Origin of the sequence: Halobacterium sp. NMX12-1 (assembly GCF_040435975.1) — an archaeon.
Taxonomy (GTDB): Archaea; Halobacteriota; Halobacteria; order Halobacteriales; family Halobacteriaceae; genus Halobacterium; species Halobacterium hubeiense.
On sequence record NZ_CP159204.1, the window covers coordinates 57,672 to 487,575 of the forward strand.

General features: G+C 67.3%; 490 protein-coding genes, 9 tRNA genes and 4 pseudogenes (2 of these 503 only partly in view). 224 read left to right on the plus strand and 279 right to left on the minus strand.

Going from position 1 to position 429,904, the window contains the following annotated elements; translation table 11 throughout:
• The 28 genes from ABSL23_RS01505 to ABSL23_RS01640 form a co-directional block, all read right to left on the minus strand.
• On the minus strand, positions 1-17 hold the 5' end (the start) of the coding sequence (locus tag ABSL23_RS01505) for a helix-turn-helix domain-containing protein (protein WP_353634497.1). 805 nt of this gene lie to the left of the window's left edge; only the first 17 of its 822 coding nucleotides appear in the window; it begins with the start codon at positions 15-17; its stop codon lies off the left edge, out of view.
• Positions 18-364: 347 nt separating this feature from the next.
• A complete protein-coding gene (locus ABSL23_RS01510) occupies positions 365-1,498 on the minus strand; it encodes a site-specific integrase (RefSeq protein ID WP_353634498.1) in 1,134 nt (377 codons plus the stop codon).
• A complete protein-coding gene (locus tag ABSL23_RS01515) occupies positions 1,495-2,088 on the minus strand; it encodes a hypothetical protein (RefSeq protein WP_353634499.1) in 594 nt (197 codons plus the stop codon). The genes ABSL23_RS01510 and ABSL23_RS01515 overlap by 4 nt, the downstream gene beginning before the upstream one ends.
• A gap of 52 nt (positions 2,089-2,140) precedes the next feature.
• Positions 2,141-3,610 carry a preprotein translocase subunit SecY gene (gene secY / locus ABSL23_RS01520; protein WP_353634500.1) on the minus strand — a complete coding sequence of 490 codons (1,470 nt, stop codon included), beginning with the start codon at positions 3,608-3,610 and terminating at the stop codon, positions 2,141-2,143.
• A 3-nt stretch (positions 3,611-3,613) separates the two neighbouring features.
• Positions 3,614-4,075, minus strand: a complete 462-nt coding sequence (locus ABSL23_RS01525) for an uL15m family ribosomal protein (protein ID WP_059057523.1) — start codon at positions 4,073-4,075, stop codon at positions 3,614-3,616.
• A gap of 2 nt (positions 4,076-4,077) precedes the next feature.
• Complete coding sequence (gene rpmD, locus ABSL23_RS01530) at positions 4,078-4,542, minus strand: 50S ribosomal protein L30 (protein WP_353634501.1); 465 nt, start codon at positions 4,540-4,542, stop codon at positions 4,078-4,080.
• The gene (locus ABSL23_RS01535; protein WP_059057524.1) at positions 4,542-5,180 is read right to left on the minus strand and encodes a 30S ribosomal protein S5; all 639 of its coding nucleotides are present in this window, start codon (positions 5,178-5,180) and stop codon (positions 4,542-4,544) included. The genes rpmD and ABSL23_RS01535 overlap by 1 nt, the downstream gene beginning before the upstream one ends.
• Complete coding sequence (locus ABSL23_RS01540) at positions 5,177-5,734, minus strand: 50S ribosomal protein L18 (protein ID WP_059057525.1); 558 nt, start codon at positions 5,732-5,734, stop codon at positions 5,177-5,179. Before ABSL23_RS01540 ends, ABSL23_RS01535 begins: the two co-directional genes overlap by 4 nt.
• A complete protein-coding gene (locus ABSL23_RS01545) occupies positions 5,734-6,183 on the minus strand; it encodes a 50S ribosomal protein L19e (protein ID WP_059057526.1) in 450 nt (149 codons plus the stop codon). Before ABSL23_RS01545 ends, ABSL23_RS01540 begins: the two co-directional genes overlap by 1 nt.
• On the minus strand, positions 6,180-6,893 hold the full coding sequence (locus ABSL23_RS01550) for a 50S ribosomal protein L32e (RefSeq protein WP_059057527.1): 714 nt from the start codon (positions 6,891-6,893) through the stop codon (positions 6,180-6,182). Before ABSL23_RS01550 ends, ABSL23_RS01545 begins: the two co-directional genes overlap by 4 nt.
• Positions 6,894-6,896: 3 nt before the next feature.
• Positions 6,897-7,433 (minus strand): 50S ribosomal protein L6, encoded by a 537-nt coding sequence (locus tag ABSL23_RS01555; RefSeq protein WP_059057528.1) that lies wholly within the window; start codon positions 7,431-7,433, stop codon positions 6,897-6,899.
• Between the two features lie 2 nt (positions 7,434-7,435).
• Complete coding sequence (locus ABSL23_RS01560) at positions 7,436-7,828, minus strand: 30S ribosomal protein S8 (RefSeq protein ID WP_058984019.1); 393 nt, start codon at positions 7,826-7,828, stop codon at positions 7,436-7,438.
• Positions 7,829-7,830: 2 nt separating this feature from the next.
• Entirely contained in the window at positions 7,831-7,986 is a 156-nt protein-coding gene (locus tag ABSL23_RS01565) for a 30S ribosomal protein S14 (RefSeq protein ID WP_058984020.1), read from the minus strand.
• Positions 7,983-8,507 (minus strand): 50S ribosomal protein L5, encoded by a 525-nt coding sequence (locus ABSL23_RS01570; RefSeq protein WP_059057529.1) that lies wholly within the window; start codon positions 8,505-8,507, stop codon positions 7,983-7,985. The genes ABSL23_RS01565 and ABSL23_RS01570 overlap by 4 nt, the downstream gene beginning before the upstream one ends.
• Positions 8,504-9,223: a 30S ribosomal protein S4e gene (locus ABSL23_RS01575; protein ID WP_059057530.1), complete on the minus strand. Its 720-nt coding sequence runs from the start codon at positions 9,221-9,223 to the stop codon at positions 8,504-8,506. Before ABSL23_RS01575 ends, ABSL23_RS01570 begins: the two co-directional genes overlap by 4 nt.
• Positions 9,220-9,576, minus strand: a complete 357-nt coding sequence (gene rplX, locus ABSL23_RS01580) for a 50S ribosomal protein L24 (protein ID WP_059057531.1) — start codon at positions 9,574-9,576, stop codon at positions 9,220-9,222. Before rplX ends, ABSL23_RS01575 begins: the two co-directional genes overlap by 4 nt.
• 2 nt (positions 9,577-9,578) lie before the next feature.
• A complete protein-coding gene (locus ABSL23_RS01585; protein ID WP_059057532.1) occupies positions 9,579-9,977 on the minus strand; it encodes a 50S ribosomal protein L14 in 399 nt (132 codons plus the stop codon).
• Positions 9,977-10,306: a 30S ribosomal protein S17 gene (locus tag ABSL23_RS01590; RefSeq protein WP_059057533.1), complete on the minus strand. Its 330-nt coding sequence runs from the start codon at positions 10,304-10,306 to the stop codon at positions 9,977-9,979. Before ABSL23_RS01590 ends, ABSL23_RS01585 begins: the two co-directional genes overlap by 1 nt.
• Complete coding sequence (locus tag ABSL23_RS01595) at positions 10,297-10,662, minus strand: ribonuclease P protein component 1 (protein WP_059057534.1); 366 nt, start codon at positions 10,660-10,662, stop codon at positions 10,297-10,299. Before ABSL23_RS01595 ends, ABSL23_RS01590 begins: the two co-directional genes overlap by 10 nt.
• Position 10,663: 1 nt before the next feature.
• Complete coding sequence (gene rpmC, locus ABSL23_RS01600) at positions 10,664-10,888, minus strand: 50S ribosomal protein L29 (protein WP_059057535.1); 225 nt, start codon at positions 10,886-10,888, stop codon at positions 10,664-10,666.
• Entirely contained in the window at positions 10,888-11,883 is a 996-nt protein-coding gene (locus ABSL23_RS01605; protein WP_353634502.1) for a 30S ribosomal protein S3, read from the minus strand. Before ABSL23_RS01605 ends, rpmC begins: the two co-directional genes overlap by 1 nt.
• Positions 11,883-12,359 carry a 50S ribosomal protein L22 gene (locus tag ABSL23_RS01610; RefSeq protein WP_059057537.1) on the minus strand — a complete coding sequence of 159 codons (477 nt, stop codon included), beginning with the start codon at positions 12,357-12,359 and terminating at the stop codon, positions 11,883-11,885. Before ABSL23_RS01610 ends, ABSL23_RS01605 begins: the two co-directional genes overlap by 1 nt.
• A gap of 3 nt (positions 12,360-12,362) precedes the next feature.
• Positions 12,363-12,785: a 30S ribosomal protein S19 gene (locus tag ABSL23_RS01615; RefSeq protein ID WP_353634503.1), complete on the minus strand. Its 423-nt coding sequence runs from the start codon at positions 12,783-12,785 to the stop codon at positions 12,363-12,365.
• Between the two features lie 2 nt (positions 12,786-12,787).
• Positions 12,788-13,510, minus strand: coding sequence for a 50S ribosomal protein L2 (locus tag ABSL23_RS01620; RefSeq protein ID WP_059057539.1), 723 nt, complete (start codon positions 13,508-13,510; stop codon positions 12,788-12,790).
• Between the two features lie 2 nt (positions 13,511-13,512).
• A complete protein-coding gene (locus tag ABSL23_RS01625; RefSeq protein ID WP_059057540.1) occupies positions 13,513-13,767 on the minus strand; it encodes a 50S ribosomal protein L23 in 255 nt (84 codons plus the stop codon).
• On the minus strand, positions 13,764-14,516 hold the full coding sequence (gene rpl4p / locus ABSL23_RS01630) for a 50S ribosomal protein L4 (protein WP_353634504.1): 753 nt from the start codon (positions 14,514-14,516) through the stop codon (positions 13,764-13,766). The genes ABSL23_RS01625 and rpl4p overlap by 4 nt, the downstream gene beginning before the upstream one ends.
• Before the next feature lie 2 nt (positions 14,517-14,518).
• On the minus strand, positions 14,519-15,532 hold the full coding sequence (locus ABSL23_RS01635) for a 50S ribosomal protein L3 (protein WP_353634505.1): 1,014 nt from the start codon (positions 15,530-15,532) through the stop codon (positions 14,519-14,521).
• Positions 15,533-15,536: 4 nt separating this feature from the next.
• A complete protein-coding gene (locus tag ABSL23_RS01640) occupies positions 15,537-16,388 on the minus strand; it encodes a putative RNA uridine N3 methyltransferase (protein ID WP_353634506.1) in 852 nt (283 codons plus the stop codon).
• A gap of 293 nt (positions 16,389-16,681) precedes the next feature.
• Here ABSL23_RS01640 and ABSL23_RS01645 point away from each other — a divergent pair.
• The 8 genes from ABSL23_RS01645 to cruF all read left to right on the plus strand — a co-directional run bounded on the left by ABSL23_RS01645 (position 16,682) and on the right by cruF (position 22,921).
• Positions 16,682-16,752 (plus strand) — tRNA-Gly (locus ABSL23_RS01645).
• Between the two features lie 293 nt (positions 16,753-17,045).
• On the plus strand, positions 17,046-17,951 hold the full coding sequence (locus ABSL23_RS01650; RefSeq protein ID WP_353634507.1) for an MFS transporter: 906 nt from the start codon (positions 17,046-17,048) through the stop codon (positions 17,949-17,951).
• Positions 17,879-18,328 (plus strand): hypothetical protein, encoded by a 450-nt coding sequence (locus ABSL23_RS01655; RefSeq protein ID WP_353634508.1) that lies wholly within the window; start codon positions 17,879-17,881, stop codon positions 18,326-18,328. Before ABSL23_RS01650 ends, ABSL23_RS01655 begins: the two co-directional genes overlap by 73 nt.
• Before the next feature lie 42 nt (positions 18,329-18,370).
• Complete coding sequence (locus ABSL23_RS01660; protein ID WP_059057545.1) at positions 18,371-18,682, plus strand: MTH1187 family thiamine-binding protein; 312 nt, start codon at positions 18,371-18,373, stop codon at positions 18,680-18,682.
• A 49-nt stretch (positions 18,683-18,731) separates the two neighbouring features.
• Complete coding sequence (gene mch / locus ABSL23_RS01665; RefSeq protein ID WP_353634509.1) at positions 18,732-19,667, plus strand: methenyltetrahydromethanopterin cyclohydrolase; 936 nt, start codon at positions 18,732-18,734, stop codon at positions 19,665-19,667.
• Between the two features lie 58 nt (positions 19,668-19,725).
• Positions 19,726-21,261 (plus strand): phytoene desaturase family protein, encoded by a 1,536-nt coding sequence (gene crtI / locus ABSL23_RS01670; protein WP_353634510.1) that lies wholly within the window; start codon positions 19,726-19,728, stop codon positions 21,259-21,261.
• Entirely contained in the window at positions 21,262-22,089 is an 828-nt protein-coding gene (locus tag ABSL23_RS01675; RefSeq protein WP_353634511.1) for a prenyltransferase, read from the plus strand.
• On the plus strand, positions 22,082-22,921 hold the full coding sequence (gene cruF, locus ABSL23_RS01680) for a bisanhydrobacterioruberin hydratase (RefSeq protein WP_353634512.1): 840 nt from the start codon (positions 22,082-22,084) through the stop codon (positions 22,919-22,921). The genes ABSL23_RS01675 and cruF overlap by 8 nt, the downstream gene beginning before the upstream one ends.
• Here cruF and ABSL23_RS01685 read toward each other — a convergent pair whose 3' ends face one another.
• The gene (locus ABSL23_RS01685) at positions 22,922-23,890 is read right to left on the minus strand and encodes a phytoene/squalene synthase family protein (protein WP_353634513.1); all 969 of its coding nucleotides are present in this window, start codon (positions 23,888-23,890) and stop codon (positions 22,922-22,924) included.
• A gap of 161 nt (positions 23,891-24,051) precedes the next feature.
• Here ABSL23_RS01685 and ABSL23_RS01690 point away from each other — a divergent pair, with 161 nt between their 5' ends.
• Positions 24,052-24,534, plus strand: a complete 483-nt coding sequence (locus ABSL23_RS01690) for a hypothetical protein (RefSeq protein ID WP_353634514.1) — start codon at positions 24,052-24,054, stop codon at positions 24,532-24,534.
• On the opposite strand, the gene ABSL23_RS01695 is transcribed toward ABSL23_RS01690, so the two are convergent.
• The 3 genes from ABSL23_RS01695 to ABSL23_RS01705 all read right to left on the minus strand — a co-directional run bounded on the left by ABSL23_RS01695 (position 24,531) and on the right by ABSL23_RS01705 (position 27,137).
• Positions 24,531-24,899: a hypothetical protein gene (locus tag ABSL23_RS01695; RefSeq protein WP_353634515.1), complete on the minus strand. Its 369-nt coding sequence runs from the start codon at positions 24,897-24,899 to the stop codon at positions 24,531-24,533. The genes ABSL23_RS01690 and ABSL23_RS01695 overlap by 4 nt on opposite strands.
• Before the next feature lie 36 nt (positions 24,900-24,935).
• Complete coding sequence (locus ABSL23_RS01700) at positions 24,936-26,555, minus strand: GTPBP1 family GTP-binding protein (RefSeq protein ID WP_353634516.1); 1,620 nt, start codon at positions 26,553-26,555, stop codon at positions 24,936-24,938.
• A gap of 72 nt (positions 26,556-26,627) precedes the next feature.
• The gene (locus ABSL23_RS01705; RefSeq protein ID WP_353634517.1) at positions 26,628-27,137 is read right to left on the minus strand and encodes a J domain-containing protein; all 510 of its coding nucleotides are present in this window, start codon (positions 27,135-27,137) and stop codon (positions 26,628-26,630) included.
• A 76-nt stretch (positions 27,138-27,213) separates the two neighbouring features.
• Here ABSL23_RS01705 and ABSL23_RS01710 point away from each other — a divergent pair, with 76 nt between their 5' ends.
• Complete coding sequence (locus tag ABSL23_RS01710) at positions 27,214-27,375, plus strand: hypothetical protein (RefSeq protein WP_353634518.1); 162 nt, start codon at positions 27,214-27,216, stop codon at positions 27,373-27,375.
• A gap of 1 nt (position 27,376) precedes the next feature.
• On the opposite strand, the gene pyrF is transcribed toward ABSL23_RS01710, so the two are convergent.
• On the minus strand, positions 27,377-28,180 hold the full coding sequence (gene pyrF, locus ABSL23_RS01715; RefSeq protein WP_353634519.1) for an orotidine-5'-phosphate decarboxylase: 804 nt from the start codon (positions 28,178-28,180) through the stop codon (positions 27,377-27,379).
• Between the two features lie 52 nt (positions 28,181-28,232).
• Positions 28,233-28,571 (minus strand): DUF5802 family protein, encoded by a 339-nt coding sequence (locus ABSL23_RS01720; RefSeq protein ID WP_059057555.1) that lies wholly within the window; start codon positions 28,569-28,571, stop codon positions 28,233-28,235.
• 116 nt (positions 28,572-28,687) lie between these two features.
• Between ABSL23_RS01720 and ABSL23_RS01725 the strand changes: the two genes are divergently transcribed.
• Genes ABSL23_RS01725 through ABSL23_RS01740 form a run of 4 tightly spaced genes read left to right on the plus strand, consistent with a single transcriptional unit; the run spans position 28,688 to position 33,264 of the window.
• On the plus strand, positions 28,688-29,338 hold the full coding sequence (locus tag ABSL23_RS01725; protein WP_353634520.1) for an ArsR family transcriptional regulator: 651 nt from the start codon (positions 28,688-28,690) through the stop codon (positions 29,336-29,338).
• A gap of 47 nt (positions 29,339-29,385) precedes the next feature.
• Entirely contained in the window at positions 29,386-30,657 is a 1,272-nt protein-coding gene (gene gatD, locus ABSL23_RS01730) for a Glu-tRNA(Gln) amidotransferase subunit GatD (protein WP_353634521.1), read from the plus strand.
• A complete protein-coding gene (locus ABSL23_RS01735) occupies positions 30,654-31,574 on the plus strand; it encodes a GNAT family N-acetyltransferase (RefSeq protein WP_353635395.1) in 921 nt (306 codons plus the stop codon). Before gatD ends, ABSL23_RS01735 begins: the two co-directional genes overlap by 4 nt.
• 46 nt (positions 31,575-31,620) lie before the next feature.
• Positions 31,621-33,264 (plus strand): NAD-binding protein, encoded by a 1,644-nt coding sequence (locus ABSL23_RS01740; RefSeq protein ID WP_353634522.1) that lies wholly within the window; start codon positions 31,621-31,623, stop codon positions 33,262-33,264.
• On the opposite strand, the gene ABSL23_RS01745 is transcribed toward ABSL23_RS01740, so the two are convergent.
• Genes ABSL23_RS01745 through ABSL23_RS01760 form a run of 4 tightly spaced genes read right to left on the minus strand, consistent with a single transcriptional unit; the run spans position 33,265 to position 36,717 of the window.
• Entirely contained in the window at positions 33,265-34,020 is a 756-nt protein-coding gene (locus ABSL23_RS01745) for a glycerophosphodiester phosphodiesterase (RefSeq protein ID WP_353634523.1), read from the minus strand. It abuts the gene before it with no gap.
• On the minus strand, positions 34,020-34,292 hold the full coding sequence (locus ABSL23_RS01750; RefSeq protein WP_059057561.1) for a ubiquitin-like small modifier protein 1: 273 nt from the start codon (positions 34,290-34,292) through the stop codon (positions 34,020-34,022). The genes ABSL23_RS01745 and ABSL23_RS01750 overlap by 1 nt, the downstream gene beginning before the upstream one ends.
• Positions 34,293-34,345: 53 nt before the next feature.
• Positions 34,346-35,497, minus strand: coding sequence for a potassium transporter TrkA (locus ABSL23_RS01755; protein WP_353634524.1), 1,152 nt, complete (start codon positions 35,495-35,497; stop codon positions 34,346-34,348).
• Positions 35,497-36,717 carry a TrkA C-terminal domain-containing protein gene (locus ABSL23_RS01760; protein ID WP_353634525.1) on the minus strand — a complete coding sequence of 407 codons (1,221 nt, stop codon included), beginning with the start codon at positions 36,715-36,717 and terminating at the stop codon, positions 35,497-35,499. Before ABSL23_RS01760 ends, ABSL23_RS01755 begins: the two co-directional genes overlap by 1 nt.
• A gap of 82 nt (positions 36,718-36,799) precedes the next feature.
• Between ABSL23_RS01760 and ABSL23_RS01765 the strand changes: the two genes are divergently transcribed.
• A complete protein-coding gene (locus ABSL23_RS01765; RefSeq protein WP_059057564.1) occupies positions 36,800-37,954 on the plus strand; it encodes an NAD-binding protein in 1,155 nt (384 codons plus the stop codon).
• A 12-nt stretch (positions 37,955-37,966) separates the two neighbouring features.
• Here ABSL23_RS01765 and ABSL23_RS01770 read toward each other — a convergent pair whose 3' ends face one another.
• Positions 37,967-39,397 carry an HPP family protein gene (locus ABSL23_RS01770; protein WP_353634526.1) on the minus strand — a complete coding sequence of 477 codons (1,431 nt, stop codon included), beginning with the start codon at positions 39,395-39,397 and terminating at the stop codon, positions 37,967-37,969.
• A gap of 44 nt (positions 39,398-39,441) precedes the next feature.
• Complete coding sequence (locus tag ABSL23_RS01775) at positions 39,442-40,170, minus strand: nucleoside phosphorylase (protein ID WP_353634527.1); 729 nt, start codon at positions 40,168-40,170, stop codon at positions 39,442-39,444.
• A 112-nt stretch (positions 40,171-40,282) separates the two neighbouring features.
• On the opposite strand from ABSL23_RS01775, the gene ABSL23_RS01780 reads away from it, so the two are divergent.
• Both ABSL23_RS01780 and ABSL23_RS01785 read left to right on the plus strand, forming a co-directional pair.
• Positions 40,283-40,789: a hypothetical protein gene (locus tag ABSL23_RS01780; RefSeq protein ID WP_353634528.1), complete on the plus strand. Its 507-nt coding sequence runs from the start codon at positions 40,283-40,285 to the stop codon at positions 40,787-40,789.
• Entirely contained in the window at positions 40,777-40,950 is a 174-nt protein-coding gene (locus tag ABSL23_RS01785) for a hypothetical protein (RefSeq protein ID WP_353634529.1), read from the plus strand. The genes ABSL23_RS01780 and ABSL23_RS01785 overlap by 13 nt, the downstream gene beginning before the upstream one ends.
• Before the next feature lie 61 nt (positions 40,951-41,011).
• Here the strand turns inward: ABSL23_RS01785 and ABSL23_RS01790 are convergent, their stop codons facing one another.
• From ABSL23_RS01790 to ABSL23_RS01815, 6 genes are read right to left on the minus strand one after another with little or no spacing between them, the layout of a single operon-like run.
• Positions 41,012-41,944, minus strand: a complete 933-nt coding sequence (locus ABSL23_RS01790; protein WP_353634530.1) for a hypothetical protein — start codon at positions 41,942-41,944, stop codon at positions 41,012-41,014.
• A 36-nt stretch (positions 41,945-41,980) separates the two neighbouring features.
• Positions 41,981-42,871 (minus strand): carbohydrate kinase family protein, encoded by an 891-nt coding sequence (locus ABSL23_RS01795; protein WP_353634531.1) that lies wholly within the window; start codon positions 42,869-42,871, stop codon positions 41,981-41,983.
• 24 nt (positions 42,872-42,895) lie between these two features.
• Positions 42,896-43,714: a DUF63 family protein gene (locus tag ABSL23_RS01800; protein ID WP_353634532.1), complete on the minus strand. Its 819-nt coding sequence runs from the start codon at positions 43,712-43,714 to the stop codon at positions 42,896-42,898.
• Positions 43,715-43,748: 34 nt separating this feature from the next.
• Positions 43,749-44,693 carry a ribose 1,5-bisphosphate isomerase gene (locus ABSL23_RS01805; protein WP_353634533.1) on the minus strand — a complete coding sequence of 315 codons (945 nt, stop codon included), beginning with the start codon at positions 44,691-44,693 and terminating at the stop codon, positions 43,749-43,751.
• 45 nt (positions 44,694-44,738) lie between these two features.
• Entirely contained in the window at positions 44,739-47,105 is a 2,367-nt protein-coding gene (locus ABSL23_RS01810; RefSeq protein ID WP_353634534.1) for a methyl-accepting chemotaxis protein, read from the minus strand.
• The gene (locus ABSL23_RS01815) at positions 47,102-48,334 is read right to left on the minus strand and encodes an ABC transporter substrate-binding protein (protein ID WP_353634535.1); all 1,233 of its coding nucleotides are present in this window, start codon (positions 48,332-48,334) and stop codon (positions 47,102-47,104) included. The genes ABSL23_RS01810 and ABSL23_RS01815 overlap by 4 nt, the downstream gene beginning before the upstream one ends.
• A gap of 121 nt (positions 48,335-48,455) precedes the next feature.
• Between ABSL23_RS01815 and deoC the strand changes: the two genes are divergently transcribed.
• Positions 48,456-49,094 carry a deoxyribose-phosphate aldolase gene (gene deoC / locus ABSL23_RS01820; RefSeq protein ID WP_353634536.1) on the plus strand — a complete coding sequence of 213 codons (639 nt, stop codon included), beginning with the start codon at positions 48,456-48,458 and terminating at the stop codon, positions 49,092-49,094.
• A gap of 73 nt (positions 49,095-49,167) precedes the next feature.
• Positions 49,168-50,421: a tRNA (N(6)-L-threonylcarbamoyladenosine(37)-C(2))-methylthiotransferase gene (locus ABSL23_RS01825; RefSeq protein ID WP_353634537.1), complete on the plus strand. Its 1,254-nt coding sequence runs from the start codon at positions 49,168-49,170 to the stop codon at positions 50,419-50,421.
• Positions 50,422-50,424: 3 nt separating this feature from the next.
• Here the strand turns inward: ABSL23_RS01825 and ABSL23_RS01830 are convergent, their stop codons facing one another.
• The 4 genes from ABSL23_RS01830 to ABSL23_RS01845 form a co-directional block, all read right to left on the minus strand.
• Entirely contained in the window at positions 50,425-50,925 is a 501-nt protein-coding gene (locus ABSL23_RS01830) for a hypothetical protein (RefSeq protein ID WP_353634538.1), read from the minus strand.
• 62 nt (positions 50,926-50,987) lie between these two features.
• Positions 50,988-51,134 (minus strand): hypothetical protein, encoded by a 147-nt coding sequence (locus tag ABSL23_RS01835; protein ID WP_353634539.1) that lies wholly within the window; start codon positions 51,132-51,134, stop codon positions 50,988-50,990.
• Positions 51,135-51,196: 62 nt separating this feature from the next.
• Positions 51,197-52,090, minus strand: a complete 894-nt coding sequence (locus ABSL23_RS01840) for a cation diffusion facilitator family transporter (RefSeq protein ID WP_059057575.1) — start codon at positions 52,088-52,090, stop codon at positions 51,197-51,199.
• Positions 52,091-52,130: 40 nt separating this feature from the next.
• Positions 52,131-52,673: an HIT domain-containing protein gene (locus tag ABSL23_RS01845; RefSeq protein ID WP_059057576.1), complete on the minus strand. Its 543-nt coding sequence runs from the start codon at positions 52,671-52,673 to the stop codon at positions 52,131-52,133.
• A gap of 120 nt (positions 52,674-52,793) precedes the next feature.
• On the opposite strand from ABSL23_RS01845, the gene ABSL23_RS01850 reads away from it, so the two are divergent.
• Positions 52,794-52,994 (plus strand): hypothetical protein, encoded by a 201-nt coding sequence (locus ABSL23_RS01850; protein ID WP_059057577.1) that lies wholly within the window; start codon positions 52,794-52,796, stop codon positions 52,992-52,994.
• A gap of 98 nt (positions 52,995-53,092) precedes the next feature.
• Here the strand turns inward: ABSL23_RS01850 and map are convergent, their stop codons facing one another.
• The gene (gene map, locus ABSL23_RS01855; protein WP_353634540.1) at positions 53,093-53,983 is read right to left on the minus strand and encodes a type II methionyl aminopeptidase; all 891 of its coding nucleotides are present in this window, start codon (positions 53,981-53,983) and stop codon (positions 53,093-53,095) included.
• Between the two features lie 241 nt (positions 53,984-54,224).
• Entirely contained in the window at positions 54,225-55,112 is an 888-nt protein-coding gene (locus ABSL23_RS01860; RefSeq protein WP_353634541.1) for an isoaspartyl peptidase/L-asparaginase, read from the minus strand.
• Positions 55,113-55,253: 141 nt separating this feature from the next.
• Here ABSL23_RS01860 and icd point away from each other — a divergent pair, with 141 nt between their 5' ends.
• Positions 55,254-56,513: an isocitrate dehydrogenase (NADP(+)) gene (gene icd, locus ABSL23_RS01865; protein ID WP_353634542.1), complete on the plus strand. Its 1,260-nt coding sequence runs from the start codon at positions 55,254-55,256 to the stop codon at positions 56,511-56,513.
• Positions 56,514-56,658: 145 nt separating this feature from the next.
• Positions 56,659-56,949: a translation initiation factor gene (locus ABSL23_RS01870; protein ID WP_353634543.1), complete on the plus strand. Its 291-nt coding sequence runs from the start codon at positions 56,659-56,661 to the stop codon at positions 56,947-56,949.
• Between the two features lies 1 nt (position 56,950).
• Here the strand turns inward: ABSL23_RS01870 and ABSL23_RS01875 are convergent, their stop codons facing one another.
• Both ABSL23_RS01875 and ABSL23_RS01880 read right to left on the minus strand, forming a co-directional pair.
• Complete coding sequence (locus tag ABSL23_RS01875) at positions 56,951-57,289, minus strand: cupin domain-containing protein (RefSeq protein WP_353634544.1); 339 nt, start codon at positions 57,287-57,289, stop codon at positions 56,951-56,953.
• A 50-nt stretch (positions 57,290-57,339) separates the two neighbouring features.
• Positions 57,340-57,669, minus strand: a complete 330-nt coding sequence (locus tag ABSL23_RS01880) for a hypothetical protein (RefSeq protein WP_353634545.1) — start codon at positions 57,667-57,669, stop codon at positions 57,340-57,342.
• A 96-nt stretch (positions 57,670-57,765) separates the two neighbouring features.
• Between ABSL23_RS01880 and ABSL23_RS01885 the strand changes: the two genes are divergently transcribed.
• A complete protein-coding gene (locus ABSL23_RS01885; protein ID WP_353634546.1) occupies positions 57,766-58,290 on the plus strand; it encodes a DUF5817 domain-containing protein in 525 nt (174 codons plus the stop codon).
• Positions 58,291-58,336: 46 nt separating this feature from the next.
• A complete protein-coding gene (locus tag ABSL23_RS01890; RefSeq protein ID WP_353634547.1) occupies positions 58,337-58,678 on the plus strand; it encodes a hypothetical protein in 342 nt (113 codons plus the stop codon).
• Here ABSL23_RS01890 and ABSL23_RS01895 read toward each other — a convergent pair.
• Both ABSL23_RS01895 and hmgA read right to left on the minus strand, forming a co-directional pair.
• The gene (locus ABSL23_RS01895; RefSeq protein ID WP_256943839.1) at positions 58,675-58,809 is read right to left on the minus strand and encodes a hypothetical protein; all 135 of its coding nucleotides are present in this window, start codon (positions 58,807-58,809) and stop codon (positions 58,675-58,677) included. The genes ABSL23_RS01890 and ABSL23_RS01895 overlap by 4 nt on opposite strands.
• 68 nt (positions 58,810-58,877) lie before the next feature.
• Complete coding sequence (gene hmgA, locus ABSL23_RS01900; protein ID WP_353634548.1) at positions 58,878-60,089, minus strand: hydroxymethylglutaryl-CoA reductase (NADPH); 1,212 nt, start codon at positions 60,087-60,089, stop codon at positions 58,878-58,880.
• A 107-nt stretch (positions 60,090-60,196) separates the two neighbouring features.
• Here hmgA and ABSL23_RS01905 point away from each other — a divergent pair, with 107 nt between their 5' ends.
• Both ABSL23_RS01905 and ABSL23_RS01910 read left to right on the plus strand, forming a co-directional pair.
• Positions 60,197-61,714 (plus strand): amidohydrolase, encoded by a 1,518-nt coding sequence (locus ABSL23_RS01905; RefSeq protein ID WP_353634549.1) that lies wholly within the window; start codon positions 60,197-60,199, stop codon positions 61,712-61,714.
• A gap of 37 nt (positions 61,715-61,751) precedes the next feature.
• The gene (locus ABSL23_RS01910; protein ID WP_353634550.1) at positions 61,752-61,910 is read left to right on the plus strand and encodes a hypothetical protein; all 159 of its coding nucleotides are present in this window, start codon (positions 61,752-61,754) and stop codon (positions 61,908-61,910) included.
• Here the strand turns inward: ABSL23_RS01910 and gpmI are convergent, their stop codons facing one another.
• Together gpmI and ABSL23_RS01920 are read right to left on the minus strand one after the other, a co-directional pair.
• Positions 61,911-63,440, minus strand: coding sequence for a 2,3-bisphosphoglycerate-independent phosphoglycerate mutase (gene gpmI, locus ABSL23_RS01915; RefSeq protein WP_353634551.1), 1,530 nt, complete (start codon positions 63,438-63,440; stop codon positions 61,911-61,913).
• A gap of 50 nt (positions 63,441-63,490) precedes the next feature.
• Positions 63,491-63,754, minus strand: a complete 264-nt coding sequence (locus ABSL23_RS01920; protein WP_059057589.1) for a hypothetical protein — start codon at positions 63,752-63,754, stop codon at positions 63,491-63,493.
• 160 nt (positions 63,755-63,914) lie between these two features.
• Between ABSL23_RS01920 and ABSL23_RS01925 the strand changes: the two genes are divergently transcribed.
• The 3 genes from ABSL23_RS01925 to ABSL23_RS01935 are packed head-to-tail and all read left to right on the plus strand — an operon-like array spanning position 63,915 to position 67,589.
• Positions 63,915-65,162 (plus strand): DNA double-strand break repair nuclease NurA, encoded by a 1,248-nt coding sequence (locus ABSL23_RS01925; RefSeq protein ID WP_353634552.1) that lies wholly within the window; start codon positions 63,915-63,917, stop codon positions 65,160-65,162.
• A gap of 59 nt (positions 65,163-65,221) precedes the next feature.
• Positions 65,222-65,980, plus strand: coding sequence for an ABC transporter ATP-binding protein (locus ABSL23_RS01930; protein WP_353634553.1), 759 nt, complete (start codon positions 65,222-65,224; stop codon positions 65,978-65,980).
• Between the two features lies 1 nt (position 65,981).
• Entirely contained in the window at positions 65,982-67,589 is a 1,608-nt protein-coding gene (locus tag ABSL23_RS01935) for a hypothetical protein (RefSeq protein WP_353634554.1), read from the plus strand.
• Here the strand turns inward: ABSL23_RS01935 and ABSL23_RS01940 are convergent.
• Complete coding sequence (locus ABSL23_RS01940; RefSeq protein WP_353634555.1) at positions 67,586-67,927, minus strand: hypothetical protein; 342 nt, start codon at positions 67,925-67,927, stop codon at positions 67,586-67,588. The two genes, ABSL23_RS01935 and ABSL23_RS01940, sit on opposite strands and share 4 nt — an antisense overlap.
• Positions 67,928-68,012: 85 nt before the next feature.
• Between ABSL23_RS01940 and ABSL23_RS01945 the strand changes: the two genes are divergently transcribed.
• Together ABSL23_RS01945 and ABSL23_RS01950 are read left to right on the plus strand one after the other, a co-directional pair.
• Positions 68,013-69,797 carry an ATP-binding protein gene (locus ABSL23_RS01945; protein ID WP_353634556.1) on the plus strand — a complete coding sequence of 595 codons (1,785 nt, stop codon included), beginning with the start codon at positions 68,013-68,015 and terminating at the stop codon, positions 69,795-69,797.
• A gap of 70 nt (positions 69,798-69,867) precedes the next feature.
• Positions 69,868-70,293 carry a universal stress protein gene (locus ABSL23_RS01950; protein WP_353634557.1) on the plus strand — a complete coding sequence of 142 codons (426 nt, stop codon included), beginning with the start codon at positions 69,868-69,870 and terminating at the stop codon, positions 70,291-70,293.
• Positions 70,294-70,663: 370 nt separating this feature from the next.
• Here the strand turns inward: ABSL23_RS01950 and ABSL23_RS01955 are convergent, their stop codons facing one another.
• Positions 70,664-71,836, minus strand: a complete 1,173-nt coding sequence (locus ABSL23_RS01955) for a KaiC domain-containing protein (protein WP_353635396.1) — start codon at positions 71,834-71,836, stop codon at positions 70,664-70,666.
• Positions 71,837-71,954: 118 nt separating this feature from the next.
• Between ABSL23_RS01955 and ABSL23_RS01960 the strand changes: the two genes are divergently transcribed.
• Together ABSL23_RS01960 and mptA are read left to right on the plus strand one after the other, a co-directional pair.
• A complete protein-coding gene (locus ABSL23_RS01960) occupies positions 71,955-72,782 on the plus strand; it encodes an NAD(+)/NADH kinase (RefSeq protein WP_353634558.1) in 828 nt (275 codons plus the stop codon).
• A 70-nt stretch (positions 72,783-72,852) separates the two neighbouring features.
• Positions 72,853-73,785, plus strand: a complete 933-nt coding sequence (mptA, locus tag ABSL23_RS01965; protein WP_353634559.1) for a GTP cyclohydrolase MptA — start codon at positions 72,853-72,855, stop codon at positions 73,783-73,785.
• 10 nt (positions 73,786-73,795) lie between these two features.
• Here the strand turns inward: mptA and ABSL23_RS01970 are convergent, their stop codons facing one another.
• The 3 genes from ABSL23_RS01970 to ABSL23_RS01980 form a co-directional block, all read right to left on the minus strand.
• Entirely contained in the window at positions 73,796-74,683 is an 888-nt protein-coding gene (locus tag ABSL23_RS01970; protein ID WP_353634560.1) for a DUF4870 domain-containing protein, read from the minus strand.
• Positions 74,684-74,757: 74 nt separating this feature from the next.
• Entirely contained in the window at positions 74,758-75,558 is an 801-nt protein-coding gene (locus ABSL23_RS01975) for a TrmB family transcriptional regulator (protein WP_353634561.1), read from the minus strand.
• A gap of 230 nt (positions 75,559-75,788) precedes the next feature.
• A complete protein-coding gene (locus ABSL23_RS01980; protein WP_353634562.1) occupies positions 75,789-77,411 on the minus strand; it encodes a DUF255 domain-containing protein in 1,623 nt (540 codons plus the stop codon).
• 99 nt (positions 77,412-77,510) lie between these two features.
• Here ABSL23_RS01980 and ABSL23_RS01985 point away from each other — a divergent pair, with 99 nt between their 5' ends.
• The 5 genes from ABSL23_RS01985 to ABSL23_RS02005 all read left to right on the plus strand — a co-directional run bounded on the left by ABSL23_RS01985 (position 77,511) and on the right by ABSL23_RS02005 (position 79,461).
• Positions 77,511-78,101, plus strand: a complete 591-nt coding sequence (locus ABSL23_RS01985) for an FxsA family protein (protein WP_353634563.1) — start codon at positions 77,511-77,513, stop codon at positions 78,099-78,101.
• 66 nt (positions 78,102-78,167) lie between these two features.
• A tRNA-Ile gene (locus ABSL23_RS01990) sits at positions 78,168-78,241 on the plus strand.
• A gap of 82 nt (positions 78,242-78,323) precedes the next feature.
• The gene (locus ABSL23_RS01995) at positions 78,324-78,626 is read left to right on the plus strand and encodes a hypothetical protein (RefSeq protein WP_353634564.1); all 303 of its coding nucleotides are present in this window, start codon (positions 78,324-78,326) and stop codon (positions 78,624-78,626) included.
• Positions 78,627-78,957: 331 nt separating this feature from the next.
• Positions 78,958-79,164: a hypothetical protein gene (locus ABSL23_RS02000; RefSeq protein ID WP_059057603.1), complete on the plus strand. Its 207-nt coding sequence runs from the start codon at positions 78,958-78,960 to the stop codon at positions 79,162-79,164.
• 30 nt (positions 79,165-79,194) lie between these two features.
• Positions 79,195-79,461: a hypothetical protein gene (locus ABSL23_RS02005; RefSeq protein ID WP_059057604.1), complete on the plus strand. Its 267-nt coding sequence runs from the start codon at positions 79,195-79,197 to the stop codon at positions 79,459-79,461.
• 67 nt (positions 79,462-79,528) lie between these two features.
• On the opposite strand, the gene ABSL23_RS02010 is transcribed toward ABSL23_RS02005, so the two are convergent.
• Positions 79,529-80,560, minus strand: a complete 1,032-nt coding sequence (locus tag ABSL23_RS02010) for an Lrp/AsnC family transcriptional regulator (protein WP_353634565.1) — start codon at positions 80,558-80,560, stop codon at positions 79,529-79,531.
• A gap of 94 nt (positions 80,561-80,654) precedes the next feature.
• Between ABSL23_RS02010 and ABSL23_RS02015 the strand changes: the two genes are divergently transcribed.
• The 4 genes from ABSL23_RS02015 (at position 80,655) to ABSL23_RS02030 (ending at position 82,810) form a co-directional block, all read left to right on the plus strand.
• Entirely contained in the window at positions 80,655-81,713 is a 1,059-nt protein-coding gene (locus ABSL23_RS02015; protein WP_353634566.1) for an anthranilate phosphoribosyltransferase, read from the plus strand.
• A 39-nt stretch (positions 81,714-81,752) separates the two neighbouring features.
• A complete protein-coding gene (locus ABSL23_RS02020; RefSeq protein ID WP_353634567.1) occupies positions 81,753-82,295 on the plus strand; it encodes a peptidylprolyl isomerase in 543 nt (180 codons plus the stop codon).
• Positions 82,296-82,345: 50 nt separating this feature from the next.
• Positions 82,346-82,687 (plus strand): ferredoxin, encoded by a 342-nt coding sequence (locus ABSL23_RS02025; protein ID WP_353634568.1) that lies wholly within the window; start codon positions 82,346-82,348, stop codon positions 82,685-82,687.
• 40 nt (positions 82,688-82,727) lie between these two features.
• Positions 82,728-82,810: transfer RNA gene (locus ABSL23_RS02030), tRNA-Leu, on the plus strand.
• 361 nt (positions 82,811-83,171) lie between these two features.
• Here ABSL23_RS02030 and crcB read toward each other — a convergent pair.
• Positions 83,172-83,528 carry a fluoride efflux transporter CrcB gene (gene crcB / locus ABSL23_RS02035; RefSeq protein WP_059057610.1) on the minus strand — a complete coding sequence of 119 codons (357 nt, stop codon included), beginning with the start codon at positions 83,526-83,528 and terminating at the stop codon, positions 83,172-83,174.
• Positions 83,528-83,908 (minus strand): CrcB family protein, encoded by a 381-nt coding sequence (locus ABSL23_RS02040; RefSeq protein ID WP_059057611.1) that lies wholly within the window; start codon positions 83,906-83,908, stop codon positions 83,528-83,530. Before ABSL23_RS02040 ends, crcB begins: the two co-directional genes overlap by 1 nt.
• 101 nt (positions 83,909-84,009) lie before the next feature.
• On the opposite strand from ABSL23_RS02040, the gene ABSL23_RS02045 reads away from it, so the two are divergent.
• Positions 84,010-84,483 carry a DUF5813 family protein gene (locus ABSL23_RS02045; RefSeq protein ID WP_059057612.1) on the plus strand — a complete coding sequence of 158 codons (474 nt, stop codon included), beginning with the start codon at positions 84,010-84,012 and terminating at the stop codon, positions 84,481-84,483.
• 6 nt (positions 84,484-84,489) lie between these two features.
• Here ABSL23_RS02045 and ABSL23_RS02050 read toward each other — a convergent pair whose 3' ends face one another.
• A complete protein-coding gene (locus ABSL23_RS02050) occupies positions 84,490-85,536 on the minus strand; it encodes a thiamine pyrophosphate-dependent dehydrogenase E1 component subunit alpha (protein WP_059057613.1) in 1,047 nt (348 codons plus the stop codon).
• 65 nt (positions 85,537-85,601) lie between these two features.
• On the opposite strand from ABSL23_RS02050, the gene ABSL23_RS02055 reads away from it, so the two are divergent.
• Positions 85,602-85,916, plus strand: a complete 315-nt coding sequence (locus tag ABSL23_RS02055) for a hypothetical protein (protein ID WP_059057614.1) — start codon at positions 85,602-85,604, stop codon at positions 85,914-85,916.
• Here ABSL23_RS02055 and ABSL23_RS02060 read toward each other — a convergent pair.
• Positions 85,896-86,327, minus strand: coding sequence for a hypothetical protein (locus ABSL23_RS02060; protein WP_059057615.1), 432 nt, complete (start codon positions 86,325-86,327; stop codon positions 85,896-85,898). The genes ABSL23_RS02055 and ABSL23_RS02060 overlap by 21 nt on opposite strands.
• Before the next feature lie 153 nt (positions 86,328-86,480).
• The gene (gene tmk / locus ABSL23_RS02065; protein WP_059057616.1) at positions 86,481-87,068 is read right to left on the minus strand and encodes a dTMP kinase; all 588 of its coding nucleotides are present in this window, start codon (positions 87,066-87,068) and stop codon (positions 86,481-86,483) included.
• Between the two features lie 135 nt (positions 87,069-87,203).
• Here tmk and ABSL23_RS02070 point away from each other — a divergent pair, with 135 nt between their 5' ends.
• The 6 genes from ABSL23_RS02070 to cofG all read left to right on the plus strand — a co-directional run bounded on the left by ABSL23_RS02070 (position 87,204) and on the right by cofG (position 92,446).
• A complete protein-coding gene (locus ABSL23_RS02070) occupies positions 87,204-88,085 on the plus strand; it encodes a complex I NDUFA9 subunit family protein (RefSeq protein WP_059057617.1) in 882 nt (293 codons plus the stop codon).
• A gap of 191 nt (positions 88,086-88,276) precedes the next feature.
• Positions 88,277-89,458: a tubulin/FtsZ family protein gene (locus ABSL23_RS02075; RefSeq protein ID WP_059057618.1), complete on the plus strand. Its 1,182-nt coding sequence runs from the start codon at positions 88,277-88,279 to the stop codon at positions 89,456-89,458.
• Complete coding sequence (locus ABSL23_RS02080) at positions 89,436-90,221, plus strand: hypothetical protein (RefSeq protein ID WP_353634569.1); 786 nt, start codon at positions 89,436-89,438, stop codon at positions 90,219-90,221. Before ABSL23_RS02075 ends, ABSL23_RS02080 begins: the two co-directional genes overlap by 23 nt.
• Positions 90,222-90,224: 3 nt before the next feature.
• Positions 90,225-90,836: a 2-phospho-L-lactate guanylyltransferase gene (gene cofC / locus ABSL23_RS02085; RefSeq protein WP_353634570.1), complete on the plus strand. Its 612-nt coding sequence runs from the start codon at positions 90,225-90,227 to the stop codon at positions 90,834-90,836.
• A 51-nt stretch (positions 90,837-90,887) separates the two neighbouring features.
• Entirely contained in the window at positions 90,888-91,340 is a 453-nt protein-coding gene (locus ABSL23_RS02090; RefSeq protein WP_353634571.1) for a hypothetical protein, read from the plus strand.
• A complete protein-coding gene (cofG, locus tag ABSL23_RS02095; protein ID WP_082687233.1) occupies positions 91,337-92,446 on the plus strand; it encodes a 7,8-didemethyl-8-hydroxy-5-deazariboflavin synthase subunit CofG in 1,110 nt (369 codons plus the stop codon). The genes ABSL23_RS02090 and cofG overlap by 4 nt, the downstream gene beginning before the upstream one ends.
• Here cofG and ABSL23_RS02100 read toward each other — a convergent pair whose 3' ends face one another.
• Complete coding sequence (locus tag ABSL23_RS02100; protein WP_353634572.1) at positions 92,447-92,995, minus strand: metal-dependent hydrolase; 549 nt, start codon at positions 92,993-92,995, stop codon at positions 92,447-92,449.
• Between the two features lie 19 nt (positions 92,996-93,014).
• Entirely contained in the window at positions 93,015-94,388 is a 1,374-nt protein-coding gene (gene cofH, locus ABSL23_RS02105; RefSeq protein WP_059057623.1) for a 7,8-didemethyl-8-hydroxy-5-deazariboflavin synthase subunit CofH, read from the minus strand.
• A gap of 150 nt (positions 94,389-94,538) precedes the next feature.
• On the opposite strand from cofH, the gene ABSL23_RS02110 reads away from it, so the two are divergent.
• The 4 genes from ABSL23_RS02110 (at position 94,539) to ABSL23_RS02125 (ending at position 97,313) form a co-directional block, all read left to right on the plus strand.
• Entirely contained in the window at positions 94,539-95,591 is a 1,053-nt protein-coding gene (locus ABSL23_RS02110; protein WP_353634573.1) for a phosphoribosylaminoimidazolesuccinocarboxamide synthase, read from the plus strand.
• The gene (locus tag ABSL23_RS02115; protein WP_059057625.1) at positions 95,588-95,923 is read left to right on the plus strand and encodes a hypothetical protein; all 336 of its coding nucleotides are present in this window, start codon (positions 95,588-95,590) and stop codon (positions 95,921-95,923) included. Before ABSL23_RS02110 ends, ABSL23_RS02115 begins: the two co-directional genes overlap by 4 nt.
• Positions 95,908-96,132, plus strand: a complete 225-nt coding sequence (locus tag ABSL23_RS02120; RefSeq protein ID WP_353634574.1) for a hypothetical protein — start codon at positions 95,908-95,910, stop codon at positions 96,130-96,132. Before ABSL23_RS02115 ends, ABSL23_RS02120 begins: the two co-directional genes overlap by 16 nt.
• Positions 96,133-96,233: 101 nt before the next feature.
• Positions 96,234-97,313, plus strand: coding sequence for an archaeosine biosynthesis radical SAM protein RaSEA (locus tag ABSL23_RS02125; protein WP_059057627.1), 1,080 nt, complete (start codon positions 96,234-96,236; stop codon positions 97,311-97,313).
• A gap of 6 nt (positions 97,314-97,319) precedes the next feature.
• On the opposite strand, the gene purQ is transcribed toward ABSL23_RS02125, so the two are convergent.
• Together purQ and purS are read right to left on the minus strand one after the other, a co-directional pair.
• Entirely contained in the window at positions 97,320-97,994 is a 675-nt protein-coding gene (gene purQ / locus ABSL23_RS02130) for a phosphoribosylformylglycinamidine synthase I (RefSeq protein WP_059058292.1), read from the minus strand.
• A gap of 79 nt (positions 97,995-98,073) precedes the next feature.
• Positions 98,074-98,328, minus strand: coding sequence for a phosphoribosylformylglycinamidine synthase subunit PurS (gene purS, locus ABSL23_RS02135; RefSeq protein ID WP_059057628.1), 255 nt, complete (start codon positions 98,326-98,328; stop codon positions 98,074-98,076).
• 134 nt (positions 98,329-98,462) lie between these two features.
• Here purS and ABSL23_RS02140 point away from each other — a divergent pair, with 134 nt between their 5' ends.
• Positions 98,463-99,476 (plus strand): formyltransferase family protein, encoded by a 1,014-nt coding sequence (locus tag ABSL23_RS02140; RefSeq protein WP_353634575.1) that lies wholly within the window; start codon positions 98,463-98,465, stop codon positions 99,474-99,476.
• On the opposite strand, the gene ABSL23_RS02145 is transcribed toward ABSL23_RS02140, so the two are convergent.
• Positions 99,473-99,895: a CBS domain-containing protein gene (locus tag ABSL23_RS02145; RefSeq protein WP_353634576.1), complete on the minus strand. Its 423-nt coding sequence runs from the start codon at positions 99,893-99,895 to the stop codon at positions 99,473-99,475. The two genes, ABSL23_RS02140 and ABSL23_RS02145, sit on opposite strands and share 4 nt — an antisense overlap.
• A gap of 45 nt (positions 99,896-99,940) precedes the next feature.
• Positions 99,941-101,695: an archaeosine synthase subunit alpha gene (gene arcS / locus ABSL23_RS02150; RefSeq protein WP_353634577.1), complete on the minus strand. Its 1,755-nt coding sequence runs from the start codon at positions 101,693-101,695 to the stop codon at positions 99,941-99,943.
• Positions 101,696-101,757: 62 nt separating this feature from the next.
• On the opposite strand from arcS, the gene ABSL23_RS02155 reads away from it, so the two are divergent.
• A complete protein-coding gene (locus ABSL23_RS02155; protein WP_353634578.1) occupies positions 101,758-103,029 on the plus strand; it encodes a PQQ-binding-like beta-propeller repeat protein in 1,272 nt (423 codons plus the stop codon).
• Here the strand turns inward: ABSL23_RS02155 and tgtA are convergent.
• The 6 genes from tgtA to ABSL23_RS02185 all read right to left on the minus strand — a co-directional run bounded on the left by tgtA (position 103,026) and on the right by ABSL23_RS02185 (position 106,661).
• Positions 103,026-104,495 carry a tRNA guanosine(15) transglycosylase TgtA gene (gene tgtA, locus ABSL23_RS02160; RefSeq protein ID WP_353634579.1) on the minus strand — a complete coding sequence of 490 codons (1,470 nt, stop codon included), beginning with the start codon at positions 104,493-104,495 and terminating at the stop codon, positions 103,026-103,028. The two genes, ABSL23_RS02155 and tgtA, sit on opposite strands and share 4 nt — an antisense overlap.
• 40 nt (positions 104,496-104,535) lie before the next feature.
• Positions 104,536-104,709, minus strand: a complete 174-nt coding sequence (locus tag ABSL23_RS02165) for a hypothetical protein (protein WP_169793411.1) — start codon at positions 104,707-104,709, stop codon at positions 104,536-104,538.
• A gap of 37 nt (positions 104,710-104,746) precedes the next feature.
• A complete protein-coding gene (locus ABSL23_RS02170; protein ID WP_353634580.1) occupies positions 104,747-105,304 on the minus strand; it encodes an NUDIX hydrolase in 558 nt (185 codons plus the stop codon).
• A gap of 49 nt (positions 105,305-105,353) precedes the next feature.
• The gene (locus ABSL23_RS02175; protein WP_353634581.1) at positions 105,354-105,869 is read right to left on the minus strand and encodes a hypothetical protein; all 516 of its coding nucleotides are present in this window, start codon (positions 105,867-105,869) and stop codon (positions 105,354-105,356) included.
• Positions 105,870-105,908: 39 nt separating this feature from the next.
• Entirely contained in the window at positions 105,909-106,445 is a 537-nt protein-coding gene (locus ABSL23_RS02180; RefSeq protein ID WP_353634582.1) for an AAA family ATPase, read from the minus strand.
• 63 nt (positions 106,446-106,508) lie between these two features.
• Complete coding sequence (locus ABSL23_RS02185; RefSeq protein WP_353634583.1) at positions 106,509-106,661, minus strand: hypothetical protein; 153 nt, start codon at positions 106,659-106,661, stop codon at positions 106,509-106,511.
• Between the two features lie 279 nt (positions 106,662-106,940).
• Between ABSL23_RS02185 and ABSL23_RS02190 the strand changes: the two genes are divergently transcribed.
• A complete protein-coding gene (locus tag ABSL23_RS02190; protein WP_353634584.1) occupies positions 106,941-107,378 on the plus strand; it encodes a type IV pilin in 438 nt (145 codons plus the stop codon).
• 179 nt (positions 107,379-107,557) lie between these two features.
• On the opposite strand, the gene ABSL23_RS02195 is transcribed toward ABSL23_RS02190, so the two are convergent.
• From ABSL23_RS02195 to ABSL23_RS02205, 3 genes are read right to left on the minus strand one after another with little or no spacing between them, the layout of a single operon-like run.
• Positions 107,558-108,619, minus strand: a complete 1,062-nt coding sequence (locus ABSL23_RS02195) for a tyrosine-type recombinase/integrase (RefSeq protein ID WP_353634585.1) — start codon at positions 108,617-108,619, stop codon at positions 107,558-107,560.
• On the minus strand, positions 108,616-108,759 hold the full coding sequence (locus ABSL23_RS02200) for a hypothetical protein (protein WP_353634586.1): 144 nt from the start codon (positions 108,757-108,759) through the stop codon (positions 108,616-108,618). Before ABSL23_RS02200 ends, ABSL23_RS02195 begins: the two co-directional genes overlap by 4 nt.
• The gene (locus ABSL23_RS02205; protein WP_353634587.1) at positions 108,756-108,995 is read right to left on the minus strand and encodes a hypothetical protein; all 240 of its coding nucleotides are present in this window, start codon (positions 108,993-108,995) and stop codon (positions 108,756-108,758) included. The genes ABSL23_RS02200 and ABSL23_RS02205 overlap by 4 nt, the downstream gene beginning before the upstream one ends.
• A 430-nt stretch (positions 108,996-109,425) precedes the next feature.
• Here ABSL23_RS02205 and ABSL23_RS02210 point away from each other — a divergent pair, with 430 nt between their 5' ends.
• The 3 genes from ABSL23_RS02210 (at position 109,426) to ABSL23_RS02220 (ending at position 110,317) form a co-directional block, all read left to right on the plus strand.
• Positions 109,426-109,740, plus strand: coding sequence for a hypothetical protein (locus ABSL23_RS02210; RefSeq protein WP_353634588.1), 315 nt, complete (start codon positions 109,426-109,428; stop codon positions 109,738-109,740).
• Complete coding sequence (locus tag ABSL23_RS02215; protein ID WP_353634589.1) at positions 109,737-110,042, plus strand: repressor phrH2; 306 nt, start codon at positions 109,737-109,739, stop codon at positions 110,040-110,042. Before ABSL23_RS02210 ends, ABSL23_RS02215 begins: the two co-directional genes overlap by 4 nt.
• A gap of 65 nt (positions 110,043-110,107) precedes the next feature.
• On the plus strand, positions 110,108-110,317 hold the full coding sequence (locus ABSL23_RS02220) for a hypothetical protein (protein WP_353634590.1): 210 nt from the start codon (positions 110,108-110,110) through the stop codon (positions 110,315-110,317).
• A gap of 302 nt (positions 110,318-110,619) precedes the next feature.
• On the opposite strand, the gene ABSL23_RS02225 is transcribed toward ABSL23_RS02220, so the two are convergent.
• The 24 genes from ABSL23_RS02225 to ABSL23_RS02340 all read right to left on the minus strand — a co-directional run bounded on the left by ABSL23_RS02225 (position 110,620) and on the right by ABSL23_RS02340 (position 122,258).
• Positions 110,620-111,282 (minus strand): recombinase family protein, encoded by a 663-nt coding sequence (locus ABSL23_RS02225; protein ID WP_353634591.1) that lies wholly within the window; start codon positions 111,280-111,282, stop codon positions 110,620-110,622.
• Between the two features lie 74 nt (positions 111,283-111,356).
• Positions 111,357-111,761 (minus strand): hypothetical protein, encoded by a 405-nt coding sequence (locus ABSL23_RS02230; protein ID WP_353634592.1) that lies wholly within the window; start codon positions 111,759-111,761, stop codon positions 111,357-111,359.
• Complete coding sequence (locus ABSL23_RS02235; RefSeq protein WP_353634593.1) at positions 111,758-112,012, minus strand: hypothetical protein; 255 nt, start codon at positions 112,010-112,012, stop codon at positions 111,758-111,760. The genes ABSL23_RS02230 and ABSL23_RS02235 overlap by 4 nt, the downstream gene beginning before the upstream one ends.
• The gene (locus tag ABSL23_RS02240; protein WP_353634594.1) at positions 112,005-112,268 is read right to left on the minus strand and encodes a hypothetical protein; all 264 of its coding nucleotides are present in this window, start codon (positions 112,266-112,268) and stop codon (positions 112,005-112,007) included. Before ABSL23_RS02240 ends, ABSL23_RS02235 begins: the two co-directional genes overlap by 8 nt.
• Positions 112,268-112,447, minus strand: a complete 180-nt coding sequence (locus ABSL23_RS02245; protein WP_353634595.1) for a hypothetical protein — start codon at positions 112,445-112,447, stop codon at positions 112,268-112,270. The genes ABSL23_RS02240 and ABSL23_RS02245 overlap by 1 nt, the downstream gene beginning before the upstream one ends.
• A complete protein-coding gene (locus tag ABSL23_RS02250) occupies positions 112,447-113,430 on the minus strand; it encodes a hypothetical protein (RefSeq protein WP_353634596.1) in 984 nt (327 codons plus the stop codon). Before ABSL23_RS02250 ends, ABSL23_RS02245 begins: the two co-directional genes overlap by 1 nt.
• A gap of 58 nt (positions 113,431-113,488) precedes the next feature.
• Positions 113,489-114,253, minus strand: coding sequence for a hypothetical protein (locus ABSL23_RS02255; RefSeq protein ID WP_353634597.1), 765 nt, complete (start codon positions 114,251-114,253; stop codon positions 113,489-113,491).
• 63 nt (positions 114,254-114,316) lie between these two features.
• Positions 114,317-115,141 carry a hypothetical protein gene (locus ABSL23_RS02260; protein ID WP_353634598.1) on the minus strand — a complete coding sequence of 275 codons (825 nt, stop codon included), beginning with the start codon at positions 115,139-115,141 and terminating at the stop codon, positions 114,317-114,319.
• 1 nt (position 115,142) lies between these two features.
• Entirely contained in the window at positions 115,143-115,487 is a 345-nt protein-coding gene (locus tag ABSL23_RS02265; RefSeq protein WP_353634599.1) for a hypothetical protein, read from the minus strand.
• A complete protein-coding gene (locus ABSL23_RS02270; RefSeq protein ID WP_353634600.1) occupies positions 115,487-115,852 on the minus strand; it encodes a hypothetical protein in 366 nt (121 codons plus the stop codon). The genes ABSL23_RS02265 and ABSL23_RS02270 overlap by 1 nt, the downstream gene beginning before the upstream one ends.
• Complete coding sequence (locus tag ABSL23_RS02275; protein ID WP_353634601.1) at positions 115,852-115,980, minus strand: hypothetical protein; 129 nt, start codon at positions 115,978-115,980, stop codon at positions 115,852-115,854. The genes ABSL23_RS02270 and ABSL23_RS02275 overlap by 1 nt, the downstream gene beginning before the upstream one ends.
• Complete coding sequence (locus tag ABSL23_RS02280; RefSeq protein WP_353634602.1) at positions 115,973-116,194, minus strand: hypothetical protein; 222 nt, start codon at positions 116,192-116,194, stop codon at positions 115,973-115,975. Before ABSL23_RS02280 ends, ABSL23_RS02275 begins: the two co-directional genes overlap by 8 nt.
• A gap of 18 nt (positions 116,195-116,212) precedes the next feature.
• Entirely contained in the window at positions 116,213-116,947 is a 735-nt protein-coding gene (locus ABSL23_RS02285; RefSeq protein WP_353634603.1) for a hypothetical protein, read from the minus strand.
• A 2-nt stretch (positions 116,948-116,949) separates the two neighbouring features.
• Positions 116,950-117,477, minus strand: coding sequence for a hypothetical protein (locus ABSL23_RS02290; protein ID WP_353634604.1), 528 nt, complete (start codon positions 117,475-117,477; stop codon positions 116,950-116,952).
• The gene (locus ABSL23_RS02295; protein WP_353634605.1) at positions 117,477-117,773 is read right to left on the minus strand and encodes a hypothetical protein; all 297 of its coding nucleotides are present in this window, start codon (positions 117,771-117,773) and stop codon (positions 117,477-117,479) included. The genes ABSL23_RS02290 and ABSL23_RS02295 overlap by 1 nt, the downstream gene beginning before the upstream one ends.
• Positions 117,774-117,873: 100 nt before the next feature.
• Positions 117,874-118,032, minus strand: a complete 159-nt coding sequence (locus tag ABSL23_RS02300; protein ID WP_353634606.1) for a hypothetical protein — start codon at positions 118,030-118,032, stop codon at positions 117,874-117,876.
• Position 118,033: 1 nt separating this feature from the next.
• The gene (locus ABSL23_RS02305; RefSeq protein ID WP_353634607.1) at positions 118,034-118,858 is read right to left on the minus strand and encodes an ATP-binding protein; all 825 of its coding nucleotides are present in this window, start codon (positions 118,856-118,858) and stop codon (positions 118,034-118,036) included.
• 3 nt (positions 118,859-118,861) lie between these two features.
• The gene (locus ABSL23_RS02310) at positions 118,862-119,113 is read right to left on the minus strand and encodes a hypothetical protein (protein ID WP_353634608.1); all 252 of its coding nucleotides are present in this window, start codon (positions 119,111-119,113) and stop codon (positions 118,862-118,864) included.
• Positions 119,106-119,390: a hypothetical protein gene (locus ABSL23_RS02315; protein WP_353634609.1), complete on the minus strand. Its 285-nt coding sequence runs from the start codon at positions 119,388-119,390 to the stop codon at positions 119,106-119,108. Before ABSL23_RS02315 ends, ABSL23_RS02310 begins: the two co-directional genes overlap by 8 nt.
• Positions 119,387-119,965 (minus strand): hypothetical protein, encoded by a 579-nt coding sequence (locus tag ABSL23_RS02320; protein WP_353634610.1) that lies wholly within the window; start codon positions 119,963-119,965, stop codon positions 119,387-119,389. Before ABSL23_RS02320 ends, ABSL23_RS02315 begins: the two co-directional genes overlap by 4 nt.
• Complete coding sequence (locus ABSL23_RS02325; RefSeq protein WP_353634611.1) at positions 119,958-120,518, minus strand: hypothetical protein; 561 nt, start codon at positions 120,516-120,518, stop codon at positions 119,958-119,960. Before ABSL23_RS02325 ends, ABSL23_RS02320 begins: the two co-directional genes overlap by 8 nt.
• Positions 120,515-121,177: a hypothetical protein gene (locus tag ABSL23_RS02330; protein WP_353634612.1), complete on the minus strand. Its 663-nt coding sequence runs from the start codon at positions 121,175-121,177 to the stop codon at positions 120,515-120,517. Before ABSL23_RS02330 ends, ABSL23_RS02325 begins: the two co-directional genes overlap by 4 nt.
• A complete protein-coding gene (locus tag ABSL23_RS02335; protein ID WP_353634613.1) occupies positions 121,174-121,401 on the minus strand; it encodes a hypothetical protein in 228 nt (75 codons plus the stop codon). Before ABSL23_RS02335 ends, ABSL23_RS02330 begins: the two co-directional genes overlap by 4 nt.
• Positions 121,398-122,258: a hypothetical protein gene (locus tag ABSL23_RS02340; protein ID WP_353634614.1), complete on the minus strand. Its 861-nt coding sequence runs from the start codon at positions 122,256-122,258 to the stop codon at positions 121,398-121,400. The genes ABSL23_RS02335 and ABSL23_RS02340 overlap by 4 nt, the downstream gene beginning before the upstream one ends.
• 116 nt (positions 122,259-122,374) lie before the next feature.
• Between ABSL23_RS02340 and ABSL23_RS02345 the strand changes: the two genes are divergently transcribed.
• Complete coding sequence (locus ABSL23_RS02345; protein WP_353634615.1) at positions 122,375-122,629, plus strand: hypothetical protein; 255 nt, start codon at positions 122,375-122,377, stop codon at positions 122,627-122,629.
• Positions 122,630-122,814: 185 nt separating this feature from the next.
• Here ABSL23_RS02345 and ABSL23_RS02350 read toward each other — a convergent pair whose 3' ends face one another.
• From ABSL23_RS02350 to ABSL23_RS02375, 6 genes are all read right to left on the minus strand, one after another.
• Positions 122,815-123,516: a DNA cytosine methyltransferase gene (locus tag ABSL23_RS02350; protein WP_353634616.1), complete on the minus strand. Its 702-nt coding sequence runs from the start codon at positions 123,514-123,516 to the stop codon at positions 122,815-122,817.
• Positions 123,506-123,688 carry a hypothetical protein gene (locus ABSL23_RS02355; protein WP_353634617.1) on the minus strand — a complete coding sequence of 61 codons (183 nt, stop codon included), beginning with the start codon at positions 123,686-123,688 and terminating at the stop codon, positions 123,506-123,508. The genes ABSL23_RS02350 and ABSL23_RS02355 overlap by 11 nt, the downstream gene beginning before the upstream one ends.
• Complete coding sequence (locus tag ABSL23_RS02360) at positions 123,688-124,233, minus strand: hypothetical protein (RefSeq protein ID WP_353634618.1); 546 nt, start codon at positions 124,231-124,233, stop codon at positions 123,688-123,690. Before ABSL23_RS02360 ends, ABSL23_RS02355 begins: the two co-directional genes overlap by 1 nt.
• 166 nt (positions 124,234-124,399) lie before the next feature.
• Positions 124,400-124,993, minus strand: a complete 594-nt coding sequence (locus ABSL23_RS02365) for an SWIM zinc finger family protein (RefSeq protein WP_353634619.1) — start codon at positions 124,991-124,993, stop codon at positions 124,400-124,402.
• Complete coding sequence (locus ABSL23_RS02370) at positions 124,990-125,106, minus strand: hypothetical protein (protein WP_353634620.1); 117 nt, start codon at positions 125,104-125,106, stop codon at positions 124,990-124,992. Before ABSL23_RS02370 ends, ABSL23_RS02365 begins: the two co-directional genes overlap by 4 nt.
• Before the next feature lie 186 nt (positions 125,107-125,292).
• A tRNA-Pro gene (locus ABSL23_RS02375) sits at positions 125,293-125,365 on the minus strand.
• Between the two features lie 164 nt (positions 125,366-125,529).
• On the opposite strand from ABSL23_RS02375, the gene katG reads away from it, so the two are divergent.
• Positions 125,530-127,749 (plus strand): catalase/peroxidase HPI, encoded by a 2,220-nt coding sequence (gene katG / locus ABSL23_RS02380; protein ID WP_353634621.1) that lies wholly within the window; start codon positions 125,530-125,532, stop codon positions 127,747-127,749.
• A 61-nt stretch (positions 127,750-127,810) separates the two neighbouring features.
• On the opposite strand, the gene ABSL23_RS02385 is transcribed toward katG, so the two are convergent.
• Positions 127,811-128,254: a TIGR00725 family protein gene (locus tag ABSL23_RS02385; protein ID WP_353634622.1), complete on the minus strand. Its 444-nt coding sequence runs from the start codon at positions 128,252-128,254 to the stop codon at positions 127,811-127,813.
• Complete coding sequence (gene trmY / locus ABSL23_RS02390) at positions 128,254-128,844, minus strand: tRNA (pseudouridine(54)-N(1))-methyltransferase TrmY (RefSeq protein WP_353634623.1); 591 nt, start codon at positions 128,842-128,844, stop codon at positions 128,254-128,256. The genes ABSL23_RS02385 and trmY overlap by 1 nt, the downstream gene beginning before the upstream one ends.
• 278 nt (positions 128,845-129,122) lie before the next feature.
• Here trmY and ABSL23_RS02395 point away from each other — a divergent pair, with 278 nt between their 5' ends.
• Positions 129,123-130,406, plus strand: coding sequence for a tRNA pseudouridine(54/55) synthase Pus10 (locus ABSL23_RS02395; protein WP_353634624.1), 1,284 nt, complete (start codon positions 129,123-129,125; stop codon positions 130,404-130,406).
• The gene (gene rnhB, locus ABSL23_RS02400) at positions 130,403-131,038 is read left to right on the plus strand and encodes a ribonuclease HII (protein ID WP_353634625.1); all 636 of its coding nucleotides are present in this window, start codon (positions 130,403-130,405) and stop codon (positions 131,036-131,038) included. The genes ABSL23_RS02395 and rnhB overlap by 4 nt, the downstream gene beginning before the upstream one ends.
• On the opposite strand, the gene ABSL23_RS02405 is transcribed toward rnhB, so the two are convergent.
• Positions 131,035-132,642 (minus strand): Na+/H+ antiporter NhaC family protein, encoded by a 1,608-nt coding sequence (locus ABSL23_RS02405; protein WP_353634626.1) that lies wholly within the window; start codon positions 132,640-132,642, stop codon positions 131,035-131,037. The two genes, rnhB and ABSL23_RS02405, sit on opposite strands and share 4 nt — an antisense overlap.
• A 111-nt stretch (positions 132,643-132,753) precedes the next feature.
• On the opposite strand from ABSL23_RS02405, the gene nucS reads away from it, so the two are divergent.
• A complete protein-coding gene (gene nucS / locus ABSL23_RS02410; RefSeq protein ID WP_059057643.1) occupies positions 132,754-133,506 on the plus strand; it encodes an endonuclease NucS in 753 nt (250 codons plus the stop codon).
• Here nucS and ABSL23_RS02415 read toward each other — a convergent pair.
• The 4 genes from ABSL23_RS02415 to ABSL23_RS02430 form a co-directional block, all read right to left on the minus strand.
• Entirely contained in the window at positions 133,493-134,548 is a 1,056-nt protein-coding gene (locus ABSL23_RS02415) for a HAMP domain-containing sensor histidine kinase (protein WP_353634627.1), read from the minus strand. The genes nucS and ABSL23_RS02415 overlap by 14 nt on opposite strands.
• A gap of 67 nt (positions 134,549-134,615) precedes the next feature.
• On the minus strand, positions 134,616-136,154 hold the full coding sequence (locus ABSL23_RS02420) for a preprotein translocase subunit SecD (RefSeq protein ID WP_059057645.1): 1,539 nt from the start codon (positions 136,152-136,154) through the stop codon (positions 134,616-134,618).
• The gene (gene secF / locus ABSL23_RS02425) at positions 136,151-137,011 is read right to left on the minus strand and encodes a protein translocase subunit SecF (protein WP_059057646.1); all 861 of its coding nucleotides are present in this window, start codon (positions 137,009-137,011) and stop codon (positions 136,151-136,153) included. The genes ABSL23_RS02420 and secF overlap by 4 nt, the downstream gene beginning before the upstream one ends.
• Positions 137,012-137,063: 52 nt before the next feature.
• Positions 137,064-137,666, minus strand: coding sequence for a metal-dependent hydrolase (locus ABSL23_RS02430; RefSeq protein ID WP_179204563.1), 603 nt, complete (start codon positions 137,664-137,666; stop codon positions 137,064-137,066).
• Positions 137,667-137,766: 100 nt separating this feature from the next.
• Between ABSL23_RS02430 and ABSL23_RS02435 the strand changes: the two genes are divergently transcribed.
• Complete coding sequence (locus ABSL23_RS02435) at positions 137,767-138,048, plus strand: hypothetical protein (protein WP_059057647.1); 282 nt, start codon at positions 137,767-137,769, stop codon at positions 138,046-138,048.
• Here the strand turns inward: ABSL23_RS02435 and ABSL23_RS02440 are convergent.
• Positions 138,045-138,512 (minus strand): DUF5812 family protein, encoded by a 468-nt coding sequence (locus ABSL23_RS02440; RefSeq protein WP_059057648.1) that lies wholly within the window; start codon positions 138,510-138,512, stop codon positions 138,045-138,047. The two genes, ABSL23_RS02435 and ABSL23_RS02440, sit on opposite strands and share 4 nt — an antisense overlap.
• A gap of 8 nt (positions 138,513-138,520) precedes the next feature.
• Positions 138,521-139,087, minus strand: a complete 567-nt coding sequence (locus tag ABSL23_RS02445; RefSeq protein WP_059057649.1) for a hypothetical protein — start codon at positions 139,085-139,087, stop codon at positions 138,521-138,523.
• 92 nt (positions 139,088-139,179) lie between these two features.
• Between ABSL23_RS02445 and ABSL23_RS02450 the strand changes: the two genes are divergently transcribed.
• From ABSL23_RS02450 to ABSL23_RS02460, 3 genes are read left to right on the plus strand one after another with little or no spacing between them, the layout of a single operon-like run.
• The gene (locus ABSL23_RS02450; protein ID WP_353634628.1) at positions 139,180-140,457 is read left to right on the plus strand and encodes a glucose-6-phosphate isomerase; all 1,278 of its coding nucleotides are present in this window, start codon (positions 139,180-139,182) and stop codon (positions 140,455-140,457) included.
• A gap of 45 nt (positions 140,458-140,502) precedes the next feature.
• Positions 140,503-141,537 (plus strand): CPBP family intramembrane glutamic endopeptidase, encoded by a 1,035-nt coding sequence (locus ABSL23_RS02455; RefSeq protein WP_059057651.1) that lies wholly within the window; start codon positions 140,503-140,505, stop codon positions 141,535-141,537.
• A gap of 59 nt (positions 141,538-141,596) precedes the next feature.
• Entirely contained in the window at positions 141,597-141,761 is a 165-nt protein-coding gene (locus ABSL23_RS02460; RefSeq protein WP_059057652.1) for a CopG family transcriptional regulator, read from the plus strand.
• Here ABSL23_RS02460 and ABSL23_RS02465 read toward each other — a convergent pair.
• A complete protein-coding gene (locus ABSL23_RS02465; protein ID WP_059057653.1) occupies positions 141,758-142,216 on the minus strand; it encodes an NOB1 family endonuclease in 459 nt (152 codons plus the stop codon). The two genes, ABSL23_RS02460 and ABSL23_RS02465, sit on opposite strands and share 4 nt — an antisense overlap.
• Positions 142,216-142,458 (minus strand): PRC-barrel domain-containing protein, encoded by a 243-nt coding sequence (locus ABSL23_RS02470; protein ID WP_059057654.1) that lies wholly within the window; start codon positions 142,456-142,458, stop codon positions 142,216-142,218. Before ABSL23_RS02470 ends, ABSL23_RS02465 begins: the two co-directional genes overlap by 1 nt.
• 144 nt (positions 142,459-142,602) lie before the next feature.
• Between ABSL23_RS02470 and infB the strand changes: the two genes are divergently transcribed.
• Positions 142,603-144,405, plus strand: a complete 1,803-nt coding sequence (infB, locus tag ABSL23_RS02475; RefSeq protein ID WP_059057655.1) for a translation initiation factor IF-2 — start codon at positions 142,603-142,605, stop codon at positions 144,403-144,405.
• Position 144,406: 1 nt separating this feature from the next.
• On the opposite strand, the gene ABSL23_RS02480 is transcribed toward infB, so the two are convergent.
• The 11 genes from ABSL23_RS02480 to ABSL23_RS02530 all read right to left on the minus strand — a co-directional run bounded on the left by ABSL23_RS02480 (position 144,407) and on the right by ABSL23_RS02530 (position 153,821).
• On the minus strand, positions 144,407-144,622 hold the full coding sequence (locus tag ABSL23_RS02480) for a hypothetical protein (protein WP_353634629.1): 216 nt from the start codon (positions 144,620-144,622) through the stop codon (positions 144,407-144,409).
• Positions 144,623-144,693: 71 nt separating this feature from the next.
• A complete protein-coding gene (locus tag ABSL23_RS02485) occupies positions 144,694-145,065 on the minus strand; it encodes a DUF5811 family protein (protein WP_059057657.1) in 372 nt (123 codons plus the stop codon).
• Between the two features lie 68 nt (positions 145,066-145,133).
• Complete coding sequence (locus ABSL23_RS02490; protein WP_059057658.1) at positions 145,134-145,607, minus strand: pyruvoyl-dependent arginine decarboxylase; 474 nt, start codon at positions 145,605-145,607, stop codon at positions 145,134-145,136.
• A gap of 58 nt (positions 145,608-145,665) precedes the next feature.
• Positions 145,666-146,898: a proteasome-activating nucleotidase gene (locus tag ABSL23_RS02495; RefSeq protein WP_059057659.1), complete on the minus strand. Its 1,233-nt coding sequence runs from the start codon at positions 146,896-146,898 to the stop codon at positions 145,666-145,668.
• Positions 146,899-147,008: 110 nt separating this feature from the next.
• Entirely contained in the window at positions 147,009-148,799 is a 1,791-nt protein-coding gene (gene pepF, locus ABSL23_RS02500; protein WP_059057660.1) for an oligoendopeptidase F, read from the minus strand.
• 78 nt (positions 148,800-148,877) lie between these two features.
• Positions 148,878-149,783 carry a tRNA pseudouridine(38-40) synthase TruA gene (truA, locus tag ABSL23_RS02505; protein ID WP_059057661.1) on the minus strand — a complete coding sequence of 302 codons (906 nt, stop codon included), beginning with the start codon at positions 149,781-149,783 and terminating at the stop codon, positions 148,878-148,880.
• Positions 149,784-150,039: 256 nt separating this feature from the next.
• Entirely contained in the window at positions 150,040-151,338 is a 1,299-nt protein-coding gene (gene hisS, locus ABSL23_RS02510; protein WP_353634630.1) for a histidine--tRNA ligase, read from the minus strand.
• A gap of 50 nt (positions 151,339-151,388) precedes the next feature.
• On the minus strand, positions 151,389-152,264 hold the full coding sequence (locus tag ABSL23_RS02515) for an EamA family transporter (RefSeq protein ID WP_059057663.1): 876 nt from the start codon (positions 152,262-152,264) through the stop codon (positions 151,389-151,391).
• Between the two features lie 50 nt (positions 152,265-152,314).
• On the minus strand, positions 152,315-152,908 hold the full coding sequence (locus ABSL23_RS02520) for an asparagine synthase-related protein (protein WP_059057664.1): 594 nt from the start codon (positions 152,906-152,908) through the stop codon (positions 152,315-152,317).
• Between the two features lie 3 nt (positions 152,909-152,911).
• Positions 152,912-153,271 (minus strand): DNA-binding protein, encoded by a 360-nt coding sequence (locus ABSL23_RS02525; protein ID WP_059057665.1) that lies wholly within the window; start codon positions 153,269-153,271, stop codon positions 152,912-152,914.
• Positions 153,272-153,365: 94 nt separating this feature from the next.
• Complete coding sequence (locus tag ABSL23_RS02530) at positions 153,366-153,821, minus strand: 30S ribosomal protein S19e (RefSeq protein WP_059057666.1); 456 nt, start codon at positions 153,819-153,821, stop codon at positions 153,366-153,368.
• 139 nt (positions 153,822-153,960) lie between these two features.
• On the opposite strand from ABSL23_RS02530, the gene thiL reads away from it, so the two are divergent.
• Complete coding sequence (gene thiL / locus ABSL23_RS02535) at positions 153,961-154,821, plus strand: thiamine-phosphate kinase (RefSeq protein ID WP_353634631.1); 861 nt, start codon at positions 153,961-153,963, stop codon at positions 154,819-154,821.
• On the opposite strand, the gene ABSL23_RS02540 is transcribed toward thiL, so the two are convergent.
• The 4 genes from ABSL23_RS02540 to ABSL23_RS02555 all read right to left on the minus strand — a co-directional run bounded on the left by ABSL23_RS02540 (position 154,818) and on the right by ABSL23_RS02555 (position 157,636).
• Complete coding sequence (locus ABSL23_RS02540) at positions 154,818-155,930, minus strand: site-2 protease family protein (RefSeq protein ID WP_059057668.1); 1,113 nt, start codon at positions 155,928-155,930, stop codon at positions 154,818-154,820. The genes thiL and ABSL23_RS02540 overlap by 4 nt on opposite strands.
• 120 nt (positions 155,931-156,050) lie before the next feature.
• On the minus strand, positions 156,051-156,305 hold the full coding sequence (locus tag ABSL23_RS02545; protein ID WP_059057669.1) for a hypothetical protein: 255 nt from the start codon (positions 156,303-156,305) through the stop codon (positions 156,051-156,053).
• A 261-nt stretch (positions 156,306-156,566) separates the two neighbouring features.
• Positions 156,567-157,328 (minus strand): molybdopterin synthase, encoded by a 762-nt coding sequence (locus ABSL23_RS02550; RefSeq protein WP_353634632.1) that lies wholly within the window; start codon positions 157,326-157,328, stop codon positions 156,567-156,569.
• A gap of 41 nt (positions 157,329-157,369) precedes the next feature.
• Positions 157,370-157,636 carry a hypothetical protein gene (locus ABSL23_RS02555; RefSeq protein WP_059057671.1) on the minus strand — a complete coding sequence of 89 codons (267 nt, stop codon included), beginning with the start codon at positions 157,634-157,636 and terminating at the stop codon, positions 157,370-157,372.
• 103 nt (positions 157,637-157,739) lie between these two features.
• Between ABSL23_RS02555 and pyrH the strand changes: the two genes are divergently transcribed.
• Genes pyrH through ABSL23_RS02570 form a run of 3 tightly spaced genes read left to right on the plus strand, consistent with a single transcriptional unit; the run spans position 157,740 to position 161,953 of the window.
• Positions 157,740-158,462, plus strand: coding sequence for a UMP kinase (pyrH, locus tag ABSL23_RS02560; protein WP_059057672.1), 723 nt, complete (start codon positions 157,740-157,742; stop codon positions 158,460-158,462).
• Between the two features lie 2 nt (positions 158,463-158,464).
• A complete protein-coding gene (lysS, locus tag ABSL23_RS02565) occupies positions 158,465-160,111 on the plus strand; it encodes a lysine--tRNA ligase (protein WP_059057673.1) in 1,647 nt (548 codons plus the stop codon).
• A 51-nt stretch (positions 160,112-160,162) separates the two neighbouring features.
• The gene (locus ABSL23_RS02570) at positions 160,163-161,953 is read left to right on the plus strand and encodes a site-2 protease family protein (protein WP_353634633.1); all 1,791 of its coding nucleotides are present in this window, start codon (positions 160,163-160,165) and stop codon (positions 161,951-161,953) included.
• Here ABSL23_RS02570 and ABSL23_RS02575 read toward each other — a convergent pair.
• Positions 161,950-162,471, minus strand: a complete 522-nt coding sequence (locus ABSL23_RS02575) for a PadR family transcriptional regulator (protein WP_059057675.1) — start codon at positions 162,469-162,471, stop codon at positions 161,950-161,952. The two genes, ABSL23_RS02570 and ABSL23_RS02575, sit on opposite strands and share 4 nt — an antisense overlap.
• Positions 162,472-162,612: 141 nt before the next feature.
• Between ABSL23_RS02575 and ABSL23_RS02580 the strand changes: the two genes are divergently transcribed.
• Positions 162,613-164,124 (plus strand): heme-binding protein, encoded by a 1,512-nt coding sequence (locus ABSL23_RS02580; protein ID WP_353634634.1) that lies wholly within the window; start codon positions 162,613-162,615, stop codon positions 164,122-164,124.
• Between the two features lie 225 nt (positions 164,125-164,349).
• The gene (locus tag ABSL23_RS02585; protein WP_157533998.1) at positions 164,350-164,523 is read left to right on the plus strand and encodes a hypothetical protein; all 174 of its coding nucleotides are present in this window, start codon (positions 164,350-164,352) and stop codon (positions 164,521-164,523) included.
• Between the two features lie 127 nt (positions 164,524-164,650).
• Here the strand turns inward: ABSL23_RS02585 and ABSL23_RS02590 are convergent, their stop codons facing one another.
• Positions 164,651-165,709 carry an aldo/keto reductase gene (locus ABSL23_RS02590; RefSeq protein WP_059057677.1) on the minus strand — a complete coding sequence of 353 codons (1,059 nt, stop codon included), beginning with the start codon at positions 165,707-165,709 and terminating at the stop codon, positions 164,651-164,653.
• Between the two features lie 163 nt (positions 165,710-165,872).
• Between ABSL23_RS02590 and ABSL23_RS02595 the strand changes: the two genes are divergently transcribed.
• From ABSL23_RS02595 to ABSL23_RS02610, 4 genes are read left to right on the plus strand one after another with little or no spacing between them, the layout of a single operon-like run.
• Complete coding sequence (locus ABSL23_RS02595; RefSeq protein ID WP_059057678.1) at positions 165,873-166,784, plus strand: acyltransferase; 912 nt, start codon at positions 165,873-165,875, stop codon at positions 166,782-166,784.
• Between the two features lie 57 nt (positions 166,785-166,841).
• On the plus strand, positions 166,842-167,090 hold the full coding sequence (locus ABSL23_RS02600) for a zinc ribbon domain-containing protein (RefSeq protein ID WP_353634635.1): 249 nt from the start codon (positions 166,842-166,844) through the stop codon (positions 167,088-167,090).
• Positions 167,087-167,797: a hypothetical protein gene (locus ABSL23_RS02605; RefSeq protein ID WP_353634636.1), complete on the plus strand. Its 711-nt coding sequence runs from the start codon at positions 167,087-167,089 to the stop codon at positions 167,795-167,797. Before ABSL23_RS02600 ends, ABSL23_RS02605 begins: the two co-directional genes overlap by 4 nt.
• 32 nt (positions 167,798-167,829) lie before the next feature.
• Entirely contained in the window at positions 167,830-168,090 is a 261-nt protein-coding gene (locus ABSL23_RS02610; RefSeq protein ID WP_059057681.1) for a glutathione S-transferase N-terminal domain-containing protein, read from the plus strand.
• A gap of 52 nt (positions 168,091-168,142) precedes the next feature.
• On the opposite strand, the gene ABSL23_RS02615 is transcribed toward ABSL23_RS02610, so the two are convergent.
• Both ABSL23_RS02615 and ABSL23_RS02620 read right to left on the minus strand, forming a co-directional pair.
• Positions 168,143-168,409 (minus strand): hypothetical protein, encoded by a 267-nt coding sequence (locus ABSL23_RS02615; RefSeq protein WP_059057682.1) that lies wholly within the window; start codon positions 168,407-168,409, stop codon positions 168,143-168,145.
• Positions 168,410-168,764: 355 nt separating this feature from the next.
• Positions 168,765-168,835 (minus strand) — tRNA-Gly (locus ABSL23_RS02620).
• Between the two features lie 119 nt (positions 168,836-168,954).
• Between ABSL23_RS02620 and ABSL23_RS02625 the strand changes: the two genes are divergently transcribed.
• A complete protein-coding gene (locus ABSL23_RS02625; protein ID WP_059057683.1) occupies positions 168,955-169,761 on the plus strand; it encodes an NAD+ synthase in 807 nt (268 codons plus the stop codon).
• On the opposite strand, the gene ABSL23_RS02630 is transcribed toward ABSL23_RS02625, so the two are convergent.
• Positions 169,758-170,441, minus strand: a complete 684-nt coding sequence (locus ABSL23_RS02630) for an enoyl-CoA hydratase/isomerase family protein (RefSeq protein WP_059057684.1) — start codon at positions 170,439-170,441, stop codon at positions 169,758-169,760. The genes ABSL23_RS02625 and ABSL23_RS02630 overlap by 4 nt on opposite strands.
• A 59-nt stretch (positions 170,442-170,500) precedes the next feature.
• Here ABSL23_RS02630 and ABSL23_RS02635 point away from each other — a divergent pair, with 59 nt between their 5' ends.
• Both ABSL23_RS02635 and ABSL23_RS02640 read left to right on the plus strand, forming a co-directional pair.
• Positions 170,501-171,163, plus strand: coding sequence for a hypothetical protein (locus ABSL23_RS02635; RefSeq protein WP_059057685.1), 663 nt, complete (start codon positions 170,501-170,503; stop codon positions 171,161-171,163).
• Between the two features lie 44 nt (positions 171,164-171,207).
• Positions 171,208-171,279, plus strand: a tRNA-Thr gene (locus ABSL23_RS02640).
• Between the two features lie 110 nt (positions 171,280-171,389).
• Here the strand turns inward: ABSL23_RS02640 and ABSL23_RS02645 are convergent.
• Positions 171,390-172,229: an aldo/keto reductase gene (locus ABSL23_RS02645; protein ID WP_059057686.1), complete on the minus strand. Its 840-nt coding sequence runs from the start codon at positions 172,227-172,229 to the stop codon at positions 171,390-171,392.
• Positions 172,230-172,380: 151 nt separating this feature from the next.
• On the opposite strand from ABSL23_RS02645, the gene ABSL23_RS02650 reads away from it, so the two are divergent.
• Positions 172,381-172,587, plus strand: a complete 207-nt coding sequence (locus ABSL23_RS02650; protein WP_059057687.1) for a hypothetical protein — start codon at positions 172,381-172,383, stop codon at positions 172,585-172,587.
• 45 nt (positions 172,588-172,632) lie between these two features.
• On the opposite strand, the gene ABSL23_RS02655 is transcribed toward ABSL23_RS02650, so the two are convergent.
• Both ABSL23_RS02655 and ABSL23_RS02660 read right to left on the minus strand, forming a co-directional pair.
• A complete protein-coding gene (locus ABSL23_RS02655; RefSeq protein ID WP_059057688.1) occupies positions 172,633-173,100 on the minus strand; it encodes a hypothetical protein in 468 nt (155 codons plus the stop codon).
• A 54-nt stretch (positions 173,101-173,154) separates the two neighbouring features.
• Positions 173,155-174,357, minus strand: a complete 1,203-nt coding sequence (locus ABSL23_RS02660; RefSeq protein WP_059057689.1) for an inorganic phosphate transporter — start codon at positions 174,355-174,357, stop codon at positions 173,155-173,157.
• A 291-nt stretch (positions 174,358-174,648) separates the two neighbouring features.
• On the opposite strand from ABSL23_RS02660, the gene ABSL23_RS02665 reads away from it, so the two are divergent.
• Together ABSL23_RS02665 and ABSL23_RS02670 are read left to right on the plus strand one after the other, a co-directional pair.
• Positions 174,649-175,416, plus strand: coding sequence for a DUF6517 family protein (locus ABSL23_RS02665; RefSeq protein ID WP_059057690.1), 768 nt, complete (start codon positions 174,649-174,651; stop codon positions 175,414-175,416).
• 90 nt (positions 175,417-175,506) lie between these two features.
• Positions 175,507-175,977 (plus strand): hypothetical protein, encoded by a 471-nt coding sequence (locus ABSL23_RS02670; RefSeq protein WP_059057691.1) that lies wholly within the window; start codon positions 175,507-175,509, stop codon positions 175,975-175,977.
• A gap of 1 nt (position 175,978) precedes the next feature.
• Here the strand turns inward: ABSL23_RS02670 and rdgB are convergent, their stop codons facing one another.
• The 10 genes from rdgB to ABSL23_RS02720 form a co-directional block, all read right to left on the minus strand.
• Complete coding sequence (rdgB, locus tag ABSL23_RS02675; RefSeq protein WP_059057692.1) at positions 175,979-176,533, minus strand: RdgB/HAM1 family non-canonical purine NTP pyrophosphatase; 555 nt, start codon at positions 176,531-176,533, stop codon at positions 175,979-175,981.
• Positions 176,534-176,570: 37 nt separating this feature from the next.
• Positions 176,571-176,846 carry a DUF5808 domain-containing protein gene (locus tag ABSL23_RS02680; protein ID WP_059057693.1) on the minus strand — a complete coding sequence of 92 codons (276 nt, stop codon included), beginning with the start codon at positions 176,844-176,846 and terminating at the stop codon, positions 176,571-176,573.
• 39 nt (positions 176,847-176,885) lie between these two features.
• The gene (locus ABSL23_RS02685) at positions 176,886-178,457 is read right to left on the minus strand and encodes a bifunctional N(6)-L-threonylcarbamoyladenine synthase/serine/threonine protein kinase (RefSeq protein WP_059057694.1); all 1,572 of its coding nucleotides are present in this window, start codon (positions 178,455-178,457) and stop codon (positions 176,886-176,888) included.
• Positions 178,458-178,465: 8 nt separating this feature from the next.
• Positions 178,466-178,600 carry a 30S ribosomal protein S27ae gene (locus ABSL23_RS02690; RefSeq protein WP_059057695.1) on the minus strand — a complete coding sequence of 45 codons (135 nt, stop codon included), beginning with the start codon at positions 178,598-178,600 and terminating at the stop codon, positions 178,466-178,468.
• Entirely contained in the window at positions 178,601-178,918 is a 318-nt protein-coding gene (locus ABSL23_RS02695; protein ID WP_059057696.1) for a 30S ribosomal protein S24e, read from the minus strand. It abuts the gene before it with no gap.
• A gap of 77 nt (positions 178,919-178,995) precedes the next feature.
• Positions 178,996-179,529 (minus strand): DUF359 domain-containing protein, encoded by a 534-nt coding sequence (locus tag ABSL23_RS02700; RefSeq protein ID WP_059057697.1) that lies wholly within the window; start codon positions 179,527-179,529, stop codon positions 178,996-178,998.
• Between the two features lies 1 nt (position 179,530).
• A complete protein-coding gene (gene spt4, locus ABSL23_RS02705; RefSeq protein ID WP_059057698.1) occupies positions 179,531-179,728 on the minus strand; it encodes a transcription elongation factor subunit Spt4 in 198 nt (65 codons plus the stop codon).
• Positions 179,729-180,292, minus strand: a complete 564-nt coding sequence (locus ABSL23_RS02710; RefSeq protein ID WP_059057699.1) for a DNA-directed RNA polymerase — start codon at positions 180,290-180,292, stop codon at positions 179,729-179,731.
• On the minus strand, positions 180,293-180,670 hold the full coding sequence (locus ABSL23_RS02715; RefSeq protein ID WP_059057700.1) for a twitching motility protein PilT: 378 nt from the start codon (positions 180,668-180,670) through the stop codon (positions 180,293-180,295).
• Positions 180,670-181,908: a translation initiation factor IF-2 subunit gamma gene (locus tag ABSL23_RS02720; RefSeq protein WP_059057701.1), complete on the minus strand. Its 1,239-nt coding sequence runs from the start codon at positions 181,906-181,908 to the stop codon at positions 180,670-180,672. The genes ABSL23_RS02715 and ABSL23_RS02720 overlap by 1 nt, the downstream gene beginning before the upstream one ends.
• Positions 181,909-182,076: 168 nt before the next feature.
• Between ABSL23_RS02720 and ABSL23_RS02725 the strand changes: the two genes are divergently transcribed.
• Positions 182,077-183,063, plus strand: a complete 987-nt coding sequence (locus ABSL23_RS02725; RefSeq protein ID WP_353634637.1) for a DUF5787 family protein — start codon at positions 182,077-182,079, stop codon at positions 183,061-183,063.
• A 58-nt stretch (positions 183,064-183,121) separates the two neighbouring features.
• The gene (locus tag ABSL23_RS02730; RefSeq protein WP_059057703.1) at positions 183,122-183,469 is read left to right on the plus strand and encodes a hypothetical protein; all 348 of its coding nucleotides are present in this window, start codon (positions 183,122-183,124) and stop codon (positions 183,467-183,469) included.
• Here ABSL23_RS02730 and ABSL23_RS02735 read toward each other — a convergent pair.
• The 3 genes from ABSL23_RS02735 to ABSL23_RS02745 form a co-directional block, all read right to left on the minus strand.
• Positions 183,466-184,284 (minus strand): MBL fold metallo-hydrolase, encoded by an 819-nt coding sequence (locus ABSL23_RS02735; RefSeq protein ID WP_059057704.1) that lies wholly within the window; start codon positions 184,282-184,284, stop codon positions 183,466-183,468. The genes ABSL23_RS02730 and ABSL23_RS02735 overlap by 4 nt on opposite strands.
• Positions 184,281-185,600 carry an ATP-binding protein gene (locus ABSL23_RS02740; protein ID WP_059057705.1) on the minus strand — a complete coding sequence of 440 codons (1,320 nt, stop codon included), beginning with the start codon at positions 185,598-185,600 and terminating at the stop codon, positions 184,281-184,283. Before ABSL23_RS02740 ends, ABSL23_RS02735 begins: the two co-directional genes overlap by 4 nt.
• A 279-nt stretch (positions 185,601-185,879) precedes the next feature.
• Positions 185,880-187,562: a flippase activity-associated protein Agl23 gene (locus ABSL23_RS02745; RefSeq protein ID WP_059057706.1), complete on the minus strand. Its 1,683-nt coding sequence runs from the start codon at positions 187,560-187,562 to the stop codon at positions 185,880-185,882.
• 255 nt (positions 187,563-187,817) lie between these two features.
• Between ABSL23_RS02745 and ABSL23_RS02750 the strand changes: the two genes are divergently transcribed.
• From ABSL23_RS02750 to ABSL23_RS02760, 3 genes are all read left to right on the plus strand, one after another.
• Complete coding sequence (locus tag ABSL23_RS02750; protein WP_059057707.1) at positions 187,818-188,963, plus strand: thiolase family protein; 1,146 nt, start codon at positions 187,818-187,820, stop codon at positions 188,961-188,963.
• Between the two features lie 83 nt (positions 188,964-189,046).
• A complete protein-coding gene (locus ABSL23_RS02755; protein WP_353634638.1) occupies positions 189,047-189,811 on the plus strand; it encodes a glycosyltransferase in 765 nt (254 codons plus the stop codon).
• On the plus strand, positions 189,808-190,287 hold the full coding sequence (locus tag ABSL23_RS02760) for a GtrA family protein (protein ID WP_059057709.1): 480 nt from the start codon (positions 189,808-189,810) through the stop codon (positions 190,285-190,287). The genes ABSL23_RS02755 and ABSL23_RS02760 overlap by 4 nt, the downstream gene beginning before the upstream one ends.
• 6 nt (positions 190,288-190,293) lie before the next feature.
• Here ABSL23_RS02760 and ABSL23_RS02765 read toward each other — a convergent pair whose 3' ends face one another.
• From ABSL23_RS02765 to ABSL23_RS02780, 4 genes are all read right to left on the minus strand, one after another.
• A complete protein-coding gene (locus ABSL23_RS02765) occupies positions 190,294-192,156 on the minus strand; it encodes a cation:proton antiporter (protein ID WP_059057710.1) in 1,863 nt (620 codons plus the stop codon).
• A 111-nt stretch (positions 192,157-192,267) separates the two neighbouring features.
• Complete coding sequence (locus tag ABSL23_RS02770; RefSeq protein ID WP_353634639.1) at positions 192,268-194,205, minus strand: long-chain fatty acid--CoA ligase; 1,938 nt, start codon at positions 194,203-194,205, stop codon at positions 192,268-192,270.
• Between the two features lie 5 nt (positions 194,206-194,210).
• Positions 194,211-195,125 (minus strand): MBL fold metallo-hydrolase, encoded by a 915-nt coding sequence (locus ABSL23_RS02775; protein ID WP_059057712.1) that lies wholly within the window; start codon positions 195,123-195,125, stop codon positions 194,211-194,213.
• Positions 195,126-195,176: 51 nt separating this feature from the next.
• On the minus strand, positions 195,177-196,343 hold the full coding sequence (locus ABSL23_RS02780; RefSeq protein ID WP_059057713.1) for an inorganic phosphate transporter: 1,167 nt from the start codon (positions 196,341-196,343) through the stop codon (positions 195,177-195,179).
• A 138-nt stretch (positions 196,344-196,481) separates the two neighbouring features.
• Here ABSL23_RS02780 and serS point away from each other — a divergent pair, with 138 nt between their 5' ends.
• Together serS and ABSL23_RS02790 are read left to right on the plus strand one after the other, a co-directional pair.
• Entirely contained in the window at positions 196,482-197,861 is a 1,380-nt protein-coding gene (gene serS / locus ABSL23_RS02785; protein ID WP_353634640.1) for a serine--tRNA ligase, read from the plus strand.
• A 71-nt stretch (positions 197,862-197,932) separates the two neighbouring features.
• Positions 197,933-198,898: a TIGR03557 family F420-dependent LLM class oxidoreductase gene (locus ABSL23_RS02790; RefSeq protein WP_059057715.1), complete on the plus strand. Its 966-nt coding sequence runs from the start codon at positions 197,933-197,935 to the stop codon at positions 198,896-198,898.
• Here ABSL23_RS02790 and ABSL23_RS02795 read toward each other — a convergent pair.
• The gene (locus ABSL23_RS02795) at positions 198,850-199,215 is read right to left on the minus strand and encodes a nuclear transport factor 2 family protein (protein WP_197570623.1); all 366 of its coding nucleotides are present in this window, start codon (positions 199,213-199,215) and stop codon (positions 198,850-198,852) included. The two genes, ABSL23_RS02790 and ABSL23_RS02795, sit on opposite strands and share 49 nt — an antisense overlap.
• Positions 199,216-199,316: 101 nt before the next feature.
• Between ABSL23_RS02795 and ABSL23_RS02800 the strand changes: the two genes are divergently transcribed.
• Positions 199,317-199,814: a DUF367 family protein gene (locus ABSL23_RS02800; protein WP_059057717.1), complete on the plus strand. Its 498-nt coding sequence runs from the start codon at positions 199,317-199,319 to the stop codon at positions 199,812-199,814.
• A 54-nt stretch (positions 199,815-199,868) separates the two neighbouring features.
• Entirely contained in the window at positions 199,869-200,012 is a 144-nt protein-coding gene (locus ABSL23_RS02805; RefSeq protein WP_058984215.1) for a 50S ribosomal protein L40e, read from the plus strand.
• Between the two features lies 1 nt (position 200,013).
• On the opposite strand, the gene ABSL23_RS02810 is transcribed toward ABSL23_RS02805, so the two are convergent.
• Both ABSL23_RS02810 and ABSL23_RS02815 read right to left on the minus strand, forming a co-directional pair.
• Positions 200,014-200,553: a GNAT family protein gene (locus ABSL23_RS02810; protein ID WP_059057718.1), complete on the minus strand. Its 540-nt coding sequence runs from the start codon at positions 200,551-200,553 to the stop codon at positions 200,014-200,016.
• A gap of 69 nt (positions 200,554-200,622) precedes the next feature.
• The gene (locus tag ABSL23_RS02815; protein WP_059057719.1) at positions 200,623-201,231 is read right to left on the minus strand and encodes an MBL fold metallo-hydrolase; all 609 of its coding nucleotides are present in this window, start codon (positions 201,229-201,231) and stop codon (positions 200,623-200,625) included.
• Between the two features lie 103 nt (positions 201,232-201,334).
• On the opposite strand from ABSL23_RS02815, the gene ABSL23_RS02820 reads away from it, so the two are divergent.
• From ABSL23_RS02820 to ABSL23_RS02830, 3 genes are read left to right on the plus strand one after another with little or no spacing between them, the layout of a single operon-like run.
• A complete protein-coding gene (locus ABSL23_RS02820; RefSeq protein WP_059057720.1) occupies positions 201,335-201,514 on the plus strand; it encodes a DUF5786 family protein in 180 nt (59 codons plus the stop codon).
• 4 nt (positions 201,515-201,518) lie between these two features.
• Positions 201,519-202,082, plus strand: coding sequence for a DUF99 family protein (locus ABSL23_RS02825; RefSeq protein ID WP_059058297.1), 564 nt, complete (start codon positions 201,519-201,521; stop codon positions 202,080-202,082).
• Between the two features lie 32 nt (positions 202,083-202,114).
• Positions 202,115-202,711, plus strand: a complete 597-nt coding sequence (locus ABSL23_RS02830) for a uracil-DNA glycosylase (protein ID WP_059057721.1) — start codon at positions 202,115-202,117, stop codon at positions 202,709-202,711.
• Position 202,712: 1 nt separating this feature from the next.
• Here ABSL23_RS02830 and phnE read toward each other — a convergent pair whose 3' ends face one another.
• From phnE to ABSL23_RS02845, 3 genes are all read right to left on the minus strand, one after another.
• Positions 202,713-203,726 carry a phosphonate ABC transporter, permease protein PhnE gene (gene phnE / locus ABSL23_RS02835; protein WP_059057722.1) on the minus strand — a complete coding sequence of 338 codons (1,014 nt, stop codon included), beginning with the start codon at positions 203,724-203,726 and terminating at the stop codon, positions 202,713-202,715.
• Complete coding sequence (gene phnC / locus ABSL23_RS02840) at positions 203,723-204,466, minus strand: phosphonate ABC transporter ATP-binding protein (RefSeq protein WP_059057723.1); 744 nt, start codon at positions 204,464-204,466, stop codon at positions 203,723-203,725. Before phnC ends, phnE begins: the two co-directional genes overlap by 4 nt.
• A gap of 87 nt (positions 204,467-204,553) precedes the next feature.
• Complete coding sequence (locus tag ABSL23_RS02845) at positions 204,554-205,579, minus strand: PhnD/SsuA/transferrin family substrate-binding protein (protein WP_059057724.1); 1,026 nt, start codon at positions 205,577-205,579, stop codon at positions 204,554-204,556.
• A gap of 130 nt (positions 205,580-205,709) precedes the next feature.
• On the opposite strand from ABSL23_RS02845, the gene hisH reads away from it, so the two are divergent.
• Positions 205,710-206,366 carry an imidazole glycerol phosphate synthase subunit HisH gene (gene hisH / locus ABSL23_RS02850; protein WP_059058299.1) on the plus strand — a complete coding sequence of 219 codons (657 nt, stop codon included), beginning with the start codon at positions 205,710-205,712 and terminating at the stop codon, positions 206,364-206,366.
• A 223-nt stretch (positions 206,367-206,589) separates the two neighbouring features.
• On the opposite strand, the gene ABSL23_RS02855 is transcribed toward hisH, so the two are convergent.
• On the minus strand, positions 206,590-206,928 hold the full coding sequence (locus ABSL23_RS02855) for a hypothetical protein (protein ID WP_059057725.1): 339 nt from the start codon (positions 206,926-206,928) through the stop codon (positions 206,590-206,592).
• Positions 206,929-207,164: 236 nt separating this feature from the next.
• Between ABSL23_RS02855 and ABSL23_RS02860 the strand changes: the two genes are divergently transcribed.
• The 6 genes from ABSL23_RS02860 to ABSL23_RS02885 all read left to right on the plus strand — a co-directional run bounded on the left by ABSL23_RS02860 (position 207,165) and on the right by ABSL23_RS02885 (position 213,078).
• Positions 207,165-207,296, plus strand: coding sequence for a hypothetical protein (locus ABSL23_RS02860; RefSeq protein ID WP_256943840.1), 132 nt, complete (start codon positions 207,165-207,167; stop codon positions 207,294-207,296).
• Positions 207,289-208,341, plus strand: coding sequence for an isocitrate lyase (gene aceA / locus ABSL23_RS02865; protein ID WP_059057726.1), 1,053 nt, complete (start codon positions 207,289-207,291; stop codon positions 208,339-208,341). Before ABSL23_RS02860 ends, aceA begins: the two co-directional genes overlap by 8 nt.
• Positions 208,334-209,644 (plus strand): malate synthase AceB, encoded by a 1,311-nt coding sequence (aceB, locus tag ABSL23_RS02870; RefSeq protein ID WP_059057727.1) that lies wholly within the window; start codon positions 208,334-208,336, stop codon positions 209,642-209,644. The genes aceA and aceB overlap by 8 nt, the downstream gene beginning before the upstream one ends.
• A gap of 275 nt (positions 209,645-209,919) precedes the next feature.
• Complete coding sequence (locus ABSL23_RS02875) at positions 209,920-211,038, plus strand: tRNA (guanine(26)-N(2))-dimethyltransferase (protein ID WP_059057728.1); 1,119 nt, start codon at positions 209,920-209,922, stop codon at positions 211,036-211,038.
• Between the two features lie 49 nt (positions 211,039-211,087).
• A complete protein-coding gene (locus tag ABSL23_RS02880; RefSeq protein WP_238323960.1) occupies positions 211,088-212,257 on the plus strand; it encodes a YihY/virulence factor BrkB family protein in 1,170 nt (389 codons plus the stop codon).
• Complete coding sequence (locus tag ABSL23_RS02885; RefSeq protein ID WP_353634641.1) at positions 212,254-213,078, plus strand: phosphatase PAP2 family protein; 825 nt, start codon at positions 212,254-212,256, stop codon at positions 213,076-213,078. The genes ABSL23_RS02880 and ABSL23_RS02885 overlap by 4 nt, the downstream gene beginning before the upstream one ends.
• A 48-nt stretch (positions 213,079-213,126) precedes the next feature.
• Here the strand turns inward: ABSL23_RS02885 and glnA are convergent, their stop codons facing one another.
• Entirely contained in the window at positions 213,127-214,503 is a 1,377-nt protein-coding gene (gene glnA, locus ABSL23_RS02890; protein WP_059057730.1) for a type I glutamate--ammonia ligase, read from the minus strand.
• Positions 214,504-214,627: 124 nt separating this feature from the next.
• Here glnA and lrp point away from each other — a divergent pair, with 124 nt between their 5' ends.
• A complete protein-coding gene (gene lrp / locus ABSL23_RS02895) occupies positions 214,628-215,089 on the plus strand; it encodes an HTH-type transcriptional regulator Lrp (protein ID WP_059057731.1) in 462 nt (153 codons plus the stop codon).
• A gap of 309 nt (positions 215,090-215,398) precedes the next feature.
• Here lrp and thsB read toward each other — a convergent pair whose 3' ends face one another.
• The 5 genes from thsB to ABSL23_RS02920 form a co-directional block, all read right to left on the minus strand.
• Entirely contained in the window at positions 215,399-217,066 is a 1,668-nt protein-coding gene (gene thsB / locus ABSL23_RS02900; RefSeq protein WP_353634642.1) for a thermosome subunit beta, read from the minus strand.
• A gap of 169 nt (positions 217,067-217,235) precedes the next feature.
• The gene (locus ABSL23_RS02905) at positions 217,236-217,454 is read right to left on the minus strand and encodes a TRAM domain-containing protein (protein WP_059057732.1); all 219 of its coding nucleotides are present in this window, start codon (positions 217,452-217,454) and stop codon (positions 217,236-217,238) included.
• 409 nt (positions 217,455-217,863) lie between these two features.
• Positions 217,864-217,945, minus strand: a tRNA-Ser gene (locus tag ABSL23_RS02910).
• 46 nt (positions 217,946-217,991) lie between these two features.
• On the minus strand, positions 217,992-218,180 hold the full coding sequence (locus ABSL23_RS02915; RefSeq protein ID WP_059057733.1) for a hypothetical protein: 189 nt from the start codon (positions 218,178-218,180) through the stop codon (positions 217,992-217,994).
• Positions 218,181-218,564, minus strand: a complete 384-nt coding sequence (locus ABSL23_RS02920; RefSeq protein WP_059057734.1) for a Rid family detoxifying hydrolase — start codon at positions 218,562-218,564, stop codon at positions 218,181-218,183.
• Between the two features lie 114 nt (positions 218,565-218,678).
• On the opposite strand from ABSL23_RS02920, the gene ABSL23_RS02925 reads away from it, so the two are divergent.
• A complete protein-coding gene (locus ABSL23_RS02925; RefSeq protein WP_353634643.1) occupies positions 218,679-219,521 on the plus strand; it encodes a hypothetical protein in 843 nt (280 codons plus the stop codon).
• Here ABSL23_RS02925 and ilvA read toward each other — a convergent pair whose 3' ends face one another.
• Complete coding sequence (gene ilvA, locus ABSL23_RS02930) at positions 219,522-220,751, minus strand: threonine ammonia-lyase (RefSeq protein WP_353634644.1); 1,230 nt, start codon at positions 220,749-220,751, stop codon at positions 219,522-219,524. It abuts the gene before it with no gap.
• Positions 220,752-220,989: 238 nt separating this feature from the next.
• Entirely contained in the window at positions 220,990-222,126 is a 1,137-nt protein-coding gene (gene citZ, locus ABSL23_RS02935) for a citrate synthase (RefSeq protein WP_353634645.1), read from the minus strand.
• Positions 222,127-222,314: 188 nt separating this feature from the next.
• On the opposite strand from citZ, the gene ABSL23_RS02940 reads away from it, so the two are divergent.
• On the plus strand, positions 222,315-223,508 hold the full coding sequence (locus ABSL23_RS02940; RefSeq protein WP_353634646.1) for a TrkA C-terminal domain-containing protein: 1,194 nt from the start codon (positions 222,315-222,317) through the stop codon (positions 223,506-223,508).
• Position 223,509: 1 nt separating this feature from the next.
• On the opposite strand, the gene ABSL23_RS02945 is transcribed toward ABSL23_RS02940, so the two are convergent.
• Positions 223,510-224,106, minus strand: coding sequence for a hypothetical protein (locus tag ABSL23_RS02945; RefSeq protein ID WP_059057739.1), 597 nt, complete (start codon positions 224,104-224,106; stop codon positions 223,510-223,512).
• A 50-nt stretch (positions 224,107-224,156) separates the two neighbouring features.
• Positions 224,157-224,444: a hypothetical protein gene (locus ABSL23_RS02950; RefSeq protein WP_353634647.1), complete on the minus strand. Its 288-nt coding sequence runs from the start codon at positions 224,442-224,444 to the stop codon at positions 224,157-224,159.
• 85 nt (positions 224,445-224,529) lie between these two features.
• Here ABSL23_RS02950 and ABSL23_RS02955 point away from each other — a divergent pair, with 85 nt between their 5' ends.
• Both ABSL23_RS02955 and ABSL23_RS02960 read left to right on the plus strand, forming a co-directional pair.
• On the plus strand, positions 224,530-225,486 hold the full coding sequence (locus tag ABSL23_RS02955; RefSeq protein WP_353634648.1) for a succinylglutamate desuccinylase/aspartoacylase family protein: 957 nt from the start codon (positions 224,530-224,532) through the stop codon (positions 225,484-225,486).
• Between the two features lie 257 nt (positions 225,487-225,743).
• Entirely contained in the window at positions 225,744-226,817 is a 1,074-nt protein-coding gene (locus ABSL23_RS02960) for a pyridoxal-phosphate dependent enzyme (RefSeq protein ID WP_353634649.1), read from the plus strand.
• Here ABSL23_RS02960 and ABSL23_RS02965 read toward each other — a convergent pair whose 3' ends face one another.
• Complete coding sequence (locus ABSL23_RS02965) at positions 226,818-227,033, minus strand: hypothetical protein (RefSeq protein ID WP_059057743.1); 216 nt, start codon at positions 227,031-227,033, stop codon at positions 226,818-226,820. It abuts the gene before it with no gap.
• A 91-nt stretch (positions 227,034-227,124) separates the two neighbouring features.
• On the minus strand, positions 227,125-228,387 hold the full coding sequence (locus tag ABSL23_RS02970; protein WP_353634650.1) for a tRNA(Ile)(2)-agmatinylcytidine synthase: 1,263 nt from the start codon (positions 228,385-228,387) through the stop codon (positions 227,125-227,127).
• Between the two features lie 141 nt (positions 228,388-228,528).
• Here ABSL23_RS02970 and ABSL23_RS02975 point away from each other — a divergent pair, with 141 nt between their 5' ends.
• Positions 228,529-229,491 (plus strand): transcriptional regulator, encoded by a 963-nt coding sequence (locus tag ABSL23_RS02975; protein ID WP_353634651.1) that lies wholly within the window; start codon positions 228,529-228,531, stop codon positions 229,489-229,491.
• Positions 229,492-229,717: 226 nt separating this feature from the next.
• Here ABSL23_RS02975 and ABSL23_RS02980 read toward each other — a convergent pair whose 3' ends face one another.
• Positions 229,718-230,353 (minus strand): IS6 family transposase, encoded by a 636-nt coding sequence (locus ABSL23_RS02980; RefSeq protein ID WP_353633913.1) that lies wholly within the window; start codon positions 230,351-230,353, stop codon positions 229,718-229,720.
• Between the two features lie 148 nt (positions 230,354-230,501).
• On the opposite strand from ABSL23_RS02980, the gene ABSL23_RS02985 reads away from it, so the two are divergent.
• On the plus strand, positions 230,502-230,753 hold the full coding sequence (locus tag ABSL23_RS02985) for a hypothetical protein (RefSeq protein ID WP_353634652.1): 252 nt from the start codon (positions 230,502-230,504) through the stop codon (positions 230,751-230,753).
• 72 nt (positions 230,754-230,825) lie between these two features.
• Here the strand turns inward: ABSL23_RS02985 and ABSL23_RS02990 are convergent, their stop codons facing one another.
• From ABSL23_RS02990 to ABSL23_RS03010, 5 genes are all read right to left on the minus strand, one after another.
• On the minus strand, positions 230,826-231,071 hold the full coding sequence (locus ABSL23_RS02990; RefSeq protein WP_353634653.1) for a glutathione S-transferase N-terminal domain-containing protein: 246 nt from the start codon (positions 231,069-231,071) through the stop codon (positions 230,826-230,828).
• Between the two features lie 54 nt (positions 231,072-231,125).
• Positions 231,126-232,514 (minus strand): NCS2 family permease, encoded by a 1,389-nt coding sequence (locus tag ABSL23_RS02995; RefSeq protein WP_353634654.1) that lies wholly within the window; start codon positions 232,512-232,514, stop codon positions 231,126-231,128.
• A 132-nt stretch (positions 232,515-232,646) separates the two neighbouring features.
• A complete protein-coding gene (locus tag ABSL23_RS03000) occupies positions 232,647-233,360 on the minus strand; it encodes a phosphoribosyltransferase family protein (RefSeq protein WP_353634655.1) in 714 nt (237 codons plus the stop codon).
• Positions 233,361-233,452: 92 nt separating this feature from the next.
• Positions 233,453-233,980, minus strand: a complete 528-nt coding sequence (pyrE, locus tag ABSL23_RS03005; RefSeq protein ID WP_353635397.1) for an orotate phosphoribosyltransferase — start codon at positions 233,978-233,980, stop codon at positions 233,453-233,455.
• Positions 233,981-234,268: 288 nt separating this feature from the next.
• Positions 234,269-234,814 carry a CDP-2,3-bis-(O-geranylgeranyl)-sn-glycerol synthase gene (locus ABSL23_RS03010; protein ID WP_353634656.1) on the minus strand — a complete coding sequence of 182 codons (546 nt, stop codon included), beginning with the start codon at positions 234,812-234,814 and terminating at the stop codon, positions 234,269-234,271.
• Between the two features lie 90 nt (positions 234,815-234,904).
• Here ABSL23_RS03010 and ABSL23_RS03015 point away from each other — a divergent pair, with 90 nt between their 5' ends.
• Entirely contained in the window at positions 234,905-235,744 is an 840-nt protein-coding gene (locus tag ABSL23_RS03015; protein WP_353634657.1) for a proline dehydrogenase family protein, read from the plus strand.
• Positions 235,745-235,792: 48 nt separating this feature from the next.
• Entirely contained in the window at positions 235,793-236,398 is a 606-nt protein-coding gene (locus ABSL23_RS03020; protein WP_059057752.1) for a DUF502 domain-containing protein, read from the plus strand.
• Positions 236,399-236,419: 21 nt separating this feature from the next.
• On the opposite strand, the gene ABSL23_RS03025 is transcribed toward ABSL23_RS03020, so the two are convergent.
• Positions 236,420-236,614: a hypothetical protein gene (locus tag ABSL23_RS03025; RefSeq protein ID WP_353634658.1), complete on the minus strand. Its 195-nt coding sequence runs from the start codon at positions 236,612-236,614 to the stop codon at positions 236,420-236,422.
• Positions 236,615-236,703: 89 nt separating this feature from the next.
• The gene (locus ABSL23_RS03030) at positions 236,704-237,630 is read right to left on the minus strand and encodes a branched-chain amino acid transaminase (protein ID WP_353634659.1); all 927 of its coding nucleotides are present in this window, start codon (positions 237,628-237,630) and stop codon (positions 236,704-236,706) included.
• A gap of 142 nt (positions 237,631-237,772) precedes the next feature.
• Here ABSL23_RS03030 and ABSL23_RS03035 point away from each other — a divergent pair, with 142 nt between their 5' ends.
• Positions 237,773-239,227, plus strand: a complete 1,455-nt coding sequence (locus ABSL23_RS03035) for a Na+/H+ antiporter NhaC family protein (RefSeq protein WP_059057755.1) — start codon at positions 237,773-237,775, stop codon at positions 239,225-239,227.
• Between the two features lie 18 nt (positions 239,228-239,245).
• Here ABSL23_RS03035 and ABSL23_RS03040 read toward each other — a convergent pair whose 3' ends face one another.
• From ABSL23_RS03040 to ABSL23_RS03060, 5 genes are all read right to left on the minus strand, one after another.
• Positions 239,246-240,931 carry a Na+/H+ antiporter NhaC family protein gene (locus ABSL23_RS03040; RefSeq protein WP_353635398.1) on the minus strand — a complete coding sequence of 562 codons (1,686 nt, stop codon included), beginning with the start codon at positions 240,929-240,931 and terminating at the stop codon, positions 239,246-239,248.
• Positions 240,932-241,099: 168 nt separating this feature from the next.
• Positions 241,100-241,762: a 3,4-dihydroxy-2-butanone-4-phosphate synthase gene (gene ribB / locus ABSL23_RS03045; protein WP_353634660.1), complete on the minus strand. Its 663-nt coding sequence runs from the start codon at positions 241,760-241,762 to the stop codon at positions 241,100-241,102.
• Positions 241,746-242,450, minus strand: a complete 705-nt coding sequence (locus ABSL23_RS03050; protein WP_059057758.1) for a DUF120 domain-containing protein — start codon at positions 242,448-242,450, stop codon at positions 241,746-241,748. The genes ribB and ABSL23_RS03050 overlap by 17 nt, the downstream gene beginning before the upstream one ends.
• Before the next feature lie 69 nt (positions 242,451-242,519).
• A complete protein-coding gene (gene twy1, locus ABSL23_RS03055) occupies positions 242,520-243,494 on the minus strand; it encodes a 4-demethylwyosine synthase TYW1 (protein WP_353634661.1) in 975 nt (324 codons plus the stop codon).
• A 95-nt stretch (positions 243,495-243,589) separates the two neighbouring features.
• Positions 243,590-244,414, minus strand: a complete 825-nt coding sequence (locus ABSL23_RS03060; RefSeq protein WP_353634662.1) for a hypothetical protein — start codon at positions 244,412-244,414, stop codon at positions 243,590-243,592.
• Positions 244,415-245,346: 932 nt separating this feature from the next.
• On the opposite strand from ABSL23_RS03060, the gene ABSL23_RS03065 reads away from it, so the two are divergent.
• From ABSL23_RS03065 to ABSL23_RS03090, 6 genes are all read left to right on the plus strand, one after another.
• A complete protein-coding gene (locus ABSL23_RS03065) occupies positions 245,347-247,767 on the plus strand; it encodes a phage/plasmid primase, P4 family (RefSeq protein ID WP_353634663.1) in 2,421 nt (806 codons plus the stop codon).
• 310 nt (positions 247,768-248,077) lie between these two features.
• A complete protein-coding gene (locus ABSL23_RS03070) occupies positions 248,078-248,407 on the plus strand; it encodes a hypothetical protein (RefSeq protein ID WP_353634664.1) in 330 nt (109 codons plus the stop codon).
• Positions 248,404-248,769, plus strand: a complete 366-nt coding sequence (locus ABSL23_RS03075) for a hypothetical protein (protein WP_353634665.1) — start codon at positions 248,404-248,406, stop codon at positions 248,767-248,769. The genes ABSL23_RS03070 and ABSL23_RS03075 overlap by 4 nt, the downstream gene beginning before the upstream one ends.
• Before the next feature lie 230 nt (positions 248,770-248,999).
• A complete protein-coding gene (locus ABSL23_RS03080) occupies positions 249,000-249,266 on the plus strand; it encodes a hypothetical protein (RefSeq protein WP_353634666.1) in 267 nt (88 codons plus the stop codon).
• A 193-nt stretch (positions 249,267-249,459) separates the two neighbouring features.
• Entirely contained in the window at positions 249,460-249,663 is a 204-nt protein-coding gene (locus ABSL23_RS03085) for a hypothetical protein (protein ID WP_353634667.1), read from the plus strand.
• Positions 249,644-249,877 (plus strand): hypothetical protein, encoded by a 234-nt coding sequence (locus ABSL23_RS03090; protein ID WP_353634668.1) that lies wholly within the window; start codon positions 249,644-249,646, stop codon positions 249,875-249,877. Before ABSL23_RS03085 ends, ABSL23_RS03090 begins: the two co-directional genes overlap by 20 nt.
• 12 nt (positions 249,878-249,889) lie before the next feature.
• On the opposite strand, the gene ABSL23_RS03095 is transcribed toward ABSL23_RS03090, so the two are convergent.
• Both ABSL23_RS03095 and ABSL23_RS03100 read right to left on the minus strand, forming a co-directional pair.
• Positions 249,890-251,206 (minus strand): site-specific integrase, encoded by a 1,317-nt coding sequence (locus ABSL23_RS03095; RefSeq protein WP_353634669.1) that lies wholly within the window; start codon positions 251,204-251,206, stop codon positions 249,890-249,892.
• Between the two features lie 61 nt (positions 251,207-251,267).
• Positions 251,268-251,378: pseudogene (locus ABSL23_RS03100) on the minus strand (4-demethylwyosine synthase TYW1); the annotation flags it as partial.
• Between the two features lie 141 nt (positions 251,379-251,519).
• Here ABSL23_RS03100 and argS point away from each other — a divergent pair.
• On the plus strand, positions 251,520-253,274 hold the full coding sequence (gene argS, locus ABSL23_RS03105; protein ID WP_353634670.1) for an arginine--tRNA ligase: 1,755 nt from the start codon (positions 251,520-251,522) through the stop codon (positions 253,272-253,274).
• A 148-nt stretch (positions 253,275-253,422) separates the two neighbouring features.
• Here argS and ABSL23_RS03110 read toward each other — a convergent pair whose 3' ends face one another.
• Positions 253,423-254,262: a MinD/ParA family protein gene (locus ABSL23_RS03110; RefSeq protein WP_059057761.1), complete on the minus strand. Its 840-nt coding sequence runs from the start codon at positions 254,260-254,262 to the stop codon at positions 253,423-253,425.
• Positions 254,263-254,408: 146 nt separating this feature from the next.
• On the opposite strand from ABSL23_RS03110, the gene prf1 reads away from it, so the two are divergent.
• Positions 254,409-255,659, plus strand: coding sequence for a peptide chain release factor aRF-1 (gene prf1, locus ABSL23_RS03115; protein ID WP_059057762.1), 1,251 nt, complete (start codon positions 254,409-254,411; stop codon positions 255,657-255,659).
• Between the two features lie 347 nt (positions 255,660-256,006).
• Positions 256,007-256,276, plus strand: a complete 270-nt coding sequence (locus ABSL23_RS03120) for a hypothetical protein (protein WP_353634671.1) — start codon at positions 256,007-256,009, stop codon at positions 256,274-256,276.
• A gap of 65 nt (positions 256,277-256,341) precedes the next feature.
• Here the strand turns inward: ABSL23_RS03120 and ABSL23_RS03125 are convergent, their stop codons facing one another.
• Positions 256,342-257,337 (minus strand): radical SAM protein, encoded by a 996-nt coding sequence (locus ABSL23_RS03125; protein ID WP_059057764.1) that lies wholly within the window; start codon positions 257,335-257,337, stop codon positions 256,342-256,344.
• 119 nt (positions 257,338-257,456) lie between these two features.
• Here ABSL23_RS03125 and ABSL23_RS03130 point away from each other — a divergent pair, with 119 nt between their 5' ends.
• Entirely contained in the window at positions 257,457-258,554 is a 1,098-nt protein-coding gene (locus ABSL23_RS03130) for a DUF373 family protein (RefSeq protein WP_353634672.1), read from the plus strand.
• Here the strand turns inward: ABSL23_RS03130 and ABSL23_RS03135 are convergent.
• From ABSL23_RS03135 to ABSL23_RS03150, 4 genes are all read right to left on the minus strand, one after another.
• Positions 258,551-259,393 carry a polyprenyl synthetase family protein gene (locus tag ABSL23_RS03135; protein WP_353634673.1) on the minus strand — a complete coding sequence of 281 codons (843 nt, stop codon included), beginning with the start codon at positions 259,391-259,393 and terminating at the stop codon, positions 258,551-258,553. The genes ABSL23_RS03130 and ABSL23_RS03135 overlap by 4 nt on opposite strands.
• Positions 259,394-259,552: 159 nt before the next feature.
• On the minus strand, positions 259,553-260,530 hold the full coding sequence (locus tag ABSL23_RS03140; protein WP_059057767.1) for an electron transfer flavoprotein subunit alpha/FixB family protein: 978 nt from the start codon (positions 260,528-260,530) through the stop codon (positions 259,553-259,555).
• On the minus strand, positions 260,527-261,327 hold the full coding sequence (locus tag ABSL23_RS03145) for an electron transfer flavoprotein subunit beta/FixA family protein (RefSeq protein ID WP_059057768.1): 801 nt from the start codon (positions 261,325-261,327) through the stop codon (positions 260,527-260,529). The genes ABSL23_RS03140 and ABSL23_RS03145 overlap by 4 nt, the downstream gene beginning before the upstream one ends.
• 84 nt (positions 261,328-261,411) lie before the next feature.
• Entirely contained in the window at positions 261,412-262,611 is a 1,200-nt protein-coding gene (locus tag ABSL23_RS03150; RefSeq protein ID WP_353634674.1) for a helix-turn-helix domain-containing protein, read from the minus strand.
• A 208-nt stretch (positions 262,612-262,819) separates the two neighbouring features.
• Here ABSL23_RS03150 and ABSL23_RS03155 point away from each other — a divergent pair, with 208 nt between their 5' ends.
• Positions 262,820-264,028 carry a hypothetical protein gene (locus tag ABSL23_RS03155; RefSeq protein ID WP_353634675.1) on the plus strand — a complete coding sequence of 403 codons (1,209 nt, stop codon included), beginning with the start codon at positions 262,820-262,822 and terminating at the stop codon, positions 264,026-264,028.
• Between the two features lie 46 nt (positions 264,029-264,074).
• Entirely contained in the window at positions 264,075-264,536 is a 462-nt protein-coding gene (locus ABSL23_RS03160) for a type IV pilin (protein WP_353634676.1), read from the plus strand.
• Positions 264,537-264,539: 3 nt separating this feature from the next.
• On the opposite strand, the gene ABSL23_RS03165 is transcribed toward ABSL23_RS03160, so the two are convergent.
• On the minus strand, positions 264,540-265,175 hold the full coding sequence (locus ABSL23_RS03165; RefSeq protein WP_353634677.1) for a methyltransferase domain-containing protein: 636 nt from the start codon (positions 265,173-265,175) through the stop codon (positions 264,540-264,542).
• A gap of 104 nt (positions 265,176-265,279) precedes the next feature.
• Here ABSL23_RS03165 and ahaH point away from each other — a divergent pair, with 104 nt between their 5' ends.
• The 13 genes from ahaH (at position 265,280) to ABSL23_RS03230 (ending at position 276,754) form a co-directional block, all read left to right on the plus strand.
• Positions 265,280-265,612, plus strand: a complete 333-nt coding sequence (gene ahaH / locus ABSL23_RS03170; protein ID WP_353634678.1) for an ATP synthase archaeal subunit H — start codon at positions 265,280-265,282, stop codon at positions 265,610-265,612.
• On the plus strand, positions 265,599-267,797 hold the full coding sequence (locus ABSL23_RS03175) for a V-type ATP synthase subunit I (protein WP_353634679.1): 2,199 nt from the start codon (positions 265,599-265,601) through the stop codon (positions 267,795-267,797). Before ahaH ends, ABSL23_RS03175 begins: the two co-directional genes overlap by 14 nt.
• Positions 267,798-267,802: 5 nt before the next feature.
• A complete protein-coding gene (locus ABSL23_RS03180) occupies positions 267,803-268,072 on the plus strand; it encodes an ATP synthase subunit K (protein WP_059057774.1) in 270 nt (89 codons plus the stop codon).
• Between the two features lie 21 nt (positions 268,073-268,093).
• Positions 268,094-268,681 (plus strand): V-type ATP synthase subunit E, encoded by a 588-nt coding sequence (locus ABSL23_RS03185; RefSeq protein ID WP_059057775.1) that lies wholly within the window; start codon positions 268,094-268,096, stop codon positions 268,679-268,681.
• The gene (locus tag ABSL23_RS03190) at positions 268,678-269,727 is read left to right on the plus strand and encodes a V-type ATP synthase subunit C (RefSeq protein ID WP_059057776.1); all 1,050 of its coding nucleotides are present in this window, start codon (positions 268,678-268,680) and stop codon (positions 269,725-269,727) included. The genes ABSL23_RS03185 and ABSL23_RS03190 overlap by 4 nt, the downstream gene beginning before the upstream one ends.
• Positions 269,724-270,068: a V-type ATP synthase subunit F gene (locus ABSL23_RS03195; protein WP_059057777.1), complete on the plus strand. Its 345-nt coding sequence runs from the start codon at positions 269,724-269,726 to the stop codon at positions 270,066-270,068. The genes ABSL23_RS03190 and ABSL23_RS03195 overlap by 4 nt, the downstream gene beginning before the upstream one ends.
• Positions 270,065-271,816: an ATP synthase subunit A gene (locus ABSL23_RS03200; protein ID WP_353634680.1), complete on the plus strand. Its 1,752-nt coding sequence runs from the start codon at positions 270,065-270,067 to the stop codon at positions 271,814-271,816. The genes ABSL23_RS03195 and ABSL23_RS03200 overlap by 4 nt, the downstream gene beginning before the upstream one ends.
• Positions 271,816-273,234 carry an ATP synthase subunit B gene (locus ABSL23_RS03205; protein ID WP_059057779.1) on the plus strand — a complete coding sequence of 473 codons (1,419 nt, stop codon included), beginning with the start codon at positions 271,816-271,818 and terminating at the stop codon, positions 273,232-273,234. The genes ABSL23_RS03200 and ABSL23_RS03205 overlap by 1 nt, the downstream gene beginning before the upstream one ends.
• Before the next feature lie 90 nt (positions 273,235-273,324).
• Entirely contained in the window at positions 273,325-274,035 is a 711-nt protein-coding gene (locus tag ABSL23_RS03210) for a lycopene cyclase domain-containing protein (RefSeq protein WP_353634681.1), read from the plus strand.
• Complete coding sequence (locus tag ABSL23_RS03215) at positions 274,026-275,054, plus strand: Brp/Blh family beta-carotene 15,15'-dioxygenase (RefSeq protein WP_353634682.1); 1,029 nt, start codon at positions 274,026-274,028, stop codon at positions 275,052-275,054. Before ABSL23_RS03210 ends, ABSL23_RS03215 begins: the two co-directional genes overlap by 10 nt.
• A gap of 61 nt (positions 275,055-275,115) precedes the next feature.
• The gene (locus tag ABSL23_RS03220) at positions 275,116-275,796 is read left to right on the plus strand and encodes a V-type ATP synthase subunit D (protein ID WP_059057781.1); all 681 of its coding nucleotides are present in this window, start codon (positions 275,116-275,118) and stop codon (positions 275,794-275,796) included.
• A gap of 47 nt (positions 275,797-275,843) precedes the next feature.
• Positions 275,844-276,233 (plus strand): DUF6276 family protein, encoded by a 390-nt coding sequence (locus ABSL23_RS03225; RefSeq protein WP_353634683.1) that lies wholly within the window; start codon positions 275,844-275,846, stop codon positions 276,231-276,233.
• A 53-nt stretch (positions 276,234-276,286) separates the two neighbouring features.
• On the plus strand, positions 276,287-276,754 hold the full coding sequence (locus ABSL23_RS03230; protein WP_353634684.1) for a TRAM domain-containing protein: 468 nt from the start codon (positions 276,287-276,289) through the stop codon (positions 276,752-276,754).
• Here ABSL23_RS03230 and ABSL23_RS03235 read toward each other — a convergent pair.
• On the minus strand, positions 276,751-278,829 hold the full coding sequence (locus ABSL23_RS03235; RefSeq protein WP_353634685.1) for a hypothetical protein: 2,079 nt from the start codon (positions 278,827-278,829) through the stop codon (positions 276,751-276,753). The genes ABSL23_RS03230 and ABSL23_RS03235 overlap by 4 nt on opposite strands.
• Before the next feature lie 89 nt (positions 278,830-278,918).
• Positions 278,919-280,988 carry a hypothetical protein gene (locus ABSL23_RS03240; RefSeq protein WP_353634686.1) on the minus strand — a complete coding sequence of 690 codons (2,070 nt, stop codon included), beginning with the start codon at positions 280,986-280,988 and terminating at the stop codon, positions 278,919-278,921.
• A gap of 121 nt (positions 280,989-281,109) precedes the next feature.
• On the opposite strand from ABSL23_RS03240, the gene ABSL23_RS03245 reads away from it, so the two are divergent.
• On the plus strand, positions 281,110-281,580 hold the full coding sequence (locus ABSL23_RS03245) for a Tfx family DNA-binding protein (protein WP_353634687.1): 471 nt from the start codon (positions 281,110-281,112) through the stop codon (positions 281,578-281,580).
• Between the two features lies 1 nt (position 281,581).
• Here the strand turns inward: ABSL23_RS03245 and ABSL23_RS03250 are convergent, their stop codons facing one another.
• On the minus strand, positions 281,582-282,577 hold the full coding sequence (locus ABSL23_RS03250) for a sugar phosphate nucleotidyltransferase (protein ID WP_353634688.1): 996 nt from the start codon (positions 282,575-282,577) through the stop codon (positions 281,582-281,584).
• A gap of 201 nt (positions 282,578-282,778) precedes the next feature.
• On the opposite strand from ABSL23_RS03250, the gene ABSL23_RS03255 reads away from it, so the two are divergent.
• From ABSL23_RS03255 to ABSL23_RS03265, 3 genes are read left to right on the plus strand one after another with little or no spacing between them, the layout of a single operon-like run.
• On the plus strand, positions 282,779-283,711 hold the full coding sequence (locus tag ABSL23_RS03255) for a replication factor A (protein ID WP_353634689.1): 933 nt from the start codon (positions 282,779-282,781) through the stop codon (positions 283,709-283,711).
• Position 283,712: 1 nt separating this feature from the next.
• Complete coding sequence (locus ABSL23_RS03260) at positions 283,713-284,303, plus strand: RPA family protein (RefSeq protein WP_059057789.1); 591 nt, start codon at positions 283,713-283,715, stop codon at positions 284,301-284,303.
• A 46-nt stretch (positions 284,304-284,349) separates the two neighbouring features.
• Complete coding sequence (locus ABSL23_RS03265; protein ID WP_059057790.1) at positions 284,350-284,754, plus strand: CopG family transcriptional regulator; 405 nt, start codon at positions 284,350-284,352, stop codon at positions 284,752-284,754.
• On the opposite strand, the gene ABSL23_RS03270 is transcribed toward ABSL23_RS03265, so the two are convergent.
• From ABSL23_RS03270 to ABSL23_RS03285, 4 genes are all read right to left on the minus strand, one after another.
• Positions 284,755-285,207, minus strand: coding sequence for a DUF5814 domain-containing protein (locus tag ABSL23_RS03270; protein WP_353634690.1), 453 nt, complete (start codon positions 285,205-285,207; stop codon positions 284,755-284,757).
• Between the two features lie 44 nt (positions 285,208-285,251).
• Positions 285,252-285,620 carry a low molecular weight phosphatase family protein gene (locus tag ABSL23_RS03275; RefSeq protein WP_353635399.1) on the minus strand — a complete coding sequence of 123 codons (369 nt, stop codon included), beginning with the start codon at positions 285,618-285,620 and terminating at the stop codon, positions 285,252-285,254.
• Positions 285,621-285,758: 138 nt separating this feature from the next.
• Entirely contained in the window at positions 285,759-286,904 is a 1,146-nt protein-coding gene (gene arsB, locus ABSL23_RS03280) for an ACR3 family arsenite efflux transporter (RefSeq protein WP_059057793.1), read from the minus strand.
• Positions 286,897-287,286 (minus strand): metalloregulator ArsR/SmtB family transcription factor, encoded by a 390-nt coding sequence (locus tag ABSL23_RS03285; RefSeq protein WP_059057794.1) that lies wholly within the window; start codon positions 287,284-287,286, stop codon positions 286,897-286,899. The genes arsB and ABSL23_RS03285 overlap by 8 nt, the downstream gene beginning before the upstream one ends.
• Positions 287,287-287,408: 122 nt before the next feature.
• Between ABSL23_RS03285 and ABSL23_RS03290 the strand changes: the two genes are divergently transcribed.
• Both ABSL23_RS03290 and ABSL23_RS03295 read left to right on the plus strand, forming a co-directional pair.
• Positions 287,409-287,481, plus strand: a tRNA-His gene (locus ABSL23_RS03290).
• A 254-nt stretch (positions 287,482-287,735) separates the two neighbouring features.
• Complete coding sequence (locus tag ABSL23_RS03295; protein WP_059057795.1) at positions 287,736-288,500, plus strand: DUF4097 family beta strand repeat-containing protein; 765 nt, start codon at positions 287,736-287,738, stop codon at positions 288,498-288,500.
• Here ABSL23_RS03295 and ABSL23_RS03300 read toward each other — a convergent pair whose 3' ends face one another.
• The 3 genes from ABSL23_RS03300 to ABSL23_RS03310 form a co-directional block, all read right to left on the minus strand.
• Positions 288,501-289,673, minus strand: a complete 1,173-nt coding sequence (locus tag ABSL23_RS03300; protein WP_059057796.1) for a CBS domain-containing protein — start codon at positions 289,671-289,673, stop codon at positions 288,501-288,503.
• 69 nt (positions 289,674-289,742) lie between these two features.
• Complete coding sequence (locus tag ABSL23_RS03305) at positions 289,743-290,963, minus strand: iron-containing alcohol dehydrogenase family protein (protein ID WP_059057797.1); 1,221 nt, start codon at positions 290,961-290,963, stop codon at positions 289,743-289,745.
• On the minus strand, positions 290,956-291,918 hold the full coding sequence (locus tag ABSL23_RS03310; protein WP_059057798.1) for a ring-cleaving dioxygenase: 963 nt from the start codon (positions 291,916-291,918) through the stop codon (positions 290,956-290,958). Before ABSL23_RS03310 ends, ABSL23_RS03305 begins: the two co-directional genes overlap by 8 nt.
• A gap of 126 nt (positions 291,919-292,044) precedes the next feature.
• On the opposite strand from ABSL23_RS03310, the gene ABSL23_RS03315 reads away from it, so the two are divergent.
• The 3 genes from ABSL23_RS03315 to ABSL23_RS03325 are packed head-to-tail and all read left to right on the plus strand — an operon-like array spanning position 292,045 to position 293,490.
• Positions 292,045-292,230, plus strand: a complete 186-nt coding sequence (locus ABSL23_RS03315; RefSeq protein WP_059057799.1) for a hypothetical protein — start codon at positions 292,045-292,047, stop codon at positions 292,228-292,230.
• Entirely contained in the window at positions 292,227-293,084 is an 858-nt protein-coding gene (locus tag ABSL23_RS03320; RefSeq protein ID WP_353634691.1) for a 3-keto-5-aminohexanoate cleavage protein, read from the plus strand. Before ABSL23_RS03315 ends, ABSL23_RS03320 begins: the two co-directional genes overlap by 4 nt.
• A gap of 25 nt (positions 293,085-293,109) precedes the next feature.
• The gene (locus ABSL23_RS03325; RefSeq protein ID WP_059057801.1) at positions 293,110-293,490 is read left to right on the plus strand and encodes a cupin domain-containing protein; all 381 of its coding nucleotides are present in this window, start codon (positions 293,110-293,112) and stop codon (positions 293,488-293,490) included.
• 3 nt (positions 293,491-293,493) lie between these two features.
• Here the strand turns inward: ABSL23_RS03325 and ABSL23_RS03330 are convergent, their stop codons facing one another.
• Positions 293,494-294,579, minus strand: a complete 1,086-nt coding sequence (locus ABSL23_RS03330) for a phosphotransferase family protein (protein WP_353634692.1) — start codon at positions 294,577-294,579, stop codon at positions 293,494-293,496.
• A gap of 126 nt (positions 294,580-294,705) precedes the next feature.
• Between ABSL23_RS03330 and ABSL23_RS03335 the strand changes: the two genes are divergently transcribed.
• A complete protein-coding gene (locus ABSL23_RS03335; protein WP_353634693.1) occupies positions 294,706-296,760 on the plus strand; it encodes a DEAD/DEAH box helicase in 2,055 nt (684 codons plus the stop codon).
• Positions 296,761-296,814: 54 nt separating this feature from the next.
• On the opposite strand, the gene ABSL23_RS03340 is transcribed toward ABSL23_RS03335, so the two are convergent.
• Positions 296,815-298,095: a transposase gene (locus tag ABSL23_RS03340; protein ID WP_353634694.1), complete on the minus strand. Its 1,281-nt coding sequence runs from the start codon at positions 298,093-298,095 to the stop codon at positions 296,815-296,817.
• A 196-nt stretch (positions 298,096-298,291) separates the two neighbouring features.
• Between ABSL23_RS03340 and ABSL23_RS03345 the strand changes: the two genes are divergently transcribed.
• The gene (locus ABSL23_RS03345; protein ID WP_353634695.1) at positions 298,292-300,094 is read left to right on the plus strand and encodes a cbb3-type cytochrome c oxidase subunit I; all 1,803 of its coding nucleotides are present in this window, start codon (positions 298,292-298,294) and stop codon (positions 300,092-300,094) included.
• Here the strand turns inward: ABSL23_RS03345 and ABSL23_RS03350 are convergent, their stop codons facing one another.
• Positions 300,095-300,517 carry a DUF6789 family protein gene (locus ABSL23_RS03350; protein WP_353634696.1) on the minus strand — a complete coding sequence of 141 codons (423 nt, stop codon included), beginning with the start codon at positions 300,515-300,517 and terminating at the stop codon, positions 300,095-300,097.
• 11 nt (positions 300,518-300,528) lie between these two features.
• Positions 300,529-300,810, minus strand: coding sequence for a pro-sigmaK processing inhibitor BofA family protein (locus ABSL23_RS03355; protein ID WP_353634697.1), 282 nt, complete (start codon positions 300,808-300,810; stop codon positions 300,529-300,531).
• Positions 300,811-300,902: 92 nt separating this feature from the next.
• Here ABSL23_RS03355 and ABSL23_RS03360 point away from each other — a divergent pair.
• From ABSL23_RS03360 to ABSL23_RS03375, 4 genes are all read left to right on the plus strand, one after another.
• Positions 300,903-300,975: transfer RNA gene (locus ABSL23_RS03360), tRNA-Pro, on the plus strand.
• A gap of 89 nt (positions 300,976-301,064) precedes the next feature.
• A complete protein-coding gene (locus tag ABSL23_RS03365; RefSeq protein WP_353634698.1) occupies positions 301,065-301,862 on the plus strand; it encodes a group I intron-associated PD-(D/E)XK endonuclease in 798 nt (265 codons plus the stop codon).
• A gap of 25 nt (positions 301,863-301,887) precedes the next feature.
• Complete coding sequence (locus ABSL23_RS03370) at positions 301,888-302,124, plus strand: hypothetical protein (RefSeq protein ID WP_353634699.1); 237 nt, start codon at positions 301,888-301,890, stop codon at positions 302,122-302,124.
• Positions 302,121-302,393, plus strand: a complete 273-nt coding sequence (locus ABSL23_RS03375; RefSeq protein WP_353634700.1) for a hypothetical protein — start codon at positions 302,121-302,123, stop codon at positions 302,391-302,393. The genes ABSL23_RS03370 and ABSL23_RS03375 overlap by 4 nt, the downstream gene beginning before the upstream one ends.
• A gap of 5 nt (positions 302,394-302,398) precedes the next feature.
• Here ABSL23_RS03375 and ABSL23_RS03380 read toward each other — a convergent pair whose 3' ends face one another.
• The gene (locus ABSL23_RS03380) at positions 302,399-302,689 is read right to left on the minus strand and encodes a hypothetical protein (RefSeq protein WP_353634701.1); all 291 of its coding nucleotides are present in this window, start codon (positions 302,687-302,689) and stop codon (positions 302,399-302,401) included.
• 77 nt (positions 302,690-302,766) lie between these two features.
• Here ABSL23_RS03380 and ABSL23_RS03385 point away from each other — a divergent pair, with 77 nt between their 5' ends.
• The 5 genes from ABSL23_RS03385 (at position 302,767) to ABSL23_RS03405 (ending at position 307,385) form a co-directional block, all read left to right on the plus strand.
• Entirely contained in the window at positions 302,767-303,180 is a 414-nt protein-coding gene (locus ABSL23_RS03385; protein ID WP_353634702.1) for an EamA family transporter, read from the plus strand.
• A gap of 199 nt (positions 303,181-303,379) precedes the next feature.
• Positions 303,380-304,603 carry a 4Fe-4S ferredoxin N-terminal domain-containing protein gene (locus ABSL23_RS03390; RefSeq protein ID WP_353634703.1) on the plus strand — a complete coding sequence of 408 codons (1,224 nt, stop codon included), beginning with the start codon at positions 303,380-303,382 and terminating at the stop codon, positions 304,601-304,603.
• 79 nt (positions 304,604-304,682) lie between these two features.
• Positions 304,683-306,008, plus strand: a complete 1,326-nt coding sequence (gene nrfD / locus ABSL23_RS03395; RefSeq protein WP_353634704.1) for an NrfD/PsrC family molybdoenzyme membrane anchor subunit — start codon at positions 304,683-304,685, stop codon at positions 306,006-306,008.
• Positions 306,005-306,241 carry a hypothetical protein gene (locus tag ABSL23_RS03400; RefSeq protein WP_353634705.1) on the plus strand — a complete coding sequence of 79 codons (237 nt, stop codon included), beginning with the start codon at positions 306,005-306,007 and terminating at the stop codon, positions 306,239-306,241. Before nrfD ends, ABSL23_RS03400 begins: the two co-directional genes overlap by 4 nt.
• Before the next feature lie 46 nt (positions 306,242-306,287).
• On the plus strand, positions 306,288-307,385 hold the full coding sequence (locus ABSL23_RS03405) for a P-loop NTPase (protein WP_353634706.1): 1,098 nt from the start codon (positions 306,288-306,290) through the stop codon (positions 307,383-307,385).
• Positions 307,386-307,388: 3 nt separating this feature from the next.
• Here ABSL23_RS03405 and ABSL23_RS03410 read toward each other — a convergent pair whose 3' ends face one another.
• Complete coding sequence (locus tag ABSL23_RS03410; RefSeq protein WP_353634707.1) at positions 307,389-309,017, minus strand: ATP-binding protein; 1,629 nt, start codon at positions 309,015-309,017, stop codon at positions 307,389-307,391.
• Positions 309,018-309,139: 122 nt separating this feature from the next.
• On the opposite strand from ABSL23_RS03410, the gene ABSL23_RS03415 reads away from it, so the two are divergent.
• The gene (locus tag ABSL23_RS03415; RefSeq protein ID WP_353634708.1) at positions 309,140-312,820 is read left to right on the plus strand and encodes an LAGLIDADG family homing endonuclease; all 3,681 of its coding nucleotides are present in this window, start codon (positions 309,140-309,142) and stop codon (positions 312,818-312,820) included.
• Positions 312,821-312,932: 112 nt separating this feature from the next.
• Here ABSL23_RS03415 and ABSL23_RS03420 read toward each other — a convergent pair whose 3' ends face one another.
• Genes ABSL23_RS03420 through ABSL23_RS03440 form a run of 5 tightly spaced genes read right to left on the minus strand, consistent with a single transcriptional unit; the run spans position 312,933 to position 315,038 of the window.
• The gene (locus tag ABSL23_RS03420) at positions 312,933-313,367 is read right to left on the minus strand and encodes an HIT family protein (RefSeq protein ID WP_353634709.1); all 435 of its coding nucleotides are present in this window, start codon (positions 313,365-313,367) and stop codon (positions 312,933-312,935) included.
• Positions 313,368-313,398: 31 nt separating this feature from the next.
• Positions 313,399-313,842: a hotdog domain-containing protein gene (locus ABSL23_RS03425; protein WP_059057819.1), complete on the minus strand. Its 444-nt coding sequence runs from the start codon at positions 313,840-313,842 to the stop codon at positions 313,399-313,401.
• A 25-nt stretch (positions 313,843-313,867) separates the two neighbouring features.
• Positions 313,868-314,506 carry a uracil-DNA glycosylase family protein gene (locus ABSL23_RS03430; protein ID WP_353634710.1) on the minus strand — a complete coding sequence of 213 codons (639 nt, stop codon included), beginning with the start codon at positions 314,504-314,506 and terminating at the stop codon, positions 313,868-313,870.
• Between the two features lie 23 nt (positions 314,507-314,529).
• Positions 314,530-314,820, minus strand: coding sequence for a hypothetical protein (locus tag ABSL23_RS03435; RefSeq protein WP_059057821.1), 291 nt, complete (start codon positions 314,818-314,820; stop codon positions 314,530-314,532).
• Positions 314,820-315,038 carry a hypothetical protein gene (locus ABSL23_RS03440; protein ID WP_353634711.1) on the minus strand — a complete coding sequence of 73 codons (219 nt, stop codon included), beginning with the start codon at positions 315,036-315,038 and terminating at the stop codon, positions 314,820-314,822. The genes ABSL23_RS03435 and ABSL23_RS03440 overlap by 1 nt, the downstream gene beginning before the upstream one ends.
• Positions 315,039-315,119: 81 nt before the next feature.
• Here ABSL23_RS03440 and ABSL23_RS03445 point away from each other — a divergent pair, with 81 nt between their 5' ends.
• Together ABSL23_RS03445 and ileS are read left to right on the plus strand one after the other, a co-directional pair.
• Positions 315,120-315,350 carry a hypothetical protein gene (locus ABSL23_RS03445; RefSeq protein WP_353634712.1) on the plus strand — a complete coding sequence of 77 codons (231 nt, stop codon included), beginning with the start codon at positions 315,120-315,122 and terminating at the stop codon, positions 315,348-315,350.
• Between the two features lie 57 nt (positions 315,351-315,407).
• The gene (gene ileS / locus ABSL23_RS03450; protein WP_353634713.1) at positions 315,408-318,602 is read left to right on the plus strand and encodes an isoleucine--tRNA ligase; all 3,195 of its coding nucleotides are present in this window, start codon (positions 315,408-315,410) and stop codon (positions 318,600-318,602) included.
• A gap of 419 nt (positions 318,603-319,021) precedes the next feature.
• Here ileS and ABSL23_RS03455 read toward each other — a convergent pair whose 3' ends face one another.
• Together ABSL23_RS03455 and ABSL23_RS03460 are read right to left on the minus strand one after the other, a co-directional pair.
• Positions 319,022-319,870: a ribose-phosphate diphosphokinase gene (locus ABSL23_RS03455; RefSeq protein WP_059057825.1), complete on the minus strand. Its 849-nt coding sequence runs from the start codon at positions 319,868-319,870 to the stop codon at positions 319,022-319,024.
• Between the two features lie 25 nt (positions 319,871-319,895).
• Positions 319,896-320,726, minus strand: a complete 831-nt coding sequence (locus ABSL23_RS03460) for a hypothetical protein (RefSeq protein ID WP_353634714.1) — start codon at positions 320,724-320,726, stop codon at positions 319,896-319,898.
• 88 nt (positions 320,727-320,814) lie between these two features.
• Between ABSL23_RS03460 and ABSL23_RS03465 the strand changes: the two genes are divergently transcribed.
• Together ABSL23_RS03465 and glmM are read left to right on the plus strand one after the other, a co-directional pair.
• Positions 320,815-321,243, plus strand: coding sequence for a hypothetical protein (locus ABSL23_RS03465; protein WP_353634715.1), 429 nt, complete (start codon positions 320,815-320,817; stop codon positions 321,241-321,243).
• The gene (gene glmM, locus ABSL23_RS03470; protein ID WP_353634716.1) at positions 321,240-322,604 is read left to right on the plus strand and encodes a phosphoglucosamine mutase; all 1,365 of its coding nucleotides are present in this window, start codon (positions 321,240-321,242) and stop codon (positions 322,602-322,604) included. Before ABSL23_RS03465 ends, glmM begins: the two co-directional genes overlap by 4 nt.
• On the opposite strand, the gene ABSL23_RS03475 is transcribed toward glmM, so the two are convergent.
• From ABSL23_RS03475 to ABSL23_RS03495, 5 genes are all read right to left on the minus strand, one after another.
• A complete protein-coding gene (locus ABSL23_RS03475; protein WP_353634717.1) occupies positions 322,601-323,734 on the minus strand; it encodes a hypothetical protein in 1,134 nt (377 codons plus the stop codon). The two genes, glmM and ABSL23_RS03475, sit on opposite strands and share 4 nt — an antisense overlap.
• Positions 323,735-324,096: 362 nt before the next feature.
• On the minus strand, positions 324,097-324,660 hold the full coding sequence (locus ABSL23_RS03480) for a dolichol kinase (protein ID WP_353634718.1): 564 nt from the start codon (positions 324,658-324,660) through the stop codon (positions 324,097-324,099).
• 2 nt (positions 324,661-324,662) lie between these two features.
• Positions 324,663-326,390 carry a glycine--tRNA ligase gene (gene glyS, locus ABSL23_RS03485; protein WP_353634719.1) on the minus strand — a complete coding sequence of 576 codons (1,728 nt, stop codon included), beginning with the start codon at positions 326,388-326,390 and terminating at the stop codon, positions 324,663-324,665.
• Positions 326,383-327,240: a CBS domain-containing protein gene (locus ABSL23_RS03490; protein WP_059057832.1), complete on the minus strand. Its 858-nt coding sequence runs from the start codon at positions 327,238-327,240 to the stop codon at positions 326,383-326,385. The genes glyS and ABSL23_RS03490 overlap by 8 nt, the downstream gene beginning before the upstream one ends.
• Positions 327,241-328,352: 1,112 nt before the next feature.
• Complete coding sequence (locus ABSL23_RS03495) at positions 328,353-331,991, minus strand: hypothetical protein (protein ID WP_353634720.1); 3,639 nt, start codon at positions 331,989-331,991, stop codon at positions 328,353-328,355.
• A 610-nt stretch (positions 331,992-332,601) separates the two neighbouring features.
• Between ABSL23_RS03495 and ABSL23_RS03500 the strand changes: the two genes are divergently transcribed.
• The 6 genes from ABSL23_RS03500 to ABSL23_RS03525 all read left to right on the plus strand — a co-directional run bounded on the left by ABSL23_RS03500 (position 332,602) and on the right by ABSL23_RS03525 (position 336,228).
• Positions 332,602-332,961, plus strand: coding sequence for a helix-turn-helix domain-containing protein (locus tag ABSL23_RS03500; protein ID WP_353634721.1), 360 nt, complete (start codon positions 332,602-332,604; stop codon positions 332,959-332,961).
• Entirely contained in the window at positions 332,958-333,299 is a 342-nt protein-coding gene (locus tag ABSL23_RS03505) for a type II toxin-antitoxin system PemK/MazF family toxin (protein WP_353634722.1), read from the plus strand. Before ABSL23_RS03500 ends, ABSL23_RS03505 begins: the two co-directional genes overlap by 4 nt.
• Positions 333,300-333,438: 139 nt before the next feature.
• Positions 333,439-334,035, plus strand: a complete 597-nt coding sequence (locus ABSL23_RS03510; protein WP_353634723.1) for a helix-turn-helix domain-containing protein — start codon at positions 333,439-333,441, stop codon at positions 334,033-334,035.
• A complete protein-coding gene (locus ABSL23_RS03515) occupies positions 334,032-334,541 on the plus strand; it encodes a hypothetical protein (protein WP_353634724.1) in 510 nt (169 codons plus the stop codon). The genes ABSL23_RS03510 and ABSL23_RS03515 overlap by 4 nt, the downstream gene beginning before the upstream one ends.
• Before the next feature lie 76 nt (positions 334,542-334,617).
• The gene (locus tag ABSL23_RS03520; protein WP_353634725.1) at positions 334,618-334,989 is read left to right on the plus strand and encodes a hypothetical protein; all 372 of its coding nucleotides are present in this window, start codon (positions 334,618-334,620) and stop codon (positions 334,987-334,989) included.
• Positions 334,990-335,061: 72 nt separating this feature from the next.
• Positions 335,062-336,228: a hypothetical protein gene (locus ABSL23_RS03525; RefSeq protein ID WP_353634726.1), complete on the plus strand. Its 1,167-nt coding sequence runs from the start codon at positions 335,062-335,064 to the stop codon at positions 336,226-336,228.
• A gap of 67 nt (positions 336,229-336,295) precedes the next feature.
• Here the strand turns inward: ABSL23_RS03525 and ABSL23_RS03530 are convergent, their stop codons facing one another.
• Positions 336,296-336,640 carry a hypothetical protein gene (locus ABSL23_RS03530; protein ID WP_353634727.1) on the minus strand — a complete coding sequence of 115 codons (345 nt, stop codon included), beginning with the start codon at positions 336,638-336,640 and terminating at the stop codon, positions 336,296-336,298.
• Between the two features lie 547 nt (positions 336,641-337,187).
• Positions 337,188-337,961, minus strand: coding sequence for a hypothetical protein (locus ABSL23_RS03535; RefSeq protein ID WP_353634728.1), 774 nt, complete (start codon positions 337,959-337,961; stop codon positions 337,188-337,190).
• A gap of 682 nt (positions 337,962-338,643) precedes the next feature.
• Between ABSL23_RS03535 and ABSL23_RS03540 the strand changes: the two genes are divergently transcribed.
• Complete coding sequence (locus ABSL23_RS03540) at positions 338,644-339,501, plus strand: DNA-binding protein (protein ID WP_353634729.1); 858 nt, start codon at positions 338,644-338,646, stop codon at positions 339,499-339,501.
• Between the two features lie 196 nt (positions 339,502-339,697).
• Here the strand turns inward: ABSL23_RS03540 and ABSL23_RS03545 are convergent, their stop codons facing one another.
• Together ABSL23_RS03545 and ABSL23_RS03550 are read right to left on the minus strand one after the other, a co-directional pair.
• Complete coding sequence (locus ABSL23_RS03545; protein WP_353634730.1) at positions 339,698-340,711, minus strand: hypothetical protein; 1,014 nt, start codon at positions 340,709-340,711, stop codon at positions 339,698-339,700.
• A 292-nt stretch (positions 340,712-341,003) separates the two neighbouring features.
• Positions 341,004-341,204, minus strand: coding sequence for a ribbon-helix-helix protein, CopG family (locus ABSL23_RS03550; protein WP_211312382.1), 201 nt, complete (start codon positions 341,202-341,204; stop codon positions 341,004-341,006).
• A gap of 134 nt (positions 341,205-341,338) precedes the next feature.
• On the opposite strand from ABSL23_RS03550, the gene ABSL23_RS03555 reads away from it, so the two are divergent.
• From ABSL23_RS03555 to ABSL23_RS03575, 5 genes and pseudogenes are all read left to right on the plus strand, one after another.
• The gene (locus ABSL23_RS03555) at positions 341,339-342,142 is read left to right on the plus strand and encodes a hypothetical protein (protein WP_353634731.1); all 804 of its coding nucleotides are present in this window, start codon (positions 341,339-341,341) and stop codon (positions 342,140-342,142) included.
• Complete coding sequence (locus ABSL23_RS03560; protein WP_353634732.1) at positions 342,135-342,662, plus strand: hypothetical protein; 528 nt, start codon at positions 342,135-342,137, stop codon at positions 342,660-342,662. The genes ABSL23_RS03555 and ABSL23_RS03560 overlap by 8 nt, the downstream gene beginning before the upstream one ends.
• Before the next feature lies 1 nt (position 342,663).
• A complete protein-coding gene (locus ABSL23_RS03565) occupies positions 342,664-343,581 on the plus strand; it encodes a hypothetical protein (RefSeq protein WP_353634733.1) in 918 nt (305 codons plus the stop codon).
• Entirely contained in the window at positions 343,574-345,607 is a 2,034-nt protein-coding gene (locus ABSL23_RS03570; RefSeq protein WP_353634734.1) for an AAA family ATPase, read from the plus strand. The genes ABSL23_RS03565 and ABSL23_RS03570 overlap by 8 nt, the downstream gene beginning before the upstream one ends.
• Before the next feature lie 201 nt (positions 345,608-345,808).
• Positions 345,809-345,940 (plus strand): annotated as a pseudogene (locus tag ABSL23_RS03575) (transcription initiation factor IIB family protein); the annotation flags it as partial.
• 17 nt (positions 345,941-345,957) lie between these two features.
• Here the strand turns inward: ABSL23_RS03575 and ABSL23_RS03580 are convergent.
• Positions 345,958-346,848, minus strand: a complete 891-nt coding sequence (locus tag ABSL23_RS03580) for a hypothetical protein (protein ID WP_353634735.1) — start codon at positions 346,846-346,848, stop codon at positions 345,958-345,960.
• Between the two features lie 329 nt (positions 346,849-347,177).
• Between ABSL23_RS03580 and ABSL23_RS03585 the strand changes: the two genes are divergently transcribed.
• Positions 347,178-347,333, plus strand: a complete 156-nt coding sequence (locus ABSL23_RS03585) for a hypothetical protein (RefSeq protein ID WP_353634736.1) — start codon at positions 347,178-347,180, stop codon at positions 347,331-347,333.
• A 165-nt stretch (positions 347,334-347,498) separates the two neighbouring features.
• Here the strand turns inward: ABSL23_RS03585 and ABSL23_RS03590 are convergent, their stop codons facing one another.
• From ABSL23_RS03590 to ABSL23_RS03600, 3 genes are read right to left on the minus strand one after another with little or no spacing between them, the layout of a single operon-like run.
• Positions 347,499-348,041 (minus strand): hypothetical protein, encoded by a 543-nt coding sequence (locus tag ABSL23_RS03590; protein ID WP_353634737.1) that lies wholly within the window; start codon positions 348,039-348,041, stop codon positions 347,499-347,501.
• Positions 348,042-348,077: 36 nt separating this feature from the next.
• Positions 348,078-349,127, minus strand: coding sequence for a CBASS oligonucleotide cyclase (locus ABSL23_RS03595; protein ID WP_353634738.1), 1,050 nt, complete (start codon positions 349,125-349,127; stop codon positions 348,078-348,080).
• A gap of 1 nt (position 349,128) precedes the next feature.
• Positions 349,129-349,971, minus strand: coding sequence for a hypothetical protein (locus ABSL23_RS03600; protein WP_353634739.1), 843 nt, complete (start codon positions 349,969-349,971; stop codon positions 349,129-349,131).
• Between the two features lie 221 nt (positions 349,972-350,192).
• On the opposite strand from ABSL23_RS03600, the gene ABSL23_RS03605 reads away from it, so the two are divergent.
• The 6 genes from ABSL23_RS03605 to ABSL23_RS03630 all read left to right on the plus strand — a co-directional run bounded on the left by ABSL23_RS03605 (position 350,193) and on the right by ABSL23_RS03630 (position 358,209).
• Positions 350,193-350,450, plus strand: a complete 258-nt coding sequence (locus tag ABSL23_RS03605; protein ID WP_353634740.1) for a hypothetical protein — start codon at positions 350,193-350,195, stop codon at positions 350,448-350,450.
• Positions 350,451-350,510: 60 nt separating this feature from the next.
• Positions 350,511-352,013 (plus strand): class I SAM-dependent DNA methyltransferase, encoded by a 1,503-nt coding sequence (locus ABSL23_RS03610; protein WP_353634741.1) that lies wholly within the window; start codon positions 350,511-350,513, stop codon positions 352,011-352,013.
• Positions 352,006-353,367, plus strand: coding sequence for a restriction endonuclease subunit S (locus ABSL23_RS03615; RefSeq protein ID WP_353634742.1), 1,362 nt, complete (start codon positions 352,006-352,008; stop codon positions 353,365-353,367). The genes ABSL23_RS03610 and ABSL23_RS03615 overlap by 8 nt, the downstream gene beginning before the upstream one ends.
• Before the next feature lies 1 nt (position 353,368).
• Positions 353,369-356,329 (plus strand): type I restriction endonuclease subunit R, encoded by a 2,961-nt coding sequence (locus ABSL23_RS03620; protein ID WP_353634743.1) that lies wholly within the window; start codon positions 353,369-353,371, stop codon positions 356,327-356,329.
• Complete coding sequence (locus tag ABSL23_RS03625; protein ID WP_353634744.1) at positions 356,322-357,044, plus strand: SprT family zinc-dependent metalloprotease; 723 nt, start codon at positions 356,322-356,324, stop codon at positions 357,042-357,044. Before ABSL23_RS03620 ends, ABSL23_RS03625 begins: the two co-directional genes overlap by 8 nt.
• Positions 357,045-357,615: 571 nt before the next feature.
• Positions 357,616-358,209 (plus strand): PQQ-binding-like beta-propeller repeat protein, encoded by a 594-nt coding sequence (locus ABSL23_RS03630; RefSeq protein WP_353634745.1) that lies wholly within the window; start codon positions 357,616-357,618, stop codon positions 358,207-358,209.
• On the opposite strand, the pseudogene tnpA (ABSL23_RS03635) reads toward ABSL23_RS03630, so the two are convergent.
• A pseudogene (tnpA, locus tag ABSL23_RS03635) lies at positions 358,206-358,655 on the minus strand (IS200/IS605 family transposase). The gene ABSL23_RS03630 and the pseudogene tnpA (ABSL23_RS03635) overlap by 4 nt on opposite strands.
• Before the next feature lie 55 nt (positions 358,656-358,710).
• On the opposite strand from tnpA (ABSL23_RS03635), the gene ABSL23_RS03640 reads away from it, so the two are divergent.
• The 16 genes and pseudogenes from ABSL23_RS03640 (at position 358,711) to ABSL23_RS03715 (ending at position 379,713) form a co-directional block, all read left to right on the plus strand.
• Positions 358,711-358,848, plus strand: a complete 138-nt coding sequence (locus tag ABSL23_RS03640; RefSeq protein WP_353634746.1) for a plasmid partition protein ParG — start codon at positions 358,711-358,713, stop codon at positions 358,846-358,848.
• Positions 358,845-360,122, plus strand: coding sequence for a transposase (locus ABSL23_RS03645; protein ID WP_353634747.1), 1,278 nt, complete (start codon positions 358,845-358,847; stop codon positions 360,120-360,122). The genes ABSL23_RS03640 and ABSL23_RS03645 overlap by 4 nt, the downstream gene beginning before the upstream one ends.
• Complete coding sequence (locus ABSL23_RS03650; RefSeq protein ID WP_353634748.1) at positions 360,097-360,804, plus strand: PQQ-binding-like beta-propeller repeat protein; 708 nt, start codon at positions 360,097-360,099, stop codon at positions 360,802-360,804. Before ABSL23_RS03645 ends, ABSL23_RS03650 begins: the two co-directional genes overlap by 26 nt.
• Before the next feature lie 188 nt (positions 360,805-360,992).
• Positions 360,993-361,910 carry a transcription initiation factor IIB family protein gene (locus ABSL23_RS03655; RefSeq protein WP_353634749.1) on the plus strand — a complete coding sequence of 306 codons (918 nt, stop codon included), beginning with the start codon at positions 360,993-360,995 and terminating at the stop codon, positions 361,908-361,910.
• A 439-nt stretch (positions 361,911-362,349) separates the two neighbouring features.
• Positions 362,350-363,276: an ArdC-like ssDNA-binding domain-containing protein gene (locus ABSL23_RS03660; protein ID WP_353634750.1), complete on the plus strand. Its 927-nt coding sequence runs from the start codon at positions 362,350-362,352 to the stop codon at positions 363,274-363,276.
• A gap of 130 nt (positions 363,277-363,406) precedes the next feature.
• Positions 363,407-363,673, plus strand: a pseudogene (locus ABSL23_RS03665) (hypothetical protein); the annotation flags it as partial.
• A 483-nt stretch (positions 363,674-364,156) separates the two neighbouring features.
• Positions 364,157-365,980, plus strand: a complete 1,824-nt coding sequence (locus ABSL23_RS03670; protein WP_353634751.1) for an ABC transporter substrate-binding protein — start codon at positions 364,157-364,159, stop codon at positions 365,978-365,980.
• 163 nt (positions 365,981-366,143) lie between these two features.
• Positions 366,144-367,160 (plus strand): ABC transporter permease, encoded by a 1,017-nt coding sequence (locus ABSL23_RS03675; protein WP_059057850.1) that lies wholly within the window; start codon positions 366,144-366,146, stop codon positions 367,158-367,160.
• The gene (locus tag ABSL23_RS03680; protein WP_059057851.1) at positions 367,153-368,631 is read left to right on the plus strand and encodes an ABC transporter permease; all 1,479 of its coding nucleotides are present in this window, start codon (positions 367,153-367,155) and stop codon (positions 368,629-368,631) included. The genes ABSL23_RS03675 and ABSL23_RS03680 overlap by 8 nt, the downstream gene beginning before the upstream one ends.
• The gene (locus ABSL23_RS03685; RefSeq protein ID WP_157534001.1) at positions 368,628-369,719 is read left to right on the plus strand and encodes an ABC transporter ATP-binding protein; all 1,092 of its coding nucleotides are present in this window, start codon (positions 368,628-368,630) and stop codon (positions 369,717-369,719) included. The genes ABSL23_RS03680 and ABSL23_RS03685 overlap by 4 nt, the downstream gene beginning before the upstream one ends.
• Positions 369,716-371,041: an oligopeptide/dipeptide ABC transporter ATP-binding protein gene (locus ABSL23_RS03690; RefSeq protein ID WP_089649680.1), complete on the plus strand. Its 1,326-nt coding sequence runs from the start codon at positions 369,716-369,718 to the stop codon at positions 371,039-371,041. The genes ABSL23_RS03685 and ABSL23_RS03690 overlap by 4 nt, the downstream gene beginning before the upstream one ends.
• Positions 371,041-371,466 (plus strand): hypothetical protein, encoded by a 426-nt coding sequence (locus tag ABSL23_RS03695; RefSeq protein ID WP_059057853.1) that lies wholly within the window; start codon positions 371,041-371,043, stop codon positions 371,464-371,466. The genes ABSL23_RS03690 and ABSL23_RS03695 overlap by 1 nt, the downstream gene beginning before the upstream one ends.
• Before the next feature lie 39 nt (positions 371,467-371,505).
• The gene (locus ABSL23_RS03700; protein WP_353634752.1) at positions 371,506-372,030 is read left to right on the plus strand and encodes a hypothetical protein; all 525 of its coding nucleotides are present in this window, start codon (positions 371,506-371,508) and stop codon (positions 372,028-372,030) included.
• Positions 372,031-372,443: 413 nt separating this feature from the next.
• Positions 372,444-372,611 (plus strand): hypothetical protein, encoded by a 168-nt coding sequence (locus ABSL23_RS03705; RefSeq protein ID WP_169793414.1) that lies wholly within the window; start codon positions 372,444-372,446, stop codon positions 372,609-372,611.
• Between the two features lie 86 nt (positions 372,612-372,697).
• A complete protein-coding gene (locus ABSL23_RS03710; protein WP_059057855.1) occupies positions 372,698-373,117 on the plus strand; it encodes a PPC domain-containing DNA-binding protein in 420 nt (139 codons plus the stop codon).
• A complete protein-coding gene (locus ABSL23_RS03715; RefSeq protein ID WP_353634753.1) occupies positions 373,117-379,713 on the plus strand; it encodes a DNA polymerase II large subunit in 6,597 nt (2,198 codons plus the stop codon). The genes ABSL23_RS03710 and ABSL23_RS03715 overlap by 1 nt, the downstream gene beginning before the upstream one ends.
• 30 nt (positions 379,714-379,743) lie before the next feature.
• Here the strand turns inward: ABSL23_RS03715 and ABSL23_RS03720 are convergent, their stop codons facing one another.
• The 6 genes from ABSL23_RS03720 to ABSL23_RS03745 are packed head-to-tail and all read right to left on the minus strand — an operon-like array spanning position 379,744 to position 385,936.
• A complete protein-coding gene (locus tag ABSL23_RS03720; protein ID WP_353634754.1) occupies positions 379,744-380,970 on the minus strand; it encodes a DUF5305 family protein in 1,227 nt (408 codons plus the stop codon).
• Between the two features lie 55 nt (positions 380,971-381,025).
• Positions 381,026-382,189, minus strand: coding sequence for a signal peptidase I (locus tag ABSL23_RS03725; protein ID WP_353634755.1), 1,164 nt, complete (start codon positions 382,187-382,189; stop codon positions 381,026-381,028).
• Between the two features lie 17 nt (positions 382,190-382,206).
• A complete protein-coding gene (locus tag ABSL23_RS03730; RefSeq protein ID WP_353634756.1) occupies positions 382,207-383,052 on the minus strand; it encodes a hypothetical protein in 846 nt (281 codons plus the stop codon).
• A 58-nt stretch (positions 383,053-383,110) separates the two neighbouring features.
• Entirely contained in the window at positions 383,111-384,556 is a 1,446-nt protein-coding gene (locus ABSL23_RS03735; protein ID WP_353634757.1) for a DUF1102 domain-containing protein, read from the minus strand.
• 58 nt (positions 384,557-384,614) lie between these two features.
• Positions 384,615-385,199: a hypothetical protein gene (locus ABSL23_RS03740; protein WP_353634758.1), complete on the minus strand. Its 585-nt coding sequence runs from the start codon at positions 385,197-385,199 to the stop codon at positions 384,615-384,617.
• A 20-nt stretch (positions 385,200-385,219) separates the two neighbouring features.
• On the minus strand, positions 385,220-385,936 hold the full coding sequence (locus ABSL23_RS03745) for a hypothetical protein (RefSeq protein ID WP_353634759.1): 717 nt from the start codon (positions 385,934-385,936) through the stop codon (positions 385,220-385,222).
• A gap of 379 nt (positions 385,937-386,315) precedes the next feature.
• Between ABSL23_RS03745 and ABSL23_RS03750 the strand changes: the two genes are divergently transcribed.
• The 5 genes from ABSL23_RS03750 (at position 386,316) to ABSL23_RS03770 (ending at position 389,385) form a co-directional block, all read left to right on the plus strand.
• A complete protein-coding gene (locus tag ABSL23_RS03750; RefSeq protein ID WP_353634760.1) occupies positions 386,316-386,888 on the plus strand; it encodes a hypothetical protein in 573 nt (190 codons plus the stop codon).
• On the plus strand, positions 386,888-387,349 hold the full coding sequence (locus tag ABSL23_RS03755; protein WP_353634761.1) for a hypothetical protein: 462 nt from the start codon (positions 386,888-386,890) through the stop codon (positions 387,347-387,349). The genes ABSL23_RS03750 and ABSL23_RS03755 overlap by 1 nt, the downstream gene beginning before the upstream one ends.
• 96 nt (positions 387,350-387,445) lie before the next feature.
• The gene (locus ABSL23_RS03760; protein ID WP_353634762.1) at positions 387,446-387,739 is read left to right on the plus strand and encodes a rubredoxin-like domain-containing protein; all 294 of its coding nucleotides are present in this window, start codon (positions 387,446-387,448) and stop codon (positions 387,737-387,739) included.
• Between the two features lie 231 nt (positions 387,740-387,970).
• On the plus strand, positions 387,971-388,114 hold the full coding sequence (locus tag ABSL23_RS03765) for a hypothetical protein (protein WP_021074811.1): 144 nt from the start codon (positions 387,971-387,973) through the stop codon (positions 388,112-388,114).
• Complete coding sequence (locus ABSL23_RS03770) at positions 388,111-389,385, plus strand: transposase (RefSeq protein ID WP_353634763.1); 1,275 nt, start codon at positions 388,111-388,113, stop codon at positions 389,383-389,385. Before ABSL23_RS03765 ends, ABSL23_RS03770 begins: the two co-directional genes overlap by 4 nt.
• Before the next feature lie 130 nt (positions 389,386-389,515).
• Here the strand turns inward: ABSL23_RS03770 and ABSL23_RS03775 are convergent, their stop codons facing one another.
• From ABSL23_RS03775 to ABSL23_RS03815, 9 genes are all read right to left on the minus strand, one after another.
• On the minus strand, positions 389,516-389,872 hold the full coding sequence (locus ABSL23_RS03775; protein WP_230888231.1) for a NifU family protein: 357 nt from the start codon (positions 389,870-389,872) through the stop codon (positions 389,516-389,518).
• A 61-nt stretch (positions 389,873-389,933) separates the two neighbouring features.
• The gene (locus tag ABSL23_RS03780) at positions 389,934-390,260 is read right to left on the minus strand and encodes a DUF5783 family protein (RefSeq protein WP_353634764.1); all 327 of its coding nucleotides are present in this window, start codon (positions 390,258-390,260) and stop codon (positions 389,934-389,936) included.
• A gap of 692 nt (positions 390,261-390,952) precedes the next feature.
• Entirely contained in the window at positions 390,953-392,356 is a 1,404-nt protein-coding gene (locus ABSL23_RS03785) for a DHH family phosphoesterase (RefSeq protein ID WP_353634765.1), read from the minus strand.
• Positions 392,357-392,397: 41 nt separating this feature from the next.
• On the minus strand, positions 392,398-393,123 hold the full coding sequence (locus ABSL23_RS03790) for a uroporphyrinogen-III synthase (RefSeq protein ID WP_353634766.1): 726 nt from the start codon (positions 393,121-393,123) through the stop codon (positions 392,398-392,400).
• The gene (gene cobA, locus ABSL23_RS03795; protein ID WP_353634767.1) at positions 393,120-393,851 is read right to left on the minus strand and encodes a uroporphyrinogen-III C-methyltransferase; all 732 of its coding nucleotides are present in this window, start codon (positions 393,849-393,851) and stop codon (positions 393,120-393,122) included. Before cobA ends, ABSL23_RS03790 begins: the two co-directional genes overlap by 4 nt.
• Positions 393,848-395,032 carry a hydroxymethylbilane synthase gene (gene hemC / locus ABSL23_RS03800; protein WP_353634768.1) on the minus strand — a complete coding sequence of 395 codons (1,185 nt, stop codon included), beginning with the start codon at positions 395,030-395,032 and terminating at the stop codon, positions 393,848-393,850. Before hemC ends, cobA begins: the two co-directional genes overlap by 4 nt.
• 205 nt (positions 395,033-395,237) lie before the next feature.
• A complete protein-coding gene (locus ABSL23_RS03805; protein ID WP_353634769.1) occupies positions 395,238-395,759 on the minus strand; it encodes a hypothetical protein in 522 nt (173 codons plus the stop codon).
• A gap of 32 nt (positions 395,760-395,791) precedes the next feature.
• Entirely contained in the window at positions 395,792-396,259 is a 468-nt protein-coding gene (locus ABSL23_RS03810) for a hypothetical protein (RefSeq protein ID WP_353634770.1), read from the minus strand.
• 31 nt (positions 396,260-396,290) lie between these two features.
• The gene (locus tag ABSL23_RS03815; RefSeq protein WP_353634771.1) at positions 396,291-397,628 is read right to left on the minus strand and encodes a glutamate-1-semialdehyde 2,1-aminomutase; all 1,338 of its coding nucleotides are present in this window, start codon (positions 397,626-397,628) and stop codon (positions 396,291-396,293) included.
• A gap of 616 nt (positions 397,629-398,244) precedes the next feature.
• Here ABSL23_RS03815 and tnpA (ABSL23_RS03820) point away from each other — a divergent pair.
• The gene (tnpA, locus tag ABSL23_RS03820; RefSeq protein ID WP_353634772.1) at positions 398,245-398,634 is read left to right on the plus strand and encodes an IS200/IS605 family transposase; all 390 of its coding nucleotides are present in this window, start codon (positions 398,245-398,247) and stop codon (positions 398,632-398,634) included.
• Between the two features lie 2 nt (positions 398,635-398,636).
• Complete coding sequence (locus ABSL23_RS03825) at positions 398,637-399,791, plus strand: transposase (RefSeq protein ID WP_353634773.1); 1,155 nt, start codon at positions 398,637-398,639, stop codon at positions 399,789-399,791.
• Positions 399,792-400,025: 234 nt separating this feature from the next.
• Here the strand turns inward: ABSL23_RS03825 and hemB are convergent, their stop codons facing one another.
• Positions 400,026-401,012, minus strand: a complete 987-nt coding sequence (hemB, locus tag ABSL23_RS03830; RefSeq protein ID WP_353634774.1) for a porphobilinogen synthase — start codon at positions 401,010-401,012, stop codon at positions 400,026-400,028.
• Positions 401,013-401,243: 231 nt separating this feature from the next.
• Here hemB and ABSL23_RS03835 point away from each other — a divergent pair, with 231 nt between their 5' ends.
• Together ABSL23_RS03835 and ABSL23_RS03840 are read left to right on the plus strand one after the other, a co-directional pair.
• Positions 401,244-402,488, plus strand: coding sequence for an MFS transporter (locus tag ABSL23_RS03835; protein ID WP_059057879.1), 1,245 nt, complete (start codon positions 401,244-401,246; stop codon positions 402,486-402,488).
• Between the two features lie 152 nt (positions 402,489-402,640).
• Complete coding sequence (locus ABSL23_RS03840) at positions 402,641-403,069, plus strand: GNAT family protein (RefSeq protein WP_256946978.1); 429 nt, start codon at positions 402,641-402,643, stop codon at positions 403,067-403,069.
• Between the two features lie 78 nt (positions 403,070-403,147).
• Here the strand turns inward: ABSL23_RS03840 and ABSL23_RS03845 are convergent, their stop codons facing one another.
• The 4 genes from ABSL23_RS03845 to ABSL23_RS03860 form a co-directional block, all read right to left on the minus strand.
• Positions 403,148-405,283 carry a (Fe-S)-binding protein gene (locus ABSL23_RS03845; protein ID WP_353634775.1) on the minus strand — a complete coding sequence of 712 codons (2,136 nt, stop codon included), beginning with the start codon at positions 405,281-405,283 and terminating at the stop codon, positions 403,148-403,150.
• A gap of 68 nt (positions 405,284-405,351) precedes the next feature.
• Positions 405,352-406,059 (minus strand): energy-coupling factor transporter transmembrane component T, encoded by a 708-nt coding sequence (locus ABSL23_RS03850; protein ID WP_353634776.1) that lies wholly within the window; start codon positions 406,057-406,059, stop codon positions 405,352-405,354.
• The gene (locus ABSL23_RS03855; RefSeq protein WP_353634777.1) at positions 406,056-406,754 is read right to left on the minus strand and encodes an ABC transporter ATP-binding protein; all 699 of its coding nucleotides are present in this window, start codon (positions 406,752-406,754) and stop codon (positions 406,056-406,058) included. Before ABSL23_RS03855 ends, ABSL23_RS03850 begins: the two co-directional genes overlap by 4 nt.
• On the minus strand, positions 406,754-407,335 hold the full coding sequence (locus tag ABSL23_RS03860; protein ID WP_353634778.1) for a biotin transporter BioY: 582 nt from the start codon (positions 407,333-407,335) through the stop codon (positions 406,754-406,756). The genes ABSL23_RS03855 and ABSL23_RS03860 overlap by 1 nt, the downstream gene beginning before the upstream one ends.
• 105 nt (positions 407,336-407,440) lie before the next feature.
• Between ABSL23_RS03860 and ABSL23_RS03865 the strand changes: the two genes are divergently transcribed.
• From ABSL23_RS03865 to ABSL23_RS03880, 4 genes are read left to right on the plus strand one after another with little or no spacing between them, the layout of a single operon-like run.
• A complete protein-coding gene (locus ABSL23_RS03865; protein ID WP_353634779.1) occupies positions 407,441-408,022 on the plus strand; it encodes a conditioned medium-induced protein 4 in 582 nt (193 codons plus the stop codon).
• Between the two features lie 59 nt (positions 408,023-408,081).
• Positions 408,082-408,720, plus strand: coding sequence for a hypothetical protein (locus ABSL23_RS03870; RefSeq protein ID WP_353634780.1), 639 nt, complete (start codon positions 408,082-408,084; stop codon positions 408,718-408,720).
• Entirely contained in the window at positions 408,717-409,343 is a 627-nt protein-coding gene (locus tag ABSL23_RS03875) for a hypothetical protein (RefSeq protein WP_353634781.1), read from the plus strand. The genes ABSL23_RS03870 and ABSL23_RS03875 overlap by 4 nt, the downstream gene beginning before the upstream one ends.
• Before the next feature lie 37 nt (positions 409,344-409,380).
• On the plus strand, positions 409,381-410,043 hold the full coding sequence (locus ABSL23_RS03880) for a hypothetical protein (protein ID WP_353634782.1): 663 nt from the start codon (positions 409,381-409,383) through the stop codon (positions 410,041-410,043).
• A 2-nt stretch (positions 410,044-410,045) separates the two neighbouring features.
• On the opposite strand, the gene ABSL23_RS03885 is transcribed toward ABSL23_RS03880, so the two are convergent.
• From ABSL23_RS03885 to ABSL23_RS03895, 3 genes are read right to left on the minus strand one after another with little or no spacing between them, the layout of a single operon-like run.
• The gene (locus ABSL23_RS03885; protein ID WP_353634783.1) at positions 410,046-410,645 is read right to left on the minus strand and encodes an L-threonylcarbamoyladenylate synthase; all 600 of its coding nucleotides are present in this window, start codon (positions 410,643-410,645) and stop codon (positions 410,046-410,048) included.
• A gap of 37 nt (positions 410,646-410,682) precedes the next feature.
• The gene (locus tag ABSL23_RS03890) at positions 410,683-411,201 is read right to left on the minus strand and encodes a redoxin domain-containing protein (RefSeq protein ID WP_059057889.1); all 519 of its coding nucleotides are present in this window, start codon (positions 411,199-411,201) and stop codon (positions 410,683-410,685) included.
• The gene (locus ABSL23_RS03895; RefSeq protein WP_059057890.1) at positions 411,201-411,491 is read right to left on the minus strand and encodes a glutaredoxin; all 291 of its coding nucleotides are present in this window, start codon (positions 411,489-411,491) and stop codon (positions 411,201-411,203) included. The genes ABSL23_RS03890 and ABSL23_RS03895 overlap by 1 nt, the downstream gene beginning before the upstream one ends.
• A gap of 107 nt (positions 411,492-411,598) precedes the next feature.
• Between ABSL23_RS03895 and ABSL23_RS03900 the strand changes: the two genes are divergently transcribed.
• Positions 411,599-412,972 carry a hemolysin family protein gene (locus tag ABSL23_RS03900; RefSeq protein ID WP_353634784.1) on the plus strand — a complete coding sequence of 458 codons (1,374 nt, stop codon included), beginning with the start codon at positions 411,599-411,601 and terminating at the stop codon, positions 412,970-412,972.
• 83 nt (positions 412,973-413,055) lie between these two features.
• Here ABSL23_RS03900 and ABSL23_RS03905 read toward each other — a convergent pair whose 3' ends face one another.
• Positions 413,056-414,231 (minus strand): inorganic phosphate transporter, encoded by a 1,176-nt coding sequence (locus ABSL23_RS03905; protein ID WP_353634785.1) that lies wholly within the window; start codon positions 414,229-414,231, stop codon positions 413,056-413,058.
• Positions 414,232-414,292: 61 nt separating this feature from the next.
• The gene (locus tag ABSL23_RS03910) at positions 414,293-414,985 is read right to left on the minus strand and encodes a DUF5828 family protein (protein WP_353634786.1); all 693 of its coding nucleotides are present in this window, start codon (positions 414,983-414,985) and stop codon (positions 414,293-414,295) included.
• A gap of 128 nt (positions 414,986-415,113) precedes the next feature.
• Between ABSL23_RS03910 and upp the strand changes: the two genes are divergently transcribed.
• Both upp and ABSL23_RS03920 read left to right on the plus strand, forming a co-directional pair.
• On the plus strand, positions 415,114-415,794 hold the full coding sequence (upp, locus tag ABSL23_RS03915; protein WP_059057897.1) for a uracil phosphoribosyltransferase: 681 nt from the start codon (positions 415,114-415,116) through the stop codon (positions 415,792-415,794).
• A 42-nt stretch (positions 415,795-415,836) separates the two neighbouring features.
• Positions 415,837-416,070: a hypothetical protein gene (locus ABSL23_RS03920; protein ID WP_353634787.1), complete on the plus strand. Its 234-nt coding sequence runs from the start codon at positions 415,837-415,839 to the stop codon at positions 416,068-416,070.
• 120 nt (positions 416,071-416,190) lie between these two features.
• Here the strand turns inward: ABSL23_RS03920 and ABSL23_RS03925 are convergent, their stop codons facing one another.
• A complete protein-coding gene (locus ABSL23_RS03925) occupies positions 416,191-418,233 on the minus strand; it encodes a S9 family peptidase (RefSeq protein WP_353634788.1) in 2,043 nt (680 codons plus the stop codon).
• Between the two features lie 47 nt (positions 418,234-418,280).
• Positions 418,281-418,901 (minus strand): YigZ family protein, encoded by a 621-nt coding sequence (locus ABSL23_RS03930; protein ID WP_353635400.1) that lies wholly within the window; start codon positions 418,899-418,901, stop codon positions 418,281-418,283.
• 146 nt (positions 418,902-419,047) lie between these two features.
• On the opposite strand from ABSL23_RS03930, the gene ABSL23_RS03935 reads away from it, so the two are divergent.
• On the plus strand, positions 419,048-419,338 hold the full coding sequence (locus ABSL23_RS03935; RefSeq protein ID WP_353634789.1) for a hypothetical protein: 291 nt from the start codon (positions 419,048-419,050) through the stop codon (positions 419,336-419,338).
• Here ABSL23_RS03935 and ABSL23_RS03940 read toward each other — a convergent pair.
• Complete coding sequence (locus ABSL23_RS03940) at positions 419,335-419,838, minus strand: ACT domain-containing protein (RefSeq protein WP_059057902.1); 504 nt, start codon at positions 419,836-419,838, stop codon at positions 419,335-419,337. The genes ABSL23_RS03935 and ABSL23_RS03940 overlap by 4 nt on opposite strands.
• 85 nt (positions 419,839-419,923) lie before the next feature.
• Between ABSL23_RS03940 and ABSL23_RS03945 the strand changes: the two genes are divergently transcribed.
• Positions 419,924-420,487 carry a hypothetical protein gene (locus tag ABSL23_RS03945; protein WP_353634790.1) on the plus strand — a complete coding sequence of 188 codons (564 nt, stop codon included), beginning with the start codon at positions 419,924-419,926 and terminating at the stop codon, positions 420,485-420,487.
• On the opposite strand, the gene hisB is transcribed toward ABSL23_RS03945, so the two are convergent.
• Positions 420,484-421,071, minus strand: coding sequence for an imidazoleglycerol-phosphate dehydratase HisB (gene hisB / locus ABSL23_RS03950; protein WP_353634791.1), 588 nt, complete (start codon positions 421,069-421,071; stop codon positions 420,484-420,486). The two genes, ABSL23_RS03945 and hisB, sit on opposite strands and share 4 nt — an antisense overlap.
• A 253-nt stretch (positions 421,072-421,324) precedes the next feature.
• Positions 421,325-422,047, minus strand: a complete 723-nt coding sequence (gene hisA, locus ABSL23_RS03955; protein ID WP_353634792.1) for a 1-(5-phosphoribosyl)-5-[(5-phosphoribosylamino)methylideneamino]imidazole-4-carboxamide isomerase — start codon at positions 422,045-422,047, stop codon at positions 421,325-421,327.
• Positions 422,048-422,192: 145 nt separating this feature from the next.
• On the opposite strand from hisA, the gene fer2 reads away from it, so the two are divergent.
• The 4 genes from fer2 (at position 422,193) to hisG (ending at position 424,975) form a co-directional block, all read left to right on the plus strand.
• Complete coding sequence (gene fer2, locus ABSL23_RS03960; protein ID WP_059057907.1) at positions 422,193-422,582, plus strand: ferredoxin Fer2; 390 nt, start codon at positions 422,193-422,195, stop codon at positions 422,580-422,582.
• Positions 422,583-422,725: 143 nt separating this feature from the next.
• Positions 422,726-423,664, plus strand: coding sequence for an A24 family peptidase C-terminal domain-containing protein (locus ABSL23_RS03965; RefSeq protein WP_353634793.1), 939 nt, complete (start codon positions 422,726-422,728; stop codon positions 423,662-423,664).
• Positions 423,665-423,706: 42 nt separating this feature from the next.
• The gene (gene hisI, locus ABSL23_RS03970) at positions 423,707-424,072 is read left to right on the plus strand and encodes a phosphoribosyl-AMP cyclohydrolase (protein WP_353634794.1); all 366 of its coding nucleotides are present in this window, start codon (positions 423,707-423,709) and stop codon (positions 424,070-424,072) included.
• A 54-nt stretch (positions 424,073-424,126) separates the two neighbouring features.
• Positions 424,127-424,975, plus strand: a complete 849-nt coding sequence (gene hisG, locus ABSL23_RS03975; RefSeq protein WP_353634795.1) for an ATP phosphoribosyltransferase — start codon at positions 424,127-424,129, stop codon at positions 424,973-424,975.
• Here hisG and ABSL23_RS03980 read toward each other — a convergent pair whose 3' ends face one another.
• From ABSL23_RS03980 to ABSL23_RS03990, 3 genes are read right to left on the minus strand one after another with little or no spacing between them, the layout of a single operon-like run.
• Positions 424,976-425,323, minus strand: coding sequence for a hypothetical protein (locus tag ABSL23_RS03980; protein WP_353634796.1), 348 nt, complete (start codon positions 425,321-425,323; stop codon positions 424,976-424,978). It lies immediately after the preceding gene.
• Positions 425,324-425,381: 58 nt separating this feature from the next.
• Entirely contained in the window at positions 425,382-425,747 is a 366-nt protein-coding gene (locus ABSL23_RS03985) for a hypothetical protein (protein WP_353634797.1), read from the minus strand.
• A gap of 6 nt (positions 425,748-425,753) precedes the next feature.
• Positions 425,754-426,314, minus strand: coding sequence for a TATA-box-binding protein (locus ABSL23_RS03990; RefSeq protein ID WP_059057913.1), 561 nt, complete (start codon positions 426,312-426,314; stop codon positions 425,754-425,756).
• 114 nt (positions 426,315-426,428) lie between these two features.
• On the opposite strand from ABSL23_RS03990, the gene ABSL23_RS03995 reads away from it, so the two are divergent.
• Together ABSL23_RS03995 and ABSL23_RS04000 are read left to right on the plus strand one after the other, a co-directional pair.
• Positions 426,429-427,391, plus strand: a complete 963-nt coding sequence (locus ABSL23_RS03995) for a TIGR01177 family methyltransferase (protein ID WP_353634798.1) — start codon at positions 426,429-426,431, stop codon at positions 427,389-427,391.
• Between the two features lie 167 nt (positions 427,392-427,558).
• Positions 427,559-427,804: a hypothetical protein gene (locus ABSL23_RS04000; protein ID WP_353634799.1), complete on the plus strand. Its 246-nt coding sequence runs from the start codon at positions 427,559-427,561 to the stop codon at positions 427,802-427,804.
• Between the two features lie 7 nt (positions 427,805-427,811).
• On the opposite strand, the gene ABSL23_RS04005 is transcribed toward ABSL23_RS04000, so the two are convergent.
• The 3 genes in view from ABSL23_RS04005 to ABSL23_RS04015 are tightly spaced (at most 51 nt apart) and all read right to left on the minus strand, a layout consistent with a single transcriptional unit that may run on beyond the window.
• The gene (locus ABSL23_RS04005; protein ID WP_059057916.1) at positions 427,812-428,159 is read right to left on the minus strand and encodes a hypothetical protein; all 348 of its coding nucleotides are present in this window, start codon (positions 428,157-428,159) and stop codon (positions 427,812-427,814) included.
• 42 nt (positions 428,160-428,201) lie between these two features.
• Positions 428,202-429,212, minus strand: coding sequence for an AAA family ATPase (locus ABSL23_RS04010; protein WP_353634800.1), 1,011 nt, complete (start codon positions 429,210-429,212; stop codon positions 428,202-428,204).
• 51 nt (positions 429,213-429,263) lie between these two features.
• On the minus strand, positions 429,264-429,904 hold the end of the coding sequence (locus ABSL23_RS04015) for a hypothetical protein (protein ID WP_353634801.1). 814 nt of this gene lie beyond the right edge of the window; the window shows 641 of its 1,455 coding nt (coding positions 815-1,455); its start codon lies off the right edge, out of view; the stop codon is at positions 429,264-429,266.

Genomic DNA, 429,904 nt, shown 5'->3' on the forward strand with positions numbered 1-429,904 from the left:
CTGTCGTCAATATTCATAGGAATAAACAATTTCACGGCTGTCAAGAATGAAGGTAGGAATTATTCACAACCGGTGGTTACGCGGGTAGAAAGCCGCATATCACAAATTCGATTTGTTATTCTATCCTTGTCATTCTTAGCCAGGTTAGAGCGCCTAAGAAATTATCTCAGTGCGTAACTGGAGTCTCTTGCTTGTTTCTGAGGGTAGTTTTTGGTACTAAGATGTGGTTGGGGTGTGGGGATTCACCCCCGATTCATTTTCAATTTTTGAAGTATTCTATGGACGGCGGTGCTTTGCTCAGTTGCCACACCAGGCTCGGCACTCACGCGCCAGTCAGGCGGGCTCGCGTCGACACGACAGAGAGTCACGCCTGCATTCCACGTTGATAATCCCGCCCGATCCCATCGTCATCGGGCTCGACGTAATCCATAGTCTGCTGGATTTTCGCGTGCCCAGCGATTCGGCGAACTTGATGTAAATCGAGTTCTTCGACGTCGTTCACCCAGTGACTAATCGCGGAGCGGCGGATTCGGTGCGTCGTCACGAACCACTCCTTCACCGTCTCGTCCGGACCCGGGTCAACTGGTCTGAGCGGACGCTGCACGCCCGCGTTACGCGCGGCTTCCTTCACGACATCGTTGATCTGCTGCCGTCCCATGTGGTCGCTGTGCGTCGTACAAAGAATCCGGCCTTCCTCCGGCTCAACCTGTGAGGAGAACGAGTGGCGGACGCGCTCGCACCATCGTCTGAGCTGGAATTTGAACTCCTTGGGGAAGTACACGTCCCGTCGAACCAAATCAGGGTGCTCACCGACGTTGAGTTTCGCGCTGCCGACGTCAATCGCGCATCGGTCCCAGTCGATCCCGTCAATCAGCATTTCTTCCAGTTCGATGCTCCGGCACCCTGTATACCAGTTCAGTCGGACTGCGATTTCGTTCCGGAGTTGTGTCTCTCGGGTCTTCCCGGGGACGTTGTCGAAGAGCTCGCGGATCTTTTCGGGTTTGAGTGCGAGGACTTTGTCGTTATCTCGCACCCCATCGACGTCTTTCGCTGATAAGGTGTGTTGGCGTTGGTACTCGGACGTGTTGGCGTGCACGTCGTAATCGTCTTTCAGGTTGATGGTGCTGTCGCGGTTGCACGGGTGACCATTGACAAGTTCCAGGCGGTCGTCTGCTTGGTCGTTCGAAATGATGCTGTAGAACGACTGCACGGAACGGTAGTAACTGTCGATGGTGGTGTCTGCTAAGTGCGTGTTCGACTGGATGTACCCGCGGACGTCCGCGGTCGTCGCTTGGAGCGGGTCAATATCGTTCCGTTCACAGTACGCTAACCAGTACCCGGCTTCTCGGCTCCGCGTGTCGATGGTGGACTGCTTCGGATCTTTCTGCCCGCGGAGGGAATGCAGGTATCGCCCCAGCAACTCCTCCATGTCCTCGGAAAGCTCGTTCTTCGATACGGACGCGAATTGCCCTTTCTCGTTCCGGTCCTGCTCGGTCATACCTGCACCCAGTGCCGTGTTCCGTCAACGATGACGCTATCGACGTTTACTGTCGTGCGGTTCTCTAAGAAAATCAGGGCTTCGCGGACTAACGCGATATCGTCTTGGCCGGCGAGTCCGGCGATCTTCTCGGCGCTTCCATCGAGTCCACCCATTGACGGGCCGTCCTGTTGTTTGTAGATCTCGTTTTCGATGTACCGGAGTCGTTCGTCGTACGAACTCACGGCGTCGGTGTCCGGAGCTTCAGGGATGTAATCAGTGACTTTCATCGCTACGTCACGGACTTTCTCCTCGTCGTAGCCTTCGTGCCCCAGCTGGTCGTCGAGTTGCGTCTGCAGCGTCTCGACGGCTCCCTGCAGGTGGTCTAATCGATCCGTGACTTCGCCGAAGTCGATGTCTGCGGGGGCACCGGCGGCGATGTTATCGAGGTTGTCGCGGTGGATGTACTCGTCTCTGATTTCGCGGTCTACAGCTCGTTGGACGAGGGATGTGAGTGTCTCGCCGTCATCGAGCGCGGTCTTCCACTCGTCTTTCTTTGACGGTGGGACGCGGACGTTGAGTTTGACTTTGCTGTGACTGCCGTCGGTCATGCCGGCGGCTATGCGAGGTTAGAAAATAAGTGGTGGGGTCCCGTTGTGTCCCCTAATCTCCAAACATCTCCCGCATCATCGGGTGCATCTCCATCATCTGCTCTTCGGCGATCTCCTCGTAGAGCTTGTACGTGATGGATATCGTCAGCAGCAGGCCCGTCCCGGTGACGTTCCCGATGGTGCCGAGCATGTTCGCCATGACGGCGAGCAAGCCGACGAGCGCGCCACCGAGCACGGTCACCTGCGGGATGTACCGTTCGAGGACCTTCTCGATGACCCCGAGGTTCTTCCGGAACCCGGGAATCTGCATCCCCGAGTTCTGAATCTGTTTCGCGGTGGCTTCCGGCCCCATGTCCGTCGTCTCCACCCAGAAGATGGCGAAGACGGCGCCGCCGACGATCATGAACGTCAGGTCGACGCCGATGCGGATGAGGATCTGCCACGGCTCGATGGTCGCCGGCGTGCTACCGAGCCACCACATCCAGCTCTCGCGGCTGTAGATCGGCGAGAGGTAGTAGAACAACCCGCCGATAGCGGTGCCGTCGGAGTAGACGCCGAGCCACGACGGGATGCCGAGCGTCGAGTTCAGAATCTGCCCGATGAACTGGATGTTCGCCTGCAGCGCGCGAACGAGGATCATCGGCAGGACGCTCGCGTAGATAAGCTTCACGGGGAACCGACCGCGCGCGCCCTTCACGCGAGCGTGGCTCAGCGGAATCTCGACGCGAACGCTCTCGGCGTACACGACGGTGACGTAGATGAGCAGCGTCGTGAACAGCCCGAGGATGCCCGCCTGGATGAGCAGGAACGACAGCCCGTCTATCGACAGCAGCGGCGGGATGTTCGAGACGTTGCCCAGCGCCAGGTCGATCCAGTTCGGGAACAGCCCCTGGTTGGGGAACTCCCCCTCCCAGAAGATGAACCCGCCGACGAGGCTCTGACTCACGCCCGCCACGATGAACAGGCCGATACCGGAGCCGACGCCCCACTTCGAGATGACCTCGTCCATGAACAGCAGGAGAATGCCACCGGCGGCGATCTGGGCGAACAACAGCACCTGCACGCCCAGCGAGCCGATGCCGAGGCTCTGCGCGACCGCCGCGCTAGGCTGCAGGAAGTTCCCGAAGAACACCATCGGGATGCCCGTCAGGAACACCATCACGAGGACCAGCATCTTCTGGAGGCCCTGGTAGATCGCCTGGTCGCGGGGGTCGTTCGTGTCCAGCCCCAGCAGGTTCGCCCCGCCGAGCAGCTGGAGGACGATGCTCCCCGTGACGATGGGGCCGATGCCGAGTTGCAGCACTGTCCCCTGGCCACCGGCGAGCAGGCTCCGGAACTGCTCGAAGAGGTCCTGACTCGCGCCGGTGTCGAGCCCCCAGAGCGTGACGTTCGTCAGGAAGAAGTACAGGACGAGCACGCCAGCCGTCCAGTACATCTTCCGGCGGAACGGCACGTGTCCTTCCGGACGCTGGACTGCGGGCATCCGCGTGAGGACCGGTGCGGCAGTCTCCTTCCATCCCATGGGTTACTCCTCGCTGTCCTCGGTGCCGCGCTCGGAGACGACGGCGTCGCCGCCCTCGCTCTCAATGAGGTCGACGGCGCCCGCGGAGAACGCGTCCGCCGTCACTTCGAGCTGTTCGTAGACCTGTCCGCCACCGAGGACCTTCACTACGTCGGCCTCCCAGCCGTCCTCGGCGACGTCACGAGCGTCGACGCGGTAGCCGAACTCCGTCTCCTCGGCGACCCCGTCCGCGGCGAGCAACGCGATGTCCTCGTCGAGCTTCTGGACGGAGACCTCGCGAACGTCGCGGTCGGTCTTCTCCGGGCGCTTGAACCCGGACTTGCCGACGTCCTCGTAAAGGTGCTGTTCGTGCTTCTTGCGGCCCGCGCGGCCGCGGCCACCACGGTTACCGGCGCCGCGCCGGTTCTTGTGTGTGCCGCCGCCGTGCGTGCGGGAGCCGCGCTGTCGTCGTTTCTTGCTCGTCATGGTTAGTGCATGTCCGTGAGGAGGTCGTCGATCTCCTCGGTGCTGTGTTTGCCGAGCTGGCCGCCCTCGCTGACCGGCTGCTTGATGCCGTCGTGGCCGCCACGCGGCGGGTGCAGGCGCAGCGCCGGCGCCAGGCCGGCCTCGCGGAGCGTCGTCTCCTCGTCGAGGAGCGCGCCCGCGAGGTCGTCGACGTCGTCGTACTCGGTGTTCTCGGCGACCCACTCGTCGTCGACGTCCGCCGAACCCGTCTCGGGCTCGCCGCGGGCTTCGATGAGGTCCACGAGCACGTCGCGGCTCGGTTCCCCGAACGCGACGAAGTCGTTGACCTTCGCGACCATCCCGTCGTAGGCGTCCGTCTCGGGGACGAGCGCGCAGTGGTTGACGCTGTGGATGTTCAGCATCTCGAACGTGTCCACGACGTCCTCGCTGATGTTGACCTCGCCGCGCAGTTGGACGACAGCCTGCATCACTCGATCACCTCACGCTGCTCGTGGGCGTGCTGGGGGACGCGCGCTTCCGCGGTCTTCCGGAGCGCATTGAACGTCGCCTTCGCGAAGTTCACCGTCGTCCGGGTCTTCCCCGAGGAGCGCGTCCACACGTCCTCGATGCCTGCGAGCTCGAGGACGTGGCGCACCGTCTCGCCGCCCGCGAGGCCGAGGCCGCGCGGCGCGGGAATCAGTTCGACCTCGACGCTCCCGGCCTGCCCGGTCGTCTTGAGTGCGACGGTGTGGGGGCGCCCACAGCCACACTCCCAGGACCCACAGCCGCGGGAGACGTCGATGATGTTCAGCTTCGCGACCTCGATCGCCTTCTGGATGGCGCCGCCGACCTGGTCGTCGCGGCCCTCCGCGTAGCCGACGTAGCCGTCGCGGTTGCCGACGACGACCACGCAGCGGAACTTCACGCGTCGACCGGAGTCGGTCATGCGCTGGACCATGTTGATGTCCAGCACTTCGTCGTCGAGTCCCGGCAGCAGGTTGTCGACGATTTCCGGCTCCTTGAGCGGGAGTCCGCTGTCGAGGGCGTCGGACATCGAGTCGATGTCGCCGTCCTTGACGAGGCGACCCAGGCGTGTCTTCGGTTCCCAGGTTTCGTTGTAGCTCATTCGTTGTCCTCCATGATGGCCTCCCGCACCTCGTCGAAGTGCTCGGGAAGCTCCGTTGCGTCGAAGTCGCCGCCGTACAGCGGCTCGTCGAGAGACTCAGCGTACTCCGCGATGTGTTCGCCGCGCGTCCGCGACCAGTCCGCGAAGACCGCGTCGTTGTGCGGGACGTCCAGGCCGGCGTCGATTGCGCCCTCCTGGATTGCGAACACCTTCGAACCCGGGGTCGCGGTGTTGAGGCCGATGTCGAGCACGCCCTCGTCCGCGTCCGAATCCTGCGCGCGAACCCCAGCGAGCAGCCCCGTCAGGTACGCCGCCGGCAGGTTCCCCGTGGGAGCCTCCCAGCCGTACTCAGCGAGGTCGCTGGAGTGTGCGCTCGCGATTGTTTCGTCGCCGTCGGGGCCGGTCACGACCAGCTGCGCCGTGACGTGCTTGTTGCTCTTCCGAGCAACGAGCCGAGGTTTCCCTGACTTCAGGAGGCGCAACCTCTGATGGTAGTCGGTCCGGACCTCGCGGCGGCGCCGCATCGGCACCTTGTATCGTGGTCCTGTCGCCATTAGCTATCACCGTAGTGTTCTTCGATGTATTTCTGGAGGCGCCGGACGCTGTCGAACTCGCCACCGTTGGCCATGTTGTACAGCTCCCGGTACTGACTCTGGGTAATCTCCCCTTCGTCGCGGAGTTCCCGGAGCGTCCGCCGCTGCGCGCGAATCCGGCCGATGTACGACTGCTTGTCGTTCTCACGAGCGCCCGACTTCCCCTTGCGGGAGCCGGGGCCCTTCTGGTGTCCGTAGGCCTTCTTCTCGTCGCGCTCGCGTGCGCGACCGCGCGAATTCCCGTGCTTTTCCTCTGCCGCAATCGTCCCTTCGTCGACGAGCTCGCGGATGTCCTCGCGGGTAATCGCGTCCGCGATTTCACCCTGCGCCTCGGGGTCGAACCAGACGCGGTTCTTCCCGACGTCGAGGACGTCGGCCGCGAGCCGCTTCTGTGCGCTCAGGTCGCTCATTGGTCAACCTCCACTTCGACGTAGGTCGGATTCAGGACGCGGATACCCGCCTCTTCGGCCTGCTCCTCGATGCGCTCGCGCTTGCGTGCGCCAACCTTCGAGGCGATGCGGGCGGCCTCCGTGTCCGGGTCGATGCCGTCGAGGTCGTCCGTGTTGTGCACGCGGACTTCCTCGAAGCCGCTGGGGTGCTTGCCGCGGACCGCTTCCGGCGTCCGGAAGCCGGCCTCGACTGTGTCACCCTTGCCCTTGACGCCGCGGCGCTGCTTGGACAGCGTGCCCTTCGGGCGACGCCACGACTTCGGCGTGCGCTTCTTCTTGTGGTAGTCCTGCCGGTTGAACTGCGGCTTGCCCTCGCGACGGCGCTTGTTCAGCAAGCGCTGCTCGTCGTCGCTGAGCTCCGGCGTCTTCTCGGTGAGGCCGCGGGGACGGAGCTCCGTCTCCACGTCCTCCTCGGCTTCTTCCTCCTCGGGTTCGGCTTCCTCGACTTCGGCTTCGGTCTCCTCTTCGACTTCGAGACCGCCGACGTCGGCTTTGATGCGCGCTGCGAGCGCGTTGCCGATGCCGGAGACGTCCGCGAGTTCGCTCTGGCTCGCTGCCCGCATGTCCTCGACGGACTCGTAGCCGGCCTCGCGGAGCGCTTCCGCCTTCGAGGGGCCGACGCCCGAGATGTCTTCCAGCGTCTCTGGCGCGTCAGTTTCTTCTTCTGCCATCTATCAGGCACCTCCCTTCGTGGGCTTCTCGACGATGTACACGCCGTCCTGGAAGACGCGCGTGTCCTTGTCGGTGACGCGCGTCAGCTGTTCGATGTCGGCCGCCGTCTGGCCGACGTCCTCGATGCTCGGGCCGTTGAGCGTCACTTCCTCACCGTCCACCGTGACCTCGGTGTCGCCGCGGACGGGCGTCCGCCGCGGCGCCTTCTCGCCGAGGAAGTTCTGGATGACCACTTCGTCGCCCTCGACTTCCACCTGCATCGGGAAGTGAGAGTAGTGGACTTCGAGCTGGTACTCCCAGCCCTCGGTGACGCCGTGGAACATGTTCTCCACGTGGCTCTCGAAGGTACCGACCGTCGAGAGCGTCTTCGCGTCGTCGTCCTCGCTGGTCACGACGACAGCGTCGTCCTCGACGGAGACGCTGACGTCCGGATACCAGAGGCGTCGCGACACGGACCCTTCGGGGCCTTCGACGGTGAGGTCGAGGTGGTCGACCTCCGCCGTCACGTCGTCCGGAATTTCGATTTCGACTCGTGCCATGATTAGTATACGTACGCGATCACTTGGCCACCGATGCCCTTCTCGCGGGCCTCGTAGTGGCTCATGATGCCGTGGCTCGTCGTGACGACGAGCGCGCCGTAGTCACGAGCGGGGAGGTAGCGCTTCTCCCACTTCTCGTAACCGTCGGCTGCCACGGAGTACCGTGGGTTCACGGGGCCACACTCGTTGATGGCACCTTTCAGTTCGACCTCGAACTTGCCGGCCTTCCCGTCGTCGACGAACTCGAAGCCGTCGATGTACCCGCGGTCGTAGAAGACCTCGAGGACGGAGCCGACCATGTTGGAGGCGGGCTCTACTGTGTGCGTGAGGTGCCCGACGCTCTCGGCGTTGTCGATGCCGGAGACCGCGTCGGACAGGGGATCGTTTGCCGTCATTGTTAGCTGTACTTCTTGAAGCCCATCGAGCGGGCAATCTCCCGGAAGCACTGTCGACAGAGCCAGATGTCGTACTTGCCGACGAGGCCCTGCTTGCGGCCACAGCGCCGGCACTCGTGTGTCTGACCCGTCTCTTCTGCTTGTTCGCTCTCGCTCATTCGTTGACCTCCACGTCGAAGTTCGATTCGAGGAACGCGACCGCGTCCTCGGGGTTGAGTCGGTGGTTCGACGGAATCTGTCGGCTGACCTGGTCGCGCTTCGCGACCCGGTAACCCGGGCGCACGAGGTTCACGGTCACGTCGAGGCCGTAGATACCGATGTCGGGGTCGTACTCCTGACTCGGGAAGTCCGTGTGCTCTTCGATGCCGAAGCTCACGTTGCCCGTGTCGTCGAACTGGCGCTCGGCCAGGTCGACGTTCGGGAGCGCGCGGTCGAGGAAGTCGAACGCGTCCTCGCCGCGGAGCGTGACCTTCGCGCCGATGGGGTCGCCCTCGCGGATGCCGAACTCGGGTTCGGTGCGCTTGGCGGTCGTCCGGACCGTCTGCTGGCCCGTGATCTCCTCGAGGATGTTCTCGGCGTTCTGGAGGTCGACACCACCCTGGCCGACGCCCATGTGGACGACGACTTTCTCGATGCGCGGCTCGCGCATCTCGTGGAAGTCGGCTTCAGTCTCGCTCATTCGCCATCACCCGGGAGGTCGGCGTCGTCCTCGACGAAGTTCTCGTCGATGACGACGACGTACTCTTCGACCGTCTCGAAGCTACCGTCGGCGGTCTCCACGTAGACGGTGTTGTCGGCGCTGCCCGGCTGCACCGAGATCTCGTCGATGCGGCCGATGTCGCCGGCGTGCTGGCCCGCGACTGCGGTGACCAGCGCGCCCTCGCCGTACTCGAAGTGAGCGACCACGTCGTTGGACTCGTTGTCCACGACGACGGAGTCGTTCCCGCTGTAGACGTCCTCCTCGACGAGCAGGTTCGTGCCGTCGTGGAGGTTCAGCTGGGTCTTCCCGCCGGAGACGGTGGTCTTGTCCTCGACCTTGCTGAGCTTGCTGTCCGCCGCGTCCGCGTCGATGGGCGTCAGACCGAGTCGGCCCCCTTCGTCGGGGAAGACCCGGTAGTGTTCGTCGCGCTCGGGGAACGCCAGGATGTCGAACATCCCGATGGGGCGGTTGACGTCGCCGACCGAGCCACCGTTGACGAGCACGCCGTCGGTGTTGATGGCGTACTGCGCCTCGCTGGTGTCGTCGACGTAACCCAGGACGTCCCGGAGCACGACGACGAGCGGTACGCCCGACTCGCCGTGCGGACCGGCCCCGGCCTTCGCGGTGAACGTCTCCGTCTTCCGCTCGACCGGCCAGGACTTCGGTACCGAGAGTCGCTTCTGGTGGTTCGTCATTCGTTGTCACCTTCGAGCCGCGCGGCGCGCACGTCGTCTTCGAGGTCGAGTTCGGTGACGCGGAGGTTGCTGGCGTCGAGGGGCTTGGGCAGCTCCTCGCCGTCGGCCTTCTCGATAGTGACGTCCTCCACGCGAACCGTCTCGTCGCGCAGGTCGACGTCGACGACTTCGCCTTCCTCGCCGGCGTCGTCGCCGCGCATCACTTCGACGGTGTCGCCGACGTTGACGCGAACGCGTCGCTGGTCGTACTCCTCGCGGAGGTCGTCGGACAGCGTCGCGTGGACCTGCTTCTGTCGCTCGTGAAGCGGCGCGCGCTCCGTGCGGTTTCGCTGTTTGTGTGGTTGTTCGCTCATGTCTATACGATCATCGTCGCGGTACTCGCGATGGTACCGTACCGTTCCGCCACTTCGCGCGAAATCGGACCCTTAATCTCGGTCCCGCGAGGCTCGCCGAGGTCGTCGATGATGACCGCGGCGTTGTCCTCGAACTTCACGCGCGTGCCGTCCGGCCGTCGAATGGGCTTGCGCTGGCGCACCACGACCGCTTCGAGGACCTGGCGACGCATCTCCGGCGTCCCCTTGGTCACCGAGACGGTGATGGTGTCGCCGAGCCCGGCCTTCGGGTGGCGGTTCTTGGTTCCTTGGTAGCCCTTCACGCTCGTGACTTTGAGCTCGCGTGCGCCGGTGTTGTCGGCGCAGTTGATGAGCGAGCCCTTCTCAAGACCCTGCGTGACGTCTGCCTTGATGGCTTCCATCAGGCGTCACCTCCGTCGGTGACTTCGACGACCACGTGGGACTTGGTCTTCGAGAGCGGTCGGGTTTCTGCGATACTGACCGTGTCGCCAACCTCAACGTCGAGGCAGTCCGGCTGGTGTGCCGGCACGCGCGACCGCCGCTTCATGTAGCGGTCGTACTTCGGCACGAATACGTCGTATTCGCGCTCGACGACGATGGTCTTGTCCATGTCGGTGGAAGCCACTTCACCCTCGAGAACCTGACCGCGCACGGACAGGTTTCCGTGGAACGGGCAGTCCTCGTGGGAGCACGTGCCTTCCGGTTCTGTTACGTTCAGTCCTATCGCCATTTCGAATCAACTCCGGTTTCGGAGCGTGTAGCGGGTCGTGAGAGCAACGCGACCCCATCCACCGTAACGTAGGCCGCGCCCTCGCCAGTGGTTTGGCTCTCGCCACCTGCAGGTTGAGACGCGGTCCCGGACGCCTTCGCGACGTCCGCAGCTTCATCTGTGAGTCGGAACTCGAATGTCGTCCCCCGCTTGGGGACCTGCTTGACGCCCGAGTCGCTGTCGAGCACGAGTGTCCGCATCGTCTCGCGGACGACCTCGCCCTCGATGCCGACCCGCGAGGGGTCCGTCGACTCGACGACCCGCGCGTGCAGGCCGACGAGTTCGTGCCGTGGCAGCGTCTCGGGCGTCACTGTCATCTTACTCGCTCTCCGCTTCCGCTTCGAGGTCGCCTTCTTCGCGCTGAATCGTCTTGATTCGCGCGACCGTACGACGGAGCTCGCCGATGCGGCCCGGGTTGTCCGGGGCGCCGCCGGCGGCCTTCACGGCCTTGGCGTTCAGCAGCTCCGTCTCGATCTCTTCCAGTTCCGCTTCGCGTTCCGCGGGGGTCATGTCCCGAATCTCTTCGGTGTGGAGAATCGCCATTATTCCTCACCCTCCTCGGACTCTTCTTCCATCTCTTCGAGGAGTTCCTCGGCGGTCTCCTCCGCGTCGGACTCCAGCTCGTCGAAGTCCTCGGCCTCGACGTCCTCGGCCTCGGCTTCCACGTCGGCGGCGAGCTCGTCGAGGTCCTCCTCGACGTCCGCGTTCGTGGAGTCCGGCGGCGAAGTCGCCGACTTGCCTTCCTTGTCGTGGCGCTTGGGGCGCGAACCGCCCTCGGGCTCCTCCTCGACGATTTCTTCCTGGGCGCGGTCGTCGTCGACCGCCGTGGCGGCCTCGCCGGGCGCCTCGCCCTCTGCCTCGGCTTCCTCGCCTTCGCCTTCGAGGAGCTCTTCGAGTTCCTCGCCGGCTTCCTCCTCGTCGACGACGAGATCCTCGATGTTGGCGTCCTCCTGAATCTCGAAGTCGTCGGGGAGCTTCGCGTTCGGCGGGATGATCTTGACGCTGACGCCGATGGTGCCGAGCTTCATCACGGCGACGCCCTTGCCGTGGTCGACGATCTCCTCGGCGGGCTCGCCGTTGTGCTTGATGTAGCCGCGGTTGAACTTCTCGACGCGGCCGCGGTTACCGGTGACTTTCCCGCTCAGGACGATCTCGGCGCCGAGTGCGCCGGCCTCCATGATGCGGTCGATGGTCGTGTGTCCGGCCTTCCGGAAGTACCAGCCGCGCTCGAGCGCGTTCGCGAGGCGGTCCGCGACGATCTGTGCGTTCAGGTCGGGTTCGTCGACCTCCTGCACGTCGATCTGCGGGTCCTCCAGGTCGAAGCGCTCCTCGAGCTGGGTGGTGATCTTCCGGATGTTCTTCCCGCCCTTGCCGATGACCATCCCGGGCTTCTCGGCCTTGAGGACAATCTGCATCCCCATCGGGGTGGGAGCGAGCTCCATGCCGCCGTAGCCGGCGCGAGCCAGCTCCTCGGCGAAGAACTCGTCGATCTGGGAGCGCTGGAGGCCCTGCTCGATGAACTCCATCTCGTCGGCCATTACGCGCTCACCTCCTCGGCGTCGGGTTCGACGACCACGAGTTCGACGTCACAGAGGGTCGTGTTCCACGGGTCCGCCTTCCCCATCGCGCGGGGCTTGCGGCCGCGGCTCTCGTCGACCTTGTGCGGGGCGACGTGTTCGATGACCATCTGCTCGGCGTCGAAGCCCTGCTGGTCGGCGTTGTTCGCCACGTTGTCGAGGAGCTTCTGGAAGTCCTTCGAGGCCTTCTCCGGGTAGCGCCCGGCGTCCCAGCCCTCGATGTCGTTCCGGTGACCGACGCCGCTGTTGTGCTGCTTGAACGGCACGGACTGCTCCTCGTTGATGACGGCGTCGAGGTACTCGCGTGCCTCGCCGACCGTCTTGCCCTTGATTTCGCGGGCGATGGCTTTGCTGTGCTTCAGGCTGATGGGCCGCTCCCGGAGCATCGCTTTCGCGGTGGCGTCCGGGTCGGTGTCCACGCTGTAGCTGATTCCCATGGTTTACTTGAGCGGCACGAACTTCGAGGAGCGGGTCGCGCCGATGCCCGCCTGCCCGTGTTCGACCGACGTTCGGGTGAGCTGGAACTCGCCGAGGTAGTGCCCGAGCATCTCGGGCTCGATCTCGACGCGTTCGAACTCCTGTCCGGTGTACACCGCGAACGTCAGCCCGACGAACTCCGGCAGCACCGGCATGTCGCGCAGGTGCGTCCGGATGGGGTCGTTTGCCGTCTCCTCGGGCGTCGATTCGCGGGCTTCCTCGAGCACCTTCTGGTGTTCGTCGGACAGCCCACGGGTGATGGTTCGCCGCTGGCGTGCGGGGAGCAGTTCCGCGACTTCGTCCAGGCTCATCTCCTGGAGTTCGTCGAGGTCGTGGCCGCGGTAGGTGAACTCACCCTCGCGGCCGGTTCGGTATTCCGTACTCATGGTTACTTGTTGCCTCCGCGGCCGGTCCGCTTGGAGGCGATGTCGCCGACTTTCCGGCCCGGCGGCGCGTTACGGGAGACGCTCTTCGGTCGGCCGGGGTGCTGGCGGCCGCCGCCACCGAACGGGTGGTCGACGGCGTTCATCGCGACACCACGGACGATGGGCCACTTGCCGCCGCGGGTCTTCATCTTGTGGTGTTTGTTGCCTGCCTTCACGAACGGCTTGTCCGTGCGACCGCCACCGGCGACGACGCCGATGGTGGCGCGGCAGTCCGGCGAGAGTCGCTTGACTTCGCCGCTGGGCAGCTGCACGACCGCGGCGTCGCGCTCGTGCGTGACGAGGTCGGCGTTGACCCCGCTCGCGCGAGCGAACTTGCCGCCGTCGCCCGGCTGACTCTCGACGTTACAGATGGGCACGCCCTCGGGAATCTCGCCGAGCGGCAGCGTGTTGCCCTCCTCGATGGACGCCGAGATGCCGACTTCGATGGTGTCACCGACCGCAGTGCCTTCGCTGGCGAGCACGAGGCGCTGGTCGCCGTCCTCGAACTCGACGTTCGCGACCGGCGCGCTGCGCGCGGGGTCGTGTTCGATGTCGACGACCTCGCCGACGAGCACGTCGGTGTCCTCGGTCTTGCGGTGCGAGAGCTCTGCCTTGTACCGGTGGGACGGCGCGCGGAACGTCGACGTGCCGCGGCCGCGCCGTTGGCCTTGAATTCTTCGTCCCATCTTTAGAACACCCCGATGCGGGAGGCGACGTCCTGCGCGTCGTCGTCCTCCGAGAGCGTGACGGTCGCCTTCTTCTCGGCGTCCGGCGTGATCTGCGTGTTCACGTTCGTCACCGTCACGTCGTACTGCGATTCGACGGCGTCGCGAATCTCGGGTTTGGCGGCGTCGATGTCGACGACGAACTGGAGCTTGTTCTGGAAGTCCATCTCGTCCATCGCCTTCTCCGTCACGATGGGGTAGTCGATGATGCCGCTCATCGGTCGGCCACCTCCTCGACGGCGCTCTCCGTCCAGAGGGTCAGTCGGCCGGGCTCGGCGCCCGGCGCGAGGTCCTCGGCGTTGACTTCGCGACCGGTCGCGACGTCGACGCCCGCGAGGTTCCGCGCCGCCTTCGACGGCCCGGACTCGCTGGAGGTCACGACCAAAATCGACGAGGGCTCCTGGTACTTCCGGCCGCGCAGCGTCCCCTGCCCGGCGCGGACGTTGCGTCCGTCGTCGGCGCGCTCGACGTCCGCGTGGACGCCGACCGCTTCCAGGAACGCCACGACCTCCTTGGTCTTCACGAGGTCCTCGAAGTCGTCGCTGACGACCAGCGGGAGCTCGGTGTCGTCGTCGAACGCGTGACCGCGCTCGGCGACGACGTCGGCGTCCGTGGTCGCCGCGATGGCGCTGCGGACGGCCGCCTTCCGCTCCTTGTCGTTGACGTCGAGACCCGGTTCTTTCTCGGCTTTCGGCGGGTGCGCTTTGCGACCGCCGACGGTCTGCGGGACGCGCGCGCCACGGCCTTCCGTCTTCGGGACGTGAGCCATGCCGCGTCCGCTACCGTGGGACTCGGCGGAAGTGCGCAGGCCCGCGTACTCGTCGGAGCCGTGCTTCTGGGTTCGGTTGGCCTGAGCGGCGAGGACGGCACGCTTGACGAGGTCTGGTCGGACGGGTTCCGAGAACACGTCCGGCAGGTCGAGCGTCCCGGCGTCGTCGCCGTTCAGGTCGCGTACAGTTGCCTGCATAGTTATCCTTGGTTAGATTCGGTGCTCACGTAGCGCACCTCGGGATCGAGGCGCGGCGACTCGCTCGGCCGGACGGCCGGGCGGAATCGCACGAGGCGCTGCTCCGGACCGGGCACCGAGCCCTTCACGAGCGTGTAGTTGCCGTCGACTTCGCCGTAGTTCGGGAAGCCGCCGGCCGCACTCACGGCCTCGTCGTCACCGTTACCGATGTCGATGACGCGCTTGTTGAGTTCGGTGCGCTGGTGGTAGCCCGTCTGCCCGAGCTGGGGGACCGTGGAGCGAACCCGGGAGGGGTTCCACGGTCCGAGGTTCCCGATGCGGCGCCGCCAGCCCTGGCGGGCGTGCTTGCCTTTCCGCTTCTGCACGCCCCAGCGCTTGACGGGCCCCTGGGCCCCTTTGCCCTTCGTGACGCCAGCGACGTCGGTGAACTCGCCGGCGCGGAAGACGTCGCCGAACTCGTGTTCGCCGCCGTCCTCGAGGAGGTCCGCGGCGAAGTCGACGCGCTCCTGGAGGGAGCCGCCGCCGACGCGCGTCTCCATGATGTCGGGCTGTTTCTTCGGCACGCTCGAGAGTTCGCCGGGCACCGTGTGGGTGACCACACGGACGTCGGCGATGTCTTCGGATTCGAGCGCTTCGGTCAGTTCGTCTGTCTCTCCGCCCGTTTCCGGGACGGAGAGCGCACGGTCGAGAGACTCGTGGGTGTCGTCGGCCCAGACTTCCGTGAGCGGCTTCTTGCCGTACGGCGTGTCCTCGTAGAGGCGGACGGCCGCCGCCCGCATGGGCGGCGTCTCGACGACGGTGACGGGCACGGTCGTCTCCATGCCCTCCGTCGGCGCGTTCGCCTTGTCGTCGACGAGGACGACGTGGGTCATGCCGGCCTTGTAGCCAGCGAAGCCCTGAAGACCGACTTGACCGTCGTCTTCGGGCCACGAGTTGAAGCGCGGTACTTCACTCTCCGCGCGCTTGCGGGGACTGAACCCCATCGAGCCTTTTCGTGGTCGGTTTGGCTGTGGCATCGTATCACTCCGTGAGCGTCAGGCAGCCGAGGGAGGCGAACATCGCTTCTTCAGTTCGCACGACCTCGCTGCCTTGCGACGGGATGGTGTTGAGCCAGACGTCGAATCGCGCGGGTGCGTCGGTAGATGGGTCGGCGACCGCCTCGCTGACCTCGTCCCCGGTGAGCCCGAGCATGGACGGAAGCCCGCGTTCGGGCGCACCGAAGGCGACGGTCAGTCCGTCCCGGGCGGCGCGTTCGACGTACCCCTCGAGGGAGGCCGCGGCAAGCGGCGTCCCGTGGCGAGAGGTGGCGATGCGAACGCCCGCGTCGGGTCGGTCGAGAGCGTCACCGAGGCCCGTGCGTTCGACTGAGAACCCCGGGAGGGGTTCGTCGACCAGCTTCGCACGGACCGGTCGTCGCGAAGAGACCCTGATGGTCACGCGCTCCCCCTCCTCGACCTCCATACCGGGAGGCGTCTGGAGCGAGATTGGGTGTTGCATTCCGCAATTGACCCGAACGCGCCCTTCAGATCCGACCTGGGTCACGATTCCCTGTCGTAACGACCCAGACCCGCTCGAGTCTGAGCCGGTCCATGACGAGAGACGGAGCGGCGGCAGGACACCGGCGTACTCCAGTTCGTCGCGCGTGTCGAAGGCCTCCTTTCGGAGGTACGGTGGCGTCGCGGCGTACCGCAACACCGTTTCGACGAACCCGCCGCCCCACTTCCGCTCGCCGCCTTCGTCGGGGAAGACGACGAGTCGGTCCATCCGGAACACCGCCGCCGCGCGGGCGACGTAACCGAGCTTGCGAGTTGCCTCACGCTTGTCCTCGGCTTCCCGGACGAGAGACGACGGCACGAGTACGCTGCGTGTCATGCCGTGTCGCGTCCGTGTCTCGTCACGAGACTGTGGCATAGATACCGACGCCTCCGGTAAAAGGGTGGCGTTTCCCGTTCTACCCTGTGAGTGCGTTTCACGCCCGTCTACCGCCCGAATCGTGTGCGACGCGTTCGCACTCTCCGCGATGACTCGGTATTTCTATTTCTCTGCGCGCACGCGAACCCGGAACCCGGCGCGGGCGATGGCCTGTCGGTGCCTCTCACGGTCGGTCGCAAAGAACGGATTTATATGTGACCCCGCCATTCGTTCGAATGCGAACGAAGGCACGCGCGCTGGTAGTGTAGTGGTATCACGTGACCTTGCCATGGTCACAACCGGGGTTCAAATCCCCGCCAGCGCACTTCTCTACTAACTCTCACCGTTGAGTACTTCGCATAGCGGTCGCGTCGTAGCGCAGTTCCTCCAGAAGCACCGGCGCGCCAACGGGCGCACCGGCGGGTCGCGCGCTGCGAGCCGACAGCAGAAGTATCATACATATTACTGTAGTTCAGTTCGCACTCGAACCGCGGCCGGTGGCGACGTGACGGCCCGCACGCTCGTCGAGCGACGGTTTTGCCGGTTCTTCCACGTCTGTGTGTGCCACTCTCGCGGAGGGTTTATGTCTCCGTTCCAGCATCGTGTAGCCAGCCGCCTATGTCCCGCCTCTCCGCCTCGACGGTCGTCCTCCGGTACTACCTCTATCGGGCGACCGCGCGCCCCGGCTTCCACTACCCCGTCTACACGCTGTTCCTGCTGTTCAACGACCTCACGCTCGCGCAAATCGGGCTCATCGCGAGCATCCAGTCGGTGGTCGTCGTCACCTCCGAGGTCCCGACCGGCTACATCGGCGACCGCATCGGCCGCCGGAACAGCCTCGCGGTCGGCGCCGCAATCATGCTCGTCTCGAACGCCAGCTACCTCGTCGCGACCGACTTCATCGGGTTCACGTTCACGTTCGTGACGCTGTCGTTCGGCGGCACGTTCGTCTCCGGCAGCGGGAGCGCGTGGCTCTACGACACCCTCCAGGAGCACGACATGGAGGAGGAGTTCACGCGCATCAGCGGTCGCGGCCGAGCGCTCGGCCAGTGGCTGCGCGCGGTCACGCTCGTCGTCGGCGGCTTCCTGTACGCGGTCAACCGCTACTACCCCTTCTACGCGGGCGTCGTCGCGGCCGCCATCAGCCTCGTGCTGGTGTTGCGACTGCCCCAGAACCGCGCGTACGACGACGAAGTCACGGGTGACGACCTCGACGACGACCGGATGACCATTGTGGACGCGCTCCCGGTCATTCGCGAGCAGCTCTCCATGCCCGACCTCCGGTGGTTCGTCGTCTACCTCGCGCTGTTCAGCGGCGCGGTCCTCACGATGGACATGTGGATTCAGCCCATCGCGCAGGACACCCTCGAGACGACGTTCGGCCCGACGCTCGACGGCTGGGCATTCCCGAGGGCGGCGTGCTCGGCATCCTCTACGCCGCGTTTACGGTGGTGTCCGCGGTCACCAGCGACTACGCCAGCGACGTCGAGGAGCTGCTGGGCGTCCGCAAGGCGATGCTGTTGATTCCCGTCGCCATCGCCGCCTCGTACGTGCTCGCGGGGCTCGTGCCGCTGCTCGTGTTCCCGATGTTCTTCGTGATGAAGGGCGGGAACTCGCTGGTCGGCCCCATCACGAACCGCTACATCAACGACCAGGTGGAGTCGGTGGGGCGCGCGACCCTGCTGTCGTCGGTCGCGATGCTGCGCAACGTCGCCGGCGTCCCGTTCCGCGTCGGCAGCGGCATCCTCGCGACGTGGTACACGTCGATGACGGCCGTCGCCATCCTCGGCGCCATCTTCCTCGTGCTCGCGTTCGTCCTCTGGTCGGTCGCGTCGCCCGTGAGCGCGGACTACGAGCCGCCCGACAGCGGGAACACGACGGCCGACGCCGCCGAGGACTGACGGGTCGCTGCCGCTAAGTGGTGGCCCGACGCAGTCTCGGTCGTGACAGTCATCGCACTCCTCAGCGTCGCACCGGTCACCGAACAGAGCATGGCGAGCGACGTCGCCGACGCCGTCGCCGCGCTCGACGACTTCGACGTCACCTACGAGACGAACCCGATGGGCACGGTCGTCGAAGCCGAGGACATCGACACGTTGCTGGACGCGGTCGGCGCCGCCCACAAGGCCGTCGAGGGCGACCGCGTGAGCACGTTCCTGAAAATCGACGACAAGCGCGCGACCGACCAGACCGCCCGCGAGAAGGTCGACGCCGTCGAGCGCGAACTCGGCCGCGAGGCGCGCTCGGAGCGCTGACCGCGCCGGACTGAGAAACCTCTTGTGTCGGGGCGCCGAATCCGGCGGCATGGACAGTCTCAACCGGATGGCGCTGGAGCTCGCCGACGAAGCCCTCGAATTCACGGAGGAGCTGGACGTCGGCGCGTTCGAGTTGGACAACGGCGCGACGGTCATCGACTTCGGCGTCGAACACCGCGGCGGCCTCGAAGCCGGCCTGCTGCTGGCGGAACTGCAGACCGCGGGGCTGGCGACCGTGCAGACGCGCGTCGACGAGGTCGCGGGTGCGACGTTTCCGCACGTCGAACTGGCCTGCGACCGCCCCGCCGTCGCCCTGCTGGGCGCGCAGAAGGCGGGCTGGGAGCTCACCGTCGACGACTACGAGGGGCTCGGCAGCGGGCCCGCCCGCGCGCTGGTCGCCCGGGAGGGCGAGTACGAGGCCATCGACTACGTGGACGCCTTCGAATTCGCGGTGCTCGCACTGGAGAGCGACGCGTTCCCCACCGAGGCCGCCGCCGAGCAGGTCGCGGAACTCGCGGACGTGAACACCGAGAGCGTCTACCTGCCCGCGTACCGCACCGCGAGCGTCGCCGGCAGCGTCACCGCCGCGGCGCGCACCGCCGAACTCGCGCTGTTCCGGCTGTTCGAGCTCGGCTACGACCCGACGAACGTCCTCACCGCCTCGGGCAGCGCGCCGGTCGCGCCCGTCGCGGGCGACGAGGAAGCCGCCATCGGCCGCACGAACGACGCGCTCGCGTACGGCGGCCGCGTCCACCTCACCGTCACCGAGGACTTCGACGAGTTCGAGGCGGTGCCGTCGTCGGCGGCCGACCGCTACGGGAAGCCGTTCGCGGACATCTTCGCCGACGCCGACTGGGACGCCAGTACCGTCGACGAGGGCGTCTTCGGCCCCGCGCAGGTCACCATCGACGTCACGGGCGGCCCGACGTACGCGCTCGGCGACGTCCACGAGGACCTGCTCGCCGAGGGCTTCGGCGTCGCGTGAGCCAGCCGTAGCCGCCGGAGGGCGTCGTTTTATCTTGTGTGCGACTAACATTGCGGACATGAACGCCCTGTCGGGTCAGTCGGTGGCCGTAATCGGCGCGGGCTTCGGCGGCCTGTCGACGGCCTGTTACCTCGCGGACGCGGGCGCGGACGTCACCGTCGTGGAGAAGAACGAGCAGGTCGGCGGGCGCGCGAGCGCGCTCGAACGCGACGGCTTCACGTTCGACATGGGGCCGTCGTGGTACCTGATGCCCGACGTCTTCGAGCGGTTCTTCGCGGACTTCGACCGCGAGCCCTCGGACTACTACTCGCTGGAGCGCCTCGACCCACACTACCGCATCTTCTTCAAGGACAACGCCGGCCGCCGCCCGGGCCGGGACGCGCCCGGCCTCGACGTGAGCGCGGACGGCGACGTCGTGGACGTGACGCCGGACCGCGAGCAGGTCAAGGAGGTGTTCGACGCCTACGAGCCGGGAGCGGGCGACCGCCTCGACGACTACCTCGCGCAGGCGAAGGAGAACTACGAGGTGGGGATGGAGCACTTCGTCTACGAGGACCGCCCCCGCGTCCGGGACTGGCTGGACCCCGACCTCGCGGAGTACGCCCGCGGGCTCACCCTGCTGGGGTCGATGCAGGACCACGTCGAGAACTACTTCGACCACCCGAAGCTCCAGCAGATAATGCAGTACACGCTGGTGTTCCTCGGCGGCGCGCCGAACACGACGCCCGCGCTGTACAACCTGATGAGTCACGTGGACTTCAACCTCGGCGTCTACTACCCCGAGGGCGGCATGTCCGGGGTCGCGGACGGCATCGCCGACCTCGCCGAGGAACTGGGCGTGGAGTTCCGCACCGACCACCCGGTCACGAAGATTCACGGCTACCGCGGCGGCTTCAAGGTCGAGACCAGTGGCGAGACGGACGTGCTCGCGGACGTCGTCGTCTCGGACGCCGACTACGCCCACACCGAGCAGGAACTCCTGCCGGCCGAGAAGCGACAGTACGACGCCGACTACTGGGAGTCCCGAACGTACGCGCCGTCGGCGTTCCTCCTCTACCTCGGCGTGGAGGGCGACGTCGAGCCGCTCGCCCACCACACGCTCGTGTTGCCCTCCGACTGGGAACAGCACTTCGGCCAGATTTTCGACGACCCGGCGTGGCCCGAGGACCCCGCGTACTACCTCTGCGTGCCCTCGAAGACCGACGACGAGGTCGCGCCCGACGGCCACAGTAACCTGTTCGCGCTCGTCCCGGTCGTGCCCGGCCTCGACGACACCCCCGAGGTCCGCGACGAGTACCGCGACCTCGTGCTCGACGACATCGCCGAGAACACGGGCGTGGACCTCCGCGACCGCATCGTCGTCGAGGAGCGCTTCTCCGTCTCCGAGTTCGCCGAGCGGTACAACAGCTATCAGGGTACTGCGCTCGGCCTCGCGCACACGCTCCGGCAGACGTCGCTGTTCCGGCCGCCCCACCGCTCGTCGGCCCTCGACGGCCTCTACTTCACCGGCGCGTTCACGACCCCGGGCATCGGCGTGCCGATGTGTCTCATCAGCGGCGAAATCACCGCCGACTACGTCCTCGAAGACGCGTAGATGCTGCGCTACCTCCTCGTCCTCTCCCGGCCGCGGTTCTGGTTCTACCTCGCCGGCCCCGTCGTCGTCGGCGTCGCGTACGCCGCCGACACCGTCCCCGAGTTGTTCTCGCTGCCCGCGGTCGCGCTGTTCGCGTACTTCCTCGTGCCCGCGAACGTCTTCCTCTACGGCGTCAACGACGCCTTCGACCGCGACGCCGACGAAGTGAACCCGAAGAAGGAGGACAAGGAGGCGCGATTTAGGGGCGGCCGCGCGGTCTCGGCGGTCGTCGTCGCCTCGGGACTGCTGCTCGTCCCCGTCGCGGCCGTCCTGCCGGCGGTCGCGTACCCGTGGCTCGTCGCGTGGGCGCTGCTCTCCGTGGAGTACAGCGCGCCGCCGCTGCGCTTCAAGACGACGCCGCTGTTCGACTCGCTCTCGAACGGCCTCTACGTCCTCCCGGGCGCGGCCGCGTACGCCGCCGTCGCGGGCCACCAGCCGCCGCTGCTCGCCGTCGCCGGCGGCTGGCTGTGGGCGATGGGGATGCACACGTTCTCCGCGATTCCGGACATCGAGCCCGACCGCGAAGCCGGCATCACCACGACCGCCACCGCGCTCGGCGAGCGCCGCACGTACGCCTACTGCGCGGCGTGCTGGCTCGCGTCGGCCGCCGTCTTCGCCGCCGTGGACTGGCGGCTCGGCGCCGTCCTGTTCGCCTATCCCGTCCTCGTCGCCGGCATCGTCGCCGCCGACGTCGCGGTCGACCGCGCGTACTGGTGGTTCCCACTCGTGAACACCGTCGTCGGCGCCGCGCTCACCATCGGCGCGCTCTGGAGGCTCACGAATGTCTGAGGCCTCCACGCGCGCCCGGGTCGAGCGCCGCCTCGACGACCTCGTCGCGGGCCACCGCTTCGAAATCGCTGTCGTCTTTCCGGTGGTCGGCGCCGTCCTCCTGCTCGCCTCCGCGTGGGGGTGGCTCCCCGAGCCGCTGGCGTTCAACCCCTACCTCGTGCTCGCGGGCGTCGCCGTGATGCGCCTCCCCCTGATTGCGGGGCTGCTCCCGGTGACCGACCGCAAGGCCGCGGTCGCGGTGCTCGCGCTCGTCGCGTACGCGTTCGGCATCGAGTTCGTCGGCGTCGCCACCGGCTGGCCGTACGGCCACTTCGAGTACCTCGTCGAGCTCGGGCCGATGCTCGCCGGCAGCGTTCCGCTCGGCCTCCCGGTGTTCTTCCTGCCGCTGGTCGTCAACAGCTACCTCCTCGTCCTGTTGCTGTTCGGGCGCCACATCCGCCGCGCGGTCGTCCGCCTGCCCGCGGTCGCGGCGGTCGTCGTCTGGATGGACGTCGTCCTCGACCCCGGCGCAGTCGCGCTGGGCTTCTGGGCGTACGACGCCGCCGGCGCGTACTACGGCGTCCCGCTGTCGAACTACCTCGGCTGGGTTCTGTCGGCGACCGTCTCCGTCGCCGTCCTCGACTGGGGGTTCGACCGCGCCGCGCTCCGCGACCGCCTCACGCAGTGTCCCTTCTTCCTCGACGACCTCGTGAGCTTCGTGCTGCTGTGGGGCGCGGTGAACCTCGCGTTCGGCCAGCTCGTCCCCGCGCTGGCGGCGGGGCTGCTCGGCGTCGCGCTCGTCGAGACCGACCGCTTCGACTTCAGCGTCCTCCGGCGGAACCCCGCGCGGTAGCTACGGCGCGGGGTGGGGGTCGCCGTGGCCGCGCCGGCGGTCGCCGGAGGACGCGATGCAGCTCACGCGGTAGAACACGTACTCGGGGTCCCCGTAGAACGCCCACAGCGCCCGCGTCTTCGCGAGCAGCCAGAGCTTCCGCGTCGTCGAGAGGCTCGGCGTCTCCGAGAGCACGTCGTAGTTCCGGCTCCGAATCAGGCGGTGGTGGTCGGCGTACAGCACGGCCGACAGCAGCACCGCGAACTGGCAGTCCTCCGGGAGGTACTTGATGCCCGCGACGCCCTCCCGGTACTTCGTCTCCGTGCGCGCCAGCTCCGCGCGCATCGCGTCCCGGAACCCCGACGTGACCTCGCCGCGGCGCAACTGCTCGACGGTGACGCCGTGCTCGCCGCGCGTCTCCCCGGGGAGGTAGACGCGGTCGTAGTCCTCGACGTCCTCCTTGACGTCCCGCAGGAAGTTGCTCAACTGGAACGCCTCCGCGAGCGCCGCCGCGTGCGGCGCCGCCGCGTCGGGGTCCTCGACCTCCATGATGGCGACCATCATGTTCCCGACGGCGACCGCCGACCCGCGCATGTACGCCGCGAGGTCCTCGTGGGTGTCGTAGCGCGTCTCTTCGAGGTCCGTCAGCATCGCGTCCACGAACGTGTCCACGTCCTCGTCGGGGACGTCGTAGCGCTCCGCGAGTTCGGCGAACGCCGCCACCACTTCCGCGGTCTCCGCGTCGAGGCGCCCCGGCTCGACGGCCTCGCCGAGCGCCGCCGCGCGAATCGCCTCCAGTTCCGCGCGCTGGGCGTCCGGGTCGCGGTCCTCGGTGGTGTCCACGACGTCGTCGGCGACGCGGAAGAACGCGTACAGGACGTACGTCGCGTGGCGCACGCGCTCGGGGAGGAGCCGCGTCGCTAGGTGGAACGTCTTGCCCGTCCGCTGCTGTATCGCCTTGCTCGTCGATATCTGGGTGCTGTCGACCATTTGTTGGGGGCCAGATGCGGCACTCCGGCGCGTGCAGCTCCCGGCTGTGCTACTCACGTGTTGGGTGTGAACAATCAAAAAACACGGTGGCAGGAGCGACCGCCGCCGGCTCTCGGCGCGACGTCGCCGAACTCAAGGCCGTCGGCGCCCCAGCCACGCGTATGCAGCGCAAACCCGTCCCGCCGGCGCCCGACTCCACCGAGCGCGTCCGCGAGGTGCGCGACGCGGCGCCGCTGGTCCCCGAGTCCGAGGACGACTGCTGTCGGCGCCTCGTCGAGCGCGCGGGCGTCCACGACCGCGGGCAGGCCTCGGCGTGGCTCGTCTTCCTGACCGCGCTCGGCGCCGTCGAGGAGACGGACCTCGGGTACGCGCGGTCGCGCGAGGACCGCGACCGCGACGCGCTCGCCGCGAACTTCCGCGAGAACGTCTTCCTCGCGCCCGAGGTGCTGGACGCGCTCGGCGACGACCCCCGGCTGGCGAGCGACATCTTCGAAGCCGTGCGCGAGCGCGTGCCGCGCTGGGAGCGCACGAAGCGACAGGACTGGGAGGGGTTCTGGACCGAGCGCGTCGAGCGCCGCCTCGACTGGGCGGTGCTGCTCGGGCTCGCCGAGCGCGCCGACGGCGGCTACCGGCGGCCCGACTAGCCGAGGTGCTCGCGGTTCCGCGCGTAGAACGTCGCCTGTCCCGCGAACACGCCGACCGCGGCCGCGACCGCCGACGCCACCGGCCCCGTGATGCCCGCCGAGAGAACGGCGTAGCCGCCGCCGAGCCCGACTGCGGCCGTCGCTCCCGCGGCGAGCGCGCCGTCGACGACCTGCTCGGTGCTCGACTTCGCGGCGTCGTAGGCGTCCCTGTCGAGGCGCGTGCTCGTGCGGATGAGCGACGGCGTTCCCGCCGCCAGCCCGACCGCGAGCGCGTACGGCATCGCGACGTACAGCGACAGCCCGCCGGACACGACGGCGGCAGCGACGATACCCACGGCGAACTCCAGCGTGCGTCGTCCGACCATGCCGGGGTGTCTCCCCGCACCCCCGAGAAAGTTCCGTCAGTCGGAGACGCTGGTGACCGTGCCGACGCCCTTGCTCGCGCCCTCGCGGAAGACGAACCGCTGGCCCTCCTCGACGAGGTACGGCCGGAACTTGAACCGGACGCTCGTCTCGCCGGTGTCGCCGGGCAGCAGCTGGCCGTCCGCGGGCTCGAAGCGCGCGGCCTCCCCGATGGTTTCGAGGTGGACGACCGGCTCGTAGCCCGCGTCGATGCGCGTGGGGTGGTTCAACACCATCACCTCGGCCTCGAACTCCTTGACCGGGCTGGGCTTGGCGTCCGCCGGGAGCAGGACCATCCCGCGCTCGACGTCGGCCTCGCGGACGCCCTTCAGGGCGATGCCGACGATGCGGCCGGCCTCCGCCTGGTCGACGCGGTGGTAGTGCATCTCGATGGAGCGCACCTCGACCTCGCGGAAGTCCCCGTTCGGGAACGGACCCAGCAGGAGTTCGTCGCCGGCCTCCACCGTGCCGGACTTCACGGTCCCGGAGGCGACCGCGCCGACGCCCGTCACCTCGTACGAGCGGTCGATGTACATCCGGAACGGCCCGCTCGCAGCGGTCGTCTTCGGGAGCCGCCGGAAGCACTCGTCGAGGACGTCCATCCCCGCCATCGTCACCGCGCTCGTGCGCACGATGGGGACGACGTTGTCCCCGATTTCGTCGATGGCGGCGTCGACGCCGTGGCGCTCCACGGGGAGGGGCGTGCGGCCGGCGTTCCGGAGCAGGCGTTCGACCTCGCGCTCGACCTCGGCGACGCGCTCGTCGCTCACGAGGTCGGTCTTCGTGATTGCGACGATGGTCGGCAGGTCCGTCGCCAGCAGCACGCCGATGTGCTCGCGGGTCGTGTCCGTGGGGCCGTCGTCGGCGGCGACGGTCAACAGCCCGTAGTCGAGTTTCTGCCCGACCAATCCCCGGATAGTCGTCGAGAGCCACGGCTCGTGGCCGACGGTGTCCACGAACGACACCACGCGGTCGGCGTTCTCCACGACGGCTGCGCGCTCGTCCTTCCGGTGGGGGTTGCGCACGCGCATCGGCCCGTCCTCGTCGAAGCCGTAGACGCCGTAGGAGAGGTCCGCGGACAGCCCGCGCTCGACCTCGTGTGGCTGGACGTCGAGGAAGCCGCGCGTGTTCCCGTCGCCGTCGTCGGCGTCGCCGGTGACGAGGCTCCCCACGAGCGTGGACTTGCCGTGGTCGACGTGGCCCGCCGTCCCGACGATGATGTGGTCGTCGTCGGGCGCCAGCGACGCGCCGTCCCGAATCACCGCGACGCCGACGATGCCCTCCTCGGCGTCGCCGTCGCTGACGCTGTCGACGCTCCACGTCTGGACATCCGCGATGTGCGCGCCGGCCTCCTCGGCGAGCAGGCTCAGCACGTCCATCGTCTCCGAGAACGTCTCCGGGGGGACCCCCGCGAGGCCGCCGTCGTCGGTGACGCCGAGGACGTACTCGGCCTCGCCGTCGCCGGAGAGCACGCGGTGCCGCAGCTGCGCAGCGAGACTCTCCATGCGGCCGTCGGCGAGGTGGACGTCGCGGCTGAACCGTTCCTTGAACTCGACGCTGCCGCCCTCCTGTTCGCCGCTCTCGAGCGCGCGAACGAGTCGGGCACGGTCACGGCCCATGCTACCGAGCTACGGGGGAAGCGGGTAAAAGCCTTCCCCGGGTAGCGGTCCGGAGACGTACGGAGACGCCGATTAGTCGTCCTTCAGCCGCTCGTAGGCCTCGTTGACGCGCGCGAACTCCTCGGCGTCGCCGCCGCGGTCGGGGTGCAGTTCCCGCGCCTTCTCGCGGTACGCCGCCTGCACCGCCTCGCTGCTCGCGCCGGGTTCGACGCCGAGCACGCGGTAGTCCTCGCGGCGCGGCCCGCTGGCGGCGACGCCGCCTGCGGTCTGTCGGTCTCGGCTGGTGCGTCCCGCCCGCCCGCGGTTCCGCTCGCGGCTCCGCCCGCTCGCCCGCCCTCGCTGTTGGCGGGACTGCCGGCGCTGCTCGCGCTCGTACTGCTCACGGGAGACGCGGCGCTTACGGTACGCCAGCTCGGCGAGCCGGCCCGACGCGTGCAGGTAGAAGACGGCGCCGGCGAGCCCGAACGGCACCGCGACGCCGAGCGCGACCGGACTGTAGACGACGCCCAGCACGCCGAACACGACGCCGAGGACGCCGAACGTGCCCGCCATCCCCCAGACGATGCTCGCGTCGGTCCTCACGGTCTACGCGGGAGTTCGGCGCGCGGACGTAAATCCTTGGCTCACACTCTTGGGGGTCGGCGCCGAACGTGGAGACATGAGCGTCACCGGCCTCTGCCAGCGCTGCGAGAGCGAAGCGAAGTTCAGTTGCGACCGCTGTGGCGCACTCGTCTGTCAGGCCCACTACGACCCCTCGACGGGCTACTGCACGGAGTGCGCCGCCGAAGTCCGCGGCGGTTCCGGCCCGGGGCCGCGCTGACCTACCGGTGTTCGTTGAGGCGGTTCTTCAGGCGTCGCGCCGCCTCGCCCGCGGCGCGCGCCCACTCGGGGGAGTCCTCGCCCGCGAAGATGATGCCCCGCGTGGAGTTCACGAGCCCGACGCCCTCGTCGTTCAGGCCGTACTGGACGGCGGCTTCGGCGTCGCCGCCCTGCGCGCCCACGCCCGGCACGAGGAACGGGAGTTCGGGCACGCGGTCGCGCAGTTCTTCGAGTTCCTCGGGCGCGGTCGCGCCGACCACGAGGCCGATGTTGCCGTACTCGTCGTTCCAGCCGGCGGCGCGCTCGGCGACGTGCTCGTAGAGCCGGCGGTCGTACGCCGCCAGTTCGAGGTGCTGGAAGTCCATCCCGCCCGGATTGGAGGTCCGACAGAGCACGAACACGCCCGCCTCCTCCTGCGAGAGGAACGGCTGGAGCGCGTCCTCGCCGAGATAGGGGTTGACCGTGATGGCGTCGGCGTACTCCAGCACGTCGGCGTACTGGCGGGCCGTGTTCCCGATGTCCGCGCGCTTGGCGTCCAACAGGACGGGGACGTCCTTCCCGTGGGCGTACGCCACCGTCTCGCGGAGCGCGCGCCAGCCGTCGGCGTCCTCGTAGAACGCCGCGTTCGGCTTGAACACGGCGGCGTGCTCGTGGGTGGCGTCGATGACGCGGCGGTTGAACGCCCACCGCGGCAGGTCGTGGTCTCGTACCTCCTCGGGGAGCCGGTCGAGGTCGGGGTCGAGGCCGACGCTGACGACGGTGTCGGCGTCCGCGATGCGCGCCGCGAGGTCGTCGAAAAAGCTCATACCTCCGCGTCCCGGCAAACGGAGAAAAGCGGTTCGCTTCCGGCGCGAGCGCTCAGACGGCGCCCATGTCGAACAGGCGGGCGGCGTGGTCGCGCTTCGCGAGCAGGACTTCCTCCAGCGACGGCGGGTTCTCGACGTCGACGTCCGCGAGGACGTCCTCGGGGACGGCGAGCGTGCGCTCGGGCACGTCGTCCTCGCCGTGGACCGAGAGGTGCGCGGGGCCGACTTTCATCACGAGCGGGAGGTCCGTCCGCGAGATGCCTTCGTCGTCGGCGTAGAGCTGCTCGTTGACCCGTTCGTGGTGACGGCTGTTGATGGCGGCGCGGTCGCCGCGCGTCGGTTCGACGTACAACCGTCCGAGGTAGTAGCCGCTGGAGAACGCCTCGAACATGTATGCTAACGTTTGTCACGGGATGCCTTAAGCGCTCCGGCGAACCTCTAAGTCGTCGCGCAATTCCACCGAGAGCAGACACCCTTATCCGGGCTCGCCGCTAACTCAGGGTGAAGATGGACTCGGGGGCCCTGCTCGACATACTCGGCAACGAGAACCGGCGACGCATCCTCCGACTGCTCGCGCGAAAGCCCTGTTACGTCACCGAAATCTCGGAGTACCTCGGGGTCAGCCCGAAGGCGGTCATCGACCACCTGCGGCGGCTGGAGGACGCCGGCCTCGTGGAGTCGGAGGTCGACGACCAGCGCCGCAAGTACTTCCACATCGCCGAGAACCTCCGGCTGGAGGTGCGGCTGTCGCCGTTCGACTTCGGCGCGAAGTCCGCGTACCCCGCGAGCGCGGACCTCGACCTGACGCGGTGCCAGCACGTCTCCATCCGCATCCGACAGGACCGCAACGAGGACGTCGCGGACCTCGCGGGGAAGCTCCAGGAGCTGAAGGACCTCGAACGCGAGCTGTCGCTGGCCCAGCGCTGGGTGCAGGGCCGGCTCGCGGACGTCCAAGACCAGCTCGGGGAGGCGGTCGGCGACGGCAACGAGCGCCTCTACGCGGACGTGCTCGCGGCGCTGGCGTCCGGCGAGCGCTCCGCGAGCGCGGTCGCCGCGACGCTGGACGCCCCCGAGCCGCTCGTGGAGGGCGTCCTCGAGACGCTGCGCGAGCAGGACGTCGTCGAGCGCGCGGACGGCGAGTGGCACATCACCGAGTAGCGCGCGAGTAGCAACCTTTTCGTCGGCGCGCCCGGAATCCTCTCGACATGAACACTGGGGACCGCGTGCGCGTCCAGCGCGACGACACGACCCACGAGGGCGTGCTGTTGCCGTCGGCCGAACCCGACCACCTCGTCGTGAAACTCGACTCCGGCTACAACGTCGGCGTCGAGCGCGACGCGGCCGACGTCGAAGTGCTGGAGCGAGACGTCTACGACGTCGAGAGCGACGCCGAGGAGGGCGCCGCCTCCGAGGTGGAGTTCGACGACGACCTGCCCACGATTGCGCTCATCTCCACTGGTGGCACTATCGCCTCCACCGTGGACTACCGCACGGGCGCCGTCACCGCGCAGTTCGACGCCGAGGACGTGCTGCGGGCGGTGCCCGATTTGGCGGGCCGCGCGAACTACCGCGGCCGCGTCGTCGCGAACATCCTCTCGGAGAACATGGAGCCGCCAATCTGGCAGGAGCTGGCGGCGGCCGTCCGCAAGGAAATCGAGAACGGCGCGGACGGCGTCGTCGTGATGCACGGCACGGACACGATGCAGTACTCGGCGAGCGCGCTCTCGTTCATCCTCGACACGCCCGTCCCGGTCGTCTTCACGGGCAGCCAGCGCTCCGCGGACCGCCCCTCCTCGGACAACGTGATGAACGCCGTCTGCTCGGTGGAGGCCGCGAAGGCCGACGCCGCCGAGGTGATGGTCTGCATGCACGCCTCCGAGAGCGACGACAAGTGTGCGCTCCACCGCGGCACGCGCGTCCGCAAGAACCACACGAGCCGCCGGGACGCCTTCGAGACCGTCGGCGCGGAGCCGCTGGGCTACGTCGACTACGACGCGGCCAGCGAGGAGGCCAGCAGAGACCCGAGCGGGGTCGAGTTCAGGAAGGAGCACGCCGAGCGCGGCGAGACCGACCTCGACAGCAGCCCGGACCTCGACTCTGACGTCGAACTCGTGAAGTTCACGCCCGGGATGGACGACGCCTTCTTCGACCTCTGCGAGGGCAAGTCCGGCGTGATTGTCGAGGGGACGGGACTCGGCCACGTCCACACGGACTTCATCGACCGCATCGAAGAGCTCGTCGAGGACGGTACGACGGTCGTGATGACCAGCCAGTGTCTGGACGGCCGGGTCTGCGACCGCGTCTACGACACGGGCCGGGACCTCCTCGACGCCGGCGTCGTCGAGGGCGAGGACATGCTCCCCGGCACCGCGAAGGTGAAACTGATGTGGGCGCTCGCGAACACCGAGAGCGTCGCGGAGACGATGCGGACGCCGCTCGCGGGCGAAATCACCGAGCGCTCCGTCCCGTGGGAATGACGAGCGTCGAGATTCGCCCCGCGGAGCTGTCGGACTACGACGACGTGGTGGCGTTCGCAAGCGACACGTGGGCCGACCGCCGCGAGGACGGCGACTACATCCCTCGAATCTTCGAGGACTGGGTCGAGAGCGACGGCCCGGACCAGCGCACGCTCGTCGCCGACACCGGTGACGACATCGCGGCGCTCGCGCAGGTCGTCCTGCTGTCCGAGCACGAGGCGTGGGCGCAGGGGATGCGCACCAACCCCGACTACCGCGGGCGGGGCGTCGGCTCGGAACTCGTCTACGCGGGCTTCGACTGGGCGCGCGAGCGGGGCGCGACCGTCGCGCGCAACATGGTGTTCTCGTGGAACGTGATGGGGCTGGGCCACTCCCGCGCGACCGGCTTCGAGCCCGCGACGGAGTTCCGCTGGGTCCACCCCGAACCCGAGGCCGACGCCGGCCCCGACCACGAGGTGACGGCCGACCCACACGCGGCGTGGCAGTTCTGGCAGGACAGCGCCGCCCGCGAACACCTGCGCGGGCTGGCGCTAGACACCGAGGAGTCGTGGGCGCTCTCGGAGCTCACCCGGGAGCGCCTCGCGGCGGCCGCCGACCGCGACGCCCTCCAGGTCGTCCAGGACGAAGCGGGCACGCGCGGGTTCGCGTTCCGCTCGCGCACCTACGAGCGCGAGGAAGACGGAGAAGACCAGACGTGGGCGGAGTACGGCGTCGGCGCGTGGGCCGACCAGTCGGCGTGCGCGTCACTGCTGGACGCGATTGCCGCGGACGCCGCGAGCGTCGGCGCGGACCGCACGCGCGTGCTGATTCCCGAGACCGCGGCGGCGGTCAGCGACGTCGCGGTCACGCGCACGGAAATCGGCGAGGAGCCGGACTTCGTGATGGCCGCCGACCTCACCGCCGACTACCGGGCGTAGGCGGCGAAACGTTTTGTCGCCGGGGGCGGTAGCCCCGGGCACTCGAATGCGCGAACTCCGCGGCATCTCGCTGGACCCGGCGGACTTGACGTACCGCCAGCGGCTGATTCTCGCGTACGCCGGCGGCCTCGTCTCGGTCGTGCTCGTGTTCACGGGCCTCTACTACTGGGGGATGGCCGCGCTGGAGGCGCGCCCGCGGTCGCCGTACCAGGCGTTCAACACGGTCATCGAGGTGATGACGACGACCGGGTTCGGCGCGGACTCGCCGTGGGAGACGCCGTGGATGAACCTCTTCGTCGCGGGGATGCAGGTCTCGGGCGTCGCCGTCGGGTTCGTGACGCTGCGCGTGCTCGTCATCCCGCTGTTCGAGCGCACGCCCGTCAACCTCGACGACCAGCTCACGGTCAAGGACGGCCACGTCGTCGTCGCGGAGTACCGCCGCGACAGCGAGGTGCTGCTGGACGAGCTGGAGGCGCTGGACGTCGACTACGTGCTCGTGGAGTCCGACCGCGAGGAGGCCGTGCGGCTCTCCGACGACGGCTACCAGGCTATCGACGGCGACCCGGAGGACAGCGAGGACCTGCAGCGCGCGAGCATCGGGAAGGCGGACGTGCTCATCACGGACACCGACGACCGGACGGCCAGCGTCGTGTTGACCGCGCTGGAGCACAACGAGAGCCTCCGTGTCGTGAGCTTCACGGCCTCGACCCGGCGGAAGGCGGCGCTCGCGGAGGTCGGCGTCGATCGCAGCGTCGCGCCGCACGCGCTCATCGGCCAGCGCCTCGCGGAGAAGGCGACGACGCCGGTCGCGGTCGGCGAGGGCGCGTCCGAGGAGGTCGCCGTCCGGGAGATTCTGGTGCGCCGGGACAGCCCGCTGCACGGCGTCCGCGTCCGCGAGTCGCCGCTCGCCAGCCACCCCGAGCTGACGCTGGTCGCGGGCTGGTTCGACGGCGAACTCCGGATGCCGCCGTCGCCCGACGAGCGCCTCACGCCGAACACCGTGCTCGTCGTCGCGGGGCCGGCCGCCGTCATCGACGAGGTCGCGGGCGAAATCGCGGGCGTCCAGCGCTCTCGCGTGCGCGAGCACTCCCGGGTCGTCGTCGGCGGACTCGGCGAGGGCGGCGCGGCGGCCGTCGAGGCGCTGCCCGACGACGTGTCGGTGACGACTGTCGACGAGTCCCCGGAGGCGAATCCCGACGTCGTCGGGGACGCGACCGAGCCGGAGACGCTGGAGGCCGCGAACGTCGCGGACGCGACGGCGCTGGTCGTCACGGTGAACGACGACGCGACCGCGCTGCTGACCGTCGCGATGGCGCGCTCGCTGTCCGACGACGTGGAGATTCTGGTCCGCGTGACGGACACGGAGAAGGCGACGGCGGCGTTCCGCGCGGGCGCCGACTACGTGCTCTCCGTCCAGCGCGTGAGCGCGCGCCTCGTCGCCGCGGAAGTCCACGGGGAGCGCGTGATGGACCCGGTGAGCCAGATTCGGCTCGTGCGCGCGGACGCGTCGCCGTTCGCCGGGCAGACGGTCGCGACGGCCAGCGACCCACAGAAGGGCTGGACGGTCGTCGGCATCGTCCACGACGGCGCGGTGAGCACGAATCAGGCCGCCGCAATCGAGGCCGGCGACGAGGTGTTCGTCGCGGGCAGCGACCGCGCCATCCGCGGGTTCGAGCAGTCCGTGGACTGACTACGCGAGCCGCGCCGGGTCGCCGGCGTAGTCGGCGACGCCCGGGTAGTCGGCGATGACGCCGTCCACGCCGGCGTCGGCGCAGGCAACGGCGTCCTGCCAGTCCGTGACCGTCCACGCGTTGACGGTGCGACCGTCGCGGTGCGCGTGGTCGACCAGGGCTTCGTTGAGGCCATCGACGGGCGCGTGGAGCGCGCGGCAGTCGAACTCGCTGGCGCGCGTGAGCCCGCGGTCCGTGTCCAGACACAGCGCCGCGCGCGGGGTGTCCGGCAGGACTTCGGTGGCGGCTTCGAGCGCGCCGTCGAAGAAGGAGGAGAGCACGACCGGCGCGTCGCAGTCCCCGAGCGCGTCCGCGACGGCCTCGACGAACGGCCGCCACGCCGCCGCGTCCGGCCCGGAGAGGCCGAGGCGGGCGTCCTCGCTGCCGGGGTTCTTCAGTTCGACGTGGAACTCCACGCCCGCCGGCACGAGGGCGGCGACGTCGGCCAGCGTCGGCACGCCCTCGCCGCTCCCGAGCACGTCCGCGGCCGCGAGCGTCTCGGGGTCGGCGTCCCAGACGAACCCCTCGGCGTCGGTGACGCCCCGGGAGTCCCCCTCGCCGTCGAGGCGCTGGTCGTGGAACACGACGGGCGTACCGTCGGCCGCGGGCTGGACGTCCACCTCGATGCCGTCGGCGCGCTCGCGGGCGACGCGGACCGCCGCCGCGGTGTTCTCGGGCGCGACGCCGGCGAACCCGCGGTGGGCGATGGTGAACATCAGCCGCCGCTCACCGGCGGGAACAGCGCGAGCTCGTCGCCCGAGTCCAGCTCCGTGTCGAGGCCGTCGTCGTGGGCGACGTTCTCGCCGTTGCGCAGGACGTTGATGTGCTCGTGGACGTCGCCGTCGTCGGTCAGCACGCGGTCCCGGAGGGCGGGGCGGTCGGCGAGCAACGCGTCGAGGGCGTCGCCGACCGTCTGGGCCGACTCGTCGACGGTGATTCGGCGGTCGCCGCCGACCTCCGCGAGGTCCGCGAACAGCTTCCACTCCATGCACGACACTGGGCGGCGGCGACGCATAGGTGCTACGGGGTCGGCAGGGCGTGCTACTGGCTCGGCGACTCGTCGGCCGGCTCCTCGGCGACGGCCGCGGCGGCGTCCACGCGGCGCGCGACGTCCGGCCGCGCGACCACGTAGAGCGTGTCGCCCGCGGCCAGCACGCGGGACGCGCTCGGGATAGCGTCCACGCCGGCGTCGCCGCGGACCGCGACGACGGTGCCCTCGACGGTCTCGACGGCCGCGCCGTCGAGCGCGCTCCCCGCGGCGACCGTGACGACGACCATCGTCTCGTCGGCGGCCCGCAGCAGGGACGCGAACTGGCGGTCCGCGCCCGGCTCGTACGGCAGCGTGAGCAGCCGGTAGTCGCCGCCCGCGAGATTGCGAGCGTCGTACTCGTCCAGTGACAGCGTCACGGTGTCCTCGTGGGTCGCGCGAATCTCGGCGGTGGCGACGCGCTCGGCCGGCTGCTCGTCGGTGCGCGGCCGCCACACCTGCACGAGGTCGCCGGGGCCGGCGGCGTTCGGCGGGTCCGCGCGCACCGCGACGGCCGCGGTTCCGGGCGGGAGCGTCGGCCCGATGCCGGCAGTGCGGCTGCCGAGCGCGAGGTACGTCGCGGTGCCGTCGTCGGCGAGTTCGACGTCCACGTAGCCGACGTCGTAGTCGTCCTTGAGGCGGGTGACGACGCGCTCGCGGAGCTCCTCGACGGTGAGCCGGCGCGGGAAGATGAGCGTCTTCCCGGCCAGCTCCGCTTTGACGTCGTCGCCGACCGGGTCGTAGCCCTCGATGTCCGCGATGTCCTCGGGGAGTTCGACCGCGACCGCGCGGCCGACGGCCTTGACGAGCCGGCCGACCTCGCCTTCGAGTTCGCGGACGCCGGTCGCCGCCAGAATCTGGACGCCGGCGCGGTCGCCGGCGCGGCGCGCGGCGGGCGCGACCAGCACCGCCGCGCCGAACACGGCGAGGTTGAACACGACCGCTTCCAGCGACAGCACGTCCATCTCGCCCGCGATGGCCTGCCCGAGCGCGACCCGCGTGTTGAGGTAGAACGCGACCACGGAGACGTCCACGAGCATCGCCACGCCGAACGGGAGCTCCTGCCGGAAGTACCACCGGAACGCCACCGTGAGGACGCCGACCGCCAGCCCCGCCGCGAGGATGACGCCGCCGCCCTGCGCGAGCTCGGTCGGCGACACCGGCATCACTTCGCCACCTCCTCGAAGGCGTCGAGTTCGCGGCGCGGCCCGGCGACGAACAGCTCGTCACCGGCCGCCAGCGCCACGTCGCCGCTCGGGGCGACCGTCCACGAGCCGTCGTGGCGGACCGCCAGCACGGTGACGCCGTACGTCTCCCGGAGGTTCACCTCGCCGAGCGTGGCGTCCACGACTGGCGCGTCCGCGCGCAGCGTGAGCCGGCGGACGCGCTGGCCGCCGCGGCGCAACAGCCCGAGCAGTTCGTACTCGCGGCGCGTGCCGCGGGCGCGCACGACGATGCGCGTGCGGTCGGCGGCGAGCAGCGCCTCCGCGTCGGGGCGCTGGACGGCGACGGTGACCCGTCCCTCGCCGCCGGTCGTCGTCGGCGCGGGCTTCGCGGACGGCTCGGCGTCCTCGGGTTCGTCGTCGTCGACGGGCGCGGTCGGTTCCGCCGCGGGCTTCCCGCCGGACTTCGCGGAGACGACGGTGCCGTCCACGCGGGAGTCGCCCGCCAGCACCGATACTTCGTCGCCGCGCGCGATGCCCGTAGGGACGAGCGCGGGCACCGACACCGCGCGTTTCCCGACCGGCGTGCGCTTGGAGACGCCGGCGGCGGGCGGCGCCGCGGCGACGGTCGCGCGGCCGTGCTCGTCGACGGTGACGGACGCCTCCTCGACATCGAAGTCCGAGCGCAGGCGATCGACGAACCGCCCCTCCAGCTCCGAGAGCGGGAGGTCCGCGGGGAAGCGCCACTCGGCGTCCCGAATCGACGCGCGCAGCGACTCCGGGAGCGGCGGGTAGCCTTCGAGGTCGCGGACGCCGCCGACGACGCTCACCGCGACCTCGTTGCGGCCGCCGACGAGTTCGATGGCGTCGGTGTGGAGCGTGCGCTCGCGCAGCGACTTCAGGCTGATGCGGCGCGGGAGCGTCGCGCCCATCTTGTCGCCGACCGAGTGCGTGTAGAAGGTCAGCATCGCGACCACCAGCAGCGCTACGACCAGCGTCGTGGAGTTCGCGGCCTGCGTGATTGTGGGGTCCGCGAACGCGAGGAAGCCGCCGTTGACGCCGGCGAGCGCGACGCCCAGCACGACGACACCGAACGCGGGCACGGAGAGGCCGGTGACGTACCGGAAGATGAACCCGAACCCGAACGACACCAGCGCGGGAATCACGCCGGCCAGCAGTCCGAGGTAGATGCCGTGCAGCGCTTGCACGGGAGCGGAGGTCATACCTCCCGGCACTCCCGCCCGGGACAAAACGCTACCGACGCGTGCCGCCGTGTTTAAGGCGGGCGACCACGCCCGTGGTGACATGGACGTACCGGGCGCGAAGCGGGTGACCGGCCGGGTTGCCGTCGCGTTGACCCTCGCGGTCGCCGCGCTGTCGGTCGGCGTCGGCATCCTCGGCATCGTGGACCCGACCGCGAACTTCGGGCCGGTGGCGCAGTACATCCCGCCCGCAATCAGTCAGACCGCGGGGTTCACGGGCTCGCTGACGGGGTTCCTGATGGTGATGAGCGCGTTCGGGCTGCGCCGCGGCCTGCGCGTGGCGTGGTACTCGACGCTGGTGTTGCTCCCGATTACCGCCGGCCAGGGGCTCGTGCAGGCGACGCCGTACTCGGTGCCGCTGGTGGTGCTGTCGGTCGTCGCGTTCCCCGTGCTCGCGGTCGCGCGCAGCCGCTTCGACGAGCCGATTTCGCTGTCTACGAGCCAACTGGCGGCGGGCGGCGCGCTCGCCGGCGTGCAGGCGTACGGCACCATCGGCACGTGGGCGCTCCGCGGCGAGCGCGGGTTCACGGGCGTGAACACGATGCTGGACGCGTTCTACTACACGCTCGTCACGTCCAGCACCGTCGGCTACGGCGACGTCACCCCGGTCACGCAGGAGGCGCGGCTGTTCTCGCTGTCCGTGCTCGTGCTCGGCACCGCGAGTTTTGCCGTCGCGCTCGGCGCGCTGCTCGGCCCCGCGCTGGAAGCCCGGTTCGCGAGCGCACTCGGACGCATGACACAGAGCGACCTAGAGTCCCTCGACGGCCACGTCGTCGTCGCGGGCTACGGCGACCTGACGGAACCGATTCTGACCGAACTCGCGGCCAGCGGCCGGCAGTTCCTCGTGGTGGCGCGCGGCGGCACCGACACGTCGGAGCTCCGCGACCGCGACATCGACGTGCTCGCCGGCGACCCGACCGACGAGAAGACGCTGGACCGCGCCGGCATCGAGCGCGCGCGAGCGGTCGTCACCGCCACGAACGACGACGGCGAGGACGCGCTCGCGATACTCACGGTCCGCGAGACCTACCCGGACGTGCGCGTGGTCGCCGCCGCCACCGAGCAGGAGAACGAGCCGAAGCTGCGCCGCGCGGGCGCGGACACGGTCATCAGTCCCGCGGTCATCGGCGGGCGGCTGCTCGCGCGCTCCGCGCTCGGCGACGAGCACGCCGAGGAGGAGGCCGCCGACCTCGAATAGCGGTGGGTCGGGTCACGCCGTGTGGACGATGGCGATGTCCGTGTCGAGGTCGCGGACGCGCTCGTAGGTCGGCCGCGAGAAGAACTTCGAGGCGGCCGAGCGGTCGGTGCTCGCGCCGAGGAACACGAGGTCGTAGTGGGCGTCGTTGCGCTCGACGAACTCCTCGATTGACGACCGCGAGACCCGCGTCTCGCAGCGCGTGCCCACGGTTTCGGTGAGGTTGGCGAGCATCGACTCGGTGCGGCGGCGCTCGCGCTCGGCGTCGATACAGGAGCAGACGCTGATGGAGCCGTTGCCGCCGGCGAGGCGCTCGGCGTAGTCCAGCATCGCGTGGGCCACGTCGGAGGCGCTGCGGACGGGGACCATGATGCGCTTCCAGCGCGTGCGCTCGCCAGTGGACTGGAGCGCGACCACGTCGACGTCGCTGCCGAACAGCGCGCGGAGGTACGGGGTCAGCGCGCCGTCCTCGTCGCACTCGAACGGCGTCACGACGAGGTCGCAGTTCGCCTCCTCGGCGGTCGAGAGCACCGTCCCCGCGGGGTTGCCGTTCTCGACGGCGACGGCCACGTCGCAGGGGACGCCGACGGTCGTCTCGATGCGCGCGGCCTGCCGTTCGAGGTCGCGCGCGGCGGCGTCGGCCGCCCGCTCCTCCGCCGTCGAGTCGGCGTTCTCGCCCTCGCCCGCGATGCACTCGCGCTCGGCGGCCGCGATTTCCTCGTCGTCCACGACGTCCAGCAGGACGACCTTCCCGGCGTCGTGGGCGGCCGCGATGCGCGCGCCCAGCATCGCGGTCTGCTCGGCCGTCTCCCCGCGCATCGGCACGACGACGTGGTCGTCGGCCTCCGTGGTGCGGTAGAGGTAGCGGGCGCGCTCCTCGTAGACCTCGCGGCGCCACACCGCGAACACGATGGCGACCAGCGACGACGACAGCGCGACGCCGGCGACGTACGCGAACTGCGCGGTGCCCGTGATGAGCACGAGCAGCGCCGTCGAGAACGCGGTCGGGAGTTCGAGGTCCAGCGCCCACGTCGCGCCGCCGGTGAGGAAGACGCCGAGTGCGGCCGCGCCGGCGTTCACCCCCAGCGACGCCGTCGGGACGCCGTAGGCGTAGGCCGCGACCTCGACGGCCGCCCAGCCACAGAGCGCGCCGACGGTCAGCCCGCCGACGAACGTGCGCGGGTCAGAGTACCGGCCTTCGGGCTCAGAGAACAGCGTGTACGTCCCGGAAGCCAGCGGCGGGAACAGCAGGAACGACACCGCGCCGACCGTGTTCGCCAACAGGGTCACGAGCCCGACGAGCAGCGGGACGAACAGCAGGACCGAGGCGTGGAGGAGGTTGTTCGTCGTCTCCAGCCACTTCCGGAACGAGCGGAGTTCGCGGCGCTCGACGCGGGCGGCTCGCCGCCGGGCCGCCGCGAGCCGCCGGCGCAACTCCGAGAACATGTCCACCGAGTCGGCGGCCCCGGCAGTTGGGTGTTTCGGCTGTCCTACGCCAGCCGCGTCACGGCGTCCAGCGAGATGTCGATGGCGCGCGCGACGTTGTTCTTCGCCTTCTCGGGGAGTTCGTCGTCGCTGTCCGCGCCCTTCTGGGTGCCGGCGACGAGGTTGCCGTCCACGGTACAGATGGCGCCCGCGGCGAGGCCCTTGCGGCGCGCCAGCGAGAACACGGTCGCGGCCTCCATCTCGACGGCGAGCAGGCCGGCGTCGTTCCAGTCCTCGACGAAGTCCTCGTCCTCGTTGTAGAACGCGTCGTCGCTCACAATCGGCCCTACATGGACTTCCTCGTCGTTGTCCTCGGCGGCCTGCACGAGGCTGGTGAGCGCGCCGTAGTCCGGGACCGCGGGGTAGACTTCGGACTCGTAGCGCTTGCTCGTGCCCTCCTCCTTGGCGGCGCCGGTGGCGACGATCATGTCGCCGACCTCGATGTCCTCCTGCAGGGCGCCGATGGTACCGACGCGGAGGAACGTCTCGACGCCCACGCGGGAGAGCTCTTCGACGGCGATGGCCGCCGAGGGGCAGCCGATGCCGGTCGAGGAGATGGTGAGGTCGACGCCCTCGTAGGTGGCGTTGACGACCTTGTACTCGCGGTTCTGCGCGACGACCTCGCTGTCGTCGCAGTGGTCGGCGATGCGGTCCACGCGGCCCGGGTCGCCGGGCAGCAACGCGATGTCGTGGACGTCGCCTTCCTCGACGAGCAAGTGGGGCTGTTTTGCCATGCCCGGAACTTCGACGCTCGCGGAGAAAAAGAGCGGGGATTGCGGTCAGCGCGCGGCGCGGCGGGTCGCCGGTCGAACTTTTTGTACCGAGACGAGGGAACCGGAGACCACGATGGCGGAGAAGCCGGACTCCACGGCGACGCTCCGGTCGGCCTGCGAGGAGTCCCGAGCCGTGTTGGACCACGAAATCGACATCCTGGAGGACATCGACGACAAGGCTATCTGGACGGTACGCACCGCAGTCATCATCGTCGGGCTCGTCGTCTCGGCCGCGAGCATCGCCGGCAACCGGGGAGTGTCGCCGCCGTTGTCGGTGCAGGTCACGGCAGGCGCCGGCGTGGCGGTGTTGCTCGCGACGATGGTCTCGGGTGTGCTGACGTACTCCATTTCGGCGCCCGAACCCGGAATCAGCGCCCAGTACCGGACCGCCGTACTGAACGAGACCATCTCCGAACGGGCGTGGCGACGCGAACTGCTCGAAGGCTACAACCGGTGGATTGCACAGATGCAACTCGTCAACGAGAAGAACGGCTACTACCTCTTCGTCACGCAGGCCTCGCTGTTGGTGGGCGTGCTGCTGCTGGCTGTCGCCGGAGGTTTAACAGTATGGACGGCGTAGACGAGGCTGTAACGATGACCGAGCCTCGGGAGGCCGACGACGAGTTCGGGGACGTCGAGCTGGAGCCACATCGTTCGTACAAGGCACCGGCGGCGGTCCGCCGGCTCGCAGCGAAACTCGGGTTCCGGTCGCCGAACGACCCCGCGACCGAACGCGAATAATCGGTCCACACGACGGTCGTTTTTTCGTGCTCTCAGGCGTCCCAGCAGACGCACCGACGGTTCATCGAGCGACTAGCCCACGCGGCCGCTCGGATTCCAGCGCGGGGGGCCACTCCGTCTCGATTTCGGTCCACGACGCGCCCCAGTCGTCGGTCTCGAACAGCCCGCGGTTCGTCGCCGCGACGGCTTCTCCGGGCCCGGTCGCGGCGAGGGCGGACGCGAGCAGGCCGTTCGGTCCCGGGAGGCCGTCACAGCGCTCCCAGTCGGCGTCCACGCCCGCTTTGCGGAAGACCGCACTGCTGGCGGTGCCGGCGTCGTGAGCGCTGCGCGGGCCGTTGGCGGCGGAGACGAGCACGCGCTCTGGGTCGGCGGGGTCGCAGGCGACGCTCCAGCAGTACGTGCGGTCCAGCCCTCCCTCCTCGGTGTGCCACGAGTCGCCGCCGTCCTCGGTGACGTAGAAGCCGTCGCCGGCCGCGGCGTACGCGAGGTCCGGCCTGTCGCCGTGGGTCGCCATCGAGTGCGTGTCGTACGGCCCCGACGGCACGCGGTCCCGCCACGTCTCGCCGCGGTCGGGCGACCGGACGAGCGCGCCGGCTTCGACGGCGACGTAGAGGGCGTCGGCCGTGGGTTCGAGCCAGCGGACGTGGTGGGTGGAGGGACGGGGCGGGAACGCCCAGTCGTCACTGGATGGGAGGTCGGTGAGGCCGCCGCACCCCGCGAACGTCTCGCCGTCGGGCGCGTGGAAGACCGCGCTCGGCTCGGTCCCCGCCCAGACGCCCGACTCGTGGACGGCGAGTGCGGTCACGTCGCCGACGTCGGCGACGCGCGTCCACTCTGTCGGGTCGGCGTCGGACTGGCGGTAGACGCCGTCGCCGGTCCCGCAGTAGACGCCGAAGGGGCCGGCGTCGAGACACTGCACGGCGCCGGAGCGAACCGTCTGGAGGGCGCCGTCGAACGAGAGCACGCGGTCGGGGAACGCCGCGAGGAGTGGCATGACGCCACCTACGGAAGCCACCCACCTAAACGTGGGTCAGAACTGCCGGTCGAGGAACGCCTCGACTTCCGGGTACGTCGGCGCGGTGCGGGCGCCCTCGGCTCGCGCCGCGAGCGCGCCGCAGGCGTTGGCGAACTCCAGCGCGCGCTCGTAGTCGTCGGGGTGGTCGAGGAGGACGGCGATGAAGCCGGCGGCGAAGGCGTCGCCGGCGCCCGTGGTGTCCACGGGATCGACGTCGAAGCCGGGGTGTTCGAAGGAGGCGTCGGGCGTGTGGACGGTCGCGCCCGCGGCGCCGTGTTTCACGACGACGACGCGGTCGCCGACCTCGGACTCGGCGTACGTGGCGTCCTCCTCCAGTACTTCGAGGGCTTCGCGGTCGTTGACGAACAGGACGTCGCAGCGCTCGATGGTCGCCGCGTAGTCGCGCTCGTCGAGGCGGCGGCCGGGGTCGAACGAGACCGTGGCGCCGGATTCGGCGGCGAGTTCGGCGAGACGGGTGGCGGTCTCGGGGCGCTGGCTGGTGAGGTGGACGTGGTCGGCGGCCCGAACGTAGTCGGCATCGACGTCCGCGGGCGCGACGGCCTCGTTGGCGCCGTCGTTGCCCAAGACCATCACCTCGCCGTCGCCGTCCACGACGAGGTACTTCACGCTCGTCTCGGCGTCCTCGACGACGCGGAGGCCGTCGAGATCGACGCCGACGCGGTCGAGTTCGCGGCGCGCGAGCAGGCCGTTCTCGTCGTCCCCGACGCTCCCGACGAGCCCGGTGTCGACGTCGAAGCCCGCGAGCGCGACCGCGGCGTTGGCGGCGCTCCCGCCCCCGGAGCGGCGCTGGGAGACGATGCGGGCTTCGCCGTCGGGCTCGGGGAGGGCGTCGACGCGGAGCGTGACGTCCCAGTTGACGTGGCCGGCGGCGACGACACGAACCATACGTGGGTCGTCAGTGGGGCCGCGCTAAAACCCTGCGGGATTCGCGGCGACGAACAGCAAGACGTTGTGCGCGCCGGGGCCGAGCCCGACCGCGGTGACCACGGCGAGCAGGAGGTTGCCCTCGGCGGGGTCCTCGCGGACGTACTCGGCGAGCAGGAGGACGACGGCGGCGCCGAGGACGGTCTTCACGAGGACGAACAGCCAGCCGACGCCGAGCACCGAGGCGGTCGGCAGGTCGGCGGCGAAGTGCATGATGGCGGCCGACAGCGGTGTCTGCTCGCCGAACCCGAGCACGTCCACGCCGACGGCGGTGGAGGTGCCGTCGAGGACGTGCGCGAACACCGCGAGCGCGCCGGCGCCGCCGACCGCGGCGGCGTCTGTAGGCCGCAGTCGCTCGACGACCCACCACGCGACGCGCCCGAGAACCGCGGCGGCGGCGACGGCGGCCAGCGGCCACGCCAGCGTCAGCGTGTCGTTCGCGAGACCGTAGTTGACTGCCGCGGCCGCGGGGAAGACGGTGAGCGCGCCGCCGACGCTCGCGAGCGCGAGCAGCGGGCGGGCGGTGCGGCGCGCGGCGAGCCACGTCACGCCCGCGGCGGCGAACGTCGTCGCGTAGACGGTCGGCGAGCCGAAGAAGGGCGCGACGGCGTCTGGGAAGACGCCGAGCTGGAAGCAGACGTACAGCGTCGAGCCGAACGCCATCCACGGCGCGAACGCCAGCACCGTGCGGTCGGTGACGGGGGGCGACTCGCGGACGAGCAGCCACCCGACCGCCAGCACCGCGGCGGCGACGGCGACCAGGTACGGGAGCGGCGGCGGCGCGAACCCCGAGGGCAAGACCATACCGGGAGGGTGGACGCGCCGACGGAAAACCTTGTTATTCCTCCGCCCACGGCTCGCTGGTGCCCTCGCCGTACTGCTCGCGCATCAGCGTGACGACGCTCTCGGGCGGGAACTGGCCGCGCTCGGTGACGATGGCGTCCACGTACCGCGGGGGCGTCACGTCGAACGCGGGGTTCTCGACGTCCACGTCGCCGACGTCTGCGCGCTCCTCGTCGGAGAGCACTTCGGTCTCGTCGCGCATCTCGATTTCGACGGTGTGGCCCGTCAGGGTGTCCGGGTGGAGCTTCAGCGTCTGCGCGGCGACCATCACGGGGACGCCGCGCTCGCGGGCGGAGACCGCGAGCATGCTGGTGCCGATTTTGTTGACGACGGAGCCGTCGGCGGCGATGGAGTCCGCGCCCACGAGCACGTGGTCGACGTCGTCGAGGTAGCGCCGCGCGGCGTTGTCCACGACCATCGTCACCGGGACGTCCCACTCGCGGAGCTGCTTGGCGGTGATGTGGCCCTGCTTTCGGGGACGGGTCTCCTTGACGACGGCCTCGATTTCCTTGCCGTCGTCGAGGGCGGCCTCGACGCACGCCAGCGCGTCCGTCGAGTGGCAGTGCGTCATGATGGTGTCGCCGTCCCGCAGGCGGTTCGCACCGATGGCGCCGAGGTCGTCCTGCGCGCGGTCCAGCTGGTCGCGGAACCGCTCGGCGGCCTCGACAGTGGACGCGCGGAGGGCCGCCACGGTGTCCCCCTCGACCTCGTTGAGCACGTAGCGGAGCGCGTTCGGCAGGCTGACCGCCGTGGGGCGGGTGTTCCGCAGGCGGTGCGCGGCCGCCCGCAGTTCCTCGCGGAACTGTGCGGGCGCGTCGGCGTCGCTGTCGCGGGCCTGCGCCTCCAGCGCCTCCGCGGCGGCGCGCGCGATGGTCGCGGCACCCCGGACTTCCATCTCCGCGATGTCCTCGGCGGTCGTCTCGACCTCCGGTGCGAGCATGGCCGGGACGAGGCGCCGCGGCCACCTAAGCGTTGGCGAAGCCGGCTACTCGCCGCGAACCTCGAACTGGCCGAGGAGGTCGTTGAGCTCCTCGACGCGGTCCTCGAGGTCGCCGGCGCGGTCCGCGACCTGCGTGACCGAGGCGGTCTGCTCCTCGGCCGCGGCGGAGACGTCCTGTGCTTCCTCGGCGGTCTGGTCGCTGAGGTCCTTGACCTCGTCGGTCATCGTGACGACCTCCTCCGTGGAGGCGGCCTGCTCGTCGGTCGCCTCGTTGATGGACTGCACGCTCGTGTTCGCGGTCTCGACGCGCTCGACGATGTCGTCGAGCGACGACAGCGCGTCGTCGATGGTCTCGCTGCCCGTGTTCACGCGCTCGCCGAGCTCGTGCATGTCCTCGACGGTGTCGTCGACCTCGCCGCGGACGGACTCCACGAGGTCCGCGATTTCCGCGGCGGAGTCTTTGGTCTCCTCCGCGAGGCTCTTGACCTCGTCGGCGACCACCGCGAACCCGTCGCCGTCGGTATCGGCGTGGCTGGCCTCGATGTTCGCGTTCAGCGCGAGCATGTTCGTCTGGTCGGCGATGTCCGTGATGACGTCGGTCACCTCGCCGATGGAGGAGACCGCGTCTTCGAGGGCTTCGACGCGCTCGATTGCGTCGTCGGCGGTCGCCTCGATGCGGTCCAGTTCCGCCATCGCGGCTTCGGCCTGCTCGGCGCCGCGCTCGCCCTCCGCGGCCGCCTCGTCGACGGTCGCGGCGACGTCGTCGGCGCTGGCGGCGATTTCCTCGACGGTCGCGGACAGCGACGTCACCTCGTCGCCGACCTCGTCGAGATTCTCGCGTTGGGTTTCCGCGCTCGCGGAGATGCCCTGCACGCTGTCGCTGACCTGCTCGCTGGCGTTCCGAATCTCGCCCGCGCTCGTCGCGACGTCCCGGCTGGAGTCGTCGACGGCGTCCGCGATGTCCCGCACGCGCTGGATGGTGCCCTCGAGGTCGTCCATCATCTCGTTGAACGCGTCCGCGATGGCCTGCATCTCCTCGCTGTCGGCGTCCGGGTCGAGGCGCCGCGTGAGGTCGCCGTCCGCCGCGGCCGCCATCTCCTCGCTGAACGCGTCGGCGGTCGCCTCCAGCTCCTCGTTGAGGCGCTCGGCCTCCTCGCGGGTCTGCTCGGCGTCCGCGCGCGCGGTCTCGATGTCCGTGATGAGCGTCTCCAGGCGCTCGTGCATCTCCGAGAGGGAGTCGCCGAACGACCCCGGGAGGTCCTCGTCGAGGACGTCGTCGTCGAACTCCTGTGCGGCGAGCGCGTCCGCCTGGTCGGCGGCCGTCCGCAAGTACGACCGCATCGAGCGGAACGACCCGACGAGCTGGCCGACCTCGTCGACGCGGCGGGTCTCGGGGAGGTCGGCGTCGAGGCGGCCGGCCGCGATGGCGTTCGCGCGGTCGGCGACCGCTTCGAGCGCGTTCGACGTGCGGCGCCCGACGGTCAGCCCGACGGCGGCGACGCCGACAAGCGCGATGACGACCAGCGCCGCGACGCTCGTGGTGACCTGCGACTGGAGCGCGTACGCGTCGCCGCGCGGCACGTGGTACGCGAGCACCCAGTTCGTGCCGACGACGGGCGTGTACGCGGTGGCGTAGTTGCCGTCGTCCATGCCGGTGCGCTCGCTCACGACGGCGAACGTCGTGTCGCCCTCGCGCGCGGTCTCGACGCCGCTCGGGAGCGCGCCGTCGCTGGTCGTGTACGGCTCCAGCAGCGCGCGGTTGCGGTTGTCGAAGACGACGTTCCCGTCACCGCCGACGACTTTCACGTCACCGGTCGCCTCGGGGGAGTTGAACGACTGCGAGCGGTCGGCCAGCGACGCGGTCAGCACGACCGCGCGCCCGGACTCCCCGACGGGCGTCGAGAACGCGACAACGGGCTCGCTGCCCGCCTCGTAGGGCTCGGAGAGCGCCACGTCGCCGACGCCCTCGCGGAGCGTGGACAGCCACGGCGCGTCGTCGGGCGAGACCGTCGAGCCGGCGAGGTCGTCGTCCGTGCTGGCGAGGACGTCGCCGGCCGCCGAGTCGACGTAGTGGATGGAGTAGACGTCCGTCGGGAGCGTCGCGAACGTGCGTTCGAGGCGCGCGCTGGCGTTCGCGTCGTCGCCCTCGAAGTCGTTGGCGATGAACCGCGTGGTCGCCTGCTTCTGACTCACCCAGTCGTTGAGCGCGGCGGCCTGCTGGTCGGCGATGCCGGAGACGTCGGCCTCCGTGTCGGCGCCGACGGTCTCCTGGGTCTGGAGGTGGACGACGCCGCCGGCGGCCGCGAGCACGAGGACGACCGCCAGCAGGAGGGCGTTGAACTTCAGCGCGTAGCTGCGGCGCAGCCGGTCAGGGAGGAAGCGTTCGAGGCGCCCGTCGATGCGGTCGCTCACTCGCCGTCACCCCCGAAGTACGACCGCTGGAGCAACTCCAGCGTCTGGACGCTCCCGGACTGGACGCGCTCGACGAGGTACGACGACAGCGGTTCGAGGTTCGGCTGGAGGTCGACGCCGCCGGAGGCGCCGCGGTAGTTCACCTCGCGGCCGGCGTCGAACAGCGTGCTCGCGCGGTCGAACTGGCCGACGCTCACGGAGTGGCCGGTGCCGCCGGCGACCGCGCGAAGCGACTTCGCGATGGCCGTCGAGGAGACGTCGTCGGCGCGCTCGCCGGCCAGCGCCGTCAGCATCGCGGCGTCGTAGGCGTTGGTCGTGTACGCCATCAGCGGCTGGAGGTCAGAGAGCTCGCGCTGGAGCCGCTGGGTGCCGACGGTGCGCGCGGACGCCACCGACGGCGTGTAGACGCCGGCGTAGTCGTCGTCGGTCGCGTCCACGGACATGCCGGCGCTGACGACGACGTCGCCGTCGTAGTCCGCGCTCACGAGTTCGTCCAGCACGGCGGCCGACGGGCCGGGCGTCCCGACGAAGACGACCGCGTCGGGGTCGCCGCTGAGTGCGGCGCTGACACGGGTCTCGGGGCTCGGGTCAGAGGGCGCGAACGGGACCGTCGCGCGGACGGTGGTGTCGGTCGCGCTCTCGAGGCCCTCGACGAGCGCACCGCCGAACGCGTCGTCGACGTAGAGGACGGTGGCGTCGTCGGCGTCGGCGTACCGGGCGTCGTCGAGAATCTTCGCCATCGCGGCGGCCTGCTGGCGGTCGTTCGGGCACGTCCGGCCGAAGAACTTGGCGTCGTCGGTGCGGCCGGCGGACGCCAGCGAGGGGCTGGTGCTGGACGGACTGAGCATCAGCACGCCGTCCTCGGCGGGGCGGTCGGCCAGCGACGTGGTGACGCTGCTGAGGACCGCGCCGACGATGGCGACCGCGCCGTCGTCGACCAGCGACTGGTAGGCGTCCGCGGCGGTTTCGGGGTCCGCGGCGGTGTCTGCGGGCTGGTGGACGACGGTGCGGCCGTGGATGCCGCCCGCCGCGTTGACGTCTGCGACGGCGGCGTCGATTGCGCGCTCGTGGTGGGACGCGAACGTCGCGAGCGTTCCTTCGCCGGAGAGCGGGAGCAACGAGCCGACGGTCACGGGCTCGTCGCTGCCGCCGAGGCCGAGACAGCCCGCGCCGCCGGTCAGCGCGGTGGCCGTCGCGGCGAGCCACCTGCGCCTACTGACTTGGTGCATACCACCGACAGCCGAATTCCCTTACTTAAGGTTTGAGGGCGCGTTATCAGAAGCGACAACTCAGCGCCCGTCAGTCGAACTCATCGCCAATATTTTAACGAAAGATGCTTTTTATTACCACATGAACCGCGAGGACCTCGCCGCGCGCATCGACCACACCGTGCTCGGCCCCGAGACGACCCCAGCCGACGTCGAGCGCGTCGTCGAGGAAGCCGACGAGTACGGGATGAACGTCTGCATCCCGCCGTGTTACGTCGCCGACGTGCGCAGCTACGCCCCCGACGACCTCACGGTCGCGACCGTCGTCGGGTTCCCGCACGGCCAGAACACGCCAGCGGCGAAGGCCAGCGAGGCCGAACTCGCCCACGAGGACGGCGCGGACGAACTCGACGTCGTGACGAACGTCGGCCGCCTGAAGGCCGGCGAACTGGACGCCGTGCGCGAGGACCTCGAAGCGGTCGTGGACGCCACGCCGCTCCCGGTGAAGGTCATCATCGAGACGCCGCTGCTCGACGACGCGGAGAAACGCGACGCGTGTCAGGCCGCGAAGGACGCGGGCGCGGACATGGTGAAGACCGCGACCGGGTTCTCCGACGGCGGCGCGACCGTGCCGGACGTGGAGCTGATGAGCGAGTACCTCCCCGTGAAGGCCAGCGGCGGCGTCGGCGACTACGAGGACGCGCAGGCGATGTTCGACGCGGGCGCCGAGCGCATCGGCGCCTCGTCGGGCGTGAACGTCGTGGAGACGTTCGACGAGTAGGCGGGGCTCGCCGGGAGCGTCGCCGGCTATCGTCGTACTTTTGCCCGCGGGCGGCCAACGATTGGGTCAACGCATGGCCCAGTACCACATCGAGACGTACGGGTGTACCTCGAACCGCGGCGAGAGCCGCGAAATCGAGCGGCGCCTCCGCGACGCCGGCCACCACAAGGTCGAGGGGGCCGACGAGGCGGACGTCGCCATCCTCAACACCTGTACGGTCGTGGAGAAGACGGAGCGCAACATGCTCCGGCGGGCCGAGGAACTCGAAGACGAGACGGCCGACCTCATCGTCACGGGCTGCATGGCGCTCGCGCAGGGCGAGGAGTTCGCGCAAGCGGACGTGGACGCCCAAGTTCTGCACTGGGACGACGTGCCCGAGGCCGTGACGAACGGCGAGTGCCCGACGACGACGCCGGACGCCGAGCCGATTCTGGACGGCGTCATCGGCATCCTCCCCATCGCCCGCGGCTGCATGAGCAACTGCTCGTACTGCATCACGAAGCAGGCGACCGGGCGCGTGGACTCCCCGCCCGTCGAGGAGAACGTCGAGAAGGCGCGGGCGCTCGTCCACGCCGGCGCGAAGGAGATTCGCATCACCGGCCAGGACACCGGCGTCTACGGCTGGGACGACGGCGAGCGCAAGCTCCCCGAGCTACTGGAGCGCATCGCCACCGAAATCGAGGGCGAGTTCCGCGTCCGCGTCGGGATGGCGAACCCGGGCGGCGTCCACGGCATCCGCGAGGAGCTCGCCGAGGTGTTCGCCGAGCACGACGAGATTTACAACTTCCTGCACGCGCCCGTGCAGTCCGGCAGCGACGACGTGCTCGAGGACATGCGCCGCCAGCACGAGGTCGAACAGTACGTCGACATCGTGGAGACGTTCGACGACTACCTCGACGAGTGGACGCTCTCGACGGACTTCATCGTCGGCTTCCCCACCGAGACCGACCACGACCACGAGCAGTCGATGGCGCTCCTGCGGGAGACGCGCCCGGAGAAAATCAACGTCACGCGGTTCTCCAAGCGCCCCGGCACGGACGCCGCGGAGATGAAGGGCCTGGGTGGGCAGACGAAGAAGGACCGCTCGAAGGCGATGACCGACCTGAAGATGGACGTGGTCGGCGACGCCCACGAGGCGATGGTCGGCACCGAGCGGAACGTCCTCGTCACCGAGCAAGGGACCGGCGACTCCGTGAAGTGCTACGACGACAGCTACCGGCAGATTATCGTCCAGAACGCCAGCGAGCACGGGCTCGAACCCGGGGACTTCGCGACCGTCGAGGTCACCGGCCACCAGACCGTCTACGCGTTCGGCGAGCCCGTCTGATTCTCAGGCCTCGACCTGTCCCGCGGCCCGGCGCGCGCCGTACTCGATGCCGACGGTGAGCGCGGTCGCCGCCAGCAGCACGGGAGCGGCGAGCGCCGCCCACAGCCACAGGACGTCCGTCTCGCCGCCGATTCGGAGGAAGTAGTACCACGTCGCGGTGACGGCGGCGAACGCGGCGACCGGGCCGGCGACGAGTCGCCACCGCGCGAACGCGTACGCGGCGAGGCCGACCTGCGCGGCGAGGACGACGAACGCGAGCGCGAGCCAGCCGGCGAGCACGTGCAGACTGCCGTAGTCGGGGAACGGGTACGCCGCCGAGTACCGGGCGACCCACCACAGGGCGAGCGACGCGATAGCCACCGGAACACCGACGAGCGCGGCGGCCCGCCGGGGCGGCTGGTCGGCGGCGCGGAAAGTGGCGAGTGCGGCGACGAGACCCGCGCTGGCCGCGACGGCGAGCGTCAGGGCGGTGCTGCCGAGTACCGGCCACGGCTGTCCGGGCATACGCGAGGGGTCGCGCCGGCGTCACTTGACGGTGCGGGAACGCTCGCAGCCGCCGCGAGCACTCACCGCTTCGTCTGGACGTTCGTGCTCCCGCAGCCGGGGCACTTCGTCATCGACCCGAGCGTCGGGTGCGTGCCGGACTCCCAGTCGCCGTTCAGCGGGGCGGTGCGACCGCACTCGAGACACTGGAGCTGTCGGGCCTCGCTCATGAGCGGCGCTTCGGCGCGCGCCCTGAAAGAAGTTCCTGCCGTTCCGGCGGCGAGCGCGCGGGCTACGCGGGCCCGTCGTCCTTCCACTCGCCGAGCTCTTTCGGGTCCACGTGGACGAACACGTCGTCGACCTCGGGAATCTCGCGCACGGACTGGATGATTTCGGTCTCGATGTCGTGGGCCTCGTACAGCGTCATCTCGCCCTCCACCTCGACGTGGAGGCTGACGTCGACCTCCGGGCCGACGTAGTGGGCGACGACGTCGTGGGCGCCCTCCACCTTGGGGTGGGTGAGCGCGCGGTCGAGAATCTCCCGCCGGAGGTCTTCGGGGGGTGCGGCCCCCACGAGGTAGTTGACGTTGTCGCGGACGATTTCGTAGCCCGTGTAGAGGATGCCGAGCGCGACCACGAGCGCCGCCAGCGGGTCCAAAATCGGGTAGCCGGCGGCCGAACCGAGCACGCCCGCCAGCGCCGCGCCCGCGGTGAGGATGTCGTTGCGGTTGTCGAGCGCGGTCGCGCGAATCGCCGGCGAGTGGTGGCGCTCCGCGACGTCCAGACAGTAGTAGTAGAGCGCGTACTTCCCGAGCGCGGTCCCGGCGAGCACGACGACGCCCGCGATGCCGGCGCTGCGGCCGTACGACCCCGCCATCAGGGACGTGGACGCCGACCAGATGACGCCCGCGCCGGCCGCGAGCACGCCGACCGCGACGAACAGCGAAACGAACGGTTCGATGCGCTCGTGGCCGTGCGGGTGCTCGAAGTCCGGCGGCTGCGTCGTGAGGTAGAGGCCGCCGAGCACGACCAGCGAGTACGCCACGTCTGCGAGGCTGTTGACGGCCTCGGAGCCGACGGCGATGCTGCCCGTCGTCCACCAGACGACGCCCTTCGCGGCGACGAGCGCGAGGTTCGCCGCGAAGACGACGCCGCCGACGCGTCGGACCGCGGAACGCCGCTCCATCACCCCGACGTATCCGACCCGGGAGGTTCGGTGTTTCGATTCAGTCGAAATCGAGGAACGGGGCGCCCGAGTCGGTGGGTTCGGCGGCCTCGTGGGCGGCGAACGCCTCGTGGAGACGGTCGTAGGACTCGTCGAGCGCCTCCACGATGACTTTCGTGTCGCCGATGACGGGCATGAAGTTCGTGTCGCCGCTCCAGCGCGGCACGACGTGCGTGTGGAGGTGGTCGTCGATGCTGCCGCCCGCGGCGTCCCCGCCGAGGTTGAGGCCGGCGTTGAACCCCGCCGGCCCGAACGCGTCCTCGATGGCGTCGAACGTCGCCTGCTTGAGGCGGGCGTGACTGAGCAGCGTCTCGTCGTCGAGGTCGGTGTAGTCGCCGGTGTGCGCGTGCGGAATGACCATACAGTGCCCGGGGCTGTAGGGGTAGTTGTTCAGCATCACGAACGCGTGCTCGGCGCGCGCGACCACGAGGTGTTCGCGGTCGTCGCCGCGCTCGGGGTACTCGCAGAACACGCAGTCGACGTCCTCGTTCTTGTCCTCGCGTTCGACCCACTCGATGCGCCACGGCGCGAACACCTGGTCCATACCGGGGCGTCGGCGGCCCGCGTCAGGTGCTTTTCGGTGGCGAGTATGTCAACTGTTCACATTCACCGCTTTGGGGGGTTACTTACGTCCGGCGTCCGTTATTGGAAACGAGTGGTACCGATGGCCAGCAAGACCCCACAGGCGGACGCCATGACCGAACCGTGCGAGACCTGCGGTCGCGAGACCCCGCACACGGTCACCGTCGAACTCCGGACGGAGAGTGCCGACGACCAGAACGCGGCGTTCTCCCGGGAGCCGTATCGCGTCACGACCTGCCGGGAGTGCGGCGACGTGCGCGCCAAGCGCATGAACAACGCGTGACACCCTCATTTTCGCCCTGCGATCGAAGCAAACGCGGGAGGCGGACTCGAACGCCGCAGTCGCCGGTCCGTCCTCCGGTCGCTGGCTAACCGCGACAGTCAGTTCGTCGTGACTTCGCAGCCGTCCTCGGTGACGACGAGCGTGTGCTCGTCCTGACTGACGAGCGCGCCCTCGCGCTCCTTCAGCACCGGGTACGACCGCACCACGTCCGCCATCTCCAAGCGCCGCAGGCTCATCTCCGCGCGCGGCGCGTCCAGCCACCGCGCCGCGAACGGCAGGCCGTCGAACTGTTCGAGGTCGTCCAGCAGCTGGCGCGCGCGGCGGTCCCGGACGCTGCCCTCGCCGACGACCTCGTAAATCTCGGTGGCCGAGCCCTCCGAGACCTTCCCCGTGCCGTCGGTCGCGAACGGCTCGATGGCGAGCACGTCCCCGACCTCCAGTTCGGTGCCCGACTCCAGTTCGCGGTTCGGGACGTTCGGCCCCGTGTGCGCGTCGAAGACGTCCACGCCGTGGCCGGTCAGATTCACCACGGGGTTGTAGCCGTACGCCTCGATGACGTCCTGAATCTCGGCGCCGATTTCGCCCGTGTGGACGCCCGGCTCCACGGCGTCCACGGCGGCGTCGAGGGCCTCCTCGGCGGCCTCCACGAGTTCGGGGTTCCCGGAGAGGTCGACGGTCGTCGCGGCGTCCGCGATGTGGCCGTCCACGTGCACGCCGACGTCCAGACACACCATCTCCTCGCCGAACTCCGTGCCGTCGTCCGCGCCCGGCGCCGCGTGGCTCGCCTCCTCGTCCACGCTGATGTTCACGGGGAACGCCGGCTCCCCGCCGAGCTCGCGGATGCGCTCCTCGGCGAACTCCGCGACCTCCAGTTGCGTGACGCCGACCTCCACGCGGTCGGCCGCCTCCTCCATCACTTCGGTCAGAATCTCGCCGGCCTCGACGTACTTCTCGTAGGCCTCGGAACCGACTTCCACGCTGTCTGCCATACCACGGAGTTGGCCCGAACGCGGGAAAGAGGTTGCGGGACTAGGCGCGCGACGCCCGAAACGAACGCTCGTGACCGAACGCGAGAGTCGCTCCCCGCTCGTCGTAACGCGGGTCTCCGCTCACTTCCGCGCGGCTCGCGGGTCGCTTCGCTCCCCGCTCGCAATAACGAGGAGCCTCACTTCGCTCAGACCTTCGCCGCTCACGGCTCACTCTGTTCGCCGTTCGCGATACCGAGGGCTCTCACTCCGTTCGAGCCCTCGCTGTCTGCATCTGCTCGGAGTTGAACGCCTCCCCGACTGTCCCGTCGCTCCCGAGCACGATGACGCCCGCCGACGACCCGGTGAGCTCGCCGAACTCCTCAATTGCGCGGTCGGCGGCGGCCTGCGCGTCCAGCCCGGATTCGAGGTGCCGGACCGCGCGCCGCGTCAGCGTCGCCTTCGCGATGTCCTCACCGGCGCCCGTCGCGGAGGCCGCGCCCGCAGGCGCGGCGTAGAACCCCGAGCCAATCTGAGGAACGTCGCCGACGCGGCCCGCGAGCGCGAGCCAGCGGCCGCCGGTCGAGGTCGCCGCTGCCAGTTTCTCGCCGTCGAACGCGACCGCGCCGACCGTGTCGTGGTCCTTCTGGTCGCGGCCCTCGGGGTCCGTGGAACCGAACTTGTCCTGAATCCACTCCAGGTGGTCGAGCGGGCTCCCCTCGGGGTGGTCGTCGAGGTCGTCCCAGCGCTCTCGGGTGTCCTCGCTCCAGAGGTCGCACGCCACGTCCACGCCCACGTCGTCGGCGAAATCGACCGCGTGGACGCCGTTCAACAGGACGTGGGGGGTCTCCTCCATCACGGCGCGCGCGACCGAGATAGCGGCCTCGACGCCGGGCATCGACGCCGCCGCGCCCGCGTCGCGGTCAGATGTCATCACGCCCGCGTCGGTGCGAATCACGCCGTCGGACTGGACCGCGCCGCCCGTCCCGGCGTTGAATCGGGTGTCGGCTTCGAGCACGCGAATCGCGGCTTCGACCGCGTCCACGGGGTCGTTCTCGCTCGCGCCCGCGTCGGCGGCCTCGTCGAGCGTCGCCTGTCGCGGCACCGGCTCCTCGACGGTCGTGCCCGCGCCGCCGTGTACGATGACTTGCATACGGCGACCTGCCGGGGCCGGACGCTTAGTGTGTGCGGATTCCCGTCACGTCGCGGGCGGAGCGTCGCGCTACGTGGCGTGTTGACGTGCCTGCGCGAAACAGCAGTCCTTTTAGGCGCATCGGGTGACCTTCATACGACTATGAGCTACGAGAACGTCGACATCCCCGAGAGCGGGGAGAAGATTACCTACGACGAGGAAACCGACGAAATCGAGGTCCCCGACAACCCCATCATCCCCATCATCTTCGGGGACGGCATCGGGAAGGACGTCGCGCCCGCCGCGCAGAAAGTACTGGACGCCGCCGCTGAGGCGACAGGACGCAACATCGAGTGGGCGCGCGTGCTCGCCGGCGGCAGCGCCCGCGACGAGTACGACGAGAACCTCCCCGAGGACACCGTCGAGGCCATCCGCGAGCACCGCGTCGCCATCAAGGGCCCGCTGACGACGCCCGTCGGCGCCGGCTTCCGCAGCCTCAACGTCGCGCTCCGCAAGAAGCTCGACCTCTACGCGAACGTCCGACCGACCTACTACCTCGACGGCGTCCCGTCCCCCGTGAAGAACCCCGAGGAGATGGACATGGTGAACTTCCGGGAGAACACCGAGGACGTCTACGCCGGCATCGAGTGGGAGGCCGGCACCGACGACGTCGAGGAGGTACGCGACTTCGTCGAGGACGACATGGGCTTCGACGAGACCATCCACCAGGGCGACGTCGGCATCGGCATCAAGCCCATCTCGGAGTTCGGCACGAAGCGCCTCGTTCGCCGCGCCATCGAGTACGCCATCGAGAACGACCGTGACTCGGTGACGCTCGTCCACAAGGGCAACATCATGAAGTTCACCGAGGGCGCGTTCCGCGACTGGGGCTACGAGGTCGCCGAGGAGGACTTCCCCGAGCAGACCATCGACGAGGACACCCTCTGGGAGGAGTACGACGGCGAAGCCCCCGAGGACAAGGTCGTCGTCAAGGACCGCATCGCGGACAACATGCTCCAGCAGCTGCTGACGCGCACGGACAACTACGACGTCCTCGCGATGCCGAACCTCAACGGCGACTACCTCAGCGACGCCGCGGGCGCCCAGATCGGCGGCCTCGGCATCGCGCCCGGCGCGAACTTCGGCGACGGCCGCGTGCTCGCCGAGCCCGTCCACGGCTCCGCGCCCAAGCACGCCGGCAAGGACAAGGCGAACCCGACCGCGATGATTCTCTCCGGCAAGCTCATGCTGGAGTACATCGGCTGGGACGACGCCGCCGACCTCGTCCACGAGGCCGTCGAGGCCCAGATTAGCGAGCACCGCGTCACCTACGACCTCGAACGGCAGGTCGAGGGCGGCGTCAAGCTCTCCACCTCCGAGTACGCCGAGGAAGTCGTCGAGCGTATCGAGAATCTCGCATAGCTCGATTCTCGAACCCTCGGCTCGCGCCGAGGACATCGAAGACCTCGCGTAACGCACCACCGATGTCCCGTTTTTCTTTCGCGCGCTACCGGCCAGCGCCGCGGCGGCCACGACGCATATGCGTCCCGACGGCGTACGCGCTAGCGTGTCAGAGGACGACGACTTCGGCGGCATCGACGTACCGGGAATGGAGGACATCGCGCGGGCCGAACAGGAGCTGTCCGTGCGCGTCGAGCGCCGAACCTACGACAAGCCGGTCACGGTCGTCGAGGGGTTCGAACCGGACGTCACTGACGTCGGGGACGTGGCGACGACGCTGAAGAAGCGCCTCGGCGCCGGCGGCACGGCCAAGGAGACCAGCGTCGAAGTGCAGGGCGACCACGAGGACCGCGTGAAAGACATCCTCGAAGAAGAGGGGTTCGCGGTCCAGCGGTAGCTCAGTCCTGCCAGTCGGGGTTCTCCCGGGGCGGCGAGAAGATGTCGACGCCGCGAGCGACTTCGTCGCCCTCGTTGAGCGCGGCGTGGGGCTCGCCGCCGGGAATCGTGTAGCCGTCGCCGGCGCCGACCGTGAACTCCTCGCCGTCCACGAGGAACGTGAGTTCCCCCTCGTAGACGAAGCCGGCCTGCTCGTGGTGGTGGTCGTGCTCGGGGACGTCCGCGCCGGGCTCGATTTCGAAGTGCTGGACGCTCATGTTCTCGCCGACGGCCAGTTCCGCGAGGTAGACGCCGTCGACTGCTTCCACGGGGTCGTGGTACGCGAGGGAGCCTGTCTCCATGCGCGAGCCGACGGCGCGCGCCCGCAAAAAGCTCCGCGTGGCGGCGACGCTTAGAGCGGGGTCGCGGGCACGCCGACGCGCCGGTGGCGCTGGTAGACGTAGGCCGCGGCGACGAACGGCGCGACGGCGGGGCCGACCATCACGTAGTACAGCACGGACGGCGTCCACGAGCGCTCTGCGGCGAGGTACTGCCGGTCGAAGTGGACGAACGCCGGCGAGCACAGCGCGAGCGCGAAGCCGGCGGCGATGACCGCGAGCAACGGGAGCATCGAGAACACGTCGGGCGGGAGGACGAGACTGAACGCGAGCGCGACGGGGAACGTGGCGGCGAGGGCGGCAATCGGCTGCCACCAGCGGTCGCCGCGGTGAGAGGCGGTCACGTCGGGGACGACGACGCGGACCGCAATCAAGGTTGCCCGCGTTCGCGGCCCGCGCGGACGGGACGTTTATCAGCGACGCCGCCCGACTCGGAGGTGATGACGTACGCCGTCGTCGGCTGCTCGGACTGCGGCGCGCTGTGGGTCGTGGAGGGCCGCCCCGACACCTCGGGGTGTCCGCGCTGCGAGAAGCGCCACCAGTTCTCGAAGCTCCGGACGTTCGTGGAGACCGACGACGAGGACCACGCCCGCGAGGTGCGGGCGTCGATGCTCGCGAACCGCGCGGGCCACGGCGAGGCGTTCGCGGAGCTGGAGGACTTCACGACGCTCGGCGACTTCGCCGAGGACGCGGGGATGAGCGACGAGGAGTTCCTCGACTCCGCGGGCGTGGACACCGAGGAGGTGTTGGCCGTCGAGGAGCGCGTCGAGCAGTCCGGGCGGAGTCTCGGGAAGCGGGAGGCCGTGCGGACGGCGCTCCGAGAGCTCGACGAACCCACGGAGTCAGAGGTGAAGGCGTTCGCCGCGGAGCACGGCGTCGGCGGCGACTACGTCGAGCGCGCGCTGCAGAAGCTCCGGCGCGCCGGCGACGTCACCGAGACCGACGGCGGCTTGCGGTTGTTGTAGCCGGCGACCCACACGTTCTTGCCGGTGGCTGTGCACCGTTCCGACGATGGACGGACGGACGGCGCGCGTCTGGCAGGTCGTCGTGGGGGTAGCGCTCGTGAGCGGCGCCGCAGTCGTCGTGCTGGCGAGCACAGACCCGTCGTGGCCGGTGCCGGGCGCGTCCACGCTCGCGGTGCTGGCTGGCGTGGGGGCGGCCGGGTTCGCGCTCGCGGCCGTCGTGCGCGTGCTCGCCGGCGACCACCAGCACGGCGTCGGCCACCTGCTCGCGGTGTGCGGCTGGCTGCTCTTGCTCGTGGGCGAGACCGTCGAGAGCGAGGCGACGACCATCGCTGGGGTCGCGGTCGTGCTGGCGGCGGGCGCGTACCTCGTCTGGCTGGCGGTAGATTAGAGCGGGCCGCCGGAGAGCGCGCGCAGCAGCGTCAGCGCGAGCACGAGCACGGTGAGCAGGAGCTTCAGCACGCGGAGTACGCTCACCACTCGCGACCGGCCATCCGGCTCGTCGTCGGTGTGGGCGTTCATATTCTACTCGACGACCACCGGGAAAATAACTCCGCGTCTGCCGCGGACTGAAACTGAAAGTGGCGCCGTCAGCGCCCGAGCTCCTCGTGCGCCGAGGAGAGGTGGCGGGACGCCAGCGCCGCGAGCAGGCTGAGTTCGCCGGCGAGCGCGCCCGCCGCGATGATTTCCGCGAGCGCGTTCGCGTTCGAACCGGCGGGGTCGCCGCCGCCGCGCACACCCAGCACGTCCAAGGCTTCGCGCTGGGTCGGGAGCTTCGTGCCGCCGCCGACGGTGCCGACTTCGAGGCTCGCGAGGTTCACCGAGGCGTACAGCTCGTCGCCCCTGTCCTCAACGGTCGTGATGGCGTTCGACCCCTCGACCACCTGCGCGGCGTCCTGCCCGGTCGCGAGGAAGACGGCGGCGACGGTGTTCGCGGCGTGCGCGTTGAACCCGAGACTCCCGGCCTTCGCGGAGCCAATCAGGTTCTTCCGGGTGTTCGCCTCCTCGATGGCCTCGGGGGTGGTGTCGAAGCGCTCCTCGACGACCTCGCGAGGGATGGTGACGTCTGCGGTGACGGTGCGGCCGCGGCCCTCCACCGCGTTGATGGCGGCGGGCTTCTTGTCCGAGCAGAGGTTCCCGGAGAGCGCGACCAGTTCCGCGGGCGTCTCCGCCTCCACCACGCCCGCCGCCGCTTCGGTGGCGATGGTGGCCATGTTCATCCCCATCGCGTCCTTCGTGTCGTAGGCGAACCGGAGGTAGACGCTGTCCCCGACGACGTACGGCGTGACCTCGGTGAGTTCGCCGTGGCTCGTGGTGTCCTCGGCGGCCTCGCGGAGCGCGTCGAAGTTCTCCTCCACCCACTCCGCGACCTCCGCGCCCTCCGTGACGTCCTCGACGCGGAAGACGGGTGCGCGCGTCATCCCGACTTTCGTCACGCGGGCGTTCGCGCCGCCCGCCGCGGTAATCGCCGAGCAGCCGCGGTTGACCGAGGCGACGAGTGCGCCCTCCGTGGTCGCCAGCGGGAGGTAGAACTCGCCGTCCGCGCTGCCGCCCGAGACGGACAGCGGGCCGGCGACGCCCAGCGGGAGCTGGGTGCCGCCCGCGAGGTTCTCGACGTTCGGGTCCACCTCGTCGGCGTCGAACGCGAACGCCCCCGACGCGTCGAGGGTGGCGTCCGTCTCGCGTTCGAGGAGTTCGCGGCGCGCCGCGGCCGCGGTGTCGGCGTCCGCGTGGTCTTCGAGCTCGTAGAGCCGGAGGTCGCCGGCCTGCACGCGGTCGGCGAGGTCGCTGGCGTCGGTCATACCGGTGGGTACTCGCGCGGCGCCCTGAAGGTTGCCCTTTCGGCCGGTGTGCGGCGCCGCCGGCCGCTTCCCGAACGTCTAAGCGGCCGGCCGCCCGCCTTCGAGACATGACTGCGGCAGCCGACCTCGTGTTGCGAAACGGCGAGGTCCACACGCTCGGCGACAGCGACGAGACTTACGACGCGCTGGCGGTCCGGGACGGTCGCGTCGTCCGGCTCGCCAACGACTACGACGTCGAGTTCCTCGTCGGCACGGGCACCGAGGTTCTCGACCTCGACGGCGGCGTCGTCCTCCCCGGGTTCGTGGACGCGCACACGCACATGGAGACGGTCGGCCAGCACGGCGTCCACGCGGACCTGCGCGGCGCGAGCGGCCCCGAGGAAGTCACGGAACGGCTGCAGGAGCGAGCGGCGGAGACGGACGACGAGTGGGTGCTGGGCTACGGCTACGACGAGTCCGCGTGGGACGCCGACGACCTCCACCAGTCCGACCTCGACGCCGTCAGCGACGAGCGCCCGGTGGCGGCCATCCGCGAGGACATGCACACCGCGACCGTGAACGCCGCCGCGCTCGACGCGTACGGCGACGAGATGCCCGACGGCGACGTGCTCGACGACGGCCGCATCGTGGAGGACGCCGTCGAAGTCGTGTACGCGGCGACTGAGCCCGACCCCGAGGAGACCGAGGACCTACTACGCGCGGCCCAGCGGGAGGCCAACGAGCGGGGCGTCACCGCCGTCCACGACATGGTGCGGCAGTCGCACTCGCCGCGGGCGTTCCGCGAGTTGGACCTCGCAGGCGAACTGACAGTGCGCGTGCGCTTGAACTACTGGAGCGACCACCTCGACGCACTCCTCGAAACCGGCCTCCGCACGAACCACGGCTCCGAGATGGTCGAAGTCGGCGGCGTGAAGACGTACACCGACGGGAGCCTCGGCGGCCACACCGCGAAGCTCTCCGAGCCGTACGCGGACGCCCCCGACGAGACCGGGCAGTGGGTCGTCGAGCCTGACGAACTCCGGGAGTTCGTAGCGCGCGCGGACGACGCCGGCCTGCAAGTGACCGCGCACGCCATCGGCGACGAGGCCATCGACGCGGTGCTGGACGCCTACGAGGACTGCGCGGACGCCGGCGCGAGCCGCCACCGCATCGAACACTCGGAGCTAGCCAGCGACGACGCCATCGAGCGGATGAGTGAGTTGGGCGTGGTGGCGTCGATGCAGCCGAACTTCCTGAAGTGGGCGGGTTGCGAAGGACTCTACGAGGACCGCCTCGGCACGGAGCGCCGCGAGGCGAGCAATCGCTTCCCCGCCTACCGCGACGCGGACGTGCCGCTGGCGTTCGGCAGCGACTGCATGCCCCTCGACCCCCTCTTGGGCGTTCACTACGCCGTGAACCCGCCCGCGGAGTCGCAGGCGCTCTCGGTCACGGACGCCCTGCGCGCGTACACCGCCGGCGGCGCGTACGCCGGCTTCCGCGAGGACGAACAGGGAACAATCGAGGAGGGCGCGCTCGCGGACTTCGTGGTGCTGGACGAGTCGCCGTGGGAGCAGCCCGAGGCGATTCGGGACATCGACGTGACGGCGACCGTCGTGGACGGCAAGGTCGTCTACCGCGCGGACTGACACAACGACTACGGGGCTGGGCGGGCTACGGCCGGGCATGGCCGAAGCCGCCCTGTTCGTGCTGTTCACCCTCTTCGCCGTCGCCGCGCCGCTCGTGCTCTACTCGCTGGTGCGTTCGGAGGCGGAGGACACCGACCGGATGAGCCGCGAGGAGGCCCGCGAGCGCGTGTCCCGCGAACGGGACGACCGCCGGTAGCTACTCCAGCAGCGACTCGCCGGTCATCGCCGTCGGTTTCTCTACGCCGAGCAGGTCCAACAGCGTCGGCGACACGTCCCGGAGCGCGCCGTCGTCGCGAACGTCGGTGGCGCCCTCGTCGCCCTCCTCCGCGGGGAGGTGGACGAACGGGACGGGGTTGAACGTGTGCGCGGTGTGGGGGTCGTCGCGGGTACCCATGTCGTCGGCGTTCCCGTGGTCGGCGGTGAGGAGGACGTCGGCGCCGGCCTCGCGGAGCGCGGGGACGAGCCGGGCGAGCTGGCTATCGACGGTCTCGACGGCCTCGATGGCGGCCTCGTAGTCGCCGGTGTGGCCGACCATGTCGGGGTTCGCGTAGTTCAACACGAGCACGTCCGGGTCGTCGGCGTCGAGCACGTCGAGCGCGACGTCGGTGACGCCCGCGGCGCTCATCTCGGGCGCGAGGTCGTACGTCGGGACGTCCGGGCTCTCCACGATTTCCCGGCGCTCGCCCGCGAACTCCACCTCGCGGCCGCCGTTCAGGAAGTACGTCACGTGGGGGTACTTCTCGGACTCGGCGACCCGCAGTTGGGTCAGGGAGTGCTCGGCGAGCACTTCACCGAGGGTGTCCGCGGGGCGCTCGGACTCGAAGGCGACCGGGAGGTCGAACGTCTCGTCGTAGTCGGTCATCGTCGCCACCGGCACCGCCGGCGGCTCGGTCGTGACGCCCTCGGCCTCCCAGTCCTCGGGGCGGATGTCGGCGAGCATCCGGACGAGCTGGCGCGCGCGATCCGCGCGGAAGTTACAGAAGACGACCGCGTCGCCCTCGCTCAGGGCGTCCCCGCCCTCGACGACAGTGGGTTCGACGAATTCGTCCGTGTCGCCGCGGTCGTAACTCTCCTGAACTGCTTCGACGGCGGAGTCGGCGCGGTGGTCGCCGTCCCGGTTCACGATGGCGTCGTAGGCGCGCTTCGTGCGCTCCCAGTTCTGGTCGCGGTCCATCGCGTAGTACCGCCCGGTGACGGTGGCGACGTCGCCGGTGCCGTACTCGTCGGCGACCTCCTGGAGCGTCTGGAGGTAGTCTTCGCCGCCGTGGGGCGCGGTGTCGCGGCCGTCCGTGAACGCGTGCGTGGTCGCGGGGAGGTCGCGGCTCGCCGCGCATTCGAGGAGCGCGTGGAGGTGTTCGTGGTCGGAGTGGACGCCGCCGTCGCTGACCAGTCCCATCACGTGGAGGCGCCCGCCCGTGCGTTCGACGTGGTCGAGCGCGCCGCTGATGGCGTCGTTCTGGCAGAGTTCGCCGTCCGCGATGGCGTCGTTGATGCGGGTGTACTCCTGGAGGACGACCCGGCCGGAGCCGATGGTGAGGTGGCCGACCTCGCTGTTGCCCATCTGACCGCGCGGCAGCCCGACCTCGCGGCCGTGAGTGGTCAGCGTGCCGGAGCCGCCGCGCTCGGCGTAGTCGTCGAAGGTCGGCGTGTCCGCGGCTTCGACTGCGTTCAGGTGGTCGTGGTCGGCGAGCCCCCAGCCGTCGAGAATCACCAGCGCGGCCTGCATGGTCGGGAGTCCGCAGGCCGCCCGTATTTACGTGTCGCCTGCGACCGGCGTCAGTCGCCGTCGGGCGCGCGGGCGTCCGGCGTCTCGCCGACGTCGAACTCCGCGCCGCAGTCCGCGCACACCATGTGGCGGCCGGGGACGGTGCGCTGTGCGGCGACGAGCCCGCACTCGGGGCAGACGCTGTACGGTCGCTCCTCGGCGGGCGCGCCGGGCTCTACGGCCATCCGAATCCAGGCGTCGGAGTCGGCCTCGTCGTAGAGTTCCACGCCGTCGTCGGTGCGTCGCCAGTTGACCGTGGAGTCGTCCCGCGACATCTACTTCGCCCTCTCTCCCGCGACCATTTAACTATTCTGACAAAAGTTAGCTCGTCCGCGAGTAAACGCCGCCATCCGGCGGTTAGCGCGAGTAAAGAAATCGCGGGTCGGGGCCGCGCGAACGGCGGGGTATTTGGCGCTCCGCGCCCGAGGGGAGTCCATGACCCTCGACCCCGTCCACTTCGACGGCATCGCGGACCTCGCGAGCCGCATCCGCCACGAGGTGGACGCCGAGGAGCACCGCGACGTCGCCGAGGAGACGTGGGCGAACTACCTCGACCCGCTGTACGGCGACGACGGCCCCGTGCTGGAGCCGCTGGCCGAGCAGCGCCGTTCGGCCGCGGACGTCGAGGAACTGGCGCTCCAGCCGTCGCCGTTCGACACCGCCCACGGCCTCGACTCGGGGACTATCAACCCGAAGACATTCAAGAACGGGCTCGTGTTGGACCTCGCGCAGGCCGCAATGAGCGCGACGCCCAGCGACCTCGACCTCCACCGCTCGCGCACCGTCATCACGAGCGTCCACTCCAACGACGTCACCGTCCGCACCGACACCGACTGGCGCAAGTGGGACGAGGGGTACAGCCGCGGCCGCATCGTCCACACCGCGCCGCTGGCCCGCGACCAGGAGCGCGTCGTCCACGGGCTCGCGCTCTACCTCGCGGAGAGCCACCACGCCCTCGAACACGCCGACGCCGTGGACGACCTCCTGTTGCTGGACGGGCCAGTCTACCCCAAGCAGCTCGTGAACTGGGCGGACCGCCACGCCAGCCTCGCGGACCTCGTCACCGAGAACGAGCTCGTCGGCGAGGTGCTGGAGAACTACGTCCGCCTCGTCGAGCGCTTCGCCGACAAGGACGTGCCGCTGGCTGGCTTCGTGAAGAGTCCGGCGAGCCAGGCGCTCGTGCGCGCGCTCCGCGACCGCGGCCGCCCGACGCCGTGGGCCAGCGACGCCGCGTTCTTCGGGCAGGTTCTGGAGCGCCGCGAGTTCGACGGGCAGGAGTACCACCGCATCACGGACGAACTCGCGTGGACGGGCTGGTTCACGTCCACGCTCGGCGCCGACGGCGTGTTCGCCGACGCGAGCGAACTCGGCGTCGAACGCGAACTCCCCGCGGAGTGCTACGAGGTCGCGTTCTTCGTCGTCTACGACCCCCGCACGGACCTCGTGCACAAGGTCGAACTACCGCGCGCGTTCGCCGACAGCGAGGACTGCCGGGACGCCGTCGAGCGCTACGTCACCAGTCAGGTCGCCGCGGAAGCCGGGCCGCCGAAGCCCGTCGGGAAGGCCGACGAGCTCGCGCGCATCGGCGCTACCGAGAAGGAGGAACTCGTCCGCAAGCTCGAACAGTCCTTCGACAGCCGCCGCGACGAGAACTATGACGACCAGCGCTGGCCCGACGCCTGATTGCGCGGCCCGCGAACCCGCGTCCACCTTTAAGCACGGGGAGCCAGCAGTCCCCAGCAATGACCGACCGCGCCATCGAGACGCGCAACCTCACGAAGCGGTACGGCGACGAGACCGCCGTCGAGGGACTGGAGCTGGCCATCCCCGCCGGCAGCGTCTACGGCTTCCTCGGGCCGAACGGCGCCGGGAAGACGACCACGATGCGGATGCTCACGACGCTCACGGAGCCCACCGACGGCACCGCGACGGTCGCGGGCGCGGACGTCGCGGACCGAGACGCCGTCGTCTCGAACGTCGGCTACCTCCCCGAGGAGCCGCCGCTGCACGCCGAACTCACGGGCCGCGAGCAACTCCGCTACATCGCCGGCCTCCGCGACCTCCCCGAAGCGGAGGCCGAGACGCGCATCGAGGACCTGCTCGACCGCTTCTCGCTGGCCGGCGACGCCGACAAGCGCATCTCCGCGTACTCCAAGGGGATGAAACAGAAGGTCGGCATCATCCAGGCGATGCTCCACGACCCGGACGTGCTGTTCCTCGACGAGCCCACGTCCGGGCTGGATCCGCGGGCCGCCCGCACCGTCCGCGACACCATCGCCGACCTCACCGAGGGCGACGCCACCGTCTTCCTCTCGACGCACATCCTCCCGGTGGTGGACGAGCTCGCGGACACCGTCGGCGTCCTCTACGACGGCCGCCTCGTCACCGAGGGCTCCCCCGACCACCTCAAGACCCGCGCGGAAGCCGGCGACGAGCGCACGCTCGAAGACGTCTTCCTCGAAGTCACCGGCGGCATCGGCGACGCCGCCGAGGAGGGGTGAGATGCCGGCGTTCCCGGACCCCGACCACGCCGTCCGCATCGCCGCGAACGAGCTCCGCATCGCGTGGCGGAAGCTCCGCGGGAAGAGCACCGCCCAGCTCGCGTCCGTCGGCATCGTCGTCCTCTTCGGCGTCGCGTTCACCGCAGCGGCCGCCTACGGCGCGTACCTCGGCGGTCGCGGCGTCGCGACCGACCCCGGCGACGTGAGTTCGCTCCTCGGCCTCGTGCCCGCCGCGCTCGCCACCCTCACGCTGTTCATGGCAGCGTACATGACCGTCATCCAGCTCGGCGACGTCGACGCCCGCGACGGCTACCTCACGACGGTCCCCGCGCGAGACGTGGTCGGCGGGCTACTGCTCGCGGGCTACGTGCGCGCGTCCGGCCTGTTCGTCGCGCCGCTGCTGGTCGCGTCGGTCGCGTTCGCGGTCGGCGCTGGCTCGCCGTTGTCGCTCCCGCTCGCCGCGCTCGCCGTGCTCGCGCTCACCGCCACCGCGTTCCTCGTCGGCTTCCCGCTGGGCGCCGCGATAACCTACCTCGGCAGCCGGTCGGCGCTCGTCGCGCGGTTCAAGACCGTCATCGGCGCCGTCGTCTTCCTCGCGTACTTCTGGCTCATCGTCTCCGGCACGTTCGACGAGGTCGTCGACCCGATCCTCGACGTCGCGGAAGCCTCGCCGGTGTCGTGGTACGCCGACCTCGCCACCCTCGCCGTCGTCCCGGGCGCGAGCGCGGCGAAAGCCGGAGCCGTCGTCGTCGGTTCGGTCGTCCTCGGCGCGGGCGGCGTGCTCGCGAGCGTCCGGCTCTCCGAGCGCCGCTGGTACACCGAGAGCGTCGAAGCCGGCGAGCGCGAGACCGACTCCGTCGCCGGCGGTCGGCTCGACCGCCTCGTCGGCCGACGCCCCGCGTGGGTCGCGCGCAAGAGCTGGCTGCGCGCCCGCCGCGCCCCCATCCGGCTCGTCTTCGTCGCGTACCCGGCGTTCCTGCTCGTGACGCCAGTGCAGGCCAGCGTCGAAGCCGGCCGCGTCACCGCGTCGCTCCCGCCGTCGGTCGCGCTGTACGGCGCGTGGATGACCGGCGCCGCGTTCACGCTCAACCCCCTCGGCGACGAGGGCGCGGTGCTCCCGGTCACCGCGATTTCCGGCGTCTCCGGCCGCGAGTTCGTCGGCGGGCTCGTCGTCGCCAGCGCCGTCTTCGGCGTCCCGCTGACCGCCGCCGTCGCGGGCGGGCTCGCCGTCCTCAGTCCGCTCCCGCCGGTCGCACTCGTTTGTACGGTTGTCGCCGCTGCGGTCCTACCCGTACTCGCCGCTGCACTGGCGGCCGGCGTCGGCACGACCTACCCCAAGTACGACGCGACGACGGTCAGCCGCAGCCGCGAAGTCGTCGTCCCCTCGATGTGGGCGTTCGGCGTCTACACGCTCGCGTTCCTGCTCACCGGCGGCGTCGCCACCGCCGTTCAGGTCCCCGCGGCCGCCGGCGAGCTCGCGAACGCGATCGGCGTCACCGACGCCGCCGTCCACGCCGGCGCGCTCGCTGTCGGCGTGCTCCTCACGGGCGTTCTCGCGGCCGTCTCCGTCAGAATCGCGGTGCGCGCGTTCGACGACTACACCGCCTAGAGTTCGGCCTCGTGCTCGGGCTCGACCTCGATCTCGACGTCCTCGGGGTCGACGCCGATGCGCGCGAACTGCGTGCGGACGTGCTCGCGGGCCGCCTCCAGCGCCTGCTCGCGCGTGTCGAACCCGCGCGGCATCGGCGACTCGAAGGCGACGTTGACGTCCTGCCCGCCGACTTCCTGGGTGCTCCCGCCGCTCTCGACGGCGTAGAACTCGTCGCAGACCCAGACGTACGGCGCCGCCTCGTCGGGCGCGCCCTTGAACGACGGGGCGTCCTCGCCGCGCTCGTACAGCGTCCCCGTCAGCGTCGTCCCGGCCGCCGAACCGCGCACCAGCAACATGGCCCGTCGTACGGGCGCGAGCGGCATAAGCCCGCGGACGCCCGCGAGGGAAAGCGGTTAGTGCGCGCGCCGCCACGACGGGAGCATGAGCGACCTCGGGGACTTCGCGGACCACGACGGCGGCGACGACGCGGCCGACGCCGACAGCGACGACGACTTCCAGCGCCCGGAGCTCGACGACACCGGCAGCGACGACGGCCTCGGCGCGCTGGCGGTCTCCGAAGGCCTGCGCATCCACGAGGACGGCCAGGAGACCGCGCTGAAGGCGTACGTCACCGCGGGCAACCGGTCGTCGGTCCGACTGGGCTCCTACCTCGTCGCGCCGTACCCCGGCGGCGAGAAGCTGTTCTGCAAGATTACTGGCCTGGAGTACGTGCAGGCGTTCCAGAGCGACGACGCCACCGAGATTCACGCCCGGCGCGCGATGCGCTCCGAAAGCGTCGACGAGCAGGACTACAAGTTCCTCGCGGAGCTGGACCCCGTCGCCGTCCTCTACCGCGATGGGGACGACCTCAAGCGCCGGATGGCCGACCGCGTGCCCAAGCCGGAGACGGTCGTCCGAGAAGCCGACGACGCCACCGAAATCAAGACCGGGCTCAAAATCCCGGAGGACGGCGTGTTCCTCGGGCACCTCTCGGTGGGCGGCGAGAAGGTCCGGACCGCCGCAGAGCCGCCGACCATCGACTACCGCGTGAAAGACGACTACGAGGCCGGCGACCCGCTGGTCTTCCGGCACACGCTCGTCGCGGGCGGGACAGGGTCGGGGAAGACCCACTCCGCGAAGAACGTGCTCCGGCAGTACCTCCACGAGGACCGGCGCTACCCCGTTGACGCGGGCGGCGCGGAGCGCCGGATGGCGGTCGTCCAGTTCGACCCGCAGGACGAGTACGCGCAGATGCACGACGACAACCCCGACGCCGACGCCAGCGACGAGCGCCGCTGGGAGACGCAGGGACTGGCGCACGGCGGCCACGACGACACGGTCGCGTTCGTGCCGAAGGTCGGGTCGGCGTCGTACGCCGCCGACCACCACGACGCCGAGCGCGTCGAGTTCACGGTGCCGTTCTCGATGGTGCGGGACAACCCGTGGCTGGTGGCGTCCAGCGGCCTCAACGACAACCAGTACGGCGCGCTCCGACTCCTGTTAGACCGGTTCTTCGGACAGTACGGGCAGGGCGGCACGTACGAGGAGTTCTGCTCGTTCCTCGACGACCCCGCGCTCAAGGAGGAGCTCGACGAGTCCGGGCGCGTCCACGAGGCGACCTACGAGGCCGTGCTGCGGCGCGTCCACGGGATGCCGTCGGGACTGTTCGACCAGGACGCGCGCCCGATTACGGAGCTCGTGGAGGACCGCCAGTTCGTGCGGCCGGGCCGGCTGTCGGTGGTGCCGACCTACCACATCAGCAACTCGCGGGCCGCGGAGACGGTGGTGCTGGCGGTGTCGAGCCTGCTCGTCGACCAGAAGCTCTCGAACGACCCCGACTACGAGTCCATCAAGGAGACGCCGCTGGTGGTCGGGATGGACGAGGCGCACAACTTCCTCGCGGACGCCGACAGCGTGCAGGCGAACCAGGTCGTCGGGAAGTTCACGGAGGCCGCCAAGCAGGGCCGCAAGGAGCGCCTCGGCCTGTTCCTCATCACGCAGGACCCGCAGGACATCGCCGACCCCGTGTTCAAGCAGGTGAACACGACGGTCGTGTTGAACCTCGGGGACGAGGACGCCATCAACGCCGTGAACATCCCGGCGTCGCTGCAGTCGAAAGTCCCCTACATGGAGAAGGGGCAGATGGTCGTCTACTCGCCGGACAACTCCGAGCCCGTCGAGATTCAGGGACTGCCGACGTGTCTGACGCGACACGGCCGGGACTGACCACCGCCCCGTCGGGCGGTCCGCGGCCCATAGAACTTTCACCCGGGCTGGTCAATTTCGAGGCGACACCATGACGAAGATTCTCGTTCCCGTCGACGGCTCCGAGCAGTCCAAAGAAGCGCTGGAGTACGCCCTCGAACACTTCAAGGACGCCGAAATCACCGCCATCAACGTTATCGACCCCATCGAGGCCGGCTACACCGCGCAGGCGACCGTGCCGGGCTACTCCGAGGAGTGGTTCGAGCAGGCGAAAGACGCCGCCGAGGAGCTGTTCGACGAGGCCAAGCAGACCGCCGGCGAGTACGACACGAACATCGACACGACCACCGAAGTCGGGCGACCGAGCCGCGCCATCGTCGAGTACGCCGAGGAGAACGACTTCGACCACGTCGTGATGGGGAGCCACGGCCGCTCGGGCGTCTCCCGCATCCTCCTCGGCAGCGTCGCCGAGAGCGTCGTGCGGCGCTCGCCGGTGCCGGTCACTATCGTTCGCTAGGGCTGACAGGCGGCGCGAAGTACGCAGGCCGGTTCGCCGCGCTCCCGCTTCGACCGACCTGCGCCGGATTCAGGTCACGCCTCGGGTTGGTCCCGCTCTCCTACTTGAACCTACGCCGCCGGTAGTGACAAGCATCCGCGAGCGAGCGGCTTGAAAAGCCCGAGCGAAGCGGTTCACTGCACGAGCGAACGAAGTGAGCGAGTGCAGGCCGACGACTGAGCGGAACGTAGTGGAGCGAAGGAGGAGTGCTTTTAGCGTAGCTTTTGCCGAGCCGAGCGGGACCGAAGGTCCCGCTGGCCGTGTGAACGGGCGCGTAGCGCCCGTGAGCAGACGAGGCGACGAAGCCGCCGAGCGCAGCGCAAAACGTGCGCTAGAAGATATTCGCCTGCCGATACACGGAGATACCCTGGTGGGTAATCTCGTAGGGCTTGGTCTCGCGGGAGTGGTTGGCGTCCCGAATCTTCTGAATCTCGACGGCGAGCCGCGTCTCCCGGAAGTCCTCGGGGCGGATGTAGCGGAGGACGACGACGGCGTCGGTGAGGTACTCGATGATGCCGTGGCGGGAGGCGAAGGGGTTGTCCTCGGAGGCTTCGCTGGTGAGCATCGTGGTGACGCCGGCGTCCTTGAGCGCTTTCGTGAAGTCGTAGATTTCGGTGCGGCGCACCGACTGGTCGTCGTACATCATCTCCAGCAGGGAGACGGAGTCGAGGACGAGGCGACTGGCGCCGAACTCCTCGACGAGCCGCGGGAGCTCGTTGCGGATGCTGGTGAGGGAGTTGGCCATCTCGATCGGGTCGATGTCGATGACGGCGAGGTTGCCTTCCTCGGTGTGGCGGTCGAACTCCCAGCCCTTCTCGGTGGCGCTCTGGACGACGCGCTGGCGGGACTCCTCTAAGGTGATGTAGACGGCGCGCTCGCCGTTCTGGATGGCTTCGTGGAGGAACTGGAGGCCGAACGTGGTCTTCCCGGTGCCGGCGCCGCCGATGGCGACGATGAGCGAGCGCTCGGGGACGCCGCCCTGCACCATCTCGTCGAGGCCCTCGATGCCGAAGTCGATGCGCGGGATGTCCGAGTCGTACTCTTCTTCCTCCTCGAAGCCGCCGGGACCGCCCGCGCCGACGTCGCCGTCGAGGTCGAACCCGAAGTCGTCCTCGCCGCCCGGCGCGGCAGCGCCGGCGCCGCCACCGCCGCCGAACGCGGCCGCGAAGTCGTCCTCGAAGAGGTCGTCGTCCTCGCCGCCCGAGGGCTCACCGCCACCGCCGAACGCCGCCGCGAAGTCGTCGACCTCGCTCTCGGGACCCGGCTCGGCTCCCTCCTCGGGCTCGGCCGGCGTCGGCGACTCCTCGGTCGGCTCGTCGGAGTCCGGCGCTTCCTCGCCGAACGACTCCTTCGATTCGGCTGTCTCCTCACCGGATTCGGACTCCAGCGGCTCGGCTGTCGGCGCCTCCGATTCGGCGTCGGACGGCTCCTCGTCGCTGTCCGTCTCGGTTTCCTCTTCGAAGGCTTTCTCGAACCAGTCTTCGTCGTCCTCGTCAGCCACGATGACGCCTCCGTACCGCGGCGCACTGCGCCGTCGGCTCCATGTCGGGGTGGTCGGGTCACAGCGAAAAGTAGTTTCCGCCGCCCGCGGGTTTTTCAAGTGCGGCACCCCGAGTGGGCGTATGCGCGTTGGAATCGTCGCACAGCGGGGGAACTCGCGGGCCGCGTATCTCGCCGCGGACGTCCGCGAGATGCTCGCTGGCGAGGACGCGGAGGTGTGGCTGGACACGGCGACGGCGGACGCACTCGACGGCGACGGCCACGAGGTCGCGGAGTTCGACGCCTGCGACCTCGTGGTGAGCATCGGCGGCGACGGCACGTTCCTGTTCGCGGCGCGGGGCGCGGGGTCGACACCGGTGCTGGGCGTGAACCTCGGGGAGGTCGGCTTCCTGAACGCGGTCGCGCCGGAGGACGCCGTCGCGGCAGTCCGCCGGGAGGTCGAGCGCTACAGGGAGACCGACGAGGTGCGCCACCGGGAGGTGCCGCGGGCGGCGGCGTCGGGGGAGCGCGAGTGGTCGCTGACGCCGGCGCTCAACGAGGTCGTGATTCAGGGCGACCAGCGCGGCCACGGCCGCGGCATCGACCTCGAAGTGCGCGTGGACGGGTCGCTGTTCGAGGCGACGCACGCCGACGGCGTCCTGATTGCGACGCCCACCGGGAGCACCGCGTACAATCTCAGCGAGGGCGGCCCGCTCGTGCAGCCGGGCGTGGACGCGTTCGTCGTCACCGGGATGTGCGCCGAGGAGGCGATGCCGCCGCTGTTGACGCCGGTCGGCGGCGAGGTGACGGTGCGCGTGGACGGCCCGGAGTACGCGGTCGTCTCCAGCGACGGGTCGAACCGACAGCGCGTGAAGACGCCCGAGGTGATCACCGTGGAGGCGGCCGACGAGCCCGCGCGCGTCGCCGGCCCGGACTCGGATTTCTTCCAAGCGCTGAACAAGCTCAAGTAGCGGCTCGGCGAACGGGAGCGGGTCGCCGGAACGGAAAGGGTTAGTGAGCCACCAGCCGTATTGCGGGGCAATGAGCAAGCAGCTGCCGGACGTGCAGGCGACGGAGCCGGAGGTTGCAGTGGGGTTGAGTCAGGTCGGCGTGACGGGCGTCGAGAAGCTCGTGAAAATCGCCCGCGAGGACAAGCGCCCCATCGTGTTGACCGCGGAGTTCGAGGTGTACGTGGACCTCCCGCAGGGCCGGAAGGGCATCGACATGAGCCGGAACATGGAGGTCATCGACGAGACCCTCGAAGACGCCGTCTCCGAACCCGTCTACCGCGTCGAGGAGATGTGCGGGGAGACCGCCGAGCGCCTGCTGGAGAAGCACGAGTACACGACGACGGCCACCGTCGAGATGGAGGCGGAGCTGATGATTCAGGACGAGACGCCCGCGAGCGGCCTGCCGACGCAGGGCACCGTGGACATCGTCGCGTCTGCGACCGCCGAGGAGGGCGAGCCGACCCGCGAGGAGATCGGCGCCCGCGTCGTCGGCATGACCGTCTGCCCGTGCAGCCAGCAGATGATGAGTCAGACCGCCCGCGAGAAGCTCGCTGACCTCGGCGTCGGCGAGGACGACGTCCGGGAGTTCCTGCAGGAGGTCCCGCAGGCCGGGCACAGCCAGCGCGGGCACGCGACGCTCACCATCGAGACTTCCGGCGACCCCGAGGTGGACTTGATGGACGTCGTGGACGTCGCGCGGGACTCGATGAGCGCGCGCATCTACAACCTCGCGAAGCGCCCCGACGAGGACCACATGACCTACGCCGCGCACGCGAACGCGAAGTTCGTGGAGGACTGCGTGCGCTCGATGGCGGAGGGCGTCGTCGCGGAGTTCGACCACCTCGACGACGACGCGGTGGTGACAATGAAGCAGTCCAACGACGAGTCCATCCACCAGCACAACGCCCACGCCGAGCGCGTCGCGGAGTTCGGCGCGCTCGAGCAGGAAGTCAACGGGGAGTAAGCGGCGGCGGTCAGTCTGTTCTCTCGGTTCGAGCGAGTCGCGCGACGAACCCCGCGGCGAGCGGGTACGACCACGCGGTCCCGCGGGCGGCCTGCACCGCGGCGACGACGGCGAACGCGACGGTCACCGCCCAACTGAGCGCCGACAGCACGAACAGCGCGAGGCCCAGGAGGGCGACCGCGGTGGCGTACGGTTCGGGGAGCAACGGCCCGGAGACGGCATAGCCGAGAACGTGGCCGTCGTCGGCGCCCGCGGCGAGCGTGAGCGTCGACGCGACGTTGAATGCCAGCACGGAGAGATACCAGTCGAGGGCGTGACCGGCGTTCGCTCGCGTGAACGACTGCTCGCTGGTAGCGTACGCGAGCGCCGCGGCGACGGCGGCCGCGGCGAGACCGACCCTCGGGGAGCCCGAGAGCGCAATCGCGGCGCCGAACACGGCGAGCACGACGACGTGGACCGCGACGCCGGCGACGGACTGCTCGGCTCGGCTGTCGCTCGCGGCGGGCGTTTCGGCGGCCTCGGCGACGGCGTGCTCCGGGCTGTAGAGGGAGGCGACGCGAGCGCGCTTGAGGAGGTACGCGGCGCCGACCACGCCGGTGAGAAGCGAGTGGACTGTCACGTACGCGGCCGCGACGAGGAGGACGCCGCCGCCGACCCAGAGCCGGCGGTCCGGCGACCACGGCGCGCCGCTGGCCGCGACGGCGCCAGCGTCCACGTACAGCGCGGCGAAGAAAACCGGGACGAGCACGAACAGGAGCGCGCCGACGACCGCGACGCCGGCCAGCGACCACGGGCTCGCGAGCAGCGATTCCGGGGACGCGACCGCCAGCCACGCGGCCCACGCGAGGTGAACGAGCGTGATACCGGCGACGACGTACAGCGACCGCGTGGTTTGCACGTGCGCTAGTCGATATCGACCACGGATACGTATTTCGTCTGTTACGCGAGCGGCGAAAAGAAACGGGGCGGCGGTCAGTCCAGCGTCGCGGCGTCGGTCCACGTCTCCGCGAACACCTCGTAGACGTCGGCGGCGAACGTGGAGTCGTGGAGGTCTATCATCGCGAACGACTCGTCGGGCTCGACCGGGTTGGTCACTTCCAGACAGACTTCGGCGTCGTCGACGATGGTGACGTTGCCCTCGACGGTGGGGCCGATGCGGACCTCGTAGCCGGGGTGTTCGGCGAGCACGGCGACGTAGCGCTCGTTGACCGCCTCCGGGATGTTCGAGGACAGCTCCTGTGAGATGAGCACGGAGACGTCCACGCCGCGTTCGAGCGCGTCTTCGAGGTGGTCGACGATGCGGCTGGTGGTGTCCGCGACCTCGAAGCTCGTGGACTCGAAGCCCGCGACCAGCCGGACGGAGTCGTCGGCGGCGTCGATGCGCTCCAGCAGGAGGTCGAGCGAGTCGTCGGGGCCGAGCGCGGCCGTCCAGAACCCCTCCTCGGGCTCGGAGGGGGTCTGGAGGTCGGCTTCGAGCTCGTCGACGACGGCCTCGTACTGGTCGGCCTTCTCGCGGAGCTCGCGCTTGCGGTCCTCCAGCAGGCGGTCGAGGGCGGTGTCGGGCTCGACGGCGACGTACTTCTTCGGGCGGCTGGCGGCCTGACTGCGCACGAGGTGCTGTGACTCGATGCTGCCGAGCACGTCGTAGATGCGGCCCATCGGGACGCCGCTCTCCTCGGACAACTCCTTGGCGGTTGCCGGCCCGGTTCGGAGGAGCGCGCGGTACGCGCTGGCTTCGTACTCCGAGAGGCCGAGGTCCCTCAAGTCAGCCATCTCGTCGTCGGTTCGAGAGCCGGCGTGAAAAACACTGCGCCAGTTTACGGGCGGACAGTCACTCGGGCGGGTCCGGCGGCCGCGCCTCGATGTACGGGAGTTCGTCGAGCAGTTCGTCGAGGGGGACCGTGGCGTCGGATTGCTCGCGAGCCATCACCAAAAGCGAGGGCGCGAACCACCTTGAAACCCGATTTAGAGGGGTTCGGTGGGCGGTGGTGGCCTCCCGAGCGCTATTGAGTGCTCGCGACGAGGTCCGCCAGCGCCTCCGGGGAGTCGACGGCGTCGCTGGTGCCGTCGGCTTCGACGAGCCACGCGGTCCCCGACTCGCCGTCGGCGTCGGGGACGACGACCTTCTCGTGGTCGGCCATGCGGAGCGCGGCGCGGTGGAGGTCACTGCCGGCCTCGTCGGCGACTTCGACCACGAGCGGGTCGCTGACGACGCGGGAGGCGGCGGTGCCGTACGCCGCGACCTGCGGCCCCATGCGCTCGGCGGCGCCCGCGAACGCACCGACGGCGTCCGACGCGGCCTCGTGGTAGCGGGCGTCCCGCGTGAGGTAGTGGAGGTCCACTAGCGCGTCCGCCATCACGGCGGTGTCGTCGATTGGTCGGAGCGGCTGGTCGAGCAGGCCGGCGCCCTCCAGCGGGCCGTCAAGGAACGCGCCCGTCGCGTCCTGTAGGTCGTCGATGGCGGCGTCGGCGACGGTGACGGCGGTGTCGAGGTAGTCGCCGCCCAACACCTGCGCGGCCGTCGCGAACGCCTGCACGACGCGCGCGCGGTCCGCGAGCAAGCCCGTGGGGGCGTCTGGCTCGTCGAAGTGCCGGACGGTCGCGCCGTCCACGAGCGTTTCCCGGAGGTAGTCGAGCGTGCGCTCGGCGTACCGGGTCGCGGTGTCGTCGTCGGTGTACGCCGCGAACGACAGGAGGGCGTCCGCGGTGAGCGCGTTCACGTCCGCGTACGCCGTCTCGTCCACGGGAGGTTCGGCGTGGCTCGCCCGCTCGTCGGCGGACTGCTCGAAGTACTCGCCGGCGGCCTGACTCCCGCCGAACGCCTCGCCCGTCCACAGCGTGCCCGTCGCGTAGTCGATGGTGTGCTCGGCGGGCTCGCGGTAGTCCTCGCTGCCCGTGTGCAGGTACGCCGACGCGAACGCCCGCAGGAGGCTGGCGTTCTCCGCGAGCACCTTCTCGCGCTGGGGGTCCGACCAGTCGCGGCCGTGCGCGAACCGGAAGAACCCGCCGTCCACGTCGTCCGCGAGGTTCCGGCGGACCGCATCCAGCGTGCGTAGCGCCTGGTCGCGCTCGCGCTTCAGCGCGAACTCGACTGTGGCGGGGAGCGGGAACTTCTCGTCGGTCCCCCAGCCGCCGTGCTCGCCGTCGAACTGCTCGCCGAGCTGGCCCGCGAGCAGCCGCTCGATGTCGGCGTTCACGGGGCCGACCGGCGGCTCGCCGCCGCGGAGCGCCCGCGGCGCGTTGCCCGCGTCCTCGCCCTTTTCGTCGTACGTCTCGCGGACGCGCTGGAGCACCTGCCGGAACCCCTCCGGTTCGAGGAACGTCGCGCCCGCGATGTGGTCGCCGTTAGGCGTCACGAACACCGTCGAGGGGAACCCACCCATGTTGTACCGCTCCCGCACGCGCGGGTGGCGGTCGGCGTCCACGCGCACCGGCACGAAGTCGTCGTTGACGTTCGCGGCGATGCGCGGCTCCGCGTACGTGCGCTCGTCCATCTGCCGGCACCAGTCGCTCCACGACGCTACCAGCGACACCAGCAGCGGCACGTCGCGGTCGGCGGCCTCCGCGAAGGCCTCCTCGCCCCACTCGCGCCACTGTACGCGCGTCGCGTCGGCGGACTCGTCCATACGTTCGCTGCGCGGCGAACCCGGGAAACCGTTTCGACACGGGCGAGCGCCGCCCCGCCCAACAGAAAGGCTATGAATCGCCGTCGGCTACCCCGGCGTATGCCCCGAGTCCGGTGGCTGTTCCTCGCGCTGCTCGTCGTCCCGCTGGCGGACGCCCTATTCTTGGTGTTCGTCGCGGGGCAGGTCGGCTGGCAGGTGACGGTCGCGCTCGTCGTCCTGACCGCCCTGCTCGGCACGCTGTTCGTGCGCGCGGAAGGCCGCCACACCCTCCGACGCATCCAGCGCGCGCTCGCGCAAGGGAAGACGCCGACCGACGAACTCGTCGACGGCGGCCTGCTCATCGCCGCCGGCGCGTTCCTCCTCACCCCCGGCCTCCTGACGGACGCGCTGGGCTTCCTGCTGGTGTTCCCGCTGACGCGCTACCCGTTCCGGTACGCCGTCAAGGAGTGGGTCATCAAGCCCAAGCTCGACTCGAAGACCGGCGGGTTCGCCACCGGGAACGTCTACACGTTCGGCTTCCCCGGCGGCGACGACGGCGACGCCGGGCCGTTCGCCGGCGCGGGCGGCAACGGCGGCGGTGGGCCGTTCGGCCCGGGCGCAGCGGGCGGCAGCGACGACGACACCATCGACCTCGACGAGGACGCCTACGACGTGGAATTCGAGGACGGCGACGACGCCGACACCCGGTAACGCACGACGGCGCGCTGTAGAAAGGAAACCCTTAATTGTACCAGCGGCAAACGTCGGGATGCGTTCGGGCCAGTAGCTCAATTAGGTAGAGCGCCACTCTGATAAGGTGGAAGCTTCCGGTTCAAATCCGGACTGGCCCACTCCAATTCCTCCGTGATATCACTCGCGTAGGAGTGGCTGTTCTCCCGAACCGTTTTGCGCTCTGACCGCCACTACTCACCCATGACCGACGACGTATCCGAGGTCGTGGACGACCTCCACGAGCGGGCGGCGGCGTTGAGCGAGGACGACGCGGCGCTCGGGGAGCTGTTCACGCCGAACTTCATGCGGCGACACACCGAGGCGGCGACGTTCCGGGGGTTCCTCGACGACAGCGAGTGGGAGGTGGCGACGCGGTCGGACTTCGCGGCCATCGACGAGGCGGCGTTCGACGAGTACGTCGCGGCGCGCACGTCGTTCCCGGACTGGGAGGCGATGCTCGGGCAGGCCAGCGAGGAGTGGATGGCGCGCCAGCTCGTCGAGTAGGGTTTTTGCACGCGCTGCGACTGCGCGCCGCTTTGAGTAGGGGTGGGCGGGTACAGGAAGGTGGGCGCCGACCCCACCCCGGTGCCCGTTGGTCCCCTCCCCCGCTGGTCGTCGAGGCCGACTTCCCCCGAACGCCCCCACTTCGTTCGGCCTCGACGACGCGGGTTACAGTGTCCCCGCTGGCGCGTCGCGACGCACGTCGCAGCCAGCACCTTCGTTCCGTGAACGCCGCGTAGCCGTCGGCACGGGGAGTGTCCGGCGACGTGAGACCGCCCAGCGGTGCGAGCGCGGAACCGGGGCTTTGACGCGGCCGGAGCGCGAACCCCGGCGTATGGATTCACGCGTGGCGCTCGGACTCGTCATCGCCGCGGGGGTCGTGCTCCCCGGGGTCGCGGACTACTTCCTGCATCAGGCCGGCTTCGAGACGGCGGGCGCGGTCGTGTGGGGCGTCGGCTACGCGTCGATGGCGCTGGTCGTGTGGTACGGCTGGATTCGCCCGCTGGACCTCACCGGTCCGGGCGGCGGAACGGAACCTTAAAGGGGATTTCGCGGCGAAATCCAGCCAGCAATGGCGTTCACACCGCTGCCCCTCGTCGACGACTTCCTCGTGAGCTACCACGTCGGGCACGCGCTCCTCGTCCTGTTCGCGTTGTCCATCGTCGGCAGCATCCCACTCGGCTCCCGGAAGGTCGTGGCTCTGAACGCGTCGCTTTTCGGCGTCATCTTCTTCGTGACGCCCGCCTCCCAGCTCGGCGGCGACCCGTTCACGTACCGGTTCCTCGGCGTCGCGCTGCTCGTCGTCGCGCCGATTCTGTTCACGACCGCGCGCGAGTAGCCGCGGAACCACCGGCCGCGCCGCCGGACGCCATCGGATTCTCTCTGCGCTCCCGCGTGAGCGACTCCTACTCGCCGACGAGGTCGTCGTAGCGTGCCCCTGTCTGCTTCAGCGTCTCCTCGGAGTAGAGGCGCTCGTGGTCGAACGGGAGGTAGTCGGCGGCGAGCTCGTCGATTTTCTCGTCGACGGCGTCGCTCTCGCGGCCGTGAATCATCGTGAAGAGGTTGTACGGCCAGTCCTGCTCGGGGCGGCGCGGGCGGTGGTAGCAGAGCGTCACGTAGGGGAGCTGGCCGACCTCGACGCCGCGCTCGTCGAGTTCGTCGTCGGGGACGTCCCAGACGACCATGCAGTTGGCGTCGAAGCCGGTGACGACGTGGTTGACGACGCAGCCGACGCGCTTGATGCAGCCGTCCGCGAGCAAGCGCTCAGTGGCGTCGAGAACGTCTTCGACGGGCGCGCCGATGGCGTCCGCGACGTCCCGGTACGGCGTCCGCGACAGCGGGAAGCCGTCCTGAATCGCGAGCAGGAGGTCGGCGTCCAGCGTCGAGAGGTCGCCCGCCGCGCTCTCGCTGATGCGGGTCGCGGAGACCTCCGTGCTGTCGAGGCTCTCCCGAGCGAATCGGTCGCCGTTCACGACCGGGAACTCCAAGTCGATGTAGTAGTCGGTGAGCATCGGGAGGTTCAGCACCTCGCAGCCGGTCCGGGCCTCGATTTCCGCGAGAATCTCGTCGCGCTTCTCGCGGCTGCCCGCGGTGACGACGAACCACTGGTTGTACGCGTGGGCGCGGCGGTAGTTGTGGTTGACCTGCCGGTAGCCGTTGATGACCTCCGCGACCTCGTCGTAGCGGTCGGCGGGCGCGCGCACCGCGGCGAGCGTCGACGACCCGATGACCGGGGGGTTGAGGACGGCGCCGAACCGTCGGAAGACGCCGTCGTCGTAGAGGCGTTCGACGCGTTCGAGCGCCGCCGCTTCGGTGACGCCGAGGTCGTCGGCGACGGCTTCGAACGGGCGCTCCCGAATCGGGAACCCACTCTGGTACTCGTCGATGAGGCGTGCGTCCACGTCGTCGACGCGTTCGCGCCAGTCGGCGGCAGCCATTACCCGTCGGTTGGCACTGCGTCGGCTACTGTTTACCGGTTCGCGGCCGCCGGAATCGGGTGGATTTACGCCGGTGGAGACGCAACGATTCGACATGAGCGATTCGCACGGCGAGTGGCCGCTGCAGCGCCTGATGACGGAAGTTGTCGGCTCCGGGCCGAAGTCCGCCGAGGACATGACCCGCGAGCAAGCGACGGAGGCCTTCGAGCGCATCCTCGACCTGACGCCCGACCAGACGACGCTGGGCGCGTTCTGGCTGGCGAACCGCTGGAAGCGCAACGACGGCGAGGAACTCGGCGCGTACGTGGACGTGATGCGCCGCGAGAGCGTCGTCGCCGCCGAGCCCGACGCCGACCCCGTGGACTGCGGCGCGAACTACGACGGGAAAGGCGACTCCGCAATCTTGGGCGTCGCCGCGGGCGTCGTCGCCGCGGCCGCCGGTACGCCGGTCGTCGTCCACTCCGGCGACCGCGTCCCCACGCAGAAACAGGACGCCTACAAGCACGTCCTCGACGAACTCGGCGTGCGCACGGACCTCGAACCCGAGGAGTCCGCCGAGATGGTCGACGAGCACGGCTTCGGGTTCTACTACCAGCCGAACTTCAACCCCGTCGTGGACGCGCTCTGGGACCGCCGCGACAACATGGGCGTGCGGACGTTCGTGAACACCGTCGAGACGCTCGCGAACCCCGCGAACGCCGACACCCACCTCGGCTCGTTCTACCACCTCGCGTTCGCGAAGAAGGTCGTCGAGACCGCCCGCGAGAGCGAGGACGTCGGCTTCGACCGCGTGCTGATGTTCCAGGGGATGGAGGGCTACGACGACGTCCGCCCCGGCTCCACGACGGTCGCGGAGTGGTCCGAGGGCGAGGAACTGGAGGACTTCACCATCGAGACCGACGAGTACGGCATGGACATCGAGAGCGCGGACCTCGAAGTCGAGGACGTCGCCGCTGACTCCGCCGAAATCACGGCGGACGTGCTGGCGGGCGACCGCCGCGACCAGTTCGCGGACGCCGTGAAGCTCAACGCCGCGCTCCGCATGTACGCCGGCGAGGACGTCGACTCCCTCGACGAGGGCATCGAGGCGGCCGAGGAAGTCATCGCCAGCGGGCGCGCGGAGAGCCTGCTCGCGGACCTCTGCTCGTTCTGAGTAGGTAGCGTTATCCGGCGCGACGGCGTTCTCCGTAGTATGACCAAGAAGGCGACCCTCCACACGAGCGAGGGCGACATCGAGGTCGAGCTGTACGACGAGCGAGCGCCGACGACGGTCGAGAACTTCGTCAAGCTCGCGAAGGACGACCCCGCCGCGGGCGCCGACCCCGCGCCCGACACGAAGACGTGGGAGGACCCCGAGAGCGGCGAGATTCGCGGCGACTCGCTGTACCGCGACGTCGCGTTCCACCGCGTCATCGAGGGCTTCATGATTCAGGGCGGCGACCCCACCGAGAGCGGCCGCGGCGGCCCCGGCTACGAGTTCGAGGACGAGTTCCACGACGACCTCCGCCACGACGACGCCGGCGTGCTCTCGATGGCGAACTCCGGCCCGGACACGAACGGCAGCCAGTTCTTCATCACCCTGGACGCCCAGCCCCACCTCGACGACCGCCACGCGGTCTTCGGGAAGGTCACGGACGGCATGGACGTCGTCGAGGCCATCGGCAGCGTCGACACCGACCGCAACGACCAGCCCGAGCGCGACGTCGTCCTCGAATCCGTCGAGATTCACGACTGACGCGTTCCGCGGACCGACAGTTCAAAGCCCTCCGGCACTAATTTCTGCGTATGACCGACGACGCCGACGCCGTCGACCCCAGCGACATCGGCGAGAGCGACGCCCCGCCAGTCGACGAGAAGCCCTACAAGCTCGTCTTCGAGGCGAACAAGTGCTTCGGCGCGGGCAAGTGCGCGGAAGTCTCGGCGAACTGGGAGATGGACATCACCTCCGGCATGGGCAAGCCCGTCTCGTACTTCTTCGACGAGGACGACTTAGACCACAACATCGCGGCCGCCGACGCCTGCCCCGCGAAGAAAGGCGACGGCGTCATCCACGTCGTCGACCGCCGCACCAACGAGGAAATCGCGCCCGACCCCCACGGCGACGGCACGCTCTCCGTCGACTGGTAGGACCGTAACCGACTTCTCCCCGCGGCCGCCACGACGTAATGCGAGGGTGGCCGAGCGGCCAAAGGCGGCGGGCTTAAGACCCGCTCCCGTAGGGGTTCGTGGGTTCGAATCCCACCCCTCGCATGCCGTGCCGCGAGTGCCGGCGAGCCGCTCCGTCGGCTCGCCAGCCACGAGCGGCCGCAGAGAAGTGGGATTCGAAGCACAGCAGACGCAGCGCGAACGCAGTGAGCGACCGTCTGCGGGCGGTTCGAATCCCACCTCTCGCACTCGGACCTTTTGCTGCGCTCGCGGCGGCTTCGCCGCCACTCGCTGGCAAAAGCTACGCTAAAAGCACTCCTCGCTCCTGCCGCTCACTTCGTTCGCGTTAGTCGCTCGTCGGCCCGAGCGCTCACTCCGTTCGCGCTCGGTGAATCGCGACGCTCGGGCTTTGCAAGCCGCTCGCGTCGCGAATGCTAGCAGCGATTCTCGGCTCGGTAGCGTCGAGCTAGCCCACCAGAAGCCAAGCTAAACCAATCGCCACACCAGCGCCGATTAGATTCCCGAGCGCGTGGAACGCGGCCGCGCCGAATCGCTTGTCCTCGACGAGGCCGACGACGTCCACGCTGAACGAGGAGAACGTCGTGAACGCGCCGCAGGCGCCCGTGCCGAGCAGCAGCATCGCGTCGTCGCTCGCGCCGGCGAACGTGAGCGCGGCGAGCGCGAACGACCCGACGACGTTCACGACGAGCGTGCTGGCGGGGTAGTCCTCGGTCTGGACGAGTTCGCCGACGGCGAACCGGAGGACGGCGCCGAGCGCGCCGCCGAGGCCGACGAGCATCGGGGATGGTAACGAGAGGTCCATCACGCGCCACCTCCGTAGCGGACGACGAGTGCGCGGCCGACGGCCACGCCGAGAAAGCCGAGCGCGTAGTTCGCGGCGACGTTCGCAACCATCAGCGCGGGCGGGGCGCCCGCGGTCTGGACGGCGAACGTACTGTACGTCGTCAGCGAGGAGAGGAAACCGGTGCCGAGGAGTCGCCGCGCGCGCTCCCCGAGGGCATCACGCTCGGCGGCGGCGTAGACGAGCGCGCCGAGCGCGAAGCTCCCGACAGCGTTGACGGCGAGCGTGCCGGGCAGACCGGGCGCGAGCAGCGCGACCGCGTACCGGACGTTCGCGCCCGCGAACCCGCCGACGGCGACGAGCGCGACGACGGCAATCGTGGCGCGGGAGTCGTGGCGCATCGGTGCGAGCGAATCACCGGAACGTGCGCGGCAGCGCTACTTACGGGCGTCGAAGTCCCGGAGCGCAACACCCAACTGCGAGCGCCGCCTCCTAGGGCGTAATGACTGACATCGAGCAGGAGCTGGCCGACCACGGGCAGTTCGCCCGCGACGACGGCGCGTTCGTCCCGACGACGAACGACTGGGACGCCACCGTCTCGGCCGACGACGAGACCGTCGAAATCACGGTCGTCGTGCCGACGCTGGACGCCGCGACCAACGACGAGGTGGCCGAGGTCGTCGAAGACGGCTGGTACGACACGTTCGAGCGCCGCGTCGTCGACGCAGACAGCGTCACGCTCGCGAACGACGTCGAGGTCCAGTCCGTCTCCCGCGCGGGTGGCGACATCACTGTCGAAATCACGTTCTCCCCGCGCACCGGGAAGGCGGCCGACGACGCGCTCGCGCTCGTGAACTACGTCGAGGGGACGTGGTTCCAGGGCGTCATCCCCGGCTACGACTACGTCGAGAAGGTCGAACAGATGCGCCAGCAGGCCGCGCAGAACGCCCAGAGCACCGAGGGCACGCCGCTGTAACCCGGCTCAGAACTCCTGTTCCTGCGGGTCGTGGGTTTCGAGGTACGACTCCAGCCACTGCTTCTGGTCGTCGACGCGGGGCGTGCGCTCGGCGTACGCGTAGTCGAACAGCTCGTCGACGTCCGGCTCGCCGACTGATTCGGCGGCGTCGATGGCGGCGTCCAGTTCGGCCTCGGCGTCGTCCCAGCAGGACTCCACGAACGCGTCGTCTATCGCGCCCTGCTCGCGGAGGTACGACTCGAAGCGCTCCAGCGGGTCCGCGGTCCGCCACTCGGGGAGGTCCTCGTCGTCGGGCCGGTAGCGCTCGGGGTCGTCGCTGGTGGTGTGTGCGCCCTGCCGGTACGTGAGGCTCTCGACGAGCACGGGTTCGCCCGCTCGGGCGTCGTCGAGCGCGTCGCCGACGGTCTCGTAGACGGCGACGGGGTCGTTGCCGTCTACCTGCACGCCCTCGAAGCCGTATGCCTCCGCTTTCACCGCGATGGAGTCGCTCGCGGTCTGTTTCTCGCGGGGCAGGGAGATGGCCCAGTTGTTGTTCTCGCAGAGGAAGACGACGGGCGCGTCGAAGACGCCCGCGAAGTTCATCGCCTCGTGGAAGTCGCCCTCGCTGGTCGCGCCGTCCCCGAAGTACGCGACCACCGCGTCCGCGTCCCCGGTGTAGTTCATCGCCATCCCGGCGCCGACGGCGTGCGGGAGCTGGCTGGCGATGGGGACCGCCTGCGGGAAGTTGTTCACGTCGTGGTCGGAGTGGAACTCCGCGTACCCCCGCCGGAACAGGAGGATGTCGCTGGCGGGGACGCCGCGGGCCAACTGCATCGCGTTCGAGCGGTACGTTGGGAACAGCCAGTCGCCGTCGGCCATCGCGTGCGCGGCGCCGACCTGCGAGCCCTCCTGCCCGCGGAACGGCGGGTAGCCCGGCATCCAGCCGCGGCGCTGCAGCGAGAGCGCGCGCTCGTCGAACTCCCGCGCGAGGACCATGTCTCGAAGGAGGTCGCGTGCGGTCGCCTCGTCGACGGCCGTGTCGGCGAGGTCCCGCTCCCCGATAGCGCGGTGCATGTCGGGCTCGTCGCCGCACAGTCACTTACCGATAGCGAAAAACGGCCCGAGCACCAAGCCCGGGTATGGTCTCGGTCGTCACCGCCGCCGGCGTCGGCGTCATCGTGCTCGTGCACACCGCGATTGCCGCCGTCGGCGCGCGCTACTTCCGCATCACCCTCGAGACGCGGTGGGGGTCGGTGCTGTACACCGCAATCCTGATTCCGCTGGTCTACGTCGTCACGACGCTCGCACTCGGCGTGCTCGGGCTCGGCGCCGGTGCGTTCGAGGACCCGGGACAGCTCATCGTCGTGACGTGGGCGTTCCCGTTCTTCCTCGGGTGGTCCATCGACCTGTTCTGGATTCCCGCCCCCGAGGAGCTAGAAGACCTCCCGGAGTGAGTGAACGACGAACAGCGCGCTCAGCGTCGGGACGACCGTGAGTTCGCCGAACCCCGCGAGCGCCGCGACGGCCTCCCAGACGTAGACCGTGCCGAGCGCGCCGAACGTCGTCGCGGCGACGAGCGCGCCGCCGACGACCCTGACTCCCGCGACGGCGCCCGCGTCGGCCGTGAGCGCGAGCGCGGCGTCGGCGAGGTCGAAAACGACGAGCGCCGCGAGGACGACGCGTTTCGAGACGCGGCGCCGCGGCCCCTCGCCGGGCGCCGGCCACAGGAGGCGGAAGTCCTCGGGGAACAGCGGCGGCAGGCGAATCGGCGGCAGGGAGAACGACAGCCGGCCGCCCTCGTCCTGCCGCCCGCGTTCGCGGTCGGCGGCGTCGTCGCGGCTCGCCGCCTCGTCGTCGTCCACCATCAACTACACCGTCGGCGCCGACCCGTTAGGCTTCCCGGACGGCGCCACGTTCGGGCGAACGCTCTTGACGAGGCGCGGACACGTCCCCACGACGGCCCTCCACAGACAGTTCGACGACGCGCTGTTCGCGTCGTCGCCGTCTGGTGGGAGTGACTACTCGGCGAGCAAGCGGTCGAGGACGTTCTCGGCGTCCGCCAGCACTTCCTCCGGGGACTGCGTGGCGTCGATGCGGACGAACCGCTCGGGCTCGTACTCGGCCAGCTGCTCGTAGTTCTCGCGGACCCGGGAGAGGAACTCCACCTGCTCGAACTTGTTCGTCGCGCCGGCGCGGGCGGCGCCGGTCTCGGGGTCCACGTCGAAGAACAGCGTGACGTCCGGCGGGCGCGTCCACGGCTGGTGGACGCCGCGGACGTACTCCATCGGGCGGTCGACGACGCCGTCGAGGGCGACGCCCTGGTACGCGTACCGGGAGTCCGAGTACCGGTCCGAGATGACGACGTCGCCGGCGTCCAGCGCGGGCTCGATGACCCGCGAGAGGTGGTCGGCGTGGTCGGCGGTGTAGAGGAACAGTTCGGCCAGCGGGTCGGCGCCGTCCTCGCCGATGGACCGCCGGACGGCGTCGCCGTACCACGAGTCGGTGGGCTCGCGCGTGAACGTGAAGCCGTCGCCGCGGGCCTCGCGCAGCGCCTCCCAGACAGTGGTCTTGCCGCTGCCGTCGATGCCCTCCAGCGTGACGAGCATGCCCGAACGACGGCGACGGACGTACTAACGGCTTCGGGTTCCACGCCGCCGCGCGCCGGAGCCGGCCGTTCCCGCCGGTAGATTGCCGCCGTCGCCGGGCATAGTTTTAGGGAGTTCCCGGCCGTCTTCGTGGACATGGACGTGCTCGTCACCGGCGGAACGGGATTCATCGGGACGCATCTGTGCCGCGAACTCGACGACCGAGGCCACGAGGTGACTGCGCTCTCGCGGCACCCCGAGGAGGCGGCGCTCCCGGAGTCCGTGGAGACCGTCGTCGGCGACGTGACCGCCTACGACTCGATTCAGTCGGCGGTCGAGGGACAGGACGCGGTCGTGAACCTCGTCGCGCTGTCGCCGCTGTTCAAGCCGAAGGGCGGCGACGACCGCCACTTCGAGGTCCACCTCGGCGGCACCGAGAACGTCGTCGAGGCCGCGGAGGAGGCCGGCGTGGACTACCTCCTCCAGCTGTCCGCGCTGGGCGCGGACCCGGACGGCCCGACGGCGTACATCCGGTCGAAGGGACGCGCCGAGGAGGTCGTGCGCAACTCCGAGCTGGCGTACACCATCGTGCGGCCGTCGGTCGTGTTCGGCGAGGGCGGGGAGTTCGTCTCGTTCACGAAGCAGCTGACGACGCCATACGTCACGGGGCTGCCCGGCGGCGGCAAGACGCGGTTCCAGCCCATCTGGGTCGGCGACCTCGTGGGGCTGCTCGCAGACGCAATCGAGGACGACGAGCACTGGGGGGAGACCTACGAGTTCGGCGGCCCGGACGTGTTGACGCTCGGCGACGTGACGCGGCTGGTCTACCGCTCGGAGGGGAAGTCCGTCCGGATTCTACCCGTGCCGATGCCCCTGGCCGGCATCGGGATGCGGCTGGCGGACCCGCTGCCGTTCATCCCGTTCGGCGGCGACCAGTACCGGTCGCTGAAGTTCGACAACACGGTGAGCACCAACGACGTCTCGGCGTTCGGCGTGGACGAGTCCGAGTTGACGACGCTGTCGGCGTATCTGGAGTGAGCGAAGAGTCAACTGGAACACACTACCCGTCAAACGTAAATACCCCGAAGAATTGCGTCGGCGGCGGTCCGACGAGAACCGGGGGACTGCACGCCGGCTGGCGAAAACGGAGACCGCCACAGAACCGTCGGACACGCGTCTGCAAAAGCCTTATACCCTCGTTTCCACTCTAACTGTGCAAAGGGTTCCGTATGAAACTGGCAATGATCGGGTTCGGCCAGGCGGGCGGTAAAATACTCGACAAGTTCCTCGAGTACGACAAGCGGCACGATTCGAACATCGTGCGTGCCGCTATCGCCGTCAACACCGCTAAAGCCGACCTCATGGGCTTGGAGCACGTTCCACAGGAGAATCGCGTCCTCATCGGACAGTCCCGCGTGAAGGGACACGGCGTCGGCGCCGACAACGAACTCGGCGCCGAAATCGCCGAGGAAGACATCGACGAGGTGCAGGGTGCCATCGACTCCATCCCGGTCCACGAGGTTGACGCGTTCCTCGTCATCTCCGGGCTGGGCGGCGGTACGGGCTCAGGCGGCTCCCCAGTCATCGCCAAACACCTCAAGCGTATCTACACCGAACCCGTATACGGCCTCGGTGTGCTGCCCGGCAGCGACGAGGGCGGCATCTACACGCTGAACGCCGCGCGGTCGTTCCAGACGTTCGTCCGCGAGGTCGACAACCTCCTCGTGTTCGACAACGACGCGTGGCGCAAGTCCGGCGAATCGGTGCAGGGCGGCTACGACGAAATCAACGAGGAGATCGTCACCCGCTTTGGCATCCTCTTCGGCGCCGGCGAGGTCGAGCAGGGCGGCGACGTCGCCGAGTCCGTCGTCGACTCCAGCGAGATCATCAACACGCTCTCGGGCGGCGGCGTCTCCACAGTCGGCTACGCCTCCGAGACCGTCGACAACGAGGACAACGGCAGCAGCCTGCTGTCCCGGTTTACCGGCGGCGACGACGACTCCCTCGAGGACTCGGCGTCGACCACGAACCGCATCACCAGCCTCGTGCGCAAGGCGGCGCTCGGTCGGCTCACGCTCCCCTGCGAGATTGAGGGCTCCGAGCGCGCGCTGCTGGTCACCGCCGGCCCGCCGAAGTACCTCAACCGGAAGGGTATTGAGCGCGGCCGTAAGTGGCTCGAAGAGCAGACCGGCTCGATGGAAGTCCGCGGCGGCGACTACCCCGTGCCGAACTCCCAGCAGGTCGCCTCCGTCGTCCTGCTGTCGGGCGTGAACAACGTCCCGCGCATCAAGGAGCTGCAGGAAGTCGCCATCGAAGCCCAGGACAACATCGACGACATCCGCGAGGAAAGCGAAGAGAACTTGGAAGAATTGGTCGAAGACGACGACGATGAGCTTGAACCGCTGTTCTAAACTCGCGGTCGCTCTCGTCGTCCTCCTCGCGGTCGCCGCCGTCCCGGCAGCCGCCGTCTCAATCGGCGGCGACGCGCCGGACAGCGTGCAGTCCGGCGAGCAACAGGAGACGACGTTCACGGTCACCGACCCCTTCGAGAACTACGAGGAGTGGACGCTGCAGGCCAGCACCGACCTCACTGACGTCACGTGGCAGGTCGTCACGTTCGACAACGCCGGCAACCAGATCGACGAGGCGACGCTCACCGGCCAGTCGGTGAGCTACGACTTCGCGGCGTCCAGCGGCGCGGTGCGCGCCGAGGTCACCATCCTCGGCACGGTGCCGTCGTCGAGCGCGTGGTCGTGGAGCTACGAGCCGCCCCAGCGCATCACGTACGCGGAGTTCGTGCAGGCCCAGCCGGGCGGCGCCAGCACCACGCTGGAGACGTACAACACCCGGCCGTACACGACCGCGAGCCAGGACGCACGCACCGCCATCAGTGACGCCGAGGCCGCCATCAGCGACGCTGAAGGCGCCGGCGCGGGCGTCAGCGGCGCGAAAAGCGACCTGCAGGACGCCATCGAGTTCTACAACGGTGGCAACTTCGAGCAGGCGGTCAGCAACGCCGAGCAGGCCGAGTCTGCCGCGAACAGCGCGGCGTCGTCCGCCGAGCGCACCGACCTCATCATCATGGGCGCCGCGGCGCTGGTCGTCCTGCTGTTGATAGCGGGCGGCGTCTACTGGTACCTCCAGCAGCGCGACAGCTACGACAAGCTCGGCTGAGGGATGCGGACCCTCGTCCCGTTCGACCCGACGAACCCGAACACGCGCCTCTCCGCGCTTCTCTCCGAAGACGAACGCCGAGCGTTCGCCACGGCGATGCTCTCGGACGTCCTCGACGCAGTCCGCCGAGCCGGCGGTGAGCCGGTGGTACTGGCGAGCGCACCACTCGACGGCGACGTGGACGCGCCGGTGACTGTCGACGACCGGCCGCTGTCGGTCGCGGTGAACGACGCACTCGCGGCGCTTCCGGCGGCGGTCGTGATGGCGGACCTCGCGCTCGCGACGCCCGAGGCCGTCCAGCGGCTCTACGACGCGGGCGGCGACGTCGCGGTCGCACCGGGACGCGGCGGCGGCACGAACGCGCTCGTCGTCCGTCACCGGGACTTCGACGTGGACTACCACGGCGTCTCGTTCCGCGACCACCTCGCCGCGGCCGACGCCGCGGGCGCGGCCGTCGAAACCGTCGACTCGTTCCGGCTCGCGGTGGACATCGACGAGCCGACCGACCTCCTCGACGTGCTCGTGCACGGCAATCGCGGGGCCGCCGACTGGCTCCGCGACGCGGGCTTCCGGGTCGCCGTCGACGACGGGACGCCGACGGTCGTCCGGGAGTGAGCCGGCTGGGGAACCAATACTGCTAAACGACGGCCAGCCGACTGCACGGGTATGCAGCCGTTACGACTGGCGCGAGCGGTCGCGGCGCTGCTCGGGCTGGCGGTGCTGGCGGCGGCGCTGTTCCAGGGCGTGCTGGCGGTGCTGGCCGAACTCGGCGTGCCGTCGTGGGCGGCGTCGCCGACGGCCGTCGGCGCCGTGCTACCGCCGGTGCTCGCGCTCGCGGACGCGTACACGCCGCTGGGGAGCCACGGCCGGACAGTCGCGCTCCGCGAGCGGCCCGCGACTCGACTCACCGCGGACGCGCTGCTGGCGGCGGTCGTCGGCGGCGTCGTCGGCTACGCGGGCAGCCAACTGCTCCTCTCGGCGAGCGCGGACAGCCTCGCGGAACTGGTCGTGGTGTCGGGCGCGGCGCTCTCGGGGTACGCGACGTTCGTCGCGCGGAACCTCGACGCGTACGGCGGCCGCGACCCCGAGTCGGACGTCGAGGAGGAGGCCCAGCCGTGAGTTCGATTCCCGGCGCCGACGAGTACGGCGTCGACGTCGAGATTCGGGACGCCGACCGCGAGGCCGCCCTCGACGTCCGCCCCGGCGACGTCGAGCCCGCCGAGGAGCTGACGTTCGCGCGGAACGTCTTCGTGCCGCTGACGACCGCGTGCCGGTACACGTGCACGTACTGCACGTACTACGATCCGCCCGGCGAAGCGGAGCTGATGAGCCCCGAGGCCGTCCGGGAGACGTGCCAGCGGGGCGCGGCGGCGGGCTGCACGGAGGCGCTGTTCACGTTCGGCGACGACCCCGACGACCGCTACACCGAAGTCCACGACCAACTGGACGAGTGGGGGTTCGACTCCATCCACGATTACCTCCGGCGCGCCTGCGAAATCGCCCTCGAAGAGGGACTGCTGCCGCACGCGAACCCGGGCGACCAGACGCGCGAGCAGATGGCCCACGTGGCGGACGTGAACGCGTCGATGGGCGTGATGCTGGAGACGACGGCGGACGTGCAGGCCCACGGCGGCCCGCGTGCGAAGAACCCCGGCCAGCGCCTCCACACCATCGAGGTGGCGGGCGACCTCGGCGTCCCGTTCACGACGGGCATCCTCGTGGGCGTCGGCGAGGACTGGGCGGACCGCGCGGACAGCCTGCTCGCGATTCGGGACCTCCACGAGCGCCACGGCCACGTCCAGGAGGTCATCGTCCAGCCCGTCAGCCCGAACGAGCGCTGGACCGAGGACCCGCCCGACCGCGAGACGATGCGGCGCGCGGTGGCGATGGCGCGCGCGGTGCTGCCCGACGAGGTGGCAGTGCAGGTGCCGCCGAACCTGGCGGACGCCCGCGCGCTGCTGGACTGCGGCGTCGAGGACTTGGGCGGCGTCTCCCCGGTGACGAAAGACCACATCAACCCCGACTACGCGTGGCCCGCGCTCCGGGAACTGGAGGACATCGCGGACCACGGCGGCGTCCCGCTGCGCGAACGGCTCCCGGTCTACGAGCGCTTCCTCCCCGACGCCGGCGTCGAGAACGAGTGGGTGAGCGAGCGCGTCGGGCGCGCCATCGAGTCCGGCGAGCGGTATCAGGCGGTGCTGGACGGCGCGGCACCGCGACCGTAGTCAGGTCGGGTCGAACTCGGGGAGGCGCTTCCGAACCACCGTGTAGACGACCGACACCGCCAGCATCGCGAGCGTGAGCCGGCGCACGAGCCCGTCGTACAGCGCGAGCGCCGGTATCGAGAGCACGACGACCGCGAGCAGGTCCTCGGGCGCGCCGTCGTAGCGAATCCAGCGCCGCGGGCGAATCCACTGACCGCGGGTGTGCGAGTAGACGCCGCGCTGGTCGTCGTTCGCCCACGGTCGCGCGCCGAGCCCGCCGCCGAGCGCGTCCGTGACGGAGTGGACGGCCGCCGACAGCAGGAAGAACGCGGCGCCGACCGTGAGCGGGGACGGCGAACCGACGGCGACGCCGAACGCGACGGCGGCCAGCGGCCAGTAGTGTTCGGGGTAGTGCAGGGTCTTGCGGTGTTCGAGCACGCCCAAGTCGAGGTCCGGGAAGACGCCGCCGGCCATCGCGGCGAGCGCGGCCGGCGCTGCGAGTTCGGGCGCGACCCAGAACAGCGGCGTCGCGAGCAGGACGCCCATCGCAGCGTGGGTCGTGGCCATCATGGCTGACCACCCCCTCCCATCAGTCGTCGGCGCTCGCGGCGCCGCGCGAGCCGTCGGCGTCGCGGTCGGGAACCAGTGGCGTGCCGTCCGCCTGCGGGCCGAGCTTGGGGCCGTGCTTGTCGGCGTCTGGGTCGAGGATGCGGCGCTCGGTGTAGTCCGTGGAGCGCTCGACGGGCGTGCGGCCGATGGCGGATATCATGTCGGCGTAGTCGGCGACCGAACGGAACTCGCCGTGCTGGCCGCCCGCGCGCTTCGTAATCTCCTCGCTGAGGATGGTGCCCATGAAGTCGTCGGCGCCGCAGTTCAGGAGTTTCAGCCCCTTCGCGTTCCCGAACTTTACCCACGACGACTGGATGTGCTCGACGTTGTCCAAGTAGAGGCGCGCGACGGCGACCAGCAGTTCGTCCTCGGCGTCGCTGGCGCCGGTCTCGACGACGCCCCGGTCGTAGAGGGGCGTCTCCTGGTGGACGAATGATAGCGGGACGAACTCGGTGATGTTGCCGGTGCGGTCCTGGAGGTCCCGAATCACGTCGAGGTGGCGGACGCGGTGGGCCTCGTTCTCGACGTGGCCGTACATCATCGTGGAGGTCATCGGGAGGCCGACGTCCGCGGCGGCCTCCATCGCGGCGACCCACTCCCCGGTGTCGATTTTCCCCGGGCAGATGACCTCGCGGACCTCGTCCACGAGGATTTCGGCGGCCGTCCCCGGAACGGTGTCGAGGCCGGCGTCGGCGAGTTCGCTGTAGACGTGGCGGTAGTCCCACTCGACGCCGCGTTGGGCGTGGTGGGCTTCCTCGGGGGTCATCGAGTGGACGTGCGCGCCGGCGTCGCTCATCGCCGCGATTTGCTCGACGTACGTGTGGGGGTCGGTGGTGTAGCGCTCGGGCGGCTTGTAGTTGTGCTCCGGATTCTCGGGGTCGAGCGCCTCGCGGTGGTCGTCGTTCAGCCCGAACGCGGGGTGGAGGCCGGAGACGGAGGTGACCTCGTAGACGCCGCGCTCGACGGCGTCTTTCACGACCTCGTGCGACTCCTCCGGCGTCTTCGTGAAGCCGGCGTGGTCGTCCGGTTCGTCGGCCTCGAAGTTGTGGGCGGTGTCCTTGAAGTTGCAGAACAGGCAGCCCGTGTTGCAGGCCGTGGTGACGTTGTTGTTGACGTTCGCGACGAACGTCACCTCCTCACCCACGACCTCGGCGCGGCGGCGGTCGGCGGCTTCGAGGACGAGTTCCTTCCGCCGCGGGTCGATGCCTTCCGTGTCGGTGCCGGTGGTGATGAGTTCGATGCCGTCCGCGACAGAGAGCCGGCGGCCGTCGCGGGCGTTCGCCAGCGCGTTCTCGAACGACTGGTCGGTCTCGGGGACCACGTCGAAGTCGAACTCGCCGGCGGCGTCGGACATGTTCGATTCCAGCGCGCCCACCGCCAAAAAGCCTGCCACAGCGGCCACCCCTTCGGATGGATGCGCGAACGTGAACAACTCCGCGAGAAGTTCGAGGTTTGTGGGCACGAGAGTGAAAGATTGATGGTGGTCGGCGCCGGGCGTACAGCCATGACGAGCGTCAAGACCCTCCGCGTCGAGGCGGCGGCGACCCGGGACGCGCTCGGCCGGGGCGTCTTCGAGTTCAGCGACCGCTACTCCGTGTTCGACTGGGGGGAGATGCCCGACCTGATTCCCGGGAAGGGAGCGAGCCTCTGCACGATGGGCGCGTTCAACTTTGAACTCCTCGAAACCGAGGGCGTCCCGACGCACTACGAAGGCGTCCGGAACAGCGACGGCGAGACCGTCCCGCTGGCGGACGCCGACGAACCGCCGACGGAGATGGTCATCGCGCTCACGCAGGTCCCGGACCTCCCCTTCGAGGGGCACGACGCCGGCGACGCCGACGACGCCATCTACGGCGGCTACGACTACGGCGCGTACCACGCCGCCGCGGACGGCAACTACCTCGTCCCCCTCGAAGTCGTCTTCCGGAACAGCGTCCCCGTCGGGTCGAGCCTCCGCAAGCGCCGCGACCCCGCGGAGTTCGACCTCGACTGCGACGAGTGGCCCGACGAGCCACTCGACCTCCCCGAGCCGGTCGTGGAGTTCTCCACGAAGTACGAGGAGCAGGACCGCTACCTCTCCCGCGAGGAGGCCGACGCCATCGCGGGCGCGGCGAGCATCGAGGAACTGGAATCGCTCGCGCGCCGCGTGAACGAGGTCGTCACCGAGCGCGCCGAGGACGCCGGCTTCACGCACGAGGACGGGAAAATCGAGTGCCTGTACGTGGACGGCGAGGTTCGGGTCGCGGACATCGCGGGGACGTTCGACGAGAACCGCTTCGCGTACGAGGGCCGGGAAGTGTCGAAGGAGGTCGTCCGGCAGTACTACAAGCGCACCGACCCCGAGTGGGTCGAGGCCGTCGGCGACGCCAAAGCAGAAGCCGACGAGCGCGGCGTCGCGGACTGGCGCGAACTCTGCGAGGCGTCCCCGGACCCGCTCCCCCCGGAACTCGTGCAGGCGACCGCGGACATGTACGCCGCGGGCGCGAACCGCTACACGGACCACGAGTGGTTCGACGCGCCGCCGCTGGCCGACGCCCTCGACGCCTTCGAGGCGTGACGCCGCGACGCTGGCGCGTCCTCGCCGTCCTCTCGATAGCCGCCGTGCTCGCGGGGTCGCTGGCGCCCGGTTCGACGGGCGGCGGGCTGCCCGCGGGCGCGGACAAGCTCCTGCACGCGGTCGGCTACGCGACCATCGCGGTCTCGCTTTCGGGCGCGCGGCGAGCCGAGACAGGGCGCGCGCTCGTCTCGGTGGTGCTGGCTGCGGCGCTGCTCGGCGTCGGCATCGAAGTCGTGCAGCCGACGGTCGGGCGGACCGCGAGCGTCCTCGACGCGGCCGCGAACCTTCTGGGCGCGTCGGCCGGCGCGGTCGGCTGGTGGGTCGCGACTTGACCGCGCTGGCGGCCGCCGCTACCACGAAGTACATCAACGCGGAGCCGCGAGTAACGGGCATGCTGAAACGTGCCGGCGTCATCGACGCGACGGTCGGGCACAGCTCGCGAATCGGCGTCTCGGTTCCCAACAGCGGCGAAGACGACGACGAGCAGCGCGCGGCGGGGCTCGCCGGGCTGCTGTCGTGGTGCCGTCGCCTCGCGCACTGATTCTCGGAACCCAGCGATTCGACGGCAAGACAGCCTGTTCTCGACGTGCGGGAGCACGACCAGACGAAGCCGCTTTACGCCCGCGACGACACCAACTAGCCATGAGCGAGCCGAGCGCGGAGGTCTACGAGCAGGGGCGGGGGATGGACGCCCACAATCAGGTGATGCGGGAGCTGCGCGACGAGAAGGGCGCGAAAGACTACGCCCCCGACGAGCCCACCCGCGTCTGGCTGGACGAGGACAACACGCCGGACGGCGTCTACCAGAGCCTCACCATCATCCTCAACACCGGCGGGTGTCGGTGGGCGCGCGCCGGCGGCTGTACGATGTGCGGGTACGTCGCCGAGTCCGTGGAGGGCGGGTCGGTCGCCCACGAGGACCTGATGGCCCAGATAGACGCCTGCCTCGAACACGAACAGGAGGAGGCCGACGAGGCCAGCGGCCTGATTAAAATCTACACGAGCGGGTCGTTCCTCGACGAGCGCGAGGTGCCCGCCGAGACGCGGCAGGCCATCGCCGAGACGTTCGCGGACCGCGAGCGCATCGTCGTCGAGAGCCTGCCGGACTTCGTGGACCAGCCGAAAATCGAGGACTTCACCGAGGTCGGGCTGGAGACGGACGTCGCAATCGGCCTGGAGACCGCGACGGACCGCGTGCGCCACGACTGCGTGAACAAGTACTTCGACTTCAGCGACTTCGAGGACGCGTGCGCGGAGGCCCGCGAGGCCGACGCCGGTGTGAAGGCGTACCTCCTGATGAAGCCGCCGTTCCTCTCGGAGTCCGAAGCCGTCGAGGACATGAAGAAGTCCGTCCGCGAGTGCGCCGAGGTCGAGGGCTGTCACACGGTGTCGATGAATCCGACGAACGTCCAGCGGTACACGATGGTCGACCAGCTGCACTTCCGGGGGGGCTACCGGCCGCCGTGGCTCTGGTCGGTCGCTGAGGTACTCGAATCCACCGCGGACGCCGACGCTATCGTCGTCTCGGACCCCGTCGGCCACGGCAGCGACCGCGGCCCGCACAACTGCGGCGAGTGCGACGACCTCGTGCAGGAGGCCATCAAGGACTTCGACCTCCGGCAGGACCCCTCCGTCTTCTCCGAGGTGTCCTGCGAGTGCGAGGCGACGTGGGAGGCGGTAATCGAGCGCGAGACGAGCTACAACCTCCCGCTGGCCGAGTAGCTGTTTCTACGCGAACGCTTCGAGGACGCCCTGCCCGTCCGTCAGCCCGAGTTCGGGGAGCGTCGCGCGCTCGGGGTGGGGCATCAGCACCGCAACGGAGTCGCGCTCGCCGAGCACGCCCGCGACCGCGCCCGTGGAGCCGTTCGGGTTCGCTTCCTCGGACATCTCGCCGTCCTCGTCGCAGTAGCGGAACAGCACGCGGTCCTCGCTGACGAGGTCGTCGTAGCGCTGGTCGTCGATTTCGAAGCGGCCCTCGCCGTGCGCGATGGGGAGCGTGAGCACGTCGCCCTCGTCGTAGGCGGCCGTGAACGGCGTGTCGGCGTTCTCCACGCGGACGTTGACGTGCTCGCACTGGAAGCGCGCGCTCGCGTTCGTCGTGAACGCGCCGGGCGTGAGCTTCGACTCGCAGCCGATTTGGGCGCCGTTGCAGACGCCGAGGACGGGCACGCCGTCGTCCGCGAGGTCGCGCACGTCGTCCATAATCGGGGAGCGGGCGGCCATCGCGCCGGCGCGGAGGTAGTCGCCGTACGAGAACCCGCCGGGGAGGACGACGCCCGTGGTGTCCGCGGGGAGGGCGTCCTCGTGCCAGACGATTTCGGCGTCCACGCCGAGCGCGTCCAGCGCGCGGACGGCGTCCCGGTCGCAGTTCGAGCCGCCGAAGCGAATAACGGAGACAGTCACGCGAGCCACCCCCGGTGGCGAGTGTGACGTCGAAAGTCGCAGCCCGCGCAGCGAAGCGAGCGGGCCCGTCTTTCGGAAGTCATTCGCGCTCCGTGACCGCCACGTCGTAGTCGTGGATGGTCGGGTTCGCGAGCAGGCGGTCGGCCATCTCGCCCGCGCGTTCGGCCGCCTCGTCGCTGTCGGCGGCCTCCAGGTCGATTTCGAAGCGGTCCGCCGAGCGCAGGTCCCCGAGTTCGAAGCCCAGTCGTTTGAGGGCCTTCTGGGTGGTCTCGGCCTCCGGGTCGAGGACCCCGTGCTTGAGTCGGACCGTCACCGTCGCGGTGTACGCGGTCATCGCGCTGATGTGTGCGTTCGTGGTCAAAGACTCTTTTGGAAGCGCACGAAGATACACGAGCGTGCATACTGTCGGCTACGCGGATTCCTGCGCGAAGGACGCCGCTTATGTCCGCCGACGCCCTGGGTGCGTGTATGCCGAAGCCGAACGGCAGTCCGGAGGCGGCAGCGCCGACGAGTGACCTCACCGAAATCACGGTCGTGGGAGCCGACCGCACCGGAATCGTCGCGGAGGTCACCGGACTGCTGTTCGAGCACGGGGTCAACATCGAGGACATCGAGCAGACCGTCCGCGACGGCGTCTTCCGCATGACGCTGCTGGCGGACACGACCCCCATCGACGACGCCGACGACCGCTGGGAGGCCGAGGACGAGGCCGAGCCCGCGGACCTCGCGGGCGACGCGACGACGCGGGCGGCGTTCCGCGAGCGCCTCGCCGACATCGGCGACGAGCTCGGCGTGGACGTCCGTGTACGCTTCCCCGACGAGCGCGACGAGGGCGTCGCCGTCCTCGTCACGAAAGAGGACCACTGCCTGCGCGCGCTCCTCGACGAGGACCTCGACGCCGAGATTCGCGTCGTCGTCGGGAACCACCCCGACCTCGAATCCGTCGCGCGCGAGCACGACGTCCCGTTCTACGACATCGGCGACGACTCCGGGACGCCCGACGAGGAGCGCCTGCTGGACCTGCTCGACGAGTACGACATCGACCTCGTCGTGCTCGCGCGGTACATGCGCATCCTCAGCCCGGACGTCGTCTTCCGGTACGCGGGCCGCATCATCAACATCCACCCGAGCCTGCTGCCCGCGTTCCCGGGCGCGCAGGCGTATCGGCAGGCCGTGGAAGAAGGCGTGCGGGTCGCGGGCGTCACCGCTCACTACGTCACCACGGACCTCGACCAGGGGCCGATTCTCACGCAGCGCGCGTTCGACGTGCCCCCGGAGGCCACCACCGAGGACGTGAAAGACCGCGGCCAGCCACTCGAAGCCGACGCACTCGTGGAGGCCGTCCGCGTCCACCTCGCCGGCGACGCGACGGTGCGCCGCGGCAGCGTCGAGGTCACGGGCGACCACCAGTTCGGGATGCCCGACGAGGCCAGCGCGGCGAACCCCGACGCGCCCGTTGACGCGCCGCCCGCCGACGACTAGTCCTCCCACTCCGTCCTGCGTTCGTCCGTCTCGTGCGCCTCCCTGAGCAGGTCGTCCTGGGCCTCCAGCAGGTCCGTCGCCGTGACGACGCCGACGACGTCGAGGCCGTCCGCGACCGGGAGGTGGTGGACGCCGTAGTCGAACATCTGCGCGGCCGCCGCGCGAACGGTCGCCGACGGCTCGACGGTAATCAGCGGGTGGCTCGCCGCCGCGTAGACGGGAATCTCGCTGAGCGGGCGGTCGTGCTCGTGGCCCGCGGTCATCACGTCCACCTTCGTCAGAATCCCCGCGGGGTTGCCGTCCTTCTCGACGACGACGCTCCCGGTCTCGCGGTCGAGCATCCGCCCGACAGCGTCGCGGACGCTCTCCTCGGCGTCGATGGCGAGGACGTCCGTGGACATCACGTTGCGGACGCGCATAGAGAAGAGTTCACACACCACGGGCGTAGCTCTTTCGCCCGGCCGCTACTTCGGGTCGCTGTGCCGCACGTCGACGGCCATCCCGCGCGTCGCGTCCGCCATCGCCGGCCCGGGCATCGACGCGCGCCCGATGGCGAACGCCGCCGGCCCCTCGACGACGACCTCGTCGCCCACGCGAATGTCGTCGTCGGCGTCCACGACCCCCGGCGCGAGCACGCTGCCCTCGGGGACGAACGCGTCGATTGCCACGCGCTTCGTGGGCGCGTCGCTGGCGACCCACTTGCGCGCGCCGGCGAGCGTCAGCGACAGCGTCCCGTACTGCGGGACCAGCGCCGCCAACTGCTCGCCGTCGCCGTCTAAGGCCTGCAGTTTCGGGTAGCGGCCCTGCACCGTGAGGTCGCCGAACAGCGCGTCGCCCGCGCCGTCACCGAGGAAGTAGTCCGCGACCGCTCGCAGCGTCGCCTTCTCGCGCTCCTCGACCCAGATCTTGTCCTCGCCGGCGAGCGCGGCGTTCAGCTCGCCGAGGCTCTCGTCGGTCGTCGGGTGGTCCTCGACAGTGAACTCGAAGGGGACGTCCACTTGGTCGGCGACGCGCTCGCAGATGTCGCGGTAGCCCTCCTCGGGGACGTGCGCGATGACGCGCGGGTAGTCCGTGCGGTCGATGTACCGCTTGAGGACGCGCGCGACGAAGTCCTTCTCCTCCTCGCTCCACCGCCCCGTCACCACGCTGTCGTAGTGCTGGGCGGGGTAGGTGAGTTCCAGTTCCTGCGGGACGACGCCGATGGGCGAGGTCATCGAGACGACGTGCGCGCGGTAGCTGGCGGCGTCCTGGAACTGGCGGTGGCTCTGACTCTCGCTGTACGGCTTCTTCGCCGAACACGGCACGAGCAGGAGAGGATGGCCGTCGAGGCGCTTCTGGTAGCGCGTGGTCACGCGCTCGGCGAAGCGCTGAATCTCCACGCGCCGGAGCGCGTCCTCGGTCGCCGACAGCAACAGCGAGTCCCGCATCACGGGCGTGCGCTCCTCCACGTAGCCGTACTGCTGGTCGAACTCGCGGAACGCCGCGGTCACCCACGCCTCGTGGCGGGCCTGTCCCTCCACGTAGTCGCGCAGGCGGCCGTCCCGAATCCGGCGGCGGACGCGCCCCAGCTCGGCCTTCAACGCGTTCACGTTGTGGTCGACGCAGTCCTCGCGGTCGAACGCCGCGACCGGTTGCTGGCACGCCGGACACGAGCACGGCAGTTCGTCGAGGTCTTCGAGGTCGTAGGCGCCCTCGCTGGTGAGGTAGCGGCCCTGCGTCCCGCGGACGACGGCGCGGTCGGCGTCCACGAGGTCCACGCCCGCGTAGACGAGCACGGCGACGTTCCGCGGCGTCGCCACGCCGGAGAGGTACAGCGCGGTGTCGTCTGGAATCGCTTCGCGGGTGTCGACGACGGCGTCCCGGAACGCCGCGCCGTGCCCGACGATACCCGGGGCGCCCGACAGCACGTACGCGTCGGCGCCGTAGTCGTCGGCGGTCTGCGGGGAGACGACCGCCGCGCTCGGGAAGTCCACGTCCGGGTAGTCGGGCGCGAACGACTCCTGCACCTCTTCGGCGGTCCCGGACGGGAAGCCGCGGTACGGGAGCACGGTCAGCGCGGACTCGTCGCCCTCGGGCGGGTCCTGCCGCTGGACCCACTCGTTGCCCGCGTCCTCGACGACGTCGTCCGCGAGCGTCGGCGTCGTCACCGACTCGGCGAGCCGGAGTTCGCCCACGCGCGCCGCGACGTCGCGCGCGTGCACTTCGAAGTACTCGGTCATACAGCGTCGTGGGGGCCGCGCGCCCAATTGCCTTGCCTTTCGACGGAAAGCACTTGTCGGCGATGCGACAACCACCGGCGATGCGCTCGCCCTCCAGACGCGACGTGCTCGCCGCCAGCGGCGGCCTCCTCGCAGGGCTCGCGGGCGGCTACGTCGCTCGCCCCCGTTTCGACACCGAGTCCCCGCCCGACCCCGCACCGCTCGCGTGGGCCGACACCGAGTGGCCGTACCCCGACTACGACCCACAGAGAACCCGGAATCCGCCGCCCGAGAGCACGCCGGACGGCGAGTTCGACGAGCAGTGGCGGCAGTCATTCGAGCGCGTATTCGAGCGTGCACTACCTGTAGCGTCGAACGGTAGCGTCTACACCGCGAGTACCGACGCCCGCCACGCTCGGCTCGACGCGTTCGCACTCCACGACGGCGAGCGAGACTGGCAGCACGAGTACACCGCCGAGACATCGACGAGACGGCCTCGCGTACTCGCGCCCGGCGACGGCGCCTACTATCGGTTCGTCCAGACTCAAACCGCCCCGCTCGGGCTGGCGGCGGCGCAGAGCGGCGAAGTCGCGTGGCACGTCTCGGACCCGCCACGGGGCGGCTGGACCGTCGGCGCCGGACGCCTCTACTATGGAAACCGGAGTACCGGAAAACTCCACGTCTACGACGCACGCACCGGAGAGGGTCTGTGGACGACGCGTGTGGACGACGAGCGCCTCGTCGTGCGGTCGTTCCACCCGCGGCACGGCGTATTCGCCACGTCACTCGGGAGGCTGTACGCCCTCGACCCCGCGGACGGGAGCACGCGCTGGGACTACCCCGTCAACCACCACGTGCAAAACGGTCCCATCGTCACAGACGAGCGAGCATTCGTCGGGACGTGGAACAGCGACAAGCGCCGCGTCGCGGCGCTCGACGCGGCTGCCGGCGAGCACCTGTGGACGTACCCGAGGTCCCCCGCGATGGTCGAGTCGAAGGAGGGGGCCACAGTGTACTGGTTCGAGGTCGGCGCCGCCGCCGGCGGCACGCTGCTCGTCAACGAGTACCGCGTCGACTCGCGGCCGGACGCGCTCCACGCCGTCGACGTCGCCTCGGGCGACCGGCGCTGGCGCGTGGAACCACCCGAGGGCGCGAAAGGGCTCTCGAAACCGACGGTCGTGGACGGCGAGGTGTTCGTCTGCACGACCAACGACCGGACGGCACTCTCGGTACTCGACCTCCAAGACGGCTCCGTGAAGCGTTCGCGGCCGCTACCCGGCTACTGTCCGAGTCCGGTCGTGACCGACGGGAAAATCTTCCTGCAGCTGTCCGAAGCACTGCTGGCGTTCGCCTAGTCTTCTGCCGAGATGTCCACAGTCTCGACGCGAGCGGGCACGCGGTCCAGCGCGGAGTCGGGCCACCCGCGGTGCGCGAGCGTGAACTCCGTCTCGGGGTTGGCTTCGGCGAGCGCGGCGACGCCGTCGGCGGCCGCCTCGTAGCCCGCGCGGTCCATCCGGTCGGGCGTCTCGGCGGTCAGCGGGTACGTCGTGGACAGCGAGCGCGGGTAGGGGCCGAACGGCGGGAGGACGTTCCACCACTCGTCGAAGCGGTCGTTCCCCGAGCCCTCGGTGAGGAGCACGTCGCCCTCCGGGGAGAGGCGTTCGAGCCGGCGGTGGTGGCGCACGACCTCCGGGCGGCGCGCGCTGTCCGCCGAGGTGTAGAAGAAGGCGTCCTTGCTCGCGGGGTCGGTCTGCTCCAGCTGCTCGCTGTGGTCGAGGAGCGCGCGGAACCCATCGAGGGTGCGGGGATGAGCGTGCGCGCGGGCTTCCACGAGTTCCATCAGGTTCCCGGACTTGATGGCCTGCTTGACGCGTCGGAGTTCGCCGAAGGAGACGTGGAGGTTGTGCTCGGCGAGCAGTTCCTCGCGCGCGGCGTCGCCCATGCGCTCGACCTCGTCGGGCGTGTGCTCGGTGCAGACCGGGCACTCGCAGGGGAAGTAGTGGAGGCTGTCGAGGTGTTCGGTGCCGTGGACGGTGAGGTAGCGGTCGTCGCGGGCGTAGATAGCGTACGCCGCCGAGTCGAGGAGGTCGCAGCCCAGCGCCGCGGCGAGCGCGAACATCATCGGGTGGCCCGCGCCGAAGAGGTGGACCGGCGCGTCCCGGCCGAGCCCGCGCTTCGCGGCGAGGACGGTCTCGGCGACGTCGTCGTAGCGGTACTGGTTCATCATCGGCACGACCGCGCCCACGGGGAACAAGTCGAGGTCCGTGTTGTACGCGTGCCGGGCGGCCTCTTCGCGGAGGTCCGGGTACGTCGCGCCCTGCACGGGCGCGTTCACGAGCATGTCGCCGACGTCCACGGTCTCGGCGAGTTCGAGGCGCTCCTGCGTGGTCGCGAGTTCCTCTTCGGCCTGCTCGCGGCTGGCGTCCGGCGGCGTCGGGATGTCCACGGGCGTCCCGATGTCGCTGCCGACGTCGTGCTGGAACTGGAGAATCTCCTCGGTCGTCGTCTCTATCTCGCCGTACTCCGCGAGCTGGAAGCTCCCGGAGTCGGTCATGATGGCGCCGTCGAAGCCCAGCATCTCGTGGAGCCCCTCCTCGCGGGCGCGCTCGTGGAGGTCCGGGTCGTTGTTGATGATGTAGGAGTTCGTGATGAGCATCTCCGCGCCGAACTCCGGGAAGCGGGACGGCTCGACGGTTATCAGGTTCGGGTTGACGACCGGCATCAGCGTCGGCGTCTCGACGGTCACGCCCGCCCGCGGCACCTCCAGCTCGCCGATGCGGGCCGCGCCGTCCTGCGCGGTCACCTCGAAGACCTCTCTCATTACCCTCCGGTAGCCAGCGCCCGCGCGTAAGGGTTTCTTCTCACTCGCTGGTCTCGACGTAGAACACGCGCTCGCGGGGGATGCGGCGGACGGTGCGGCCGTCCTCCGTGGTCACCAGCCAGTGGCCGGTGTCGTCGTTGAAGCCGATATTCGAGTCGCTGGTCTGCCAGTCGGTGACCCCGCCCTCGGGGTCCTCGTAGACGATGACGCCCATACCGGAGTGTCGCGGTCGGCCGCGATAAAGACGGCGGCTACCCGAGTTCGTGGTTCAGCACGCCGAGCGCGGTGCGGCCGTCCCGAATCTCGCCGTCGCCGACGGCTTCGAGCAGGTCGTCGTAGGACTGGGTGGTCACGCGAATTGACTCGTTGAAGTCCAAATCTTGCTCGCCAGTCGGCCGACACCCCTCCGCGAGGAAGTAGTGGTGGACGGCGTCCGCGACGCCGTTCGTCGGCTCGAACTCCGCGAACTTCTCCACGCTGTCCGCCTCGTAGCCGGTCTCCTCCGCGAGTTCGCGGTGCGCGGCCGCCGCGAGGTCCGCGTCCTCGTCCTCGACGCCGCCCGCCGGCAACCCGCGGTTGACGCGGCCGACGGCCTGCCGCCACTCCTCGACGAGCACCACGTCGCCGTCGGGCGTGAACGCCAGCAGGACGACCGCGGGGTCGTCCACGAGGTAGTCGAAGTCCGTCTCCGTGCCGTCCGGCAGCCGGACCTCCTCGTGGGCGACCTCGAACCCCGGGCACTCGTAGGCGACGCTGCGGCTCGTCGTCTCCCACGCCAACGGGTCGACTGGCGAGTCCTCGTCGGTCACGGACCTGGGTTCGCGCCGCGCGGAAAAAAGGCTGCCGCGAGCGCGCGGGCTACTCGACGGTGACCGTGGCGTTGGTCGTCTGCTCGTCGTTGAGCGTCACGCTGACCGTGTAGTTGCCGGGCTCGGCGGGGTTGTTCACGGCCGGGTACTCGACGACGACCACGTCACCGGACGCCAGCGTGTAGCCGGTGTCGAGTTCGACGGTGAACGAGTAGGCGTTGTTGTTGACGCCGCTAATGTGAGTCTCGTTGAACTGCTCGTCGAGTTCGCCGTCACCGTCGGTGTCGACGCCCAGCGAGACGTTCTCGTGTTGCGCGCTCTCGACGGTGAAGTTCTCGCGCGGGTACTCCACGGAGAGGGAGGTCCACTCGCTGCCCGCGACGGAGTCCTCGACGGACAGCCGGATGGACTGGTTCACGCCCGTCGCGTTCGCCGCGGGGTCGCTCGGTTCCACTACGTCGTCGGTCGGCGCCGCGTCGGTGTCGGTGTCGCCGCCGCCGAACGCCGCACAGCCCGCGGTCGCCACGAGCGCCGCGAGCGCTACAGCTACTAGTGTTCGTCGCACGATTCGGCTTCGAGCGAGAACGCGTGAAAGTCTTCTGGCTCAGAACAGCGCTTCGACCTGCTCGCGGGTCGAGTCCAGCCCGCCGGAGTTGTCCACGACGGCGTGCTCGCGCTCGATGCCGTCGAAGGACTCGCGGTACTGCTGGTGGATGGCGAAGTCGGCGTCGCTCTCGTCGTCCGAGCGCTGGCGGATGCGCTCCTCGACGACAGCCTCCTCGCACTCGACTTTCACGAGCGTCGCCGGCACGCCGAGGTCGTCGGCGGTGTGCTCGACGCTGTCCCGGTGCTCGCGGTGCTGGAAGGTACCGTCGAGGACGACGCTGTCCCCGCCGCGCACGACGGCGGCCGCGCGCTCGAACAGTTCCTCGTAGACCGCGCGGAGTTCCGCGTCAGTGTACTCGGGCTCGGGGAACAAGTCGGTCCGAACGACGTCGGTACGCAGTAGCTCCGCGCCGAGCAACTCGGCGACGTGTTCGGCGACAGTCGTCTTCCCCGCCCCCGGCAGCCCGCAGACCACCACGACGCGCGGCTGCTGTTCGGCGTTCGACTCGTTCGCTGTGGCGCACTCCCCGCTCACAGTAATCGAGTGAGAAACGGTGCGCCCGAGATATGAACCTGTGGAATCCGCGTCAGAACGGTGCTACCGCAGTTCGATGCCGGGCTCCTCGCTGAACTCCTCGGCGCACGCCGGACAGAGCGCGAGGTCCATCTCCGTCGGCTCGGCGCTCCCCTGCGTGAACCGGACCGTGTACCCCTGGACGTCTCCCCCGTTACCGCAGTTCGTGCAGGCCATCTGGTCGCTCTACCACGTCGACCCGCGAACCGTTCACGCATTATCAATAATGCTATTTTACGGGCGAGCGCCGCGGCGGTCCCGCACCCGACGCTGACGCGACCGGTGAACCCGCCGAGGACGCGACGACGGAGACTCGTCAGCGCGGTACCACTTGGCGATGGAAGTTAAGTGCACGGAGCAGATAGCACCCGCCAGCACGGATTCGGCAACGGAGGGGGCAGCTCCACACGCGGCGACTCGTCGTCGCAGCCGTTCCGGTCGCGTGCAGCACACACCATGAAGAAAATCAGCTTCGAAACCCCGGACTTCGACGAACGCGGCGTGTCGCCGGTTATCGGCGTCATCCTGATGGTCGCGATTACAGTCATCCTCGCCGCCGTCATCGCCAGCTTCGTCCTCGGCTTCGGCGACTCCGTCAGCGAAAACGTACAGGCAGGGGCAGACATCAGTCAGACCAACGACGGCAACGCCAGCGTCACCTGGATCAGTGAGGGGAACGCACAGTCCCTGAACGTCTCCGTCTCGGGTAACTCTAGTGAAGTCCAGATAGACAGCAGTCCAGTTCTCAACACAGACCTCAGTAGCGTCGGGAATAGTGCAAAAATCACTGCCACGAGTAGCGAAGACGTGACAATCACCGTGACCGCGGTCGGAAGCAGTGGCTCGCGGACGGTCGTGACGCAGGAAGAAGTCACGATTGGCACCGGTAGCTAACGCGGTTTCTCTCTCGGCACGTTCGTTATTTCGCGGCGCTCGTCACGCGAGCGATGGCTGCGACCGCGCAGAGCGAGCGCTGTTCGGTCGAGAGTGCGGGAGAAGTGGGCCGGCACGAATGTGATTCGCGGCGGCTCAGGCCCCTCTCGCGTGCTGTACCGAACGGGTGTGTGGTGTCGTCAGTCATCGGTGAGGTCGAGGTTGTCGAGGTGGTTGCGGCGCTGTTCCATCTGCTGCCGGCGGCGACGCCAGAGTTCCTCCGTCGATGGCTTGTCGTAATACTCCTCGATGACATCGACGCCGGCGTTCACGCGCTGTGAGACGACTTCGATGGGGATGCCGGAGTTCAGTTGCCACGTGATCGAGCCGGTGCGTACGTGGTGGGGTGCGCGGCTCGATGGGCACTTGCTCGCTTGGTCGCGTTCCGTCCAGTCGCAGGACGGTGGTTCCTTCCCGTGCGGGCAGGAGCCGGCCGTACAGGGGAGCGTGGCGAGGTAGCTCCAGACGCGGACGGTGTTGTCGGTGGGTCGGCCGTTCCGGCTCGCGAGAAGCGGCTGGCGGCCGTGGTCGTCGTGGACCTCGTAGCGGTGCTTGTTGAGGTACTGCGAGACGGCGCGGGTCGTCTCGCTGGGGATGCCGACGGCGCGCTCGCCGTGGAGCTTGTTCTTCAGCGGTGTGCCGGTGCTTGGCCGATGGCGGAATTCGAGGCAGTGCTGGTCGCGGTCGAAGTCGCGGACGTCGAGGGCGCGAAGGCCGCCCTGTCGGGCGCCGGTGTACCACGCGAGTTCGAGGAAGACGTGGGCGCGTGTCCCGAATGTCGCCGGGTTGTTCCGGTGGAAGTTGATGAGCGCGAGCGCTTGGTCGCTGTCGAGTTTCGTGTCGCTGGACCGGGCTTCCTCGGGAACGTCGGGAATGGGCACCTTCTCGGCGAGGTCGTCGTCGACGGCGCCGAGCTGCTCCAGGAACTCGCAGAACTTCTTGAGCGTATACATCTCGCCCTCGACGGTGCTGGGGGCGACATCGCCGCTGCGGATGTCGTAATACTCGTTGATGTCGTAGGGCTGGAGGTCGCCGATGCGGGTGATGCCGACGCCCTCGCACCACTCGACGAACAGTTTCAGGCGGCTGTGGAAGCCCTGAACGCTCTTCTCGGTTGAGTCGGTGCGGCGGCGCCGCAGGTAGCGCTCTTTCGCTTCGCGCGGCGTCAGGTCGCTGGGGTCGCGACGGCGGCGTTCGGTCACGAGTAGTTCGCCCCCTCGGCCAGCGCGTGGTTGCGCCGAGCGCGGGCGATGGCGAGCGACGTGGTCGCGGTCTCCAGCTCGCCGACGGACGTCAGGCTCGCCGCGCGCCACTCGTCGGCGGCGTTCGCGCGAGCGCTCATGGCTTCACGCTCGCGAGGTCCTGCTGGTCCTCACTCGTCCGGCGACTCGTCTCGGGCTGGACGTCGCGAAGGTCGTCGGCCCACGACTCCATGTAGTTCTTGACGGCCTCGACGCGCTGATTCAGCATCTCGACGTCGGGCGCGGTGACGGTCGTCTTGATGGTGTCGCGGTCGTCGGTCGACGTCCCGCGCGTGAGCTTCACCGTCGTCGAAAACGCGTCTTCGCCGTCACTCATCGCGACCACCCTGAGAAGCGGCGTTGTGGTCGCAGTCGACGCGGCGAGCGCACTGCCGGCAGAGCGACCGGCCGTCGGCGTTCAGGCCGTCCGGCCGGCGTTCTCCGCACTGGTCACAGGTGGCTTTTTCAGCGGGCGAGTCGTCTGGGCTGTTGCCGGGATGATGTCCCGGCTGCGCGGTTGCGATTGCGTACATGTGCTACCTCGCAAGACCGCGTTACGGGACGTGTTCCAGCACGTCCCGGCCTTCTTCGCCCGACAAAAGTCTTCACACAGCACCGACCAGCGGTCTCGTATCTACCAAATGCAACCCCTGTTTGATATATCTAATGGTGTGCCTAATTGGATATAGTATGCTTATAACCATACAACAGGTTTGAAACGGTATTTTCCGCATTTATAGGGTCTGATAGTGACGAAATAAGGTAAGATGAGATACAGCGGTTCGTGGCAGAGCGTCTGGGATGACCGGATTCTTGAAATAATCGACAAGGAGGGGCCTAGCTCGCCGAAGACCATCTTAGACACGGGTTTAGTCCATATCTCGAAAGGCCATATCTCAACTCGATTGAGTAAGATGGCCGACCATGGACTACTCCATCGACTCCCGAATGGCGTCTACACGCTTACAGAGGCTGGCGAAGCTTACCTCCAAGGCGAGTACGACGCGGAGGCAGAGGAGTTCATCGAGGACCCCGAAGAGTACGAAATCAGTGCGTCTGAGACGGAGGCTAACGGAGCATGAACGTGCGTCGGACGGGAGACTGGATGACGACGCTCGACGACCGGATTCTGGAGTACCTCGACACGGACGCAGCTGCGACGCCGCGGACTATCGCGCGGTCGCGTCGGCGGCCGGTGAGCACGCAGAAGATTCGCGAGCGGCTTCGCGTGCTCGCGCAAGCTGGCTACGTTGAGCCGTGGACCGACGACTACGACTTGTTCTCGCTCACTATCTGGGGGCGGCTGTACCTCGACGGGGAGGCGCGCGCTGACCAGATCGTGCCCGAGCCGAGCCCGCAACGTCCCGGCTACGTGCTGGACTGAGGGGGGTAATTCCGACGCTGTCTGCTAGAAAGTTAAGTGTCGGCGTTGTGATTCGCCTGCGTAGCATGAGCGATAACGATTCTTCAGAGCGTTCACTAGACGAGATTCGAGAAACCTTCCGCGACGAGTTCCTGCAAGATATGGAGGAACACGAGAATCGGTCCGAGGAAGCAACTGAATTCGTTGACGCACTCACCGAAGAGAATCCGTCCCCCGATAAAATTGGGGAGACGTTCGGGAGCTGGGTCGATAATCTAACCAGCGACGAGGATTAGGCTGGGGCGGTGAATTCGCAACTGTCGTCGAGGTAGTCGTCGGCGAATCGCGCCCACGAGCCTGCAAGCACTCCCGCGCTTTCTGCTTCGAGGTCGTGGTTCTCGGGGGTACGTGGGTAGCCGCAACTACACTGAACGCTGAACTTCGACAGCACCTCATAGTTGCCTTTCAGTTCGTCCGAAAGGTGGAGTTCAACGGGCTCTGCGTCGCAATCGTCGTTGATGCAACCAAGTCTCACCATGGGAGAAGGTACAGACTCAAGGATTCTAGTTCTTTCGGCGCTCCTACCGCCTAAGGCTCGTTACAGTCCGTATAGTTCGGCGCGGTCGAGGGCGCGATTTATCGTGGGTCGCGACGTGTCGAGTCGTTCCGCAGCTTTGCGCTTCGAGAGCTCGTCTTTCGCGACCATATCCAGAACGGTCACTACGTCGTGGTAGTCCTCGTTCTCGACGAGTCGGCCGTCGTCTTTCTCGAAGCCGAGTGGCGCCCGGCCGTGGTGGTAGTCGTCCTGTTGCTGGCGCGCGGCGATGCCTTCTTTCGTGCGCTGCTGGGCCATGTTCGCCTCCAGCTCGGCGAACACGCCGAGCAACTGGAACAGCGCGGTCTGGTACGGGTCCTGCTCGTCAGGACAGAGAGTCAGGCCTTCCGAAACGATGTGTAGCTCGGTGTCGGCGTCTTCGAGGCGCGAGGCGGTGCGTTCGAGGTCGGAGATGGACCGGCAGATGCGGGAGATGCTGTGCACGACGACAGCGCTCAGCGCGCCGTCTTCGGCGTCCTGCATCATCTCTTGGTAGCCGGAGCGCTCGGTGTTCGTTCCGGTTGACTTGTCGCGGTAGATGCTCAGGTCGGACAGCGCTGCGCCGAACTCGCGCTCAGCGTATTCCTGCGTCGCGGTCAGTTGCCGGTCGAGGCTCTGGTCGTCGGTACTGACTCGGCAGTAGCAAGCTACGGTGTCGTCGCCCATGTCCTCGTACATGGGTGGTAGGGTAATAAAAGAAGGGAGTTTCGTGCAGGCTGTACGGAAACGTCGGTTACTGGTCAGGGAACGAGGTGGTAGACCTGTCCCCAGCCGGCGTCAAGGGGCGTCCAGATGCCGAAGGCGTGACTCACGGCGTCGTCGAGGGCGACGAGGCCGCCCGCGAGCGCGACGACGCGCCACGTCAGCGGGTAGCCGCTCCACATCCCACCCGGCAGTGAAACGCCCAGTAGCACGAGCACGACGCCGGCCAGCGTCATCGCGGCGCCGGTCATCGGGTACCACTTCCAGACGAGCAGGAAGCCGACGAGGGCAAACACGGCGCCGACCATCGCGAGCAGCGGTTCGCGGTGCGCGTAGTTGTCCGCGACCACCCACACCGCCAGCAGCACCGTTAGCAGCCCCGTAATCAGGTGATGGACTGCCAGCACGGCGCCGTCCGGGATGGCCTCGGCGGGGAACGTCACGGCTGTTCGCCTCCGTTGCCGTCCTTGATGGCGCCGAGGACGGCTTTCAGCGCACCCTTCCCGAACGCCCACGTCGTCGAGAGTGCGACCGCGAGCGCGAACGTCTGCCAGAGCAGCTGTGGCACCTCGACGCCGACGCCGAGCGCGACCGCGAGCAGCGCCACGTTCGAGACGACGAGCACGTAGGCGAGGCCGTCGTTGGTGAAGCGATGCCGCACGTCGACGTTGTCGGTGGTTTCGCTGTCACTCATCGGAATCACCGAAGGTGTATTCGGGGCCGCCGTCGGCGCGGAGGCCTTCACGGCGGAGCACGCGCTTGTTGCGCTTCGAGCGCTGCGTGTTCTCGGCGACGCGCTGAATCAGGCCGTCGCTGTGCTCCTCGCCTTCGAGGGCGCGGCGGCTCCAGTGGGCGTCGCGAGCGGCGCGGCGGACGTAGCCGACGGTGCCGAGTGCGCACAGCGCCGTGATGATGGCGCAGACGGCCATCACGACCTGCGGCCACGGCATCAGGTGTAGTCCTCCCAGACGCCGCCAGCGGCGTCTGCTGCGTCCTCGATGTAGTCGTCGGCCTGCGTTTGGAAGCCCAGCGGCGCGGCTTCCAGCGCGTCGACTGCGATTTTGACGATGGCGAGCATCAGCGCGAGGAACACGACTGCCTCGACCGCCGAAATCGGGTCAGTGTCCATTAGAGACCATCCCCCATGAGCGGCGTGCCGTTGTCAGTCTCGCCCGGGTCGCTCGCCGAGCTGTCGCTGTCGTTGATGCCAGTCCAGTCCTCGAAGCGCTCGCGCGCCTGATCGGGCTGCATCCGGGGGACGCCCACGAACGCCAGCGACGACGAGACGCCGCTGCCGACGACTGTCCAGCCGCTGGCGGTCACGAGGATAGCGCCGCCGGTGAGCGCCGCTGCACCGACGACGATAACCGCCTTCCCCGGATTCGCCTTCGCGTACTCGACGGTCTCGTGGCCCATGTCCGTCACCGGGTCGCGGGCCTTCTGATAGAGCGAACTCGCGGGGAGTGCGAGGATGCTGGCGGTCGTCGCGAACTGGTTGGCGAGGTCGCCGGTCACGTCCTCGAAGGCGGCCGGGAGGCTGCCGCTGCCGACGCCGTCGCCGGGCAGGTCGTCAACGTCGCCGATGAGTCCCCAGTTGTTGGTCGCTCCGCCATCGTTGGACGAGCCGCCGTCGTCGCTGCTGGAGCCGTCGTCGGGCAGGTCGTCGAGGGGCGCGGTCGGGTCCCAGACGTAGTCGGGAATCGGGTCGACCGGCGCCCCGTCGTCGGTGCCGTCGTCAACGTCTTCGGGGGTTTCGGGAGTCTCCGGTGCTGGTCCGCCGTCTCCCGTCGAGTCCTCGTCACCCGTGCCGGTGCCAGTCCCGGGGCCGGTCGGCGACGGCGAGTTGTCGCCCGATCCAGTGTCGTCCTCGTTCGGTGGGACCCACGGGTCTGGCGTTGAGTCGGGGTCTGTCTCCGTGGTTTCGTCTTCGTCGTGGTTGCGGACTTCCTCGGCGCTGATGTCGAGGTTCGCGTACGTATTCGGCGCGGTGTTCGGTGAGGTCGTGGGCGACGGCGACGAGGTTGGGGGCGACGGCAGTCCGCCGGCTGCGAGCAGGCCGAGTAGCCCCAGCAGCAGCGCCCACGCCATCTGCATCTTCTTCTTGCGGTCCATCAGTCGATACCTCCATTCGCGGTCGTGTGGCCCTCACGGGCCGGGTTGGTGTGGTGCGTCATGACTGGTACTGGTAGATGGGGATGACCGCGATGAGCCCGAGCACGGCGAGGACCTGTATCTCGGCGCTTCCGGGCCCGCTGCTGGACTGCGTCGACGAGTCGTTGGAACTGGTCGTGTCTGAGCTGGAGCTATCCGAGTTATCCGAGCCAGAGCTGTCCGAGCCGCCCGAACTAGAGCTGTCCGAGTTACCCGAACTAGAGCTGTCCGAGTCGCTGCCGCCGTCGAGAACATCCAGCGTGCCGTCTTGGGCGTCCTCGATGAGCGCGTCTGCGTCCGAGTAATCGTCCTCCATGCTGGGCGCGAGCGCGAATCCCTGCTCGTTGTCGGCGTGGACGAGCCCCGGCTGGTCGGCCGGGTCAACCTCGGGCTCTTCGACGGGCTGGCTCGACGACGGCTCAGAAACGTCGTGATTGTAGGTCTCAGCGTCCTCCGTGTATCCGCGTTCGGCGGCTGACTTCCCCTCTGTCTCCGCGGTCCCCGGATGGATGGTAACGGACCCAATCTTTGTATCGCCGTAGTAGACCGGCAGCGTTCGCGTCTCCGAGACTTGCGGCGCGTTCACGATGACCTCACTCATCTGGCTCGCCGCGGTCGCACCTTCGGCGACGACGGTCTCCCCGATGCGGACATCCCGCGAGTGCCGGTCAACCTCGTCCATATGCTGGAAGATGGTCACCGTCACGTCTTCGCCGGGATTTAGCTCTCCGTCCTCGTTGTTCCAACTCCAACCGACGTTGGAGAAGCTCTTCCAAATCCCCATCAGGCGGTCCCTCCGTTCGTGGTCGTGCGGCCCTCAGAGGCCGCGCTGTCGATGTTTACCATGTTACGATAGCCCTATCTGTTGCTCGTGCCAGTACGCCAGCGATGGCGAGTCGCCACTCACCGAGACACCGACCTCGTAGGTATCACCCGCAGGGACGTAGAACTGCATAGGCCGGCGGATGAGCCCCGCTCCTGCGGATATACTGTCATCAAAGTATGACAGCCTAAACCCATTTACGTCGGCGTCCATTTGCATGGTGTCGGCGGTGTCCGATACCTCCGCGACGGCATGGACAAATATCGGGCCACCCGTGTTATTGGTGTACTGCGTGTTGAACGAGCGCGACCCCTCCACGTCAGCGGTTGTGACAGACACGTCCCCGACGGCGTTTTGCGCATCGCTGTCCGTATATTGGGGGTGGTGGGCGTCCGCGTCCCCCGCGTGGTTGTTGAGCGCGGTCGCCGCGCCCGTCTGGTCGTCCGACACGTTGTGCGGGTTGGTGGTGTCGGAGGTGTGGCTGTCGAGTTCCGTCTGCGTCGCCGGGTCGAAGTTCAGCATCGACGGCGTGACCGCGTTCGAGGCGACGCGTAGCTGGCCGTCTGCGTCCAGCGTCAGGCCATCCGCGGCGGCGAGGTCCAAGACCTGCCCGCTGGACAACCGGAGCGGCCCCTCCACGGAGACGGGATTGTGGTGGGCGCTGTCGGTGATGCCGGCGAGTTGGCCGTGGTCGGTGACGGTCATCTCGGCCCACTGGGTGCCGGTGTAGACGCCGGCGCGGTTGGCTTCGATGTCGTACCACGTCTCTCCCTCCTCGGGATTCGGCGGCTCGCTTGCTTGGACGTAGTCGTAGCCCGCGAACTGCGAGCCACTGGCCCAGACCCCCATCTTAGACCACCTCCCTGATTTGGGCGCGGACTGGCGTCGTGTTGTTGCCGACCAGCCGGACGGCGGCGGCGTTGTACGGGATGTGCTCGACCGCGCTGGCGTCGTCAGATGCCACGCTTACGGGCGACTCGTCGGGTTCATACCACCAGTCGCCGTCGGGTGAGAGGAATACCGACACGTCGATGGCGGTCGCCGTGTCGACGCCGAGGTACAGCGTGAACGCGGTTGCGTCAGCGAGGGGGCTCTCAACGCCGTCGCCACTGATGTCCTCCTCGCCGTCAGTTAGCCCGCTTTCCCCGCCGGCGCGCTTGTTGAGCGTGTAGTCGCCGTAGGTCTCGCCCGCCATCAGCTCATCACCTCGTAGCCCAGCGGCTGGATGCTGTACCGCCGCTGGCCGGTGGTGTTCTGAAGGTTCCGCACGGTCAGCTCCAGCGACTGCTCGAACGCGCGGGCCGGGATGAACGTCACCTGTAGGTCGTCGATGTCGGTGGGTGGAATCGGCGCCGGGCCGTACACGGTCTCGTCGTCCATCCGGACGACGTACTCGGATTCGGGGCGCTTGCTCATCGCGACCGTGCCGATGCGGAACTCTGCGTTGTTCTGAACGGGTTCGAAGCGTAGCGTCGCTTCCGTGTTGCTGCCGAGCAGCACGCTCGTTGGCTCGCAGAACGGCCGGTCGCTCACCTTCGGTTCGGGGACGAGGTCGGGCATCAGAGCCCCTCCCGGCGGCGTTCAGCCTGCCGTTTCGTACTCTCGTCGATTGGCTTCTTCTCCCCGGAGATAGTGGCTTGTACGCGCTGTTCCTTCCACGTCGTTGCGTCGTCGGTGTCCTTACTCATGGTTGTAGGTGTGGACGACCCAGACGGCGAGCAGCACAACCTGCACGACCTGAAGCGCGAGTTCGATGTCCTCGCGGCTCCACGACGATGCGTCGACGGCGGCCGCCACTGGCGACTGCTCGCCCCCGGCGTCCGTGGTCGAGGCAGTGGCCGACGCGGTCGCGTCGGTGCTGTCGCTCGTCGTCTCGTGTTCGTCCCAAAGATTGGAGTTCATGATGTCTACCCCGAGGGGTTACATCTCGCCCGTGACGGCGGCCTTGAAGCCGTTCACGGTGTCCTGTGCCTGAAGCGTCGCGAAGTTCAGGAGTGCGTTCGTCGCAACGGCGCCGTCCCCGTCGGGGTCTTCGTAGCGGACGATGTACGGCACGTCGGCGTACACGTCGAGGGTCATGTCGCCCGCGATGAACCCCTCGTACTCTTGGCCGGGGCTGTTGAACTCGAAGTACACGCCCTCCTCGCTGAGGTTCTTCCGGTGGATGTTCTTCACCGAGACCGTCTTGAGATTCTGGCTCTTCGAGGTCGAGCCATCAACGGCCTTCTCGATTTCCACCGTTCCCGCCTTGTTCGGGATGTAGAAGACGTGGACCGTCGAGTTTGTTCCGTCGTCGGTGACGCTGATGTTCCCGGTGTCGGCGTAGTCGTCGTTGTCGGGCTGGCCGTAGTAGTCGCCGTCCAGCCACACTACGACCGGGTCGGTGTTCGGCGATTCGATGACGCCGTGCGAGAGCGTGAAGCTTTCTTGGTCGCCTGCGCTCCCGTCGGTCTCGAAGGATTCGTACGCGGGCAGCGCGAATTCCAGGGATTCGCCCGCGCCCCGGCCGAGAATCTTGTGTGCAACGTCCGCGCGAAGTCGAGCGACGCGGGAGCGAACGCCGTTCTGATTTACGGACCAGTTGAAGGCCCGTGGGTCGAGGTTGCGCTTTCGGCGCGGCGTCTCCTGCAGCCGCTGCTTGACGTTTCCGGACATGGTTACCGGCTGAAGGGGCCTTCAGTTGCGTCGGTGTCCACCTGAATGACGGTCTCGGCGGGGTCGATCTCGACCTGCGAGACGAGCATGACCGCGACCTCGTCGATGTCGCGGACCGTAACGTTGCTCGGCGTACCCGTCTTGCCGGACGCTTCCGGATACTGTAGCTCGACTTTCGAGTTGTCGATGTTGTCGGTGTTGAGCTGGGTCGTGAGGTCGGTGCGGTGCCAGTGGCCGAGGCCGGTGACTTCCTCGCTGATGCGGTGGAAGGAACTCTGGCCGGCTCGCTTGACGGCGAAGTACACCGTGGAGTTCGTCGGGATGAGGTTGCCGTTGGTGTCGCGGAGCTTCATCGCGACGGGGACGCCGACGGACGAGCCGGCGGCGACGGCGTTGAGGATGCTGATGGCGGTCCCGCGGTCTGGCTTGTAGGAGAGTACCTGACTCTCGTGGCCGGCGTCGTTCGCCTGTGCTTCGACGCCGGGGCCGGTCTGGCCCTCGTCGAGGAAAATGTTCGCGGACTGCGCCATCAGTTACCGACCTCCGTGATGTGCTGCTTGAGGTCCATGCGTTCGGCGAACTTGTCGACGGAGTAGAGGCCGCCGCCGAGCATGAGTTCGCGCGAGTAGGCAGGGGAGTACTGTGCGCCAGCGACGACGAGCGCGCCGTACGCTTCGTCGGGGATGTCGTAGCTGGTGTTCGGTTCGATGAGGTTGCGGGCGACGGTCGGGCCGACGAACCCGGCGAATACGGCCCCGGCCTGGGACCAGAATTCGGGGTCGGCGAGTTCGTCGAGCGCGTCCATCGCGTCTTCGGTAGCTGCCATGATGCGACTAAGCCGAGCCCCGGCCTGTTTGTACGAATGCGGCTTAGATAGCGCGAGAAGGCGCGAGGAGGCGACGGGAGGCGCGGGAACCCGCTGGGTGTCAGCGGCGGTTTTCTTGGTACCAGTCGGCCATCATCTCCGCGACGGTCTCGGAGTTGCCGGGCTCCCAGCCCTTCTCCTCGGCCATCTCCTCCTGAATCTCGCGGAACAACTCGGCCTTGTCGCCGTAGAGCGTGATTGATTCGCTTGGTTTCGCCATCTTAGTCCTCCGTGCCGGGTGCGATGAGCTTCATCCCCTCGTCGCCGTAGTGCGTTGCCTCCATCTGCACGTTTCGCGTGTCGATGCGCGTGATTTCGCCTTCGTCGTCGCTCTGAATCCACTCGCTCCCGATAGTCTGTTTGTCGTCGCCCTCGCCCTCCGTGAACTTCCGCAGCGGGATGCTGTCGCCGTCGACTTTCAGCGATTCAGGGACGGCACTCGGGAGGTTCATCGCGTTCGGGTTGTGGAACTCCTGCGGGTACTCGACGGCGTCGCCGACCTTGTTGAGGTCGCCTGACGCGGTGTAGCCGCCGAGAATCTGGAACATCACGTTCCCGATGATGGTCTCGTCGATTTCCGTGAGTCGCTGGGTCGCCCAGAGGCTCGACGAGCCCTCGCCGCGCCCGGTCGTCGCCATCCCCTTGATGATGTCCGGGAGTTTGGCGTCCTGCGGGGCTGCCCAGTGCGCCTCGTCGATGACCGTCAACGCTGACGACGAGCCCGACGACTGCGCGAGCCGTCGCGCGGCTGTGATGACCGGCGCGACGACCTGCTCGCGCCACACCTCCGGCGTCAACTCGTGGCGGGCGAGGATGAGGCGCGGGTTCTGGCGAAGCGCCTGTTCGTACTCGTCGACGCCCCACGCGGCGGCTTCCTTCGGGCCGATGATGTAGTGGGCGGCGAGCCCGGACTTCACGAGACCGCGGTACTCGTCGGCGTAGTCGAGGCAGACGAAGTAGTCGTACCGCGGCGCGTTCGTCTCCATCCACGCTTGCAGGTACCACGACTTCCCCCAGCCCGATTTCGCCCCGAAGAGCCCGTGCACGGCTTAGTCCTCCTCTTCGTAGGCGTCGCGGATACTCTCAGACATGCCTTCTCGGACTTGTATCTGCATTTTGCCGCCGTCGATGGGAACGACACGGAGATTGTAGCCCTCTATCCAAAGGCCGTTAATCGCGTCAGCGTAGAGTGAGCCGTCCGCGACACCGACCCACCGACCAGGGCGTTCGCAGGCGTAGAGGTCTACACCGGGAACGTGGGGCTCGGGCTTCAATGAGCCCGGGAGGCGGTTGTCAGTCATCGGATTCGTCCTCGACGGGCTGGACGTCGATGACCTGGGCGCCAGTGAGCTCGAGGTCGCCGCCGTGCCAGCGCTGGACGGTGACGGGTTCGCCGTCTTCGAGGCGCCGGAGGGCGTCCTCGCCGAGTGTCACTGACTGCTCGGTTCGCGGTGCGGGCTCGCTGCTCGACGTGACCGACTGGATGACCTCCCAGGCGGCCATCAGGGTGAGGAACAGCGCCACTGCGAGGGCGAGTTCGTCGGCGAGGCCGTCGCTGTCGAAGTCGGTGTACGTCACGCCCCGCCCTCCATGTCTTCCGCGACGGTGGCCATCACGGCTTCGACCGTCCGCAGGTTCGTCGTCAGTACGTCCTGAATCGCCTCCGATGGGCGGAAGTCGACGACGTTGGCCTCGAACTCTTCGAGAGGAACGCCGAACGTGTTCTCGACGTGGACGGCGGCGAGGTCGTCGTCGCTGAACGACTTCGCCTCGGGCGACGTACTGCGGTAGTTCTTCGCCCACGCCTCTTTCTGGTTCCCCCATTCGTCGTCGTTCAGGCCGGCGTACGCGACCGCTTTCTCGGAGTTGTCGAGGTGGTCGGGCGCGAATTCTTCAAAGTACCAGCCGACGAGGTCGGCTTGGCTGGCGCGTTCGGCCATCGTTTCGAGCTGGGTGGCGCGCTCTTCGACGTCCGGCAGTTCGTCAACGCTCACGTCGGCGTCGGAGGCGTCGGCGAGGCGTTGCGCGAGCTCGAGTTGGGCGCGCTCTCGTTGCGCGACGACCTGGGACAGCGCCTGCATCTGGGGGCGGAAGCGGTCGAACATCTGTGCGCCGGTCTGCTGCGTTACGGTTTCTTGGAGTTGGTCAAACATCGTCGTCGGAGTCGTCGGATTTTGCTTTGCTGAGGGCCTTACTCGGGAGGTCGGTGCGGCTGACGAGCACGGTCATGGCGAGCGCGGCGGTGGCGATGAGCATCCCCTGGGCGGGGTCCATCTCGGCTTTGCCCTGCTCGGCCATCCAGTCGTCTACGTACTCGTCGAGGTGGAGGTCGCGGGCGAGGTCTTCGCTGATGTGGTCGGCGTCGTCGTGGCCGTACTCGTCGATGACGGCGTTCAGGCCGGTGGTGACGGTGCCGACGTAGAGGTCGCCCCAGTTGGTCGTCGAGCCGCCGGGCGCGGCCGTGTCCCCCGTCGCGAGGTTCCTGTCCTCGCTGTCGTCGTCGGTGTCGCTGTCCTCCTGGTCGTCCTTGACCTCGGCGCCGGCTTCTTCCTCGACCTGCTCGGCGAGGTCGGCGAGCCCGCCCATGTCGGCTTGCTCGTCGGGATCGATGTCGGGCTGCTCGCCGCTGTCGTTCTCGCTGGTTTCGCTTGCTTCGGGCTGCTCTTCGGCGCCTTCTGCCTTCTGGGCTTGCTCGGCGTCGCTCATTCCCAGAGTTCCTCCGTCTCGTTCTGCTCGGTCTCGCTGCTCTCCTCGTCGCTGTCAGCGTCGACGCTGGCCGTACTGCCGGATGGCGCGCTGTCGTCGTCGCGGAGCACGAACCAGTAGATGGCCGCGGCGACCGCGACGGCGCCGACGACGAGCAGCACTGTCTGGGTGCTCGGCGCGGGCACACCCCCGCTTTCGCCGCTGCTCTCATCGCCTGTAGGCGATTGCTCGCCGTCGCTAGGCGAATCGCCCGACGACTCGCCTTTGTCGCCGCCTTCGTCGCTGCTCTCCGAGTGCTGTTGCTCGTACTCGTCCTGTGTAGCCATGTCAGAGCCGTTTTCGTCCTGCTCTGAAGGCGAGGATTCGCCGCCTTCAGACTGCTCTCCGTCCGGTTCTGCCTCTTCGTCGCCGGAGCCGTCGGTAGCAGCGCTTTCTGGGGGCGTTTCTCCCTGCTCTGAAGGCGAGGTTTCGCCTGCTTCGCCCTGCTCTTCGGCGCCTTCTCGCTGCTCTTGGTTGTGCACCTCTTCTTTGAGGGCGTTCCAGTCGTGGCCCTCGCTGGTCTCGGCGTTGATGTGTGAGCGCACCGAGCCGAGTGAGCGCTCGGCGTCGACGCCGAAGTCGCACTCGTCGACCGGGCACCAGTGTGGCTTCAGTGTCATTCGAGGTCGTCAACGGCGTCAGTCATCGCGCGAGCACCTGCCGCGGCCTCCTCGAAGAACTCCGCGAGGTCGTCCGGCTCCTCGACGCTTGGAAGGTGTTCGGCGAGGTACTGCGGAGTCACCTCTACGCAGGCTTCGATTGTGCCGTTCCGCGAGATTTCGGCGCTGTAGTAGCCTGTACTTCCTGGGTTGCCTTCGCTGGGGTCGGTGATGGTGAGTTTCATGAGTTCTGTTGCTCGGTGTGGCCCTCGGCGTCGTGGGCGCGCTCGCCCTCGACCGCGAGCCGGTCGCTTAGCTCTTCGAGTCGTTCCAGTTCGATTGGTTCCTGGCCGTGGTCGGCGCGAATCGCGTTGATGGCGGCGGCCGCCTGCTCGGCGTTCCGCTTCGCCTCCAGGGCGTCGTCGATCTCCTGCGAGAGTCGCGCGATGGCGGCCTTGTAGCCCTGCCACGCTCGACCGAGCGCGCCTGCCGCCTCGCCCTCGATGTCCTGCTCGCTGTCGGGGTCGTCCTCGTCGAGAATCGCGGCTACTTCGTCGTCGTCGTAGCCGCAGGCGTCGGTGAGGAACTCGCAGGCGTCGGGGTCGCCGTGCTCGCAGTGGTCGCGGGCGTGGTCGCACTCCTCGCCCATCGCCGATTCGGCGCGGCTGAGGCGTTCGTCGGTGCTGTCCTCGGCGTCGAGGCGACGACCACCGCCACCTTCGCGGGCGGCACGGTCGGCGAGGTCGCGGTGCTCGTCGACGGTCAGCGTCGCGTCGTAGTAGCTCGTCCAGTCGTCGACGCCCGCGTCGAGCATCACGCCCTTCACGGCCGCGGCCTTCCGGTAGTTGTTCGAGCCGGTGAACGGCCCGAGGCGGTCTTTCTCGCTGTCGGTCAGCTCGACCTGGCCGCCGTCGGCGGTGCGCTCGTCGCGGCTGCTGGCGGCCTCGACCTGTGCGCGGTCGAGCAGCCAGTCGGGCGTGTCAGAGACGAACGCGACGGTCTTGCGGCGCGCGTCGTCATCGACGGGACAGATGTACTGTTCGTGTTCGCGCCGGTACTCGTCGGCGGTCTCCATACTCCCGAACTCAACCTCGATGGACACGGTTCACCTCGCCGCAGGAACAGGCGCGAGAGGCGCAAAGCGGCGTGGATTACTTGAGTCGGACTAAAGTCTCAGTAAGTCTTAACGGGCTACTGTGCGAGGGTATTGCTGTAGTCATGGCGATGAATCAGTTGGTGTCCATCGGCGGTACGTCGGCAGGCGTTTCGATACCGCTCGATGAACTACGCGACGAAGGAGTTGTAACGGGCGGGAAAGGCGGCGAACCCCTGGAAATCGCGGATACGATGATGCGCGTCGAGCGCTTCGACCGGGGCGCGTGGCAGGTCGTGCGGACCGACGTTCACGACTTCCCGGCGTACATGGAGAAATCCGCGTTCTGCCAGCAAGCAGAACCGACGGTAACGGCCTGAGAAGGCGAGAAAGAGCGTTCTACTGATTTTCGGCCGGAGGGAAGTACGGACGGCGAGGGCGTGTCTCGTACCCCTCTACCAGCGCGTGATTGTTCAAGCGGAACTGCCACGGTCGCCCATCACGGGACCACAGTCCCCGCGCGAGCAGGTCAACGAGGTCGCGAGTGTCTCCGCGGTCGAAGTCCTCACTCGACAACGGGTGTCACCTCGGTTAGGGCCTGCTGGCGAGCACGCCCCTCGACGGCGTCGAGAATCGCCTCCGAGAGCGCGTAGGGCGCTTTCGCGCGTTTCGCTGGGTCGCGCATACTGTTGGCGAGGCACCCGGAATCGTCGTCGTCCTGCGGCGTGGTCTCGTGGCACGGCTCGCCTGGCGAGCACGACCGATACTCGAAACCGGGGGGATGCTCGCCCCAGAGGTCGGTCGGTTTCTGCCAGTCTGAGCCGTACTGACAGTACGTCACCGTTCCTCGCGGCTTCCCGAGGAACCAGCGAAGCCGTCCGCGCGGGTTTTCGAGGAACCAGTACGTCGGATTCAGGCCTTTGATGAGGCCGAGCGTGTGGTAGACCGACGCGATAGCGTCCCGCGCGGCACCCGTCTGCGGTTCTCTCGTCTCGAAGTCCCAGGCGTCGTGGTTGCCAGCGACCGAGAACTGCGTGCAGGGGTGGCCGGCGAGTATCACGTCGACGTCCGTCGGGAGGTCGGTCGGCGCGAGGTCGCGGATGTCTGCCCGGACGTCCGGGTCAAAGTCCGGGTTGATGTCGACGGTCGTGACGCGCCAGTCGTCGGCGTCCTCGAAGGCCGCCGAGAGACCACCGAGGCCGGCGAACAAGTCCAGGCAGTGCTTACCTCCACGGCCGACCTCCGCACTCTCGTCGCTACTCGGCATCGTCAACCTCCTGCCAGCGCCACGCGAGCAGCTGCGTCTTCCCACAGCGCTCGCAGATGTATCCCGGAAGGACGCTGTTCGCCGGACCGTAGTAGACGCGGCCGGGGCGGAGCGTGTGGCCCGTGACGACGCAACGCCCTCGCCGGCCGAGCCACTTCAGGAACGCCAGCATCAGTCTGCGGCCTCCGGTTCGGCTGCTTCGAGAGCGTCCATCTGCTCGCTCGCCTCCTCGACGGCGTCAGCGGGCGCGGTGTCTCTTCCGTCGTCTTCGGTTTCGTCGGCGCCGAAAGCGTCTTCTTTCCGAGTGAGGGGGTCGACTACGACCATCCCGCCACCAACGTTGAGCAGGCCGCCGTCGTCGAGGGGTTCGATGACGTCCTCCCGAATCAGGTCTTTCGGTGTGTTCGGGTGGGACGTGCTGGTCAAGATGTTCTCGACCTTCTCGACGGACATGTACCGCTTCTTGTCCGGGGAAGCGAGCGTGGTGTAGGCGTCGCGGAGGTCGGGGTCGCGGGGAACGACGTACTCGCTCGTTTCGGCTTCGGGGAGGTAGTCGTCGAGAGCGTCGCGGAGTAGCTGGGCTTCGCTGACGCCGTGGTCGTCGCGGAAGGTCTCGAAGCGCTGTAGGAGCGTGCCGGACAGCCGCGTCTCGGCGCGCTCGTCGGCTTTCGACCGTGACTCGCTCCCGTCGTCACCCGCGAGACGGTTGCCGCTCATGCTTCCCTCCGTCCCGCAAACGGGTTCGGGTCTGCGGGGCCAGTTGAAACAGGGGTCGGAGTGACCCGCATCCGGGAGGTCTGAATCTCGGGGTCGTTTCCACTGCGGAGTGTGGTTGCGGGAACCCCCCCGTACATCACTGAAGGGGCGGGCTGGGGGCCTCCCCTCATAGCCGACCCTCCGGCCGTCCGAACTCGCGGCCATCGCTTCCGGCAGCGGGCTCGACGACGCGACCGCCGTCGGTGGCTGGCGTCTTCGGTGGCTGTTCGGGGATGGTGACGCGGTCGCCGTCGTCGCTCTCGACGTGGACGAAGGCGGCTTGACGGAGCGTACAAAGGTGTGCGCAGGGGCCGCCGTTGTACGTGAAGCCCTTGCAGTCGCACCAGCCGGCGAACCAGTCCTCGCGGCGGAGCAGCGCGGTGACGTGGCGCTGGCCGTCGGGAAGGCGGACGGCCCACGCGTAGCTGTTGAGTTTGCGAATCTCGGTGGCGTCGGCCATCGGCGCGGCGCGCGCCCAGCTCGTCGAGCGGCGTTCGCACTCGGTTTCGAACTCGACGGGTGTGGCGGCGGCCGCGAACTCGTCGGCGGCGTCGGCGAGGTTGTCTTCGGCCCGAGCGAGGTGGTTGCCGACGGTGCCCTTCACGCGGCCGGTCTCCTCGGCGAACTCGATGACGGGCATGTCGCCGGGCGCGCGGCAGGCCCGCCACGCTTCGCGTTGCGCGTCGGACAGCGCGGCCTCGATGGGGTCGAGGTCGGTCATGCCGTGCTCACCTCGCTGTCGGCCGAGCACTCGGGGCAGACGCGGCGCGGGATGCCGCCGGGCGAGGTCGAGGGCTTGAGGCGACTGCCGCAGTGTCCACAGAAGCGGTTCATGGGCGGCACTCACCCCGTTCAAGCGCAGGGCAGAGTTGGCCGTCGTAGTCGATGTAGCCGCCGCAGTACCGACAGATGTCTCTGTCGTCGTGGTCGCCGTGAGAATCGGCTGGGGCGCTCACGCGGACCACCCCGTAGAGCGGCCGCTAAGTGTCGGAGAATGCGGGAAAAGGGGTATATGTGAAGTGGGCCGGCACGAATTTGAATCGTGGTTACGGCCACCCGAAGGCCGAAGGATACCAAGCTACCCCACCGGCCCGCAGTCTCACGTTGGTTCGTGGTGTGTTTAACGCTTCCGAATCGGCGAGGTGTGAGTGGTGAGAACACGCGACGGCGCGGCGGTGAGCGGGTCGCTGAAGTTGGCAGATGCCAACGGTACCGTTAACTGGGACGCACGATTGACTCCGTGTAGGTAGTATCTCGATGAGTGACGACACATCCGAATCCGAGCCGGACCTGCGACCCGACGGGGGAAGCGGGGAGCACTGGGACCCGAAAGGCGTCGACGACTGGTGGCCGAACCTGCTGGACGTCGACGTGCTCGACGACAACGACCACGTGGTCGGCCCCTACGACGAGGACTTCGACTACGCGGAGGCCTTCGAGGACATCGACTACGAGGAGCTGAAAAACGACATCCGGAAGGTCATGATGGACTCGAAGGACTGGTGGCCCGCGGACTACGGCACGTACGGCCCGCTGTTCATCCGGATGGCGTGGCACAGCGCCGGTACGTACCGGACGGCTGACGGTCGCGCCGGCGCGTCCGGCGGCCTCCAGCGCCTCCCGCCGGAGAGCAGCTTCCCGGACAACGTCAACCTCGACAAGGCCCGGCGGCTGCTCCAGCCGGTCAAGCAGAAGTACGGCCGCAAGCTCTCGTGGGGCGACCTCATCGTCCTCGCGGGGAACGTCGCCATGGAGACGATGGGCTTCGAGACGTTCGGCTTCGCGGGCGGCCGCGAGGACGAGTTCAAGCCCAACCACGCCGTCGACTGGGGCCCGGAGACCGAGTGGGAGACCACCTCCCCGGAGCGGTTCACGGGCGACAACGAGACCGGCGAACTGGAGGACCCGCTGGCGAACACCGTCATGGGCCTCATCTACGTGAACCCCGAGGGCCCGTACGGCGAGCCCGACGTCGAGGGCTCCGCGGAGAACATCCGCGAGGAGTTCTCGCGGATGGCGATGGACGACGAGGAGACGGTCGCGCTCATCGCGGGCGGCCACACGTTCGGGAAGGTCCACGGCGCCGACGACCCCGAGGAGCACGTCGACGTCGAGCCCGAGGCGGCACCCATCGACCTGCAGGGGCTCGGCTGGGACAACGACCTCGGCGATGGCAAGGGTCCGAACACCATCACGAGCGGCATCGAGGGACCGTGGAACTCCGCGCCGACCCAGTGGGACATGGGGTACATCGACAACCTCCTGAACCACGACTGGACCTCGGTCAAGGGCCCCGGCGGTGCGTGGCAGTGGCGGCCGGTCGGTGACGACGTCGAGGACGCGCCGGCCCCCCACGACCCCGAGGACACCGAGGAGCCGATGATGCTGACGACGGACGTCGCGCTGAAGCACGACGACGACTTCCGGGAGATTCTGGAGCACTTCCAGGACAACCCCGACGACTTCCAGGAGGCGTTCGCGCGGGCGTGGTACAAGCTCATCCACCGCGACATGGGCCCGCCGGAGCGCCTCGTCGGCCCGGAGGTCCCCGAGGAGACGTTCGTCTGGCAGGACCCGATTCCGGACGCCGACTACGAGTTCGTCGGCGACGAGGAGGTCGCCGAGCTCAAGGAGCAGCTCCTGAACACGGACCTCTCGCGCCAGCAGCTCGCGAAGACCGCGTGGGCGTCCGCAGTGACGTACCGCGACAGCGACAAGCGCGGCGGCGCCAACGGCGCCCGCATCCGGCTGGAGCCCCAGCGTAGCTGGGAGGTCAACGAGCCCGAGGAACTGGAGACGGTCCTCGAGACGCTCGAAGACGTCCAGATGGACTTCAACAGCTCGCGGGACGACGACGTGCGCGTCTCGCTGGCGGACCTCGTCGTGCTCGGCGGGAACGTGGCCATCGAGCAGGCAGCCGCCGACGCCGGCTACGACGTCGAGGTCCCCTTCGAGCCCGGCCGCACCGACGCCAAGCCCGAGCAGACCGACGCGGAGGCCTTCGAGCCGCTGGAGCCGAAGGCCGACGCGTTCCGGAACTACCTCGGCGGCGGCTACAACGACCGCCCCGAGGACCGGATGATCGACAAGGCGGAGCTGCTGAACCTCTCGCCGTCGGAGCTGACGGTGCTGGTCGGCGGCATGCGCGCGCTCGGCGCGACGTACGGCGACGACGACCGCGGCATCTTCACGGACGAGCCCGGCGCGCTCACGAACGACTTCTTCGCGAACCTCCTCGACATGGACTACGAGTGGGAGGCCGTCGACGAGGACGAGGAAGTCTTCGAGGTGCGCGACCGCGACACCGGAGAGGTCGAGTGGGAGGCCACGCGCTTCGACCTCATCTTCGGCTCGAACGCCCGCCTCCGCGCCATCGCGGACGTCTACGGCGCAGACAACGCCGAACAGAAGTTCGTCGAGGACTTCGTCGAGGCCTGGCACAAGGTCATGACCCTCGACCGCTTCGACCTCGAATAACCCGATAGCCCGCGGTTCTCTCTATCTCTCTTTCGCGCTCGCACCGACAGCCGCAGCGCCGTCACTCGACGCGCACTTCCACGTAATCGACCGCTTCCGCTGGCGTCTCGACGGCCTCGACGTGCGGGGCGTCGGGCGCGCCGAGGCCCGCAATCGGGCGGTCGTACACGGAACTGAAGCCGACCTCGGAGAGCGTGCCGCCCGCGCCGTCCACGGCAATCACGGCGTCACCGTTCATGACGACGAGCGCGTTCCGCGCGTGCCCGAGACCGGTCGCGATAGCCGTCTCCACGTACTCGTTGGCCGCGTTGCGGTCCTCGCCCGGGAGGACGCCGATGGTGTGACCGCCGGCCTCGCTGGCACCCTGACAGGCCGCTTCCATCACGCCGCCGAGCCCGCCGCAGACGACGGTGTGCCCGCGCTCGGCGAGCAGTCGGCCGACCTCGCGGGCGTTCTCGGTTGCGTCCGCGGACGGCGCGCTCGCGCCGACGACGCTCACGCGCATCAGTAGTTCGTGAAGCCATCGGTGTCGAGGTAGTTGTGCGCGACCGTGATGGTGTGGTCGGCGTGCAGGACTTCGGGGCCGACGCGCACGCGCTGGTCGCTGCGGTCCGCGAGGAAGACCGCCTCCGCCTCGGTGAAGTCCTCGTGGTCCGAGAGCACGAAAATCGAGTCCTCGCGCGGTTCGACGGCCGCGAGCGCGTCGCCGTCCTCGTGGAGTTCCACGACGGTTCCGTCGAGGTCGTCCAGCACCGTCTCGAATCCGCGCTTGGAGACGTGGATGCCGGGCGTCGACTCGGCCTCGCGGTGGCCGATGGCGCGGTCTTTCGCCTCCAACGCTTGCTTGAGCAGGCCGGCGATGTTGCGCTCGTCGGGGTTCATGTACCGCAACTCGCTGCCGTCGATGCGGACGGTGACCTCGTCGGCAAGCACGAGGTGGACCTGGACGTCCCGCCGGAGGTCGTGCGAGAGGAACAGCGCGGCGTTGACACACCGGCAGAGCACGTCCAGGCGGCCCGCGCCGCCCGCGAGGTCGTCCAACGAGAAGTCGGGGTCGGTCGGCGCGTGGTGGCCGAGCACGACGAACTGGCGCATACCGACCCATCGCAGCCCCGCGATTTACCCCTATCGACCGAACACCGCACAGCTACCCAATCAACCGACATCCTGGCGGATTGAAAGGGCGAGGGCGGCTGCGGGAACCCCCGCGACGCAAGCACTGCAGCGACCGTAGGGAGCGAAGCGCGCAGCGAGCGGCGGGACCGCAGACGCCCGAGGGCTTTCAGAACGCGATAGCTACGAACGAATCCGCACGACGAACTAGAGCAGACGGGACCGAAGAGTACGTACCAGCGGCCCGCGACACAACACCCATGACAGTCTTGGAGGGCGCGCGACGGGTGCTGGCGGAGGACCCGATTTGCGACGCCTGCGTGGGGCGGTGTTTCGCGGAACGGAGTTTCGGATTGACGAACGCCGAGCGCGGCCGGGCGCTCCGGACGACTATCGCGCTGGAGGACGACGAGCCGTACGAGGGCGTCGAACCCTCGGAGTGCTGGGTGTGTGAGGGCGCGTCGGGGCGCTTCGACGAGTTCGCGGACCTCGTGGTCGAGGCGCTCGCCGACCAGCGCTTCGACACGTACCAGGTGGGGACGCGGGCGCCGCCGCTGGTGGAGGAGAACGAGACGATGCTGCGCGATCTCGCCGATTTGGACGAGGACGCCGGCGAGCTGTTCAAGTCCGAGTGCAACCGCGAGGTCGGCAAGCGCGTCGGGAGGCGGACGGGCGCGGACGTGGACTTCGAGCGCCCGGACGTGCTCGCGGTGCTGGACGTCGAGTCGGAGACGGTGGACGTGACGGTGAACTCGGCGTTCGTCTACGGCCGCTACCGCAAGCTCGAACGCGGGATTCCGCAGACGAAGTGGCCGTGCAGCGACTGCAACGGGACGGGGACGCTAGTCGACTCGCCGTGCCCGCACTGCGACGGCACGGGCTTCCTCTACCCGGAGAGCGTCGAACAGTTGACCGCGCCGCCCGTCATCGACGCGATGGACGGCGAATCGGCGTCGTTCCACGGCGCTGGCCGTGAGGACATCGACGCGCTGATGTTGGGGACGGGCCGGCCGTTCGTCGTCGAGGTGGACGCGCCACAGGAGCGCCACCCGGACCCCGAGGAACTGGAGGAAGCCATCAACGAGTACGCCGACGGGAAGGTCGAAGTCGAGGGGGTTCGGCTGGCGTCCTACGAGATGGTGGCGCGCGTGAAGGAACTGGACGCGCGGAAGCGCTACCGCGCGCAGGTGGAGTTCGGCGAACCGGTCACCGAGGACGACTTCGAGGCCGCACTCTTGGAACTGGACGGCGCGACCATCCAGCAGGAGACCCCCCAGCGCGTGCAGCACCGGCGCGCGGAGAAGGTCCGCGAGCGCGAGGTGTACGACATCGAGGGCGAACTCACCGACGACACGCACGCGGTCGTCGAAATCGAGGGCGAGGGCGGGCTCTACATCAAGGAACTCGTCTCCAGCGACGAGGGCCTCACGGAGCCGAGTCTCGCTGGCGTGCTCGGCGTGGAGGCGGAGGTGACGGCGCTGGACGTGGTGACCGTGGAGGGCGAGCGCGACGAGTTCGAGGACGAGGAGTTCTTCGTGGAATGAGGCACTTCGGCGTCGACGAGGCCGGCAAAGGCCCCGTGCTGGGGTCGATGTTCGCGGCGGCGGTCGTCGGCGACCCAGCGGACCTCCCGGACGGCGTCGCGGACTCCAAGCGGCTCTCCCCGGCGCGCCGCGAGGAGTTAGACGAGCAAATTCTCGAGGGCTTCGAGGTCGGCGTCGCCGAGATTCCCGTCAAGCGCATCGACGACCCCGAGACGGACATGAACACACTCACGGTCGACGCACAGGCGAGCGCGCTCGACGAAATTGCGGCGGACGGTCTCGCAGGCTACGTGGACGCCGGTGACGTGGACGAGGCGCGGTTCGGGCGCCGGGTCGCCGACGGCGTCACGGCCGACGTGGACGTGACCGCCGAGCACGGCGCCGACGACGAGTACGCGCTCGTCGCGGCGGCGAGCATCGTCGCGAAGGTCGCCCGCGACAGCCACGTCGCGGACCTCGCAGCAGAGTACGGCGACGTGGGCTCGGGGTATCCGAGCGACCCGACGACGCGAGAGTTCTTGCGCGAGTACGTCCGCGAGCACGGCGACCTGCCGGATTGTGCGCGGGCGTCGTGGCAGACGAGCCGGGACGCGCTCGCGGCCGCCGAGCAGTCCGGCTTAGACGAGTTCTAGTCGTTCTCGGGGGTGGGAACGTTGCTCTGCTTGGGGTCGATGCCGCGGCGGCGCGCGTCGAACTCGGAGAGGCCGTAGACGAGCGCGACGAGCAGGCCGATACCGACCGGGAGCAACACCAACGGCGTGACGCGCGTGAACCCCCAGACGACCAGCAGGAGCGCGGCGACCGCGACCACGGTGACCGCGTAGTACAGCTGCGTTCGTACGTGGTCGATGAGGTCCGCGCCCGTGAACGTCGCCGACAGGACGGTGGTGTCGGAGATGGGGGAGGCGTGGTCGCCGAAGATGGCGCCGGAGAAGACGACGCCGACGGCGGCCGCGACCATCGTGTGGCTGCCCGTGAGGTTCCACGCCACCGGCACCGCGATGGGCGTGACGATGCTCATCGTCCCCCACGAGCTCCCCGTGGAGAACGCGACGAACGCCGCCGTGAACAGCACGACGACGGGCAGCAGTTCGGGCGTGAGGAACTGCTCGACGGCGTTCGCGACGTACGTGCCGGTGCCCAACGCCTCGACGACGTTCCCGATGGACCACGCGAGCACGAGAATCGTCACCGCGGTGAGCATGATGCCGAACCCGTCGATGGTGGTGTCCACGCTCTCCCCCAGCGAGAGCACGCCGTACGCGAGTCCAAGGACGTACGTGGAGACGACCATCGCGAACGACCCGAAGATGAGCGCGAGCGCGTAGTCGGCGTCCACGACCATGTCGTAGAGGCTGGCGCCGGGCGCGTACCCCGTGTACAGCGCGGAGCCGACGGTGACGGCGACCAGCACCGCGATTGGCGCGAAAAAGGAGAGGAGTTTGGGGTTCTCCGTCTCGGGTTCGCCGAGCGTGGCTTCGACGTCCTGCATCGGACGGGCGTCGTCGCGGGAGACCTTCCCGGTGGTGGACGCGCGGTGTTCGGCGCCGAGCATCTCCCCGTAGTCGCGGCGGGAGAGCACGACGATGGCGACCATCGCGATGGCGAGAATCGCGTACATGTTGAACGGAATCGACTGCAGGAACACCGCAAACGAGTCCGGGCGCTCGGCGGCCGCGACGCCCGCCGTCTGGTAGCCCGACTCTATCATCGACAGCTGGAACGCCACCCACGAGGAGATGGTGAGCGTGGCGACGGGCGCGGCCGTCGAGTCCACGATGTACGAGAGCTTCTCCCGGGAGACGCCGAGGAAGTCGGAGACGTCTTTCATCGTGGAGCCGACGACCGCGGTGTTCGCGTAGTCGTCGAAGAACAACAGCAGGCCCAGCAGCCACGCGACGACGCCCGCGGTGCGCTTGCTGTCGATGTGTTCGAGCGCCCAGTCGCGGACGGCGTGGGAGCCGCCGAGGCGCCAAATCATCGCGACTGCCGACCCCAGCAGGAGCGTGAAGATGATGATTTGCGCGTGGAATATCGAGCCCTCGCCCTCGGCGGACACCTGCGAGATGGAGCGCGCAATCCAGTCGAAGGTCTGCGTGAGACCGACGCCGCCGGTGTAGATGACGGCGCCGGACCACACCCCGAGGAACAGCGACAGCACCGCCTTCCGGGTGACGATGGCGAGCGCGATAGCGAGCAACGGGGGGACGACGGAGAGAGCACCGAACTCGGACATACCTCGACGTTTCGCTCTATCGGCTTAAATGCCACTTTGGCGGGCTGACGCCGCCGGCAGCCGCCGCCAAACCACAGGTTTATCGGTCGGCGCGGCAACCGAGTGGAGACGATGGTCGTACAGCGACTGGACGCGCCCACCCCCGAGGAGGTCGTCGAGGCGGCGAAGGCGGCGGTCCGGGACGGCGCGGTGTTGACCGTACAGGCCCGCTGCGAGGTCGAGTACGAGGGCCGCACCAGCGGCTACCTCGGCGAGGGCGACCGCCTGCTCGTCGCGAAGCCCGACGGCACGTTCCTCGTCCACCAGCCGACCGGCCACAAGCCCGTCAACTGGATGCCGGGCGGCGGCACCGTCGAGGCCCGGGAGAGCGACGGCGACGCGGTGTTGCTCGCGCGCCGCAGCAACCCCAGCGAGCGCGTGGAAGCCCGCATTCTGGAGGCGTACGGCGTCACGCGCTTCGAGGCCGAGGACGGCGCGACCTACGAGGAGTCCGGCACCGAGGCGGAGATGCACGAGTACATCCAGAACAACCCCGAGGAGCTGGAAGCGGGCCTGCGCATCGTCGAGCACGAGCGCGAGACGAAGTACGGGTTCGTGGACTTCTACGCCGTCGACGAGGACGGCACGCCCGTCGTCGTCGAAGTGAAGCGGATTCAGGCGACGCTGAACCACTTCGACCAGCTCAAGCGCTACGTCGAGCTGTATTCCGAGAGCAACGACGAGGTTCGCGGGATGTTGGTCGCGCCGTCGGCCTCCGAGCGCGTGCGGCGCGCGCTCCGCGACAACGACATGGAGTTCGTGGAGCTGGCGGAGTTCGGGCTGGACGCGAAGGGCGCCACCGAGGCGAAGCTCACCGACTTCTAGGGAACGACAGCAGGACCTCGTTGCCGTCCTCGCGGCCGCCGAAGGAGAGGCGGCCGTCGTAGGCGCCGACAATCCAGCGCACCAACCAGAGACCGACGCCGCTGCCGTGGCTGAGCTGCGTGATTTCGCGCTCGCCGGTGACGGTCGCGCGCTCGACCTCGGGAATTTCGGGGCCGTCGTCGCGGACCGCGATTTCGACGCGGCCGTCCGCGGTCGCGACCTCGACGCCGACCCACGGCTCGTCGCTGTCGTTGTGTTCGATGGCGTTCTCCACGAGCTCCCGAATCGCGTCCGCGAGGTAGTCGCCGGCGGCGGGCGTCGCGTCCGTGACGGTCACGTCGATGGTCGCGTCGGGGTACTCCTCGTGGAGGTCGGCGACGACGTCCGCGATGGCGCTGCTCACGTCGTAGGGGCGGGGCTCCGGCGGGCTGTCCACGAGGTTGCGGATGGTCGTGATGTGGCCGTGGAGCGCCGCGAGGCGCTCCCCGGAGCCGTGGACGTCGTCGGCGAGGTCGTCGGTCGCCTCGTCGTCAGCCATCCGGACGCGCGTGGCGTAGCTGTAGAGCCGCTGGGCCTCCGTGCGGAGGTTGTGGCGGACGAGCCGGGAGAGCACGTCGAGCTTCTCGCGCTCGCGGGCGAGCTGGCGGGCGCGGATGCGGCGCGCGTCGTTGACGCCGATGAGGACGTGCGCGACGGCGCTGACCGCGACGACGACGGTGCCGGAGAAGACTGGCGCGGCGGGAAGTACGGCGACCGCGGACTGGTAGGCGTACAGGAGGCCGAGCGCGGCGCCGATGACGACGATGCCGAGGACGTTCCAGCCGGCGATGCCGAGCGTCTGCCGGCGCGTGAACTCCGCGCGGTAGACGACGTAGCCGGCGGCGACGAGCGCGGCGCCGACGAGGCCGCCGAAGCCGGCGAGCAGCCAGCCCGACAGCGGCGGCTGCGCGTCGAGGACGTGGCGCACCATGACGGCGACGACGACGACGCCCGTGAGGCTGATGGTGGCGCTGGCGGCGGCCCGCCGCGTGTCTACGGTCATACCCCAACTGCGACCGTAGCCGGGTTAAGCGTGGTGCTCGCTGCGGGCGGCGGAGAAGACGGCAGCGTCAGTGCTCGCCGGTGAGCAGGCGGCGGAGGATGTCCCCGTACGCCGGCCGGGTGACGAGCACGCCGATGAGCACGCCGAGGATGGTGACGATGGCGAACCCGCGGAGGTCACCGAGGCTGAGCACGGCGAGCGGACTCATCGCGATGATGGTCGTCACCGCGGCGGCGCCGATGACCCACAGCGCCTTCCGGAACCGGCTCTTGAAGACGCGCTGGGAGCCGACCTCCTGGGTCATCACCTCGTCGGCGATGATGACGAGGTCGTCCACCCCCGTCCCGATGACGGCGATGAACCCGGCGATGTGCGAGAGGTCCAACGCGAGCCCGCTCACGGCCGCGAACCCGAGCAGGATGACGACTTCAGACAGCGCGGTGAACACCATCGGTATCGCGACCCGGGGGTCGCCGTACCGCGCGAACACGACCAGCGCCATCGCGATGGCGGCCGCGAGGCCGGTCACCAGCGACAGCGGCTTGTACCGCTCGGCGAAGCTCGGGGAGACGTAGTAGGAGTCCTGGAACTCCAGTTGCGTCGGGAGCGCGCCCGCTTGAAGGTTCACGCGGAGTTCGCGCGCCTCCTCCATGGAGTTGGCCGTGATGACGAACCGCGGGTCCTGCACGAACTCCCCGTTCTCGAAGCTCTGCGCGAGGTTCGCGCGGACGCCCGCGTCGTAGACGACTTCGCCGTCGAGGACGGTCAGCAGGCAGTAGCCGCCGTCCGGGAACTCGCAGTTGCTGACGCCCTGCCCGGACGTGAAGCCGTACTCGCGCATGTCCGCGGCGAACGTCTCGGCGATGTCCTGCGTGAGCGAGACCGGGACCGACGGGCGGCCGTCGATCATCTGCGCGGTGCTGACGTCACTGCGCTGGAGCTGGGAGTGCGTGAGCACCGTCGCGTTCGTCTGGTTGCCGCCCTCCGGGTAGTACGCCCGCATCTCGACCTCGCCGCGGCCCTGAATCAGCGACCGGACCTCGGAAGCGTTCTGTCCGGGGACCTCGACGACGATGTAGCTCTGCCCGGACTGGGTCGTGGTCGGGTACGCTCGCGCCCCGCTGAACCCGGTCGCGTCGATTTTCGTGGAGATTGTGTCCGCGATTTCGTCCCGCGTGGCCTCCGTGACCCCAGAGTCCAGCGACTCGTAGGCGAGACCGAGTTCGTCGAACGCCGCGCCCACTTCGGCGGTCGTGTTGTTCGAGTACACCTCCACGACGTCGGGGTTGTCGCTCGACGTCCGGTCGCGGGCGGTGACGCTTCCGGGTTCCAGCGAGAGCGCGTTCGCAACGTCGGCTTCGAGGGCGTTGCGCTCGGTCTCGTCGCCGGGGACGTCGACGCCGCTGGCGGTGACGCCGACGGCGGTCGCCCGAAGCCGCACGCCACCAGAGAGTTCGAGGCCGTACTGGAGGTTCGTCGGCCGGGACGCGGCTTCCTCGTCCCCGCTGGCGGACGCGCCGATGCCCGGCGCGAACAGCGCGACCGACGACCCGAGCAGCAACACGACGAGGAAGGCGACCCGCCAGTTCTCGCGGAGCCAGCTCATCGGGACACCCCCTCGAACTTGTACCAGCGAAGCAGGGTGACGTTCAACATGTACGTGTTCATGAGGTCAGTGGTGAGGCCGAAGACCAACACCAGCCCGATGGCCGAGAGCAGCTGGATGCCGAAGATGTACGAGACGACGGTCATCACGGCCATCGTGGCGATGGAGGTCACGGTCATCGTGACACCGGTGCGCATCGCGCGGTGGACGCTCTCCCAGAAGTCCCCGGAGCGCCGGAGGACGTGGTTGTTCAACAGGATGTCGGAGTCGACGCTGTAACCGATGAGCATCAGCAGCGCGGCGACGGTCCCCAGCGAGAGCTTGATGCCGAAGAGGTTCATCAGCGCGACGGGGACGACGATGTCGCTGAACGCCGACAGCACCACGGCAATGGAGGGGACGAAGCTCCGGAACAGCAGGAAGACGACGACGCTCATGCCGGCGAACGCGATGCCGACGCCGAGCAGCGCGAGCCGCTGGGTCGAACCGCCGAACGTCGCGGAGGTGCTCTGTGACTGCACCACCTCGTAGCCGGCGTCGGCGGCCTGCTGGGCGAGCGCCTGCTGGTTCTCGGACTGGAAGGTGACGAGGTACTGCGAGCTGTCGGTCCCGATGGGGCGGATGGACTCGTGTTGCTGGTCGAACGCGGCCGTGACCTGTGACTGTGGGGCGTCCGCTTCGACGACGAGCTCCGTTCCGCCGGTGAACTCGATGCCGGGGGTGACCGGTGACCCCGTGAGGGCGAACCACGCGCCGATGACCGCCAGCGCGATTACCAGCACCGCCAGCGGCGGCGCGACGAGCTGCCGCATGGAGTACTGGCTGAGGTCGACCTCGGGGACCTCGAAACTGGGCATGGATTCGGGTCGGGAGCGAGCGAGGTTAAGGCTTCTTATACCCGGCCGGGCGTCACGGAGCGAACCGCTCGGGGACGTGCCGGCGCACGCTGGACGGGACCTGCGCGAACAGCCACGTCGCGACCGCGGGAAGGCGCTTGCGGACGACGACGTAGCCGGCGGAGACAACGAGCGCGGCCGCGGCGACCTGCTGGACGTTCGGCCCGAATGCCAGCGCCGCGGGCACGCCGAAGACGGCGGCGATGGCGAGGTCCTCGGGCGCGCCGTCGTATCGGACGAGCCGGCGCGGCGGCAGCCACCGGCCGTGGAAGTGGCTGTAGACGGCGCGCTCGCTGGTCCCCTCCCACGGTTCGAGTTCGAGGCCGCCGCCGAGCGCGTCGCTGCCGGCGTGGAGCGCGGCGGCCGCGAGGAAGACGGCCGCGGCGACGGTCCACGCGGTCGGCGAGACCACCGCGACGACGGCCGCGACGGCCGCGGCGGCGCCGTAGTAGACCGGGAAGTGGAGCGTACGGCGGTGGCCGGCGTAGAGGTCGAGATCGGGGAAGACGCCGCCAGCGAGGCCGGCAGCGGCCACCGCGACGCCGAACTCGGGCACGACGAGTGAGACGAGCGCAGCGACCGCCAGCCCCACGAGCGCGTGTGTCGTCGCCATCATGGATACCCGCTCTAGGCGGGCGGCGGGCTTGAAGATGTCGCCTCCAGAAGAACAGAATGCGGCGGTGAGCGTAAGACCGCTGGCGGCCGTACACGCGCACATGGCGACCACGGTCACCGTCTCGTACCCGGCGGACGTCGGCGACTGGGTGCGCGACCAGTTGCGGACCGACCACGTGCGGGCGTACCTCAAGCGGTCGAACGACCGCGCCCGCGAGGGTGACGCGTGGTCAGTCTCGGTCAACGAGGGCTGCGGCGTCACCAGTCCGGACATCCCGCTACGCGTCGAAGGCGTCGTCGGGGACGAGTCACTGGACGAAACTGCGGAACTGGCGTTCGTCGAGCGCGACGCCGGACGGAACGGAGCCGGCGGAGAGAACTAGGGGAGGTAGCGGACGCTCACGAAGTCCTCGCCGGAGCGGACTTCGACGCGCTCGATGCCGATGCGGGCGGCGCGCGCGACCGTCTGCTCGTCGGCGAGCACGTCCTCGACGGTCTGATCGACGCCGTCCTCGGGCACGCCGAGGACGTGGACCTCGCCGACGCCCGCGCGCTCGACGGTCTCCAAGTCGCCGGCGTCCAGCCCCTCGGCTATCTCCTTGGACTGGGGAGTCGGCGTCTCGTCGCTTTCCTCGACGGGAATCTGCTTGTGCTCGGCGACCTCGACGACGCTGTACGTCACGTTCATCGGCGGGTCCGGCGCGACCGTCGCCTCCAGCACGTCGCCCTCCGCCAGCCCCGGGTTCTCCGAGAGCGTGTGGACCTGCGCGTCCGTCACGTCCGAGAGCACCGCGGAGCCGTCCGCCGCGCTGGTGACGAGGAACGTCGCGGTCTTCTCGTCTGTCATCGACGGGCCTAGGCCGGCTCGCCGTTTCCGTGTTTCGACGCGTACCGCCGGTGGACGCCGTAGACGACGAGCGCGCCCGCGAGCACGAACAGCGGCGCCGCCACGGACGGCACCGCGTACAGCAGTTCCACGACGGGCGCGAAGATGCCGGACGGCTCCGGGCGCGTGACGACGTTCCCCTCCGACCCGAACTCCGGGGGCATCGACGCCACGAGCGCGACGTACACCGAGAGCACGAAGACGTAGCCGGCGACCGCGAGCGCGGCGTCGTAGCCGTCGGCGACTTCCCGCTCGCGGCGGTGGCGGTTCGCCACGAACAGCACGGGCGCGACGATGGGGACGAACACGAACAGGCCGACGACGACGTAGAACGTCCGGGAGAGCGTCAGCGACCCGCCGCCCCCGCCCGTCGTGTTCCCGATGAGCACGAGCAGTCCGCCGACCGCGAGCGCGACGACCACCGCCGCGACGACGGTGCTGACGACCACGTAGCTCCGGAACAGCAGCGAGTCGGACTGCCGGAACGCGTACGGGTACGCCGTCACCAGCCCGGAGTAGCTGTCGAACCGACCCATTGCCCGAGACTGCGCGCTACCACAGCAAAAGCGCGGCGACTCGCCGCAGCGAGAGGCCAGCGCTTAAGCACGCCGGCGTCCCGGTACTGGACATGCACGTAGACGTGGGCAACGCGCTGGCGGTGGAGGCGTCGCCGGGCGTCCCCGAGGACGCGCTGGAGCGACTCGACGACCGCGTCAGGGACGCGCACGAGCACATCGTCGCGGGGATGACCCGCGAGGAGTTCGGGTACGCGGCGCTGAACCTCCCGAAGACCGCCGACCCCGCGGCGATAGAGCGGGCGGTCGAGCCGTTCGCGGACAGCGAGGTGCTGTTGAACGTCGGCATCGGCGGGAGCGCGCTCGGCGCGGCGACACTCGTGGACGCGCTCGGCGGCGACCTCGACGCGCACTTCCTCGACAACGTCGACCCCGAGCACGTCACCGCGCTCTTGGAGGACATCGACCTCTCGCAGACCGTCGTCCACGTCGTCTCGCGATCGGGGACGACCGCGGAGACGCTTGCGAACTTCCTCGTCGTGCGCGACGCGATGGAGCAAGCGGGCGTGGACTGGACCGAACGCACGTTCGTCACGACCGGTCCGGAGGGGAACCTCCGCGACCTCGCGGACGAGCACGACCTGCCCGTGCTCGACGCGCCCGAAGGCGTCCCCGGGCGGTTCTCCGCGCTCTCGACGGTCGGACTGCCGGCTGCCGCGCTCGCTGGCCACGACGTCGAAGCGATTCTCGCCGGCGCACGCGAGGGCCGGGCGGCGCTCACGGGGTCGCTGTTCGACTGTCCGGCGTACGCGTACGGCGCGACGGCGTACGCCCTCGACGTCCGCGGCGCGGGCATCAACGCGATGATGCCGTACGCCGAGTCGCTGGAGACGTTCGCGGAGTGGTTCGCGCAGCTGTGGGCCGAGAGCTTAGGGAAGGACGGCCTCGGGCAGACGCCCGCGCGGGCGCTCGGCGCGACCGACCAGCACAGCCAACTCCAACTCTACCGCGCCGGCCCCCGGGACAAGCTCGTGACGCTCGTCCGGGCGCGCGAGCGCGAGGACCGCGGGATTCCCGACACCGAACTGGAGGGACTGGACTACCTCGCGGGCGGCAGCCTCGGCGACCTGCTTGACGCGGAGTTCGAGGCCACGGAAGCGAGCCTCGCCGAGTCCGGCGTGCCGAGTGTTCGCGTCGAGATTCCGCGAATCGACGAGCGCTCGCTGGGGCGGCTACTGTACGACTTCGAGGCCGCTTGCGTCCTCGCAGGCGAACTGTACGGCGTGGAGACGTTCACGCAGCCCGCCGTCGAGTGGGGGAAGGACGCCGCGCGCGGCCTGCTCTCGGGGGAACGCGGGCTCCCCGAGAAGACCGAGCTCGTCGTCGAGTAGGCCGGGAGCGGCACGCCTTTGTCCCAGCAGGCCGGATTCGGCGACGTGAACGACCGGTACGCTCAGACCGTCGGCTTCGTCGTCGCGGGCGTCGGGCTGGCCGCCACGTTCCTCGACTGGCCGGCCGGGGCCGCGCTCGCCGCGCGCGCCGCCACCGCGTTCGCGCTGCTCGCGGCCGCCGCGTTCGCCGCGCGCCGCTACGGCGTCGACGCGCCCCGGCTCGACCTCCTCGCGGGCCTCGGCGGCGTCGGACTCGTCGTCGCCGCGGCACTCGGCGTCAACGCCGCGACGGCGGGACTGCCACGCGGCCCCGCGCTCGTACTCCTCGCAGGTCTCGGCGCCGTCGGCGCGGCCGCCGCGGCGCACGCGGGGCTGGAACGGGCCGCGGTGCGCGCCCGCGAGCAGCGGCTCGTCGTCGGCGTCGTCGTCTCGCTGGCCGCGCTCGTGTTCGGGTCGCTGCTCGCGAGCGTCGCCGTCGGCCTCGTCCCCGACACTCCCGTCGTCTCCGTCTCCGTCAACACCGCCGTCGCGAGCGCCGGGTACGGGCTCGCGGGCGTCGCGTTCGTGACGTGGTACGACGGCGGCATCGACGTCTCCCGGCCGTCGCGCCGCGACGTGAAAGTCGCGGCCGTCGGCGTCGCGGCCATCTTCGCGGTCCACTACGCGCTGGTCGGGCTGGTCGTCCTCTTCGACCTCCCGCAGACCACGCACTCGCTCGTCGAGACGGCGCGCGACTACCCCGGGATTCTGCCGCCGCTGGTCGTCCTCTCGTATCTCGCGGTCGGCCCCGGCGAGGAGCTGCTCGCGCGCAACGGTGTCCAGAAGTACCTCTACGGCGCGTTCTCGCGGCGCGGCGCGGTCGTCGTCGGCTGTCTCGTGTTCACCGCCGCGCACGTGCTCGCGTACGCCGGCACGGGCGCGACGCCGGGCGCGGTACTCGTGACGCTCGGCCGGCTGTTCGTCGTCTCGCTGGTGCTTGGCGCGACCTACGAGCGCACCGACGACCTGTTCGCGCCCGTCGTCGTCCACGGCACCTACGACGCCGTCCAGTTCGCGATGGCGTACGTCGCGTTCGCCTGACAGCTCGTCTGACGCCGGGCTGACTAAGTATTACGGTGAGCGCGCTCGAACGAACGGCCATGCCGCGGAAGTACTCCATCGTGTGTGGGGACTCGGTCGCCGCCGAAGTCGAGGCCCTGGCGCGGGAGTACGGACTGTCCGAACAAGAGGTGCTCCGCCAGCTCATCGACAGCGGCCTCGAAGCCGTCGAGAACGAGGCGGAAGTGGTCGAGAGCGACGACTAGCGGGGGCGCTTGCGCGCGAGGTCGCTGCCGCAGACCGGACAGCGCTCCTTCGACTCGTCGAACTCCCGGCCGCAGCCCTGACACTGGAAGTTCCAGTTCCGGCGCTCGCTGATGCCTTCCTGCTCGATGACGTCCACGCCGACGCCGAGTTCGTCCGCCGCATTCTGCACCGCGTAGTCGTCGGTGACGACCGTGCCGTCGAGTTCGTGCGCCGCCGCGAGCAGCCGGAGGTCCGTCTCGGAGAGCACGTCGAGGTCGCCGGTCGCGCGCGCGGCCTCGCGAGCCGAAGCGAGCGCCGCGTCGCCCGGCACCTGCACCTGCATCCCGCCGCCCGCCATCGCGTCGTAGCGGTACGCTGCGGCGTCCTCCAGCTCGTCCCGGACGGCGGGAATCGACGCCGTCTCGCCGTCGGGCTCGTAGTCGTGGATGAACGCGGAGGCGTCTAAGACCTTCACTATCGCTGGACGACGATGTAGTCCTTGACCGCCTGCACGCGCCCGACGGGCACCCGGTAGTGGCCCTCGCCGTCGGTCGGGAAGTTCACGGTGACGTTCGAGTCTTCGAGCGGCTCCACGAGGAGGTCTTCGAGCTTCCCGCTCTTGAGGTCCATCGTGATGTTGTACAGCATGCCCAGCTCCGTGCCGTCCGACCCCATCACGGCTTTCCCGGAGAGGTTCTCTGCGAGGATGTCGGCCATACCCGGGAATCTTGGCTGGTATCCACATAAACCCCGCGGGGTCGTCGGACGCGCGACGCACGAGGCCGGCGGCTCGTGACGATGGAATTATACGCCGCCGCCCGCTCTGTTCGGTCAACAACCGTTCTCTCGGAGGATTCTACTATGTCCGACGCAGACACCACCGAAGACCCCGGGGAGCTGCGGACGCCCATCGTCGCGGTCCTCGGCCACGTCGACCACGGGAAGACCAGTTTGCTGGACAAGATTCGCGGCTCCGCCGTCATCGAGGGCGAAGCCGGCGCCATCACCCAGCACATCGGCGCGACAGCCGTGCCGCTGGACGTCGTCAGCGAAGTGGCGGGGAGCCTCGTCGACCCCACGGAGTTCGACCTCCCGGGCCTGTTGTTCATCGACACGCCCGGCCACCACTCGTTCTCGACGCTGCGCTCGCGCGGGGGTGCGCTCGCGGACATCGCCATCCTCGTCGTGGACGTCAACGACGGCTTCCAGCCCCAGACGGAGGAAGCCATCCGCATCCTCAAGGACACGGGGACGCCGTTCGTCGTCGCCGCGAACAAGATCGACACCATCCCGGGCTGGAACCCCACCGAGGACGCCCCGGTCCAGCAGACCTACGACAACCAGTCCGACCGCGTGCGCAGCCAGCTCGACGAGGCGCTGTACGAGCTCATCGGCGAGCTCTCCGGTGCGGGGTTCTCCTCGGACCTCTACTGGCGCGTGCAGGACTTCCAGTCGAACATCGGCGTCATCCCGGTCTCGGCGGAGACCGGCGAGGGCGTCCCCGACCTCCTCACCGTGCTGATGGGGCTCGCCCAGCGGTACATGAAGTCCGAGATGGAGGTGAACATCGACGGCCCGGGCGCGGGAACCGTCCTCGAAGTCAAGGACGAGCGCGGGTTCGGGACGACGCTGGACGTGATTCTCTACGACGGCACCATCCGGCAGGGCGACCAGATTGTCGTCGGCGGCACCAACGAGACCATCGTCACCGAGGTCCGGGCGCTGTTGAAGCCCCGGGAGCTCGCCGAGATTCGCACGGAGAAGCGCTTCGACGACGTGGAGTCGATGCAGGCGGCGGCCGGCCTCAAGATTGCCGCGCCGGACCTCGACGAGGCGATGGCGGGCGCGCCGGTCCGCGTGGTCGGCGACCGCGACGTCGAGGCCGTCGTCGAGGAGGTCGAGGCGGAGCTCGCGGAGGTCGCCGTCGAGACCGCCGAGGAGGGCGTCGTCGTGAAAGCCGACACGCTCGGCAGCCTCGAAGCGCTCGCGAACGCCATGGAGGAAGCCGAGATTCCCGTGATGGCCGCGGAAGTCGGGGACATCGCGCCCCGGGACGTGGCGATGGCGACCACGGCGGACGACGACAAGCACCGCACCATCCTCGGGTTCAACGTGGACGTGCTCGGTGACGCCGAGCAGAAGGCCGAGGACGAGGACGTCCGCATCTTCGACAGCGACGTCATCTACCAGCTCGTCGACGACTACGAGGAGTTCGTCGAGGAGCGCGAGCGCGCCCAGCAGGAAGCCATCTTCGAGAACATCGTGCGGCCCGCGCGCTTCCGCATCCTCCAGGACCACGTGTTCCGGCAGAACGACCCCGCGGTCGTCGGCGTCGAAGTGGTCTCGGGGACGCTGAAGCGCAACACGCCGGTCGGGCTCATCGAGGGCAACGAGCTGGAGCGCGTCGGCGTCGTGAAGGGCATCCAAGAGCAGGGCGAGGACGTGGACGAGGCGCGCGCGGGCAACCGCGTCAGCGTCTCCATCGACGGCCCGACGGTCGGCCGCGACATCGAGGAGGGCGACGAGCTCTGGGTGGACCTCCCCGAGAAGCACGCGAAGGTGCTCGAACAGGAACTCTCCGAGGAGATTCCGGCCGACGAGCGCGAAGCGCTGAAGGCGTACCTCGAAATCCAGCGGAAGCGCGACCCCTTCTGGGGCAAGTAGCTCAGTTCTTGGCGTCGTCGCGCGCGAGCAACACGACAGCCGCGGCGACGGCGCAGATACCGATACCGAGCGCGGTCGCGCCGGTGACGACCGACGACGGACCGGAGAGCGTGAGCGCGGCGAGCACGCCGAACACGGCGGTCAGCGTGACGCCGAACGTGAGTGCGAGCGCGAGCCGCATTCGGAACGGAGAGTCGGAGGGCGGACGCTCGGCCATCACGCGTTCCGACGACCCGAGAGGAGAAAAGACCCGGGGCGAGTCGCAGCCGCCGCGACGGAGCCGGTGATTCAGCGAGCGGTCTGCGGGACGTCGTCGCCGAGCGCGTGCTTGACTTGGAGGGCGGCGCTGGCGGCGAGGCCGCGCGCGACCTCCTCGCGGTCGTCGTCCGGGATGAGCTCGTCGTCGGCGACGCCGTCGAACTCCGGGGTGAACCCGGCGCTGACGGGGTTGCCGGCGGGCGGGCGGACGGCGACGGTGACCTGGACGCCGTTCGAGCCGGAGCTAATCTCGGAGCCGACGACGTACTCGTCGGGGAGGAAGTCCCGCGTGCGGGCGGTAATCTGGGAGATGCTGTCCTGGAGCGCGCGCCGCTGCGTTCCCGTGAGCTCGGGGTCGGGTTCCGACGGCTCGGCACCACTGTACGGCGTGTTCCCGTGCATTCGCTGTTAGTAGGGCACCCCCACGTAAAGTCCTTTTAGTCTGGGTGGTATTCACACACTCCGACCGCTCAAAGAATCGGTTCGCTGTCACCGTACGCGGCGACCACGACCGCCGCCGCGTACTCGCCGGCGTCGGCTTCGGTGCTAGTCGTGCGGACTGTCGCGTCGTCGAACGACCAGTCGCGGAGGTCCATGCCCGCGTCGATGCCGGCGCGCACCCGGGACTCGACGTCCGCAGCGTCCGTCTCGTCGGCGACCTCGTAGAACAGGCCCGGCCCCTCGTCGCTCTCCGCCCACGCGAGCGCGGCGCTGACGTGGCGCGGCCCGGCGGCGTTGGCGTGCGCCTCCACGACCGTCAAGCGGTTCCCGGCGGGGCCGAGGTCCGACGCGGTCCCCACCGCTTCGACGTCGGCGTCCGCGGGAATCACCGACGACACCGTGACGAGGTTGTAGTTGTGGACGCCGGCGTCCGCGAGCGCGGCGTCGTACGCCGCCATCTCCGTGGGCGCCGTGCCCGTCCCCCAGACGACTCTGATGGTCATACGAACGCGTCGGGGCGCGCGACACAAGAGCGTTCCAATCCGGAACGGCGAGAGCGGATTACCGGATGTAGCTGGGGTAGTTCGGGCCGACGTCGTCCTCGCCCTCGGCGACGAGCTTCTCGTAGGCGGCGTCGAAGTCCTCGCGGCGGACCTCGTCGCGGTCGTCCCGAATCGCGAACATCCCCGCCTCCGTGGCGAGGCTCGCGAGCTGCGCGCCGGAGAAGCCCTCGGTCTCGCGGGCGAGGTCCGCGAACGCCACGTCGTCGGCGACGTTCATGTCGCCCGCGTGGATTTCGAGGATGCGCTCGCGGGCCTCCTCGGTCGGGTTCGGCACCTCGATGAGGCGGTCGAAGCGGCCCGGGCGGAGAATCGCCGAATCCAGCATGTCGAAGCGGTTCGTGGCGGCGATGATGCGGACGTCCCCGCGCTCGTCGAAGCCGTCCATCTCCGAGAGCAGCTGCATCATCGTCCGCTGGACCTCGGCGTCCCCGCTGGTCTTCGAGTCCGTGCGCTTGGCGGCGACGGCGTCGATCTCGTCGATGAAGATGATGGCGGGCTCCTTCTGGTCGGCGAGCTCGAAGAGGTCCCGGACCAGCCGCGACCCCTCGCCGATGAACTTCCGGACGAGCTCCGAGCCGGCCATCTTGATGAACGTCGCGTCCGTCTGGTTCGCGACGGCCTTCGCCAGCATCGTCTTCCCGGTGCCCGGCGGCCCGTGCAGGAGCACGCCGCTCGGCGGCTCCACGCCGACCTTCTCGAACTTCTCGGGGTTGACGAGGGGGTCCTCGACGGCCTCCCGGACCTCCCGGAGCTGCTCGTCGAGGCCGCCGATGTCGTCGTACTCGACGGTCGGCGACTCGTCGACCTCCATCGCCTGCGCGCGGGCGTCCGTCTCGTCGTCGAGGACGCGCTGCACGCTGAACGAGTCGTTGATGGCGACGCGGTCCCCGACTTCCAGCTCGTCGGCGAGCCGCGGGGACAGCTCGGTGAGGACTTCCTGGTTGTTGCCGTGCTGCTTGATGACGGCGCTGCCGTCCTCGGGCAGGTCCTCGACGGTGGCGAGGTACAGCGACGCGGTCTTCAGCGTCTCGTTCTCCCGCTGGAGGCGGTCGACCTCCTCGCGGAGCTCTTCGCGACGCGACTCGACCTCCTCGAGCTGGGACTGCAGCTGCTCGTGGACGTCGAGAATCTCTCCGTAGTGGTCCTGGAGCGCGTCGAAGTGTTCTTCCGGCGACGACTCGGGGTCGACGTCGAGCGTCGGCCGGTCAGGTAGTGAAGGACTGCGCGACATTCGTTGGTGGTGGTAGGGGCCGCGCGTAGAAGTTCCTTTGGGTAGGCGGAACGCCTACCGGCGTTCGGGCGTCTGACGGGAACGGGGAGAACTGACCGTCCGTGGCGCCCTCAGACGAGTTCCTCGGCTTGTTCGAGGCGCTCGTCGTAGACGTCGAGCGCGCGTTCGATGGGCTCGCTCGTGGACATGTCCACGCCCGCGGCCCGCAGCAGTTCCAGCGGGTACTCGCTGGACCCGCGCTTGAGGAAGTCGAGGTAGCGGTCGGCGGCGGGCTGGCCCTCGTCGAGGATGTCCTGCACGAGTGCGACGGCCGCCGAGATGCCCGTCGAGTACTGGAAGACGTAGAAGTTGTAGTAGAAGTGCGGGATGCGCATCCACTCGCGGCGGATGTGGTCGTCGACGACGGCGTTCGCGTAGTAGGCCTCCTTGCGCTCGCCGTACACCTCGTCCACGCGGTCGGGCGTCAGCGCCTCGCCCTCTTCGGCCAGCGAGTGCAGGCGGTGTTCGACGTCCGCGAACAGCGTCTGCCGGTACAGCGTCGAGCGGAACCGTTCGAGGTACTCGTTGAGGATGTGCTTGCGGAAGTGGTCGTCCTCGACCGTATCGAGGAGGTGGTTGACGAGCAGCGCCTCGTTGACCGTGGAGGCGACCTCCGCCACGAAGATTTCGTAGTCCGAGTAGACGTACGGCTGCTGCTCGCTGGTGTACTGGCTGTGGAGGCTGTGCCCGAGTTCGTGCGCGAGCGTGAACATCGAGGAGATGTCGTCCTGGTAGTTCATCAGGATGAACGGCTGGGTGTCGTAGGTCCCCCCGGAGTACGCGCCCGAGCGCTTCCCGCGGTTCTCGTAGACGTCAACCCAGCGGGACTCCAGCCCTTCGGCGACGCGGTTCTGGTAGTCCTCGCCGAGCGGCGCGACCGCCTCCACGACGTGCTCTTTGGCCTCCTCGTAGGTGACTTCGGGGCTCTCTGAGTCCACGATGGGCATGTAGAGGTCCCACATCTGGACCTCGTCGACGTCGAGCGCCTCGCGCTTGAGGTCGACGTGGCGGTGGAGCTTGTCGAGGTTGTCGTCGACAGTCTCCACGAGGTTGTCGTACACCTCCGTGGGGATGTTCGCGCCGTCGAGCGCGGCCTCGCGGGCGGTGTCGTAGTTCCGGGCTTCCGCGAGCTTGACGTCCTTCTTCACCTGATTCTTCATCGTCGCGCCGATGGTGTTGCGGACGTCGCCGATGGTCTCGAAGAACGACTCGTGGACGGTCTGACGGAACTCCCGGTCGGGCTCCTTGAGGAGCTTCGTGAAGTTCGCCTGCGAGATTTCGACGGCCTCGCCGTCGGGGTCCTCGACGGTCGGGAACTCCAGGTCCGCGTCCGTCAGCATGCTGTACGCGTCACTGGGCGCGCCGAGCACGTCGCCGAGGTCGCTCAGCAGCTCCTCGACCTCCGCCGAGCGCGTGTGCGGCTTCATGCGGAGGACGTCGTCGAAGTAGTGCTCGTAGGTCGCCAGTTCGGGCTCCTCCTCGACGAGCTCCTGGAGTTCCTCGCGCGTGCAGTCCTGGAGTTCCGGACCGAAGAAGGAGGTCGCGCTGGAGACGTCCGCCATCAGGCTGGACGCCCGCGCCCGGAGCGCCTGATACTGCTGGTCGCGGGTGTCCTCGTCGGAGCGCATCCGCGCGTACGCCGACACCTGCTCGGCCTCGCGGTGGATGTCGTCGCGGAGCTGGAGCGCTTCCAGCAAGGTCTCGCCGGACTCGGTGAGCCGCCCCTCGTAGGCTTCGAGTTCGTCCAGTCGGGACGCGACGTCCTCGTAGGCCGCTTCCCAGTCGTCGTCGCTGGCGTAGATGCTCTCCAGGTCCCACGTGTGTCGTTCGTCGAGCTCGCTTCGTTCGGGAACGCTACTCATGCCGCATTCGTTCGGTGCAGACCGGTTAAACGTTGATGAACGACGGGGCGATTGCCGGCGCTCCGGCGCGAAAATAACTCACAGGGAGTCGGCGACGTGACCGGCCGCCCGCGCTCGCGCACGGCGCTGTTCGCGGAGGTCCGCGAACATCGCCCGGGTCGCGGCCAGCGCGTTCGCCTCGACGGCGAAGTCGAGGTCGTAGTCGACGTCGTGGAGCACGAGCGAGCCGGGCGGCGCGGGCGTCACGCCCTCCGGCCCCTCGATCGGCTCGGCGGCGAGCAGGCGGTCGATGCGGTCGAAGTTGTCGCCGCCCGCGACCGCCTGCACGAGCGCGACGACGCGACGCACGAGTTCGCGGCAGAACCCGCTCGCGCGCAGCGTCACCACCAGGAAGTCGCCGTCGCGCTCGATGCCGCCGGAGAGTTCGCGGACGGTGTTGGCGTCGTCGGGCGTGAGGTTGTGGAAGTCGTGCTCGCCGAGCAGCCGGTCGAGCGCCTCGGCCGCTCGGTCGTCCGCGTCTCCAGCGTGGCTCGCGGGTCGTTCCTCCCCGTCTTCTCGCGGGCTTCGCCCGCTCGAATGGTCCGAGGGACCCCGTCCCTCGCTACTCGCTCGTTCCGCGCCCTCGCTACGCTCGGGCGCGAGCCAGAAGTACCGGTACTCCCGCCAGTTCGCGTCGTGGGTCGCGTGGAACTCCGCGGGCGCGTCGGCGGTCGCCCACGCGCGCAGCGGCCCGGAGAGTTCGCTGTTCAGCCCGGACGGCGTCAGCCACGCGGGCGCGTCGAAGGCGATGGTCTGCGCGCGCGCCGACACGCCGGCGTCGGTCCGGCCGGCAGCCGCGTACCCCGGCGGTTTCTCCCCCTCAAAGGCGTCGAGCCGCCGGAGCGCGCCGAACAGTTCGTCCTCGACGGTCGTGACGTCGGGCTGGCGCTGGAAGCCGTAGTAGGGGCGGCCGTCGTAGGCGACGCGGAACGCGCGACGGGGCATAGCAGTACCTCGTAGCCACCCGACCGAGTCAGTATCGAAATTGGACGTATCGTGCAGTGGAGCATCCACGAGCGCCGTCGGCGCTCGTGGTTCACAGCGCGCTTGCGCGCTGGCGCCGAACCCACCGGAGTTCCCGGGAGCGAAGCGAGCGGGAGCACGGCAGAGCTGTGCTCTGCCGGAGGTGGGTAACGGCGCTTTTTCCCCAAGTTTTTGCGAACGAGGACGGCGGAGCCGTCCGAGTGTAGCAAAAAGTGGGTTACTGGAAGTCGGCGAGCGTCGGTGCGTCCCGGTCGCCCGGGAAGTCCTCGAAGGGCGCGGTGGTCTGGTCGCCGCTCTCCATGTCTTTGACGGTGACTTCGCCGTTCGCGAGGTCCTGTTCGCCGACGATGACGACCGTCTCGGCGCCGATGCTGTCGGCGTAGTTCATCTGCGCGCCGAAGCTCCGGTCGGCGACGTCGCTCTCGACGACGTGGCCGCGAGCGCGGAGGTCGCTGGCGACGCGCGCTGCCTCTGCCTCCGTGTCGCCGACCTGCAGGACGTAGTAGTCCGTCGCGAGGTCGCCCTCCGAGCGGACGCCCGCGCGCTCCAGCAGGAGGTTCAGGGGCGCGTGCCCGGGCGCGACGCCGACCGCGGGCGTGGGCTGGCCGCCGAAGGACTCGATGAGGTCGTCGTAGCGGCCGCCGCCGAACACGGAGCGCCCGATGTCGCCGGTGGCGTCGAAGCACTCGAAGACGACGCCCGTGTAGTAGTCCAGCCCGCGGGCCGTCGTCAGCGAAATCTCGCAGTACTCGCGCACGCCGAGGTTCTCGGCGGCGTCCAGCACGGCGCGGAGGTTCTCGACGGCGTCCGCGACGCGCTCGGTGCCCGCGAACTCGACGAGCGCGTCGAGGTCGTCGCCCGCGAGCAGGTCGTCGAAGCGCTCGGCCTGGTCGTAGGAGAGGCCGGCCGCCGCGAGGCCGTCGAGGTACTCCGCGCGCTCGATTTTCGCGCGCTTGTCCACGACGCGGATGGCCTCCTCGGTGTCCACGTCGGCGTCGAAGGCGTTCAGGAGGCCGCCGAGGATGTCGCGGTGGGAGACGCGGAACTCGAAGTCCTCGCCCGTGAGACCGAGACTCGTGAGGCCGTCGGCGGCCACGGCGAGCACTTCGGCGTCAGCGCGCGGGTCGCTGGAGCCGAAGATGTCCACGTTCGTCTGGTAGAACTCCCGGAAGCGGCCCTGCTGGGGCTCCTCGTAGCGCCAGAACGCGCGCGTCGAGTACCACTTGATGGGCTTCGAGAGCTCCTGCTGTTTCGCGACGACCATGCGCGCGACCGTCGGCGTCAGCTCGGGCGTGAGCGCGACGTCGCGGCCGCCCTGGTCGGTAAAGGAGTAGAGCTCGTCGACGATGCCCTCGCCGGACTTGTCGACGTACATCTGCGTGCCCTCCAGCGCCGGCGTCCCGATTTCCCGGAAGCCGTAGCGGCGCGCCGCGTCCTCGACGGCGTCCATCGCCTCGCGGCGCGGCCCCATCTCCTCGGGGTAGAAGTCGCGGAATCCCTTGAGTCGGTCGTACATACCCCGTGGTTCGCCCGACGCGCGCTTGAAAGCTTCCGTTCGCGGGGACGCTACGCGGCAATCAGGCCGACGCCGACCACCGCGAGGACGGCGGCGCCGAGCCGCCGGCGCAAGCCGGGTTCACCGAGGAGCACGCAGCCGAGCAGGACGGCGACGATGGCCTGCCCGTTGACGAGCGTCGAGGCGATGCTGGCGGGCGCGCTGGCGAACGCGAGCGCGGTCACGTGCTCTGCGACTGCGACGCCGGCGCCGGTCACCGCGAACTTCCCGAGGAACGGCCGGATGCCGGTCGCGGGCCAGCGGCGGAGCGCGAGCGGGAGCACGACGGCGGCGACGCCCGCGAGGTACACCGGCACCCAGAGCCGCGTCGGGAACGTGAACCCGTCGAGGACGACCCGGCGGCCGACGTCGCTGACGGCGAACAGCGCCGCGGAGACGAGCGCGAGCTGGGCGGCCCGCGAGTGGACGGCGCGCCGGAACGGTTCGAGGACGTCCCCGCCCTCGTAGTTCGCGAGGTAGACCGCGGTGGTGGCGACGACGATGCCGGCGACCGCCGTCGGTTCGAGGTACGCGCCGAGCACGAACACCTCGATGGGCACGACGAACACGGGGACGATTTTCGCGATGGGCGCGACGTAGGAGACGTCGCCGACGGCCAGCGCCTGCACGGAGACGACGAACGCGAGCGCGCCGAAGACGACGGTGCCGGCGAACACCGCAATCGACCACGCGTCCATCGGCGGGAACGCCGGCAGTCCCTCACTACCGGTCGCGACGGCGAACGGGAGGTACCACGCGATGGCCGCCGCGTTCACGAACACCGTGAGGACCGCGCCGTGGACGCCGACGAAGTAGCGCTTCAGGACGAAGAGGTACGTCCCCCACAGGCCCGCGGCGGCGAGCGCGTAGAGTAGCCCGGACTCCATTCACGCGAACGGAATCCGCGACGGGAGAAGAGTGGTTCGATTGCGGGCCGCTACTCGCGGAGGCCGTGGACGTACGTCTGGTCGTGGTCGGGGAACACCTCGCGGATGGCGTCCTCGCCGTGTTCGGCGCGGAGCATCGCGCGCAGTTCGGCCTCGTAGTCGGCGCGCGGAATCTCCTCGCTGGGACCGACTTCGACGTCGAGTTCGGCGTCCACGAGGCGGTCGACCGCGCTCCGGCCGAAGCCCGCCAGCGGCGAGAGGTAGTCCACGTCGTGGCGGTCTTCGAGGCTCTGCGCTTGCGCCCGCGAGACCGTGGGCACGCGGTCGTCGCGACGCGTGCCGTCGGCGACGGCGTCGAAGTCGAGGGCGGCGACGGCTTCCAGCGCCTCCTCGTGGACGTGCTGGATGCCGTTGCGCGGGTAGCCGTCCTCGCGCATCCGCTCGACGGCCTCCTCGGCGACCTCGCGGTCGAGTTCCAGCGCGCGGAACTCGAAGCCCGCGGCGTCGGCCGCCCGCTCGGCGTGCTCGTGCTCGTCGGTGACGCCGAAGTGCGCGGTGACCAGCGTCACGTCGTAGAAGCGGTCGACGAGCAGCGCCGCCAGCGTGGAGTCCTTCCCGCCGCTGTAGAGCAAGCCCAGCCGCATCGCCTACCGGCGGTTGATGTTGAAGCTCTGGGAGTCGGGCTTGAGTTCGCGGAGCAGGTCTTTCATCTGCTCCTCGTCGATCTGGTCCTGCAGGCGGCCGGACTGCGCGAGCGCGAGAATCTGCTGTTCGGCCTGCTCGGCGAACTCCGGCTTGCTCATCTTGATCGTGTTCAGGCGCTTGCGCGCGCCGTCGGTGAGGTGCTGTTTGAGCAGCGCCTGCTTCTGCTGTTCGGCCTGCTCGCGTTGGGCCTGCTGGGCCGCCTCCCGGTCGCCGCCGCCCTGCTGCTGTTGCTGCTGCTTGAGCTGTTCTTTCTTCTGCTGGCGCAGTTCCTCGAGCCGGTCGTCGTCCGGGCTCCCACTCATACGCGAACAGTAGTCGGCGAATCCGGATAATTCTGACGCAACGGGGTGGTAGCGCCGCGGCTACGCGGCCGGAAACGGCGGAGAAACGGGAGCGTTACGCGTAGCGTTCGAGCTCGGGGCGGTCGAGGTTCTCGATGACGTCGCCGGCCGTCTCGTCGAGGAGGCTGCGGCCCTCGGCGGTGACGACGCGGCCGCGGTCGTGTTGCTGCTCGACGAGGTCCTCGTCTTCGAGCTGCTGGAGCGCGGTGCGGACGATGTTCCGGGAGCTGGACGTGCTCGACGGCGGGGAGACGCCGTAGCGGTTGGAGCCGTCGGTAGTGTCGCCGTAGGCCGTCGCGAGGCGCTTGACGCCGATGGGGCCGTCGACGGCGACCTTCCGGAGGAGGCTGGCGGCGCGGCGCGCCCAGAAGTCCTCCTGTTCGGGGGGGAGTTCGCGGCCGACGCCGGTCTTCGCGAACTGCGCCCAGTCGGGTTCGTCGAGTCGGTCTTCGAGCTCGCTCGCGAGCTCGTCGACGAGCTCGTCAGCGGGAGCGTCGTAGAGGGTTGCCATTGGGCGGAATTCACGTCGGATTCGTTTAAAGCCATCGTTAGGGACTCGCGCGGCGTCGTCGGGCCCTCGGACCACCGGCCGCGAGCGCGAGCGCTGACGCATCCGGGGCGTTTTAGGCCGGGACTGCGAACCCGAGGGCATGAACGAACGGGCGGCCCTCGACGTGGTCGGCGGACTCGTCGCGGGCGCCGGCGACGACGCCGCGGTCGTCGACGACATGGTGTTCACCATCGACATGCTCCACGAGACGACCGACTTCCCCGCCGGCACCACCCGGTACACGGCGGGCTGGCGGTCGGTGGGCGCGTCGCTGTCGGACGTCGCCGCGATGGGCGCGGACGCGACGGCGGCGGTCGGCGTCTACGGCGCGCCCGACTTCGACGAGGACGGTCTGCGCGCGTACGTGGAGGGCGCGCTGGACGTCTGCGAGGCCGTGGGCGCGGAGTACGTCGGCGGCGACTTGGACGGCCACGACGAGTTCACGGTGGCGACGGCGGCCATCGGACGCACCGACGACCCGGTCCGCCGAGACGGCGCGAGTCCGGGGGACGCGCTCGTCGTGACGGGGACGCTCGGACGGACCGCCGCCGCGATGGAACGCTTCGATTCCGGAGACGTCGAGCGGGCGAACGAACTGTTCCGGTTCGAGCCGCGCGTCCGAGCGGGCCGCGCGCTCGCCGGCCACGCGACCGCGATGATGGACTCCAGCGACGGACTGGCGCGCTCGCTCCACCAGCTCGCGGAAGCCAGCGACTGCGGGTTCGCGGTGGACGGCGACAGCGTCCCCGTGGCCGAGGAACTCCGCGACGTTGTCGAGGACCCCCTCGATACCGCCGTGACGTACGGCGAGGACTTCGAACTCGTGGCGACTGTCCCCGAGAGCGCCGTCGGAGTGGTGCGTGCGGAGAGCGACGTCCCCCTTTCTATCGTCGGGGAGGTCACAGCGTCGGGCGTCACGCTGGACGGCGAGCCGCTGGCGGACCGCGGCTGGACGCACTAACCGACGATTTCGATGGGGACGGGCATGAAGCAGAGCGCGCCGAGGACGAACGTGAGTACGCCGACGGCGACCCGGCGCGCGTCCAGCGACGAGTCGTCCACGGGGTCGACGCCGCCCGCGAACGTGATGACAGTCGCGATGACGCCCCAGACGACCCAGATGCCCGCGGTGTCGCCGGCGTCCGCAACGAACCACTGGTAGCCCGCGAGCGCGAACAGCGCCGTCGGCACGAGCGGGGCGACGCGGTCGGCGTGCTCGCCGACCAGCGACCGGAGGACGTGGCCGCCGTCGAGCTGGCCGACCGGGATGAGGTTCAGGAACGTGACGAACATCCCGATCCAGCCGCCCATCACGACCGGACTGATGGACTTCGAGGGGTCGCTGTACGAGAGGGGTTCGCCGAGGACGGCGGCGATGGCCTGCAGCAGCGGCGGGTACGCGAACTGGACTTCGACCGCGGACGCGGAGTTGACGATTTCCGGCGGCACCGTCACGGGCGGCAACAGGAGGCCGACTGCGGAGACGGCGACGGCGGCGACCAGACCAGCCAGCGGGCCGGCGGCGCCGATGTCGAAGAGGGCTTTCCGGGAGGGAATCCGGCCGCGCATCCGGATGACCGCGCCCATCGTCCCGAACAGAGACGGGAACGGGATGAAGTACGGGAGGGAGGCGTCGACGTCGTGGTAGCGGCTCATCGCGTAGTGGCCGAACTCGTGGACGGCGAGCACGCCGACGACCGCGACCGTGAACGGGAGCGCCTGCACGACTTCGGGAGAGAACGGGTCCACGTAGTACCAGTTGGCGCCGACGAACAGCGTCGACGCGATGGTCGCGACGAACAGCGCGACGTTCGTCCACGGGACGCCGCCGTCGTCGGCGGCGTCGTGGGGTTCCGCGACGAGGACGAGTTCGCCGGTGCGGCGCGCGAGCCGGACCTCGTAGCCGCGCTCGCGGAACGCCGGCCAGACGGTCTCCATGAGGGTCTCGCGGTCGGTCTCGGGGTCGCCGAAGTAGAGCACGCGGCCGTCGTCGCGGCGGACCTCGTAGACGTCGAAGACCGACGCGAACGAATCCGGGCTCGGGGCGCCGTCGGGCGGCTGTGCCGACATCACCGGTGCTTACCGTTCCAGCGGTTTAAGCACTTAGTCGCCGACACGCGCGGCTACCGGGCGTGAAAATCGAAGGGGGAGGCTGCGGTGTTCAGGGCGGGCGATGCGAGCGCAGCGGGGTTACGCGGACTGCACGCGCCACGTGGTGGCGCTCGTGTACGACCACTTCTCGACTTCGAGATCGGTCGCGGACTTCGAGAGCTTCACCATGAGCGCGCCGATTTCCTTCGGGGAGAGGTCCACGTCGTCGGCGATGAACTTGCTCTTGAAGTACACCTCGCCGTCGTCGGCCTTCTCGCGGAGGTACGCCTTGAGCCGCGTTTCCTTGTCCTGCGGTTCGTCGGCGTCGGTGGAGGGGGATTGGGTTGCGCTCATCTTCGATTGGGCCTACCGGCTCCGGGAGGTTATAAAGGGGTGAACGTTCGGGCAGATTCGGGCGATTTCAGCCGTAAATCGAGATTCGCCGACGTTTCACGAACGTTCGAGAATCCGCGAGACATTTTATCGCGCTATTAGAATTGTTATTTCACTCAGTTCGTTGCGGATTCAACGTCGGACGAGCGGCGTCCGAAATCCGCTGCGGAACCGCGGGTAGGCGGCGACAACAGCGGTTGAACGGGCGGCGCGCGCCGACAGCTACTGCTCGTGCTTCCAGAACTCGTCCTCGACGGTGACCTCCTTCTTGAAAATCGGGACCTCCTCCTTGAGTCGGTCGATGCCGTCCGAGACCGCCTCGAAGGCCTCGCCGCGGTGGCCCGCCAGCACCGCCACGAAGACGATGTCCTCGCCGGCCTCGACGCGGCCGACGCGGTGGTGGAGGCGGACGTCGAGGACGCCGTCGCGGGCTTCCAGCTCCTCGCGGATGGTCCGAGTGCGCTCGGCGGCCACGGCGTCGTACTTCTCGAAGGTCAGCGACTCCGTCCACTCGTCGTCCTCGTCTTCGAGCGCGCGGACGCGGCCCGTGAACGTCGCGATGGCGCCGGAGTAGTCCGCGCGCGGCGAGCGCTTCAGCTCCGCGACCAGCGAGGCCAGCGTCTCGAAGGGCTCGGCGGCCTCGACGGCGTCCACGGCAGCGTCGAGGTCCGGGGTCTCGGGGTCGAGGCGGAGTGCGGGGTCCTCGACGGTGGCGTCCCCGACGGCAATCTGGGGGACGCGGGCGTCCGGGAAGCCGACGAGCAGCGCGTAGTCGTGGTCGCGGGCGAGGTCGTCGAGCAGGTCGTCGGGCGAGCGGTCCGCGCCCGCGCCCGTCCAGCCGTCGCCGACGGTGTACGTGGTTCGTTCCGTGGTGTCGGGGTCGCCGGCGCGAACGACGCCGACGCGGCCGCGCTCTGCGAGACGGTCGGCGAGTCGGTCCGCGACGCCGTCGGCGCCGTCGCCGACGATGCCGTGTAGTTGCATACTCGAACGTGGGGGTGCTCGCGGTTTGTAGGTGTCGCCAGCTACCGCGCTCGCCACCACCGCCAGCCAACCGACAGCCCAGCGAGAAAGAGGAGGAGGGCGACCACGTTGAGCACGTCGTCGTAGGGCGGCGAGAGCAGGTCGCCGAGCTGGAGCAGCGAGTACGCCAGCCAGAGGAGCCCGACGGCCGTCAGCGCGAGCGTCCGCAGCGGCGGCAGCGAGCCGAACCGGTAGCGCCACGCGGTCGCGAACAGCACCAGCAGCCACGCCAGCGTCAGGAGGACCGCGGGGTCCGTGACCGAGACCATACCGTGGGTAGGCGTGCCGCCCGGATAACGGTTCGTCGCGGTCGCAGACGCTGCTCTGCAGTTGACAACCCTTAAGGACGCAACAGGGCTATCACGGTGTAGTATGCGTGTCGTTGTTTCTATCGGCGGGAGCGTCCTCGCGCCCGACCTCGCCCACGAGCGGGTCGAGGAGCACGCCGCCGCCATCGAAGAACTCGCCGACGCCGGCTGCGAAGTCGGAGCCGTCGTCGGCGGCGGGGGTGTCGCGCGGGACTACATCACGACGGCGCGGGCGCTCGGCGCCAACGAAATCGAACTGGACGACATCGGCGTCGACGTCACGCGCCTGAACGCCCGCCTGCTCATCGCGGCGCTCGACGGGATGGCGGCGCCCAGTCCCGCTGAGAGCTACGAGAAGGCCGGCGAGGCGATTCGCCGCGGCGACGTCGCGGTGATGGGCGGCGTGGTCGCCGGGCAGACCACGGACGCGGTCAGCGCGGCGCTGGCGGAGTACACTGACGCCGACCTGCTGCTGTACGCGACCAGCGTCCCGGGCGTGTTCAGCGCCGACCCCAACGAGGAGGCCGACGCCGAGCGCTTCGACGAGATGACCGCGGGCGAGCTCGTGGACATCATCGCGGACATCGAGATGAACGCGGGGTCGTCGGCGCCCGTGGACCTGCTCGCCGCGAAGCTCATCGAGCGCTCGGGCGTCCGCACCATCGTCCTCGACGGCACCGACCCCTCCCGCATCGTGGACGCCGTGCTGTACGGCGAACACGACGGGACGGACATCATCCCCGAGGGCACCGCCGACCAGATGACCTACTGGGCGGACGAGAAGTAGCGATGCACCCCGACGACGACCCCTACATTCTCGGCGACGAACGCGGCTTCTGGGCGGACACCGCGGCCGACCGCGTGCTCGACCGCGACCCCGAGGAGCCAATCGTCATCAAGGGCGGCATCTCGCCGTCGGGCGTCCCGCACCTCGGGAACATGAACGAAATCGTCCGCGGCTACTTCGTCGCGGAAGTGCTCCGGGAGCGCGGCTACGACGTCCGGCAGATTTTCACCAGCGACGACCGCGACCCGCTCCGCAAGCTCCCGCGGAAGCTCGCGGACCTCGACGGCGACCTCGTCGATTTGGGGGACGTGAACGCGGGCGCGCTCGGGCAGAATCTCGGTGCGCCCTACACGGCGATTCCCGACCCGTTCGGGTGCTGTGAGTCCTACGGCGCGCACTTCTCGAATCTCATCGAGGAGTCCGCGGAGCTGCTGGGCATCGACGTGGAGATGGTGTCGAACACCGAGCTGTACGAGGACGGCGACCTCGAAGCAGTCACGGAGTTCCTCCTCGAAAACCGGGAGAACGCTCGCGAGGTGCTCGGCGAGTACCAGGAGAAAGTCGACGCCGACTACGTCCCGTTCCGGCCCATCTGCGAGAACTGCGGCCACGTCACCGAGACCGACGCCGTCACCGACATCGACCTCGACGAGGGCGTCGTCCACTACGAGTGCAGCGACGTCGAGGCTGGCGACCGCACCATCGAGGGCTGCGGGCACGAGGGCACCGCGAGCCTGCGCGACGGGAAGCTCCCGTGGCGCTTCGAGTGGCCCGCGCAGTGGCAGGTGCTGGGCGTGGACTTCGAGCCGTTCGGCAAAGACCACGCCGAGGGCTCGTGGCCGTCCGGGACGGACGTCGCGCGCAACGTCCTCGACGACGAACCCCCGGTGCCGATGGTGTACGAGTGGTTCACGCTCGACGGCGAGCCGTTCTCCTCCTCGGAGGGCCACGTCGTCCTCGTGCAGGACGTGCTCCGGCTCCTGGAGCCGGAAGTGGTGCGGTTCTTCTTCAGCAAGGACCCCCAGCGAGCGCGGGACTTCTCCGTCGAACGCCTCGACCAACTGGTCGACGAGTTCGACCGCATGGAAGCCGTCTACTTCGGGGAAATCGACGCCGACGAGGACGAACGCGAGCGCGCCGAACGCGTCTACCCCCTCGTCGTGGACGAGCCCCGCAAAGAGCGCATCCGCATCCCGTACACGTTCGCGGCCGTGCTCGGGATGACCGACGACCCCGCGCTCCGCGAGGAAATCGCACGGCGCGAGGGACACATCCCCGAGGACGCCCCCGACTGGGCAATCGACGCCGCGCTGGAACGCGTCGAGCGCGCCCGCGAGTGGGCACGCCGCACGGACAACGAGTTCAACTACAGCCTCGCGCGCACGGAGATTCCCGACCACGACTTCGACGCCGCCACCGAGGAAGCCCTCGACGAGCTCGCGGACTTCCTCGAAGCCGAGGAGCCCGACGGCGACGAGCTACAGGGCGAAATCTACGAGACCGCCAAGCGCCACGACGTCGACATCGGCGCGTTCTTCTCCGCGGGCTACCGGCTGTTCTTCGACGAGGACCAGGGCCCGAAGCTCGGGCCGTTCCTCGCGAAGCTCGACCGCGAGTTCGTGCTCGGGCGGCTGCGCCGCCGGCGCTGACCCCTTCGGATACCCAACGGCTTTTGCCGCGCGGCCCCTGAATCTCGGGTAATGGATATCTGGACGGTTCTCGGCGTCGCCCTGCTGGCGTACTGGGCCGGCGTGTCGTGGGCGAAGGCCCGCAACCTCCTGCCGTCGTTCGTCTCCGCGACCGGGCCGGTGCTCACCCTCCACACGAAGCGCGGGAAGCGGCTACTGGCGTGGGCCGCGACCCCCAAGCGGTTCTGGCGCGCGTGGGGGAACTTCGGGCTCGGCGTCGCGCTCGTCGTCGCCGCCGGCACGCTGTTCATGCTGGTCACGTCCGCGGCGCAGACGCTCGCGAACCCGCCCGCGCCCACCGCGGTGAACCAGCCGCGGAACGCGCTGGTCATCCCGGGCGTCAGCGACTTCATGCCGCTGTCGGTCGCCCCCGAAATCGTCGCGGGGCTGTTCATCGGGATGGTCGTCCACGAGTTCGGCCACGGCCTGATGTGCTACGTCGAGGACATCGACGTGGACTCGATGGGCGCGGTACTGCTCGCGGTGCTTCCCATCGGCGCGTTCGTCCAGCCCGACGAGGAGAGCCAGCGCCGCGCCGACCGCGGGTCGCAGGCGCGCATGTTCGCGGCGGGCGTGACGAACAACTTCCTCGTGGTCGTCGTGGCGTTCGCACTCCTGTTCGGCCCGGTCGCGGGCGCGGTCGGCGTCGCCAGCGGCGGACTGGTCGGCGACGTCCACGACGACTCGGCGGCCGCCGCGGCCGGCGTCGGCGCGGGCGACCGCGTCACCGCGGTCGGCGGCGTCCCGGTCGCGAACAACACGGAGTTCCAGCGGGCGCTCGACGACGCCGAGAGCCGCGAGGTCACGGTGACGCTGGCCGGCGGCAACGAAGTGCGCGTCGACCGCCACCTCCTCGTGACCGGCGTCGCCACCGACTCGCCGGTGGCCGCGCTCGGAACGGGGAGCGTCCTCGCGGAAGTCAACGGCACGGCGGTCTACACGCAGCGCGGGCTCGAAGCCGCCGTCGAGAACCGGACGGTCGCGACCTTCGAGACGGCCAACGGGTCGAGTGTCACCGCGCCCGCCGGCGCCTTCGTCACCGTCGTCCCCGACACGCCCGCGGACGCCGCCGGCCTCCCCGCGGAGGGGAACGCCATCGTGACGCGAATCGACGACGAGCGCGTCACCAGCGGCAGCGACATGGGCGACGCCCTCGACGCACACGACCCCGGCGAGACGGTGACCGTCGAGGCCTTCGTGAACGGGACCGTCGATACGTACGACGTCGTGCTCGGCGAGCAGAGCGACGGCTCCAGTTACTTCGGCGGCGTCATCGCCACCGGCGTCAGCGGCCTCTCCGCGTCAGGGTTCGGCGCGCAACTGTACCCCGCCGACGCGTTCCTCTCGCTGGCCTCCGGGGACGTCGAGGGGACGGGGCTGGGACTGCTGCTCGGGGGCGGCGCCAGCGGCCTCGTCGGGTTCCTGCAGGGCATCGCGGCCGCGCTGTTCCTCCCGCTTCTGAGCATCATCGACCCGTCGCTGGCGTTCAACTTCCCCGGGTTCGCGGGCGTGAACACGAGCTTCTACGTCGCCGCCGGGCCGCTGCCGGACGCGGTGGTGTTCGTCGTTGCGAACGTCCTGCTGTGGACCGGGTGGATAAACCTCAACCTCGCCTTCTTCAACTGCATCCCCGCGTTCCCGCTGGACGGCGGCCACCTGCTGCGGACGGTCGCGGAAGCGGTCACCTCGCGGCTCCCCATCGGCGACCGGCGAGCGGTCACCCGCGCCATCACCACGAGCATCGGGCTGACGATGCTCGCGGCGCTGGTCGTGATGTTCTTCGGCCCGCAGCTACTGGGCTAGTCGTCGAGGCCCATCCGGTCGGCGAACTCCTCGGGCGTGTCCTCGACGCGCTCGAACTCCTCGAAGTAGTACTCGTGGTGGCGGATGAGCTGCTCGGCGATCCACGCCGAGAACGCCTCGTCGAAGCGCCACCCCTCGCCCTCCTCGGGGTTGTCCACGTCGAAGCGCTCGTCGGTCGCCAGCACCGCGAACACGTGGTAGAACCCGAGGATGACGTCCGTCACGTCGTCGGCGGTCTGCCCGACCTCCTCGCGCTTCTCCGCGAGCTTCTCGCGGCCCGCCTCCGTTATCTCGAAGTACTTGCGGTCGGGCTCGTCCTCGACCTCGATGCGCTCGGCGTACCCCTCCTCCTCGAACTTGTAGAGGATGGGGTAGACGGAGCCGTAGGAGGGCTCCCAGTGGCCGCCGCTGAGGTCGCCGATCTCCTTGAGAATCTCGTACCCGTAGCGCGGGCGTTCCTCCAGCAGTTCCAACACGAGATACGAGACGAGCCCTTTCGGCGGACCGCTCTTGCGCATTCACGCGGACGTTCCGCGGTTCGCCGGGAAAACGTTTCGGTCGCGGCCATCCCTCCGTTTTCCGGGCGTTAACGCGGCCAGCGGGTCCGCCGACAGGACTGGTTAGGAAAACCCTTCTACGGCGAATCCCAACACGCGAACATGGCAGACGCTCCACCGACCGACGAGGGTTGGTTCGTGCTCCACGACTTCTACACCGTGGACTGGGACGCGTGGCGGGACGCCCCCGAACGGGACCGCGACGCGGCCCTCGACGAGGCCGAGTCGTTCCTCGCGCACCGCGAGGCGCTCGCGGACGCCGACGAGGGCGACTCCGCGGTGTTCTCCATCACCGGGCAGGACGCCGACCTCATGTTCGTCCACTTCCGCGAGTCGCTGGACGAACTCGACCGCATCCAGCGCTCGTTCGAGCAGACGGCGTTCGCGGCGTACACGGAGCGCGCGCACTCCTACGTCTCCGTCGTCGAGATCTCGGGGTACACCGCGCCCGACTACTTCGAGGACCCCGAGAGCGTGGACGCGGGCCTCCGGCAGTACTTCGAGAGCAAGCTCACGCCGGAGATTCCCGAGGACACGTACGTCTCCTTCTACCCGATGAGCAAGCGCCGCCAGCCCGAGCAGAACTGGTACGACCTGCCGCTGGAGGAGCGCGCGGAGATGATGGAGGTCCACGGCGAACTCGGCAAGCAGTACGCCGGGCGGGTCAGCCAGGTCATCGCGTCCTCCGTGGGCCTCGACGACTGGGAGTGGGGCGTGACGCTGTTCGCGGACGACCTCACGGACATCAAGGACATCGTCTACGAGATGCGCTTCGACGAGGTCTCCGCGAAGTACGGCGAGTTCGGCGAGTTCTTCGTCGGCCGCCGCTTCCCGCCGAGCGACCTCCCCGCGTTCATGGACGGCGCCGAAGTCCCGACGCCCGAAGACGAGGGCCACGCGCACGGCCACGGCGAGAGCGGGCACGCGCACGGTGAAGGCGGCCACGGCCACGAACACGGTGACAGTCACGGCCACGACGACGGCCACGAACACGGCGACGGCCACCACGACCACGGCGACGAGGAGGAGAGCGACGGCATCCGCGGCGAACTCGAAGACCTCGACATCTACGCGGGTCAGCCCCACGGCGAGGACGTCTACGCGACGGTCCTCTACTCGGAGGCCGACACCGACGAGCTGTTCGAAGAAGTCGAGGGCCTGCGCGGGAACTTCGACCACTACGACACGCACGTCAAGACCGCCGTCTACGACGGCCGCAAGACGGACCGCGCCGCCGTCGTCTCCATCTGGGACACCGCCAGCGCCGCCGACACCGCCGCCGGCTTCCTCTCCGAGCTCCCCGAGGTCGTCTCCCGCGCCGGCGAGGAGTCCGGCTTCGGCACGATGGGGATGTTCTACGAGACCAAGCCCGAACACACCGACGACTTCGTCGAGAAGTTCGATACTGTGGCGGACGTCCTCGCGGAGATGGACGGCCACTTCGAGACCGACCTCATGGTGAACGTCGAAGACGAGAACGACATGTTCATCGCCAGCCAGTGGGCGTCCAAGGAGGACGCGATGAGCTTCTTCCGCAGCGACGACTTCGCCGACACCGTCGACTGGGGCCGCGACGTGCTCGCGGACCGGCCGCGGCACGTGTTCCTAGCCTAAATTTTTCGAGGAGGGTGCGCTCCGCGCACCCTCCTCCAAAAAGTCAGATAAAAAGACCGCGCTCACTCCGTTCGCGCGGGGAATCGCCTCGCTACGCTCGGCGAATGCATCATTCACAGTAGTCGCCAGTACTGTTTCTTTATTCAGAGTAAAGAGTGGAACTCCCGTTAAGTGCAGACTGCCCCTCTATCAATATTTAACATAGCCCCCTTCTATTGTTTTTCTGTGCCGAAGTCTGATGACGAAATCAACCGTCTCGGGACGCAGATGATGATTTTGGGTACACAGGTCAGTTTACTTGGTCTCGCTATTGCTCACTACTTCAATCCAGTTGTCGGGCTCACGGTTTTCGCGTCCGGATTCCTCGGAACTATTGGTGTATTCATAGATACTGAGTAGGCGAGTTCGCTCAATCCGTACACTCACTTACCAATTCATCCACTCCAGTTTCAGTCCCCCTCCGAAATGAAGAAAAAGGACTAGCAACGACTGCTAAAATCGACTCGCGAAGCGAGGGCTGGCTGCTTCAGTCCGCGGAGCCGATGAGGCCGGCTTCCTGCAGGTCCTCGCCGTCGACGCTCGTGCGGTAGTCCTCGTGGCTCATGCCGTCGAAACGGTCCACGCCGAAGTTGTCCTCGTAGAGGTCCGCGACGCGCTCGCGCTCCTCGTCGCTGAGCGCGGGCGTCTCGGGCGCAGCCGCCCACTCGTCGATGTCTTCTTTCGAGCGGAACGTCGGGGTGACGGTCGCGACCTCGTCGAAGCTCAGGAGCCACTGGATGGCGGCCTGCCCGAGCGTGCGGTCGCCATTCCGTTCGAGGAAGCGGAGGGCTTCGACCTTCTCCCAGCCCGTCTCGTACCACTCGTCGGGGCGGAAGCCGCGGTGGTCGCCCTCGCCGAGTTCGGTGTCGGGGGTGACCTGCTCGTTCAGGAGGCCCGAGGAGTGCGGGACGCGCGGAATCAGGGAGGTCGCGGCGTCCTGCTCGCGGACGTACTCCACGAAGTGGTTGTGGACGTCCTGTTCGAGGACGTTGCCGACGTACTGCACGGAGTCGAACGCCTCCTCGATTGCCGTCTCGCCCTCCGCAAGCCAGCCGATGGAGGGGCCGAGCGCGACGCCGATGGCGTCCGCGCGGCCGTCCTCGCGGAGTTCGTCCAGCAGTTCGACGACGTCCGGGGTGAGTTCGGCGACGTCCGGGTTGTGGAGCTGGAGCACGTCCACGTGGTCGACGCCGAGGCGGTCCATGGACTTCTCGACGGCGTCCCGGAGGTACTCGACGGTCATCTCCTTCGGGAGTTCGCCGTGGCCCGCCTGCGGGTTGTTGTAGAAGTCGTAGCCGACCTTCGTCGCGACGGTCATCTCGTCGCCGCGCTCGTCGAGGACCTTCCCGAGCAGTTCCTCGCTGCGGCCGTGGCCGTAGACGTCGCCCGTGTCGAAGTACGTGATGCCCTGGTCGAGCGCGTACTCGACCATCTCAAGTGCGTCGTCCTCGTCGCGGTCGCCCCACCAGTCGGTGCCGACGACCCACGCGCCGAATCCGACTTCGCTGACCTCGACGCCGGAGTTCCCGAGTTCGCGATGTTGCATACGCGCCAGTTGGGGCGACGCCCACTTAGCGGGTGCGGTTCCGGTGGGGGTTCCCAATAGACGAACTCGACCTTTATGCCGGCTCGCAGCCGGGTTCCGTGGTGGTTCCGGGGCTTGCCGTCGGGACGGAAACCAATATCAGTGCCCACGGCCGAGTAGGGGTATGACCAAGCGCCACGTCTCCCTCCCGGACGACGCGGAGGCGACCCTCCGCGGGTTCGTCTCGGAGGTGGACGACCGACTCGCGGCCGCGAGCGGACCCGAGGAACTCGCGGACGCCGTCACGGAGACGCTCGTGGACCTCCACGGCGCCCGCGACGCCTACGAGAGCTGGCAGAACGACGAGCACGTCTCCCCGACCGAGGCCGCGCGGCTGGCGAACTTCGACCCCCGGAACGCCACGCTCGAATCCGAGTACTACGCCGAGAAGGACGAGGACGCGTTCGCGCGCTCGAAGCCCCTGCAGTGGCTGTGGCGGCAGTTCGACAACACGCCGCTGGCGGACAACGTGGAGTTCGCGCTGCGCTTCCGCCGGATGCTCGCCGGCCACCTCTTCGAGAGCGTCGGCGACGGCGTCCGCCTGTTCAAGGGCATCTCGATGACGTACGGCCACAACATCGAGCTGGGGGACAACGTCGTCGTCCACGACGACGTCCACCTCGACGACCGCGGCGAACTCACCGTCGGGGACCGCGCGAGCGTCAGCGACGGCGTCCACGTCTACACGCACGACCACGACGTCGTCGACCAAACGCACGTCGACAACTACCGCACGGTCATCGGCGACGACGCGCGCGTGACGCAGGGCGCGCTCGTCCGCGCCGGCGTCCGCGTCGGCGAGAACGCCATCGTCGGGTCGCGGGCGGTCGTCCAGAACGACGTCCCCGACCACCACATCGCGGTCGGGATGCCCGCCAAGAGCATCAAGGTCAAGCCCGGCTGGGAGTCCGTCGCCGAACCAATCGAGGACGCGGGCGAGAACCGACAGGAACAACGCCGCATCGACTACGACCTCCCCGACGACCTCGACGCGTTCGACGAGTTCCAGCGCGACCTGCACCCGCCGGACGCCTGATTCTCCCGCGCTGGAACGGGCGAAGGGCTGAATAGGCTCGCTGTGCTACGGTCACACATGGAATGGGGGTTGTTCGTGGTCGCGGTGCTGGTCGTGGCGGCCCTACAGTTCGCCGTGTGGCGACGCCTCCAGAGCGAGGACGCCGGCGCGCCCGACTCCCCGGGCGTCGGCGATGGCGCCTCACCCGCCGACGTCTCGTCCTCGACGACTGACGACGCCACGAGCCTGCTGTGTCCGTCCTGTGGCGCGGAGAACGACGCCAGCTATCGGTTCTGCCGCGAGTGCGTCGCGCAGCTACAGCCGTGACGCGCGCGGTCGCCATCAACGTCGCGGCGAACACGAACCAGCCGGGGTTCCGCGGGCCGCTGCGCGCGGACGGCTCGTTCGTCTACGTTCCGATTCCCGAGAGCGAACCGACCAGCGAGCCCGCGCCGACGTACGCGGACCTCGACCTCCCCATCGAGATTCCCGACGACCTCCGCGAGACGCCGGTCCACCTCGACCCCTCGTTCGCGGCGTACCCGTGCTGCGAGCGCTACACGTACGGCGACCCGCACGGCCTGAAAGCCCGCCCGCTGTTGGACCTCGACGCCGGCGACCGCGTCTACTTCTACGCGACCCTCGACGCCCCCGACGAGCCGACGCCGTGGATGGCCGACGACTGGGGAACCTACGTCATCGGCGACTTCGAACTCGCGCGCGACCCCGTGACCGGCGAGGAGTTCGAGGGCCTGCCCGAATCGGAGCGCGCGGCGTTCGCGGGGAACGCCCACCTGAAGCGCGACCCCATCGACGCCGACGTGCTGCTGGCGGGCACCGACGACTCGCGGCTCTACGACTACGCCGTCCCGCTGAGCGGCGCGCGCGGCGTCGACGCCAACCGAGCGGTCACGGAGTGGTCCGGCGACTCCGGGAAGGGGCCGTGGTGGCGGCGGCCGCTGCGCTACGACGACGCCGGCCACGAGCGCCTCCGCGAGTGGGTCCAGCGGGAGTCGTACCCGCCGGTTCGCTGACGTTTACGTGGCTGGCCCGCGAACACTGGGGTATGCTGGAACTGTACCAGTCGGAAGGCTGCCCGCACTGCGCGAAAGTCCGCGAGAAGCTCTCGGAGCTCGGCGTCTCCTACGTCACCCACAACCCCCGACTCCCGGGTGGCGCGGGCGGCGACGTCACGAACGAACAGACCTACGAGGAACTCCAGAACGGCGGCGAGGACCAGATTCCGTACCTCGTGGACACCGCCCGCGAGGAAGCCCTCTACGAGAGCGACGACATCGTCGAGTACCTCGACGAGCACTACGCCTGACGCCACGCTGCCCGCAGTGGGAGGCCGGACAACGCCGATAGATTCATCGCCGTCACCCTAAGCCGGCGCCGCCGTACGCGCCCGCTTCCGCCTCCATCTCTCGCTCCCGCTTGCCGCCGCCGTTCCCGCCGGGCGGGTCGCGGTGCTGGCCCCAAAGGTACAGCAAGTAGACGACTGTCAGGACCGCGACGGCGGCGAGCAGGTCCGTGAGCAGCGCCGGGCCGTTGAGCCACCACGAGCCCGCGGCGCCGACGACACTCGTCAGGAGGGCCCAGCGGGTCCACGTCGGCGGGTCGAACTCCTCGTCTGACTCGCTCACGTCGCCGGCTTCACTGCGAGACGGAATAGCACTTTTGCCTGTTCGAGGGCCGCGAGAAGCGTGCCGGCAGCGGGCAATTCCCTCGCGACTTCACGATGCCACGAACGGACAGCGACAGAGCAGTCGCTGTCCGGTTCGAGTCAGAGAGGAGTGTGCTGGCCGGGAGCGAGCAGTCCACACGACTGCGAGCATCGGAAGACGCTGCGTGTCTTCCGGGAATTGAACCGGAATCAGACGGTCACCCTCGCTTCGCTCGGGTGCTGCGACGGATAGGGTTCAATTCCCTCGCGCATTCACAACGGTACGAACAGCCAGCGACAGAGTCGTCGCTGTTCGGGTCGAGTCATCAGAGGAGTGCGCTGGCCGGGAATTGAACCCGGGCTATGAGCTTGGGAAGCTCATGTCCTACCACTAGACCACCAGCGCTCGCGTCTGCGATTACCTTGCCGTCCCACTTGAACGTAGCGTTTCGGTGGAGTGGACGCGCGTCCACGAATCCCAGGGGTGGAGTGGGTTTTAGTCGGACGCCGCCGAACACTGACGTGATGACTGCGCCAGACACGATTTCGCCGCTGGACCTGCGGTTCTCGGAGTCGGAGTTGGCCGCGCGCCGGGACCGCATCCAGTCGTTCGTGCGGGAGACGCTGGAGGACGCGGGCGCGGACCGCTGCGTGCTCGGGCTGTCGGGCGGCATCGACTCGACGACGGTCGCGCACCTCGCCGTGGACGAACTCGGGACCGACGCCGTCCACGGGCTCGTGATGCCGGGCGAGGTGTCCAGCGAGCAGAACATGAGCGACGCCGAGCGCGTCGCCGAGGACCTCGACATCGAGTACGACGTCGTGGAAATCGACCGGGTCGTGGACCTCCTGACGGAGCTCTATCCGGCCGCGGAGGGCGACCAGCTCGCGGTCGGGAACGCGCGCGCTCGGACCCGCGCCGTGCTGAACTACCTCGTCGCGAACCACGAGAACGCCGTCGTGCTCGGCACGGGCAACCGCACGGAGGCGCTGGCGGGCTACTTCACGAAGTACGGGGACGGCGCGGTGGACTGCCACCCCATCGGGAACCTCTACAAGATGCAGGTCCGCCAGCTCGCGCGCGACCTCGGCGTCGACGACGACCTCGTGACGAAGACGCCGACCGCGGAGCTGTGGGCCGACCAGACCGACGAACAGGAGCTCGGCGTGGACTACGACACCATCGACGCGGTGCTGGCGCTGCACGTGGACGGGAACGTCCCGGCGAGCGCGACGGCCGACCACCTGGGGATTCCCGACGGCGTCGTGGAGACGGTGCGCGGGCTCTACGAGCGCAGCGAGCACAAGCGCGCGGTGCCGCCGACGCCCTAGCTCTCGAACGGCTCGTCGGCGAGGAGGCGCGCGAACGCGTGGGCTTCCGCGCGGTCGGAGGTTTCGCGGTCCGTTTCTGCGGCGAGCAAGTCCGCGAGTTCGCCGAGTGCGGCGGAGTCGTTGGCCGCGATTTCCGCGGCGACCGCGCGCGGGTCCGCGACCACTCTGGAGACGAGTCCGATTTCGCGGGCGGTCTCGGCGTCGACGGTGCGCCCGGACAGCGAGAGGTCCGCGGCGTGCGTCGCCCCGACCGCTTCGGGGAGCCGGCGGGTGCCGCCCCACGCGCCGAACAGGCCGAAGGAGACGCCGGGCTCGGCGAACGTCGCGTCCGCCGTGCAGACGCGGACGTCGCAGGCGAGCGCGAGTTCGACGCCACCGCCGCGGGCCGCGCCGTCCACGCCCGCGACGACGACGCTGTCCGCGTCCTCGATTGCGTTCATCGTGCGCTGGCCGCGGCGCGCGAACGCCTCGCCGCGAGGCCCGTCGAGGTCCCGGACGGTGTCGAGGTCGGCACCCGCGCAGAACGCGTCGCCGGCGCCGTGGACGTAGACGACCGGCTGGTCGGCGTCCGTCACGGCGTCACGGAGGTCGTCGAGCGCGTCGGGCGTGAGCGCGTTCCGGGCGGCCGGCCGGTCGAGGGTCACCACGCGGACGGCATCGTCGTCTTCCACGCGAAGCATACCGGACCGTTGCGGCGGTTTCCAAAGGTCTTTGCCGTTCCCGCCGCTACCTTCGGTCGATGGAGGAGGCCGAGCAGGCGCGGGCTGCCGCCCGGGACGCCGTCGCGGACATCGAACCCGACGGCCTCCGGGCGGTCATCGACGACCACGTCGCGTCGTCCTCGATGCTCCCCGGCGTACTCACGATGCTGAGCGCCCGCGTCGTCGACGGTTCGGTCGACGACGACGCGGTGACGCGGCGAGCGGCGGGCGTCCAGCTCATCTACGAGGGGCTGCGCACGACGCGGGACCTCGTCGCCGAGGAGCCGTGGGCGCACACCGACGAACAGGACCCCAGCGACGACCTCGACGTGCTCGCGGCGGACGTGCTCGTCGCGCGCGGCTTCCGACTGCTCGCGCGCACCGAGGCCGCCGGGCACGCGGTCCAGACGGTCCGCGAGTTCGGCCGCCAGCAGACCGACGAACAGGAGGGGCGGACGTCGGCGTCGCGCTCGCTGGAGTCGAACGTCTTCGAACTCGCGGCCATCGCGGGCGGCACCGCGGCGGGCGGCGAGACCCCGGTCGCGCTGCGCCAGTACGTCGTCGGCCTCGCGGACAACGCCGCCGTTCCGTTGCCGGGCGCGGGCGACGCGCTCCCCGAGGGCGTCGAGGACGTGATGGCGCGCGTCGGCGAGCGGCAGGGCGACGAGCGGGTCAGCCCCACGTCGACTGCGGACCGCTGAATCGAAACTCATAAAGAAGTCCTCGTGCCTTCATACGAATGCGTGCCTGGGTAGCTTAGCGGTAAAGCGCGTCCTTGGTAAGGACGAGACCCCGGATTCAAATTCCGGCCTAGGCTCTTCTTCCGAGCGATTCACCGCGGAGTCCCGTCTCCGCGATTCCGTGGCGAGGTGATTAGTGTGCGAGCCGAGCGGAGATGCGGCGAAAACGAAGCGAGTAGCGCTGTGGCTACTCGGAGATGCCGTACGTGTCGTCGGTCCAGTCCCGCGCGGGGAAGTCGTAGACGGGCTGGTGGTGGTCGATGTCGTCGATGCGCGCGTGGTCTTCGTCGTCGAGCTCCCAGTCGAGGACGTCGAGGTTCGCGCGGACGTGCTCGGGCGTCGAGGACTTCGGGAGCGGGACGACGTCGTTTTCGATGGCCCATCGGAGCACGACTTCGGCGGGCGAGCGCTCGTACTTCTCGGCGACTGCCTGCACCGTGTCGTCGGCGAAGACCTCGGTGCGCGCCAGCGGCGCGGCGGCTTCGACGACGGTGTCGGTCTCCCGGCAGTAGTCGACGACGTCGTCCTGGGTGTTCCACGGGTGGTACTCGATCTGGTTGACGGCGATGGGGACGTCGCTGACGTGGTGCGCGCAGCTGAGCTGGTAGGCGCTGAAGTTCGAGACGCCGACGTTCCGAATCTTGCCCTGCTCGTGGAGCGTCGCCATCGCGTCCATCGTCTCCCGCAGCGAGATGGCGGGGTTCGGCCAGTGGACGAGGTAGAGGTCGAGGTAGTCGGTGCCGAGCCGGTCCAGGGTCGCTTCGCAGGACTCGATGACAGATTCGTAGTCGAGGTGTTTCGGGAGGACTTTCGACGTGAGGAAGACGTCGTCGCGGTCGTACTCCGCGAGCACGTCCCCGATTTCGGCTTCGTTGCCGTAGCCCTCGGCGGTGTCGACGTGCGCGTAGCCGGCGTCGAGGCCGGCGCGCACGGCGTCGCGGACGGTGTCGCCGCCGATGTCCCACGTGCCGACGCCGATTGCGGGGAGTTCGTCGCCACTCGGGAGTGTCTTCGTCGGTGGTGTCATCGTCGAATCGTTGCGCGGAAACCCCCAAAGGCGTTTGGCTCGCCAACAGTTTCGCGGCGCGACGAGCCACCTTATTGGCATATAACCGCGTTTTACCAAAATAATCTGTATACGGAACAGCGTTATATTTCCTCGCGGTGGACGTGCTCGCATGGCCACGAAGAATCCCAGCACGGACGCACGCGAACCGACCAAACACGAATCGGACCCCCACGAGTGCCCGTTCTGCGGCGAGTACGTCGCCTCGCCCGGGAAGGGGTTCATGCTGCACGTCGAGGAGAACCCCGAGTGCGACGCGGACTTCGACGCGTGGCGCGACCGCGTCGCCGACGACGTGCCGGGCGGGTGGGGCGGCTAACGACTTAGAACGGGCAAGCGCGCACTGCGGATAGAGCGGCGCGCGTCACGCGGAGGGGTCGCCGGCCGCGTCCGACCGGCGCGACTCGGCGTTCTCGATGCGCTCCTCGACCTCTTCCTCGACGCGTTCCGGCACCGCGTCGTCGACCTCCTCGGCCACGCGCTCCTGCACGCGGTCGTCGACTTCCTCCTCGACGCGCTCCGGCACCGCGTCGTCGACCTCTTCCTCGACGTGCGTCTCCACCTCGTCGGCCACGGCGCCCGACACCTGGTCCTCGACCTCGGCGGCGACCTGCGTCTCCGCGGCCTGCGCGACCTCCTCTTCGAGAATCTGCTCGTAGATGCTCATGTTCTCCCAGACGCGCAGGAAGTACCCGAGCACGAGTCCGCCCTGAAGGGCGGCGACGCGGGCGTCCATCCCGAAGACCAGCAGGTAGCCGAAGCCGAGGCTGAACGCGACACCGTAGACGACGTCGATGTAGAACTGCGTCTGTCGTCCACTGAGCGGAGGCATCACCTTATTTTCGCACCGGTCGGTACAAAGGCCCTGTGCCCCGGTATCGGTGGTTCAGCCGAAGAAGAACAGCTCGAAGGCGACGAACGACCCGACCGTCGCGGCGACCGGGACGAGGTTCTGCATCGCGACGACGCGGACGGTCGTCGACGGGTCGAACAGCTCGGAGCTGTCGGGGAGGTCCTCGGCGGCGCGAGCGCCGATTTCGCGGGTCGCGTCCTCGCCGTCCCGCTCCGGGTCGCCGACGGTCGGCGCGTCGTCGTCGGAGAGCGCGCCGACGGACACGCGCGGCGACGCGCGGCCGCGGACCGCGTCCGCGAGTTCGAACGTGCGCGTCGCCTGCCCCCAGCCGAGGCCGACGATGGACATGGTGGCAATGACGACGAAGCTCGCGGGGATGCCCGCGGCCGACAGCGCGACGACGACGGTGGAACTGATGACGGCGACGACGATGGCCGCGGTCAGCGGGAGGTCGGTGATGTCGTTGCCCAGCGTCTCCATCGTGCGGCGCGCGATGGTGAACGCGCCGACCGCGACGGCCGCCGACCCGACGAGGATACCGGTGTTCATCCCGAGTTCGCCGCTGCCCACGAGCGGCGCGATGGCGTTGGCGACGTTGCTCGTCCCCGAACTGAACGCCATCAGACACCCGATGGCGACGACGACCACCGTGCCGACGAACTCCCGCCGCGTGGTGTTCGGGCCGAGCGCGGGCCGCGGGAGGACGCCGTCGCGTTCGACGACGAGCAGCGGGCCGTCGCTCTGGTCGATGGCGAAGACGTGGTCGATGCGGGGGTAGAAGTACCGACCCGCCATCACCGACACCCAGAAGCCGATGGCCGGCGAGACCAGCCACCAGATGGCGATTTCGCCGACGACCGTCCAGTTCACGCTGTCGGCGGCGATGCCGAGTCCGACGATGGCGCCGACGGCCGTCATCGACGTGGAGGCAGGCGCGCCCGAGAGGTTCCCGACGAGGAGCGCGCCGCCGACGAAGAACAGGACGGTGATGCTCACCGGCAGCGTGAACACGCCGGGGTCGGCGAGCAGTCCCTCGCCGAGGGTGTCGACGACGCGGCGGCCGAGCGTCCACGCGCCGGCGAAGAAACACACCGACATGAGCGCGGCGGCGGTGACCTTCGAGATGGCGTCCGCGCCGACCGCCGGCCCGAACGCGGGGCCGGTCGTCGACCCGCCGACGTTGTACGCCACGAAACACGCGATGAGGGCGCCGGCGACGAGCAGTGTCTCCGTCACGGTTCGCCGGGTCGGTAGGAACGAGTCGATAATAACGTCTTCTCACTCGCGCCGAAAGCGGGAGTGGGGGAGTGCCGGACGCGCGGGGGAGAGTGGGGGGAGTAGTCGAACGCGCGTCCACTGTCGAGGTGTCTCCTCGGGCGTTATAAATATTCGTCAGACGCGCCGTCGCAGGGGAGGCCCGAGCGGCCGGACAACGGCCGCAGTCGGCGACGAGGCGCGCCGCACCACACGTCAGCGACGTTATACGCGGCGGAAGACCCATTAGCGCGGAGCGCCCGATGCTGTCGCATGAACCGACGCAGATTTCTCGGCGCGGCCGGCGTCGTCGGGCTCGGCGCGCTCGCGGGCTGTTCGGGCGCCGTCGGCTCCGTCGCGCCGCCCAGCGTCCCCGAAGACCAGCTCTCGGAGGGCGGGTGGACGAAGACCGACGAGACCGAGCAGACCGTCTTCGAGCAGAGCTACGGCCCAGTCACGGTCACCGCGAAGTCAACGGCCGTGACCTACGAGGACGAGGCGCTCGCCGCCGACGTCCGCGAGAAGACCCTCGGCAAAATCGACGGCACGCTGGCCCTCTACTCGGCGTCGCACATCAACTTCTCCCCGGACCTCAACAACCTCCCGGGCGGCGTCGGCCGCGCGGAACTGCTCTCGGAGGTCCAGAGCGCCGCCGAAGACCAGTTCGAGCAGCGGATGCGGGACACCGGGCTGGAGAACGTCACGAAGACCGGCGAGGCGGAGTTCGAGACCGACTCCGGTGCCACCCCCGGCATCACGACGTTCAGCGCGGAGTACCCCGTGGGGACGCTGGAGTACGAGGCCAGCGGCGAGACGTTCACCATCGAGGGCGGCGCAATCGAGGTCGCGGGCGACCTCGCGGTGTGGAACGCCGGCGACTACGTGGTCGTGGCAGGGGGCGCGTACCCCGGCGAGAACTTCGCGACGACCACCGAGAAGGACCTCTCGGAGGCCATCACCGTGACGGTGGACATCGACCTCGGGCTCGCGCCCAGCGAGTACGAGCAGGAAGTCCGCGGGCTGATGGCGGCAACAGAATGACGACGTGGCGAGAACTGTTCGACCGCGCCGCCGGCGAGGACGCCGACGTGAGCGACGTGCGCGCGACGCTGGCCGAACGCCGGGAGGACGATGAATGACGTGAACCCCGCGCGGGTCGCCGCCGACGCGGACGTGCTCGCCGCGGACGTCTTCGTGGACGGCGACGCGCGCGCCGCGCTCGACCACGCGCGCTCGCACTCGTGGGTCGAACTGGTCGCCAGCGACCAGCTGCTCGACGACGCCGAAGCCGTGATTGCGGCGCTCGGCGACTCCGACCTCGCCGCCGACTGGCGCGAACGAATCGAGGACGAAGCGACGCTCGTGAGTCACCCGGAGGGCGACCAGCCGGCGCTCGGCGCCGCACACGCGGCCGACGCCGCGCACGTCCTCACGTACGACGAGAGCCTGCGCTCGGCGCGCACCGGGATGGAACTGAAGGGCCGCGTGGACGTCAGCGTGAAGGCGCCGGACGCGTTCGCGCGGCTGTTCGACCCAGAGAAGCTGTATCCGACGGTCGTCGGGGGGGACTACCCCGGGCCGGACCGCGACCCGCGCGAGTAACTCAGTTCTCTCGCTCGGCCAGCCAGTCCGCGAGCTTCGCGAGCGCGCGGCCGCGGTGGCTGAGCGCGTTCTTCCGCTCGGTGTCCATCTCCGCGAACGTCTCGCCGTCGTGCTCGAAGATGGGGTCGTAGCCGAACCCGCCGTCGCCGCGCGGCGCGACGACGGTGCCCTGCACGGCCCCGGAGAACGTCTCGGTCACGTCGCCGTCCGTGTACGCGACCGTGCAGCGGAACGCGCCGCGGCGGTCTTCGAGGTCCTCGGCGAGGTCCCAGACGCGCTCGATTCCGAGCGTGTCCTCGACGTACGACGAGTACGGCCCCGGGAACCCGTCGAGCGCGCGGACGAACAGGCCGGCATCGTCAACGATGATGGGGACGTCGGCGTCCTGCGCCTCGTAGGCGTCCTCGGCGCCGCGCGCGGCGATGTCGGCGAGCTCGTCGCTCTGAATCTCGGCGTAGTCGTAGTCGTGCTGGGTGACGTCGTAGACGTCGCTGAGGTACTGTTCTGCCTCCCGGACCTTCCCGGGATTCGTCGTCACGAACCGGAGCGTGCGCATACCGACGCGTCGGCGCGCACCGAGTTGGGTGCGTCGATTAGTCGTCGACGACGACCTCGACGGCCTCCTCGACGGCACCGTCGTCCTCGTCGTCCTCGCTCTGCTGTTGCTGCCAGAGCAGCACGCCAGCGACCGCCAGCACCACCCACGACCGCCAGTTCGCGAGGTTCAGCGTGTAGCCGATGCCGAACGGCTTCTCCACGAGCATCCCCTCGCCGGGCTGCCAGTAGGACTCCAGCATCCGGCTGAGCTTCGGGCGCTCGAAGTTGTACGGCACGCCGAACAGTTCGCCGCTGGACGGTTTCTCGACCATACCAGTCAGTTCGGCGCCAGCCCCCAAATCAGTTGGGGGCTACTGGTAGCGGCCGCGCCCCTCGATGGCGCGCAGTTGGTCGAGGACCGACGCGTCGCCCGCCTCGCGGTACGCGGCCTCGAACGCCGCCGTCAGCGGCTCGGGGTCGTCGGCGGTGCCGGCGAGGCTCTGCTCGAAGACGTGGCAGTCCATCGCGTAGTCCTCCACGTCGTCCGTGTAGTAGCCCAAGCCGAAGTCGATGAGGAACGTGCGGTCGTCGCCGTCCGCCACTCGAACATTTCGCGTCGTCGGGTCCCCGTGCACGAACCCAGCGTCGTGAATCGTCGCTAGGTGGCGGCCCACGTCCCGGACGCGGGACTCGGTGAGGGCGTCCCGAAGGTCGGTGTCGCCGACGCGCTGGAGCGTCAGCGTGGACTCGGGCACGTCCACGTCCCAGACCAGCGGCGTGGGGACGCCGTGGCGGCGCGCCTCGCTCGTCAAGCGGGCTTCGAGGACGGTGCGGTCGCGGCGCAGGCGCGCGTCCAGCGACGGGTGGCGGTACTCCTTCGGGAGCCGCGCCTTCGTCACGTGGTCGTCCGCGAACGTGACCGTGGCCTCCGCGCCCTGCAGGATGTCGCGGTCGGGGCGCGCGGGCGGTTCGGGCTCGCGCCACGTCACCGGCACCTCGTCGGGGCGGAAGTTCGAGTCGATGGCCGAATCCTCGATTTCGAGGGTGTCGCCGGCGCGCGCCATCTTCTCGCCGAGCACCGCTATCATCCCCGCGTTGTCCCGCAGGAAGCGGGGTTCGGGCGCGAAGAAGTCGGCGCCGCGCTGCTCGCACATCGCTTCCAGCATCCCCCGCAGGCGGTCGTTCTGCGCGACGCCGCCGCCGAGGACGAGTTCGTCGCGGCCGGTCAGCGAGAGCGCGCGCTCGGCGACCTCCGCGAGCATCGCGAACACCGTCTCTTCGAGCCCCCGGCAGACGTCCTCGACGGGCGTGCCGCTGTCGTACTCCTGCTTGGCGGCGCTCATGATGCCCGAGAACGAGAAGTCCATCCCCTTCACGACGTACGGCAGGTCCGTGTACTCGCCGTCTTTCGCGTGGGACTCGACCTTCGGGCCGCCGGGATGCGACCAGCCGACGTGGCGCGTGAACTTGTCGAGGGCGTTCCCGACGCCCGTGTCCATCGTCTCCCCGAGCACGCGGTAGCGGCCGTTCCGGAACGCCAGCACGTGCGCGTTCGCACCGCTGGCGTTCAAACAGACGGGCGCGTCGAAGCCCGAGCGGTGGCGGCCGATTTCGAGGTGCGCGACCATATGATTCACGCCCACCAGTGGGACGTCCAGCGTCTGGGCGAGCGCGCGCGCCGCGGAGCCGACGATGCGCAGGCACGGCCCCAGTCCGGGGCCGCGGGAGAACGCCACCGCGTCTACTCGGCCGTCGCTCTCGTCGAGGATGGTTTCGACGACCGCAGGAATCGCCGACCGCATGTGCTCGGCGGCCTCCCGCGGGTGGATGCCGCCGCTGTCGGGCTGGTAGGCGTCGGACTCGATGACGACAGAATCAGTCTCGGAATCGTACAGCGCCGCGCTCGCACACCACGCTGTGCCTTCGATTCCGAGAACCCGCATCTACCGCGCTACTCCCACTCGGTGTAGCTGCACTTCCCGCAGTACTGCCGGTCGCCGTGGTCCGCGAGGAACGTGTCCCCGCAGCGCGGGCACATCTCCTTATCCGTCGTGCCGTCGTCGTTGTAGTAGTCGCTCCGGGGCATCTACTCGGCCTCCTCCGCTTCGGCGTCGGCTTCCTCCTCGGCGCCGATCTTGTTCCGGTCGAGCATGTGCTCGTGTTCGACCTCCGCGGCGTCCTCCGGGGAGTCGTAGGTCTTCGCGCGGCCGACGGTCTTGCGCATCCCGAACTTCGTGTCCAGCTCGTGGACGACGACCTCCTCGGAGTCCTTGTCGAGTTTCGCCGCGAGGCTGTCCCGCACGGAGAGCCGCGACGGCGTGGCGTCCTCGTGTTCGATTTCGAATTTGACCTCAGTCCGGTGAAGCAGGGGGTTGTCTTCCTGCTCCAGAATCTCGATTTCCATGGTCAGTTGTTCGTATATGAACGCGAAATCAGTAAAAGCATTTCGAAGGGCTGATTGCGGCCGCGAGCGCGACGCCGCTACTCCAGCAGCGCCCAGAACGTATCCGTCGTCTCCAAGAGCTCGCAGAGCTCGTGGGCTTGCTCCCGGAGCGCGCTCGTCACGTTCGCCAGCACCATCCCCTCGCCGGGCTGCCCGTAGACGACGCTGGCGCCGATTGGGGCCGCGACGACCGCGGGCAGCGTCGCGAGGTCCTCCTCGCCGTCCACGGACAGCAGCGTCGCCCCCTCGGCGTCGATTGCCTCGACGAGCGCTTCGAGGAGTTCCTCCGAGATGGTGCCGGGGTCGCTGGCGACTTCGACGGTGCGGTCGGCGTCCGGGCGGCCGCCCGCGACCTCCGCGGTGACCGCCTCGCGTTCGGTCTTCCCGTCCACGACCGCGACTTTCGGCGGCGCGCCCGCCGCGACTAAGTGGTAGGTGACCACGTCGCCGACCGCGATAATGGGGTCGCCGGCGTCCGCCAGCAGTCGCTGGGCGTCCTCGTAGACGGGCCCCAGCGGCTCCTTGAACGCCCCGCGGGCGTCCGGCGGGAGCGTCGCGGCCGCGCGAGCCACGCTACCGGACCTTCAGCGCGTACTCGCCCGGCTCCGAGACCTCCATCTTCTCCGCGATTTCGGACTCCTCGGGGTGCGTGATGACCACGTACCCCGCCCAGTCCTCCGTGAGGCTCGTCGACGAGCAGTACGGGCACATCTCCTCGTCCGGCTCGACGATGCGGTGGCAGTCGTGGCAGGCCAGGCGGTTCGACGCCATCTACTCGGCCTCCTCGCTCTGCTCGCGCTCCTCGCGGAGCCAGCCGTGCTTCCCGAGGCCGGGCTGTTTCGCCGTGAGCCCGATCTTGGACTCGCGGGGGTTGCGCTCGTCGATGCTCTTCGTGACGATGCGGGCCCGCACCGAGTCGCCGGTGCCGATGACGCTGTTGGACTCCCGGGAGGCGAGCTGCTGGTTCTCCTCGTCGAACGCGAGGTACTCGTCGCTAATCTGGGAGACGTGCAGGAGCCCGTCGACGGGGCCGATGCCGACGAACGCGCCGAAGCTCACCACTTCGACGATTTCGCCGTCGACGACTTCCTGCATCTCCGGGTCGAACGTGACGGCGTCGAACTCCGCCTTGAAGTAGACGCCGGGACGGTTCGGCAGCACCGCGCCCTCACCGAGGTCGTGGACCTCGGTGACGGTGACGACGCTCCCGATGTCCTCGTCCATCCGTCCTTCCAGTTTGTCCTGCAGCAGCCGCTTCACGAGGTCCGGACTCACGTCCCCGAGGTGCTCGGGCGGAACCTCTATCGTGTCTTTCAGCCGTGCTCGCTTGTACATTTATGGTCGAGTGATAGTCAGTTGATTCCGGCCCCTTAAATGAATTACCGGCGCGCCCGCGTCGAGCAGGCGCTGTCGGAGGGGGCCGTCGTTCGTGACGACCGCGTCGGCGTCGCCGTCGACGGCGAGCGCGTACAGCGCGTCGTCTGCGTACGATTCCTCGGTCTCCACGGTCTCACAGCGGTCTGCCAGGTCCGCCGCCACGCTCGCAGCCGTCGCTTCCTCCCCGCCGCCCGCGCCGAGCTTCGCGAGCTCCGCGCGGACCGTCTCGGGGACGACAGCCTCGTAATCGTCGATAATGCGGTCGAGTTCGTCGAAGACCCGCACTCCGGCCTCGACCGGCATCATCAGCGCGTTGGCGTCCATGGCGACCCGCATCACTCCGTGAGCGTCCCGACGCCGATAAGCCGCCAGCGCGCGCCGACGCGGCGGTTGATGGCGATTTTCGAACCCTCGGGCGCGCACACCGGCCGCTTGAGCTGGACGTCGCACTCGCCGTCGCGAGCGCTCGTCACGGAGCCGACGGTGGTCGCGGTGCCGACGGTCAACATCAGCGGTTCGCCGGTGGTGATTTCGTCGATGGTGTCGCCCTCCTCGGCGCCGACGAGGCGTTCGAGCAGGTCCACGTCCATCGTGAAGGAGTCCCACGTCGGCGGGAGCGTCTCCGGCGGGCCGGCGACCTGCCCGGCGAGCGCGTCACCCTTCGTGAGGCTCGGGTCCAGTCCCGTCCCGACGCCGAGCAGGCCACCGGGCGACGCCGCGTCGACGTCCTCGCCGCCGGCCTGGAGACTGCGGACGGTGGTGGTCACCGACCGCCACTCCGTCTTGCCGCCCTCCTCGACCTCGCGGCCGGGGCGGAGTTCGATGTCCTCGTCGACGTCGAGTTCGCCCTGCACGAGACTGCCGCCGAGCACGCCGCCCAGCAGGCCGTCCCACGTCGTGCCGGGGCGGTTGATGTCGAACGAGCGCGCGACGTACATCCGGGGGTCGGCCTCGGGGTCGCGGTCCGGCGTCGGAATCTCGGATTCGAGCGCGTCGATGACGAGGTCGATGTTGATCTCCTGCTCGGCGGAGATGGGGACGATGGGCGCGCCCTCCGCGACCGTACCCTCGACGAACTCCTGAATCTCCTCGTAGTTCTGCCGGGCCTGCTCGCCGTCCACGAGGTCGACCTTGTTCTGCGCGATGACGATGTTGTCGATGCCGATGATGTCCAGCGCCATCAGGTGCTCCTCGGTCTGGGGCTGGGGGACAGGCTCGTTGGCGCTGACGACCAGCACCGCGCCGTCCATAATGGCCGCTCCCGAGAGCATCGTCGCCATCAGGGTCTCGTGGCCGGGCGCGTCCACGAACGAGACCGTGCGCAGCACCTCCGTCTCCGTGCCGTGCTCGGGGCACTCCTCGGCGACGGTGTAACACTCGGGCTCCTCGCAGTCGGGGCACCGCCGCAGCGTCGCGTCGGCGTACCCGAGGCGAATGGAGATGCCGCGTTTCATCTCCTCGGAGTGCTGGTCCGTCCACTCGCCGCTGAGCGCCCGGACGAGCGTGGTCTTTCCGTGGTCGACGTGACCGACCAGTCCGATGTTCACCTCCGGTTGTCGGTGATTGTCTGCCATGTTCACAGAGTAATCTTGCGTGAATTTCGCCCCGAACGACTGATAAACCTACTGTTACAGAGGCGCCGGGGCAGCGAGCCCCAGAACGGCATCCACCGGCGCGCCGACCGGTCGCGCACACGCCGGCCGAACCGGGCGTTTAACCCCGTCAACGACGAACGGAGAGGCGTGCGAGAGTTCGCGTTCGAACTCCGGCTGTGCGCCCACCTCGAAGCCAGCGGCGTCCCGAGCGTCGGCGACGCGGGAATCGTCGCGCGGCAACTCGGCACGAGCGTCCACGCCGCGGGCGGCCGCATCGTGGACGCCGTCTGCGTACTCGAAGGCCCGGAGTTCGACGCCCGAACCGACCTCACCAGCGAGACGATTCCACCCGCCGTGCTCGACGCTGACGTGCCGGTCGGCGAGTACGAGCGCGTCACCCGCGTCTTCGACGGGCCGCCCGAGCGCGCCCGGACGCTGGCCGAGCGCGGCGCCGACACCGGTTTCCTCGACCTCGACCGCCGCGGCGGCCAGACGGTCGTCCGCCAGCACGCCCGCTACCCGGACTGGGTGGGCGGCCTCGTCGGCGTCGAGAACAAGCCCGACCTCGGGCGGCCGGGCGACCTCGAAGCCCAGCTGCGCCACGACGCCAGCCTCGCCGACCTCGACTACGCCGTCCTCGCGACCGAATCCCACGTCACCCGCGCCCACCTCAACCGCTTCCCGGACGAGATTGGCGTCTGGCGCGTGGACTTCGATTCCAACGAGCCAATCGACGTGGTACGGGAGCCCGAGCCGCTGGACTCCGCAGGATCCGGTCTGGAGGTGCTCGACTCGGAACCCGGAAAGACGAACGTGCGCCCGGTGGCGGCCGCCGAGAAGGCCCGCCAGCGCCGCCGCGTCGCCGAGCGCGCGTACGGCAAGGGCTGGCGGACGTACGACCTCCCGGACTGCGCGCGCATCGCTCGCGGCGAGGAGGGCGACGCCGCCGCGCTCCCGTTCTGCGCGTACAAGGACCGGCTCGTGGACCCCGCCAGCGAGTGCGGCGCCGACTGCCCGGGCTACGAGCCGGCCGACGCGCCCGACGCGGACCTCGACGCCGAACGGGAGCGGAACACGCCGTGGAACGCGGACACGGGCGGCCGCCGTCGGCAGTCCGGGCTCGACCAGTTCTGAGGTCTCGGCCTGCGAACGCGCCTCCCGTTTCAAGTGCTGGCGCAGCCACGGTGCGAGTATGCGGCCGAGAGACCGAGCGGTGTCGGTCGTCGTCGGGCTCGCGGCGGCCGGCATCACCGTCGTCGCCGGCGCGCCGCTCACCGCCGCAATCGGTACCTTAGCGCTGTACGCGGGCGTCGGCTACTACGCGAGCCGCCACCCGGACGTGATTTGGGGCGGTCGTCGGGAGACCGGCCCGGACTGGGTGGCCGGCGGGTTCGCCGGCGGCTTCTCGTTCGGACTGCTCGCGCTCGTCGCAGTAGACGCAGCGCCCTGGATTCTGGTGCTCGCGGTCGGCTTCGCGGGGTTCGGGTTCGTGTCCGGGGTCGCGTGGACGCGTGCCGACGCTGGCGAGGAGTCGACTTAGAGCGTGAACGTCTCGCCGTCGACGGCCAGCGGCTCCTCGAACGCCTCGTCGGCGGGGTAGAAGTGCGAGACGTGGACGACGCGCGTCTCGTCGGCGTTCAGGTCGTCGCCGAGCGCGAGCGCGCCCTCCCGTGTCATGTGTTTCGTGCCGAACGTCCGCGGCACGCCACTGTCGTCCTCGTGGCGGCCGCCGATGGGGTGGGCCTCCGCGCGGTGCGCAGGCACGATGCCGTCCGCGAGCAGGAGGTCCGGGTCCCGGAGCGCCGCCAGCGACTCGTCGGGGATGTCGTAGCTGGTGTCCCCGGAGAGCGCGAGCTTCGCGCCGTCGCGCTTGACGACGACGCCGTAACAGAGCAGCGGCGGGTGGTCGACGGGGACGAGGGTCACGTCGAAGCCCGCGGCCTCGAACGGCTCGTGTGGCGTGACCGCTCGCGGCTCGACGTTGTCGAGGTAGTCGTACTTCGAGGCGACCGTCTCGGCGACGCTCTCGCCGGTCTTCGGGTCGGTCTCGTCGGCGGCGTACACCGGGAGTTCGTCGAACAGCCGGTAGGCGTTCCCGAGCCCGTCGAGGTGGTCGAAGTGGATGTGGGAGACGACGCCCGCGTCCGGCAACGGGACGTCCTCCTGAAGGAACTGCGTGCGGAAGTCGGGGCTGAAGTCGAGGAGGAGCGCGTCGCCGCTGACTTCGTCCTCGACGTGGACGGCGAACCGCGTGCGTTCGACGCCGCGGTCGCGGGCTGCCTGGCACGTCTCGCAGTCACACCCGGGCGTCGGCGTGCCCGTGGTGTCACCGGTGCCGAGCAGCGTGACCCTCATGTGTGGTCGTGGCCGGCGTGCGCAGTGTCCTCGTGGTCGGGTTCGTCCGGGTCGTCGATGGCCTCCTCGAGGGTGTCGAGGTTGCGGAGGTGGTCGCGGTCCTCGAAGTCCGAGACGGCCTCGACGAGGTCGTCCTGCGTGAGCGTCCGGCGGTCCTCCATAAGCGCGTCGAGGACGGCCTCGCGGAGCACGAGCCGGAGGTCGCTGCCCGTCAGGCCCTCAGTCTCGGCGGCGAGCTCCTCGGCGTCGAGGTCATCGACCGCGAGCTCCCGAGTGACAATCTCAAGGATTTCCGCGCGCATCTGCTCGTCGGGGCGCGGGAACGACAGAATCTCGTCGAAGCGCCGCCACGCCGCCGCGTCCAGCTCGTCGGGGTGGTTGGTCGCACCGATGAGCAACACGTCGTCGTTGACGAGGCTCACCTCGTCGATGGACTTCAGGAGCGTGTTCACCGCGCGCTTGATGGCGTTGTGCTCGTCGCCCGTCCGCGTGGTGGCGACGAAGTCGAACTCGTCCATGAAGAGGATGCACGGCGAGAGCCGTTTCGCCACCTCGAAGACCTTCTCGACGTTCTTCGCCGTCTCGCCGAGGTACTGGCTCGTAATCATCGAGAGCTTCACCTCCACGAACGGCAGGTCGAGCTGGTGGGCGAGCCCGCGGGCCGTCGAGGTCTTCCCGGTGCCCGGCGGCCCGACGAACAGGAGCTTCCCGATTTCGCTGAGCCCGATGGTCGCCAGGTAGTCGCGGTGCTCGATGGCCTTCGCGACCTTCGTAATCTCGTTCTCCTGCTCCTCCGTGAGCACGATGTCGTCCAGCGTCACGTCGATTTCCGCGGGCGAGCGCACCTCCACGAGGTCCAGCATCTCCTCGTCGTCCTCGTCGAAGTACTCCGAGAGCAGGCCGTCGATCCACTGCGGGTCGGCCTGCACGGAGCGGTTGTCCTCGCGGGCGGCCTCGTAGTCCACGTCGAACTCGTCGCCGACGGCGTACGCCAGCACGGGGTTGTCGCGGACGCGCTCGGCGTCGGCGTTCTCCACGAACCAATCGACGGCCATCTCGTCGTCCACGAGGCTCATGCTCCCCGCGAACGTGTCGCGGTCCGTGAACATCAGCCCGGAGATGGCGTCCCACGGCTCGTCCACGCCGGACCCCTCGGTGACGGCTGTCTCCGTGGTCTGCGGCGGTCGCGGGACGCCGTCGTCTCCCCAGAGCGCGGTGCGGTACGCGGGCGGCAGGTCGTTCTCGTCGAGCTCCCGGTGCTTGTCGTAGATGCGAGCGGACAACAGGAATTCGACGACGTCGAGCGCCTCAGTCACTACCACTGACCTACCACCTCGGGGCGCATAAGCGCGTCGCAGTCGCCCTGCAAGGAGAACAGTACTGGAGTGGTCGGCGTTGATATCATCTAAAACACCTCGAAAGCCCCGGCGCGCTCGCCTCCCGCGGCTCGCTGCGCTCCTCGCTCACTCCGTTCGCTGCGGTGCTTGCGTCGCCGGGGTTCGGCGACCGCGCCGCCCCTTTCAGCCCCGGACGACTCACTGCGTTCGTCTTCCGACCCTCGCGAACGCTACGCGTTCGCTCAGTCCCCCCTCCCGTCAGGTCGTCGCGTTCGCGCGGACGTAGAACACGACGGGGCGGCTGTGCTGGTAGCCCTGATGGACGGTGCGGGTGTAGCCGCGCTCGGTGAGGCTGTCTTCGAGCGGGCCGTCCTCGTCGTCGAGCGCGACGACGACCGGCGGCTGGCGTTCAAGCACCGTCTCGTTGTGGAGCGTGCTGGACGCGTTCGTGTCGTACTGGTCGAAGTACCACGGGAGCGGCAGGCGCTCGAACCAGCCGGTGTAGCCGCCGCGCGTGATGTTCAACCGGGGTTCCTCGGTGAGATCGTCGGGGTTGTGGAACTCGTCGCCGTAGAACAGCACGTCCACGCCGTCGTTGCTCGCGGAGATGTCCTGAATCTCCTGGAGCGTTGGCTGCATCTCGCCGGCGGGCTGGGCGTACTGGACGAGAACGTTGTCCGGGCCCTGCGGGTTCGCGTACGTCGTCTGCGCGGCGACGGCGCCCGTGCCGGCGGCGGCGACGAGCAGCGCGAGCGCGACGGCGCGAGCGCCAGCGGAGTTACCGGACGCAGCGGCCGCGCGCCCGCGCTCGTAGACGAGCGCGACGCCGACGCCCGCGGGCACCGCCAGCGGCACAATGGCGTTTATCATCGACCACGCCGCGGAGATGTCCGCGACCGCGGGGTAGCCGAACACCGAGAACGCCCCCCAGTAGAAACACACCTCGACGACCGGACGGGGCTCCTCGGTGGCGTACCGCTCGTGGAGGAAGCCCAGCACCGCGAACACGACGAGCGCGGTCGCGCCGACCCCGAGCACGGTGAGGTCGTGTTTCAGGAACGCGACGTAGGAGTGCTCCTGCATCCCCGTCGAACCCCACAACCGCATGAACTCGCTCCACGACCCGAGCGTCGCCTCGCGGAGCACGCCCGGCAGCATCGCGGGGTCGCTGAAGGCCTCGTAGATGTCAGGCTTGGGCGCGTAGAACGCCACGAGGACGACCGCGCCCTCAGCGAGCGCGACGCCGAGGTGGGGTTTGTACCGCCACACGGCGCGCAAGACGCGACGGACGTGGGCCTTCGCGACCGCCCACCGCGTCGCCTCGTCGTCGGCTTTCGCGAGCACGAGGCGGCCGTCGAGGACGAGCACGAGCGCGCCCAGCCAGCAGACCGGGTAGAGGAGCGCGTTCTCCTTGGTCGTGAACGCGAGCGCGAACGGGACGGCGGCGGCGTAGAGGTAGCGCGCCTCCCCGGTGTCGAGCGCGCGGACGAACAGCCCGAACGCGGTAAACATGAACGCCGCCAACAGCAGGTCGTTGCGCATGAACCGCGAGTAGTACAGCAACACGGGGTTGGCGGCGAAGAACAGGCTCGTGGCGACGACTGCGGGCTTCGAGAGCCGTTCGCGGAGCAGCCACGGCGTCACCACGAGCAGGGCGCCGGCGACCGCGACGACCAGCCGCATCGTGAAGTCCGACGGCCCGAGCAGGTCGAAGACGACGCCGTTGACGTGCGGGAGGAACGGCCCGTGGATGATGGGACGGTACTGCCACGCACCGACTTCCATGTAGTGGAGAATCCAGTCGGCGACCCGGGCTTCGTCCTGGTGGGCGACCCGCCAGCCGAGGTTCCAGAGTCGCGCGAGGAGGGCGAGGGCGGCGACGGCGACGAGCGCGGCGGCGACGCGGCGTCGCGACGTACGGCCGCCACTGGACCGAGACATACCACGCGGTTGCGACGGGGTGGATAAACGCTTTCCGGATGGGGAGAGGCGTCGCGCAGCGACGGCTCTCCAGAAGTAAGCGGGGAACGAAGTGACCCGCGAACAGCAAGGAGCGCCGCGTAGCGGCGGTCCCCGAAAACGCGAACGCGGAGCGAGGCGGACGTTCGCGGGGCGCGAGACCGCCCGGAAGTAAACGGCCAGCGGCGCGCGACGCGTTGTCGGAGGTTTATGGTCCGTCGTGCGCCACGTATGGGTATGGCAAGCGACACCACTCCGGTCATCGCAGCGGCCTACCGAACCCCGCAGGGCAAGGAGGACGGCGTGTTCGCGGACACGCGCAGCGAGGACCTCTCGGTCGCGCTCATCGACCACATCCTCGACGAGCACGACCTCACAAGCGACGACATCGACGACCTCCAGTGGGGGGTCGCCCAGCAGCGCACGGAACAGGACAACAACGTCGCCCGGGTCATCGCGCTCCTCTCAGAGTTAGGCGAGGACGTGCCGGCGGCGTCGGTGAACCGCTGGTGTGCGTCCTCGATGGAGGCCATCATGCGCGCGGCCGACTCCATCAGCGCCGGCCAGCGCGACGCCATCATCGCGGGCGGCGTCGAGAACATGTCCCGCGTGCCGATGGACGGCGACTCCTACGAGCACCTCCACCCGGAACTCGCCGAGCACTACAACGTCCCCGAGCTCCAGATGGGGATGACCGCCGAGGAGGTCGCCGAGCGCCACGACATCACCCGCGAACAGCAGGACGAGTACGCGCTCCAGAGCCAGCAGCGCGCCGCCGCGGCCACCGAGAAGGGGCGCTTCGACGACGAAATCGTCCCCATCGAGACCGAGGACGGCGTCGTCGAGGAGGACGAGGGCATCCGCCCCGACACCTCCCTGGAGAAGCTCGGCCAGCTCCCGACGGTGTTCAAGGGCGACGGCACGGTGACCCCCGGGAACGCCAGCCAGATTTCTGACGGCGCATCCGCCACGCTCGTCACCAGCGAGAAGTTCGCCGAGGACCACGACCTCGACGTGCTCGCGTACGTCGGCGACCACAACGTCGCGGGCGTCGACCCGCGCGTCATGGGCATCGGGCCGGTCCCCGCGACCCGCGGGCTGCTGGAGCGCACCGGCGAGGACATCGAGGAGTTCGACCTCGTGGAGCTCAACGAGGCGTTCGCGTCCCAGACCATCTACGCCCGGGACGAGCTCGGCATCGACAACGAGAAGTTCAACGTCAACGGCGGCGCCATCGCCATCGGCCACCCGCTGGGCGCCAGCGGCGCGCGGCTCCCGGTCACGCTGATTCACGAGATGCAGAAGCGCGACGCCGAGAAGGGGCTGGCGACGCTGTGCGTCGGCTTCGGACAGGGCGCGGCCATCACGTTCGAGCGGAAGTAGTCGGCGCACGGAGCACGCGAACCGGCCCGACGCCCGCACCGATACCACGAAATTGATACCGTCGCCTCGTTTCTCTCGACGTAATGCGTTCCGTCGGCATCGTCGTCCCCGCCTACGACCCGAACGTCGAGGTGCTCGTGTCGTACCTCGGTTCTCTCCGGGATACCCTCCAACCCGAGCGCCTGCACGTGGAACTCGACGCCGGCTCGGCGGAGACGGTCGCCGCGGTTCGGGACGCGGGAGCGACCGTCAACCGCGCGACCGAGCGACGCGGCAAGGGCGCCGCCATCACCGCCGGGTTCGAGGAACTGGAGACGGACGTGCTCGCGTTCGCGGACGCCGACGGCGCCACGCCCGCGGCGTCGCTGGCGAGCGTCGTCGCGCCCGTCCGCGACGGGGACGCGGATCTCGCGGTGGGGTCGCGGCGCCACCCCGACTCGACCGTCGCCAGCCACCAGACGCTCGCGCGGCGGTTCCTCGGGGACGCGTTCGCGTGGCTGGCGGGCCGCCTGCTGGACGTCGACCTCTACGACTACCAGTGCGGCGCGAAGGCGATCAGCGCCGAGGGCTGGGCGCAGGTCCGGAACCACCTCTACGAGCCCGGGTTCGCGTGGGACGTCGAACTCGTCGCGATGGCGGGCGCGCTTGACCTCCGCGTGCGGGAAGTCCCCATCGAGTGGGAGGACCAGCCGGGGTCGACCGTGTCGCCAGTGGAGACGTCGGTAGCGCTGTTCCGCGCGCTGCTCGTGTCGCGCCACCGGTCGAAGCTCCTGCGGAACAGCCAGCTACACGAAGCCATCGCGGCGCGCCGCGACGACCCCGCCGCGCTCGTGGAGCGACACCGATGAGCCGCGCCGACCGCGTGCGCGACGCGCTCCCGGACCGGCTCGCGGCGCTCGTCTCCACGGTGCGGTTCGGGCAGTTCGTCTCCGTCGGCGCTGTCGGCGCCGTCTTCGACCTGACGACGCTCGTCGTGCTGACCGAACTGTTCGGCGTGCCGGCGGCCGTCGCGAACGCCGTCAGCATCGAGACCGCGATTCTCGTGATGTTCGTGGTCAACGAGCGCTGGACGTTCGCCGAGCACGGCGACAGCGGCCTGCGCTCGGTCGGCCGGCGGCTCGTCCGCTCGCACGTCGTCCGCGCGGGCGGGTCGACGCTGCAGTACGTGCTGTTCGTCGCGGTGTTCTACAACGTCGCCGTCGAGTTCTCGGTCGCGGGCGTGGACCTCTGGCTGGTCGTCGTGAAGGGCGGCGCCATCGGCGTGGCGATGCTCGTGAACTACGTCTTCGAGAGCCTGTTCACGTGGCGCGTCCACGAAGAGTAGGAGACGTCAGTCGTGGGGGTGACACCAGTCCAGCGCCTCGCGGACCGCCTCCTTCCGGCCGAGGAACGTGAGGTGGTCGCCCCGCTGGAGCGTGAAGTCACCCGACGGCACCTGATTGTCTCCGTCGCGGCCGACGAGCGCGATGATGCAGCCGTTCGGTAGCTCGGTGTCCAGTTCCTCGATGGTCTTCCCGACGAGGTCCTCTGAGGTGACTTCGACCTCCTGGACGTCCCCGGAGCGACCGATTTCGGTCATCCAGTTGGCGAGCGCGGGGCGTTCGATGATGTTGTCGATGCCCCACGCGGTCGCCAGCGACGAGGAGACCGTGCGGACGCCGAGGTCCTCGAAGGCGTCGACGTTGTCCGGGTTGTTCGCCCGGGCGATGATGGTCTCGACGTCGAACTTCGAGTCCGCGAGCTGGGAGACCAGCAGGTTGGCGTCGTCGTCACCGGTCGCGGCGACGACGATGCGGGCGTTCTCCGCGCCCGCGGCGCGCAGCTCGTCGGTGTCCGTGCCGTCCCCGTGGTGGACGGTGAACCCTTCGTTGCGCGTTCGTTCGACCATCTCTACGTCGTTCTCGATGAGGACGACGTTCTCACCGCGGTCTTCGAGGCGCTCGCCGAGCGCCCGACCGACGGTGCCGCCGCCCACGATGATGACTCGCATTGGGATTACCTCGAGTGCTTGCGCGATGTGTCTTGCGAACCCGCCCTCGACGACGACCGTCAGCAGGATGACGAGGAAGACGACCCCGACGAGGAGGCTGGCCGCCTCCTCCATGCCGCTGCTCTGGAGCTGGACGGCGAACAGCGTCGCGACCGACGCGGGGATGATGCCGCGCGGCCCGACGACGCTCATGAACGTCCGCTCAGAGAGCGTGTACCGCTCCCCGCGCGTGGAGAGGAAGACACCCAGCGGCCGGATGACGAGCGCGACGAGCGCGACGACGCCGAGCCCGGCGACGCCGAGCTGGATGAGGTTGTCGAACGACAGCAGGGCGGCCAGCCCGATGAAGACGAACGAGAGGACGACCAGCGTCACGTCGCCCTTGAACGCCTCTATCTCCTCCTCGTAGGGGAGGTTGGCGTTCCCGAGCACCATCCCGGCGGTCGCGACCGCGGCGATGCCCGCTTCGCCGCGGAGGAAGTCGGCGGCGCCGTACGCGACGAGCGCGCCAGCGAGCACGATGAGGCGGGCGTTCTGCGGGGCGTTCCCGCGCGAGAGGTCGACGTGGCGGAGCAGGTACCAGACGACGCCCGCGACGACGAGCCCGAACAGGACGCCGATGCCCAGTCGGACGGTGAACTCCTCGATGATCTGCATCCGGGTGAGCCCGGGGTTGTTCACGACCTCGAAGACGACGATGGCGAGGATGGCTGCGGTGACGTCGTTGACGACGCCCTCGGTTTCGAGCGCGGCGGCGACGCGGTTGCGGACGGGCACGATGTCCAAGATTGGCGTGATGACCGTCGGGCCGGTGGCGACCAGCAGGCTGCCGACGAGGAACGCCATGTCCCAGTTCGCGCCGAGCAGGTAGCGCACCGACAGCGCGGTCCCCACCAGCGAGATTGCGGCGCCGACCGTCGTGAGTCGCAACACCGCCCCCGGGGCTTCCCGGAGCTTCGGGAGCTTCAGGTGGAACGCGCCCTCGAAGACGATGATAGCGACGGAGAGCCCGACGATGCTGGACAGCGTCTCCGCGCCGCCGAACGTCTCCAGGGTGACGACGCCCAGCACCTCCGGGCCGACGAGAATCCCCGCGATGACGAGGAACAGCACGCTCGGCACTTGGAGGCGGTCCGCGATGACCTGCGACGCCACTCCGAGGGCGATAATCGTGGCGACCAGTGGAATGAGTTCGGAGCTCACGGCAGCCCCTCCAGTACCGGCATCGTCCCGTGATTCGGCGCCGCTACCCTTAAAGCGCCCGGATGCCGGCAGCCGCCCCCGCGACTGCGGCGGAACCGGCGCTCGCGGCGGTCACTCCGCGTAGATGTCGCCGATCTCGTCTGCGAACGCGTCGAGGATGTTGCGGCGCTTCTTCTTCATCGTCGGCGTGAGCAGGTCGTTGTCCTCGGTGAACTCCGTGGGGACGAGGCGGAAGCGCTTGATCTGCTCGTAGTCCTCGAAGTTCTCGTTGACGGCGTCGACGGCCTGCTGGATGCGGGCTTCGACGCGGTCGTCCCGGCAGATGGCGGCCTTGTCGTCGGGGAGGTCGATGCCTTTGCCGTCGGCCCACTTGCGGAGCGCGTCGAAGTCGGGGACGATGACCGCGGAGACGAACTTCCGGTTGTCCCCGACGACCATCGCCTGCTCGACCACCGGGGTCGCGGCGAACGCGTCCTCGATGGGGCCGGGCGCGACGTTCTTCCCCGTGGAGAGCGTGAGAATCTGTTTCGCGCGTTCGAGGAACCGGACGTAGCCGTCGTCCCGAATCTCCACCACGTCGCCCGTGCGGAACCACTCCGCTCCATCTATTTCGGTGAACGCCTGCTCGGTGGCGTCGTCGAGCCCCCAGTAGCCGTCGAAGACCTGCGGGCCGCGCGCGAGCAGTTCACCGACGTCGCCGTCGCTGGCGTCGCGCTGCTCGGGGCTGGCGACGGTCTCGTCGACGCGAAGCTCGGTGTCCACGACCGCCGGGCCGATGGTGCCGGTTTTCGGCGCCTCCGGCGGGTTCACCGAGAGGACGGGGCTGGTCTCGGTGAGGCCGTACCCCTCCAGAATCGGGAGGCCCATGCCGTGGTAGAGCGCGCACAGCTCCGGCGACAGCGAGCCGCCGCCGGAGATGAAGAAGTCGATGTTCCCGCCGAGGGCGTCCCGCACCTGCTCGAAGACGAGCTTGTCCGCGACGGCGTGTTTCGTGCGCAGCGCCAGCCCGGGGTCGTCGGCCTCGTAGAACTCGCGGCCGACGCCGGTCGCCCACTCGAAGATGCGCTCCTTGGTGGGGGACTGGGCGGCTTCCTCGCGGACCGCCGCGAAAATCTTCTCGTAGACGCGCGGAACGCTGGTCCCCGACGTGGGCTCGCACAGCGCGAAGTCCTCGCGGAGCGTGTCCGGGGACTCCGCGTAGCAGACGTGGGCGCCCGACGCGAACAGCAGGAAGTGGCCGGCGAGGCGTTCGAGGACGTGCGCCAGCGGGAGGAACGAGACGACGCGGGTCTCGGCGGTGATGGCGGGGTAGTCGGCCTTGTCGGGTCGCGGGCCGAACCGCTTGCGGCACTGGTTGACGTTCTCCCGGAAGTTCTCGTGAGTGAGCGCGACGCCCTTCGGCTGGCCGGTGGTGCCCGAGGTGTAGATGAGGCTCGCGAGGTCGTCGTAGTCGGTGTCGTCGATCCACGACTCGTAGGCGTCGCGGTCGAAGACCTCCTTCCCGCGCTCGTACACTTCCGAGAGCGGGATGGCGTCGTCGTCGGCGACGTGGTCCATCGTGACGACGAACTCCACGTCGAGGTCGTCCTCGACCTCGCGGACGCGTTCGAGTTCGGTCTCGCCCTCGACGACGACGCCGACCGCGCCGCTGTCGCCGAGGAGGTGTTTCACTTGCCGCGAGCTGGAGCTGGAGTAGACGGTGGTGACGGCGCCGCCGGCCGCGAGAATCCCGAAGTCGCACTGCGCCCACTCCATGCGGGTGTGCGCGAAGATGCCGACGCGCTTCCCGGATTCGACGCCGAGGTCGCGGAACCCGGCGGCGAGGTTGCGGACGACGTCGCGCATCTCGCCGTACGTGACGTTCTCGAAGTCGCCGTCGGGCGCCGGCGGCAGTACGTCCGGCGTGAGCGTGCGGTCGTGGACGCCGCCCTTGTACCCCTGCGCGGGGCGGTCTGCGTGTCGCTTTGCCGCGTCCTCGAACGTGCGAGCGAGGGTGGTCTGCCCGGTGACCTCGTCCTCGTAGTCGCGTTCCGCCTCGCGGAAGTCCATACCCCCTAGTGGGCCTCCCGGGTCTTAAGGTAGTGGAGAACTCCATGAACGTTCATTGTAGTTTCCGCGCGGGCCTTGTGGTCGCCCCAGACCTGCCAGACCTCGTTCGTGCCCGCGAGGTGGTCGATGGCCGCCTCCTCGCTGCCGCGCTCGACGACCTCGCGTTCGACGGTCTCGACCCACTCCCGTAGCACTTGCTCGTACTGGCGGAGGACCGCGTCGGTGTCGTCCGGCCCCGGCCCGAAGTGCGCGTACAGCAGGACGTCGGGGTCGAGGCGGCGAATCAGCTCGGCGTCGGTGACGCACTGTTCGAGGTCGAAGTTCGGCGGCGGGCTCGTCTCCCGCACGCGGTCCTGCGAGGGAATCCAGATGCCGGCGGCGTCCGCGGTGAAGACGGCGTCGTCGGCGTGGTCCTCGAAGACGACCTGATGGGGGGCGTGTCCGGGCGCGTGGTGGGCGGTCAGCTCCCGCGACCCGAGGTCCACGGTGTCCCCGTCTTCCAGTTCGACGATGCGCTCCTCGGGGACGGGCTCGGGCTCGACGTAGTACTGCCACTGGTCGCCGACCGCCTCCTTCGTGCCCTCCACGAGCCGCGAGGGGTCCGCGAGGTGGGGCGCGCCGATTTCGTGGACGTAGACGTCCGCGTTCGGGCACTCCTCGGCGATGAAGCCCGCGCCGCCCGCGTGGTCGAGGTGGACGTGCGTCACCAGAATCGCTTCGAGGTCCGCGGGCGCGATGCCGCAGTCGTCGAGCGCGGCGAGCACGCGCTCGTAGTTCGTGCCGATGCCGGTGTCGACGATTGCCGGGCGGTCGGCGTCGACGACGTAGACGGAGCCGTACTCGCCGGTGTCGTACATGCCGGTATCGACGTACGAGATGTCGCTACACTGTTCGACGTCGAAGACGTCGCCGGGTGCCATACCGGGAGTGGGGCGGCCGCACGCAAAAGATTTCGCGTGCGCGAGCCGCGCTCACGGCGCCCCAGCCACCGGCAGCACCGAGAACGCCAGGTACGACAGCACGCTGGCGACGCTCGGTCCGAGAATCCAGAAGGAGACGAACCGCGCGACCGTCGACGGGTCGAACAGCGCGGCCTCGTCGAGGTCGCCGCTGCGCTCGCCGCCGATTTCGGCGACCGGCTCGACCTCCACGCTGGCCGCGGCCACGGTCACTTCGGCGTGGACGTCGCCGCGCGCCAGCTCGGAGGCCGTCGCCGTCCGCGACGCCCGCCCCCAGCCGAGGCCGACGATGGTCATCACCGTCGAGAGCGCGAGACTGATGGGGATGCCGAGCCACGACGCGGCGGTCGTAATCGTCGCCGCGACGACCGTCACGACCATCGCCGCCAGCAGCGGGAGGTCCGTGAGTTCGCTCCCCACGGAGGCCATCGTGCGGCGTGCGATGGTGAACGCACCGACGCCGATGGCCGCCGCCGCGAGCGCGACCGCCGGCCCGGGCGCGAGGAGGCCGCCGCCGACCAGCGGCGCGACCGCGTTCGCGACGTTGCTCGCGCCCGCCGAGAACGACATGTAGCACGCCACGACGACGACGAGCGCGGTGCTGACGAACTCCCGGGGCGTCGTCCCGGGGCCGAGCGCGGGCGTCGGGACGAGAGCGGACCGGTCGAGGACGAGCAGCGGGCCGTCGGACTGCTCGATGGCGGCGGCCCGCTGGAGGCGGACGTAGAGGTAGCGACCGACGACCGCGCCACACCAGAAGCCGGCGACGGGCGCGACAAGCCACCAGACGACGATTTCCCCGAGTACCGCCCAGTCGAGCGTGTCGGTCGCGAGCCCGAGGCCCGCGATGGCGCCGACGGCCGTCATCGACGTGGAGATGGGGACGCCGTAGGCGTTCGCGACCACCATCCCGACACCGATGAACGCGAGCACGACGATGCTCGCCTCGACGGTGAACGCGCTCGGCGCGACGACGCCGCTGCCCAGCGTCGCCACGACGTTCCGGCCGACCGTCCAGCCGCCAAGCAGGACGAAGACGGTCATCAGCGCCGCCGCGGTCGTCTTCTCCGTGACTCCCGCGCCGACCGACGGCCCCCACGCGACGCCCGTCGACGACCCGCCGACGTTGAACCCGACGAACGCCGCGGCGGCGACCGCGACGGTAAACAGGACGTCCATGCGTTCCCGCGTACGCGGTTCGGGGGTGGTGTATATTCTGCCCGTGGCCGATATTTCCACGCGCGCCCGGCTCCGGGTTCGTGACCTGTTCACGGGGATGCGATACGTTCTTGCCGGCGCCCCCGCAAACTCCGGCAAATGCTGAGCAGACAGTACGTCCGCGAACACCCCGACAAGGTGCGGGCCGCCCTGGAGAAGAAGGGCGTGGACGCGGACCTCGACCGGATTCTGGGAGTCGACGAGGAGTGGCGCGACCTCAAGGCACGCGGCGACGAGCTCCGCCACGAGCGCAACGAGGTCTCCTCGAAAATCGGCGACCTCAAGCAGGAGGGGAAAGACGAGGAGGCGCAGGAGGCCATCGAGCGCTCGCAGGAGCTCAAGGACGAGCTCGAAGAAATCGAGGCGCGCGCGGACGAACTGGAGGCCGAACTGGAGCGGAAACTGCTGACGCTCCCGATGGTCCCCCACGAGGAGGTGCCCGTGGGCGCCGACGAGTCCGAGAACGTCGAGCGCCGCCGCGAGGGTTTCGACAACCTCCGCGACCTCCCCGACGAGGTGACGCCCCACTACGACCTCGGTGAACAACTGGACATCCTGGACTTCGAGCGCGGCGCGAAGGTCTCGGGCGGCGGCTTCTACTTCGCGAAGGGCGCGGGCGCCCGCCTCGAACACGCGCTCGTGCAGTTCATGCTCGACGTCCACCGCGATCAGGGCTACGAGGACGTCTTCCCGCCGATTCCCGTGAACTCGAAGTCGATGGAGGGGACCGGCCAGTTCCCGAAGTTCGTCGAGGACGCCTACCGCATCGGCGACGTCAACGACGCCGACTACGACGACGACGACCTCTGGCTGCTCCCCACGGCGGAAGTCCCGGTGACGAACATGTACCGCGACGAGATTCTGCTCAGCGACGACCTCCCCCTCAAGCATCAGGCGTACTCGCCGAACTTCCGCCGGGAGGCCGGCGAGCACGGCACCGAGACCCGCGGCATCGTGCGCGTCCACCAGTTCAACAAGGTGGAGATGGTGAACTTCGTCGAGCCCGAGCACTCCTACGAGCGCTTCGAGGGGCTCGTCGACGAGGCCGAGGAAGTGCTGCGACGCCTCGACCTCCCGTACCGGATTCTGGAGATGTGCACGGGCGACTTGGGCTTCACGCAGGCGAAGAAGTACGACATCGAGGTGTGGGCGCCCGGCGACGACATGGACGACGGCCCCGAGGAGGGCGGCCGCTGGCTGGAGGTCTCCAGCGTCTCGAACTTCGAGGACTTCCAGGCGCGCCGCGCGGGCATCCAGTACCGGCCCGAGCGCCACGAGAGCGCGGAGTACCTCCACACGCTGAACGGCTCGGGGCTGGCGGTGCCCCGGGTGCTCGTCGCGATTCTGGAGTACTACCAGAACGACGACGGCACCGTGGACGTGCCGGAGGCGCTCCAGCCGTACATGAACGGGCAGGAGGTCGTCGAGGGCACCGAGAAGGTCGGCGAGTCGGCGCTCGGCGCGGGCGACCGCGAGTAATCGGCGAGTAGGCTTTTCCTCGCTCGCTGCGACCCGCCCCACATGAGCGCGAGCACGCGGAGGTGCGGGTGATGGTACAGCTCGGGTACACGCTCTCCAGCGAGGAGCACCCCCCGAACGACCTCGTGGAGTACGCCGCCCGCGCGGAGGACACGGGGTTCGACTTCCTCTCGATTTCGGACCACTTCCACCCGTGGGTGAGCCAGCAGGGCGAGAGCGGCTTCGTCTGGTCGACGCTCGGCGGCGTCGCGCACGCCACCGACGACATTCCCGTGGGTATCGGCGTCGTCTGCCCGATCATGCGCTACCACCCCGCTATCGTCGCGCAGGCGTCGGCGTCGGTGGCGTCGATGCTCGACGGCCGGTTCTTCCTCGGCGTCGGCACTGGCGAACTGCTCAACGAGCACATCGTGGGCGAGCACTGGCCCGAGCACGCGGTCCGCCTCGAAATGCTCGAAGAGGCGGTCGAAATCATCCGCAAGCTCTGGTCCGGTGGCCAGCAGAGCCACCACGGGAAACACTACACCGTCCAGAACGCGCGGCTGTTCACGCGACCCGAGGAGACGCCGCCCATCGTCGTCTCCGCGTACGGCCCGTCCGCGGCCGAGACCGCCGCCGAAATCGGGGACGGGTTCTGGTCGGTCGGCCCGCAGGCGGCCGTCGAGACGTGGGCGGAGCACGGCGGCGAGGGGCCGCGGTACACGCAGTTGAGCGTCTGCTACGCCGAGACCGAGGAGGAAGCGGTCGAGACGGCCTACGAGTGGTGGCCCAACACCGCGCTCCCCGGCGAACTCGCCTCCCAGCTGCCGACGACCGCGCACTTCGAGCAGGCCTGCGAGCTGGTCACGAGAGCGGACGTCGCGGACTCGCTCGTCACCGGCCCCGACCCCGAGGACCACGTCGCGGCCATCGAGAACGCCGTCGAGGCGGGCTACGACCGCGTGTACGTCCACCAGGTCGGCCCCGACCAATCGGGGTTCTTCGAGTTCTACGAGGACGAGGTGTTGCCCGCCGTCGAGTCGATAGCGCCGGCGTAAGTCGTCAGCCCGACGATTTCCCCGTCGGCGGTGTCGAAGGCGTCCACGAACGTGAACAGTTCGCGGCCGTCGTCGGCGGCGAGCAAGCGCCCGTGGACCGCGACGCCCTCTGCTCCCTCGTAGATGGCGTCGACGGCGTGGCGGGTGTCAGTGCGCGGCCGGTCCTCGCGCATGAACGAGACGAACGCCTCGCGGCCCGAGAGCGTCACGTCCGGGCGGACGTGCTCGAAGTCGGGCGCGAGCACTCCACGGAGAGCGTCGTAGTCCCCGGCGTCGATGGCGTCGTAGTAGGCGCGTGCGAGCGCAGCGTCGTCCATACCAGAGTCGTGGGGTCGCCCGGACAAGAAACCGCGGGAGCGACGCACAGCCATCACCCGGGGAACGGGGTGTTTTTCCTCCGTGACGGCCTACCGGTGGTGTGGACCTGCACGTCCGGTACGAGGGCGACGACGACCCGAAGAAGTGCACGGCGCGCAAGCTCGCGCGCTTCGACGAGGCCGTCCTCCACGAGTCCGCGCGCGCGACGCCGTACGGCGTCGTCCTGAACCCGCACGCCGACACCGCGCTGTCGCCCGCGGACGCCGACCACGGCCGGCTGGTGGCGCTGGACTGCTCGTGGGAGACGGCCGGCGAAGCGATGTTCGAAATCGACGGCGAGCACCGCGCGCTCCCGTTCCTCGTCGCCGCCAACCCCGTCAACTACGGCCAGCCGTTCCAGCTCAACACCGTAGAGGCGTTCGCCGCCGGACTCACCATTCTGGGCGAGCGCGAGCACGCCGAGGAAATCCTCTCGAAGTTCACGTGGGGGCACACGTTCCTCGAACTCAACGAGGAGCCGCTCCGGCGGTACAGCGAGTGCGCGGACTCCGCGGAGGTCGTCGCGGTGCAGGAGGACTACCTCGCCGACGAAGCGTAGCGGCCCGGACCGGCATTCCGAACGCTTAAACGCGTTGGCGGCGAATCCGGCCCCATGAGCGAGTCCATCGAGGCCCGACTGCTCGAGAAGCAGATCTGCATGCGGTGTAACGCCCGGAACCCCAAGCGCGCCTCCGAGTGCCGCAAGTGCGGGTACAAGAACCTGCGTCCGAAGGCCAAGGAGTCCCGCTCGACGTAACTCAGTTCTCGCCGTTCCACTCGTCTTCGAGCACCGAGTAGTAGCGCACGTCCCGGTACTCGCCGTCCACGAACACTTCGTCGCGGTGCGTGCCCTCCAGCTCGAAGCCGAGTTTCTCCCAGATGCGCGCGGAGGCGTCGTTGCCCTCGAAGACGCGCGCGACGACGCGATGGCGGCGGTGCTGGGCGAACGCGTACTCGGTGACGAGACGGCCGGCTTCGGTGCCGTAGCCGTTCCCCCAGAACTGTTCGCCGAGGAAAATGCCGACCTCGGCGCTGCCGTTGACGTCGTCGACGCCGTGGACGCCGACGCTGCCAATCGGCTGGTCGTCCACCGCGACGACGAAGTTCACGTTCCCGTTGTCGTCGCTGGCGTGCTCCTCGTACCACTCTCGCTCCTGTTTCTCGGTCAGCGGCGTGCGCGCGGACAGCGACGGCCACACTGCGGGGTCGTTGAGCGTCTCGCGGAGGAACTCCAGGTCGTCCTCGGCGACCGCACAGAGGTCCACCGCGTCGCCTTCGAGAAACGGTCTCCCGGGCATACCCGGAGAAACGACTCCCGTCAGAAAAAGGGTTCCCGGGGTGTGACAGGCCATCGCACTCGCGGAGCGCTACTCGTCGTACTTGGGTTCGCGGCGTTCGGCGCGGTCGAGCGCGCGCTCGACCACGCTGCGGACGTCGCCGTGGAAGACCTCGCCGTGACCGGAGTACATGTGTTCGACAGAGTCGGGCAGGCGCTTGAGGAGTTCGCGGACGCTCCCGACAAGCCGTTCGCGGGACTGGCCGGCCATGTCGGTGCGGCCGAAGCTCCCGTCGTCGAACGCGCCGTCGTCGTGGACGACGACGTCCCCGGAGAACAGCGCGGCGTCGGAGACCAGCGAGACGTGGTCGGGCGCGTGGCCGGGCGTGAACACGACCTCGAAGTCGTCGTCGCCGACGCGCACGCGGTCGCCGTCGCCGAGTTCGTGCGTGCGGAGGCGGTGGTCGGCGAACGCGTACACCTCGGGGTCGAAGGCGTCCACCACGGCGTCCAGTTGCTCGACGTGGTCGCCGTGCTGGTGCGTGAGGACGACGCGTTCGAGGTCGTCGACGTGGCGCCGAATCTCGTCGACGACGCCGTCGTACGCGCCGGCGTCCACGAGCGTCGGCTCGTCGCCGGGCGCGAGGTAGGCGTTGCACGTGAACGTCTCGGCGTCGCGGGTGACGTGGACTACGTCCATACCAACGGGGACGCCCGCGGTCGTGGTAAAACGGCGGGGTTTTTTCACGCTCCGCGGTCAACTCAGCGGGGAATTTTTGGGGGAGGGAGTCGTACGCTCACACATGGGTTTCGGGAGCTACGACGAATCCGAGCAGGAGAACCAGTCTCTCGACTCAGACGACATCGACGCCGACGACGGCATCGACACCGCCGAGTACGAGCACAGCGGCGACGTGAACTACGAGATCGGCGCGTCGAACGACGAACTCCTCGACCGACTGAAGGACATCAAAGGCGAGTAGCGTGGTGAAGGCCGGGACGCGGGCACTCGGTGTCGCGGAGTCATACCGGGGCGAGGAGTCCACGGTCGCCGGCGCGGTCGTGCGGGCGTCCCGAGTGGTAGACGGCTTTTCGTTTACTTCGTGCACGGTCGGCGGCCTCGACAGCACCGCGGCCGTCGTCGAGTGCTACCGCCAGTTGGACCGCGAGGACGTCCAGTACGTGTTCGTGTCGGGCATCGCGCCCGCGTGGTTCAACGTCGTGGACCTCCACGCCGTCCACGACGCCGTCTCGCGGCCCGTGCTCTCCGTCTCCTTCGAGGAGAGCGAGGGACTGGACGCCGCCATCGAACGGGAGTTCTCCGGCGACGAACGCGACCGGCGCCTCGACGTCTACGAGCGCCAGCCCGACCGGGAGCCCGTGACCGTGAACGACGAACGCGTGTTCGTGCGCGCGGTCGGCTGCGAGAACCCCGCGGAAGTCGTTCGCGCGTTCACGCCCGAAGGCGGCCGGCCGGAGCCGTTGCGGGTCGCGCGGCTGGCGGCGCGTGCGGCCGACCGACGGGAGGCCGCAGGCGACTCGGGTCTGTAACGCTTAACCCGGCAGCCGTGGTCGGCACACGCATGAGCGACATCGACGGCATGGAGGGCGTGGAGGTCACGGAGTGCACGCGCTGTGCGGACCTCGTCGAGTCCCGGAGCCGAATCGTCAACGGGGACGGCCCCGAGGACGCCGACGTGCTGTTCGTCGGGGAGGCGCCCGGGGCGTCCGAGGACGAGGAGGGCGTGCCGTTCGTCGGGCGCAGCGGCGACGTGCTCGACGACGAACTCCGGGACGCGGGGCTGCCGCGCGCGGACGTCCGCATCACGAACTGCGTGCGCTGTCGCCCGCCGGAGAACCGCGACCCCAGCCGAGAGGAGCTGGCGAACTGCCGGCCGTACCTTGAACGCGAAATCGAGCTCGTTGACCCCGACGTAATCGTCACGCTCGGGAAGGTCCCCGGCGAACACCTGCTCGAACGGGACATCGCGGTGACGAGCGAAGCGGGGAACGTCGAGCGCGTCGAACTCGGCGGGGAGCCGCGGGAAGTCCTCCTCTGCCTGCATCCGGCGGCGACGCTGTACGACGCGAGCCAGCGCGAGACGTTCACGGAGACGATAGAGAAGGCGGCGACGATAGCCGGCGAGAGCAGCGGGCAGTCCCAGCTCGGCGACTACTGAGTCACTGCCAGAGCGTGCGGACCATCCGCTGGGGGAACTCCACGATAAGCGCGATGAGCCCCTGGGACTCCTCGGTGCCGCGGATGTACGAGCGGACGCGCTGGCTGACGACTTCCACGGAGATGACGAGCACGAAGATGACCAGAATCGTCGCCATCATGTTCGTGTACTTGAACAGCCCGCGCTGGGTCGTGAGCACGTACCCGAGGCCGCCGCCGCCGATGAGGCCCATGGTGACGGCGATGCGCGTGTTGATTTCGAGGATGTACATCGTCCACGCGATGAACGGCGAGAACACCTGACTCAGCATCCCGAAGACGACGCGCTGGGGGCCGCTGGCGCCGGTCGAGCCGATGGCCTCGATGGGGCCGTCCTCGACCTCTTCGAGGGCGTCCGTGAACAGGCGGCCGAGATTCCCCATCGTGTCGGTGCCGATGGCGAGCGTCGCCGTGAACGGCGTGACGCCGCCCAGCGGGATGTAGATGAGCGCCCAGACGAGCGCGGGAATCGCGCGGATGACGCTCATCGTCCCGCGGAAGATGAAGTTGAACGGGTACGGCGTGACGCGCTCGGAGCCCAGCACGCCCAACAGGAGCGCACCCGGCAGGCCGAGCACGGTGCCCGCGAACCCCATCGCGAGCGTGACGAACATCTGTCCGGGGATGAACGTCCAGTTCCAGAATGCGACGCCGGCGCCGTTGGTCTCCAGTTGGAAGAGGAGGTTGTTCGCCTGGATGAACGACCAGTACGCGCCCGTGTCGACGAACGGGAGGCCGAACAGTTCGCCCGGCGGGAAGAACTGTCCGAGCGCGTCGCGGAAGTCCGGCCAGTAGCGCATGATTTCCGCGATAGAGAACCCGACCTGTCCGAGCGCCAGCGAGAACAGCCACCCGAACACGACCAGCGCGAACACCGAGAACACCTGCCGCGCGCGCTTGTTGATGCGGAGCCGCGTGAACTGCTCCTGTACCGACTCCGAAACCGTCGATGCCGCGTCTTCCGTGTCCGTGCTCATGCTTCCGCCTCCGTTCGAATCGCTTCGGTCTCGATGGTGCCGTAGATTTCGTCGATGACGTCGACCGTGAGGTCGTCGCGATAGCCGTCGAAAATGACCTCGCCGTCCTTCATGCCGAGGAACCGCTCCCCGAACTCGCGGGCGATGTTCACCTGGTGGAGGCTCGCGAGCGTCGACAGGCCGCGCTCGTCGGCGGCTTGCCGGATGTACGCCATCACTTGCTCGGCGGACGCCGGGTCGAGGCTCGCGACCGGCTCGTCGGCGAGCAGGAGGTTCGGTTGCTGGACGAGCGCGCGAGCGATGCCGACGCGCTGCTGCTGGCCGCCGCTCATCTGCCCGACTGACTGCCCGGACTCGTCGAGCAAGCCGACCGTTTCGAGGGCACGCAGCGCCTCGTACTTGTCCTCCTCGGTGTACCGACCGAGGAGGCTGTTGAAGAACGAAGTGCGACCGAGTGCACCCGTCAGGGCGTTGTTGTACGCGCTCATCTCCTCGATGAGGTAGTGTTGCTGGAATACCATCGCGACGTCGTCCCGCGGCCCCTCGACGGGGTCGCCGTTGATGGTAATCGAGCCGGACGTCGGCTCGGTGAGACCGTTGAGACAGCGCAGGAGCGTCGACTTCCCCGCGCCGGACTCGCCGAGCACGACGACGAACTCACCGTCGGGGATGGTGAACGAGACGTCGTCGACAGCCTGAATTTCGCCGTACGATTTGCTCAGATTTGAGACTTCGATCATTGCTTGTGCGGCCGCCTAACCCGACTGGCGGGCTTGTAGGGGGTCATCACGGGCGACAAATAGATTAATCGATTAGGTGCGTCGGCGTTACGCGTTCCCGAGTTCGACGCCGAGCTCGTCGAAGGCGTCGCGGACCGGCTGGTAGTCCTCAACGGTGCCCTCGCTGAGCCCGGTGAACCAGAGCTGCTGGTCGTCGCCGAGGTCCTCGTTGATGAGGTCCTCCTCGGTGGCGGCCAGCAGGGCGTCGGTCACGTCGGACCTGACCGTCGAGTCCAGCGCCGAGCGGATGAGAATGGGCGCGCGCGGAATCGGGTTCGAGCACGAGAGCAGTTCCAGTTCCGGGGACTCCGTGCCGAGGTCGCCGTCGTTCTCGGCGGACATGTCGAGGAACTCCTGGGGGAACTGGTCCTTGGGGACGTTGGGCGCCGTGGAGAACGCGCCGGTGCCCGCAGCCACGACCGGGTCGCGGTTGATGAGCGTCTCGCGGGCCTGTGAGTGGTCCGACCACTGGCCCTCGAAGTCGTTGGGCGTGCCGTTGGGCGCGCCGCCGGTGTCGAGACCGGCCTGCTTGAGCATGTACAGCGGGAAGATGGAGCCGCTCGTGGAGAGGCGGTCTGCGAACGCGACCGTCTCGCCTTCGAGGTCCGCGAGCTCGTCGATGCCGCTGTCCGGCAGCGTCGTGATGAGCGAGAAGTACTTCGCGGCGCCGTACGCGATGCGGATGCCGGCGACCTCCGCGACGTCGTTGTCCGCGCTCTGAATCGCGATTGCCGGTGCGGCGTCCGCGATGTCCGTCTGCCCGGACTCCAGCGAGGAGTACACCGCGGCGTAGTCCGCCGCGACGCTGGAGGAGATGGAGACGTCCGCCTCGGACTCGAGGTAGTCGAACATCGGCTGGTACTGCTGTTTGACGTCGACGTCGGACTCGGCCGGCGTGAGCGTGAACGTCAGCTCCGTCGGGCCGCTGCTCGTCGTGCCCGTCGTCGTCCCGCCACTTTCGGACGTGCCGTCACCGCCGTCGCCGTCGCCGCCGCCCGTACAGCCCGCGAGTCCGGTGAGTCCAGCGATACCTGTCGCGCCTGCGATTTTGAGGAATTTGCGTCGTCCCGCCATGGGGAATTCGTTTGTGAATACGAGAGGTGATTGAAAAGGTTTGTCCTTCAACTATATCCAGTGATACCCATCACTATGTACCAAACAGCGGAGGGAAACCCACTTGCAACTGGGGGGCGAAGCCACGAACATGAGCATCTCGTCGACCGACCAGACGACCGCTTCGGTCGTCGTCGTGGACTACGGGCTGGGGAACCTCAGGAGTGTCACGCGCGGGCTCGAACGCGCGAACGCGGACGTGACAATCTCCGACGACTCGGGCGCGCTCGACGACGCGGACGGCATCGTGTTGCCGGGCGTCGGCGCGTTCGGCGACGGCATGGAGAACGCGGGGCCGTTCCGGGACGCGCTCGTCGACGCCGCCGAGGCCGGCCGCCCGCTGTTCGGCATCTGTCTGGGGATGCAGATGCTGCTCACGGAGAGCGAGGAGGCCGAGCGCGAGGGACAGGGCGACGTGCGCGGTCTGGACCTGATTCCGGGTCGGAACCGTCGATTCACGGGCGACGTGAAGGTCCCGCACATGGGCTGGAACGAACTCGACGTGACCCGCGACCACCCCCTCGTCGAAGGCGTGGACGGCGAGCACGCGTACTTCGTCCACTCCTACTACGCCGAACCGAACAGCGACGACCACGTCGTCGCCGAGACCGACTACGGCGAGGCGTTCCCCTCCATCGTCGCCAACGACGAGGGCAACGTCTTCGGCACCCAGTTCCACCCCGAGAAGTCCGGGGAGACCGGCCTGCGGATTCTCCGGAACTTCGTGGACATCTGCGCCGAACAGTAGGGAACGGTTCCCACACCCGAGCAACGCTTTCCGCCCGCTTCATCGACAGTTAGCATCCGCGAGCGAGCGGCTTGCAAAGCCCGAGCGAAGCGGTTCACTCCACGAGCGAACGGAGTGAGCGAGTGGAGGCCGACGACTGAGGAGAGCGAGCGAACCGAAGGAGGAGTGCTTTTGGCGTAGCTTTTGCCGAGCGCGCCAGAGGCGCGCGCAGCGTAAAAGGTCGCTACAGGAAATCTCTAACCTCGCTGTAGTACATGTCGTGGTGGTCGACTTCGCCGACGCGTTCGGCGACGTCGACGGCGATGGCGTGCCAGCAGGATTCGTCGGGGTCGAGGTTGTACTGGCTGTCTTGGCAGTTGCAGTTGCCGTCTTCGACGATGTACTCGTCTTCGTGGCCGACGACGACGGTGAAGTCGTTGTACTGTTTGACGCGGCCTTCGCTGGCGGCTTCGACGGCGCGCTGGCCGCGGTCGCCGTGTTCGGCGAGAATGCCTTCTACGATTGGGCCGGTGAGTTCGCCGGCGTCGGCGAGTGCGGCCCGCCAGTCGTCGACCTCGGACACGACCCGCTGTTGGGCGGCGCGTGGTTTAGCAGGTTCGGTCGCGCGTCCGTGGTACGTATTGACGTGGCAAACCAATTCCTTAATCATTGTTAATGCTATTCGAGCCATATTACATTATTATTCATTAACTTTATGCGGCTGGTCGCCCCGTCACCAGTTGCGATGCCCGCAGTACGCCACCGCACGACCGCTCGCACCGACTATCGACCGCCACAGCGACCCACAGAGACCCCACCATGCCCACCTACACCGACATAGACAACACCGGCGCGCCGGTCGTCCCGGACCTCCGGGGCGACGCCGACGAGGAAGAATCGCTCGCTGAGACCGTCTGGAGCCACCGACACACGGAGCCAACTGATGAGTGACGACTACCCCGACTACACGCACCGAGACATCGACAACGCCGCCGGCCGCGAGTTCCGCGAACTGCTCGCGGACGACGACCCCTACGTGTTCGCGCCCGGCCTCTACCACGCCCTCGACGCGCGGCTGGCCGAACGCGCCGGCCACGACGCCGTCTACATGAGCGGCTACTCTACGGTCCTCGGGCAGTTCGGCTTCCCGGACCTCGAGATGGTCTCGATGACCGAGATGGTCGAGAACGCAAAGCGCATCGTCGACGCCACCAGCCTCCCAGTCGTCGCGGACGCCGACACCGGCTACGGCGGCGTCCACAACGTCCGCCGCGCCGTCCGCGAGTACGAGAAGGCCGGCGTCGCCGCGATTCACATCGAGGACCAGACGACGCCCAAGCGCTGCGGCCACATCGCCGGGAAGGAGATCGTCTCCCGGGAGAAGGCGCAGGCGCGCTTCGAGGCCGCCGTCGATGCCAAGCAGTCCGAGGACACCGTCATCATCGCGCGCACCGACGCGTACGGCTCCGCGAACGGCGACTGGGAGGAACACCTCGAACGCGGCCGCATCTACGCGGACGCTGGCGTCGACCTCGTCTGGCCGGAGATGCCCGACCCGTCCCGCGAGGACGCCGTCGAGTACGCCGAGACCATCCACGAGACCCACCCGGACCTCGACCTCGCGTTCAACTACTCGTCGTCGTTCGCGTGGAGCGAGGAAGACGACCCGCTGACCTTCGAGGAGCTCGGCGACCTCGGCTACGAGTACATCTTCATCACCCTCTACGGCCTCCACTCGGGCGCCCACGCCGTCTACGAGGACATGGAGAACATCGCCGAGAACGCCGAGCAGGCGCAGTTCGACCTCGAAGACCGCTACCTCGGCCACGAGACCGAGAGCCACCACGACCTCTCGCTGGTCAGCCGCTACCAGGACATCGAGACCCAGTTCGACCCCGAGGCCCGGCGCCGCATCGAGGAGTCCGAGGGGTACAGCGAGGACGAGAGCGACCCCATCACGGCCGACGACGAGGCCACGCCGACGCAGGATGACTGACCCGACCGAGCGCCACTACGACCGCGAGTTCGTGCGGACGTTCTTCACGACCCCGACCGCGGTCGAGGGGGAGGACGACTCCGCGAAGATGCTGCGTAGCGCCGCGGGTCTGCGCGGCATCAAGGCGCCCGACGTCTGGGTGCCGGACAACGAGGACGCCACCGCGCCGTCGATGCGCGCGGAGGGCGCCCGGAACATCGTGGATGTCGTCAGCGACCACGGCGCCGACTTCCCCGGCGAAATCCACCCCCGGGTGGTGTGGCACCGCGAGCGGCCGTCCACGCGCCGCCGCGGCTTCGAGCAGATGCGCACCATCGCCGACCCCGAGGGCGGCGCCGTCGAGCACATCGACGGCTTCGTCATCCCGGAGGTCGGCGACATCGACGACTGGAAGAAGGCCGACGAGGCCATCACCATCGTCGAACACGAGCACGGCCTCGACGAAGGCTCGCTCTCGATGTCGGTCATCGTCGAGAGCGGCGAAGCCGAGCTCGCGATGGGCGACCTCCGCGAGGAGGTGGGCAAGCCGTCGAACAACCTCGAACGCATGTTCCTGCTCGTGGACGGCGAGGTCGACTACACGAAGGACATGCGCGCGATGACGCCCACCGGGGAACTCCCGCCGTGGCCGGAACTGCGCCACAACACCTCTCGGGGCGCCAGCGCCGCCGGCCTCGTCGCCGTGGACGGCCCCTACGACGACATCCGCGACGTCGAGGGCTACCGCCAGCGCATGCGCGACAACCGCGCGAAGGGGATGACCGGCATCTGGTCGCTCACCCCCGAACAGGTCGAGGTCGCCAACACCGCGCCGCTCCCGCCGGAGACCGGGAGCTGGCTACTCGACGTCGGCGGCCGCGAGGTCGAACTCGACGCCGACGGAGGCCGACAGGTCTACGACGGCGACGACCTCTCGCTGTCGGAGACCGGCGACGGCTACGTGCTCCGCGCCGGCGGCGACGAGCGCGAACTCTCCGAGGAGGAACTCCGCGAGGAACTGCTGGACCGCACGTCGTACGTCCCCAGCATGAACGACATCGTGGACTCCATGGAGGAGTTCGAAGCCGCGAAGGAAGCGGGCAAGGGCGCCATCGCGATGACCCAGTCCGCCACCCTCGAAATTGACGGCGTCACCGTGGACCTCAGCAAGGACCGCATGTGGGACGAGGCAACCTACCAGGCCGCCCAGACCCCCATCACGCTGTTCCAGGACGTCTACGAGCACCGACCCGACCAGCACGACGAACTAGCGGAGAAGTACGGCTCCGACGTCGTCGAACGCGCGACGAACGTCGGCGACTAACGACGCGCGGCCGCACGCGGACGTGCTCACCCCGCCCGCGGCCCGCACTTCGTCGCATCCAGAGTTCTCGTAGCTCGGGAGGGCTCTCGCCTCCCACTCTGCACGCCCGACAGTGCTCGCTACGTTCACCGTTCTCTACGCTCACCGTTCACACAATTCGGGAGACTACGTCTCCCGCAGCTCACGGCTTACTTCGTTCGCCGCTCGCTTATTCCGAGGGCGCTTCGCGCCCTCGCAACCGTCGGCCTTTTTTCCGCGTCGCTCCGAGTGGCGGTATGCTCGTCGAGGAAGGCGGCGTGACCGTCGAAGTACCCGGGGAAGCCGGCGGCGGCGAGGGCGCCGGCGACGGCGTGTTCTTCAACCCCACGCAGGAACTCAACCGGGACCTGACGGTCGCGGCGCTGTCGGCGTACCGCGAGCGCGAGCCGCGCGCGGAGACGTACCTCGACGCGATGGCCGCCAGCGGCATCCGCGGGGTGCGCGCCGCCAACAACGACTGGACGACGACGCTGGCGGACCTCGACCCCGATTCGGTCGAACTCGCGCGGGCGAACCTCGCACGCAACGACCTCGACGGCGAGGTCGTCCAGCGCAACGTCAACAGCCTCCTCCACGAGGACGGCCAGTTCTTCGACGTCGTGGACCTCGACCCGTTCGGGTCGCCGATTCCGTTCGCGGACGCGGCGTTCGCGAACGCCCGCAACCTCGTCTGCGTCACCGCCACGGATACCGCGCCGCTGTGCGGCGCGCACTTCGAGTCCGGCGTGCGGAAGTACTCCGCCGTCCCCCGGAACACCGAGTACCACGCCGAGATGGGGCTACGCGTGCTGCTGTCCGCGCTCGCGCGCACCGCCGCGCGCTACGACGTCGGCGTCACGCCCATCCTCAGCCACGTCAGCGACCACTACGTCCGCACGTACCTGGACCTCTCGCACACCGCGACCGACGCCAACGAGGCCATCGACGAACTCGGCTACGTCTACCACTGTCAGGAGTGCCTCCACCGCGAGCACGAGTACGGCCTGATTGCGGACGCGCCGGAGACGTGCGCGCACTGCGGCGGCACGCAGGTGCTGCCAGCCGGCCCGCTGTGGCTCGGCCCCGCCCACGACAGGGAATTCGTCGCGGAGGTCCGCGAGCATGTCACCGACTACATGGGCACCGCCAAGCGCGCCCGGAAGCTGCTGGACACCGTCGCGGGCGAACTCCACGAGCCGACGCACTTCGACCAGCACCGCCTCTACAAGCAGTGGGGCGAGCCCGCCGTCGGCATGGACGAGTTCCTCAGCGAACTCCGCGACGCGGGGCTGGCGGCCTCGCGCACGCAGTACGGCGGCACGACGTTCAAGACCGACGGCTCGCTCGCCGACGTCGAGGCCGCGGTCCGCGAGTAGGCGTCCCGCAGTAGCCCGATTTATGACCCACCGCGCCGAAGTCCGTGACGTGACACGAATCGGGTCCGCCGTCGGGGTCGCGCGACGCGTCGCCGGAACGGCCAAAGACGAGCAAGTGACGTTCCTCTCGGCGGCGGTCGCGTACTACGCGTTCGTCTCCCTGATTCCGCTGCTGGTGTTGTCGGTCGCGGTCGGCACCGCGCTCGGCGGCGTCGAACTGGTCGATGCCATCGTCGGCGCGCTCGACCCGTTCCTCACTACGTCCGGGGAGACCGCACTCCGGGACGCGATGACGGACGGTCGCGGGCGCACGGGCGCGACAGCGGTCAGTCTCCTGCTGTTGACGTGGTCCGCGCTCAAGCTGTTCCGCGGCCTCGACGTCGCGTTCTCGCAGGTCTACGGCGTCCAGAAGCCCGAGTCGCTGCTCGAACAGGTCGTCGACGGCGTCGTCGTGCTGCTGACGCTGCCGCTGGCGGTCGGCGCTGCCGTCGCGGTGACCGTCGTCGTGCCGTACCTCGACGTCGTGCCGTACCTCGACCTCGCGAGCGCGCTGACGCTCCCGCTCGCGCTGACGCTCGTGTTCCTGCCGTCGTACTACGTCTTCCCGGACGCCGGAGTGTCCGTCCGAGAGGCGCTGCCGGGCGCGGCGTTCGCGGCGGTCGGGTGGACGCTGCTCGCGCAGGGGTTCCGCGTGTACGCCGCGTACGTCGGCGGCGGCGAGCTGTACGGGATTCTGGGCGGCGCGCTCCTGCTGGTGACGTGGCTGTACTTCGGCGGCATCGTTATCACGCTCGGCGCGGTACTCAACGCCGTGCTGTCGGGACGACCTGACGACGACGAGGAGCCGGAACCAGAACCACCGAACGAGGCGCCGGACGTCGCCGAACTCGGCGCGGAAGTCGAGGCGCTGCGCGCGGAGCTGGACGCCAAGACCGTCCAGAAGTCCGAGCTGGAAGCCGACCTCAAGCAGTACGTCCGCCAGCGCCTCCGCCGCGGGAAGGCGCGCGGCTGGGGACCGTACCTCGTGTTGCTGTACGGCACGCTGATGACCGTCGGCGCGTTCCACTACCTCGGCGGCGGCTGGTCGATTCTGGCGATGGTCGTGGTGTGGCTGTCCACGCTCGGGCTGTACGTGCTGATGGTGCTGTTCGGCCTGAGCGTCAGCGCCGTCGGGGTGCCGGGCCGAATCGCCGACCGCGTGCGGTCGTGGCGACGGTGAGCGCGCTCGACCGCAGCGCCGGCGTCACGGAGGCGCTGGCGGGAAGCGTCCCCGAGGCGCTCGTGCCCGTGTTCGTGGTGTTGACGTTCCTCGGGAGCACATGGTTCGTGGTGACCGTCGGGCCCGCCGTCTACCTGTTCGGCCCGCAGCACGGCTGGCTGTCGCGGCGCGACGGCGCGCGCCTGCTCGCGGTGAGCATCGGCGCGCTCGCGGTCGTCGTCCTCACGAAGGGGCTGTTCGCGGAGCCGCGACCCCCGGCGTCGGTGATGCGCATCGCCGAACACGGCAACGGCTTCCCGAGCGGCCACGCCACCGGCGCGGCGGCGTTCTACGGCGGGCTCGCGGCGCTCCTCGACGTGAGCGACCGCGCGCGCCGGTACGCCGCGGCCGCCGGGATGATTGTCTTCGTGGCGTTCACGCGGCTCGCGCTCGGCGTCCACTACCTCGCGGACGTCGTCGCGGGCGCGCTCCTCGGCACGGCGTTCGTCGCGGTACTGGTCGCGCTCACGCGCCGCCGCGTCGGCTACGGGTTCGCCGTCGCCGTCCTCACTGCCGTCGCGGCCGTCGGCCTCGTCGGCCCCACGGAGGACCCGGTCGCCGCGCTCGGCGGGACGGTCGGCGCGCTCGCCGGCTGGTGGCTGGTGACGCGGCGCGGCGCGCTCCTGAACGACGTCTCAGTAAAGACCGCACTCCCCGTTCTCGCTGCGCTCGGCGGCGCGGCCGCGCTCACGCTGCACTTCGACGCGGGACTGGCCGCGATTGGCTCGACACACTCCCTCGCCGGCGTCGCGTTCGTCGCGCTCCCAGTACTGCGGCGGTAGCCGTCGCTGGCCGGCGCGCGACGCGAAAGAAAAGCGGCGTGGAGCCGTCTAGAACTTCTCGAGGTAGCGGTCGAGCTCCCAGTCGGAGACATCGACGCGGTAGTCGTCGTACTCGGCGTTCTTCGCCTCGAGGAACTTCTCCGAGACGTGGTCACCGAGCGCGTCGAGGACGACGTCGTCGTCTTCGAGCTCGTCGAGGGCGTCGCCGAGGTTCGACGGCAGCGTGTCGATGCCGTACTCCTCGCGCTTGGCCTCGTCGAACTCGTAGATATTCTCGCGGACCGGGTCGTCGCAGTCGAGGCCCTTCTCGATGCCGTCGAGGCCGGCGTGGATGAGCGCCGCGAACGCCAGGTACGGGTTACACGACGGGTCGGGGAAGCGCGCCTCGATGCGGCTCGCGGACGGCACGCGCGCCGCGGGCTTGCGGATGAGCGCGGAGCGGTTGCGGTCCGACCACGCGACGTACACCGGCGCCTCGTAGCCGGGGACGAGGCGCTTGTAGGAGTTCACGGTCGGGTTCGTGACCGCGGCCAGCGCCGGGGCGTGCTCGAGGATGCCCGCGGTGAACTGCTTGGCCGTCTCCGAGAGGTCGAACTCGTCGTCGCCGTCATGGAACGCGTTCTCGCCGTCCTCCGTGAACAGCGAGATGTGCGTGTGCATCCCGGAGCCGTTGATGCGCGGGATGGGCTTGGGCATGAACGTCGCGTGGAGGTCGTGCTGGGCGGCGATGGCGCGCACGACCGTCCGGAACGTGCCGACGTTGTCAGCCGTCGAGAGCGCGTCGTCGTACTCGAAGTTGATCTCGTGTTGGCCCTGCGCGACCTCGTGGTGGGAGGCCTCGATTTCGAAGCCCATGTCCTCGAGGCCGTAGATGATGTCGCGGCGGACGTCGCTGGCGAGGTCCTTCGGCGCGAGGTCGAAGTAGCCGCCGGCGTCGTTGGTCTTCGTCGTCGCGCGGCCGTCCTCGTCCTCCTCGAAGAGGAAGAACTCGGGCTCGGGCGCGGCGTTGACGGTGTAACCCATCTCCTCGGCGCGGTCGAGCGCCTGCTTGAGGACGTGGCGCGGGTCGCCCTCGAAGGGTTCGCCCGTGGAGGTGTTGATGACGTCGCAGATGAGACGCGCGGCGCCGCCCTCTTCCTCGTCCTCGCGGGTGCGCCACGGGAGCACGGCGAACGTCTCGGGGTCGGGCTTGAGCCGCATGTCCGACTCCTGGATGCGCACGAAGCCGTCGATGGATGAGCCGTCGAAGTAGATGCCGTCCTCGAACGCCTTCTCCGCCTGACTGGCGGGGATGGAGACGTTCTTCACGGTGCCGAGGATGTCCGTGAACTGGAGGCGGAGGAAGTCGATGTTCTGTTCGTCAATCTTCTCGAGTACCGCCTGCTCGCTCGGGCCGAGGCCCTCACTGGGATTCCCGTTCGTCATATCTGTGGACACTCCGGACGAGTACATCCACCATTAAAGCAGTAGCGGTTAGCGTAATTTTCGGAGAGCTGGCGATAACTGAACACTCGTAAACTTCTATACCCCGGGGTGGGTAAGGGAACGTATGACGTACGAGAACCTCGACGCGCACCTCGTCAACGAGCTGCTGGCCGACGGGCGCGCCAGCCTCCGCAGCCTCGCCGACGAGCTCGACGTATCAGTCACGACCGTCTCGAACCACCTCAAGGACCTGGAGAACGAGGGCGTCATCGAGGGCTACGTCCCAATCGTCGACTACGACCAGCTCGGCTACGACGTCACCGCCATCATCCAGCTCAAGGTCGAGGGCGGCGCGCTCCCCGACATCACCGACCGCTTCCGCGACCACAAGCAGATGGTCTCCGTCTACGAGGTCACCGGCGACCACGACGTCATCGCCGTCGGGAAGTTTAGCGACACCGACGACATGAACGCGCTCATCAAGGACCTGCTCTCGGACGCCGACATCAAGGAGTCCAACACCAGCGTCGTGCTCAACGCCGCCGCCGAACACGAGCAGTTCGAACTCGACGTCGACGACGAGTAACGCGTCCACTCCTTTCTGCGACCCGGAGCTCGGGCTAACCGACGAAGCGCCGAAAGAAAATCGCGAGTCGGTGAGCGAGCGGTGCAAACGGGAGGGGTCAGCAGGGGGCTAGCATTCGGCGGCCGCAGGCCGCCGATTCACCGAGCGCGAAGCGCTCGGGCGCCGAGGACCCCCGAAGGGGTTCTCGTGAGTGTAGCGAACGAGAGCTCGTCAGAGCGAAGCTCTGACGGTGGTCCGACGGCGCTTTTCCCCCAATTTTTTGCCGAGCGAGCGGCGCGAAGCGCCGCGAGCGCAGGGCAAAAAGTGGGTTTACATCATGCCGCCCATGCCGCCGCCCATGCCGCCCATGCCGCCGGCGCCACCTTCGTCGTCGCCCTTGTCGGTGGAGAGGTCGCCGGCGGAGATGATGTCGTCGATTTTGAGCACGAGGTTCGCGGCCTCGGAAGCGGACGTGACCGCCTGCTCTTTGGCGTGCGCGGGCTCGACGACGCCGGCCTCGAAGGTGTCTTCGAGGTTGCCGGAGAGCACGTTCAGGCCGGTGCGCTCCTCGCCGGACTCGTGCGCGGAGCGCAGGTCGACGAGCGTGTCGATGGAGTCGAGGCCCGCGTTCTCGGCGAGCACGCGGGGCACGAGTTCGAGCGAGTCAGCGAACGCCTCGACGGCGAGCTGCTCGCGGCCGGAGACCGAGTCCGCGAAGTCGCGGAGGCGGTCGGCGACCTCGACCTCGATGGCGCCGCCGCCGGGGAGGACGCGGCCGTCGGAGAGCGTCTGCGCGGAGACGTCGAGCGCGTCGGTGACGCCGCGTTCGAGCTCGTCGACGACGTGGTCGGTGGACGCGCGCAGGAGGATGGTGACACCGTGGGCGTTCTCGTCGTGGCCCTCGACGTAGAACAGCTCGTCCTCGGCGTCGCGGGAGACGGAGCCGCTGGCGACGTCGGCCTCGGACGCGGAGTCGAGGTCCGTGACGACCGACGTGTTGAGGACGTTCGTCAGGAACTCGATGTCGGACTTCTTGGTGCGACGGACGGCGAGGATGCCCTCCTTCGCGAGGTAGTGCTGGGCCATGTCGTCGATGCCCTTCTGACAGAAGACGACGTTGGCCCCGGTGTCGACAATCTGCTGGACCTTCTGCTTGAGCTGCTCCTCTTCCTGGTCGAGGAACGACTGGAGCTGGTCGGGGCTCTCGATGTTGACCGAGGTGTCGGCTTCGGCTTCCTCGACCTCGATGGCCTCGTTCAGCAGGAGAATCTTGGCGTCCTCGACGTCCGAGGGCATCTCGTCGTGGACCGGGTCCTTGTCGATGGCAGCGCCGACGAGGAGCTCGGAGTCACCGACCGAGCGACCGGTCTGGGTCTCGACGTTGATGTTGGCGGCGTCGACGACCGTGCTGCCGTCAGCGGCTTCGACGGCGACCTGATTGATGGCCTGGTAGATGATGCCGGAGAGCAGCTCCTTGTCGAGCTCGGCGCCCTTGCCGGTCATCGAGGTCTCGGCGACGCTGCGGATGAGGTCCTCGTCCTCGGGGTCGACGTCGATGGCGACGTTGTCGACTTCCTCGCGGGCCTGCTCGGCGGCGAGGTTGTAGCCCTTGATGATGGCGGTCGGGTGGATGTCGCGCTCGAGGAGGTCCTCGGCGTTCTTGAGGAGTTCGCCCGCGATGGCGACCGCGGTCGTCGTGCCGTCGCCGGCCTCGTCCTCTTGGGTCTCGGCGACTTCGACGATCATCTCCGCGGTCGGGTTGTCGATGTCCATCTCCTGGAGGATGGTGACGCCGTCGTTGGTGATTGTGACGTCGCCCATCGAGGAGATGAGCATCTTGTCCATGCCTTTCGGCCCGAGCGTGGAGCGGACGGCGTCCGCGACGGCTCGCGCCGCGGAGATGTTGTGCTCCTGAGCGTCCTTGTCCTTCACGCGCTGGGCGTCGTCTCCCATGATGATCATGGGCTGACCCTGCATCCGCTGCTGCTGTTGTGCCATAGGTACCTGATAGATTGATTGTGATTCTATATAAAAGTTTCTGTCGAGTGCGGAGTCGCGCTCGGCGACGAACGCGAGATACGGCCTGACTCCCGCGAAAAATCACCACAGGCGCCGAACTCCGTGGTAGTCGTTCACACGAGACGGGGGCGCCGAACCGGCCTTTAAGTTACGCGACGTCGGACTCGTGGTCGAGTAGCTCCGCCATCGCGTAGTCGGGCGTCACGCGGTCGATGCGCACCCGCACCCGGTCGCCCATGTCGCCTTCGGGCACCAGCACCACGAAGTCGTCGACGTGCGCGACGCCGTCGCCCTCCTCGCCGATGCTCTCGACGTCCACGACGTACTCCTCGTCCTCCTCGACCGGTACGGGCGTGTCCGAACTCATACCGTGTCCTTCGCCAGCCGACGAGAAGAACGCTGGGGCCGCGCTGATAGTGGGTCCTAAATGAGCATACGCGCGGCTTCGCCGCGCGTTTCACCGCGAGCCGGAGGCTCGCGGGGAGTTTTTAGCGTAGATTTTTGCGACGAGCGGTGCGCGAGCGAAGCGAGCGCACCCGAGGAGGAAAAAGGTACGAAGACGCCGGGATAGGGATTTGAACTGGAGGAAGACGGTCCTGCTCGCTTCGCTGTCGTTCGAGAGAGCGGAGCTCTCTCGTGATGACGAAAGACGGCAAAGCCGTCTTTCGAACCACGCGGGCTGCGACTTCCAGAGTTCAAATCCCTGCGCCGCTCACAGGATACTCACGACCGCAGCGCGACGAGACGCGCTGCTCAGCGGTGAGTCTCCAGAGAAGCGCCGGGACAGGGATTTGAACCCTGAACCCCGTAAGGGGACACGCTTTCCAGGCGTGCGCTTTGCCATTCGGCCATCCCGGCCCGTCGTACTCTATCCGGGTCTGTCGTTTAAACCCTTCTTTTCGCGTCAGCGGAGGCGAGTGGCCGCGAGGTGCGCGACCAGCGAGGACGCCGCGAAGACGACGACGGCGACGCCGAGCAGGGGGAGGAAGCCGACGCCGTCCTCGGCGAACAGCCGGTAGCCCTGTGCGAGCACGAGGAACGCGAGCGCGCCGACGGCGCCCCACGCCAGCGTGTCCAACGTGGAGCGATCCATCTAGTCGCGCTGGGCGGCGACGGCTTCGATTTCGACGGCCGCGCCCTTCGGGAGCGCCGACACTTCCAGCGCGGAGCGGGCGGGCGGGTTGTCCTGGAAGTACTCCTCGTACGCGTCGTTCATCTCGTCGAAGTCGTCGATGTCGTCGAGGTACACCGAGACCTTGAGCACGTCCTGCATCGTGAGGCCCTCGGCTTCGAGGATGGCCTTGACGTTCTCGAGGCTCTGTCGGGTCTGGGTGGCGATGGGTTCGTCGTCGAGGAGGTCGCCCTCCGGCGTCAGGGGAATCTGGCCGGCGGTGAACACGAGGTCGCCGTCGGTCGTCGCCTGGCTGTACGCGCCGACCGCGGCGGGCGCGTCGGGAGTGTCGATGATGCGTTTCATGTTCGAGGCGTCGCGGTCACACGTATTAAAGACCGGCGTCAGCGCTCGGCGACGGCCGCCGAACGGGCGGACGCGAGCCACCAGATTCGTGTCCGTTCGCCCGCAAGCGAGCGTATGCGTGGCCGAACAGTCGCCGCTGGCATCGCCGCGTCGCTGGCCGGTGGTGCGGCGTGGCGAGCGCGCGACGTACCATTCAGTCCGGTGACCGGCGGGAGTCGGGTCGGCGCGGACTACGTGGCGCGGCGCGGGCTCGCCAGCGGCGAACGCGCGCCAGTCGGCGAGATGGACGACATGGCCGAGTTCGCGCGCGCCGGCTTCGACCCCGAGCGCGTCGCGGGCGACGTGCGGCGGTTCTACGAGCGCACGACCGAGTACGAGATGCTGTTTCGCGCGCGCTGGCATCGGCCGTTCCGGACGGGCGCAGCGCTCGCGGCGCCCGTGACGAGCTACGTCCGCCAGCTGAACCTCCCGGGGCCGAGCGACGACGAGTGGCACCGACTGGAGAGCGAGTTCGTCGCGCTCGCCCCCGACGCCGACCCGCGGGACGGCGCGCGGGCGTGGATTCGCACGGACGAGGCCGGCGACGCGGTGTTCGTGGCGCTGTACGCGAGCCACGAGCGCGACGGCGAGCGGTTCGTGAACATCGCGGCGCCGCTGCCCGGCGGCAACCTCTCGACGGTGCTTCGCATCGGCCACCTCGGCGCGGGCGACGCGACGGGCGTGGAACTGACGACGCGAGCGCCCGGCGACCCCGGGCTCTACTGGGTCACGCCGCCCGTCGGATTCGCGCTCCCGGCGGACCAGCGGTTCCGCGTGTGGCCGACAGACGGGTCGGTGAGCGCGCCCGCAGAAATCGACGACCCGACAGACGGCGATGCGGTGGCGCTGGCGACCCACGAGATGTGGCTGTGCGGCGCGCAGTTCCTCACCGTCGAGTACGCGGTCGTGCCCGCGTAGTCAGTGCTGGGGGCGCGGGCCGTTGAGGACAGTGACCTCGAAGCCCTCCTCGCGGATGCGGTTCAGGAGGGCGTCCACGTGCTCGGGGCCGCGGGTTTCGAGGTCGAGTTCGACCTCGGTGGCGTTCATCGCGATGTCGCGGTTCGTGCGGTCGTGCTGGATGGCGTAGATGTTCGCGCGCTCGTCCGCGACGATATCGAGGAGGTCGTTGAGCGCGCCCGGGCGGTCCTTCAGGACGGTCCGAACCTTCACGTAGCGGCCCTGGTCGACGAGCCCGCGCATGATGACCGTCGTGAGGAGGTTGAGGTCGATGTTCCCGCCGCAGAGCGCGGGCACGATGACCTCGTCGTCCTCGTAGACGAACTTGCCTTCGAGGAGCGCCGCGAGCGGCGTCGCGCCCGCGCCCTCGACGAGCGTCTTCCCGCGTTCGAGCATCAGCATCAGCGCGGTCGCGATCTCGTCGTCGGAGACGGTGACGACCTCGTCGACGCGCTCCCGGATGACGGGGAACGTCTGCTCGCCGACCCGCCGCACGGCGATGCCGTCCGCGATGGTGTCCACGGAGTCGACGGCCTGCGGCTCGCCCTTCTGGAGCGAGGAGGCCACAGTTGAGGCGCCTTCGGCTTGCACGCCGACGACGCGAACGTCGGGGTCGTGCGCCTTCACGGCGGTCGCCACGCCGGAGATGAGCCCGCCGCCGCCGATGGGGACGACGACGGTGTCGAGTTCGGGGAGGTCGTCCACGATTTCGAGGCCGAGCGTCCCCTGTCCGGCCATCACGTGCTCGTCGTCGAAGGCGTGGACGTAGGTGCGACCCTCCTCATCTTCGAGTTCGTGGGCGTGCGTCTGGGCCGCGTCGTAGTCGATGCCGTGGAGGACGACCTCCGCGCCGTAGCTCTTCGTCGCCTTGATTTTCGAGATGGGGGCGGTCTCGGGCATCACGACCTTCGCGTCGACGCCCGACCGCGAGGCCGCGAGCGCGACGCCCTGCGCGTGGTTGCCCGCAGAAGCGGTGACGACGCCGGCGTCACTCTCGGCCTCGGAGAGCGTGCGGACGCGGTTGGTCGCGCCGCGAATCTTGAACGAGCCCGTCCGCTGGAAGCACTCCAGTTTCAGGTGGACCTCCGCGCCGGTCATCCGGGAGAACGTGTTGGAGTAGTCCAGCGGGGTGTGTCGAGCGACGTCAGCGACGCGCTCGCGGGCGTCGAGCACGTCGTCGAGTGCGATCATGCTCGCGGCTACGACGCAGTCGCTGTTAACGGTTGGTGGTGTGCGCCAAGAATACGGGGGACGGAGCGTGTGACGATTACGACGAGGAGCGCGATGGTCATAAAAGCGACCAAAGCACGGTGAAAGTGAAAGTGCGGGACTGCGGGGCGTCTGACGGAAGCGACGAAATTCTTACGCCAGTCTCCCCAGCGCGGCGACCACCGACCGAGAAAACAGGTGATTCGGAGCCGGTCCGCGATTACCGCTCGTCGACCGGCACGAACTCCTGTTCCTCCTCGCCGACGTAGCGGGCGCGCGGACGGATGAGGCGGTTGTCGTCGTACTGTTCGAGGACGTGGGCGATCCAGCCGCCGACGCGGCTCATCGCGAAGATGGGCGTGTAGATGTCCACGGGGATACCCATCTGGTAGTACGTCGAGGCGGAGTAGAAGTCGACGTTCGGCGCCAGTCCCTTCTCCTCGCTGACGTACTCCTCGATGGCGACGCTCATCTCGTACCACTTCGTGTCGCCGGCGGCCTCGCCGAGCTCCTCGCTGCGCTCGCCGAGAATCTTCGCGCGCGGGTCCTTGACGTTGTAGACGCGGTGGCCGAACCCGGCGACGCGACGCCCCTCGTCGAGGGCGTCGGCGACCCAGTCGACGGGCTCCTTGCCGGACTCGTCAATTTCCTGGAGCATCCGCATGACGTTCGCGTTCGCGCCGCCGTGGAGGCTCCCGCCGAGCGTGCCGACGGCCGACGTGACCGCGGAGTGGAGGTCCGCGAGCGTGCTGGACGTGACCATCGAGGAGAACGTCGACGCGTTCAGCCCGTGGTCGGCGTGCAGGACCAGCGCCTGGTCGAAGACGTCCGCGAGCACGTCGTCCGGCTCCTCGTCGTTCAGCATGTAGAGGAAGTTCGCCGCGTGGTCGAGGTCGTCGCGGGGCGCGACCGGGTCGTCGCCGTCGCGCAGGCGCGTGAACGCCGCGACGATGGTGGGAATCTTGGCGGTGATGCGCTTGCCCTTCCGGAGGTTCGCCTCGCGGTCCGTGGGGTCGGCGTCGGCGTCCGGGTCGAACGCCGACAGCTCCGAGACCGCCGTGCGCAGCGCCGCCATCGGGTCCTCGTCGGCGGCCGCAAGGTCGGCGACGAGGTCGAGGACGTCGTCGTCGAGTTCGCGGTGGGCGGTCATCGCCTCGCTGAACGCGTCGAGTTCCTCCCGATTGGGGAGGCGGCCGTGCCAGAGCAGGTAGAGGACTTCCTCGTAGCTCGCGCCGCGCGCGAGGTCCTCGATGGTGTACCCGCGGTAGACGAGTTTGCCCTCGTCGCCGTCGATGTAGCTCAGCTCGGACTCCGCGACGAGCACACCTTCCAGACCCTTCTTGAGTTCGTCGGCCATGTGCCTGCGTTCTTGACCGTTCTACTTAATGGGTGTCGGTTTCCTTCACGGTCGTCTACGAAAATATTGCGCGTGGGAACGCATATCGGGCGTTTCGTGTGAACGTGTAACACGAAATCGGCGGGCGCGGCCGGCACTCGACCCGGCCGACGCGAACGTTTTTCGGGACCGGGAGCGAACCCGGGGCCATGAGCGGCCGCGTCGAGTACGAGCCCGCGAGCGTGAAAGCACTCCTCGCGGAGATGAAAGACACCGCCGAGCTCCTCATCGACCTCTCCTACTCGGCGGTGCTGCACGGCAGCGACGACGTGGCCGCGGAAGTCCTCAAGCTCGAAGAGCGCATGGACGTCCTCCAGTTGCGCGCGCGGATGAGCCTCCTGATGGCCGCGCGCAACCCCGAGGACGCGGAGACGCTCGCGCCCGTGCTGGGCGTCGTCGGCGCCGCCGAGAAGATAAGCGACGCGGCCGGCGACATCGCGAAGGTCGTCCTCGACGACATCCGCGTGCCCGAGGCGATTCGCGCGGCGCTCCCCGAAGCAGTCGAATCGCTGGTGCGCGCCGAACTGGCCGGCGACTCCGACTACGCGGGCCGCACGCTGCTGGACGTGAACCTCGAAACCGAGACCGGCGTGCGCGTGCTCGCGATTCGGCGCGGCGGCGACTGGCTGCTGAACCCCGACCGCGACACGGAACTGCTCGGCGGCGACGTGCTGTTGCTGCGCGGCCCCGACGAGCGCATCGGCGGCGTCTACGAGACCGCGACCGGCGACGCCTACGAGCCCCCGGCGGTCCCCGAGCCGGCCATCGACGACCTCGAACGCGCCGTCGACTCCGTGGTGACGATGAAGAACATGAGCGAGCTCTCCGTGGACCTCGCGTACGGCGCGGTGCTGTTCGACTCCACGGACCTCGCCGCGGAGGTCGTCGAACTGGAAGCCGAAGTAGACGCGCTGAAGTCCCGCTTCGAGGCGTGGACGCTGCGGGCGGCCAGCCGCGTCGAGGACCCGGTGTCGCTGCGCGGGCTCGTCCACATCGCCACCGCGACGGAGGTCATCAGCGACGCCGCGGTGGAAATCAGCGAGGGGGTGCTGCGCGGGCTGGACACCCACGTCGTCGTCCAAGAGGCCGTCGAGGAGTCCGACGAGGTCATCGTCCGGGAGGCCGTCGAAGCCGACAGCGCGCTCGACGGCGCGACGCTCGGCGGGGAGGAGGTCGCGACCGAGACCGGGATGCGCGTCATCGCGGTGCGGCGGCCGGACGCCGAGACCGACGAGTGGGTCGTCCAGCCCGGCCCCGAAACCGGGATTGCGGCCGGCGACGTGCTGCTGGCGAAGGGGACGCGCGCGAGCGCCGACCGCCTCCGCGACCTCGCGTCCGCGTGAATCAGTCCAGGACGGCGCGCTCGGCGGCGACCGCGCGGAGCGCGAGGTCCGGCAGCGGCACCGAGAGGTAGTCGCGGCCGTCCGTGTAGCCAGTGACCGACAAGACCGCAGTGTCTGCCGTCTCGAAGCGCAACTCGAAGCCGACCGGCTCGTCGGTCATCCGCGGCGTCGCGACCCGCGAATCGACGCCGTTGGCGACGACCTTCCGCCTCCGCTTCGCGAGCCGAGCGACCAAGTCGGCGTCGACGCCGAGCGCGTCGTACCCGGACTTGCCGCCCCGCACGCGAGACAGGAGCCCGCCGCTCTCCGGTGGGTGAACGCCGTGCCGGGCGTACACGTAGCCGTCCTCGCGCCGGACGACCAGCCGCGCCGTGCAGTCCGTGCCCGCGAGCTCGACCGGGCACGCGAACGCGTAGCGCTTGTCGGCGTGGCTGGTCTCTGCGACGTCGAAGCGCTTCCCGCCCGGCGACTTGTCCGCCCCGCGCAGCGGCGCGAGCACGCCAGCGACGACGGCGGACGCCGACGGGAGTCCCTCCCCGCCGTCGGCGTCGTCGCCGGTGTACGCGGCGAGGCGGGTCGGGAAGTCGTCTTCTGCCATCCTCGGAACCGAGCAGGTCCGCGTACAATAGGCTTTCTTCGGCGAACCAACTACTCCAGCCGGCGGTAGAGCCGGTAGGCAGCGCCGGCAGTGAACGCGAACGTCGCCAGCAGGCCGACGGTGAACGCCAGCACGGCCGCCAGCGCGACCAGGTACGCCGTCGAGTACGGCGACCCGCCCGACGCCACGACGAAGAAGTAGTACGTCGCGGCGGCGACCAGCAGGCCGACCGCGAACCCGCGTTTCGCCTGCGTCACGACGCCGAGCGCGCGCACGAAGTTGTCGACGCCGGGGCGGTCGGACGCCGCGTCGGCCGGCCGCTCGGACCGCTCGGACATATTCGGGGGTTCGGTGGGGCGCGTGAAAACTGCGCCGATTCCGGGACCGAACCGCTCAAGGCCACGCGTGCGTGGGATTACTGTAATGACTACGCTCGGCACGGCGTCCGCGGACCCCGGGGAGTTCGACACCGGTCGGCTCACCGTGGGCGAGATGCGGGACGGCACCGCAGTCGGCCTCCCGGTCGCGGTCGTGAACGGCGAACGCGACGGGAAGACCCTCTACATGCAGGCCGCAAGCGACGGCGACGAACTGAACGGCGTCGGCGTGCTCCGCCGCGTCCTCCCCCAACTGGACCCCGCCGAGCTCGCGGGCGAAGTCCGCGTCGTCGGCGTCACGAACTTCCACGCGTTCCAGGTCGCGGAGCACCGCAACCCCATCGACGACACGAAGCTCAATCGCGCGTACCCCGGCAGCGCGAACGGCTCCTCCTCCGAGCGCATCGCCCACGCCACCTTCTCCGCCGCCGAGGACGCCGACCTCATTCTGGACCTCCACCAGGGCTCGACCTCCCGGATGCTCAACGAGGTGCGCGTGCGCTGCGGCCGCCACCACCGCCTCCACGGCGACTGCCTCGAACTCGCGAAGGTGTTCGGCTGCGGCCACGTCCTCGACCAGAAGGGCCCCGAGGGACAGCTCGCGCGCGCCGGCCCCGCCGAAGGCATCCCCACCGTCGACCCCGAGCTCGGCGGCGCCGTCGGCTTCGACGAGAAATCCATCCAGTACGGCGTCGACGGCGTCTTCAACGTCCTCCGCTACTACGGCTTCCTCGACGGCGACGTCGAGACCGAGCGTCAGACCCGCGCGAAGGACTTCGACCGCTACGGCTCCCCCGTCGGCGGCATCGTCGAGTACAAGCAGGCCCTCGGCGACGACGTCCGCGCCGGCGACACCCTCTTCGAAGTCACCGACGTCTTCGGCACCCTCAAAGCCACCGTCACCGCCGACAACGACGGCGTCTTCTGGCGCTCCCGGCGGCTCCCGCAGGTCGCCACCGGCGAGTACGTCTGTTCCGTGGGGACGGACGTGGACAAATACTAAACACGCACTTTTTCCTGCGCTCGCGGCCTGCGGCCGCTCGCTTGCAAAAACTTGCGGAAAAAGCACTCCTCCCTCACTTCGCTTCGCTCCGTTCGGTCGTCGGCCTCGCGGCTTCGCCGCGAGTGAACCGCTCGCGCCGGCGGCTCACGGGTCGCTACGCTCCCCGTTCGCGCAAACCGAGGCGCGTAGCGCCTCGGGGCGCTCGCGGATGCTCGTCCATCGCCACGCTCAGGTGGCTCGTCCTCGTTCTCGGGAGTATGCTCGAATGCCGTTCCTGCGGTCGAACCTACGAATCCGGCTCGTCAGAGCCGTGGCGCTGCGAGTGCGGGCACGCGCTGGACTTCGGCGAGCAGCCGCTCCCGGATAGCGACGAGCCGGACGTCGACCCTCGCGAGGGGCTGTGGGCGTTCGACGAGTTCCTCCCAATCGGGGCGGAAGTCACCCTCGGGGAGGGGTGGACGCCGCTGACCGACTCCGAGAACTGGGACGCGCAGTTCAAGCTCGACTACGTGTTCCCGTCGGGGAGCTACAAGGACCGCGGCGCGGCGCTGACGCTGTCGCGGGCGGCCGAGTTGGGCGTCGAACGAATCGTAGAGGACTCCTCGGGGAACGCCGGGGCGGCCATCGCGCAGTACGCCGCGCGCGCCGGCATCGACGCCGACATCTACGTCCCGGCGGACGCGAAGCAGTCGAAACTCGACGCCATCGAGGCCGCGGGCGCAAACGCGGTGCGAATCGAGGGAAGCCGGCAGGACGTGACCGACGCCTGCGTAGACGAAGCGGTCGGTGGGGACGCGTGGTACGCGAGCCACGCGTGGAACCCGGCGTTCTACGCGGGCACGAAGACGTTCGCGCTCGAACTCGCGGCGCAACGCGACTGGACGGCGCCGGACGCGGTGGTGCTCCCGCTCGGCCACGGCACGCTGTTCCTCGGGGCGTACCGCGGCTTCCGCGCGCTCGAAGCGGCGGGCTGGACGGAGTCGGTGCCGCGGCTGCTCGGCGTGCAGGCGACCGGCGTCGCGCCGCTCGTCGAGGAACTCCACGGCGCCGAGGAAGCCGGCACGAACGACGTCGCGGACGGCATCCAGATTCGATCTCCCGCGCGCGAGGACCAGATTCTGGACGCCATCGAGGCGACTGACGGCGACGCCATCGCGTGCGACGCCGAGGCGACCGAAAGAGCGCTGGACGCGCTCCACGAGCGCGGGTTCTACGTGGAGCCGACGAGCGCGGTGGGGGTCGCCGGCCTCGAAGCGTACCGGGAGCGCGGCGTCCTCGAACGCGACGACGACGTTGTCGTCGCGCTGACGGGCAGCGGCCTGAAGAAGTGACTACCGGCAGTCCGCGACGGAGACGAACGCGTCGCCCTCCGCGGTCACCCACGAGGTGACGAGTTCGTCGCCGTCGGCGTTCGCGGGGAAGAGGGTACACGCCCGCTCGCCGTCCTGCACTTCGACGTGCGCGGCGAGTCGGCCCGCAGCGGTCTCGCTGTCGGTCGTCTCGCGAGCGACGCCAGCCTCGTCGGGGGTACGGCGGTCCGGGCGCATAGTTGCACGTAGGGCGCGTAGCGGGATAAAGCGTTGTGGCTGCCTGCGAGTGAGTAACAAGCGGCGAAAGAGACTTATTCCTCAACCCGGGCTACCGCTCGGGGTGAGTCGGGGCGTCCCAGTCGCCCCGAATCAGGGGCTTGGCGACGTGGCGGCGCGCGCACGGCGGCACCTCGTACCAGCCGACGTCGAGGTTGCGGTCGACGGCGCGCTCGACTTTCCCGGGCGCGGCCGTCCCGCAGTCCCGGCAGCGGTAGCCCTGCCCGGCGCCCGCGCTCTCCATCGACGTCCCGCAGTCCGGGCACTGCGGCGTCACCGACTCCGTCTCGTTCAGGCTCCTGACGGCGAACTTCTCTAACTTGAGCGTCCCGTCGCTGACTTCCCCACAGACCGTGACGCGGTCGCTGGGCCGGAGCGCGCGCACGCGGTCGCGGAACCGCTTTGTCGGCTCGAACGCCGCGCACTCCACGCGCGCACCGTCGTCCTCCACCGGGACGAAGACGTGGCCGCCGCGCCGCGTCTCGGGCTCCCCGACGACGGTCGCGTCCGTGCGGTACGCGCGGCCGTCTTCGAGGTCAGCGAGGTCGGCCGCGCGGAGGTGGGCATCGGTCCCCTGATTCGTCACGAACAGCTCGCTGGCGTGGACCGGCTCGCTCTCGATGGAATCCGCGAGGTCGGCGACGGTCTCGGCGTCGTCGCCGCGGATGCCGTAGAGAATGGGGCCGGGCGTGTGCGGCACGCAGACCAGCTCGCCCTCCTCGCGGTCCACGGTGTCCCACGCGTCAGGGTAGGCGGCGTTCGCGGCGGCGAACACGCTCTCGGCGTCGACGTCGCGCTCGGTCCCCCAGCGGTCCGGCTCGCGGTAGTCGATGCGCTCGTGCGTCCAGTCCTCGAAGGCCGTCCACGCGCCGACGGCGGCGAGCGCGCCGACGACGCCGCGGCCGTTCTCCCACTGCGCGGTCTCGTAGCCGTGTGCGGCCGCCAGCGACTTCGCCTCGCCGGGGTCGAGGTGTTCGCGCATCGCGCGCTCGGCGAACTCCGTGATTGGCTCGGGCGCGTCGGCTTCCGGGGCGACTACCACACCCGGATTCGTTCGGGGGTCGTCAGTCTCCGCGACCTCGCCGACGACCTCCTCCGCGACGGCCAACCCCACTCCGGGGTCGACGTCGGCGTGGACGGCGAGCGCGGCGTTCCCGCGGGTCTTGTACTCGACGGCGGGGTTCAGGCGCACGAGCAGCACGCGCTCGACGCTCGCGCCGCGCTCGCGCAGCCGCTCGGCGACCAGGTGAGCGGCGTACGTCGTGCACATCCCGCGCTCGCGGGAGTCCGTGTCGTCGAGGGCGACGACCGTCATTCGGCGCGCCCGTAGGACCCGCGCACGTTTCGCGCTTCCGGTCCCCGAGCGGGGATAGTGACCGACGAATGACCGAAACCGCGGGGAAGCGCCGCCGTATCGGCACAACGCATATATGTGGCCGACGGCTTACCCTCGTGTATGTCACGGTCGGTACTCATCGAGAACGTCACCGCCATGCTCGCGGACGCGGGGTTCACGGTGAGCGACCGGTGTGCGACGCGGCCCAAGAGCTTCGACGTGGCCGCCCGCCGCGAGAACGACGTCATCCTCGTGAAGATTCTGGGCAACATCGACGCCTTCGACGCGCCGACCGGCGCGGAGATGCGGCGGCTCGGCACCTACCTCGACGCCACCCCGATGGTCATCGGCCTGCGCACCCGCGACGAGGAACTCAAGCCGGGCGTCGTCTACTTCCGCCACGGCGTCCCCGTGCTCAGCCCCGACACCGCGATGGATTTCTTCGTGGAGGGCATCCCGCCGCTCATCTACGCGGCGCCGGGCGGCCTCTACGTGAACATCGACGGCGACGTGCTCGCGGACCGCCGGCAGAACGAGGACTTGAGCCTCGGCCAGCTCGCCAACCAGCTCGGCGTCTCCCGGCGCACCGTCTCGAAGTACGAGGACGGCATGAACGCCAGCATCGAGGTCGCGATGGAGCTGGAGGAGCTGTTCGGCGGCGACCTCACCTCGCCGGTGTCGGTGATGGACGGCGCGGAGGAAGTCCGGGACGCCGAACCCACCCCTGACGACCCCGAAGCCGACCCCGAGGACGTGCCCGTGCTCTCCGTGCTCGCGCGCGTCGGCTTCGAGGTCCACCCGACGGACCGCGCGCCGTTCAAGGCCGTCAGCGAGGACGCCTCCGGCGCGGACCGCGTGCTGACGGGTCACTCGTCGTTCACCGAGGCCGCCGTCAAGCGCGCCCGCATCATGAGTTCGCTCGGCTCGATTACGCACACCCGCGCCGTCTACGTCGTCGACGAGGCCTCCCGGGACTCCGTGGACGACACCGCCATCGTCGAGCGCGAGGAACTGGAGGACGTCGAGGACTCCGACGAGTTCCGCGACCTGCTCGCCGACCGCGGCGCGCAGTCGGAAGCCTGACTCGGTTTCCGTTCAGGTTCGGGAAGGAATCAGTTTTGAGTGATTTCCGGGATAGTTTCTTCGCCTAGAGATCGTGAAACAGGCGGTAAGTAGATCTGCGTATCTACCAATTCAATCAGTCAGCTAACCCCCCACACAGGTTTATACTTTCAAACTGTATTAACGGCTAATGAACGAATCTGCGTCTTCCACCGGCACACAACGACTTTGGGAAGGCCGGTAGTGTTCAGATTAGCTGATTCCATGCGAAGGCGAACGCTTGCAGCCAATTTTCGACAGTATCTGCTTCGGCGTGACTGAAACAGTTTGAGAACTGGTTGGTTCGGCGTTTTAGTTCTCGGAAAACACGTTCGATGCTGTTCCGATTACCGTGTTTTTCGTATCGGTAATCGAGGCCGTGTCGATGGAGTGCTGCTTGGAGCCACGGTGCAGAATCGACGAGAAAGACTGCGTCATCGACGAGATGTTTCTCGCGGAGTTCCGCAAGAAACATCTCGGTGATCGCTTGATTTCTCGTCGGAGCGAGCGTGACGTGCAGCAAGCGGTTGGTGTCGGGATTGACTGCGGCGTACAGCCAGAATCGTTCGTCGTTGAGTTGGATCACGGTCTCGTCGACCGCGACGTGATCCGGGTTCGCACCATTGAGGGGCTGTAGGTCGGCCTTCTGCACCCAGTTGTGAACGGTGGTTCGACAGCGTTCGACACCCAACCTATCGAGAATTGAAACGGTATCCGAAAGTGATAGTCCGGCCAGGTGGAGTCGGATACCGAGCTTCATCGCCGGCTCGGGTGTCGCCTCTCGCTCCAGAAAATCTAACTCGAAGCAGTCGCTACCACCGTCGAGGCGGGCGATTTCGAGCATAGACCACTCAAAAATCGTTCCGCCTCACTCTTCATCCTTATGTGAACACCGCCGGGAAGGCCTGACGGAAAATCTGTTAGTCTCACTAACTGCTGTCGCATTCGCACTTGCCGCCTTCTTCCTGATACCGCTTGGTGAGGCCTTTGAGGTGCGGTTCCTCCTTGCGATAAGTTTCCTCACTCTCGTCTTCGTGTACGATGAGTACTGGCCGCGAACCGACTCGGCGGCATACGCAGTGCTCTGGACGGTCGGAGCCGGACTCTTAACCGCCGGCATCTTCATCGGCGTCTATGAACTGGCGTTCTCACTTGGATCGGGGGAACTCACAAGAGCCGTCGCGCTCCTCGTAACGACAGTTCTCCAATATGGGAGCGCAATTCTGTACTCCCGTGCGCAGTAGGAGTCCTGTACTTACGGATTTAGCTGATAGTCGCAGCGATTTTCCCGAACGACAGAAGACGACTAGCGATCGTTACGCGCCGTACGTCTCTTCGAGGTACTCCACGATGTCGTCGCTCTCGGGCATCCCCTCGATGCCGTGGTCGGTGTCCACGAGCACAGGGACGCCGGTCTGCCCGCTGACGTCCTCGACTTCGCCGCGCTCGCTGTGCGAGCTCGGGACCTCGTGTTCGACGTAGTCGAGTCCGAGTTCGTCGAGCTTCGTCTCGACTTTCGCGCAGTACGGGCAGCCCGGGAGCTTGTAGAGTTCGAGTGCCATGCACAGGCGTACGCGGCGACGACGCAAAGAAGCCGGGGATGCGGCGGACGGCGCTCAGACCGCGGCGGCGAGCGCGCCGCTGGTGCGGACGTAGAAGTAGACGACGAACGCGAGCGCGAGCAGCCACTGGCCGGCGGAGACCTCGTCGTACTCGCCGACGGCGACCTTCACGACGGGGTAGGAGACGATGCCGGCGGCGATGCCGTAGCCGATGTTGTACGTGAACGGCATCACGAAGACGGTGAGACCGGCGGGAATCGCGTACGTCATGTCGTCCCACGCGACGTCGGTGACGTTCGCGAGCATGATGACGCCGACGACGACCAGCGCGATGTGGCTGGCGTACAGCGGGACGATGGCCGCCAGCGGGACGACCACGAGGCTCGCGAGGAACAGCAGCGCGACGACGAGCGCGGTGAGGCCGGTGCGGCCGCCCTCCTCGACGCCGGTCGCGGACTCGATGTACGTCGTGACCGTCGAGGTGCCGAGCATGCTCCCGACCGTGGTGCCGATCGCGTCGGCCATCAGCGGCTTGTCGATGTCCGGGAAGTTGCCGTCCTCGTCGAGGAAGCCCGCGACCTGCCCGACGCCGACGAGCGTGCCGGCGGTGTCGAAGAAGTCCACGAAGAAGAACGTGAACACGATGAGCGCGAACGCGAACACGTCGATGCCCTCCGCGGGCGCGCCGACGAGGCCGTCCACGAACGCGCCCGCGAGCGGCGTGATGTCGTACTGGGCGCCCGTGATGGACGTCGTGAGCGTGCCCGGCGCGACGACGCCCGCCCACTCGATGACGTAGGCGGCGACCGTCGTGCCGAGGATGCCGACGACGATGGAGCCGGGGACGCCGCGGGCGTACAGCGCGAGCGTGAAGAACAGCCCGGCGACGGCCAGCGTCGCGGCGGGGTCGGTGGCGATTTGGCCGAGCGTGACCATCGTCGCCTGGTCGGCGGCGACGACGCCCATCTCCTGGAGGCCGATGAGCGCGAGGAAGCCGCCGATGCCCGCGCCGACCGCGAGCTTGACGGGTTCGGGGAACGCGCGGATGATGGCCTTGCGGGCGCCGGCGGCGGTCAGCAGGATGAAGATGATGCCCTCGACGAACACCGCGGCGAGCGCGACCTGCCACGGGATGCCGAGCCCGATGACGACGGTGTACGCGAAGAAGGCGTTGAGCCCGAGGCCGGGCGCTTGCGCGAACGGGCGGTTGGCGTACAGCGCCATCACCGTGGTCGCGACGAACGCCGAGAGGATGGTGACGACCGCCAGCATCTGCTGGACCTGGTCGCCGGTGTACCCGGGGATGGAGATTGCCTGCCCGAGCGTCGCGGGGTTGACGAGGACGATGTACGACATCGCGAAGAACGTCGTCACGCCCGCGAGCGTCTCGGTCCGGACGTCGGTGTCGTGGTCGTCGAGTGCGAAGTAGTCAGCGAGCCCCATTATAATGCACGTTCGGGCATAACTACACCTCCCGCTTAAGCGTTGTTATGCACGTTGGTAGTCCGTGCCCGCTATAGATGAAGAACCGTCCAGAATATCCACGCGCGTGCCCAGAATCGGGCGTCGCGACCGTTATTCGAGGTTCGCGAGCGCGCCGACAGGGGCATCGGTGAGCTCGCGGGCGCGCTCGACGCCGTCGTCGCCGACCGCGATGAGCGTGAACACGCCGGTGACGTCGCCGTCCGCGGCGTCGGCGATGTCCAGCAGAATCTCCTGGGTCTCGCCCGACCGGATGAGGTCGTCGACGACGAGGACGGTCTCGCCGGCGTCGATGGCCGACGCGGGCAGGTAGTAGGTCAGTTCGATGCCGGAGGCGAAGCGCTTGCGGGCCTCGATGAACTCCTCGACGGCGGTCTCCTTGGACTTCTTGGCGTACGCGCAGCGCGCGCCGTAGTAGGAGGCCAGCGACGCCGCGAGCGTGATGCCGTCGGTGGCTGCGGTGAGGACGACGTCCGGCCGCTCGAAGTCGAACGTCTCGGCGGCGACCGGCGCCACGAGGTCGAGGAACGACTGGTCGAAGACGACGCCGGAGTTGTCCACGTAGCCCTCGTCGTCGAGGCGGACGCGGGCTTCCAGTTCTTCGCGCAGGAGGTCGGCGCCGGCGTCCTCGACGACTTCGCGGGCGCGCTCGGCGCTCGGGAGGACGTGGCCGTTCACGTAGCGGTTGAGGTCGCCGGCGGGGAGGCCGGTCTCCGCGGAGAGTTCGTCGTACGTCCGGGTCTCCTTGAGCGTGCGCAGCACGTCGACCGCTCGCAACTGGAGGGCGGCCTTCTCTGCTCGATTCATACAGATGCACACGTTTCCACAAACTTGAATATCCCGGAACTGTCGGCGTGCGAAGAAATCACAAACGCGCCCACTCCGGGCGGCGCGCCGACCTACTCGGCGTCCAGCAGGTCGCTGGCCGTCACAAGCGCCTCCATCTCGACGCCGTGCTCGGCGAGCAGTTCGCGGCCGCCCTCCTCGCGGTCCACGACGAGCAGCGCGCGATTGACTTCCGCGCCGGCGTCGCGGAGCGCTTCGACGGCGTCCACCGCGGACTGGCCCGTCGTCGCGATGTCCTCCACGACGACGACCTCCTCGCCGTCTTCGAGGCGGCCCTCGATGCGGTTCCCGGTCCCGTACTCCTTGGCTTGCTTGCGCGCGATGACGTACGGCACGTCGGCTTCGACGGCCGTCGCCGCGGCCAACGGCACGCCGCCGAGCGCGACGCCGCCGAGTTTCGCGTCCGCGTCGAGGCGCTCGGCGAACGCCTCCGCGATGGCGCGCAGGCAGTCCGGGTCCGTCTCGAAGAGGTACTTGTCGACGTAGTACTCGGAGGTGCCGCCGTGGGAGAGCTCGAACTCCCCGAATTTGACGGCGTCCGCGTCGCGAAGCAACTGGACGAGGTCGTCGGTCATTACCAGAGTTGGCGGGCCACCCGACCAAAAGGGGTGCGATTACCGAGCCGAGACGAATGTGGTGGAGCATCCGCGAGCGAGCGGTCTGAAAGACCCGAGCGAAGCGGTTCACTCGCGCCGAAGCCGCGAGGCCGACGACTGAGCGGAACGAAGTGAAGCGAAGGAGGAGTGCTTTTAGTGCAGGTTTTGCCGAGGGCGGCCGCAGGCCGCCCGTAGTTCGAGAGACGCCTGCGGCGTCTCTCGTCATCTCGAAAGAGCGCTACGCGCTCTTTCGGTGACAGCGCAAAACGTGCGTTAGTATGGCTCGTTCTTCAGACCGAGCAGGTACGCGATACCGTTGGTGACGACGTGCAGGAGTGGGGTGAGCACGAGGATGGCGACGACGACGTCGAGGGTGAAGGTGGCGCCGAACCAGCCGGGGGCGGCGATGGCGGCGAGCGCGAGCGCGACGACGACGAAGTCGAGTTGGTCGAGGAGGGGGAAGGCGGCGCCGCGTTCGCGGCCGGTGCGGCGCTTGAGGAAGGAGGCGAGGATGTCGCCGAGCATCGCGCCGGCGGGGAGCGCGACCATGGCGGCGGGCGGGAACGTCGGGAGTGCGACGCCGAGCGCGTCGCTGGCGGTCGGTTCGATGGCGTTCAGGACGGCGGCGAGGGCGACGCCGGCAAGGACGCCGACGGCGGTGCCGCGCCACGTCTTCCCGTCGCCGAGCACGCGCTTGCCGCCCAACGTGGCGCCGCCGTCGATGGGGCGGCCGCCGCCCGCCAACACGGCGGCGTTGTTCGGCACGTACGCGGGCAGCATCACCCAGACCGCAGTCGCGACCGTCGCTGCGAGACCCATGCGTGGGGGTGGACGCGGCCGGCGGAAAAACCCGCGGGTTCGACCGGGGGAGGCGCGTCGTTTAAGGGACGCGGCGCCGGAGATTCTCGTATGATACCGCCCATCGCGAGCAACTTCGTCGCGGGGGAGACGCCCGCAGAGGCCGTCGAGCACGCCGAGTCGCTGAACGCTCGCGGCGTCGCCGCCATCCTGAATCTGCTGGGCGAGCACTACGAGCGGCGGCCGCCCGCCGACGAGGACGCCGCGGCGTACGAGGCCCTCGTGCGCGACGTCTCGAAAAGCGGCGTGGACGCCTGTATCTCGGTGAAGCCCTCCCAAATCGGGCTGGACGTCGGCGAGGACGTGTTCGCCGAGAATCTCGCAAGCATCGTCGAGGTGGCGGACGAACACGACGTGTTCACGTGGGTGGACATGGAGGACCACGAGACGACCGACGCCACGCTGGACGCCTACGAGGATCTCACCACGGAGTACGGTGGCGGCGTCGGCGTCTGCATCCAGGCGAACCTCAAGCGCACGGGGGAGGACCTCGAACGGCTCGCGGCCCTCCCCGGGAAAGTCCGGCTCGTGAAGGGCGCCTACGACGAACCGTCGTCGATAGCGTACACGCGCAAGGAGCGCGTGAACGAGGCGTACCGCGACTACCTGGAGTTCATGTTCCGGGGGTTCGAGGGCGGCGTCGCGGTGGGCAGCCACGACCCGGAGATGATCGCGTACGCCCGCGACCTCCACGACGAGTACGGCACCGACTACGAGGTCCAGATGCTGATGGGCGTGCGCGACGACGCGCAGTTCGACCTCGCGGCCGACGGCGTCGACGTCTACCAGTACGTGCCGTACGGCGGCAAGTGGGTCTCGTACTTCTACCGGCGCGCGATGGAGCGCAAGGAGAACCTGTTGTTCGCGCTGCGGGCGGTTCTGGGCCGGTAGGGCGGTCGTCTCGAAATCCCTATACGTCGCCGCTCAGTGGACTCCCGTATGACCTCGTGGAAGCGGGACTTCGCGAGCGGGCTCATCGTGCTCGCGCCGATTCTGGTCACGCTGTACGTCCTCTACTGGCTGTTCTCGCTCATCGCGCGGTTCTCGCTGCTGGCGACGAACGTTGACGACCCCGTGGTGGCGGTCAGCATGACCGTCGTCATCTTCGTGTTGCTGGTGTTCTCCGTGGGCTACCTGATGCGGACCGCGCTCGGCACGTTCGCCGAGGAGGTCTTGGACGACCTCATCAACCGGCTGCCGGGGCTGCGCATCGTCTACAACGCCTCGAAGATGGCCGTCGAGACGGTGCTGTCCGGCGGCGCCGACGAGTTCCAGAAGCCCGTGAAAGTCGAGCCGTGGGAGGGGATGCGGCTGACCGCGTTCAAGACGGGGAAGACGACCGACGACGGCCGCGAGGTGGTGTTCATGCCGACCGCGCCGAACATCACCTCCGGGTTCGTGATGGAGCTGGAGCCCGAGGACGTCATCGAAGTCGACGAGTCCACGGAGGACGCGCTGACGCGCGTTCTCAGTGCGGGGTTCGGGGAGAACGAGCGCGACGTCCCGGAGCCGTTCGTCGACGACGAGGACGAGCCCGAACAGTGAGCCGGCGCGGCGTCGCGCGGGTCAGTCGTCCGCCGCCTGCGTCCGGTGGTTCACCCACTCGACTTCGAGAATGTCGGCCGCGCAGGGCTCGCAGAGCGAGAGGGTGACGCGCCGGCGCTCGCCGTCGGCGCGGTCGAGCCGGAGCGCGTGCGGCGTCGCGGCGCGGTCTCCGTCGTTGCAGTTACTACAGATGGACCGACTGGCCGCGCTGTTCACACGTCACCGAGGTGCCACGCGGTTATAGGAGGGGGTGGTTTTGACGGCGGCGGTCTTTTCGAGGAAGTGAGTGACAGTCCCGTTCGGGTTCAGACGTAGTGGAACCACTCCTCGCGCTCACCGGACTCCACGACGTCGAAGAACGCCTGCTGGAGCTCCTCGGTGACCGGGCCGCGGGTGCCGGACCCGATTTCGACGTTGTCCACCTGCCGGATGGGCGTGACCTCGGCGGCGGAGCCGGTGAAGAACAGCTCGTCGGCGGTGTGGAGTTCGCCCCGCGAGATGGAGACGTCGTCGTGGACGGTGTAACCGCGCTCTTCGGCGAGCGTGATGACGGTGTCGCGGGTGATGCCGTCGAGGATGCTCTCGGAGAGCCCGGGCGTGAAGATTTCGCCGTCGCGCACGAGGAAGAGGTTCTCGCCGGGGCCTTCCGCGACGTTGCCCTCCTTGTTGAGGACGATGGCTTCCGTGAAGCCGTTGCGGCGGGCTTCCTCGCCGGCGAGCATGGAGTTGACGTAGAGGCCGGTGGTCTTGGCGTTGGTCGGAATCTGACTGGAGGCGTGCTTGCGCCACGAGGAGACCATCACTTCGACGCCCTCTTCGAGCGCTTCCTCGCCGAGGTAGGTGCCCCACGGCCACGCGGCGATGGTGACGTCCGTCGGGCAGTCCTTCGGGGAGACGCCCAGCGAGTCGTAGCCGTAGTAGGCGATGGGGCGGACGTAACAGGACGCGAGGTCCTGGCGGTCGAGCAGCTCGACGGTCGCCTCGGTGAGCTCCTCGCGCGTGTAGTCGATGTCGAGGTCGTAGGGCTTCGCGGACGCGAACAGCCGGTCTAAGTGTTCCTCCCAGCGGAACAGCGCGGGACCCTCGTCGGTGTCGTACGCGCGGACGCCCTCGAAGACGCCGCTGCCGTAGTGCAGCGCGTGCGTGAGCACGTGGGTCGTGGCGTCCTCCCAGTCCACGAAGTCGCCGTTCATCCAGATGGTGTCGACGTCCATGTCGTCGAATCCGCTCATACTCGCGGGAAGGGCGGGCCGTCTCATAAAACCACGAGTGCCGGCTACGGGCGAGGGTTGCCGCCAGTCCGAGAAACCGCGTGAATGTCCCACAATAATTCAACCGAGAGGCTTAATTACTGGAGAGAATTACAAGCGGCCGATGAGCGACCACGCACCGCTCGTGTACGAGGACATCGACGAGGCGCTCCGGCCGAGCCTCGGCGAGGCGCTCGTGCCGATTCTCGCCGTCGTCGTCTCGCTCGGCGTCGGCTCGGGCTACCTCGGCCTCGCACCGCACGCACCGCTGCTCTGGAGCATCGCATTCACCGGGCTGTTCGCGCGCTACCGGCTCGGCTACGACTGGGACGGCGTCTACGACGCCGCCGCCTCCGGCCTCAAGATGGGGCTGCAGGCGATTCTCATCCTGTTCGTCATCTACGGGCTCATCGCCACGTGGATTAGCGCCGGCACCATCCCCGGCCTGATGTACTACGGGCTCGGCACCCTGACGCCCGTGGTCTTCCTGCCCGTGACCGCCGTGCTCGCCGCCATCGTCGCGTTCGCCATCGGCTCCTCGTGGACGACCGTGGGGACGCTCGGTGTCGCGTTCGTCGGCATCGGCGAGGGACTCGGCGTCCCGCTGGCGATGACCGCGGGCGCCATCGTCTCCGGCGCGTACGCCGGCGACAAGCAGAGCCCGCTGTCGGACACCACGAACCTCGCGGCCGCCGTCACCAACGCCGACCTCTACGACCACATCAAGGCGATGCGCAACGGCACCGCCATCGCGTTCGGCCTCGCCGTGGTCGCGTACGCCGTCCTCGGCGTCTACTTCATCGAAGGGGGTAACCCCGACGTCAGCGCCATCACCGGCCCGCTCGCCGACTCGTACGCGCTCGGCCCGCTGGTGTTCCTGCCGCTCGTGGTGACCTTCGGGCTCGCGGTTCGCGGCTACCCGCCGCTGCCCTCGCTGATTGCGGGCATCTTCGCGGGCGCGCTCACCACGGTATTCGCGCAGGGCGCGAGCTTCACGTCCGCGTGGAACATCTTCCTCAACGGCACCGACCCCGCCACCGGTAGCGAAACCGTCAACGGCCTCCTGACCGCGGGCGGCATCTCGGGGTCGGCGTGGACCATCGCCGTCGTCGTCGCCGCGCTCGCGCTCGGCGGGCTGCTCGAACGCACGGGCGTGCTCGCGACGCTCGCCCACAACCTCACGCAGGCCGTCTGGTCGCCGGGGTCGCTGGTCGCCGGCACCGGCCTCGCGGCCATCGTGACCAACGCCTTCTCCGCCCAGCAGTACATGAGCATCGTCGTCCCCGGAATGAGCCTCCGGAACCTCTACGAGGAGTACGACCTGCCCGAGACGGACCTCTCGCGGGCCGTCGAGGCCGCCGGCACGCCGACGGGGCCGTTCTTCCCGTGGCACGCCGGCGCCGTCTTCATGACGAGCCAGCTCTACCCGAACACCCCGGGCGCCATCTCGTGGCTGTGGGTGCCGTTCTACTTCTTCGGCATCCTCTCGCCGGTCGTGCTGTTCGCGATGGCGCTGACCGGTCACGGCTACACGCAACAGTCCGACCCCGCGGAAGCCGCGCCAGCCACGGACGACTGACGCCGCGCCCGCTCGCTTTTACGCGCCCAGCGTCGCGAACGCGAACACCAACAGTAGGTACGCCGCGACGACGACGACCGCGACCAGCGGCACCAGCGAGAGGTAGTCGTGGTCGCCGCGCACGCCCGCGGACTCGCCGTTCTCGACGCGCTCGACGGCGGCCTCGTCGACTTCGGACGCCGACGGCATCACCTCCGGCAGCCCCTTCCGGCGCGCGTCGAGCTTGTTCAGCGCCAGCACCGCACCGACCGTGAGCACGGCCGCCAGCGGGAGCGCGACGTACGCCGACTGCACGCCGAACCCGTACAGCACGAGGACGACGATGGTCGCCCCCGCGGCGGTCGCGGCGAACGGAATCTGGGTGCTCACGTGGTCGACGTGGTCCGAGCCCGCGAAGATGGAGGACATCACCGTCGTGTCGCTGATGGGCGAGGAGTGGTCGCCCCAGATGGCGCCGCCGAACAGCACGCCGACCAGCACGGGCAGCACCGACGGGCCCGCGAGCTGGTAGCCGAGCGGAATCGACAGCGGCGTCAGAATCGCCATCGTCCCCCACGAGGTGCCAGTGGTGAACGCGACGAGCATCGCGGCGACGAAGACGATGAGCGGGAGGAAACTCCCGGGCACGCCGCTGCCGACCATCGTGTCCACGATGAACTGCGCGGTGCCGACGCGCTCGGCGGCGAGCCCGATGGCCCACGCCAGCACGATGATGGCGAGCGCGATGTTCATCGTCTTGAAGCCGTCCACGATGGTGTCGCTGGCTTCCTCTAAGTCCATCGTGCCGTACGCCAGCGACCCGACGAACCCGGTGAGCATGAACGCGAACGCGCCGAACAGCAGCCCCATCGCGACGTCGGTCTCCTGGAACGCGGTGGCGACGTCGACGCCGGGCTGGTGGCCGCCGCCGAGGTACCACATCGAGACGAGGCCGACCGCCAGCAGCGCGAGGATGGGCACGAAGAAGTTCACCAGCGAGGGATTCTTCTCGCTGGGTTCGCCGACGTCGTTGGAGACGTCGGACAGCGGCGTGGCGTCCTCCCGAATCGTCGCGCCGGTGGCGCGGGCGCGCCACTCGGCGTCCAGCATCGGCCCGTAGAACCGCTGGGTGAGCGCGATGAACCCCACCATGAAGAACGCCATGAAGCAGTAGACGTTCCACGGAATCGACTGGAGGAACAGGCCGAACGGCGTCAGCCCCAGCTGTTCGGCGGAGACACGCGCGGCCTCGAAGCCAGCGATGATCATCGACACCTGGTAGCCGATCCAGTTCGACACCGGGCCGAAGGTGGTCACGGGCGACGTGGTGGAGTCGAGGACGTAGGCGTGCATCTCCCGCGAGGACTTGTTCTCCTGGGAGAGCTCGCGGGTGGCGTTGCCCGTGACGACGGTGCTGGTGTACGAGTCGAAGAAGATGAACACGCCGACCAGCCACGTCAGCACCTGTGACTCGCGGGCGGTGCTGACGCGGTCGCCGATCCAGCGTTCGAGCGCGAGAATCCCGCCCGAGCGGTAGATGAACGCGGCGCCCGCGCCCATGAACAGGATGAGGATGATGAACTTCGCGTCGAACGGCGACCGCACGACCTCCACGAACCACTCCATCGTGAGCGCGGTCGCCGCGATTGGATTCCACGATTCGACGATGAGCGCGCCCGCCCAGACGCCGGCGAACAGCGACACCAGCACCTGACGGGTGACCATCGCGAGCGCGATGGCCAGCAGCGGCGGCGCCAGCGCGAGGAGTCCGTACTCTGCCATCCTCCGCTACTACAGAATAACTAGTGATAAAACTACGGACGTGGCGTTACGCCGGCAGAACGACGACGAACATCCACGGGGGCGGAGAACCGGCCGTTGAGAACCGAGCGGTTACTCGCCGAACGCCGTCAGCAGGTCGCTGCCCTCGACGTAAACGAGGCCCTCGCGGTCGGCGTACGCCTTCGCGTCGGCGACCGAGAGCGCTTCGCCGGTCTCGTCGTCGAGCATCTCGCAGACGACCGCCGCTGGCGCGACGCCGGCTTCCGCGGCGAGCGCGACCGCGAGCTCGGTGTGGCCCTTCCGGTGGGACAGCGACGGCGCCGCGCGCAGCACGTGGACGTGGCCGGGCGCGCGGAACTCGTCGGCGAAGTCCACGCTCGCGGGGTCGCTGGCCGCCTTTCCGAGTTCGGTGATGGTGAGTGCGCGGTCCTCGTCCGTGATGCCCGTGTACGTGTCGCGGTGGTTCACGGGGAGCGAGAACGACGAGCGGTCGTCGTACCCGAGGTGGCCGTGGTCGGCGGCGGGGTGGTCGATGACGTCCCCGAGGAACGGGAGGTCGAAGGCGTCGGCGGCGTCCTCGCCGACGGCGACGCAGATGAGGCCGCCGGCGTCGTTGCGGAGGCGCGCGACGTCGTCGGGCGTCACCGACTCGGCGGGGTAGACGAGGTCGACTTCGCCCTCGCGGTCGGCGGCGTCGTGGACGAGCACGGGGTCGCCGGCGCGGAACGCCGCGACCGCCTGCTCGACGCGGGTCACGTTACTGCTCTTCGACACGGACAGTCACCTCGTCGCCGTCGAGGAGGCCGAGTTCCTCGCGGAGCTTCTCGGGCGCGATGAGTTCGACCTGCGTCTCGTCGTGGTGGGTGCGGTCCGGCACGATGACGTGCGCCGGGGAGAACGTGCCGTCGTCGCTCTCGACGGTGGCGTGGTAGCACGTCGCCGGGCCGTAGGTGCGCTCCTCGTCCTCCCAGCCCTCGATGCGGACGCCGTCCATCGCTTCGAGCGCGGAGCGGGCGCGCTGGCTCTCCGCGCTGAGGTCGACGTTGAGCGTGCCGAGGTACGGCTCGTAGCCGAGCTTCTCCTCGAACTGGCGCATGTAGCCGGGGAGGCTGATGTAGTGGCGGCCCTCGCCCATCCCGCTGGTGACGGTGCCGTCGAGGGCGAGCTCGCCGGAATCCTCGAAGATGCGGCGGTAGTCCTCGTACTCGCGTTCGAGCGTGCGCTCGCCGTCCTCGGTGATGGCGACCCACTGGCCGTCGTTGACGAGGTCCCGCTGGACGAGCCCCGCGTCCTCCAGCGCCTGGAGGCGCCGGGAGGCGGTCTGGTTGGAGGCGTCGAGGCGGCCCGCGAGGTCCCCGCAGGAGACCTTGACTTCGCCGCGGCGCGCGCCGTCGAGCGCGAGCAGCTTCAGCACGGCGAGCTCGTCGAAGCCGACCTCGCCCGTGCCCGTTGCTTGCGACATACCCGCAAATTCGGGCGCGCGCCGCATAAGAATACCGGAAGTGGAACGCGTCCCGAAAGTGAGAGCGCGTCAGTCGGCCGCCGAGCCCGCCCAGAACTCCGAGTCCGGCCGGAGCTTCGGCACCCACGTGTCCTCGTCGCGGGCGAGCAGCGCCACCCGCGAGACCTCCTGGTCGCGCAACACCGTGTGCTCGGGCATGTGCGCTTGGACCTCGCGGGCGAACTCCAAGACGTCCTCGTGGTTCGGCATCGTCTCCCGGTCGAGGCGGTCCCGCGAGTCGCCGACGTGCATGTACGCCTTCAGCTCCACGAAGTCCGGGTCCGCGCGGTCGAAGAAGCCCGCGTACCAGTCCGGGTTCGCCATGTTCTCGCCGCCCACCAGCGTCGTCCGCAGGACGGTCCGGGTGTGGTCCTTGTCGTGGAGGACGTCCATCGTGTCCACGAGCTTCTCCCACGCGTCGTCCTCCTGTGCGCCCACCACGTCGTCGAACGTCGCGCGCTCGGGGGCGTCCACGGAGACGTACAACTGCGTCGGGTCGCACTCCGCCAACACGTCGGGCCGCGTCCCGTTCGACACGAGGAACGTCGTCAGGCCGCGGTCGTGGAACTCCTCCAGTAGCTCCGGGAGGTAGGGGTAGAGGGTGGGCTCGCCGTCCAGCGAGATGGCGACGTGGCGCGGGTCCATCGCCTCCTCGAAGCGCTCCCTCGGGACCTCGTCGTTGCCGCCGAACCCAGAGAGCAGTTTCTTCTGGAGTTCGATGGAGGCGTCCACCACCGCCTCCGGGTCGTCCCACTCCACGCCGTCCAGCTCGTACGTGTGGCCGGCGTGGTCCCGCCAGCAGAACACGCAGCGCTCGTTGCACCGCACCACGGGCGTCATCTGGATGCAGCGGTGCGAGCGGATGCCGTAGAAGGCGTGCTTGTAACACGACCGACCTTCTGTAAGTGTATTCTTCGTCCAGCCACAGGTTTGCGCGGCAGTGTGGTTGACACTGTGATAGTCGGGATCATCAACCTGCTTAGGACCACCCTCCGCGTCACTCATACTCTGTGGTGAGAACGCGACGACTCAAACAATCTTCCCCTTGGCAGACTAAGGCCGTCCTTCGGCGTCTAAATCCTCCAACTCTTTAGCGACAACTATCCAGAGTAGTTTTTCGGGAAGTGTTCTGCTAGTGTTTGAAGAACTATTTTGCGTGTACTTTCGTCCGGGCGTAGGTCGCTCTGAATCTGGATTGTCTTGGTTTCCTGTAGACCTTCCCAACACTCTAAGACGGCTTCGCCGTCGTCTGTTAGTTCGTATTGGGCAGCCCCCACAGTTTCTTCGTCTTTTGTGGCTAGTTCAGGGACTAACTCTCGGGAAGCGACTTGTGCCCACCATTCACCTTCGCCGTTGATTCTCCGTCCCGACAATTCACATTTGCCGTGGTTGCCAATATGGGCTAGTATCTCGGGAAGGCCCTCTTTTGATAGAACTGTGTATAGGTGCTGGCTCAGTTCCTGACGCCGGGAATATAGTTCTTCAAGTTCCTCTGCGTCCGGTGGATTGTCGGATTCGGCTGGGTCTTCTAAATCAACCGTCCCATACATTAACTCCAACACGCCCCCAAGTTCTTCACGTTCCGCGCTAACGGGGTGGTCTTCCGCTTGCTCAATCATTCCCTCAATCTGTCGCTTGAGCGATTCTAGCTCCGATTTTGAGAAGCTAAGCGTCGTGTTTTCATACACGAATTGGTCGTGAAGAGTAGCCGCGCGCTGGAAGTTGGACACGGCCAATAGATCCCGTCTAAAATCGCTAATTACGTCGTCCAAATTGGCGACCACTTCATTCTTGATTCGCGATTTTGTGTTTGCGGGTTGCTCTGGTCCCTCTCCGTCAACCGTGCCGAGATAGTGGTCCTGTTCATACAGATAGGCTCGTTCCTTGGGTCGAAGGAATCCGAACTTCCGGGAACGGTCGGACATCTATACCAATCTCTTGGTATCGTAGGTATATAAATACCCATACTCCTACCACCCGATATACTAGCCACAGGCAGAGTCCCGGGGTGGTCCGGGGCGGAAGCCCGGGGAAGCACCCCCGGCAAATGGGCGGTCCGACGGTGAAAATCCGAGCGGGTAGCCGACTCCGGTCCGGGGAAGCCTCTTGCACACCGCCTCAGTGTGAGGCAAGGTTCGGAGTGTTCAGGTGAGCAAGAATCCATGAAACACTGACCGAACTGGGTCCGCTCGATGCTACCCCACAGGCCCGAAACAAACCGGGCTATGTGAGGACGGCGTGGCGACCGTGGCCGCTCGATGACCCTAGTCGAAGAGGACCACCGAATCCAGCGGGAGAGTGGTTCAAGTTGGCTGCAGTATCGGTTCATAATCAACCACATTAGAAAACCATGAGTGTCAATCAAGATACAACGATTAAGATTTCCAAGGAGAATTGGCGACGGCTAAATTCGCGGAAGAAAGAACCCGGCGAGAGCTTTGATGATGCATTATCACGGGTTCTTTGCGATAACGAGTGACGAATAGCGGAAAGGACGCCCGGGTGTGGTGTGTGTGATTATCCACCCGATTGACGGCGCGATTTAGCGGGTTCTATATCTTAACCATGAGTACGCAAAAATCAGCAGACAGCGGTATCGCTGCGATTGAACAGAACCGCGAGCAGATCGAATCCTTTGCCGAGCGCGACGAACGGGCGTCGTATATCGCAGAGGCACTCCTAGAGGTGTGTGAGGAATGAAGAACGGCAGGAGTGGGGGACGCTGGGGAGCGTCAAATGAAGGTAACGTAACGAAACCGCATAACGGTTGGGGTGAATCCTCCCCGTCCACCGGCTGGCAGAACGTCTACGCCGCCTTAGGCTGTTCAACCACTATCGAACCACGGGAGGTGTGGCGATGACCGACCGCGAAACGCTCGCCTCACGGCTTAGGGACGCTAGTCTCTTGGAGAAACGCCTTATTCCGGTTGAGGACGGCGGCAAAGCCTCGAAAGTCTACCATAATGACACGCGACACCGCCGGAGCAGTTTCGAGGACGTAACCGGGAATTATGGTGTGTACGCCGGCGCGACACCTGACGGTGGCCGGTGGCTGATTGACGTCGACATAGACGACTACAGCGACGACGCGGACAGTGACGCGCTCGAAGCGGTGGACGACCTCCCGGACACGCTCACGATTGAAAGCCCACACACGGACGGCGAGACGGGCGGCCACCGCTACTACTACATCGAAGGTAAGGATGTCCATGAGAGTATCGAGGGGTTCCACGGCGCGAAGAATCCCAGCTTGAGTTGGGGTGAAATTCGTGTTCACAACCAGTACGTGGTTGGTCCCGGTTCCCAACTTGACGGCTGCAGTAAGGAGTGGTGTGATTCGTGCGAAGAGTCGGACGGCGGCCACTACCAGATTGCCACAGACGCCCGGGTAGCCGAGATTACGCTGGCCGACCTCTTTGAGGTACTTCAAGCCGACGAGGACGACGGCAACACGCCACAGACAGCGGGGGGTGTGGATACCTCCCGGGATACCCCGAACGCGGACGGAAGCGCGTCACACGCCCGCGCGGTGGCAGAACACTACTCGAATATCGAGGATTACCTACAGTTCGGGAGTGACGACCGGAGTGAATCAGATTTTCACGTGTGCTGTCGATTCATCGAACACGGCGTACCTGAATCTGAAGCCTACCAGCTGCTCGCGAAGAATGGTAACTCGAAGGTGGACGCCACAGACGCCTCACAGAATTATTGGCAGCAGACGTGGCAGCGCGCGAAACAGCAGGTCGGGAGTGACGCGGATACCGAAACGCTCCCGTCACAGTCCCGTGCGGACGGTGGTTCTGCCGCCGTGAACCCTACCCATAACGCCGACAGAACGGGGTTCTCCGGTGAGGACGCCACAGACGGCGATAAGCGAACCGACACGCACGACGTGACGTGGTCGGACGTATACGAACGGTATCAGAACGCCGAGAATAGTGACGAGAAGAACGCCGCACGGTATGACGCCGCTGAAGTTCTCCTACAAAACCACAATTGGCGAACCTTCGAGGAAAACGATACGCTATGGTGGTACGATCCGAGCGACGGGATTTACCGGCAGACGGGAGAGTCACAAGCCCGCGAAATGGTCCGTGAAAGCCTACGTGACAAGTACGCCCGGAACGAGGTACGTGAGATCTTATCCCACCTTCGAGCGGCTACGACAGTCACCCAAGACGAAATGGGTGGGCCTGCAGAGAAAGTAGCCGTGGCGAACGGCGTGCTGGATATAGCCGACCGTGAACTATCCGACCACGATCCAGCGTATAATTTCTTGAGTCGTCTTGGAACGGAATACGACCCGGACGCGGATTGTCCCCGGTTCAAGCAATTCCTTGACGAAGTGGTAGCCGACGAATCAGCCAAGAAGAAACTACAGGAGTTCGCGGGCTTCACGCTCATGCACTGGCGGCTGAAGTGGCATAAGGCCCTGTTCATCGTTGGCCCACGAAATAGCGGGAAGTCCACCTTCGCAGACACGATTAGCGCGCTTCACGGCGAGGACACCGTGGCTAGTCTCTCCCCACAGGAAATGACCCAACGGTTCGGCGGCGCGGAACTATACGGGAAGTGGGTGAACATTCGGAACGACATTCCCGCGAGCGCGGTGAAGAAAACCGGAACGTTCAAAGAGATAATCGCCGGCGACCCCGTCAAAGCCGAACGGAAGGGGAAAGACCCGTTCCGGTTCAATCCAACTGCGAAGCATATCTTCGCAGCGAACCAGCTCCCCGATACAGAGAACGACGACGGCGCGTTCTATCGCCGGATTCTCCTTGTGGCATTCCCGCGAACGGTTCCACGCGAAGACCGTGACCGTGACTTAGACGAAAAACTCGAAGCGGAACTTCCCGGCATCCTAAATTGGGCGCTTGACGGCCTGCAGCGGCTTCGAGAACAAGACGGATTCACGGGTGACTTGACGCCGTCTCTCACAGCCGAGAAATGGGATAAATGGGGGAGTACAGTGGACCGATTCGCGTCCGCGTGCCTTGACGTCGGTGACGTAGGTAACACTGAACCGATCCCGAAAGACACGGTGTATCAGGTGTACCAGAACTTCTGCGAGCAAGAGTCTATGCCGCCAGAAATGTCGGGTGAAATGACCTCGCGGCTGAAAACGGACCACGGTGTGAGCGACGGGCGCGCGACTGTGAACGGAACACAGAAGCGGTGTTATCTGAATGTCTCGTTCACAGCGAAAGCAGACGCTTATCGGTCGGACACAGACGCCGGCGGTCGTTCATCCAGTGGTTTCGGTGGCTTCGAGTAGCCCTGAATCGTTTATTCCACCCGACGAATTAACCCCGGTGAAAGTATTACTCCGCGAATCCCGGTGTATTGAACCACAATACGCTAATGTAGGGTATTTTACTAGACAACCCCCCGAATATCTACGCGCGTATACGCATACGCCCCCGCCCGCTTGTGGCGTTCCGCAGGGGTTGTCTAGTTAGAATGGTTACATTCGGGTGTGTGTGGTTCTACCCGGTGAATTACGGGAGATATACTTTCAGTAAGGTAGCAGTGTGGCCGATGACCCGACGAGGCGAGGACTGTAGATTACCGCGACTCTCATAGCTATGAGTACGAACACTACCGACGAGATCGAACAGAAACGCAAAGAGTTCCAAGACGCCCTAGAGCGCGAGCAGACAGCAGACGACGACAGTTCGCCGGTCGTGACTGTGGACACGCTCAAAGAAGAGTACGAACTTGACACGCTAAACAGCGACCCGGAGATTCAGCGCGAGATCGACACACTCGAACGGCGGATTGACTTGATGGAAGAGCGGACGCCGGAACACACCGAAGAGCTTGCGGAGAAGAAAGCGGCGCTTGAGACGCTGCAGAACAGCCTTCACTCCCGGAGTTGGCGAAGCGTCCAGCAGAAATTGGAGGACAATTCATGAGTAGTTCAGAGTCTATCAACGGCTTCGACCCAGCGACTGAGAACGCAAAGACGCCGAACGGTGGCAAAGTGAAACAGGGCTATGAGAAGCTCAAGCAGCGTGGGATGGATGACGCAGCGGAAGAGGTCCGCCGGACAGAATCCCTCCGGGAGCAGATTCGGCTAGTCCGCGAACACCCGGAGTTTGACCCGAAACACGACGACTTCCGAACGTCCAGTAAGGGCGAAGTCCAGCGCGTCTATGAGTGGCTCATCGAGCATGGCCACGACCAAGAGGCTGAATCCCTCCGGCATATTGGAACCGTCAGCCAGCAACAGCGGCGTGTGGGGGATCTCAAGCAAGAGTACGACATTAGTTACTAGTTCAGGCTCCCGATGACCCCCAGTATGGGCGAGGGACCTATAGGCATAGTATCAGCCGTCTGCCGCCCCATATTCCATTTTTCAGTACCCCGGCAGCGGTGTTTGGCCGGGAATAAACGAGGTGCATTAGCCGTGACTAAGCAACCACAAATTACGCTTCCGAACGTATTGAACGACCCTGAAACACCCAAAAACCCACGTATTCCAGTCGAAACCCCGGGGGGTGAACCATGTCTGAGAGTGATCGCGCGAGCGCGGGCGCGAACGAGAGTCTGCCGGAGCGTGACGAGATTCTTGCGCTCTTGGAGGATGGCATCGAAGAGGCACACCGGAAGGTGAAGGATGGCCGGGTGTATGACGCGGAGAACGAGAAGGTACGAATCAAGTGGATTCGCGCGCTGGCGTATGCAGCGAACGTCCATCGGCAGATTCAGAACGACCGTGACCTTGAAGAGTTGAGTCGGCGGCTTGAGCAACTTGAAGAGGGAGACGTGTGACGCGGAAGAGTCGGCGTGAGATTGAGGCGGCGTTAGCGGAGTTGGCCGGCGGCGAGGCTTCGATTCAAGCCTATCTGTGGGCTGATTTGAAGGACGCTTACGGTGGTCGCCTCACTCCCCGGGAGCGGACGTTACTGGATTCGCCGGACCAACAGCTTCCCCCAGCGGCGCGAGCGAAACTGAACTTACGTAGGTGACTATGCCACGAAAATCAAAGCGCGAGATCGAACAGTCACTTGAGAACTTGGAACCGGAACGCGAGGAGTGGCCGACCGACGCGGATCCGTTCGTGCTTCGTGAAATGGCCGGCGGGGAGTGGGACCCTATTCCCCGTGAGGTATTGGCTGAATCGTGGCGGAACGCCTTGGAGCCTGTTGATGATGACACGGAAGAGTAGACGTGAGATCGAGCAATCGATTGACGACCTAGCCCCGGAGCCGGGCGACGAGTACCCGCATTTGGATAGTCTCGCTATGCTACTGGGGTATGAGTGGGACTTTGAATCACTGGGCGAGGATAGGTTAGTCGAACGCGAAGGGGACGGCAAGGTGTTTTACGTCCCTGAAGAGTTTGAAACAGCGGTTCGTGACATGATGGCTGGCGACGACTAAGCCGACTGTGGCTCACTCGTCGTCGTCGGATAGTTCTTCGATAAGTTGCTGTTTCAACTTTGGCGGGAGATTTGTGAGAGCTTCGTCCACGGCGCTAAGCTCTTGCTGTACCTCACTCTCAGGTTCAGATCCGGCGTAATTCTGCTTAATATCCTCCTGAATTTGCTCTTCAGTATCCTTCGCATTCGGCGCGAACACAGTCCCACAGCCCGGACACGCCTTCGCTTCCGGTTCTAACTGTTCGCCACACGTCGGGCAAACCTGTGGGGTAAGCGGTGATTCTTCGTCCGGTTCACGAAGCCCTGCAGCCACTTCTGCAGATTCTATATGGTCGTCGTCGGTAAGGTGCTGGTAGGTCGTTTCCATGACCTTACTGTTCGGGCCATGACCGATTAGGTGCTTAATCGTCGATTCGTCCATCCCGTAATCGCGCTTACAGGCTGTGACAAAGTAATGCCGGAAGTTGTGGGGGTTCGGTGGCTTGTCTACGCCGGCGTCATCCGCGAGCTTCTTGAGGCGTTCCCGCATCGTGGACTGTGATAGTTTCTCTCCGGGCGTACCACGCTGTGCGGTCGGCAGGCACGTGATTAGATAGTCGTCGGGTTCCCCAGTTGGGTGGTCTTTCAGCCAATCATAGACAGCGCGTTTCGCGCCGAGCAGTGGGCGTTTCTTCCCGTTCTTATCCGCGCCTTTCAATCCCGCTTCGTCAGTGTTCAGGTAGTAAATCCCGTCGTCGGTGTTTACGTCTTTAACGCGGAGCGTTTGGATTGCTCGAATGCGCTGGCCGGTATTCAAGAGTAATTCGAGGATACAGCGGTCCCGTGTGTTGGACACGGTATCGCGTAGCTCTTGGATCTCGTCGGGAGTGTACATATCCCGTTCATCCACAGACGACTTGGGCTGTCGTTTCACCACGACCTCACTGTGGTCAATCCCTAGGTCGTCGTGGTACTGGTAGAACTTTGTGACGCCACTCTGCCACTGTGAGAGCGTTGACTTGGCGTAACCGTCGTCTTTCACGTCCGGGTGGGTGCCACTACCTACGTCGTCAAAGAACGCGTTAACGGCGCGTGTGTCAGGCATTTCGACTAGCGGAGTGTTCGCTAGTTCCCCGACGCGCTTCAGGGCTTGTGCGTATGCTGCGAGCGTGCTGTAGGCTTTCGTTTCGCGTTCCCCGTTTTCGCTAGTGAAGTTGACTGTGGATATGTCGGGGTTGATTGCGTCCAGAAATTCGAGGACAGCGTCTATGTCGTCGGGGTGTAGGTCGGCGTCTTTCAGTCGTTCCCGTGAAAGCTGGTATTGTCGTTCGGGGTCGTCTATCGAGGACATATTGAGTTCTATGCGTACCAATACGCGCCGTGCTTATAGCAGTTTGGGACGACTATAAGGCGTGCTTGTAACAGGTGCCCTCGCCGCGCAGGGAGTTCGCCGTCCAGCCGCAGGTCTGGGCGGCGGTGTGGTTGTCGTGGTGGTAGTCCGGGTCGTCCACCTGCTTGGGCATACCCGTGGTTCGGCCAGCGCGTGGAAAAACGTGGCGTTCGGCGGCCAGTCCCGGCGTCCACGTCCCCGACGGCCGCCGGCCTGCGTCCGCCCGCTCGCCCGCTTCGGAAATCCCTTTAGCCGTCGCGTCGAACGGGCGAGCATGTTCATCGCTTTCCGCCGGGAAGTCGAGGCGGCCGTCGAGGCCGCGCTCGACGACCTCGGCTACCCGACCGAGGACCTCGGCATCGAGGAACCGCCCGCGGACGTGCCCGCCGTGCTCGCGTCCAGCGTGGCGTTCCGACTCGCCGGCGAGGCGCAGGCGCCGCCGCCGGAGGTCGCCGCCGAAATCGCCGACGCCGTGGACCTTGCCGACGCCGAGTACGTCGCCGACGCGTCCCCGCAGGGGCCGTACGTGAACTTCACGCCCAGCGAGGCGTACTTCGACGGGGCGCTCGAAGACGCCCAGGAGACCGACTGGGGGCGGCTCCCCGACGCAGACACGTCGGTCGTCGTCGAGCACACGAGCGCGAACCCGACGGGGCCGGTCCACGTCGGCCGCGCTCGCAACCCGATTCTCGGCGACGCGCTCGCGCGCGTCCTCGACTACGCCGGCTACGACGTCACCCGCGAGTACTACGTCAACGACGCCGGCCGGCAGATGGCCGTGTTCACGTGGGCGTACGAGACCTTCGACGAGAGCGACCTCCCCGAGCCCGGGCGCGAGAAAGACGACTACGAGCTCGTGCGCTACTACCGGAAGGGCAACGAGTTCTTAGAGGATGGCGACCCCGAGGCCGTCGAGGAGGCCGAAGCCGAAATCGCGGCCATCATCGAGGGGCTTGACGCCGGCGACGAGGCCACCTACGAGCGCGTCGAGGAGGTCGTCGACCAGGTGCTGGGCGGGATGACCGAGACCCTGGAGCGGCTGCCCGCGGAGTTCGACGAGTTCGTCAAGGAGACGCGGTTCCTCCGCGACGACTCCACCCACGAGGTCGTCGAGCGCCTCCAGGACTCCGAGTACGCCTACGAGGAGGAGGACGCGTGGCAACTCGACCTCGAGGAGTGGGACATCGAGCAGTCGTTCGTCTTCCTGCGCTCGGACGACACCACGCTGTACACGACGCGGGACCTCGCCCACCACGAGTGGAAGTTCGACACCTTCGACTACGCCATCACCGTGCTCGGCGAGGATCAGGAACTCCACGCGAACAAGCTCAACGCCGCCTTGGACATCCTCGGCAACGACACCGACCAGCTCGAAGAGGTGTTCTACGCGTGGGTGAACCTCCCGGGCGGCGAGTCGATGAGCACGCGGCAGGGGACGGGCGTGGACATGGACGACCTGCTCGACGAGGCCGTCTCGCGCGCCGAGGACGCCGTCCGCTCCCGTCTGGACGACCGCATCCGCGGCGACGACCTCACCGAGGACGACGTCGAACGCATCGCCCGGCAGGTCGGCATCGGCGCGGTGCGCTACGACATCGTCTCCAAGCAGCCCACGAAGGCGATTACGTTCGACTGGGAGGACGCTCTCGACTTCGAGGGGCAGAGCGCGCCCTACGTCCAGTACGCTCACGCCCGCGCCTGCGGCATCGCGGCTGAAGCCGACGGGCTCGACCCCGAACTCGACGCCGGCCTGCTGGACACGCCCGAGGAACGGGACCTCCTGGAAGCAATCGCGCGGTTCCCGGGCGTCGTCGAAGAAGCGGCCGAGGACCGCGAACCCCACCAGGTCGCGACGTTCGCCCGCGAGTTCGTGGACACGTTTAACGCGTTCTACCGCTCCCGGCACGTCCTCGGCAAGGACGTCGACGACGACGTGGCGGCCGCGCGCCTCGCGCTCGTGAACGCCGCACAGCACACGCTGGCGAACGCGCTGGACGTGCTCGGCATCGAAGCGCCCGAGTCGATGTAGAAGGGGTTACAGCGCGCCGACGAACGTCAGCGAGCCGTAGACGATGAGCAGTGCGACCACGACGTAGACCAGCAGCCAGCCGGTCGAGACGGAGTTCTCGTTTGCCATACCCGACACTCGGCGGCCGTGTTCGCTTAATTGTTCCCGTTCAGCCGAGGCGGCCGCCCGTCAGCCGCGACAGCAGCGATTGCCGCTCGGGTTCATCCTCGTCGGCGACCTCCGCGAACGCCGCTCCGGCCGAGACCTCGCCCTCCGCCTCACCGTCGCGGAACGAGACCGGCGGCGACTCACCCAGTAGCTCGTAGCCGAGTTCGCGGTACGACTGCGCGGCCGGGTTCTCGGGCGCGTAGACGACCAGCGGCTCGCCGGCCTCCTCGCTGTCCGCGACCGCGCCGTCCTCGGGAATCGTCCCGAGCAGCGGCGCGTCGATGCGCTCGACGGCCGCCTCGACGTCCACGGCGGAGCCGCCGACGCGCGTCAGAATCAGGCCCGTGACGTCGCCGCCGACGCGCTCCGCGAGGTCGAGGGTCTTCGCGGTGTTCTCCAGCGCGGCGACCTGCGGCGTGGAGACGAGCAACACGTCGTCGGCGAGCCCGAGCGGCACGGTCGTGTCGTGGCTGAGGCCGCCGCCCGTGTCCACAATGGTGACGTCGTACTCCGCGCGGAGGTCCTCGGCGACCTCGCGGAGCTTCGAGGGGTCCGCGCGCCCGAAGTCCTCGATGTGCGTGCCGCCGACCATCGCGTCGAACTCTCCGCGCGCCTCCGCGACGGCGTCCAGCGCGTCCGCCTCGCCGGCGAGCACGTCGTGGAGCGTCGCCTCCGCGGGCTCCACGTCGAGGACGGCGCCGACGTTCGACATCCCGAGGTCGTAGTCCACGAGCACGACCGAGCGGTCGGCCTCCGCCATCACCGCCGCGAGGTTCACGGCGGTCGTCGTCTTCCCGACGCCGCCCTTCCCGGAGGCGACGGCGAACACGCGTCCAGTCATTACTATCGCGTACGCAGAGCGGCACTTAAAGCGTTGGGCGGGTTTCGGGGCTCCCACGCCTCGACGGCCGGCCAGCGAGCCGACGGACGCCCCGGCGACCCCCGAGGTCAAAGGTTACTTACGCGCACGTCGGCTATCTTCGGGTAATGAGCGAGCAGGAGGGCGCACCGTCCGAGGACCGCCGAAAGTACGAGTTCCAGAAGGTCATCGAGGACCTCAAGGACTACACCGGGAGCGGCACCCAGCTGGTGACCATCTACATCCCCCCGGACAAGCAGATTTCGGACGTCGTCGCCCACGTCACGCAGGAACACTCCGAAGCCTCCAACATCAAGTCCAAGCAGACCCGGACGAACGTCCAGGACGCGCTGAAGTCCATCAAGGACCGACTGCGGTACTACGACACGTTCCCGCCGGAGAACGGCCTCGTCGTCTTCTCCGGCGCCGTCGACTCCGGCGGCGGCCGCACGGACATGGTGACGGAGGTCCTGGAGTCGCCGCCCCAGCCCATCGAGTCGTTCCGCTACCACTGCGACGACGAGTTCCTCACCGAGCCCCTAGAGGAGATGCTCGGGGACAAGGGCCTCTACGGCCTCATCGTCCTCGACCGCCGCGAGGCCAACGTCGGCTGGCTGAAGGGCAAACGCATCGAGGCCGTCAAGTCCGCGTCCAGCCTCGTCCCCGGCAAACAGCGCAAGGGCGGCCAGTCCGCACAGCGGTTCGCCCGCCTCCGGCTGGAAGCCATCGACAACTTCTACCAGGAGGTCGCCGGGATGGCCGACGACCTCTTCGTCCCGAAGCGCCACGAACTCGACGGCATCCTCGTCGGCGGCCCCTCCCCGACCAAGGACGAGTTCCTCGACGGCGACTACCTCCACCACGAACTCCAGGACTCCGTGCTCGGGAAGTTCGACGTCTCCTACACGGACGAGTCCGGCCTGAAGGAACTGGTCGACCGCGCGCAGGACACGCTCGCGGAAGCCGACCTGATGGACGACAAGTCCGACATGGAGGAGTTCTTCAAGGAGCTCAACGGCGGCAACCTCGCCACCTACGGCTTCGAGCCCACCCGGAAGAACCTCGTCATGGGCTCGGTGGAGACGCTGCTCATCTCCGAGGACCTCCGCAAGGACATCGTCACCTACGAGTGCCCGAACGGCCACGAGGAACGCGAACTCGTCGGCCAGCGCGCCGACACTCCCGACCACACGTGCTCGGAGTGCGGCGAGGACGCGGAAGCCGCCGAACGCGACGACGCCATCGACCACCTCATGGAAATCGCCGACCAGCGCGGCACCGACACCCACTTCATCTCCACCGACTTCGAGAAAGGCGAACAACTGCTCACCGCCTTCGGCGGGATTGCCGGGCTGCTGCGGTACGGCACGGGCGTCTAAAAGCACTTTTTGCTGTGGGAGGGCGCCGAAGGCGCCCTCCCGGGCAAAAACTTGCGGAAAAAGCACTCCTCCTTCCCGCCGCTCGCTTCGCTCGCTTTGGTCAGTCGTCGGCCTGCGCTCACTCGCTTCGCTCGTTCGCGCAGTGAACCGCTCGCCTCGGGCTCTCCGAGCCGCTCATGGGTCGCCACGCTCCCCGTTCGCGCAGACCGAGGCGCTCGTTCCTCGCGCCTCGCGCCACTCGGCTCGCGGATGCTGATTTTGCTTGTGGAGATGTTCGTCGACAGTCGCCATTTCGCCGGCAGGGACAGGTACTTGTGACGCGGTCACATGGACCAAGACGCATCGCTATGAAACCGTGCCAAAACTGTCAGACGGTCATCGACGAGTACGTCTTGGACAAAAAACTCGAACCCCTGCGCGATTTGACAGTCGACGACTTCAACGTCTGTGCGGACTGTGCGACCGTCGTCGACGACGCGTGCGTGGAGTGTGGCGGCGCGGTGTACGTTCCCCGAGGTGACTCGAACGTCCCCGACTTCTGCCCAGCCTGCCGCTCCGAGCGCATCGAGCAGACGGGCCACGACCCCGGCTGGCACCGCGACCCGATCTCGACCTGAAGCGCCGGCCGGCGCTACCGCTTTTCGACCACTTCTGCTCGACGCCCAGAAGAGAACGACCCGAGCTACGCCAGCGGCGTCCGCTCGACTACCTGCCCGTCGTACGTCGGGTACTGTTCGACGATTTCGCCGCTGTCCACGTCGCCGTCCTCGACCATCTCTTCGAGCAGCCACCACGCCACCTCGACGTGGTTGGACTTCACCGTGTAGAACTCCTCGGGAACGCCGAGTTCCTCGATGCGCTCGGGGCTGACCGTCGTCTTCCCGTAGACGAGCGTACCGTCCTCGGTGACGTCGTCGAACTCCCGGCGGACGTTCCGGGCCATACGCTTGAGCCGCGAGCGGTGCTGGGCGGCGTCCTTGAAGACGCTCGTGCAGAAGTACACCTTCTCGTGGTCGGCCATCTCCTCGAGGATGGCGTCCTTCGACCCGTCCACGGCGCTCATGTGGTCCTCCTGCAGCTCGAAGCCCTCGTCCTGCATGCGCTCGTAGTTGCCGTCGCTCATCTCGAACTCGTTGACGTTGCAGAACTCGGCGGCGCCCTCGTCGAGGAAGTCGAGGAATTCCGTCTCGGCGCGGATGCCGGGAATCTCGAACGCGGGCGTCAGGCCCTCCTCGCGGGCGATGTAGAGGATGTCCTCCCACTCGGTGCCGTGGAGGTCGCCCCACTGTTCGACCGGCGGGTGGAACCGAATCTCGTCGAGGCCCGCCTCGCTCAGGCGGCGCATGTTCTCGCGGCCGCCCGTGATGCCCGTGTAGAGGTGCGTGTGGTGGTCCTCGCCGAACTCGTCCTTGAGCAGGCGGAGGTACCGGCACGTGCGGTCCAGCACTTCCTGCGGCTCGCCGCCCGTAATCGAGGTGCCGAGCGCGTCCATCAGCTTCGCCTCGTTGATGATGTCCTCGTCGTCCTCGACGGGGCGCTCGTTGGCGTACACCTGCTGGACGTTCTTCCGGTTCTCGCCCAGCGGGCAGTAGAAGCAGTCGCGCTGGTCGCAGTACCCGTAGACGAAGAGCACCATCTTCCCGCCCTTCGCGCACTGCTCGCAGCCCTTCGAAATCATTCGTTGGAACACGTCTACTCCCCGAAGGCTGAAAAACCGTGCGAATCGGGGTGGACGAACGTCCGCCTCGGTGTGGGCTCCCGAAAGCAGTTATACCGCCCACTCGTACCTTCCAGCGAATGCTGCTCGTGCTGTGCGTGGACCTCGACGACGACCTCGGCCGGAAGACCGGCGTGCCGACGCCGGTGGTCGGCCGCAACGAGGTCGAACACGCCGCGGTGTCGCTGGCGGAGGCCGACCCCGAGGACAGCGACGTGAACGTCCTCTTCGAGGGCGTCCACCTCCACGACCAGTACAGCACCGACGAGGAGGTGGAGGTCGCCGCCGTCACCGGCCTCGAACGCGGCGACGTCGCCGCCAACCGGAAAGTCGGCCGCGAAGTCGACGAGGTGCTGGCGAGCATCCAGAGCGACGACCCCGTTCGCGCGGTGGTCGTCACGGACGGCGCGCAGGACGAGTCCGTCGTCCCCGTCATCCGCTCTCGGGTGCCTATCGACGCCGTCAAGCGCGTCGTCGTGCGGCAAGCCCAGGACCTCGAGTCGATGTACTACACGCTCAAGCAGGTGATGAACGACCCCGAGACCCGCGGGACGCTGTTGGTGCCGCTGGGCATCCTGTTGCTCATCTACCCGCTGGCGGTGCTCGCGGACGTGCTCGGGCTCCCGGGCGCAGTCCTCGGGGTCTCCTCGGCAGCGGTCGGACTATACGCGCTGTTCCGCGGGCTCGGCCTCGAATCCACCGTGGACGCCGCCGTCGAGCGCGTTCGCTCGGGCCTGTACACGGGCCGCGTGACGCTCATCACGTACGTCGTCGCGGCCGCCCTGCTGGTCATCGGCGGCGTCGAGGGAATGAACCAACTCGCGGCCGTCCGCGAGAACACGGCCGGGTCGCTGGCACCCCCGACGGTCGTCGCGGCGCTCACGTACGGCGCCGTCCGGTGGTTCGCGGCGGCGGGACTCACCACGAGCCTCGGCCAGGTCACCGACGAGTACCTCGCCGAGCGGTTCCGCTGGCGGTACCTGAACGCGCCGTTCTACGTGCTCTCTATCGCCGCCGTCCTGCACATGCTGTCGGCGTTCTTCCTCGGGTACGTCACGCTCACCGAACTCGCCGCGGTGCTGACGGCGGGCACACTGGTGAGCGTACTCTCCACGCTGACGTTCGCCGTCGTCGAGTCGTGGCGCGCCGACCGGAAGGGCGGGCCGGACGCCGCCTAGGTCTCCCGGGAGACGACGAACTCCGCGAGGTATTCGAGGTAGTCGTAGGCTTCTCCCGCAGGCAGGTCGAGGCTGTCGAGGGCGTCCATCGCGCGCTCGCTCTCCCGCTCGGCGAGCGCGTTCAGTTCCGCGGGCGACCGGTCCGTGACCCGGACGATGCTCGGCCGGTCCAGCTCCTCGTCGATGCCCGCGGGCTTCCCGAGGTCCTCGCTGGCCGCGGTGGCGTCGAGGACGTCGTCCCGAATCTGGAACGCGACGCCGACGCGCTCGGCGTACTCTCCGAGCGCCTCCACCGAGCGGCCGTCGGCGTCCGCCGCGACCGCGCCGAGTTCCGCGGCCGCGCGGAACAGCGCGCCCGTCTTCCGGCGCGCCAACTCCATGTACTCCTCCTCGGTCTCCGGGCGGTCCACGAGTTCGATGGCTTCGCCCTCGCCGAGTTCCACGAGCGCGTCGGTCACGCACTCCATCGCGCGGGGGTCCCGGGAGAACAGCGCGAACGCCTCCCCGAGCAGGCCGTTCGACGCGACGAGCGCGGGGCCGTGGTCGAACGCCGCCCACGCGCTGGCCTTCCCGCGGCGGAGCGCGGACTGGTCGATGATGTCGTCGACGACCAGCGAGGCGTTGTGGACGAGTTCGATGCCGACCGCGAACCCCATCGCGTCCTCGCTGTCCCCGCCCGCGGCCTCGCAGACGAGCACGGTGAGCGTCGGGCGCACGCGCTTGCCGCCCGCGAGCACGACGTGTTCGAGTTCGTCGCTGAGCTCCGACGGCTCCACGGCCGCGACGGTCTCCGCGAGCCGCTGCTCGATGGCGGCGCGGTGCGCCTCCACGTACTCCATTACTCGTCTCTCGGGGATTCGCGCGGAAATATATGACGGGATTCGGCAGTCCACGCCGGCTACGCGTCGCTCGTCGGCCGACAGAACTGGAGGGAAGAGCGCTCAGGTGGGGCGCTACCTCAGACGCTCGCCGCAAAAATCTATGCTAAAAAGACCGCCTCAGACGCTCGGCGGCTCCCCGCCGAACTCCTCGATGAGCGCGGGCACGACGTCGAAGAGGTCGCCGACGACGCCGTAGTCCGCGATGTCGAAGATGGGCGCGTTCGGGTCCGTGTTCACCGCGATGATGGTGTCCGCGCCCTTCATCCCGGCGACGTGCTGGACGGCGCCGGAGATGCCGATGGCGAGGTAGACGTCCGGGGTGACCTGCTTGCCGGACTGGCCGACCTGCCGGTTCTTCGGGAGCCAGCCGTTGTCCACGATGGGGCGCGACGAGGACAGCGTCGCACCGGTCACCTCGGCGAGTTCCTCGACGAGTTCGAGGTTCTCCTCCTCCTCGATGCCGCGGCCGATGGAGACGAGGAAGTCCGCGTCGGCGATGTCGACGTCGCCGCCGCCGACCTCCTCGAAGCCCTTCACCTTCGACCGGACGGCGTCCTCGTCGACCTCGAAGTCGAATTCGCTGACTTCGGCGTCGCCGACGCCCTCGGCGGGCGGCCACTCGCCGCCGCGAATCGAGACCACGAACGGTCCCTCCGCGACGTCGACGGTGGTCTCGACCTTCGAGCCGTACATCTCGCGGGTGACTTCCAGCGTGCCCTCGCTGTAGTCGAGGCCGACGGCGTCGGAGACGTACGGCCGGTCGAGCCGCGTGGCGACCGCGGGCGCGTAGTCGAGGCCGTTGACGCTGTTCGGCGCCACGACGAACTCGGGGGCGAGGTCCTCGGCGATCGCGGTGAGCGCCTGCGCGTAGACGTCGTGGTTGAACTCCTCGCCGTGGGCGACCGTGTGAATCCGGTCGACGCCCTCGCGGTCGAGGTCCTCGGCGAACGACTCGACGTTCCCCGAAATCACGGCCGCGTGGAGGTCGCCGCCCGCGGCGTCCGCGAGCTCGCGGCCCGCCGAGAGCAGTTCGAGGCTGACGTCGCGCAGGTCGCCGCGGCGGTGGTCGGCGACGACGAGCACGTCCGAGGTCATTCGCCGACCACCCCCTTCTCGCGGAGGACGTCAGCGAGCTTCGCGGCCTGCTCGCCGGCGTCGCCGTCGAGGTACTGGGCGTCGCTCTCGGTCTCGGGCTCGTACATCGCGGTCACGTCGAGGCTGCTGGCGACGTCCTCGGCGCCGAGCCCGACGTCGTCGAGGGTCTGCACGTCGATTTCCTTCGACTGGGCCTGCCGGATGCCCCGGAGGCTGGCGTAGCGGGGCTCGTTGATGCCCGTCTGGATGGCCAGCACCGCCGGGAGTTCGACGTCGGTGAGTTCCTCGACGCCGCCCTCCAGTTCGCGGCGGACCGCGGCGACGCCCTCCTCCAGCACGTTCTCGGTGTCGAGGGCGTTCACGACGGCCGCCCACTCGAAGCCGAGTGTTTCGGCGAGCGCGACGCCGGTCGCGCCGAAGCTGTCGTCGTTGGCCTGCACCCCCGAGAGCACGAGGTCGGGGTCCTCGTCCTCGACGACGGCGGCGAGCAGTTCGGCCTTCGTCTCGACGTCGAGCAGTTCGACGTCCTCGATGGCGTCGTCCCAGACGCGGACCGCGCGGTCGGCGCCCTTCGCCAGCGCCATCCGAATCGTCTCCTCGCTTCGCTCCGGGCCGATGGTGACCGCGACGACTTCGACGTCGTCGCCGGCCTCCGCGAGCTGGACGGCCTCCTCGACGGCGTAGTCGTCCCACTCGTTGAGGTCGTAGTCGAGGTACGTCTCCTCGATTTCCGTGCCGGAAATCTCGAAGTCGTCCTCGACAGTAGCGACCTCCTTGACGGTGACGAGAACCTTCATCGTCCGTGAGTGCTCCGGGACGCAGGTAAACGTTTTCGGAACCGCGAGGAGCGCGCGAACAGTTTCTCCGGCGGCCGCCGGGGGCTACTCCTCGTCGATGCCGTTGTCGACGCCCTCGCCGGGCAGCGAGATGAGGTTCTCGCGGCCGATGCGGAGCTTCTCGACGCGGCCCTCCTCGGCCATCGAGGACAACAGCTGGGAGACCTTCGCGGTCGACCACCGCGTCTCCTCGACGATTTCGGACTGCTTCATCCGGCCGCCGTGCTCGCGCAGCAGCCGCTCGACGCGCTCCTCGTCGCTCAACAGCTCGGGGTCGGTCGGCTCGGAGTCGGCGTCGTCGGACGCACCGGACGCGGCCGGCTCGGCCGCGGCGCTACCGGCTGCTGCGTCCGCGTCGGCGGCCGGCTCGGCCGCGGCGCTACCGGCTGCTGCGTCCGCGTCGGCCGCCGACTCCTCGGCTTCCGACTCGGACTCCGCAGAGAGTGCCTCCCGTACACGACTGGCGACGGCTTGACCGACGTCGCGTAGCCACGGGACCGCCGGCTCGTCGCCGTCGCGGTAGTACGCCCACACGGTCGCGGCGCCCGCGAACAGCGCGAGCACGCCGACCGCGACGAGCACGACCATCGAGACGCCGACGACGCTGTCGTTCTCCGTGAACACCGCGAACGGCCTGTCCGCGTTGAACGTGTGCGGCCCCGACCAGCGGTAGCCGTTGTCGACGATGCTCGTCTCCGGCAACACGTTCTCCGTCCCGTAGCCCTCCGGCGAGCGGAGGGTCAGCGTCTGGTTCGGACCGAGGTCGCCGAACCACTGCGTGGAGAACGAGTCGACGACCACCCGGTCCTCCTCGACGCGCGAGAAGTTCGTCCACGTGAACCGGAGCGAGAGCACGCCCGTGGTGTTGTTCCCGGCTTCGACGACGCGCGAACTCCGGCTGGCGTTCCGGATTTCCATCTGCCGACCGACGTGGTCGCTGACCGACGGGACGACCGCGCGGAACACGTCCACGGAGAACTCGGTGTCCGCCGAGCCAGCCTCGAATCGGCTGCGGAGCTGTTCGAACGCCGCGGTGGCGTTGTCGTCCTCGAGAGAGTACTTCGAGGAGACGGTCCAGCGAGCCGCGCCGTCGGACTGAATCTGGACGGTGATGTCGACGCCGTCCGGCGTCGAGGCGGCGTCTTCTTGGAGGGCGGCCGACTGCGGAGCGGGCGCTCCGACTGCACCGGCCACGGGCACGGCGAGGAGACAGACGACGGCGACGAGGAGGGCGGCCTGCCGCATACCAGTTCCGTCCACCCCGCTCGTGCAAAGTATTTTCTATCCGGCGGAATCCGCCAGTTCACCGACCGCACGGCCCAGCCCTCGCTCCCGACAGTCGTTACGGCGGGCTGACAGGCGATGCCGGCCAGCGGTGACGACGCTTTGCCGGGACTCGGCCGCGTTCGTCGTCTCCGCATCGTTTTTGTCGGGTGCGGCCGAACGCGTTCCCATGTCCCGCGTTCGCCCCGCCCTCGCTTCCGTCCTCCTCGTGGTCGCGACGACGGCCACACTCGCCGCCAGCGGCGGCGTCGCCGCGCCCGTCGAACCCGGCGACGAACCCGTCGTCGGCACGTCAGAGCAGTCCGCGCACGTCCTCCTACTCACCGAAGCGAACACGGCGGCGTACAACGAGCCGCGCGCGTCCGTCACGAGCACGCTCGAATCCGGGCACGCGACCCTCGGCACCGACCTCCGGCTCGCGACGGTCGAACAGCGCCTTGACGCGGCCGACAATCGGTCCGCCCGGCGCGAGATTCTCCGGAACGCCACCGACGAGGCCGCCGAGCGCGTCGCGGCGCTCCGAGAGCGCGCGACCGCCGCTCACGACGCGTACCGGAACGGGGAGCTGTCCACCGGCTCGTACGTCCGCACGCTCGGCACGCTTCACGCGGAGGCCAGCAGCCTCTCGACGACGCTCGGGCGGACAGCCAGCGGGGGGTCGCTGTACAACCACGCCATCAGCGATAGCTTCTCCGAAATCGGCACGCGGGTGTACCGCCTCCGCGCACAGCTGGCGACCGTGCAGGGGCCGGTCCGGGAGCGCGTCGCCGACGTCGTCCACGGCAACCGCGAGCAGGTCCGCGTCCACGTGACCGCCGGCAACGGCGTGATGCTCTCGACCATCGACGACGGCACGTACGTCCGCGAGACCGTCCGCCCCGACAACGTCGAGGAGACGCTCGGCGGCGACTTCGCCGACGCGTCGACGGTCATCCAGTCGAAGTACCCGTGGCTGTCGAACAACTCGCGGTCGCCGAGCATCATCGAGACCCGGGGCGGGTACGCCTTCTACTACCGCGCGAACTACGGCCACGGCCAGATTACGGCGTACATCGACACGACGACCGAGAAGGTCTACGCCGAGCGCCACCAGCAGACGCTCGCCCAGCTCCCCGCTGACGTCGAACAGCGGGACACGGCGAACAACGTGACGCTGTCCACGTCCCGGACGTACGCCGGCGGCCCGCTGCTCGTGCGGGCGGAGAACGAAGCCGGCGAGCCCATCGACACGACCGTCTCGCTGAACGGGACGTCGGTCGGTGACACCGGCGACGACGGCCGGCTCTGGGTGTTGAGTCCCGCGGGCGAGTACAACGTCGCGACGGTACACGACGGTGCGGCGCTGGAAGTCAACGTGACCGCGCGGCCGGCGCCGTAGCGACCTGTCCGAGTGTTCTTGTAGGAGGACGGGACCACTGGAGCGCGTGCCTCGCGGCTACGCGCCCGTCGCAGTCGTGCTCCTGCTCGCGGTGACGGTCGTTGCCGCGGCAGCCGTCGCGACCGCGGTTCCTGCGCTCCCCGGCGACCCACCGCCACAGCGCGGCGTCGCCGCCGACGCGACCAGCGACGGCCGCGTCGCGGTGACGCTACACGCCGGAGAGTCGATAGACATCGAGAGTGCGACCGTTCGCGTCGCGGTCGACGGCGAGCCGCTGGCCCACCAGCCGCCCGTGCCGTTCTTCGCGGCGCGCGGGTTCCACGGCGGGCCGTCCGGCCCGTTCAACGTCGCCGCCGACCAGTCGTGGGCCGTCGGCGAAACCGCGTCGCTGCAGGTCGCGGCGACGAACAGCCCCGAGTTACGAGTGGGCGCGACGCTCACCGTGCGCGTGCTCGTGGACGGGCGAGTCGTCGCCGTCGGCGAGACGACGGTCGAGAAGGCGTCGTAGGCGTCAGTCCGCGGCGTGCTCGTCGGGGGCTCGCGCGAGCGTGACGATGGCGCGCGGACTCCCGGGCTTGGCCTGCATCACGTGGTGTTCGACGTCCACGAAGCCGGCTTCCGCGAACATCCGGTCGGCCTCGTCCTCGTCGTAGAACAGCATGATGGCGTCCGCGACCTTCTGGAACACCGTCGAGTTCGGGTAGTCCGGGCCGACCACGACGGTCCACTCGCCGGGCTTAAGCACGCGCCGGATCTCCCGCAGGCCCTCGACGGGGTTGGGCCAGTACTCGATGGAGCCCGACGACCACACCGCGTCGAACGTGTCGTCCTTGAACGGCAGGCGCTCGGCGTCCCCGTAGTGGAACGCCACGGGGTCGTGCTTGCCGAACTTCTCGCGCGCCTTCGCAAGCTGGTGGCGGCTCTGGTCGAGGCCGTAGACGTCGTCGGTGTACTGGAGGATCCCCTCCGTGCCGAACCCGGTGCCACAGCCGACGTCGAGCACGCGGTCGTCGGCGTCGAGATTGAGCATCGCCAGCGCCTCGTCGCGCATCTCCTCGTTCCACACGAACGGGTTGACGCGGTCGTACACCTTCGAGAGGTACTTGTAGAAGGTGCGGGCGCGCGCCTTGTCTTCGAGGACTCCCATTACCCCGGAATTGCGCCCGAAGACGCATAATAGCTTGCGTTAGCGCCCGCGAACTTCGCAACTACCATATAGGCCGTGGCCAAAGGTCCGCCCGGTAAGAGTGTATGCCAAGGCCAGAGGTTCTTGAAGACATCAAATCGGCTGAATCGGACGCCGACGACATCGTGGCCGAGGCGGAGGAGGACCGCGAGCAGCGGTTGTCCGAAGCCCGGAAGCGGGCCGATGAAATCCGCAGCGAAGCGGAAGAGGAGGCCCGCGAGCTGAAAGAACAGCGACTCGAAGAGGCACGCGAAGACATCGAGGCGGAGCGCGACCGCATCCTCGAGGAAGGCGAGGCCGACCGCGAGCAGCTCGAAGCCCTCGCCGAGGAGAACGAGGAGGACGCGGTCGCGTACGCCGTCGAACAGTTCGAGGAGGCGGTACATGCTCAGACCTGAGCGCATGAGCAAGGTGTCGGTGACGGGCTCGAAGCGCGTCATCGACGACGTCATCGAGACGATTCACGACCTCAACCTCGTCCACCTCTCGGACTACGACGGCAAAATCGAGGGGTTCGACAACGGCAACCCGATGGAGGGCGCCGACGACGCCTCCGAGAAGCTCGTCACGGTGCGGTCCCTTCAATCGACGCTCGACGTCGACGAGGCCGACGCCGGCCCGACCCGCATCGTCACCGACGAAGCCCTCGAGACGGAACTCGAGGAGATTCGCGTCGAAGTCAACGAGCTCGACGACCGCTACGGCGAGCTCGAGGACAAGCTGCGCGACGTCGAGGAGCGCATCGACGCCGTCGAGCCGTTCGCGGACCTCGGCATCGACCTCGACCTGCTCGGCGGCTACGACAGCCTGCAGGTCGCGGTCGGTGAGGGGAACGCCGACGCCGTCCGCGACGAACTCCGGACCGCGGAAGCCATCGAGGCGTTCGAGGTCTTCGAGGGCGACGACACGCTGGCGGTGTTCGCGTACCCGCGCGGCGACGACCCGGACGCGCTCGACGACGCGCTCGTCGGCGTGGAGTTCGGGCGACTGGAGGTCCCGGACGCCGAGGGCAGCCCCGAGGCGTACGTCGAGGACCTCCGCCACGAGCGCGACACCGTCGAGTCGAAGCTCGACAGCGTGGAGAGCGAGCTCGACGACCTCCGCGTGGAGCACGCGGGCTTCCTGCTGGCCACCGAGGAGAAGCTCTCCATCGACGTCCAGAAGGCCGAAGTCCCGCTGCAGTTCGCGACAACCGAGCGCGCGTTCGTCGCCGAAGGGTGGATTCCCAGCGACGAGTACGCGACGTTCGTCGAAGCGATTCAGGACGCGGTCGGCGAGCACGCCGCCGTCGAGGAGCTCGAACAGGCGGACTACGAGGCGTCCGGCCACGGCCACCACGGCCCCAGCGACGAGCCGGAGCCCGTCACCGACGACGCGGACGCCGAGACCGCCACGGACGGCGGGACGGCCGCCGACTTCGACGAGGACGACAGCCCGCCGGTCATCCAGGACAACCCCAGCGTCGCGCGGCCGTTCGAGGCGCTGACGGAGGTCATCAACCGACCGAAGTACACGGAACTGGACCCGACAGTCGTGCTGTTCCTGACGTTCCCGGCGTTCTACGGGTTCATGATCGGCGACCTCGGGTACGGCATCCTGTACGCCGCCATCGGCTTCTGGCTGTACCGCAGCTTCGACAGCGAAATCCTCTCGAAGCTCGGCGGCGTCGCGATGTGGGCAGGTGGATTCACGGCCCTGTTCGGCGTGCTGTACGGCGAAATATTCGGCCTCCACCTGATCACTGAGTACGTGTGGCACGGCGCGCTCGGCCTCCCCGACGCGCCCCTGAAGAAGGGGCTGCACGTCGGCGCGTTCGCCCAGCTCTGGCTCGCGGCGAGCCTCGTGTTCGGTATCGTCCACCTGGGCATCGGCTACCTGTTCGGCTTCGTCAACGACCTGAAGTCCCACGGCGCCCGCGACGCGATTACGGAGAGCGGCGGCCCGATGCTGCTGATGGTCGGGTTCGGCGTCTGGCTGTTCAGCAGCCACCTGCAGGGCGAGAGCGGGCCCCGTCCCGAACTGCTGTACCGCGTCGTCGAACTGCCGGCGTCGGTCGGCATGGCGGCGCTGGCCGTCGCGCTGCTCGGCCTCGTGCTGGTCGTCATCGGCGAGGGCGTGGAAGGGCTCCTCGAGAGTCCGACGTACGCGCTCGTCAACACGGTCTCGTACACGCGGATTGCGGCGGTCCTGCTCGCGAAGGCGGGCATGGCGTACGTCGTGAATCTGCTCGTGTTCGGCGCCTACGAGGTCGAGACGCACGGCGGCGGCACGGTCGAGTACATGTTCGGCCTGTTCGAAATCGCGCAACCCGCCCACGAAACACACTTCATGTTGTTCAGCACCGCCACGCACGGCGGCGAGGTGCTGTTCCCCGGGCTGATTCACTCCGGTGCGGCAGGAATGGTCGCCGGCGCCCTCGTGATGGTCGTCGGCCACCTCCTCGTGCTCGCGCTCGGCGTCACATCGGCCGGCTTACAGACGCTACGCCTCGAATACGTGGAGTTCTTTAACAAGTTTTATGAGGGCGGTGGCGAGAAGTATCACCCGTTCGGCTACCAGCGAAACTACACCACTGAGGACTAATTGACATGATCGAGACACTCCCCGAATTCGCCACGATTGCACAGGAAACGGCTGGCAGCAGCCCCGTCATCACCCCGCAGTCCGCGGCCGCACTCGCAGTCGGCCTCGCCGCTCTCGCCGCAGGGTACGCGGAGCGCGGCATCGGTAGCGCCGCCGTCGGCGCCATCGCGGAAGACCAGGACCTCTTCGGCTCCGGCCTGATTCTGACCGTCCTCCCGGAGACGCTGGTCATCCTCGCGCTGGTCGTCGTCTTCGTCGTGCCGTCCGCGTACTAACACCGCGCCCTCTCTCCATCTATGAGCTTGGAAACAGTAGTTGAGGACATTCGAGACGAAGCCCGCGAGCGCGCGAAGGAAATTCGGTCGGATGCCGAATCGCGCGCCGACGAGATCGTCGCGGACGCCGAAGCCGACGCCGAGGAGATTCGCTCTGACGCCGAGGCCGAAGCCGAGCGCGAGATCGAGCGGGAGCGCGAGCAGCGCCTCTCCAGCGCGAAGCTCGAGGCCAAGCAGATGCGCCTCGAAGCGCGCCGCGACGCCCTCGAAGACGTCCGCGAGACCGTCGAAGAGGAGATCGCCGCCATCGACGGCGACGACCGCGAGGAACTCACTCGCGCCCTCATCGACGCCGCGGCCGACGAGTTCGACGCCGACAGCGACGTCAGCGTCTACGGCCGCGCGGACGACGAGGCCCTCATCTCGGACATCCTCGACGACTACGACGGTTACGAGTACGCCGGCGAGCGCGACTGCCTCGGCGGCGTCGTCGTCGAAAGCGAGACGTCCCGGGTCCGCGTGAACAACACGTTCGACTCGGTCATCGACGACGCCTGGGAGAACAACCTGAAGGAAATCAGCGCACGCCTCTTCGACGAGGAGCAATGAGCGTGTACGGGTCGGCAAACTACGAGTACGTGGTCGCCCGCGTCCGCCACCGCCGAGCCAGCCTGTTCAGCGACGACGAGTACCGGAAACTGCTCCGCATGGGCACGGGCGAAATCGCCCGGTTCATGGAGGAAACCCAGTACGAGGACGCGGTGAACGCGCTGGGCTCGCGGTTCAGCGGCGTCGACCTCGTCGAGCACGCGCTCAACGAGACGCTCGCCAGCGACTTCCAGGACTTGCTGCGGTACAGCGAGGGCCGGCTCTACGAGCAGGTCGTCCGCTACCTCCGCAAGTTCGACGCGTGGAACGTCAAGACCGTGCTGCGCGGGCTCTACTCGGACGCCTCCGAGGCGGAGGTCCGCGAGGACCTCATCGACGCCGGCGAGTTCGAGGACGAGTTCCTCGACCGGCTGGTCGCCGCCGAATCCATCGAGTCCGTCGTCGAGCTGCTCGACGACACGCTGTTCGAGACGTACCTCGAGGGCGCGTTCGAGGCCTACGAGGAGTCCGGGACGCTGGTCCCGCTGGAGAACGCGGTCGACCGCGCGTACTACGAGAACCTCGTGCCCGACGCGTCCGCGCGCGGCGAGGCCGCGCAGCTCTACCGGGAGTTCCTCGAAGCCGAGATCGACTTCCGGAACGTCCGGAACGCGCTGCGGCTGGCGCGCTCGGGCGCCGACGTCGACCCCGCCGAGTACTTCATCGACGGCGGCGCGCTGTTCGACCGGAAGGAGGTCGGGCAGCTCGTCGCGGACCGCTCGACGCTGGTCAGCCGCATCCGCGAGAGCAAGTACGGCGACGAGCTCTCGCGGGCGCTCGACGAGCTGGAGGACGCCGAGAGCCTCATCGGCTTCGAGCACGCCCTCGACCGGGCGCTGCTGGAGTACTCCGACCACCTCTCGTACGTCTACCCGCTGTCGGTGTGCCCGGTGCTGGCGTACATCCTCGCGAAGGAGCGCGAAGTGGACAACATCCGCGCCATCGCTCGCGGCCGCGAGGCCGGCCTGAGCGAGGCGGAAATCGAGGAGGAGCTGATCATCCTATGAGCCAGGAGATTGCCGTCGTCGGCAGCCCGGACTTCACCACCGGGTTCCGGCTCGCGGGCGTTCGGAAGTTCGAGAACGTCCCGCAGGACGAGAAAGACGAGGCGCTCGACGACGCTGTCGAGTCGGTGCTCGAGGACGAGGACGTCGGCATCGCAGTGATGCACGACGACGACCTCGACGCGCTCTCGCGGCAGGTCCGCGAACAAGTCGAGACGAGCGTAGAGCCGACGTTCGTGACCATCGGCGGCGGCGCCGCCGGCGGGAGCGGACTGCGCGACCAGATCAAGCGAGCCATCGGCATCGACCTGATGGCCGAAGAAGACGAAGAATCCAACGAATGAGTCAAGCAGAAGAAATCACTGACTCCGGCGTAATCGAGAGCGTGAGCGGTCCGGTCGTGACCGCCACGGACCTCGACGCCCAGATGAACGACGTCGTCTACGTGGGCGACGAAGGCCTGATGGGCGAGGTCATCGAAATCGAAGGCGAAGTAACAACCATCCAGGTCTACGAGGAGACCTCGGGCATCAGCCCGGGTGGCCCCGTGGACAACACGGGCGAGCCGCTCACCGTCGACCTGGGCCCCGGGATGCTGGACTCCATCTACGACGGCGTCCAGCGCCCGCTGGACGTCCTGCAGGGCGAGATGGGCGCGTTCCTCGACCGCGGTGTCGACGCGCCCGGCATCGACTTGGAGAAGGAGTGGGACTTCGAGCCCGCCGTCGAGGAGGGCGACCACGTCGAGGCCGGTGACGTCCTCGGCACCGTCGACGAGACGGTCAGCATCGAGCACAAGGTGCTCGTGCCGCCGCGCAGCGACGGCGGCGAGGTCACCGAAATCGAGTCCGGCGAGCACACGGTCGACGAGCCCGTCGCCGTCCTCGACAGCGGCGAGGAAATCGCGATGCGCCAGGAGTGGCCGGTTCGGCGTGCGCGTCCCTCGAAGGACAAGCACACGCCGCGGACGCCGCTCGTCACGGGCCAGCGGATTCAGGACGGCCTGTTCCCGCTCGCGAAGGGCGGGACGGCCGCGATTCCGGGGCCGTTCGGTTCCGGGAAGACGGTCACCCAGCAGCAGCTCGCGAAGTGGTCCGACGCGGACATCGTCGTCTACATCGGGTGCGGCGAGCGCGGCAACGAGATGACGGAAGTCATCGAGGACTTCCCGGAGCTGGAGGACCCCCAGACCGGGAACCCGCTGATGGCGCGGACGTGCCTCATCGCGAACACGTCGAACATGCCGGTGGCGGCCCGCGAGTCCTGCATCTACACGGGCATCACCATCGCGGAGTACTACCGCGACATGGGCTACGACGTGGCGCTGATGGCCGACTCCACCTCGCGGTGGGCCGAGGCCATGCGCGAAATCTCCTCGCGGCTGGAGGAGATGCCGGGCGAGGAGGGGTACCCCGCGTACCTCGCCGCTCGCCTCGCACAGTTCTACGAGCGCGCGGGCCTCTACACCACCCTCAACGACGACGAGGGGTCGGTGTCCGTGGTCGGCGCGGTCAGCCCGCCGGGCGGGGACTTCTCCGAGCCGGTCACCCAGAACACGCTGCGCATCGTGAAGACATTCTGGGCGCTGGACGCGGACCTCGCCGAGCGCCGGCACTTCCCCGCCATCAACTGGAACGAGTCGTACTCGCTGTACAAGGACCAGCTCGACGACTGGTGGCGCGAGAACGTCTCCGAGGACTTCCCAGAGGTCCGGCAGTGGGCCGTCGACGTCCTCGACGAGGAGACCGAACTGCAGGAGATCGTCCAGCTCGTCGGCAAGGACGCACTGCCGGACGACCAGCAGCTCACCCTCGAGGTGGCCCGCTACCTCCGCGAGGCGTGGCTCCAGCAGAACGCGCTCCACGACGTCGACACCAACTGTGAGCCCGCGAAGACGTACAAGATGCTCACGGCCATCAAGACGTTCAACGACGAGGCCTTCGACGCGCTCGAAGCCGGCGTCCCGGTCGACGAGATTCAGAACGTCGATGCGGCGCCGCGGCTCAATCGTATGGGCGTCCAGGAAGACTGGGAGGAGTACATCGAGGAGCTGAAAGACGACCTCAGCGAGCAACTACGGGACCTCTACTAATGAAAGAGTACAAGACAATCTCGGAAGTCAGCGGCCCGCTGGTGTACGTCGACATCGACGAGCCGGTGGCCTACGACGAGATGGTGGAAATCGAGACGCCCGACGGCGAAGTCAAGCGCGGTCAGGTGCTCGAGTCCAGCGACGAGTTCGTCGCGATTCAGGTCTTCGAGGGGACCGAGGGCATCGGGCAGGACGCCTCGGTGCGGTTCCTCGGCGAGACCCTGAAGATGCCCGTGACCGAGGACCTCCTCGGTCGCGTCCTCGACGGCTCCGGCCAGCCCATCGACGGCGGCCCGGACATCGTGCCCGACGAGCGCCGCGACATCGTCGGCGAAGCGATCAACCCCCACGCGCGGGAGTACCCCGAGGAGTTCATCCAGACGGGCGTCTCGGCCATCGACGGCATGAACACGCTCGTGCGCGGGCAGAAGCTCCCCATCTTCTCGGCGTCCGGCCTGCCTCACAGCGACCTCGCGCTCCAGATTGCGCGACAGGCCTCCGTCCCGGAGGAAGACGAGGGCGACGACGAGGACAGCGAGTTCGCGGTCGTCTTCGGCGCGATGGGCATCACGGCCGAGGAGGCTAACGAGTTCATGGACGACTTCGAGCGCACCGGCGCGCTCGAACGCAGCGTCGTCTTCATGAACCTCGCGGACGACCCCGCCGTCGAGCGGACGGTCACGCCGCGGATGGCGCTGACCACGGCGGAGTACCTCGCCTTCGAGAAGGACTACCACGTCCTCGTCATCCTGACGGACATGACCAACTACTGCGAGGCGCTCCGCGAAATCGGCGCGGCCCGCGAGGAGGTCCCGGGTCGCCGTGGCTACCCCGGGTACATGTACACGGACCTGGCGCAGCTCTACGAGCGCGCCGGCCGCATCGAGGGTCAGGACGGGTCGATCACCCAGATCCCCATCCTCACGATGCCGGGCGACGACGACACCCACCCGATTCCGGACCTCACGGGGTACATCACCGAGGGACAGATCATGATGGACCGCGACTTGGACAGTCAGGGCGTGACGCCGCCCGTGAACGTCCTCCCGAGCCTCTCGCGGCTGATGGACGACGGCATCGGTGAGGGCTTCACGCGCGAGGACCACGGCGACGTCTCCGACCAGCTGTACGCGGCGTACGCGGAGGGTGAGGACCTCCGCGACCTCGTGAACATCGTCGGCCGCGAAGCGCTGTCCGAGCGCGACAACCTCTACCTGGACTTCGCGGACCGCTTCGAGGACGAGTTCGTCGACCAGGGCTTCGACACGAACCGCAGCGTCGAGGAGACGCTGGACATCGGCTGGGAACTGCTCAGCCTCTTCCCGAAGGAGGAGCTCAACCGCGTCGACGAGGAGCTCATCGAGCAGTACTACGTCGAGGACGAGGCCGAGGCCGAAGAGGCCGCGGCCGCCGACTAACCGCCGCGCTCGCGGCGTGCCGTCCACGAATCTTTTGGAACCGCGCGCGAACGACCAGCCGCGCGTACGCACGGACGAGAGGGCGCCCTGATGGCGACGTACCTCCAGTTCCTCGCCGCGTTCGTCGCGCCGCCGCTGCTCGTCCTCGCCGCGCTACGAGTGCGTGACCGCCGCGACGAGTGGTGGTCGCTTGTCGGCGTCGGCGTCCTCCTCGTGCTCGCGCTGGCGTACACGACGCCGTGGGACAACTACCTGATTCGCCGCGGCGTCTGGACGTACGGCGCCGACGCGGTGGTGGCGACGCTGTGGCTCGCGCCAATCGAGGAGTACGCGTTCGTGGCGATGCAGACCGTCGTCGCGGGGCTGTGGGTGCAACGCGTCGCCGACTCGCCGGACGCGGAGTTCACGCCCGCGAAGCGGGACGCCGCAGTCGGCGCGCTCGCCGGCCTCGCCGTCACGGCCGCCGGTGTCGCGTTCCTCGGGACGGCGAGCACGTTCTACCTCGGCGCGATTCTCGCGTGGGCCGGCCCCGTCCTCGCACTCCAGTGGGGCGTGGGCTGGCGGTACCTGCTCGCGCGCTCCAGCACCGTCGCCGTCGGCGTCGGCGCGCCGACGCTGTACTTCGCCACCGCGGACCGCGTCGCGCTCGCGGACGGCATCTGGACGATTTCGACCGAGTACGCCACGGGGGTCGCCGTCGCGGGTCTCCCAATCGAGGAGGGCGCGTTCTTCCTCGTGACGAACCTCTTCGTCGTGCAGGGGCTGGTGTTGTTCGACTGGGTGGTCGCTCGATGGGCGTGACCCGCCTCGACGGAGCGGTCCGCGAGACGCTCGCGCGGCCGGCGCTCGCGGTCGGCTGGGTCGGCGTCGCGGTCGCGGCGCTCCCGACGCTCGCCGGCGTGGAGCTGTCCACGACCGCGCGGTACGCGCCGCTGGTCGCCAGCGTCGTGCTGTTCGGCCTGCCCCACGGCGCCATCGACTACGTCGCGCTCCCGCGTGCGGTCACGGGCCGCGTCACCGGGCGCTGGCTCGCCGTGGTGGGCCTCCTCTACCTCGTGCTCGGCGGCGCGTACGCGGCGGCGTGGTTCGCGTGGCCGGTCGCGTCGGCGCTGGCGTTCGTCGCGCTGACGTGGCTCCACTGGGGGCAGGGGGACGTCTACCCGCTGGCCGTGCTACTGAACGCGGATTACCTCGATTCGCGCGCGCGACGCGTAGCGACCGGCGTCGTCCGCGGCGGCCTCCCGATGCTCGTGCCGCTGCTGGGCCACCCCGAGACGTACCGCGACGTGGTCTGGGCGTTCGCCGCGCCGTTCGGCGGGAACGTGGGCGACTTGTGGCTGTTCGCGCCCGACGCACGACTCGCGCTCGGCGCCGGATTCGCGGTCGTGACCGTCGCGACGCTGGCCGCGAACCGGCTCACCACCGCCGAGTCGCCGCCGACCGCGTGGCGCATCGACGCCGCCGAAACCGTCGGCCTCTGGGCGTTCTTCCTCGTCGTCCCGCCCGTGTTCGCGGTGGGCGTCTACTTCTGCCTGTGGCACGCCGTCCGCCACGTCGCCCGCGCGGTCGCCGTCGACGACGGCTCGCGGCGCGCGCTCGCATCCGGCGACCTCCGTGGGCCGCTCGGCCGGTTCGCGCGCGAGGCCGCGCCGCTGACGGTCGCCGCGCTCGCGTTACTCGGCGGCTTGTGGGTCGCCGTCCCGAACCCGCCGACGACCCTCGAAGGCGCGACCGGACTGTACCTGGCGTTCGTCGCGGTGTTGACCCTCCCCCACGTCGCCGTGGTGACGTGGATGGACCGCGGGGCAGGGCTGCTGTAGCGGCGGCAGCGACAGGAAACGTTTACCTCCCTCCGTCCAGAAGTCTCCGCCAAGAGAACAGATGGCCCAGGACATCAAACCCACCCGGAAGAACCTCATGGAGATCGAGGACCGCATCGAACTCTCCGAGCGGGGCCACGACACGCTCGAACAGAAGCGCGACGGCCTCATCATGGAGTTTATGGACATCCTCGACCAGGCGCAGGACGTCCGCGAGGACCTCGAAGCCAACTACGAGACCGCCCAGAAGAAGATCAACATGGCGCGCGCGATGGAGGGCGACATGTCGGTCCGCGGCGCGGCGGCCGCCCTCGAAGAACACCCCGAGATTACGGTCGAATCCCGGAACATCATGGGCGTCGTCGTCCCGCAGATCGAGTCCTCGAAGGTCCGCAAGAGCCTCGACGAGCGCGGCTACGGCATCCTCGGCACGAGCGCGCGCATCGACGAGGCCGCGGAAGCCTACGAGGAGCTCCTCGAATCTATCGTGCTCGCGGCGGAGGTCGAGACCGCGATGAAGAAGATGCTCACCGAAATCGAGACCACCAAGCGCCGCGTGAACGCCCTGGAGTTCAAGCTCCTCCCCGAACTGTACGAGGGCCAGGAGTACATCGAGCAGAAGCTCGAGGAGCAGGAGCGCGAGGAAATCTTCCGCATGAAGAAGGTCAAGGCGAAGAAAGAGGAAGACGAGGAAGAAGAAGAGGAAGCCGCGCAGGCCGCCGAGGAAGCGCTGGCTGACTGACCGGCCTCGTCCACGCCGGCTAAGTGGTGGCCGCGCCTCGTCCGGGTATGAGCTGTTCGAACTGCGGCGGCGACGAACTCTCCTTCCGCGTGCCCGACGCCGTCAGTGACTACCTCCCCGACGACAGGCCGGCGGCCGCGCTGTGCACGAACTGCTTGCGGGTGTCGCCCGCCGACGACGCCCCCGCGGAGTACCCCGAGTTCGCGCGCGTCAGCGACGCGTTCCCGACCGGCGAGAGCGGCGCCGTCGTCGCGTGCCTGCTCGCGCTGCTCGACCGGCTGGTCGTCCACCGCGGCGACGCCGAACGGGTCGCAACCGAGGCCGAGCGCCGCGGCGTCGACGTGTTGCTCGTGCTCGACCGCCTCGCCGCCGACGACGGCCTCGACCCGCATCTCGACCTCGCGAAGCGCCGCCGCCAGCTCGAACAACTCATCTAGGGACGGCGACGGCGTGCCGCAAGGGTTTAGCCGACCGGCCGGTAACGGCCTGTATGGCAGACTGTCCACTCGCCGACGAATGCCCCAGTTTCCAGGAGCAAATCGAAGGGATGGGGTGTCAACACTACGGCGACCGCGGCGGGATGGAGTGGTGCAACCACTACAGCCAGCCCATCGAGGACCTGAAGACCGCGCCCGTGGTGCCCGGCGAGGAGGTCGTCCTCGAAGTCGACGACATGCACGAGAGCGGTGCCGGCGTCGGCCGGCAGGAGGAGAGCGGGTTCATCGTGATGGTCGACGGCGTGCTGCCGCCCGCCCGCGTGAAAGCCGAGATTACGAAAGTGAAGCCGAACTACGCGCGCGCCGACCTCATCGAGAAGCTCCCCGACGAACCCGACGACGAGGCGGAGAGCGAGGAAGCCGAGGACGACGAGGAAGCGGACGAAGAAGCCGAAGGCGAGGAGGAAGAGGACGCCGAGAGCGAGCGCCTCGGCAGCCGCGAGAACTTCTGGGGCAACTAGCGGAACTGTTCGACCGAGAGGTCGTCGGTGAAGTGGACTTCTCCGTCGACGAGCAACAGGATGTTGGACTCGTCGAAGAGCGCGCCGCGTGCCGCCTCCGGCAGCGTCGTCTCCCGAACCGACGCGGAGTAGACGTCCGCGGGCGTGTCCGTGTGCGAGTACGACACGATGCTCCCGATTCCCTCCAGCCCGTAGGGGTAGTGACGAATCGTAATCGGCCACGCGCCGGTGGCTCCGGCGATTTCCGCGGTGTCGAGGGAGTGTAGGAGGACCGCACCAGTCTGACTCTGTCGCGCCGCGAACGTCCCGTCGCCGAGAATCGTGTACCGGTCCATCCGCGTGCCGGTCCGCCCGAGCACGTCCAGAATCGCGTACAGCGGGAAACCGGCGCCGAGGAGCGTCGCGAACGTCTCGCCGGCCGTCTCGGCGGCCTCGTCCATCACGTCGTCGACGGTGACGACGCCGCCGATGCTCCCCGCCGTCAGCAGCGCCCGCCCCTGCTCGTAGGAGCGACACCCATTCAGGAAAAACGCCTTCACACCTGTTTTCGCCAACGTCCGCGTGTCTAAGGTCCCGTCCGGACACACCATCCCGTCGTCGGTGACGTGCCCCACGAAGTGCAGGAAGTCCACCTCCTCGTACAACGCCTCCCGTAGTTCGGTCACCGAGAGCCCGTGGGACACGCGAATGTTCGTCTCGCGGAACGGGTGGGAGTCGTACAGCGAGGGGTCGCCCTGCCGGAGGCGCGCGTCGTTGTAGACGACGTGGACGTCCAGTTCGCCGTCGCCGTCCGGCCACGCGAACCCGCGCCGGAACGACCCCACCGTCGGGTTCGCCGCGCCGACGGCGTGCCCGTCAGCGAGCCACGACTGCCCCGGCGTCCCCGCCTCCGCCGGAACGACGAACGTGTTGGGTTCGGTGGACGTGCTGGCGGCGGACCGGGCGAGCGCGCCGTCGCCGGTGTCCGCGTCCCGCAGCGCGTTCGGTGAGGGCGTGAGGTCCACGTGCCCGGACTGCTGGGCCGGACTCCGCACCAACGCCAACTCGTCCACCAGGTACGGCAGCGCCGCCGCGTACGCCGGGTCCGCCGCCACGTCCGCCGTGTAGTGCCAGTCCAGCAAGCCGTCGGTCGCCGACCGCGGTACGTCCATGTACGCCGCCGTTCGCTCCGCCAACGACAACTCGAACAGCTGCTCGTAGTCGAGGTCGACGCGCTCCTCGATGCGGTCGGCAGTTGCCGTGCGGAACGGGTAGACGCCGGCCATCCGTACCACGCAATCCAATGTGAACACGTGCTCCAGCACCGACCGCACGCTCCCCGCCAAGTCGTCCGCGTCCAAGTCGAAGCTCTGCCCGTCCGCAATCACTCGCGGCCGCGTCCCCGGTTCGACGCTCGCCGCGAGATAGTACGCCAGCGGCGAAACCGTGTAGATGGCACCGTGCTCCGGCGGCACCTCGATTCGGACGCCGGTCTCCGGTGGCGCCACTTCCTCGGGAACGTCGAGTTCGTCACCGCGTCGAATCGCCGGCGGATGCCCGCGCAGCGTCGGCCACGACCGGTCCGGCGAGTGCGTCTTCAGCGCCGACCCGAACGTCGACACCGCAGCCATCAAATCCCGCGGGTCCTCCGTCGTCGTCACCGTCCCGGCCGGCGTCTCGTGGTGCGACCGCACGCCGACGACCATCCGAGTCGGCGACTCGGTGTGGATAGCGGCGCGGTTGTCGCCGAATCCCGGGGTCACGGTCGCGTCCTCGACGTACACGTAGACCTTCGCACCGGGCGGCGAGAAGTCCACCTCGTACGTCCCGCGCGGCAGGGGGTCTGCGGTCTCCGCGGAGTCCGCGCGGTGGACCACTTCGCCGTCCTGCCAGAAGATGACGTTCGTGAACACCGGCAGGCGGAGTTCGCGCGCTTCGACCGCGACCGCGGCGTCGACGGGCATCGTGAACGGGTCCGTCGACGCCGGCGTCGGGTCGAGCGCGCGGTCGGCGTACAGCGGGAACTGTTCGCCTTCGGCGGTGTCCCGCACTCGCAGTCCGTCCGCGTCGTCCAGCGCGTCGACGTGAACCGTCACGCGTCGCGGCCCCGGCCGTCGGCCGCTCTCCAGTTCATAGCGGAGGGAAGGGGTGTTTCGAGTAAAAGCATTCGGCTCTCCGAACGCGGTCACTCGAAGTCGGCCATCGTCAGGTTCGGCGTGTACCGGAGCTCGCCGTCGAGCAGTATGGGTGACGGCGAGCTGTCGAGCCAGCGCCGCAACTGCGCTCGGGACACGGTCTCACGGTGGACACCACCGTGAGCAACTGTCGTGTCCGCGTCGGTGTACGACGAACTGTACAGCGACCCGATGCCGTTCTCGTTGCACGGGTAGTACCGCCCGGTCACGGGGAACGCGTCCGAACCGGCGGTGGCCGCCCCGGAGTCGAGTTCGTACAGCACCGGTGTCCCGCTCGCGCTCTGCCGAAACGCGAGCGTCCCGCTCCCGAGAATCGAGTAGCGGTCGGCGGCGACGCCCACGCGGTCGAGGACGTCCAGAATCGCGTACAACGGAAACCCGTTGTCGAGCAGCATCGAGACGTCGCGCCCGACGCGTCCTGCCACGTCGTCGGCCACGTCGTCGACGGTGACGATACCGCCGACGCTCCCGGCTGTCAACAACGCTCGTCCCTGCTCGTAGGAGCGACACCCGTTCAAGAAAAACGCCTTCACTCCCGTCCGCGCCAGCGTCCGCGTGTCCAAGGTCCCATCCGGGCACACCATCCCCGACTCCGTTACGTGCCCCACGAAGTGCAGGAAGTCCACGTCCTCGTACAACGCCTCCCGCAACTCCGCCGTCGACAGTCCGTAGGACGCTCGGACGTTCGTCTTCGCGGTCTGGTGAGTGTCGTAGGCCGTCTCGTCGCTCGCGTCCAGCCGCGCGTCGTTGTAGACGACGTGGACGTCGAGTACGTCATCGCCCTGCGGCCAGTCGAAGCCCCGCCGGAACGACCCCACTGTCGGGTTCGCCGCGGTCGACGAGAAGCCCTCTGCAACCCACGCGTGCCCGGACGTGTCCGTGGCTTCGGGAGCGACCGCGGAGAGCTTCTGCGGCGGCGTTGACGCGGCCGAGCGAGCGAGCACGGCGTCGTCGCCCGACTGCAACGCGTTCGGCGAGGGCGTGAGGTTCACGTGCCCGGTCTGCTGGGGTGGACTCCGCACCAACGCCAACTCGTCCACGAGGTACGGTAGCGCCGCCGCGTACGCCGGGTCCGCTGCCACGTCCGCCGTGTAGTGCCAGTCCAACAACCCCGCCGTCGCCGACCGGGCGATTTCGAAGTAGGCCGCCGTCCGTTCGGCCAGCGGTAACTCGAACAACCGCTCGTAGTCCAGTTCTACTCGCGCTTCCAGTTCGTCCGCGGTCGTCGTGTGGAAGGGATAGACGCCCGCCATCCGCACCACGCAGTCCAGCGTGAACACGTGCTCCAGCACCGACCGCACGCTCCCCGCCAAGTCGTCTATGTCCAACTCGTAGCTCTGTCCGTCCGCAATCACTCGTGGCCGCGTCCCCGGTTCGACAGTGGCGCCCAAGTAGTATGCCAGCGGCGCCACCGTGTAGATAGCGCCATACTCCGGCGGCACCTCGATTCGGACGCCGGTCTCTGGCGGCGCCACTTCCTCGGGAACGTCGAGATCGTCGCCGCATCGAATCGCCGGCGGATGCCCGCGTAGCGTCGGCCACGACCGGTCCGGCGAGTGCGTCTTCAGCGCCGACCCGAACGTCGACACCGCAGCCATCAGGTCTCGCGGGTCTTCGGTCGTCGTCACCGTCGCTACCGGCTGCTCGTGGTGAGAACGGACCCCGACGACGACGCGGCTCGGGTCGCCGAGGTCGAGCGTGACTCGTCCGTCAGCGAACACCGCCGTCGGCTCGGCGTCCTCGACGTACACGTAGACCTTCGCGGCCGGCGGCGAGAAGTCCACCTCGTACGTCCCGCGGGAGAACCGCGGGGCGTCGTCGGGCGTCGCGCGGTGGACCACTTCGCCGTCCTGCCAGAAGATGGGCGCGACGAACACCGGCAGGTGGATTTCGGTCGCGTCGATTTCGACCGCCGTGTCGACGGGCATCGTGAACCCGTCCGTACTCGCGGGCGCCGGATTCGGGTCGCAGTCGGTACGCAGCGCTACCGCTTCGCCCTCGGCGGTGTCGCGAACGCGAATCCCGTGTTCGTCGTCGAGCGCGTCGACGTGGACCGTCACGCCCGACGACCCCGGCCTGCGGCCGGCCCGCGGTTCATGGTAGCACTCGGGCGCGACCGAGTAAAAGGATTCTGGGGCGCCGTCCACGGGGTTTTTGCGTTCCGACGGCGTCGGTTCACGCATGGACGAGGGGGTTCCGGACGCCGACGAGGTGTTGGCCAGCGCCGGCTTCGACGCCACGGAGAGCGTGCTGACGCGCCGGCAGGCGGAGGTACTGGCGTTGCGCGAGCGCGGCGCCTCGCAGGCCGCCATCGCCGAGCAGCTCGGGACCTCGCGCGCGAACATCTCGAAGGTGGAGGCGAGCGCGCGCGACAACGTCGCGAAGTCCCGGGAGACGGTGGCGTTCGCGGAGGCGCTGCAGGCGCCGGTGCGCGTGGAAATCGACGCCGACACCGACCTCTACGACGTCCCGGACATGGTGTACGCGGCCTGCGACGAGGCGAACGTGAAGGTGTCGCTGTCCGCGCCCGAGGTGATGAAGCGCGTCAGCGACGCCGCCGGGTCGGCCGTCCGCGGCCGCGCCGTGCACGCGCCGCTTTTGGTGTCGGTGACCAGCGACGGCGACATCCAAGTACGGGAAGGCGACGAGTAGCTCAGAACCGGTCGTCCTCGCGGAGTTCGGCGACGACTTCGCGGACGCGCTGGGCGTCGTCGGTCGGTACGACGAGCACGCGGTCGTCGAACGCCGCCACGACGAGGTCGTCGGCGCCCACGACGGAGACGTGTTTGTCATCGCTGGCGAGGACGTTCCCCGAGGCGTCGATGGCGAGTGTGTCACCAAGCGTCGCGTTCCTCTCGTCGGCGAGGCGCAACAGTGCGTCCCACGCGCCGACGTCATCCCACGCGAAGTCCGCAGGGACGATCCGGACGTCCTCGGCGCGCTCCAAGACCGCGTAGTCCACGCTCACCGGCTCGATTGCGTCGAACGCGTCCTCGACGCCGCTCCCGGCTTCGAGCGCGTCCACGACCGCGTCGAGCGGGCCGTCGCGGGCGGCGTCGAGGAAGGCGTCGGGCGTCCACGCGAACATCCCCGCGTTCCAGTAGCAGCCAGCGTCAAGGAGTTCCTGAGCCGTTTGCTCGTCGGGTTTCTCGCGGAACTGCTCGACGGCGTAGTGGTCGCCGTGGTCGGCGCCCGGCTGAATGTAGCCGTAGCCGGTGGCGGGGCGGTCGGGTTCGACGCCGAGCGTGACGAGTGCGTCGGTGCGCGCCGCCACGTCCACGGCTGTTTCGGCCGTGGACCGGAAGCCGTCGCCGACGACGTGGTCGCTGGGCAGGCAGAGCATGACGGCGTCGGAGTGGCGCTGGCGGACTTCGCTGGCGGCGTACGCGAGCGCCGGGCCGGTGTCCCGGCCCGCAGGTTCGACGAGGACAGTCGCTTCGGGAACGAGGTCGCGGACGCGGTCGGCGTACGACTCCCGGGTGACGACGAACAGCTCGTCGGCGAAGCCGGCGCGGTCGGCGGTCCGGCGGAGGAGACTGCGGTCGTCGTCGCCGAGCGCGAGGAACTGCTTGGGGCGGTGGCTGCGGCTCGCGGGGTAGAGCCGCGTCCCGGTGCCGCCGGCGAGCAGGACGGCGGCCGTGGTCACCACGCGGGACCACCGCGGTTCGCGGGCGGCGTCTCGTCGCAGACCTCGGGCGAGCAGTGCATCGAATCGAGGTTGTCGCCCTCGCGTTATAGGCCTGTCCGCGGCGCCGCGCACCACTTTCACCCCGGTTACGACAATTTAAATACGGTAGCGCACCAACCCCGATACGTCTCCCACCGAAAACACGCGGAGACGAATACGACCATGAGCGACCTTTCAGACACCGCTGCGGAGATACACGACGAGTTCTCCGAGCACGTCGACGCCACCGTCGACGACGTAGAAGAACGGCTACAGAAACTGGTTTCCGAGTACAAAGTCCCGCTCGACGAGGCGCGGCGCTCCGTCGAGAACCACTACCTCGACGAGGCTGGCCTCGACCGCGACGACCTCGCGGGCGGCGGCGGCAACGAGACCGTCCAAGTGGAGGACGTGGACGAACCCGAGCAGTGGGTCGACCTCACTGCGAAGGTCGTCGAACTCTGGGAGCCCCGTTCGGACTCCGTCGGGCAGGTCGGCCTGCTCGGCGACCCGACGGGCACCATCAAGTTCACGAAGTGGGCGAAATCCGACCTCCAGGACCTCCAGGAGGGCCAGACCTACCGCCTCGGCAACGTCGTCACCGACGAGTACCAGGGCCGGTACTCCGTGAAGCTCAACCGCACGACCTCCATCCAGGAGGTCGACGAGGAGTTCGACGTCGGCGACAACGAGGACGAGGTCGAGGGCGCGCTCGTGGACATCCAGTCCGGGAGCGGGCTCATCAAGCGCTGTCCCGAGGAGGACTGCACGCGCGTCCTCCAGAACGGCCGCTGCAACGAGCACGGCGAAGTGGAGGGCGAGTTCGACCTCCGCATCAAGGGCGTGCTCGACGACGGCCGCGACGTCCACGAGGTCATCTTCGACGAGGAAGCGACCGAGGCGCTGACCGGTATCGGCCTCGAAGAAGCCAAGCAGATGGCCAAGGACGCCCTCGACACCACCGTCGTCGCCGACGAGATGCGCGAGACGGTGCTGGGGCGCTACTACCGCGTGACCGGCCCGACGTTCGGCCGGTACGTGCTCGCCAACGACACCGAACAGCTGGGCGGGCCGACGGACCCGGAAGCCGTCCTCATCGAAGCGAGGTCGATATAACATGAGCAACGCACCCACTCGCGAGGTCGCACGCCGCGCCTTCGCCGCCGAGTTCAACGACGCCGAGTTCACGTTCAAGGAGTCCGACGACGAGCGCGCGCCGCTGTACGCGCTGTTGCCGACCGGGGAGCGCGCGAACCGCGTGTTCGTCGTCGGCACGCTCACCGAGACCGAGGACATCGGCGAGGACTCCGAATACTGGCGGGGCCGCGTCGTGGACCCGACCGGGACGTTCTTCGTGTACGCGGGCCAGTACCAGCCGGAAGCGGCGTCCGCGCTCCGCGACGCCGACACGCCGCAGTACGTCGCCGTGGTCGGGAAGCCGCGGACCTTCGAGACCGACGACGGGTCCGTGAACGTCTCCCTGCGACCGGAATCCATCACGCCGGTCGACGAGGCGACCCGGGACCGCTGGGTCGTCGAGACCGCCGAGCGCACGCTCGAACGCCTCGACGCGTTCGACGACGAGGGCAACGAGTACGCCGAGCGCGCCCGCGCCGAGTACGGCGAGGACGTCTCCCCGTACCGCCGCGCGCTCCTCGAAGCGCTCGAAGACTTCGACACGGAAGCCGACGTGCCGGCCGACGCGTGACCGTCTGACAAACGCTTATAGGGCTCGTTTCCTTATCCTCCCCCGAATGGGGAACAAGAACAAGACCATCTCGTTCCGCGTGAACGAGGACACGTTCGACGCGCTCCGGGACATCGCCGAGGAGCGCGACCTCTCGCTGTCCGCGGTGTTCCGGGACTACGTCGACTCGCTGGTCGCCCACGACGGGCAGGTCCGGGTCGTCCCCGAGAACCAGCCCGAGTCCGTGGACGGCGAGGAGTTCCCGCCGAAAGTCGAGGTTCCGAAGAGCTTCGTGCGCGAGCACGAGCGCCTCGAACTCGAAGCCGAACACCTCCGCGACCAGCTCGAGGAGCACAAGAAGTACATCGACCACCTCCGCGAGCAGGTCGAATCGGAGGGCGACGTTGAGGAGGTCATCCACCTCGAAGAGCTGGACGGCGACGACGACGAAGAACCCTACCAGCTCGGGTAGCTACCGCGACAGCTCGCGTTTCTCCCTGGTCGCGCGCTCGGCCTGCTCCTGGCGGCCGTCCACCTCGGCGAGGTCCTCGACGGCTTCCAGCGTGCGGACCGCGTCGTCGAGGAACGAGTAGAGGTCGCCCGGATACGCGTACACCATGTAGTCCTGGGTCATCACGTCGACCATCGATTCGGGGTCCAGGCCCTGCGCGCGCAGATCCAGCAGGTACTTGACGAACTTCCGCTCGGGGTGCCCGCAGTACGGATTGGAGTCGCAGCCGCAGTCCAGGAAGTCCTCCGAGAAGTCCAGGACTTTGTCGCGGGTGGCTTCGTCCAGGTCGGAGAGGTCGCCCGTGAAGAGGATGTCCAGTGTGGCGCCGCTGAACGCGCTCTTCGGGAAGCGCGTGTCTATCTGGGACGCTATCTGCCGGTGGTTCTTCACGTAGATTTTGTCCGTGACGGCCACAGTCACCCCACGATAGGCGGCAGCCGTGGAAAAGCGTATCGTCGTCAGTCGCCGCCGAGTTCGTCGAAGAGGGCGGCGACTCGCTCCCGAATCTCGTCCCGAATCCGTGTGACCGCCTCGGGCGAGCGGCCGTCGGGGTCGTCTAAGTCCCAGTCGCGGTTCTCGCCCGCCCAGCTCGCCGGACAGACGTCCTCGGCGGAGCAGCCCATCGTAATCACGTAGTCCGCGTCCCGGACTTCCTCGAACGTGACTTCCCGGGGCGTGCGGTCCGAGAGGTCGAAGCCGGCGTCGGCCATCGCGGCAACGACCTCTTCGTGCACGTGGTCGGCGGGGTCGGTGCCGCCAGTCACGAGGTCGATTTCGGCTTCGAGGCCACGGGCGACGCGTTCGCGCTCGGCGAACGCGTACGCCATCTGGGAGCGGCCAGCGTTCTGCACGCAGACAAAGGCGAGGGTGGTCGTCACGCGACCACCTCTCGCCGAGCGTGCAGAGCACGTCGCACCGCAGGTGAGACGGCGTTCTGCACGCAGACGAACGCGAGTGTAGTTGTTTCAGTCATCGGTGAGTGGGGCGTCGAGGCTGCCGGTAGTGTGGTCGGTCCAGTCGTAGCGGCGCTGGAAGTACAGCGCGACGTTCACGAGCGCCAGCAGGACCGGCACCTCGATGAGCGGGCCGACGACGGTGGCGAACGCGACGCCGGAGCCGACGCCGAAGACGGCGACGGAGACGGCGATAGCGAGTTCGAAGTTGTTCGAGGCGGCGGTGAAGCCGATGGCGGTGGTCGTGGAGTAGTCCGCGCCGATGCCCTTCCCCATCCCGAAGCTCACGAGGAACATCACGACGAAGTAGACAGTGAGCGGAACGGCGACGAGCAGGACGTCGCCGGGCGCGGCGACGATGTTGTTCCCCTGCGTGGCGAACATCACGACGACGGTGAACAGGAGCGCGACGAGCGTCAGCGGGTCGATTTTCGGGACGAACTCGTTCTCGTACCAGTCCTCGCTGCGGAGCCGCGTGCCCGCGAAGCGGGTGAGAAAGCCCGCGGCGAACGGCACGCCGAGGAAGACGACGATTGCCTCGAAGACTTGTCCGGGAGTGACGTCGAAGCTCGTGACGCCGGCGGCGAGGGCATCCAGCCCGAACGCCGACGGGAGCACGAGCGCGAACAGCCAGACGTAGACGCCGTACGTGAGAATCTGGAAGAGGCTGTTGAACGCCACGAGCCCGGTGACGTACTCCGTGGAGCCCTCCGCGAGTTCGTTCCAGACGAGCACCATCGCGATGCAGCGCGCCATCCCGATGAACACGAGCCCGAGGAAGTACTCGGGGCGCGCGGGCAGCCCGGGGACGACACCGCCGAAGAAGACGACCGCGAGCGCGAACATCAGCGTCGGGCCGATGAGCCAGTTCTGGACGAGGCTCAGTCCGAGGATGCGCCAGTTGCTGAACACGGCGCGCAGCTGCGAGTAGTCGGCTTTCGCCAGCGGCGGGTACATCATCAGAACGAGGCCGATTTCCACGAGGTGGAGGTCCTGGATGGGCGCGGTCACCGACGGCGCGGCGTAGCCGAGGCCGACGCCGGCGGCCATCGCGGCGAAGATCCAGACGGTGAGGTACTTGTCGAGGACGTCCATCGAGCGCGGGTCGCCGCAGGCCTCGCAGCCGCAGTTCGGGCCGTGCTCGTGGGCGTTACTCATTGCTCACCCCGCGGTCGGCGGCGGCGAAGAGGTCGTCGGCGAGCGCGGTGGCGTCGTAGTACCGCCAGTTGCCGTCCTTCCGGCGGGTGGCGAGTCCGGCGTCGACGAGGTCCGAGAGCGCGTGGCTGACCGCGCTGTCGGAGACGTCGACGAGCGGTTCGAGCTCGCAGACGCAGCGCTCGCCGTCGCTTTCGGCGAGCACGCGCGCGAGCCGGTAGCGGGTGTCGTTGCCGAGCACCGCGAACACGGACTGGGTGTCGTCGTCGAACGCGTCGTCGGCGAGCCCGTGGAGTTCGTCGAGACGCCGCTCGACGTCGCCGTCACAGCACTCCCCGAGTTCGTCGGCGAGCAACCGACGCAGCCGGTCGGAGCTCTGAGCCATACAGCCTATCTGATTTCCCCTTCAGATAGTCGTTCCGATGTGAACTGGTATTCAGATAGTGTGAGTGGCCGGCGCGTGTCGTAACGTATTTGAATTCCAGTCGGCTAGAGACGGATGCAGTGTCCGGGGTAGGGTAGTGGACTATCCTTCAGCCTTGTGGAGGCTGAGACGCGGGTTCAATTCTCGCCCCTGGACCTCCATTTTCGAGTGACGATGCGACGAACGACCGCGTAGCGTGTCGTTCGTCCACGTCGCGAGCTACTGAGCGTCCAAGAGAATCGAACCCTGCGAGACGCAGCGCGAACGCAGTGAGCGACCGTCTCGCTCCGGTTCAATTCTCGCCCCTGGACCTTTTCGTACACTCGAACCGCACAGCGACAGCTTTCCGACCAGCCGAACGAGTGCCACACCACGGCAACGACTTTACCCGTTCGCCACGCGTCACCGGTATGCGACGCAGAGCCCTCCTCGCCGGCGTCGCGGCCGGCGCGACGACCGCACTGGCCGGCTGCACGGACGCCGGGAGCCTGTTCGGCGACCCCGTCCAAGAGACCCGCGAGCAGTACTTCGACGTGCCCGACGGCACCCGGATTCGCGTCGAGAACGAGAGCGGCGACGTGTCCGTGAGCGGCCGCGACAGGCCGGACGCGAGCGTGGACGCGACGGTGATGGCACCGGGAGAGAGCCGTCTCGACGACGTGACCGTGTCGGTGAACGAGGACGAGAACGGCGACCTCGCCGTGGACGTGGACGTCTCCGGTGACGCGAGCCGTGTGAGCGTAGACCTCGACCTGCGCGTCCCAGAGGACGCCGCGATGGCGCCGGTACAGACGGAGAACGGCGACGTCGAGGTCCGGGGCGTCGCCGGCGTGCCCGCGGCGCGCTCGGTGAACGGGGACGTGACGGTGCGGGACGCCGGGCCGGTCGGCTCGGTGTCGAGCGCGAACGGCGACGTCGCCGCAGACGTGCCGGCGCCGCTCCCCGGCGACGTACTGGTGCGCACCGAGAACGGGGATGCCGAAGTAGCGCTGTCCACGGACGCCGACGCGACGCTGGACGCGCAGACGGAGAACGGCGACGTGGACGTCGAGGAACTAGGACTCCAGAACCGAAGCGGGAACGACGGGCGCGTCACCGGCACGCTCGGGGAGGGAACCCACGACGTGACGATAGCGACGCTGAACGGGAGCGTCGAGGTCCGGGCGCTCCAGTAGTCAGGGCGTGGACTGGCCGCTCGCGGTGGAAAGCTTCGGTTCTTCGCCGACGCCCGTCGATTGGATGATGTCGAAGGCGGTCATGAGGTCGGTACGGGAGACGAGGCCGACCATCTCGCCGTCCTCGTCGACGACCACGAGGCGGCCGACGCCCTGCTCCTGCATGGCGTCGAGGGCGTCCATCGCGTTACTGGCCCGCGGAATCGTGTAGACGTCCTCGGACATCACGTCCTCGACGCGGATGGCGTCGCGCTCGACGGCGTTGACGTCGCGGGCGTCGTCGAGCGTGACCATGCCGGCGACGCTCCCCTGACGCATCACGGGGTAGCCGGTGTGGCGCTGTTCGAGCATGCGCTCCATGAGTTCGGCGACGGAGTCGTCGGCTTCGACGGTGTGGACGTCGTGGGTCATGATGTCCGCGACGCTGACGTCCTGGAAGGCGGCGTTCATGACGGTGCGCTGGGCTTCGCCGGACGCGCCGACGTAGATGAAGAACGCGATGGCGATGAGGATGAGGTTGAACCCGAGCAGGCCGACGATGCCGAGCACGAGCGCGAACAGCTTCCCGACCTCGGCGGCAATCTGGGTGGCGCGGGCGAACGAGCGCTTGCGCGCGAGCAGCGCGCGGAGGACGCGCCCGCCGTCCATCGGGAAGCCGGGCAGGAGGTTGAACGCGGCGAGCGCGAAGTTCATCAGCGCGAGGTAGCCGAAGACGAACCGGACGGTGTCCAGCGACGCCGGCAGGAAGTGGAGCGCGCCCAACGACAGGACGCCGAGCGCGATGCTGACGACGGGGCCGGCGACGGCAATCCAGAACTCCTGGCTCCACTCCTCGGGCTGGTCGGAGAGGCTGGCGATGCCGCCGAGAATCCACAGCGTGATGGAGTCGATGGGGAACCCGAAGCGCATCGCGACGACGCTGTGCCCGAGCTCGTGGAGGACGACGCCCGCGAACAGACCGACTGCGCCGGCGACGCCGAGGTACCACCGCATGTTGCCGTCGGTGAGCGCGGCGGGGTTGAGGTTCGCGTTGAACGGCACGCCGTTGAGCGTCTCCACCCAGATGTCGACCTGCATCCCGATGAGGTACGCGAACACCGGGAGAATCAGCAGGAACGTGACGTCGAGCTTTATCGGGATGCCGAACGCGCTCCCGATTTTGAAGCTTCGCATACCCACCGATACCGGGGCGTCCCGCTTAAAAGCGGGGGCGGCGGCCGCGCACGAGCGCCGGGAGGCGAGTCAGTACGCCGCGCGGAGGACCGCTTCCACGTCGTCGGTCGTGAGGTCGAGGCCGCGGGGCGCGTTCGCCACGAACGAGTCCGCGACGACGGTCTCGGCGACCGCCGGGAACTCGCTCGGTTCGGGACCGGCGACGTCGGCCAGCGCGTCCGGGAGCCCGAGCGCGTCCCGAACGTCGGCGACCGTACGCACGACCGCTTCGGCGGGGTCGTCCGCGTCCGCGACGCCGAGCGCGTCCGCGAGCAGGTCGCGGCGGCCGTCCACTTCCGCGAAGAGGTGCCGGAGGACGTGGGGCGCGACGACGGCGTGCGCGACGCCCTGCTGGACGGCGTAGCCGTCCGTGAGGCCGTGACCGAACGCGTGAATGACTGAGAGCGTCGTCTCGCCCGGGCGCGAGATGCCGTACTGGACGAGTAACAGCCCCTCCAAGACGGGTTCGAGGGTGTCGGCGTCCACGCCGCCCTTCCCTAACTCCCGGAGGCCGTCGACGAGCAAGCCGAGGCCGCGGGCGGCCGTCGCGTCCGTGACGGGCGTGGCGTTGGCGGCGTACAGCGTCTCGATGCCCTTGTCGAAGCCGTTCATCGCGGAGCCGGCGAGCACGTCCCGGGGCGTGGTGGCGACCAGTTCGGGGTCGTAGCAGACGGCGCGCGGCATCAGCCGGCGGTCCGAGAGCCCGCCGCTGACGACCTCCTCGACCGGTCCGCCGTCCGGGTGGGCGTTCAGGCCGGCGACCACGGAGAGCTCCGCGCCGGCGAGCGTCGTCGGCACGGCGACGATGGGTTCGAGGTCGCCCTCGGCAGCGAGCGTCCCGGTCTCGGCGAACTCGCGGTCGGCCGCCTCGTGGTCGTGGCCGCCCGCCGCGAGCACGCTGACGGCCTTCGCCACGTCGAGACTGCTCCCGCCGCCGAGCGCGACGAGGACGTCGGCGTCGTGCTCGCGGTACGCGTCCCGCGCGTCGAGGGCGGTCGAGAGGCGCTTCTCCGGGGTCGTCTCGGCGAAGACGCCCGCGAGCTTGTCGCCCAGTCCGTCGCGAATCGGGTCCATCACGGCGGGCGTGCTGCCGACGGTGGACCCGCAGACGACGAGCGCGCGCTCGAAGCCCTGTTCGTCGAGTTCGTCGGCGAGGTCCGCGACCGAGCCCGCGCCGTACCGGAGCACCGGCGAGTCGTAGTCGAAGCGGAACGGCTCGCCCACGCGGTCGCTCGCGAGCGGGTCAGTCATCAGTCTCGGACCGGGGCGGCTCGAAGTCGGGGAGCGCGGCCTCGATTTCGGCGCGCTCGTCCTCCAGCCACTCCGGGAGGACGAGGCTGGAGCCGAGGTCTTCGACGGCCTCGTCGGCGTCGAAGCCGGGGCCGTCGGTCGCGATTTCGAACAGCACGCCGCCGGGCTCCCGGCAGTACAGCGACTGGAAGTACTTCCGGTCGATGGGGCCGCTGGCGCGGAGGCCGCGGTCGGCGTAGGCTTCCTTGTACGCCTCTAGCTCGTCGACGTCAGCGGCGGTGAACGCGACGTGGTGGACAGTACCGACGCCCATCATTCCGCGGCCGGCGTCCGTCTGCACGAGGTCCAGAATCGAGTGCGCGCCGCCGTCGGGCGTCTGGTAGCGCCGGCGGTCGCCGTCGTCGGCGACGTGCTCGTAACCCAGCACCTCGGTGAGAATCTCCTCGGTGGGGCCGAACTCGCGGACCGCGAGCGTGACGCTGTGGAACCCGCGCAGCTGGTGTTCCGCCGGCACGGGGCCGTCGGGCCACGGCACCGCGTTCGAGTCGCGGGCGTGGTCGCTGGCTATCAGTTCGAGGCCGATGCCGTCCGGGTCCGAGAACCGGACGACGGTGTCGCCGAAGCGCTCGTCGGTCTCGACGGCGACGCCCGCGTCGTCGAGGCGCTCGACCCAGTAGTCCGCGGAGTCGGGCGGAATCAGGTACGCCGTGTCGCGGGTCTGCCCGGCACCGAACTCGCCGTCGCGGCCGCGGTCGCCCCACGGGAAGAACGTGATATTCGTCCCCGGCGTCCCCTCGTGGTCGCCGAAGTAGAAGTGGTACGTGTCCGTGTCGTCGTGGTTGACGGTGCGCTTGACGAACCGCAGGCCGAGCGTCTCGACGTAGAAGTCGGCGTTGTCCTGCGGGTCGCCCGCGATGGCCGTGACGTGGTGGAGTCCCGGCGTGGTCGGTGGCATACCCGACCGTAGGGCGTCCACACACGTATAGCCACGTTAGACGGCACTGCCACCGGGTGACGCGGCTGTCACCACCGGACGACGGGGGCAGCGAACGGTTAACACGCCGGCGGGCGAACGCGACGTATGACCTGCCCGCACTTGGAGTACCGCGAGAACGGCGACGGCCGCGAGTTCGACACCGCGCGGGCGTACTGCACGGTTACCGAGGAGTTCGTCCAGCCGATGCGCGCGGACGTCTGCAACGACCGCTACGACCTCGACCACGCCGCGCACTGCGAAATATTCCGCGAGCACGAGGGCGAGTCGTGAGCTACGAACAGTTCCTCGCAGACGAGCCAGTCATCGTGACGGCGGCGCTCACCGGCGGCGTCCACGGGAAGGAAGCGAACCCGAACGTCCCCGAGACGCCCGAGGAAATCGGAGAGGCGGCCGCGGCGGCTGAGGAGGCCGGCGCGTCGGTCGTCCACGTCCACGCGCGGAAGCCCAACGGCAAGCGCTCGTTCGCCACCGAGGACTTCCAGGCCATCGACGACGAAATCCGGGCGCGAGCGGACGACGTCATCATCCAGCACTCGACGGGCGGCACGGGCGCGCCCGACGACCTGCGCCACGAGCCGCTGCGGACCGACCCCGCGCCGGAGATGGCGAGCCTCGACATGGGGCCGCTGAACCGCTACGACCACCTCACCAGCGAGAACACCCGCGGGCTCGTGGACTCGCTGTACGACGAGATGGAATCCCGGGGCATCAAGCCCGAACTGGAGGTGTTCAACGACGGCCACCTCAACGAGGTCCACGGCCTGCTGGAGCGCCGCGACCTCGCCGACCCCGTCTACGCAACCCTGATTTTCGGGCCGGGCACACTCACCCGGCCGCGCCCCCGGAACTTCCTGAATTTAATCTCAAATCTCCCCGAGGGCGCGACGTTCAACACGCTCGGGTTCGGCCCGCACCAGCTCCCGTTCGCCACGATGGGAATCATGTTCGGCGGGCACGTCCGCGTCGGCCTCGAAGACAACGTCTACTACGAGCGGGGCGAGCTCGCAGAGAGCAACGCCCAGCTCGTCGAGCGCGTGGTCGGCGTCGCGGAGACGCTCGGCCGCCCGGTCGCGTCGCCGGCCGAAGCCCGCGACATACTGGGACTCTCAGACGGCTACGCCTAAGGCCCGGGACCGCCACGGTCCAGGTATGACGACTTCCGAGACCGCGCGCCACGTCGTCCGCCGCGCGGGCGACGTCGAGTACGAGACCGTGGACGCCGCCGAGGGTATGCGGAAGGGCGTGCTGCTGGACGACTCAGACGGCGCGCCGCACTTCGCGATGCGGCGGTTCGTCCTCGAACCCGGCGCGAGCGTCCCCGAGCACACCAACGAGGTCGAGCACGAGCAGTACGTGCTCGAAGGCGAGTACACGGTCGGCATCGACGGCGAGACCTACGAGGTGAGCGCCGGCGACAGTCTCCTCATCCCCGCGGGCGCCATCCACTGGTACGACAACCCCGGTGACAAGGAAGGCGCATTCGTCTGTGTCGTCCCGAACGGCGACGACACCATCGACCTCGTGGAGTAGCGCTCAGAGCGGGAAGTCGCCCGCTACGAGGCGGTCGACGAGTTCGGCAGTGTAATCGAGCAGTGGCTCCTGGGTGGTGTCGGCGCCGGCTTCGACCTGCCTGCGGTGGATGTCCTCCCAGACCGTCGCGAGCAGCACGGCGGCGTGCGTCCGGTAGAAGCGGTCGTGGTCGAAGGCGAGCCCCGTTTTGGCCTCGTACCGCTCGACAATGTCGCGGCGCGTCGGGCTCCCGGGGCGGTTTGAGTACCGGTAGAAGCCGTGTTCGGTTGTGGCTTCGAGGTCGCGGACGACCTCGGTGTCGCCGTACTTCTCGCGGAGCGCGTCGACGGCCGGGGTCGGGTCGCCGTCGTCGCGCCAGTAGAACAGGAAGTAGCCGAGTTCAGTGAGCGGGTCGCCGAGCGTCGCCGTCTCCCAGTCGAAGACGCCGGTCACCTCAGGCAGGTCGCCTGCGAAGAAGACGTTCCCGGACTTGTAGTCGCCGTGCAGGAGCGCCCGAGGTCGGGGTTCGGGGGCGTGTTCGCGCAGCCAGTCGATAGCGTCCCAGAGTTCGGGGACGTCCCGGCCGGTGACGCTCGTCGCATAGTCGAGGCGGTTCGCGGCGTCCTCGACCTGCTCCAGCGGCGTCGCGGACTCGCAGGCGTCCTCGAAGCGCGCGGCGTCAACGCTGTGAAGCTCGGCGAGCGCGTCAACCATCGACTCTCCGACGCGCTCGCGGGCGGTTTCGGTCCGGTAGCGCTCGGGGAGGCGTTCGCCGACCGGCACTGTCTCCCCGTCGAGATACGTGGTGACGACGAACGGGCCGCCGAGCGGCCCGTCGTCCCCGCAGTACAACACCGGTTCGGGCGCGGGGACGGGGGTATCCGCGAGTTCCGCCAGCACGCGGTACTCGGTTTCGAGGTCGGTGAACAGCGCGGACTTGCGCATCTCGGTGGGCTTCCGTACGACGTACTTGTCCTCGGTAGACGCGGTGGAGACGGCGACCATCGTGTTGAGCGCACCGTCCAGTGGCTCGGTCCCCGTGACGCGCTCGCCAAGTTCCGCGGCGAGGAAGGCTTCGAGGTCGTCCAGCGGCAGGTCGGGGGCGCTCATGGTCGTGGGAGCCTCCGGGCTGGCAAAAGCCTCCCGGGGGTATGCGACAGCACCCCACTGGCGGCCGGCGAGTTCGAGAGTCGCGCAAGCGAACCGCTGAAATACCGTCCTCCCCTATCCGGATTTGTGTCTGAGCAGGTCCAGCGCGTGGATACGTTGTTCCTCCACGAGACCGGAGACGACTACTTGGCGGTCGCCCAGCGGGACGGCGACCGGTTGTTCCGCGCGAAACTGGAGTTGACCCAGCGGGACGCGGGGCCGCGTCCCGGACGATTCCGCGTGAAGACGGGGAGCGGCGAGGAGCCGCGCAGCCCCGACCAGTTCGTGGACATCGCGCGGCGCGCGGACCGCATCCGCATCAGCGAGCAGACCTCCCGGCGCGGCCGCGAGGAGTTACAGGAGATGCTGGGCGCCTACCAGCAGGACGCGAAGGTCGTGCGGACGTGCCGGTACTGCGCGGGGAAGGGCCGGTACTCCCCGATTACGTCGGAGACAGCCATCGAGGCGGACGGCGAGTTCATCTGTCAGGACTGCGCGATTCGCGAGCTGGAGCGCGAGCTCTCCTTCAACGGCGGCATGACGGGGGCGGCCCAAGACCGACTCGAAGAACTCCTGCTGGAGGAGCAGGACCTCGACCGCATCACCGGCCTATTGGGCGGGAACCTCGACCCGGACCTGACGAAGTTCGACGAGGTGAGCGCGACGACCGACGAAGTGGACCCGGTACCGGTGGACAGCCTCGACCTCCACCCGGGCGTGAAGGAGCTGTTGACGTCTCGGTTCGACGAGCTGCTGCCGGTGCAGAGCCTCTCCGTTGAGAACGGCCTGCTCGACGGCGAGGACCAGCTCGTGGTGTCGGCGACCGCGACCGGGAAGACGCTCGTCGGCGAGATGGCGGGCCTGCACCGCCACCTCTCGGGGAAGGGGAAGATGCTGTTCCTCGTGCCGCTCGTGGCACTCGCGAACCAGAAACACGAGGACTTCCAGGACGAGTACGGGGAGTTGGCGAACGTCACGATTCGCGTGGGGTCCTCGCGGATTCGGGACGACGGCCACGCGTTCGACCCCTCCGCGGACATCATCGTCGGGACGTACGAGGGTATCGACCACGCGCTCCGCACGGGGAAGGACCTCGGCGACATCGGGACCGTGGTCATCGACGAGGTGCACACGCTCAAGGAGGACGAGCGCGGCCACCGGCTGGACGGCCTCATCTCGCGGCTGAAGTACTACTGCGAGCAGCGCGAACAGCAGTACGACGACTACGGGGGCGCGCAGTGGATCTACCTCTCCGCGACCGTCGGCAACCCCGGCGAGCTCGCGCGGGGGATGCGCGCGAACCTCGTGGAGTTCGAGGAGCGCCCGATTCCCATCGAGCGCCACGTCACGTTCGCCGAAGGGTCGGAGAAGCCCGACATCGAGAACAAGCTGGTGCGCCGGGAGTTCGACAAGGAATCCTCGAAGGGGTACAAGGGCCAAACTATCATCTTCACGAACTCCCGTCGGCGCTGTCACGAGATTTCGCGGAAACTGGACTACCCCTCGGCGGCGTACCACGCGGGGCTGGACTACGGCGAGCGGAAATCCGTCGAGCGCCGGTTCGGGAACCAGGACCTCTCGGCCGTCGTGACGACGGCGGCGCTGGCGGCGGGCGTGGACTTCCCGGCGTCGCAGGTCATCTTCGACACGCTCGCGATGGGCATCGAGTGGCTCTCCGTCCAGGAGTTCGAGCAGATGCTCGGGCGCGCGGGCCGGCCGGACTACCACGACCGCGGGAAGGTGTATATGCTCGTCGAACCCGACGCCTCCTACCACTCCTCGATGGAGGGCACCGAGGAGGAAATCGCGTTCAAGCTCCTCAAGGGCGAGATGGAGGACGTCGTCACGCACTACGACGAGACCGCCGCCGTCGAGGAGACGCTCGCGAACGTCACGGTCGGCGGGAAGGCCGCCAAGCGGCTGAACGACCGGATGCTCGGCGAGGTGCCGACCAAGCACGCGCTCGGGAAGCTCCTCGAATACGAGTTCATCGACGGCTTCGAACCCACCGACCTCGGGCGCGCCGTCACCACGCACTTCCTCGAACCCGGCGCGGCGTTTACGATTCTGGACGGCGTGCGCAAGGAGAAACACCCCTACGAGATCGTCGCGGACATCGAACTGCGCGGCGAACAGCATTGACATCCTCCCCGCCCTGAAGGGCGAGGATTCCCGACCGCGTTGGGATATTATGGTTTACGACGTAGCCTGTTCTTGAGGTACGAACGCACCAGTTTCCTTGTCAAACAGGAACGTCGATGGCTGTGCCAACCAGCCGTTACTCCTATTCACCGACAGATTCGGTGAACTCGGAGATACTTTCTGTCGAATGTTCTCAGCACCGTTCACGTCCGCGTTCGCCACCGTATCACACGAATCGCAGACGTACAGCCCACGCTCAACACGGTTTGCGTCACGCTTCCGACCACACCACGAACACGACTTCGACGTATCTCGCTCAGACACTTCTTCAACCGAGATGCCTTCCATCTCGGCCTTGTATTCAAGCATCGAGGTGAAGCGGTCGAACGCCCACGAGTGCAAGTCAAGGTTGCCGTGCTTGCCCCAGTTCTTCGATTCGCTGTTCTCCTCATCCTCACGGATACCAGAGAGATCGCCCACCACAATCATTCCAACTCCTTCGTCAACACACCGTTGGACGATGTGTTTCGAGAGCGTGTGGAAGTAGTGAGTACGCCGTCGAGACTTCTTCTCGTTCAGTCGCGTAGCCTGCTCGGAGTCCGAATCGTCACACTGGGCGAGTCGCTTACTGAAGTAGTAGTCATCCTGCTTCAAGCAGTTCAACGGATACAGTTCGCTGTGACCGTCTTCGTAGGCGAGTGCTGCGAAGTTGTTGATGCCGAGGTCAACACCCACTGTCTTCTCGCCGGGCGATTCGCTCACTTCGACTTCGACCTTGCAGACGAAGTGCAGTTCCCACTCGTCACCAGTCCAGACCGCCCGCACTTGTTGGACGTTCTCCACGGTGGAGAGGTCAACATCGGGACGGGTCTGGTACTCGCAGAGTACGAAGTCCGACCAATACTCCTTTAGGTTCGACCCTTTACTGAGTCGGACGCGGTTGTACTGGGTGTCGAGCTTGAAGCCTTTCTGTTTGAACGTGACCGTACTTCGTGGGTGGTCGTCGCCGTGCTTGCGGTACTTCGGCGGATTCGCTCTCGTGTCTCCGTTGCGTCGTTTACCGTACCAGCCGGTGAACGCTTCAGCGAGTTCTTGGAGGACTCGCTGACTTGACTGCGAATGCAGGTCATCGTAGCGTTCGTGCGACTTGAGGTACGAGGTGAGTTCGGTGTGACTGGGAATGTGGCCTATCTCAGACCACACTCTGTCACAGACCCACCGTCCGACGTTCCAGAGTTTCGAGGCTGCGAACCCGAGCGAATCAAGGTCGTCGGACACCTGTTGCTGGTTCCGTATGGAAGCAGTGTAGGTGCGGGTGACGACCTGTTTCGCCATACGTAACCTATGTCGATAAGATTAGTTAATAGTGTGGATTGGCGTGGAATATCCGGCCCGGCCCTCGAACGTGGTTAGTGAAAGGTAGTGTCGGATTCATCCCCGCCCTGAAGCGCGGGGCTTTCTCCTTGACTTTCCGTAACCCGCCCCGTTCCTGCCGTTCGATTTTAACCGGCGGCGTGTGAACGCCCCGCACATGACGCTGGTCGCCGCGGCCGGACTGGCCGCGCTGTCGGTCGCCGCCGCCGCGCTCGTGCTCTACGCCGCGTGGCGCGCGGACGCCTCGCGCTCGGACCGCTCGCACGCCGGCGCCGCGCTCGCGGACGGCGGCGACCCCGCCGACGAACCGGACGCTCCCGCCGAACCCGACGGTGGCGAGCCAACCGATTCGAGCTACCTCCTCGGGACGACCGCCGCCAACAAGCTCAGCGGCGTCACGCGCTGGCTCACCACCGTCGACCACAAGGACATCGGGCTGCTGTACCTCGCGTTCGCCGCGACCGCGTTCCTCTGGGGCGGCACGGACGCGATGATGATGCGCACCGAGTTGTACGACCCTGCCGTCTCGGTCTGGGACGAACACACGTACAACGCCCTGTTCACGATGCACGGGCTGACGATGCTGTTCCTGTTCGGGACGCCCGCGCTCGCCGGCCTCGGGAACTACCTCCTGCCGCTGTTCATCGGCGCCGACGACATGGCGTTCCCGCGCATCAACGCCATCGCCTTCTGGCTGCTCGTGCCCGCACTCGTGCTCATGCGCGCCGGCCTGCTCTCGGACGTTCTCGGCCACGTCTTCGTTGCCGGCGGCCTCGGGGCCTTGGGCGAACAACTGCTCGCGCTCGCGCCGCCCGCCACGGGATGGACGTTCTACGCGCCGCTGTCCGTGCAACTCGAGCTCCCGACGGTGAGCGTCGTCCTGCTGGGCTTGCACCTCTCGGGAATCGCCACCACGATGTCCGCCATCAACTTCATCGCGACCATCTTCACCGAGCGCGACGTGGCGTGGCGCGACCTCGACATCTTCTCGTGGACGATGCTCACCCAGTCGGGGCTCATCCTGTTCGCGTTCCCGTTACTGGGTAGCGCGCTCGTCATGCTCCTGTTGGACCGCACCGTCGGCACGACCTTCTTCGCCATTCAGGGCGGGAGCCCCATCCTCTGGCAGCACCTGTTCTGGTTCTTCGGCCACCCCGAAGTGTACATCCTCGTGCTCCCGCCGATGGGCATCGTCAGCCTCCTGATTCCGAAGTTCTCGGGGCGGAAGCTATTCGGGTTCAAGTTCGTCGTCTACTCGACGCTGGCGATTGGCGTGCTCTCGTTCGGCGTGTGGGCCCACCACATGTTCACCACGGGCATCGACCCCCGGTTACGGGCGAGCTTCATGGCGGTCTCCATCGCCATCGCCGTGCCGTCGGCAGTGAAGGTGTTCAACTGGATCACCACGATGTGGAACGGCCACGTCCGCCTGACCGCGCCGATGCTGTTCTGCGTCGGCGGCGTCGCCACGTTCGTCGTCGGCGGCGTCACCGGCATCTTCCTCGCCGCAATCCCCATCGACCTGCTGCTGCACGACACCTACTACGTCGTCGGCCACTTCCACTTCATCATCATGGGGCTGATTTCGTTCGCGTTCTTCGCGGGCGTCTACTACTGGTACCCCCTCGTCGTCGGCAAACACACCGACTACCGGCTCTCCGTCGCGCACTTCCTGCTCACTACTGTGGGTATCGTGCTCGCGTTCGGCCCGATGATGATCATGGGCCAAGAGGGGCTGCCGCGCCGGTACGCCTCCTACCCCGCGGAGTTCGCGGGCCTCCAGCAGGTCGCCACGCTCGGCGCAATCCTCATCGCGCTCGGCACGGTCGTCTGGCTGTTCAACCTCGTGCAGTCCTACCGGATGGGCGACCCGGTGACGACCGACGACCCGTGGAATCTCCGCGAGCACGGTGACCAGCGCACCGCCGAGTGGGACGAGCTCCCCTACGGGCGCGAGTAGTCAGACGTCTTCCAGCGAGTGGTAGACCGCCCCGAGAGTGAAGCCGTACAGCAAGTGCGCGAACAGCGTGAACGAGAGGTGGAGCGCGCCCTCCAGCGACCCGAGGTCCGGGGACGCGACCGCGACGTACACCACCCACAGCGGGATGCTGAACGCCATCCCACGGATTGCGGGGTCGCCGCCGCCCGGCACCCGCGAGAGGACGGTCTCCAGGCGCACGAACACCAGCGGGAACACGGCCATCCCCGCCAGCAGGAACACGAACAGCCCCAGCACGGGCTGGTCGGCGACGCCCGCATACTGTGCGATTGCCGGGCCGACGCCCAGCTCGAAGCGCGCCTCCACCTCCGCGATGACGAGCACCACGGACATCACGATCGTCCCGGCGACACCACCACCGATTGCGCGTCGTATCGGGTCCATGCGTGCTCACCTCACAGCAACAGCGGCACCGCCAGCAGTCCCGGCACGAACGCCACCCCCAGCGTCGCCAGCAGGATGACCAGTATCGCGCCCGGCAACCCGCCGACTGCCACCACGAGCAACGCCAGCGGCGTCACTGCCACCTGCGCGCCGAGGAACTCCGCGATGAGGATGACCACCAGCCCCACGACCGCGTTGACGATGAACGGCTTCACCGCGCGAATCACGCGGTACGCGCCGAACAACGCCACCAGTACGAGGACCGCGAGCCCGACCTCCAGCATCGTTGGCATACGTACCCGTGTGACACCCACCGCGAAAGTCGTTGTGGCGCCAGCCCGCCGAACGAAACCCTTACGCCGCACCCGGCGGTACGTCTACGCGCGGGACCGTGGGGTAGCTTGGTATCCTTCAGCGTTTGGGACGCTGTAACCCCGATTCAAATTCGGGCGGTCCCACTTCTCTGCGGCGCTACGACCACTAGATCAGCTATCGTAGCCCGCGATCGTCCGGAAGCATATACCTAATCGCGACGATATTATTTCGCATGGAGTCGCATCGGAAAGGAGACCTGACCGAAGCCACGGTCATCACGGAACTGAAGCGGCGCGAAATCCCCGTGTCAGTCCCGTTCGGTGACAACGAGCGCTACGATTTGGTCGCAGAGTCAGCGGGCGACCTCTACCGAATCCAAGTAAAGACCGGCTGGCTCTCGGACGGCTGCGTGGAGTTCCACGGGAAATCGAGCCACACGAACTCGGGCGGCAACGTCTACAAGACCTACGACGGCGACACGGACTTCTTCGCGGTGTACTGCCACGAGCTCGAACAGCTGTATCTCGTCGCCGAGGACGCGTTCGAGACAGAGATACGCCTTCGCGTCGAAGACGCCGAAATCGAGCAGCCGAGCATCAACTGGGCCGTCGACTACGAGTTCGACGAGCAGTGGCCGCCCGAGAACGGCACTAACGATGCCACGGACGACCGCGAGGCCATCGTTCAGACGCTGCGCGAACGCGGCGTGGACGTCATCGACGCGAGAGACAGTGACGCGCCCTACGACGTCCTCCTGCGGACGCCCGCGGACGACCTCCTGCGAGCGGCCGTGCGCCGGGGCTCGGTGACGAACGGCCGGGTTCGATTCGACACGAGCCAGACCGTCCCCGGACCCGACGACATCGAGTACGTGGTCGTGGACTGCGCGGAGCGCGGCGAGCAGTATCTCGTCGAGCGCGCGAGCTACGAGCACACGATGAGCCTGCGGGTGACCGAACCCGAGCAGACGCAGCCGTCGATAAACTGGGCTGCCGACTACGAGTTCGACAAGCAGTGGCCGCCGAGATAGATGTTCCACAAGCGGGTCGAGGGTCATGGCCTCGACCCCCGAGACTGTCGCTTCCCGGCTGGACCTCTCGCTTTCGGAGGTCTACTACGCACTGGCGTACTACCACGACCACCCCGATGAGATGCGGGCGGTCGAGGAGGAACGCGAGCGCGTCCGTGAGATGGTAGTAGCGTTCTCAAATCCAATCCTCCAGTACATCCTTTGTCCCAATTCCACCCAGGGAGAATACATTTACCGTCACCCCACCAACACGTACGCATGAGCGACCTGTCCGCGACTGACGTGGCACCAGCGTGGGTGTGGCTCGCGACGGCCGCGAGCGGCGTGCTCGCGGTGGTCGTGCACGTCGTGGGCGGCGCGGCCTACGAGTCCGCTGTCGGCGTACTGACCGCCGGCGCGGTCGTCGGCGTGCTGTACCTGCTCTACCAGTGGGGACAGATTCGGGAGAAGCCGACCAGCGAGACGAGCGACCGCGAGAAGGAGATGCAAGCGGAGGCTGGCGGCTACGGCGGCAACAGCGGCGGTGGCTAGCCCACCTACTCCACGCTGAGGACGTCGTAGACGCCGACCATCTCCGTCTCCTCGACGCGCGCCGTGAACTCCGCGCCTTCTTCAGGCGCGTTGTCGGCGACGAGCGTGACGGCTTCGATGGGGTCGCGCAGGAGGAACGACTTGATGCGTTCGGGCCAGGACGGCGCGCCGCCCTTCCGGCAGACGAGGACGTACCGCGAGTCCGCGAGGTCGCGGAGGGCGGGCTGGAGGTCGTGGTCGTCGACGTCCTCCGGTGGGACGACGGCGAGCACTTGCGTGTGGAGCGTTTCGGGCACACGCGACCCGAGGCGTTCGACGGGAATGAGTCTTGCTCGAACGCGGCACTTTTCCGATGCCCGCGAAACGCACCGGTATGGTCGGGTCGTCGGTTCTGATTGCGGTCGTGGCGCTGGTGTTGTACGGCGCGTGGGCAGTGACGGCTGGCGTGGCGACGCGGAGCATGGCGGCCGTGAACGCGGTGTTCGTCTCGTACGTCGCGGGCATCGCGGTCGCGGGCGGGTACGCGCTCTGGACGCGCCAGCCGGTGACGGGCTCGCGCGTGGACCTCGTGTTCGCGGCGGTCTCGGGCCTCTGTCTGGCCGCCGGCACCATCGGCTTCTACGCGGCGCTGGCGCGCGGGAACATGGCCGTCGTCTCGGCCATCGTCGCGCTGTACTTCGTGATCCCCGCGGTCGTCGGCGTGCTCTACTTCGACGCGGCACTGTCCGCGACGAACGCCGCAGGGCTCGCACTCGCGGTCGTCGCCGTCGTCCTCGTGGCGTCCTGAACGGCTTCGCCTCCGCTCGGCAACCCCCTTATACCGGCCTCCGAACATCATCCGGCTAACTCCCAGTTCGTGGGAACGTGGGTGACGGTTCTTTGAGAACGCGCGTACAGCCCCGGCTGACGGTCGAGTAACGCGAGAAACGAGAAAAAGCGGCGACGGCGGTGACTGTCGCCGCGCGCACAGACGGAGGCTGACAGGAATGCCAGACCCAGACGACGACATCCCCACATCGTTCGACGACGACGAAGAGGAACGCATGGAGCGCCTGCTCGACGACACCGAGTACGACACGGAGCTCGGCGTCGAGATGGCGAAAGACGCCCAGCGCGTCGCCGCGGGCGAGCTCTCGGAGGCGGAATTCTACCGCCAGTACCACGAGGACGTCCTCGAGGAGTTCGGCGAGGACGACCGCGAGATCTCGGGGCTGCTCGACGACGCGGGCGGCGACGGGTTCGCTGACCGGCTCTCCGGGCTCGCCGACGACCAGGACCTCTCGCGCCGTGAGGTGATGAAGAAGGGCGGCGCCGCGGCGGTCGCGCTCGGGCTGTTCGCGAGCGTGGACAGCGAGACCGCGGCCGCCCAGGAGGGCGAGGACGGCGACGGGACGCGCTACGGGATGACCATCAACCTCAACAACTGCGACGGCTGTCTCGCCTGCGTCGTCGCGTGCAACGAGGAACACGGCACGTCCGGGGGCGCGAACTGGATGTACGTGTTCACGTACGAGGACGAGGACCAGGAGGACGAGAACTTCCTCGTGCGGCCGTGCCAGCACTGTACGGACTCGCCGTGTACGAAGGTGTGTCCGGTCGGCGCGCGCCACACCCGCGAGCAGGACGGCCTCGTGCTCACGGACTACGACATCTGCATCGGCTGCCGGTACTGCGAGGTGTCGTGTCCGTACGGCGTCAACTACTTCCAGTGGGGCGAGCCCGACGTCCCGGACAGCGAGATTCCCGACGAGAACCAGTACGACGAGCGCGGCCGCTGGGTTGGCGCGCGCCCGCCGAAGGGCGTGATGGGCAAGTGCACGTTCTGCGTCGACCGCCAGGACGGGGCGATGGGCGAGGAGAAGATCGGCACCACCGCCTGCGAGGAGGCGTGCGCGATGGACGCCATCCACTTCGGGGACCTGAACGACCCCGAGAGCGCGCCCAACCAGCACCTCCGCGAGTACCGCGAGAGCCAGGAGAACGACACCGAGCAGTTCCCGAACCGCAAGGAGCACACGGTCTCCACGTTCAAGCTCATGGAGGAGCGCGGCACGGAGCCGAACGTCCACTACATCGGCAACGAGCCGTCGCCGCACGCCGAACAGGTCGAGGGCCCCGTGAGCTACGACGACATGGGCATCGTCGACAACCGCAAGGAGGAGGTGCTCGACAACGGCGCGATGGCCAACAAGGAGGGCGAAGAGGCATGATCGCCGACACCAACCGCGAGCGCACCGAGCGCACCGACGACGAACCCTACCGGGTCGCGCCCGACGGGGGTGAGCGCCCGTGAGCGTCGACGTCACCGGGGTCGGCCGCGACACGCTCGTGCGGCCGATTCAGACGTTCTCAAAGAAGTACATCGCCGTCTTCCTGCTGGCGCTGGCGGGCGTCGGCGTCTGGCTGTTCTTCTACGTCCAGCAGCTCGAACACGGCCTCATCGTCACCCACCTCGGCGACTGGGGCTCCGGCGGCGGCGTCCCGTGGGGCCTCTACATCGGCGCGTTCATCTGGTGGGTCGGCATCGCCCACGGCGGCATCATCCTCTCCGCGGCCGTGCGGCTGCTCGGGATGGACGACTACCAGCCGGTCGCCCGCATGGCGGAACTGCTCACCATCGCCGCGCTGACCTGCGCCGGCCTCTACATCCTCATCCACGTCGGCCGGCCGGACCGCCTCGTGACGAGCGTGCTGCCCGCGTGGCCGACGCGCGTCCAGTGGTCGCCGCTCGTCTGGGACGTCACCGTCATCACGGCGTACTTCGTGCTGACGGCGACGTACCTGCTGTTGACGATTCGGTACGACATCCACCGGCTGCGCGACCGCCTCCCCGACCGCTTCGAGCCGCTGTACAAGGCCCTAATGGTCGGGTATAGCGAGAAGGAGGACGCGGTCGTCGAGCGCATGGTGTGGTGGCTCGCGTTCGCCATCATCATCATGGCCCCGCTGTTGCTCCACGGCGGCGTCATCCCGTGGCTGTTCGCGCTGCTGCCGTCGATGGCCGGCTGGGCGGGCGGCGTGCAGGGGCCGTCGTTCCTCTCCATCGCGCTCACGTCCGCGGTCAGCGGCATCATCATCGTCGCGGCGGCGTTCCGCTACGCCTACGACTGGCAGGAGCTCATCCCGAAGCAGGTGTTCTACGGGCTCTCGAAGTGGCTGGGCTTCTTCGCGCTCATCTTCCTGTGGCTGCAGCTCCAGCAGGTCATCACGGGCATCTTCGCGGCGCCGACCACGCTCCAGCACGCCACCGAAGTCAAAATCGCCAAGCCCGTCTACTGGGTCGCCATCGGCCTCGTCGTCGCCGCGGAGCTGTACGTGTTCGCGGCCGCGCTGAAGTCGTCGCTGTTCTCGATTCCGCGCATCGTCGCGGTCTCCGTGCTGGTACTCGTGGGTACGCTCATCGAGAAGACGCTGTTCGTCGTCGAGGGGCTCCAGCACGCGCACTTCCAGCTGTACGACGGCGTCCCCGGCGTCTACATCCCGTCGCCCGTGGAGCTGTCGTCGCTGCTGGGCGCGGTCGGCATCGTCGTGCTGTTCTTCCTCGCCGTCTCGAAGGTGATTCCGGTGGTGGAACTGCACGCAATCGAGGACGACCACGAGGAGGTGAGTGAGTGATGTTGCCGCTGTCGTCGGCGCCGTACACGCTGCCGTTCGTCGGCCCGGGCACGTACCTCATCTTCGGCATCGTGCTCGCGCCCGTCTACGTGATGGTGGCCACGTGGTACCTCGGCGACCCCAGCGACGGGAAGACCGCCGGCCTCGGCGTCGCCTACCTCGCTGGCCTCACGACCGCGCTGTGGGGCGGGCTGTTCGTCGCCACGATGGTCATCAAGTTCGCGTTCTTCTGACAGCCAGCCACCCGCGCCGGGGGGACCCCGGCACCCACTCAAACCAATGACCACTGCACCCGAACTCCGAGCACGACTCGCCGACGTGGAGGACCCGCTGAACGACGACGACATCGTCTCGATGGGGCTCGTCAACGACGTCGCCGTCAACGAGGACACCGCCCGCGTGGAGCTGGCGTTCAACGCGCCGTACTCGCCGGCGGAAATCGAGATTGGCAACGACATCAGGGACGTCGTCGAGGACGCCGGCCTCGAACCCGACCTGCGCGCGAACGTCGGCGAGGAACACGGCTTCGACGACGAGATTCTCCCGGGCGTGAAGAACGTCGTCGCCGTCGCCTCCGGGAAGGGCGGCGTCGGGAAGACGACGGTCGCCGCGAACCTCGCGGCCGGCCTGAACGACCGCGGGGCGCGCGTCGGCATCCTCGACGCGGACGTTCACGGCCCGAACGTCCCCCGCATCCTGCCGACGGAGAACGAGCCCGGCGTCACGCCCGACGGCGACATCGTCCCGCCCGCCTCCGACGGCGTGCGCGTGATGAGCACCGACCACATGATGCCGGACGGCGACGAGCCCGCGGTGATGCGCGGGCCGATGGTGAACAACGTGATGATGAAGTTCATCAACGAGGTCCAGTGGGGCCGACTGGACTACCTCGTCGTCGACCTGCCGCCGGGCACGGGCGACGCGTCGCTGAACCTCCTGCAGACGCTGCCCGTCGCGGGCGTCGTCGTCGTCACCACCCCGCAGGAGATGGCGGTCGCGGACGCCCGGAAGGGCCTGAAGCTGTTCGCCGAGCACGACGCGTCCGTCCTCGGCGTCGTCGAGAACATGTCGGCGTACCACTGCCCGAACTGCGAGGACACCCACGAGGTGTTCGGCAGCGGCGGCGCCGCCGAAATCAGCGACGACTACGACGTCCCCGTGCTCGCGGAGCTCCCCGTCCACCCCGACTTCGACAGCGAATCGGGCGGCCCGACGATTCGCGACGAGGACAGCGGCGTCCGCGAGGACCTCTTCGAGTTCGTGGACGAGACCGCCGACCGCGTCGGCGAAATCAACCGCCGGAAGGTCGCCGAACACGTCGCCGAGCGCGGCGACGACGTCCCGGAGGAGGCCGACGCCCCCGCCGGGTCGCCCTAACGGTCAGTCCGCTGATTCGACGCTCGTTATTTCGAAGCGCGCGCCCGTCGCGCTGTGCTCCGCGTCGGTAGCGGCGACCTCCCAGCCGTGCGCGGACGCGATGGTCTCCACGATAGAGAGCCCGAGGCCCGTGCCGTCGCTGGTCGTGTACCCCATCTCGAAGATGTCGTCCTGTACGTCCGCGGGGATGCCGGGGCCGTCGTCCTCCACGTAGAACCCCGACCCGTCCGCGAGCGCGCCGACCCGCACCGTGACGTCGGGACCGCCGTGCTCGACGGCGTTCCGAGAGAGGTTCTCCAGGAGCTGGACGACGCGGTCGGCGTCCGCGTCGAACGCGAGGTCACCGTCCACGACGAACGTGGCGTGCTCGGCTGCAACCGACGCCCACGCCTGCTCGGCCAGCGCCGACAGCGACACCCGCGAGCGCTCGCCGATGTCCGCGCCCTCGCGCGCGAGCATCAGCACGCTCTCGATAATCTGCTCCATGCGGTCCAGCGCCCGCGCCGCCGCGTCGAGGTGCTCGCTGGGCCGCTGGTCGCGCTCCAGATCCACGCGGCCCGCCGCGACGTTCAGGGGGTTGCGAAGGTCGTGGCTGACGACGCTGGCGAACTGGCCGAGGCGCTCGTTCTGCCGCTGAATCTGTCGGCGCGCGTCCTCCTCGCTGGTGACGTCCGTGACGACGACCATCTGCCCGACGCGCGTCCGCCCGAACGTGAACGGCGTCGCCGACACCTGGTAGAACCGCCGCTCGCCGTTCCGCCGGAGTTCCACGACGTCGCGGTCGCCGGCAAGCCGCTCGGCGACGGCCGGCACGGCGTCCGCCAGCGGCCGCCCCGTCGCGCCCGCCAGCGCCGGGAACAGCCCGCGGGCGCGCTCGTTCGCGTCCCGAATCTCGCCGTCGTCGGTGAGGAAGACGACCGCGTCCCGGACGTCGCCCGCGAGCTGGACCGCCTGGAAGCGGTCGAGGAAGACGAACAACACCCCGACGGCGAACGCCGCGACGCCCAGCGACTCGTAGCTGAGCTCCGGGAGCGCCGACGTCGAGGCGCCGACGACGTCCGCCGCCACGGGGAGGCCGGTGACGGCGACGAGCGCGAGCAGCGGGCGCGTGTCGTAGCCCGTCTGCCCGAGCAGCTCGAACAGCATGAAGTAGCCGACGGCGGCCAGCGCGTACGCCGTCCCCATCACCAGCCAGTGGAGGGTGTGGTGGTCGACGGCGAGATGCGGGAACGGCGCCGACGCCTGTTCGACGCCGAAGTAGAAGCCATGGACTGGGTTCGTGACTTTCACCGCGATGACCGCGAGGAACACACCCAGCGCGACGCGGCGGACCGTCGGGTTGCGGTGGAACGCCCTCCCCGTGTACGCTGAACAGAAGTAGAGCCACGCCCCCACGGTGGCGAGCCCGAAGATGAGGCCGCCGGTGTACGCGGCGACCTTGAGCTCCGTCGACGGCAGCGCGAGAAAGCCCGCCTGCGCGGCCGCCCAGCCGCCGCTGGTGACGAGCAGCGCGGCGAGCCCGCGACGCGTCCCCGGGTCCTCGACGCGCCCGACCCGCGACAGCCCAGCGAGACACGCGAGCGCCGCCACAAAGAACACCGCAACGTAGCCAGCGAACAGCAGTCCTGTCATCAGACGACTCCGCGTTGCCCGCGGGTTCACAGCGCGGCCGGATAGCTGTTCGGGCGCACGACCACTTCCACCCCGGTTTGCCAAGCTTCTTAGGCGAGCGGGCGCTACTTGTCGTGGACAGAATGGCCCAGGCCGCAAACCAGGAACTCGTCGACAGGTTCGAGGAGTTCTACCGCCGGTACTACAGCGACGACGTCGCGGAGCTCGCCCGCAAGTACCCCCGCGAGACGAAGTCACTGCACCTCGACTGGCGGGACCTCTACCAGATGGACCCCGACCTGGCCGACGACTACATCAACCACCCCGACGACCTCCGGGAGGCCGCCGAGGAAGCCCTCCGGCTGTACGACCTCCCCGTGGACGTCAGCCTCGGACAGGCCCACGTCCGCGTGTTCGGCCTCGACGAGCACACCGAGATTCGCGAGATTCGCGCCGAACACCTCAACACGCTCGTCAGCGTGCAGGGGATGGTGCGGAAGGCGACGGACGTCCGCCCGAAGATCGAGCGCGCGGTGTTCGTCTGCCAGCGCTGCGGCGCCGAGACCGAGGTGCCTCAGGGCGACGCGGGCTTCCAGGAGCCCTACCAGTGCGAGAGCTGCGAGCGCCAGGGCCCGTTCAAGCTCGACCCCGAGCGCTCGGAGTTCGTCGACTCCCAGAAGCTCCGGATTCAGGAGTCCCCCGAGGGGCTGGCCGGCGGGGAGACCCCACAGAGCATCGACGTGCACGTCTCCGACGACATCACCGGGGAAGTGACGCCCGGCGACCACGTCACCGTCGCCGGCGTGCTCCGCCTCGACCAGAGCGAGGGCAGCAACGAGTCCCCCGTCTTCGACCTCTACATGGAGGGGACGTCAGTCGTCATCGAGGACGAGGAGTTCGAGGAGATGAACATCACCGAGGAGGACAAACAGCAGATCGTCGAGATCTCGAACCGCGAGAACATCTACGAGCAGATGGTCGACTCGATGGCGCCCTCCATCTACGGCCACCGGGAAGCCAAGCTCGCGATGATTCTCCAGCTGTTCTCCGGCGTCACCAAACACCTCCCCGACGAGTCCCGGATTCGGGGCGACCTCCACATGCTCCTCATCGGGGACCCCGGGACGGGGAAGTGCCTCGACGGGGACACGCACGTTACGCTCGCGGACGGCACCGAGCGCCCGATTCGGGACATCGTCGAAGAGAACCTCGAAAACCCGAAGCCGGTCGACGACGGCGTGTACGACGACGCCGACCTGCCGGTGCTCTCGATGGACACCGACGGGACGATTACCGAGCGACGAGCGACCCGAGTCTGGAAGCGAGAAGCACCAGACCAGATGTACCGGATTCGAACGTCGAGCGGCCGCGAACTCGAAGTGACGCCGTCGCACCCGTTGTTCGTACAGCAGGACGGAAAAATCGCGGCACGGACGGCGGACGAACTCGATGAGAACGAGTTCGTCGCGACGCCGCAGTCGCTACAGACGAGCGGAGACGACACGCTCGATGTCGACTACCGCCGCTCGGAGTCAGAGAACGCGGTTCGACTGAGTCTTCCGGACGAGTGGACGCCCTCGCTCGCTCGGCTCGTCGGCTACATCATCGCCGAAGGGTACGTCGTGCTCGGCGACGACCACACAGGCGACGTCAGAGTCACGAACGAAGACGACGAGATACTCAACGACGTCACTGACGCGCTGGACGCGCTTGGACTCAACTATGCAGTCAGCGGGCCCCGAGAAGGGAAGTCCGCGAAGACTGTCCGGTGTACCTCCGGCGAGTTCGCGAGCTTCCTCGAGAATCTCGAATCGGCGATTCTGCAGCCGTCGGCGGACCAGCGCGTCCCTGACGCGATTCGACGCGCGACCACCAAGACGAAACGCGAGTTCCTCCGCGCGTACGTCGACAGCGAGAGCCACGTCTCGGAGACCCAGCGCGAAATCACGGTCGCCTCGATGAGCCGCGAACTGCTCGACGGCGTGCGCTCGCTGTTGCTCGCGTTCGACGTCACGTCGAGCATCGAAGCGCGGAACAACGGCAGCTACCGCCTCCGTATCGGCGGCGACAGCTTCGAACGGTACGTCGAGCAAATCGGCTTCGTCACGGAGCGAAAGTCGACGACAGCCGGCTCCTACGACGGGCAGTCTTCGAACACGAACGTCGACGTTGTCCCCGATATTGGCGAAGAGCTCGGCCGCATTCGAGAGACGCTCGAACTCTCCCAGTTCGACTGCGGCGTCCCGAGGACCACGTACCAGCACTACGAGCGCGGCGACCGGAATCCGAGCCGGGACAGTCTCCGACAGGTCGTCGAAGCGTTCGAAAACCGACTCGCGGGGCTCCGAGAGACGAAACAGAGCATCGAAGACGGCGACTGGCGAGACGTCTCCGCGGTCCGCGACGAGCTGAACGTCTCGCAGGCGGAGCTCGCGGACGAGATGGGCGTCGAACAGACTGCCGTGAGTTACTACGAGCGCAACGACGCCGTTCCGGACGGCGGAAAGGTTGTGTCGGCGAAGAACGGCCTCGGGACGCGAATCGACGAGGCCCTCTCGGTCGAGCCGGACGTCGAACGTCTCCGCCACCTCGTCGAGAACGACGTTTCGTGGGACCGCATCGAGTCCATCGAGACCGTCGAACCGGCCGAAGAGTGGGTCTATGACCTTGAGGTCGAGGGGACGCACGCGTACCTCTCGAACGGCGTCGTCTCCCACAACTCCGCGCTCATCTCCTACGTCCAGAACATCGCGCCGCGCTCCGTCTACACGTCCGGCAAGGGCTCCAGTTCCGCGGGGCTGACGGCGGCCGCGGTGCGGGACGACTTCGGTGACGGCCAGCAGTGGACGCTGGAAGCCGGTGCGCTCGTGCTCGCTGACCAGGGCGTCGCGGCGGTAGACGAACTGGACAAGATGGCTGCCGACGACCGCTCGGCGATGCACGAGGCGCTCGAACAGCAGAAGATTTCCATCTCGAAGGCGGGCATCAACGCCACCCTCAAAGCGCGGTGTTCGCTGCTGGGCGCGGCGAACCCGAAGTACGGCCGCTTCGACCAGTACGAGCCCATCGGCGAGCAGATCGACCTCGAACCCGCCCTGATTTCGCGGTTCGACCTCATCTTCACGGTGACCGACGAGCCCGACCCCGAGGAGGACGCCCAGCTCGCCCAGCACATCCTCCAGACGAACTACGCGGGCGAGCTCAACACCCAGCAGAACCAGCTCGCGAGCGCGAACCACACCGAGGACGAGGTCAGCGCGGAGACCGACAACGTCGCGCCCGCCATCGACGCGTCGCTGCTGCGGAAGTACATCGCGTACTCGCGGCGGAACTGCTACCCGACGATGACCGACGAGGCCCGCGACGCCATCGAGGAGTTCTACGTGGACCTGCGCGCGGAGGGCCAGGGCGAGGACTCTCCGGTCCCGGTGACCGCGCGCCAGCTGGAGGCGCTGGTGCGCCTCGGCGAGGCGTCCGCGCGCGTCCGGCTCTCGGACACCGTCGAGAAGGAGGACGCCGAGCGCGTCATCGAGATCGTGCGCTCGTGTCTGCAGGACATCGGCGTCGACCCCGAGACCGGCGAGTACGACGCCGACGTCGTCGAGACCGGCCGCTCGAAGACCCAGCGCGACCGCGTGAAGAACGTCAAGGCCATCATCAAGGAAATCGAGGACGAGTTCGACGAGGGCGCGCCCGTCGAAGAAGTGCTGGACCGCGCCGAAGAAGTTGGGATGGACGCCTCGAAGGCCGAACACGAGATCGAGAAGCTCAAGGAGAAAGGCGAGCTCTACCAGCCGAACAAGGACCACCTGCGGGCAATCTGAGCCCCGCGCTCTGATGGGCGCAATGGTCCGAGCGGCGGACAGGGCCAAGTCACAGTGATGCGACAACCGCCGTCGCCCGGACTCACCGGACCCAGAATGTAGGAGTGACGGGTTATTCTTCGCCAGCGCTGTCGGCGATGCTGTCGGCGATGTCGTCGAGTTCGGCGTCCGAGAGGTCGGGACGCTCGCCGGCGACGGCGTGGACCGGCCGGCCGCCGTCATCGTCGAAGCGCGGGATGATGTGGCCGTGGACGTGCGGGACTTCCTGCCCGGCGGCCTCGCCGTTGTTGAACGCGACGTTGCTGCCGTCGGCGTCCACGACGTCCTCAACGATAGGCGTGAGGTAGTGCAGTGCCGCGAACATCATCTCGCCGCTCTCCGGCGGCACGTCACCGAGCGTCTCGTGGTGCTCTTTGGGGATGACGAGCGTGTGCCCGGGCGCCAGCGGGTTCGCGTCGAGGAACGCGAGCACGTCCGCGTCCTCGTAGACGACGCGCGCGGGAATCTCTCCATCCACGATCTGACAGAAGATGCAGTCCTCGGCCATGTGCGGCCCAACACGCGCCTCGATTAAAAGCCTACTCGCGGTTGCCGACGCTGTCGCGGAACTGGTCGCGGTCGACGACGCGCAGCGTCAGGTCCGCGGTAGCCACGGACGCGCCGTCGGCGCGTTCCGCGCGACAGGCGAACGAGAGGTCGGGGCGGTCGACGGCGACGAGCGTCGCGGACGCGTCGACGGACTCCCCGACGCCGACGGGCGCGAGGTGCGAGACTGAGGCGCCGCGCGCGACGGCGTGCGTGCCCTCCGGGAGACGGCCGCGGAGCGCGTCGCGGACGGCGACCTCGAACTGCGCGAGCAAGTGCGGCGTCCCGAGCACGGGGACTGCTTCATCGGCGGCGTCGCCGGACTGGTCGTCGTGTGCGCCGAACGCGACGGTGGCGTCGGCGGCGTCGAGCGTGAACGTGGTCTCGCCGCGAACGTCGGCGCCGGCGTCGGCGAGCATATCGAAGGCGTCTGGCATACGTGAGGCGACGACGCTTCGGGTGTTAGTCCTGACGGCGCGCCGCGGCGAGCGCGCCCCGGAGGCCGGCGACGTACTCGTCCCGGGAGAGGTCAAGCCGTGAGAGCCAGACGTCCTCGTAGGAGGGGTGGAGCGCGGGGACGAGCGCGGCGTCGAAGCCCGGCCAGTCGAGCGGGCATCCCTCGCGTACGCAGTCGCCGACCGTCGAGACGAAGCCATCGAGCCTGCGGTCGGCCAGCGACAGCAGGCTCGCGGTGGCGTGCTTGCCCGTGGCGAGCACGGCCGCGGGTTCGAGTTCGGCGAGTTCGGTTTCGAGGTGGACGGCGCACGCCTCGCGTTCGTCGGGCGTGGGGTCGCGGTTCTCGGGCGGGTGGCACTTCACGGCGTTCGTGAAGTACGCGTCCGCGTGGCCGAGGTCGGCGGCGAGGTCGCGGACGCGTCGACCCGAGTGGCGGGTCGTGTGCGCCATCCCGGTGTAGTTGCCGCCGCGCCACCGCTCGGCGTCCGGATTACCGGCACCGGGCGCCTCGCCGACGACCACGAGGTCGGCGTCCAGCGGCCCCTGTCCCCACGAGATGCAGTTCCGCGATTCGACCAGCGCCGGACAGCGCTCGCAGTCCGGTTCGAGGACGTGGCGGGTGTCGGCGTCGGGGAACTCGGGCACGCCAGCGTGTCGGGCGGGCGGCGTCAATAGCCTTGCGCGCGGGCCGCCGCGAGGAACGCGAGCGCGACGACGGCGAGAATCGGAACGAAGACCGTCCACTCGGGGAACTCCCAGTACGCGTCGGCGGCGCCGTACGCGACCAGCACCGCGCCGGCCGCCGCGACGGCGTTACCGGCGTGGACCGCGGCGTACTCAGGGTCCGCGCTCTTGTCGTAGTTGGCGAGCAGGTCAGCGCGCCGACGCACGCGGACGAAGAGCGCGACGGCGACGAGCAGGACGCCGACCGCGGCGAGGACGAGCGAGTCGGTGGGCACTACTCCGTGAGCGGGAGGACGATGCCGAACACGAGCGGGCACAGCAGGATGCCGAGCACGCCCGCGACTTCCGCGTCGAACAGTAGCGCCTGCTCCCAGCCGGGCAGTGAACTGCCGGTGAGCGCGAGGCCGAGCGCGCCGACGACGAACAGCGCGAAGCTCGCGAGCGTCGAGCGTTTCGCGAGCGTCGGGTAGTCGAGGTTACCGTAACGTCCCATATCCCGAGCACTCGCGTCGTCGCTACTAAGCCTTCTGTCTCGAACAGAAGGGCTATGAACGACGGCTGGCTACCGCTGGCTATGCTCAACAACGCTGCGGAGCTGTTCGACGTCGCCGTGACGCTCGCGTACGCCGTCCTCAGCGCGGGCTTCGTGGGGGCGGGCGTCCTCACGGAACTGCGGAGCGCCGCCACGCTCGGCGGCGGCGAGACGGTGCTTGGCGTGTGGCTGGCAGTCATGGGCGTCGTCGCCATCGCCGCCGGCACGATGCTGTTCACGGACAAGGTGCGCGCACAGATTGGCGGCGCGTAACCCGGGGGCGACTGTACAACCGATTACCCTTTGGGGGGCGAGCGAGACGGGTACGCCATGAGCCGATTCGCCGACGTACCCGACCAGTACGACCCCGAGGACGTCGAGGACCGGGTGTTCGACTACTGGGAGGACGTCGACGCCTACGAGCAGGCCAAACAGCACCGGGCGGACGGCGAGGACTTCTTCTTCGTGGACGGCCCGCCGTACACGTCCGGCGCCGCCCACATGGGGACGACGTGGAACAAGACGCTGAAGGACGCCTACATCCGCTACCACCGGATGCAGGGCTACGACGTCACCGACCGCCCGGGCTACGACATGCACGGGCTCCCCATCGAGACGAAAGTCGAGGAGGAGCTGGGCTTCGAGTCGAAGAAGGACATCGAGGAGTACGGCGAGCAGAAGTTCATCGAGGCCTGCAAGGAGTTCGCCGACCGGAACCTCGAGGGCCTCCAAGAGGACTTCCAGAGCTTCGGCGTCTGGATGGACTGGGAGAACCCCTACAAGACCGTCGACCCGTCGTACATGGAGGCGGCGTGGTGGGCGTTCGACCGCGTGCACGAGCGGGACCTCGTCGAGCGCGGGAAGCGCTCTATCAGCCAGTGCCCGCGCTGCGAGACCGCCATCGCGAACAACGAAGTGGAGTACGACGACGTCGAGGACCCCTCCATCTACGTCACCTTCGACCTCGACGACCGCGAGGGGTCGCTGGTCGTGTGGACGACGACGCCGTGGACGATTCCGGCCAACGAGTACGTCGCCGTCGACGAGGACGGCTCCTACCAGAAGGTGCGCGCGACGAAGGACGGCGAGGAGGACGTGCTCTACGTCGCCGAGGAGTGCGTCGAGGACGTGCTGACGGCGGGCCGCTACGACGACTACGAGGTCGAGGAGACGTTCTCCGGAAGCCACATGCTCGGCTGGTCGTACACGCCGCCGCTCGCCGAGGAAGTACCCGCCAATCCCGTGGACGCCGACGGCACGCACGAGGTCTACCACGGCGACTGGGTGGAGGCCGACCGCACGGGCCTCGTCCACTCCGCGCCCGGCCACGGTGAGGAGGACTTCGCGCGCGGCGAGGAACTCGGCCTCCCCGTGTTCTGTCCGGTCGGCGAGGACGGCGTCTACACCGCGGAAGCCGGCGAGTACGAGGGCCAGTTCGTCCGGGACGCCAACGACGACATCATCGACGACCTCTCGGAGAAGGGCGCGCTGCTCGCCGAGGAGCAGGTCACACACTCCTACGGGCACTGCTGGCGCTGTGACACCGGCATCATCCAGATCGTCACCGACCAGTGGTTCATCACCATCACGGACGTCAAAGACGAGCTCCTGGAGAACATGGAGGACTCGGAGTGGCACCCGCAGTGGGCGCGGGACAACCGCTTCCGCGACTTCGTGGAGGACGCGCCGGACTGGAACGTCAGCCGGCAGCGCTACTGGGGCATCCCGGTCCCCATCTGGACGCCCGAGGACTGGAACGGCGACATGGACGACGTGCTCGTCGTCGGCACCCGCGAGGAGCTCGCGGAACTGGCCGACCAGGACGTCGACCCCGAGACCGTGGACCTCCACAAGGACACCGTCGACGACCTCACTATCACGCAGGACGGCACGACGTACACGCGCGTCCCGGACGTCTTCGACGTCTGGCTGGACTCCTCGGTGGCGTCGTGGGGCACCCTGAACTACCCCGAGGAGGAGGAGGCCTTCGAGGAGCTGTGGCCCGCCGACCTCATCATGGAGGCCCACGACCAGACGCGGGGCTGGTTCTGGTCGCAACTCGGCATGGGCACCGCGGCGATGGGCGAGATTCCCTACGACGAGGTGCTCATGCACGGCTACGCGAACATGCCCGACGGCCGCGGGATGTCCAAGTCCAAGGGCATCACCATCGAGCCCAACGAGGTCATCGAGGAGTACGGCGCCGACCCGATGCGCCTGTTCCTGCTGTCGGTGAGCCCGCAGGGCCAGGACATGCGGTTCTCGTGGGACGAGACCGAGAACATGCAGCGGGACCTCAACATCCTCTGGAACGTGTTCCGGTTCCCGCGGCCGTACATGGCGATGGACGACTTCGACGCGAACGTCCCCGAGCCGTTCGGCGGCGACGGCGACGGCGTCTCCGTCGACGACGTCCACCTCGAAACCGTCGACCAGTGGCTGCTGTCGACGCTCCAGCGCGTGAAGGGCGACGCCACCGACCACTGGGAGGCCTTCGAGCAGCACAAGGCCCTCGACGAGATTCTGGAGTTCGTCACGGGCGACCTCTCCCGGTACTACGTGCAGGTCGTCCGCGAGCGCATGTGGGAGGAGGGCGACTCCGAGTCGAAGACCGCGGCGTACGCCACCCTCCAGCGAGCCCTCTTGGAAGTGACCGCGATGCTGGCGCCGTACGCGCCGCTCGTGACGGACGAACTCTACCAGCACCTCACGGACGGCGACGCCTACGACACCGTCCACATGAGCGACTGGCCCGAGGTCGAGGAGCGCTACCGCCAGCCCGCGCTCGAAGACGACGTGGCGGCGCTCCGTGACATCGAGGAAGCCGGCAGTCACGCCCGCCAGCAGGCCGGCCGGAAGCTCCGCTGGCCCGTGACGCGCATCGTCGTGGACGCCGACGACGACCGCGTCGCGAGCGCGGTCCGCGACCACCCGAGTCTGCTCCGCGACCGCCTGAACGCGCGCCGCATCGAGGTCGTCGACGAGGGCGAGCACTGGGACGAGCTGGCGTTCAGCGCGCGCGCCGACATGAGCGTGCTCGGCCCCGCGTTCGGCGACGACGCCGGCGAGGTCATGCAGGCGCTCAACGACGCGCACGTCGAGTCGGCGGACCTCGACGCGCTCGCCGAGCAGGTCGGCGAGGAACTCGGCCGCGACGTCGAACTCACGCCCGAGATGGTGGAGTTCGTGGAGGAGGCGCCCGAGCACGTCTCGGGCGCCGACTTCGACGGCGGCACCGTCTACGTCGACACCGAACTCGACGAGGACGTCGAGAGCGAGGGGTACGCCCGCGAGGTCATCCGCCGCGTCCAGGAGATGCGCAAGGACCTCGACCTCGCGATGGACGCCGAGATTCGGCTGGACGTCGTGGTGTTCGACGACCGCGTCGCCCGGCTGGTCTCCGAGCACGAGGACCTCATCGAGGAGGAGACCCGCGCCCGCGAGCTCGGCGAAGTCGAGGACGGCTACCGCGAGGAGTGGGACGTCGAGGGCACGAAGATGGCGCTCGAAATCGAAGAGCTGTAGGCGGCGAGGACGAGCGGCTACTCTCGGGCGTTACCAGTAGTTGTCAATCGGTTCCTTCATTCAGAGTATGGATGAAATAGCCCTACGTGCAGGGGACGTAGTCACTGTTAGGGGGCTTTCCATAATCCATAGCAGAACAGGCCAAGGCCGACTATGAAAATTCCGAGGGTGACTTCCCCCAACACAGGGTCGTCAAGCCATGAGATGACACAGCCCACGATAATCGCCATACCGAGGGACGACGACGCGATACTTAGACGTTTTCGATAGCTGATATCCTTTTCATTCATTATATCGTATAGAATGTATTTTCTCCCATCCTACATAATAGATAGGCTATACGCTGTCCTACGTATCCATTCGCCGCAGTCAATTTCAGAAGTGGTTCTGAATAAAAGAGATCGCGCTCTCAACAGCTGTTACAGCGACTGCAGCGCGTCCGCGACGGCGGGCGCAGCACTGACAGTAGAGACGGCGCGCTCGATGGTGTCGGTGCCGTAGACGGCTTCGACGCCGGCGTTTGCGAGCTTCAGGCGGGCGTTCCCCGCGAGCAGGGGGTGGACGCAGGTGACGTAGACGCGCGCAGGGTCGTCGAGTTCGCCGACGGCCTCGCTCATCGTGGAGCCGGTGGCGATGATGTCGTCGACGACCACTACGTCGCGGCCCGAGACATCGACGTCGCTGGGCGTGACGGTGACGTCGCTACCGGAGTGACGGTGTTTCTCGAAGTGGTCGGTATCGCCGACGCCGTAGCCGTCCCGGACGGATTGAGCGAGGCCGACGGCGCCCTCGTCGGGCGCGAGGAAGACCGGGTCCGCGAGGTCCGCGGGCAGCGGGTTCGCGAGCCGACCGGAAGCGTCCACGCCGGTCGCGGGCACATCGAAGAAGCCGAGAACGCTCTGCTCGTGCGGGCAGACGGTGAGCACGCGGTCGGTGCCCGTGGAGATGGCGCGCGCCATCGCGCGGGCCGAGACGGGTTCACCGGGCTCGAACGCCTCGTCCTGGCGCGCGTATCCCATGTAGGGAATCACAGTAACAATTTCGTCGGCGCCGGCCTCGCGGGCGGCGTCCTGCAGTTGGAGGAGTTCGACGTGGGCGTCGCTGGAGACCGTGGAGGCGACGACGACGGCGCGACCGTCGATGGGTGGGACGCGGACGATGCGCTCGCCGTCCGGGAACGACTCGTACTCGACGCGCGCGAGGTCGTCGCCGAGCTCCGCCGCGAGCGCCGCGGCGAGCTGCTGGGTCGCGGACCCGCTGAGTATCATACCAGACGGGAGGCCTGCCGGCGGCTTACGCGTTTCCCTCGGCGACGACCGCCAGCGCGGACGCCGCGCGCAGCCCGAGGCTGCGGTGCCGGAACCCGTCGCCGGCGTCGGCAGCGAGCGCGCCGTCGGCGGTAAGCACGACAACCGCGTCGGTCGCGTACGCGACGTCCACCACGGCGTCCTCGACTGGGAGCTCGCGGGCGCGCCACGCGTCGGCGTCGTCGCCGGGCGCGTGCTCGTACAGCGAGTCCGCGGTCGCGGCGTGCGCGCGCCCCAGTTCGCCCGCGTCGGCGGTCACGGGGTCGCTGGTGGCGACCTCGAAGGCGCCCTCGATTGCCTCCATCCAGCCCGCGCCGAGCCGGTAGAGCCCGTCGGGCGTCACGGCCAGCGGGACGCCGGCGGCCGCGACGTCCTTCGCGTCGTCCAGTCCGACCGCCGAGAGCCCGTCGTCCGTGAGGCGGTGGACGCCGTCCGCGGCGGCGACGAGGTCGGCATCGAGCGCGCGCACGTCCGCGACGGTCCCGACGGACTCCCACGAGCCGTCGTAGCGCGCGAGCCGGCCGTCCTCGCCGGCGGCGAGCACGTCGCCATCGTAGCCCGTGACCGCGACCGCGGGGCCGAAGCCAGTCTCCGCGAAGCCGTCGTCGTCCCCGAGGAGCACGTCCTCGTCTGTTGCTGCGGCGACGCCGCGGGCGGTCGCCGCGACATCCCGGGCGGTACAGCGCTCGGCGAGGCTGAACTCGCCGATCTTGTCCTGGGAGACGCGCGCGACGGCGACGCCGAGGTCGGCGGCGACGTACGCGTCGACGGTCTCGGACTGGTCGGTGTAGACGCGCTTCTCGCGGATTGTCGGCATACGTGAAGGCGTCTCGCGGGCCGGCGTTAGCGTTGCGGTTGCCCGCTGTTCGGGAAAGCCCTTTGGCGTGGCTGCCGTATGCGGGGCCATGCGACGGCGGACGGTGCTCGCCGCGGTGGCCGCGCTGGCCGCCGGCAGCGGCTGTTCGCGGGTCGTCGGCGACGACCCGGTGGAGGTCCGGGTGCGGCGCGCCAGCGAGGCCGCCGTCGAGAACGCCGACGTCCACTGCCCGCTGTCCGCGACGTTCCTCGAAGCCCACCCCGCCCTGGAGCGCGTGCTGTCGTCGGCGACGACCGCGCCCGACGGCGAGTGGGTCGTCACGGACGTCGACCGGGAGACCGGCGAAGCGCTCCGCGCGGACCTCCGGGAGCGCTGCGGGCAGGTCGACGCCATCTACCGCTACGACGGCGACGAGTACCGGGTGCGCGTGCTGGTCGACGGCCACACCGTGCAGAACCGGAACGGTTCGGCCAGTTCGGAAGCGATTAGGCGCGGGCGGCCGCAGGAACGCACATGAAAGTGTTCGGGTCCAGCGGCACCCGGGGCGTCGCGAACGAGGAGCTCACCCCCGGGTTCGTGCAGGGGGTGGCGAAGGCCGCGGGGTCGGTGTGGCGGACCGACCGCGTGGCGGTCGCGCGGGACACGCGGACGACCGGGGGAATGCTCGTGAACGCCGCGACCAGCGGCCTGCAGAGCGTCGGCGTGGACGTCGACCGGCTCGGCGTGGTACCGACCCCGGGCCTGCAGGCGTACGCCGAACGCGAGGCGATTCCGGCGGTGATGGTGACCGCGAGCCACAACCCCGCCGAGTACAACGGCGTCAAGCTCGTCGGCGCGGACGGCGTCGAGCTCCCCGTCGACGAGCTCGAGCGCATCGAGCGGAAGTTCCTCACCGAGCAGTTCGACGAGGTCGCGTGGAACGCGGTCGGCGCCGACGTCGACGTTGAGTCCGCGCGCCGCGAGTACGTCGAACAGCTGCTGGAGGCGGTGGACCGGGAGGCCATCGCGGACGCGAACCTCACGGTCGCGCTCGACCCCGGCCACGGCGCGGGCGCGCTCACCAGCCCCGAGTTCTACCGCCGGCTCGGTTGCAAGGTCGTCACCGTGAACGGCCAGCCCGACGGCCACTTCCCCGGCCGCGACCCCGAGCCCGTCGCCGCGAACCTCGGCGACCTCGGCGACCTCGTGCGCGCGACCGACGCGGACGTCGGCATCGCCCACGACGGCGACGCCGACCGCGCCATCTTCTTCGACGAGCGCGGCGACTACGTCGAGGGGGACGCGACGCTGGCGGCGCTCGCGGAAGCCGAACTCGGCGAGGGCGACACGACGGTGTCGGCGGTGAACGTCAGCCAGCGCCTCGTGGACGTCGCCGAGCGCACGGGCGCGGACCTCGAACTCACGCCCATCGGGAGCACCCAGATTATGACCCGCATCCGCCAGCTCGAGTCCGAGGGCGAGACCGTGCCGGTCGCCGGCGAAGGCAACGGCGGGGTCATCTTCCCGGGCTACCGGATGACACGGGACGGCGCGTACACGGGCGCGCGCTTCCTCGAACTACTCGCGGAGAGAACCGCGAGCGAGGTCGTCGCGCCGTACAGCGACTACCACAACGTCCGCATCAACGTCGGCTACGACGACGACGCCGAGCGCGAGGCGCTGCTCGGCGCGGCCGAAGAACAGGCGCTGGACGCCGACGCCGAACGCACCACCATCGACGGCTACCGGCTCGACTACGGCGACGCGTGGGTGCTCGCCCGGCCCTCGGGGACGGAGCCGGTCGTCCGCATCTACGCGGAAGCCACCAGCGAGGAGCGCGCGCGCTCGCTCGCCGACGAGTTCGCCGCCGCGCTCCGCGCCGCGAAAGCCGGCGTCTAGAGTCGGTCGAGGGCGTCCCGGAGCTCCCGCTCGGCCTCGCGGGCCGCTTCGAGGTCGTTGGCAACCCCGGATTCGATGCGCTGTTTCTCCGCCTCAGTGAGTTCGTGTTCCGCGACGGCGGCCGTCCGCAGCCGCTGGTAGTCGTCGTCTCGGACTCGGCGCCGGACCGCGTGGAGCGCCGCGAGCACGTCGTCGTCGGCGAACCGCGCGACGACCGAGACGAGTTCCTCTAGGCGGTGCTTTAGTTCCTCGGCGGGCGCGGGCGGCCACCCGACGGTGAGCGGGTCGGCGTCCAGTCGGTCGAGGTACGTGCGGTTGCCGCCGACCGCGCGCTTCAGGGCGCGGGGTTCGGCGACGTAGTGGTCGAGCTTCGACGGCGAATACTCCGCGTACTCCAGCAGCTGCGGGAGCGGTTCGGTACCGGCCTCGCGGTCCGTGACGAACGCCGCGAGATCCTCGGGCACGGGCTCGAAGCCCACCAGCGGGTACGACTGCGTCGTCGCCACGAACCCCAGCACGTCGCGAGCGGGCGCGGATTCGCGGAACGACGCGAAGGCCTCGCGCACCCGCTCGTCGTACGTCTCGATTGGCTCCCGGAGCGTCTCCACAGGCGCGTCGAGGTCGGCGTTCCCGAGCCGCTGGAGGCGTTCTAGCTGTGCGACTTCCTCTGCGTACTCGTCGGCGCGCGCTTCGAGACGCTGGCGGGTCTTCACATAGTCGTCGCGCGCGGCCTCGAGGTCGTCCAGCCGGCCGACGAGGTCGCGGGCGTCCGCGAGCCGGTCGCGGGCCTCCGCGAAGTCGCTCTCCGAGAGGCGCTTCTTCTTGAAGAGGTCCAGCAACGACTCGAAGGCTTCCCGCTCCGGGAGGTCGTCGTCGAGGTCCTCGACGTACGCCACGAGGTCGTCCTGGAAGTCGATGTAGGACTTGAAGTCCCCTGTTCCGGTGGCGTCGGCCTCGTACTGGTCGAACAGCCGTTCGAGGCCGTCGAGGGCGTCCCGGAGGTCGCGGAGCCGTTCCTTCCCGACGTCCGCGACCGCAGCGCGGGCGTCGTCGCGAGCGTCCCGCGCGGCTTCGAGGTCGGCGACGAGGCCGGACGGGTCGGTCGTGCGGGCGGCCTGCGCGTCGGACATTACGTGAACGGTGGGCGCTCGCGCTGATAGGCTTTCTGTGCGACGCAGGGCAGCATCGTGGAACACCACGAATGGTCCAGACAGCACCGCCTCGAAAGGGGCGAGGCTCCGTTCAACCCGCCCGTTGCCGGTTGATCAGCCGGTAGCGGGGTGGACTGAAAGGGGCGGCGGACTCGCGCTCGCGTGGTCGTCTCGCGACGCAAGCACCGCAGGAGCGAGCACAGCGAGTGCGAGGCCGACCAACGGGAGGCCTCGGAACGTGCGAGCGGTGACCGAAGGGAACCGCGAACGAACGACCGCAAGCCCGCCGGGGCTTTCCGGGTGTCGTGCACGACGAACTGTGGAGGAGAACCGAACCCGACTCACACGGCCAGCCGCGCGAGCCACATCGCCGCCGCGGCGCCCAGCGGGATGGAGGCGTTGTCGTCGATGACGTAGCCGCGGACCACTGGGTTGGTGCCGTCGGCGACCGTCGCGGCGAGCGCGCCCGCGGCCGCCGGCACGGGTGCTACGCCGAGCAGGCTCGCGATGGCCATGCAGATGCCGAACGTCGCGAGCAACACCCACCCCTGTTTCACTTCGAGCCCGCTCGTCTGGGAGAGCAGGCCGCTGGCGGGGTCCGCCAGCGCCAGCATCAACATCGCGGGCACCGCAACCACGGGGGCGAACAGCCACGCGGTCGCCGTCCACGAGAACACGTACAGCGCGTACCCCGCGGGATTGTCCTGCTCGTACTCGCGCGTCAGGCGGTCGAAGATGCGCCACGAGACGTACCCCGAGAGCCGCAGCGCTTCGAGGGCGGCCGCGACGACCGACCCCGCGACGAGCAGCCACTCGACCGCCGGCCACGGCACCACGCCCGCGAGGAACGCCCCGGGGAGGAGTGCGCCGCTGGCGTGGACGAGCCGGCGGTCGAGTTCGCTCACCGTTACAGGTCCGCGAACTCGCGGTTGCCGTCGGCGAGCCCCGCCACCACGTCCGCCAGGTCGTCAACATCGACTCGCACCTGGTCGGTGGTGTCGCGGTCCCGCAGCGTCACCGTGTCGTCCTCCAGCGAGTCGTAGTCGACGGTCACGCAGTACGGCGTCCCGACCTCGTCCTGCCGGCGGTACCGCCGGCCGATGTTCCCGGAGTCGTCGTACGTCACCGAGAGTCCGGCCTCGCGGAGCTCCGCCGCGAGGTCGCGGGCGCGCTCGCCGAGCCCGTCCTTGTCCATCAGCGGGAACACGCCCACCGTCGTCGGCGCCACTTCCGCGGGCAACCGCAGGACGTCGCGCGTCTCGCCCTCCACCTCGTCCTCGGCATAGTTGTGGGCGAGCACCGTGTAGACGGCGCGCCCGACGCCGAACGCCGGCTCGACGACGTGCGGGATAATGTGGCGACCGGATTCGGTCTGCTCCTCGACGGCGAAGCCGGTCTTCTCGGTGGGGACCGTGACCTCGTCGCCGTCCACCTCGACGGTGACTTCCTCGCCGTCGAACGCCGAGCGGTCGCGCTCCGCGAGCGCTTCGAGGGCGTCCGCGACCGCCGCCGCGTCGCCGCCGAACTCCGGCCCGAGGTAGGCCATGTCGGGGTCCACGGTCGCGCGCTCGACGGTCTTGGGCTCGTCGTACTGCTTGAAAATCGTGAAGTTGTCGTCGGCGTGCTCGCTGTGCTTCGAGAGGTCGTAGTCCGTGCGGGAGGCGACGCCCTCCAGTTCAATCCAGTCGCCGCCGACCTCGCCCTCCGCGTCCCAGCAATCGGAAGCGTAGTGCGCGAGCTCGCCGGGGAGGTGCTGGCGGAACCGGAACCGCTCCATGTCCACGCCGACGCGCTCGAACCACGCCTTCGAGCGCGCGAGGAAGTACGCCACCCATTCGTCGCCCACGACGCCCTCCTCTAAGGCCTCCTGGGGCGTCAGGTGTTGGTACTCCTCACCCGCGGACTCCTGAGCGTCGGCTGAGTACAGCGGCAGTTCGACGTCCGCGACCCGGGAGAGGTCGGGGCCCTCGCCCTCGGGGTCGACGAAGAACTCCAGCTCGGCCATCGTGAACTCCCGGGTGCGCACGAGCGCGTTCCGCGGGCTGATCTCGTTCCGGTAGCCCGTCCCGATTTGCGCGGCGCCAAACGGCAGCTGGTTGCGCGCGTACTCCTTGAGCCGGGGGAACTCCGTGAACATCCCCTGCGCGGTCTCCGGGCGCAGGTAGCCCGGCTGGCCGTCGCCCGGCCCGATGGTCGTGTCGAACATCAGGTTGAACTCGTCGACGGATTGCCCCGAAAGCGGCGCGCCACACGTCGGACACGCCAGGTCGTGCTCGGCGATGATGTCCTCGACCTGCTCCGTGGGGTAGGTCTCGGCATCCTCGATGTCCGTGTTGTCCTCGACGACGTGGTCCGCGCGGTGGCTCTCCCCGCACTCCGCGCACTCCACGAGCATGTCGTCGAACCCGTCGAGGTGGCCGGACGCCACGAACACCGGCTCGGGCGTGACCGTCGGCGCGTCGATCTCCATGTTCCCCTCGCGCGTGACGAAGCGGTCCCGCCACGTCTCCTCGACGTTCCGCTTCAGCGCCGCGCCCTCCGGGCCGTACGTGTAGAACCCGGAGACGCCACCGTACGCCTCGTTCGCCTGGAAGAAGAACCCGCGCCGCCGCGCGAGCTCGTCGAGCTCACTCATCGCTCAACCCCGCCAGCAGGTCCACGTCCCGCACGATGCCCACGAGGCTGTCGCCGGACACCAGCGGCACCTGCTCGATGTCGTTGGTCAGCATCGTCTGTGCAACCTCGCGAGCGGTCCGGCGCTTCGTCACCGTCACCACGTCGCTCGTCATGAACTCCCGCGTCGGCGCCGCGGGAATCTCGACGTTCCGCGTCGGCAGGTAGCGCGCGCCCACCGCCTTGATGGACTCCCACTTCCAGTCGTCGTCGTCGTCCGCGATCGAATCACCGGTGTCGGCCTCGCCCTCGACGACGCGCGCGACCTCGATGACGTCCACTTCCGTCAACATTCCCGCCATCTCGGCGTCGTCGCCCAGCACCACGGTGTAGGGGACGTTCGCGTACGAGATTTCGCGCTCGGCGACGGTCAGCGGCGTCTCCGCGTACGTCGTGTTCACGTCTTCCCGGGCGAGTTCGCCGACCTCCGTGTCACCGTCCTCCTCGCCATCCGCGATCGCGCGTACGACGTCCGTGACCGTGATGATGCCTTCGAGGCGGCCGTCCTCGACGACCGGCACGCGGCGCGTCCCCTCGCGGTGCATCAGCGCCGCGACCTCACGGACGGTCGCCGCCGTGGTCGTCGTCGGCACGTCCCGCATCAGCATCGCGAGCTGGTCCTCCTCGGGGTGCTCGATGAGGTCGTCCCGGGAGACCAGTCCCCGGTACTGTTCGCCGTCATCGCCCGGCTTCACCACGGGCACGGAGGAGAACGCCCGCTCCTGAATGTACTCGAGGATGTCGTCCCGCGTCCCCGGAAGCTCGACGGTAACCACGTCGTCCCGGGGGGTCATCGCGTCAGCGACGTTCATGTAGGCGTCGTACTTTCCCCACCCATTTGTAGGCTACGACACCGTATTACAGAGTTACACCGCCAATTACAGCCGTTCCCAAGTCGATTTCTCCACGTTCCCGGAATGAAATAACTGCGAAACACAGGTGACTGCGACACCGACGTCGACACCGGCTTCGGTCGTGCCTGCCTAGACGACCTCGCAGTTGGTCTGCCCGCAAGAATGCTGAGCTATCTCGACCGCTGCTTCGCCGGCCCGTTCCGGATTTTCGAGACGCCCGATTTCGAAGAGAGTCCACTCTCGGAGCTCATCTGATCCCCTCCCTCCGCCAGTAGTGTCGTTCACGTGAGCGCCGAAATCCCGTGCTTCAGCCGGTTATACTCCCTGAATTTCTCTGTAGTTTCTGCAGCAACATCATCGAACTGCATCAGATCTGCCGACACTGGGACCCCTATCCGATACCGAAATCCGGCCGTATAGGGCCGGATTGAGGGGTTTGCATCTCGGACTCCAATTCAAGCTGAGCGCTCCCGGCGCCGCTTGGACGGTCTGCTCGCCAACCAGCTCGAAACTACAGAGACAGAAACATCCGCAATTATCGCAGTAGAGTCCCTCTGTAGCCCGGGCGGGACGTGGCAGTTGCAGGCGATGGCCGGGTGGGTAGTCACATGCGGTCTCATGTATGCGTTCGCGCGTGGGTGTGGGCGTCGATGTGTTCGGTGATGCGTGCTGTTGGGAGTCGTGGCCTTGTGCCCGGTGGATGCGCCGAGCAAGGTACGGTCAGTACTGGTGGCGAGCCCACGGTGAGCGGACGTCGTGTTGTGTCGTGTCGTCCGTTCCGGACAGCGCTATGATTCCGCAGCGTCGCGTGGTGACGGCGGCGACCGGTCGCTCGTGGGGGTCGTGGACGCGGTCTGCAGTGGCGTCGATAGGTCCCACGGCGCTTGGACAGATGGGGTTTTTGAGTGGCTGTAACAGTGGTGTGCAGCCGTGTGCTGGTTGCTTACTCGCACAATCATGCTCGTCAGTCGTATTTGGGGGTGGCGTGACCCCCCATGCTCGGGTCGTGTTCAGAGCTTGGTGAACTGTGTTCTTGCGGATGAGATGGGCTCTGTAGTAGTTGGGGTTGGCTACGTGGGTGGGTCGTCGTCGAGGAGGGTGTCGCGGGCGTATTCGAAGGTGTAGACGTCAGTCAACCCGGTGGTGTCGAGGCGGTATTGGTGGGGGGCCATGTTCTCGCTGTACGTACGGGGCACACGAGAGGCACCATCTGGGGGGTCGTGGAGGGCGTGGAGGAGCTGGTGGCCGTCGCCACGAGTTTTGACGAGCCACCACGCGTGCTGGGGGTTGCAGGCGGCCATCTTGTCGTAGTCGTGGGGGATCGCCTCGTGGCGGTCGTTGTTGATGCGTTCGGCTTCCAACGCGGCAACCACGTTCTCGTCGCCGTCGAGGACGGCGGCATCGAGGCGGCCATCCTCAACGCCGTAGTAGCGCTGGACGCGTTCCCCGGGTTTGTTGGGGCCGACCAGCTCTTGGGCGAGGAGGCGGGCGCCGACGTCGACCATGGCGACGTGGAGACTGGATTCGGAGAGGTCGCCCATGCCATCCCCGTGCGCAATCCCGTCGCGGTGGGCGACGCCGATTTCGTCGCGGCCCTCGGGAGTGACCGTGTACAGCTTGTGTGGACGGCGACAGTCCACGCGGAGGAGGCCGTCGTCGACGAGCTCCTGGACGCCGTCGGCGTCGATGCCGACGTATGCTTCGAGGTGCATCATGGAGTCGTGGACGAGGTCGAACTCCAGCTCGGGGTCGAAGCGCTGCTGGTGGGCCATGTACACAGCAGCGAGCAGCCGGAGCTGGGCGTCACTGTACTGGCTGGCGGCGCGTTCGCCGCTGGTGAGCGTCAGGTCAAGCGAGCAGATGGGAATGTTCGCGCGGTCGACCGCCTCGAGCGAATGGTGACAGTTGATGGCGCGGCGCATCCCGTCGGGTGTCGACGGGTATTTCGTGTCGTCGTCGCAGGTGTCGCAGACGAGCGGGTACGGGGGTTCGTCGATGTACGTGAGACACTCGGGAAAGCGCTCGGTGTGGGGGATGGTTGCGGTGGCGGCAACGAGGGTGGCGACGGAGCCGTCGACGGCGGTGGCGGCCGCGGGCTCCGTGCTCGTGCTCGTGCTGGCGGCGCGCCCGATTTCGACGCCGTAGGTTTCGCGGGTGCGGGTTTTGGCGGCCTGAACGGCGTCGGCGAACGCGTGCTTGGTGGCGCCGGTGAGCGGCGCGTCGCTCTCGGGGTGGCCGGCGGGGAGTGGTGGGGAGGCGACGTGGAAGGGGTTGGGCTGGCGTTCGGCGAAGGGAGCGGCGGGGCTGACGAGCCAGTCGCCGCGCTGGAGCGCTCGGAGGCGGGCGGCGACCTGGTCGGGGTCGTGGTCGCTGGTGGTGAGGCGCTCCGTGAGCCGGCGGTCGACACCGATCTGGCCGGTGATGATCGTGCCGACGTCGTTCAACAGCTCGGCGTACACCCTGGGGTGGGAGTCGCGGAGCTGGTCGGGGAACTGCATGGCGAGCGTCACCCCGAGATCGAAGCCGCGGCCCTGCGAGAGCAGCGTATCCAGAATTCCGGTGGTGGCGAGGTCGGCGGCTTCCTCGATGTAGCAGTTCACGAGCGGGCGGTCCTGCGCGTTCGTCGTTGTCTGTCGGCGCTGGAGCGCGCGCCACAGCTGCGAGAGGATCGCCACCGCGAGCAGCGTCCGCGAGCGCTCCCCGTACCCCTGGAGGTCGAAGACGATGACGCAGTCGTCGTCGAGGGCCGCGCGGAGGTCGAAGCGGTCGGCCGAGGGGTGCGCTTCGAAGAGGGGGGCGAGGCGGGCGTCGTTCGTTGCGGTGCCGATGCGGCGGGTGGCGGCGCTCATGATGCTGTCGAACGTGTTGGGGTTGTTCGCGGCCGTGCTGGCGAGCTGCTGGTGGAGCCGGCCGTCCGAGACCGGCGGCGGGTTCTTCGTTTCGTGGAACTGCGCGGCCGCCGCCAACAGTTCTTGTTGGCTGATGCTGTCGGCGCCGTGGACGGGGTCGAACAGCGCGCGCACGAGCTGCTGGATGACTTCGACGGCGGCCTCAGCACTGTAGAACTGCTCGGGCCCCATCGCCGCCGCGAGCAGGTCGACGTAGTGTTCGGCGACCGTATTGACAGCCCACTCGCGGTCCAACCCAGCGTCGAGGAGTGGTTCAATCGTCAGGAAGGGGAGCGCCGGCAGGTACTCGGTGCAGTCGAAGTAGTAGACGTCTTCGAGGGTGTCGTAGCGGGCGTAATGCGTCTTGGCGTACTGTTCGGGGGCGTCGTCGCCTTTCGCGTCGATGTAGATGGTGGCGCCGTCCGTCGCAGCGTGATTGGTGAGCTGCATGCGCTGGCCGACGGCGGTTTTGCCGGCGCCCGTCGACCCGAAGATCGCCGTGTGGAGCGACTGCACGGCTGGCGGCAGTGCAAGTGTCGCGTCCAGGGTGGTGCGGTCACCCGTGCGGGGGTGGCCGACGGTCATCCCCGGCTGGTCGAGGTAGCGCTGGAGGGTGGAGCGGGGCGGGAGTTCGATGCCCGTGCGGTCCTCGGGTGTTGGTTCGAGCGCGCGACTCGCTGCCGGACTCAATGAGGGGCCGTCGACGACGCAGAATGCACCGACGGCGGCGGGGTCGGCGACGATAGCCGGGCTGGCGTTCTCGACCCACGGGAGGACGTGTTTGCGGCGGCTCGGACTCGTCCTTGTGGTTCGCGTGGAGATGGTGTCGAGGAGGTCGCGGGCGGCGTCGCTATCTGGTGGGTACGTGGTGGGTGTGACGCGGTAGTGGTCGCCGCGAACTGATTGGAAGCCCGCCGAAATCGCGTCAGTGGTGGCGTCGGCGGTCGCCGGGTCGGTGGCGATGGTGATGGCGCGGGCGTTGACGACGAACGACTGCCGCGTGTCGACGGTCTGGATGGCTTCGATGCGGCGAGCGTTCGACGGCGCGATTGTGGCATCATCGACGCGGCGGCGTGCGTTCCGGCCCGCGGGGGTGTCGGGGTCTCGACGACCGGCGTGCTGGCCGGGTTGGGAGTCATGGCGTCGATACGAGGGAGACCGTGTTGTGTCGTGCTCGGTGGCCTCCGTAATCGTGTCCGCGATCCCGCCGAAGATCGCCTGGCCGAGTTCGTGGCGGCGCAAGTCACCGTTCAACTCTAAGTCGATGATGCGGTCTTCCTTGGTCGTGGTCCAGTCGGCCTTCGGCGTGACCAGAATCTGGACGAGCACGGGGGCGTCGGTGGTGGCGAGCGCGTCGAGGAGGCCGGCGAGCGGCCAATCGCCCTCGTGGTCGCCGGCAAACGATTCGAGCGCCGGGAGTGGCGTCTGCCAGTCGTCGGGGCGGTCGCCGACGCCCTGCCACTCGACGCCAGCGACCGCGTCGTCATCTGTAGCGTCGTCGGTGTCGGGTTCGAGTGGAGCGTCGAGGCCGAGTGCGTCGTGGTAGGAGGTTGTGGTTTCGACGAGGTCGACGGACGTCGGAAGGGACTGGCGGAGTGTGCGTTTGACTGGCTGGACCGTGTTGTCGACGTACCAGTCGATGTGGCGGTCGCCCGTCGGGCCGGTGTCGCCGGTCGCGACGAACAACCACTCGTAGGTCGGCTGGTCCGTCGTGCGATGGAGGTGCGTGATCGAACGCGCGACGTCACGTGGATGGAGCGGGTCGGTACTTGGCTGGACGTGGAGGTACTGGCGTTCGGTCGTGAACTGCTCGGGGGGCATACCTAGCGGATGGGGGACGTGTTTGGTGGGCGATACGTGGTGTGTGGGTGTGTGGCACGCAGGTAGTTGTACGTTTGGGCTAGGTGGAATTTAGCGCATTAACCAACAGAGTCTGTGGGGAGTGGGCTGTTGGTTAAGATTATCGGGGCGAACGCCCGCGGCCGCTCGCCATCCCGCGCCCCCGCTGCGCGCCTCGTCCCTGCGGTGCTTGCGGGGGCGGGGGACGACCGAGGCGGCCGCGCCCGTTCGACGTCCACCCCAGTCATCGGTTGAGTCACCGAGCGACGAAGCCGGCTAAACAGGTGCGTACGTGACGGCCCGCCCCGCTCGCCGCTGCCGCCCGCCGCGTCGCTCGAGACTCCCGCCGGTCGTCGACACGCTCGCGGCGCTCACCCGGTTCCGGGTGGAACTCGAGCAGCTGGACGGCCCGTTGCAGCTGTGTGCTCGCTGTAGTCCGGGTGGCCTCGCGACGGACTGGACGCGCGATTTCGAGGAGCATCTCGTCGCGACGCCGGCAGAGTGACCATCGCGTATCGGTAGGCATAGAACTAGCTCCACCAACGAGCAAACGAACCAAATAGCTATGTTCCAACAGTCCCAACAGTCCCGTATGTCGAGCGGCGCCATCGATATCGAGGAGTTCGAGAACGCCGATGCCGACGACTTCGAGGAGCGGACCGACACCGAGCGGATCGTGGTGTTCCTCGACGAGCACGACGACCGGGCGTGGAAGGCGGCGTCGATCGCTGAGCGACTCGGCCTGGAGACGGATGCTGTCAGTGCGATCCTCTCGCGGCTGAAGGAACGCGGGCTCGTGCGACACAAGCGCCCGTACTGGGCGATCACGGACGATGAAGAGCGGCTCCAATCTGCCTATCAACTCCATCGCTACCACGAGACGGCCGACGACCAGTACGGCGAGGAGCACCTCGAAGACATCCAGACTGACGAGCTGGAAGACGTACAGTGACGGCGTTCGAAGACCTGGAACGTGGCGACATCGTCTGGGCGAGCGACCCGCTCTCAGAGAAAGGCCGCCCGATGCTCGTGCTAGGGGCTCCCCAGTTCTCGTCCCATGGTGTGCAGCTCATTACGGTCCTCATCTCCACGAAAACCTATCACGAGGAATCACTCACACTTCGAGATGACGACTACGCAGGCGACCCACTCGGAGAACGAAGTCACGTCCTCCCGTGGTCGCTTGCGACGCTCACCAGTCCGGCAGACGTCGACCACTATCTCACCTCGCTCGTCGACGAGCGCACCGCGGACGTGACGAACCAACTGACTGACTACATTTCCGGCTGAGAACCGCTCCTCGTCGTGGCAGCTATTATCCCGTCAGGACGTCCTGTGTCAGTTGATTCTCGGCTGGTCGCAGCACGTGACGCGAGCGGCGGCACCCCAAACACGTTTTACAGATTCGCTGTAAACCGTAACTAAGACTGTGGAACACGCCGCAAACCGCGCCGATGGCGACATCATCGAGAACTTCCTCGCAGCTGCAGACCTCCTTGAGGAGCCACAGCTCGCCCAGATGTACGCGTACCTCACTCGGGAGGGGGAGGCAACCGTCCAGGACGTGATGGACGACCTCGAACTCGCCCAGGGGACCGCCTACAGCTACGTCAACCGGCTCGTCGACGCCGGCGTCGTCGACGTCACCGACGACGAACAGCCACGCCGGTACGCCGCCCGGGAGATTGACCTGACCGTGACGACGGCCGCCGGCGACCGCGAGTACACGATCACGCCGGCGCTAATCGACGCCGTCGGCCGTCGCGAGACGGACGCCGACATCGACACCTACATCGACCGCCACGGCGTCGCCGGCCTCGCAACCGCACTCACCTACGCGGTTGCTCGGGAGCGTGGCGAGGTGACCCACCGCCTGATGGCGGAGGACCTCGACATCTCCCCGCTGGCTGCGGAGCTGATTCTGCAGGCGCTCCGGCCCGTCGTCGACGAGCACTACGACATCGAGGAGGCTGGGGCGGGACTCGACGAGTTGGATATCGACGCCGACGGCGCTGACGACGCGTGAGCCGGCTCCACATCGCCGACACCGGCCTGTTCGTCGCGATGGGACAGCCATCGAACCGTCGGTACCAGGCCGTTCGCCGGTTCGCTCGCCGGAACGACGTGAATTTCGTCCTGCCCGAACGGGTGTACGAGAAGCTGACCATCGACGACTCCGACATCGAGGAAGTGCCGATTGACACCGCGATCGACCAGGGGTGGGCGACGGTTGGTGCACCGCTGGAGTTCTCCGAGCCGGTCGTCTCGTGGGTGATGGACGGCGTCCAGCGGTACATCGCGAACGCCGACAACCGCCCTGCCGACGAGGTTGAACGGGTGGACGCTGCCCTCGCCGCCCTAGCTACCCAGTATCTCAGCGCGGGGACGGCGACCGAGGTGTACATCTACACGACCGATATCGCGGCCGGCGAGGGGGCCGAAACCGTCCTCGCGAGTGAAGGGTACAGGGACTCGGTGACGTACGTGAACGGGTTCCGGTTCATCGAGGATCTGGTCACCGGCAACAACTGATTGCTATTCCCGTTTGGAGAGAGCATAGCTAGTCTGCAGGAAAGATTATCTCTCACAACCGAATTATGGAGCACAAATGAGTGACTGCATCAACTATCCAGAGGGAGAACGGCAAGACGAATGTGCGATTTGTGGTGGGCCACTTGAGCAGATAGCTCCGGATATGACGAGTGCCTATCCAAACCTCGTCTGCTGGGAATGCGATCTTAAGGCGGAAACCAGCAATGGAGAAAAACCGAAGCAGGGAGCAGCGTATCGGGAAAAAGTAAAAGCGGACGCCGAAGATCCAGACTCCGTTAATTTTCCAGCTAATCCTGGAGACAATCCCGTATTTATTGATGGGCACAAGTGTTGGCGACGATACCGTTTTGGTGGGTACGTAACGCGATTAGATCAATTCGATTGCGACGATATCTGGGAATTCCGGGAAAAACACGAGAGTCCCTGACCAATACCGCAAATACACCGACATAGCCGCCACCCTAACTTATTTCGTTCTCGTAAAGGTGTATTGTCCTTGATGGAATACCGTGAACACGTCAGAGGTGCGTGTCAGGAATTAGCTTCTGAGTTATCCGGGATGAAACTAGACTCTAGTGAGAGTGAGGTAGATCTGTGGCTATCCGACCCCGGCCTGACGATTGATTTTAATCAAATAGCTCACCGGACGACCCAAGAGCTTCCGCCTGCTCCAGGAGCTAACGAACCAAGACTCACCCTCTACCAAGATGATACTCCGTCGTACTTCCCGTGTTTTTCGCCGTATGCAGCGTATCTTGATCACTACAATTCACAGCTAATCACGGAGAAAGCAGTATCATTCGTCAATAGTACCGGGACCGACAGTACTGATAAAACATATCTCCGAGACAGACGATACGAACTCAAATCCGAAGGTATTGAACCAGAGAATCAAATACTCATTCTACTCCCTGGCCGGATTCCTGAAAATCTGACACAGAAATTGGCAGTCTACTATTTGGTTGCTCAGGGATGGATGGTCGCTGAAGACTCGTGGTACACTCCACGCCTTCATACAAACGGAGTTCGACGTCATCCGGGATATGGCGTCCCAGATATTGTTGCTTGGCGATCCGAATTTACCTCTAAGCTTGCCGAGCGTGGCTGGATTCGAGACGGTGGTGCAGTCCATGAACTTAGCCTGCTCTCGGTTCGAGAATCTCTACACGGGAAAGGGACAACTAACAAAGACAAGGAGGAACAAACTATTGTGGGGGAGGTGAAGAAGTCAGATACGTCGTTTGGAAGTGCTGTCAAGCAGTTATACGAACGTAATAATTCAAACCCGGGTTATCTGAAGAGTGGGTGTTTTGACGAAGGATATGGAGTTGTCGCTCTAGAGCGTGAACGGAATCGCAATGGAGCGGGGACAATTACCTTCGATGAAGATGGATTCTACATCGCGGAGGACACGAGCGAGGTGGATTATCAAGGCGAGCCGATAGAGACAGCAACCCGTGCAACCCCCAATAACAAACAAGATGTAATTGAGCAACTCGATAGGTTCGCCGCACAAATGCTGCTTTGTAACGTGACGATGGGAACAATCAGGGAATTACTTCACATAGATGGTGCGAACCCACCTCATCGATTCTTCGCGGAGATGGACTGTCTAAGTAATGACGAAATTCTTCAAGCCTGCGCTGACGAGATCCAGCAAGCATAGAAACCACCTGTAGCGCCACGTAGTTTTCCTGTACTTACCGAAGCGACTCTCACACCGGCGCGAGTTCTCACCAGCTGGGTTTGGCGTGAATAAGTCGCTCAGTAGGTGTGTTTATTGAACGCCCTCTCGCCAGATTTTTTTCTGCATTCTCACCATTCGCGCTTTCATACCTAGTGAGTTGAACCCCTGAACTATCTATCCTGATTTGGTATACTTTGATAGCTTCCTCTCTCCGATCCTCACAGGCGTTTTCATATTCTCGCTTCAGGGCTTTGGTGAATCCCGTATAACCAAGGAGGTACTCTTCTTTGGACTCGTCGATGATTAGCGTACTTCCGTCCCCACCAGCACCAATCCGATTCCGAACCTCTTCTTCGACATAATCTGGAACGTCATCCAAAGAGTCAATCATATCGGATTCTTCTAACCTGAACTGGAAAGTGTTTCGGGGGAGGGGGCTATGGTAGATAGTTCCTCATATGTAGCACGATCCTCTTGACACCAGTCTGGTAGACAACACTCTACAGCGTTGGGTCGATCATCTGTACGTATCGATGTGGCGGAACCTCGTGAATCGCCGTTCGTCAGTTCCGACGCCATACTCGCGGCAACAACGGGCATCAGTTGTGATTTCGGGTTAACCAACACCCAGCAGAAACTGGCCATTTTGTTGGTTAAGGTCGTGTCATTTTGTCCCCCGCGAATTACCTGCCTATCTCCGATCGTGTGAACAACAGCCTGTTCACAGTCATGGGTTTCAGAGAATAGGCGTAACAGCATGCCTTTGTCCGGCTACGGGCAGATAATGTTCACACGAATATCGGCATCTCGTGTGTACATTTCGAGAATCAACTGTCAAAACGTGAAACGGGGTGGAGAGGGCGGAAAAGTGTGGATATCCCCCTAAGGATAGTCGATCAGGAGACAGGAATAGCTAAGAATTAGATCCGCTTTACTACTTACGCTGAATTGCTATCCGGCATTTCGACCCTAATTGGGTCCAGATCCTCTTTCTCGTGAAGATATTCAACGAAAGCACAGATGATATTCCATGTTGTTTCAAACACATCTGCCCGCTCTTCGTCAGTAATCTCTACAATTCCGCCATGTCTGGGTTCATCAGCATATTCTTTTACTTCCTCAATATTGCTTCTACTGACATCGAGCTCGTCCCTCAGGGTTTTCCACGCTTCACTTCTGTGGCCTTCGTCGTCTGGAATATCAAATTCAGAATGGAAATATTTCCGAATCGCTTCGATTGCTCGATAACAGTGTAACCCGGTGTCTACTGGGTTATTTGTAGATAATCTTAGGTTCTTTAGACAGCGTTTCAGGTATCGGCCATCTTCTGTAGGAATAACCTGAAGGACAGTCTGAAACATCTCACTCCTCTCGTCATCTTCCAACTGATTCTGTAATATTCCGACATCCACCCCAAATACCCGATGTCTATTATTTGGATAAGTTACAGAAGTAATTTCAATCGAATATGAGTATCCATGGGTGAACGAGAATATATCTAATATTTCGTGGACTGCACTTTTAACGCTATTTCTGGCGGTGTGTATGTTTTCTATGCCGTCTTCAGAATCTAATACAGCCTGTATCTGAGAAGAAGCAATTGAGATGTCCAGCTTTCCATACTCGGAATGTGCTTCGAGTGATTGTATGTGGACATTAGACCGCTCTGGGATCACACGTCCAGTAAATACGTACCTACTTCCTTCTGACATATAGACTGGTGGTTCTTAACATAGTAAAGAAGTTCTGGAAGACTGCATAAGCCAGAGTGGCGTAGTTGGTAATCCCCATCTCGTGGCTTTGCAGGGTTGCTTCAACTGGAGGGTGAGAGAAGGCTGCGGTGTATTTTCGATTGGTGGCCTTAGCCACACTCCAACCGTTGATCGGTGAACAGGGGTGGGCGTTCTTTGGTGAAATTGTAGTACTGGCTCGCCCCGCGCGCCGCGTGCCGCCCTCCGCGTCGCTCGCGACCGACCATTCCGGGCGTGCGGGCGCTCTCCGCACCGCCCGCGCCCGTTCCGGGCTAAAGTGCATGTGCCCTCGACGCCAGCGCTTCTCCCGTTCGGGTCCTGCGGACCTCGGCACAGCCGACCGCGACGGACGTAGTTGCGTCGCGGCGAACGGGGAATGCGCTGGCCGCTCGCTCCAGGCAGGTCGCTGGAAGACTCACTCCGTTCGTCTTCCAAGCCCTGCCTCGCTGCGCTCGGCAGGACGCCGCGCGGTGCTGGTTGGGTCCCCCAGTTCAGACGCGCTCTCGCTCGCGCCCGGTAGGGCGCTCGCGAAGGCGCGAGCGAGAGCGCGCAGATGGGTCTGTCGGTCGTTGTCGTCAGAAAACCGCGATGTAGCAGCATCGCGGTGGTGGCGCGTGAGCGCCTTCGGAGTTAGTGAACTCCAATGTCTAGTAACAACGCTAGTCGCAAGGTCGTTACGGTCGCTGAACAGGCATTCGAGCATCCCGAGGAGCAGACGAACGCTGAAGACGGTGTGGAGGTCGTCGACGACACGCCAACCTTCGAGGCGACGGTCGAGCAGGAAACGCAGGCGAAGGTGGATGCGAACCATCCGGATGGCATCGCGGACACGAGCGCCGAGCGGATTCACGGCGTCACGCTCGAACAGGAGGAACGCATCCTGGGGCGGGAAGCCGAGCTCGAACACATCAGTGCTCGTGCTGACTTGGGTCGGCAGGACGGTCGAGAGGAGCGAACGCGTGACGTCGTCACCGAGCAGTGTGGACGTGACGAGCCGGCACGGACGGACCCGCGGGAGCAGCTTTCGCGGGACGAACTTGCAGAGGTGAATCGGGAGGCGATGCGGATTCAGGACGAAGTGGATTGTGGGTGGACGAGTGCGGCCATCGCACGGCAGTTAGCCGAGAAGGTTCGTGCCGGCCAGGACGTGACGTCGGCGGTGTTGGAGCTGGTCGAGGAGCTGAAGGCGGTGCCGGGTGCGGTCGTGCCGATCGCGGAGGTGCCCGAGGTTCCAGTCGGGGAGGTAACAGTTCAAGGAACTGTGCAGACCCTTTGGAAACCGAGCAGTAGCGCGATTCAGCAAGTCGGGCTGATAGCGGATGACAGCGGGAAAATCAAGTTCACCTGCTGGGAGAAATCCGGGCAGACGGTTGTCCGCGAAGGACAGACAGTCCGGTTCCGGGCAGCAGCCAAGAACTGGTACGAAGGCCGGTGTTCAATTGCGTTGACTGGATGGTCGGATATCCACTTCCCGGAGCGCGGCCGCTGGTGGGAAGCATAGCGAGGATGCAGTGACTTTCTTTTTGTGTGCCAGACCAGACCCAAGCCCCACCGCCCCACCCTCCGCTCCCGGCCACCCTCCGATCGGCCGGCAGCCACAACCGGAGTCACAGCTTTCAGGAGCGGTATACCCAGAAGCAAGACCGCTGTCGCAACGCAGTCTGTTTCGTGGTCTACTCTTGGATTCTGTAGCCGGGCTAGTTAGGCCCCGATACCGGGCGGTATGTTCGGCAATAGATTACGGCAAATATAACCAAGACAAACAACGCCTCTCCAAGAGCGTAGAACGTCGGACGCATGACTAAAACCAGACCTAATCCGATTTGTAGCCCAGCGTCAACCGCGATCAGCACTACTCCTCCTACAGCAGATGCGACAGCTCCAGTGATGAATCTCGAGAGCCATAGATTCCGCTTGGTTTCTTGATCAACGTCTGGGCTACGCACAGGGTTGATTGAAGTTCTAATGATAACGTGCGCTGCCAGTGGGATACTGAGTAGCAATAGGAGTCCACCAAACCCCATAGCAACACCGAATTCAACTTGATTTTGTTGACCCGTTTTCTCGAGTGTCGAAGCGGCGGCAATGATGATACCAGTCAGGAGAATTGATATCTGAACGATATCGCTAGCAGTCTGACGCAGGACTTCTCTTCCATTTCCATTATCTGAGTCACCCTCACCGCCGTCACTACCACCACCTCCACCATCGCCATCCCCACCGTTTCCTCCGTCGGGATCGGGTGGTTGCGATCCCACCTCTGCAATTTGACCTATGATTCTGTTTAAGAGTTCTCTGGGGGTTTCGGCATATTCTAACCTCTCTCCAATCCGGTTTTCGGGAATTTTGAACAGTTGAGGGTACTCTTCATACGTGGAGAAATCAAAGAGAGATAGAACAGTCTGCTCCGGGAGAGACTCCTCTGAGAACATAGAAAGGCGATAGTACTGGGATAGGCGATCTCCTTGGTCATACTCTGAACCCTCTTGTGGGCCTGGTTTATCAGAGACCAAACCGCACCCCACGACTTCGCCGTTCCGACTAAACAGGATGAAGTCTCCTCCCTTAATTTTCTCGTATTCGCCCTCAATCGGTGGGTATCCGGTAAGGTACCGAGGTATTCCCCAAACAGGATCATCTGAGTTAAGAACGAGATTATTGAACTCGTCTTCAAGAGAGAGCGGCACTCGATGGAGGAATATACTAGCCACACCACTACTGTGTTAAATAACAACATTATAATTTTTGGATGGGGCCAGCGAGTAACATCCGGTAAATATAGCCGAACAATTTATCGAGTCACGCTGTTGTTAGTACGTGTGAAGGCACTACTGGCGTTTAAACAAACTAACGGAGGGTGTCAATGACGAGATAGTCTTTCCAATAGGTTAATCACAGAGGGTGTCATAGAAGTCTTCACACACTATAGTAGAGTTTTCTAACTGTTATAGAGCGTTACTAGCTTAGAAAGTCGTGCACTTGGTGCACGATATGTTAAGATGCTTAGAGAGTACCCTTTCGTTTCCGAATTATGATCTCTCTCACTCGCGCAGCGTGGTTTGACTCGGATTGAACGAACGCTGTGAGGATGGCCTCGACGATCTCGGAGCGGCTGACTCCGAGATCGTCACACTCAGCGACCAGTTCGTCCACTTCTCGCACGATTTCCTCGTCAACAGCGACTCCGAACTTCTCTTTCGCCATAGCTACGACAAGCTAAAAATAGCGTGCACCAAGTGTACGGCGCTTTCAATTCGTTAGAGCTGATTCAGCAAACCATGAGAACTCTTCTATGACACCCTCTAATCACAGCCAGAGACATCGTCTACTGCTGGAAAATGTCTGACAACCGGCTTTCTCTTTATCTGGACTGCTTCACGTTTGGAGGTCCACCTCGACGTATCTTCTACGCTGTTATCTTGGAAGGTGTATTCCTTCTCGGTCTTTTCAGCTTCACCTCGGGAGGATTACTGAATACCAGTGTAGTGCCACAGTTTACAGAGGTACTCACTGTTGCCGCCGTTGTAACCGGTCTCGGCGCGTATCTCATATCACGGAGTGCTGCCAAGGACTCGTTCTCCTCCATTCTACACACAGATTTTGTCCCTGGTCTTATCGCAGTAGGTTACCTACTTCTTGGTGGATCGGCGACTGGAATCGGGTTTTTACTCCATACCTGGGTTTACCAGACGCCGCTAACCCCGACCAACCAGGAGATCTGGGTGGGTCTTTGCATCGGTGTTATCTTCGGATTCTTGATTCTGTTCTACTTCGACCGTTACGAGATCGACGCCCCAGATGACTACTACCAGTTTGAGGAAGCCTCTGAAAGGGTAATCGAGGCGAAGGAGTTCCTAGAGAAAACCGAGCTAGCGCCGATCGATTTGACCGGGAGGTACAAAGCACTGGAAGATTCGATGCAGGAGACTGCGGATGTGCTAAAGAAGGCGAAGACTCAGGACGGAGCAAGGCTAGCTCAGGATGTTGAGGCTTGTTTGGATGATCTCCATGGTCGACCAGATCCATCGAAGCATCTGATCGCCGGAAATTCGCAATCCCCAGAGCAGCAAGAATTAAAAGATCGGAGACAGGAGCTTAAGTCAGTAATTAAGCGGATAAAGAGGATAACCAATCATGGATGAACCTGTGGATGTCGAGTCTGTCTGGCCTCATACGGAGATGGTTCTGTTTTTGGTAGATTCAGATACCTGCTTTGGCGAACCGGTGGGCGACATCATGGAAGGGGTCGTAGATTGTGAGCATGTAAACGGCGAAGGTCGACACATCGATAATGACCTCTCGGCCGACACTCAACGGTTGCCCAAAGCCAGTATCGAGAGAGACAAGGAGATCATCCCTAACAGCTTGATTCTGGTTCACTGTGACCTAGTTATTGGAACTAAGATGGAGGACTATCTCAATGGGACAACAATTCCTAAATCCTCCCGCATAGTAGCCATTATTGACGATTCAGAGCACTCGAACCCGGGACAAAAACTCGATATGATTCAGCGTCCTATTGAAAGAGCTTCATCGAAGGAAGAAATCATGGATGAGGCCAGGGACTACTTCAGGACGATTTGCCCGGAGTGCAGCGGCCTATCTGCTCGTTCCTGGGTTTTCAAATGGTGCGAAGGTGCCTACCACAGGGTGGAGAATTAGCATGGCTCGCCACGAAAAAGCCTTGCTCAGAGTGTCGCAGTGGTTGGATCTTTCGCGTACGGAGCGGCAGGAGTTCGTTGATACCGCTCAGAGGATTTCATCTCGGCAGGAAGCCGCGTTCAGTCAGTACGATGAGGAGTATTTAGAGCACCTGAAGCAGGATGTTTTCACCCACGAGGAGGTACTCAGCTACCTGGAGGAGGCTGGCATCGGAGAAGACGTCGTCCAGGACTTCAGTTCCGGAGAGATTCCTTTCGACGAGGTCTACCAGAGCTGGAATAAGATCCGGTACTCGGTTAACGAGATTCTGGATCTAACGATGCTGCTTAAACTGGTTCACTCCTGCTCGGAAACCCTTTCTCAAGGGATTGACAGCCGGTACAAGTTCCAGAAATTGGTCTACCTGGTGAACCAAGAGCTCGCAGACCAGAACCGAATGGACCGAGACACTACGCCATACGATCACGGCAAGTTGGAGAAAACCGGATTCCGCTACACATACCGGATGCGGAGCTCCGGGCCTTTCGCCAAGACATTGGAAGAGGATAAACGCCGGCTCTACGCCTCTAACCTGATTGATGAGGAAGTAATGGCGAAGGTGGAGACACCGGAGATAAACGAGGAGAACTGCCGGTACCGGATCACACTGGGACGGTCGGGTGAAGTGGTGATGGACCGTTTCGCTTCCCAGCTTGAATCATTGGAGACAGAGGTCTTGTCGGACTGGGAGGATGCAATTGACCACGTCGTCCTTCAATTCGGTCACATGACGGTGGAAGAACTCCACGAATACATCATGGACTTGGACCCGGTCAAGGAAGCAGAGGAGCGGGACCTGCTGCTAAGAGGGAGACGAGTGACGTATGATTCTGAACCTTGGATCACGATTTCTGCTGGAGGAGAGATAGGCCATGTCTGAACCCAGAATTAAGGAAGAAGTCCAACAGTCGATACGAGAAGATGAGGGAATCGACGACGAGTACGTAGACGAGTTCATCGACATATTGGACGCTAAATACCGGGACCTCGAGTTTGACGATGAGCTGGTCTCCTTGACCCGGATGGATATTGAAGGGTTCAAAGTCATCGATGAGTTAGACGTTTCCATTTCTGACCGGGCCACCATCATTCACGGACGAAACTCGAAAGGGAAGAGCAGCTTCATTGAGGCCACCCGGTTCAACCTTTTCGGCAGAGACAATGACGATCCATTGATCACGAGACCGATTAACCGGAACTACAAGAAGCTGAAAACCGACGGGTACTGGCGGAAGGGCCGCCGCAACTACCTAGTCCACCGGGAGATGGAGCGGAATCAGAGCTATGAAGGCCACAATAAGCCCAACGTCATCGAAAACCCGGGGGACAGTGAACACGGCGAGGCGGAGCAACGCACCCAGTCAGAAGTCGACGACCTAATCGGCATCACACCGCTGTATGAGCAGGGTTTCGACCGGTTCAACATATTCTCCTTGTTCAGCATTATCTCCGGTGACCTCCGCAGCTTCTATGGTTGGGACGAGGCCGCGGATCTGATCGATCTGTTGTTCGGTATCAAGCTCACCAAGGTGGATAGGGCGATACGCAGTGAACTTGAGGAGTGCAAGTTGGAGGACGAGGAACAGGAAGCGAAGACTCGGTTGCTGGAGTACAAGCAGCGGGCTAAACGGATCAATGACGAAATCCAGGAACTGCGGCAGGAGCAGGAACAGGTAGAGGACCAGCTTTCTGAGAAGGTAGAAAGACGGGAGGAACTTGACCGGCTTCTTGATAAGAGCGAGGCGGATTCGGCTCTCTCCGAGAAAATCGATTTGAAGGATGAGATATCGGATATTCAGTCTCGTCTCCAAGAGAAGGAGGACGAGTTCCGAAGTGTGAAACAGGAGATATCTAAGTTAAAGGATGAGACCGCAACCGACGAAATTGCCCCTGCTTTACGGGAAATTCAGCAGCTGATCTCGCTGCCGAACCGGTGTCCGGTCTGCACCCGCGATGTTGACCCGGAGCAACAGCAACGTTTCAACGACCACGGTGACTGCCCGCTCTGCGGAAAGGATGTTCCAGACGACCGTTACGAAACGGTGTCCGAGGTTGACGAGGAAGGTGAGGTAATTGAGCGGGAGAAGAGGCAGGAAGAACTGGAGGAATTGGAGAGCCGGCAGAGGACACTGGAGGGAGAGATTGAGTTCTTGGAAGAGGAACTGGAGGAGAAGAGGGACCAACTTGAAACCGTAAAAACGCGGGAAGAGCAATCCGGCTTTGCAGAGTACAAGCGTGAAAAGGAGAAGATAGAGCATGAAATCGAAGATCTGCGGGACAAGAATACTTCCCTCGAACTCAGTATCGACGCGAAAAAAGGCTCGTTACATGGTGTTGCCCGGCAGGTGTGGGAGTGGAGCCAGATTGACGAGGAAAGACAGAGGAAGGAGCAACGGATGGATGCGTTGGAGTCCTACCAAAGCATTATATCCGAGGAGCGGAAGGAAGCCCGTCGACGGTTGAAGAACAGGCTGGAAGAGCGGATGGAATCTCTCTTGGAAATCTTCACACGCGGCACCTTTGCCAATGCCACCGGTGTCCGCTTCGACAGAGGTAATTCGTACAGCTACACGATTCACCGTACAGACAATACGCAGAAATCGCCAGGACTGTTGGGACAAACTGATGCAGAGCTCCTTCTGCATATGCTACTTTTCCACACTACGGTTTTGGCAGAGTTGGAGGAGGAGCGTGAGACGGTTCCGCTCAAACTGCTGCTGATTGACTCGCCCTACGGGAATGGTCCGGACGATGAGAACGCAGCGGACGTTACAGACTTCTTGTTGGAACTTCCTGAAATCCTGGAAAGCTACCAGCTGATCGTGGCGATGGCGGATTCAAACCTAACCGGCCGGGATAAGCTGGCGGAATCCTACGCCTTGGAGCCGGTTGAGAAACATATCTGAAAATTTGATTCCCGTATAGGCCCGCAAAGGGGAAGCAGCCTCGGCGCACATACCCTTCATTACGTTTAGGGGGACTAGGACGTCGTAATTCAATCCCGTCAAATCTCTCAATAGGTTCGGCAATCCCGCGTAGAGTTTATTTCCCCCTCAATGGGTGAGGGGCTCCCTGTACTGGCGGGTTCCCTGAACACGGTGAGAACGATGGCAACCAGAGACATCTACGAGAGCGGATTCGACGAGGTCGTCCGAACGGAATCAAGTGCGAACCAGTGTCCTGAGTGCGACGAACGGGTCACCACGAACGCAGTCGAAGCGGTCTGCGAGAACTGTGGTTTCCTTGCTTGTAAGTCCTAGAATGGGAGCCAAGAGCCACCGCTATCGTCGCTTTCCGATTCCGTGGTTGTCGAATTCCCGACCGACTTAATTTCCGGAAGCTGGTCCTCGGTAAGCGTGATTTTCCCGCCGATACTGTCCTGATTCAGGACGCCGTTGACCTGCCGTTGTAGGAAGCTGTAATTCCAGAGTGCCCACCGAGAAACGTCGACATCCACGCTTTCCAGATAGGCGTTCCCGGAGACATCGTCGGTGACATCCTCCGTCTTGGCAAACTGCTGGAGGTCGGAGAACTCGCCCTGCAGATAGCTAAGATAATTCCAGATGGATTCGAGCCTGTCGCGGTTAATGCTCTTGTAGACCTGTTCCCGAATCTTGTAGTGTATCTCGCTCATTATGAGAGCAATTAGTCGGTTGTCGACGTATCGCCCCGCGCGAAGCAACGTTCGGTTGCTGATGAACCGCGTGCCTCGCCACGCCATCCGATAAGGCGCACCGATGTAGAACAATCCGACCTCGATACAGAACGCGATGGTCGCGAAGCCGAACTCGTCGTACCGTTGGGGAGGAACGTCTTCGTTCTGGGTTTTCGCTTCGTCTAGTTTCTTTGCTGCGTGGTAGAAGGTGTTGTAGCTGCCGAGGATTGGCAGATAGCGCGTGATCGTACTGATATTTGACCGGAATTTCGCAACCCAGGCTTCGTCCAGATACGATGCGAAGTCATTGTTGTGCAGGATTTCGATGAGGGATTCCAGCCGGCGGACTGCCGTATTCCCCTCGCTCAGCGTTTCATGGAGGTCCTCGACAGCCTCCCACTCGATGCTCGTGAATTCCGTATGAACGGTGTCGGCCAATTCCATCAACGCCGACTCAAGCTCTGCTCGCTCGTCTGGGAGCTCCTCGAACACGCTTGTCGCCAGCTTCCCGAAGTCAACCGTTGGTTCGTGAGCAGACTGCGTGGCTGCTGCGCAGCCAATGATGGACGGTACAGTAGCCGCCCCGACCGTCGTCTGGAGGAATCGCCGTCGCCTCATTCGAGCAATCTAGTGGTTTCCTCAGAGGCTATCCGCAAAAATATATGGATAGCTGACAGGCTGTATAGCGTTCATCACTGAAATTAGACGACGTGTAGAAGGGTTTTGCCTCCACGATGTTCGTGTCACGGCTTGCCTCAGAGCTGGAGTGTTCGGATGCTGTGGTAGAAATACACAATGCCCTAATTCAGCCACCAGAACACATGACTGGCGGGATTTATGGCGATGAACTTCCGGGTCGATATTACACTCTTGACGGCCGGGATTACTACTACATCGAGACGACTGGAACTGGCTGGGGGATCGGAGAGATACCAGAGACGTACGTCGGAGAAAGCGACACTCTCTATCAAATCTAAGTACCTTCTCTGAAATGGAACCACCTTCAATTCTGGAGAAGGCAGTGAATCCATATTCCGACAATTATCGGGCTTATCTTGCCAACCTAGCTGCGTACGTCTGGTTTCGAGAGACGCGGATGTCTCTATTTGTGACCAGTTTCCACGGGTCATCGAAATAGGCTCTTATTCGAATAGCTCCTCGGCGATATCGTCCGCGAAGGCTTCCTGCATACCTTTCGACCCTTTCGTCCACTTGACGTAGTGATACCAGATGCTGCTAACGTCTGGCATCTTTTCGTTCAGCTCTTCCCGCCGTTTACGGAACTCTTCATACTCCGCTACGATTGCGTCATCACGGTCGTTCTCGTACGGAACTCGCAACGACAGAAAATCTACGAGGTCATCAAACAAGGCATGGTATTGTTGAGCCGACTTTTGGAGACGATCACGCTTCTCACCCGGTTCAACTACTAATTGTATCCCAGAAACCACCGATACTGAGACGGCTAACACAATCATCTGCCAATTCGGGACCCCATCCCAGATTAGGCCATACGAGAGAACTCCGCCAATAACTGCGATGATGGAGGAGAGTCCTAAACTAAGGAATTTGTAGAAATTAGCTGCTTTGTAGTGCTGGTTGTACGTGTACCATGCACTCGATGCTTGGTCTATCGTACGCTTTCGAACCCGCTCTCGCCGTTCCTCGGCGTCAATCGTCTCCATAGTAGACAGTCCTATGAGTTAGAGAGGATTACCATATCAGTCCTGAAACCCCTCACCGTACTCCTCTCGGAGTTTTTCTTTCGCTGCCTGTGTTCGTCCTTGCTCCTTCAATTTCTTCGCTTCCTCAAGTGTTTGCGCAGCTCGCTTCGCTTTCTCTGCTGCTTCCTGCCTTTCCTCACTACTCCAGTTGTTATCAACAGCGCCGTCGTACACGGGCTCTCGAGGAGTGCCACGAACCCGTTCCGGTAGTGAGTCAACGAAGTCTCGCGCGAGGTCGTGGTAGTTCTCTGGAACTGTTCCGCCCGTTTCGGCTTTTTCAGCGAAGTAGTTGTAGACCATCACCTCCATCGCGTATCCCTTAGTGGGAACATCGTTGTTCTCGGACCACTTCTTCATCATCCGAGTTAGCCCAGCAACTCGCCCATCATGTGCTTCATTTCGTGCGTCAAAGCGCTGCTTGTACGCTCTCGGATTCGTCCCAATCCATGATTCCTGTCCGTGGGTGTCTGGAATGGCGTACCCGTCACTGGCATCATTAAACAAGTTGAGTCCATCCCGTGGATGCTCCGCGTGCGGGACTTCGGAATACCGGAATGCCGGAACGATTTCGACGGTGGAATCGTGGTACTTCACCTGAACTGCATTCTGGTCAATCTTGACATCAGTCTCAGAAAACCGGGGATCACTCTTAATGCGGCGCTTAATCGCTTGTAGGCAATTTCGCGGCCCATTTTCCTGTTCAATCCAGTGCCGGTGTTCCTGCGCGTCAAGAACGACCATCATGTCCGCGTCCGTTTCTTCCGTCAACGGTCCAGTCACGGTACGCCGTGTGAAAGAACCGATAAGCCGGGAGTCGTGAACACCCAGTTCCGCTCGGAGAATCTCTTCCAAGACATCACGTCGGTTGGAGATTGTCTCGCCCTGTCGGTCGGTCAGACCGCTATCCTCAGCGAAATCGCGATATGATTCGTCTACTTCGTCCCCTTCTCGGATAGTATTTCGAATCGTATTGCCGATTTGCCCGGTGTTCGTCGATCCTCGACCACCACCCGAGTACGTGTTTCCGGTTCGATGTGTGTTGCCCATATTATACAACCTCCTTCTGGGAATTATCCGTCCAAACTCCGAGGGGAGTCTGCCCCTCACCTAATGCCGACGCGACCTCTGTTCGAAGTGACTCATATCGTGACCGTGAGACAATTGTAGGGACTTCTCTGAGGCTAACCCACGTTCGCCACTGATGCAGTCCAGATGCTGCGACAACCTGTGGCGGAAGTCGCTCTAACATCTGGGGAGCGAGCAGCCCAATCAAGAATATTTCCCGGTCGGGCATCTGGCAGACGACGTTTCGGAGGTCCTCCAGCAGGCTGCCGAATCCCGCACCACTGAGGAAATACTGGGTCCCGTAATAGGCATAGTACTCAACACCGAGGAGGTCGAAAACGCGGCTAACTGTTCGCCATTCCTCGATATTGACACCCTTCAGTAGCGGGATGAGTTCGATGTCGGTTCCGGCCAGTTCTTGTGCCACTGCGACAGTCCTGTCGAGGTACCCCTCAATACGCTCAAGACGTTCCGAGCGGTCGGTTTCTTCGTAAACTGGAACGTCGCAAGGGATGTGGAACGTCGGATTGAATTTGTGGACCAGCTCGGCTTCACGCTGCCAATCTAATTCATCGAGATATTCGTCATTCACCGTCGTTGTGGTCGCTACTGCGATCTTCTCGGGAAAGAGCGTTGAAGCCGTTTCACCCCGCCGGATGAATGGCTCAATATCACTCATACGGGCGAGAACGACCGTGCCTTCCGGACAGTTTTCTACAAACCGGAGGTGGGCGTCGTATGGTTCAACGAGAGGGATGCATCCGCTCGGTGCATCGGCTGTGGTTACGAGGTTTGGAACAGACTGTGGGGATTCAGAGTCAGTCATGCGTCGTTGGTCTCCCGGCTTGTTTTCTGAACGAGGCGTGTGGTTTCAGGGTGCCTCGGGTTCAGTGGGAGATACTCTACCATGGTTCTGTCAGAGTATAAAACTAGGCCTTCAGACTGTCTCTTTATCCTCTCTCTTAGGCCCACCTAGTCCTGATTTCGGAAGATTTTGCAATAGGTGAGGGAAAAGATACTTCGTCGTCGTAAACTACGAGATTGCTAATGAATCGGCGCGGGAGAAATCAGGGGATTCCCCCGTGGATCTGGCTAGTCATAATCGCAGCGCTTGCCATTCTTACTGTTATCATCATCACTGCACTCAGTGCAGGTGGGATAGTGGATAGCTTCCTTACCGACCTCGGGTTTGAGGGAGTTGGTGATGATGCAGGGGCCTTCGTCGCTGGCGGGATGTTCCTTCTGCTAATCGTGCTGGTTCTAGGGAGTATTGCCGTGATTTTGCGTTCCGTCTCCGAATTATAGCCGTCGGTTAGTGTCCTGCTCACCGCAGAACATATAGTGGTCCGAAGGGACCTACACGGTATGCCTCTCTCTTTGGATGACCTCGAAACGCACCTGTTCAAGTGTGCGGACATCATCCGCGACGCCGTTGACCCGACCGACTACAAGGAGTACATTCTGCCACTCGTCTACTACAAGTCGATCTCCGATGAGTTCGAAAAACAGTACGCTGAGAACGTCGAGGAGTACGGCGAAGACTTCGCCCGTCGAAACAACCTCTACGACATCCCGGTCGTTCCTGAAGGCTATCTATGGGAGGACATTCGCGCCGTTAGCGACAACGTCGATCAAGCCCTGAACGAGGCCTTCGACGCGCTCACCGAAGAGAACCCCGAGCTAGCTGGCGTCTTCCGCGCGGACTACATCGACGCGGACGCGCTCGACGACGACCGACTCGGCAAGCTAGTCGAACACCTCTCGAAGCACGACCTTGACCGCGACAGTGTTCCCCCGGACATGCTCGGCGAGGCGTACATGGACCTCGTGCGCCACTTTGCAGAAGAAGAGGGCAAGTCCGGTGGGCAGTTCTTCACGCCCCCGCACATCGTCAATCTCTGCGTTCGCCTCGTCGATGACTTCGAGGACGGAATGACGTTCCACGACCCGACCGTCGGTTCTGGTGGGATGCTCATCGAGGCCGCGCGCTACTATCGTGAAGAACAGAGTAGTGATCCGACGAAGCTGACGTTCACCGGGCAGGAAATCAACCCGGATATTTCGGCAATTGCGAAGATGAACCTCTCCATCCACGGGTTGGATGGCGAGATTCGACGCGAAGATTCTCTCTCGAATCCCGCGTTCACCGACGACGAGGAGAACGAGCTGACGCGCTTCGACCGTGTGCTAGCTAACTTCCCGTTCTCCGCTGATTGGGCGAAAGACGACCTCCAAGACGACCCGTACGGGCGCTTCGACTGGCACGAAAAACTCCCCCGTGCTGACCGGGGCGACTACGCCTTCATCATGCACATGGCGAAGCAGTTGAAGCGTCCTGAGCGTGATGAGGCAGGAGGCAAAGCAGCTATCGTCATTCCCCACGGCGTGCTGTTCCGCAAGCACGAGTCGCGCTATCGGAAGCCGATGCTGGAGAGCGATCTGGTAGAGGCCATCGTCGGACTTCCCGAGAACCTATTCCAGAACAACTCGATTCCCTCCGCCGTCCTCGTGTTGAACACGGACAAGCCCGCTGAGCGCGAGGGCGAGGTGCAGTTCATTCACGCTGCAGACGAAGCATTCTACGAGGAGTTATCGAACCAGAACGAACTCACCGAGGACGGTCTCGACCACATCGTTGCGAACTTCCGCGAGTGGGCGACCGAGGAGCGCGTGAGTCGCACTGTGTCGCTCGATGAGATTCGAGAGAACGACTACAACCTCAACATCGCGCTATACGTCGATACCACGGAGCCAGAGGAGGATATTGACGTGGAGGAAGAACTGGCGAAGTTACGCGAGTTGCAGGACGAGCGAGATGAGATAGCGGCGACGATGAGCGAGCATATGGAGGCGTTGAACTATGAGTGAGGATGCGACATTAGACGAATTTATGCGGGCGAATCCGGAAGAAAATAACAGGTCTGAATGGAACGAGTCGAAACTTGAAGGCCTACTTTCCGAACTACTAACAGGAGGTCGTCCGACAGGTGGTGGCCTAGACGAAGGAGAATACATCAGTATCGGTGGTACTCAGGTCAACTCGGAGGGATATATTGACCTTCACGACTTGGTGTATATCCCTGAGGACTACTTTGAGAAGGTGAAAGAGACACAGTTACAGAAGCACGATATTCTGGTCGTCAAAGACGGTGCGAATACTGGAGACGTAGCTATTGCGTGGGAATCTGACGACCGTATCGTAACTAACGAGCACCTGTTCACACTCCGAGCCGATTCGAGCATCAATCCTCCCTACTTGTTCTATTTTCTCCTATCTCACCGAGGTTGGAAACAAATTAATGGGACAATTACCGGCTCTGCTCAAGAGGGCATCAACCGGGGTTTCACCGGGAAAGTTGACGTACAATATCCCCAACTCTCCGAACAGCGAAAAATCGCCACCGTACTCTACACGGTTGACCGGGCGATTGAGAAGACGAGTGAACTTATTGAACAACTTGAAAGGGTTAAGCAGGGTACACGCCAAGACCTTCTAACATCTGGAGTTTCTGAAGAAGGCAGACTTCGTCGTTCCCCGGAATCAGTGCCGGAAGAATACAGCGATGAAAGGCGGTGGACTGTTCCGGAATCTTGGGAACTCAAAGAGTTGTCTGAAGTTTGTTCGATTCAGGTTGGATATGCCTTCAAGAGTGATTGGTATCAGGACGAGGGGAGCGTCCGTGTGCTTCGAGGGGCAAACGTAGGTTATGGGGAGCCAGATTGGTCGGAAACGAAATATTTGGAACCCGACCGAGTTTCAGAATATGAGGAGTATCGACTGGAGGCAGGTGACTTGATTATTGGGATGGATAGACCATACACAAGTTCTGGATTCAAGATTAGCAGACTATCAGAAGACGACGTACCTTCCCTACTTGTCCAGCGAGTTGGGCGGTTTGTGCCAGAAGCCTGTGACCCGGGTTATCTTCACGTGGTCTTGAGTGACTGGCGGTATCAGAAACAAGTCCTTCGCCGCGCTCAGGGGATGGATATTCCCCATATTTCGCAAACTGACATTCTCTCCCCGAAGATTCCGATCCCATCACTTGATGAACAGAAGCGAATAGCCGACCGATACTTCTCAATCTTAGAGAGAATTGATTGCGAGGAAAACCTACTCCGTAAGTACAAGACGCTGAAGCAGGGACTTATGCAAGACCTCCTTTCGGGAACAGTTCGCACGACCGACGCTAATATAGAGATACCCGAGGGAATCGCCTAATATGGTTAGTATCCCATCCGAGGGCGGCGTCGAACGCTCGCTTCTCTCGTGGCTCGACGGCGTCGGTTGGGAGACACACGGACAGGACGGCGACCGTGGTGCGAACGTTCTCGATGAGGCCTACGAACGTGACAGCCACGAGGTCATCTACTGGAACCTCCTCGCCGAACAGGTCGTTACGCTGAACGAGGACGTGACCGAGGATAACGTCGATAAGTTCGTCTCCTCGCTCCGACGCGACCTTGACGCCGAGAACCTAATGGACGGTAATCGCGCATTCTACCAGTTGCTCACCAAGGGCAAGACGTTCAATATCCAGCGCGATGACGGCACGACCGAAACCGTCTACGTGGACCTGATTGACCACGAGAATCCGGAACAGAACCGCTTCCACGCGGTCAATCAGTTTTCCGTTTCGCGTGAGACGACGATCCGCCCGGACGTCACTCTGTTCGTCAACGGAATTCCGCTGGTGACGATGGAACTCAAAAGCCGGGCACAGGACAACGACTGGCACGACGCTGTCAGCGACCTGAAAGCCTACGAGGACGACGTGCCTCGGCTGTTCGTTCCCGGTCTGTTCAACGTGGCTGCCGACACGATGGAACTGCGCTACGGTGCGGTCGGCGCTCCGAAGGAATTCTACGAGCCGTGGAACGACGCCCCGTCGGAGTTTGAGGACGACAACGAGATGCAGCAGGCTGTGAAGGCACTCTGTAATCCTGATACACTTCTCGATCTGCTGAAGAATTTCGTGTTCTACGAGCGGCGAGCTGGTGGGGACGCGAAGATTGTCCCACGCTATATGCAGTATTACGCGGTCAACCGTATCCTCGACCGCGTCCGTAGAGGCGAACACAAGCGCGGGCTCATCTGGCACACCCAAGGGTCGGGCAAGTCGTTCACCATGCTGTACGCTGCTGAAAACCTGCTCTCACAGCCGACCGTCGCGAAGAATCCGCAGGTGTTCGTCATCGTCGATACGGACAAGCTCAACAGCCAGATGCGCGACCAGCTAGCTAACCTCTCGTTGGAGCAGTGGACAGAAGCCGAGAGTATCGACCACCTCCAACAGCTCATCGAAGAGGGGCAAAGCCAGCTAGTCCTTACGACGATTCAGAAATTCGAGGACGTTGACCCCGACGTCCAAGGTAACGACGAGGTCGTCGTCATGTCCGACGAGGCCCACCGCTTCATGGAAGCCGACCTCGGCAACCGCCTCGAAGCCGCGCTTCCCGACTGCTATCACTTCGGGTTCACCGGAACCCCTGTCCGGGAAGGCGAGAAACACGAGGACCGCAACACGTTCCGCGAGTTCTCGCCTGAAGGCGAGGACTACCTGCACCGTTACTCTGTCAAGCAGGGTATCGACGATGGCCTGATTCTACCCGTCTACTTCACGCTGCGCCACGAGATGGAGTGGGAGATAGACGAGGCAGGCTTAGACGAGGAGTTCGAGCAGGAGTTCCGTGGCATGACCACGGACGAAAAGCGGGAGGCGATTCGCGAGAACGTGACTGCGACGACGCTCGCGGAAATCGAACCCCGGGTCAATCGTGCTGTTGCGGAGATCGACCAGCACTACGGCGACCACGTATCGCCGAACGGATGGAAGGGAATGGTTGTAACGCCGAGCCGCCGGTCAGCCGCGATGTACGGTGAACGCCTTATCGACCGACGTGGCGAGGACGAGGTTGAAGTCCTCTACACCGCGACGAAAGACGACCCCGAGCTAATCCAGCAGTTCCACACCGACTCCGAGGAGCGTGACAGCATCGTCAAGGCGTTCAAGGAAGATGAGAATCCGAAACTCCTCGTCGTCCACAACATGCTCCTGACGGGGTTCGACGCACCGATATTGAAGACGATGTACCTCGACCGGAACCTGAAAAACCACAACCTCATGCAGGCTATCGCCCGCACCAACCGGCCTGCCGAAGGGAAGGAGAACGGCGAGATTGTGGACTTTCAGGGCGTCTTCGAGAACATCGACGAGGCGTTGGACTACGACGCCGAAACGAAAGCGTACGCAGCCCGTGACAAGGACGACCTCTACGACGACCTCGTAGACCAGCTCAACACGGTGATGGGTATCTTCGATGGGATTCCGAAAGACGACACCCAAGAGGCGACCTACGAAGCCGTCGAGCGTGTCAGCACTCACCCGGAACGTCGTGAGTTCAAGCAAGGATTCCGCCGCCTGCAAAACCTCTACGAGGCCGTCGCTCCAGACGGGCGGCTCGTCAGCGAAGGCATCGAGGACGACTACAAGTGGCTCAGTCGGATTCACGTCGCGTTCAAGCGTACGGCGTCGGGTGATGAGTCACCGGAGGAAGAGATGCGCGAGAAAACGCGGGATATCATCGACGACCACGTCGAGATTACGGATATCAAGCGTGACTTCCCGACGTACAAACTGGGCGAAGAGTACCTTGAGGACGTCGAGGGACTGGAGAACCCCGGCGTGAAAGCGTCCCAAATCGCCCACGCGACCCGCGAACATCTTCACCCCCGGGAGAATCAGAACCCTCGATACAAGCGGCTAAGCGAACGCGTGACGGACATCGTCGAACGCTGGCAAGGAGACGAGATTAGCGACCCCGAAGCTGTTGAAGCACTGAAATCCGTCGAAGAAGACGTCCTTGAGGTCGAGGAAGAAGCTGAAGAGCAGGGAATGGGTGATGCTGAATTCGCGATCTACACCCATCTTACCGAGGAAACACCAGACGCAATCGAGTCGGAAGACCAGGCCGAAGAGATTGCTGCTGAGATTGTCTCCCAATTCCGTGAGCGCGTGGACAGGAGCTACCCCGGATGGGAGACGAACCAGCAGACGATTGCAGAAATCGAGCGTATCCTGCTGGGCGTCTTCGTGAAGGAACGCGATCTTGGATCCCTGATTCAGGACCACGACGACTTCATCGACGTGATGCGGGACTACCTCATCCGAAATCATGGCTAAACCCGGCTCACGGTCGATTGACCTCTTGGGGAAGACCGTCGAGTACGACGTCCAACGTAGCACGGAAGCCTCGGAGCCTCGGATTGACGTCGATATTCACGGTGTGACCGTTGTTCTCCCTAATTCGGCGGATGTCCACCCAGCGACGCTGCTCAAGGAGAACGCGGCATGGGTGGTTGACAAACGGCAGCAGTATGAGGCTCACAGGGAGCAGGTGCCTGACCGAACGTTTGCGGCCGGAGAGCAGTTTCCGTATCTGGGGGAACCTCGCACGCTAGTTGTGGAGCCGTGCCGGAAGCACACCGTGCAAGACGATACAATTCGACTCCGCCAGAGTGCGGTTGAACAGTCCTCGGTGGAGCAGGTGCTGGAGAACTTCTACCGGAGTTGCGCCCGAGACTATCTCACGGACCGAGCTGACGATTACGCCGAGCAGATGGGCGTGGACTACGAGGCATTAGAGCTGCGGAACCAACGGACACGATGGGGGAGTTGTTCGACAAACGGGACGCTTAGTCTGAACTGGCGGATTATCATGGCACCGCCTGATATCGTCGATTACCTCCTCGTCCACGAATTAGCACACCTAACTGAACAGCATCATGGCGAAGAGTTTTGGAACCTCGTTGCGGCTTATGTGCCGGACTACCGGGCAAAAGACCAGTGGCTCACCGAAAATAGTGTGAAGCTGATTTTCAGCGAAGACGATCTGTAGCAGTGGTCGCTGCGCTCCAGTTTGACTGGAAAAGTGGAACGGTTGAATCGGTAAGTAGAGATGGGAACCTATCGAGTCAGTGTCCATCAGGTATCCGCTCGTGCTACCCGGTCTAGGACAGTAATAGAGGAGTACCTACCGAGACACCAGAGTTCAGATGGGAATCGTTGGCGAAAACCCGCTTTTGGGAAACGTCTAGCGGCGCTGATCAGGTTAGACTGGGCTGAATGGTACGTCGTCGAAACCGATCACTAACTCAGCCATACTGGCGAAGCACTGTTTGATGTCATCTGTCAGAAGATAATCGGTTTTAGTGCTCGTCGGGTCCGTTCCCGAATCGATCGGAATCGATGATTCCAAGGTTAGTCGGGTTTGGGTGTGGTTTTCGCGAATTGGCAGCCACCGTTGAAACGCCAGACTGTCTCACAGGACCGCGTCAGGAATGCGATTTTATCAGCGTCAGGGTGTTGATAATCGGCGTCAGCTGCCACACAGTTCGTTTGGGCATCACTCGCGTCAAGCGATTTTGGCCCCCGAAGGCTTACCCCTATTCTACCGGAACGTCCCCGGTATGCCCTCCCGGACCCGTCGCCAGGTTCTCGCAACAATCGGGACTGCAAGCGCCGCCCTCGCTGGCTGTCTCACGCAGTCGCAGCCGTCCGGCGACCTCGGCGACGTCGAAGGAACGTGGCCGATGGCCGGCCAGAACGCCAGTCACACGCGACAGGTCAACGCGATCCCGACGAACCCCGACTCTGTATGGAAAATCGAACTTGATACTGCTCGCAGCACTGGCACGCCCGCGCTCGCTGGCGGCCGGCTGTACGTCCCCGTCGACGCAATCACCGAAACCGCACGCCACCGCTACCGAATACACGCGCTGTCGGCAGCGACTGGCAACGAGCGCTGGCAGGTACCGCTTCGGTCGGAGCCGAACGGCCCGCCCGCGGTAAGCGGCGACCACGTCGTCGTCACGGCCAAGCGCGCGCTCGAACAGGGCCGCATCGTCGGCTTCGAGACACAGTACGGTGCCGAGGACTGGCTCGTCGACGTTGACGCGAGACTGACTGCGCCACCGACAATCGCGAATGGTGTCGTCTACAGGCGGAGCAGGCCAAGTACCTCGGGGCTTGACCCCGAGGGTGAAGGCCGTAAGCCCCGCTAAACGTGTTCTGTTCGCTCGATATACTGCTCAATCGTGTCTGTCGAAACATCACCTGCCGTCCCAACGTAGTACGATTCCTCCCAAAATCCACCGCCCCACAGGTAGTCTTCCAAGAACGGTTCGTGCTGTTCCCACATCTCCCGCGCTGTGATGCTTTTGACCGTCCGTACAATCTCGCTCGGTGAGTGCTTCGGGTGAGCGGAGACGAACAGGTGTACGTGGTCGGGCGAGATGTGTAGCGACAGTATCTCGTAGCCGTATTCGTCGCACACGTCGCGGAAACTTGCTTCCAGCGATTTCTCGATTGGTGCGAGTATCGCGTGGCGGTACTAAGCGGGATCGAAGATCCCGCGAGGTACGCAAAGCTTCGCTTTGCTTGACTTCGGGCACCACACGAAGTGGTAGTTGACGTTGTACACCGTGTGGTTCGACCGCTTCTCGCCCATACAGACAGTACGTGGACAAGAATTAAGTATTTCAGTATCTAAGTAAGCATGTGAGATGACAAAACGACTGTCCGTGGACTTCGAGGACGATGTGTACAAGGAGTTCTCGAAGAAATGCATCGAGGTTGACGAAACCAAATCCGACGTAGTGCGCGGACTCGTCACCGACTGGCTCGACGAATCAGAAGAATGACCGACGCACAGGCTCTCGTCAAGACGCTGGACTTCCAACTCGACATCCAGAGTGACAACGAGGGCCTGCTATACGATGCCACCCTCGAAGCCCGCTCGGTGTACAACGAAACCATCCGACTCGCCAAACAAGGCGTGGACTGGGACGCCATCCCCGACCGAGTAGCCGACGACGCTAACCTCGTGAAAAACACGACTCAGCGCGTCGTTGCGAAGGCACTCGGGGCGATGGAGAACTACTACGAGTACGACAACTTCGGACTCCCGAGCCATACCAAGGACGGCGCGTACCCGCTTCGAGCCAACTACGAAGAAGGGTACAACCTGTCGCTCACCGACAACGGTGACGTAGAGTTTCGCATCAGCGCGAAGCCCTACAAACACGTCAAGGGCGTCCTCAAAGGGAGCGACGCTCACCTCGACATTCTCCAGACCGCTCTCACGAGTGACGAGTGGAAGATTGGGACGGCAGAAGCCTTGTTCCACAGCGAGAACGCCGAGTTGCACGTCAACCTCACCAACACCGAGCAGACCGTTCGAGACAAGCAGGACTCACGGACGGTCGTCGGTGTGGACGTGAACGAAGACAACGTGGCTCTCACCGCTCTTTCCGAGGATGGCATTGAGGACTCGTTGGTTATCGACTTCCCCGAAATCAAGTTCGAGCGTCACCGCTACTTCACGATGCGGAAGCGTGTGCAGAACGCGGGGAAGGACAGCATCCACGACACCCTCGAAGGGCGCGAAGAACGGTTTGTCCGCGACCGCCTCCACAAGGTGTCTCGGCATATCGTGGAGTGGGGCCGTCAGTTCGAGAGGGCGTGTATCGTCTTTGAAGACCTCAAAGAGATGCGCGACAGTATCGACTACGGCACGCGGATGAACCGACGCTTGCATCACCTCCCGTTCCGCACCCTCCAGTTCTATACCTCGTACAAGGCGGCCTTTGAGGGCATTCCAACTGCGTGGATTAACCCCGAGTACACGAGTCAGCGGTGTCCGATGTGCGGACACACAGAGCGTGCGAACCGTCATAAGAAGCGGTTCAAGTGCCGGGACTGTGGACATCAAGACCACAGTGACCGTGGTGCAAGCGTCAACATCGCCGTGAAAGGCATCAAGAAGCATCAGGACTGGAATGTGCCTGCTCTCAACAGCCTTCCCCAAGTTCGGAAGGTGCGACGGCGGGCATCGGGGGCCGTGGACGCCCCGACCGTGACCCACCCGACCGCCCGAGGCCACCTTGCCGATGGTCGGCTGGAAGTGTCCGACTAACCCACGGGAAGCCTCGGGGCTTGACCCCGAGGCCGTTCACGTGCCCGACTGGCGTGGGCGCGTCCACGCGCTCCTGGTTGCCGACGGGACCGAACTGTGGTCACGCGACATCGACATCAATGGTGGTCGGGGGACGTTCGCCGATCCCGTTGCGGTCAGGGACGGAACGGTCTACGTCGGATCGCAGTCGGGCGAGACAGGCCTCGTCGCATTAAACACCCAGACTGGCGACACGCAGTGGACGGCGTCCACGCCGGCAATCACTGGCGGGCCAGTCGTTCATTCGAACGGAATCGTCGTCCAGAGTCACCAACTCGTGATCGCGTTCGACCACGAGGGGACGCGCAAGTGGACGTTCAACGTCCGCGGAGACACGCAATGCCCGCTCGCCGTCGACGACCGCCACGTGTACGCCGCTACGCAGGACGCCCTCTACGCCATCGACTGGACGGGTGAGCAAGCATGGATGCATGAAGTGGCGGGCGCGCAGTTCGGCGCGTCGACTGTCGCTGGAGACTCGGTTCTCGTGCAAGGGGATGGGCAGCTCATCGCGCGTTCGTCCCCGGCGGGCGACGAGCACTGGACAACCAATGCGAGTGGGCGTGGTCGTGTCATCGTCGCTCCGAATGCTGTCTTCCTTGCTGACGCTGCGACCGTAACCGCGCTCGGCAGCGCCGAGTAGCAGTCCTTCAGCTGCGCCCGCTTGCCCGGACGCATCCCAGGTGGTACCGCGACCATCACCAAAGCAGTGGGTTCTCAGCGCGCTCGCCCGTGGAAACCGAGCTTCTGCACCGCGGCCGGGCTTTTCGACCCCTGAGTGGGTGAGGGGTTCGCCACGATGGCGGACGCCTCGAACTCGGTGAATCAACGATGCCGACGAGTGACAGCTACGCGCGTGGCTTCGACGAGGACGTACAGACTACTGGTAATCAGTGTCCCGAATGTGGCGGTCGCGTCACTACGAACGTCGTCGAAACAGTCTGCGAAGACTGCGGACTGGTTATCGACGAACAGCGCATCGACCACGGGCCGGAGTGGCGGTCCTGTACGGACGAGAAACAGCGGACTGGCGGACCACTCACGGTTGCACGTCACGACCGTGGGCTCTCGACGGAGATCGGGAAACACACTGATGCGAGCGGGAACACGCTCTCGGGGCGGAAGCGCCGCCAGCTCGGGCGGCTGCGCCGCGAGCAGTCCCGGGGCCGCTTCCAGTCGAAAGCCGAACGTAATCTCGCCCATGGTCTGGGTGAGGTGCGACGCATCAGCAGTGCGCTGGGCCTCTCGGAGACGCTCCGCGACCAAGCGTGCCAACTGTTTCGGAGCGCACAGAACGAAAACCTCCTACGAGGTCGGTCGATCGAAGGTATTGCCGCGGCGAGCGTCTACGGCGCGTGTCGCTGTACTGGCCGGTCGCAGACGCTCGACGACGTCGCGGTCCCGGCACGCGTCGAACAGTCCCGCGTCAAGAACGCCTACCAGACGCTGAACGCGGAACTTGGCTTACCGGCGAAGCCAGTGCAACCGAGCGCGTTCGTGCCGCGCCTCGCCTCCGAGCTCGCGTGTCCCGACGATGTTCGCCGACAGGCGCGGACGCTCGCGGAACGGGCCGAGACGACTGGCGTGACAGCGGGCGTGCATCCAGCCGGCTTCGCCGCGGCGTGCCTCTACGAGGCACTGCGTGAGCGTGGCCGGCACCCATTGAAAACACGGGTCGCGGAGGCGGCCGACGTCTGTGTGTCGACGGTGCGGACGCATCAACAGACGGTTCGCAAACTGGAACTGTAGGGTGGTTGCTGGGACCCGTGTTGCTGTCGGCTACCCGATTCAAACCCGTAGGGAACAGATTGGGCGCCTACGTTCGTTCCGACAACCGGGCGCGGGTAGCTGCGGTTCGTTCAGCACCCACCATCTTAACCAACACTCGTGGCGATTCACGGCCAGTGTTGGTTAACGCTGGGAACGTGCTGTCGCCAGAACGGCGTCACCTGCCACGGCGGCGCGCTGTTTGAGTATTTGAGCGAGGCCAAATGAGTCCCGCCAGAAGTCAGGGATTCGTGTACACGACGTGGACTGCCGAGCTTGGAATGGCGAGACGCCCGTACTAGTCGCTGCTGTTACGCCATTACGCTGCTCTGCAATACCTGTCGACCGTATTCCTCCGTAGCAGTTTTTCGTGCGCCACGAGGGGTGCGGCGCGCCTCCTGAGAGGCGGGTCGTGGTGTCCGTGATGACGGCTAGTACCTCGTCGGTCTCCTTCGAGGAGACCGACACGCGATCCGACGAGATGCACAGCACCATCGAACAGTGGATTGATGACCTCGTGGCTGGCGTCGACGATGCGCAAGCCAGCGACGAATTCCAGGACTGGTTGGACGTCCAGAGTCGCTTCCACGACTACTCGTATCAGAACACGCTCCTGATTAAACGCCAGTGCCCGGAGGCGACCCGGGTGGCAGGGTATCGGACGTGGCAGGAGGAGTTCGACCGCCACGTCAAGGAGGGCGAGTCGGCCATCTGGATCTGGGCGCCGATCATCGCCAAGCAGTGTCCGGAGTGCGAGAACTCGCCGAGCTACCACGAGGACAGTGACTGTACATACGACGAGACGCCGCCCGAAGAGTGGTCGAAAGGCCTCGTTGGATTCAACCCGGCGCCCGTCTTCGACATCTCCCAGACCGAGGGCGAGCCACTCCCCGACCTTGACACCGCGGCAACTGGTGACGCCGGCAATCTCGTGCCACGACTCTTGGACATGGCGGATGACCTCGACGTGACGGTGCGCATCGTTCCCGCGGATGAATGGACGCATGGCGAGGCAAAGGGTGTCTGTGAACGGCTCAGTCCATTGAACGCGCAGCCGGTTGTGGAAGTCCGTGACCGGGAGAACGACGCGGACCTCGCCCGGACGCTCATCCACGAGTACGCACACGCCCTGCTACACACTGGCGTGACTGAGACAGCCGAACGGTCGAAACGCGAGGTCGAGGCAGAGTCAGTCGCGTACATCGTCGGCCGGTACTGCGGGCTGGATACGAGCCGGTCGGCGTTCTACCTCGCCGCGTGGGAATCGGACGATCCTGAGGTCGTTCGCGAGCGACTGGACCGTATCAGTCGGACGGCCGAGGAGCTGATCGAGACGCTGGACGCGTAGGTTCGTGGCCGCGTCCGTGTTTTTCTGCGCCCGCGGAGCGGTGGAGGCGCACTCGCGTCTCCACTGAATCATGGTTTTCCAGCAACTCAGCGCGGTTCCTGAAACGGTCCCACAGGGCATCGCTCGAACCGACCTTGAACCACGGACGAAGCGAGCGCTCGAGGAGGGGATGGCCGTCTCCCTGCTCGAAAAAGGCGGCCGCTACGAGGTCCGGACCGCGTCCGGGAGCTGGTACGAGGTCGATGTCGTCGCCGAAACGTGCACCTGTCCGGACTGGGAGTATCGCACGCCCGAGGGCGGCTGCAAGCATCTGCGGCGCGTCGACGTCGAACTCAAACTCGGCCGGGTGCCCCTGCCCGATGGCCGACTCCCGGACCAAGCGCGCCACGAGCCTTAACCAACATGCGGTTCGTCCAGGGCGCGGTGCCGGGCAATGAGGACGCCAGCTTCTCCGAGGCTTTAGTGGGCATCGACGGCGAGTGGCGAGCCATCCAGATCAAAGCGATGCCCAGGAGAAGCAAGTCATCGACTTCGACCCCACCTCACTGCTATGCACGCTGGTGACTGTTAGGGACAACTTGCTGTGGTCGGGAGTTTGAAGACCTTTCCCCGTCTTCAGCGAAGGGTAGCTCTCTGGTGACGAATCTGATGGGAGTGCCGTCGTTATCCGATTCAACCCAAATATAAGGTAAAATAATTATGAATGGCGAACGTTGTGTTATTAGTTTCAAAACAGTCTAAACACACCCATAATCCGTGGTTTATAAAATAATCGTTTTCCGATATCCGGGTTCTCTTCGATTATTTACAGGCAATACTTCGGGAAACCGCCGATTGAAACGATAGCTTTATTGGCGAAGTATTCAACAGACGGTGTGTAATGACGGATGACAATGACATGCAGCGTCGAAGTTTCCTGAAGGCCGCCGGCGGGACTGCCGCAGCCCTCACTCTGGCTGGCTGTTCCAGTAACGATAACGGCGGTAGCGGGACGACGACGGGTGATTCTGGCGGTGGCGAGACGACGACCACGACCGAACAGAGCACCCGGGAAATTGCGAACCTCGCGATCGAGGCTGAGGACGATTACACGTTCTCCATGGAGCTCACTGGGCCGTTCCATCAGGTCATGGAGATGCTCTCATACTCCTCGTTCGCTGCAGTTCCGGAGAATTACGTCGACGACCTGCCGGACGTTGACGGTGAAGTCGATCAGTCGACGTTCGGTTCCGAGGACCCCGTCGGGACGGGCCCCTTCCAGTTCGAGAGCTGGTCTGACGGGACCGCTGTTGACGTTACCGCGTTCGATGACTTCCACGGTGAGGGTCCTGAACTCGATGCGGTTCACTGGCAGGTCATCCAGGATTCCAACGCGAGCTACCAGTACGGCCAGAACCAGAACTCGGACATCGCGCCAATGCCGACGTCCCAATACGACCCGGATCTAATCTCCGTCGAGGGGACGGACGACCGTGACCGTGACTACGGCACGTACGGGCCGATGAACAACGGTGAGACGGCCAACTACCTGCGCGTGCTGTCTGCCGGGACGCAGTACCTGGGGTTCAACGCCCAGCAGGTCGAGAAGCCGGTTCGCCAGGCGGTTGCGTACGTCCTCAACCAGACATCCATTGTCGAGGAGGTCTTCAAGTCTCGTGGCCTCCCTGCGACGCACCTGACGCCGCCGACACTGTTCGACGGCGGGCAGGACGTCTACGACAGCCACGGCGAAGACTACCCCTACAGCGTTGACGAAGCGGACCTCGAGTCCGCTCGGCAGATCATGGAGGAGGCGGGCTACGGCCCGAACAACCGCGTGGAGATTACCTTCGCACACCAGGAGGGGACCTCACAGTACGCTGACGTCGCAAGTCTCCTTGGCGACCAGCTTCAGAGCGTCTACATCGACATCTCCGTCGAACCGACGCCGTGGTCGACGCTGCTTGAGCGCGGCCGGAACGGGAACCTCGAGATGTTCCTGCTGGGGTGGCTCATGGACTATCCGGATCCGCACAGCTTCATGCAGCTTCTCAATCCCGACTTCACGAACACCTCCGAGGCCGGCCCGCTTGCCTACACGGACTGGCGGGACACCGAAGCTGCGCAGGCGAACCGTGACGCCTGGGGAGAGATCACGGACAACCTTCAGCCGACTGACGAGGCCGCGTCCACTCGCCAGGAACGCTACCTCGAGATGGAGGAAAACAACTGGGAAGACGCCGTCATTATCCCGCTCTACCACCCATACGACGAGCGGATCTCTTACGACACTGTCGACATGCCCCGGTTCGGCAGCGCTGGTCCCAGCCGCCAGAAGCTCAATCAGGTCACGAAGTCCGGTGACTCGAACACCTTCCAGGACGTTATGACCGGGTCGATTACGACGTTCGACCCCATCGCTGCCACTGACACGGCGTCCGGTGAAGTCATCACCCAGCTGTTCGATGGGCTGATGCAGTATCCCAACGCTGAGGTCACTCCGGAAGGCAATCTTGCGACGGATTACGAGGTGTCCGACGACTACACGTCCTACACCTTCACGCTCAAGGAGGGTGTGACGTTCCACAACGGGAGTGAATTCACGGCCCAGGACCTGGTGTACTCCTGGAACCGGCTCGCGAACTCCCAGAACAGCAACCGGGACTACTTCCTCCTGGACAATCTGGGCATAGAGTACGAAACCGAAGAAATCGACGTCGAGTAGCCGTCTGCAACCGCTCCCTTTTTGTAGGGGAGTGCGAAATTTACCGGTACCCCGTTGCAGGTTTGAACAGGTAGTATGACCCCCACCACCACCCGTTTCCGTACATGCGATACGTTTCGATACTTGCCATGAGAGAACACCACGAGCAGGAGCGTGATCCGTAATGTCACGATGGACCTATCTGGGGAAGCGTCTCATCATGTCCATCCCGGTGATCATTCTGGGAACCACACTGACCTTCGTCATCGTCCGCATGGGGCCGTTGAATCCCGTGGGAGCGATTCTTGGTCCCGACGCTAACCCTGCAGCTTACGAAAGCATCGAGCAACAGCTCGGGTTGAACCAGCCCCTCTGGGCACAATACATCGACTTCATGACTGACCTGTTTACGTTTGACCTCGGTCAGTCCTGGGTTTATAGCCGCGACACAGGTACGTACGAACTGCTTGCCACCTACGCCCCCCGTACGATCTGGCTCGGCTTTTGGTCAGTCGTTATCGCGATCTTCATCGGGATTCCACTGGGTTTCTATGCCGGTCTCAACCCGAACACGTTCTCTGACTACCTTGCTTCCTTCGGCGGCATCGTGTGGCGCGCCATGCCTAACTTCTGGCTCGCGGTTATCCTGGTGGCCGTCCTTTCCAGTTCTGAAGACCTCCTCTTCGGGTTCGAATGGCAGACGTTCCTCGTCAATACACCAGAGATTGTGACGCCGCCCGACTTGTCAAACCTGACGGACCCGACGAGCCTGCTGCAGGCAATCAAGAAGATTGCTCCGGCCGCGCTCGTACTCGGCTCTTCGACGATGGGCAACGAAGTCCGACTCGCGCGAACAGCCGTCCTCGAAACGGTCAACTCGAACTACGTCGAAACCGCGAAGGCGAAAGGGCTACCAGGTCGGACTATCGTCTGGAAACACATCTTCCGGAACGCGCTGATTCCGCTCATCCCCGTGATTACCAACGAAGTGTTCATCCTCATCGGGGGCTCCGTTCTGGTCGAAACAGTCTTCGCCATCAACGGAATTGGCTACCTGTTCTTCCAGGCGACGATTCAGGCTGACCTGCCGTTGGTTGGTTCGCTGATGTTCATCTTCATCCTGCTGATTGTAGGTGTCAACATCCTCCAGGACATCCTCTACACCATCGTCGATCCACGAGTGGGGTACGACAATGACTGACGACACAAGGACGACCGTGCAAGAAGACCTGACTTTCAAGCAACGAGTGCGGGCGAACCCCCGACCGGCGACTGTCTGGGTTGTGGGTGTCGCGGTTCTGATCGCACTCGAATTCGGCGCAATCTGGAGTACAGTGATGGGACTCCCGTGGAACGAAGTTGTGGGGGTTCTTCCAGCGGCTCCTGGCGCAAGTGTCCTTGCGGGTATCGGAGACGCCCTTGCCGACCTCCCCACTCTGCTGGACCGGAACCTCATCTCGAACCAGGGGTATCACGTCCCGGGCGAGGGCTGGCAGCAGACCTTCATGGGTTTGTCACCAGCAGCCGCTTGGGCACTTCGTGTCACTCTCGTCTACGTGTATGCGCTCGCGTGTATCGCCTGGGTTTGGAAGGGATACCGAACGTTCAGACAGCACTACCGCTACGCATCCTGGACCCCCCGCGACGACATGATTGACCGGCTCCGGACGCACCGCTGGGGCCAGTTCGGGCTCGTTATCGTCGCGATGTTCCTGGTCCTTGCGCTGTTCGCTCCGACCATGGGGCCGACAACCCAGAAAGCGAATATTACTGAGCCCTATTCACACGAGATGCAGTACTACGACTCCGAAAGCGGTGAAGTCGCCACCATGGTGGTCGGCTTCGCGAACCAGGAGTCCCGGTCCCGTGGCGCAGGCGATTCGAACGTCGCCCCCCTAACCTATGACTCGTTCGATAGATACCATCCATTCGGGACATTACCTAATGGGAAAGACCTCTTCACATTCCTCGCATACGGGGCTCGTCTCTCCCTCTTTATCGGGCTCGTCTCGATGGGGCTTTCGGGAGCAATCGCGCTTTCCATGTCCATGATCACGTCGTACTATAAGGGGCTTGCAGACTTGCTGACAGTCGTTACCAGCGACTCGATCATGGCGCTCCCACAGCTCCCGCTCATCATCCTGTTGACGCAGGTTCTCAGTGGCAACCCGATCTCGAACTACTACAACGGAGCGCTGCTGTTAGCTCTCATCTTTGCCTTCATGTTCTGGCCACCACTGTGGCGGTCCTTGCGTGGGCCTGCACTCCAGGTCTCCGAGCAGGAATGGATCGATGCGGCCAAGAGCTTCGGCCAACGCCCACGGACGACGATGCGGAAACACATCGCGCCCTACGTCCTCGGCTATCTCCTCATCTACGCCTCGATGTCCCTGGGCGGTGTCATCATCTCCACAGCCGGGCTGTCCTTCCTCGGCCTCGGCATCACCGCGCCGACCCCCGAATGGGGGCGGGCGATCGACCTGGGGCAGGATTACGTGACGACGCAGTCCTGGCATATCTCCCTGCTTCCGGGGATCTTGATCGTACTCGTCGTCACGGCATTCAACGCGCTTGGTGACGGTATCCGTGACGCGATCGACCCGCAGAGCGAGGCAGCTGAAAGCGGCGAAAGTGGTGAATCTGGCGCTGCAGCAACTGGAGGTGGCGCATGAACTCTGATACGATGACAACTCCGACCGACGCAGACGACCGCGAGACGCTACTCTCAGTGTCGAACCTTCGTACGTCGTTCTACACTGACAAAGAAGTGATTCGTGCGGTAGACGGTGTCGACTTCGAAATCCGCGCTGGTGAAACGGTCGGTATCGTTGGGGAAAGTGGGTCTGGAAAAAGCGTTACTGCTCGGTCGATAATGGGGCTGGTCGAATCCCCCGGTCGTATTGAGCCCGACAGTAGCATTCAATACCGCGGCAACGAGTTGACCACGAACTCGGAATCCGAATGGCAGGATATCCGGGGCGGGGATATTGCCATGGTCTTCCAGGACCCGCTGACGAGCCTGAACCCGGTCTACACCGTCGGCAACCAAATCAAGGAAGCACTTCGTCTCCACCAAAATCTCCGTGGGAGCGAGGCAACGAAAGAAGCAACTCGCCTCCTGCAAGAAGTCGGGATTCCGGACGCACCTCGGCGCCTTCGGGAGTACCCACACCAGTTCTCTGGTGGGATGCGGCAACGGGCCGTTATCGCGATGGCGCTCGCGTGTGATCCGTCAGTCCTCATCTGTGACGAGCCAACGACAGCCCTCGACGTCACGATCCAGGCACAGATTCTGGAGCTCTTAGATAAGATTCAAGAAGAGGAAGGTATCGGCATCATGTTCATTACCCATGACATGGGTGTCATCGCAGAGGTGTCTGACCGCGTGAACGTGATGTACGCCGGCGAGTTCGTCGAGAGTGCTCCTGTCGAGGACCTCTTCGAAAACCCGAAACATCCCTATACACAGGGTCTGCTCGAAAGCATCCCGTCGAAAAACGCCGGGAAGCGCCGCCTGGACACAATTGAGGGCGAGGTGCCGACCCCGACTGACGACCCGACGTACTGCCGGTTCGCGCCCCGGTGCCCGAAGGCTTTCGACGAGTGTGAGGTAGTCCACCCGGAGTCAGTCCAAGTACAATCGGACGTCGACCATTCCGCGGCGTGCCTCCTGTACCCGGATGAGCAGTCTACCGAGGAGCGAGTTACGACACACCAAGCAGCAGGTGATGACGCAGCAGAAACGGGTGAGAGCCAATGAGCAAGCAACTACACGCAGACGATACGGACGCAACACAGGGTGAGACGCTCGTCAACGTCCAAAATCTCAAGAAATACTACGGTGAGGACGGCTTGCTGAGCAAGCCACCGGTCAAAGCCGTTGACGGGGTCAACTTCGAGATTCGACGCGGTGAAACGCTTGGTCTCGTTGGCGAGTCCGGCTGTGGTAAATCCACTCTCGGTCGCACACTCATCCAGCTCGAACGAGCAACGGAGGGGGTCGTCGAATTCAACGGCGTGGATATTACCACCCTGAAGAAGGATGAGTTGAAAGAATGGCGCCGCAATGCGCAGATGGTGTTCCAAGACCCGGAATCCAGTCTCAACAATCGGATGACTGTCGGTGAAATCATCCGTGAACCGCTGGACGCGCACGACTGGAAGACTCCGCAAGAACGCCGGGAACGTGTCCGTGAGCTACTCGACACCGTCGGCCTCCAGAAGGAGCATTACTTCCGATATCCCCACCAGTTCTCCGGCGGCCAACGACAGCGGGTTGGGATTGCTCGGGCGCTCGCCTTAGAGCCGGACTTCCTCGTGCTTGACGAGCCGGTTTCTGCACTCGACGTGAGCGTACAGGCGAAGATCCTGAATCTACTGATGGACCTACAGGACGAGTTCGGGCTCACCTACCTGTTCATCGCCCACGACCTCTCTGTCGTCCGCCACGTCTGCGACCGAACGGCAGTGATGTATCTGGGGAACATTATGGAGATCGGTGACACGGAGGAGCTCTTCACCGACCCCGCGAATCCCTATACGCATTCGCTGTTGTCGGCAATCCCGAAACCAGACCCGGGCAGTTCCGCCGACCGGATTACGCTCCGTGGGACCCCACCAAGCCCCCGCGACCCGCCGTCTGGCTGTCCGTTTAGTACCCGCTGTCCGATGAAAATCCGCCCGGACGAGTACGATGACCTGGATATGGAGGTTTGGCGCGGGATTGACGAGTACCTGACTGTACTGCGGAGCCGTGCGGATGCCGACCAGTCGCTCACCGAAACTGTCAAGGGGCTGTTGGGGATGGATGTCGGCCAGGAGGATATCGACGACGTCGCTGCTGAAATCTTCGAAGACCGCTCGGTGCCCGATAACGTCGAAGGTATCATCAACGAGGCGACGGCGAATGCACAGGCAGATGAATTCGATGCTGCAATCGAGACGCTTCTCGATAGCTTTGGGAGCATCTGTGACCACGAAATGCCTGAATACCATACTGTTGGCGGGAGAGAGAGTCTTTGCCACCGCCATCAGCAGGAATACACGGGCACAGCAGAGTATTCGACAATAGTCGACGACTAATGGTTGGGATTCGCGGGCGACAGCTCATAGACGCCGCTGGCTACGCCGTCGCTGTTGTGCTTTCCGTGTCCGTGTTCAGCCTCCTCATTATGGCTGTGACAGGAACCAGCTTGTTTGTCGCGGAGTTCAGCATGTTTCTCGCCGGCTGGGCGATTATCGCGTACAGTCTCTTCCTATTGAATCCGGAGGCGCCTTGGACCGTTGACCGAACCGAAGAAGGGCGCTTACGAGTGACGAAAACGGCGAACGAACCAGATCCACCGCGTGGTGAGACTTGGTTTCAACGAAGCGTCCAACGGTTCCCCCCGATGGTTTGGTATCCCCTATCGCCCGATGACCGGATTTCAACGGGGCTGAAACTGTTCATCAGCGGCGTACTCACGCTCGTTGTCTCCTTTATATTTGAACGAACGGTGGTAGTTTGACAGGCAAGGCCTATATGCGAATCCAATTAAACCCAACCCATGGTCGAATACACCGGTACATCTCCCTCTGATGGCCGGAACGGTGCACTCGATGTTCACAAGAGTGCATGGAAGAAGACGCTCCAAGAGTTAGAAGCGCAGGTTGAGCGTTTGGAGGACGACGGCTGGCAAACGGTGGCTTTCCCGGCTGGACACACAGGCCCGGAAGTCCCAACTGATGGGGATAAGGACAATAATCGGTTCGGCCTCACGCACATTATTCCGGGAAACAAAGCCGACGAACTTCTAAAGCTTCGTGAGAAGGGGTCGTTCGAAGATTACCAAGTCTTCAAGAATAGCGTTCATGGGCAGGAGTTCGTTCTCACGGCCATTTTGGACCACCCCACGGAATCGGTCGTCCTGATCGCGGGGAACTACCGCCAACAGCGTGCGGAACCGCTCAAGGAGATCGCGATGGACGAAGATGTGATGTACAGCCATATCCGGAAACTCGATGGGTCGTATATTGCGACGTTTGAACACGAGGATCCGGCCCACTTCTTCCCGGAACTGAACGATTCGTAGCGTACGAAACTGGGGGTTTGGTGACAGCGATGCCAATACTGGGCAGGTGTCAAATTACGGTTCTTCCTTGAGTCGGTCATGGCCGTTCCGGTGGCTGTTAGCGGCCGCTTGAGGTACGAACAGAAGCGTACGTCACTCCAACAGTGTGGCAGTCGTCACGTCCACGAAGCCATCCAAGCAGTCGACTGTAACCAACCCGGAGACGGCGGACACGTCCCCGTAGGTGTGCGCTTGAATCGCGGGCCGGTGAACGTGAACGGCGAGTTCTTCTCCCTCCTGCGAGCAACCGCCAGAGCGGGAGCCAACGCGAACAGCTCATCTGTGGCGAAGCGAGGGTATCGGTCCGAGCGGAATAGGTCAGGTATCTTACTCCGATGCGCTTAAGTATCCCGTGCCACGTTGTATCATACGTCATGACGACTGACGCCGTGCAGCCGGCGAACGCGTCCGGCACCGACGTGATGGCCTCCCTCGACGACGAGGGCCCCGAGTCCCGACTCGTCATCGCGGACATCTCCTGCGACGAGGCGTGGATGTCGGTGACAGCGGACCACGCGACCGCGCTCTCGGCGTGGCGATAGGCCGACTGCGGCGGCGTACTAACTGCTCGTAGTTCCGTAGCACCCAGACGGTAGGACTTTTGCTGGCGCGTCCGTTGGGTGCATCCATGAACGTTCGCGAAGTCTCTGGCGGCCGCGAGTTCGTCGCGCGACTCGACCACGGCGCCGACTGGCGCGAGGAAATCGAGTCGCTGGCTGCCAACAAGGGCATCGACGCCGCGTGGTTCGTCGGCATGGGCGCGGTGCAGGACGCCGAACTCTGGTACTACGACCAGGACGACTTCGAGTACAAGGCCGCGCGCTTCGAGGAACCCCTCGAAGTGGCGGCCTGCGTCGGGAACCTTTCCGAGCTAGACGGTGAACCGTTCGCGCACACGCACGTGACCCTCTCGCGGCGGTCCGGGCAGGCGCTTGCGGGCCACCTCGACCGCGCGACCGTGTTCGCGGGCGAGCTGTACGTCCGCGAACTCGACACCGAGCTGGTGCGCGAGCACGACGACGCCACCGACCTCGACCTCTGGCTGTAATGCGGCCCGAGGACGAGGCGTACTTCGAGTCGCTGGAGGCCGGCCTCGACGAGGCCTTCGACGTCGCCGAGCGCGCGAAACAGCGCGGCGAGGACCCCAAGCCCGAGGTCGAGATTCCGGTCGCCAAGGACATGGCCGACCGCGTCGAGAACATCCTCGGCATCGACGGCGTCGCCGAGCGCGTGCGCGACCTCGAAGGGGAGATGAGCCGCGAGGAGGCCGCGCTCGAACTCGTCGAGGACTTCGTCGAGGGCCGCGTCGGCGACTACGAGACGAAAGCCGGCAAGGTCGAGGGCGCGGTCCGCACGGCGGTCGCGCTCCTCACGGAGGGCGTGGTCGCGGCGCCCATCGAGGGCATCGACCGCGTGGAGGTCAACGCCAACGACGACGGCACCGAGTACGTCGCCGTCTACTACGCCGGCCCCATCCGGTCCGCGGGCGGGACCGCGCAGGCGCTGTCCGTTCTGGTCGCGGACTACGCCCGCGCGCTGCTGGACATCGACCGGTTCAAGCCCCGCGACGACGAAATCGAGCGCTACGCCGAGGAGGTGGACCTCTACGACTCCGAGACCGGCCTCCAGTACTCGCCGAAGGACAAGGAGACGAAGTTCATCACCGAGCACTGTCCCGTCATGCTGGACGGGGAGGCAACCGGCGACGAGGAAGTCGACGGCTTCCGCGACCTCGAACGCATCGCAACGAACTCCGCGCGCGGCGGGATGTGTCTCGTGCTCGCCGAAGGGATTGCGCTGAAAGCACCCAAGATTCAACGCTACACCCGGAATCTCGATGAGGTCGAGTGGCCGTGGCTCCAGGACCTCATCGACGGCACCATCGGCAAAGATGACGACAGCGAGGGCGACGACGACGCCAGCGACGACGCTGCAGACGAGGCCGAGGTGTCCACCGACGCCGACGACGCCAGCGACGAACCGGAGGGCCCACCGCGCGTGGACCCGTCGAACAAGTTCCTCCGGGACCTCATCGCGGGCCGTCCCGTCTTCGGCCACCCCTCCAACGAGGGGGGGTTCCGCCTGCGCTACGGCCGCTCGCGCAACCACGGGTTCGCGACCGCCGGCATCCACCCGGCGACGATGCACCTCGTGGACGACTTCCTCGCGACCGGCACGCAGATCAAGACCGAGCGCCCCGGGAAGGCCGCCGGTATCGTTCCCGTCGACTCCATTGAGGGCCCCACGGTCAAACTCGCGAACGGGGACGTACGGCGCATCGACGACCCCGAGGAAGCCTTAGAGGTTCGGAACGGCGTCGTCGAGATTCTGGACGTCGGCGAGTACCTCGTAAACTACGGGGAGTTCGTCGAGAACAACCACGAGCTCGCGCCCGCGTCCTACGCGCCCGAGTGGTGGATTCAGGACTTCGAAGCGGCGGGCGCGGACGTGCAGGCGCTTCGTGATTCGCCGTACGTGGACCTCGAAGCCCCCGACGTCGAGCAGGCCCTGGAGTGGGCGACGGAGTACGACGCGCCGCTGCACCCGAAGTACACGTACCTCTGGCACGACGTCGAGGTCGCGGACTTCGAAGCCTTGGCGAACGCCGTCGCAGCCGCCCACACCGAGGACGGCAACCTCGTCCTCAATAACGAGGACGCGGTTCGCGAGCCGCTGGAAGCCCTGCTCGTCGAACACAGGCAGGACGACGACGAGATTCGCATCCCGGACTGGCTGCCGCTCGTGCGCTCGCTCGGGGTTACCGAGGATCTGTCCCGCGAGTGGGACGACCTCTCGGCGGACGCCCGCGAGTGGCCGAACGCGCTCGCCGCCGTCAACGAGGTCGCGCCCTTCGAGGTCCGCGAGCGCGCGCCCACGCGAATCGGGAACCGCATGGGCCGCCCGGAGAAGTCCGAGTCCCGCGACCTCTCGCCCGCGGTCCACACGCTGTTCCCCATCGGGGAGGCCGGCGGCAGCCAGCGCGACGTCAGCGAGGCCGCCCGCTACGCGCCCGACATGAAAGACACGCCCGGCAAGCTCGACGTCCAACTGGGCGTCCGCGAGTGCCCGTCCTGTGGCGACCACACGTTCGAGCCGCGCTGCGGGGACTGCGGCGAGTGGACCGACCCGCACTACGAGTGCCCGGACTGCAACGTGAGCGCCGAACCCGACGAGTCCGGCCGCGTCGAGTGCCCGCGCTGCGAGCGCGAACTCGACAACGTCGAAGTCCAGACCGTCGACGTCGGCTCCGAGTACCGCGACGCCCTCCAGGCCGTCGGCGAGCGCGAGAATGCCTTCGACCAGCTCAAGGGCGTCAAGGGGCTGTCCTCCGCGGAGAAGGTCCCCGAGCCGATGGAGAAGGGCGTGCTCCGCGCGAAACACGACGTCTCCACGTTCAAGGACGGCACCGTCCGCTACGACATGACCGACCTCCCGGTCACGTCGGTCAAGCCCAGCGAACTCGACGTCACCGTCGAGCACTTCCGCGAACTCGGCTACGAGGAGGACATCCACGGCGACCCCTTAGAGCACGACGACCAGCTCGTCGAACTCCGCGTGCAGGACGTCGTGCTTTCTGATGGTGCTGCCGAGCACATGCTCCAGACCGCGGACTTCGTCGACGACCTCCTCACCCAGTACTACGGCCTCGACCCGTTCTACGAGCTGGAGGAGCGCGACGACCTCGTCGGCGAGCTCGTCTTCGGGATGGCGCCCCACACCTCCGCCGCCGTCGTCGGCAGAGTTATCGGATTTACGTCAGCTTCGGTCGGATACGCGCACCCGTACTTTCACGCCGCGAAAAGACGGAACTGCTTCCACCCCGAGACGAAGGTATGGTTCGAGGACGAAGCCGGCGAGGCCCATCACGACACAATCGAAACGCTCGTCGAGGACCGACTCGACCCCGAAACAGCCGACGAAGACGACTTCGGGACGCTCGTGCAGGAACTCGATGGCGACGTCCATGTCCCTTCGCTCACGGAAGATGGTGATCAGGTTCGGAAACCCGTCGAAGCCGTCTCCAAACACCCCGCGCCCGACCACATGATCCACGTCGAGACCGGAAGTGGCCGCGAACTTACGGTTACTCCGGACCACGAGGTTCATGTTTTCAGGGACGGGTCGATTACGACGAAGACGGCTGCACAGTTGACAGACACGGATCACGTTCTCACGCCCACAGACGTGGACACACTTGAACCGACTCAAGGACGTCGTGTGTTTGACCTCCTCGCTGAGTTTGCGCGTGTCGACGCAATTGAAAACGACCAACTCACAGTCAAGGGTATCGGACGGGCTGAACTATATGATCTCTTCACTGACGCACTTGCAGCTGACTGGGATGGGCAGTTCTATCCACTGAAAAGTACGGCCGAGTATCTCGGAGTGACGAAGAAAGCCCTGAGCAACTACGTTTATCGTGAGAGCTTGCCGTTCTCCCTTCTCACGGACGTTTTCGGGTCTGTCGAGGAGACACTCGATGTGATTCCCGACGATGTAACGTTGGGGATGAAACGTGACACCGCGGAAGTCGACCGTTACGTCGAGCTGAACGAACGTGTTGGTACACTTCTCGGGTACTACGCTGCGGAGGGGTTCACCCGGAAGCAAACTACCTCGAAGGGAACGATTCATCAGACGACGATTAGTGGCATCGAAGACGAAGCCCGCGAGTTCTTCGTCGAGACACTCCGCGAGGAGTTCGGTGCGAATCCCTACCGTGAGAACGATAAGAAGGTGACAGTGTCCGGTCGCCTCCTTCGGACGTTCTTCGACACAGTCCTTGATGCAGGCGTTCACGCGGATTCGAAACGCGTCCCGCAGTGCGTCTTCGATTCCAGCGCTGCAGTCGTGGGCGCGTACCTCTCCGGATACTTCAGTGGTGACGGTCACGTCACAAAGCAAGGATTGACAGTCTCCGCGACGACGGTCAGTCGAGAGCTTAAGGACGATGTCGTCGCGCTCCTCACTCGGCTCGGGATATCGAGTACGGTCCACAAGCCGGAGCAAGTCCCGCTCGTGGAGAAGTTCCCAGACTACTACGATGCCGACGACGAGTCGATGTCAGCACGTAGCTTTGTGGTTCGTGTCAGCTCCGAGGACGCGGTCACGTTCCACGAACGCGTGGGATTCCATCTGACCCGTAAGGAGACTCGTCTCGCGAGCCACGTCGAGAACATCAAACCAGCCGGATCGCGTATTTTCGACGGAGGGGATGGCGACTATCTGGTTGACAAGGTGGTGTCGGTCGATTACGAGCAGTCTACCACTGACTACACGTACTGTCTCACTGTCTCCGACACCCATTCATTAATTCCAAATGACATATATGCGCTCAACTGTGACGGCGACGAGGACTGCGTGATGCTCCTAATGGACGGTCTTATCAATTTCTCTAAATCGTACTTGCCGGACCAGCGTGGTGGCAGCGTTGCCGAGGATTCTCGACTCGTCGCTGTCGACCCCGACGGCGATGTGCGATTCCTGACGTTCGACGAGTTCTGGGATGAGCTTGAAGCACCGATTGAAACGGACGGGAAGTTCCGCAAACGGACCTGTTACAGCGAAGGCTGGCAGACGTACGCGTTCGACGACAACCACGAGGCGTCACTGGAACCAATCGAGAAAGCGATTCGGTATCAAGCCGATGACGACGACCAACTCGTCCGCGTGGAGACGCAGTTCGGTCGGTCGCTGGAGATAACGGAACACCACAGCCTCTTCCGGTACGATGATGGTATCGAGGAAGTTGCTGGTGCGGACCTCGAAGCCGGTGATTTGGTTGTCGCCCCACGCGACCTCGATGTCGACACCCGGGAAACCACCCTGGATGTTACTGACTGTGTCGATGACCCGTACGTTGTCATCGACGATGACGTCGAGGAACTCCTACGGACGGCCTGGGAGTCAACCGACCGAGGGAGCGAGACGCATGGAGCGTTCAACGCGGGACTCGCATACAGGCTCAATAAGTCGAAAATCGGATTTGAGCGGTTCCAGCAGATTCTCGCCCACAGCGAACTTGACGTACCGACTGACATCGAGGTCGGACTTGAAGGCTCCTCACTCGGCATTACGCGAACAATCGAGGTTGACGAGGACTTCGCCTGGCTCCTGGGCTTGTTCGTCGCTGAGGGAACTACCTCAAGCGTCAACCCCTGCATCCACAACGCCGACGAAGATCTCATCGACCGTGCGGCCGACATCGCAACGGACAAACTCGGGACCGAACCAGGACGACGCTGGTCGAATCGTGCCTACGAACTACGGTTCCCCGCCGTGTTCAGGGAGGTACTCTACTCGCTCGGCTTCGAGAACGCTGATTCGTATGATTCGAGCGAGAAGGTTGTTCCAGAGTGTATCCTCCACGCACCGCGGTCGGTAGTGCTCGACTTCCTGCGAGGCTTTATTGCTGGTGACGGAAGCGACAGTTCCAACGACAACGTGACGACAGTTAGCTTCCATACGACTAGCGACGACGTGAAAGATGGAATCATGTTCCTCTTACACCGTCTCGGACTCGTCACGAACGTTTCAACAAAAACGAACCGTGACGGCAACAGACAGGACATCCACACCGTAACAGTCTCCGGCGGCGCCAACGATAATCCGCTTCACCGACTTCTCGACGGAGACGACCCGTATCTCCCCAAGAGTCTCGTCGTTTCGATTCCGTCTACGCTGATGGAACTCCGCGAGATGGATATTGCGGGCGTGAAACAGACAATTCCGAAGTACTTGAAGCGTCGCGACAACATCTCGTTGGAGAAACTCACCGAGATCGTCGACACGCTCGACGAACAGGAATTGCCGTCGCAGGCCGAGGCCGTGCTTGAGGAACTACGCCCGCTCGTGGACGGAGACCTCTCGTATCTGCGCGTCAAAGACATCGAGTCCGTCGACTACGACGGGTATCTCTACGACCTCCAGGTCGGGGGTGACCCCGTCTTCACCGCGAACTGGCTGTACGCTCACAATTCCATGGACGCGCCGCTGGTGATGTCCTCGCGCATCGACCCCAGCGAAATCGACGACGAGGCGCACAACATGGACGTCGTCAGCCAGTACCCGCGGGCATTCTACGAGGCGACCCGGGAGATGGCCGACCCAGGCGAGGTCGAGGACCTCGTGGAGATTGCGGAGGACAGCCTCGGGACGGACACGGAGTACGCGGGCTTCGAGCACACCCACGACACGTCGAACATCCACCTCGGGCCGAGCCTGTCGGCGTACAAGACGCTCGGGTCGATGATGGACAAGATGGACGCCCAGCTCGAACTCGCGCGCAAGCTCCGGGCGGTCGACGAGACGGACGTCGCCGAGCGCGTCATCGAGTACCACTTCCTCCCGGACCTCATCGGGAACCTGCGGGCGTTCAGCCGGCAGGAGACGCGGTGTCTGGACTGCGGGGAGAAGTACCGGCGGATGCCCCTGACGGGGGACTGCCGGGAGTGTGGCGGGCGCGTGAACCTCACCGTCCACGAGGGTTCCGTGAACAAGTACATGGACACCGCGATCACGGTCGCCGAGGAGTACGACTGCCGCGAGTACACGAAACAGCGCCTGGAAGTCCTCCAGAACAGCCTCGAATCCATCTTCGAGAATGACAAAAACAAGCAGTCAGGAATTGCGGACTTCATGTAAGCCGCTCGGGGCCGCGGGTCCCGCCCGCTGCTAGTCCTGCGGCCGCGGCGTCTCCTCGCGGCCGCTACCGTCGGCGTCGCCAGACCCATCCGCCGAGCCGTCGGGCTCGTCCGCCGAGCCGTCGGCGTCCCCTCCGGCCTCAACGAAGTCGGTCAGGTCGTCGAAGCCGGCGCCCGTCGTGTCCGGGTCGCGCGCCAGTGCGGGCGGTTCGTACGCGACCAGTAGCTGGTCGGCGACGGCGTAGAACGTCCCGGTTTCGGTGTCCTCGACGACGCCGGTGTCGGCGTCGATGGCGAAGTCCACGAGGCCAGATAGCGATTCAGCGGTCGCGCGCGGCCGGTCGCGGACGGCCTCGGGGAGGGTGGCGCGGACGACCCACTCGTCGAACTCCGCGCGCTCGTCGTGGAACGCCAGCAGGTCTCGCTCGGCGTCCGAGAGCGCGAACGCGTTCCGGTGCCGGCCAGCGCCGAGCGCGGCGAGCCCAGCGAGCCCGCCGACCAGCAGGAGCGGGCCGCCGACCGACCACAGCGGCCCGTAGTCGTTGGTGACGGTCACGGTCTCCGTGGTCGTCATGGCCTCGCTGCCGGTCGCGGCGGGCCCGACAGTATACGTGTCGCCGTCGACCGAGACCGGGAGGCGGTGACTGAGCGACAGCGACGCGGGCTGGCCCTCGACGCTCCCCTCGGTGGTCGCATCGACTGCGACGAAGGTCTCGATAGTGCCGGGCGTCTGTCCGAGCGATTCCTGAATCTCGGTCTGGCGCTGGGCGATTCGCGTGGCGTTCAGCGAGAACGCGACGCTGGCCGAGTCGCCGGACTGCACCTCGCCGGCGCTAGTTTCGTCCAGCGGCGTGCGGTCGCTCCAGTAGACGGTGTTCCCATCCTCGCCGACCGCGCGCACGACGAGCGTGGCGTCGAGGTCGATGGACGCGGCGGGCGCGTCGAGCCCGGAGTACGTCGCGACGTACCGGCCGTCGAGTTCCGGCGACGCGCCCGTGAAGTACGTCGAGCGATTCGAGAGCGTCGTCCCCACGTCGAAAATCGGGTTCTCGCGGGTGACTTCGGCGGCGTGCTGGAACTCTCCGGAGACCGTCCAGTGCGCCCGCTCGGACTGCTGGGTGGTGGTCCCGGGGGCGGCGTGGGCCGTGTACGCCGCCCACCCGCCCGCAACTGCGAGCACGGCCAGTGCTGCCACGAGCACGGGAAACCACGACGATACGACTGCGCGAACCCGGAGCCAGCGCGTCCCCTCCCCCATGGCTCCCCCTGTGTAACCCGGTTGTATAGACTTGTCGGTGAGCCAACCGGACCAGTCACCGGAGGTAGCGGAGCGCGCGCCGCCACAGCGACCGCTCGTGGCGGGAGTCGCGCTCGCGCGTCCGGACGCGGCGGCCGCCGAGGACGGCCATCCCGAGCAGGGCCATGCCGCCCGCGAGCAACGCGTCGATGACGAGAATCGGCAGCCACGGGTGGACGCCGTGCAGCGAGTCGAGGACCGACGCGGGGAGCACGGCGAGGGAGCGGTGTTCGGTGACGAACCGCCGGTAGTAGCCGGTCTGCTCGGGCGCGGACAGCGTGACGTCGACGGCCGCCTCGCCGCGCCCGGCGACGCGGACGCGCCCGGGCGTCACCGAGACGCCCTCGCTGGCCGGCTGGACGTACGCAACGACGGGGACGAGGCCGGCGTTCGGGACGCTGTACGGCAGCGTCGCGGACGAACCCTGCTCGATGGCCGTGGGGTTCTCGGACGCGAACTCCGCGCTCACGACGCCGAACTGCTGGGTGCCCGCGGGCACCACCATCGCGGCGGTCGCCGCGAGTACGAGCACCGCGGCGAGCGCGGCGACGACGACACCCGGCGAGACGCCCTGCTCGCGGCTCCGGTCGCGATCGCGGTCGCGCTGGCGGCCGTCGCCGGCGAAGAAGAGGTCGAAGACGTACAGCAGCGCCGACAGCCCCAGGAGGAGGTACGCGATGCCTTGCGTGCCGAGCAGCGCGCGCGTCCCAGTCGCCGCCGCGAGCCGCCGCTGGACATCCGCGAACGCGCCCTGGAGGCCGGTGACGAGCGTGCCGAGGTTCGGCACGACGACGACCGAGCCGCCGACTTGCAGGGCTTTCGCGACGACTTGGGCGTCCTTCACCGGCGGTTCGCCACCGTCCTGGTCGGTGAAGGGGTTGGCGTCCCCCTGCGTGACGTACCCGCGCTCGGTCTCGCCGACGACGCGGTGGGTGGTCAGCCCGCCGCCCTGCAGCTCCTCGGCGCGGAAGACGACGACGTCGCCCACCTCGACGTCGCCGTCGACGGCCGTCGGTATCGCGACGAAGCCGTCGCCGGGCTCCATCGTCGGCTCCATGCTCCCGGTCTCGACGTACCCCAGCAGGACGGGCGTCCCGAGCAGTTGGCCGACGAGCAGGGCGACGACGACCAGAACGACGAACGCTTCGGCGCCGAGCGTAAGCGCGCGGCGGACGGACATTCACTCGGCCCAACGTGTCAACCCGTCAAAAACCCTCGGTCGGCGTCGAACGCGCCCGCGACGACCGCGACGTACGGCACGAGGAAGCCCAGACAGAACCCCAGCAGGTGCGCGTAGACGTTCACGACGGTCCCGTCGACGGACGAGGGCGCCGGAAAGCCGACGAACGGGTAGCCGAGGAACGCGACGGCGCCGAGCACGCCGGCGTCGACCCAGCCGCTCCCGACGCCCCGCTGCGAAGTCGACGACGAATGCCACGCGGCTCGCGCGGAGACGGCGTAGGCGAGCGCGAGCAGCGCGCTCGTCGCCGCGAGCGCGAACGCCACGCGCCCGCCGGGGAGCGCGACCAGCGAGACGACGGCGGCCGCGGCGAAGAACGCGCCGGGCGCATGGCGGGCGCGAATCCGGTCGTCGAAACGGCTCGCGTACACCACCAGCACGAGCCCAAGCAGGCCCGCGAACGCCATGTTCACGCCGGAGAGCCCGTAGCCGACCGCGTCCCGGGGGACCGCGAGGTTCAGCCCCGACAGCGCCAGCGGGAACGCCGCCACGTACGTCGCGGCGGCGGCGCCGAACAGCCGCCGGCACCCAGCCAGCGCGGCGAGCACGTACCCGAACCCCGCGAGCAGCGCGTACCCGAGGAGGTTCGCCGCAAGGTGGTCGAGTTCGAAGTGGACGAAGTGCGCCGCGTACGCCGTCGCGAGCGTCGGGTCGCGGTACGCGAACGCCAGCGACTCCCGGGCCCCCGGCGGCAGCGCGAACACCGCGAGCGCGGCGGCCGGCACGACCGCCAGCGCGAGACAGTCCCGCAGCCGCACGGCGTCCCGGAGGGCCGCGCGGAACGACTGGGGCGACGCGCTCATGGGACGAACTGGACGCGGAGCCGGCAAAAGGCTGCCCGCCGGGACAGCGGCGAGCGGGCTACCGCCACGGTGCCCTCCGCGCGAGCGCGAGCGCCACCGCGACGACCGCGAGCAGCGTGACCAGCCCGAGCACCTCGGTCAGCCCGAACCCGGCTGGCTCCCGGATCGGCTCGTCGGCGGTCGTTGGCTCGACAGCCGGCTGTGCGGCCGCCGCGCCGTCGGTCTGATTCCCGGTCGCGACGGCAAGCGTCCCGGCGTCGACGTCCCCGACGGTGACGGCGTACTCGCCGGTCACGTTGCGCGCGACCCGCGCCGTCACCGTCGCCGTCCCACCAGCCGGAGCTTCGACCATGGGTTCGGCGACGACGCTCCCGCCGACGGCCACCGCGACGCTCCGCTCCCCGGCGACGCTGCCCGCGTTCGAAACGGTCGCCGTCACGGTAACGGCCTCCCCGGGCGCGGCGCTCGCGCGTTCCAGCGTCGCGTCCGCGACCCGGAGCCGCGCGCGGTCGGCCGCCACGACGAACGTCGAGAACCCCGGCGTTTCGGCCTCGAAGTGCAGCCGCCCGCCGCGCTCGCCGGTCGTCGAGACGGCGAGCTCCGAGAGCTCCCCGCCGTCGTCCCGGTAGACGGTGAGGTCCGCGGGCGCGACGCCGCGCTCCGCGAAAAACCCGACCGGCGCGCTGAACCGCAGCGTCGCGCGCCCCGCGCTGTCCAGCCGGTCGGTCACGCTGACCGCGCCCAGCGGCGCCGCACCCCGCTCGGCGACCCGCGAGCGCGAGGCCGCCGTGCCAGCGGCCTCGACCCCCACCGAGACCGTTCCGCCCGTGCTCGCGACGCCGACTTCGTCGAGCGTGAGGCCGCCGGCCGCGCCGTCCAGCGCCAGCGCGGACGCGTCGAACGTCGTCGTTTCGCCCGCGTCCGCGCCGAGCGCGGTGAACCGCCGCGAAGTCGCGTCCGGAGCCAGCGACCGCGCAGTCGACCCCTCGGCCGAGAACGCGTTCGTGTTCGCGGCGCCGCTCTCGCTCGCGACGTCCGCGGAGTCGGCCGCCCGCGCGTGTACGGTAATCTGGTCGATGAGCCCGTCCGCGGCCTCCCCGGTCGTGTCCACGCGCACTCCCACCGCGACCGTCTCGTTCGGCGCGAGCGTCATGTTCGCCGCCGCGGACTGCACGGGCGCACCGTCCGCGTAGAACGTCACCGCGTCCGACTCGTGCGTGAGCCAGACGTGCGCGAACCGTGAGCCGTTGTATCGCACCCGGAACACGTCCTCAATGCCCGTCACCGCGTCGGCGTTCACGCCCTCCGCGTCCGGGTTCGCCGCCGACAAATCGACGACGAGGTCGCCGTCGTCGTCGAGGTGTGCGTAGTCGCTGCTCGGCGCGAGCTCCACGTCGTTGCTGAGTTGGTCAGTTGGCCCGGAGAACAGCGGCGCGGCTACCGACGGGAACGCCAGCGTTCCCGCGATAGCGAGCGCGGCGGCGAGTGCGAGAGCGCGTCTCATCTGGTCACGTGTTCGTCCAAACCCACCGGCGGAGTCGAACCGCCGTGCTCCGAGTGGGTCAGTCGCTATCGGTGGCGACGGCCGTAATGGTGAGCGTGACGTCGTAGGCCTCCGGTTGGGCCGGGACGTCGTGAGTGTCCACTTCGAGTCCGCAGAGCAGCGGCTCCCCGCCGACGGACAGCGGGGTGGACGGACTGGTCTCCGTGAGGCGGTCCCCGGTTTCGACGTCGTACATCACGACGGACGGGACGCCCTCGGTCGTCTCCTGCGTGCTGTACACTTCGACGGGCTGCGTCCCCCGGTTGGTCACGGCGAACAGTCCGCGCTGGTCGCTGGCCGCGTCGTCCGCGAAGCGATAGACCGAGTCCGTCCCGACCCCGGCCGGGTCGGTCTCCTCGGCAGCCGGATACTCGTCTCCGTCGCTTCCCGGAATCTGGAACTCCAGCGAGTCGGTCAAGCCGTCCGTGTCCGAACGCTCACCCGTGCCCCGCTGGTCGAGTGCGAGGAGCGCCCGGTCGTCGTCGGCAACGTCGACCGTGACGGTCCGCGCCGCGCTGACGCTGGTGAACGCACCCGACCCCACCGCGAACACGCCGCTCGCGGTGAGGCTGCCGAGGCCGGCGATGAGGGTGCGTCGTTTCATTGTTCTGGTACCTCGTTAGTCTACTCGCTCTGTCCGTCGTAGCTGTCCGGAACGAGCGTTGCGTCCGCGACGATTTCGATGTCCTCGCTGATGCTCGAATCGCTGGTGACCGAGTCGTCGGTCTTGACGTACAGCCCGAAGTCGAAGGACTCGCCGGGCCCGAGGACGAACTCTTCGAGCGCGTCGGCCGCGTCGTCGTCGCCGTCGTTGTCGTACGCGCTGTAGTCCGGGCCGTCGGAGTTACCCGTGAGCGAAATCTGGTCGTCCTCGACGCCTTGCTTGAGACTCCCGGTGTTGGTGTAGTCGCCGTTCGGGCGGTTCGAGGCCTGCGGGTCGATCGCGATACCGGAAAAGCTTCCGTTCGTGTAGTTGCTGTCAGAGATACTGTCGGGGTCGACGTAGACGACGGCGGCCTGCGTGCCCTGATTCACGACCTTGAAGAGGTCGTTGAGCTGGGTCGTCGCGTTGGCGTTGACGCCGGCCCCGGTCTCACCACTAGTGACCGAGTCAGTGATGCTGATGCTCGCCGCGCTGTCGCCCGTACTGACGTAATCCGCGTTGGTTGCGTTTTCGTCACCGTAGCTGGTGGTCAGTGCGAGTAGGGCGTCGCTGTCGCTAGCGACGCTGACGCTGACGCTCCGATTCGCCTGCACAGTCGTGAACGCGCCCGTACCGATTCCAGCTGCCCCGGCGGCAGCGAGCGATCCGAGTCCGGCGATGAACTTGCGACGTTGCATTGTTGGAGTTGCCTCGTTGCGCACTCCCGCCGACCGCCGCGGTCACCGGGAGCGCTCACTTCGCCCATCACCCCCTTGGTAAGTAGTATTGACACGACTGAGCGAGTTCAGCGCGACCCTGGGGGCGCCGACAGCGCGGCCTGAGCGACCGTCAGGGCTCGCCTGACACCCCGAAATCGAGTTTGTATCACAGAATAAGAATCGAATTAATGTCGGTTCAGGCGCCGCTAGCGGGCTCTACCCCGCGTATTCTCGCGTTCCGCGTTTGTATCGTCAGATACCCATACGTTAATTATAGCCAACACTTATGGCCCGGTAGTCGGTACCGTCACCCGTTGTGTCATCCGTATCACAGCAGGGGCAGGGGGAGCCCGCCGAAATGACAGAGGTGGAATCGGGGGAGAACTCGACAGCGGACGCGCCGACCGAGGACGAGCTGTTCGACGTCCTCGCGAACCGGCGGCGGCGGTACGCCGTCCACGCGCTCGACGACGCCGACGGCGCCACCGAGATCGGGGACGTGGCCGAGCAGGTCGCCGCGTGGGAGTACGGCGTCGACGTAGAGCAGGTGTCCTACGAGGAGCGCAAGCGCGTCTACACCGCGCTCCAGCAGTCGCACTTCCCGATGATGGACGACGCCGGCGTCGTCGACTTCGACAAGAACCGCGGCACGGTCGAGCCCACCGAGTCGCTGGACGACGTCGAGGTCTACATGGACGTCGTGCAGGGCCACGAGATTCCGTGGAGCGTCTACTATCTGGGGGTCTCGGGCGTCGCGGCGTCGCTGATGGCAGCGGTCTGGACCGGCACGTGGCCGTTCGCGGCCCTGCCGGACCTCGCGTGGGGGGTCGCCGTCACCGCGATGTTCGGCGTCTCGGCGGTCGCGCACACGTACTACGCGCGGGGACAACGCATCGGGGCGAGTGACGAACCACCGGAACTTCGAGAGTGATGCACGGGCCACGGGTCGTCAGCATCGTGCTCGCGCTCGCCGCGGTGAGTATGCTCGCCACCGGCACGCTCGGGTTCACGAGCGTCAGCGCCGAGCGCGGCGTCTCCGTGAACGTCGTGGACAGCGAGTACGCGTACGTCGGCGTCACCGCGTGCACGCCGACGCACAGCGAGAACGAGACCGGGAACGGCAGCGGTGCCGGGACCGCCGACGTGTACGTCACCGTGACGAACCAGTACTCGACGCCGGTGGTCGTCGAAGGAATCGAAGGGGACGGCGGGAACGACGGCGACCTCGACGATTCGCGTCGGGTGATACCGGTCGGTGAGACGAAGAAGTACTCGTTACAGTTCGACGCCCGCGAGGTGACCGTCGACGTCACCGCCGACGCCTTCGACGCGACCGTCACCGCCACAGTCGTCGAGAAACAACGGAAGAACTGCAACCCCAGTCAGCCGTGACCGTGCGAGCGCTCGCGGGCGACCGGACGACAGCGCCCGTCACGGACGCCTCCGGCGGCAATTGATTTTATCAGGGCTCCCGGAGAACGACGGCGTATGAACGAGGAACCACCCAAGGTCGGACTCGGAACGGCCGTCTACGACGACGACGGCGAGAAACTCGGGACGATTCGGGGCTTCGACGAGGACGGCTTCTTCGTGACGACCCGCGAGGGCGTCGACGCGCTCTCCATCGAGCACGAGCGCGCCGGCCACGAGTTCGGCGAAGCCGAACTCATGTGGCGGTGCTCGGAGTGCGGCGAGCTCGGCGACCTCCAGGAGTCGTTCCCCGAGGAGTGCCCGAACTGCGGCGTCGAGAAGGAAGCCATTTACTATTGGACTGAAGACTAGGCGTAGTTCTACAGTTGGGGCAGTCCGAATACCTCAGAGATTATCTCCTAGGGTGAAGGCCATAATCCCGATTAGGGATGTTCCGTGCGCTTAATTCACTGTTGACGTTGTACACCGCGTGGTTCGATCGCTACCAAACCTATAATAAACCAGACTGACAGCTGATAACTTTTGAATTTACTTATAGAAAACCACCAGTATACTCTTAGAGCTGTGGTCCAAGGAGAAGTTGTGACGAAGCAACTCAAGGTATCCGACGCCGTGTACGACGACCTTGACGAACTCAAGGACGAGGAGGGCCACACGAGTTTCGACAGCGTGCTCCGCACGCTCCTTCTCCACTACCGTCACGTCCAACCCAACGACCAAGAATGACCGACGCACAGGCTCTCGTCAAGACGCTGGACTTCCAACTCGACATCCAGAGCGACACCGAGAGCCTGCTGTACGACGCCTGCCTCGAAGCGCGATCGGTGTACAACGAAACCATCCGCCTCGCCAAGCAAGGCGTGGACTGGGATGCGATTCCCAACCGCGTGGCCGACGACGCCGACCTCGTGAAGAACACGACACAGCGCGTCGTTGCGAAGGCACTCGGTGCGATGGAGAACTACTACGAGCACGACGACTTCGGCCAGCCAAGTCACAGCAAGGACGGCACGTATCCGCTTCGTGCGAACTACGAGGAGGGGTACAATCTGTCACTCACCGACGACGGTGACGTGGCGTTTCGCATCAGCGCAAAGCCGTACAAACACGTCAAAGGCGTCCTCGAAGGGAGTGACGCTCATCTCGACATTCTCAAGACTGCACTCGAAAGCGACGAGTGGACGATTGGAACGGCAGAAGCCCTGTTCCACAACGACATCGCCGAGTTGCACGTCAACGTCACCAACACCGAGCAGACCGTTCGAGACAAGCACGACTCACGAACGGTCGTTGGTGTGGACGTGAATGAGGATAATGTCGCGTTGACTGCGCTCTCCGAGGATGGTGTCGAAGATACGTTGGTCATCGACTTCCCTGAAATCAAGTTCGAGCGCCATCGCTACTTCACGATTCGCAAGCGCGTGCAGAACGCGGGGAAGGACAGTATCCACGGCACGTTGGAAGGGCGTGAGGAACGGTTCGTCCGCGACAGACTCCACAAAGTGAGTCGTCATATCGTGGAGTGGAGCCAGCAGTTCGAGAAGCCGTGCATCGTCTTTGAAGACCTCAAAGAGATGCGCGACAGTATCGACTACGGCACGCGGATGAACCGACGCTTGCATCACCTCCCGTTCCGCACCCTCCAGTTCTATACCTCGTACAAGGCGGCCTTTGAGGGCATTCCAACTGGATGGATTGACCCGTATAAGACGAGTCAGCGGTGTCCGATGTGCGGACACACGGAGCGTGCGAACCGCAATAAAAAGCGGTTCAAGTGCCGGGACTGTGAGCATCAAGACCACAGCGACCGTAGTGCAAGCGTCAACATCGCCGTGAAAGGCAACAAGAAACTCGATTGGACTGTGCCTGCTCTCAACAGCCTTCCCGTTGTGCGGACGGTGCGACGGCAGGCATCGGGGGCCGTGGACGCCCCGACCGTGACCCACGACACCGCTAGAGGGTATCAGGCCGATGGTTGTGTGGGAGTGTCCGACTAATCCACGGAAAGCCCCGGATTGACCCCCTCCCCGGGCGGTTCACTACTGGACCGAGGACTAATCCTCTCCGGCGGTCGTTTCACGACGGAGCAGTCGCTGTACGGCGGGAAAAACGGAGAGAAGCTCGGACTTAGAACGGGGCCTGCGGGCCTTCGTCTTCTTCGACGTCCTCGCCGTCGGCGTCCTCGCCGGGGAACGACGGGCTCATGCCGCTGTCGTGACCGCCGCCCATGCCGGTGTCGGCGTTGACCGCGTCGACTTCGGGGATTTCCTTGGTCATCCGGGACTTGATGGCCTGAATCGTCATCGGGGAGATGCCACAGCCCGAACACGCGCCGCCGAGCTGGAGGTCGACGACGCCCTCCTCGCGGTCGATGTTCTGGATGGCGGCCGTGCCGCCGTGCATCTGAATCTGGGGGAAGTTCCGGCGGAGGAAGTTGTTGACGCGCTCCTCCAGGTCGTCGCCGCTCTGACTCTCGGTGCTCATGAGAACCCGTAGGCACTCGCGTGGCTTAGCTCCTGTGGTGCAAGATGTTCGCCCCGGAACCTCAGTGTTCGCCGACGCCGAACTGCGCGCGCAGCTCCCCGCGGAGCTCCTCGAGGTAGCGGTCGAGGACGTGCTGGGTCTTCTCGTCGGTGGCGACGACGCCGTCGAGCTTACTCAGGGGGTCGTCGGGGAGATCGACGGTGAACTCGCCGTCGCCCTCGTAGTGGGGCTCGCTCTCGGCGAGAATCGTCTGGTCGATGCCGTGGACCAGATCCGAGTCGAAGGACTCGTTCATCGTCTCGAAGGCGCTCTTGTACGCGGTCTGGAGCTTCGGGAAGTAGTCGACGTACTTCTGTTCCTCGAACTCCTCGGGCGTCAGGTCGCTCATTAGCCACCGTTTGCCGTGTCAGATTGAAGTGCCCGTCGGTAGCCGCGGGCCCGAAGGAAGGTTTTCTATATTGCAGAATAGGATTTATCGAGTGGCGTGCGACTCGGTGAAGCGCCGCTTCGACGGGTCGCCGGGGCTCGACCACCGAGCACCGAGCCGTACGACCGACGAGGAGACCCTCCGTGGTGGGCAGAATTATCGAGGGCAACGCTATCGAGGAGCCGAATTGTATGCGAGAGCCGCGAAACAAGGGTTGTCGCACGCGCGCACGTAGCGCCACACCTGTGCCGGATTGTGGCTCGCGCGAAAGAGACAACAGAACGCCAGCTGTCGGTTCGCCGACTCCAGCCGACGACTCGACTCGGTGGTGAACGCGAGAAGCCCCCGGAAATCTGAGTCGTGACTGCCGAACGCCGGCCAGGGTACCTGAGTCGTCGCCGGGGCATCAGCAGCCACAGCTTGTCTGATGGCAGTGCTGCCCGTCGTAGAGACACACTCTGCGTCGCCAGCGCGCCGAGACTCCGCCACACCCCACAACCCCTATACTGTCACACACACGACGGTCGTAAATTCTATTCTACGATATAGAATGTGGTCGGTGCGGCGAGTCACGTCGAACTGCTCGCGAAGGGTAGCGCTCGCTGGTCGCCGACGAGAGCGACGCTACTGAGAAGAATCCGCCCGCAGGTCGGTTACAGTTGGTCGGCGAGCACGTCGCCGACTTCGTCGAGGAACTCCTGCTCGCGGCCGCGAGGGACAGTCGCACCCGCGGCGACCGTGTGGCCGCCGCCGTCGCCGCCGACGGCCTGCGACGCCTCGCTCATCACTTCGGAGAGGTCGAGGCCCCGGTCGACGAGCCGCGACGTGCCGCGCGCCGAGACTTTCGTCTCCTCGTCGTTCTTGTAGCCGAAGCCGACGATTGGGCGGTCGCTCTCGGTGGCGTCGCTGCCCAGCGCCATCCCCGCGACGATGCCGACGATGGTCTCGCGGATGCGGTCCTCGGCGTGGAACCACTGGAGGTCGTCCTCGACGGTGACGCCCTCGCGTTTCACCCACTGGAGGCCCTCCGAGAGGTTCCGGCGGTGCTCGCGCAGCAGGCCGCGGGCGGCCTCCAGTGGCTCGCCGCGCTCGCCGAGACAGACCGCGAGCCCGACGTCCGCGCGCTCGTAGCGCGCCGTCGCGTTGAGGAGGGTGGAGAACTCGCTTGCGTCCCGGAGTTCGGTGCCGGGCTCCTCGGCGGTGAGCGTGTACGTCTGCCCGACGAGCTTCGTCACGTCCTCGCTGGAGACGCCGTGTCGGACCGCGCGCTTCAGCAGCGCGCTGACGACCGTCTGGCGCTCGTCGTGGGAGAGGTCCGCCCACGTCCGCCAGTCGCCGCCGTCGTGCAGTTCCAGGTCGAGGCCGTCGAGGAAGCGCACGGCGCCGTTCTCGTCGTTCGTGATGCCGGGGACGTACACCTCGCTGGCGTACTCCAGCAGCTTCGGGAGCGGCCGCGTCTGCGTGCCGTACAGCGCGAGGTCCTTCGCCGTGTCGAGCACGCCCGCCTCGACGCCCTCGGCGGCAATCTGGGTGTTCGCGCCGACGAGTTCGCCGTCGACGGTCTGCCGGTCGCCGACCGCGCCGACGACCGCGAGCGCCGCGAGGTCGGTCGCGTCCTCACCGAGCAGGGCGCGGGCGAGCACGTAGCTCGCGCCGGCGCCAGAGAGTTCCTTCCCGCCGTCGACGTCCTCCAGCAGCGGGTTCAGGTGGAACTGCGTGTCCGCGTCGGCGGGCTGGTGGTGGTCCGCAATGACGGGCGTGAAGTCGCCCGCCCGCTCGTGTTCCGTGATTGCTTCTAACTGTCCGCTCCCGAAGTCCGTGAACAGCACCGTGTCGTGGTCGTGGGCCGCGATGCCCGCGATTTCCTCGTCGTCGAGCTGCTTCGAGAAGACGACGTCGTGGGGAATGTCGGCGCGTTCGAGCGCCGTGGCGGCGATGCCCGCGCTCGTCAGGCCGTCGGCGTCGATGTGCGACGCGAGCAACACGGAGTCGGCGTCGCGGAGCGCGTCCGCGCACGCCGCCGCCCGCGCTTGCAGTTCCGGGACCGGAGCGTCCATCACGAGGACGTAGCGCGGCTTCGCGTATAAACTGCCGGTCCTCAGAGTTCGTCGCAGACCGCGCGCGCCAGCTGCTCGAAGTCCGCGTCCGCGGGGACGACGTCTACGTCCACACCCCGGGATTCGGCGGTCTCGCGCGTCGGTGGCCCGATGCAGCCGACGATGGCGTCGTTCAGGCCGGCGAGCGCGGCTTCTCTGATGCCTCGCTTCTCGGCTTCGTCGAGCCAGTGGTCGACGGTCAGCGACGACGAGAACAGCGCGGCGTCGAGGTCGCCGTCCGCCGCGAGTTCGACGGAGTCGCCGGCCTCCGCAGGGACGACGAGTTCGTAGAGAATCGTCTCGTGGACGTACGCGCCGGCATCGTCGAGGCCGTCCGTGAGCACCGCGGAGCCGTGGTCCGAGCGCGCGACCTCCACGCGCGCGCCGTCGACCTCGCCGTCGAGCGCGGCGACGAGCCCGCTGCTCGTGTACTCCTCGGGCACGAGATCGACCGTCCAGCCTGCCTCGCGGCAGGCGTCGGCGGTCGATTCGCCGATGGCACAGAGCGTCGCGTCACCGGGCGTCCAGCCCGCCTCGGCGGCGAGTTCGACGCCGGTCTTGCTCGTCAGAATCACGTAGTCGGCGCCGTCTCTGGGGACTTCGCCGGTTGGCTCGACGGCGAGCATCGGGTCTGGGACCGGCTCCGCGTCGAGGGATTCGAGCAGGTCGGTGGCGTCGTCGAGGCGGTCGTCCGCGGGCCGGAACACGGCGACGGTCGGCCCGGTCATCGCGTCTCCTCCCGCACGCCCGCGACGCCGCCGATGACGGTGACTGCGGGCGGCTCGATGCCGGCCTCGTCGCGCGCCTCGACGATGGTGTCGAGGGTGCCCGTGGCGACCTGCTGGCCGGGCCGGGTTCCCTTCTCTATCAGCGCAACCGGCGTCTCGGGGTCCATCCCGGCGTCCCGGAGTGCTTGCGTGTAGTCCGGAAGCTTACCGACGCCCATCAGCACGACGATGGTGCCGCCGGTGTCGGCGAGCGCCTGCCAGTCCACCGCGGACTCCTCCTTCGTCGGGTCCTCGTGGCCCGTGACGAACGAGACGGAGGAGGCGTGGTCGCGGTGCGTGACGGGGATATCCGCGGCGGCGGGCGCGGCGACCGCCGACGAGATGCCGGGCACGACCTCGAAGGGGACGTCGTGGTCCGCGAGGTAGACCATCTCCTCGCCGCCGCGCCCGAACACGAACGGGTCGCCGCCCTTCAGTCGGACGACGTCGTTCCCCTCGCGGGCGATTTCGACCATCCGCGCGTTGATTTCCGACTGGGGGGTGCGCTCGCCGCCCGCGCGCTTGCCTACGTCCTCACGTTTGTCCTCGGGAATCTCGGAGAGAATCTCGGGGCCGGGGAGCTTGTCGTGGAGCACTACGTCCGCGTCTTCGAGGAGCCGCGCGGCCTTCACCGTCAACAGCTCGGGGTCGCCCGGGCCGCTCCCGACGAGGTAGACGGTCCCGGTCATTCCCGCTTGGCCTCCTCGATGAGGTCGGTCGCGCCGCGGTCGCGGAGGTCCGCAGCGAACTCGCGGGCCTCGGCGGCGTAGTTCTCCACGTCGAGTTCGCGCGTTTCCCCAACCTGGTCGGTGCCGTCCCGGCTGAACACTTGGACGTCAGTTCGCACGGTGTCGCCCTGCACGAGCGCGTACACGCCGATGGGTGCGATGCAGCCGCCGCCCACCTCTTCGAGGATGACGCGCTCGGTCGTCGTCTCCACCCGGGAGCGCACGTGGTCGAGCGCGTCACGGAGCGCGTCCGCGACATCGCTATCCTTGCGCGCCGTAATCGCGAGCGCGCCCTGTCCCGGCGCCGGGACGTGCGTGTTCGTCGGGAGTTCCTCGTCGTGGACGTGGTGGGTCAGGCCCGTGCGTTCGAGGCCGACCTGCGCGAGCACGACCGCGTCGAACTCGGTGTCGACCTCGCGTTCGAGCGCGGACTGCTGGAGCACCGACAGCGACTCGAACCACTCCTCGACCGTCTGGTCGAACTCCGCGTTCTGTCGGTTGTCGCGGTCGCTCTCGCTGTCGTCGTCGCTCTCGTTGTCGAGGTTCTCGACGCCCTCCTCGACGGTCTCGCTGGCCTCGTAGTCGCCGCGCTCCTGCTGGCGGGCGTCCTCGCTCATGCGCTCCTTCTCGGCTTCCGTGCGGCGCTCGTGTTCGTCCTGGAGCGCGGGCGCGAGCAGTTTCTCCACGCGCGTATCGACGTTCCCGCGAATCGGCTCCACTTCGAGGTCGGGGCGGTGAGCCTGCACCTGTGCGCCCCGGCGGAGGCTCGCGGTCCCCACGACGCTGCCCGCCGGGAGGTTCTCGAGGCTGGTGCCGTTCGGCGTGACGAGCGCGTCCGCGGGGTTCCCGCGCCGCGGCACCGCCGCCACCACGAGGTCGTCGGGCACGTCGGTCGGCACGTCCTTCATCGAGTGGACAGCCGCGTCCACGTCGCCGTCGAGGACTTTCCGGTCGAGCGAGCGCACGAACGCGCCGGTCTTCCCGAGGTCCTGAATCAGGGCGTCGTCAACGCGGTCGCCGGTCGTCTCCACCTCGACGAGTTCGACGTCGTGGCGGTGGTCCTCGAGTTCGGTCTTGACCTCGCCGGCTTGCCGGAGCGCCAGGTCCGACCCGCGGGTGGCGAGGCGTATCGCGTCGGTCATACGTCACACTCCGCGCGCTGGGTTGAAACCCCCTGCGTTTGCATGCGTGGCGCGCCGCCGGCGCGCCACGTTATGGCGAACGGCGAACGGAGTGAGCCGCGTGGCCGAGCGCAGCGAGGCCACGTTAGCGCGAACGCGGAGCGTAGCGACCCGCGAGCAGTGTGGCGGACCGCAGGGAGACCACGGAAACAGAGCGCCTACCAGCCTACCGCTTCCCGCTCGTTCGGTCCGCGCGCTCCCTGCGGTCGCCCGCGCGCAGTTCGTCGCGCCACTCCCAGAAGGAGGCGGGCATGAAGACGTGGTCGCGGCGCTCGCGGAGGTACCGAATCGCCACCCACGAGCCCAGTCCCGCGCCGACGACAACGCCGAGCGCGCCGACGGTCGACCCGCGGAACAGCAACACGCTGCCGCCGACGACGAACACGTCGGCGAGCACGGCGATAGCGGGCGCGGGGAAGTCGTCGCCGGGCCAGTCGCCGCCCGCGTCGTCGATTGCGTGGCCGTCCATCCACAGCGCCAGCGGCATCGCGAGGAAGGCGACGAGCGCGGGGATGCCGAGCGCGACGGCGGGCAGCGAGAGCACGTCGCCGGCGTCCGCGACGACGGCCTCCGGGACGAGCTGGACGACGACGTACGTCCACGCCGAACACACAACCCAGAAAGCGGTGACCAGCGGGACGGCGGCGACCCAGTACCACCACCGCGAGTCCACGCGCAGTTCACTCATAACCGTGCGTTAGGCGTCACGGCGTTTGTAGCTCACGGGACGCCCACCGAGTCGCGGCGCTTGTAGAGGTAGTAGACGGCCAGCGGCACCTGGAGCGGCTGGGCGACGAGGCCCGCGAGCCCGAGCAGGCCGTAGAGCGCGGGGTCGGGGTCCCACGAGCCGGGCGCGTCCGCGACGGCAGTCGCGTCGTAGTAGATGGCCAGCGGGAACACCACCGACAACAGCAGGCCGACGCCCCCCAGCAGGACGGCGAGCAGGAACACGCCGGCGAACCCGAAGCCGACGCCAATCGGCATCATCCCGGGATCCATCGTTCCGGGGTCCATCGTGCCCGCGCCGGTGAGCGCGAGGGCGAACATGGCGACCCCGACGAGGAACCCGACGACGGTCCCGACGACGTAGTAGACGGGGACGGCGGCGACCCAGTACCACCAGTTCGAGTCCGGGTCGGGGTCGGTTCGCTCGTCGGCGGATGCGTCCGCGGCGGGCGTGGCTGACATGGCCGGACGTTCGCGGCGGGAGCAGAAAAGCTTAGAGGGCGTTCCGGTAGGCTTCCAGCGTGCGTTCGACGTCCTCCTCGGTGTGGCCGTAGGCGACGAACTGGGACTCGAACTGGTTCTGGGAGAGCAGGATTCCGTCGTCGAGCATCTGCGGCCGGAACACGCGGTTCCAGCGCTCGACGGCGCCGCGGGCGACGTCCGCGCCGTTCTTCGGGCAGGCGTCGAAGCGGTCGCAGTCGGGGTCCTGTTCGCAGCCGTCCGCGCAGGCGCCGGACTGGGCGTCGCCGCGGCGCGTGAACAGCACCTTGAACAGGCTGTCCGTGCCGACGACGGTGTACTCGGGCGCTTGGTCGGCGACGATTTCGGAGAGCCCCTCGCGGAGTTTGCGGCCGAGGCCGTTGACGTGCTCGTAGACGTCGTTCTCGGCGGCGTACTGCAGGGTCTCCAGCCCCGCGGCCATCGTCACGGGGTGGCCGGAGAACGTCCCGGCTTGGAAGACGTCACCGACGGGCGTGAACGCCTCCATGATGTCGGTGCGGCCGCCGATGGCGCCGACGGGGAAGCCGCCGCCGATTATCTTCCCGAACGTCGTGAGGTCAGGCGTGACGCCGTACTTCGACTGCGCGCAGCCGAGGCCGCCGACGCGGAAGCCGGTGATGACCTCGTCCCAGATGAGGAGCGCGCCGGCGTCGTCGGTGAGGTCGCGCAGCGTCTCGTGGTAGCCCTCGACCGGTTCGACGATGCCCTTGTTCGCGAGCAGCGGTTCGACGAGCACGCAGGCGATGTCGTCGCCGTGCTCCTCGAAGACCTCGGTGACGGCGTCCTCGTCGTTGAACGGGACGGGAATCGTGTGTTCGGCGAACTCGGCGGGGATGCCCGCGCTGGACGGCCCGCGCTCCTCGGCGTCGCCCTCGACGAGCGTGGACTCCTGGGCGCCGTGGTAGCCCGACTGCATCACGACGATCTTGTCGCGGCCGGTGTAGCCGCGCGCGAGCCGCACCGCGGAGGTGGTGGCTTCGGTGCCGGAGTTGACGAATCGCAGCATCTCGACGCTGGGGACGTGTCGCGCGACGAACTCCGCGTGTTCGACTTCGAGTTCGGTGGGCATCCCGTACATCGGGCCCTCACTGGTGCGGCGCTGAATCGCCGCCTGCACGGGCTCGGGGAGGTCGTGGCCGAGCAGGAGCGGACCCAGTCCCATCACCCAGTCGACGTAGCGGTTGCCGTCCGCGTCGACGACGTGGCCGCCGTCGCCCTTCCGGACGAACGTCGGGTACGGCTGCGGGGCGGCCCGCACCGAGGAGTTCACGCCGCCGACGAGCACGTCGAGCGCGCGGTCGTAGAGGTCGCGTGACGTCTCGCGGTTCATACGACGTGGTTAGGGGGGTCCGTGAAAATAGCTGGCGGGTTACGCGTTCGGCGTCGCTACGGAGTCGGGGTCACACAGAACGAGTCGCAACGGCAACCGCAAAAGGTGCCGGCCAGCGAGCACAGTCCGACAGCGGTGGGGCCGGCGCACACACGGTGAGCACAGTCCACTGTGGTCACAGGCGTCCCGGTCGTGTCACTGACGTATCACCTCCGTGGAGATGCGCGAGTCGGCGCCGCCGGCGGCGGACCCGGGGCGGGGCACGGCCGCCCGCGAGAGCGACCCCGTCGGGGTCGCGAGCACACAGTCCGGGTTTCGGGTGGGTCCGCCGTCGAATCCGGGCGTGGCTGACACAGGCGTTATGGATGCACGCACGTCCACTCCCAGATTCGAAGCCGGGGCGTTCGTTTCACGCATCTACAGTTCAGTGACAGGACCGGGAGGTATGTAAAAGTTTGCTTGGCGAACGTGGTGTTTACAGCGGTAGCGAGGCGAAAGCCCACCCCTTCAGGGGTGGGATGAAGCCGACAACTGGGAATCTCTCCACGCTCATAGCCACGGTCGGGGTTGGATGCTTGCGTAACATCTTTAGGTGGGTAGTTTCTATATACTGACGATGCCTCGTGGGTTCGACAGGGAACGTACCACCGTCCACAAACTCCAGTACCACTTCATCTGGTGTCCGAAGTACCGCAAATCGGTACTTGAGAGCGAGGTACGCGACCGTCTCGAAGAACTCATCGAGGAGAAAGCCGACGAACTCGGGTTAGAGGTACTGGAGTTGGCGATTCGCCCCGACCACGTACACTTGTTCATCACGGGCGACCCGACACTCGCCCCGAACAAGATAATGCAACAGGTCAAGGGCTACTCCTCGCGCCACCTCCGCGACGAGTTTGACTTCGGTTTGCCGTCGCTGTGGACGCGCTCGTACTTCGTCTCAAGTGCGGGCGACGTATCCAGCGAAGTCATCGAGGAGTACATCGACGCCCAAGCAGGTGAGTAGTCATGCAACGGAACGTCTCGACCACGGTGCGGGTCAAACTCCACTCGCTGACCAACAGGAAGGCTGACCTGCTCGCCCGTGAGTACGAGGCGTTCCAGACCGAGGTACACGGCGGGAACTCCAACCTCTACTCCGCGACCGACCAGCAGGCGTCGAAAGTCCAGCGACAGAAAGATCCCAACCCCGACACCGAACAGCCTGTCGTTCTCCGCAACGACGTGTTCGACGTGTCCTACGACGAGGACACCGTTCTCTCGTCGTGGTGGGTGAAAGTTCCCGTCTACGACCCCGAGCGCGGACGGGGCAACTCCATCTGGTACCCTGCCCACGTTCCGCATAAGGACGAACAACTCGTCCGTGAGGGCGATATTCGGGACAGCGAACTGGTGCGCCGTGACGGTGACTGGTACGTCCATCTCGTCGTGAAGCGGTCTGTGACCGTCAAAGACGAGTACGACGATGTGCTGGCTATCGACATGGGCGCACGGTGGGTCGCTACCTGCGCGTTCCTCTCTGACCGCAAGACCACGTTCTACGGCGAGAAAGTGCGTCGTATCCGCGAACACTACAAGCAATTGCGGAAGTCCATCGGGAAAGCGAAACCCCGACAGGGACAGCAGGTGGTCGAGCGTATCGGGGACGCGGAAGCGCGGAAGGTAGACGACCGCCTCCACAAGATTGCTCGGCAAATCGTGGAGGATGCTGAGGAACGGAACGCGGTCATCGTTGTGGGCGACCTCGGTGGGATTCGCAAGGACAACGACAAAGGGCGGTACGTCAACGACAAGACCCACAAGATGCCGTTCGCCCGCCTGCTCAACTACATCGAGTACAAAGCCCACGACGGAGGCATCGACGTACAGTTGGTCGAAGAATACGACACATCGAAAACGTGCAACCGCTGTGCCTGCGAGGGCGTCCGAGAGACGCAGGGACGCTTCGAGTGCCCCGAGTGTGGGCTGGACGACAACGCCGACAAGAACGGTGCGCTCAACATCGGCAAACGAGCCTTGGGCAAGTTCTCAAAACCGCTGTCCGAGGCGGGGGCTGTACTGGCACAGCCCGGAACGCAGGTCATCGTCCAACGTGACGACGAACCTGCGAACCTCTCCGTATCCGTGGATTCAACCCCCAGTGGGGGAACCCCACGGCTTTAGCCATGGGCGGATGTCAGAAGCGGATTTAGTTCGTATAAGGTCGTAAACCGTCCATATAACTGGGCGTTCGGCCGGCGAGACTGGACGCACGTCTACGCAAGAATTGCCGGGGAGGGGCGAAAAAGCGGGCACGCGGTCGAGCGCAGCGAGACCGCGGAGCGAACGAGCGGGGAGCGGTAGCGACCCGCGAGCCGCGCGGACGACCGCAGTGAGACCGCGGAACGAGTGAGCGCGCTACTCGGGCAGCGACTCCGCGACGCTCTCCGCGAAGTACGTGATGATGAGGTCAGCGCCCGCGCGCTTGATGGACAGCAGGGACTCGCGGGCGGTCTCCGCGACGTCCAGCCAGCCGTTCTCGCCGGCGGCGTGCAGCATCGCGTACTCGCCGGAGACGTTGTACGCCGCCACCGGCCGGTCGAAGTTCTCGCGGACGTCCGCGACGACGTCGAGGTACGGGAGCGCGGGCTTGACCATCAGCACGTCCGCGCCCTGCTCGACGTCGAGTGCGACCTCTCGACTGGCTTCCCGGCGGTTCGCGGGGTCCATCTGGTAGTGCCGGCGGTCGCCGAACGCGGGCGCGCCGTCCGCGGCGTCCCGGAACGGCCCGTAGAACGCCGACTCGTACTTCGCCGCGTAGCTCATGATGGGGACGTCCGCGAAGCCCGCGTCGTCCAGCGCCTCCCGAATCGCGGCGACCATCCCGTCGGTCATCGACGACGGCGCAATCATCTCCGCACCCGCCTCCGCGTGCGAGACCGCCGTCTCCGCGAGCAGGTCCAGCGTTTCGTCGTTCTTCACGGTGAGGTCCGGGTCCTCGTCGGCGTGCTCCTCCAGCACCCCGCAGTGGCCGTGGCTCGTGTACTCGCAGAGGCAGACGTCCGTGATGACGTACGCGTCCGTCTCGCTCGTGATGCGCCGCACCGCCTCCTGCACCACGCCGTCGTCGGCGTACGCCCGCGACCCCCGCTCGTCCTTCGACTCGGGGATGCCGAACACGATGACGGCCTCCACGCCCGTTTCGAGAATCTCCTCGACGCGCGGTACCGCCTCGTCGAGTGGCACGCGCTCGTGCCCCGGCATCGACTCGATGGGCACGCGCTCGTCGGTCGTCGCGTCCACGAAGACGGGCGCCACGAAGTCCGTCGGTTCGAGGGTCGTCTCCGAGACCAGCCCGCGCACGCCGTCCCGCCGCAGCCGCCGCGGTCGGTCCGTCAAGTTCATGCACGTGTCTGGGAGCCGCGAGCCAAAAGGGTTCGCGGAACCGGCGCCCGTCTTCAGTTGTTGCGACGAAGCTGACGGCGTGGTCGTTACTACCTGAAAGCCCTCGCCCTTTCAATCCGCCAAGGGTGGCGGTCGTCTCATCGGCTGATACTATCGGCCGTTGCATTGCCGAGAGACTACGTCGTCGCCCGGTTCCACAACCGTTTTTGCCCACCCAGTCTACCCGCGACTGTGGACAGCGACCGACTCCAACTCTACTCGCTGTACGTCTCGCGGTTCGCGGGCGGGTTCGGGTTCAGCGCGCTCTCCGTGCTGCTCCCGAAGTACGCCAACGCGCTGGACGCCTCGGGCATCATGCTCGGGCTGTTCTACACGGGCTTCACGGCGACGCAGGCGCTGGTGGTCGTGCCGCTGGCGTGGGCGGGCGACCGCTACGACAAGCGCGCCATCTTCCTCGGGCTGCTCGGGTTCGGCGTCGTCGTCTCGCTGGCGTTCACGCTCGTCGAGACGTCGTGGCAGCTCGTCGCCGTCCGCGGCGGGCAGGGCGTTCTCGCGACCGGGATGGGGCTGTTGAGTCTCTCGCTGGTCGGCGAACTCGCCACCCCGGCGACGCGCGCGAACTACATCGGGAAGGCGAACTCGTGGCGGCTCGCCGCGTCGCTGCTCGGGCTCGCCTCGGCGGGCGTGCTGTTCGACCGCTACGGCTTCGAGCCCGTCTTCTACGTGCTCGCGGTGCTGTTCGTCGTCGCGTTCGCCGCCGTGCTCGTGTTGCTGGACGCCGACGACACCCGCATCGAGGGGTTCCCGTTCAGCGACCTCGCGCTGAACGGCCGCATCCTCACGCTCACGAGCTTCCGCGCGCAGTACGCCGTCGCGGTCACGCTCGTCCGGTCGTGGGTCGCCGTCTTCGCCGGCGTCACCGCCGCGCAGGGCGGCCTCGCGTACAGCGGCACCGTGCTCGCGGTCGTGCTCAGCGCCGAGAAGTTCACGAACATGCTGTTCCAGCCGTTCACGGGCCGGCTCTCAGACCGCTACGGCCGGTCGCTGTTCGTCGCCGCGGGCGGCGCCGCCTACGGCTTCGTCGCGCTCGTCGTCCCGTTCACGCCCGCCATCGGGAGCGCGCTCGGGATGCCGTCCTCGCTCCCACTGCTGGGCGCGGCCTCGACGGCGTTCGTGCCGCTCGTCGCCGCCAACGGCCTGCTCGGCGTCGCGGACTCGTTCCGCGAGCCCGCGAGCATGGCGCTGTTCGCCGACGAGGGCATCGACGGCGAGGGCATCGCCTCCTCATTCGGCGTGCGCGAACTCGTCTGGCGGCCGGGGAGCGTGCTCGCGCCCGTGCTCGGCGGCTACCTCATGGCCGAGTTCGGGATGCAGTGGGCGTTCTACGTCGGCGGCGCGTTCGCGCTCACCGGCGTCGCGACGTTCCTTGCGGTGCTCGTGCGCTCGCACGGCGCGCAGGCACTCACCGAGTGGTGAACTGAGTTTCAGCGAACCTATAACCGCTGGCGGGCGTCACCCTCGGGTATTCCCGGACCAGCGTTCGCGACAGGTGACACCGTCTCGCTGCACCCCATCGAGGAGGAGGACCACGAGTTCATCCAGTACGGCCGCAACCACCCGACGTGCGCGTGCCGCTGACGGACACGACAATCAAGTCCGTCGAGGACGTCGCGGAGATGCTCGAAGACGAGGACTACTACTTCTTAATCTGTGTCAAGGGGGAGGACGGCGACCCCGAGCCGGTGGGCGTCGTGGCGTTCGGCTGGGTGAGTTCGCCCGGCGAGCGCGGCAACCTCATGTACTGGGTGGCGCCGGAGCACCAGGGCAACGGCTACGTCACGGAGGGGACGGAGCTGTTCCTCGACTACGCGTTCGGCGAGTGCGGCTTCCACAAGGTGGACGCGCGCGTGCTCGTCCCGAACGAGCCGTCGTGGAAGGCCCTGGAGAAGCTCGGCTTCGAGCGCGAGGGGCAGCGCCGCGACGACGCCATCCTCGACGGCGAGTACGTGGACGCGTACTCCTACGGCCTGCTCGACGAGGAGTGGCTGGACAACTGACGGGCTCCGTCAGTTGACCGCGCTGCTCGCGGCTCCGCCGCTCGCGGTGACGTCACCTCGCTGCGCTCGGTGACGCTACTAGTCCGCGGCCGCGCTCGTCGCGCCCGCACCGCTCCGCTCGTTCTTCGCCTCGATTGCTTCCACGAGCAGTTCGGTGACGTCCGTGATTTCGATGTCGTCCTCGTAGCCGCCGGTCTTCCGACCGTCCTCGTACATCGTCATGCACATCGGGCACGCGACGACGAAGCGGTCCACGTCGGGACCGGCGTCGGTGTCTTCGAGGGCTTCGCGGATGCGCTCCTCGCTGGGTTTGGTCTCCTCTTCGAAGTCCATCCAGAGGCCGCCACCGCCGCCGCCACAGCAAAAGGAATCGTCGCGGTTGCGCGGCATCTCGTCGAGCGTGACGCCCGTGGCGCGCACGACCTCGCGGGGCGCCTCGAACTCGCCGTTGTACCGCCCGAGGTGGCAGGGGTCGTGGTAGGTGACGGTGTCGTCCAACTCCGTGCCGGAGAGGCCGAGCGCGCCCCGATTGACGAGGTTCTCGACGACCTGCGTGTAGTGGTAGACGGAGTCGCCGTCCTCGAAGCCGAACTGCTCGTACTCGTTCGAGAAGGTGTTGTACGAGTGGGGGTCCGTGCAGACGATTTTCTCGTAGTCGCAGTTCTGGAAGGCCTCGATGTTCTCCTCGGCGACCATCTCGTAGAGGCCTTCCTCGCCGACGCGCCGGATGTCGTTGCCGTCGTTCTGTTCGTCCTCGTAGAGGATGCCGTAGGAGACGCCGGCCTCCTCGAAGACCTTCGCCAGCGAGCGCGCGACGTGTTGGTTGCGCTCGTCGTAGCTCGGGTAGTCGCCGACGTACCAGAGGTACTCCACGTCCTGCTCGCGGGCGTCGGGCACCTCGAAGTCCAGTTCCTCGGTCCAGTCGGGGCGCTTGCGGTCGGGGTCGCCGAACGTGTTGCCCTTCTGGAAAACGTTCATCACGGCCTCCTCGACGTTCTTGTTCATCTGGCCGGACTCGGTGAGGCGGCGGTTCATCTCCGTGAACTGCGTGACGTGTTCGATGTCCACCGGGCAGGCGTCCATGCACGCCATACAGGACATGCACGACTCCATCGTCTGGGCGTCGACGACGGAGGTGCCGCCGTCCGCGACGATGTCGACTTCCTCGCGGTCGCCGGCCTCCAAGCCCTCGCGATAGGATTTCAGGTCGAGGATGACGTCGCGGGGGTCAAGCGGGCGGCCGGCGGCCTTCGCGGGGCAGGCCGACGAACACCGCCCGCACTTCGTGCAGGCGTCGTGGTCGAGCAGCTGCTTCCACGTGAAGTCCTCAATCTCCGAGGGGCCGATTTCCTCCGGGCTGGCGTCCTCCGGCACGCGCGGGAGCCGGCGGCCGGCGTCCTCGTCGCGTGTGACGAGGTTGGCGTAACTGGAGAGCATATGGAACGGCTTCGCGTACGGGACGCTGGCGACGAACGCGAGCGCGAGCAGCGCGTGACTCCACCACACAACGGGGTAGGCGGCGGCCGCGGCTTCGGCCGTGACGCCCGCCGCCTGCAGCACGTCCTTGACGAACCAGCCGACGAACGAGACGGTCTCGAAGGAGACGTCGCGGGTGGCGCTGGTGCCGAGGATGCGGACGCCCTCGGTGACGTAGCCGCCGACGCCCAAGAGGAACAGCGTCCAGACGAAGAGGTCGTCCTCGGTGCTGGTGTGTTTCCCCCAGAGGCGGCCGTAGCGAACCCAGTAGCGGCGGTAGATGGCCATCCCGACGCCGACGACGAACAGCAGGCCCATCGCGTCGGCGACGAACGAGTACGCGAGGTAGAAGTCGCCGACGAAGAAGGAGGGCTGGCCGAGCACGAGCGTCCAGAGGTCCATGTCGATGCCGAGGATGGTCGTCGCGACGAGCAGCGTCAGGAACCCCCAGAGGATGAACGTGTGCATCACGCCCGCGTAGAGGTCGCGGTCGAACTGCTTCTCGTTGGACGCGACGAGCTTCGCGGCGGTGAGCACGCGGGACGGGAGGTCGGTGAGTCGGTCGACGGGGTCGTCGGCGCCCCGGGCGTACGTCGCGAATCGCCGGTAGACGCCGAACAGGAAGATGGCGACGGCGACCGCGGCGAGGTAGTAGAACAGCGCCTCGCCGACGTGGCCGATGCGCCAGAACGTCGGCCGGGTCTCGGTCCCGGCTTGCGCGAGCACGAACGAAGACATACCTCAAACCGTGGGCACGATTCGCATAAAGCTTGGCAACCCGAAGACCACTCGCTAACGGTTTCTTCTCAGAGGAGCGCGGCAGCCGCCAGCGCGAGCGCCGCGCCGGTCGCCAGCCAGTCGCGGAAGTGGTACGCCAGCGGCGGCGGCGTGGGGTTCCACGCGAAACACCGGGCGCGGAGCGCGACCGACAGCCGGTCGGCGCGGTCGAGCGCGCGGGCGAGCGCGCCGACGGCGACCAGCCGGATGCGCTCGCGGAGCGGGCGTTCGCTCCCGAGGCGGGCGTTCACGGCGTCCCGGCGGCCCGCGATGTCCGACTGGAGGACGGGGAGAAAGCGGAAGACGAGCGCGACGCCGACGCCCGTCGCCTGCCCGATGCGGCCCGGCAGCAGCCAGCGCACGGCGGCCCGCGAGTCCCGCGTGGGCGTGCTGTAGACGTACGCCGCGGCGACGAGCAACACGAGGACCACGCGGTAGGACGCCAGCGCCGCCGAGACGGCCGCTTCGGGGCGAATCCACGGCGGGCCGAGCGTGAGCGCGGCGACGACGGGGCCGGCGACGAGGAACGGGAGGACGACGAGGAACTCGCCGAGTGCGGCCAGCGGCGAGGCGTCCGCGAGGACCGGCGCGAGCACCGCCAGCGGCGTCAGCAGCGCGAGCGCGACTGGGGTGGTGTGCGCGAACGCGACGAGCGCGAACGCGGTCTGGAGCGCGAGCTTCGCGCGCGGGTCGAGGGCGTGGAGGACGCCGTCCCCGGGCCGGTACGCGAGCGTCACGGCAGGCGCACCCCGAGGTCGGGGAGCCGGTCGCGCACGCTCTCGGGCGGGCCGTCGGCCGCGATTTCGCCGTCCGCGAGCGCGACCACGCGGTCGGCGAACGCCCAGACGTCGCGGAGGTCGTGGGTGACGACGACGAGGCTCGTCCCGGACTCGTGGAGCCCGCGTAAGCGGTCGAGGACGGACTGGCGGGCGGGCCAGTCCAGTCCCGTGAACGGCTCGTCGAGCACGAGGTGGTCGGGCCGCATCGCGAGCGCGCCCGCGATGGCGACGCGGGCCTGCTCGCCGCCGGAGAGTTCGTCGATGCGCTCGTCGCGGCGGCCCGCGAGTTCGACCGCGTCGAGCGCTTCGGCGACGCGCTCGTCGATTTCCTCGCGGGGGAGCCCGAGGTTCTCCGGGCCGAACGCGACGTCCGCGGCGATGGTCGCGCCGACGAAGCCGTCGCGAGGGTCCTGGAAGACCATCCCCACGCTAGCACGCGCCGCCACGAGGTCGTCGTGGACGGGCGTACCGTTCACGCGGACCTCGCCGGCGTCGGGTTCCAGCAGGCCGTTGAGGTGGCGGACGAGCGTCGTCTTCCCGCAGCCGTTCGCGCCCGCCAGCAGCACGCACTCGCCGTCCGCGACGCGGAGGCTGACGCCGTCGAGGGCGGTGGTGTCGCCGTAGCGGTGCGTGAGGTCGTCGACGGCGAGCATCAGGCGGCGCCGAGGTCCTCGGTGCGCGTGATGCCGACCGCGGCCGCGATCTTGAACGCCTCCGCGGGGACGAACGCGACGGCGGCGACGACGAACGCGCGGTAGAGGCCGACGTTCTGCACGACTGCGTAGCCGAGCGTGCCGCCCGCGTAGATGACGGCGGTGCCGGCCACCATCGCGGCGACGAGCCGCGGGACGGAGCCGTCTCGGGGTTTCGTGAGGCCGCTGGTGCCGTGTGCGAGCAGCCCGGTCAGGGCGGCTGCGACGGGGTACGACCAGAGGTAGCCGCCGTACGGCCCGAGTAGTGCGCCGAGGCCCGCGCTGCCGCCGGAGAAGACCGGCGCGCCGACCGCGCCGGCCGCGACGTACAACAGCATGGAGAAGCCGCCCCAGACGGGGCCGAGGTAGATGCCAGCGAGGAACACGCCGAGCACCTGCAGCGTGACCGGCGCCGGGGAGAACGGGTTCTGGAACGATACGTACGCGAACGCGCCCGTCAGCGCCGCGAAGACGGCGGCGCGGGCGACGTTCTCGACGGTCTCGTCGCCGACGAGGTCGACGGAGTCGGATTCGACGCTCACGGCCCGACCACTCTCGTCAACCGGTTTCAATTCTCTGGTTTACGGGGCTCGCGTGGTAAGCCAACAGACATATAGCGACGCGCTCCGCTAGGGTGTCACTATTACATGGACGAGAAGACCGAGGAACTCCGGGACATCTTCGTCGACGTGGCCGACGGCGACACGGTCACCGAGTCCCAGGAGGAGACCCACGGGTCGCTCGCCTCCGAGGCCGACGTCGAAGCCCGGCTCCGCGAGACGGTCGCGGAGATGCGCGAGGACCTCGACTTCGAGACGTCGCTGTCCGTCGACGAACTCACGACGCTCGTCGAGCGCTTCTACGAGGAGGACAGCGACGCCGAAATCGCCGAGGTTCTCGGCGTCGACGAGCAGACCGTAATCGACGCCCGCCTCGACCTCCACCTGCTCCGGGAGGCCGACACCGACGCGCCCCTCGACCGCGTTCGCGACGCCGACGACTCCGTCGAGGCCCTCGCCGACGACCTCGGCGTCGACGCGGGGACCATCCAACACTACCAGCGCGTCGTCGAGACCCGCGAACAGCGCCGCCGGCTCAACGACCGCTACCGCGCGGAGTTCGAGAACGCCTTGCAGGACCGCGAGCTCTCCGAGCGGCTCACCAGCTCCGTCCACGAGGACGGCCTCGAAGGCGCCACCGAGGGCCAGGAGACGGACATCGACATCTGACGCCGGCCGGCCGCGCGTGCCGGCGGTTTTATGCCGGTTTCTCTCCACACCACGAACGAATGAGCGACGGCGCCCCCTCTGACCAGACCACCGGCGCGGAGTACGCCGAGGACGTGCTCGAACGGCTGTTCCGGGACAGCTGGACGAACGCCGTGCTCGCGTGGCTGCTGGTCGCCGTGCTCGCGCTCGTGTTCGTGGACAGCGTCCTCGACTTCGACCGGCAGTGGATGGTGTTCGTCGCCGCCGTCGGCGCCATCGTCCTCGTGCCGCCGGTGGCGTTCCGCGAGTGGCGCGTGATGCTCCCGTGGGAGCTGCTGGTGCTCGCGCTGCTCCCGATTCTCGTCGCCGGGCTGTTCGGCGGCACCCTCGGCACGTTCGCGACGTACCTCTCGCTGGCCGGCGTCGCGCTCATCGTCGTCGTCGAACTCCACCTGTTCACCGAACTGGAGGTCACCCACTGGTTCGCCGTCGTCCTCGTCGTGTTGACGACGCTGGCGTCGGGCGCCGCGTGGGCAATCGTCCGGTGGAACTTCGACCAGTACCTCGGCACCTCGTACCTCACAGACAACCACGCACTGATGATGGAGTTCGTCTGGGTGACCCTCGCCGGGTTCGCGGCGGGCGTCCTCTTCGACGCGTACTTCCGGCGCCGGGACCGCTGGCTGCGCCGCGCGCTCTCCCGGGTGGTGCCGGTATGACGCTGCTCCCGCGGCCGTCCGCGAGCGCCCAGCGCGCCATCACGCGCACGATGCAGGTCGTGCTCGCGGGACTGGTCGTCTACGGGTTCGCCCGCGGCAACTCCAAGGCCGTCGTGAACGGCTCGATTACGCTGCTCATCACGTTCCTCCCCGCGCTGTTGGAGCGCCGCTACGACCTCCCGCTGGACCCGTGGCTGGCGCTGTGGCTCACCGCCGCCGTCTTCCTCCACGTGCTCGGCTCCTCGGGGCTGTACGTCCACATCCCGTGGTGGGACCACGTCACGCACGCGCTGTCGGCGTCGCTGGTCGCCGGCGCCGGCTACACGGTCGCGCGCGCCGTCGACCTCCACCACGAGGACATCACCATCCCCTCGCGAATCGCGTTCGTCTACCTCTTCGTCGTCGTGCTGGCGTTCGGCGTCGTCTGGGAGCTGTTCGAGTTCGGCCTCGACGTCGCCGCCCAGCAGACCGGGCTGACGATGCCGCTGGCCCAGCACGGCCTCGACGACACGGTCAAGGACTTCATGTACAACTCGCTTGGCGCGCTCGTCGTCGGCGTGTTCGGGCAGGCCCACCTCCTCGGCGTCGCCGAGACCGTCGAGGACTGGTGGCTCGCCCGGTAGCGAACGTTCAAGTGCGGGAGCGGGACCACTCCGTGGCGTGTCCGAGACCGTCGCGTTCAGCGACCTCGCGCGCGCCGCGTACTGCCCGCGCCAACTGTACTACGCGCGCCGCGACGACCGCGAGCCGCCGCCCGAGCACGACCACGCCCGCGACCTCGCGGGCCAGTACGACGCCCTCGCAGTCGCCTCCGAGACTGCGCTGGCGACCTACGACCTCGCGGTCGAACCCCCCGAGTTCCGGTCGAACCTCCGCGCCAGCCTCGACCGCCACCCCCGCGTCGCCGACCCCGCGGAGACCGCCGCGTTCGTCCGCGGGAAGGACGCACGCGGCCGCGTGGGGAAAGTTCACACCGACCCGCTGGCGGTGTCGGTGGTCACGCCCGGGCGCCCACCCGAAGCCGGGGTGTGGGAGCCCCAGTCGGTGCGCGCGGTCGCCGCCGCGAAGGCGCTGTCGTGGCGAGAGGAACAGCAAGTCGAGCGCGCGTACGTCGAGTATTCCCGACACGGCGTCGTCCGCGAGCTCACCCTGACGACCCGCCGGAAGGCCGCCTACCGGCGCGCGCTCCGCGCCGCTCGCGCGCTCGACGGCCCGCCGCCGCGGCTCCACGACGACGCGAAGTGCGGCGCCTGCGAGTACAGCGACGAGTGCGGGACGAAAACCCGGACGCTCAGTTCGCTGCTGTCGTTCGGCGACGACTGAACTCAGGCGTGCTCGGCGAGCCACTCGCGCACCGCGTCGCCGACCGCGCCCTCCCGCAGAATCTCGTTCTGTTCGACATCGACGACCGTGCTCCCGGTTCCTCCCGGAGTCTCGCCGGCGTCCAGCACGGCGTCCACCCGCTCGCGGAACGCGGGGTCGAGGTCGGCGGGGTCCGTGACGCTCGGTTCGCCGGAGACGTTCGCGCTCGTCGCCGTGAGCGGCGCCACGCGGTCGAGGAGCGCGAGCGCGGCGTCGTGGTCGGGAACGCGGACGCCGACCCTCGCGCGGCCGGCCGTGAGGACGTCCGGCACCGAGTCGCGCTTCTCGCAGACGAGCGTCACGGGGCCGGGGAGGAACGCGTCGGCGAACGCGCGCTCGGTGTCGCTCCAGCGCACGTGCTCGCTGGCGGCGGCCGCGTCCGGGAACGCGAACGACAGCGGCTTCTCGCGGCTCCGGCCTTTCGCCTCGAAGACGGCCTCGACAGCGGCCGCGTCGAGGGCGTCCGCGCCGAGGCCGTACACCGTCTCCGTCGGGTAGACGACGAGGCCGCCGTCCCGGATGGCGTCGGCGGCCGCGTCGAGGTCCGCGTCGCTGACAGGCATACTCGGGCAGTCGCCCGCCGCGCGAAAAAGCGTTACACTACAGGCCGGCGAGCGCGTCCTCGACGGCGTCGTAGTCCGGGAAGTTCGGCCACTCGTCGGCGACCCACGCGTACTCGACGGTGCCGTCGGCGGCGACGAGGAACACCGCGGGCCGGGGTTCGCTGACGCCCGCCATCCCGTCGAGGTCGTGGCTGACGCCGTACTGCTCGGCGACGCCGTTCTGCGGGTCGCTGAACAGGCCCGCGAAGTCCTGAATGTCGCGCTCCTCGATAGTCGTCTTGTGCTCGTACGGCGACGAGATGGAGACGCCCGCAATCTGGGCGCCGTACTCCGCGACGCCGCGGTCGCGGAGCTCGTTCCAGATGTACGTCGAGGGGAACGCGCCGTCCATCGGCGTGAACACCAGCAGAACGGGACCGTCGTTCAGGAGGTCCGACAGCGCGACGTCCTCCCAGTACTCGTCGTTGACGAGCGGGCGCGTGAAGTCCGGTGCCTCGTCGCCCTCCTCGACGTGGTCGGCGTCCGGCAGGTCCACGACCTCGAAGTCCAGCTCCATCAGTCCTCACCCCCGTAGGTGGCGTCGAGGTACTCCACGATGTTCGCGCTCTCGGCCATCGCCACGCCGGTCTCGTCGTCGATGATGGCGGGGACGGTGCGCGCGCCGACGATGCGCTTGACTGCGTCGCGCTCGGAGTGCATCGGCTCCACGAATCGGGACTGGTAGTCGATGTTCAGTTCGTCCAGTTTGCGGACGACGCGCTCGCAGAACGGGCACGCCTGCAGGCGGTACAGCGTGACGTGGGCGTCGCTGTGCTCGGGTCGCGGCGGTGCGGTTCGCGCGCTCATGTGGGTTCGTTCGCTCGAAACCCGGGTAAACGCTTCGCCCGCGGCGGCCTCCGCGGGTGCAGCGAGTGAGTAAACTCTTAACCCGCGCGCTGAAAAGGGAGGCTGGAATGGGTACTTCGTCGCTCCCGCTGGCAGTGTCCCTGTTCGGGGTTGAGCTCACGCAGGACGTCGTCGCCGCCGTCGGCGTCGTCGCGATGGTCGTCCTGATGGGGCTGTCGGCGTTCTTCTCGTCGTCGGAGCTGGCGATGTTCTCGCTGGCGCGCCACCGCATCGAGGCGCTCCAGGAGGACGGCCGGCCCGGCGCCAACCTCGTCGCAGAGCTCAAGAGCGACCCGCATCGCCTGCTCATCACGATTCTCGTCGGCAACAACCTCGTGAACATCGCGATGTCCTCCATCGCGACGGGCCTGCTGGGCTTCTACCTCTCGCAGGGGCAGGCCGTGCTCGCGGCGACGTTCGGCGTCACCGCGCTCGTGCTGTTGTTCGGCGAGAGCGCGCCGAAGTCCTACGCCGTCGAGAACACGGAGTCGTGGGCGCTCACCATCGCCGGCCCCCTGAAGTGGTCCGAGCGCCTGCTGTACCCGCTCGTGGTTCTGTTCGACCACCTGACGCGGTGGGTGAACCAGGTGACCGGCGGCCGCGCCGCCATCGAGACCAGCTACGTCACGCGCTCCGAGATTCAGGACATGATCAAGACCGGGGAGCGCGAGGGCGTCATCGAGGAGGACGAGCGGGAGATGCTCCAGCGCATCTTCCGGTTCAACAACACCATCGCGAAGGAAGTGATGACGCCGCGGCTGGACATGAACGCCGTCTCGAAGGACGACAGCATCGAGGAGGCGATTCAGACGTGCACGCAGGCCGGCCACGAGCGCGTCCCCGTCTACGAGGGCGAACTCGACAACGTCATCGGCGTCGTCAGCCTCGAAGACCTCGTCCGCGAGTACCTCTACGGCGAGAGCGACGAGGTGGAGCTGGAGGACCTCATCGAGCCGACGCTGCACGTCCCCGAGTCGAAGAACGTCGACGACCTGCTCCGGGAGATGCAGGAGAAGCGCGTCCAGCTGGTCATCGTCATCGACGAGTTCGGCACCACGGAGGGCCTGCTCACCGCCGAGGACATCACGGAGGAAATCGTCGGCGAGATTCTGGAGGGCGAGGAGGAACTCCCCATCAACTTCGTGGACGAGGACACCGTCCGCGTGCGCGGCGAGGTGAACATCGAGGAGGTCAACGACGCCCTCGACATCGAGCTGCCGGAGGGCGAGGAGTTCGAGACCATCGCGGGGTTCATCTTCAACCGCGCGGGCCGGCTGGTCGAGGAGGACGAGACGTTCCGTTTCGGCCACGTCGAGCTCACCGCCGAGCGCGTGGAGAACACGCGCATCATGAAGGCGCGCGTGCGCCGGCTCCCCGAGGAGGAAGCCACCGAGGAGACCGACCACGAGTCCCTCGAAGACGACGACGCACACGAGGCGTAGTTTCTCGTCGCGTCCGACGCGGGCAGGGCGGCGGCTCGCGTCTCCGGCACGGTCTCGACTCGCCGCGGTCGGGCGCGAGCTGACTACAGCACCGCGTCCACCGCGAGGAAGCCGCCGTAGCCGACGCCGAGCGCGAGCGCCAGCGACGCCACCCACGCCAGCACCGTGAACAGCATCTTGCGCTTGCTGACGCCGCCGCCAGTCGAGGCGGCGTAGCCGGAGCCGACGATGGCGGAGACGATGATTTCGTTGAAGGAGACGGGGATGCCGAAGAAGACGGCGGTCTGGGCGATGGCGAAACTCGGGATGAGCGCGGCGATGGAGCGCCGCGGCCCCAGCGAGGAGTAGTCCTGACTGATGGCCTTAATCATCCGGGGTGCGCCCGTCCACGACCCGACGAGCAGGCCGATGCCGCCGCCGACGAGCACGTACGTCAGGGGGACGTCGCCGCCGACGAGCGGGAGGAGCGGGCCGACCGCGAGCCCCACCTGGCTGCCGCCCGCGGAGAACGCGACGAGTCCGCCGAGCGCGAGCAGGAAGTGGCGCTGGCCGCGCTCCGGGTCGCCCTTGAGGTCCTGGTAGAGCACGCCCGCGACGACCAGCGCGGTGAGGAGCGTGACGCCAGCGTGGACAGCGAGTTGGAACTGGCCGACGCTGACCGCGGCCGCGCGCGCCAGCGACCGGCTCGTCCCCGGCGGCCCGAGGAAGACGAACTGGATGTTCGCGAGGATGACGCCGACGACCGCCGCCAGCACGGGGACGGTCTCGGTGTCGCGGTCGATGCTGCGGAGGCCGCGGGCGGTCGCGTACGCGATGCCGCCGCCGACGAACGGCACGAGCACCCACAGCGTCGCGATCTGCTGGTACTTCGCCCACGCCGGGCCGGCGCCCATCGCCAGCCCGGTGCCGACGACCGCGCCCGTCACCGTGAACGCGGTCGCTATCGGGTAGCTGGCGAACACGCCGACGGCGACCAGCGTCGCGGCGATGATGAGCGCGGTCGTCGCGGCCAGCGGCGAGAGGTTCGCGCCGACCAGCAGCTCACTGCCGACCGCCTCGGAGACGTTCGCGCCCTGGAAGACCGCGCCCGCGAACCCGAGGATACCGACGATGAAGCCGGCGCGCATCACCGTGATGGCGTTCGCGCCGACCGCGGGCGCGAACGGCGTCGACCCCGAGGAGCCGGCGCCGATGGCCCACGCCATGAAGAGGCTCGCTACCGCCGCGACCACGAGTACCGCGAGTCCGGCTCCAGCCATTACGCCCGTTCTCCGTGCGGCCGACCTAAGAGGCTACCGACCTGCGCGGCGGACGCCGCGTTCAGTTCGTCGTCGAGGTGGTGTCCGCGTCGTCGCCGTTCTGCTCGGGGGGTTCGACCCCCTCGACGGCCTCGGCGGTCTCGGTCTCGCGCTCGGTGTCGACGTGCCAGCGGTCGATGTCCTCGAAGGATTCGAGGTGGTCGCGGACGCCGTCCTTGACGTCGTCGTCGTTGACGTTCACCTCGAAGACGAACTCCTCCTGGCTGCGGATGCGCTGGATGTTCGCGCTCACGAGGTCGTTGTCGAAGTAGTAGGGCGCGACCTGCGTCATCACGCGCTGGTAGACGACGTTCTCGACCTTGCGGAGGGCTTGCCGGCCGGCGGTGTCGGCGGCGCGCTTGACGTGCCCGAGCGTGTCCTGCCACTTCTCGACGGCGGTGTCGGCCTCGCCCTCTTCGAGTTCCTCGTAGGACTCGGTGAGCCGCTCGCCCGCCGTCTGGAGGTCGTCGTCGGGCGACTGGCCCTCCTTCTCGCCGGCTCCCTCGCCGACGCTGGCCTGCTCGGCGGTCTTCTCGCTGACCTCCTCCTCGATGCGCTCGTGGGACTTGGGTCGCCACTCGTTCCACTCCGCGAACGCGTCCGGGTACTGCTCGTGGGCGTCGGCCTCGCGCAGCGCCTGTGTCACGCGCTCCCCGTGCTCGACGACGTCTCCCCACGTGCCGCGTTCCTTGAACCCGGCGACGCTCTCCTCCATCGTTGCCACACCTACGACGCGCGCGAATAAACATCTTGTCGCGTGGCGCGCCGCCGCGTCGTGTGCACGCACCACACCCGACGCGCGCGATGGCGGGATTTAAGCGGACTCGGACTCGCTCGTTACGTATGCCCATCGAGGACCGCGGCGACGCGAACGTGCTCACGCACGCGCTGGCGAAGGACACGCTCTCGCGGCTCCGCGACGTCGAAACCGAACAGGTGGAGTTCCGCAAGGGGCTCGTGAAGCTCGGCCGCATCTGCGGGTACGAGATCATCGACGGCGCGATGGAGACGGAGTTCGTCGCCATCGAGACGCCGCTAACGGAGACGACCGGCGAGCGCGTGAAGGGACTGGACGACGTCGTCATCATCAACGTCCTGCGCGCCGCGACGCCGTTCGTGGAGGGACTGCTGAAGGCATTCCCACGCGCCAAGCAGGGCGTCATCAGCGCCGGCCGCGACGAGGAGGCCGGGATGAACGACGACGGCGAGTTCCCCATCACCATCGACTACGTCAAGCTCCCCGAAATCAAGCCCGAGGACACCGTCATCGTCGCGGACCCGATGCTCGCGACGGGCTCGACGATGTGTACGGTGCTTGACCACGTCACCGACGAGGCGCCCGACGACGTCGAGGACCTGTTCGTGCTGTCCGCGGTGAGCGCGCCCGACGGCCTCCTGCGCGTCGGCGAGCAGTTCCCGGACGCCGACCTGCTGACCGTCGCCATCGACGACCACCTCGACGACGACGGCTTCATCGTCCCCGGCCTCGGCGACGCCGGCGACCGCGCGTTCCGCACGACCTGACGGACCCGCACGTATAAGGCGCCGCCCGTTCTGGTCGTGGGCATGAGCGAGGACACGGAGCCGTGTGACTGGTGTGGGGACGCGGTCGCGGATCCGCTCTCGCGGACCGTGCGGGTGACCGTCGACCGCTCGGAGATAGACAGCCAGCGGCTCTGCCCGGAGTGTTTCGCGAACTGGATCGACCGCTACGACGAACAGATGCGGCCGGAGGACGACGACCCGGACCAGACCGTCATCGAGGACGACGACAGCGACGCCGACATCATCGTCGACTGACCGCCCCGCACCCCTTCGTTTCACCTCCCGAACAACCCGCAGTCACGCGGTTTCGCGAGCCATCGGGCACTCCCGAAGCCGACCCCGGAACTGCTCTATAGTCGTCCCGAGCGCTCCCGACTACTCGCCGTCGTTCTCGTCGGCGCTCTCCTCGCCAGCCGTGAGGCCGTCGTTCCGCGGGCGGTCGAGCGCGCGGTCGGCGTCGCGGTGGCCGGAGTAGCCGTCGAACCACCGGACGATGCGCTCGATGCGGTCGACGACGTGGCCGGGTTCGCCCGAGCGGGAGAGCTCGTGGCCCTCGCGGGGGTAGCGCACGAGCCGCGTGTCCACGTCCTGTTTCTTCAACGAGAGGTAGAACAGTTCGGCGGTGTTGGCGGGCGTGCGGTAGTCCTGCTCGGAGTGCACGAGGAGCGTGGGCGTGTCCACGTACTCGACGTACGCCGCGGGCGACTGCTCCCAGAGGAACTCGGGGTCGCTCCACGGCACCGCGCGGAAGTCCCCCTCCACGAGCTTGTAGGCGTCCGTGGAGCCGTAGAAGCCGGTGAGGTCGTAGACGCCGCGCTGGGCGACCGCGCCCGCGAAGAAGTCCGTGTGGCCGACCACCCACGCGGTCATGAACCCGCCGAAGCTCCCGCCGGTGACGAACGCGTCGTCCTCGTCCACGTACTCCCGTTTTGCGACCTCGCGGGTACCGGCCATCACGTCCTGCATCGTCACGTCCCCCCAGTCGCGCTCGATTGCGGTCATGAACTCCTCGCCGTAGCCCGTGGAGCCGCGGGGGTTGCACCAGAAGACGACGTAGCCGCGCGCGGCCAGCGTCTGGAACTCGTGCCACATCGACCCCGTGGTCGACCACATCCGGTGGGGACCGCCGTGAATCTCGACGGCGAGCGGGTACTGTTCGTCCGGGTCGAAGTCCGGCGGCGTCAACACCCACCCCTGAATCTCGGTGTCGCCGGACTCGAAGCGGACCTCCTCGGGTTCGCGGACCGCACGGTCGTCGAGGTAGTCGGCGTTCACGCGCGTCAGTTGCACTTCCTCGGCGCCGCCCGGCGTCGCCGCCACCACGTCCCCGGGGTGGTCCCACTCCGATTGCACGACACCGACGGCGTCACGGGAGACGGAGAAGCCGTGGACGTGGCGCTCGCCGCCGAGCACGACCTCGTCGCTGCCCGTCTCGGGGTCGAGGCGGCGCAGCACGTAGCCGCCCTCGTCGGGCGTGCAGACGTAGAGAGAGTCGCCCTCGGGCCCCCACTCAGGCGCGTGGCTCGCGTTCCACAGTTCGAGGTCGCGGTCGAGATCCGCCGTGAGGTGCGTGACGTCGCCGACCTCTCGAGTGAACACCTCGACCTCGGTCTGGACGAGCGTCGGGTCGTCGGCGGGCGTCGTCGTGTACGCGATGCGGTCGTGCGGCCGGGACGAGTCCACGGCCAGCGTCGGCCCCCAGCCCTCCACGACGGTGACCGTCTCCGTCTCGTCGCTCTCGGGATCGTAGGCCTCGACCTCCCAGCGGAGTTCGTCGTCGCTCCCGTACCGAATCGGGTAGTAGAGGTCGGTCTCGCCCCACGCCGGCCGCAGGCAGTCGACCTCGCCGCTCGTGACGCGCTCGACGTCGCCGGTGTCCACGTCCACGGTGTAGACGTGCGAGCGCGCGCCGTCGCTGTACGACTCGTGCGAGCGGTAGACGTGGCGGTCGATGACTCTGGGGTCGGGGTCCTCGCGCTCGTACTCCTCGCCGACGTCGAGGTCGTGGTCGTCGGCTCGCTCCTCGGGGCGCACGGACTGCACGAACGCGATGCGGTCGCCATTCGGTCCCCACGCGATGCCGGAGACGCCGCCCACCACGTCCGTCACCTGCTCGGCTTCGCCGCCGTCCGTCGGGACGACCCACAACTGCGGTCGTTCGTCGTCGGCCCCGCGCGTGGACACGAACGCGATGCGGTCCCCGGAGGGGCTCCACGCCGGCTCGGAGTCCACGCCCTCCTCGACGGTGAACCGCCGGGGCTCGCCGCCGTCGGTCGGCGCGACGTGGACGGTCGCCTCGTAGTCGGTCTCGGATTCGGGGGTCTGCTGGACGTACGCCACGCGCTCCCCCTCCGGCGACACCGCCGGGTGGGAGAGCCGCGAGAACTCGAAGTAGTCGTCGGCCTCGACGCGATTCATGCCCGCATCCAGTTCCGGCGCGCGCATAGGCGTTTGCCTCGGGGAACCTACTCGACGGCCGCCCGGCCGCTGGTCGCGCTCTGGATGCGCTCGCGGAGGTCGCCGGCGTCCTCGCTGGCGACGGTCACGTCGAAGGAGACAGCTTCGCCGTAGTCGGCGTCGAACTCGCAGTCCGCGCTCTCCAGAATCCCCCGCACGGTGCCCGAATCGTCGTACTCGACGGTGACGGTGAACCGCTCCTGTGGCCGCCGCTCGGCGACGCCCGCGGCCTCGATGGCCTCCTTCGCGGCTCGCGAGTACGCCCTCGCGAGCCCGCCGACGCCGAGTTCGGTGCCGCCGAAGTACCGCGTCACGACGACGACCGCGTTCTCGATGTCCTGTTGCTGGAGGACGTTCAGCGCGGGCTTGCCCGCGGAGCCCGTCGGCTCGCCGTCGTCGGACTGGTACTCGCGGAGCATGTACCCATCCCCGGGGCCACCGGATTCGACGCGCACCCGGTAGGCAGGCACGTTGTGCGTGGCGTCGGCGTGCTCGCGCTCGACAGACTCCACGAACGCCTCCGCGTCCTCGACGGTCGCGGCGGGCGCGGCGTACCCGATGAACTCCGAGCCCTGCACCTCGAAGTCGGCGTCCGCGCGCTCCGCCAGCGTCCGGTAGGCGTCAGTCACGTCCCAGACTTGGGGTGCGAGCACGTTCCCGTTTGCGGTTGCGCGCGCCGCGTCAGCCGAGCGGCGAACACCCGCGCGCCGCGCGAATCACGGGCCGGCGCCGCGCTCCCAAAGGGTTATGCGTGCGCTCGCGCAACAGAACGTCGATGGCCGCGCTGACGACGCTGGAACTCATCTACGTGTTCTTCAGCATCGCGCTCTCCCTCTCGGGACTGGCGATGGTGGCGATAGCCGCCAACGCCTACCTCCAGACCGAGCGCCGGGAGATGCTGTTGCTCTCGCTTGGCTTCTCCGTCATCGTCGCGGCCGCAATCGCCACCACCGTCTCGGCGTTCTCGCTGAACTTCGAGAACGCCATCGTCCTCCTGACGGTCAACTACGCGCTGACGACCATCGGCTACCTCTTCGTCATCGCGAGCGTCGTCGGCCAGAACTAGGAGAGCTCCACGGAGCGCACGAACGGCTCGTTCATCAGCTCGGTCAACACGTCGCCCGGGAGCTCCTCGTCCGTGACGAGGTAGAGCCGCGGCTCGTCGGTGAACTCGGGGTCCTCGCTGATGGTCTGTCGGATGCTGATGCCGTGCTCGGCGAGTAGGCCTGTCACCGCCGCGACGATGCCGGGCTCGTCGGCGTCCTGCACCTCGACGGTGACGACCGTGAGGTCCAGAACGGGCGCGAGGTCCATCAGGCTCGGAATCTGGCTGATGTTCTGGAAGATGCGGCGGAGTTCGTCGTCCTCGAGGATGGCTTCCGTCGTGGAGTCCACGACGCGGCGGTCCACCCCGGCGGCGTCGGCGACCTGCGTGTACGGAATCTCGATGTCGCCGGAGACCACGCGGCCGTCGTCGTTCACGGAGAACCCCCGTTCGAGCAGCAGCCGGATGACGGACTGCTGGCCGGGGCTGCCCGCGAACTTCTGCATGATGTCCTCGAACATACGACGACGCAGGCGGCGGGCCGGCAAAACGGTGTGGGTGCGCGACTCGGCAGGACTTTTGCCGCCCCGCCCCGTCCGCTCGTGCATGCGCCAACTCGACACGTGTGACTTCTGCGCCGACGCCGCCGACGGCGTCTACGAGGTCGTGCCCGCCTCCGTCGCCGGCGAGTCCCGGCGGCTCGCGCTCTGCGCGGACTGCCGCGCCACCCTCCAGTCGGTCGTGGACCCGCTACTGGACGCCGCCCCCGAAGCCGAATCCGAGTCGGAATCCGAATCAGACCCCGAACCGAACCCGGACCGCGACCAGCGCGACGACGCCGACGCGGACACCTCGAAGTCGGCGGACTCGGCCGCCGAATCCGGCGACGACGAGGACGGCATCGTCATCGAGTCCGGGAGCGGCGACAAGCAGGAAGGCGCGGAGGACGCAGAGGACGCCGACGACGGGCAGGCCGAGCGCCGGCCGTCGGGCTACGGACAGGTGATTCGCCTGCTCCAGAACCGGGACGGCGCGATGCCCCGCGAGGACCTGCGCGCGCTCGCGACGAACGCCTACGACCTCGGCGGCCGCGAGTTCGAGGACGCCGTCGAGGCCGCCGTCGAGAACGGCGACGTCGAGGAGTCCCCCGACGGCCTGCGGACGACTTAGAGTTCGCCCTTCGTGGACGGCGTCCCGGAGCGCCGCTCGTCCACCCGCGTCGCGTCGTCCAGCGCCCGCGCGACGCCCTTGAACAGCGCCTCTATCTCGTGGTGGGCGTTCTCGCCCTCGACCTCGCAGTGCAGCGTCAAGCCGGCGTGCATCGCCAGCGACCGGAAGAAGTGCCGTGCCATCGCGCTCGTGAACTCGCCCACGGACTCCTGACTGAACGTGCCCTCGAACTCGTACAGCGGCCGCCCGGAGACGTCCACGACGACGCTCGCCACCGCCTCGTCCAGCGGCACGCGACGGTCCGCGAACCGCTCGATGCCGCGCTTGTCGCCGAGCGCCTCGTCGAACGCCTCCCCGAGCGTAATCGCCACGTCCTCGACCGTGTGGTGGTCGTCGATGTCGAGGTCGCCGTCGCAGCGCACGGTCAAATCGAACAGCCCGTGCTTCGCGAACGACGCCAGCATGTGGTCGAAAAAGCCCACGCCGGTGTCCACGGTGCTGTCGCCGTCCCCGTCCACGTCCAGCGTCACGTCGATGTCCGTCTCCGCCGTCTCGCGGCTCACGGCGGCCGTCCGGTCGGTCATGTACGAGGCGTGGGCGTCCGTCTACAAGGCCGTTCCGCCTGCTAGTCAGAGTATGTCGTGACTGTCTCTCTTCTGCTCGTGAGGACGCTTTCTCGAAAGCCCCCTCCCGCTGGCGGCCGCTCGCTCGCTGCGCGCTTCCCTCGCTACGCTCGGTCCAGTGCTTGCGTCGCGAGTGACCGCCAGCGGTCGGCCCCTTTCAGTCCCGCCCTGCCGGCTGGTCAGGCGGCTGTAATCCGGGTCGCAGAAACAGCGGCTACAGCGCGTCCTTGGCTTCTTCGAGGGTGAAGTTCCCCTCGTAGAGCGCAGTGCCGACGACGACCGCGGCGGCGCCCGCGTCGCGGAGCGCGAGTACGTCGTCGATGTCGGCGACGCCGCCGCTCGCGACGACGGGGATGTCCACGCTGTCAGCGAGTCGCCGGACGGGCTCGGTCTCGACGCCCGCCTGCTGGCCTTCGACGTCGACGTTCGTGAACAGAATCGAGCCCGCGCCGAGGTCCGCGTAGCGCTGGGCGGCCTCCGCGGGGTCCAGTCCCGTACCCTCCGTCCACCCCTCGACGACGACCTCGCCGTCCTTCGCGTCGAGGCTCACCATCACGCTGCCCGGGTACTCGGCGCTGATTTCCCCGACGATTTCGGGGTTCTCGACGGCCGCGGTGCCGAGGATGACGCGGTCGACGCCGCGCTCCAGGAGTTCAGTGGCGTCCGCGACGCTGCGGATGCCGCCGCCGACCTGCACGTCCACGCTCGTCGCGTCGAGGATGCGTTCGACGGCGTCAGCGTTGCCGCGCTCGCCCTCGAACGCGCCGTCGAGGTCGACGAGGTGGAGGGTTCGCGCGCCCGCCGAAACCCACCGCTGGGCGGCCTCCACGGGGTCGCCGTAGCGCTTCTCGGTGCCGCGCTCGCCCTGCACGAGCTGGACGACCTCGCCGTCCTGCATGTCCACCGCCGGTACGACCTCGAAGGACTCGAACGCCATACCGTCGTGTGCGGGTGGCTCCCCTAAAAGCGTCCCGTCACTGGCGAATCCCGGGAAATCGAACGTTCGTGGGGTGTTGCGTCCATTCCCGTCGTTCGCCAAGAACGAAAACTACTATGCCGGCGGACTGCGAACGCTTCGAACGATGCCGACGGTTGAATACCTCAACTACGAGACTCTGGACGATCAGGGCTGGGACATGGACGACGACGACCTCTTCGAGAAGGCGGCCGACGCCGGCCTCGACGACGAGGACTACGGCACGCTCGAAGTCGCCGAGGGCGAGTACATCCTCGAAGCCGCCGAGGCGCAGGGCTACGACTGGCCGTTCTCGTGCCGCGCCGGCGCGTGTGCGAACTGCGCGTCCATCGTGAAGGAAGGCGACATCGACATGGACATGCAGCAGATTCTCTCCGACGAGGAAGTCGAAGAGAAGAACGTCCGCCTGACCTGCATCGGCTCCCCGGCGGCCGACGAGGTCAAGATCGTCTACAACGCCAAGCACCTCGACTACCTGCAGAACCGCGTCATCTAAGCGGCGACACGGGTCGTTCGCGACCCCGAATTTTTGCGGAGCGCCGTCCGGCAGGGCGGCGTATCTCTACTCGCGCGCACAGTTGCGTCGCCGTCCCCGGGTAAGGACAACACCTAAGCCGGCGGCGTTCCCGACACCCGGTAGTGGACGCCTCGATACCCGACCTCCTGCGGTTGCTCGTCGTGCCGGCGCTGGGCTGGGCGGCGCTCCGGGACTTGCGGACGCGCCGCGTCCCGAACGGCCTCTGGCGGCCGCTGGTCCTGCTCGGCGTCGTCCTCGTCGTCTGGGACGGCTACGTCGCGTTCGGGACGCCGTACGTCTTCCAGCGGTTCGCAATCCGCGTCGCGTTCAGCATCCTGTTCGTCGTCCCGCTGGCGTACGCGTTCTGGTACATCGGCGGGTTCGGCGGCGCCGACGCCCGCGCGTTCATGACGCTCGCCGTGTTGTACCCGACGTATCCGTCCTACGAGCTGCTGGGGTACTCGCTGCCCGTGGTGGAGACCGCGCTCGGCGTGTTCTCGCTGACGATTCTCACGAACACCGTCATCCTCGGGCTGGCGTACCCGCTCGTGCTCGGCGCCCAGAACGCCCTCTCGGGGGAGTTCTCGGTCGTGATGTTCGTCGGCCGCCGCGTCCCCGTCGGCGAACTCACTGACACCCACGGCAGCCTCCTCGAAACCCACGACGGCTTCACCCGGGACGGCCTCGACCTGGACGCGCTCCGGATGTACCTCCGGTGGCGCGGCCTCACGCTCGCGGACCTCCGCGAGAACCGCGAACTCCGCGACCCCGACACGCTCCCCGACGACCCCAACGACCCGACCGGCGGCGCGGTCGTCACGGACGGCAGCGGCGACCCGTGGGGCGCCGCGGCGTTCCTCGACGACATCGAGGGCTCTGCGTACGGCACCACGCCAGCGGACCTCCGCGAGGGCCTCGACCTCATCGTCGACAGCGAGGACGTCTGGGTGACCCCCGGCGTCCCGTTCATCATCCCGCTGTTCGTCGGCCTGCTGGTCGCGCTGACGGGCGGCGACGTGCTCTTCTGGGTGATGGACGCGCTCGGCCTCGTGCCCGCCTGACGGGGACGTAACCGCTAACCGGCCGGCCCGCGTCGCTCCCGTATGGACTTCGAGGTAGACCTCGACTTCGGCGACGACGGCCTCGTCACGGTCGTCGCGCAGGACGTCGAGACCGAGGAGGTCGTGATGCTCGCGCACGCCACCCGCGAGGCCGTCGAGAAGACCGTCGAGACGGGGCGCGCGCACTACTACTCGCGCTCCCGCGAGGAACTCTGGGAGAAGGGCGCGACCAGCGGCCACACGCAGGAAATCGAGGAGGTCCGGGTGGACTGCGACGGCGACGCCCTGCTGTACCGGGTGCACCAATCCGGCGGTGCTTGCCACACCGGCTACCACTCCTGTTTCCACCGCACGCTCGACGGCGAGGTCGTCGGCGAGCAGGTGTTCGACCCCGACGACGTCTACTGACCGCGCGGCCGCGTCGTCCAAAACCTATTCCCCCCGGTCGACGTAGCGTTCGGTATGCGAATTGCCGTGCCCAACAAGGGCCGCTTGCACGACCCGACGCTGGACCTCCTCGACAGGGCCGGTATCGGCGTGGAGAGCGGCGCGGACCGCCAGTTGTACGCCGACACCGTGGACCCCGAGATCACCGTGTTGTACGCGCGGGCGGCGGACATCCCGGAGTACGTCGCGGACGGCGCGGCGGACCTCGGTATCACTGGCCTCGACCAGGTGCGGGAGTCCGGCGCGGACAACGTCGAGGACCTGCTGGACCTCGACTACGGGAAGTGCCGGCTGGTGCTGGCGGCGCCGGAGGACGGCGACATCGACGCCGCCGAGGACCTCGCGGGGAAGACCGTCGCTACCGAGTTCCCGACGATTACGCGCGACTACTTCGACGGGAAGGACGTCAGCCCGGACATCGTGGAGGTCACGGGTGCGACCGAACTCACGCCCCACGTCGAGATGGCCGACGCCATCGTGGACATCACCTCGACGGGGACGACGCTGCGCGTGAATCGCCTGAAGGTCGTCGACGAGGTGCTCCAGAGCTCCGTGCGGCTGTTCGCGCGTGACGATGTCACCGACGACCCGAAAGTCGAGCAGGTGCGGACGGCGCTGCAGTCCGTGCGCTCCGCCGAGGGCAAGCGCTACCTGATGTTGAACGCGCCCGAGGAGAACCTCGACGCCATCGAGGACGTGATTCCCGGGCTGGGCGGGCCGACGGTGCTGGACGTCGACGAGCCCGGGATGGTCGCGGTGCACGCGGTCGTCGAGGAGCGCGACGTCTTCGAGGCGGTCAACGACCTCAAGCGCGAGGGGGCCTCGGGCATCCTCGTCACGGAAATCGAGCGCCTCGTCGAGTAGTCACCCGCGGCGGCCGCGGCCGACGGCGCGCGCGGCGGACGCGGTCAGCGGGTAGACGACGAACCCGAGGACGCTCAGGCCCGCGAGCGCGAGCGCCGCGAGGCGGAGGTCGGCGGCGGCGTCCGCGACCACCGCGAGTGCGGCGGCTCCCGTCGGGGAGAGCCACGCGCCCGCGGCGGTGTCCGGGTCGCCGAGCGCGTGGTACGCGCCGAGCAGCACCGCGGCGATACCGAAGACGGCGGCGACGTCGGGGCCGGGCCGGTGGACGTAGGAGGAGGCGTACGCGAGCGCGGCGGCCGCGAGCGCGAGGCTGCTCGCGTGGAGGGCGCGCCGCTCGTAGCCGTTCATGTTCTGTCGTACGCGGGACGGACCAAAAAGCGGGACGGGCGTTCTCCGCGCGTGCAACTCAGGCCGGCGCCGTGCTCAACAGCGCCAGCAGGTTCGCGGCGAGCACGACGAGCGCCAGCGAGACGACGTAGTGCATCACGACGACGAGCGCGGCGGTCCGGTACTTCACGCGGTAGACCGCGTGGACGGCCGCGAAGTCCGCGGCGAGGCTGACCGCGATGATGACTGCGGGGTTGTACCGGACGAGCGCGACCGTGACGACCGCGGGCGCGACGCCGACGAGGAGCGCGCGCTTCCACGGGACGTCGCCGAGGATGTACGTCGCGGCGACGTGCGCGGTGAACGCGAACAGCAGCCAGCCGCCGACGAGCGTGCCGACGTACTGGCCGAGCGTGCCGGGCGCGGGCTGAACCTGGAGGACCACGTCGCCTTATTCGAGGAGGCCGAGCTCTTCGAGCCGGGAGACGATCTTGTCGACGGCGTGTTCGGCGTCCTCGGGCTTCTTCCCGCCGGTGATGACGAGTTTGCCGGAGCCGAACAGCAGCGCGACGACCTCGGGCTCGTCGAGGCGGTAGACGAGGCCGGGGAACTGCTCGGGCTCGTACTCGATGTTCTCGAGGCCGAGGCCGATGGCGATGGCGTTGAGGTTGAGCTGGCGGCCGAGGTCCGCAGACGTGACGATGTTCTGGACGACGATTTCGGGTTCGTCCTCGACTTCGATGGAGAGCTCGCGGAGCTTGTCGAAGACGATGCGCAGGCTCTCGTGGACGTCGTCGGTGGATTTCGCGCCGGTGCAGACGATCTTGCCGGACCGGAAGATGAGCGCGGCGCTCTTGGGGTCCTGCGTGCGGTAGACGAGGCCGGGGAACTGCTCGGGGTCGTAGTCGGCCCCCTCCAAGTCCATCGCGACGCTCTGGAGGTCGAGCTCCTGGCCGATGCCGGTGGAGGCGACCACGTTTTCAATATTGATGGTTTCCTTGGGGTCGGTCATCGTACGGTTTAAATCACGTATTTAAGGTTTATAAAGGTTGGTAGTCCGGGGAACAACGCCTCAAGTACCCCGCGATGCCGGCAGGCTGATTGCCCGCGGGCGTCCAGTTGTGGTGTGTTCGTCCTCGAACTCGGCGGCGCCGACGACGACTTCGCCGCCGCCGAAGCCCGCGCCGCCGCGACCGACGCCCGCGTCGCGGCCCCCGGTATCGGTCTCGCCAGCGACGTCGACCGCGAGCGTTTCCGCGGCCTCGCGTACGCGCACCGCGCCGGCCACCACGTCGCCACGACCGACGCCAGCGTCGCCGCCGCTGCCGACGCGCTCCGCGAGGCCGACGTCGCCCGCGAGGGCACCGTCGCGGTCCGCGCACGCAACGTCCGCAACACGACCGACGTGGACACCCAGCAGGCCGAGCGCGACCTCGGCGGCGTGCTCGTCGACGCCGGCTTCGACGTGGACTTGGACGACCCCGACCACGAGCTTCGGGCGCTCTTCGCGGACGACTCCTGTTTTCTCGCGTGGCTGACCGTCGAGTCCGTCCGCGACTTCGGCGAGCGCAAGCCCACCGACCGCCCGTTCTTCCAGCCGGGCAGCATGGACCCGCTGTTGGCGCGCGCGCTCTGCAACCTCGCGCGCGTCCAGCCCGGCGACGTCGTCCTCGACCCGATGTGTGGCACCGGCGGCGTCCTCATCGAAGCCGGCCTGCTCGGCGCGCGCCCGGTCGGCACCGACGCCCAGCAGAAGATGGTCGAAGGCGCCCGCGAGAACCTCGACGCCTACGTCGATGACTTCGGCGTCGCGCGCGCCGACGCCACTCGGCTTCCGCTCCGCGACGGTGCGGCGGACGCAGTTATCTTCGACGCCCCGTACGGTCGGCAGTCGAAGATAGAGACGCACGAACTCGCGGACCTCGTCGCCGGCGCCCTCGCGGAGGCGCGCCGGGTCACCGACCGCTGCGTGCTGGTCGCCGACCGCGACTGGCGCGACGCCGCTCGCGATGCCGGCTGGTCGGTCGCCGAGCGCTTCGAGCGCCGCGTCCACCGCTCGCTGACGCGGCACGTCCTCGTACTCGATTGACACGCCAGACGTGACAGTTGGCATTAACGAACGGCACAGCAGATGAGGCTCTGTACCCCTCTATTTCGCTATGTATCCGAGCCGGTAGTGACCAGTGCGACAACGATTCACGGATAAGACTTTTGGCCACGTATCGGAGAACCTAGGGTATCAACGCCGAAACTGCCGTGCGTCTCTGTGCCGTCGCTGCCGCCGTCTGCCTGCTGGTGGGTGCCGGCGTCCAATCTGTCGCCGCGGGCGGCGAATCGACAGCGGCGCTCGGGGACTCCGACTACCTCGCTGCTGCCACCGACGCCGCCGCCGACGCCGCCGACGACACGCAGCTCACGCTCGGCATCAGTCCGAAGCGCGCGCTCGTCTCGCTGGCGTTCCTCGGCGCCGTCGCTGCGCGGAAGCGACGGGACACCGCCTGACGGCCAGCTATCGGTAGCCGTCCGCGACGACCGCGACCGCGAACGACGCGACGAGCACGACCAGCACGCTCGTCGTGTGCTCGTAGACGGGCACCAGTTCGAGCAGGCTAATCGTCGCGACCGAGAGCACGTAGCCCGCGAAGCAGACGAACCAGACGCTCCCGTACGCCACCGGAAGGTCGTCGGTGGCCGCCGCCCACCCGACGACGAACCCGGGCGCCAGGACAACGAGGAGCTGCCACCACGGCGTCGCCGGGCCGACGACCGCGTCCACGGCCAGCGACAGCGGCAGCGCCACTAGCAGGACGGCACCGACGACGACTCCGACGCGCTCGAACTGGTCGGCGAGAGACACACCGGGTCTCCGTGGCGACGCGTAGAAAAGCTACTCCTTCGGTCACGCCTCCCGGCCCAGCTCCGCGAGCAGCCGCCCGACCTGAATCCGGTCGCTGTTCCCCGCGTGCAGGTCGAACTCCACGTCGCCCGCGAGCCGGTGGAGTTCCGCGAGCTCCTCGCCGTCGTACCGGGAGCGCCCGACGCGCAGAATCTCTTCGAGCACCTCCTCACCGCTGAGGCCGTCGTCGACGAGCAGGTCGTCGAGCGTCGAGCGCGCGTCCGTGAACTCGCCGGCCTCCGCGTCGTCCAGCATCGACGTTATCTGGTCGTCCGCGCCGACGTCTTGGAGCGTCTCGTAGGCCGTGTTCATCGTAATCTCGCCCTCCTGCTCGGCGGTCGTCTGCGCGCCCAGCACGGCCTTCCGCAGGTCGCCGTCGGCGTACCCTGCGACGAACTCGATGCCGTCCTCGTCGTACTCTACGCCCTCGGCCTCCACAATGTCGCGGAGCACGTCGGTAATCTCGTCGGGCGTCGGCGAGCGCACCGACACCGGGAAGCACCGCGAGCGAATCGGCGGGATGAGCTTCGACGGCTGCCGCGTCGCGATGACGAACTGCGTGGCCTCGTGGTGGCGCTCCATCACGCGCCGCAGCGCCTGCTGGAAGTCCTCGCGGATGGCTTCGGCGTTGTCCAGCAGAATCGTGTTGTAGTCGCCGGAGACCGGCGGGTAGCTCGCGGACTCCTTGAGCACGTGGTTGATGAGGTCCGCCTTCGAGGAGTTCCGGCGGCGCTTCGAGGAGATGAACTGCGAGAACCGCGGGTCCTCGCTGACCTCCTTCTTCGTCATCCCGAAGAAGTCCTGCACGTTCAGCTCCACGAGGTCGTTGTCGGCGTCCTCGTGGGCGTGCTCGGCGAGCGCGCGCACCGCCGCCGTCTTCCCCGCGCCCTCGGGGCCGTAGACGACCAGATTCACGGGCTCGTCGGTGGCGTCCCGCAGGCGGTCCCGCAGTCCCTCCTGTGGGAGGTCGGCCAGCGACGGCGCGTGCGCGTCTATCCACAGCGGCTCGTCCATTACGCGCAGGTAGCCGCTACGGGGCAAAGAAAGAGTCGGTCCGGGGGTCGCTTACGCGGCGGTCGGCTCGCCGTTCGCGGTCGTGGCGTCCGTGCCACTACCCGCAGTCGTGGCGTCGGTTTCGCCGTCCGCAGTCGTGGTGTTCATTCCACCGTCTGCGGTCGTGGTGTTCGTCTCGCCGTCCGCAGTCGTAGTGTTCGTCTCGCCGTCCGCAGTCGTAGTGTTCGTGTCGCTCGTGGTCGTGTCGGTCGTCGTGGTCGTCTGGTTGTCGTCGCCGCCGTCGTCGGCGACGAGCGTGACGTTGCCGGCATCGACGACCGCGCCGCCGTCAGTCACGTACGGACCGTCCTGACTGCCGTTCGACGCGACGAAGTCGTAGGTGGTGTTGTTCGACGTTTCGAGGTGCGGCATCGCCACCAGCGTCTCGTTGTCCGCGAGTTCGCGGCCGTCGAAGGTCGCGCCCTCGACGCCCTCGAACAGCGTCACGGAGACGTTCTCGTGGTAGCCCGCCGCGAGGTACTCGGAGACCCCGACGACGCTCCCGACTGCGTCACCGTCCGAGAGCGTGCTGTCGTGGACGGCGACGTAGCCGCTCTCGGGGACGAACACGTCACTGACCGAGACGTTGCTGCCGTCGGTCGCCTGCTCGTCGAAGGCCACGGTCGCGTTGTCCGTGACCGTGACGGCGCCGA

What these genes read in the sequence shown, in the direction of transcription:
- ABSL23_RS01510 (WP_353634498.1), bottom strand. Translation starts at nt 1,498, where the DNA reads ATGACCGAGCAGGACCGGAACGAGAAAGGGCAATTCGCGTCCGTATCG.
- ABSL23_RS01515 (WP_353634499.1), bottom strand. Translation starts at nt 2,088, where the DNA reads ATGACCGACGGCAGTCACAGCAAAGTCAAACTCAACGTCCGCGTCCCA.
- secY (WP_353634500.1), bottom strand. Translation starts at nt 3,610, where the DNA reads ATGGGATGGAAGGAGACTGCCGCACCGGTCCTCACGCGGATGCCCGCA.
- ABSL23_RS01525 (WP_059057523.1), bottom strand. Translation starts at nt 4,075, where the DNA reads ATGACGAGCAAGAAACGACGACAGCGCGGCTCCCGCACGCACGGCGGC.
- rpmD (WP_353634501.1), bottom strand. Translation starts at nt 4,542, where the DNA reads ATGCAGGCTGTCGTCCAACTGCGCGGCGAGGTCAACATCAGCGAGGAC.
- ABSL23_RS01535 (WP_059057524.1), bottom strand. Translation starts at nt 5,180, where the DNA reads ATGAGCTACAACGAAACCTGGGAACCGAAGACACGCCTGGGTCGCCTC.
- ABSL23_RS01540 (WP_059057525.1), bottom strand. Translation starts at nt 5,734, where the DNA reads ATGGCGACAGGACCACGATACAAGGTGCCGATGCGGCGCCGCCGCGAG.
- ABSL23_RS01545 (WP_059057526.1), bottom strand. Translation starts at nt 6,183, where the DNA reads ATGAGCGACCTGAGCGCACAGAAGCGGCTCGCGGCCGACGTCCTCGAC.
- ABSL23_RS01550 (WP_059057527.1), bottom strand. Translation starts at nt 6,893, where the DNA reads ATGGCAGAAGAAGAAACTGACGCGCCAGAGACGCTGGAAGACATCTCG.
- ABSL23_RS01555 (WP_059057528.1), bottom strand. Translation starts at nt 7,433, where the DNA reads ATGGCACGAGTCGAAATCGAAATTCCGGACGACGTGACGGCGGAGGTC.
- ABSL23_RS01560 (WP_058984019.1), bottom strand. Translation starts at nt 7,828, where the DNA reads ATGACGGCAAACGATCCCCTGTCCGACGCGGTCTCCGGCATCGACAAC.
- ABSL23_RS01565 (WP_058984020.1), bottom strand. Translation starts at nt 7,986, where the DNA reads ATGAGCGAGAGCGAACAAGCAGAAGAGACGGGTCAGACACACGAGTGC.
- ABSL23_RS01570 (WP_059057529.1), bottom strand. Translation starts at nt 8,507, where the DNA reads ATGAGCGAGACTGAAGCCGACTTCCACGAGATGCGCGAGCCGCGCATC.
- ABSL23_RS01575 (WP_059057530.1), bottom strand. Translation starts at nt 9,223, where the DNA reads ATGACGAACCACCAGAAGCGACTCTCGGTACCGAAGTCCTGGCCGGTC.
- rplX (WP_059057531.1), bottom strand. Translation starts at nt 9,576, where the DNA reads ATGAGCGAACAACCACACAAACAGCGAAACCGCACGGAGCGCGCGCCG.
- ABSL23_RS01585 (WP_059057532.1), bottom strand. Translation starts at nt 9,977, where the DNA reads ATGGAAGCCATCAAGGCAGACGTCACGCAGGGTCTTGAGAAGGGCTCG.
- ABSL23_RS01590 (WP_059057533.1), bottom strand. Translation starts at nt 10,306, where the DNA reads ATGGCGATAGGACTGAACGTAACAGAACCGGAAGGCACGTGCTCCCAC.
- ABSL23_RS01595 (WP_059057534.1), bottom strand. Translation starts at nt 10,662, where the DNA reads ATGACAGTGACGCCCGAGACGCTGCCACGGCACGAACTCGTCGGCCTG.
- rpmC (WP_059057535.1), bottom strand. Translation starts at nt 10,888, where the DNA reads ATGGCGATTCTCCACACCGAAGAGATTCGGGACATGACCCCCGCGGAA.
- ABSL23_RS01605 (WP_353634502.1), bottom strand. Translation starts at nt 11,883, where the DNA reads ATGGCCGACGAGATGGAGTTCATCGAGCAGGGCCTCCAGCGCTCCCAG.
- ABSL23_RS01610 (WP_059057537.1), bottom strand. Translation starts at nt 12,359, where the DNA reads ATGGGAATCAGCTACAGCGTGGACACCGACCCGGACGCCACCGCGAAA.
- ABSL23_RS01615 (WP_353634503.1), bottom strand. Translation starts at nt 12,785, where the DNA reads ATGAGTACGGAATACCGAACCGGCCGCGAGGGTGAGTTCACCTACCGC.
- ABSL23_RS01620 (WP_059057539.1), bottom strand. Translation starts at nt 13,510, where the DNA reads ATGGGACGAAGAATTCAAGGCCAACGGCGCGGCCGCGGCACGTCGACG.
- ABSL23_RS01625 (WP_059057540.1), bottom strand. Translation starts at nt 13,767, where the DNA reads ATGAGCGGCATCATCGACTACCCCATCGTGACGGAGAAGGCGATGGAC.
- rpl4p (WP_353634504.1), bottom strand. Translation starts at nt 14,516, where the DNA reads ATGCAGGCAACTGTACGCGACCTGAACGGCGACGACGCCGGGACGCTC.
- ABSL23_RS01635 (WP_353634505.1), bottom strand. Translation starts at nt 15,532, where the DNA reads ATGCCACAGCCAAACCGACCACGAAAAGGCTCGATGGGGTTCAGTCCC.
- ABSL23_RS01640 (WP_353634506.1), bottom strand. Translation starts at nt 16,388, where the DNA reads ATGACACGCAGCGTACTCGTGCCGTCGTCTCTCGTCCGGGAAGCCGAG.
- ABSL23_RS01650 (WP_353634507.1), top strand. Translation starts at nt 17,046, where the DNA reads ATGTCCCGCCTCTCCGCCTCGACGGTCGTCCTCCGGTACTACCTCTAT.
- mch (WP_353634509.1), top strand. Translation starts at nt 18,732, where the DNA reads ATGGACAGTCTCAACCGGATGGCGCTGGAGCTCGCCGACGAAGCCCTC.
- crtI (WP_353634510.1), top strand. Translation starts at nt 19,726, where the DNA reads ATGAACGCCCTGTCGGGTCAGTCGGTGGCCGTAATCGGCGCGGGCTTC.
- ABSL23_RS01675 (WP_353634511.1), top strand. Translation starts at nt 21,262, where the DNA reads ATGCTGCGCTACCTCCTCGTCCTCTCCCGGCCGCGGTTCTGGTTCTAC.
- cruF (WP_353634512.1), top strand. Translation starts at nt 22,082, where the DNA reads ATGTCTGAGGCCTCCACGCGCGCCCGGGTCGAGCGCCGCCTCGACGAC.
- ABSL23_RS01685 (WP_353634513.1), bottom strand. Translation starts at nt 23,890, where the DNA reads ATGGTCGACAGCACCCAGATATCGACGAGCAAGGCGATACAGCAGCGG.
- ABSL23_RS01690 (WP_353634514.1), top strand. Translation starts at nt 24,052, where the DNA reads ATGCAGCGCAAACCCGTCCCGCCGGCGCCCGACTCCACCGAGCGCGTC.
- ABSL23_RS01695 (WP_353634515.1), bottom strand. Translation starts at nt 24,899, where the DNA reads ATGGTCGGACGACGCACGCTGGAGTTCGCCGTGGGTATCGTCGCTGCC.
- ABSL23_RS01700 (WP_353634516.1), bottom strand. Translation starts at nt 26,555, where the DNA reads ATGGGCCGTGACCGTGCCCGACTCGTTCGCGCGCTCGAGAGCGGCGAA.
- ABSL23_RS01710 (WP_353634518.1), top strand. Translation starts at nt 27,214, where the DNA reads ATGAGCGTCACCGGCCTCTGCCAGCGCTGCGAGAGCGAAGCGAAGTTC.
- pyrF (WP_353634519.1), bottom strand. Translation starts at nt 28,180, where the DNA reads ATGAGCTTTTTCGACGACCTCGCGGCGCGCATCGCGGACGCCGACACC.
- ABSL23_RS01720 (WP_059057555.1), bottom strand. Translation starts at nt 28,571, where the DNA reads ATGTTCGAGGCGTTCTCCAGCGGCTACTACCTCGGACGGTTGTACGTC.
- ABSL23_RS01725 (WP_353634520.1), top strand. Translation starts at nt 28,688, where the DNA reads ATGGACTCGGGGGCCCTGCTCGACATACTCGGCAACGAGAACCGGCGA.
- gatD (WP_353634521.1), top strand. Translation starts at nt 29,386, where the DNA reads ATGAACACTGGGGACCGCGTGCGCGTCCAGCGCGACGACACGACCCAC.
- ABSL23_RS01735 (WP_353635395.1), top strand. Translation starts at nt 30,654, where the DNA reads ATGACGAGCGTCGAGATTCGCCCCGCGGAGCTGTCGGACTACGACGAC.
- ABSL23_RS01740 (WP_353634522.1), top strand. Translation starts at nt 31,621, where the DNA reads ATGCGCGAACTCCGCGGCATCTCGCTGGACCCGGCGGACTTGACGTAC.
- ABSL23_RS01745 (WP_353634523.1), bottom strand. Translation starts at nt 34,020, where the DNA reads ATGTTCACCATCGCCCACCGCGGGTTCGCCGGCGTCGCGCCCGAGAAC.
- ABSL23_RS01750 (WP_059057561.1), bottom strand. Translation starts at nt 34,292, where the DNA reads ATGGAGTGGAAGCTGTTCGCGGACCTCGCGGAGGTCGGCGGCGACCGC.
- ABSL23_RS01755 (WP_353634524.1), bottom strand. Translation starts at nt 35,497, where the DNA reads ATGCCGGTGTCGCCGACCGAGCTCGCGCAGGGCGGCGGCGTCATCCTC.
- ABSL23_RS01760 (WP_353634525.1), bottom strand. Translation starts at nt 36,717, where the DNA reads ATGACCTCCGCTCCCGTGCAAGCGCTGCACGGCATCTACCTCGGACTG.
- ABSL23_RS01765 (WP_059057564.1), top strand. Translation starts at nt 36,800, where the DNA reads ATGGACGTACCGGGCGCGAAGCGGGTGACCGGCCGGGTTGCCGTCGCG.
- ABSL23_RS01770 (WP_353634526.1), bottom strand. Translation starts at nt 39,397, where the DNA reads ATGTTCTCGGAGTTGCGCCGGCGGCTCGCGGCGGCCCGGCGGCGAGCC.
- ABSL23_RS01775 (WP_353634527.1), bottom strand. Translation starts at nt 40,170, where the DNA reads ATGGCAAAACAGCCCCACTTGCTCGTCGAGGAAGGCGACGTCCACGAC.
- ABSL23_RS01780 (WP_353634528.1), top strand. Translation starts at nt 40,283, where the DNA reads ATGGCGGAGAAGCCGGACTCCACGGCGACGCTCCGGTCGGCCTGCGAG.
- ABSL23_RS01785 (WP_353634529.1), top strand. Translation starts at nt 40,777, where the DNA reads ATGGACGGCGTAGACGAGGCTGTAACGATGACCGAGCCTCGGGAGGCC.
- ABSL23_RS01790 (WP_353634530.1), bottom strand. Translation starts at nt 41,944, where the DNA reads ATGCCACTCCTCGCGGCGTTCCCCGACCGCGTGCTCTCGTTCGACGGC.
- ABSL23_RS01795 (WP_353634531.1), bottom strand. Translation starts at nt 42,871, where the DNA reads ATGGTTCGTGTCGTCGCCGCCGGCCACGTCAACTGGGACGTCACGCTC.
- ABSL23_RS01800 (WP_353634532.1), bottom strand. Translation starts at nt 43,714, where the DNA reads ATGGTCTTGCCCTCGGGGTTCGCGCCGCCGCCGCTCCCGTACCTGGTC.
- ABSL23_RS01805 (WP_353634533.1), bottom strand. Translation starts at nt 44,693, where the DNA reads ATGCTCGCACCGGAGGTCGAGACGACCGCCGAGGACATCGCGGAGATG.
- ABSL23_RS01815 (WP_353634535.1), bottom strand. Translation starts at nt 48,334, where the DNA reads ATGCACCAAGTCAGTAGGCGCAGGTGGCTCGCCGCGACGGCCACCGCG.
- deoC (WP_353634536.1), top strand. Translation starts at nt 48,456, where the DNA reads ATGAACCGCGAGGACCTCGCCGCGCGCATCGACCACACCGTGCTCGGC.
- ABSL23_RS01825 (WP_353634537.1), top strand. Translation starts at nt 49,168, where the DNA reads ATGGCCCAGTACCACATCGAGACGTACGGGTGTACCTCGAACCGCGGC.
- ABSL23_RS01830 (WP_353634538.1), bottom strand. Translation starts at nt 50,925, where the DNA reads ATGCCCGGACAGCCGTGGCCGGTACTCGGCAGCACCGCCCTGACGCTC.
- ABSL23_RS01835 (WP_353634539.1), bottom strand. Translation starts at nt 51,134, where the DNA reads ATGAGCGAGGCCCGACAGCTCCAGTGTCTCGAGTGCGGTCGCACCGCC.
- ABSL23_RS01840 (WP_059057575.1), bottom strand. Translation starts at nt 52,090, where the DNA reads ATGGAGCGGCGTTCCGCGGTCCGACGCGTCGGCGGCGTCGTCTTCGCG.
- ABSL23_RS01845 (WP_059057576.1), bottom strand. Translation starts at nt 52,673, where the DNA reads ATGGACCAGGTGTTCGCGCCGTGGCGCATCGAGTGGGTCGAACGCGAG.
- ABSL23_RS01850 (WP_059057577.1), top strand. Translation starts at nt 52,794, where the DNA reads ATGGCCAGCAAGACCCCACAGGCGGACGCCATGACCGAACCGTGCGAG.
- map (WP_353634540.1), bottom strand. Translation starts at nt 53,983, where the DNA reads ATGGCAGACAGCGTGGAAGTCGGTTCCGAGGCCTACGAGAAGTACGTC.
- ABSL23_RS01860 (WP_353634541.1), bottom strand. Translation starts at nt 55,112, where the DNA reads ATGCAAGTCATCGTACACGGCGGCGCGGGCACGACCGTCGAGGAGCCG.
- icd (WP_353634542.1), top strand. Translation starts at nt 55,254, where the DNA reads ATGAGCTACGAGAACGTCGACATCCCCGAGAGCGGGGAGAAGATTACC.
- ABSL23_RS01875 (WP_353634544.1), bottom strand. Translation starts at nt 57,289, where the DNA reads ATGGAGACAGGCTCCCTCGCGTACCACGACCCCGTGGAAGCAGTCGAC.
- ABSL23_RS01885 (WP_353634546.1), top strand. Translation starts at nt 57,766, where the DNA reads ATGACGTACGCCGTCGTCGGCTGCTCGGACTGCGGCGCGCTGTGGGTC.
- ABSL23_RS01890 (WP_353634547.1), top strand. Translation starts at nt 58,337, where the DNA reads ATGGACGGACGGACGGCGCGCGTCTGGCAGGTCGTCGTGGGGGTAGCG.
- ABSL23_RS01895 (WP_256943839.1), bottom strand. Translation starts at nt 58,809, where the DNA reads ATGAACGCCCACACCGACGACGAGCCGGATGGCCGGTCGCGAGTGGTG.
- hmgA (WP_353634548.1), bottom strand. Translation starts at nt 60,089, where the DNA reads ATGACCGACGCCAGCGACCTCGCCGACCGCGTGCAGGCCGGCGACCTC.
- ABSL23_RS01905 (WP_353634549.1), top strand. Translation starts at nt 60,197, where the DNA reads ATGACTGCGGCAGCCGACCTCGTGTTGCGAAACGGCGAGGTCCACACG.
- ABSL23_RS01910 (WP_353634550.1), top strand. Translation starts at nt 61,752, where the DNA reads ATGGCCGAAGCCGCCCTGTTCGTGCTGTTCACCCTCTTCGCCGTCGCC.
- gpmI (WP_353634551.1), bottom strand. Translation starts at nt 63,440, where the DNA reads ATGCAGGCCGCGCTGGTGATTCTCGACGGCTGGGGGCTCGCCGACCAC.
- ABSL23_RS01920 (WP_059057589.1), bottom strand. Translation starts at nt 63,754, where the DNA reads ATGTCGCGGGACGACTCCACGGTCAACTGGCGACGCACCGACGACGGC.
- ABSL23_RS01925 (WP_353634552.1), top strand. Translation starts at nt 63,915, where the DNA reads ATGACCCTCGACCCCGTCCACTTCGACGGCATCGCGGACCTCGCGAGC.
- ABSL23_RS01930 (WP_353634553.1), top strand. Translation starts at nt 65,222, where the DNA reads ATGACCGACCGCGCCATCGAGACGCGCAACCTCACGAAGCGGTACGGC.
- ABSL23_RS01935 (WP_353634554.1), top strand. Translation starts at nt 65,982, where the DNA reads ATGCCGGCGTTCCCGGACCCCGACCACGCCGTCCGCATCGCCGCGAAC.
- ABSL23_RS01940 (WP_353634555.1), bottom strand. Translation starts at nt 67,927, where the DNA reads ATGTTGCTGGTGCGCGGTTCGGCGGCCGGGACGACGCTGACGGGGACG.
- ABSL23_RS01945 (WP_353634556.1), top strand. Translation starts at nt 68,013, where the DNA reads ATGAGCGACCTCGGGGACTTCGCGGACCACGACGGCGGCGACGACGCG.
- ABSL23_RS01950 (WP_353634557.1), top strand. Translation starts at nt 69,868, where the DNA reads ATGACGAAGATTCTCGTTCCCGTCGACGGCTCCGAGCAGTCCAAAGAA.
- ABSL23_RS01960 (WP_353634558.1), top strand. Translation starts at nt 71,955, where the DNA reads ATGCGCGTTGGAATCGTCGCACAGCGGGGGAACTCGCGGGCCGCGTAT.
- mptA (WP_353634559.1), top strand. Translation starts at nt 72,853, where the DNA reads ATGAGCAAGCAGCTGCCGGACGTGCAGGCGACGGAGCCGGAGGTTGCA.
- ABSL23_RS01975 (WP_353634561.1), bottom strand. Translation starts at nt 75,558, where the DNA reads ATGGCTGACTTGAGGGACCTCGGCCTCTCGGAGTACGAAGCCAGCGCG.
- ABSL23_RS01980 (WP_353634562.1), bottom strand. Translation starts at nt 77,411, where the DNA reads ATGGACGAGTCCGCCGACGCGACGCGCGTACAGTGGCGCGAGTGGGGC.
- ABSL23_RS01985 (WP_353634563.1), top strand. Translation starts at nt 77,511, where the DNA reads ATGCCCCGAGTCCGGTGGCTGTTCCTCGCGCTGCTCGTCGTCCCGCTG.
- ABSL23_RS01995 (WP_353634564.1), top strand. Translation starts at nt 78,324, where the DNA reads ATGACCGACGACGTATCCGAGGTCGTGGACGACCTCCACGAGCGGGCG.
- ABSL23_RS02000 (WP_059057603.1), top strand. Translation starts at nt 78,958, where the DNA reads ATGGATTCACGCGTGGCGCTCGGACTCGTCATCGCCGCGGGGGTCGTG.
- ABSL23_RS02005 (WP_059057604.1), top strand. Translation starts at nt 79,195, where the DNA reads ATGGCGTTCACACCGCTGCCCCTCGTCGACGACTTCCTCGTGAGCTAC.
- ABSL23_RS02010 (WP_353634565.1), bottom strand. Translation starts at nt 80,560, where the DNA reads ATGGCTGCCGCCGACTGGCGCGAACGCGTCGACGACGTGGACGCACGC.
- ABSL23_RS02015 (WP_353634566.1), top strand. Translation starts at nt 80,655, where the DNA reads ATGAGCGATTCGCACGGCGAGTGGCCGCTGCAGCGCCTGATGACGGAA.
- ABSL23_RS02020 (WP_353634567.1), top strand. Translation starts at nt 81,753, where the DNA reads ATGACCAAGAAGGCGACCCTCCACACGAGCGAGGGCGACATCGAGGTC.
- ABSL23_RS02025 (WP_353634568.1), top strand. Translation starts at nt 82,346, where the DNA reads ATGACCGACGACGCCGACGCCGTCGACCCCAGCGACATCGGCGAGAGC.
- crcB (WP_059057610.1), bottom strand. Translation starts at nt 83,528, where the DNA reads ATGGACCTCTCGTTACCATCCCCGATGCTCGTCGGCCTCGGCGGCGCG.
- ABSL23_RS02040 (WP_059057611.1), bottom strand. Translation starts at nt 83,908, where the DNA reads ATGCGCCACGACTCCCGCGCCACGATTGCCGTCGTCGCGCTCGTCGCC.
- ABSL23_RS02045 (WP_059057612.1), top strand. Translation starts at nt 84,010, where the DNA reads ATGACTGACATCGAGCAGGAGCTGGCCGACCACGGGCAGTTCGCCCGC.
- ABSL23_RS02050 (WP_059057613.1), bottom strand. Translation starts at nt 85,536, where the DNA reads ATGCACCGCGCTATCGGGGAGCGGGACCTCGCCGACACGGCCGTCGAC.
- ABSL23_RS02055 (WP_059057614.1), top strand. Translation starts at nt 85,602, where the DNA reads ATGGTCTCGGTCGTCACCGCCGCCGGCGTCGGCGTCATCGTGCTCGTG.
- ABSL23_RS02060 (WP_059057615.1), bottom strand. Translation starts at nt 86,327, where the DNA reads ATGGTGGACGACGACGAGGCGGCGAGCCGCGACGACGCCGCCGACCGC.
- tmk (WP_059057616.1), bottom strand. Translation starts at nt 87,068, where the DNA reads ATGCTCGTCACGCTGGAGGGCATCGACGGCAGCGGCAAGACCACTGTC.
- ABSL23_RS02070 (WP_059057617.1), top strand. Translation starts at nt 87,204, where the DNA reads ATGGACGTGCTCGTCACCGGCGGAACGGGATTCATCGGGACGCATCTG.
- ABSL23_RS02075 (WP_059057618.1), top strand. Translation starts at nt 88,277, where the DNA reads ATGAAACTGGCAATGATCGGGTTCGGCCAGGCGGGCGGTAAAATACTC.
- ABSL23_RS02080 (WP_353634569.1), top strand. Translation starts at nt 89,436, where the DNA reads ATGAGCTTGAACCGCTGTTCTAAACTCGCGGTCGCTCTCGTCGTCCTC.
- cofC (WP_353634570.1), top strand. Translation starts at nt 90,225, where the DNA reads ATGCGGACCCTCGTCCCGTTCGACCCGACGAACCCGAACACGCGCCTC.
- ABSL23_RS02090 (WP_353634571.1), top strand. Translation starts at nt 90,888, where the DNA reads ATGCAGCCGTTACGACTGGCGCGAGCGGTCGCGGCGCTGCTCGGGCTG.
- ABSL23_RS02100 (WP_353634572.1), bottom strand. Translation starts at nt 92,995, where the DNA reads ATGATGGCCACGACCCACGCTGCGATGGGCGTCCTGCTCGCGACGCCG.
- cofH (WP_059057623.1), bottom strand. Translation starts at nt 94,388, where the DNA reads ATGTCCGACGCCGCCGGCGAGTTCGACTTCGACGTGGTCCCCGAGACC.
- ABSL23_RS02110 (WP_353634573.1), top strand. Translation starts at nt 94,539, where the DNA reads ATGACGAGCGTCAAGACCCTCCGCGTCGAGGCGGCGGCGACCCGGGAC.
- ABSL23_RS02125 (WP_059057627.1), top strand. Translation starts at nt 96,234, where the DNA reads ATGAGCGAGCCGAGCGCGGAGGTCTACGAGCAGGGGCGGGGGATGGAC.
- purS (WP_059057628.1), bottom strand. Translation starts at nt 98,328, where the DNA reads ATGACCGCGTACACCGCGACGGTGACGGTCCGACTCAAGCACGGGGTC.
- ABSL23_RS02140 (WP_353634575.1), top strand. Translation starts at nt 98,463, where the DNA reads ATGCCGAAGCCGAACGGCAGTCCGGAGGCGGCAGCGCCGACGAGTGAC.
- ABSL23_RS02145 (WP_353634576.1), bottom strand. Translation starts at nt 99,895, where the DNA reads ATGCGCGTCCGCAACGTGATGTCCACGGACGTCCTCGCCATCGACGCC.
- arcS (WP_353634577.1), bottom strand. Translation starts at nt 101,695, where the DNA reads ATGACCGAGTACTTCGAAGTGCACGCGCGCGACGTCGCGGCGCGCGTG.
- ABSL23_RS02155 (WP_353634578.1), top strand. Translation starts at nt 101,758, where the DNA reads ATGCGACAACCACCGGCGATGCGCTCGCCCTCCAGACGCGACGTGCTC.
- tgtA (WP_353634579.1), bottom strand. Translation starts at nt 104,495, where the DNA reads ATGAGAGAGGTCTTCGAGGTGACCGCGCAGGACGGCGCGGCCCGCATC.
- ABSL23_RS02165 (WP_169793411.1), bottom strand. Translation starts at nt 104,709, where the DNA reads ATGGGCGTCATCGTCTACGAGGACCCCGAGGGCGGGGTCACCGACTGG.
- ABSL23_RS02185 (WP_353634583.1), bottom strand. Translation starts at nt 106,661, where the DNA reads ATGGCCTGCACGAACTGCGGTAACGGGGGAGACGTCCAGGGGTACACG.
- ABSL23_RS02190 (WP_353634584.1), top strand. Translation starts at nt 106,941, where the DNA reads ATGAAGAAAATCAGCTTCGAAACCCCGGACTTCGACGAACGCGGCGTG.
- ABSL23_RS02200 (WP_353634586.1), bottom strand. Translation starts at nt 108,759, where the DNA reads ATGAGCGCTCGCGCGAACGCCGCCGACGAGTGGCGCGCGGCGAGCCTG.
- ABSL23_RS02205 (WP_353634587.1), bottom strand. Translation starts at nt 108,995, where the DNA reads ATGAGTGACGGCGAAGACGCGTTTTCGACGACGGTGAAGCTCACGCGC.
- ABSL23_RS02210 (WP_353634588.1), top strand. Translation starts at nt 109,426, where the DNA reads ATGAGATACAGCGGTTCGTGGCAGAGCGTCTGGGATGACCGGATTCTT.
- ABSL23_RS02215 (WP_353634589.1), top strand. Translation starts at nt 109,737, where the DNA reads ATGAACGTGCGTCGGACGGGAGACTGGATGACGACGCTCGACGACCGG.
- ABSL23_RS02220 (WP_353634590.1), top strand. Translation starts at nt 110,108, where the DNA reads ATGAGCGATAACGATTCTTCAGAGCGTTCACTAGACGAGATTCGAGAA.
- ABSL23_RS02225 (WP_353634591.1), bottom strand. Translation starts at nt 111,282, where the DNA reads ATGGGCGACGACACCGTAGCTTGCTACTGCCGAGTCAGTACCGACGAC.
- ABSL23_RS02235 (WP_353634593.1), bottom strand. Translation starts at nt 112,012, where the DNA reads ATGAGTGACAGCGAAACCACCGACAACGTCGACGTGCGGCATCGCTTC.
- ABSL23_RS02240 (WP_353634594.1), bottom strand. Translation starts at nt 112,268, where the DNA reads ATGCCGTGGCCGCAGGTCGTGATGGCCGTCTGCGCCATCATCACGGCG.
- ABSL23_RS02245 (WP_353634595.1), bottom strand. Translation starts at nt 112,447, where the DNA reads ATGGACACTGACCCGATTTCGGCGGTCGAGGCAGTCGTGTTCCTCGCG.
- ABSL23_RS02250 (WP_353634596.1), bottom strand. Translation starts at nt 113,430, where the DNA reads ATGGACCGCAAGAAGAAGATGCAGATGGCGTGGGCGCTGCTGCTGGGG.
- ABSL23_RS02255 (WP_353634597.1), bottom strand. Translation starts at nt 114,253, where the DNA reads ATGGGGATTTGGAAGAGCTTCTCCAACGTCGGTTGGAGTTGGAACAAC.
- ABSL23_RS02260 (WP_353634598.1), bottom strand. Translation starts at nt 115,141, where the DNA reads ATGGGGGTCTGGGCCAGTGGCTCGCAGTTCGCGGGCTACGACTACGTC.
- ABSL23_RS02265 (WP_353634599.1), bottom strand. Translation starts at nt 115,487, where the DNA reads ATGGCGGGCGAGACCTACGGCGACTACACGCTCAACAAGCGCGCCGGC.
- ABSL23_RS02270 (WP_353634600.1), bottom strand. Translation starts at nt 115,852, where the DNA reads ATGCCCGACCTCGTCCCCGAACCGAAGGTGAGCGACCGGCCGTTCTGC.
- ABSL23_RS02275 (WP_353634601.1), bottom strand. Translation starts at nt 115,980, where the DNA reads ATGAGTAAGGACACCGACGACGCAACGACGTGGAAGGAACAGCGCGTA.
- ABSL23_RS02280 (WP_353634602.1), bottom strand. Translation starts at nt 116,194, where the DNA reads ATGAACTCCAATCTTTGGGACGAACACGAGACGACGAGCGACAGCACC.
- ABSL23_RS02285 (WP_353634603.1), bottom strand. Translation starts at nt 116,947, where the DNA reads ATGTCCGGAAACGTCAAGCAGCGGCTGCAGGAGACGCCGCGCCGAAAG.
- ABSL23_RS02290 (WP_353634604.1), bottom strand. Translation starts at nt 117,477, where the DNA reads ATGGCGCAGTCCGCGAACATTTTCCTCGACGAGGGCCAGACCGGCCCC.
- ABSL23_RS02295 (WP_353634605.1), bottom strand. Translation starts at nt 117,773, where the DNA reads ATGGCAGCTACCGAAGACGCGATGGACGCGCTCGACGAACTCGCCGAC.
- ABSL23_RS02300 (WP_353634606.1), bottom strand. Translation starts at nt 118,032, where the DNA reads ATGGCGAAACCAAGCGAATCAATCACGCTCTACGGCGACAAGGCCGAG.
- ABSL23_RS02310 (WP_353634608.1), bottom strand. Translation starts at nt 119,113, where the DNA reads ATGACTGACAACCGCCTCCCGGGCTCATTGAAGCCCGAGCCCCACGTT.
- ABSL23_RS02320 (WP_353634610.1), bottom strand. Translation starts at nt 119,965, where the DNA reads ATGTTTGACCAACTCCAAGAAACCGTAACGCAGCAGACCGGCGCACAG.
- ABSL23_RS02325 (WP_353634611.1), bottom strand. Translation starts at nt 120,518, where the DNA reads ATGAGCGACGCCGAGCAAGCCCAGAAGGCAGAAGGCGCCGAAGAGCAG.
- ABSL23_RS02330 (WP_353634612.1), bottom strand. Translation starts at nt 121,177, where the DNA reads ATGACACTGAAGCCACACTGGTGCCCGGTCGACGAGTGCGACTTCGGC.
- ABSL23_RS02335 (WP_353634613.1), bottom strand. Translation starts at nt 121,401, where the DNA reads ATGAAACTCACCATCACCGACCCCAGCGAAGGCAACCCAGGAAGTACA.
- ABSL23_RS02345 (WP_353634615.1), top strand. Translation starts at nt 122,375, where the DNA reads ATGGCGATGAATCAGTTGGTGTCCATCGGCGGTACGTCGGCAGGCGTT.
- ABSL23_RS02350 (WP_353634616.1), bottom strand. Translation starts at nt 123,516, where the DNA reads ATGCCGAGTAGCGACGAGAGTGCGGAGGTCGGCCGTGGAGGTAAGCAC.
- ABSL23_RS02355 (WP_353634617.1), bottom strand. Translation starts at nt 123,688, where the DNA reads ATGCTGGCGTTCCTGAAGTGGCTCGGCCGGCGAGGGCGTTGCGTCGTC.
- ABSL23_RS02360 (WP_353634618.1), bottom strand. Translation starts at nt 124,233, where the DNA reads ATGAGCGGCAACCGTCTCGCGGGTGACGACGGGAGCGAGTCACGGTCG.
- ABSL23_RS02365 (WP_353634619.1), bottom strand. Translation starts at nt 124,993, where the DNA reads ATGACCGACCTCGACCCCATCGAGGCCGCGCTGTCCGACGCGCAACGC.
- ABSL23_RS02370 (WP_353634620.1), bottom strand. Translation starts at nt 125,106, where the DNA reads ATGAACCGCTTCTGTGGACACTGCGGCAGTCGCCTCAAGCCCTCGACC.
- katG (WP_353634621.1), top strand. Translation starts at nt 125,530, where the DNA reads ATGAGTGACGACACATCCGAATCCGAGCCGGACCTGCGACCCGACGGG.
- ABSL23_RS02385 (WP_353634622.1), bottom strand. Translation starts at nt 128,254, where the DNA reads ATGCGCGTGAGCGTCGTCGGCGCGAGCGCGCCGTCCGCGGACGCAACC.
- trmY (WP_353634623.1), bottom strand. Translation starts at nt 128,844, where the DNA reads ATGCGCCAGTTCGTCGTGCTCGGCCACCACGCGCCGACCGACCCCGAC.
- ABSL23_RS02395 (WP_353634624.1), top strand. Translation starts at nt 129,123, where the DNA reads ATGACAGTCTTGGAGGGCGCGCGACGGGTGCTGGCGGAGGACCCGATT.
- rnhB (WP_353634625.1), top strand. Translation starts at nt 130,403, where the DNA reads ATGAGGCACTTCGGCGTCGACGAGGCCGGCAAAGGCCCCGTGCTGGGG.
- ABSL23_RS02405 (WP_353634626.1), bottom strand. Translation starts at nt 132,642, where the DNA reads ATGTCCGAGTTCGGTGCTCTCTCCGTCGTCCCCCCGTTGCTCGCTATC.
- nucS (WP_059057643.1), top strand. Translation starts at nt 132,754, where the DNA reads ATGGTCGTACAGCGACTGGACGCGCCCACCCCCGAGGAGGTCGTCGAG.
- ABSL23_RS02415 (WP_353634627.1), bottom strand. Translation starts at nt 134,548, where the DNA reads ATGACCGTAGACACGCGGCGGGCCGCCGCCAGCGCCACCATCAGCCTC.
- ABSL23_RS02420 (WP_059057645.1), bottom strand. Translation starts at nt 136,154, where the DNA reads ATGAGCTGGCTCCGCGAGAACTGGCGGGTCGCCTTCCTCGTCGTGTTG.
- secF (WP_059057646.1), bottom strand. Translation starts at nt 137,011, where the DNA reads ATGCCCAGTTTCGAGGTCCCCGAGGTCGACCTCAGCCAGTACTCCATG.
- ABSL23_RS02430 (WP_179204563.1), bottom strand. Translation starts at nt 137,666, where the DNA reads ATGATGGCGACGACACACGCGCTCGTGGGGCTGGCGGTCGCTGCGCTC.
- ABSL23_RS02435 (WP_059057647.1), top strand. Translation starts at nt 137,767, where the DNA reads ATGGCGACCACGGTCACCGTCTCGTACCCGGCGGACGTCGGCGACTGG.
- ABSL23_RS02440 (WP_059057648.1), bottom strand. Translation starts at nt 138,512, where the DNA reads ATGACAGACGAGAAGACCGCGACGTTCCTCGTCACCAGCGCGGCGGAC.
- ABSL23_RS02445 (WP_059057649.1), bottom strand. Translation starts at nt 139,087, where the DNA reads ATGGGTCGGTTCGACAGCTACTCCGGGCTGGTGACGGCGTACCCGTAC.
- ABSL23_RS02450 (WP_353634628.1), top strand. Translation starts at nt 139,180, where the DNA reads ATGCACGTAGACGTGGGCAACGCGCTGGCGGTGGAGGCGTCGCCGGGC.
- ABSL23_RS02460 (WP_059057652.1), top strand. Translation starts at nt 141,597, where the DNA reads ATGCCGCGGAAGTACTCCATCGTGTGTGGGGACTCGGTCGCCGCCGAA.
- ABSL23_RS02470 (WP_059057654.1), bottom strand. Translation starts at nt 142,458, where the DNA reads ATGGCCGACATCCTCGCAGAGAACCTCTCCGGGAAAGCCGTGATGGGG.
- infB (WP_059057655.1), top strand. Translation starts at nt 142,603, where the DNA reads ATGTCCGACGCAGACACCACCGAAGACCCCGGGGAGCTGCGGACGCCC.
- ABSL23_RS02480 (WP_353634629.1), bottom strand. Translation starts at nt 144,622, where the DNA reads ATGGCCGAGCGTCCGCCCTCCGACTCTCCGTTCCGAATGCGGCTCGCG.
- ABSL23_RS02485 (WP_059057657.1), bottom strand. Translation starts at nt 145,065, where the DNA reads ATGCACGGGAACACGCCGTACAGTGGTGCCGAGCCGTCGGAACCCGAC.
- ABSL23_RS02490 (WP_059057658.1), bottom strand. Translation starts at nt 145,607, where the DNA reads ATGACCATCAGAGTCGTCTGGGGGACGGGCACGGCGCCCACGGAGATG.
- ABSL23_RS02495 (WP_059057659.1), bottom strand. Translation starts at nt 146,898, where the DNA reads ATGTCGCGCAGTCCTTCACTACCTGACCGGCCGACGCTCGACGTCGAC.
- pepF (WP_059057660.1), bottom strand. Translation starts at nt 148,799, where the DNA reads ATGAGTAGCGTTCCCGAACGAAGCGAGCTCGACGAACGACACACGTGG.
- truA (WP_059057661.1), bottom strand. Translation starts at nt 149,783, where the DNA reads ATGCCCCGTCGCGCGTTCCGCGTCGCCTACGACGGCCGCCCCTACTAC.
- hisS (WP_353634630.1), bottom strand. Translation starts at nt 151,338, where the DNA reads ATGTACGACCGACTCAAGGGATTCCGCGACTTCTACCCCGAGGAGATG.
- ABSL23_RS02515 (WP_059057663.1), bottom strand. Translation starts at nt 152,264, where the DNA reads ATGGAGTCCGGGCTACTCTACGCGCTCGCCGCCGCGGGCCTGTGGGGG.
- ABSL23_RS02520 (WP_059057664.1), bottom strand. Translation starts at nt 152,908, where the DNA reads ATGCGGCTGGGCTTGCTCTACAGCGGCGGGAAGGACTCCACGCTGGCG.
- ABSL23_RS02525 (WP_059057665.1), bottom strand. Translation starts at nt 153,271, where the DNA reads ATGAGTGGGAGCCCGGACGACGACCGGCTCGAGGAACTGCGCCAGCAG.
- ABSL23_RS02530 (WP_059057666.1), bottom strand. Translation starts at nt 153,821, where the DNA reads ATGGCAACCCTCTACGACGCTCCCGCTGACGAGCTCGTCGACGAGCTC.
- thiL (WP_353634631.1), top strand. Translation starts at nt 153,961, where the DNA reads ATGAACGAACGGGCGGCCCTCGACGTGGTCGGCGGACTCGTCGCGGGC.
- ABSL23_RS02540 (WP_059057668.1), bottom strand. Translation starts at nt 155,930, where the DNA reads ATGTCGGCACAGCCGCCCGACGGCGCCCCGAGCCCGGATTCGTTCGCG.
- ABSL23_RS02545 (WP_059057669.1), bottom strand. Translation starts at nt 156,305, where the DNA reads ATGAGCGCAACCCAATCCCCCTCCACCGACGCCGACGAACCGCAGGAC.
- ABSL23_RS02550 (WP_353634632.1), bottom strand. Translation starts at nt 157,328, where the DNA reads ATGCAACTACACGGCATCGTCGGCGACGGCGCCGACGGCGTCGCGGAC.
- ABSL23_RS02555 (WP_059057671.1), bottom strand. Translation starts at nt 157,636, where the DNA reads ATGGTCTCGGTCACGGACCCCGCGGTCCTCCTGACGCTGGCGTGGCTG.
- pyrH (WP_059057672.1), top strand. Translation starts at nt 157,740, where the DNA reads ATGCGTGTCGTTGTTTCTATCGGCGGGAGCGTCCTCGCGCCCGACCTC.
- lysS (WP_059057673.1), top strand. Translation starts at nt 158,465, where the DNA reads ATGCACCCCGACGACGACCCCTACATTCTCGGCGACGAACGCGGCTTC.
- ABSL23_RS02570 (WP_353634633.1), top strand. Translation starts at nt 160,163, where the DNA reads ATGGATATCTGGACGGTTCTCGGCGTCGCCCTGCTGGCGTACTGGGCC.
- ABSL23_RS02575 (WP_059057675.1), bottom strand. Translation starts at nt 162,471, where the DNA reads ATGCGCAAGAGCGGTCCGCCGAAAGGGCTCGTCTCGTATCTCGTGTTG.
- ABSL23_RS02580 (WP_353634634.1), top strand. Translation starts at nt 162,613, where the DNA reads ATGGCAGACGCTCCACCGACCGACGAGGGTTGGTTCGTGCTCCACGAC.
- ABSL23_RS02590 (WP_059057677.1), bottom strand. Translation starts at nt 165,709, where the DNA reads ATGCAACATCGCGAACTCGGGAACTCCGGCGTCGAGGTCAGCGAAGTC.
- ABSL23_RS02595 (WP_059057678.1), top strand. Translation starts at nt 165,873, where the DNA reads ATGACCAAGCGCCACGTCTCCCTCCCGGACGACGCGGAGGCGACCCTC.
- ABSL23_RS02600 (WP_353634635.1), top strand. Translation starts at nt 166,842, where the DNA reads ATGGAATGGGGGTTGTTCGTGGTCGCGGTGCTGGTCGTGGCGGCCCTA.
- ABSL23_RS02610 (WP_059057681.1), top strand. Translation starts at nt 167,830, where the DNA reads ATGCTGGAACTGTACCAGTCGGAAGGCTGCCCGCACTGCGCGAAAGTC.
- ABSL23_RS02625 (WP_059057683.1), top strand. Translation starts at nt 168,955, where the DNA reads ATGACTGCGCCAGACACGATTTCGCCGCTGGACCTGCGGTTCTCGGAG.
- ABSL23_RS02630 (WP_059057684.1), bottom strand. Translation starts at nt 170,441, where the DNA reads ATGCTTCGCGTGGAAGACGACGATGCCGTCCGCGTGGTGACCCTCGAC.
- ABSL23_RS02635 (WP_059057685.1), top strand. Translation starts at nt 170,501, where the DNA reads ATGGAGGAGGCCGAGCAGGCGCGGGCTGCCGCCCGGGACGCCGTCGCG.
- ABSL23_RS02645 (WP_059057686.1), bottom strand. Translation starts at nt 172,229, where the DNA reads ATGACACCACCGACGAAGACACTCCCGAGTGGCGACGAACTCCCCGCA.
- ABSL23_RS02650 (WP_059057687.1), top strand. Translation starts at nt 172,381, where the DNA reads ATGGCCACGAAGAATCCCAGCACGGACGCACGCGAACCGACCAAACAC.
- ABSL23_RS02655 (WP_059057688.1), bottom strand. Translation starts at nt 173,100, where the DNA reads ATGCCTCCGCTCAGTGGACGACAGACGCAGTTCTACATCGACGTCGTC.
- ABSL23_RS02665 (WP_059057690.1), top strand. Translation starts at nt 174,649, where the DNA reads ATGAACCGACGCAGATTTCTCGGCGCGGCCGGCGTCGTCGGGCTCGGC.
- ABSL23_RS02670 (WP_059057691.1), top strand. Translation starts at nt 175,507, where the DNA reads ATGAATGACGTGAACCCCGCGCGGGTCGCCGCCGACGCGGACGTGCTC.
- rdgB (WP_059057692.1), bottom strand. Translation starts at nt 176,533, where the DNA reads ATGCGCACGCTCCGGTTCGTGACGACGAATCCCGGGAAGGTCCGGGAG.
- ABSL23_RS02680 (WP_059057693.1), bottom strand. Translation starts at nt 176,846, where the DNA reads ATGGTCGAGAAACCGTCCAGCGGCGAACTGTTCGGCGTGCCGTACAAC.
- ABSL23_RS02685 (WP_059057694.1), bottom strand. Translation starts at nt 178,457, where the DNA reads ATGCGGGTTCTCGGAATCGAAGGCACAGCGTGGTGTGCGAGCGCGGCG.
- ABSL23_RS02690 (WP_059057695.1), bottom strand. Translation starts at nt 178,600, where the DNA reads ATGCCCCGGAGCGACTACTACAACGACGACGGCACGACGGATAAGGAG.
- ABSL23_RS02695 (WP_059057696.1), bottom strand. Translation starts at nt 178,918, where the DNA reads ATGGAAATCGAGATTCTGGAGCAGGAAGACAACCCCCTGCTTCACCGG.
- spt4 (WP_059057698.1), bottom strand. Translation starts at nt 179,728, where the DNA reads ATGGCGTCGAACCGCCTGGCCTGCCACGACTGCCACCGCATCGTCGAG.
- ABSL23_RS02710 (WP_059057699.1), bottom strand. Translation starts at nt 180,292, where the DNA reads ATGTACAAGCGAGCACGGCTGAAAGACACGATAGAGGTTCCGCCCGAG.
- ABSL23_RS02715 (WP_059057700.1), bottom strand. Translation starts at nt 180,670, where the DNA reads ATGCGGGTCGCCATGGACGCCAACGCGCTGATGATGCCGGTCGAGGCC.
- ABSL23_RS02720 (WP_059057701.1), bottom strand. Translation starts at nt 181,908, where the DNA reads ATGGCAGACAATCACCGACAACCGGAGGTGAACATCGGACTGGTCGGT.
- ABSL23_RS02730 (WP_059057703.1), top strand. Translation starts at nt 183,122, where the DNA reads ATGCGGCCGAGAGACCGAGCGGTGTCGGTCGTCGTCGGGCTCGCGGCG.
- ABSL23_RS02735 (WP_059057704.1), bottom strand. Translation starts at nt 184,284, where the DNA reads ATGAGGGTCACGCTGCTCGGCACCGGTGACACCACGGGCACGCCGACG.
- ABSL23_RS02745 (WP_059057706.1), bottom strand. Translation starts at nt 187,562, where the DNA reads ATGTCTCGGTCCAGTGGCGGCCGTACGTCGCGACGCCGCGTCGCCGCC.
- ABSL23_RS02750 (WP_059057707.1), top strand. Translation starts at nt 187,818, where the DNA reads ATGGCAAGCGACACCACTCCGGTCATCGCAGCGGCCTACCGAACCCCG.
- ABSL23_RS02755 (WP_353634638.1), top strand. Translation starts at nt 189,047, where the DNA reads ATGCGTTCCGTCGGCATCGTCGTCCCCGCCTACGACCCGAACGTCGAG.
- ABSL23_RS02760 (WP_059057709.1), top strand. Translation starts at nt 189,808, where the DNA reads ATGAGCCGCGCCGACCGCGTGCGCGACGCGCTCCCGGACCGGCTCGCG.
- ABSL23_RS02770 (WP_353634639.1), bottom strand. Translation starts at nt 194,205, where the DNA reads ATGGACTTCCGCGAGGCGGAACGCGACTACGAGGACGAGGTCACCGGG.
- ABSL23_RS02775 (WP_059057712.1), bottom strand. Translation starts at nt 195,125, where the DNA reads ATGGCACCCGGCGACGTCTTCGACGTCGAACAGTGTAGCGACATCTCG.
- ABSL23_RS02780 (WP_059057713.1), bottom strand. Translation starts at nt 196,343, where the DNA reads ATGGACGTCCTGTTTACCGTCGCGGTCGCCGCCGCGGCGTTCGTCGGG.
- serS (WP_353634640.1), top strand. Translation starts at nt 196,482, where the DNA reads ATGCTGAGCAGACAGTACGTCCGCGAACACCCCGACAAGGTGCGGGCC.
- ABSL23_RS02790 (WP_059057715.1), top strand. Translation starts at nt 197,933, where the DNA reads ATGGTACAGCTCGGGTACACGCTCTCCAGCGAGGAGCACCCCCCGAAC.
- ABSL23_RS02795 (WP_197570623.1), bottom strand. Translation starts at nt 199,215, where the DNA reads ATGGACGACGCTGCGCTCGCACGCGCCTACTACGACGCCATCGACGCC.
- ABSL23_RS02805 (WP_058984215.1), top strand. Translation starts at nt 199,869, where the DNA reads ATGAGCGAGTCCATCGAGGCCCGACTGCTCGAGAAGCAGATCTGCATG.
- ABSL23_RS02810 (WP_059057718.1), bottom strand. Translation starts at nt 200,553, where the DNA reads ATGCCCGGGAGACCGTTTCTCGAAGGCGACGCGGTGGACCTCTGTGCG.
- ABSL23_RS02815 (WP_059057719.1), bottom strand. Translation starts at nt 201,231, where the DNA reads ATGGACGTAGTCCACGTCACCCGCGACGCCGAGACGTTCACGTGCAAC.
- ABSL23_RS02820 (WP_059057720.1), top strand. Translation starts at nt 201,335, where the DNA reads ATGGGTTTCGGGAGCTACGACGAATCCGAGCAGGAGAACCAGTCTCTC.
- ABSL23_RS02830 (WP_059057721.1), top strand. Translation starts at nt 202,115, where the DNA reads ATGAGCGACATCGACGGCATGGAGGGCGTGGAGGTCACGGAGTGCACG.
- phnE (WP_059057722.1), bottom strand. Translation starts at nt 203,726, where the DNA reads ATGAGCACGGACACGGAAGACGCGGCATCGACGGTTTCGGAGTCGGTA.
- phnC (WP_059057723.1), bottom strand. Translation starts at nt 204,466, where the DNA reads ATGATCGAAGTCTCAAATCTGAGCAAATCGTACGGCGAAATTCAGGCT.
- ABSL23_RS02845 (WP_059057724.1), bottom strand. Translation starts at nt 205,579, where the DNA reads ATGGCGGGACGACGCAAATTCCTCAAAATCGCAGGCGCGACAGGTATC.
- hisH (WP_059058299.1), top strand. Translation starts at nt 205,710, where the DNA reads ATGAGCATCTCGTCGACCGACCAGACGACCGCTTCGGTCGTCGTCGTG.
- ABSL23_RS02860 (WP_256943840.1), top strand. Translation starts at nt 207,165, where the DNA reads ATGCCCACCTACACCGACATAGACAACACCGGCGCGCCGGTCGTCCCG.
- aceA (WP_059057726.1), top strand. Translation starts at nt 207,289, where the DNA reads ATGAGTGACGACTACCCCGACTACACGCACCGAGACATCGACAACGCC.
- aceB (WP_059057727.1), top strand. Translation starts at nt 208,334, where the DNA reads ATGACTGACCCGACCGAGCGCCACTACGACCGCGAGTTCGTGCGGACG.
- ABSL23_RS02875 (WP_059057728.1), top strand. Translation starts at nt 209,920, where the DNA reads ATGCTCGTCGAGGAAGGCGGCGTGACCGTCGAAGTACCCGGGGAAGCC.
- glnA (WP_059057730.1), bottom strand. Translation starts at nt 214,503, where the DNA reads ATGACGAACGGGAATCCCAGTGAGGGCCTCGGCCCGAGCGAGCAGGCG.
- lrp (WP_059057731.1), top strand. Translation starts at nt 214,628, where the DNA reads ATGACGTACGAGAACCTCGACGCGCACCTCGTCAACGAGCTGCTGGCC.
- thsB (WP_353634642.1), bottom strand. Translation starts at nt 217,066, where the DNA reads ATGGCACAACAGCAGCAGCGGATGCAGGGTCAGCCCATGATCATCATG.
- ABSL23_RS02905 (WP_059057732.1), bottom strand. Translation starts at nt 217,454, where the DNA reads ATGAGTTCGGACACGCCCGTACCGGTCGAGGAGGACGAGGAGTACGTC.
- ABSL23_RS02915 (WP_059057733.1), bottom strand. Translation starts at nt 218,180, where the DNA reads ATGGATCGCTCCACGTTGGACACGCTGGCGTGGGGCGCCGTCGGCGCG.
- ABSL23_RS02920 (WP_059057734.1), bottom strand. Translation starts at nt 218,564, where the DNA reads ATGAAACGCATCATCGACACTCCCGACGCGCCCGCCGCGGTCGGCGCG.
- ABSL23_RS02925 (WP_353634643.1), top strand. Translation starts at nt 218,679, where the DNA reads ATGCGTGGCCGAACAGTCGCCGCTGGCATCGCCGCGTCGCTGGCCGGT.
- ilvA (WP_353634644.1), bottom strand. Translation starts at nt 220,751, where the DNA reads ATGATCGCACTCGACGACGTGCTCGACGCCCGCGAGCGCGTCGCTGAC.
- citZ (WP_353634645.1), bottom strand. Translation starts at nt 222,126, where the DNA reads ATGGCCGACGAACTCAAGAAGGGTCTGGAAGGTGTGCTCGTCGCGGAG.
- ABSL23_RS02940 (WP_353634646.1), top strand. Translation starts at nt 222,315, where the DNA reads ATGAGCGGCCGCGTCGAGTACGAGCCCGCGAGCGTGAAAGCACTCCTC.
- ABSL23_RS02945 (WP_059057739.1), bottom strand. Translation starts at nt 224,106, where the DNA reads ATGGCAGAAGACGACTTCCCGACCCGCCTCGCCGCGTACACCGGCGAC.
- ABSL23_RS02950 (WP_353634647.1), bottom strand. Translation starts at nt 224,444, where the DNA reads ATGTCCGAGCGGTCCGAGCGGCCGGCCGACGCGGCGTCCGACCGCCCC.
- ABSL23_RS02955 (WP_353634648.1), top strand. Translation starts at nt 224,530, where the DNA reads ATGACTACGCTCGGCACGGCGTCCGCGGACCCCGGGGAGTTCGACACC.
- ABSL23_RS02960 (WP_353634649.1), top strand. Translation starts at nt 225,744, where the DNA reads ATGCTCGAATGCCGTTCCTGCGGTCGAACCTACGAATCCGGCTCGTCA.
- ABSL23_RS02965 (WP_059057743.1), bottom strand. Translation starts at nt 227,033, where the DNA reads ATGCGCCCGGACCGCCGTACCCCCGACGAGGCTGGCGTCGCTCGCGAG.
- ABSL23_RS02970 (WP_353634650.1), bottom strand. Translation starts at nt 228,387, where the DNA reads ATGACGGTCGTCGCCCTCGACGACACGGACTCCCGCGAGCGCGGGATG.
- ABSL23_RS02975 (WP_353634651.1), top strand. Translation starts at nt 228,529, where the DNA reads ATGTCACGGTCGGTACTCATCGAGAACGTCACCGCCATGCTCGCGGAC.
- ABSL23_RS02980 (WP_353633913.1), bottom strand. Translation starts at nt 230,353, where the DNA reads ATGCTCGAAATCGCCCGCCTCGACGGTGGTAGCGACTGCTTCGAGTTA.
- ABSL23_RS02990 (WP_353634653.1), bottom strand. Translation starts at nt 231,071, where the DNA reads ATGGCACTCGAACTCTACAAGCTCCCGGGCTGCCCGTACTGCGCGAAA.
- ABSL23_RS02995 (WP_353634654.1), bottom strand. Translation starts at nt 232,514, where the DNA reads ATGGGGCTCGCTGACTACTTCGCACTCGACGACCACGACACCGACGTC.
- ABSL23_RS03000 (WP_353634655.1), bottom strand. Translation starts at nt 233,360, where the DNA reads ATGAATCGAGCAGAGAAGGCCGCCCTCCAGTTGCGAGCGGTCGACGTG.
- ABSL23_RS03010 (WP_353634656.1), bottom strand. Translation starts at nt 234,814, where the DNA reads ATGGGTCTCGCAGCGACGGTCGCGACTGCGGTCTGGGTGATGCTGCCC.
- ABSL23_RS03015 (WP_353634657.1), top strand. Translation starts at nt 234,905, where the DNA reads ATGATACCGCCCATCGCGAGCAACTTCGTCGCGGGGGAGACGCCCGCA.
- ABSL23_RS03020 (WP_059057752.1), top strand. Translation starts at nt 235,793, where the DNA reads ATGACCTCGTGGAAGCGGGACTTCGCGAGCGGGCTCATCGTGCTCGCG.
- ABSL23_RS03030 (WP_353634659.1), bottom strand. Translation starts at nt 237,630, where the DNA reads ATGAGCGGATTCGACGACATGGACGTCGACACCATCTGGATGAACGGC.
- ABSL23_RS03035 (WP_059057755.1), top strand. Translation starts at nt 237,773, where the DNA reads ATGAGCGACCACGCACCGCTCGTGTACGAGGACATCGACGAGGCGCTC.
- ABSL23_RS03040 (WP_353635398.1), bottom strand. Translation starts at nt 240,931, where the DNA reads ATGGTCACCCGTCAGGTGCTGGTGTCGCTGTTCGCCGGCGTCTGGGCG.
- ABSL23_RS03050 (WP_059057758.1), bottom strand. Translation starts at nt 242,450, where the DNA reads ATGTCGCAAGCAACGGGCACGGGCGAGGTCGGCTTCGACGAGCTCGCC.
- twy1 (WP_353634661.1), bottom strand. Translation starts at nt 243,494, where the DNA reads ATGAGTGACGCGGAGGGTGGTCCTAAGCAGGTTGATGATCCCGACTAT.
- ABSL23_RS03060 (WP_353634662.1), bottom strand. Translation starts at nt 244,414, where the DNA reads ATGTCCGACCGTTCCCGGAAGTTCGGATTCCTTCGACCCAAGGAACGA.
- ABSL23_RS03065 (WP_353634663.1), top strand. Translation starts at nt 245,347, where the DNA reads ATGACCGACCGCGAAACGCTCGCCTCACGGCTTAGGGACGCTAGTCTC.
- ABSL23_RS03070 (WP_353634664.1), top strand. Translation starts at nt 248,078, where the DNA reads ATGAGTACGAACACTACCGACGAGATCGAACAGAAACGCAAAGAGTTC.
- ABSL23_RS03075 (WP_353634665.1), top strand. Translation starts at nt 248,404, where the DNA reads ATGAGTAGTTCAGAGTCTATCAACGGCTTCGACCCAGCGACTGAGAAC.
- ABSL23_RS03080 (WP_353634666.1), top strand. Translation starts at nt 249,000, where the DNA reads ATGTCTGAGAGTGATCGCGCGAGCGCGGGCGCGAACGAGAGTCTGCCG.
- ABSL23_RS03090 (WP_353634668.1), top strand. Translation starts at nt 249,644, where the DNA reads ATGATGACACGGAAGAGTAGACGTGAGATCGAGCAATCGATTGACGAC.
- ABSL23_RS03095 (WP_353634669.1), bottom strand. Translation starts at nt 251,206, where the DNA reads ATGTCCTCGATAGACGACCCCGAACGACAATACCAGCTTTCACGGGAA.
- argS (WP_353634670.1), top strand. Translation starts at nt 251,520, where the DNA reads ATGTTCATCGCTTTCCGCCGGGAAGTCGAGGCGGCCGTCGAGGCCGCG.
- ABSL23_RS03110 (WP_059057761.1), bottom strand. Translation starts at nt 254,262, where the DNA reads ATGACTGGACGCGTGTTCGCCGTCGCCTCCGGGAAGGGCGGCGTCGGG.
- prf1 (WP_059057762.1), top strand. Translation starts at nt 254,409, where the DNA reads ATGAGCGAGCAGGAGGGCGCACCGTCCGAGGACCGCCGAAAGTACGAG.
- ABSL23_RS03120 (WP_353634671.1), top strand. Translation starts at nt 256,007, where the DNA reads ATGAAACCGTGCCAAAACTGTCAGACGGTCATCGACGAGTACGTCTTG.
- ABSL23_RS03125 (WP_059057764.1), bottom strand. Translation starts at nt 257,337, where the DNA reads ATGATTTCGAAGGGCTGCGAGCAGTGCGCGAAGGGCGGGAAGATGGTG.
- ABSL23_RS03130 (WP_353634672.1), top strand. Translation starts at nt 257,457, where the DNA reads ATGCTGCTCGTGCTGTGCGTGGACCTCGACGACGACCTCGGCCGGAAG.
- ABSL23_RS03135 (WP_353634673.1), bottom strand. Translation starts at nt 259,393, where the DNA reads ATGGAGTACGTGGAGGCGCACCGCGCCGCCATCGAGCAGCGGCTCGCG.
- ABSL23_RS03140 (WP_059057767.1), bottom strand. Translation starts at nt 260,530, where the DNA reads ATGACCTCGGACGTGCTCGTCGTCGCCGACCACCGCCGCGGCGACCTG.
- ABSL23_RS03145 (WP_059057768.1), bottom strand. Translation starts at nt 261,327, where the DNA reads ATGAAGGTTCTCGTCACCGTCAAGGAGGTCGCTACTGTCGAGGACGAC.
- ABSL23_RS03150 (WP_353634674.1), bottom strand. Translation starts at nt 262,611, where the DNA reads ATGCGGCAGGCCGCCCTCCTCGTCGCCGTCGTCTGTCTCCTCGCCGTG.
- ABSL23_RS03155 (WP_353634675.1), top strand. Translation starts at nt 262,820, where the DNA reads ATGTCCCGCGTTCGCCCCGCCCTCGCTTCCGTCCTCCTCGTGGTCGCG.
- ABSL23_RS03165 (WP_353634677.1), bottom strand. Translation starts at nt 265,175, where the DNA reads ATGGGAGTCCTCGAAGACAAGGCGCGCGCCCGCACCTTCTACAAGTAC.
- ahaH (WP_353634678.1), top strand. Translation starts at nt 265,280, where the DNA reads ATGCCAAGGCCAGAGGTTCTTGAAGACATCAAATCGGCTGAATCGGAC.
- ABSL23_RS03175 (WP_353634679.1), top strand. Translation starts at nt 265,599, where the DNA reads ATGCTCAGACCTGAGCGCATGAGCAAGGTGTCGGTGACGGGCTCGAAG.
- ABSL23_RS03180 (WP_059057774.1), top strand. Translation starts at nt 267,803, where the DNA reads ATGATCGAGACACTCCCCGAATTCGCCACGATTGCACAGGAAACGGCT.
- ABSL23_RS03185 (WP_059057775.1), top strand. Translation starts at nt 268,094, where the DNA reads ATGAGCTTGGAAACAGTAGTTGAGGACATTCGAGACGAAGCCCGCGAG.
- ABSL23_RS03190 (WP_059057776.1), top strand. Translation starts at nt 268,678, where the DNA reads ATGAGCGTGTACGGGTCGGCAAACTACGAGTACGTGGTCGCCCGCGTC.
- ABSL23_RS03195 (WP_059057777.1), top strand. Translation starts at nt 269,724, where the DNA reads ATGAGCCAGGAGATTGCCGTCGTCGGCAGCCCGGACTTCACCACCGGG.
- ABSL23_RS03200 (WP_353634680.1), top strand. Translation starts at nt 270,065, where the DNA reads ATGAGTCAAGCAGAAGAAATCACTGACTCCGGCGTAATCGAGAGCGTG.
- ABSL23_RS03205 (WP_059057779.1), top strand. Translation starts at nt 271,816, where the DNA reads ATGAAAGAGTACAAGACAATCTCGGAAGTCAGCGGCCCGCTGGTGTAC.
- ABSL23_RS03210 (WP_353634681.1), top strand. Translation starts at nt 273,325, where the DNA reads ATGGCGACGTACCTCCAGTTCCTCGCCGCGTTCGTCGCGCCGCCGCTG.
- ABSL23_RS03215 (WP_353634682.1), top strand. Translation starts at nt 274,026, where the DNA reads ATGGGCGTGACCCGCCTCGACGGAGCGGTCCGCGAGACGCTCGCGCGG.
- ABSL23_RS03220 (WP_059057781.1), top strand. Translation starts at nt 275,116, where the DNA reads ATGGCCCAGGACATCAAACCCACCCGGAAGAACCTCATGGAGATCGAG.
- ABSL23_RS03225 (WP_353634683.1), top strand. Translation starts at nt 275,844, where the DNA reads ATGAGCTGTTCGAACTGCGGCGGCGACGAACTCTCCTTCCGCGTGCCC.
- ABSL23_RS03230 (WP_353634684.1), top strand. Translation starts at nt 276,287, where the DNA reads ATGGCAGACTGTCCACTCGCCGACGAATGCCCCAGTTTCCAGGAGCAA.
- ABSL23_RS03245 (WP_353634687.1), top strand. Translation starts at nt 281,110, where the DNA reads ATGGACGAGGGGGTTCCGGACGCCGACGAGGTGTTGGCCAGCGCCGGC.
- ABSL23_RS03255 (WP_353634689.1), top strand. Translation starts at nt 282,779, where the DNA reads ATGAGCGACCTTTCAGACACCGCTGCGGAGATACACGACGAGTTCTCC.
- ABSL23_RS03260 (WP_059057789.1), top strand. Translation starts at nt 283,713, where the DNA reads ATGAGCAACGCACCCACTCGCGAGGTCGCACGCCGCGCCTTCGCCGCC.
- ABSL23_RS03265 (WP_059057790.1), top strand. Translation starts at nt 284,350, where the DNA reads ATGGGGAACAAGAACAAGACCATCTCGTTCCGCGTGAACGAGGACACG.
- ABSL23_RS03275 (WP_353635399.1), bottom strand. Translation starts at nt 285,620, where the DNA reads ATGGCGTACGCGTTCGCCGAGCGCGAACGCGTCGCCCGTGGCCTCGAA.
- arsB (WP_059057793.1), bottom strand. Translation starts at nt 286,904, where the DNA reads ATGAGTAACGCCCACGAGCACGGCCCGAACTGCGGCTGCGAGGCCTGC.
- ABSL23_RS03285 (WP_059057794.1), bottom strand. Translation starts at nt 287,286, where the DNA reads ATGGCTCAGAGCTCCGACCGGCTGCGTCGGTTGCTCGCCGACGAACTC.
- ABSL23_RS03295 (WP_059057795.1), top strand. Translation starts at nt 287,736, where the DNA reads ATGCGACGCAGAGCCCTCCTCGCCGGCGTCGCGGCCGGCGCGACGACC.
- ABSL23_RS03300 (WP_059057796.1), bottom strand. Translation starts at nt 289,673, where the DNA reads ATGCGAAGCTTCAAAATCGGGAGCGCGTTCGGCATCCCGATAAAGCTC.
- ABSL23_RS03305 (WP_059057797.1), bottom strand. Translation starts at nt 290,963, where the DNA reads ATGACTGACCCGCTCGCGAGCGACCGCGTGGGCGAGCCGTTCCGCTTC.
- ABSL23_RS03310 (WP_059057798.1), bottom strand. Translation starts at nt 291,918, where the DNA reads ATGCCACCGACCACGCCGGGACTCCACCACGTCACGGCCATCGCGGGC.
- ABSL23_RS03315 (WP_059057799.1), top strand. Translation starts at nt 292,045, where the DNA reads ATGACCTGCCCGCACTTGGAGTACCGCGAGAACGGCGACGGCCGCGAG.
- ABSL23_RS03325 (WP_059057801.1), top strand. Translation starts at nt 293,110, where the DNA reads ATGACGACTTCCGAGACCGCGCGCCACGTCGTCCGCCGCGCGGGCGAC.
- ABSL23_RS03330 (WP_353634692.1), bottom strand. Translation starts at nt 294,579, where the DNA reads ATGAGCGCCCCCGACCTGCCGCTGGACGACCTCGAAGCCTTCCTCGCC.
- ABSL23_RS03340 (WP_353634694.1), bottom strand. Translation starts at nt 298,095, where the DNA reads ATGGCGAAACAGGTCGTCACCCGCACCTACACTGCTTCCATACGGAAC.
- ABSL23_RS03345 (WP_353634695.1), top strand. Translation starts at nt 298,292, where the DNA reads ATGACGCTGGTCGCCGCGGCCGGACTGGCCGCGCTGTCGGTCGCCGCC.
- ABSL23_RS03350 (WP_353634696.1), bottom strand. Translation starts at nt 300,517, where the DNA reads ATGGACCCGATACGACGCGCAATCGGTGGTGGTGTCGCCGGGACGATC.
- ABSL23_RS03355 (WP_353634697.1), bottom strand. Translation starts at nt 300,810, where the DNA reads ATGCCAACGATGCTGGAGGTCGGGCTCGCGGTCCTCGTACTGGTGGCG.
- ABSL23_RS03365 (WP_353634698.1), top strand. Translation starts at nt 301,065, where the DNA reads ATGGAGTCGCATCGGAAAGGAGACCTGACCGAAGCCACGGTCATCACG.
- ABSL23_RS03370 (WP_353634699.1), top strand. Translation starts at nt 301,888, where the DNA reads ATGGCCTCGACCCCCGAGACTGTCGCTTCCCGGCTGGACCTCTCGCTT.
- ABSL23_RS03375 (WP_353634700.1), top strand. Translation starts at nt 302,121, where the DNA reads ATGAGCGACCTGTCCGCGACTGACGTGGCACCAGCGTGGGTGTGGCTC.
- ABSL23_RS03385 (WP_353634702.1), top strand. Translation starts at nt 302,767, where the DNA reads ATGGTCGGGTCGTCGGTTCTGATTGCGGTCGTGGCGCTGGTGTTGTAC.
- ABSL23_RS03390 (WP_353634703.1), top strand. Translation starts at nt 303,380, where the DNA reads ATGCCAGACCCAGACGACGACATCCCCACATCGTTCGACGACGACGAA.
- ABSL23_RS03405 (WP_353634706.1), top strand. Translation starts at nt 306,288, where the DNA reads ATGACCACTGCACCCGAACTCCGAGCACGACTCGCCGACGTGGAGGAC.
- ABSL23_RS03410 (WP_353634707.1), bottom strand. Translation starts at nt 309,017, where the DNA reads ATGACAGGACTGCTGTTCGCTGGCTACGTTGCGGTGTTCTTTGTGGCG.
- ABSL23_RS03415 (WP_353634708.1), top strand. Translation starts at nt 309,140, where the DNA reads ATGGCCCAGGCCGCAAACCAGGAACTCGTCGACAGGTTCGAGGAGTTC.
- ABSL23_RS03420 (WP_353634709.1), bottom strand. Translation starts at nt 313,367, where the DNA reads ATGGCCGAGGACTGCATCTTCTGTCAGATCGTGGATGGAGAGATTCCC.
- ABSL23_RS03425 (WP_059057819.1), bottom strand. Translation starts at nt 313,842, where the DNA reads ATGCCAGACGCCTTCGATATGCTCGCCGACGCCGGCGCCGACGTTCGC.
- ABSL23_RS03440 (WP_353634711.1), bottom strand. Translation starts at nt 315,038, where the DNA reads ATGGGACGTTACGGTAACCTCGACTACCCGACGCTCGCGAAACGCTCG.
- ABSL23_RS03445 (WP_353634712.1), top strand. Translation starts at nt 315,120, where the DNA reads ATGCTCAACAACGCTGCGGAGCTGTTCGACGTCGCCGTGACGCTCGCG.
- ileS (WP_353634713.1), top strand. Translation starts at nt 315,408, where the DNA reads ATGAGCCGATTCGCCGACGTACCCGACCAGTACGACCCCGAGGACGTC.
- ABSL23_RS03455 (WP_059057825.1), bottom strand. Translation starts at nt 319,870, where the DNA reads ATGATACTCAGCGGGTCCGCGACCCAGCAGCTCGCCGCGGCGCTCGCG.
- ABSL23_RS03460 (WP_353634714.1), bottom strand. Translation starts at nt 320,726, where the DNA reads ATGCCGACAATCCGCGAGAAGCGCGTCTACACCGACCAGTCCGAGACC.
- ABSL23_RS03465 (WP_353634715.1), top strand. Translation starts at nt 320,815, where the DNA reads ATGCGACGGCGGACGGTGCTCGCCGCGGTGGCCGCGCTGGCCGCCGGC.
- glmM (WP_353634716.1), top strand. Translation starts at nt 321,240, where the DNA reads ATGAAAGTGTTCGGGTCCAGCGGCACCCGGGGCGTCGCGAACGAGGAG.
- ABSL23_RS03475 (WP_353634717.1), bottom strand. Translation starts at nt 323,734, where the DNA reads ATGTCCGACGCGCAGGCCGCCCGCACGACCGACCCGTCCGGCCTCGTC.
- glyS (WP_353634719.1), bottom strand. Translation starts at nt 326,390, where the DNA reads ATGAGTGAGCTCGACGAGCTCGCGCGGCGGCGCGGGTTCTTCTTCCAG.
- ABSL23_RS03490 (WP_059057832.1), bottom strand. Translation starts at nt 327,240, where the DNA reads ATGAACGTCGCTGACGCGATGACCCCCCGGGACGACGTGGTTACCGTC.
- ABSL23_RS03495 (WP_353634720.1), bottom strand. Translation starts at nt 331,991, where the DNA reads ATGCCCCCCGAGCAGTTCACGACCGAACGCCAGTACCTCCACGTCCAG.
- ABSL23_RS03500 (WP_353634721.1), top strand. Translation starts at nt 332,602, where the DNA reads ATGTCGAGCGGCGCCATCGATATCGAGGAGTTCGAGAACGCCGATGCC.
- ABSL23_RS03520 (WP_353634725.1), top strand. Translation starts at nt 334,618, where the DNA reads ATGAGTGACTGCATCAACTATCCAGAGGGAGAACGGCAAGACGAATGT.
- ABSL23_RS03525 (WP_353634726.1), top strand. Translation starts at nt 335,062, where the DNA reads ATGGAATACCGTGAACACGTCAGAGGTGCGTGTCAGGAATTAGCTTCT.
- ABSL23_RS03530 (WP_353634727.1), bottom strand. Translation starts at nt 336,640, where the DNA reads ATGATTGACTCTTTGGATGACGTTCCAGATTATGTCGAAGAAGAGGTT.
- ABSL23_RS03535 (WP_353634728.1), bottom strand. Translation starts at nt 337,961, where the DNA reads ATGTCAGAAGGAAGTAGGTACGTATTTACTGGACGTGTGATCCCAGAG.
- ABSL23_RS03540 (WP_353634729.1), top strand. Translation starts at nt 338,644, where the DNA reads ATGTCTAGTAACAACGCTAGTCGCAAGGTCGTTACGGTCGCTGAACAG.
- ABSL23_RS03550 (WP_211312382.1), bottom strand. Translation starts at nt 341,204, where the DNA reads ATGGCGAAAGAGAAGTTCGGAGTCGCTGTTGACGAGGAAATCGTGCGA.
- ABSL23_RS03555 (WP_353634731.1), top strand. Translation starts at nt 341,339, where the DNA reads ATGTCTGACAACCGGCTTTCTCTTTATCTGGACTGCTTCACGTTTGGA.
- ABSL23_RS03560 (WP_353634732.1), top strand. Translation starts at nt 342,135, where the DNA reads ATGGATGAACCTGTGGATGTCGAGTCTGTCTGGCCTCATACGGAGATG.
- ABSL23_RS03565 (WP_353634733.1), top strand. Translation starts at nt 342,664, where the DNA reads ATGGCTCGCCACGAAAAAGCCTTGCTCAGAGTGTCGCAGTGGTTGGAT.
- ABSL23_RS03570 (WP_353634734.1), top strand. Translation starts at nt 343,574, where the DNA reads ATGTCTGAACCCAGAATTAAGGAAGAAGTCCAACAGTCGATACGAGAA.
- ABSL23_RS03585 (WP_353634736.1), top strand. Translation starts at nt 347,178, where the DNA reads ATGACTGGCGGGATTTATGGCGATGAACTTCCGGGTCGATATTACACT.
- ABSL23_RS03590 (WP_353634737.1), bottom strand. Translation starts at nt 348,041, where the DNA reads ATGGAGACGATTGACGCCGAGGAACGGCGAGAGCGGGTTCGAAAGCGT.
- ABSL23_RS03595 (WP_353634738.1), bottom strand. Translation starts at nt 349,127, where the DNA reads ATGGGCAACACACATCGAACCGGAAACACGTACTCGGGTGGTGGTCGA.
- ABSL23_RS03600 (WP_353634739.1), bottom strand. Translation starts at nt 349,971, where the DNA reads ATGACTGACTCTGAATCCCCACAGTCTGTTCCAAACCTCGTAACCACA.
- ABSL23_RS03605 (WP_353634740.1), top strand. Translation starts at nt 350,193, where the DNA reads ATGAATCGGCGCGGGAGAAATCAGGGGATTCCCCCGTGGATCTGGCTA.
- ABSL23_RS03610 (WP_353634741.1), top strand. Translation starts at nt 350,511, where the DNA reads ATGCCTCTCTCTTTGGATGACCTCGAAACGCACCTGTTCAAGTGTGCG.
- ABSL23_RS03615 (WP_353634742.1), top strand. Translation starts at nt 352,006, where the DNA reads ATGAGTGAGGATGCGACATTAGACGAATTTATGCGGGCGAATCCGGAA.
- ABSL23_RS03620 (WP_353634743.1), top strand. Translation starts at nt 353,369, where the DNA reads ATGGTTAGTATCCCATCCGAGGGCGGCGTCGAACGCTCGCTTCTCTCG.
- ABSL23_RS03625 (WP_353634744.1), top strand. Translation starts at nt 356,322, where the DNA reads ATGGCTAAACCCGGCTCACGGTCGATTGACCTCTTGGGGAAGACCGTC.
- ABSL23_RS03630 (WP_353634745.1), top strand. Translation starts at nt 357,616, where the DNA reads ATGCCCTCCCGGACCCGTCGCCAGGTTCTCGCAACAATCGGGACTGCA.
- ABSL23_RS03640 (WP_353634746.1), top strand. Translation starts at nt 358,711, where the DNA reads ATGACAAAACGACTGTCCGTGGACTTCGAGGACGATGTGTACAAGGAG.
- ABSL23_RS03645 (WP_353634747.1), top strand. Translation starts at nt 358,845, where the DNA reads ATGACCGACGCACAGGCTCTCGTCAAGACGCTGGACTTCCAACTCGAC.
- ABSL23_RS03650 (WP_353634748.1), top strand. Translation starts at nt 360,097, where the DNA reads ATGGTCGGCTGGAAGTGTCCGACTAACCCACGGGAAGCCTCGGGGCTT.
- ABSL23_RS03655 (WP_353634749.1), top strand. Translation starts at nt 360,993, where the DNA reads ATGCCGACGAGTGACAGCTACGCGCGTGGCTTCGACGAGGACGTACAG.
- ABSL23_RS03670 (WP_353634751.1), top strand. Translation starts at nt 364,157, where the DNA reads ATGACGGATGACAATGACATGCAGCGTCGAAGTTTCCTGAAGGCCGCC.
- ABSL23_RS03675 (WP_059057850.1), top strand. Translation starts at nt 366,144, where the DNA reads ATGTCACGATGGACCTATCTGGGGAAGCGTCTCATCATGTCCATCCCG.
- ABSL23_RS03680 (WP_059057851.1), top strand. Translation starts at nt 367,153, where the DNA reads ATGACTGACGACACAAGGACGACCGTGCAAGAAGACCTGACTTTCAAG.
- ABSL23_RS03685 (WP_157534001.1), top strand. Translation starts at nt 368,628, where the DNA reads ATGAACTCTGATACGATGACAACTCCGACCGACGCAGACGACCGCGAG.
- ABSL23_RS03690 (WP_089649680.1), top strand. Translation starts at nt 369,716, where the DNA reads ATGAGCAAGCAACTACACGCAGACGATACGGACGCAACACAGGGTGAG.
- ABSL23_RS03695 (WP_059057853.1), top strand. Translation starts at nt 371,041, where the DNA reads ATGGTTGGGATTCGCGGGCGACAGCTCATAGACGCCGCTGGCTACGCC.
- ABSL23_RS03700 (WP_353634752.1), top strand. Translation starts at nt 371,506, where the DNA reads ATGGTCGAATACACCGGTACATCTCCCTCTGATGGCCGGAACGGTGCA.
- ABSL23_RS03705 (WP_169793414.1), top strand. Translation starts at nt 372,444, where the DNA reads ATGACGACTGACGCCGTGCAGCCGGCGAACGCGTCCGGCACCGACGTG.
- ABSL23_RS03710 (WP_059057855.1), top strand. Translation starts at nt 372,698, where the DNA reads ATGAACGTTCGCGAAGTCTCTGGCGGCCGCGAGTTCGTCGCGCGACTC.
- ABSL23_RS03715 (WP_353634753.1), top strand. Translation starts at nt 373,117, where the DNA reads ATGCGGCCCGAGGACGAGGCGTACTTCGAGTCGCTGGAGGCCGGCCTC.
- ABSL23_RS03720 (WP_353634754.1), bottom strand. Translation starts at nt 380,970, where the DNA reads ATGGGGGAGGGGACGCGCTGGCTCCGGGTTCGCGCAGTCGTATCGTCG.
- ABSL23_RS03725 (WP_353634755.1), bottom strand. Translation starts at nt 382,189, where the DNA reads ATGTCCGTCCGCCGCGCGCTTACGCTCGGCGCCGAAGCGTTCGTCGTT.
- ABSL23_RS03730 (WP_353634756.1), bottom strand. Translation starts at nt 383,052, where the DNA reads ATGAGCGCGTCGCCCCAGTCGTTCCGCGCGGCCCTCCGGGACGCCGTG.
- ABSL23_RS03735 (WP_353634757.1), bottom strand. Translation starts at nt 384,556, where the DNA reads ATGAGACGCGCTCTCGCACTCGCCGCCGCGCTCGCTATCGCGGGAACG.
- ABSL23_RS03740 (WP_353634758.1), bottom strand. Translation starts at nt 385,199, where the DNA reads ATGAAACGACGCACCCTCATCGCCGGCCTCGGCAGCCTCACCGCGAGC.
- ABSL23_RS03745 (WP_353634759.1), bottom strand. Translation starts at nt 385,936, where the DNA reads ATGCAACGTCGCAAGTTCATCGCCGGACTCGGATCGCTCGCTGCCGCC.
- ABSL23_RS03750 (WP_353634760.1), top strand. Translation starts at nt 386,316, where the DNA reads ATGACAGAGGTGGAATCGGGGGAGAACTCGACAGCGGACGCGCCGACC.
- ABSL23_RS03755 (WP_353634761.1), top strand. Translation starts at nt 386,888, where the DNA reads ATGCACGGGCCACGGGTCGTCAGCATCGTGCTCGCGCTCGCCGCGGTG.
- ABSL23_RS03760 (WP_353634762.1), top strand. Translation starts at nt 387,446, where the DNA reads ATGAACGAGGAACCACCCAAGGTCGGACTCGGAACGGCCGTCTACGAC.
- ABSL23_RS03770 (WP_353634763.1), top strand. Translation starts at nt 388,111, where the DNA reads ATGACCGACGCACAGGCTCTCGTCAAGACGCTGGACTTCCAACTCGAC.
- ABSL23_RS03775 (WP_230888231.1), bottom strand. Translation starts at nt 389,872, where the DNA reads ATGAGCACCGAGAGTCAGAGCGGCGACGACCTGGAGGAGCGCGTCAAC.
- ABSL23_RS03780 (WP_353634764.1), bottom strand. Translation starts at nt 390,260, where the DNA reads ATGAGCGACCTGACGCCCGAGGAGTTCGAGGAACAGAAGTACGTCGAC.
- ABSL23_RS03785 (WP_353634765.1), bottom strand. Translation starts at nt 392,356, where the DNA reads ATGGACGCTCCGGTCCCGGAACTGCAAGCGCGGGCGGCGGCGTGCGCG.
- ABSL23_RS03790 (WP_353634766.1), bottom strand. Translation starts at nt 393,123, where the DNA reads ATGACCGGGCCGACCGTCGCCGTGTTCCGGCCCGCGGACGACCGCCTC.
- cobA (WP_353634767.1), bottom strand. Translation starts at nt 393,851, where the DNA reads ATGACCGGGACCGTCTACCTCGTCGGGAGCGGCCCGGGCGACCCCGAG.
- hemC (WP_353634768.1), bottom strand. Translation starts at nt 395,032, where the DNA reads ATGACCGACGCGATACGCCTCGCCACCCGCGGGTCGGACCTGGCGCTC.
- ABSL23_RS03805 (WP_353634769.1), bottom strand. Translation starts at nt 395,759, where the DNA reads ATGAGTGAACTGCGCGTGGACTCGCGGTGGTGGTACTGGGTCGCCGCC.
- ABSL23_RS03810 (WP_353634770.1), bottom strand. Translation starts at nt 396,259, where the DNA reads ATGTCAGCCACGCCCGCCGCGGACGCATCCGCCGACGAGCGAACCGAC.
- ABSL23_RS03815 (WP_353634771.1), bottom strand. Translation starts at nt 397,628, where the DNA reads ATGAACCGCGAGACGTCACGCGACCTCTACGACCGCGCGCTCGACGTG.
- tnpA (WP_353634772.1), top strand. Translation starts at nt 398,245, where the DNA reads ATGCCTCGTGGGTTCGACAGGGAACGTACCACCGTCCACAAACTCCAG.
- ABSL23_RS03825 (WP_353634773.1), top strand. Translation starts at nt 398,637, where the DNA reads ATGCAACGGAACGTCTCGACCACGGTGCGGGTCAAACTCCACTCGCTG.
- hemB (WP_353634774.1), bottom strand. Translation starts at nt 401,012, where the DNA reads ATGAACTTGACGGACCGACCGCGGCGGCTGCGGCGGGACGGCGTGCGC.
- ABSL23_RS03845 (WP_353634775.1), bottom strand. Translation starts at nt 405,283, where the DNA reads ATGTCTTCGTTCGTGCTCGCGCAAGCCGGGACCGAGACCCGGCCGACG.
- ABSL23_RS03855 (WP_353634777.1), bottom strand. Translation starts at nt 406,754, where the DNA reads ATGCTCGCCGTCGACGACCTCACGCACCGCTACGGCGACACCACCGCC.
- ABSL23_RS03865 (WP_353634779.1), top strand. Translation starts at nt 407,441, where the DNA reads ATGGACGAGAAGACCGAGGAACTCCGGGACATCTTCGTCGACGTGGCC.
- ABSL23_RS03870 (WP_353634780.1), top strand. Translation starts at nt 408,082, where the DNA reads ATGAGCGACGGCGCCCCCTCTGACCAGACCACCGGCGCGGAGTACGCC.
- ABSL23_RS03875 (WP_353634781.1), top strand. Translation starts at nt 408,717, where the DNA reads ATGACGCTGCTCCCGCGGCCGTCCGCGAGCGCCCAGCGCGCCATCACG.
- ABSL23_RS03885 (WP_353634783.1), bottom strand. Translation starts at nt 410,645, where the DNA reads ATGCCTGTCAGCGACGCGGACCTCGACGCGGCCGCCGACGCCATCCGG.
- ABSL23_RS03890 (WP_059057889.1), bottom strand. Translation starts at nt 411,201, where the DNA reads ATGGAGCTGGACTTCGAGGTCGTGGACCTGCCGGACGCCGACCACGTC.
- ABSL23_RS03895 (WP_059057890.1), bottom strand. Translation starts at nt 411,491, where the DNA reads ATGAGCGCGCGAACCGCACCGCCGCGACCCGAGCACAGCGACGCCCAC.
- ABSL23_RS03900 (WP_353634784.1), top strand. Translation starts at nt 411,599, where the DNA reads ATGGGTACTTCGTCGCTCCCGCTGGCAGTGTCCCTGTTCGGGGTTGAG.
- ABSL23_RS03905 (WP_353634785.1), bottom strand. Translation starts at nt 414,231, where the DNA reads ATGGCTGGAGCCGGACTCGCGGTACTCGTGGTCGCGGCGGTAGCGAGC.
- ABSL23_RS03910 (WP_353634786.1), bottom strand. Translation starts at nt 414,985, where the DNA reads ATGGAGGAGAGCGTCGCCGGGTTCAAGGAACGCGGCACGTGGGGAGAC.
- upp (WP_059057897.1), top strand. Translation starts at nt 415,114, where the DNA reads ATGCCCATCGAGGACCGCGGCGACGCGAACGTGCTCACGCACGCGCTG.
- ABSL23_RS03920 (WP_353634787.1), top strand. Translation starts at nt 415,837, where the DNA reads ATGAGCGAGGACACGGAGCCGTGTGACTGGTGTGGGGACGCGGTCGCG.
- ABSL23_RS03925 (WP_353634788.1), bottom strand. Translation starts at nt 418,233, where the DNA reads ATGAATCGCGTCGAGGCCGACGACTACTTCGAGTTCTCGCGGCTCTCC.
- ABSL23_RS03935 (WP_353634789.1), top strand. Translation starts at nt 419,048, where the DNA reads ATGGCCGCGCTGACGACGCTGGAACTCATCTACGTGTTCTTCAGCATC.
- ABSL23_RS03940 (WP_059057902.1), bottom strand. Translation starts at nt 419,838, where the DNA reads ATGTTCGAGGACATCATGCAGAAGTTCGCGGGCAGCCCCGGCCAGCAG.
- ABSL23_RS03945 (WP_353634790.1), top strand. Translation starts at nt 419,924, where the DNA reads ATGCGCCAACTCGACACGTGTGACTTCTGCGCCGACGCCGCCGACGGC.
- hisB (WP_353634791.1), bottom strand. Translation starts at nt 421,071, where the DNA reads ATGACCGACCGGACGGCCGCCGTGAGCCGCGAGACGGCGGAGACGGAC.
- hisA (WP_353634792.1), bottom strand. Translation starts at nt 422,047, where the DNA reads ATGGCGTTCGAGTCCTTCGAGGTCGTACCGGCGGTGGACATGCAGGAC.
- fer2 (WP_059057907.1), top strand. Translation starts at nt 422,193, where the DNA reads ATGCCGACGGTTGAATACCTCAACTACGAGACTCTGGACGATCAGGGC.
- hisI (WP_353634794.1), top strand. Translation starts at nt 423,707, where the DNA reads ATGGACTTCGAGGTAGACCTCGACTTCGGCGACGACGGCCTCGTCACG.
- hisG (WP_353634795.1), top strand. Translation starts at nt 424,127, where the DNA reads ATGCGAATTGCCGTGCCCAACAAGGGCCGCTTGCACGACCCGACGCTG.
- ABSL23_RS03980 (WP_353634796.1), bottom strand. Translation starts at nt 425,323, where the DNA reads ATGAACGGCTACGAGCGGCGCGCCCTCCACGCGAGCAGCCTCGCGCTC.
- ABSL23_RS03990 (WP_059057913.1), bottom strand. Translation starts at nt 426,314, where the DNA reads ATGACCGACCCCAAGGAAACCATCAATATTGAAAACGTGGTCGCCTCC.
- ABSL23_RS04010 (WP_353634800.1), bottom strand. Translation starts at nt 429,212, where the DNA reads ATGGACGAGCCGCTGTGGATAGACGCGCACGCGCCGTCGCTGGCCGAC.